A 361,946-nucleotide genomic window follows, 5' to 3' on the forward strand; every position below is an offset into this window, starting at 1 on the left:
AATGCGGGAGGTCACGGACTTATCGAGTTCGGAAGGATAAACCCCCCACTGTTTTTTCGTGTAATTCCTGAAAAACTTTTCGTACAGATCGCGGCCCACCTGACTCACCACCACGTCTTCCGAGGTTTTGATATCGTCCACCGGTTCGCCCACCGTCTTAAAATACTCGCTGAGTTCTTCCGACGTGAAGTTTTTGCCGTAAAGCTTGTTTACCGTGTCCAGGTTAATCGGGATGGGGAGCAACTGTCCTTCGACCGACGCCAGCACCCGGTGTTCATACGGACGCCATTCGGTGAAATTGGACAGATACCCAAATACTTCCGGTGAATTGGTGTGAAAAATATGTGGTCCGTAAAGGTGAATCAGAATCCCATCTTCGTTAAAATAGTCGTAGGCATTGCCGCCAATGTGGGGGCGCTTATCAATCAATAAAACATTTTTTCCGGACTGGCTGGCCAACCGTTCGGCCAAAACACTACCGGCGTATCCGGCTCCAACAATAGCAAAATCATAACGCTGCATACAGGAACAAAAGGTGTTTGTGTGGGATTAAAAGTAGTCAAATTTTCTGAATCAGCCGTGGGCAAAACGCTTTCCTTATTTAACGAATCAGGTACCGGCGACGCACTTCGTTGAGCAGAAACTTCTTTTGCGTCGTAAAGCTTTCCGGATGAAGCTGCCCAAATTCGGTTTTCCAGGCATCGAACCGGCTGGGTTCGTGCCGCCTGAATTGCTGCTCATCGATCTTTTTACTGGCCAGATATTCTTCAAAAGTCATCGTAAATCAAAGTTCGGTTTGGCGACTGACAAATTGACGGTGCTTGGGTCCAATTTGGCCTGGTACGCAATTTGAAAGTTGCACCTACAACTAAATACCTCAGGTCATGGAATTTCATTTTGTAACCAATACCGGCACGGAGTCGATGCCGGGCGGGTCGGGCGATCAGGATACACCGCTGCTCGATGCCTATTCCAACACGGTGGTAAATGTAGCGAAAAAAGTCAGCCAGTCGGTGGTCCAGATTAAAGTAAGCGGACGTCTGAAAGAGGGCCAGCCCCCGGTTCGGGGTCGCTCCCAGCCCGACGGCGGAACGGGTTCCGGTTTTCTGATTTCATCGGATGGCTACATCATCACCAACAACCACGTCGTGGTTGGCGCCAACCGGATTGAAGTGGCTTTACCCGATGGGCGTGACTTCGAAGCTTCGCTGATTGGTTGCGACCCGGCAACCGACATTGCCGTCATTAAAATTTATGGTGAAGGTTTGAAAGCCATCCGGTTTGCCGATTCCAGGCAGGTGCAGGTCGGGCAAATTGCCATTGCGGTGGGAAACCCATACGGTTTTCAGTATTCGGTGACGGCCGGCGTTGTCAGTGCCCTGGGCCGTACGCTTCGCTCGGAGTCGGGGCGCCTGATTGATGATGTGATCCAGACCGATGCTTCCCTGAATCCGGGCAATTCCGGGGGGCCGCTCGTCAACTCCCAGGGCGATGTGATCGGGGTCAATACCGCCGTGATTCTGCCCGCGCAGGGAATCTGTTTTGCGGTTTCGTCCAACCTGACTGCGATGGTAGCCGGAAAGTTGATCATGCACGGCCGGGTTCGCCGGGGCTACCTGGGCATTGCCGGGCAGTTGATCAACCTGACCGAGCGCATCAAGCAATACAACCACCTGAATGGCAAAACCGGCGTCATTGTGGTCAGCACCGAAGCCGACGGCGTTGCGTACAACAGCGAATTGCAACAGGGCGATATCATTGTTGAATTCAACGGACAGCCCATCACTTCGGTTGATGATTTACACCGGTTTTTGACGGAAGAAACCATCGGAAACCGCATTTCAATGGCGGTTTTGCGGGGCAACTTCCGCCGGGAGCTAAGCGTAATTCCGGGAGAAGTTAAATGAATCGTTCTGAACATAATCCTGACTGGTAAGAAAGTATAAACAGGCTTTCTTACCAGTCAGGATTATTTTTTTATCGCCTTTTACCAGACGCTACAAGTAAGTTTCATAGGAAGAACCGCTCTGATTCGGTGCTATTTCGCAGTCGATTATCCGGCGTTTACCAGTCCGATTTTATTTTGAATCAGAACCGGACGTTCGGTGGTCAGGCTGAGCAGGTAATTTACCTGATAATGCCACGTACTAATACGCTAAACAGAATTAAATACTTGACAATGAGCAGATCATGGGATTATTTTAGTGTATAACCCTTGCCTGCTATGAAAACCGATGACAACAAATCACACGACAAAAATTTTGTAAGAAACCGGGTACTGACTGGAATTGCCATTTTTATCGGCTGGTTAATCCTGTTCTTTATTGGCATGAGTGTTTCGTCCGCAGCACTGCTGCCGGTCAACAACGGAAAAATCGTATACTGGGACAAGCTCTTTCTTTATTCGCTGACGTTTACGCCCACCAACACGGCCTTGTTAGCGGCTTTAGCCGGCATGCTGGGCGGTCTGGCCAGCAACTTAAGCGCCTTTAATGAAAAGGAGAACACCGACGTTAATGAACTGGAACGCGATTCGTTCGAATACCGGAGTTTGATTTACATGACCGAGCACCCGCTGGTTTCCATGTTTCGCGGTTTTCTGGCTTATTTGATTTTAATTGCCGGCACGTACGTTGCCAATTTTGCCATGCCCGGCGATAACGATACGGCCAAGATTTTGAGCGTTTCTCCGTCTTCCTACTTCAAATTTGCAGTTACGGTTTCGCTCCTGTCGTATCTGGTGGGCTACGATCCCTCGCAGTTACAGCGATTGATTGGTTCGCTCAATGTGGGCGGAAAAAAGGCCACCGACTTTCAGGGGCAGGTCCGGATTCGCGACGGCAAAACCATCAAGGAAGGCGAATTCATCGGCAAAGCAACCAGCTCGAACCAGGCTCCGGCCTTGTCGCATCCGGACGAAAACCCGGTTTCGGAAAATGGTAAAGCTACGCTGAATGGCGAAGTAAAAATTAGCAAGGCAGCCGTTTGACAAGCGTTTACTTCTCGTTAAAGAAGATTTCCAGACCGTCTTTTCCGGCAACGATGATATCCAGACGTCCCGTTCCCCGCAGATCGGCCAGGGCAAAATAGATCCCGGTTCCTTTGCCTTTCCCCGGCTGGCCGTAGGAAATGGTGTGTTTGGAAAATTCTTTACCATTCCAGGTAAAGTAGTAAAGCCCCACGTCGTCGTAGGCACCGGGGTCGCCGTCGTTGTGGGCGCGGTAGCGTTTGCCGGTAATGAGTTCGGGCTTTTTGTCCCCGTCGAGATCAGCCCATTCCAAAACGTGGTATTGGGACGCTTTTTCGTCGATGCTGTGCTTTTTCCAGCCCCGTTTGCCACCTTCCAGCGTTTGTTCGTACCAATGCAAGCCGTAGCCGTGGCCCTGCCCAACAATCAGGTCATTGCGTTTGTCGCCGTTGACATCGACCACCAGAATCGGCACGCTGGCCGTACCCAACTCAAACTCCGGATGCAACGTCCACGGACCTTTTTCGCGGTCGGCCGGGGCTTCCAGCCAGCCTTTGCTGACTATAAAATCGTTCCGGCCGTCGCCATTGACGTCACCCATTCCCAGGCCGTGGTCCTGCGTGGGTGCCACATTGACCTGCCTGAACGTCCCTCCTTTTTCGAGTTTGAAATATTTTAACGGATGTTTGGGGTTGTTGGGCACAATTTCAACGGTGCCGTCCCCATCCACATCCCAGGCCCGCGTGGTTTCCACATTGCCCACTTTGGCAATTTCGTGAACCGGCCACAGGTCTTTCTTGTCCAGACCCGGATTTTCGAGCCATTTCAAATCCTGCCCAAACCAGCCACCGGTGACGATGTCGGCGCGGCCGTCGCCGTTGACATCGAGCGGGATGGTCGAAAAATCGTCGTAATACTGGTCGAAGCGTTTCTGGTTGCCGATCAGGTACCGCTTGCGAAACCTGGCTTTCGGATCGCCCGAATTTTCGTACCAGAAATCGCCCGATACCAAATCAGGCTTCCCATCCTTGTTCAGGTCGACCACGCCGACGGTTTCGTAACTTTCGGCGGCCACAAAGTAGCGGCTAAACTGAATCTCTTTCGAATCGGTCGCCAGGGAAATCAAACCAGCAAGTCCGATGGATATTAGACCTATCTTCATACCTGCAAGTTTATAAATAATCTGGATTTGTTACTCAACCCACAAAACCAATCCTTTCAGATAACCGCCTTCCGGGTGAAACAAATTAACCGGGTGATCGGCGGGCTGGCTCAAATGGTGCAAAACCCGCACCTGACGGCCTGCTTCGATGGCAGCCGCCACGACGGTATTGTAGAACAACTCCCGGTCAATGACCTGCGAACAGGAAAAGGTGAAGACCACGCCCCCTTTAGCGACCCGCCGTAACCCTTCGGCATTCAGTCGTTTGTAGCCCTGCACGGCCCGGTGCCGGGCCGACATGCTTTTGGCAAAAGCCGGGGGATCCAGCACCATTACTTCGTAGGTATCATCGTGCGTCTGGAGGTATTTCATTACATCGTCGGCAAAGGCTTCGTGCCGCCGGTCAACCGCCGGGTCGTCCGCATTCAGGCTAACATTTTGATTGGTCAGGTCGATGGCTTTTTGGGAAGCATCTACGGAATGCACCAAAGCGGCTCCGGCATTCAGGGCGTACACCGAAAAACCGCCCGAATAACAGAACGCATTCAGGACTTTTTTTCCGGCCGAATACCGCGCCAGCAACTGGCGGTTATCGCGCTGGTCGAGAAAAAAACCGGTTTTTTGCCCACTGATCCAGTTTACCAGAAATTTATGGCCGTTTTCCTCTACTTCGTGCGGTACCTCCACCAGGCCGTAGCGGTAGGCATTTTGGACGGTGGCGGCATAATCGTCGGGCAGGGTTTCGGCACTTTTGTCATAAACTGCCCGCAGCTCGTCACCAAACACATTTTTCAGCGCTTCCGTAATCAGGTTGCGTTCGCGGTGCATCCCGATTGAATGCGCCTGTAAAACCGCAACGCCATTGTAGAGATCAATGATCAGCCCCGTGCAGCCGTCGCCTTCCCCGTGAACCAGCCGGTAACAATTTGTCCGCGGGGGCAACAGGGCCGCTCGGATGGTTCGGATGGCCGCTAGTTTTTCCGTCCAGTAGGCCACGTCTGGACTAACCGGTTTAAACGAAAAAATCCGGACCAGAATGCTGCCGTTGTGGAAGTGGCCGGTGGCCAGGTACTTGCCCTTCTTATCGACCACTTCCACCACATCGCCATCCTGGGGTTCGCCCTCGGTGTGGGCCACCGCGCCCGAAAACACCCAGGGATGAAACCGCCGGATGGCTTCTTCGCGCCCGGAACGCAGGTATATTTTGGGTAAGCTCATGTGTCTTTCGCTGCTTTGAATCGCGAAAGTACAAAATTCGGGCGAACAGAATTTCCCTAGTCCTCGCTGCGCACTTTCAGCAGCCGCCGGAGCCAGCTTTCTTTTTCTTCCGAATCCGTTTTCTCGTCTTCGTCAGTCAGTTTACCATCCGCCAGCGATTTCAAATCCGGCTGCCCGGCATCAACCCAGCTGGTGTACCAGAAATCGCCCACCATTTTGATCGACGACCGCATTTGCCGTTCGACCTGGCCGCTCAGTTGCTCGTGGTATTTTCGGGAAAACGCATCGGCGAAAACTTTGGTGGTTACGCCATTGCGTTCTTCAAAACCGTATTTTCGATTTTCGCCGAGTTCGTCGGTTAACTGCTTTTCCAGTCGCAATACCGAGTCCAGGGCGGCATGTGCGTCGAAAACCGCCCGCCAGGCCCGCTTCTGCGGTGCGTCCACGTAACTGGCCGGACCCGTAAAAAAATCGTACTCATTGCTGAACAACTCTGGTAATCTCGATTCCCAGAAACCGTGGATTCCCTGCTGGCCGGTCAACTGCCCGTTGTAATTGCGGGTGGTATGCAACGGTACGTTGGCATCGGCAATGTAATGGCCCAGATCGGCCGAAATTTTCAGGATTCGCCGGGCATCGCGGGCTTTGAATGCTTCGGTTAACTGAAACTTCGCCAGTTGAATGTGCCAGGGAACAATGCCGTGCAAGGCCAGTGTGTCCTCCCCAAACCGTTCCACCGCCGGTTTCCACGCCCGGGGCAAGGCGGTTTTTGACGTATCGGCGTACGCATCCAGATCAATAAAATGCCGGGGAGCTTCTCCGATCACGGCGTACCTTCGACGATCCGGATTCACCGCGTTCTCGGTCAGGTAGTCGATGTGTTTTTTGTAAAAGACCAGCATTTCCGGTGGCAGGGTAAAAACCGCCAATCGATTAATCTTTTTATGGCCGTAAAATCCCCACTGTGGTTTTGTGAGCGAATGGGCTTGGCCGGCCGAACTCAAAAAAATCAGCAAAACCACTTGCTTCAAAATATTAATACAATACCTTTGTTCAAACATAGTACTTAAGTAAGAAAACCTGTCACTTTATTTATAACAGACGGTGTCATTCAGAATAAAATTTGGAATAACATCAATTTTGCAAACACGATGAAACGTAAATCCTTTGGCTACGGCCTAATTCTTTTCTTCTTTGGTGTTTTTGGCTTGGTAATCTATGGTGCCTACTCACCCGCGCGGAAAGCCCAAAAGCAGCAAATCGTATGCTTTAAATTTAAAGAAGGCACTAAAACTGAAGCAATTGAGCAACATATGCGTGAGTTTGCCGCTTTAAAGCATGAAATTCCACAGATCATTTCGTACACTTCCGGCAAGACGTTACAGACTGCGGGTGGCAATTCATCGGAATATGACGTCATGCATTACCTCACCTTTCAGACCGAAGCTGACATTGAGACGTTTAAGAAGAACGAAAAGCAACGGGCATTTATAAAAAATAATCAGGGAAGCTGGGAAAAGGTGTTTATCATCAATTCCGAAATCCGGCAGTAAGGCGTGTAAACCGCGATTTAGCGTAGGAATTATTTGCATAGTTTCTCACAAATACCTACTTTTGCGGACATTTGTGAGAAAACTGTATACTGTACCAATAAGCAATGGCAAATCATAAGTCGGCATTGAAGCGGGTCCGGGCGAACGAGAAGAAACGTTTGCTGAACCGTTTCCAACACAAAACGACCCGTACGATGATCAAGAAATTGCGGCTGACAACTGACCAAGTAGCTGCAACTGAACTGTACAAAACGGTGTCGTCGCTGCTGGATAAACTGGCAAAGCGTAATATTATTCACAAAAACAAAGCGGCTAACAACAAGTCTAAACTGGCGAAATTCGTCAACGGACTGGCGGTAGCAGCGTAATGGATCCACGGACGGAGCTCTGGCTCTGGCGTTGGAAATACGGTATTTAATTTCCGATCCGAAATTCGGGAATACGAAACGTTAGAAGGACCTTATCTGATTTACTCGGGTGAGGTTTTTTTATTGCCCTGTCCCACCACGATGTACGACAGTTCCCGCAAAATTCTGAGCTGGGCCGAAGAAGACCGCCCCCGCGAAAAACTGATGCTCAAAGGCCGGGCCGCCTTGTCCGACGCCGAGCTGATTGCCATTCTGATCGGCTCCGGGACCCGCGATTTGTCCGCCGTCGATTTGTCAAAGATCATTCTTCAGAGCGTCGGCAACAACCTCAACGAACTGGCTCGACTAAGCGTCAAAGATTTATCGAAATTCAAGGGAATCGGGGAAGCCAAAGCGATCAGCATCGTAGCGGCCCTCGAATTGGGACGGCGTCGGAAAGAAGAAAACCGCCCCGAACGGTTGCGAATTACCGGCTCACGGGATGCGTACGAAGAGATAAAACCGCATTTGCTGGATAAACCGCACGAAGAATTCTGGATTTTGCTGCTCAACCGGGCCAACGAAGTCATCCGGCCGGTACAAATTAGTTCCGGGGGGGTGTCGGGAACGATAGCGGATCCCAAACTGATTTTCAAACACGCCCTGGAACAGCTGGCCAGTGGCCTCATTCTGGTCCACAACCACCCGTCCGGCAACCTGACGGCTTCGCAGGCCGACAAAGACCTGACCCGCCGATTGAAAGAAGCCGGGCGGCTGCTGGATATTCCGGTGCTCGATCACCTCATTTTCACCGATCGCAGTTACCTGAGCTTTGCCGATGAAGGAATTTTGTAGGGCGGAAAAACCGGTACAAAAAAACCTGTCAGGTTTTTGAGCCCTGACAGGTTTGAGAAATCAGCTTTCCTGAAGCTTACTTCTGGTTTACCGTGATGACAGCCTCCTGCGGGGTGCCATCCGGTTTGGTGCCCGGATAAGGCTGCACGTCCGAAAGGGTCACCTCGTAGCTTTCGCTCCCCAACAGAACCGTAATCGCATCCCGGTTTTTCTGCTGCTGGCCGCATTGCCCGATACACAGTTCGCCGGATTGGGCCTGGGTGTCGTTTTTCAGCGTGAATTTCACTTGCGCATTGCCAAGCCAGACACAAAGAGCGTTCGCCGGGCAACGGCTGTCGGTAATGGAATCGACGTTCAGGCTAACGTTTTGCTTGATGCGCGCCGACTGATTCACTTTTACCGTCACCGGTTTATTTTCTTCGGTGGGCGTCACTACCTGATTGTCTCTTTCGCAGCCAACGGCCAGCAATCCAACCAGCAGTAAACCATACAGATTTTTAAATGGTGTCATAGACTTTTGTTGTTATTGTATCTGAATGACCCAAGCCTGTTTGATACCGTTGGAACGAGCTTGGCTTTTTTCCTTTTTTAAGCACCGGACACGCAAAAGGGCCGGTTTCGGCCCTTTTGCATTCAAAATGTATATTCCGCGCAATCAAACGATCCATGCAGAAACCTGAATCGTTAATAATTCCGCTCTTTGCCTTCCAGCCAACGTCCCGCAATGAATGATGCCGTTAACAGAACGATGTAGAAAACGATGGTGACGATGGTCATGAACATAATGGTACCGGTTTGTTAGTTTCTTGACGCAAAAATAAGAAAAACTGAATCGGAAGCACGAAAAAACCGGATTATTCTCGTCGGCTTACAGAACTCCTTTGGTGCTCGGCAGGCTATCCAGCGCGCGCAAATCGCGTTCTACCGCCATTTTGATGGCTTTCGCGAAGGCCTTAAAGATGGCCTCGATTTTATGATGTTCGTTCTGCCCTTCCACTTTAATGTTAAGGTTGCAGAGGGCCGCATCAGAAAATGATTTGAAAAAGTGGTGGAACATTTCCGTTGGCATGTCCCCAATTTTTTCCCGGCGGAAATCGGCATCCCACACCAGCCACGGGCGACCGGAAAAATCAATGCCCACCTGGGCCAGCGCTTCGTCCATCGGCAGTAAAAAACCGTATCGGCTGATGCCCCGCTTGTCGCCCAACGCCCGGCGGAAAGCTTCCCCGAGCGCCAGCCCCGTGTCCTCAATGGTGTGGTGCTCATCGATGTGCAAATCGCCCTTGACCCGGATCGCCAGATCCGCTCCGGAATGCCGGGCCACCTGGTCGAGCATGTGATCGAAAAAACCGATGCCGGTTTCGATGGAAGCATGCCCCCGCCCGTCGAGGTTCAGTTCAACCCGAATTTGTGTTTCATTCGTATTGCGTTGAACCACCACCGTTCGCGCCGGCAATTTTAAAAGCTCGTAGACTTTATCCCAATCGTCCGTGCACAACGCCAACGCTTTGTGCATTTCGTCCGTCATGCCCTCAGTTGGCTCGCTGGAAGCGATCAAAATGGCTTTCGCTCCTAGATTCACCGCCATTTGAACATCCGTCAACCGGTCCCCGATGACGTAACTTTCCGGCAGATTATAGGCTTCGGTAAGGTAATCCGTCAGCATCCCAATACCGGGTTTGCGGGTCGCTGCGCCCTCATGCGGATAGGTTCGGTCGATGTGAACGGCTTTAAAATGAATCATTTCGCCCTCCAGCGTTTTCATCATTTTGTTGTGGGCCGGCCAGAACGTATCTTCCGGAAAAACCGCCGTTCCGAGACCGTCCTGATTCGTCACCATCACCAGTTCAAAGTCGGTTTCCTCCGCAATTTTGCGCAGGCCGGAAAGCACTTTCGGAATATATTCGAGTTTTTCCAGCGAATCAACCTGCTGGTCCGGTTGGGGTTCAAAAATAATCGTGCCATCCCGGTCAATAAATAATACCTTTGTCATAACAATAGTGCTGGTCTGCAAAGGTAGCGATTGCGAGAAACCAAGCGGCATTTCTCCTTTTTTTTGTTATTTTGCAGACGAATGATCTTCTCTATTAATAGACTACCCGGTAACGTTTGCGTTTTACTTGCTAACTTACTAACAGTGAGGTTAGTAACCGTTTTTTATATTTAAGTAAATATCAAAAAATCAAACAAAAATTTAGTTTTAATACCAGTTTATATTTTCTACACATTCCTAATGCAAACTAAAAAATCCAATCAATTAACTCGGATAGCAGTAATTTATGACGGTAATTATTTCTTACACGTAAGTAATTATTATAACTATTCTCACGAAAGAAGAAGCCGCATCAGTATATCAGGGCTGCATGATTTTATCCGTGCGCAGATCGCGCAAGAAGAAAATTCTGATTTCCGGCTGTGCCAGATCGTAGACGCCCACTATTTCCGGGGTCGCCTGAATGCCCACGAAGCCAGTCAGCGTAATAATCAATTGTTTTACGATCGCCTGTTTGATGACATTTTAATGTCGGAAGGCGTGGTTACCCATTATTTGCCCGTTAAAAATTTTCAGGGTTCCCGGCAGGAAAAAGGAATTGATGTATGGCTGGCCCTGGAAACGTTCGAGCTGACGATTTCCAAGAAGTTTGACGTAGTGGTTTTGATCACCGCCGACGGGGACTACGTTCCGCTCATCCGAAAACTGAACACCCTCGGAACCCGTCTGATGGTGCTGAGCTGGGATTTTGAATATTTCAACGATGAGGGCGAAAAAATGGTCACCCGAACGTCGCAGGATCTGCTTTCGGAGGTTTCCTATCCCGTGGCTATGCACGAAATGATCGATGCGCGTCTGCGGAAAAATGACCCCCTGATTCAGAATCTGTTTGTTAAACAATCGACCCGGATGCTAATTGGCAGCGGCAGTTCGACCACGACCAACTCGGTGTATGACGGCTATGCGGACGGCATGATGGACGATTCGGACCCCACCGAATTTAAAATCAGCACCATTCGCAGTCTGAAAAATGGGTACGGTTTTATCAATTACCCGCCTAATAACCTGTTTTTTCATTACACGAGCCTGAATGACATCGACTTTAATGAATTGCAGGTAGACGATGAAGTAAAATTCCGGATCGGAAAAAACGCCGAGAGCAAGGACATTGCAATTGATGTCCACCTGGAACCGAATCAATAGGCATGGCCACCCTGGGTACTCGTCAGGAGCGCACTTTTTGCCAGAAATCAATGGACTCGCAACCCGTTGGTTTCTGGCAAAAAAAAGCCCTGAACTGGGCCATGCGTCAGTATGACCACCTCGTTTTTTTCGACAACAATCGCGCCCGGCTTCCCGGTTTGTCCCTCCCTTTCGGCCCCTTTCCAAATCGACTTGCCGCTGGCCTGTACCAGCCCGTCGAATTTTCGGTAGACGCTGACCCGTTTGATGCCCTTCTTAGGCACCATCAGCAGCAGCCAGATTTTCTGGTTGGCTATTTTGGCTATGACCTGAAAAACCGGATTGAAACCCTGACGAGCCGGCATCCCAACCGGTTGGATTCACCGGAAATTTATTTTTTCCAACCGCTACACCTTATTGATTTTGAGGCAGAAGGGGTAACAATCCGGTCGTGGGAAAACCCGGATGCGGTTTTTGCGGCTATTTCGGCAACTTCGGCCGAATCGGTTCCGGTGGGGTTCGGTTCGGGCCCGAAAATGAAAAACCGGGTTTCGCCGAAACATTACCGCCAGACAGTCCGGCAAATTCAGGAAGACATCCGGGAGGGTACGGTTTATGAACTGAATTACTGCATTGAGTTTTACGCCGAAAACGCCGTCCTCGACCCCTTGTCGGTTTTCCACTCCCTGGGCGAACGCTCGCCGATGCCTTTTGCCCACTTTCAGCGCATCCGGAATCAGTATGTCATGGGTGCCTCACCCGAGCGGTTTTTAAAGAAAGAAGGAAACCGGCTTATTTCGCAACCCATCAAAGGCACCATCCGGCGCGGCAAAACGGCAGAGGAAGATGCGCAACTTCGGCAGCACCTGCGGAGCAGCGAAAAGGAACAGGCTGAGAATTTGATGATTGTCGATCTGGTCCGGAACGATCTGGCCCGCAGTGCCCAAACCGGCACGGTGCAGGTGGACGAACTCTTCGGGGTCTATCCGTTTCAGCACCTGTACCAGATGATTTCGACGGTATCGGCCACCGTACCGGACGACCTGCCGTTCACCGACGCCATCCGCCACGCTTTTCCGATGGGCAGCATGACGGGCGCGCCCAAAGTCCGGGCGATGGAGCTGATTGATCAGTACGAAGCCAGCCGGCGGGGTATGTACTCCGGTGCCGCCGGTTTCATCACCCCCGAAGGCGATTTTGACCTCAATGTGATGATCCGGAGTTTGTTTTACAATGCCGAAAACCGGCGGGTATCCTTCTCGGTCGGCAGCGCCATTACCTACGACGCCGACGCCCAGCAGGAATACGAGGAATGTTTGCTGAAAGCCCAGGCCCTCTTGTCGGTAATCTAAAACCGGGTTCACAAAAAAATACAATTAAATACAGACCCCACTTGCTATTTCTAAAAATTCTTCTTACTTTTGCAACAGTTTCAAGCGGACATCCGTCCGATCTCTGTAACAGAACGCTTCATGAGCTTTTTTCTTTTACCGCAGAGCAGCACGGATGTCAACCGGAAAGGGGTTTAAACATTCGTTGGGCGCATCTGTTGGGGCAATTGCATTGGTGAAACATTTCACTTTGGGCTAAGCTGGGCATTTTCGGGGGTTCCTTCACGAGTGTATCTCAAACACATAGTACGTATCGTTTACCGATTTTTCGCAATCGGACTGCATGGCCGTGCAGAGCGAGCACTCCTGCCGATTAAACGCTTGTATTGGTTCATTTTAAAAACTCTTACAAGTTATGACTCCTGAAATCACAGAACAGGAACTGAGTACCAAACCGGCTGCTCCGCAACGGACATTCGCCGATTTGAACGTATCCGATGACATTTTACAGGCGGTTACCGAAATGGGTTTTGAGCATCCCTCCCCCATTCAGGCCGAAGCCATTCCGCCCATTCTCGACGGTCGTGACGTGATCGGTCAGGCGCAGACGGGAACGGGAAAAACCGCAGCCTTCGGGATTCCGGCTATCGAGATGATCGATGTGACTGAACGTCATCCCCAGGTGCTGGTGCTTTGTCCGACCCGCGAGCTGGCGCTCCAGGTTGCTGACGAAGTGCGTAAATTATCCAAATTTAAACGCGGTATTCGGGTCGAAGCCATTTACGGTGGCGATTCCATTGACCGCCAGATCAAATCACTGAAAACCGGGGTTCACATCGTGATCGGAACGCCGGGCCGCGTGATGGACCACATGGAGCGCCGGACGCTGAAGCTGGACAACATCAAAATGATGATTCTGGACGAAGCTGACGAAATGCTCGACATGGGTTTCCGCGAGGACATCGAAGGCATTCTGGAAGATATGCCCGAAGAACGTCAGACGATTCTGTTTTCGGCCACCATGTCGAAACCGATCATGACGATCACGCAACGGTTTCAGAAAGACCCGGTTTTGGTGAAAGTCGTTAAAAACGAGCTGACCAACCAGAACATCGAGCAGGTTTATTTCGAAGTAAAACCGAAAGCCAAAGTCGAAGTGATGTGTCGCTTGATTGACACCTATAACCTGAAACTGCTGCTGGTTTTCTGTAATCAGAAAAAACGGGTTGACGAAATCGTCGAAGATTTGCAGGTCCGGGGGTATCAGGCCGAAGGCTTGCACGGCGATCTGCGCCAGGCGCAACGCAACAACGTCATGTCGAAATTCCGTTCGGGGGTTACCAACATTCTGGTAGCAACTGACGTTGCCGCCCGTGGAATCGACGTGGACAACGTGGACGCCGTAATCAACTACGACATTCCGCTGGACGAAGAATATTACGTACACCGCATTGGCCGGACGGGCCGCGCCGGTAAATCCGGCAAGGCGTTTTCGCTGGTCGGTCGGGACGAAAAATACCGGTTCCGCGAAATTCAGAACTACACGAAAGTTCGGGTGGAAAAAGGGGTGATTCCTTCGTTTGAAGACATCGTCGGTCTGCGGAAAGCCCGGTTTATCGAGCAGGTTCAGCAAACCATCGAGAGCAGCGAAGACCTGAATCTGTACGAGGACGTGCTGACGGCTTTGCACCACAGCGGTTTTTCGACCGAACAAATTGTGTCGGCGCTGGTGAAACGCGGCATGGGCATTGAGAAAAACGAATTCTCGGATCAAAACCTGGGCCACGACGATGATCGTCGGGGAAACCGGGAAGGTGGCCGGTTCGGCGACCGGGATCGGGGGGGCCGCGAAAGCTCAGGTCGTTTCGGCGACCGGGGCGGCCGGAACGAGAGCACAGGCCGGTTTGGCGACCGGGGTGGCCGCACTGAAAGCGCGGGCCGCTTTGGTGACCGTGATCGGGGTGGCCGGTTCGGCAACCGCGACGAAAACCGGGGGGAAGGCCGTCGGTTTGAGCGCGACGACCGGGAGCGGGTTCCCCGCGAACGGGAAGCGAACATGACGCGCCTGTTTGTCAGCGTGGGCCGTCGGGATTTCATCCGCCCGGGCGACATCGTGGGTGCCATTGCCGGGGAAGCCAATATTCCGGGCAGCAGCATTGGTCACATTGACATTTTTGACAAGCATACGTACGTGGACGTCCCGCGTGATTTCGCCAATCGGGTGGTGGATGTAATGGAAGGAAATACCATTAAAGGCAAACGGGTTCAGATTGAAATTGCCCGGTAATTCCCTTTAAATCTGGTTATAAAAAAACCGCTCTGCACCAGAGCGGTTTTTTTATTTTCATTTCAGTAAAAGCAGCCGTACCCGAATAAAAAAGATTTTAACTCAACAATGTAACATGACGAATGCCAACTATAAACGGTATGGAGCCGGGATTACTTTTACCATCATTATTCTAAATTTTATAGACACCAATTTGTTTTCGCCGTTTTATTCTTCCAGATAGTACCCAAAAATAATTCCCATTTCGTCTTCACTACTCAGACCAAAATTGACGGTTTTACCGGTGGTATTATTGTACGTAATTTCCGATACCAGTGCATCGCCTTTGGCCAGTTGAACGGGGGTCGTAAAGGTGGTGATTTCGGGATGTTCCCAGTCCGTGGAGGTATAAATGATTTCGCCGTTGCGGGCACCACCTTTGATTCGGATGACAAATTTCTCCCCCAATTTGTGCGTATGCGAAGTCAGAACCAGCACCTTAACCGGTTTCGACATGGTGAACGTCTTGGTCAGCGTCACCCGTTTATTGGCCGGAATATCGAGGTCGGTATTGTTATAATCCATGGTTTTCACCACGTTCTTCACCTTTGCTTTGTCGGTCGTATATAAATTCATGTAAACCTCCCCCGTGAGGGAGCTCGCGGTTTTGTTTACATAATGCGAATTCATATCCATTGTGGCATTGGCCGGCACGGGTAAAGCCGTCCCTTCCGGAAAAACATAATTAACATACGGCGATTGTACGCCAATAAAATACACGTGATTTTGCATCGAAAGCGCCGTTTGAAGATTGTAGGAATTGTCCGGATTACGCAAATCCCGAACCTGATTCATGGCGGGAAGATTCTGGCTATTCCGAAAATTATACGCCACAAAGTGGTGGCTATTCGGTCGCATTTTAACTTCAAACCGGTTCACGTAAACATCCTGCGAATTGCCAATTGATTTTCTGACAAATAACTCCCGTTCAAAATTGGGCGCAACCGTAAAAGGCTCCAGCCGAACCTGAAAACCGTCGGCAGCGGCCGGAGCTTTCAGCGCTTCAAAATTCTCCGCAAGTGAACTGGGCGTTTTGTCATCCAGCAGGGTCGAATCCACGACGCTGCCGGTTTGGGGGGCGCCGGCTTCAATCCAGCGCCGGACAAATTCGATCTGCCCGACCGTCAGCAGGTCTTTGCCGAGCGGCATCGGATTCCCGTAATTGGCTCCACTGTGGTGACTCGCTGCGGCATTGAGCTTGTGATAGAGCAGGCTTTCAAGGGCGGCAAACGGCTTCACCCGCAGCAACCCATTGGCTTTTGCGGTGGCGTTCGTTGAGGCCACACCCACCAGATTTTTATAGGCCTGACCGGTTGCCAGAACCAGTCGATGCTGGTTGAAGGTCGCGTCGGTTTCGGACGAATGACAGCCCGAAGTGGCGCAGGTTGGCGTCAGAATCCGGCGCTGCAACTGGTCGAAGCTGGCAACCGCTGGCGTCGGTCCCGTCCCGTCGTTGGCTTGGTCAGCCGCTTTCTGACACGAGACAATCACCGCAACCAGGCTCAACCCGACCAAGAAACGCAATGTAAATGATTGAAAATCAGACTTCATGAAACAGCCAGGCTATCGTGAATACGCTCAATTACTCCCATAAAGGTATCTGAATGATAACGCGAAGAACCGGTTCTTATTTCCGGCTCCGACCGGGTTAAAACGTCAGGACAAAATCCTGTTTAGGTTGCTCTTTTCTAAAAAATACTAACCCGATGTAAAACAGATCAATCGCAACAGTTACCTCCGGATGGGCTTTAATAACCGTCCAGGCCTGCTCCATTTCGTCGGACCAGTGAATATCGTCAAAAATAAAACAGGTATCGTTGTGAATTTTCGGAAGGCAGGTTTCAAAATACCGTACGGTGGGCTCAAACCGGTGGTTGGCATCGAAAAAAGCAAAATCAATTGTCGAAACCGTCTTTAAGCGTTCACCCAGCGTGTGATCAAGATTCCCGGTGATAATTTCAATGTTGGTGCGATTCAGTTTCTGAAAATTGCGGGCGGCCACGGCTGCGGTCTGCGGACATCCTTCAAACGTCAGAATCCGGGCCGTTGGAGCCGCTGCGGCTTCGTACAAAGTCGTGATCCCCAGCGACGTTCCCAGATCAACAATGGTCTGGTACCCAAACCGCTGGATTAACCGGTACATCAACCGACCGAAGCGGGCCGGTTTCTGGGAATTCTTCGCAATGTCCCGAATGGCCCGTTCGCGCGCTGCGTTGATGCGGGAGCCCGCGCCAAAATCCGTAATCTGGATCTTCCGCTCGTCTTGCAGCAATTCCCGCTGCAAGGCACGAATGGGGACAAACGCGGGTTCCTGCGGATTATCGGAACGGATGAGCCTGGAATAAAGATCGAATAAAAAAGGCGAATGCAGGGAATGCGCATTGCGGGCCTGCAAAAGAAAATTCAGATAAGCACGAATCAAGCAAGCAAAACCGCCAGGGCGGACATTTAGCAAAACAATTAATTTAATCGGTACGGAACCACCATCGTAAACTCCGGGATGTTCACCCGGAATTGCTTTCCATCGACAATTCGTTCCATCAGGTAGGTGCCGCCCATTTTGCCCAGGCTCGAGCGCAGGTTACAACCCGACACATATTCGTGCACCTCACCCGGTTCCAGAACCGGCTGCTGACCAACCACGCCCTCCCCTTCCACTTCCCGCGCCGAGCCGTGGGCATCGTAAATTACCCAGTGCCGACGCAGCAACTGAACCGTCGATGAGCCGCCGTTTTCAATCGTAATCCGGTAGGTAAAAACGTAATGCGCCTGCGACGGGCTGGAATATTCCGGCTGGTATTCGGTCATCACACTGACCTTGACGCCTTCGGTAACTGCCGATATCATTCGAATAGCCTTTGGTTAACAACCTTAAAACGAAAATTATATTTAAGAGTTTATAATTCCAAAAAGGCCCGCCAATTATTTTCGGTTTGGCCTACATTTGCCCTGGCTGCGGTCCAAAGGCTTCCGCTGGCACTTCTATTTAAACAAATTCACGGTTTCATCGCTTACATTCCCTAAATCCACTTGTATGAAGGTTGTTATTGAACCCGCCTGGCAGGAGCGCCTGCACACCGAATTTGAAAAACCGTATTTTCAGAAGCTCGTCGAGTTTGTGCGGGTCGAGTATATGACCCAACGATGTTATCCGCCGGGGAAGCTGATTTTCAATGCCTTTGATAAATGCCCGTTCGATCAGACGAAAGTTGTTATTCTGGGACAGGACCCCTACCACGGCGAAGGACAGGCCAACGGACTCTCGTTTTCGGTCAACGATGGCATCACCAAACCGCCTTCGCTGGTCAATATTTTCAAGGAAATTCAGGACGATCTGGGCATTCCGGTTCCGAAATCCGGGAATCTGGAACGCTGGGCGGTGCAGGGCGTGTTGCTGCTGAACGCAACCCTGACGGTTCGGGCCAGCCAGGCTGGTTCGCACCAGAACAAAGGTTGGGAAACCTTTACCGATGCCGCCATTCAGCACCTTTCCAACGAAAAGGAAAACCTGGTGTTTCTGCTCTGGGGCGCCTACGCCCAGAAGAAAGGGGCCATCATCGACGACAAAAAACACCTCGTTCTCAAATCCAAACACCCCTCGCCGATGGCGGCACAATGGGGCGGCTGGTTTGGCAACAAACATTTCAGCCAGACCAATGAGTACCTGAAAAGCAAGGGACTACCGGAAATTGCGTGGTAAAAACCGGTTCACTCCTTCACCCGTGTCAGCCGGATGGCAAGGTACGGTTTGGCGGGCAGCCGGATTTTCTTTACCGTTTCGTCGTAAAGGCGATAATTTTGTACCTCACCCAGCTTAAACGTCTCCGAAAGCGGAGTAATGGTCATGTTCCAGGTGTCGATCAGTTCAGCTTTGAAAACCGTGCCGGCAGCGGGTGCGCCTTTTTTCGGCAGGTTAAAGACCCATTCCGTCGGCATTTGCTTTCCAAAATAAATCAGGTAATGCGCGCTGTCCGACTGGCAGGTCTGGTGGTCTTTCCACGGATCGGCCAATTGCAGCGGGCCGGGTTCTTCTTCCAGCAGTTTGCGCAGAAACGCAATCCGGGCCGGACTCTGGCCGTGAAACCGCCCACCTTCCGCCCAGAAAATGGTGTCGCCCGGCGTCCGGTACGTTTCGCCGTGCGTTACATACGTGCCGGCAATGACGCCCTGCCAGAACGTCTCGGTCATTTCTTCGGCACTCAGTCGCCCCCAGCGCTGCGGCAGATTCCCTTCGTAACAGACTTCGTCGTAGACTACCGGTTTTCGGTAGGCGTCGCGTAACAAAACCGCCCTTCCAAAATCCTCCACCACCGACCCGTTCTGGATGCTGACGTGCGTGTAATACGGCTTCCAGTTGTCGAAATACTCCGTTCCGTTGTGGATCGAACAGAGGTGGTGAAACGGGTCGGCTTCCACCACGGCTTTGCTGTAAACATCCCAGTCTTCCCGCGATTTGTTCTTGATAAAATCAAACTCATTCGCCAGCGACCACCAGACGTTCGGGTAGGCCGACAGCCGGGCAACCAGGTATTTGATGTAAAACAAATCGTTCTTCATCCCCATGCTGTCGAAGCCCCAGCGGCCTTTGTCGTACGGATGAAAAATGATCAGGTCGGCTTCGATGTTGAGCTTCGCCAGGTCCGCAATACGCTTTTCAAGGTGCCGAAAAAAAACGGGATTAAAGCGCGTAAAGTCCCATTCATAGTGGAGGGTTCCGTCGACGCGTTTGCTGCGGTTTTTCGCCTGATAGGCAAACAAGGCCGGTTCATCCTCCACGTAACTGTACGTTTTCGGAAAAACACACATCCGGATTTTGTTGAAAGGCGCGGTTTTCAGCGTGTTTAGCGTCTGTTCCTGCAAAGCTTCCGACTGGTGCGTCCAGGCGTAGGCGGTGGTCCCGAACGGGTAGTACGGTTTTCCGTTGGCGTACTGAAAATGGTACATATTCCAGACCTTGACGGGGCCGTGATTGGCCGCCGAAGGGGCACGACAGGCCAGCGTTCCCCGTTTGCCGGTCAGCGCCTTAACATTGCTGGCGGTTCGGTACGACCATTGGCCGACGCTATCCGGCATAAACCGGATTTTATACACGCCTTCCCCATCGTAAAAACCCGTAACCTTGATTTTTTTAGCGCCCAACGAAAACTCGGCGGAAAGCCAGACATCCGTGAACGGATTACCGCCGGATGGCCCCGCCAGGGAAATCTCATAAAGTCCCCATTTTTCAACGGTAGATTCCGGGGCAGCCGGTTGCGCAACGAGGGTGAACGGTAAACAGAGGATCAGAAAAAACCGTATGAAAGCCAGACCGAACATGAGGTAAGGAGAGTTTATCAGCCAAAACGTAAAACCGGAGTTCAGGAAAAAAACCGGTTTTCTAAAGTTCGGGAAGATTTTCGGAATGCCGATCAAAACGGACAAAATGATACATATCCCCGCTAAAATGCTATAGAAGTGAAGGCGTATAAAACCAATTCTTTGTAATTCGAACGAGATGTAATGACAATCGGTAGGGCTCCTTTCGGCGTTCGGCCGGATGGAACGGGAAAACATGAAAAACCGCAGAATCGCTTTATACATTATCGGGTGTTGGTCCGTCCTCAGCAATCTGCAGGCTCACCAACCGCTTAGACTCTGGTATCAACAACCCGCCCGTCAATGGGTGGAAGCCCTGCCGATTGGCAACGGGCGGCTGGGCGGTATGGTGTTTGGCGGCATCGAAACCGACCGGATTCAGTTCAATGAAGAAACCCTCTGGACGGGCGAGCCGCGGGAGTATCAGCGGGAAGGAGCCTTCCGGTCTTTGCCCCACATTCGCCAGCTGCTCACCGAAGGAAAGCAGGCCGAAGCCGAAAAACTGACGCAGGAGCAATTCATGGGTCGCCACAGCAACGAAGCCAATTATGCGTCAGAAAAAACCGCCTGGTTTGCCAAAATCCGTGAGCTGACCGCGCTGAAGTGGAATCCGGCTGCGGTTTTGGGGGATGATCGGACCTGGAAAACCATGCCGGTTCCGACCGTCGAGGGCTGGGAAAAAACCAGTTTGGAAGGGTTGGACGGCGCCGTCTGGTTCCGAACCTCGTTCGACTTGCCCGCAAGCTGGGCCGGCAAAGACGTGGTGCTGGATCTGGGCCGAATCCGCGATCAGGATTTTACCTACCTGAACGGCGAACTGGTGGGTTCCGACGAAGGCATTACTAAAAACCGGCGGTACAAAATTCCGGCATCCCGGCTCCGCGCGGGCACAAATCAGGTGGCGATTCAGGTGATCAACTGGTTCGACAAAGGCGGTTTTATCGGCGTCAAAACCGGGCAGCCAACGTTTGTGGTATATCCGGAAGGCCGGCAACCGGCCGAGGGCGTGCCGCTCGCCAAACCGTTTCGGTATAGGATTCAGGATGACCAGCCACCCCAGCAGCCGCGCTATCAGGCCGATTACCAACCCTTCGGCGATCTAAAGCTGCGGTTTATTGAACCAAAGAAAGTGACCCAATATCAACGCGAACTGGACCTGACGAGGGCTATTTCCCGCGTCTCGTATGCCGCCGACGGGGTCCATTATATCCGGGAATATTTTGCCAGCGCTCCCGACCAGCTCCTGGCCGTTCACCTGACCGCCAGCCGGCCGGGTCAGATTAGTTTTGAAGCCTCGCTGGAAAGTCCACACCACGGTTCGACGGTGCGAAAAATTGATCATCAGACCATTGCTTTGTCGGTTCAGGTGAAAAATGGAGCCTTGAGAGGGGAAAGTTGGCTCCAGATCCGCACCAGAAAAGGAACAATCGTGGTTTCCAACGGAAAACTGATTGTCACGAAAGCCGACGAAGCCACGTTGTATCTGACCGCCGGAACGAATTTCAAGAATTATAGGGATGTTTCCGGTGATCCGGCTTCGCTGTGTCAAAAACCGCTCCTGGCCGTTCGGACGAAGGACGTTACGGCCGTCAAAACCGATCACATCAAGGACTACCAATCGAATTTCAATACCTTATCGCTGGATCTGGGGCACACGCCCACCGAGAACCTTCCCACCGACAAACGCCTGAAACGGTTCGAAACCGCTTCCGATCCGTCACTGCTGGCTTTATACCTGCAATACGGGCGGTATTTATTAATTTCCAGTTCACGCCCCGGCACGCAACCGGCTAATTTACAGGGCATCTGGAACGACCAGCTGACCCCGCCCTGGGGTAGCAAGTATACCACCAACATCAACCTTGAGATGAACTACTGGCCCGCCGAAATGCTCAACCTGTCGGCCTGCCACGAACCGCTGCTGAAGGCCGTTGAAGAACTGGCCGAAACGGGCCGAAAAACCGCCCAGGCACACTACAATGCGCGGGGTTGGGTGCTGCACCACAACACCGATCTCTGGCGCGGCACGGCCCCCATCAATGCTTCAAACCACGGGATTTGGGTAACCGGCGCGGCCTGGGTCTGCCGCCATCTGTGGGAACGGTATCGATACACGCAGGACCGGGCGTTTTTGCAAAACCGGGCGTATCCGATTCTGAAAGATGCCGCCCGGTTTTTTGTGGATTTTCTGGTCAGCGACCCCAAAACCGGCTGGTTGATCAGTAGTCCGTCCAACTCGCCCGAACACGGCGGTCTGGTGGCGGGTCCGGCGATGGACCATCAGCTCATCCGCGATCTTTTCAACCATTGTGTGGCCGCCAGCGAAGTTCTCGAAACCGACATGCCTTTTCGCGATTCCCTCAAAACGCTTTACGCCTGGCTGGCACCCAATCAGATCGGCAAACGCGGTCAGTTGCAGGAATGGCTCCAGGATGTCGACGATCCCAATGATCACCACCGCCACGTCTCGCACCTGTGGGGGGTTCACCCCGGCACCGATATCAGCTGGGACGAAACGCCCGAGCTGATGAAAGCGGCCCGGCAGTCGCTGCTGGAGCGGGGAGACGATGGCACCGGCTGGAGTCTGGCCTGGAAAATCAATTTCTGGGCCCGTTTCCGCGATGGCAACCACGCCTATAGCATGCTCAAAATGCTCCTGCGCCCCGCCATTTCTCCGGATGGTGTGGCGGGTGGCGGCTCCTATCCCAACCTATTCGATGCACACCCGCCGTTTCAAATCGACGGTAATTTTGGCGGGGCTGCGGGCATCGGTGAACTCCTGCTGCAAAGTCAGGGTAAATTCATCGACCTGCTGCCGGCATTGCCCACCGCCTTACCGACCGGTTTTATCCGCGGGATTTGCGCCCACGGCGGTTTTGAACTGAACATTCGCTGGCAGGATGGGAAACTAACGGAAGTAGAACTTAACTCGAAAGCCGGACTGGCCTGTACGCTGCGGTACGGCAACCAAGCCATCCTGTTGGTGACGGAAAAAGGAAAAACGTACCGGCTGAATGGGGAATTGAAGGTTTTGTGACATGGAGGAAAGAGAATGTATAATGAAGAACGTCGAAAAGGAATCCAACGATACACCCTTTTACATTCGACATTTTACATTTAACCTTCTCAACCTATTCAATCTTCAGGCTTTCCGCTTTCCCTTCGTTTAAAACCGGCGTTTTGACGTGCCGGAAATTGTTGCCACTGACACTGATCTGCTGGGTTTGTTCTCCGTTCAATTTCAAAAATACGTCCGTACCCGGTTTTGGAAAACAGTCGTACACGAAGGCATCTTCCACGTTCGTCAGTTCCACCACCGGCGTATCCGGAAGCGGACGGGCGGTTTTTACACCGTCGATTTCCAGCGTTTGGACTTTTTCGGCAACGATGGCCGGGCCGGTTTTGGTGCTGACAGTGACGTTGTGAAACGCGATGTTCCGGGCCTCTTTGATCGCAAATCCGGTTTCGGAATTTACCGTCAGATCATTGAACGTGATGTTCTCGATGGGCATTTCTTCCAGTCCGTTCAGAAAACCGGCTTGCCTGGCCTCGGCGGTGATGTTGCTGAAATGGATGTTCCGGAAAGCGGGCGTCCGTTCCGAAACCGGTTCGGGCTTCGTTTTGGCGTATTGCATGTCGAGTACGATGGCCTGTTCCCGGATGTTCTTCATAATCACGTTGTCCACCCGGATGTCCTCCACCACGCCCCCGCGCCCCCGGGCGGTTTTGATGCGGATTCCGCGGTCCGTTCCGTCGAAAATGCAGTTGGAAATGCTGATTTTCCGCACTCCGCCCGACATTTCGCTGCCAATGACCACGCCCCCGTGCCCCGACAGCATGGTGCAGTTCGTAATTGTGTAGTTCTCGGCGGGAATGTTCATCTTCCGGCCGGCCCGGTCTTTGCCGGACTTGATGGTGATGCAGTCGTCGCCCACGCTGATGTGGCAGTTGGAAATGTGCACGTACCGGCACGATTCGGGGTTGATGCCATCGGTGTTGGGAGAAGGCGGATTGGTGATCGTGACGCCCGTGACGGTGACGTTTTCGCAGAATTCCGGGTTTACGGTCCAGAACGGCGAGTTGCGGATGGTGATGCCCTCGATGAGCACGTTTTTGCAGTGCATTGGCTGAATGAACGGCGGGCGCAGAAACCCTCGCTCCACCCAACCGGGCAGGTCGGGCCGCAGGATGTCTTTATTGAGTCGGTGAAATTCATCCTGCCACTTCGATCCGGGTGAATTTTTGACCGTTACTTCCGAATATTTCCACCATTTTTTTCCGTGACCGTCGATGCTTCCCCGCCCGCGAATGGCGATATTTTCTGCTTTGTACGCGTAAAAGAGGGGCGAAAAATTGGTCACGTCCGTGCCTTCCCAACGCGAGGAGACCATTGGCAGGTAATCATCGAAATTGTCGCTGAAATGCAGCTCGGCCCCGGCGTCGATCAGAATCGTGATGTTGCTTTTCAGATGAATCGGGCCGGTTTTGTATTTGCCCGGCGGAAAATAAATTGTGCCACCACCGCCTTTGGCCGCCGTTTCAATGGCTTTCCGGACCGCCGTCGTGGCCAGTTGGCTGCTATCATTCCTGGCCCCGTATTGAAGCACGTTGAAGTACGTTGCGGGTTGGGCCAGCGCGCCCATCCCCGTCAGAACCGATAGCCAGCTGATTAGAAAAAAACCGTATTTCATGGCGTATTGCGAATGCCCCATTTTTATAGTTTATAAAAGAATACCCCGAAGCTAAACGGGATTTACACGGTGCCGTGCAAATCCCGACCAACATAGATTGAGTAAGAGAGATGGTAAGTGGTTCTGAGAGCCATAATAAGCCAACTTCCCCTGTTTGCTTACTTCAGCGGATCGAACGAACCGCCCCAGGTGGTGTTCTGGATCAGTTTGGGATTGTTGTCGATGGCCGTCTGCGGGATGGCAAAGAAGTAATACGCCGGTTTCCAGTTGATTGCGTAGCGGGTATCGAGTTGTTTGAACTCCAGCGTAAAATAATCCGTGTAGGCTTTGTCCAGGCTGACATTGTCGCGGCTGGTGGCGAAATCGGCCGGGACGCCGGTTGTTTTCAGGCTAATCGTTACCCCGGTCCGGCGGGTGCCGTTCAGGGTTTCTTCGATCAGTTTCCAGCGCCGTAAATCCCAGAACCGCTTGCCTTCGAACGCAAACTCAATCTGCCGTTCGAGCAGAATGGCCTCAAACAGTTCGGCGCGCGTCATGGAGGCTTGCAGCCCGTACAAACCATCGGTTCCGGCTTCGATGCCCGCCCGCTTTCGGATGGCTTTCAGGTGCGTATAGGCTTCGTCCAGTTTGTTTACGCCAACGGCACTTTCGGCCAGATTCAGCAACACTTCCGCAAACCGGAGTTCGATCCAGTCGGTGCCCGAAAACTGAACATCGCCAACCGCAGGAGTCGGGTTTACGGCTTTTCGGGTGTAAAAACCAGTGTTGGAGGCTTTGGCTTCGACGGTTTTTCCACCCACAAAATACGTCCAGAGCTTGTAGGAAGTGTTGCCGTTCAGCGGCCAGTTCACACCATTATAGGCAATGGTCTTGTCGAAGCGCGGGTCCCGGTTTTTGTAGAACGACTGATCGGCATACTTGTATTTGGTCGATTCACCCGGTTTTTTGCCGTCGAGCATCGGGAAGGCTTTGACCATTTCCCACGATGGCTGGTTGGAACCTCCGCCGGTTCCGGCATACGACGGACGGGTCGCGTTGTCGTAGCCGTTGTTTTTCCGCGTCTGGTCACCCGTTGCGGTGTTGAAACCCGTCACCAAAACCGCTTCGGGGTTGTTGACTTCCTGAAACCAGAGTTGGTCGAACGACGCGTGCAGGCTGTACCCGTTGGTCGTCAGCAGGTCATAAGCCTGTTTGTTGGCATCGTAGGAAACCTGCCATTTGGCTGCCTCATCCGTCGGGTTAAACTGGGGGCTGGCGGCAGTCAGCAACACCCGGCCTTTGAAAGCAGCCGCCGTTCCTTTCGTAATTCGGCCCCAATCGCTTGAATTCCAGCGGCCGGGCACCGATGCAATCGTCGAATCCAGGTCTTTGACGATGGTGGCAAACGTTTCGGCGGTGGTATTTCGGGGCAAAAAAGCCTGATCGCGCGCTTCGACGCCCACAGCCGCCAGCGGAGTCAGGACCAGCGGCACCCCGCCATACAGGCGGACGAGCTCAAAATACCGCCAGGCCCGGAAAAACTGCGCCTGCGCCCGAAGCTTGTTCTTGGTGAATTGCGGCAGCGTTCCGCCGTTGACATCACTCAAAAACATGTTGATCACCCGGATTTTTCCGTAATTGTTTTTAACATCCAGCGATGTTCCGAAATCACCCACTTCGTTGACGAGCAGGGTGCCCTCCAGCACTTTACTTTCACCGAAGGATTCGTCCGTCAGGCTGGTAATGCTTGGACTGCCCGGCCCCAGAGTCGGAATGCCTAACGGCAGGTTCTGGTCGTAGATGTAATCGAGACTCATCTGCGTGAGCGTCGAATCGTTGAAAATCAAGGCCCCGCTGGTTGATCCGAGGTCGGTTTTGTCCAGCACATCGGTGCAACTGGCGAGCGCCAGCGCCGAGCCGAGAACGGTTAGAATTTTTGGCAGATTTTTCATGGTAGCGGTCGAGGATTACAGGCCCAGATTTAAACCCAGCGAGAAGGAACGCAGCACCGGATAAGCGTCGTAGTTACCCGAATACGTTTTGTAGTCATACGGATTATACAGATTAAGCGGATTGGTAGCCACCAGATAGACCCGGACGTTGGTCAGTCCCAGCCGACCCGAAAAACCGGCGGGCAAACCGTACGAAACGTTGACGTTGCGGACCGCCAGTTGGGTCGAACTCCGGAACCAGAAATCCGAATCGACATTGTACGTATCCTTGTAATACGGATTGGGGTAGGTCGCATTGGGGTTTTCGGGCGTCCAGTGATCGGCCCAGAATTGCGGCCGGTTGGCCGTGGGCGTAGCCTGCGAGCGGGCGGTTGATTCGACTGCATCCTGCCCGCCGAACGATCCGCTGATGACGGCGGCCACCGACAACCCTTTGTAGGACGTGCTGAAATTGAACCCAAAACCGTAGTGGTTACTCGCTTTCCGCGTCAGAAACTGCATGTCGGCTTCCGTAATTTTTCCATCCGGAGCGGTGTATTGCCCGGAAGCATCTTTCGGACCGCGAACGTCTTCGTAATACAACATACCCGGTTTTGGGGCGGCTCCGAAAAGGGTGTAGCCCGGATTTTGTTCCAGATACCGATCCACATCCTGCTGTGACCGGAACATCCCGAGGTAGCGGTAGCCCTTGAAACCCAGGTCCGACGACTTGCCCAGCGGGTCCTCAAACGTACCCAGTTTGCCTTTGTCGACATCGATCCGAATTTGCTTATTGTCGCTCCAGGTCAGAAAGGCATTGACTTTGTAGGACCAGTCGCTGCCAATTTTGTCGTTCCAGCCCAGCGAGAATTCCGTTCCGAAACCATCGACAATCGCGTAGTTCTCAGAAGGCAAGGTCGCTCCCACCAGCAGCGGCACCGATGAGGTCAGGCTGGTCAGCATGTTGTAGCGGTGGTCGTAAAACGCATCCAGCGTCATCGAAAGGCGGTTTTTGAGAAACTGCGCGTCGATCCCGATGTTGTACTTCGTGTTATCATCCCAACGGGCCTGGCGGTTGGCCATCGCGTTGTTCGGGGCCACAATCAGCGGACGATCGGTATTGCCGCCAAAAACCGCCCCTTTCCCGGTTTGAATCGAATAGCTCGTTAGCCAGTTGTACGGCTTGGTGGCATCCCCGCCCAGAAAACCCAGCGACCCGCGCAGTTTCAGGAAGTCAACCCAGCGAACCCCGCCCCGAAAAAACGGTTCTTCGGAAATAACCCAGCCGGCCGAGAACGACGGAAACAAGCCCCAGCGGTACTCGGGCGCAAACCGGGTCGAAGCATCGTAGCGAATGGCGGTTTCAAAGAAATACTTGTTGGCGTAGTTGTAATTGACCCGACCCGCATACGACAGAAAACCGGTTTCCGATTCGGTTTCGGTGGTCGTCTGGGTGCCAACCGCGTAACGCATGTTGTCCAGCCCGCCGATGATGACGCCCTCGGCCATGGCGGCAATGTTGTCGGCGTGGGTTTCGGCCTGCTCGAAGAAGGCGATGGCCGAAATCTGGTGCTTGCCAAACTGCCGGTCGTAATTCAGATACCCGTTGAACTGGTAGGTATCGACATAACCCGGATTGGCCCGCACCCGGTCGCCGTTGTTCAGCGTAACAATTTTCTGCACATCGCCCCCGTAAATGTGTTTGTGGTCGCCGAGCATCGAGAAATTGTAGACGTTGTATTTCGTGCCGTACTGCTTGCCGAAGGTGTTATCAAACGTCCGGCTGTAAAGAACCCGCGCTTTCAGGCCCTTCACAAACGGGATGTCGTAATCCAGATTGGCCGTAACGTTCAGGCCGCTGCTGCGGGTCTGGGTGTAGTTATTCGATTTCTGTACTTCAAAAAAGTGGAAGGCACCGAAGTCGTTGGCCCCGCCGTTCGATAGCAAAACCGGCAAACCGTTCACATACGGCGCGGCAAACTGGGGCGTATACAACAAGCTTTTCATGTCGTTTTCGGCACTTTCACCCCCCTGTTTGAGGTAATACATCCGTTTATTCGACAAATCCCCGCTCAGCGAAAGGGCCGCTCTCAGTCTTTTGGTTACCTGCATATCGGCACTCGCCCGAAACGTCCATTTGCTCGAATTGATGTTATCGAAATTGGCATTCTGCGCGTTGTACGAAGCTCCGGCAAAATACGTCGCCTTTTCGTTGCCACCACTGACGTTCATCGCATGGCGCTGAACCGTAGAGGATTGCCAGGCCTGCCGCAACCAGTCGGTATTGTTGTTCTGGTAGTGCGCCAGCTCGTCGGGGGTATAAATGAGGGGATCGGAAGCCGGTTTTCCGGCGGCAAAATTCAGGCTATTCAGGTAGGTTGCGTGCTCGAAGCCGTTCATCATCGTCGGCAGTTTCCCGTCCGAAATCCCGGTCGAACCGCTGTAGCTAAACTTGGGCATCCCGGCTTTTCCGCGTCGGGTTGTGACCACCACGACCCCCTGGTTGGAACGGGCACCGTAAATGGCCGCAGCCGCGTCCTTCAGAACCGACACCGCTTCGACCTCCGACACATCCAGTGCGTTGAAATCCTCCTCCGTCCGCACCACATTATCGATGACGTAAAGGGGTCGCAAGGTGCCGCCGTCCTTCGACAGAACAATCGGATTCCGGACCGTAATCTGGGCGCTTTCGCCGGGGCGGCTGGTACCACCGGTCACCCCAACGCCCGGCATCTGCCCCACCAGAGCCGCCGATAAACTGTTAACCGGCAGATCCTGAACCGTTTTCAGATCGATGGTTGCCACGGAGCCCGTCAGACTGACCTTTTTCTGAACCCCATACCCCACCACGACGACCTCACTCAGCGAAGCGGCATCTTCTTCTAGCTGAACCACAAAAGACGTTCGCCCCTTGACCGGAACTTCCAGCGTTTTAAATCCGATATAACTAAAAATCAGCGTCTCGTCGCCTTTGGGCAGATTCAGCCGAAACAACCCGTTAACGTCCGACACCGTCCCGGTTTTCGTTCCCTTGATGAGCACGTTCACGCCCGGCAGGGGCTCGCCTTTGGCATCCTTCACAGTTCCGGTAATGTTGTCCAGCGGAGCCGCAGCATGCCTCCCTACCAGCGCCAGAGTCCCGCTATTTTTTTCAGCAAAAACCGCTTCCGAGATTCCCCCCAACACCAGGGCACAGAGCAGTTTTCCGGTGCCGAAGAGAATCGCTTTCTTTTGTAAAACCGGTGTCATAGGAGTAGTATTAAAAGTAGGTTTGTAGGATTTACTGCTATCAATTCGCTAAATTTATTCTTTTTCCTGACGGGATTTGGCTTCCTGCGCAATGCGCGCTTCCCACGCCTTGCTTGCTTTTTTCATATCGATTCCAGCCGCCGACAAATAATTGTTAATCCGACCTTTATACTTGCCAAATACCGCGTGTTTTTCGTTAGCAGTACCTTCATCCATGGCCCGCTCGCGCGCTTCCGTTAAATAGGCACGTATCTGTTCTTTTTGATCACTAGTTAAATCGGGCAGCATCGCCTGATAACCTTTCAGCGTAACGGGTAAAACTCCGTACGTCATTCCATCTTTGACCTGATCGATTTGTACAGCCGTTAAATCATCTTGTAACGCCAGTAAATAATCCGCATGAAGCTTTTTTAAAGCCTCGGCCATCTGGGCATCCAATCGGGATTTACCGGATTCCAGAGCATTGGTGTCAGCGGTTTCTTTCAGGGTTTTCAACGCTTCCTTTCGGGCTTCGTGAATGGTATTCAGGCTTCGGTACTGTTGCGCAATTTTCCCCTGAACCCGGACCGCTTTGACCGAATCGGCCAGCCCCAATGTAGCTACAATTTTGGCGGCCCGCTCGTTAACGGTTTTGCTATACGCATCCCCTTCCGTTTTTGCGCCGAGGGGTTGTCCCATTGCAGTTAGCTGGGTAAGAAAAGCGAAAAAAAGGCCCGGTAATAGAAGTTTCAAAGTCATGGCAACACGGATTTTCAAGATTGATAGTATGGACCCAACAACACGGCTTTACTGGTACAAACGACGGTGGTGACGGGCTGGGTTGTGGTTCAAAAAAAGCCCGTGAAAGAAGAAAAAAGCAAGAATTTACTATAATATTCCTTAGCTGATTACAAAATTATGGTACATTTCTTGGGCATAGCTGCATTTTTTTGTCAACTTACTATAGGAAATTATCATAGAATAAATAGGAATTATTAGAGTTATTCGATTATGTTTGCAGGTAAGATTTCTCAATCAACCGATTGAAACAGGATTGAAATGGATTCGGATCGGCCGCTGCGGCCGTTCAGCGAAACCGGGAAGCCAGACTACGCGTGGTGGTCGTTCCCCAGGTTCTTTTCGCCTGCGTTACCTCGGTATTTGAAGACCCGTACCATGAAGCCCTTATTTCGCAAAGTGACGGCCAGACCGGAGAGCTCGTTCACCGTTCGGCACGATACCTTACCGCACTTTAAAAACATCTGGCATTACCACCCGGAGCTGGAACTACATTATATTTTAAAGGGCGAGGGCGTGCGGTTTATCGGCGATAAAATCAGCAATTTTTCGCACGGCGAAATCGTCCTGGTGGGCGAAAATCTGCCGCACACCTGGCGCAGCGGCAAAGAATATTTCCACAACGATCCGGATTTAATGACGGAAGTTATTGTTATTCAATTTCTGCCAGATTGCCTGGGCGATGATCTTTTAAAACTTCCGGAAGCGTATTTAATTCCGAAGCTTTTTGAAAAAGCCAAAAGCGGAATGGTAATTCACGGAAAGGCCAATGAAAAACTCGCCGAACTGATGCATAAATCGCTGGACGCTTCCAACCTAGATAAGATTATAATTCTTCTTTCGCTTTTAAAAATTCTGGCTGAAACCGACGAATATGAGTTGATCGTAAACGGGCGGGCGGTTTTTTATCAATCCAACGAATCGGACACTTTACGACTCAATACGGTTTGTAATTACACCCTAACGAATTATAAAAAAGAAATTACCCTGGAAGAAATATCAGCCATCAGCAATTTGAGTGTTACCTCGTTTTGCCGGTATTTTAAATTAATGACGAACAAAACGTATTACGATTTCCTGATTGAAATTCGAATCAGTCACGCCTGCCGGGCATTGATCGAGGATAAGGCCCCCAACGAGGTGATCTGTTTCGACTGCGGTTTCAATAACATTTCCAATTTTTACCGGCATTTCAAAAAAGTAACCGGTTTGACGCCACTGGAATACAAACGGCAGTATTTCAACCAATCGAAGCTGCTGGTGGCCAAAGCCTGAGGAGAACCCGGTTCGAACGGACAAAAGATTCAGGCACAAAAGTATCCGTTTCAGCCGCGTTTTCCCACAAATTCCTAAAACCGCCTGATCATCACCGGTCCCGGTTTGTCAGCCCGAAAAATCTCGTTTCCGTTGGCAAACACCCGAAACCCTTTGCCTTTGCCATACTGCTTCCCGGTTTTGTCGTACAATATGGTCAGGCTTTTTCCGTGGTAAAGCACGTTGTCCAGGCAATACCAATCCCACTGGTTTTCCGGCAGAACGGGGCGGATTTCCAGAACGTTATCGGCCCGCGGCTTCAGGCCGATCAGGTCGTTGATGATTAGATCCGCAAAACCGGAATGGTTGTAAAATTTGCTGCGCGGATTGTCGCCTTTCAGCCATTCTCCGGTTTTTTCATCCTGATACTCACCCAGATAGAGCTGTCCGTTCATGGTGTGCGAACGGGCGTAGTTGAGCAATTCGTCGTAAAAAACCGCCTTTGTCATCGTTCCGTGATGCCGATACCTGGTCAGCAGATTCGACAAGCCTTTGAGGGTCTGCGTGGTAGCGAAGGGCCAGAGGGGTCCATCCCACTCACAACTGTGGCCCGAACCGTGCGTCCGAAATAGCGGGTGGCGTCGCTCGGCGGTGGTGAGCCCCCAGGGCGCGGAAAAACCGCTCGTATCAGTGAGCTGATTCCATGCCACGGCATACACCGGTTGGTCGTCGGGCAAATTGAAATACCAGGGAATAAATCCGATGGCTTCGCGGGCGCGGGCAAAACCGCCTTTTTCCGATCTGACTTCAAAAAACGACGATTCCGGGTTCCACAAGCTATCCAACGATAGCTTTTTCAGCTTCGTCGCCAGTCGTTCATAGCGATTTTGGAGCGTATCGTTCTTAACCAAACCGGCCATTGCCGCCAGCGCTTTTGCATTGCCGTACATGTAACTGTTGATGGTCGGCCGCCGGTTTTTCTCTTTCCGCGAACCGCTGATGGACTCTTCCATCGCATCCCGAACGTCGAACTGCCAAAACAATCCGCCGGGCAACTGCCGCTCCTGCTGCCATTGGCGGAAATCCGCATCCAGCGCGATCAGATTTTTCTGAATAAATCCGTGGTCCAGATTAACCAGGTAACGATTGTAAACCGCATCATCGACCCAGCTGCTGAACGCATGAAACCGGGGCGCTTTGTGCTGCGGATCGACGTAGAGCCAGAACGAAAGGTAGTCGTCGATGTATTTCGGATTGTGCAGCCAGCGTCCTTCGTAAATGTGATGCCCCAGCGCACTGCTGATGGCGTTATACTTCCCGGCGTGTTTGACGTCCGTGATAAATTCCGTGAAAATATAGCCCTCCGGTGTTTGTTTCAGGTGTTTCCGGAACGCCCACCAGCGGTAATAATACACGGTTTGCAGCGTCGAATCGGGGCAGTCGAAAAGCGGAATATTTTCGGAAAGCCACTCGAATGCCTGCGCATTCGGAACCTGATTTTTAACGGCTTCTTCATCGGTTGCATTGAAAGCAGTGACGTATTTTTCCAGTTTCTCCGTGGATAAGACGGCTGCCGACTGCGCAGCGCTGAACCCGGTTTTGAGCAGGCCAACCACCACCAGCACGCCCAGTAAAACGGTGTGTCGTCGTCTCCCTGAATCCATTCCAAAAAGCTGCATCCTTTGCTCAATCATACGCTGTTAAAAACCGGTACGTTCACAAATATACTCCCTAAATTTGCCCCAGATCTCTACTATTTTCTCTCATAATTATACCATATTAGCCTTGCTTTCTACCATACTATCCTCCATAAAAAACCGGTTTTTGGCTGGAACACTAATCGTTATCCAACTGATAGCCAAACCCTTGTTTCCGGTTTTGGCCCAACCCTCGCCCGTCGATGCGTACAATCTGGTTTGGACCAGTCCAAGCAAAAATTCGTCAGAGGCCATACCGTGCGGTGGTGGCGACATTGGGCTGAATGTCTGGGTTGAAAAGGGCGATTTACTGGTTTACATCGGTCGCAGCGGCACCTTCGATCACAACAATACGGTTTTGAAGCTGGGCCGGCTGCGCCTGAAACTTTCCCCGAATCCGTTCGACGAGGGTGCAACGTTCAAACAGGAGCTGGTCCTGAACAAAGGGCAGGTTGTGATCAACGGCAGTCGTTCCGGCCTTTCGGCGCAGCTGACGGTTTGGGTGGATGTGTTTCGCCCCGTCGTACACGTCGATGTGAGCTGCAACAAACCCATCAAAACCGAAGTGGCTTTTGAAAGCTGGCGGCACACCGACCGCGTTACGAAAGGCCGCGAGAATAACGCCAACTCCTACAAATGGGCGCCCCCGGCCGAAGTCAAAACGCTGAAGGATGGCATCGAATTTCGCAATAACGACCTCCTTTTTTACCACCGAAACGGCCCGGAACGGTCGGCCTTCGATGTTACTGTGCAACAACAGGGTCTGGACAGCGTTAAAAGTCAACTGTTTAATCCGCTGGCGGACCTCACCTTTGGCGGACTCCTGTCGGCCCGTGACACAAAACCGGCCGGAACATACCTGGGAAAATACCGGGATACGGACTTTCAGGGCTGGCGGTTGATTAGCGTTCGGCCCAGCCGGAGCCACGCCATCACCGTCCTGCTTCACACCCAACCGGCTCCCACCCTTGACCAGTGGCGGAGCGGTTTATCGGCGGCCCGAACCGCAGCGGAGCTGGCCGCCAAAACCGCCCGTCAGCAGTCGGAGGACTGGTGGAAAGCGTTCTGGCAGCGGAGTTTCATCCTGGTTTCGGGTCCCGAAACCAGCCCCCATTGGCAGATGGCGCGGAATTACCACCTCTTCCGGTACATGCTGGGTTGCAACGCATTCGGGAAATTCCCCACGAAATTCAACGGCGGATTGTTCACCTACGACCCTTCTTATACCGACTCCACGATGCGGTTTACGCCCGACTTCCGCAACTGGGGGGGCGGCATTCACACGGCCCAAAATCAGCGGCTCGTGTACTGGCCGATGCTGAAAACCGGCGACTGGCAATTAATGAAACCGCAGTTCGATTTTTACCGGAACATTCTGAAAAACGCGGAACTCCGAACCGCGGTATACTGGAAACACGCGGGGGCCAGTTTTACGGAGCAGATTGAAAATTTCGGGCTCCCCAACTCCGCCGAATACAACTGGAAACGACCGGCCACCTACGACATGGGCATGGAGCACAACGCCTGGCTGGAATACGAATGGGACACGGTGCTGGAGTTTTGCCTGATGATGCTCGAAACTGAGCGGTATGGCGGGCAGGATATTTCGGCGGATATTCCGTTCATTGAAAGTTGCCTGACGTTTTTCAACGAACATTATCAGTATCTGGCCAAACAGCGCGGCAGTAAAACGTTCGATGGTAACAACAAGCTGGTTCTGTACCCGGGATCGGCCGCCGAAACCTACAAAATGGCCTACAATGCCACTTCGACCGTTGCCGGGCTCCAGACGGTTTTAAGGCGCTTGCTGGAGTTGCCCGATCCGTACCTGACCGCCGAAAAACGGACCCACTGGCAACAGATGCTGAGCCGGATTCCGCCGATTTCGTTCCGGGAATTTGACGGCCACCCGACGATTGCCCCCGCCAAACTCTGGGAACGCATTAACAATGTGGAATCCCCCCAACTCTACCCGGTTTTTCCGTGGGGCATCTTCGGCATCGGAAAACCGGGTCTGGACACGGCCCGCAACACCTACTGGTTTGACAAAGATGCGCTGAAATTTCGCAGCCACGTCGGCTGGAAGCAGGACAATATTTTTGCGGCCCGGCTGGGCCTCACCGACGAAGCCGCCCGGCTGAACCTCCTGAAACTGGGGGATTCGGGCCGGCGGTTTCCGGCGTTCTGGGGACCCGGTTTCGACTGGACGCCCGATCACAACTGGGGCGGTTCGGGAATGATTGGCCTCCAGGAGATGCTATTGCAAGCCGATGGCCGCAAAATCTACCTGTTTCCGGCCTGGCCCAAACGCTGGGATGTCCAAGTCAAATTGCACGCGCCTTACAAAACCACCATCGAAGCGGTTCTGAAAAACGGGAAGCTGGAAAAGCTGCTGGTGACGCCCGAATCCCGACGGAGCGATGTTGTCAATATGCTGAAGTAATCCCCCATCCAATCACCGCAACGGTTGTGGCCAAAACAAGAGCTCGACAAGGCGTACTTTGGATAACCCCGGATGCAATCCGGGGCTCGGCAGTCCGGGGCTCGGCAGTCCAGGGCTCGCCAAGCTAGCCCAAACCTCTACCGCACCAGTGGAATCCATACGGCCATTTCGGAACGGCCCCGGTTGCTCCAGGCGTAGTACGGAATCAGGCGGATCGTGGTCGAAACCGGCGCCTTGTCCGACACTTCGCGGTAAAGCTGGTGAGCCCAGTTGGTGGTATCAAGGTGTTGGGCCGTGCCTTCCAGCGCCATCATTTTACTGTTTTCAATGGTCACCTGTTTGGGTTTGAGGGTATTTTTGGGCGATAGCGCCAGCGTGGTCAGCTTCTGGCCCGGATTATCGACCGATTCCAGGCAGTACACCACCGGCCCGCGTTTGACGGCTACCTGATTCCGGGTTTCTTCGACCAGCGGGTTGGCTTCGATCAGCTTGACGGGCATCGGCAGGTTTACCTCCACCCGATCACCCGGTTTCCATTGCCGGTTCAGTTCGGCGTATTCGCCCGCTTGGATGGCCGCCGAAACCGGCGCACCGTTCACCCGGATCGTTGCGCCCTGACACCAGCCGGGAATCCGGACAAATACCGAAAACGGATTGGCCGAAACCTGCTGCATGGTTAGTTGAACGGCTCCCTCCCAGGGATACGCGGTTTCCTGCGTCAAGCGGAGAACCGAGCCGTCTTTGAGCGTAGTGTTCAGTTGGTTAGCGCCGTACAGGTTCAGCCAAAGGCCTTTGTCGGACACGCTGTAGGCATAATTGCTCACCTCGGCCACCGTCCGCACCGTGTTGGGCGGGCAGCAGTTCGACTTTCCAATGTAGGCCTGACGACCGCCCATCCAGCGCAGCTGGTACGGATAATTATCGGACGCGCTCAGCGGATTGGTGTAGAAAAACGTATCGCCCGTCAGGCTGATGCCCGACAAAATGCTGTTGTACAACGTCAGTTCCATCACGTCGGCGTACTTGGCCTGCCCCGTAATTTGCAGCATCCGGTAATTCCAAAGCAGGTTGCCGATGTTGGCGCAGGTTTCGTTGTGCGCCGAGTGATTAGGCAGTTGATAGGCTTTCCCGTAGGACTGATGTACTTTCTGCACCGTGTCGGGTTTGTAGGAGGTGCCCTCGGGTGAAACCCCATCGTACAGGGCCCCGCAGCCGCCGGTGACGTACATTTTGCGGTTGATTACATCCTCCCACATCAAATCCAGCGTAGCGAGCAGGGTGCTGTCGCCGGTTTCGGCAAAGACGTCCGCAACGCCCGCAAAAAGGTAGTTGGCCCGCACCGCGTGACCGTTCACGCTGGTCATCTGGCGAAACGGCAACCGGTCGGAATTGTCGTCCGTGCCCTCGGTCATCCCGCGAATGTCGATCAGTTTCCGGGCCAGCGTCAGATAAGCCGGTTCGCGCGTGGTGCGGTACATTTCAATGATGCCCATGTAATGCGACGGACAGATGGCGTTGCGGGCCTGTTCGGGGCTGGCGTTGTTGTAAAAACCGATCAGGAAATTGGTGGCTTTTTTGGCGATGTCGAGCAGGGCGGTTTTTCCGGTGGCCCGGTAATGCACGCAGGCCGCCGTCATCAGGTGTCCGAAATTGTAGGCTTCAAAGCTCAGCCGGTCGTCGAACATTTTCTGCTCACCCGTTTTCTTTTGCTGGATGATGGCTTTGGTGTAAATGTATCCCTCCGGCGTTTGCGCTTTGCCAATCACGGCAATAGCTTCATCCAGCAGCGCATCGAGCTTAGGATCTTTGGTGGTGGCATACAAACCCGCCATCGACTCCAGCGTTTTGTAAAAATCGCCATCGTGAAACGACGGCCCCCGAAAGTTACCCGTCGCCAGACCGGCGGCAATCCGGAAATTTTCATACGCATGGCTCCGCTTCGCATCGGTGTAGGTGTCCCACAAGGTCGGTACCATGGACTCGCGGCACACCCTGAACCGGTCGGCCCAGAAACCGCTGGTCCACGTCACCTCGTTCATGTTCACGCCCTGCAAGCGCACAAACCGGCTCTGCGCCGTGTTCACCAGCGCTTTCGGCTGGGCAGCGACGGTCCCAATCAGGAAAGTCCCCGCCAGAAAACCAATTGCTCGTTTCATTTTTGGATTCATCATTCAAAAACCGGATTGGGTATCTTCTTTTAGTTGCCTGCTACTTCCGATGGGGAAAACCGGCTTGTCTCCCCGGTTTCAATCATCTTCGAGGTGCCGGTTTTCGCGTTTCGCCAACCGCTGTACAGCAGGTTGGGGTCCAGCGTCGGTTTCGGAAAAAACAGGCTGGCCAGGTAGCCCACCCCGATGATGACCAGGTGGCTGTAAACGCCCAGCATCAGTTTGTGGTGCGTAAAGTTGTACGTTCCCAGGTCGAGCAGCAGTTTTTTATCGTTGCCATACCCGATCTGGGTGGAGGTCAGAAAGGCGTAGGACGTAAAGAGAATGCAGACCACAATGGCGATGTTGACGCCCTGCCGGTTGGCCCGCGCGCTGAAAATCCCCAGCAGAAATATGCCCACAATCCCGCCCGAAAAAATGGCGTACAAGGTGAACACAATCCCTAAAACCCCTTCATTGCCCGCTTTCAGGTACAGGGCACCAATCAGCATGGCAATAAGTCCCGAAATCACCACCATCGTTTTACTGACGGTCAGGTATTCGCGGTCGGCACGGGCCGGGCGGGCTTTTTTGTAAAAATCTTCCAGCCCCACGGCCGCTAGCGAATTCAGGTCGGCGCTCAGGCTGCAAATGGCGGCAGAGATCATGGCCGCCAGAATGAACCCCACCACGCCTGTCGGAAACTGGGTCATGATGAAATACGGAAAAACTGCATCCGGGCGCAGACTGCCGGGCAGGGGTTGCTGGCGGTAATACACAAACAGGGCCGTGCCGATAAACATGAACAAGGCCCAGACCGGCACTGTCAGCGAAATACCCAGAATTGAGGCTTTAATGGCGTCCTTATCGGTTTTGGCGGTCAGGTACCGCTGCACGACGGTCTGGTCGGTGCCGTATTTCTGAATGGCGTAAAACATGCCGTTGATGACCATCACCACAAACGTCAGCTTCGTAAAGTCCAGATCGTAGGGACCAAACCCGGTGCGACCGCTGGCCGTGGCCACCTCGATTACTTCCGAAAAACCGCCTTTTACGGAAAACAGAATGACGGTCACGCACAGGATGCCGCTGGCAAACAGCATGAATCCCTGAAAAACATCCAGCCAGATCACCGCTTCGATGCCCCCCAGCAGATTGACCAGAATGATGATCAGCCCGACCACCAGAATGAGGTAAAACGTATCGACGCCGGTCATGTTGGTCAGGGCCACCGCCAGCAGGAAGAAAACCGTCCCCATCGACGAAAATTGCCGGAGCACAAACGCCACGGAGCTGTAGTAGCGGGCCAGCGAACCAAAACGCTTTTCAAAATATTCGTAGGTGCTCAGCCCGATCACCTTGCGGTACAGCGGGACGATAAACCAGACGGTTCCCAGCAGCACAATCGGCACCATCAGCCCCTGCACCAGCAGCAGCCAGTTCGACGAATAGCCCTCGCTCGGGTAGCCCAGAAAAGTCACGCTGCTGATGAGCGTCGCCAGCAACGACAGACCGATGGCCCAGGCCGGCACTCGCCCTTTGGCGGCAAAATAGCTTTCGGTGGTCCGCTGATTTCGGGCGAATCGTAACCCGAAATACAGGTTGATTAACAGGACGGCCACGATTATTCCGTAATCGATACCGTGTAAGGTTGGGGTTGCCATTCGGTTCAGGAATTCATCAAAATGTCCACAATTCCGGGCTCCAGCGATAGCTACCCGGTTTTACCGTGATGTGCAGCGAATCGTTTTCCAGGGTCGCACACCGAACCACGCCTGGTGCCAGTTCCTGCGTCGGAACGAGCCGCATCACGCCGATTTCGCGCAAAATGGCCGAAGCCGTGGAACCGCCTTCGATCACCAGTTCGTTAACCAAAACCCGGTTTATGATCTGTTGGACGGTTTTTGCCATCATCGTCCGCAACTGAACCGCATCCGGCTTTTCAACCGTTCGGGGGTCAATCGCCAGGATGGCCACCCGGTTTTGCCGAAGGCTTTCCGCTGTTTCGGCGGCCCACGTTTCAAGCGCTGCTTTCGCAGAATTTTGCCCGAGTGATTTGGGCATATAATGCACGGAATGCCCCGCTTCTACTGCTTTCCGCACCAGTTCGACGCTCTCGTTAAACGCACTGCCGCAGACATACAGCCGGGTTTGCCCCAGACTGAACGGAACCGCGGTTTGGGTTTTCGGCAGCGCCAGCGAATCCAGTACAGCCGAGAAAAAACCGGAACCGCCACCCACAAGAGTCTCAGGATCAAGGTGATAAATCCAGGCTTTAAAATCGGCCGGTTTTTCGACTTCACCAACAACGATTCCCCGCTGCGGCAGCGGTTTTTGGGATGACTGAACAAAAACCGGCTCCCGGCTCCTGCTCAACCGTTTTGAAACATCGGATTCCGTGACCGGAAATTCCGGATCATCCGCGAAATGGGTCTGGTGAATCAGCTCGCCCTCGACGTAATACTGCCCGTTGACCAACGTTCGACCCAGGGCCGGATTGGCCGAAACCAGCAGGGCTTTAGACAGGTCCAGAACCTGTTGCATGGCCCGCGTCTCCGCGATAACGTGCCCCCGCAGCACCGAATCAATCTTCTTGTAAATCAACTGCGGTTTTAACCTATGCAAAGCCCGGCAAACGGCCGTAATAGCCCGAACCGCTTCCGGTTCGGAAACCGAGCGCGTATCCGTCGCCACCACCAGCAATTCAGCCTGCGTCTTCAGATTCAATGTCATCGCAATTTCCACCGTTAATCCGTGCGTCCGGCCAATTCCGGCCAATTCGGCGGCTCCCGTAAAATCATCGGCAATCACGGCGAGCATGGTTTAATGAGCGAGTGGGTGAAAGAATGAAGGTATGAAATCGGGGTGCTATAGGAAAAATCAGGTCAACATTCGCTCCGCTTCGGCGCTCCGACGCACTCTTTCACGAATTCGCACGTTCGCCAGCTGTACCGCCGACTCAATCGCCAGAATCAGGGCGTCGGGGCTGGCAACGCCTTTTCCGGCAATTTCAAAGGCGGTTCCGTGATCGACCGAGGTCCGAATAATCGGCAACCCCAGCGTGATGTTAACGCCTTTCACGCTGTCCATCTGCTTTTTCTCCGCGTTCCATTTGAACCCCGTCAGCTTGAACGGAATGTGCCCCTGATCGTGGTACATTGCCACCACTCCGCCGTAATAGCCCGTTGCCGCTTTCGCAAACAGGGTATCCGCCGGAACCGGCCCATCCACGTCAAAACCGCGCTGGCGGGCTTCCAAAACCGCCGGTAAAATTTCCAGATCGTCCTCCGTTCCGAACAGGCCCGAATCACCCGCGTGCGGATTCAGGCCCGCCACGCCAATTTTCAGGTTGGTTTCGCCCAGCGAAATCAGACCGTGGTGCAACAGCTCAATCACTTCCAGAATCCGGTCTTTCCGGACCAGATCGCAGGCTTGCCGGAGCGATACGTGCGTCGAAACGTGGATGACTTTCAGGTGATCTTCCACGAGCAGCATACCGTATTTTTTGGTGCCGGTAAAATGCGCGTAAATCTCGGTATGGCCCGCAAAACGGTGGCCGGCTTCGTTGATTGATTTTTTGTTGATCGGCCCGGTAACGGTCGCATCGATTTCGCCGGCCAGCGCCAGGTCAATGACGGTCTTGACCGACGCAAACGCGGCTTCTCCCGCCATCGCCGAAATTTCGCCGAATTGCAGGGTCACCAGATTCACATTCGCCAGGTCATAGACATCGATCATTCCCCATTGAAACTGGGCGTTCTGCACGGTTTTGACCGGATTGATCACTACATCGAGCTGCAAGCGCGTGGCAATATCCTGAAAAACAACCGCGTCGCCCACCAGGATCGGTCGGCAAATCGCGTGAATGGCCGGATTGGACAACGCTTTCACCGCAATCTCGGGGCCAATGCTGGCGGGGTCGCCCATGGTAATGCCGACGATCGGCTTGTGTTTCCTGTTCATTTCTGTTTTCGGTATACGGTTTTGGGTATACGGTTTTCGGTTTACGGTTTTCAGTTTACGCCGGGCCGTCGCCAGTTTGGCTTATGCATTCTTTTTTTAAATATCGTATAACGAATTCTGCATAACGAATAGCGAATGTTGAACGCTCAAGATGTCATGGTTGAGGGGAATCGAACCCAAGCGACGGCCCACAGTAAACCGAAAACCGTAAAGCGTATCCTGTAGAAAAGTTCAAAGCTGAATTTCCTCTTTCTCCAAAGCCTCGGCTAACTCGGCTTTCAGGCGCATTTTGTCCGGTTCCGAAAGTGCTTGCAGGGGCGGCATCACGGTCGTTCCGCAAAAACCGTATTCCTGCATCAGCACCTTGAGCGCCCACAACGATTCGCCCAGCGTCCGGCCCGATTGGTAGAGGTGACCGAATACATCCGACTGGTTCTGGTGGTAAAACGCTTTTTCGTGATCACCCGCCAGAACCGCGTTCAGCATATCGCGGTAAATTCCCGGAAACAGGTTGCCCGTGCTGGGCACCAGCCCGTCGCTGCCCGCCAGCAGGGCGTGGGCCGACTGGCCCGCCCACCCCATAAAATGACTGAAATCGGGCCGGTTGGCCCACAACTCCAGCGATTCGGTCAGTCGGTCGGCATTGCGCTCCGAGTCCTTGATCCCGACAATGTTCGGGTGGTGGCTCAACTCGTCGATCACCGAAACCGGAATCGACATTCGCGTGGTTGCCAAAATGTTATACATGATCAGCGGGCCGTGTAACTGGTCGGCCAGTCGTTCAAAATACCGTTTCATCTGCGGTTCCGAAAGCAGATAATACGACGGAAGCGTAGCGGCTACGGCATCGACACCCAGGTCGAAACAGTAGTTGGCAAACTCGACTGAATCGTCCAGGCAATTGGACGAAATGCCCGCGTACAAAACCGTATCGCCAGATTTCTGGCGGGCTGCGGCTTTCACGAATGCCCGTTTGACCGACAAAGGCAGGGAGCTTGCCTCGCCCGTTGTGCCCAGCACAAAGGGCATGGCGTCGTGCGTGTGCAGGTGCCGAAGAATTCTTTCTACAGCCGCTTCATCCAGCCGGTATTTTTCGGTCAGGGGCGTCACCAGCGGAACCACCACACCCCGGTATTTCTTTTTCATTTTCATGGCTAAAAAGCGGCTGCATAAATCGCAATGGCGTCTTCGCGGCTTATTTCACGCGGATTATTTTTCAGTAATCGGGTAATTTTCAGGGCATCATCGGCCATTTGCGGAATGGCGTCCTCCGGTATACTGACCTCGCGCAACCGGTCCGGAATCCCGCACGCCCGGATCAGTTCCCTGACTTTCCGGACGCCATTCGCGGCCGTTTCCCTATCATCACTCCCGCGGTCGCAGCCCAACGCTACGGCTACCTGGGCGTACCGCCCCATCGCGGACGGTAGGTTGAACTCCATCACGTAGGGCAATAACAGGGCGTTGGAAAGCCCGTGCGCCAGGTGGAACCGGCTGCCCAATGGATACGAGAGCGCGTGCACCCCCGCCGTGTTGACCGGCCCCAGGCAAAAACCGCCCAGCAAACTCCCCATCGCTACCTGCGTGCGGGCTTCTTCGTCAGACCCGTTCTGCACCGCCCGGACGATGTGGGCGGCAATCAGGCGCATGCCCTCAAACGCATACAGGTCGATGAACGGCTGGGCAAATTTGTTCGTATAGGCTTCCAGACAATGCGTCAGGGCGTCGAGACCGGTGGCAGCCGTGATGGCCGGTGGCACGCTGAGCGTCAGCAAGGGGTCCACGTACACCACATCCGGCACCAGAAACGGGCTGATAATGCCTTTTTTCTGCTGATCTGCGTCATCAACCAGAATGGCGTTGGGCGATGCTTCACTGCCCGTTCCGGACGTAGCCGGCACACAGACCAGTTTTTTGCGTCGCCCGTTCAGATTGCCAATTCCGACCATATCAATGAGTGATTGCTCATTGTCGAGTTGGGCCGCCACCAGTTTCGCTACATCGAGCACGCTCCCTCCGCCGACGCCCAGCACCACATCCGGGTTGAAAGGCGTAACGGTTTGCATCAGTTTCTCGAAATCCGCAAACGACGGTTCCTGTACGATGCTGGTATCAAGTAGCACCTGGATCTGCCGGTCTTTCAGCGCTTCCACCAGACTTTTCAGTTGGTTCAGCAGCGGCTGAATCGTGACCAGCAAAACCCTCCGGGGCAACCACTGACCGATTTCCCCGGCCAGATTCGCCAGCGAACCGTTGCCAAATACCAGTTTTCCCGGAAAGTGTATTGTCAATTCCTGTGTCATTCGTTCAGTGGCCTTATTCCTTCGTGATCTCCTTCGCCATCGGGGCTTCGTAGCCGTCCAAAGCCGGCCAGATGCCATTCTGAATCAGCTTGGTTTTCAGCTTTTTCGGGTCAATCACCGCGTGTTTGATTTTTTGCCGGCGCCAGGTGTAAATTACGTGCACCAGGCCATCGTTGGTCTGAATAACCGACGGATACGAGTATTGACTTATGGGCGAATCTTCGAGAATCAGCGCGGCCGACCAGCTTTTGCCATCGTCCGAAACCGCCAGATTCAAGGGGGTGCGCGGTCCTTTCGCCAGCGTGCCCGGGGGCAAAACGTGGTTGTACACCAGCACCTGCCGACCGTCTTTCAGCGTCACGGCGTCGGTGCCCGAATTGTTGTTGGGCAAGGTGGTTTTGGCCAGCGGTGACCAGGTTTCGCCGTTGTCCAAGGACCACGATTCCAGGATCGCCCGGTCTTTGCTGCGCGCCAGCAGTTGAAGTTTTCCGCTGCCGTACGACAAAAGGCTGGGCTGGATGGCATTCAGTTGGGTGCCGTCGCTGATCGGTCCGACTTTTCGCCAGGTTTTGCCAAAATCCGGCGTCGCTTCAAAATGCAGTTTCCAGCCATCTCCTTCCGTACTCGACGGACAAAACAGGGTGCCGTTGGCCAGCAAAACCGGTTTGTTTTTCACCGGACCAACAAAACCGTCGGGCAGCGCTTTGGCGGCCGACCACGTCCGTCCGCCGTCCGGCGAGGATTTCAGCCAGCCTTTCCATTTGGCCGGACTCGGACCGATTTTGTAGAACAGCAGCAGATCTCCCTGCGGAATCTGGTACAAAACCGGGTTCCAGCAGGCATACCGGAGCGAGTCGTTGACGATGCCGTTGGCGACGTTCTGCGGAGGCCCCCACCGGCCGTTTTCCTGCCGACTCACCCAGATGCAAACATCCGGGTTGCGCTCCTTGGTGCCGCCAAACCAGGCCGACACCAAACCGGTCGGCGTTTCGGCAATTGTGGCCGCGTGGCTTTCCGGAAAAGGCGGTTTTTCCACGACAAACTCATCCGTCAGCAGTCCCGATTGCCATTTTGACAACTGGGCAAAAACCGGGTTGATTACGAACAGGCCCAGCAGCAGGATGTACTCTGTTTTCATTTTCATGTCGAATCACGTATTGGCGTCTTTGCAGGAAGGCCGATTCCGGACAGTTTTGGTCAGGATGACAAATCCTGACCAGCCCCGGTTGCACTTCCTACTAGAACAGAGAATTAATGGGTTGGCGGTTGCGGCCAGGCGGCTTTTTTGGCTTTGAGCAACGCGGTGTAGGCGTTGTACATTTCCCGCCAGTTCCGGCCGTTGGCGTTCAGGTATTGCTCGGATTTGGTTTTATAGATTTCGAAAATGGCCGAAATCTCCTTCATGCTTTTGTAATCGACGGCCTGTTCCCGGGCCTGCTCCATGAATCCGAGCAGGGTGGCTTCTTCTTTTTCGGTGATGTTCGGCACAATGGCCCGGTACCCCGCCATCGTGAAGGCCACTTTGCCAATGGTGTATTTATCCAGCACTGCGTTGATCTGATTTTGCTCCAGATCCTGCCGCAAACCTTCCATCAAAGCCTGATGAACCGTCGGCGGCAGGGCCGAATCCGCGATGAGTTGCCGGTCGAGCTCCGTCAGCGGTTTTCCGGTCACCGGGTTGATGCCGGCCGGAACGGTGGTGAACGGATGCCCATTGTGCCAGTCCCGAACCGCTTTCAGGTGGGTTGCCACCACCACCGCCAACCGTTGTTCTTTTTCCGGTTGGCTCAATTGCAGCGAGGCAATCCAGTCAGCCGCTTTCTTGGCTAGTTCAGCATCGGATTTAGCCTGGTTTTCCGCAGCCGAAACCGCTGGTTGCGGGGTCTGCTCCTGACTGAATACCGGCCTTGCCGTCGCGACCACCAGGGCCAGCAAGGTAAGAGTTACCATCTTTTTCATTTCCTGTTCAGGATGTGCCCCCGGTTTTACCTGCGGGCTGTTAAGTTATTCGGCCCGGTTTTGCGGTCCGCTCGTTTTAAAGGATTTAAGTACAAAAACCGCTTCGGCTTCCAGTTCGCCGGCTTTGGGCAGGTCGTAGCTTTGGTCGGTGGGGGTGTCGGCATCCGGAAAGCGACGCACCCCGCCGGTCCGGAACATTACGCGCCGAAACGACGCAACGGGTGCGAAAAACAGGCGATTGCCTTTCGATTGACCGTTGACAAAAACCGTAAACATCCGCTTGTCGCGGTCCAGCTCCACGCGAATATCGTACGGTTTTCCGGCTTCGTATTTCTGAATTTCTGAATCGCGGTAACCGACTTTGGCTTTGAAAACCCCGTCCGCATCGAACATCAGCCGAACGCCCGGGCTGCCTTTTTCGCCCTGAAATTCAATTTGTAAGCCGTTTTTACCCGGCTGTTGCGGAACCACCGAAAACTCGACCGTAACCTTTTTGGAATCCGGAATCACGCGCTCGGCTTTGGCGTAGTCGAACGGGTCTTTATCCCGCAAAACGAGTGCTTTCGCCCCTGAAACCGACTCAATTCTGGCGGTTGCAAAAAGCGGACTGTAGAGGTTCCAGGAGGCCAACTCCTCTCCGGCGGCCATCTGGGCGAATACGTCATGGGAATGCGTCGTCACGTTGTCGGTAATTGGAACCGGAACGGTAGCCACCCAGATGTCTTCCTTGTTTACGCTGTAGGTGAGCCATAAGTTGCCACCGGGCGGGGTGCCGTTGCCTTCCTCGATGCCCCGAACGTACTGGGGACCGTACGATTTATACGCTCCTCCGTAGCGCATGGCCGTAATTTCGCCGTTGATTAGCCACAAATTCCGGTAGGTTAAGCCGTCTTTGCTGGTGGAAATCGCCAGCGGCCAGCGAAATTCCGATGGATTGTAAACCGTCGCGTAGGCGCCGTCCGAGGTTTTCTGGCCCCAGATTTTGGCATTGCTGTTGACAAAACCGGGTGCCCGCACCGGGTCGTATTGCCACGTTTTTCCGTTGTCAGCACTAATAGTCGTCAGGGCGTGTTTCCACAGCCCCACCACCCGCTGGTCCGGCAAATGGTAATAACTAAACGCCTTTGCTTCTTTTTTGAGGGCTACCAGCGGATCGTCGCGGTCGGCTTCTTCGGCCCATTGTTGCATCATTAATGGATTGGCTAACAACTCGTTACAGGCTTCCACAAATCCTTTGTCCTTGGCGCTGGTGTAGAACGGATACGCCGATTTGGTGCGGTCCCAGGAGGCATTGTGCCGGATAAAATAAATCGGACCGAAGGTGCCATTGGCGTAGACTTCACGAACCACCCGGCCAATGCCGTTGCCATCGTTTGGATCATCTTTTGGCCCCATCACAATCCCGTAAAACCCCAGGGTTAGTAGGCGCCGGTTTTTGGTGACAAAAAAGCCCATACGCTGGTGCATAACCGCATACAGGTCTTTGGCCACTTCCGGACGACCGGTTTTTTTCCAGCCGTCCGGAAGTTTGTAGGGCGGAAAAAGGACCGCCGGTTTTGACCAATTGTAGCCGTCTTTGGAGGTCAGCAGCAAAGTTTGGCCGGGCGGAACGTGTTCGCCCACCGGGTTGCTGAGGTATTGTACGTAAAAGGTGTTGTTCCAGTAGGTCAGCATCGGCGCGTGATTGTACGTCCAGGTATTGCCCCCGGCCCGTTCCGGATGTTCGCGGTTGGCGCGAAACACCTGAATATTGTGCACACCCACCGCCGGACTCAACTGCCCGTGATGGTAATCGACATTGGAAAGCGTTGACCCCACGTACCGCACGGTATCCTGCGCCCCCGCATCCGCAAGCGGCAGCGCCAGAGACAGTACGATTGAGAGCAGTTGCTTCATGTTCATAATCCCTTGCTTTTTTTAACCCAGATCACTTCGGCCCCTTCCCATTGTTTTTTCAGGCTGACCACCGTTCCCCCTTTGACCACTTCCCTGGCTTTCAGCACCTGACCGGTTTTCGGATGAATGGAACTCACCAGAAAGGAGCCGGTTGCCTTCGTCAGATCCAGTGAAACCGGGTTCGCTGCGTCATTGTAAAGGATGTAGCCGCTTTTATCGTTGCCCAAAGCCCATTGGCTGGCGGGCGTGTGGGGCAATTCCACCGGCTGCATTTTTGCGGCATCGGCCAGAAACTGGGGGTCGGTTACAACCGGCAGATTGGGTATCGAACCACCCGCCATAAAAACCGCCCAGCCCATTGAATCGAAACCATCGGCCGAATAGGTAAGCGCCTTTTCCGGATAGTCCCGGCGGTATTCGCGCACGGCCCGGTACACCTGTTCAAACGAACTTCGTTTCGGATTCAGCAGCCGGGCGTGCTGACGCGGGGCCAGATTTTGACCACCGGCGGGGGCATAAACGGTGCCGTTCGCTTGGTAGTGCCAGTACCGAATGTCGATCAGATCAACCCCGGTGGCCCGTTTGGGATCAGCCAGAATCGCATCCTGCACCTCTTTGGTCGTGCTCAGACCAACCAGGGCGTTTTTTCCGGTTTCTTTTTCCCAGGCGCTGATGGTGTCGATCCAGAACTGGACAAACGCCAGCGGTCCGGTAAACTCCGCCCCAATCAATTGAATAACGCCCGAATTGCCCGCAAATGAATCCAGGCACTTCCGGATGTAGGCCCGATGCAGAGCCCGCCGAACCGGGTCAGAAACGTCATAAAACTGCTCGGCCATGAAAATCCGCTTGTCACCCGCGTACGGAGCCGGTTCCGGGAAGCCGGTTTTGTTGAGGTTGTTGACCGGGCGCCAGGGAAAATCGGCGTAATGCGCACCCGCTTCGAGGATGTTGTGCTGAAAATACTGCTGGTGAATCAATACCAGTCCTTTCTGGTCGGCCAGATCGGCATACTGTTTCAGCCGGTTCCAGTACCAGTGGTTGTACGTCGTCAGATCGTATTTACTCAAGCCGTCCCAGGCGGTTTCCCGACCACTGCGGGCAAACGGCAGTTCATAAAAGGGCGGCCAAACTTCGCCGTCCATCCGCCGGATGCGTTCGTGATCGTCGCGCCGACGGTCGTACCACAGGCCGTAATTATGGTCGATGGCTACCGTATTATTGACTTTCATTGAGTCGGTCAGGGCGGCCAGATCATCGGTCAGGCCCGGTCCTGTCTGGCCCGGCACAAACCGGGTGAGGTGCGGTTTTGCATTGGCCAGACCGTGGGGCCGGGCGCTGCCGTTCCACCAGGGCACCTCCTGCCGGCGGCCCGTTATCAGCCCCTCCGCGCGCACCAGTTTTCCGTTCAGAATTCGCATCGGGGCGGTTTTGACCAAAACCGGCTCCTTCGGTACGCCCATCGCATCAATCGACCGGGCGTCGGATGCCGTCGGAATGGGTTGCCGTTTGGCGGCCGCCGTGATGAAATCAACCAGCGTTGGCGCGGGAAAAACCGCCTGTCTGGTCAGGTCGGCAGCTACCTCGACTTTCGGACTGCTCGACGCTTCGGACCCGACTGGCAGCAGGATGGCCCGAACCGCAACGGAGTCACCCAGCCGGTCTTTCAATTGGGCGTAATACAAACTCCGGGGCTGAATGTGTTCGTTGGACATCTCCCAAAAACCGTCGCCGGCAAATTGCGCCCAGGTGCCAAACGCCCAGTTTTGGGCCGTGGGCGGCTGAAAACAATCCACGCGGGCGGCTGTGCACTGCCAGAAAACGCTGTTGGCCGCGTTCCAGCCCGCACCCTGTCCATCCTGCCCCCGATTGGCGAACCGGAGGGCATTGCCGTCGATGTTCACAATATCGAACAACACCCCCGACGCCCAGCTATCAGTGCCTCCACTGAAGCCGTTGGCATTCCGAGCCTCGCAATGCACAAAGGCATTCGGTCCGGCGCTGCAATACCCAACCGCAAAATCGTGAAAACCGGATTTGCTATACAACCGCTGGCCCAGCACCTGCTGCCCCCGAATCAGGAAGGTGTTCCGCCGTTCGCCCCCGATTTCGGAAACCGGGTCCAGCGACTGGCAATCTTCTACCGTGATCCGTTTGGCGCTTTCCTGGACAAAAACCGCCGAACCGGCGAAATGCCGGAAAACCACCTGCCGCACCCAGGCGTCCTGCACATTTTCGAGCACAACGGCCATCCAGCGGTGATCTTCGTCTTTGGGGTTGTTGGGGTTGAACGTCGATTCCAGCCGCAGGTTTTCGATACCGGCATTGGCAATGCGTCCGGGCCAGCTGTAGCGCGCAACCGTTCCACCACCAAAAGCCGAATCGAGCGCAGTGGTCAGGGGCGCGTCGAGGGTGATTTCGGAACCCTGCACCGCCGTAATCCGGCGGTCCCAGTACAGATCCCGCTGACCCGGTTTCCAGCCCAGGGCCGAAATGCCGCCCCCGAACTGGCCGGTTCCGAGCGTTTGAATCCATTCTTTCGTGGAAGGCCGGTGAATCCGCACGTTGTCTCCTGTTTTGAAATCCGCCGGTTTTTCGACCCGAATTTTCAGGGCATTCACCGGCACATACCGCTCGGAAAGGGGAACGGCAGCGGTCGTTCGCCGGTCGTTTTTTCCGGCAATGGTAATCAGATTGTCGCGGCTGTATCCCGTCCCGAGCAGGGTGGTCTGGCTGGTTCCGCTGCCGCGCAGAACGACACCCGAAACCGGTATTTTCAGGCTTCCCGCCACTTCGTGAATGCCTTTTTCCAGCAAAACCGCCCCCCGAACTCCCTCAGCATTGAGGGGTAGAGCGGCTACATAATCAATCGCGGCCTGAATCCGGCGGGTTGCGTCGCCTTTTTTAGCCGGAACAACTACTTTTATCGGTACGTTCGGAATGGCCCGTTCGCCCGCCCTATACCCGCAGTATGAAAAGTCCGGAATCCGGTTTCCCAATTCGTCCGGTGTATAAACCAGCCGGCCGTCCGATCCCAGCGAAACCGGTTTGGCCGTCGTTTTCTCCTGCGCATACCCTTCCCCGGCGTACCACAGGATACCCCAGAGCGAGAACAAGGCAGGAAAAAAGTGGATTCTAAACACGGTTTTTGGGGAATTAGGCTACTGATCTCTAGGTTCGGGGGCGCACCTGCTGAACCGGCACGACACTATTCAGATAATCCTCGATGTTCGTGTAACCGTCTTTGTTTTTATCCTGGCTGGCATCCGAGGCATCTTTCGGGTTCAGGCCGTTTTTGCGCTCCCAGTCGTCGGGCATTCCGTCGCTGTCCGAATCCAGGTACGGTTTTCCCGTGTATTCCGGATAGCCGCCCACCTGATTGATGTCCGTAATGATGCCATTTTTGTAGGAATCGATCGGCAACCGGCGGTGTTTGAACTGCGTTTCCGGCAATTTCACCTTTGGGTCATACGTAACCTTTCCGGTTTTGACCTGTTCCACCACGCGGGTATCAACCGGGTCACGCTTCGGCAACGTGGCCCCGGCGTTTTCCAGCACATACTCATACGCCTGCCGGGTCGGCAGAATGGTAAAGTCGGGCATTGGCAACGGCTTGTTCCATTTGATGTTCGCCGTGTATTTTCCGGCGTCGGCCAGCTCTTCCACCTGCACCCCCCCGGCCCAGTTGTCTTTCGTCACCTTGTCGTGACCTTCCACGATGTTGCCGTTGACGTACGCCCGGCCAAAAACCAGGTAGCCCAGTTTGCTCCGGCCCGATTCCGGTTTCAGGATGCGGTAACCGATGGGCGAATCTTTTGGCGTCAGCGGACCCGGTTTAAAATAGTTGTTGATAATATTGTACATAGCCCGGTAGTCGCCCCCGTCGGTGGAGCGGTGGACCCAGTTGAAGATGACGTTGTTGGCAAAATTGAAAATTCCGTTCCAGCCAATCGACGGATTCCGGCCCGCGTTGTCGGCCCAGAGGTTGCGCATGAAGGTGCAGTTTTCGCCCCCCAGCGTGCTGCCAAAGGCGTGATTCCAGGTATCGAGGGCTTCGGAGAATATGGAATTCTGAATCGTAATGTTCACCGTCGGCAGCTTGTCTTCGGCGGCTTTGCCGGTGCTGTCGTTGTACATATGGCGGTACATGGACATGTTTTCGTCGAGTCCCCAACTGGCCGAGACGTGGTCGATCATGATGTTGCCGATTGGATTGCCGCCAATGGAATCGTCGCGTCGGCCCACGAAGGTTTCACCCCGGCGAAACCGCATGTACCGGATCACCACGTCGTGGGTGTTGATCCAGACCGATTCACCGGCGACACAAACACCGTCGCCCGGGGCCGTCTGACCGGCGACGGTAATGTAGGGAGCCCTGATTATCAGCGGAGTTTTCAGCCGGATGATCCCGGCTACGTTAAACACAATGGTGCGCGCGCCCCCCTGTTCGCAGGCTTCCCGCAAGGTTCCGGGGCCTTGATCGTCCAGACTCGTTACGACAATGACTTTGCCACCGCGTCCGCCAAAGGTGTGCGCGCCCCCGCCTTCGGCTCCCGGAAATGCCGGGATGCTGGCCTGCGGCAGATCGACCGGGCGGGCGGCCCACGGGATATACGGTTTTCCTTCGCTGGCTTCCTTTTCGATGATGGGCAGGGCTTTCTGCCAGGCGATGTTGGATTGCACGGCCGCTTCGTTCAGCAACGCATCGCTTTGCTTCTGAACATCCGGCGGGATGGTCGGATACTGCGCCATAACCGTCTGTTGCGCGAAAATCAGCGCGATAGTCAGTACAACAGGAACCTTTGTTTTTTTCATGGTCAGAAAAACCGGATGGAAGAGGATTTGGGCATTTTACGCAATCCGTCCCGATACCGTGTAAGGGTGAATGCTTCGATTGTCTATCAAGCTCAAAATAAGTCTAAAAAATAGGGCAATACGTATATAATTTTTCCGGCAATGTATAGAATCTTACCATCCCTTATAAAATGCAGCGGCTGGAATGCTTTTGCAAAAAAAATCCCCTGCAATTGCCAAGTCGCAACGCAGGGGATTCAAAAATTGAGTTAACGAATGAGGTCCGTGCTTAATCAATGATGCGGAACAGGCGGTTCCAGCGGATTTTATTCAGGACGCTTTCCGGACTGGGGTCGATGGACATCCAGATGAAAACCGCCTTGCCCACAATGTGGTCGGACGGAACAAAGCCCCAGTACCGCGAGTCGGCAGAGTTGTGCCGGTTATCCCCCATCATGAAGTAGTAATTCTGTTTGAAGGTATACGAAGTGATTGCTTTGCCGTCAATTTTAATGGAATTCTCCGCCAGTTCCACCTTTTCATTGTCTTCGTATTTCTGAATGACCGGCCCGTACAAGGCGATGTTTTTTTCATCCAGCTGGATGGTAACGCCTTCTTTCGGAACCGTAATCGGTCCGTAATTATCGACATTCCAGGGGAACAGGGAAGACTGTGGATAGACCGGCTGAAACGGATTGACCGAGCCTTTGGGGGTGTTCAGAACCTCGATGCCCTGCACAAAATCCTGTTGCTTCAACAGGGCTGCGGTTTCCGCCGTGGTGTGAATCCGGTAGCCCGAAGCGTCGTTGGCCGCAATCGTGTCATTATAGGTTTCCGTGCTTTGCTCAAAATCGGTAATATCATACCGTTTGAAAACCTTCGCACTAATCACCGAATTGGTTTTCAGAAAATACTCGGTCTCGGATTTTACCGGATCCGGAAACGCCTGCCCGTTGACAAACACCTGGCGGTCGCGCAGTTCGAGCACATCGCCGGGAACGCCAATGCAGCGCTTGATGTAGTTCGTTTTCAAATCCGTCGGATAGTCTTCGGGCGGGTAATTAAAAACCACCACGTCGCCCGCCTTGACCGACGAAAAACCGGGTAGCCGGTATTGCGGCAACTGAATCCAGTCCAGGTACGAGGGAATTTCGGTTCCCCAGATTTTCTGGTGCGTCAGCGGTACCTGCAAGGGTGTTTTGGGCGTACGGGTTCCGTAGTGGAGTTTACTGACAAACAGAAAATCGCCCACCAGCAGGCTCTTTTCCATCGACGGCGTCGGAATGGTGAAGGCTTCCATAAACAGCCAGCGAATGAGCGTTGCCGCAACGACCGCAAAGACAATGGAATCGATCCACTCGCGAAAAGGTGATTTTTTCCTGACGGTGGGCTTCGTAGCCGATTCCTGATTTTTAACTAAAGACATGCTTTTAAAAAATAATGAATAACGAACAATGAACAGCGAATAGCGAACCCATCCGGATTCTTTTTCTTTCGTTATTCACCATTCAGTATTCGATGTTCGATATTTAACTAACACTTACGGTTTCGCCCAACAGGTCCTCCATGCCGAAAATGCCTTGCTTGCCCGCGAGCCACTCCCCGGCAACGACCGCTCCCAGCGCAAAACCCTGGCGGCTGTGGGCAACGTGACTGATTTCGATGGTATCAACATCCGAATCGTACCGGACCACGTGCGTTCCGGGTACCACTCCTTCCCGCAGTGACTCGATGGCCACGGCTTCGGCCTGTCCGGCGGTTTCGTTGACCCAGTGCTTTTTCGTCGGAATTTCACCGATGATTCCCTCGGCCAGTGTGATCGCCGTTCCGCTGGGGGCATCTTTCTTTTCGGTGTGATGCACTTCGGTCATCGAAACGTGGTACGACGGGTAATTCTTCATAAACCGGGCCAAGACTTTGTTGAGCCGGAAAAACAGGTTTACGCCAATGCTGTAGTTCGATGCGTAGAAAAAACCGCCCTGACTCTGGCGGCAGAGTTCTTCGATTTCGGCGCGGTGTTCGAGCCAGCCGGTGGTGCCGCAAACCACGGGCCAGCCGCGCTTCAAACAATCCCGAATGTTGCCGACGGCGGCTTCGGGCGAACTGAATTCAATGGCAACGTCCACATCGGTTTTATCCAGTGCGTCGAGGTCAGCCCGGTTGTTTACATCGATCCGGCCCGCAATTTCGTGGCCCCGATCCCGCACAATCTGCTCGATGGTTTTGCCCATCTTGCCGTAGCCCAGTAATAGTATCTTCATTCCAATTCGGCGTAAAATTACTTCTTAAACTGAAAAGCCAGCCGAACACCCGGCACCGGCACGGTTCCAACGGCGGGCATCAGCAAGTCCGGTTTCATTTTCAGGGTCAGGTCCTCCGAAATATCGAACGTTTTGAGGTGCGCCGTTACGTTGGCTTCGATGACGTTGACGCCCCACAACAGCGCCATGCCCAGAAAGTTATAATCCCGATACCGGGCCGAGGCACGCGCTGCGTTTTCCAGCCGGCCCACCGAAACTTCCCCGTAGCCTTCCACCGTCGTAACCTGCGGATTCTTGTTGTAGGCTTCGATTCCGTATTTCAGAAAAAACCGGTAGTCTCTGGAGTACTTGGTGGCAAAAACCGCCAGCGTCCCAAAACCGGCGTAGATGATCGGCACTTTCCACCAGTGACCGTTGTGAATCTGGCCCAGTCCCGGCATCAGGGCCGACAGAACGGTGGCTTTTTTCGGGACAATCTTGCGGATCCGGGCGTTTTGTTTGGCCGTCAGCGAAACCGTGTCCAGCGGCACATTCTTGCCCAACGAATCCACATTGATCGCAGTGGTTTGCGTCACCGAATCCCGTACGGAAGTAGCCGGAGTCTGCCCGATGGTTTTGCCACCCAGCAGGACCAGCATGCCCATCCACACGTATTTCGACCAATTCATCCCTTCCTTCCCCCGATGCATTCTGTTCATGGTTGTGGCCTGTTGCTAACGTAACTAACGAACAGAACCCGGCCGCTGAGCAGAATTTCGAAAAATTAACGTTTTTTAGGCTTTGTAATTCAGTACTTCCAGAATCCGGTTCATCTCATCCTGGGAAGTAAACGGTATTTTGATCTCTCCCTTATGCTTGTCGTCGGCTTTGATGGACACTTTCGTGCCAAACATCGACGACAACTTGAACTGAAGGCCGCGAATTTCCTGCTTGTAGGGCGTCGAACGGCGCTCCGGTTCGGCTTCGGGGGCCGTTGACAGGCCCCGGACGGCTTCTTCCACCCGGCGAACCGACCAGTCCTCATCGATCAGCCGGTTAAAGAGCTTAATCTGAATGTCTGGATTATCGACGTTGATGATGGCCCGGGCGTGCCCCATCGAGATTTTGGTATCGCGCAAAGCCGCCTGAATCACCGGGGGCAATTTCAGCAAGCGGATGTAGTTGTTCACGGTCGTGCGGTTTTTTCCGACCCGCGCGCCCAGCTCTTCCTGTTTCAGACTACACTCGGTGATGAGCCGCTGGTAGCTGAGGGCAATTTCAATGGAGTTGAGGTTTTCGCGCTGAATGTTTTCGATCAGCGCCATTTCCAGCATCTGCTGATCGTTGGCCTGCCGGACGTAAGCCGGAATGTTGATCATGCCGATCAGTTTCGATGCCTGCAACCGCCGTTCGCCGGCAATCAGCTGGTACTGGTCGCGCCCCAGTTGCCGCACCGTAATGGGCTGAATGATGCCCTGCACCCGAATCGACTCGGCCAGTTCCATCAGGGCTTCTTCGTCGAAGCGCGTGCGGGGTTGGTAGGGGTTGGTTTCAACGTGGTTGACGTTGATTTCAGTCATTGTCGAAATCGACTCATACGGCGACGGTTTGCTCGGTCGATTCACCTGGTCGCTATCGTGCAATAAGGCCCCCAATCCTCTGCCCAGACCTATCATTTTTTTCGGATTACTTTTTGCGTTCGTATTATCCATGACTGACTAAATTCTTGGTGGACATTACACGGTCTGATCCTGCGACAACCGGCCGTTTTTGGTCAAAATTTCGCGGGCGAGATTCAGGTAACTGATGGCGCCTTTGCTGTCGGCATCCTGGGCCAGAACCGGCAATCCGAAGCTGGGCGATTCGCTCAGGCGGATGTTGCGCGGAATAATGGTATTGAAAACCATCTGCTGAAAATGCGCCGTGACTTCGCCGACGACCTGGTTGGACAAACGGACCCGCAAATCGTACATGGTCAGCAGAATGCCTTCGATAGCCAGCGCGGTGTTCAGTCGTGACTGAATGATCTTGATCGTGTTGAGCAGTTTACCGAGTCCTTCCAGCGCAAAATACTCGCATTGCACCGGGATGATGACGGAATCGGCGGCAGTCAGGCTGTTGATGGTTATCAGGCCCAGCGATGGTGAGCAGTCGATGATCACAAAATCATACTCTTCTTTCACATCGTACAGAGCCTCCTTCATTTTCTCCTCCCGGTTTTTGAGATTGATCATCTCAATTTCGGCCCCGACCAGGTCAATGTGCGACGGCAGCAGGTCAAGATTTGGAAAATCGGTCTGGATAATGGCATCCCGCGTCCGGATGTCTTCGATCATGCACTCGTAAATGCTGTTCTCAATCTCTTTCGGATTATAACCAAGACCCGATGTGGAATTGGCCTGTGGGTCGGCATCGACAATCAACGTTCGAAACTCAAGAGCGGCCAGACTAGCCGCCAGATTGATCGTAGTGGTGGTCTTTCCAACGCCCCCCTTTTGGTTGGCAATAGCAATAACTTTCCCCATGGGTTTGTTCGTTACAGCCCCAAATATCAGGAGATGGTTATTCTAAAGCAAGGAATGTTTCACGGTTTTTTTTTGGATGTTCCACAGAGTTAATACTCCGGTAACATGGAGCCCGGAACAAGGAATTGGCCCGGTTCGCCGTTCCGCAATCCGGGTTTATGACTAACTCTCTCAGGCCCAGACCTGCGTTCCTTCGGTGCAGTTTTTGCACATCTCGATTCCGGAGCGGGAATGGATGAGCGTCTGGCGGAATTGCTGGTAGGGTTCGCTCGCCCATAATTTTTCAAACGATTGTTCTTTCAGATCGCCCAGCCGGTAGTGGGCGTCTTTGTCGAAGCAGCACGGCACCACCAGCCCATCCCAAGTGATCACGCAGGAATGCCACATTTTCCAGCAGTGCCCGTCCAGTGCGTTTTTGATGGCGTAGGTTCCTTCGGCGGTTTTTTCGTAGCGGGAGTATTTGTCGATGGTCGGCATCAGGTCGGAACCGTGCTCGAAATCGTAGATCTGGGCGGTTTTCAGCCCCACTTCGTCCACGCCCAGCTCCCTGGCAATTTCATACACTTCGGCAATCTGGTGCTCATTCGGCTTGACGACCAGAAACTGAAAAATAACGTGGGGCGTCTTCGACTTCAGTTCCTTTTTCCACTTGATGATGTTTTTGGTGCCTTCCAGCACTTTGTGGAGCTTGCCACCCACCCGGTATTGCTGGTAAACTTCCTGCGTGGTGCCGTCGATGGAAATGATCAACCGATCCAGCCCGGATTCGACGGTTTTTTTGGCGTTGGCGTCCGTCAGGTAGTGCGCGTTCGTGGAGGTTCCGGTATAAATTCCTTTTTTGGATGCGTAGCCCACCAAGGTCAGAAAATCGGGATGCAGATACGGTTCGCCCTGGAAATAAAACGTCAGGTACAGAAGCGTATCGGCAATTTCGTCGATGGTGCGTTTGAACAAATCGGCCGGTAACATCCCCGTCGGGCGCGTAAACGAACGCAAACCGCTCGGACATTCGGGGCAGCGCAGATTGCAGGAAGTGGTGGGTTCAAACGAAATGGCGATGGGCGAACCGCGGTGCACGGCTTTCCCGGTCCATTTCGATTCGTAATAACTCGACAATACTTTCAGCGCATTCCACGCACGCTTGGGGGTTACTTTCGAGAAAAAATTCAGTCCGTCGGAAATATTACGGTTCATGCGGCTCAATCAAGTTGTGGAACAAATGTAAACGAATCGCCAACGGGATCAGCAATCGGGCCGGGCAAAATGTAATCAGCGTTTCTGACTGCCCCGCTCCGGTTTCGGCTTACCGGCTTATTTTTAAGACGATTGTTCCCATAAATTTATTTAGAATTGTTTCAAATTATCTTGACACGTCAGAATTCTAATTGTACTTTTACGGAGTCAATCGTTGTAAAGTCGGTTTTCCACAGTCACTTTTTTGTTATCATCCGTGTCGAATACCCACCCGTTAACCGAGTTATTTGCCAATTCCAAAGGCGTCAGCTATCAATGCGATACAACCAATCGGATTGTTATTCAGTTCGGCGAAGCGCGGGTTTCGCTCCGGATTTCTGATTTTCTGACGTTCAAGAAGCGGGTCGACTCGGTGGATATTCACACCATGATTTTCAATACCGACGACGCCTACGACGTTGAAGTGATCGACGCACCCCGCACGGATCATCTGTTTGTCCTCAGCCTCTGCGACCTCATCGCCCTGCGCGACCTGCTGGCCGGAACCCGGTTTTCGCTCGACCTCAATACCCTGCTGAACGAACGGCTGTACAGCTCCCTCGTTTACTGATCCGATCGTCTCCGTTTCCGTACATTCGTTGAACCTGCTCCTTAACTGGCTGAAACACTAAACGTAGACTGTTTCCAAATTTCGTATTGCCCAAACTTTTTCCGGCTGAAATCAGTATTCTTGTAACAGAAACGGCAAGGCTTTGCCCACACGAACAAGAACGAAAACCGAAAGTACTGATGAAAGACCTCGTAAGAATGAGAACCTCGCTGAAAGAAGAAATCGAGCGAATTCTCAACGAACAGATAAAAATGGAAGCCCACTCGTCCGCAATTTATTTAGCGATGGCCGCGTGGTGTGACCGCAACGGTTTTGACTATAGCGCCGGTTATTTTTACAAGCAGTCGAACGAAGAGCGCAGCCACATGCTGAAACTGTTCAACTACGTTTCGGACATGGGCGGCCACGCAATCTCGCCCGACGTGACCAACGTTCCGCAGGACTTTAACGGTTTCCGGGATGTGTTTGAACTGGCGCTGCAACAGGAGATTGCCGTTAGCAATTCCATCAACCGGATTGTCGGCACGGCCCGTCAACTGAACGACTTCGCGACGGATCAATTCATGCAGTGGTTCGTTAAAGAGCAAATCGAAGAAGAATACGTGGCCCGCCGGGCCATCGAACTCTTCGACGTGATCGGCGAAGAAGGCGTTGGCCGGTACATGATCGACAAAGCCATCCCGAAAATTTCGTACGGCGACGTCGAAGCCTAAGTCATTGCCCCAGCGGCCGGTTTTGAATTTGCCGGCGTCTGGCCTATTTTGATTCCTACTCACTGTAGTTAAAAACCCGGATGGTGACGAACCGTCCGGGTTTGTTTTTTCAAGTCTTTCAAAACCGCCGGTTCCCATCCGGCGTTTGTGTATCGGTAGCGTTTTCAAAAACCGCATGGATGTCATCATTATCGGAGGTGGGCTGGCCGGGCTGGTCAGTGGGCTGGAACTGGCGCGGGCTGGTCATCAGGTCGCCCTTGTGGAACGAAAAACGTATCCTTTCCATAAAGTGTGCGGAGAATACGTCTCGAACGAAGTCCGGCCGTACCTCGAATCGCTGGGGCTGAATCCGGCAACGCTGGGCGCAACCGGCATCAACCGGTTTCTGCTGAGTTCGCCCTCGGGCCGGTTTCTGGAAACGACGCTGGACCTGGGCGGTTTTGGCCTCAGCCGCTACACGCTGGACCACGCGCTGTATCAACTGGGGCAATCGGCGGGCGTCAGGTTTTTGCTCGGCAAACAGGTCGAACGGGTTACGTTTCAGTCGGACGGTTTTTCGGTGGAGCTGAACGATGGGCAACAATTGTCCGGCCGCCTGGTGATAGGGGCCCACGGCAAACGCTCGAAAATGGATAAGCAGCTGCACCGGGCTTTCCTGCAAAAACCGTCGCCTTACCTGGGTGTCAAATACCACATTCGGGTGGATGCGCCCGCGGATACCGTTGCTCTGCATAATTTCCGGCAGGGCTACTGCGGGTTGTCGTCCATTGAAGACGGGAAATTTTGCCTTTGCTACCTGACTACCCGCGAAAATCTCCGGCAATTCGGCAGCATTCCGGCCATGGAACAGGCTGTTTTGTTCCGGAATCCGCATTTGAAACGGATTTATGAAACCGCCGACTTTGTATACGAAAAACCGGAAGTGATTAACGAATTTTCGTTTGCGCCCAAACCGGCTGTGGAGCAGCACGTACTGATGGCGGGCGACGCGGCCGGCCTGATTACGCCCCTCTGCGGCAATGGCATGGCGCTGGCAATTCACAGCGGCAAGCTGGTCAGCGGGCTGGCTAACCGGTATTTGCATCGAAAAATTTCGCGGATTGACCTGGAGCAGCAGTATCAGGCGGCCTGGTCGCAGCAGTTTGCGCGCCGGCTCTGGGTGGGCCGGACGGTTCAGCGGTTGTTTGGCGACCCGTGGCTTTCCGAAGCTGCCGTATCGGTGTTTGGATCGTTCAAACCGTTGCTGCGCGGCCTGATTCAACAAACGCACGGGGCGGTTCTGGCCGTGGAATAACCGCCTTTTCAGCGAATCCAGCGGTACCAAAAACCGGATCTACACCGGAATCACCGTGGTGTTTTTCACTTCCGACATGACAAAAAAACTGCTGATGTTCAGTAAACCGGGGATTACCGAAAGGCGCTCCTGGTAAAACCGGTTGTAGGTTTCCATGTCGTGCACCACAATTTTCAGCAGGTAGTCAAACGTGCCCGACACCAGGTTACATTCCATCACTTCCGGCAGCTCGGCAATCGTCCGGTCAAACACTATAAAGGTTTCACGGGTTTGCTTATCAAGGGTAACGTGGCAGAAAACCACCAGCAGATTTCCCAGCTTTTTCTTGTTCAGCAGGGTGACGTATTTTTCGATAATGCCTTCCCGTTCAAGTCGTTTGATGCGTTCGTGAATGGGTGATTTGGAAAGATTGATGCGTTGTCCGATTTCCTGAATGGTAAGCTGGGCGTTTTCCTGAAGAAGTGACAAGATTTGCCGGTCAATTTTATCAACGGAAGTCATAGCGGAATTTTTTCTTTACAAAGCCGTCGCGGAAGCTTGCTGCCAAATTTTTTCCTTCTAGGTTACGAAAAATAAACAGTATTTCCCAAAATGAGTTGTAGAATCAGAAATACGTTTGGCAATCGATACCTTTGTCCCTTCATTTTTCACCCAACCACAACCACCTCGTAAAATGGTCATTGGTGTTCCTAAAGAAATCAAAAACAATGAAAACCGGGTGGCACTGACGCCGGCCGGGGTGGCTGAATTTCGGAAATACGGTCATACCGTGTACATCCAGGTGAACGCCGGGGTGGAAAGTGGGTTTGAAGACGAGGAGTACATTGAAGCCGGCGCGGTGATGCTGCCGACCATTGAGGAAATTTACGGAATTTCCGAAATGATCATCAAGGTCAAAGAGCCGATTGCTTCTGAATATGAATTAATTAAGGAAGATCAACTGCTGTTTACCTATTTCCACTTCGCTTCTTCGGAAGAACTGACGCACGCCATGATTGACCGGAAGGCGGTTTGTCTGGCCTACGAAACCGTGGAGAAAGCCGACCGCAGTTTGCCGCTGCTGATTCCGATGTCGGAGGTAGCGGGCCGGATGGCGGTGCAGGAAGGGGCCAAATACCTGGAAAAACCGCAAAAAGGGCGGGGCATCCTGCTGGGTGGGGTTCCGGGCGTCAAACCGGCTCACGTCCTGATTCTGGGCGGTGGCATCGTCGGAACGCAGGCGGCTAAAATGGCGGCCGGGCTGGGCGCACACGTCACCATCATGGACATCAGCCTGCCGCGCCTGCGGTACCTGTCGGACATCATGCCCGAAAACGTCGATACGCTCATGTCGAACGAATACAACATTCGGGAAGCCGTCAAGCACTCTGATCTGATCGTCGGCGCGGTGCTGATTCCGGGCGCCAAAGCTCCGCACCTTGTCACGCGCGAAATGCTGAAGCTGATGCGGGCCGGTACGGTTCTGGTGGACGTTGCGGTTGATCAGGGCGGTTGCATCGAAACCTGTACGCCCACCACCCACGAAAATCCGACGTACATCATCGACGACGTGGTGCATTACTGCGTGGCCAACATGCCGGGCGCGGTTCCCTACACCTCGACGGTGGCCCTGACGAACGCGACGCTAGCGTATGCGCTGCAACTCGCCAACAAAGGCTGGCTCAAAGCGTGTCGGGAAAACGACGAACTGAAACGAGGACTCAATGTGGTGAGCGGAAAGATCGTTTACCAGGGCGTGGCGGATGCGTTCGGTTTGCCCCAGGAGGACGTTAACGACCTGCTGCGGCACGAACAAGAAGAAATTGACGCATAATTCATCGGATTACACTTCATCAACCATAGATTTTACTACCTTCATCAACATTTTTTAAGGGTTTAGGAATAATTGAACAAAGACGCGGCCCGTTTGAGCCGCGTCTTTTTTATGGTTTGGCTACCAGACTTTTCATCTGATTGAATTGTGGCAAAGAGAGCTTGAGAAAAACAATAGTAAGGTAGCTTTCAAAACCAGTAGAGTAGCCTTACACCCTTGTTCATCTATTCAGGGCAATTCAAATTTCCAAGACCGTAACACCGAGATCAGTTTATTGAGTGAGCAAAAGCACTACTTTTAGCTTTAATATCTATTCCTGCTATGCAAAACTTCGACGAGTTTAAGTAAATTGGAAGTCGATTAGTATCCAAGTAATACCGGACCTTACTGCTATGAATCGGGCAATCGATGTCTTTCTTTCCCGCAAAAGCCAGGATGAAAAGTTGGCAAAAAAATTATTTGATTTTCTGACGGCCAAAAACCTTGTCGTCTTTGATTCCGGCCAAACCCTTCATGAGTTTAAAAACACAGACTATAGTAAAGCTATCGATGAAGCCCTGCTTGTATCCAAAAATTTGATTGTTATCGGAAGCTCGATTGATCACTTCACTTCCCCATGGGTTGAAGCCGAATGGCGGTTTTTTCTTAATAGGAAGCGGTCAGGCAAAGTAAAAGGAAATTTATTCTCCGTAATCAATGATGGCTTGTCAACGGACGACCTACCTCCCAGCCTGCAGTATTACGAGATTATCGAATTCAAGGAGGAAAACTTCGAAAAAATCTACTCCTACATTGTCATCGACACCATAACGAAAGAATCAGCCATTCCAACGCAGGGAAGTTTTGACAAAGCATCATCTCATCATGTTTCAGATCCTCTAAAAAGGCAGGAAACTTCTACTGTCATAAAATCAAATGAGGAATCGATTCTTCGAAAAAATAGCAGCCTTGAAGATTTACTTAGAGGAATCCGTCACTATGATAAAAAGGAAATAGAAGAGGCTGTAATCTGGCTAAAAAAAGCGGCAGAATTCAACATCGCCGAGGCTCAATACTATTTGGGTATGTCTTATAAAATTGGCTTGAAAAGACGTCCGGCTCCAGAAGAGCATGTTTACCCGTATATTAACATTCAAAAGAGAGATGAATTAAGTATTGCAAAAAATTGGTTTATCCTGGCGTCTGATCAAGGGCATCGGGAGGCTCAATTTGAACTTGGCTTCCTCTATGAACGTGAATCGAAATATGGTCAGGCATTAAATATGTACGCTAAGGCAGCCGGAAAGGAGCATCCCGATGCACAATATCGCCTGGCATATTTTTATGATAATGGTCTTGGGACCGTTAAAGAAATAAAAACCGCACTAAAGTGGTATATACAAGCAGCAAAAAATGGAAATCGGGATGCACAGTTTACAATCGGCCTGTATTTTAAAAGGGGAATAGGGATCGATAAAAATAGCCATGCTGCTGCTAGCTACTTTTTAAAGGCTGCCGAGCAAGGCCATCCCGAAGCCTATTTTTATATTGGCAGCTGTTACGACTATGGTGATGGGATAGAACAAGACAAGGCGGAGGCTGCAAAATGGTACCGAAAAGCGGCTGCGAAAGGTGACTCGATTGCCAAATTACATTTAGATTACATTACTAAATCGTCCTCATAATTAACGGTTGCTTAAATTGTAATGAAGTGTCATCTGATTATGACATAAAATCTCTTTTTGCTGCACTCATCACATAAACTGAAACGCGACCACGCAAATTCCCACCAGCACGGCTTCCAAGATCCAGATGCGCAGCGTGTTTCGCATCAGCACCTGCCGAATCAGGAAATGCCCAATCAGGGGGCCAATCGTGAGTGGAACGCCAAAAATAAACTGAAGGGCGTTGTTTTCCTGGCCCCAATGCGTGATGCCGATGCCGATCGTGTAAACGCCCGCCAGCGCCAGCAAGGTGAGTGGGGTGATCCAGTCAAATACTTTTGAAAGCTCCAAAGGCGGTTTTTTATTGGTTGAGAAACGTTTCGGCCAGCTCCTTCCACTCCTCGTCTAGTGATCCGGTAAAAACCGACGCGCCCGCCCGGCGGTACCAATACCCGGCGTTCCAGTCGTCGCCTTCCTTGCGGTGCAAATAGGCGTGCAAACGGTCGTAGTCGCGGGTTCCCTCGCGGCTCTGCGCAATTTCGTGGGCGTGTTCCCAGTCGCCCCGCCCGTCGTACCACAGGGCTTCGGCGACCGGATGGAGGCCCGCCGGTGGCCGGGAATCAGTCAGACTGTTGGTAAACTCCGGAAGGGTCATGGCGTCAATGGAAAAACTGGGGCATAAAATTCATCAGAAAAGCTTCGTCGGTGGCCCGCGTAATGGCCGTATACAGCCAGCGGACAAAGTCCTGGTTCACCTGACCGTCGGGCAAATAACCCTGATCGACAAAAACCGCCGGCCACTGTCCGCCCTGCGCCTTGTGGCAGGTCAGGGCGTAGGCAAACTTCACCTGCAGGGCATTCAGGTACGGATCGCGCCGGATGGCTTCGGCCCGCTCCTTTTTTGTCTTGATGTAAAAATAATCTTTCTGAACGCTCTCGTACAAGCTGCGGTTTTCTTCTCGGCCCAGCGACGGTTGCGGTGAATACAGCGTATCGAGAATAATCTTGCTTTCAAACTCCGGCTGCTCCTCCAGATCGACCAGCCGCAGCGTGACGGTCGCGAATTTCAAACCGTGCTGCTCTTCGCGCTTGCGGATTTTCAAAACCTCCACAAAGTCGCCGTTGGCCAGAAAACCGGCCGGAGAGTCGTCGTCAAGCACCGAATAATTGTTCTTGACGATCATCAGCATGTCGCCCGTGTCGAGTTCTTCCTCGCACTGGTTGATGGCCCGCCGGATGTACTGGTTGTACTGCACCGCCATCTTGTTCGAGCGGGTGATGATGATCGTGTTTTCCCGGCCGTATTTATCGTAGCAATACCGGATCCCGTCTTCCAGCTTCTCGCCGGTCATTTTGTAAATGTCCCGGTAGTTGCGGACGTTCAGGCTGATGTGCGGATTGGCCTCCGCCAGCACCTCCCGTAAACTGGTCGCATTCAGCAAAATACCCGAATGTTCGTCCTGCCGCATCACTTCCAGCAATTCCTGCTCCACCACCACCATATCGAACTGCCGTTCCAGGTAGCCTTTGTCCAGGGCCGGACTGGTTTCTTTGCCAACCGGCGGAAGCTGAGCCACGTCGCCCACCAGCATCAGCCGGTTTCCGGGGTTTTCAAAAATAAACTCAACCAGATCGGCCAGCAGCCCGTTCATGCCAATTTCGGCGTCGTTGCTGATCATCGACGCTTCATCGACAATAAAAACCGTGTCTTCGTGGTAATTTTTCTGCCGCTGAAAAACCAGGTTTCCGGAATTGGCGTCGGCAATCTGGCGGTATATTTTCCGGTGAATCGTCTGGGCCATCCGTTTGGAATAATTCGCCATGACCTTGGCCGCCCGGCCCGTTGGGGCCAGCAGAACCGATTTGTAACCGAATTTGGGCAATACTTTAATCAGGGTACTGATCAGCGTGGTTTTACCGGTACCGGCGTATCCTTTGAGCAGAAAGCAATCGCGGTAGTGTTCGTGTTCCGAGCGGGTCATGAACGGATTCATCTGCTCAAAAAACCGTTGCTGCCCGGAAGTAGGCTTGAAAGGGAAGCGTTTCGCCAGCAATTGGGCGGGCGTCTGGGTTTCATTCATTGTACGAAAATACGAAAAAAAGGCGGTTTTTCAACCTCACATCCGACGGTAGGGAAACCGGCAACCCTGATCGTCTTCGAAGGTGACGGTTTCATTTTTGATAACAAACCGGTAGGTTTTTACCACGTCCAGGGCGTTGGAAATTTTGACGAGCTGCCGGTCAACCTCGTAGGCTCCGGCATCCCAGGCCATCTGGACGGTGGTGACGGCCGACTGACTTTGGTAGACGCCATTGGCACTGAATTCAATTACGTCGGGGTACATTTTGCTGCATTCCGCCGGACTGATTTTCTCCCAGGCGCCCAACAGCACGTTGGATTCGCTCGGCACCTCCTGGACCGGTTGCCGCCGACACGCGCCCAACAAACTGCTAATCAGCCACAAACCAATTCCCACCCTGATCCACCCCTGATTCGACCTGCGCATACCCTGTTCTTTTTTCAAACTTATCAGAACCGTTTATGAAAAACAAATTGCGTGTTCTGTTGAAAACCGCCAGACGAGATGTAACTATTTGAAGAAATTAGGCGAGTATAAGACCCGAAATGCAAAACCGGATTGTTTTTGTCATACCTAATTTTTATTTTGAAGCCAACCCGTTTAACTTTAACCCCTTCGGCTTATGAATATCCGTCAGATTTTGCAGGGAAAAACCATTAACACCATCTATTCCGTCACCTCCGATTCGACGGTGTACGAAGCACTGGAAGCCATGGCGAATAAAAACATCGGGGCCGTACTGGTCATCGATGAGGGCAATCTGTCCGGGATTTTTTCAGAACGCGACTACGCCCGCAAAGGGATTCTGCAAGGCCGGGCCTCCAAAGACACGCTGATTCGGGATGTGATGACGGCTAACCTGATCACAATTAGCAGCGACCAGCGGCTGGAAGACGCGATGGTGATCATGTCCGACAAACACATCCGCCACTTGCCCGTGGTCGATGACAGTGAGCTAATCGGCATCATTTCCATCAACGACGTGGTTTCGGCCATCATCAACGATCAGAAAGTCCGCATTGATTCCCTGGAAAGCTACATTTCGGGAAGCCCATATTGATCGTTGTATTGAATAATGAACAGGGAAGAATGAACCGGTAACACAGACGCGCGTTTTTCGCTCTTAAATGTTCATTATTCATTGTTCATTAATTTCTACCTTTGCGGTGCCAAAAACTATTGAAAACCGCCTTGGATATTGCACGCGAAGAAGTTAAACGGCTGTATGGCAATCGCCTGCGGCTGCGGGTCTGTGGCCTGTGCCTGATTGATGAAAAACTGCTGATGGTCCGGCACCGGGGCATTGGCCCGACGGATACGTTCTGGTGCCCGCCCGGCGGGGGGCCGCAATACGGAGAAACCGCCTACGAAGCCCTCGTCCGGGAGTTCCAGGAAGAAACCGGGCTGGCGATCGAAGTCGGCGAGTTGCAGTTCGTGAACGAATTCATGCAGACTCCGCTGCACGCCATGGAGTTGTTTTTCGACGTCCGGATCGTGGGCGGTCAACTCCGCCAGGGCTTCGACCCGGAAATGGATGCCGACCGGCAGATTATCACCGAAGTGCGGCTAATGTCGTTCGAGGAAATCAAGCGGTATCCCGAAAATGAAGTGCACCGAATGTTCCGCCTGTGCCGGTCGATGGAGGACGTATTCCACTTAAAAGGTTATTTAAAACAATAAAGCCGCGGCTGTCGGGGATTTTTGTACATTAGCCGTCCGGTGCGGTTTCCGCCGAAAACCGTCGCTGCTCCCTGTAGTCATTTAATTAATTTACGCGTTGTGCATACCGATACCCTTGCTCCTGTGACCCCAACCGTCGCCATTCGGGAAGAATCGTTTGATATTTCGATGACCGACTCGTACCAGCTCTGTCTGGAAATGAGCCATGAGCATTTTCGGTTTTGTGTCATTGAACCCGAGCAACGCCAGTGTTTCTGGCTGGAAGATTATACCTTTCCTTCGCTGCTGACCGAAAGTCCCCTGTTGCCTTCCCTGCGGTCGATTTACCAAAACCACCCGGTTTTGCAGTCGTCCTACTGGAAAACCATTCAGGTGTCGGTAAACTCGCCGGCCTTCACCCTGATTCCGTCGAGTCTGTTTCGGAAGGAATACGCGGCCCAGTACCTTCAACTTGTGCGAGGCAATCCGCTGACCCTGTCGGAGCACGCGCTGGCTTATCCGCACCGGAAGGAAGAATTTCATGCGGTTTTCAGCGTTGACAATGCGCTGTCGGACTGGTTGTCGGCAACCTATCCGCTCCAGCAACTTAACGTGATTCACCAGGCCAGTGCGCTGATTCAGGCCACGTCCCTGACCGATTCGGTGCTGGATTCTTCCCAGAAACTGACCCTGAATTTTGAAGATGAATCGGTGACGGTGGTGTTTCGCAAAGCCGGGCAGTTTTTGTTCTGCAACCGGTTTGCCTATAAAAATTCGACGGATCTGGTGTATTACATCCTCTACGTAATCAACGAGTTAAAAACGGAACCCAGCGAAGTCCAGCTCGTGCTGTTCGGCGAGATCACGCCCTTTGCCGAAATTTACAGTTCCCTGGAAAAATTTCTTCCCCACATCCGGTTTGGTTCAGTACCGCCGGGCCTGCAACTGGCCCCGGCTTTCGACGACGTACCGGAACACCGTTATTTTAGTTTATTCGGAAACACCTTGATTGACTAAAAAGGAGGAAGGGCGAAAGAAGGAACGGAGGACCGAAAGCGGTACCACGTTCTCCCTTTCCTCCCCCTTCTCCCTCCTCCTTTCTTAACTCTATGAAACGAATTGCGCTATTTCCGGGCTCTTTCGACCCGTTTACCAAGGGGCACGAAGATGTGGTTCTCCGCGGGCTAAAATTGTTCGATGAAGTGATCATCGGCATTGGCCGGAACGCCAACAAGCAGCGGTATTTTCCGCTGGACACGATGACGGCGCTGATTGAGAAAACATTTGCCGCGTATCCGGCGGTCAACGTGGTTTCGTATGATGACCTGACGGCGAATGTAGCCCGCTCGCTGGGAGCCCGGTTTTTGCTGCGGGGCCTGCGCAATACCACGGATTTTGAATACGAAAATAGTATTTCGCAGGTCAACCGGTACGTTTACGAAGATGTAGAAACCGTCTTTTTAATCACCTCGCCCCACCTCGCTCCGATCAGTTCGAGCATTATCCGGGAGTTGCACCGGTATTCCAAAAACATCGACGAGTTTCTGCCGTACAAACTGAATTGAATGATGGATGATAAAGGATGAACGATGGATTCGTGTGCGTCAGCCCGTTCATCGTTCATCATCCATCCTTTATTTTTTCACCCCCGTTTCATTGGTTGTTTCAATCACATACCGGATTGAACTAAAGGAATTGGTCAGTGCCAGGGCGGTTTTTTTCTGATCCATCCATTCCAGCCGTTCGATATCTTCGTCGACCTGCGGCTGCATCCGGGAGTCGTCGATGCAGGTCATCTGGTACCATTTCGTCTTTTTCAAAATGCGGTTTCCGTTGAGGGTATAGGTGTGCCAGGTGGTGCAGATTCGGTCTCCGAGCGATGCCACCACGCCGGTTTCCTCTTCCACCTCCCGCAGGGCGGCCACCCGGGACGATTCGCCGTCATCCAGCTTGCCTTTGGGTAAATCCCACTTTCCCCGCCGAAACATCAGGAGCATTTTGTCTCCCTTGAACACTACCCCCCCGGCCGCTTTGATGATTCGAAAAAGGCTCTTAAACTTTTCCTCCACGGCTTTTTTCTCGACGGCCACCAGGGTCACGGAGTGCAAATCGTTTACGGTGTAATTAACGAGTAAACTGACCAGTTTCTCGATCGTAACGGGGGTCGCGTTCAGAACCAGCACGTGGCCTTTCAGGGTGGTAATCTTCAAACCTTCAAGCCGGGCATCGAGAATCCGGTCGTAGTCGACCTGGCTGGCCAGCGAATCATCCTGCAACTTGGCTGCCTTCTTTGCGCCCTTCAAATGAATGGGTCGATCGTCAATAAAAATGGTCATGAGGGTAGTTGAACAGATGCCCGGCAACCCGTCGAACTGCCGACGAACCGGCATTGTGTGATTTACAAAACAAATTTAGATAAACCATTCATCTTTGAAGAGAAACTAAAACCACTATTTTTGCAAAACGCCAACTTTCCCCCGTGTGGAACTTGCAATAATTCTTTTTTTAGTAATTCTGAACGGTGTTTTCTCCCTTTCGGAGATTGCGTTGGTTTCCTCCCGCAAAGCCCGACTCGAAACCGACGCCCGCAACGGCGACCGCCGGGCCGAAGAAGCCCTGAAACTGGCCGAATCTCCCAATCGTTTTCTGGCCACCGTTCAAATTGGCATCACCCTGATCGGAATTCTGACCGGTATTTTCAGCGGGGACAGCCTGACCGACCAGATCTCGACTTTTGTTACCCAGTTTCCCCTCCTGGCCCCCTATGCCAACAGCATCGCTGTGACGGCCACCGTTCTGCTGATCACCTACCTGTCCCTGGTGCTGGGTGAGCTGGTTCCGAAGCGGATCGGTCTGTCGAATCCCGAAGGCATCGCCAAGTTTATGGCGGGGCCGATGAACATGCTGTCCAGAATTACGGCGCCCTTTATCAGCCTGCTGGCCTTTTCCAGTGATTTGATTATCAAAATATTAAACATCAAACCCAACGCCAGCGCCGTCACGGAAGAAGAAATCAAAAGCCTGATTCAGGAAGGAACTTCCGGCGGAGTGATCGAAGAAATTGAGCAGGAGATTGTGCAGAACGTGTTTCAACTCGGCGATCGGCGAATTACCTCCCTGATGACTAATCGTCAGGAAATGGTGGTGCTCGATCTGGAAGCAGGCGTGGAAGAAAACCGCCAGTCGATCATCGAACACCGGCATTCGCATTATCCGCTCTGCCGGGGCAGTGTCGATGACATGATTGGGCTCATCAACAGCAAGGATTTTCTGGGCAAGGACCTGGACGAACAACTGACCCGGCTGGAAGAAATTAAGCGCGATTTGCTGTACATTCCGGAAAGCAACATGGCCTACCAGGTGCTGGAGCGGTTTCGCGAACGCCGGCAGTACGTGGGCGTGATCGTCGATGAGTACGGTGGCGTTCTCGGCATGGTGACCCTCAACGACATTGTCGATGCGCTCGTGGGCGATATTTCGGACACCAATGAGTTTGAATTTGAAATTGTCGACCGGGGCGACGGCAGTTATCTCGTGGATGCCCAGATTCCGTTCGATGATTTTCTGGATTACTTCGACATCGTCATTCAAAACCGGCGCGAACTGACCGGATTCGATACACTGGGCGGTTTTGCCCTGCAAATCATCAAGGACATTCCCAAAACCGGCGAAACCTTTACCTGGCAGGATTACCAGTTTGAAATTATCGACATGGACAAAAGCCGCATCGACAAAATCCTGGTGACGAAGCGGGCGGAAGAATAAGTTTTCTACGGGTTCAATACCATCGGTGAAGTAGGGAATACTGAAAAATTGAATCCGTCTGAGCACCCTTTTCCATTCGCCATTTTACTGATTTTCCATTTGACATTAGGTATGAGTGCCACCCAAATTGCCCGATTATTGCTGGAAGTCAAAGCCGTTCGTTTACGGCCGGACGAACCGTTTACGTGGAGCTCCGGCTGGAAATCCCCCATTTATTGCGACAACCGGATTACCCTTTCGTATCCTGAGGCCCGAACGTACATCCGCAACGAATTGGCCAATGCCATTCACCGGGATTTTCCGGATGTTCAGGCCATTGCTGGCGTGGCAACCGCCGGTATTGCGCAGGGGGCGCTGGTGGCCGATGCGCTGGATCTTCCCTTTCTGTACGTTCGGCCCGAGCCCAAAAAACACGGGATGGGCAATCAGATTGAGGGTCGGCTGGAAACCGGACAGCGCGTGGTGGTGATCGAAGACCTCATATCAACCGGGGGCAGTTCTCTCAAAGTGGTTGACGTCCTGCGCCAAACCGGAGCCGAGGTGTTGGGGATGGCGGCCATTTTTACGTACGGTTTTCCGGTGTCCAGCCAGAATTTTGCGGATAAAAACGTCAAGCTGGTTTGTCTGAGCGACTACGAAACGCTGATCGGTGAAGCCCGAAACCTGGATTATATCGCTGCGGATGCGACGGAATCTCTCGCGGCCTGGCGGCAAAATCCGTCGGAATGGAACCAATAGCCTGACGGCCGATGAAACGGTTTTCTCTTTTGGCATTTGGCTGGTTGCTGGCAATTGCTGTCCGGGCGCAAACCTCCCCTTTCCTTAAATCCCTTCAGGCCGAGCTGGAAGTGGGTGCAATGGCTTCAACCGCTGCGCAGATCCCCTTCTGGCTCCGGACCAATCAATTCGGCATGGTACCCTTACAGGGACCTTTCGGCACCGTGCGTGGGGCCGTGCAGCGTGACTACCGAACCGATTCGGTTCGACGGTTTGACTGGGGGTTCGGCGGCTACGCCCTGGGAAACGTCGGAAAAACCGCCCAATTCATTGCTCCCGAGTGGTTCGTAAAAGTCCGGTTCGGTCGGGTAGAACTCTGGGCGGGGCGTCGGCGCGAGGTGTACGGCATCGGTGACACCACCTTAACGTCCGGTTTTGTCGTTTGGTCGGGCAATTCACTGCCAATCCCTAAAATTCAGCTTCACACGCCGGACTTTGTACCGATCGGCTTTCTGAAAAAACTGGTGGCTTTTCGGGTCGGCTACGCGCACGGCTGGTTCAATGCGCCCTACATTCAGGGGGCGTACCTGCACCAGAAATACATTTACGGCCGGTTTGGGAAACCGCATTGGAAATTCAAATTCTACGCCGGCCTGAATCATCAGGTCCAGTGGGCGGGCCGGGCCGATTACCTGAAAGGCAGTTCAGTTGCCGTGGACGGGCGCTTGCCCTCGTCTTTTAACGATTACGTCAGCCTGATTCTGGGTCGCTATCCGAAAGATCTGGTCAACAACCAGCAGACTTCCTTCGACGGCGAAAACCGGGTCGGCAATCACGTGGGCTCCATCGACTACGCGCTGGAATGGTCGGGCAACCGCGCCCAGTGGCTGCTCTACTACCAGCATCTCTACGAAGACGCCAGTGGTGTCGTTTTCATCAACTTTCCCGATGGTTTGTGGGGTTTGCGGTTTCGCAATCGGACAACGGCAGCCAGTCCCCGGTTTCGGTGGAACGGTGCCGTCGTGGAATGGCTGTCAACCACCGACCAGAGCGGGGCGGTTTTCGACCAAACTGCTCAATACCAGGGCGGTGACAATTATTTCAACCATGGGCAGTACCGGGAGGGCTGGTCGTATTTTGGCCGCACGATCGGCACCCCGTTCATCGCGCCCCGCGCCGATTACACCGCCCGGGTTCGCGACTACATCGGGGGCGGTTTTTTCCCCAACAATCGGGTCAATGTCTGGCATCTGGGGTTGGAAGGCATTGTCTACGGACTTCGGCTGACGGGCCGCGCGTCCTACAGCCGGAATTATGGCACGTTCAATGAGCCGTATAAACCCCGTTTCGAGCAATTCTCCGCCCTTTTATCCGCCCAGCTTCCGTTTCCCCGCCTTTCCAAAACCGTCCTGAATGCCAGTCTGGCCTACGATCAGGGCGGTTTATACCCGCAACAGGCCGGCGCTTTTTTGTCTGTTAAACGAAACTGGTAGGTATTCAAATCCTGAACTGGTGTTCAGTTTTTTTCGTAAGCCTCATTTTGACAATCCCCTCACCTTTAACTGATTACCATTCAAGCCCTGTCCCATACTATAAGATTTTCTCCGCGCCGAAATCTGTAGACGGCCTCTCTTTCGTATGACTGTCAATATCCTATCTATTTATTCAACCTTTCCAATTTATTGACACATGAATACGATTCACAACAATCGATTCCGCCTGTCTGCCGGAACCTGGGCCCTTGCGCTCCTGCTCGGTATCAATGCCTGTACCACGCAGGAAAATCCGCTTAAACCGGATGTGGCCCGACACAGCAGTGCCCGCGAGAGCGCATCGGAACTGGAGTTTTTTGTTCTGACGGACAATAATCGACTGAACAAGAAAAGTGTGGCCAATCCGATGGGCGATTTGTCCGATACGCCTATTTCCGGTTTGATGGACGGCGAAAAAATTCTGGCCATCGATTTCCGCCCGGCCACGGGCCAGCTCTACGGCCTGGGCAGTACCAGCCGGATTTACGTCATTAACCAGGAAAGTGGAGCCGCCCGCGCCCTGAGTACGGATGCTTTCTCACCGGCGCTGAATGGCGATGTCGCCGGTTTTGACTTCAACCCGACAGTCGATCTGATCCGGTTGGTGACCAGCAATGGCCAAAACCTGCGGCTCAACCCCAACACCGGCCTGTTACAAACCGGAGGGCAGGATGGCAACATCAACGGCGGTTCCAGTCCGATGATTTCGGCGGTGGCTTACACCAACAGCCGGGGTGTGCCCACCAGCACAACCCTATACGATGTAGACCCGGCATCGGATAAACTGTATATCCAGAATCCGCCGAACATCGGTACGCTGGTGGAAGTCGGCAAACTGGGCAAAGACATTTCGGGCAGTGCCGGTTTCGATATTTCGTCCGACAACAGCCACGCCCTGCTGGCCTACTGGATGGATGGCAAATCGGCCTTGGGCAAAATTGATCTGGCAACGGGCGCGCTGCACCACCTGGGCGACCTCGGCTCCAAAACGTACCTTGGGCTGGCCATTCCGACCGATCCCGTTGCATACGCGGTGAGTGGCAATAACCTGCTGATTTTCAACCCCTGGAATATCTCGCCAGCTCTGCGGACCATCACCGGTCTGCAACCGGGTGAAACGATTCGCGGCATCGACATGCGTCCGGCGACGGGCCAATTGTACGCCCTGGGAACATCGAGCCGAATCTACGCGATTACTTACCCGGCCGGTACCTCCAACGCCCAGGCCAACGTCGTTGGTTCAGGAGCCTTCACGCCCGCGCTGACCGGTAGCGATTACGGTTTTGATTTCAATCCGGTGGTCGACCGGATTCGGGTGGTGAGCAACACCGGTCAGAATCTGCGCATTAACCCCGTAACCGCCGAAGTGGCCGTGGACAAACCGCTCAATTTCGGAACGATGACGGGCGATAAACCATCGGTCCGAGCAGTGGCCTACCTGAACAATTTTGCCGGAACGGCCACGACGACCCTGTATGATCTCGATGACCTGAAAAACCGCCTGTATCGCCAGATTCCGCCCAACGACGGAACCCTGACGGGCGGTAGCCCCCTGGGCATTGACATCACGGCCACCAACGGGTTTGATATTGGCGGTCGCAGCAACAAAGGGTATGCGCTGCTGACTTCCGGAAGTTCCACCAAGCTGTACAGCATTGATTTAAACAACGGCTCCCTCACCGACCTGGGCACTTTCCCCAGCACGGTTCGCGGTTTCGCCATCGGATTAGGCTTCTAAATAACGTACCTACGGACTTTAGTCCGTATTCTGATGAAGCCAATCACCGGAAATTACGGACTAAAGTTTGTAGGTACGAATTAACTCAGTTGATATTTCTTTCCCGGCAGCGACCGCACAATGCCTTTGAACTCCAGATTCAGCAGCAGGGAAGCCAGTTTGCCAACGTGAATCTGAGTGCGCCAGCTGAGTTCGTCGATCTGCCAGTCGGCCCGTTGGCGTAAGAGCGCCAGCACCTGACTTTCTTCTTCCGTAAACTCCAGCGCCACCTGTGGCCGGTCAACCGGGGCGGCTTTTCCGACGGGTTGATCCCAGTTCAGCGCTTCGATCAGATCATCCGGTTTGGTATAAATCTGCGCTTTATTTTCCCGAATCAATTTATTGCAGCCCTGCGAAAACGTCTGGTTCAGATGCCCCGGCACGGCAAAAACATCGCGGTGGTAGTTGTTGGCGTATTCCGCCGTAATCAAGGCCCCGCCTTTGGTGGCCGCTTCCACAACAATAATGGCGTCGCTCATGCCCGCAATGATGCGGTTTCGGGCCGGGAACAAACGGGCATCCGGTTTTACGCCCGGCCGGTTTTCGGTCAGCAGCCCGCCCAGAAGCAGCATTTCCTGGGCGGTTTTTTTGTGAACATGCGGATACACAATATCGACCCCGCTTGCCATCACGCCCAGGGTGGGCAGCCCAGCGGCCAGACTGGCCCGGTGAGCCGCAATGTCGATTCCGTAGGCCAGTCCGCTGATTACGAGCGGTTGATACGGCTGAAGGCCCTGAATGATTTCTTCGGTAACGCGCCGACCGTAATCGGTGGCCTGCCGGGTGCCCACAATGCCAATCGTCCGGTTGCTGTTTAAATCAGCCGATCCCTGCCAATACAACATCGGGGGCGCGTCATAGAGCGATTTCAGGCGCGATGGATACCGTTTGTCGGTATAAAAAAGTTGCTGAATACCCAGCTTTTCACACTCCTTATGCGTTTGTTCGGCCTCCTGTAAAACACTGGGATTCAGAATGGCACGGGCCGTCACTTCCCCGATTCCCGGCGTTTTGATGAGCTTTGCCACGGACGAACGAAACACGTCCGAAGCCGAACCGCAGTAACTCATCAACTGGCGAATCAGCACACCGCCCACCCCGGGAACGGCCGTCAGCGCCGATTGGTAAAACAATTCCGAATGATTCACGATGTGCAGGTCGGTTTTTATCAAGACGACGACCGCGGGCCGGAGTAACGCTGCGCGACAAAATAAAAAATGATTACTTTTGGTAAATGACCGCTTAACGTCAATGATTTGCCATTCCTATCTTCGAGATTTCCCTATTTTGGTTTTATCAATTGCCGTGCTGGCCGGTTGTGGCAAAAGCGCCAAGCCGGATTCGACACCCTTGACTACGGAGGTGGTGCTCAAAACGCAGTCGGTGACCCCGGCTCTGGTGAAGTCGCTCCCCGGTTTTGAAAATCTCGAAATTTTTCCGCTCGTCAGCAGCGACGACAAATTGCCGGATTCGCCCAATTTTGTTTTTGGCGCACAACCCGACGGTGCGGCCCTGTTGAAAAACCCTTCCGGCGACGGTTTTGTCCTGATTACCAACCACGAGATCATCCGTTCCATTTCGCGGATTTACCTGGACAAAACCTTTAAACCCGTCAAAGGCGAGTACCTGGTCGACGCCGAAGGAGGCATCTGGAAACTGTGTTCGGCGACGCTGGCCACCCCGGCGGAACACGGTTTTGGACCGGTTTTTCTGACGGCGGGCGAGGGTGATCCGGAAGGCCGCGTTCACGCAATTGATCCTTTGGGCGCAGCCGACAAAAAAAACGGAAACCGCACGCTTCCGGCCCTCGGAAAAGCGTCGCTGGAAAATGCCCTGCCGCTACCCAAAGGCGCTTTCCCCACCAAAACCGTCGTGCTCATGACCGAGGACGAAAACAACGGCCAGGTTACCATGTACGTATCGAATACGGTGGGCGATCTGCAAAATGGCAAGCTGTACACGCTCCGCCGAACCAATCAGGACCCCGTGGAGAAAAACATGCAAACCGGGCAACGCTACGAGGTTGAGTTTGTGGAAATCGACAACGCCAAAACGCAGACCGGCGCACAGATTGCCGCGCAGCAACAGGCGAAAAATGCAATTCAGTTTGCCCGCGTTGAGGATGTCGATTACCGGAAAGGCCGCGCCGAAAACGGCCGGGATCTGTATTTTGCCGTCACGGGGGCTTTTCCCAGCGACCGGGTGCAATGGGGCCGCGTGTACCGGCTGGAACTCGATGCCACCAATCCGCTGAAAGGCCATTTGTCGATTATCGGCGATGGATCGACCGACCCGGGCAACAACCTCGTCAATCCCGATAACATCTGTGTCACGGAGAATTACGTTTACATTCAGGAAGATGGCGATGCGCCCATTGCAACCCCGAAACACGACGGGCGCGTCTGGCAATACAACATCGGCAACCGCCAGTTAAAGCCGATGCTGGAAATGAACCACCGCCGGGACGAGGGCGATTTTCAGCGGAAGTACAACCCCATCGGGCATCAGGGCATCAGCACCTGGGAATACGGTGCCATGCACGATATTTCGGAGATCATCGGGGTGCCTAATACGTTTCTGATCAATTTGCAACCGCATACCTGGCGGGACACCCGGTTTGTGAATGCCGACGGCAGCGCGATCACCAAAGACGTCAACATTTATGACAACGCGATCGGGAATATGGGCGAAGGAGGTCAGATAGTCATTGTGCGCGGTGTTCCGAAATAAGGTTTCATGGCCGGTTTGGGTTGGCCTGTTCGGGGCAACCACCTTCTTTTTTGTGATCGTTCTGGCGCGACTGGACCGGACTAAACGAACGGCCGTCGAACAGGCTAAACAACAGTTTTCCCGCGATTTAACGGCCTTCGACCGGCTGCTTCAGGTCCGGTTTTTACCGCTGGCGGAGCGAAGCAGCCACACTGATTCCTTAAAAACCGCCTTTCTGGCCTGCCGACGGGCCTACAAGAAACTCGAGCCGTTTGCGGAATACTACTTCCCGGCGACAACCCGGCTGGTGAACGGCCCGCCCCTGCCCGAAATCGAAGCCGACGAAGGAAAGATTTTTGAGCCCGGCGGTTTGCAGGTCATCGAAGGATTGCTGTATCCCCGGTTCGAGCCCCGCCGACGCCCGGAACTGATTCGCGAAGTCCGGAAACTCCGGCGCGAACTGCTGCGCTATTCCAGTTTCTGGACCGATACGGAAATGACCGATGCGCATCTGTTCGATCTGCTGCGGCTGCAACTTTTCCGCACCATCACGCTCGGCATCAGCGGCTTCGACACGCCGAACTGCCAGACGGCCATTCCGGAAGCGGCTGTGTCCATCGAGACGATTCGGCGGTACGTTGCGTTCTACCAGCCTCTTGACGCACCCGGTTTTGTGGCCCTGGCTTCCCTGTTCCAAAAAACGGGCGACTATTTAAATCGAAATCCGGTTTTTGACAAATTTGACCGGGCCGGTTTCATCCTAGCGCTAGCGAATCCGCTTTCAACGCAGCTGCTGGCGCACCAGCAACAGCTCGCGATTTGGCCGTTTGCCGAAGTCCGGGCCCTGCGGACGACGGCCAGAACCTTGTTCGACACCAATGCATTTGACCCGGATTTTTACGCGCCCACTGTTGCTCTGCGGTCCAACCGCGCCCGGGTGTTGCTGGGCAAAAAATTGTTTTTCGATCCGATTCTTTCGGTGAACGCCAACGCTGCTGGTGAAAAACGTTCCTGCGCCAGTTGCCACCAACCCAGCCGGGCCTTCACCGACGGGTTGCCCCAAAACGCGACGCTATCCGGCCGGAAAAGCCTACCGCGCAACACGCCTACGCTGCTCAACGCGGCTTTGCAAAATGCCCTGTTTTACGATTTACGGTCGCAAACGCTCGAACATCAATCATCGGATGTCATCGGAAATCCCGACGAAATGCACGGTTCACTGGAGGAAGCCGCCCGGGCGTTGCAGCTTAACAAAGTCTATTTCAGCGCCTTCAGGCAGGCTTTTCCTACGCTTCAGGACCGGATTGAGCCCGTCCATATTCAGAATGCGCTCGCAGCGTACGAACGCTCCCTGATCAGCCTCAACTCCCGGTTTGACCGGTACATGCGGGGGGAGAAAAATAAATCGGGCAAACCGGTTTTATCGACCGAAGAGCTTTTCGGTTTTAATCTGTTCATGGGCAAGGCAAAGTGTGGAACCTGCCACTTTCTGCCGCTTTTCAACGGAACGGTTCCGCCGGTTTTTACCCAAACCGAGTCCGAGGTGATTGGGGTTCCGGTGCAACCTGCGTCAAAACGGATTGATCCGGATTGGGGCCGGTACGGGATTTTTAACCTTGCCCCCCTGAAATACGCCTTCAAAACGCCCACCGTGCGAAACATCGGCCTGACGGGGCCTTACATGCACAACGGCGCTTACCGGACCCTGGAAGAAGTGATTGACTTTTACGAGGCTGGAGGGGGCCGGGGATTGGGCATCCCCCTTAATAACCAGACGCTGGCTGCGGATAAACTTCACCTCACCGATCCGGAAAAAACCGCCCTGATTGCCTTTCTGAAAGCACTGTCGGACGCGGAGCCGCGCTAATTTCCTTCCCCATTCCCGGCCTTTCGCTGCTATTCTGCGCGAATTAGTAGACGCCAACTTAAGAGCGCATAAATAATTTCATATTAGACTAAAAATAAATTCACTACCGGAAACTCACAATTCAAACCTGGTTAAAACATTAAATTTTGGGATTGGTTTGATAGAAAGGCCAGAATTTTAGGTTAAATCGGGAGAATCGGCGTATTCCAACCCTATTTCCGGTCCAAATTAGCTGTCAACTATAATCCAAAGAGTTGTGGCAAATGAGAAAATCAAGTACTATTACTTACCGTTATGGTTGTAAAAAGCACTAATACGAAACGTTCTGTCGGATACTGGTGTCTCTATTTCCTGCTTTTCATCAGCAGTAGTTTTCTGGCGTTGGGGAGTGCGTACATGGCCTACAAACTCACACGCGAGAGCTCCGTTACGGTTGGATTTGCAGGCATCGGGTTTTATGTCATGTTCTTTCTGGGAAGCTCGGCCTTTATACCCAAACCTAAATGAGAAAACTTTTACCCCTCCTCTTTTGCCCGCTTGCCGGGCTCAGCCAAAACCCAATTGAAGTAAAACCGGTCCAGTTATTTGCCGAAGTGGGCGGTTTTTACACCTCCAGTCCGCAACCCCCTTTTTGGCTCCGGGCCAACCAATTCGGCACGGTTCCGCTAACAACTCCATACGGCACCCTACGGGCCGGTTTTCGTCAGGACGACCGGTTTTACCAACTCGACGACACTAAACCGACGAAAAAGCGAAATTTCATCGGTTTTGGCTACGGCGTCGAACTGGTCGGCAATGTCGGGCAGGCTGTCAAAACCACCCTGATCATCCCCGAACTGTATGCCAAGGTTCGCGTCGGTGCCTTTGAAATCATGGCCGGTCGGCGCCGGGAGGTGATCGGGCTGGTCGATTCGACGCTCAGTTCAGGCTCGTACAGCTGGTCGGGCAATGCGCTACCGCTGCCCAAAATTCAGATTTCACTTTCGCAGTATACGCCGGTGCCGTTTACGGCCGGATTGCTTTCCGTTCGCGGACTGTACGCCCACGGCTGGTTCGATTCGGGATTTGTCCGCAATGCTTACCTGCACCAGAAAGCGCTGTATGCCCGAATTGGCAAAGCCAACTGGCCCGTGAAACTCTACGCCGGTGCCAATCATCAGGTGGTTTGGGGCGGCACCACCACCGAGCTGACCGAAGGACTGGTCAAAAACGACCATCTGCCGTCGAACATGCAGGCCTACTATTACCTGGTGACCGGAAGCCGGTTGGCCCTCAACACGGTCGACACTACCTACTACAGCAAGTTTGACCGGGAAAACCGGATCGGCAATCACCTCGGCAGTGTGGATGTCGGGCTGGAAGTCAGCACGAAGTCGTTTTCCATTCTGGTGTACCGGCAGAGCGTGTTCGAAGACGGCTCGCTGTTTTACCGCACCAACCTGGAAGACGGCCTGAATGGCATCCGGTTTCGGAACCTGAAGCCCCGCGCCCGCGGTTTCCGCATCACGGGCGCCGTTGCCGAACTGCTGTACACCAAAAGCCAGGGCGGCAGCGTCTTTGAAGATACGGATCAAAAGCGGGGCAAGGATAACTATTTCAACCACAGTCAGTACCGCAACGGCTGGTCGTATTATGGCAACGGCATCGGCACCCCCCTCATTACGCCCCTGACCGACTCACGCCCGAACTTACCGCGCTACGGTTTTTTTGTCAACAACCGGGTCCGGGCATTTCATACCGGTTTGCAGGGGGCCTTTGCCCAAAATTGCACCTTCCTGGTGAAAGTCTCGTACAGCCAGAATTACGGCACCTACGACATGCCGTTTCAGAACACCGTCGAACAGTTTTCGTCGCTTTTGCAGCTCGGCATCCCGGTAAATCAGCGCGGGTTGCTGATCAACTTTTCGGCGGCTTCCGATGCCGGCGGTTTGTTCCCCGCCAGTCATGGCGTCTATGCCGGGCTGCGAAAAACCTGGGATTATTACAAATACCGGGTGAGCCGGTAATAGAATGATGAGTTATGAATGATGTGCTGGGCGGTTTTTGCGGGATGGCTTTTACCAGACGGTGATTCGTTCTGACTCCGGTTTATACATTTTGTCTCCCGGTTTGACATTGAAGGCTTTGTAAAAGGGCGTAAAATTCATCAGTGGGCCGTTCACGCGCCATTTGGCCGGGGAGTGCGGATTGGTGTTGACGTACATGCGCAGAAACTCATCGCGGGTTTTTACCCGCCAGATCCGGGCAATGGAGATAAAAAACCGCTGGTCGGGCGTAAAGCCATCGAGTCTCGTGGAGTCCTTTCCCTGCTCGGTCAATTTAAAGGCGTCGTACGCAATGGCAACGCCCGCCAGATCGGCCGTGTTTTCACCTACGGTTAAAGCGCCTTTGACGTGCACCGAATCGAGGACGGTGAACCGGTTGTACTGATCGATCACCTGCTGGGTTTTCGCTTTAAATTTGGCGTAGTCCGCTTTGGTCCACCAGTCTTTCAGGTTGCCTCCTTTGTCAAACTGCGCCCCCTGATCGTCGAACGAGTGGGTGATTTCGTGCCCGATCACCATGCCGATGCCGCCATAATTCAGTGCGTCATCGGCGTACAGATCAAAATAAGGCGCTTGCAGGATGCCCGCCGGAAAAACGATTTCGTTGAGCGGGGGATTGTTGTAAGCCGTGACCGTGGGTGGCGTCGTCAGCCATTCCGTTCGGTCGACGGGCTGATCCACTTTGGCCAGGTTGAAGCGGTACTCTTCCAGATTGGCCGAAAGCCGGTTTTCAAAATAAGCGTCCCGTTTGACGTTCACTTTCGCGTAATCCCGCCATTTCTCCGGAAAACCGATTTTCTCGGTAAAAGCGTACAGCTTTTCTTTCGCCTTTTTCTTGGTCGAATCGCTCATCCAGTTCAGGCGGGTGATGCGGGTTTCAAACGCTTTTTTGAGGTTATCCACCAAAACCGCCATCCGTTTCCGGGCCGCATCCGGAAAGTATTTTTTTACGTACACCTGAGCTAGTGCCTCACCCAGCGAGCGGTCAACGGCCTGCGTCATTTCCTCGGCCCGTGGTTTCATCACCGCCTGTCCGGTCAGAATTTTGGCATAGTCAAAGGACGCATCCACAAACGGTTGGCTCAGAAAACCGGCGTAATTGGCCAGCGTGTGGGCTTTTAAATAAACTTTCCAGTCGGATATGGAAACCGATTTCAACAGCGCATTCAGCCGGTCGTAATACGCCGGCTGGCCTACGTTAACCGAATCCGTCTTGACACCCAGGTTATCCAGCAAGGCCGTCCAGCTCAGGTTCGGGTGCTTTTTGGCCAGCCCCGCAACCGCCAGCTTGTTGTAGTTGGCCTGTACATCCCGGAGCTGAACGTTGGTCCGGTGCGCCGAAGCCAGTTGTTTTTCGAGGCTGTAGGCAACAGTAGCGTTTTTCCGGGCCGCCGGGGCTGCCGTTCCGGTCAGTTCAAACAAACGGGCGAGGTAGGTTTGGTAGGCGTTTTGAATCGCAAGGGTCGACGAATCCGTCTTGAAATAATAGTCTCGTTCGGGCAGGCCGATGCCGGTTTGGTAAAACTGGGCAATGTTGACCGAACTGTGTTTCTCGTCGGGGCCAACCGAAAAGCCCAGCAGGGAGCCATTCCCGGTTTTTTGTTCGTCGGTCACCAGTTTCAGTAAAGCGGGCACATCGGTCACCGCATCGATGCGGGCAAGCACGGGTTTAATGGGATCATACCCCCGCTTGTTGATGGCGGCCGTGTCCATGCCGGAGGCATAAAAGTCGCCTACTTTTTGTTCGATGCTGCCCGCCGGATGGCTTCCCGCCGACAGGCTGTCCAGAATCCCCTGGAGCCGGATGCGCTGGGGGTAGTTCAGGAAAGAATACGAACCCACGCCGGTCTGACTGGCCGGAATGCGGGCGGAATCGGCCCAGATGCCGTTCACGTAGGTGAAAAAGTCATCCCCCGGTTTTTTGGACGTGTCGATGCCGGTGATGACGACCCGGTTTTCATACGACTTTTTTTGACAGGAGCTGGCCAGCAGCAGGACGAGAACGCAGCAATGGATTTTTTTCATATTTTATCCTTAGCGATTGTTGCGAGTCGATCGCTTTCTATTCTTAGGGAAGTTGACAAAAAAGCCGTTAAAAACCGCAACCTACTGGTCATTGGAAGTCGCGGGCTGGTTCTCACGCTCCTCCAGCGAATCGCGGGATTCCACCAGAAATTTACGAATTTCCTGCAAGCGGGTGATAATCTGTTTGATTTCGGTCTGGCGCGACGTCCGGCCTTTCAGGTGCTGGCGGGCTCCTTCCAGGGTCAGTTTCCGTTCTTCGACCAACTCCAGAATCGCCCGCAGGTGTTCAATATCTTCTTTGGTATAAATCCGGTCACCGGCCCGGTTTTTCCGGGGTTTCAGCGTCGGAAACTCCTTTTCGTAAAACCGCAGTTTTGAAATATTCACCCCCAGCATGTCGGCCACTTCCCGAATGCCGTAATAGCGTTTGGTTAACTCTTCCATACCTTCCGAGTCGCGAATGAGCGAATTAGTGACTGAGCGAATAGAATGTAAACGGCGAAAATAGCTTAAATTTGCAAAAACTCTGGACGTTTGATGGCGGCTGTTCGGCGGCTTCCTCAAATTGTCAACCGTCAAGCATCATGACTTCAAGTGAAATCCGCCAGCATTTTTTAGACTTCTTTCGCAGCAAAGACCACCTGATTGTGGCCTCCGCGCCCCTGGTTGCCAAAAACGACCCGACGCTGATGTTCAACAATTCGGGCATGGCCCAATTTAAAGATTTTTTTCTGGGCAACGGCACACCGCCCGCCCGGCGCGTCGCCGACACGCAGAAATGTCTGCGGGTTTCGGGCAAGCACAACGACCTCGAGGATGTGGGTTTCGATACCTACCACCACACGATGTTCGAGATGCTCGGCAACTGGTCGTTCGGCGATTATTTCAAGAAAGAAGCCATTAGCTGGGCCTGGGAGCTGCTGACGGAAGTGTACAAACTGCCGAAAGATCGTCTGTACGTGTCGGTTTTTCAGGGCGATGAACGCGACAAGGTGCCGTTTGATCAGGAAGCCTGGGATTTGTGGAAACCGATTGTGGGCGAAAACCGCATCATTCTCGGCAACAAAAAAGACAATTTCTGGGAAATGGGTGATACGGGCCCCTGTGGTCCATGCTCCGAGATTCACGTCGATCTGCGCCCGCAGTCGGACGTCGATCAAAAACCGGGTAAGGAGTTGGTCAACGCCGATCACCCGCAGGTGGTCGAAATCTGGAACCTGGTGTTTATGCAGTTCAACCGCAAGGCCGACGGTTCGCTGGAACCGTTGCCCGCCCGGCACGTCGATACGGGCATGGGCTTCGAGCGGCTTTGCATGGCGATTCAAAGCAAACTTTCCAACTACGACACCGACGTGTTTACGAACACGATCCGGGTGATCGAGGAAATTTCGGGCAAAACCTACGGTACTGAAGAAGGGCGTAATAGTTATTACTCAAATGTTGCAATGAGGGTAATTGCTGATCACATTAGGGCTGTTTCATTTGCTATTTCAGATGGCCAAGTACCTGATAATGGAAGCAGAGGATATGTTATTCGAAGAATTCTGCGAAGAGCTGTTTTTTATGGTAACTACCACCTTGGCATCAAGGATCCTTTCTTTTACAAACTAGTTCCTATTATAGCAAACCAGTTTAGTGATGTCTTTCCTGAATTAAATTCCCAATTAACTTTTGTTTCAAAAGTTATTCAAGAAGAAGAAGTTTCATTTTTGAAAACTTTAGATAGTGGCGCTAAATTATTAGACAGCTTTATCGCTAAAAAACTGTCTACTCTGTTAGATGCATCAAAAAAATGGGTTTTGACACAGTTGCGAGAAATTGAAAACAGTAGAATTCAATTAGGAGTTAAAAACCTTGATGATTGGCTATTAAATACAAACAACAATATTGAAAATAGAATAAATTTATTTTCAAGTATTGGAACACTCCTTATCTCACAATTACATGAAATCTTCAATTCTGTAAATAAGGTTGATTTAACTGAAATAGGCCAAGAGTACTTCGATAATGCTAAACAAGAGTTTGAAAATTTAAGATATGAGTTTGAAGATACGCTTAAAATTGAGGGAGAAGTTATTTTTGAATTAAAGGATACACATGGTTTTCCTAAAGATTTAACCGCCTTAATAGCAAGAGAAAGAGGTTTCAACATAGATGAGGAGGGTTACATAGCTTTGCTAGCAATCCAGAAAGAACGCTCCCGGAAAGATGCCTCCTCCTCGACCGGCGACTGGTTCTCCTGGGTTAACCAAGAGAACTTTGACGGAGTTAAATTTACTGGATACGATGAGACGGAAACAGAATCAGAAATAGCTGAATTTCGTAAAGTCCAAAATAAGCAAGGAACACAATACCAAATCGTATTATCAGAAACACCCTTTTATGCTGAATCTGGTGGACAAGTTGGTGATACTGGTATTATAGAAATTCTTAATACGTATCAACTTTTTATTGGCAGTAAAAAAATAGATTTGAGCTACTTACAAGGTCACATTATTAATATTATTGATACCAAGAAAGAAAATAATTTAACAATTCACATTACAGATGATCCAATCCTTGATCAAATTATCGAAGGCTGGAAAAATGAAGGTTTAGCAGGTATTCGCGTACTAGCCAAAGTTGATGCCGACCGGCGCAAGGCCATCTCCGATAACCACTCGGCGACTCACCTGCTCCACGCGGCACTGCGCGATGTGCTCGGCAAACACGTTGCCCAGAAAGGTTCGTACGTCGGGCCGGATGCGCTGCGGTTTGACTTCTCGCACTTTAGTAAAGTTACGGACGACGAACTGGCTGAGGTTGAGCGAATTGTCAACGAGAAAATCCGGGAAAACATTCCCCTGGACGAACGGCGAAACGTCCCCATCGGCGAAGCAAAAAGCCTGGGAGCGACGGCTTTATTCGGGGAAAAATACGGCGATTTCGTCCGCGTCATTACGTTCGATCCGAGCTATTCGGTCGAGCTTTGCGGGGGTACGCACGTTCCGGCGACGGGGCAGATTGGTCTTTTCAAATTCACCTCGGAAGGCTCGGTTTCTACGGGTGTCCGGCGGATCGAAGCCGTAACCGCCGAAAAGGCGCTGGCCCTCCTCAACGAACAGCAGGCCACGCTTGATCAGTTGAAAGAGTTGCTGAAAGCCCCAAAGGACGTGCTGAAAGCCGTGCAAAGTCTGCTGGACGAGCGCAGCCAGTTGCAGAAGAAAATCGAGGTGCTGGAAGCGGAAAAATTACAGAAAGTCAAGTCGGATTTGCTGACGAAAGTCCACGCCAGCAACGGCCATTTTGTCATTGTCGAGCGCGTCGAAGTTCCCAATGCCGATGCGCTGAAGCAACTGGCGTACGACCTGAAAGCGAAAGTGGAAAATCTGGCGGTGGTGCTGGGGTCCGACATTGGCGGAAAACCGCAACTGGCCGTGATGCTCTCCGACGAGCTGATCCGGGACAAAAACCTCCACGCCGGCACCCTCGTCAAAGAACTGGCGAAGGAAATACGGGGCGGTGGCGGTGGACAGCCGTTCTTTGCCACGGCGGGCGGTTCCGACGCCAGCGGCCTCGACCGGGCCCTGGCCAAAGGCCGCGAGCTGTTGAAATAACCGGTTACGGTTTTGGGTTTTCGGTATTCGGTTTACGGTGGCTGACGCATGCTTTGTACGCGTCAGCCACCGTAAACCGTAAACCAAAAACCGTAAACCTCCTAAGGCGTCACGTCCTTGTTTTTTTCGTCATATTCGCCCGTCTGGTGTTCCGAACCGAAGACGGAGCCCAGGTACGAATGCTGCCAGTCTTCCACCTGATCGGGCGTTTTCAGTTCTTCAATCTCGATCACCCGATGTTTCAGGTGCGGATACTGGGCGTTCAGGTCCTGTTCAATGAGCTCCGCTTCGGGAGCGCCACTCAGTTTCATCGGAATGGTGGTGGGCGTTTCAGCTCCTAATTCATCAACGCCAACGGCGCGAACGACAAACATCTTTTCCATACAAGCGCTGGTTTTTCTTCAATAACTCGTTACCGACGCAAAAGTTACCAGGCCGATCATTTACTGAACGGTTGACCGATGCGGTTTTAAATTTCTATCTTTACGTACCTACGGACCGCCCCGTTTAGTCCGTAACGATTCCCGTACTAGTCTGAGGCTTCAAAAAACACGGTTTTTCGCCCCTGGGACCGCATTATCATGAAACGACTTCATTCCTATTCCCTCCTCCCCATTCTCCTGATCGCCCTGCTGATCGGGGAGTTTAAGCCGACGGAACGGCCAACCCTTCCGGTTTTATCGGGCACTCCCGACCTTCCGGTGGCTCCGATCTGCGGTTTTACACACGTTGGCGGTATTCCGGCTTCGCTGCTGACGCAAACCGTGGCCTTGCGGTCGAATGTCGGGCAATTCCCGACGCCAACCTCCACCAAAAACCCGCAGGCACAGGCGTATTTCGAACAAGGCATGGCCTACCTGCACGGCTATTCGCTGGTTGAAGCCGGCCGTTCGTTCCACGAAGCCCTCAAACTGGATTCAACGTTTGTGATGGCGCACGTCGGCCTGAGCCGCCTGTACATTCAACTGGAGGACAACAAAGCCGCTCTTAAAGCCGCCGAAACCGCCAAATCCTTTTCGAAATTCGCATCGGAACGCGAAAAAGCGCACGTCGAACTGCGGTTTGCGCAGTTGAAAGCCGTCGATTCGCTGAGCAATCAGAAGCTGCTGAATGAGTACCGGAACAAGGTCAACAGCGTCGTTAAAAAATTCCCGACCGATCCGGAACTATGGCTGCTGTCGGGTAACTCCTACGAAAAATTTGCAACCGGTCGCGGGCAGGGTTCATCGACGGGCAGCATTGCCATTTACGAAAAGGTGCTTCAAATGACGCCCAGCCATCCGGCGGCCCACCATTACTTGATTCACGCGTATGAGGGCATGAGCGACTATCCGAAAGCGCTGGAACACGGCAAAGTGTACGCCAAACTGGCTCCGAACCTGGCCCACGCGCTGCACATGTACGCCCACGACCTGATGAAAACCGGGGATGTGGACGAGGCCATTGCCGAAATGAAGCAGACCGATGCCATCGAACGCAATTTGTATTCGAGCGAAAAATACGACGCCATGTACGACTGGCATCACATTCATAACATCTCGCTGCTGGCCCTCTGCTACCAGTACCAGGGCCGGATTCAGGAAGCGGAAGCCCTGGTAAAAGAACGGTTTGCGATCAAACGCCCGATCAACCTGGAACGCACGTTCTACAACAAAATGGGCTACCCGACGCTGCTGATTTCGCAAAACCGGGATGCCGAAGCCGCGCCCATTGCGAGCGAGATGCTGAAAGGCAAAACGCCGGGCGAACGCGTGATCGGTCATTATTTGCTGGGCATGATCGCCCTGAAAAAGAAGCAGCTGGAAACCGCCCGGGCCGAACTGAAACGGGCCCAAACCGAGTTGGTCGAAGCCAAGAAGAGTTCCCAGACCGACTGGCTCAATGCCTGGCTCGATCCGCATCCGAAGTTTCTGGCCTCCCTCCTGGCCCTGCACGATCCCGCTGGTCGCGAAAAAGGACTGGCCGACATTCGCAAGTTCCAGGCCAGCGCCCGCGAACAAACCGGCCCCGACCCCTGGATTGAAGCCTTGTTTCAGCTGGAAATGATTGCGCAGGTGGCTCATCAACTGAAACTGAACGAATTCGCCGAAGAATCCACGAAAGTGCTGGCCGAACACGATCCGTACTACCCGGGTACGCATTTTGCCCTGGCCCGCATTGCCGACCTTAAAGGCGACAAAACCACCGCCGAACGCGAACGCGAACGGGCCCGCCAGGGGTGGTCGAAGGCCGACGCCGTTTTTTTAGCGCAGAATTTCCCTAAAAAATAACCAGCGAACGTTTATCTTGCCGGCTATGAACGCCTACCGTCCCGGCCTGCACATCTTGTCGACCTTTGAAGCGCCTTTGCCGGCCCTGACCAATCCGGAACGCTGCCGGCAGGCCTTCGACCGGCTGGTACTGGAGCTCGAACTCGCAAAGGTGGGGGAAGTGTACCACGCTTTTCCGAACGGCGGTTTTACGGCGGTCCTCTGCCTGACCGAATCGCACGTGTCCGTGCACACCTGGCCCGAAAACGGACTGGCCACGTTCGACGTTTTTCTGTCTAATTTTCAACACGATAACACCGCCAAAGTTCGCCGGTTTTATGCCGAAACCCTCCGGTTTTTCGAAGCCGGGGCGGTTTTGAATGAACAGGAAATCAGCCGCTGATTGTTGCCAGACCATGCCCACCGAATTCCCCACGCCCGAACGTTCGTTTAACTGTCCGCATTGCCAGGCACCGTTTCGGGCGTACGATCTGTCGGAGAGCAGCTATTTCTGCTGTGCGGAATGCCGGACGTATTTTCACTACGGGGATACGGGGCCGATGGAAATCCTGACCGCTTTTCCCCCCACGCCGACCGAACCGTTGATACCGCTCGGCGCTGAAGGGTATCTGGATGGCACCTGGATCCGGGTGACGGGTTACCTCCGCAAACGGGAAGTGAAGTACGACGAAAGCTGGATGGAATACGTCCTGATGACGAACGGAACCGGTTACCAGATGCTGTCCGAATACAACGGACACTGGTCGCTGATCCGGCCGGCGGAGGGCCATTACCAGGAAGAAAAAGGGCAGATCGTCCGGTCCGAAAACCGGGAATACAAACTTTATAATCAATACAATTGCCTGATCCTGAGCGCTTCCGGTGAATTTTTCTGGAACATTCTGGATGACAACCGCCTGACCATTTCCGAATACATCCACCCGCCCTATTTGCTGAGTCACGAGCAGGGCGTTAAAAATCCGGAATGGTACCAGGCCACCTACAAAACGCCAGCTGAAATCGCCCAGGCGTTTGGTCTGACCGAGGCCCGAAATGCTTTGCCGCGAGCATCCGGTGTCGGGGCCATTCAGCCAAATTCCGCCAGGCAGAAACAGAAAGTCATTGGCTGGCTGGCCAGTCGGCTGGCAATGGTTGTGGTGGGGCTTCAGGTCGTTTTCTTTTTGCTTAAACCGCCGAAAACGCGGCTCGATCAACCGTATTTCTGGGATTCGGATTCGACGAAGCAAAGCCGCTCGCAGCCCCTGGTGTCACCCTCGTTTGCCATCGACGGCCCGGCGGCTGTCGGAATACGCCTGAAAGTCGATGTCGATAACAACTGGTTTGAACTGCCGGTCAGTCTGATCAATGAACAGTCGGGGCAAACCTACGAGTTTACGCGCATCGTGGAATATTACCACGGCGTCGAAGGCGGGGAAAGCTGGACGGAAGGTGCGCAGGAAGACGAAGCGGTCCTGTCCCGGATTCCGGCGGGTCAATACCACCTGAACTTCTATCCGTCGTCGGAGGGAAAAAACCGCGTCAATTTTCAGGTCAAAGTGGTTCAGAACCCGGTTTTGTATTCCAATTTTTTTCTGATACTGGCGCTGATTGCGGTTTACCCCGTCATGTTATTTTTCAAGGGTAACACGTTTGAGCAAAAGCGTTGGGAGCAAAGTGATTTCGGTCCCTGACCCCACTTGGTTATTCAACATTCATTATTCTTTATTCATTCCACCTCTCATGTGGCCGAAACTAAAAAAAGCTAAATATTTTGCGCTGGTGGGCGGTTTGCTGCTGGCGGGTTTTGGCTGGGCCGAACTTTCGGGCCTCCGGCTCCTGGGCGACGACCTGGAAAGCGTCGATAAACTCGAAAATTACAAGCAAGGTTCCGGCGGTCGGCACACCAGCCGACGCGGCTATTTTTACCACAAATAACCCTTACACGCATGGATCTGTCTACGCTGAAGTACATTGTCCCCTCCGTCGTTTATTCGCTGGTGGGCATTCTGATTCTGGTGATCAGCTTCGTCATCATCGAAAAAATTGCCCCTGAAAACCTCTGGAAAAAGATCGTCGATGACGAAAACGTGGCCCTGTCGATTCTGGCCGCAGCTTTCATGATTGCGGTTGCCATTATCATCAGTTCCGCCATTCATGAGTGATTCGTCAAACCGGCGTCGGCACCTGCTGTTGCTGCTGTCGGTTTTTGTCATTGCCACCTGCGGCCTCATCTACGAACTGGTGGCCGGAACGCTGGCCAGTTACCTGCTCGGCGACTCGGTAACGCAGTTTTCGACCATCATCGGCGTTTACCTGTTTTCGATGGGCATTGGCTCGTGGCTCTCCAAATACCTCGAAGGCAACCTGCTGCAATGGTTTATCCGGATCGAAATTCTGGTCGGGCTGGTGGGTGGTTGCAGCGCCCCCCTGCTTTTTGTCCTGTTCGAGTACGCGGCTTCATTTCGGGTGGTGCTGTACACGTTCGTGAGCCTGACCGGTATTCTGGTGGGGCTGGAAATTCCGCTGCTGATGCGGATCCTGGAAAACCAGCTTTCGTTCAAAGAACTGGTTTCGCGGGTTTTCACCTTCGATTACATCGGTGCGTTGCTCGCGTCCCTGATTTTTCCGCTGGTGCTGGTGCCCTACCTCGGCCTGATTCGCACATCGCTGTTTTTCGGCCTGATGAACATTGCCGTTGCCTGGTTTCTGCTGCACCAGTTTCCCGAAACCAAAACCTACCGGCGCTCGCTCACCAGTGCCGTGCTGCTTTCCTCCCTCCTGCTACTGGGCGGTTTTGTCTACGCCGAAAGCATCATGAGTTACACCGAAAACCTGACTTTTCAGGACAAGGTAATTTACAGCAAAAGCACGTCCTACCAACGCATTGTGCTAACGGCCAATTCCCGCGAATTTCGCCTGTTCCTGAACGGAAACCTGCAATTCAGCTCGTCGGACGAATACCGGTACCACGAAGCGCTGGTTCATCCGGCCCTGCAGGCGCTCCCCACCGCCAGCCGGGTGCTGGTGCTGGGCGGAGGTGACGGGCTGGCCGTTCGCGAAATCCTGAAATATCCGCAGATTCAGGCGATTTCGCTCGTCGATCTGGACCCCGGCATGACCGATCTTTTCCGGCAAAACAGCCTTTTGGTGAGTCTCAACGAACGCTCGCTGTTATCGCCAAAAGTCAAAATCATCAATACCGACGCCTACAATTTTGTCCGGCAGGATACGGCCCGTTACGACCTGATTGTGGTGGACTTTCCGGACCCTTCCAATTATTCGATCGGGAAATTGTACAGCACTGCTTTTTACCAGGAACTCCACCGCATCCTGAAACCGGGTGGCCTCACGGTGGTGCAGTCCACTTCGCCTTACATTGCCCGGCAATCGTTTTGGTGCATCCGAAACACGCTGGCGGCATCCGGTTTTCAAACCATTCCGTACCACGCCTTCGTGCCGTCATTCGGCGAATGGGGCTTCGTGCTGGCCCTGCGCAACCACCACTGGCGGGGTGATGGTCCGCTGCCACCCGGTTTGCGGTTTATCAATGCACGAACGCTGCACGACATGCTCAATTTCCCACCCGACATGGCCGAGGTACCCACCGACATCAACAAACTTAACAACCAGGTTCTGGTGCATTATTTTGAAGACGACTGGACGCCCTACGCCCACTGATGCCCCGGATTCGGCCGGACGCCGGCAGTTTCTCGAACAGGCGGCCGGTCTAGGTGCATCGGTTTTGCTGGCCGGGGCCGCGGGGCTGTCGGGTTGCCAGCCGTCACACGCCCACATCCAGGGCGGCATGGCAGGCGCCAATCACCGCGTCGGTCATTTCCTGCGAAACCCCGAAAACCTGCCGCAGCCGAGCCGGAAGCTGGAAACCGGGGTGTTGATTGTGGGGGGCGGGGTGGCCGGATTGTCGGCCCGGCGGTGGCTCTGGCAGCAGGGGCAGCGCGACGTCCTCCTGGTGGAACTCGAGGACCGGATCGGCGGCAACGCGGCCAGCGGCCAGAATGCCGTATCCGCCTTTCCGTGGGGCGCCCATTACCTGCCGATTCCGGACCAGCGGAACCGCGAACTCCTCGATTTTCTCATTGAATGCCAGGCCATCACCGGTTTTGATGCCAGCGGTTTGCCCATCTACAATGAGTATTACCTCTGTCACGAACCCGAAGAACGGTTGTTTATTCACGGGTACTGGCAGGAAGGACTGGTGCCGAATGTGGGCGTTCCGGCTGACGACCAGCAGCAAATCACCCGGTTTTTAAGCTGGTTGACGAGCTGAAACACGCCAAAGGGCGGGATGGCCGGGATGCGTTCGCCATTCCGCTGGATCAGTCGTCGGATGATGAACAGTTTCGGCGCTGGGATGCGGTTTCGTTTGAACACTACCTGAACGAGCAACAGCTTACTTCGCCCTACCTGCGCTGGTACCTCGAATACGGCTGCCGGGACGACTACGGCACGACGCTGGCAACCACCTCCGCCTGGGCCGGACTGCATTACTTTGCCGCCCGCAAAGGCACGGCCTCCAATGCCGACGCCCAGTCGGTGCTGACCTGGCCGGAAGGAAACGGGTTTTTAGTCCAGCAACTGGAGCAGCAGGCCAGCGCTCCCATTCAGTCCAAGCTGCTGATTTTCGAGGTGACCAAAAACCGGTCAGGGGTTCAAATCCACGGATACGACGTGTCCCGCAACGAAACTGTGCTGATTCAGGCCCAAAAAGTTTTGCTGGCAACTCCGCAGTTTATCAGTCGAAAACTCTTGAATCTCCCCGCTTCGCCCGACTTCCACTACGCGCCCTGGCTGGTGGCCAACCTGACCGTCAGTGGTTTACCGCAAAACCGGGGAATGCCCCTGTGCTGGGACAATGTGATTTACGGCGGCTCCTCGGTGGGCTACGTAACGGCTACGCACCAGCACCTGAACGCCAGCGATCCGAAAGTGATTACGGTCTACTGGCCGCTGGTGCAGGAACCGCCCGATCGGGCCCGGCAAAACGCCTTTCAGACTCCCTACGAAAGCTGGCTCCAGCAAATTCTGGCCGAACTCGAAAAAGCGCACCCGGGGGTTAGCGAATACGTTACGACTGCCGATTGCTGGGTCTGGGGCCACGGCATGATCGCGCCGAAACCCGGTTTTATTGGTGGTGAATCGCGCCGGAAAGCGGCCGAACCGATTGATAACACGATTTTCTTTGCCCATTCCGACCTCAGTGGTATTTCCCTGTTCGAAGAAGCGTTTTATCAGGGCATCCGGGCGGCCCGGGAAATTTTAGGGCAAAAACCGCCGGTCTGACAATCTAGCCCCGGACGCCATCGTTGCAGCAAGGAAACACCCACCCAATCATGACCCAACGCTTCCTGTTATTTTTCATTTTTCTGGGTTCAATCAGTCCGTCGCTGGCGCAGCCGGCAGGACACAAACCGATCAGCCGCGCCGAATTTACACGGTTGATGCAAACCGTGGCCGCCGGTTTGAACGAAAACAACGGGCGAAAAGCCGCGGACTGTTTTGCGCTGGACGCCATTTATTCCGAACCGCCCAACAAACAGATTTACCGGGGCCGCGACCGGATTTTTGAGTTTTTCGGCGGTTGGAAAGGGCGCCCGAAACTTATGCAGATGGTTTGGCATCACCTGGCCTTCGACGAGCAGACCCAGATCGGTTCCGGGGAGTTTTCGCTCACCTATGGTACCACCGTTCACGGCATGGTCAGCATCCGGATTCGCGATGGATTGATCGGCAACTGGCGGGAATATTTCTACCAGTCGGCGCTGGACTGGAACGGTTTTGTGCTGCAAAATCCATTTTAATTGTAAAGTAAGCGTAACAGAGGGCTAATTCCCAAAAGAAGCTATCCTTTTCATATCCAGCACTATAAATCCTCTTGTATGCTTCGGAGAGCGCCCTTTTTATTGCACGCCCCCCGAAGTTTATCCCCAGTCGTCGACGGAGCTTCAATGTTGACAGAATTAATCTGGAGCCTTCAGATGGCCTTTTAGGCTTTTTTCAGCCAGCGGTCAAACCAATCAAAGGCGTCCATCTGCATGGCTTTATCGAACTTGTGTTCCCCGTCGTAATAGCGCCCGGCGTACCGATCCCCGGCCCCCGCCTTTTTAAAAACTTCCTGCAGGATCTGGTCGGCTTTTTTCATTTCCGGCAGCGTGTACAGTTCGTCCTGATTGTTGCATTGCACCATTGTCGGGAGTGGCACCCGCAACCCCAGTATTTCCGGAAATTCGAGGTAACGCGGCAACAGGGGCGTGTAGGTCATCCAGGTGTGCGTAAACGCTTTATTCAACGCGAAATCATCCCAGGTCGTCATAAACCCGACGCAGACGCAGCATTTGATGCGCGGGTCCAGCCCCGCCAGATACACGGTTCGCAGGCCACCGCCCGACAAGCCCCCGCAGCCCACCCGCAGCGGATCAACGTCACTGCGGGCACACAAAACCGACAAGGCCACCTGATCTTCGGTCAGGGTCACGCCGGGCCAGGTAGTGCCGGCGCAAAACAACGATTTCGACATGACGTGCTCGTGTTCGGACGACCATTCATTGTAGGTTTCGATGTGCTCCGGTTTTTCCGGATCGGCGTCGGTTTTCCCTGTCGTTTTCAGGTTGGCAAACGTTAATCCGTCCACGTCCCGAAACAACACCCGGCGGCTGCCAAACGCAAAAGCGTCGTGAACCAGCACGACGTACCCGCGTTTGGCGATTTCGTTGGCCCAGGCCCGCCCACTATAATCGACCTGCTGGTGTTCCGCCAACATCGGATGCTGATCGTCCCCGGTTTTGACGATTTTTCGGTACCCAAAGTATTTTTTTCCGGCATGGTCGTGCAGCGCAAGAATGCCCGGCAGCGGTTTTTGGGCATTTTTCGGCTTCAAAATAACTGCTTTCGTCGGCTCTCCGTACGGCAACTGCCAACTGACTTCTTCAATCAACAAACCGTCGTATTCAAAGGTGCGCTCGACTTTCACGGCAGGCAGCGCGGGCTGGGCCGGGGCCGCCACGAGTTCGACCGTTTTTTGCAGGGCCTCCTTTTTCCAGCGGGCCAACTGCTCCGGTTTCCAGCGGGGATTCCGAAACGACAGGGTTCCCGGCCCCCGGAGCGCGGACGACCAGGAACCGTAGCCTCCGATGATGCTTTTTTTATCCGCGGCACTGACGGGGGAAGCGGGCGGCTGGGGGAGCGCCGGCATTTCTTCCTCCGTGGTCAGTGGGGGCATAAACGGTACGGTTCCGGTCAGGAGGGACGATTTGATAAAGGTTCGGCGTGAAGGCTTGGGTTTCATGGAAATAGGAACGGATTCGTTCAAGGGTTTAATTTTTTTCGACTCGCCCCACCGGACGCACATTCTTGCCTTCCCGCTTCTGCAAATCGTCGCCCAGATCGGCCCGGGCGGCTTCGGCCAGTTTTTCAAGCGCAGCGACTACCGCCGGATTCTGTTCGCGAACGTCATAGCGTTCGCCGGGATCACGCCGGAGATCATACAAGGCCATCGGAAATTCATTTGCTTCGGTGAGCGGACCCGGTTTTCCGTCCTGGCCCGGCGGAAAACCGACGTAGGTGCGTCCGGGATGGGCAAACACCAGTTTCCAGTGTCCCTGTCGGACCGCTTCCAGGCTGTTTTGCCGGTAGTAGTAATAGAAATGGTCGCGGGGCGTGGCGGTTTCGTCGCCTTTCAGGACCGCCACCATATCCACCCCATCAATGGCTTTTTTGGGAAGCCGGGTCCCGCACAGATTAGCAACGGTCGGCAGAATTTCCAGCGTCGTCAGCAGCTTGTTGGAGACCCGACCGGCCGGCACCACGCCCGGCCAGCGCACGATGCAGGGCACGCGGTGACCGCCTTCAAACGACGTTCCTTTGCCTTCCCGAAAACCGCCCGCCGATCCGGCGTGTTCGCCGTAGTTCAGCCAGGGGCCGTTGTCGCTGGTGAAAATAACGACCGTATTTTTGTCCAGTCCCTGCTGCTTCAATTCCCGTAAAATCTGGCCCACCGACCAGTCCAGTTCCATCATTACATCGCCCAGCAGGCCCGCCGAACTTTTGCCCCGAAACCGGCTCGAAGCGGCCAGCGGTACGTGCGGCAGCGGGTGCGGAACGTAGAGAAAAAACGGCCCCTTTTTGTGGTTGCGAATAAAACCGACGGCGCGCTCCGTGATGGAAGAGGTCAAGGCGCTGGCGTCTTCCAGGTTTTTCACTTCTTTGCCCGGCGAATTGCCTTCAATCAGGTGCAAGGGCGGATAATTGGCTTTGGCCTGGTTCGGGTGCAGCGGCCACATATCGTGCGAATACGGCACCCCGTAGTATTCATCAAAGCCCTGTTGCCGGGGCAAAAAGGCCTGCTGACTTCCCAAATGCCATTTTCCGAAAATTCCGGTCGCGTACCCTTTTTCTTTCAGTAACTCCGCGATGGTTTCCTCCTCCGGATTCAGGCCAACGGGCGAACCCGGTCCCAGGGCTCCGGAAATGCCCAGCCGGTTTGGGTAGCAGCCCGTCAGCAATGCCGCCCGCGACGCACTGCAAACGGCCTGAGCGGCCAGAAAACTCGTAAACCGCATCCCTTCGGCCGCCATTTGATCCAGATTGGGTGTCGTATACCCGGAGGCTCCGTAACAGGATAAATCACCGTACCCCAGGTCGTCGATGAAAAACAACACCACATTCGGCGGGCTGATTTCCGGGCGGTTTTTCCAGCTGCTGAACCCAAACCCAACGCCCGACAGAATAACCAGAGAAAAAAGGAGCTTGGGAAGGGGCAAATTGCGTACGCTCATTTTTGGCAGGGTAAGTTAGATCAACTCATTCAGTTCAACGGTTTTGGAATTTCGGGTTAACCCGTGAATGATGGCCCAAACCGTCAGGTAAGTAAATCCGCAAATCGTAAAAAGCAGATTGTAACCACCCGCTAAATTACCAGCCGCTTTGTAAGAATCCAGTAAATAGCCCACGAGCATGGGAAAAAAAATACCGCCTACCGCCCCGGCCATTCCGGCAATCCCCACCACGGAGCTAACGGCCTGCTTGGGAAACAGGTCTGATGCAACGGTAAAGACGTTGGTGGCCCAGGCCTGGTGCACCGCTACCGCCAGACTGATCAGGGCCACGACCATCCAGATGTTGGTCGCAAACTGGGCCAGAATGATTGAGATTTCCAGAAAAGCAAAGATGAGCAGGACGGTTTTTCGGGCTTTCAGCGTCGGCCAGCCACGCTTGATCAGGGCGGAAGACAGATAGCCCCCGCCAATGCTGCCGACGGTGGTAGCCAGGTAAATAATCATCAGTTCCGGACTCGTTTTTTTCAGATCGAGCTGGTAGGTCGAGGAAAAATAAGATGGCAGCCAGAACAGGAAAAACCAGAAAATCGGATCAATAAACGCTTTTCCGGTGATGACCGCCCAGGTTTGCGGCAGCGTAAACAATTTGAACCACTTGATCGGGATGCGTTCGGCCTGCTCGCTGTCCTGTCCGCTGGTGATCAGGGTGAATTCTTCAGCCGTGAGCCGTTTTTGCTTGGCCGGAACATCGTAGAAAATCAGCCAGAACACCAGCCAGACGAACCCCAGCACCCCCGTAATCCAGAACACTTCCTGCCAGCCGTACTGTCGCAAAATCCAGGGCACGAGCCACAACGCCACCACGACGCCCACGCTGGTACCGGAGTTGAAAATACCGGTCGCCAGCGCGCGTTCTTTTTTGGGAAACCATTCGGCCACGGTTTTAACGGCCGCCGGAAAATTGCCAGCCTCGCCCAAGCCCAGGCCCAGCCGCGCCAGCCCAAAGCCAAACGCGCTGCGGGCCACGGCGTGCAGCATTCCGGCCACGCTCCAGAACACAATGGTGATGGTGTACCCGAGTTTGGTGCCGGTTTTGTCAATCAGCCAGCCCGACAGGGCCAGACCAATGGCGTAGGCCGCCGTGAAGGCCATGACAATCTGCGCGTAGTCGGTTTCCGTCCAGTTAAATTCCTGTTCGAGAATGGGTTTTAATAAGCCGATAATCTGGCGATCCAGGTAATTGATGGTTGTCGCGATAAAGACCAGCGCGACGACAATCCACCGGTAATTTCTGATTTTGAACGTTGACACAGGGGTAGGATTTAGGGGAATGACAGCCGGGTCAAGTTATTCTAACCTAATCCGGCTAACGGGTTTACCGTTACGGAAGTTGATGGACAAACGCCTGAAAATGTTGCTTTAAACCGGTCCAGTCCCGCTGCTCAATGCGGTTTTTATCGAACAATTGCCCCCCAATACCGAGTCCGTCGGCTCCCGCTTTCAGGAAGTCCCTCATGTTGGCGAGGCTGATCCCACCGGTTGGCAGCAGTTTGACCTGGTTGAGGGGCGCTTTGACTTCCCTGAGATAGGCCGGTCCCAGCGAAGCCGCCGGAAACACCTTGATCATCGGCGCGCCGAGCAGCCAGGCTTTGTAAATTTCGGAAGGGGTAAATGCTCCGGGAAAAACCGGTATTCCGCGCTCCACGCAGGTTTGGATCACCGTTTCGTTGAGGATGGGTGTGACGATGAACTGAGCCCCGGCCGCCAGCGCCCGGTCGAGATCCGTTTCCGAACAGACCGTTCCGGCGCCGATGTTGAGTCCAGCCTGCTCGTTGGCAACCGCATCGCGAATCAGGCCCTCGGCACCGGGGGTATTCATGGTAATTTCAACATTCGTCAAGCCGGCTTCGCGGTAAATGGGTAGAATCCGCTTGACCGTTTCAGCCGGAATATTGCGAATAATACCAATGATCGGCGCTTTATAAAACAACTCCCACGAAAACGGAATGATCTCCATTCGACTACGGTTTTAAACACTCAACTTTTGATTCTGAAACAAAATAACCTGCCCCACTACAGCCGCCTGATCAATCAACTCCGCCGGAATGGTGGTGGTCCGATCGGAAAGGCCCAGCATTGAAATGGCTTCTTGATAAAAGGAAAACAGGTTGGTGCCACTGCACAAAACCAGGTGCCATTTTTGGTTGCTCAGTAGCGGTTTTAACTCGGAGCCAATCAGCAATCCGCTCAGGTAAAAGGCGTTTTGTTTCTTTGTCATTTTCTCAAATAACTGATTCGTCCGAACGGTAAAAAGCCGGTTTAAAAGCGACGGCCCCGATTCTGTTAATCCAACCCGAAAAGCCGCCAGATTGCTGTCTGAAAAATCGCTTAAGCTTCGCACCTCCAGGGAATCTTTCAGGATGCTGCGTGATGCCATCAAATTGAACACTTCACCCGTCATATAGGTCTCGAAATTGAGCAACTGATTGCCCTGGACGTACAGGTGTTTGGAGTGGGTACCCGGAAATATAAAGATGGCATCCCGGGGTCGTTTCCCCGCCGAATCGAGCAGAGCGGCCAGGCCAATCAATTGGGTTTCTTCACCCCGCATCACATCTTCCGTGCTTTTGACGCCGGAAATCAGAATCAGCTCGTGCGGAAACTCGTCACTGGCCGCAAAATACCGCACGCTGGTTTGACTGCCGTCCATCGCGAATGGCAGGGTCGCATACGGTATTTCTTCCATGCCGATGGACGAAGAAGCCATGCCCGAAACCGCCACCGGTATCTGATCCAGCGGAACAACTCCTTTGTCGGCTAATGCGTCGATCTGGCGTTTCAGATAATTCCGAAAAAACCGGTCTTTTAAAATCCCGCTCCGTTCTCCGGTATTTTTCCAATCATCAAAAACACTCGCAATACCCTGCTGCGAAACCACTTCACCCAGAAGCCGATAATCAGCACTGTCGATCAAACGCAACCGAAATGAAGAGGTTCCCCAATCACAACACAATAGATAATTGATCATTCAATACGTAAGTTTTGCGTCTGTTTTCATCTGGTCCCTAATTCGGTATTCGCTGTTCGTTGTTTTCTATTAAATTTAAAAATGTCGAATAACGAATAATGAATATCGAAGTTAAACATCACCAATCAACAACCGATCCATCCAGGGCGTTATACGTCTCCGGATTTTTCCAGTCGTGACCTATTTTATCTTTCAACTGGGCCTCATCCAGTTCAATGCCAAGTCCCGGTCCGGTGGGGATCAAAACCGTGCCGTCTTTTTCCAGTTTGAACGGTTTTTTCAGGTAGCCCTCCCCCAGCGACACCTGTTCCTGGACCAAAAAATTGGGCACACTGGCGGCCAGGTGCAAACCGACCGCCAGTGAAATGGGGCCCATCGGATTGTGCGGAGCGATGGGCACGTAATAGGCTTCGGCCATGCCCGCAATGATACGGCCTTCCGTAATGCCGCCCGCGTGGCACAAATCCGGCTGAATGATGCTCGCAGCCCGTTTTTCCAGGATCTCCCGAAAGCCCCATTTCGTAAAAATCCGCTCGCCGGTAGCAATCGGCAGGTGCGTCCCGCGGGCAATGTCGGCCAGCACGTCCACGTTCTGCGCCTGAACGGGTTCCTCCACAAACATGGGTTTATACGGTTCCAGCTCCTTGATCAGCAGCCTGGAGGTTTGGGGTGCAATGGCGCCGTGAAAGTCGATGGCAATGTCCATCTCCGGCCCACCCGCTTCCCGTAACGAGGCAAAATTATCGATGGCATATTGAATGAACTTCGGATTTTCGACAATGTTGGCCGGGTTCTTCCTGGCCACCCCGGTTTTGATGACCGTATACCCTTCCGCCTTCCGCTTTTTCATGTCCTCGGCGTTGCTGGCCCGGCCGTAAATCCGGACGCGGTCGCGGGTGGGACCGCCCAGCAGTTCAAAAACCGGCACGTTGAGCAGCTTGCCTTTGATGTCCCACAGGGCGTGGTCGATGCCGCTCAGGGCGCTCGTCAGAATTGGGCCTCCCCGGTAAAACGCGTGCCGGTAGATGGCCTGCCAGTGGTGGACAATGGCCCGGGGATCTTTGCCGATCAGATACGGCTCGACCTCCTTGATGGCGGTCTGGATGGTGAGCGCCCGGCCTTCGAGCAGCGGTTCGCCCAAACCAACTACGCCCACATCGGTATGGATCCGGAGAAAAATCCAGCGTGGTTTGACCAGAAACGTTTCCAGTTTGGTAATTTTCACTTTGCTGTAGTCCCGAAACGGACCCGGTTTTTGGGCGTAGGAGGTTTCTGGTAACGTCAGTAAGCCCGCTCCGGCGACACCCAAAACCGACTGGATGGCCGAGCGACGCGATACGTTTGATTTCATTTTTCTGCGGATTTAGGTTTGGTTATTTCGCAGCGTTTAGCTGGGATGGTTGGAGGTAAGCAGAGGCTCCGCTAAACTCTTTTTATTCCGCTAAACGCTGCGAAATAGCTGCTTGAAAACTACTTTACTTCTTGTCCCACCACACGCGGGTGCTTAGGGTATTGGGTCCCTGCCGGGTGATGGCGGCATTGATATTCTGCTGGTTGACAATGGTTTCACTGTCCGGGTAGGGCATCCGGCGGATAAATTCCTCCGTAATTTCCGAAGCCGGGTACGGGTTTTTCGTCAATGTTGGAAAACCGCTCCGGCGGAAATTGGCAAATAGTTCCGGGCCGTTCAGGAAGGAGGCCACCCAGTACTGCGTGTTGATTTGCTCCAGCGCCTTTGCGGTTTCGAGCGGATGGGCCGTCAGATACGCCTGAATCGTGGCTTCGGGAATGGCGGCTGTCGCGTCGTAAGCCGTCATCTGCTCCAGATTCGCCCGCACGCCTTTGGTGAAATAATCGGCCGCGTTGCCCGTGATCCAGCCGCGCTGGGCGGCTTCGGCCAGCAACAACTGCGTTTGCGAATGGGTGACGTGAAATTCCGGGGCATCCAGTTTCAAAACCGTGTTCAGGTTAACCTGCGTGAAATCCCACAAACTGGCAACACCGTACTGGGCCAAAACCGCCGGGGTCGAAACCGTCACGTTGTCGTAGCCCATCGGCATCCCCACCTGCACTTTCGGATCGGTGGACGCCCGGGAAGCAACCTGTTCCGGCCCACCTTTCGCCCCCACATACCGCACGGCGATGGACCCCAGGCGCGGATCGTTGTTGGCTTTCAGGTAATTGACAAACGGAGCCGCCAGGTAAAAGTTGGTTTTTTCGCGGGCCTGCAAGTGGTTGGCAATCCAGTTGTTATACAAAGCCGTGTGGCGCATCACCGCGTTGTCGTCGTTGGCCTGCATAAGGCCACCGGCCACGGCTTTGGTAACGTAAGTCCGGGCCGTGGTGGGGTCCACTTTGGTCAGACGCATGGCCGCCCGCAGCATGAGCGAATAGCCAAACTTTTTCCATTTAGCCACATTGCCCCCGTACAGAATATCCGTCGATTCGACGGCTTTCGTCGCATCCAAACCGGCGGATGCCTCGTCCAGTTCTTTTAGAATATCCTTGTAAATCGTTTCCTGCGGATCATACTTCGGCGAGGTAATCTCACTGATATACCCTTTAGCAGCTTCGGTATACGGAATGTCACCGTAGGTATCCGTCAGGATCATAAACGAGTAGGCTTTCCAGATGCGGGCCGAGTGGTAAAGGTTCGTGCGGTTCGCGTCATCCCGGGTCTTTTCGACCACATCCACGATCTGTTTCAGCACATTCCGGTAGAAATTCTGCCAGACGAGCGGGGTGTTGCTGACGTTGTTCTGGTTGTAATTGGCCCCGGCCAGCGAACTGCCGTAGGGCGTAATGATCTGTTGCACAATGCCAAATTCATAAGTCAGCATCTGCAGCGTGCCAAAACCGTCGAGGTATGTAGCGTCAATGATCGCTTTGTTCATGACGAACGAGGGCGCCAGCGTGGTCGGATCGACTTTGTTGGTGTTAATTTCGTCGAAGTTATCGTCGCAGCCGGTAAGCAGACAGAGCGAGGTCAGCAAACCAAACACGTATTTTTTTGTAGTTTTCATGGCGAAGGGGCTTTTTCGTTCGAGGGCTTAAAACTTGATGTTCAGGTTGAAACCCATGCTGCGGGTGGGCGGCAGACTCGGCCAGAAATCGAGACCGGTTGCGTTATCCGACGCATTGTTGACCATTTCGGGGTCCATGTTTTCGGTCCATTTTTTCAAAACCGCCACGTTGTTGGCCACCGCGTTCAGGCGAATGCCTTTGATGAAGAATTTTTGCGGCAGCAGTTTTGTGAAGTCGTAGCCGAGCGTGATCTGCCGGAGTTTCCAGAAACCGGCGTTGTAGATAAAGTCCTCGTAAATCCCCAGCACGTTCGGCGTTTCGTAAAACGGCTGAAGCTGCGAGCGGGTGGTGTTCACTTCGCCGTCGGGGTTCACGCCCACACCCACCACATAGCCTTCTGCCCGGCCCACCAGCGTATTCTTGTGCAAACCGTGCCGCAGGTAGTTCATGTTCTGCCCCCCGATCATTTTGAAGCCCAGTTTGAAGTCGATCAGCGTGGTCAGCGTAATGCCTTTGTACGAAAAGGTGTTCGTAATCCCGCCAAAGTATTTCGGCAGGGCATTTCCGACGTTCACCGGCGTGTTGTTGCGCAACGGCCGGCCGCTGCCTTTGTCGAACACCTGCCTGCCCTGCGCATCGCGGAGATAATTAAACGTAAACAACTGCCCGATCGGTTTTCCCACCACCTGCCGGAGTGTGCTGCCGCCCGAACCGCCCACGGTAATCATGGTGTCAGCCGCCGACAGGCCCAGCGTCAGCACTTCCGACGTGTTGTAGGCCAGGTTGGCGCTCACATCCCACTGAAAAGCTCCGGTTTGCACCGGCGTTCCGGTCAGCAGGATTTCCACGCCCTTGTTCATGCTCTTGCCGACGTTGATCAGCTTGTTCGTGTACGAGGAAGCGTCCGAAATCTGGGTGGCCAGAATCTGGTCCTCCGTGATTTTCCGGTAATACGTGAAATCCAGCCCGAGCCGGTTGTTGAAGAATTTCAATTCCGCTCCCACCTCGGCCTCCGACACCCGCAGCGGGCGCAGACTGCGGTTCGGCACGGAGGAGGCATTGATGCCGCCCACCGGAACCAACTGACCGGACGGCGTCGGGAAGTTGTTGTTATTCACCGCGTAAAACAGCGCATTCGAATACGGACTCACGTTGTCGTCGCCCACCTGCGCGTAAGCCGCCCGGATTTTTCCGAACGTCAGCCAGGTCGGCAGCGTGTTGAAAGCCTGCGAGAACACGAAACTTCCGGTCACGGACGGGTACAGAATGCTGCGGTTTTCGGGCGAAAGCGTGGAGAACCAGTCGTTGCGGGCGGTGGCATTCAGGTATAAAAATTCTTTATAGGACAGGGTAGCTGCCGCGTACAGCGAGTTGATTTTCCGTTCCGATAAACTATACAGGGGGTTTTTCACCCGGCCATTCATAACGGTGTACAAACCGGGTTGGACAAAATCCTGCACGGTCACGCTGTTGTAATCCATGCGTACAAACCGCTGGTTGCCCCCAAGCGTTACATCGACGCCAAAGTCGCCGAACGTGCGGTTGCCGCCCAGAATAAAGTCGTAATTCCGTTCGACAAACTTGCGGACGTCCTGCGTGTAGGAGCCATTCACGTAACCGGCGGGCGCTTTGGCAATCGGCGCGTAGCCGTTCGGAATGTTGTAATCCTGATTCCGGGTGTAGAGATCCTGCGCCAGACGGGCCTGCAAATACAGCCAGCTGGTAAACTGGTATTTCAGGGCCACGTTGCCGAAAAGCCGGTCGCGTTTGATGTTCTCAAAGTGGTAATTCACCGAATAATACGGATTGTTGCGCACCAGAAACCGGGAGAACACAAACTCGTCGCCGTTGGGCATCACCTGGTGTTCTTTCAGGGCGGCAAATGGCATCGAATTCGCCAGCGTCATGACCACCGTCGGCGTAGCAAAATCCTGGGTGTTGAGCTGCGTGGGGTTACGGTTGTATTCGTTGGAATAGTTGATGTTTCCGCTGGCCACCAGGTTCTTGTTGATGTTCTGCGAAAAACCGAGGTTGATGGTTTTGCGGTTAAAATCCGAATTGGGCGTAATGGCCTTGTTGTCGGTATTTGCAAACGAAAGGCTAAAACCGCCGTTTTCGCCGTTGTTGGAAACCGTGATGGTGTTGGTGAAATTGGTCCCGACCTGATAAAACTGCCGGACCCGGTTTCGCACCGGCTCGTAGGGATACGTGTCCCCGTCAAACAATACCTGCGTCATGCCCGGCTGAAATTTCTCCCCGAAGCTCCAGACGCCGGAAGTTGGGAACGGCGTCGTCGGCCGGATGCCGCCCTCGCCCTGTCCGTATTCGTACTGAAAATCCGTGAAATCCAGCGGGGTCTCGGTTGTGAAATTGGTGTTGTACTCCACCCCGAATCCTTTGCCCGCACCCCGGCTTTTGGTCGTAATCATCACCACTCCATCTTTGGCCCGCGAACCGTAGAGGGCGGCCGCGGTGGCTCCTTTCAAAACCGTCATCGTCTCAATGTCGTCCGGATTGATGCTCGACAGGCCGTCGCCCCCGTCGGAATTGTTAGCCGCCCGATTTCCGAAATTTCCGCCCAACGCGTAGTTGGAATTGTCCACCGGCACGCCGTTGATCACGATCAGCGGGTTATTCTGACCACTGAACGACGACTGCCCGCGAATCCGGATTTTGGAACTCCCGCCCGGCCCGGTCGACATGGTGGAAATGTTGACGCCCGCCATTTTGCCCTGCAAACTCGTCATCAGGTTCGGACTGCGGTTGGTCGAAATTTGGTCGGCATTCACGGTGGCCGTCGCGTATCCCAGCGTCTTCGATTCGCGCTTGATCCCCAGCGCCGTCACCACCACTTCATTCAGATTTTTGGTATCCTCCACCAGCTGCACGTTGATCACCGACCGGCCGTTGACCGGCACCGTCTGGCTCACGTAGCTGATGTACGAAAAGACCAGCGACGCATTCGCCGACGCGTTGATGGCGTAGTTGCCCTCGGCATCGGCTACCGTTCCCGTGGTGGTACCACTCAACAAAACGTTCACTCCGGGCAGCGGTTTTCCGTCGGCTCCGGTCACTTTTCCGGTGACCCGGTTGTTCTGGGCAAAACCGTAGCTTTGCCCCAGAAACACAAGCAGAAGCAGGCATTCTAGCGTTTTTTTCATGGTTCAGGAATCGGATTAAGGGTGGAAAATGCACGATGAGCGATGAATGATAAATTACCTGATTCCTCAATGATTCTTCTCTCATCAGGCATCACTCATCATTCTGGTTTACCAGTTGTGAATCGAGCCATCGGGGGCTTTCAGGATCGGGTGCGGAAACTTCGTATTGGAGGTAACTTCCAGGACGAACGTCGCTTTTTTGGGGTCGAATTTGACACCCAGACCCGGTTCCGGATTGAGGTAGAGCTTGCCGTTTTTGAACAGTATGTAATCGTCGTTGAAGTAAGGCGGTCGTTCGGGTTCGCCCCCGCCGAGTTCCATCAGCGCGCGCATCGGGCTGCTCGAACCCAGCGCGTGGACCAGCGTGGCGGTGGCCAGCGGACCCGTAAAATGCGGAATCATACCGACGTAATGCGTCTCACACATCGACGCCAGTTTCTTAAATTCGGAAATGCCCCCCGTATTTGGAATCGTAAACCGGGTGTAATCGATCAGGTGCTGTTCGATGAACGTGTTGCTGTCCCAGCGGTCGCCGAACTGCTCGCCCACGGCGATGGGTACGTTGGTCATTTGCCGCACGGTTTTGTAGACATCCGGGTTTTCGGAGCGCACGATGTCTTCCACGAAATAGGGTTCCAGCGACTCCAGCGCCTTGCAGATTTTCACGCCTTCGGTGGTGTCAAACCGGGTGTGCAAATCAATGGCCCAGTTGCCGCCACCGCCCACAGCCGTGTCGATGCGTTTGCAGAACTCAATGGTTTTTTTGGCGTTCTGGTAAAAATCAAAGGGCTGATCGCCGTTGCCGCCCGTCGGTCCGATCCGGTACGATCGCAAACCGGCTTTGATGCAGTCCTGCGCGCGTTCCTCTTCGGTTTTGGCTTTCGACGCCCGGAACCCGGTCGCATAGCATTCGACGTAATCGCGCGTGGCGCCCCCCAGCAGTTCATACACCGGCACGCCCATAGCCTTGCCTTTGAGGTCCCACAGCGCCATGTCGAGGGCGCCCTGGGCGTGCAGTTTTTCGCGGCCCGGCGGGTAGAACATGCCCCGGTAGAGGTTCTGCCAGATGTGTTCGATGCGGAAGGGATTCTCGCCAATCATCATCTGGGCACACTGCTCGATCATATCTTTGGAACCACCCTCCCCGACCCCGATAATCCCGCCATCGGTTTCAATTTCGACAATGCCCCGTGCCTGATTAAACAGCGGTTTATTGTAACCGGGAGCCGCGTAATACCGGATTTTGGTAATTTTCAGTTTGGGTACGGCGGCATCACTCAGCAAAGGCAAACCGGTCAGAAGGGCGCCGGAACCGAGCACGGCGGATTTCAGAAAATTTCTGCGTAACATAAATGATCCAGATAAAGAGAGTCGTTTAAACGATTAAGCAATCAAGTAAATGAAAACTTCAGGAAACGGATATTTTTATTCGGGACGAGTCCCGCGCCATTAGTTTGGCTTCCATCAGAATCTGCTGTCGGTCGGCATCCGGTTTTTTCAGTTTCTGCACCAGAATTCCGACGGCGGTTTTTCCCAGTTCTTCCATCGGCTGGAGCACGTACGTAATGGGACAGTAATACAGATCAAACGCTTCGGCCTGCCCGAAACTGACGATCGCCAGGTCATCCGGCACCTTCAATCCCAGGGAGTTGATGTATTTTAAACCGGTGATGGCCAGCCGATACGTCGCAAAAATCACCGCATCGACGGCGCAATCCGCGGCCAGCATTTCGTCGATGCCCGCCTTGATCTCCTCCTCAACCGTATCGAAACCGATTTCTTTCAACCAGCCGGGCTGAAAATCGAGGCCGTTTTTTTCCAGCGATTCCCGGTAGCCCCGGATGCGTTCGTGCATGTGAAAAAGCCGGGATTTATAGGCAATCAGGCCGATGCGCTGGTATCCGTTCTGGATCAGGTGTGCGCCTGCGTCAAAGGACGCTTTGTAGCTGTTCAGCGAAACGAAATCCGTAGACAGGTGCGGAAAGTGCCGGTCTAACAGCACAAAAGCCACATTTTTATCCATCAGATACTGAATCTGCTCCTCCGAATTCTCCGACGACACGATGATAAAACCGTCCACCTGCCGGTTCAGAAAGACCGTGATCAGGTCCCAGGATTTTTCCGCCTTCTCGTCGGAACTTCCGATGATCACCGTGTACCCGTACTTCTTGGCTTCGTCCTCCACAATCCGGGCAATGTTGGCAAAAAACGGATTCGAAATGTCGGCAATGATCAGGCCAATGGTTTGTGTTTTGCCGCTTCGCAGGCTTTTCGCCAGGTAATTCGGCTCATAATTCAACTCTTTGGCGATCTGCTTGATCTTGACGGCAATCTCGTGCCCAACCCGGCTTTCCTTTTCTTTGCCATTCAATACGTACGAGACCAGCGCGGTGGAAACCTGCGCTTTCTCGGCAATATCCTTCAGAGAAACCTTTTTACGCTGCATAGAGGGGACGGATCATCCAAATGTATGTTTAATCGTTTAAACTAAAAACAAAATGGTATATTTTTTTTATTTAGTTTTGTTTTTTGAATTTGGCGGTATTCCCTTCAAAATACTTTTCGGCTCATCCTTTTCTGCCTACCTTTGAGCATCCGACCCTTTCCCAGCCCTGAATTTGATGATGGAAGAATTTCCGCACGATGGCAACCCGTTCGATGAGGAGTCTCAGGAAAACCGCCGGTTTTTTCTGAAACAGTCCCTTGCGCTCACTAGCCTGGCCTTCACCCCGCTTTCCTTTCACCCCACTGCCGATTCGGAACCGGATGACCTGTCCGGTGGCCCGACCGAAAAAGTGACGGTTTCGCTGACGATCAACGGCACCCGGCACCGGCTTTCCACCGACCCCCGCCGGACGCTGCTCGATTTGCTGCGCGAACAACTCGGCCTGACCGGCAGTAAAAAAGGCTGCGATTTCGGCCAGTGCGGAGCCTGTACGGTTCTCGTCGACGGGCAACGCGTACTGGCCTGTCTGAGTTTTGCCGTGATGCAGGAGGGCCGGAAGATTACGACAGTCGAAGGGCTGTCCAACGGAAATCACCTGCACCCCTTGCAGGATGCCTTCATCCGGCACGACGGTTTTCAGTGTGGCTATTGCACGCCCGGTCAGCTCCTGTCGGCGGTGGCCTGTCTGCGCGAAGGGCGCGCCCGTACCGAAGCCGAAATCCAGGAATACATGAGCGGAAACCTTTGCCGGTGTGGCGCCTACCCGAACATCGTCAACGCCATTCTGGACGTCAAAAACAGCGGCCAGCGCGTATGAAGGCTTTCCAGTACGTACGCCCGACCCGGCTGAGCGAGGCCATTGCCGCCGTGGCCACCGACCCGAACGCCCGGTTTATTGCCGGGGGTACCAACCTCATCGATCTGATGAAACGGGGTCTTGCATCGCCCGAAAAGCTCGTGGACATCAACCGGCTGCCGCTGAAAAAAATTGAACAGAAAACCGGGTTTGTGCGCATCGGGGCGCTGGCGCTGAACAGCCAGGTCGCCCAGCATAAATTGATTCGGGTAAATTACCCGCTCCTGGCGCAGGCCCTGACTGCCGGGGCTTCCGGGCAGTTGCGCAACATGGCAACCGTCGGCGGCAACCTGCTCCAGCGAACCCGCTGCCCGTATTTTTACGATCCGGTTTTTGCCTGCAACAAACGCAATCCGGCGAGCGGCTGCGGGGCGCTGGAAGGCATCAACCGCCAGCATGCTCTTTTTGGCGTCGGCGCGCAGCCCGAAAACCGGGTGTGCCTTGCAGTCAACCCCAGCGATATGAGCGTCGCCCTGGCGGCCCTGGAGGCAACGGTGCTGGTGATGGGCCCGAATGGCCAGCGCCGGATTCCGTTCGACGCGTTTCACCGCCTGCCCGGCGACCGCCCGGATCTGGACACGACCCTGGAACCCGCCGAATTGGTGGTAGCCGTCGATCTGCCGGATTCGCCGTTCAGTCAACACAGTCATTACCTGAAAGTCCGCGACCGGGCTTCGTTCGCCTTTGCGCTGGTTTCGGTGGCGGCTGCGCTGGATCTAGAGCAAAACCGGATCAAAGCCGCCCGGCTGGTGATGGGTGGCGTGGCCCACAAACCCTGGCGGTTTTTGGACGTTGAAAAAATGCTCCAGAATCAAGCGGTTTCGGAAGCGGTTTTTCAACAAGCCGCCGATTACGCCCTGCAGGGTGCGAAGGCGCTCGAACACAACGCTTTCAAAATAAAAATGGCGACCAATGCCATCGTTCATGCTTTAAAACAAGCAGCCGGTCTTTTCTGACTTTTTCTGATGAAACCCGCTTTTTTTGATTCTCCGGCCCCCATTCCATCGCTGGACCGTGTCGACGGCCGGCTGAAAGTGACCGGCACGGCGACGTATTCGGCCGAATACAAAGTCGATCACCTCGCCCACGCCGTTCTGATCACCAGCACCATTGCGAAAGGACGCATTACCCGCATCGGGACCCAATCGGCCGAAACCGCTCCCGGGGTGCTGGCCGTCATCAGTCACCTTAACTCACCGGGTGTTCCGACCTACGGCCCGGTGAAGCAACCTGCCGATCGGGCCGCTGTCGGAACGGCTTTCCGGGTGTTTTACGACGAATTCGTTTACTTCAGTGGCCAGCCCGTGGCGGTGGTGGTGGCCGATTCGCCCGAACAGGCCCGGTTTGCGGCCAGTCTGGTCCGGATCGATTACGATACCGAAACGCACCAGACCGACTTTGCCGCCAGTCAAACCCGGGCGGTTTTGCCGGCCAGCGTGCAGCGGAACAAAAATTCGCCTTTTCAGGATTACGCGCGGGGCAATCCGGACGCCATCCAGTCCGCCGAGCTGAAGGTGGAAGCCACCTACACGATTCCGACGCAGCACCACCAGCCGCTGGAACCGCACGCCATCCTTGCCGTCTGGGAAGCCGACGACAGACTGACGGTCTACGATAAAAATCAGGGCGTAAAATCCGCGCAGGGCAATCTGGCCCAGGCGTTTAAGCTGCCCCGCGAACAGGTAAAGGTTATTTCGCCATTTATTGGCGGAGCCTTTGGGTCCGGAATTCGGGTCTGGCCGCATACGGTGGCGGCTGTTCTGGCGGCCCGGCACGTCAAACGGCCGGTGAAGCTGGTTTTGGGGCGCGACCAGATGTTTACCTCGGTGGGCTACCGGCCCTTTACCGTACAGAAAATCGCGATGGGTGCCAGCCGGGACGGGATGTTATCGGCCATCATCCACGAAGGAACCGGCCAGACGTCCGCCTACGAAGAACACCTGGAACGGACCATTCTGGCGACGCGGGCGATGTACGCCTGTCCAAACGTAACGACGCGGTACCGGCTGCTTCCTCTGGATGTAAACACGCCCACCTGGATGCGCGGCCCCGGCGACGCTACCGGGATGTTCGCGCTGGAATCGGCCTTCGATGAACTGGCGTTCGCCTTGCAACTCGACCCGCTGGAACTGCGGCTGCGCAATCATACCGACGCAGACCCCGAACGAAACCTGCCCTGGTCGGCCAAGTCCCTGAAAAAATGCTACCAGACCGGGGCGGACCAGTTTGGCTGGAAAAACCGCCCGTTGCAACCGCGTTCGCGGCAAACCGGGGGCTGGCTGGTGGGCTACGGAATGGCGTCCAGCCTATACGGTTTTCACCGACATCCCGCCAAAGCCAGAGCCATTCTGCGGGCCGATGGTACGGTGGTCATTCAGAGCGCGACAATGGACATTGGTCCCGGAACCGGCACCGCGCTGGTCCGGATTGCGTCCGAACTCCTGGGAGTGAGTCCCGCCAAAATCCGCTGCGAACTGGGCGATTCCAGCCTGCCCGACGCCCCCGGCCAGAACGGCTCGGCCACGATCACCAGCGTCGGCTCGGCGGTCCATGCCGCCTGTACGGCCCTGCGGCACAAAATTCTGGTGCTGGGCGCTTCGATGCCCGATTCGATGCTGGCAAGTGCGTTTCCCGAGGACGTAGTGATCAGAAAAGGCCGGGCGTTTCCGACGGCGGAGGCCAAATCGGGGGTTTCGTTCGTCGATATTCTGAAGTACCACCAACTACCCCAGGTGGAGGTGACGGAAGAGTCCAGACCGGGCCCGGAGCGGGATCAGTATTCCATGTACTCGTTCGGTTGTCACTTTGTGGAAGTCTACGTCAGCCCGGTTACGGGCGAGGTCCGGGTCAAACGCGTGACGACCTGCGCCGATGTGGGCCGGATCATCAATGAAAAAACCGCCCGCAGCCAGTCCATCGGGGGCATTGTTGGGGGCATCGGCATGGCGCTGATGGAAGAATCGGTGATGGACCATCGCTACGGCCGTTACCTGAGCAGCGATTTTGCCAGCTACCACATTCCGGTGCACGCCGATGTGCCGCAAATCGACGTGTTTTTTGTCGATCAGCCGGATGTGCACGTCAACCCGATCGGTGCCAAAGGACTGGGCGAGATTGCCATCGTGGGTGTAGCGGCTGCCATCGCCAATGCGGTTTTTCACGCCACCGGAAAACGGATTCGGCAACTGCCGATTACGCCCGACAAGCTGATTTAACCCTAACCGTTCGATTTATCCCACCGAAAAACCGGGTCTTCAAAGAACGAATCGGGCTTTTCATACAATGCAGAATGGTTCCGCAGGGCCGCGACCTTAGGTTTGTGGCGACAACTACTGATCAACCATTTTACATGCTATGAAAACCGTACTGCACACTGTTCTCTTTAGTTTCCTGGCCCTGGGTTTGTTCAACTGCAAAAAAGCCGACGATGACGCGCTCAAACCGACGGATGTGAACTGCAAACTCGTGGCGCTGGACTGGGGCAACGGCCGAAAAGAAGAATACGAATACAACGCAGCCGGTTTTATGACCAAATGGACCATCCGTTACGACGCCAGCGACACCGACCCCGCGGCCGTTTACGTCTATTCGTTTAAACACAACAGCGAAAACCAGATCATTTCCGGTACGATTACGGTGGACGGAAAAATCCCCGATAAAATTACGGACCTGGGACTCGGCAATGCGATTGCCTGCACCTGGAGCAACGGCAAACTGACCGAACTGAACGATATGCTGGGCGACAAGATGCTGTACACCACCAAAGTTGCCTACGATGCACAGGGGCGGATTACGCAGTTACGCTGCGCTTCCGGGAACCCCAATGAATATTCATTTGAAAAAACGTACACCTACGACGCAGCAGGAAACTGCCAGTTTGAGCTGACCGAAAACGACGTCAAGCTGGGCTATGACGAACTGACCTACGACAACACGACCAAAAGCTCCGAATCCTTGCTGACCCGGCACGGTTTGCCCTTTGATTTTGCCAACCTGATCCCCTGGAAAATGCACAACCTGAAAGCGCTCAAAACTTCCGTGTACAATTCGAAGGGCAAGCTGATTTCGAGCAAATCCTACCAGATCACGAATGTGGTCAAAAACAGCCACAATTACGCCGTTTCGCAGGTCGTCGAGGGCGACAGTACTAAAAAAGTGAACACTTTTTCGCTGTCGGATTGCGAGTAAATCGTAAAAAATCAAAGGCGGTTTTCCATCCGAAAATCGCCTTTGATCATTCCTTCTGCCATTGATTTTTGTGCCTCCAGATTTAGGGCGGGCGGTTTGCACCGGACCTCCTTACCGAATAATCCTGACTTCTTTCGGCCCGCTAACGTCCGTCTGGATTTTGCCGCTGGCGAGTTTGGTGTGTTTCACCTTCACCACGCCAAACGGTGTCGGAAACGTCCCTTCGGCAAAGGTTAAATCTTCGAGGTGCGGGTCGATTTTGATGGCTTTGCAACCCGGTTCCACCACCTTGATGCCGAGTACGTGCTCTGTCAACCAGGGCGTGGGGCCGGACGCCCAGCCGTGCGCCAGACTGTGCCGAAACCCAACGTAGCAATACGCCCCGCATTCGCCGTGAATGTCTTTCCTGCCTTCCGGCACCAGTTCGTCGATGCGCCCGGCGTTTTTCACCCAGTCCAGGTTAAAATCTTCCCAGAAGGTGGTAGCTCCCAGGTCAAGCATGCCGCCCCAGAACGTGCGGATGTTGGCCAGCGCCCCTTTGTAGTCGCCCGCTTTGGCCTGCGCCTGGAGCATGTAATAGCCGTAAAAAGTCGAAAAATTGCGGGCACCTTCTACCGCCAGCACGTCTTTGTTCGCTTTTTCGGCGGGCAGCAACCCGGAGAGGGCCAGCAGAGCCGCCCCCTGTTTGGATTGGTTCGGATCGGGCACGTACTGCTTCAGCCGGGCCACGGCCTGGTCGCATTTTTGGGCCGTGGCCGGGTCTTTCAGAATGCGGCTGATGTCTCCGGCGGCATTCAGCGACAGCACCAGCATGGCCTGCAACCCCGCGTGGATTCCCTTCTGATTTTCGCTCGACGGCCAGTCCAGAAACCGGGTGCCGTCGAGCTTTTCGCTGTTTTTATCGTCGATTTTCTGCGTCAGCAAATCCACCAGGTTTACCAGATAGGTCTGCTGTTCTTTCAGGTACGCCAGATTGCCGTTTTGCAGATACCAGTCCCGGTGAATCAGAATCCACCACATGGAATACGTACTGATGCCGTTCATCCAGCCGGGCAGGGGCGTAATATCCCGCGCCAGATCGAGGCTTTTCGGCACGACCTCGTTGGAGCCAAAAACCGCATTGATGGTGGCAACCTCGGGGTGCATGTCGCCCACCCACACCAGCCGGTCGCGCTTGATGCCGTCCCAGAGGTAATCCTGCATGTTCAGGTGTACGGTGTAGGCGCCGGTTGCCCAGATTTGGTTCAGTCGCTCGTCGCTGCTGCGGAACGAACCCAGATACGGAATATCGCGAAACACAAAAATCGCCCGCAACTCCTTCAGCAGCAACTCCGTGTTGCCATCAACGAGGTCGATCCGGACGAAGCGAAAACCGGTGTTGCCGATTTCGAGTTTCCCCAGCCACGGCACCTGCACCGTCAAATCCCGGATGGCGTGGTCGTTGGTCGCATTTTGTTTGGGTTCGATATCCGCCATCGCTTCGCTGGCCGACTCCCCGAAGCGAATCCGGACCGTAATCGGTTTGCTTTCCCGCCACTGGCCGGTTACGATCTGCAAACCGCCGTGCAGTTCGCGGCCGAAATCGAGCAGCAGACCGGGTTTGCCGCTGGCGTCACTTTTCAGCGCACACAGGTCTTTCCCCGACAGGTCGGCCTGTCCGTTGCCGGTTTTCAGCAGCCGGTCGGCATTGCGGATGGTACCGGTTTGCCAAAGAATCTTTACGGGCGACAAAAACCGCCGGACGGTGGCTTCGGTCTGGGCTTCTTTTGCGCGGGCGGGTCCAAAAATCGGGGGAAGCTGGGCCTGCGCCAGACCAACCAGGTTCAGGCAAAAGGCAAGGGTTAGGAAGGCGGTTTTTTTCATGGCTAAGGGCGGTTTCAGGAAAGAAGGCCAGCCGCGGCCAGGGCATCTTTCAACTGGTCCGGGTTGTGAAAATGAATGGCGTGAATGCCCAGTTGTTCGGCGGCTTTGACGTTGCGCAGGTTGTCGTCGATAAACAACGCTTCGTCCGGTTTCACCGCATAGCGGTTCAACAGCGTGTTGTAAAACGAAGCAAAGGGCTTGCGGTCCTTTTCAGTCCCCGACACCACAATGCCGTCGAACCACGCCAGAAACTCGAACCGCTCCAGGGCCAGCGGAAACGTCTCCGCCGACCAGTTGGTCAGGGCGTAGAGTTTGTACTTTCCACTGTCTTTCAATTGCCGGAGCAGGTCAACGGTGCCCGGAATGTCACCACCCAGCATTTCCGACCAGCGCCCGTAAAAATGCCGGATGTTTTCCTCGTGCTCCGGAAATTGCGTCACCAGCAACTGCGTCGCTTCGGCCAGCGATCGTCCGCCGTCCTGCTCTTCGTTCCATTCCGGCGTACAAACGGTGGTCAGAAAATGGCGCATTTCTTCTTCCTGCAGGAGTTTTGAATACAGGTAATTGGGATTCCAATCAATTAAAACCGCACCCAAATCAAAAATGATCGTTGTAATCATGGGGTCAAAAAAGAGGTCAGTTAAGTAATGAAGCCCCAAGTACTTAAAAAATATCGGTTTAACCTTCCCGTGCTTTCGGCAAAACCCGCGTCGGCACCAGGCGCTCCCGGTTTTCGACAGAAAAGGATTATTTATTTTTGCAACATAGTTGCATTTAGGAACTTTGTCGTACTTTTGTGGCGCCTAAATTTAGTTATTCTTTCTTTCCGACTATGGCCACCTCCTACAGCAAAGCCGATTACATCGGCATCACCGGCTCAGTGCTCTGCATCATTCATTGCCTGATCACCCCCATTCTGCTTATTTCCTCGACGCTGCTGACCGACCACACCCTGCGCGTCGGGTTTCTGAGTCTGGATTACGTCTTTATTCTGGTCAACATCGTGGCGGTCTTCTTTGCCAGCCGCCGGGCCCGCGAACCCTACATTAAGCTGGGTTTGTGGAGCTTTCTGGCGGTTTTTGCCGGGGCACTGCTGCTGTAAGAAGTGCACGAGGGGTTTGAATACCTGGCATTTGCGGCTTCGGCCGGACTGATCGGGATGCACATTCAGAACTTGCGTTCGCACAAACACGAACCCGCTGCCTGACCGGTACCTTCCCGGCATCAATACCATCCACGGAAAACCGCCTTACTCATGCTTCGCTTCATCCTGCTTATCGCCCTCAGCACTATGCTGTTCATCGGTTGTTCTACCTCGGAGAAAAAAGATCCGCTTCTGGAAGAAGCCGCCCGGTTTCACCACGAAGCCACCCAGATTCAGGCCGCGGTGGAACCCAAAATTGAACAGATCGATTCGCTGAAAACCGCCCTGGGCGGTCGGCCCGACCCCACGGCGGCTGCAATTGGGAACACGCTGGACAGTCTGAAAAAGGCATATGAACACTGGGAAGAAAACCTGGTGGAAGTGCCCGGAATGCCGCACGAACACCACCACGGCGAACACGCGCACCATCACCCGGCCGACGCAACGCTGAAAGACCTGCCTCCCGGCCAGATGCGGGATTTGCAACGGGAAACCCGGGACAACATCCGGCAAATTCAGGAGCGCACCGAAGCTGCTTTTGCCCAGGCCACAACTTTACGTAACTAATTATTTTCCAGCGCATTGGGCAGTTCTGGTTCGGCTGCCCGAAAACCGCATTTCAGTATGGAAACATTGCCAACACACTCCGACGTCATCATCATTGGTGGCAGTTATGCCGGCTTGAGTGCCGCCCTGATTTTGGGCCGGTCGCTGCGCACAGTTCTGGTGCTCGATAACGGTCGGCCCGCCAACCGCCAGACACCCCACTCCCACAGCTTTCTGACCCGCGACGGCGAGACGCCCGCCCAACTTTCCGCCATCGCCCGCCAGCAGGCCCTGGCTTACCCGACCGTCCGGTTTCGGGAAGCGACGGTCACCACCGCCAACCGCACCGATTCCGGTTTTGTGGTGAGCACCGCGACCGGCGAAACGTTCACGGCCAACCGCCTGTTGCTGGCCACGGGTTTAAAAGACGTGCTGCCCGACCTACCCGGTTTTGCCGAATGCTGGGGCATTTCGGTGTTGCACTGTCCGTTTTGCCACGGGTACGAGGTGAAAGATAAAACCGTCGGGGTGCTCGGCAACGGCGATGCGGGCTTCGAGATGGCCAAAAAGATTCAGCACTGGAATCCGGGCCTGAGTCTGTTCACCAACGGCCCTTCGACCCTAACGCGGGAACAGACTACCAAACTCCGCCAGCACGGTATTCAACTTGTCGAAATGCCGATTATGGCCCTGCAACACCAGAACGGTCAATTACGGGCGCTCACCCTGGCCGACCAAACCGCCTTTCCGATCGATGCCCTTTACGCCCACCCGACCCTGGAACAGGCTTCCGATCTGGCCCAGCAGCTGGGTTGTCAGCTGGACGAAAAAGGCTTCGTAACGATCAATGAAATGGGGCAAACTTCGGTAGCCGGCGTGTTTGCGGCTGGTGATACGCACACCATGATGCGGCAGCTTCTGGTTGCGGCCCATAGCGGCCTGAAAGCCGCCTTTGGCATCAACATGGTGCTGTTTGAAGAAGCGTTTTAGATTCGTCAGTTTGGTCATAAACCAGCAAACCAGCTCAGATTGAGCTGGTTTGCTGGTTTTTGGGGAGCTATAGACCTCAATCCACCAGCTTCACCTGTTTCGCCTTCGTCGGCAGCCAGACCTGCATCGGGCTTTTGCCCCGGTTGGCCCAGACGTAATACGGAACCGCCGTAATTTTTTTCGTTTCGGTCACTACGCTCATCCCATCCGCCGATGGCCCCACCACCGACACATCAGCCTGAACCGCCACCACGGGCTCGGAAAGCACCTGATAGGGCTGGGTGGTAAACGTCGTTTGATCGGGTACCAGCAGGTTCCAGGCCTGACCGTTGTTGTCGGCGCCCTCTACGCAGTAAACCAGCGGCCCGCGCTGAATCGCAACCCGGTCGTTGGCGGCCACCAGTTCTTTCTTTGCCGCCACCCGCTTGACTTCCATCGGCAAATTCAACTCGATGACATCCCCTTTCTGCCAGGTCCGGTTCACCACCACGTAGCCGTTTTCTTCCCGGTATTCGACCGGTTTTCCGTTCAAGGTAACGGTAAAGGCGGTTTTGCTGTCTTCCGTAAACCGGTACAGATCGCCGGGCACCGGCACGTTGCTTACCCAGCCCGGAATCCGCAAATGCAGGGCATACGGCGTCTTTTTGGCCGGATTGACGGTCAGACGAATGCGGCCTTCCCAGGGATAATTGGTTTCCAATTGAACCGGCACCTCAGTATTGCCGATTTTCAGTTTCGTGTTGCTGCCGATGTACAGGTTCACCCAGATGCCGGAGTCGTTTTTGCCGTAAATGTAATCACCGAGCGAAGCTACCAGCCGGGCAATGTTCGACGGGCAGCAGGCCGTTCCAAACCATTCGCTGCGGGCCGTGTTGCCATTGGAAGCCAGCGGATTCCCGTAGAAAAACCGGTCGCCGGACAGACTCAGGCCATCCAGCGCCCCGTTGTACAGGCTACGTTCGAGCACATCGACGTACTTGGCTTCGCCGGTGAGCAGGTTCATCCGCTGATTCCAGAACACCATCCCAACCGACGCGCAGGTTTCGCAGTACGCCGTTTCGTTGGGTAAATCGTAGTCGATTGAAAATCCTTCATTCTGGCCTGACGAACCAATGCCACCCGTGATGTACATATTCCGGTAAACCACGTCTTCCCAGACGGTTTTCATGGCGTTCATGTAACCGGCATCCTGCGTGGTGGCGGCCACGTCGGCGGCTCCGGTGTAGAGGTACATGGCCCGGACGGCGTGGCCCGTAATCTCCTTCTGGGCTTTCACCGGCTGGCCGTCCTGGCAGTAATCCGGGTTTTTCCAGTCGTCCCAGATTTTGCCTTTACCAAAACCGCGTCCGCGCTGGTCCAGAAACCAGTCAGCCAGTTTCAGGTACCGGTCATTTTTGGTCAGGTGATACAATTTCATCAACGCCAGCTCGATTTCCTGGTGGCCGCTGACCCAGGGGCGGTTGGGTTGCCGGAACGTCGCGTCGATGTGGTCGGCAAACCGGATGGCCACATCCAGCAGTTTGCGTTTGCCGGTGGTGTTGAAATAAGCCACGGCGGCTTCGATCAGGTGACCGGCGCAGTAGTCTTCGTGCTTCTCCATATCGGTCCAGCGTTTGTCCAGACCCACGAGCGAATAATACGTATTTAAATAACCATCAGGCAGTTGCGCACCCGCGATCTTGTCGATCCACTCGTCGGCTTTTTTTTCAAGCTCGGCATCCGGGCGGTTTTTCAGCGAATAGGCAATCGCTTCGAGGGCCTTGTAGACGTCGCTGTCGTCGTAGTAAATTCCTTCGTGTTTTTCGTGCTTTCCGCGCTGCACTTTCTCGAAATTCCGGATGCGGCCGGTTTTTTCTTCGGTTTGCCGGATGCAGGCCTGCAGGGTTGCGGTGGCCACTTTATCGAGCTTGGGTCGCCAGAAATGATCGGTGATATCGACCTGGGAAAAACCGACGGGCTCAAACCGTTTAATAGGTACCTGAGCTTTGATTAACGGACAGATTGCACTGCCAAGAACCGCAACGAAAAGGAAAAACCGGCTGGTCATCGGGCTACGAAAAAGAGATTGTGAATACGGGTCAAATTCTGATCAAAAATAAAGTTTGTTCCACAGAATTGAACAAAAACCCGAAAAGTTTATCCGCCAGAACCGGCAAGATTGCCATCAAATTTTATATCCTAATTGGGACTAAAACCGCAAAAACGCCGATATGATACTATAGTAAAATGTTGATTAATACCTATTTACCGCAAAATAATGGACCCTACTCCAGCACTTTTTTTTTGCTTTGTTTTACTGCGGCTTAGCCAGGCTTATGCTTCCACACGCACTAACGACGAATTGTGTATGACCGAACCCCAGTTTTCAATCGCCCACTAAACGGCTGGTCACCAACCGGTTTTTTACCAGACGTTGCCACCGACCGTTTCGGCCTTCTTTTCCAGCGCAGGCCTGGCCCTTGTCCTCCCTGACAGCTGCGATTTTTTCCGCACAAAGTTCTGACCGAGCCTACGCCCCGGAGATACCCGCTATTTCTTCCACCTGTTTCCCCGCCATCCGAAATGGCACCCCTTTCCCGTTAATCAAACCTTTCAAAAACCAATCAAGCACATGGAACCGAGATTTAAAGCATCCGACACCGTTTTAAAAGAATTAGTCAATTCCCGTCGTCAGGAAATTATGCGCTTGCAAAAGGCGGAAGCGGAACAGATTGCCAAAGCCGACCAGCTGGGCCAGTCCCGCATGATAGAATACAAAAAGACCTTGCCGCAGGATATTGTGTCGTTCCTGGACAAACAGGAAAAAGTGCACAAAGACGCTCAAAAGTCCACGGAAACGTATGTTTCGCAACTTTCCAACACCTTTTCCACGGCCGAACTGGAGGAATCGCCCGAATTCAGCCTGTCGGACAATCCGGGTTTTGCCGAAGGTCACCTGATATCGTCCGTTGGTACGCAGGCGCTGGGTTTGTATAAACCGTATTACGCCACGCTGCACAGCTCTAACGGCACCATTTCCTGGCAGGGCTATAATCCGGGCAATTTCGATCTCTGGGATTCGGCCAGCGGGGGCGGTTCGGGCCTGTTTGGCTCAGGCGCGGCTTCGTTCACGGTCTACCTCGACTGGTGGTTTACGTTCCGGGCGCCCGAAAACCGGAATTATTCGCACACGATCCAGGTGCCCTTCAACGGATTTTACATCATCCGGGCCGACGACGGGTTCTGGGATTCCAAGGAAGCCAACGCCCGCATCAGCCTTTCGGCCGTGGGGTATCAGTACAATTACAAAGCAACCGCCAGCACCAACGTGTTTTCGATGGGCAACGACAACATCAACGTGAACGACCGCTTTGACGGCTGGCGGACCATGTATTACTCCACCCTGCTGGGTGCCGACCAGGCCTACCTCCGGGTGACGGCTTCGTTTTACGTCTATGCGCGCGGAGGTGGTTCACACGCCCAGCTCAATTTCAGCACCGGCAATGCCAACTACATCGGGGTCCCGTACGTCTACATTGTCTGACGGCCCCCTTCGACTTTTCGGGCAGAATCGCTTCGTAATCAGGCGGTTATGCCCCCATTTCCCTCACAAACATTATCCCCTTCTAAACTCCAGAAATCATGGCAAAGAAAAATTCGAATGGTTCTTCCAACGGCGCATCGCCCAACCGGGCGTCTTCTTCCGTGGATGAACTCCTGCTCGCGGCCCTCGAACGCAATGACAACAGTTTTGAAACCGGCCGGTATTTGGTAACCTTTAAGGATGGCGTGGGTGACGAAGGCCTGCAATCACTGGGAGCGCAGGGAATGCGGGTGGCCGACGCCCGCGATTTCAGCGATCAGGCAACCATTCTGGAAGAAATCGGTGATGCCGATGCCGTCGTTTTTCCGGAAATCGGGGTGGCGCTCCTGGGTGGCGAACCCGCGCAGGAACGGGGCCTGAATACCTTCTCGGAACTTGCCGCCGACAGCCCGGTCGAGTCGATTGACCCCGAATATTTTGTTTTTGCCGACAATGCCTACACGGAATTTTCTCAGGGGCTCCTCGGCCAAACACCCACTGCCGAGCCACCATCGAGCGAATTTCTGCGCGGTTTTCTGCAAGCTACCGAGATCATTGCCCGGGAAATGAACGGCAACGGGCATTCCCAGGCCGAGATTGAGGAAGAAGTCATGGTTTTGGGAGCTACCTGGGGGCTGGTGGCCTGCAAAGTGCCGCCCAGCGTTCGCAGCGGAGTGGGCATCCGGGTCGCCGTACTGGACACGGGCATGGACCTGGGCCACCCGGATTTTGCCGGACGAGCCATTGTCAGCGCGACCTTCGTGGGTCAGCCCGTTCAGGACCTGCACAGCCACGGCACCCACTGCATCGGCACGGCCTGCGGTCCGAAAGCCCCAGCCGGTGTCATTCCGCGCTACGGCATCGGCCACCGTTCGTCCATCTACGTAGGCAAGGTTCTGTCCAACGCGGGCGGCAGCGTGGGCGGCAGTGTGCTGGCGGGCATGAACTGGGCCATTGCCAACCGCTGCGCCGTGATTTCAATGTCGCTCGGCGGGCAGGGGGGCGTTCAACCGTCGTATACCGCAGCCGGACGAGCCGCCCTGAACAACGGTTGTCTGATCATTGCCGCGGCTGGCAACAACTTTGGCGCCCCGACGGGGTATCCGGCCAATTCGCCCACCATCTTTTCGGTAGCGTCGCTGGACCAGAATCTGAAACCGTCGAACTTTTCCAACAAGGGGAAGATCGAGATTGCGGCTCCGGGCCGGGATGTTTTCTCGTCAGTTCCCCGGCCCACCCGCTACGGCAGCAAAAGCGGCACCAGCATGGCGACTCCGCACGTTGCGGGCTGTGCCGCCCTGTGGGCCGAAACCTCGCCGAACCTGCGGGGCATTAGTCTCTGGCGAAAACTTCAGGCGACGGCCAAACACCTGCCCCTGCCGGCAACCCAGGTCGGAGCCGGACTGGTTCAGGCCCCGTCCTGAACCGCCGGATTTGCCAGGCGGCAGAAGTTGAATGATAGAGGATGAACAATGCGTGGAAAAGTGCTGGATGGAGACACTACCTTTTCCTGCCAGCATTCATCCTTTATTATTCAGAATTCCTTTTTTACATTCCTGACCGCTAACCGGTTTCCTACCATGCGGACTGAGCAAAAAACCGGGTTGATTTGTTTCCTTATTTTGCTCTTATTTTCGGGCGACAGGCCCTCACGAACTAACATTCTCAAACCGATGGCTGACAACAAACGCTGGGTGGTGACTTTATCGAATAAAAGACCGCTGAAGGACGTCACGCAGGAAATGGCCCAAACCGGCTTTCAGGTCGATCAGGTTCTGGACGCCATTGGGTGCGTCACGGGAGCGGCCAGCGACGAAGTGGCGAATAAACTGCGGGCCGTTTCCGGGGTGGAAGATGTGTCGCCGGAAGCGGGCATCGACATTGGCCCGCCCGACGCCAACCCCACCTGGTAAAGGCGGTTTCTGCCTTTTCACCCCTCACTGCGCTACCGAGTGAGGGGTTCTTTTTTGGCATTTCCTCGAGCCAATTGAACTCTCGTAACTACCTGATCTGCCGCCCTCAGCGACTTCCGACCGTTTGCTAAAATCATCCGTTTTTCCAGACTCATTCTCACTACCTTTTGGGCATGAACGCTTACCCCTAATCACGGCAACCATGCTATCCTTTAACCGAAAAAAATTCTTTGACACCTACCGCAATCGCTTCGGTAAACTGACCCAGTCGCTGGTGGACGCGCTGGATTTTCTGATCGACCAGATCGAGCAGGACGAGCGGTTCAGCGATTCCGAAAAAGACCGCCGGCAACTGGCCTATTGTCTGGCGACGTTTAAATGGGAAACCGCCCACACGATGGAACCCATCGACGAATTTGGCAGCACGGATCGTTTTAACCGGCTTTACGGACCGGAAACCAAGGTCGGCAGGGTGCTGGGCAACACCCAGGCTGGCGACGGGGCGCGTTTCAAAGGTCGGGGCTATGTGCAGTTAACCGGCCGGAACAATTACAAACGGGCCGGGGCGCTGCTGGGCGTCGATCTGATCAGTAACCCGGACCTGGCCAAAAAACCGGAACTGGCGTACCGGATTGCCGTGCAGGGCATGAAGGAAGGCTGGTTTACGGGCAAGCGGCTCGATCAGTTCATCAAGGACCAGGTTCCGCCCGAATACGAAAAGGCGCGGTCGATCATCAACGGAACGGACAAAGCCCAGACCATTGCCGATATGGCCCGCCGGTTCGACGAGGTGCTGCTGTCGGCCGTGCCCTCGCCGGTTGCGTCGATGAGCCGGGGTGTGCGCGGAGCAGCCCCCCGAAAAACCGCCACGGTTCGCAAAAAAACCGCCCCCAAACGCCGGAAGAAAAAGGCGGTTTCGTCCGATACGACCGACGCCTAAAAGATAATTCCGGGGCAGAAACGGCATCTTTCCGACGGTCTTGTTAAGTTTGAAGCCTAAAAACCGGTCCGAGAAATGCCTGCTATCCCCCTGCTTTCCTTACAAAATGCCGCCATTCGCCGACCCACCGGCCTTGTCCTTCAACACCTTGACTGGTCGCTGAAAACCGGGGAACACTGGGCCATTCTGGGCCTGACCGGATCGGGCAAAAGTTCGTTTCTGGATGCGTTGGGTGGCCGGTTACCGGTTTTGGAGGGGCAGTATTCGCATCCGGTCGGGCCGCTGCGGGAGGTAGTCGAACAGGTGGCCAACGATTACCAGTTTGACCGGCAGGTGGCCTCAGCCGCCCAGTTTTACCAGCAGCGGTTCAATGCCGACACCGCCGAGGAAGCCCCGACGGTTTGGGAGGTTTTGCAACACCGGGTCAAGCCAATCGGAACGGTGAACGACCAGTCCATTTCGCTGCCCCCTCCGGCTTTTCCGGAAGAATGGCTGGCCGAAGTAGCGGAGTGGGTCCACATTACGCACCTGCTCGACCGACGGCTCACCTCCCTGTCAAACGGCGAAACCCGCCGGACCCTGCTGGCTCGTTCGTTGCTGCGAAAACCGAAAGTGCTGCTGCTCGACAATCCGTTTGGCGGCCTGGACACGGCCAGCCGGGAGCGACTGCACGGCATTCTGAACCGGATTGCCGCCGAAGGAACCACGCTGGTGCTGGCCACCACGCCCCGCGAAATCCCCGACGCCATCAGCCATGTCGTGGAACTGGCGAACGGCCAGATAAGCTGGCAGGGACCGAAAAAGGAGCGCCCGGCCCAGCCGGAAGCGGCCCCGGAAACCCTAACCGATCCGACCCTGCTGCCGCGCTGGCTGACTACCGCGGCCAAACCGTTTGATTTTGCCGTCCGGATGCGGAATGTCACGGTCCGTTACGGAAGCAAGACGGTTTTGGAAGGCATTAACTGGGAGGTTCGGCGGGGTGAGAAATGGGCGGTTTTAGGACCGAACGGTTCGGGTAAATCGACTTTGCTGAGCCTGATCACGGCGGACAATCCGCAGGCTTACCGCAATGACTATGAGCTATTTGACCGAAAACGCGGCACGGGCGAGAGCATCTGGGACATCAAGCACAACATCGGGTTTGTTTCGCCGGAACTGCACCTTTATTTCCCCCGCGAACAACCGGTTTTTAAAGTGGTGGCGTCGGGCCTGTTCGACACGGCCGGTTTGTTTCGAAAACTAAATCCGGAACAAACGGAGCAGGTTGAGTTTATGCTGGATCTACTCCGACTTCAGCCCCTGCGCGACAAACGGCTGTCGCAACTCTCGACGGGCGAACAACGCTGGGTGTTGCTGGCCCGGGCGCTGGCAAAAAATCCACCCCTGCTCGTGCTGGACGAGCCCTGTCAGAACCTCGATCCGGCCCACATTACCCGGTTTCGGGATCTGGTCGATGAACTGTGCCAATCCTCCGACCGCACGTTGCTGTACGTTTCGCACTACGCCGAGGAAATTCCGCAATGCGTCACGCAGGTGCTGCGGCTGGATGCGGGGAAAGGAACGGTTGACGTATTGAAGCAATGATCCGTGTAAACTGGTGAACGCTGAATGTAAAGTTGGGCGCTGCGGAGCAATCACTTTATTTTACACGTAGCGTTTACCATTTCATTTCATCTCCGCGGTGGCCACTGCGATCTTGGAATCGGCGGTTCCGTAATACAAGAACCACCGGCCTTTGAACGGAACCATGCCTTCAATAAAACAGACGTTATTAACCTGACCGACAATCTCATACGGTTGATCCGGTTTCATAAAATACGTCTCCGAGCGGTCGAGGAGCTTGGTGGGCTCCTTGGCGTCAAACAGCAATTGCCCGGCGGCATAGGTACCATCCGGCAAATCTTTATCCCCCAGCTGGGCGTTGTTCATGCCGTTGTACAGCAGCACAATTCCGTTCGGCGTGAGCAGGGCGGGCGGACCCGGTTCCAGCAGCCGGTAATCGTGTTTATCCCGGCGCCGTTCAGCCACAGCATACAGCTTGCCGTTGGCCGTCTCGACGGGCGTCCAGTGAATCAGGTCCGGCGACGACGCGCAGTACAATTGCGGCTGATCCCCCCAATACATCCAGTATTTCCCTTTAATTGGCTGCGCCACCAGCCGGTTTCCAACCTGCTTGCACACAATGGAACCGGATTTCGACCATTCATTGCGGTATTTCAGGTCGTCAAACGCCAACCCCTGCTTTTTCCAGTTGATCAGGTTGCGGGAGGTTGCCACACAAAGCCGCGCTTTGTCACCATCGTAGGCCGTATAGGTCATCACATACACCCGGTTGGGGCTTTCCACGATGCGCGGATCTTCGCAGCCGCCCTCCCACTCGTAACCTTTCATGGCGTCGTTGTCGGGGTAGAAAACCGGTTTGGGCCGGCGTTTGAAATGCAGCCCGTCGGAACTGACCGCCAGCCCCAGACGCGACGTGCCGGCGTGTTTGCCCACCGTGTCTTCGGCGCGGTAAATCAGGTGAACTTTCCCTTTCCGCACCACCACCGCCGGATTGAACACGTCTTTTTCTTCCCAACGCACGGTTTCGCCCCGCACCGGACAGGCAAAAAGGCTGGTTTTTTGGGCATCCAAAACCGGGTTAGCCGCGTTTTGCTTGGCAAACTCGCCAATCATCCACGGTTTGTAGGGAGACTGGGCAAATGTGCTGAACGAAAAAAAGAAAGCAATCAGGTGAAAAAAAAGGCGATTTGACATCGGCTGGAAATGGTGTGCTAGGTTTTGATTCGATTTCGACGTTCCGGAATTCTTTTTGGAACCACTATAATACGGTTCAGACCCTAAAAATCCCCGTTGGGACACGAAATACTTGAGAGACCGCCCGGTTTCGGCCAGTTTTGTACCGCAATAAACAACATGAACTCATGAAACACGTATTTTTATTTTCAGCACTGATCGCGGTTTTTGTCACGGTTCTGTCCGGATGCAACCGGGAAGACGTCGGTCCCCTTCAGGAGGGCGAAAAGGCATTTCTCATCACGGGCTTCGACCGGCTCGAAATGGGCAGCGGTTTTACGGTCAGCGTTCAGGCCGGTCCGGCTTTTAAAATTATGGCCAAAGGCGACCAGCGAAACCTGGACGATCTGAAAGTCGAGGTCCGCAACGGCACGCTGGCGGCCGAATATAAAGGGAATGGCAACCGGAAATATGCCACCGAATTTACGATTACAATGCCCACCCTGCGGGGCGTTACGTTTTCGGGTGGGGTTCATTCTACCGTAAGCGGTTTTGCGGACCTGGCCAGTCTGGACGTTGAACTTTCGGGTGGATCGCAGGGCGAGTACGAGGTGCTGGCATCACGCACCAAGGTGATCGTATCCGGCGGCTCGAAGCTCCAGCTTACGGAATCAAAAATTACCACGGGCGGGAATGATTCGCTTACCGGACGCATTGACCAGCTGACCGTCGATGCCTCCGGGGCCGCCAACGTTTACGCCTTCGGATATCCCGCCAGCGACGTCAACGTGAAGGCTTCGGGCGCCAGCCACGCCGAGATCACGGCCAACCAGTCGCTGAACGCCGAAGCCAGCGGAGCCAGCAAAATCCGGTACAAAGGCAATCCGACCCAGGTCAACCGCAACGAATCGGGGGGCAGCAAAGTGGAGCGCGACTAAGCCCGCGTTCCGGTTCTTGCCACGCCAGTCTTTTGAGGCAACGAAAGAATCCCTGAGCCAGTCCGCTGCTCCTCAGGGGTTCTTTCGGTAGTGCCGTTCAGATTCCTTTCGTTGAAAATGGCAATAAAGGCCAGATTTCCGTACCTTTGCAGCTTCATTTCAATCAGGACAACCAGCGAATGATCTCAGTTCAGAACGTCTCACTCCGCTACGGCAAGCGGGTTTTGTTCGACGACGTCAATATAAAATTTACGGCAGGCAACTGCTACGGTGTCATCGGGGCCAACGGGGCCGGAAAATCAACGTTTTTGAAAATCCTCTCGGGCGAGATCGAACCGCAAACCGGCTCGGTCATCATCACGCCGGGCGAGCGGCTTTCGGTGTTGAACCAGAACCAGTTTGCCTACGACGCCTACCCGGTTTTGCAAACGGTGATCATGGGCAACCAGCGCCTGTACGACATCATGCAGGAAAAAGACGCCCTCTACGCCAAAACCGACTTTACGGACGCCGATGGCGAGCGCGCGGCCAACCTCGAAGCCGAATTTGCCGAGATGAACGGCTGGGATGCCGAGTCGGATGCGGCTTCGTTGCTGAGCGGTCTGGGCATCCAGGAAGACCTGCATTACAGCCAGATGGCCGACCTGAACGGATCGGAAAAAGTGCGGGTACTGTTGGCGCAGGCCTTGTTCGGCAACCCGGATATTCTGCTGCTCGACGAACCGACCAACAACCTCGATGTGGAATCGAGCCTGTGGCTGGAGAACTTCCTGGCCAATTTCAAAAACACGGTGATCGTGGTTTCCCACGACCGGCACTTCCTCGATCAGGTCTGTACGCAGATCGTTGACATTGATTTCTCCAAAGTTCGGCTGTTCACCGGTAACTATTCTTTCTGGTACGAATCAAGCCAACTGGCCCTGAAACAACGCCAGGATCAGAACAAACGGACGGAAGACAAACGCAAAGAACTCGAGGAATTTATCCGGCGGTTTTCGGCCAACGCATCCAAGTCGAAACAGGCCACCAGCCGCGCCAAATTACTCGAAAAACTGACCCTCGACGACATTGCGCCTTCCTCCCGGAAATATCCGTACATCAATTTCAAATCGGAACGCGAACCGGGCGACCAGATTCTGACCGTCGAAAACCTGACGTATACCGCCGAAGACGGCTCGCGGTTGTTTACGAACCTGTCGTTTTCGATGCGCAAGGGCGACAAAATTTTCTTTTTCAGCCGCGATGGTCTGGCCGTTACCGCCCTGTTCGATATTTTGTCCGGTGAACGCAAAGCCGATTCGGGCGAGTTTAAATGGGGCGTTACCATTACGCCATCTTACTTTCCGAACGACACGGGGCGCGACAAGTTTTTCCAGAATGACCTGAACCTGGTGGACTGGCTGCGGCAGTTCTCGGCCGAAAAAGACGAAAGTTTTATCCGCGGTTTTCTGGGCCGGATGTTGTTTTCGGGCGAAGAGTCCCTGAAAAAATCAACGGTGTTGTCCGGGGGCGAAAAAGTGCGGTGTATGCTGTCCAAAGTCATGCTGTCGGGGGCCAATCTGTTGACACTCGATGAACCGACCAACCACCTCGACCTCGAATCGATCACGGCGCTCAACAACGGCCTGATCGACTTCAAAGGCCCGGTTTTGTTTACGTCGCATGACCACCAGTTTGGCGAAACCATTGCCAACCGCATCATCGAAATTGCCCCTTACAGCCACCTCGACAAACTGATGACCTACGATGAGTACCTGACCGACGACCGCGTCAAAGAGCAGCGGGAAGCACTGTATCAGTAACGGTTTTCGGTATACGGTTTTCAGTGGCTGACGCATTTTTCCTCAGGTGTCAGCTCCTGTACCGACGGCTCAGCGTAAACCGAGACGTCGGCCCGGCCAAAACCGTATACCGAAAACTGAAAACCGTATACCGTAAACTTCAGTCCACCCGCCCCTTTTCCGCATCGGCCGCATTGTCGGTGTGCCGGCGTTTCCGGGCGAACGTTTCTTTTCCAAAGCGGTAGGTTAAGGCCAGGCCAATCCGGCGGGTGTCGGACTCGCCAGTGTGGTAAGCCTCGGCCTGTTTCAGGCTAACGGTTCGGTCGTTTTGCCGCCACGAATGAAACCCATCCTCGACGATCAGACGCACGCTTCCCTTGTCTTTCCACAGCTTTTTCTGGACCGCTCCGCCAACCCGATACCGCGGATTCGTGATGGTCTGCCCCGCCAAATCTTTCGTGGCAAAAAAGCCAATCAATTCTCCGCTCCACCCTTTTTGAAAGCTGAACTGGTTCATTGCATTCAGCCGGGCGTGAAAAATACCGGGACGTAACGTTTCGGAAAAAGCAGTTCCCTGAAGGGCCATTTTTGCCCCCATCACATTGACAGTTAACCGCCACCATTTCGTCGGCGAGAGTGAAAGATTTGTCGCCAAGGACAGGATATAGCCTTTGGTCACATTGCGGGGTCGGGAAACAAACAAATTATCAATGGCTTCGGTGAGCTGAAAAATAACATCGGTAAACCGGTTGTACTGCAACGTAATGCCAAGGGCGTTTTTGTGCTGGTATTTCAGCTCATATTGAAAGTGATACTGCGGGTTGAGCTGGGGATTACCGGTGGTGTAGGAATAGGGATCCACAAAAAATAAAAACGGATTAAGCCGCTGGTAATTTGCGCGATTGATCCGTCTGGCCAGGCTGATAATCAGCGCATTATTGCCGACGGTATCCAGCTTGTAACGGACAAAAACCGTCGGAAAAACCTGCGTGTACTCCTTCTCAAACGAACTACCCGCCACTTCCGCATTGCCCAACTGCCGACCGTTTGCCACCGTATTTTCTGCACGAAGACCGGCCTGAACACCCCAGCGTTTCCACTCTTTTCGGGAGTTTACATAGGCTGCATGGATCGTTTCGCGGTAGATAAAATGGTTGGACCTGCCGTAGTCGGGCACCAATAATTCATCGATCAGGCCATAATATTTCGAATCGGTATCGGTAGTTACCAGACTGGTTTTAAAGCCGGTTTCGAGCACCATTTTATTTTTTAACGGATGAATGTAGTCGGCCTTCGCCGTGTAAATCGCAATATCGGAAGGCAGCTTATACAAAAAATCGCTGCGGTTGCGGATCGTTCCATCGGGCCGATACAGAATGTTGGTTAAGCGCTGATTTCCGTCGGACCAATAACCCGCGTAATTGAAATCCGCCGTCAGTTCCCGGCCCGACTTATTAAACCGGTGCTGAACATTAAAATTGGCGCTCGCATTTCTCCAGGTGAAATCCCCCTTCGTGAAGCCGTTCCCCACCGAATCCAATTCCGAACCCAATCGAAAATTGCGACTGATGGAGTGGAGCCGTTCCTGCCGGGGCCGGTTTTGTAAACTGACGATAAAACCGTACGTGGTCCGGGCCGAAACCGTGTGATCCATGCCCAACCTGCCCATCCATCCCCCGCTGCTGTAACGGCCGTCATTTTGTAACTGAATCACCGACTGAACGGCCGCGTTATCTTCGTAGAACGTTCGGTTGTAGAAATCATCCGAATAATTCCCGTCTTTGTTGTACCCCAAACTACCGAACAAATTCAGTTTCCGTCGGTTAAAATTCACGTTGATCACCTCGTTGGTTCGCAACGTTCGGCCCTGGCTGTAACTGGCACTGAGGTCCCCGGTCAGGCCCAGTGTCCGGTTTCGCTTCAATCGGATGTTGATGATGGCGGTTCCGGCGGCATCGTATCTGGCGGGCGGATTGGTCATCAACTCCAGCTTATCGAGCGATCCGCCGGGCAAAGACCGCAGGTAAGCCGCCAGATCCGGCCCCGACAAGTACGTCTGCCGGCCGTCGATCAGCACCAGCACCCCGGCTTTGCCGTTCAGGCTGATTTCCCCGTCGGTACCCACCGTCACGCCGGGCGTTTTCTCCAGCACTTCGAGCGTGTTGCTGCCGGCACTGCTAATCAGGGCATCCACGTTGACAACGGTTTTGTCGATTTCCTGCTCCAGCAGCGGGCGTTTTGCCACTACCTTCACTTCCTGAAGCATCGTTTTGGAAGGACTCAGCAGAATGGCCGGCAGTTCAAGAATCGGGTGCTGGTCATCAATGGTCAGCGGGCCGCTCTGGAAGTCGTTGCTGCCGACGCTCGTAATCCGAAGGAAATAGATCGCATTGGTGAGACCGGCCAATTCAAATTTCCCGTTTAGCTGAGCAGTCGTTCCCCGCACCAGGGTCGAGTCAACCGCGTGGTACAAGGCCACCGTGGCCCCCGGCAGCACCGCATTTTGCCCGTCTTTCACTTGACCGCGGATTAATTTATCTGGCGGCTGCGCCCAGCTTACCGGCCCGAAATGCAGGAGAAAAAAGAAGAATACATTAATTTTCATGTTTTTAAGGGGGAATCCGACCCGGTTTGTCCGGACAAAGGTGATCCGGTCACCGGCTGCGCTCAAATCAGGCGGATGTACCGGGCCGAAATGCTGATAGAAACCGGGATGGCGGGGTCAAACCCGCTTAAACTTCATTTCGGGCTTTCTGTCCTGAATTTGCCGGTATTCGTCCGTTCTGTCGTCTCAATTGGCGGAAACTGACCAGCTTTGTGAGAATACTGAATCGTTCGCGGAGCACTTAAGCATGAAAAAAACACAGACAACGTCCGATTCGGATTTGACCGGACTGCAAAAACACTTTCTCATTGTCCTGCTCACCGGACTGCCGGTTTATCTAGCGTCTAATTTTTACACAAAAATTTTCGTGGAAAAAGATGATGAAGAAGCCGCCTTGCTAGCATTAATTATCTTTTTTGGTGGTATTTATAGTGGGCGGTATTTATCACAGCTCTGGACTTCAAAACGCATCCCGGCCTGGCATTTTATCCTTCTTTCACTGGTCGGTTTAAGTTTTACGACCTGGCTGTTTGTGCACGCTGAATTTCCGTTGAATGGGCGTTTATTTCTCAATCTTCTCCTATTTTATATACCGCTTTTTATTTTTTGTATGGTGGCCGGAATTCTGATTAAATTAAGTCAGGTGGCGGTAAAAAATCAGTTGCAGGAAGCCAAGGCCATGGCTGCCCAAAGCCAGAGTGAACTCTATTTGTTGCAATCGCAGCTGAGCCCGCATTTTTTGTTTAATACGCTGAATAATTTATACGGACTGTCACTAACGCAGCCGGATAAAATCCCGACGCTGTTGCTCAAATTGTCGGATTTACTGCGCTATTCGGTTTACGATACGAAAGAATTATTTGTTCCTTTACAGGACGAACTGGCGTACCTAAACAACTACATTGACTTTGAAAAAATCCGGATCGGTGAGCGGTTAAACTTGGTAACAACCCTGGAAGAAACCGCGCATTCGAACATCGCCATTGCGCCCATGTTGTTGATTGTGTTTATCGAAAATGCGTTCAAACACGCCAAAAACTCGGCTGATCAAACCATCTCAATTGACATTTCGCTGAAAACCTGGGGCAATTCGCTCCTGTTTTCGGTTAAAAATACGAAGGCTGAGAATCGCGGGGATAATCGTCCAGAGCCGGGAAAAAACCGGGGACTGGGCCTGGCGAATGTGCGGAAAAGGCTGGACTTATTGTACCCCAAGGCCCATGAACTGGTATTAGACAGCCAGGACGGTTTTTTTACGGTTATGCTCCAACTCAAAGTAAAATGACAACCTTTCAGTGCCTGATTGTCGATGACGAGCCCATTGCCCGCGACATTATCCAAACCTATTGCAGCCATTTTCCCTATCTGCGGGTGGTGGCATCCTGCGGTAATGCCCTGGAGGCAAAGGCGGTTTTTCAGCAACACGCCATTGACATTCTATTTCTGGATATTAACATGCCGGTTCTGAGCGGCATTTCTTTTTTAAAAACTCTGCAACAAAAACCGCAGGTTATTTTTACAACGGCGTATAAAGAATTTGCGCTGGAGGCTTTTGATTTGGCCGCTTGCGATTATTTACTGAAACCGTTTTCGCTGGAACGCTTCATGGTCGCCATTGATAAAGCGGTGACCCAGCTTCAGGCGACCAGGGCGGTTTCCGCTGATCGTACCGACACCCAGACAGAAGCGTATCTTTTTATAAAAACCGACGGAAAAATTTATAAAATTTTTCACAGCGACCTCCTGTATGCCGAAGCAAATGGCAATTATACCAAGATCGTTACGACCCAGCAAACCGTCTTTCCGGGCATGACGTTTTCCGGTTTTGAAGAACTGCTTCCCAAATCTCTTTTTCTCCGAATCCACCGTTCCTTTATCATCAACAAATCCAGAATAACGCACATCGAAGGAAACCGGGTTTTTATCGACAAAACCGAATTACCGATTGGCAGCAATTACCGGGACGGTTTTATGAAAGCGATTGGTTTGTAGCGATAGCATAGTCCTGATTGGAATTTATCAGAAAGTATACATGTAAAATGTCGAATGTAAAATGTAGAAATTTTTCAATCCCGAACGATCTAATTTTATAGCAGGCAGAAATAAACCCATTCGGAAAGCGCCTTGAAAGAAAATTCAATATGTTTGGCCTGTTACTCCTTAAACCAGTCCATTGCGTCATCAATGGCCTTGCTGACGGGCGAAACCGGCATGTTTAATTCCCGTTGGGCTTTGGTGCCGGAATAATAATTTTCCTGGGTCAGCAAGGTGGCGTTGATTCGGTTGAGGGGCAAGCCCTTTTGCAGCAACCACTCACCGGCTGAACCCAGGCGCCCCGCCAGTTGAATCAGGGAGGGTGGTATTGAATGCAGTTGTTTTCGCTGGCCGGTTAACTGCGCCAGCAGCGGAAAAAACCGGTCATAGGGCAGATTCTCCCCGGCCAGCAGGTAGCTTTCGCCCGCCCGGCCCAGCCTTAGGGCGTTGACCGTCGCCCGGGCCGCATCCCGAACATCAATGAAACTTTTCCCGCCCGCACCCGGGTAAAACACCAGGCGGTTTTTCATTACGTACTGAATGACCGCGCCGGAACTCGGTTTAAAATCGTTGGGACCCAGCATAAACGTCGGGTTGACAATCACGGCATTAACGCCATTTTGAACGGCGGAGGCAACTCGCTGCTGCGCTTCGTACTTGCTGGCGATGTAGCCCGACGCCATCAGGTTAAACGCATAGGGACTTTCTTCAGTGGCCGGATTGTCCAGGCTGCCCGGCCGGAAAACCGACGCGGTGCTGACGTACACCAAACGCGAAACGTCCCATTTTCGGGCAGCGGCCAGAAGGTGTTCCGTGCTGGCAATGTTGGCATCGTAATAGGCCGCCAGATGCGTTGGATACGGATCGGTTCGGGCGGCTGCGTGAATTAAGGCCTGACAACCTTTTACGGCTTTTTCCACCTCTGCCGGATTCGTGATGGCGGCTTTCACCCATTCGATGTCCCGAAACCACGGCAAGCGTTGCAGGTCCGCTGGCAGCGACCGATAAACCGCCCTGACTTCATACCCCTGCCGCAGCAACTCCCCGGAAATATGGGTTCCCAATAAGCCGGTTGCGCCGGTTAACAACACTTTCATAGGGCCGGACTGAGTTCTTTGCGAAGCATCGATACCATCAACGGTTTGCGCCACGACCACGGAATCCAGCGGGTCATCCAGTACCCCACCTTATTGGTCCAGCCCGGAATGATTACCGACTGTCCCTGTTCTACCCGCCGGAGCGCGATTTGAGCAATCACCTCCAGGGGCACCGTCGCCATCCGGCCCAAACGACCGTGTTTGCGCAGTCGGGCCTGGTTTTCCGGCGAGTGGGGCATGGGGCCGGGATGTACCACGCTGACATTCACCCCCAGCGCGCTGAGTTCCGCCCGCAGTCCGAGCGAAAACGAGTAAATGAACGCCTTGGAAGCCGGATAGACGGTTTTGTAGGGAATGGGCGAAAAAGCCGCCATGCTCGACACGTTCAGGATGTACGACTGCGGAAACTGCAGCAGAAACGGCAGCATCAGGCGCGTCAGCAAGGAAGTGCCGACGATGTTTAGTTGAAGGATGCGCTCAATTTTTTCGGTGTCGGCCTGCTCAAAAGCCTGCGAACCACCGATTCCCGCATTGTTGATCAGGTAAAAAATGCTGAACTGCGAAACCGTCAGCCAGGCCACCAGCTTTTCGAGGTTGGGGCGGGAACATAGGTCGGTTTCGTAAAATTCGACACTGACATTGCAGGTCATCTGAATTTGCCGGGCCAGTTCCGGCAGGTTTTCATGGGGAAGCGCCACCAGAATCAGGTTATGGCCCTGCCGCGCCAGTTCGAGCGCCAGGGCTTTTCCTAAACCGGCGCTGGCTCCGGTAATCAATACGTACTTTTTCATGCTGGGAGGATGCTAATGGGTCCGGTCTGCCGCTTCAGGATAAAGATGTAAAAGCCGGACAATCGGTTGCAAATGGTGAGAATGGAGATCAGGCATTTAAAAAGAAAAACCGCTCAGGGAGGCCCAAACAAAACGTGCCAGGCTTCCCGGGCGGATCTGGCCCGCCGTAAGTCCCGGCCAATATCCACCCAGACGTGAAAGTTCAGATAAACCGGGTTGAACGATTCAACGGGTTTGGTCAGGCCGTAAACCGGTTTTTCGTCCTCTTCCTGAAACGTCCCGAACAGGCGGTCCCAGATGATGAGTGAGGAACCAAAATTTTTATCGATGTACCGGTCGTTGCTGCCGTGATGGACCCGGTGGTGCGAGGGCGTAACGAAAAGAAACTCGAACCAGCGCGGCAATTTGCCAATCATCTCCGTGTGAATCCAGAACTGGTACAGAAGATTAATCTGGTAACAGGTCAACAGGACAATCAGATCGATGCCCGACAGCCAGGCCGGAATGAAAAAAATAATCTTTAGGTGCTGGGTCCACGAATTGCGGAAGGCCGTCGAGAAATTAAGGTGCTCGGACGAGTGGTGCGTAACGTGCGTGGCCCACCAGACCCGCTGTTTGTGGGCAATGAAGTGCGCAAAATAATTGCAGAAATCGATCAGCGCGTAGGCCAGAATCCAGGTCCACCAGTGGCTCGCGAACCGCCAGGGGGTGAGTTGGGATAAAAACAATGCCATTCCAAAAACGCTGGTTTTCAGAATGGCATTGATGAGCAGGCTGCCGGCTCCGATGCCCACTGACGACCAGAAATCCCGGCTTTGATACCGGTGTTCCTCGTCGTGGCGGGTCAGCCAGAATTCAAGAAGCACAGAGCCGACGATGACCGGAGCGGCATAGGCCGTCAGGGGGAGCAGATCGTGCTCCAGTTGCTGCAAGTCCATCAGGTAGTTTGTTTACTGTTCGCCCTAATGACCGCCAGCAACGGCGTTCCCCCTATTCTCTGCCCGCTATTTTTTTTAAATGAACAATGAAAAATAACTAATCAACAAGAACTTATATTGATAATCAGACTGTTAACCAAGACTTCAAACTGTTCATTTCTTTTTGTTTATTTCCTTAAATCTGGGCTGCGCCCGAAGTCAGCTCGGTTTGTGCCGACGAAATTTCGTCCTGCTCCATAATCTCCTTGAACCGGCGCAGATCTTTTTCAATCAGTTGAGCAAACGTCGGATTGAACAGCTTCATGACCGCACTTCCCAAATGGCCAACGGGTGGGCGGTAATGGATCGTTGCCTGAATTTCGGTTCCGAAGCCGTCCGCCGAGTCCGTAAACCGCACCTCACCCGCATTGTCGATGCTGGCGCCTTCCACCGATTTCCAGACCAGCCGCTCGTTGGCGGTTTCGTGAATAATCTGGGCGTCCCATTCCACCGAGCCGACGGCTTCAGCCACCTTGCCCTCGCCCAACTGAGCCACCCAGTGCGAGTGCGTCGAATCCAACTGCTTTACTTCTTTCAGGTGGGACATAAACCGGGGCAGGTTTTCCAGTTGCCGCCAGAATTTATAGACTTCGTTACGGGGTTTATAAATCGTCTGGCTCACGGAGATTTCGATGGGCGACGGTACAATATCCTGCCCTTCGGCGGTATTTCGGCCCAGGGTTTCACTGACCGGACAATGTCCGGACATGCCCCGGTACGCCAGGTAACCACCGATGGCGGCCAGTAAAATGCCACCCACCGACGCTCTTTTGAGTCCATACGTCAGTAATAATCCGCCCCCAACGGTGGACCACACGCGCTCTTCCTCGCCCACATTAATCAGACTCGACCCGCTGATTTCCGGCTCAAACTGTCCCCCTGCGGAATTGCCCGAAACCGATGTTTTCGTAGTTGCCATACCTTTCTTGATCGTTTAATTTTTTATGGCTAACCTTTTAGACCGGCATATGTTTCGAAATCCGACTGACACGCGGACTGAAAAGCCCGGAAGGTGGCGACGTTTGACCGGGTTAATCGGGAGTGGCCCCGGTTTTGATTATTCCGATTAAATGATTAATTATGATTTCTTGTTGACGATTACGAGTATCATGGTCTGTTGAATCTGTAAAACTAAATTTCTGAACATGGGAAAAGGAGATGTCAAAACCAAACGCGGTAAGATCTGGCGCGGTTCGCACGGTGTAAAACGCCCCAAGCTAAAGGATGAACGAGGAAAAGTGGATAAAGTGGTCAAGGAATAACGGCCCATCTCGCTGATAAAAAATCCCCGCTCCGGAGCGGGGATTTTTTAGGTCCCATCAAGTATTGTCAGATTGATCGAGTGGTACAGCTTTTGCGGGAAACTCTTCGCAATCTGTCCCATTATGGCAAAACACTACCCAGCCGGACAGCGGCCTCTGCCGCGCTCCAGCACCGCTCCCACTCCGGCTCGTCCACCCGTTCCGGCGACGCTGCGCTCCCAGCCCATCCCGCCCCATTCAGTCACACCGCCCCGAAAACCTGGTTTACCGCTGGCAGTCTGGCTCACCTTGCTGTTGCTGACGGTCTTCATTGCCTACGCTTTCGGGTTCGGTAACGATTTTGTCGATTGGGACGACGCAGAGTATGTGTTTGGAAACCCGTATGTGCTCACCCCCACCGCACCAAACGTCAGCGTCCTGCTGAAATCGGTCGTCGCGCTGAACTATCACCCGCTGACCATGCTGTCGCTGGCGGCCAACTCGGCTTTGTTTGGTCCGCAGGCCGATTCGTTTATCATGACGAACACGGTTATCCATTTGCTGAACACCCTGCTGGTTTTTTTTCTGGCTTACCGGTTGAGCCACCGAAACCGCTGGGTTGGCCTGTTGGTAGCGGCCTTGTGGGGTCTGCATCCGATGCACGTCGAGTCGGTGATCTGGGTGTCGGAACGCAAGGATGTGCTCTACACCTTTTTCTATCTGTCGGCCTGCCTGACCTACTTTCGCTTCCGAAAAACCGGCGCTTATCGATGGCTTTTTTTCACGTTCTGTTTGTTTGTACTTTCATGCATGGCGAAGGCGATGGCCGTAAGCCTGCCGCTCGTGCTGCTGCTGTTTGATTATTGGCTGGCCGGTGATCAGGGCCGAAAAGCCGTCCTGAAACCGGCGGCCTGGCTTGAAAAACTCCCGTTTTTTGGGGTTGCGGTTTTAGTGGGTCTGATGGCAACCGATGTGCAGACCGGGAGCGATTTTCACGGCTGGCTGATCCGCTTGGCGGAGAAAAAAGACGCGGTGGGTCAGGAGCCGTTTGCCGCCCGCTGGCTGGTCTACGGCAGCTACGGTTTTTTGATGTACCTGGTCAAGCTGGTGGCGCCGTTCCGATTGTCGGCATTTTATCCGTATCCCGAAAACGTCCGGGCCATTGAGCCGCACCACTGGCTGGGACCGCTCGTCTTTCTGCTGGTAGTCGGTTTTACGGTCAGGTGGTTTTTTACGGCCAAAACCGAAGGACAGCGGCTGACGGTTTTCGGACTCGGTTTTTTCCTGCTGACGATTATCCTGGTGCTGCAATTCATGACGGTTGGGGCTGCGATTATGGCCGACCGCTATAGTTACCTGTCTTATTTCGGGCTTATCTTCTTCGCCGTCTACGGTTTACACTTGATCACCCAGTCGTCTCCTTCCCGGAAGCGCCTGGCAACCACCGGGCTGGCGGTTTTTGCAATTTTGTGTTTTTACCTGACAAGCCAGCAAGTGAAAGTTTGGCAGAACACCGAAACGCTCTGGAAACACGCGTTGCAATTTTACCCCGACAACGACCAGATGCACGAAGGACTGGGTGATTACTACGGCAAGAAAAACCGCATCGACGAAGCCATGCAGCAGTTTCAGGCAGCGGTCCAAAACGGCAGCACTCGCTACCACTGTTACGAAGGATTGGGCAATGCGTATGGTCTCAAAAAAGAGTTTGCCAAAGCGCTGGACCTGTATGACCAGGCCATTCGAATGGATTCAACGAAGAGTGATGTGTATTATAACCGGGGCCTGACCTACAACCACCTGAACCGGTTTCGGGATGCCCTGCGCGATTTCAATCGGACACTTGCTCTGGAACCCGGCAAGGATACGCTGGTGTCGAACGCCCGCGGCTTTACGTTTCTTCAATTGAAACACTACCGGGAATCGCTGGCGGATTACGACCGCTACCTCCGGTACAAGCCCAACGATCCGACGGCGCTGCATAACCGGGGTGTCGACCGGTTTTACCTCGGCGACCGGGCCGGAGCGCTGGCCGACATTCGCCGGGCGGTTCTGCTGAAACCGGATTATGCGGAAGCCCGCAGGAATCTCCAGCAACTCGAGCAGGCCGGGCAGTGACGCTTTTGTGGGCAAAAGACCGGATCGGATCAACGAAAGAAAGCCCGGAAGTTCCGGGCTTTCTTTCGTTGACAGGCACACCGCTATTCAATCGGTAGCGACTTCGTTGAACGCTGCTTTTAAGCAAGGAACAGCCGATTTATTCGCCCATTCCGGAGTTAATTGCCCAGCATCAGCCGGATTTTATCCCGCCGTTTGTGCCTTTCGACTCCTAACGATTAATCACTTATAATCAACCTTAAATGTACTGATTGATCAAACTTTCCAGCCATTCCTGTTTGCCGCTCCGGACTTGCGGTTCGCCGTTTTCGAGGGTGTAACTGCGCAAATCTTCCAGTGTCAGGCTTCCTTCCCGGAAGGCTTTTCCCGGTCCCTGATCGTAGGATGCGTAGCGCTCCGTGCGGAATTTGCGGTAATCGGAATCCTGCAAAATGGCGTCGGCAACGATAAATGCCCGGGCAAACGCATCCATTCCGCTGATGTGGGCGATGAAAAGATCGTCCAGATCCGTTGACGTCCGGCGCACCTTCGCATCGAAATTAATTCCTCCCGGTTTGATTCCCCCCGCCTGCTGAATCACCAAAGCCGCTTCGACCAGTTCGTACAAATTGATCGGAAACTGATCGGTATCCCAGCCGTTCTGATAATCACCCCGGTTGGCGTCGATGCTTCCCAGCATGCCGGCGTCGGCCGCGACCTGCAATTCGTGTTCGAAGGTGTGGCCCGCCAGCGTCGCGTGGTTGACTTCGATATTCAATTGAAAATCCTGGTCCAGTCCATACTGTCGCAAAAACCCGATAACCGTGGCCGCATCGAAATCGTACTGGTGCTTCGTGGGCTCCATCGGTTTTGGCTCAATAAAGAACGTACCTTTGAAACCCTGCTTGCGGGCGTAATCCCGGGCCATGGTCAGAAACTGCGCCATGTTCTCGATTTCCCGTTTCATGTTGGTGTTCAGCAGGGACATATACCCTTCCCGTCCACCCCAGAACACGTAATTTTCACCCCCTAGGGCAATCGTGGCATCAATGGCGTTTTTAACCTGGGTTCCGGCGTAGGCCAGCACGGCGAAATCCGGGTTCGTAGCGGCACCGTTCATGTAACGCGGATTGGAAAACACATTGGCCGTGCCCCACAACAGCTTGACCCCCGTTTCCTGCTGCTTCTGCTGCGCATACGCGACAATGGCCTGCAAGCGTTTTTCGTATTCCACAGCCGAACCGCCTTCGTCAACCAGGTCGATATCGTGGAAACAGTAATAAGGCGCGCCCATTTTGGTGATAAACTCAAAAGCCGCGTCCATCTTCATCCGGGCCCGGGTGTTGGCATCCTGGTGGTCATCCCAGGCAAAAATCCGCGTACCGGGACCAAACGGATCGCCCCCGGCGCCGGTGAACGTATGCCAGTAGCTGATGGCAAACCGCAACTGCTCCCGCAGGGTTTTGCCGCCAATCGTCAGGTCCGGATTGTACCACTTGAACGCCAGCGGATTTTTGGATTTAGGGCCTTCGTAGGCAATGGCCTCAATGCCTTTAAAGTATTGCTTTTCGCCCAATGAGATCGGTGTCATCGTTTTCGGAATAATTATGCTGAATTGATTCGGTTATTGCCGGTGTTTACCTGAGTCGTGCGTAAAAGGATCGACCTAAACTGGTGAAAAACCCTAGGAAAAAATCCACCGGGCTTCTCTGAAACCATTGGTGTTAAATTGACACTTAACGCAGGTGCAAAGTTGAGATTTGTTTTTTAATTGTCAATACGACAACTAAAAAATATGGCAGTTTTTTTTCTTATGTCAGCAAGTGCTTGAATAATTCCGGGATCGTAAGGCGACGACCTGCTACTGGGTCGGGATAAAATTCAGAAACGTATCCGCAACCTGACGGTATTTTTCGGTATCAACCGTGTAAAAAAAGGCCCCCCGTTTGGAGAATCCTTTCTGTTTTTCGGGCAGTTTGATGAGGAGATTGGTCGAAAGGATTTTCCGGCTAAAATTGCGTTTGTCGAACTCGGTATGGTAAATGGCGTCGTACAGCTTCTTGAGCTGGGGAATCGTAAATTTTTCATTCAACAGCTCAAAACCGATTGGGTGCTGGGCGGCTTTGTAGCGCAATCTTTTAAGGGCCAAATCCACCATGTCACCGTGGTCGAACAGCAGGGGCGGCAGGTCGTAAATGGAGAACCAGCGCGTCTGGAAGGTACCCGAAATTTTCGATTCATAATCCGCAATTTTGAGCAGCGAGAAATACGCCACCGAAATCGTCCGAACAATCGGGTCCCGATCCGGATTTCCAAAGGCGTGCAACTGCTCCAGGTACACGCTGGTCAGGCCCGTCAGGTCAAACAGAATGCGGTTTGCCGCCTGTTCCAGTCCTTCGTCCGGTTGCAACCACCCCCCCATCAGCGACCAGGTTTTCTCTTCCACCCCCCGTTTGACGAGCAAGACTTTTAAATTTTCCCCGTCGAAACCAAAAATAATGGAATCCAGGGCCACCAGATAAGGATGCTGCTGTTTGTATTGATCTAACATAAAGGTGCCGGGTGCATTTCAGGTAGCGAACTTCATTAGAACTTAATTGGCCCGGCTACTGCAATAATCGCATCATTCGCGCTAAGTTCAAATGACCGGAGCGGGCTTATTTTCAATTGTTATTTCAGCAGCAGCACCGTTCCCCGTTTTTCCTGGCGTTTCCCATCCGGTTTTACCATCTCCAGCCGGTAGGCATACGCCCCCGCCGGCAGCGGCTGATCGCGTTGGTAACCATCCCAGCCGTCGGCGGCATTGTCGGAGCGAAAAACCACTTCACCCCAGCGGTTGTAAACCGTTAAGCGGAGGGTTCCGCCCAACAAGCCCTGCGGAAAAAACCGGTCGTTGATTCCATCGGCGTTCGGGCTGAATGCATCGGGCATGAAAACCGTCGAGTCGGGAATGGGTAGCGGATCAGGCGGTTTTGGGGGTACGTAACAAACTTCGGCGGCCGGGGGTGCCGATAAACACGTATCGGCCAGCACCACCCGAAAACAGGTTGAAACTGTCGTATCAGCGTCCATCTGGGTCGTCAGGGCGGCTTCGGAATGGGCGGTTTTTCGCACGTAATCCCCGCCGGGAATTCGCTGTTCGATCCAGTAGCGATTCCCGTCCGGATTGCGAATGCGGAGTTCCAGGGCGCGGGCACCCACCGCTTGTACGTGCTCAATGACGGGCAGGGTCGCTTTGGTATCGGGCCGGAAAACCAGCTGCGACGTTCCGCCACAATCGCCGTACAAATGGACCCCGCGAACGCGAATGGTCCGCGCCTGCTCATCCGAATACGTATGAACCCCCACCGGAGTGGCTCCGCCAAGCTGTTCCCGACTGCCATCGCCCCAATCGACGGTATACCAATCGTATTGATACTCAATCGCTTTCGGGATCGAAACGATGATTCGGGTCTGACAGGCCGAAATCGTCAATTCGGGTTGGAGGGTGTCGTAAACCTGCACGATGGCGCACGCCCGGAGCTGGCGGTTTTCCTGTTCCGAGTATTGCAGCACCCGGTATAAACCCGGTTTTAGGAAAGTATGAACCGAATCGCGGGTGATCTCCGAGTCCTGAACCGCTCCACCCTGGTACTCATACACGTAGCGGACATTCTTCACGCCCTGCAACCCACTCGTAGCTTTGATTTTCAAGGGCAGGCAACCAATCCCGGGCGTAATCTGGAGGGAGCCGGTAAACAGCCCCGGAGCGGGCGTACACTGGTCCGGTTGCGCCCGACACTTGGGTGAGCAAATAACTAAAAAAAGGAAGCCGAGTGCGCTCCAAAAATAACCTGCACACCCGGCTTCCTTCATTGATGTTCTCGTTAAACTAGGTCAACTTGACTGCCTGACCGGATTTGGCCGCCCGGTAAATCGCTTCCACAATCCGGATGTCGCGCAAGCCTTCTTCGCCCGGCGCAATCAGCGGTTTGTTGTTCATGATCGCAGCCGCGTCGTCGTCCATCTGCATGGCCTGCTGGCGGGGCACTTCATACGGATGGTGAATTTTGACCCCACCCGACGCTTCCCCGGTTTGCCCGTTGTAGGCCGAATACGGTTCCATTTTCAAAAATCCTTTTTCGCCCGTGACGTTCAGAAAGTTCATGTTCATGCCGAAGCTGGTCTGTACGGCCGCCCGCGCCCCGCTCGGAAAAACGAGTTGAGCCATCGTGGTCTCGTCCAGGCCATTCTTGTAGATTTCCGGTCGGGTGGTAAACTGCTGGGCCGTCACCGAAACCGGTTCTTCACCCGTAGCCAGCCGCGCGCCCTGCAGGACGTAAACGCCCATATCGTACATCACGCCCCCGCCCATTTCCTTTTTCTGCTTCCAGTGCGTCGTGCGGTTGTCGTTGTATCCCGCCGAACAACTGACCATCTTGATCTTGCCAATTTTTCCGTCGCGCAGCAACTTGATGTACTCCTGCGTGTTTGGTTCGTGCTGCAGGCGATACCCCACCGCCAGCGTCCGTTTGTACTGCTTGCAGGCATCGATCATGTCCTGGCACTCTTTCTCGGTGATCGCCATCGGTTTTTCTACCCAGACGTGTTTGCCGGCCTTGGCCGCCCGAATCACGTACTCCCGGTGCATCGACGGCGGTAGAATCACGTACACCACATCAATGTCCGGGTTGTTGGCAATCTTGTCGAAATTATCATAGTTGTACACATTCTTTTCGGGAATGTTGTACTTCTTGACCCAGGTTTCGGCTTTCGATGGCGTTCCGGTGACGATCCCGGCCAGCTGACAATTTTTGGTCAGCTGGAGCGCCGGGGCGATTAAATCCGTGCTGTAATACCCCAGACCCACGAGCGCCACGCCCAGCTTGTCTTTTTTCGGCGACTGGGCAATTGTCAGGGGCGAAAACGCCAGCGAAGAAGCAATCAGGCTGGACTGCTGAAGAAAAATCCGTCGGGAAGCCATAAAATGGAAGTTAACAACGAACCCGTAACCCTGAACAATGCCGCCAATGGGTCTGTACATTGTTCAGGATCACGGGTTCATTCCTCAATAATTTACTCTTCGTAGCTTACATTATACTGTTTCAGGACGTCGGCGGGGACGCCTTCCCACTGGTTAGGGGTGTTGCCCACGTAGCCGAGGTCTTTGATGCCCATCTGGCTGGTGAAAAAACCGGTCGCCACAAAACCGCGCATCATATTGAAAAATGATACCCCTTGCGACATTTCCGGTTTGGCCTTGCCGGGATAGGCGATGTCGTCAACCACCGCAATTTGCTGATCGCGCAGGCAGTCGGCAAATTTCTTCCCGAACCGCTTCACGCAGTGATTGTCCAGCCAGCGGATTCCTCCGCGCATCGGCGTCTGCCACTGCGGCTGATCCTTCATCATGAACTCGATAAACGCCGGGGTTCCGGATTGCGAAGCACTCCCGGATTTGGCGTCGGCCGGAATGATGATGTCGCCCAGTACCGTGACGGTTTTCAGTTCGTGGGGCGTAAAAAATTTATCACCGTTCAGTTTGGCATCGCGCTCAGCTTCAAACTTCTGGCGGCCACCGGGTATTTTCACCGGTTTTACATCCGGCGGAGCAATCGACTCGGCAGCGGCAATCTGCGGGTTCATCCCGGCAAATCCCAAGCTGCTCAGGGTGATGGCTTTGAGAGAATCTCTACGTTTCATGGTTTGAAATTTTTCTCCGCGTAACTCGGCCAATCTCTGCTCAACGCTGCGAAATTACTTTAAAGCTGTTTCGCAGCGTTTAGCGGAGACAAACGGAGGTACGCAGAGGTTTAGATATTCTTCTGTTTAACTTGGTCGATGATGTAATCGGAAGTCCGCCAGGAATTGGCCAGAATCGTCCACGTCACGTTTTTATCACCTTGCGACGGGAAAGCCGCAGCATCGACAACAAACAGGTTTTTGACATCGTGCGCCTGCGAGTATTTGTTCAATACCGAGTTTTTCGGATCGTTCCCCATGCGGGCGGTGCCAATTTCGTGGATGATTTTTCCGGGCGCTTCCAGCCCATAGTTATTTTCCGGACCCGGTTTTTTACCCAGAGCAATACCGCCCATGGCGTGGATAATTTCTTCAAACGTATCCTGCATGTGCTTGGCCTGCTTAACCTCGGCATCCGACCATTTGTAGTTAAACCGCAGCGTCGGAATTCCGTACTTGTCCACCGTGTTCGGATCGATTTCGCAGTAGTTGCTTTCCAGCGGAACCGGCTCACCGCGACCGGCCATACCGATGTTGGCCCCGTAGAACCGGCGGAAATCGTCTTTCAGGCTGGCTCCGTATCCACCCGCTTCTTTCGGTTTGCCATCCCGACCCGGCACCATGGCGTTCCGGCCTTCCATCCCGAAACCAAAACCGTACATCGGCATGCCCATACCCCCACCGTATTCGATGTGGTAGCCACGCGGGAAGTCCAGCTTCTTGTTATCCAGCCACCAGGGTGAGTAGATGTGCGCACCGCCTACGCCGTCTTCGTTGTAGCGTTTGCGGTCCATCAAGGCGGGAATAAAGGCGCCACGCGATGCCCCCGTCGAGTCATTCAGGTACTTTCCAACCACGCCACTGGAATTGGCCAGACCGTTCTGGAAACGGGCCGATTTCGAGTTTAGCAACAACCGGGCGGTTTCGCAGGTACTGGCCGCCAAAACCACCACTTTCCCCATAACCGCCTGCTCGGTCAAGGTCAGCGTATCGACGTACGAAACGCCGGTCGCCAAACCGGTTTTCGCGTCGGTCAGCACTTCCCGCGCCATGGCGTTGTTGATCAGCGTCACCTTGCCGGTTTTTACGGCCGGAATACACAAGACCGACGAAGACGAAAAGTCGGCATACGCCTGACACGCCCGACCGCACTGTGCACAATAAAAACAGCCGCCCCGGTCGTGAATGGGTTTGGTCAGGATCGAAAGCCGCGACGGAATAACGGGTACCCCAACGCTCTTGGCTCCTTTCTTAATCATCAATTCGTGCAAACGGGGTTTCGGCGGGGGCAAAAACCGGCCATCGGGTGCATCCCGCAAGCCTTCTTTCGACCCGAAGACCCCGATCAGATCATCCACTTTATCATAGTACGGGGCGTAATCGTCGTAGCTCAATGGCCAGTCTTCTCCGATTCCGGTCAGGCTTTTCCGTTTGAAATCATCGGGACCCATCCGGAGCGAAATCCGACCCCAGTGATTGGTCCGGCCACCCAGCATCCGTGAACGAAACCAGTAGAACTCCGTTCCTTTGGCCGCCGAATACGGTTCTCCCTCAATATCCCAGCCTCCCCAGGCGGCATCAAAATCACCAAACGCACGGGTGGTTCCGGCCCCGCGACGCGGAGATTCGTACGACCACTTGAGCTGGTTAATATACTTAGGATCAGCAGGGTCGAAATAGCCCCCGGCTTCCAGGAGTGCCACGGTGGCACCCGCTTTGGAAAGTTGGTAAGCTGCCATACCGCCCCCGGCACCTGAGCCAATAATAACAACGTCGTAAACCTTCGCTGCCTTCTTTATTTGTGGAACATCCATTGAATTTTGGTTTAGTGAGTAGCTTCACTGATTTTAATACGAAATTGTACCTAAAAGTAATACTGAATACGCTAATTATCCATTCTTTTAACAGAAAAGGTAACTAATCTCTTCGCGGTAATACGCTGAACACGTCCCGAAAGACTACGGAAGTCGGTCGCTTTTTTTCTGAAGTAACTCCTTTTCGGCCCCTGACGAGGTAAGTTGCATGGCCCGGATGTAATGCTGCCGGGCGCGGTCGGTCTGGTGAAGCCGGGCGTAGAGGTCGCCCAGAAGGGCGTGGTAGTACTGACTGGTCTCCAGTCCTTTCAGTTGCAAAACCGCCAGCAAGGCTTCCGTGGGGCCTTCCACCTCGGCCAGCGCCACCGCCCGGTTCAGGGCCACGACCGCCGTCGGTTTACGCTCCAGCAACAAATCGTAGTAGCGCAGAATGCTGGCCCAGTCCGTGGTTTCGTAGCTGGCCGCCCGGCAATGCTGCCACGCAATGACGGCTTCGAGGTGGTATTCCGTCAAGTTGTCCCCGTCGGCCGAGCGGATCAGTTGCTGCTTTCCCTGCTCCACCAACGGCTGATTCCACCTCCTGCGGTCCTGGTCCTTCAATAAAATGATGGCCCCGGTTTCGTCCGTTCGGGCGTCGAACCGGGCCACCTGGAAACACATCAGGGCCAGCAGTGCGTAGGCCGACGGCGCGGTGGTTTTCGGATTCTGGGTCAGCAGCCGACCCAACCGCATCGCTTCTTCGCACAAATCCTGGCGGATGAGCAAATCCGGATGTGACGAATTATAACCTTCGTTAAACAATAAATAGACGGTTTTCAAAACCGCACTGAGCCGAGCGGGCAACTGCGCGCCCGACGGCACTTCCAGCCGGATTTCGTGGGCGCGGATTTTTTCCTTTGCCCGGTAAATTCGTTTGGCAATGGTCTCTTCGGTTGTCAAAAACGCCTGGGCAATCTCCCGGCTGCTCAACCCGCACAGAATTTTCAGACACATCGCCACCTGCGACTCAAACGGCAGCGACGGGTGGCAACAGGCAAACAACATCCGAAGTTGGCTGTCGTTGATTTCATCCTCCCAAAAATACCGGTCCACCCGTTCTTCAGCTTCATTTTCCAGCACCCATTCTCCGCTGATGGTCCGGAACAGTTTTTCCCGCCGAACGACATCCAGCGCTTTGTTTTTGGCCACCCGATACAGCCAGGCCGACGGATTTTCGGGAATGCCCTGAAACGGCCAGCTCCGCAGAGCCTGAACCATCGTGTCCTGCACGATATCCTCAGCCAGTTCGATCCGGTCAAAACCCAGCATTTTGGCCAATACCGTCACGATTCGGCCCGCTTCGTGCCGAAAAAGATGCGCAACAAGCTGATTGGATTCGGGCGGAGACACGGTTTTTTAATGATGAGTTAGGAATGATGAACGATGAATTATTTAACGCGTCAGCCATTCATCGTTCATCATTCCTAACTCATCGTTCCTTACTCTTCGTTCCTAATTCATTCAAAGACCTGTATTTGCCGTACTTCCACTTTGCCGCCGGTATCGAAATGCGGGCAGCCCTGCGCCAGTGCCACGGCTTCGTCGAAACTATTGGCGGCCAAGAGCATATAACCGCCGACGATTTCTTTTCCTTCGGTGTAGGGGCCGTCGGTTACAGTTTTACCGCCATCAGTCATCAGCTTTCCGGCCGGCAGCAGCGCTTCCGTTCCCAGCATTTTTCCCTGCGCGGCCAGCCCACCGATCCAGGCGTCCCATTTGCCAATAACGGTTTGGAAATCATCGGCAGACATGTTCTGGTAGGCCTCTTCATCCGCTTGTTCACTGTGGAAAATCAGCATGAACTTTTCCATTCTTTCTAAAAAGTTTAAGGTAATTGAATTGAATTCGGCCTTAAGACGAACGAAGAAATGGAAACCGGACAGGAAATTCAAAAAAAATTTTCCCCTGACAAAAAAATTCACGCGGGCGCTTTATTCCAAAGGGCGGGCCGATTAAAACCGCTTCCGGTATCTTTTACTACAATGATATGCCGGTTCTCATTTTTGAAAACGGAACAATCCGATGTTGCGTAGACGCGGGCTTGATGCTGGTTATTAATTCCTGAACGCTTCGATCAACCGCCATCAGACCGGTTGGCGGCAGCAGGTCGCTTTATCCAATCCGGACTGAAAACCCGGCCCCCTCGCCACCCGGATACCGAAGAAATAATCCTCCGCGCGCCTGATTGACAGAAAACCGTACCTTTGCGGTATGGCACAAGTAGGAACCGACGTTCAAAAAGCAAAGGAATTTCTGGAACAGGGCGAGGTGATTGGTCTGCCTACCGAAACCGTGTACGGCCTGGCGGGCAACGCGTTGGATCCGGATGCGGTTTTAGAGATTTTCCGGGTAAAAAACCGCCCTTCGTTCGATCCGCTTATTGTTCATACCGATTCAATCGCGAAAGTGGAAACGTTCGTCCGGAGTTTTCCGGAAAAAGCCCGGCAACTCGGCGAACGGTTCTGGCCGGGTCCGCTGACCATTTTATTACCGAAACAATCCCTGATTCCTGATCTGGTTTCGTCGGGACTGGAAACGGTTGCCGTCCGGATTCCAAACCACCCGCTGGCGCTGCAACTGCTGTCGGAACTGGATTTTCCGCTGGCCGCACCCAGTGCCAATCCGTTTGGCTACATCAGTCCCACCACCGCCCGGCACGTTGCCGACCAGTTGGGCCATCAGATTCCGTACGTGCTGGATGGCGGGTCGGCGCAGGTGGGGATCGAATCAACCATCATCGGTTTTTCGGACGATCGTCCGGTCGTGTACCGACTGGGGGGCATGACGCTGGAGAAACTGGAAGCGGTCGTGGGGAAAGTGGCCGTTCGGAGTCATTCGACTTCCAACCCCAAAGCGCCGGGCATGTTAAGCAGTCATTACGCACCCCGCAAACCGCTTTTGCTGAAAAAACCGGCAGAAATTCTGGCCACCTACCCACCGGAGCGGGTCGGTGCGCTGCAGTTTGACGAAATCACCCGGCTGCTTCCGGCCGAAAATCAGCAAATCCTGTCGTTGTCGGGCGATCTTTCCGAAGCGGCCAAAAACCTGTTCGCGGCAATGCGTACCCTCGACAGTTTGGACATCGACGTGATTGCAGCCGAGCTTTTGCCCGAAACCGGCCTGGGCCGGGCCATCAACGACCGCTTGCGACGGGCCGCCCATCAATAAATGCCGAAAGAGGAGAGGACGAAGGGAAGAAAGGCATATTTTCCTCCTCCTTTCTTCCCTTCGTCCTCTCCTCCCATTCCTCCTCTCCTCCTAATATTTCAAATGCTTTCCTTTTTTACCTGCCTTGCGAGCTTTGGGAGCGGCTGGCGCTGCGGGTGGAGCTGGCGCATCGGGCACGGCTTCAAACCGGGGAGCATCGGGTGCTGCTGGTGCGATAGCCGGAGCGACCGGAATCACCGCAGTAGGGGCCGCAACGGCCGCCGGAGGGATCGGGGGCGTCAGAGCAGCTGGCATGTCTTCCGGTCGTTCGTAGCGTTTGCCGTTGTACCAATACCCTCCCTTTCCTCCGGCCGGTTTGCCGGCGCGGGCCGGACGGGGCAACCTCTTGGGCGCCATAACCGGAGCGGGTTCCGCAGAAAAAGCGGGAGCGGGTGCGAGGGCCGGTACCGGCTCGGGTTTCGGCAGCGAATCCAGCAATTGGGCGTGTTTCTCGGCTAACTGGATAAAATAAGGCATGTTGTCATTGTATGCTTTGATCGCCTTTTCCCAAAACACACTCATCGAATCCTGCACCTGACGCAGGGGCTCGTTGGTCAGCGCCTGAATTTTCTGCTGAACTTTGGCCATTTCACCGGTTTCCAATTTCTCCATCTGCTTCTGAATCCGGTTCGCATCGATTTGCAGTTTCGCCAGCAATTGTTCTTCTTCCTGGCTTAACTTTCCGTTCAGCCGGGACTGTTTCAGTTCCAATTCCACCGACTTCCCCATTTTGCGTTCCAGGTCGCTGTGAAGCTGCTGCAACTTTTCCTGCAACTTGGCCATTTCTTTTCCGGTCAATTCCTGCACCTCTCGTTCGTGCAGTTCGAGTTGCTTCGTAAGCTTTTCCAGGGGCAGATGCAGTTTCTCCATTTCCTGGGCCTGCCGCTCCATTACCCCAACCTGTTGCTCCAGTTCGTTTTCCAGCTTTTCGCGCCCGTTCGGCGGGATAGTGTCACCCACCAGCGAAGCAACTGCGGGTTCGACCCGTTGGACATCCATTCTGCCACCCGGTTCTTCGGCCTTTGTCGATGCCTTGGTTTTGCCGGACGGCCAGGTATTGATCGTGATGGAATCGCCTTCCCGGCGGCTGCTTTTCACGGGGCGGTAAAGATTTTGGCCAGCGACCAGCCCCGCCAATAAAACCAGGCAACCCGCGATCAGCAGGCCATTCGGCCGGTTGGCCGCCAGCGGATCGCTCACGCCAATGACCCGTTTAACCCGTTGTAAAAACGATTGTTTCCGCGCTCCGAACGCCATCGCCAGGCTTGGGGCCGTTCCGATAGCCTGCCGCCGTTCCTCGATGAAAACCAGAGCCTGCGCCAGACTGGCCCGCTCCCCGCACACGTCGATGGCCAGGTCGTCGCAGCAGTGTTCGCGTTCTTCCCGAACCCGCGCCGAGAGCCACCACAGCGCCGGGTGGAAAAACAGGACAATCTCGACCGCCGACTGCATCAGATTGACCAGGTAATCATACCGGCGGATGTGCGCCAGTTCGTGCGCCAGCACCGCTTCCACCTGCCGGGGCGACAAACCAGCCAGCAATCCAATGGGAATCAGCACAATCGGTTTCAGCCAGCCGATGGTCATCGGCACCGTAATTTCCGCCGACTCCACCAGCCGCACCGCCCGGGTGATGCCGAGCTGACGGGCCACTTGCTGCGTATAGGTCTGCCAGGCGAACGGGGCCGGGCTGATGCTTCTCCGCGTCAACCGCTGCACAAAAAGCCAGCCGCCCACCAACCGAACCAGCAGCAAAACCGCCCCCAGAAACCAGACGGTCACCAGCAGCGACAAATGCCCATTGAGCCAGGCTGAAAGGTCGCCAAAACCGGGCTGGGGATCGGCAAACCGCATGACGAGGGCGGTTTTGGCGTCAACATGCTGCGGATCACCGCTGATCGACAGGACGGCCCGAGTCGGCTCGTAACAAACCACGATGGTGGCCAGAAAAGCCAGCAGTTGCCCGCCCAATGCTCCGATGCCAATGCCGTACCGCACCGAGGAAGGGGATTTGGCGGTGATCCGAAAGGCCAGCGCAGCCACAGCCACCAGGAGAGTTCCCTGCCAGAGCGCATGCACCAGGGCCCAGCCTAAGGCGTTCGTAAACGGTTCTGAAATGAAGTTAAGGGTGTTCATCGGCTTAGTTGTTTGGGTCGGAATTCATGTTGTTGATCAACCGTTGCAATTCGGCCAGCTCCTGCGGAGTGGCCTTGCTGTTGCCCAGCGCCTGCATCACCAGTTTCATGGCCGAGCCGCGAAAAGCCGTGTCCACAAACCGGTCGAGCAAATGCTGCTGCGTCGCCTGCTCATCGACCAGCGCCCGATAAATGTGGTAGCGCCCTTCCTCCGTCCGGCTGAGCAGCCCCTTCTCGTGCATGATCTGCATCAGTTTTAAGGTCGTTGTGTAGCCCACATCTTTCGTCTGGCTTAGTAGCTCGTTCACCTGCCGGACGGTGCTGGGACCCTGCGCCCAAAGCACCTGTAAAATTTCAAGTTCGGATTCGGTTGGTTTCATGATCTGTTGTTTACTGTTCGAATTGAAAAAGGCTTGCGCTGGCGTATTGAATGGATCTACGAAATAGTTCGTAGCAAAGGTATACGAATCATTTCGTAGATGTCAAGTTTTTATACGAAACTTTTCGTAATAAATGTTAAATTTAATTTTCTGCCCAGGTAAATAGAAAGTTTAAACGGTGACCAATTTTTAACTACATTTACCGTTATACACCTAAGCCCTACGTTAACGATTTTTGATCATGCGTACTCATAGTCTACTGGCGATACTTCTGGGATTGGCCGGAGCCGCTCCCGCCCAAACCGTGTGCCTCTCCAAACCGGAATTTCAGGCGGCTTCCAAACAACTCGTGAAAAGCTACATCCCGATTGAGAAAATCATTGATCCGGCCTTTGGGACCACGGCGGGCGGTTTGCGGGCACCGGAGGACATGACGCCGGCCGAGAAAAAGCGGTTTGAGTTGCACGAACAGTTTGGGAAGGAGGTGAACCAGGTGCTGAAAAACGCCAATTTGCTGCAGGATATTACCGCCTACCTGATGGTCAACCTGTTCGCCAATCCGGACGGTTCGGTGAAAAGCGTTTATTACGAACTGAATCCGAACGTTTGGGCAAATCCCTCGGACAGTCTGCTTGCCAACCGGCTGAAAGAACGCATCGATCCCATCCTCTGCCCCTGGTTTTCGGGCTACCGGTTTTCGGTAACCGGCGATAAACCCTACCGGTTTTACTCAGGAATGGCCGTCGGCAAGCTGCCCTCCAAACGCAAACTGCGTCGGGGACCGGGCATTCTGACGACGGTGGAAGAAGCCGAAAAAACCGCCCGGCCGGATACCGTCAGGCATCTGGTTTTCAACACGCTGGAATTGAAGGCTGTTCCGGAGGTGATCTACCGCTTTCCGAAGCTGGAAGTGCTGGATCTGAGCGCTAATGCTATTTCGGAAATTCCTGAAAAAGTGTTCCTGATTCCAAACTTAAAGCAACTTAATGTTTCCGGCAATTCGCTGGGCAATACGGGACTACACATCGCGCGCAACAAGCACCTGAAAATTCTGAACATTCAATCAACCCGGATTACGGCCATTCCGAAAGCGGTTTCCCAAAACCGGCGGCTGGAAAGTCTCTGGCTCGGGCTGAACGATTTTTCGGGCGGACTCAACACCGCCCCGCTCCGGCGGATGCGTCGGCTGAAGGACCTTAATCTGTATAAAGCCAGGTTGACCGAACTGCCGACCGGCATCCGGCGGCTGAAACGCCTGGAAGTACTGGATCTGTATTACAACGACTTACGAACCATTCCTGAACGCATTTGCCGGATGCGCCGGTTGCAGCAACTGGCCATTTCCAACAATAAGCTCAACGAATTGCCGCAGCAACTGGGTCGTTTGAAAAAGCTCCAGGTGTTATACGCGCACCATAATTTCCTGGGCAGTCTGCCCGCCAGTCTCCAGAAACTTTATTATCTACGGATTCTGGACATTGGACACAACGCCTTCGTTACGGTTCCGGAGCAGGTGCTGACCCTGCCCTACCTGGAAGAACTCGACATCAGCCACAACCGCCTGACCGACCTGCCTACGAATCTTCCCCAGTTACACACCCTAAAAAAACTCTTTGTGCGGGGCAATCCCGTGAGCGAGAAAAAAACCGTATCGGTAAGCCTGATCAAGCAACTGGAAGGCAATCAGACCGAGGTATTTTATTGAGACCGAGCGGTTTTCGAGTTTGCGCTGCCGAAAAATAAATAGAATCGGGGCAGGATTGGATAATTGATTTAATTCGTTTCGATATTCCGATCTTTTACCTTTCCAGCCCGATGCCCAACCCGATACCGTCGCCCCTGCACCACATCAACGTGGGGCCAAAAGGAACTTTTAAACCCAGTGGAAATCACCACACCACGCCGGAACAGGTCGATGAACTGATTGACCACCTGCGCCAGCAAAATACCAACCGGCTGGTGCTTTATTTTCACGGTGGGCTGGTTCCCGAAGAAGCCGGTATGGCGACTGCTGGCACCATTCAAACCGTCTTTTCGCCCACCTCCTGCCACCCGATTTCGCTGGTTTGGGAAACCGGCCTGCTCGAAACGATCCGCACCCGGATCAGTTCGGTGAGCGACACCCGGTTTTTCCGGAAACTGCTCGAATACGCCCTCAAAGTGGCCGGTGACAAAATCGGTCTGGACGATGCCGGTGGCAAAGGTGCCATGAGCCTGACCGAAACCGACATTCTGACCGAGTTGCAGAAAGACGAACCGTTTGCCGATTTCGACCGGGTGGGCGGAGCCAAGGGCGTGGGCGATCTCCAACTGATGGACGATCAATCGCTTCAGGACGATCTGGAGGCCAATTTGAATGTGATTGTCCAGTCCGACGAGGAAAGTCTGTCGGCGGAGGATATTCAACGGGAAGCCGCCCAGACCCCCCTGCTCGACCGCGACAAAATTGCCGAAGACCCCGCCGAGGGCAGCAAAGGCATTATTCTTCCCCTCAAACTCATCAAGGCGCTGGCTACGGTGACGTTCCGGGTGGTGAAACGGCACATCAACAAAACCGACCACGGTTTTTTTCCCAGCGTAGTCGAAGAAATTCTGCGGGAATTTTACCTGGCCGATTTCGGCGCCTGGGTTTGGGGCGGCATGAAGCAACAGGCCGAAGATATGTGGGCGCCCAACGATGAGCTGACGGGCATCGAGCGGCACGCCGGTTCGTATCTGCTGGAAAAACTCAGCCAGCTCAAAGCCGAACGCCCGGACCTGACCATCGACATCATCGGGCACAGCGCGGGCTCGATTGTGGCCTGCAACCTGCTGCGCGTAACGGCCACCCGCCACCCGGAACTGACGTACCGCAACCTGATTTTTCTGGCCCCGGCCTGTACCGTGGATCTCTTTGTAGATGAGGTGATTGGACGGCAAAACCGCTTCAAAAACTTCCGGATGTTTACGATGTACGACGAGGCCGAAAAAGCCAACCATTTGCAGAAAGGAGTGTACGTACGCTCGTTGCTGTATTTTATTTCGGGCGTTCTCGAGCACACCGACGATAAGCCCATTGCCGGGATGCACCGCTATATTCAGGGCAAAGCACCGTACGATACCGGTAATCCCAAAAAAGCCAGCGATTATTTGCTGGCGGCTGGTCAGGACCGGCTGGTTTTGTCCAAATCCAACCTGGATGCGCAGGCCGGTTTGCAGTGCGACAGCATCGAACACGGCGCGTTCGACGACAACAAACTGACGCAGGGAAGTCTGGTTCACATGCTGCAATAATCCATGAACACCGCTGCTGATTTCACCAATGCCGCCGATTATGCGGTGATCATTGGCGTTCGTCATTACCCCGAATTCGGGAACCTCAACGGCCCGACCGAGGACGCCAGGGCATTTTATGACTGGCTGACCGACCCGCAGAAGGGTTCGGTTCCGCCGGCCAATTGCCAGTTGGTGGAATCGAACCTCGATCCGGACGATGAGTTTCCGGAGCGCCCGATTCAAGCCCAGATTGACCGGGCGTTTCAACGAATCTGGCAGCACCTGATCGGCAGCGGAAAACCGGGACGACGGTTTTATTTTTACTTCAACGGCCACGGCATCGGCGTCAAGGAGTCGAACACGGCGTTGCTGATGGCCAACTTCGAGACCCGGTTTTTTCGGGATTCGGCGCTTTCGTCGCAAGGCTACCTGGACCGCATCATTGCTTCGGGGCGGTTTTTGGAAGTCGTTTTTCTACTGGATTGCTGCCGGAATCAGGTGCTGGGCGTGAATGGGCTGCCGCCTTCGTTCAACTGGCCCGCCGATAACAAGGGTGCCGGTGGAACGGCCATTTGGGTGGGATACGCCACCGAATACCAGAACAAAGCGTATGAAGCCGAATTTGAACTAAAACCGGGTGAACAGGACGGCTCGCTCTTTCGCGGGCATTTCACCCAGGCCCTGCTGAACGGCCTGAACGGCGAAGCGGCCGAACCGGACACGGGGCGCATTACGCCCGAATCGTTGAAAAGACACCTGGAACTGGAAACGCCCCGCATCGCCAGTCAGAAAAACCACAACCAGCGGGCGCGGGTAACGAATAACTTTCCCACCGATCCATCGACGTTTTTTGGGGTGAAGGCGTTTCCCAAACCGGTGACAACGGCCCAGTATCGCATCGAGGTGAGCGCCAGCCGGACGGGGAATGTGGTGTTGCTGGACGGCGACACACAGACGCTGCGGTCGAAAGACCAGGACCCGTTGCCGTGGGAGGTTGATTTGAGCACCGGTTTGTATATGCTGGTGGACGAAGCTACGCAGGAAGAAAAACCGATCCGGGTAAAAATTCCGGTTCCGACGACCACCATTCAACTGACCTTCTGACGTGAACACCACTGAACTGACGCTGACCACTCCGCATGAGGGCCTGAAAGCAACTCTCTACGACAGCCAGGACCGGGTGGTGCTGGACGACTACCTGAGCCACCACCAGACCCGGACGCTTCCCAACGGTATTTACACCCTGCGCGCCGACCTGAGCGGGCAGCTGGAGGAAAAGACCCTGCTGTTGCGCGGGCAACCCGTGCATCAGGACCTTCGATTGCCGTATTATTCGGCGACCTTGCTGGGCAACATTGCAACCTCGCACGAATATTATACCCACGACGCCTGGCAGCTCAGCCTGAATCCCACCAAATCCGCCGATCCGGCTCGGCCAACGGACAGCGGTTTGCTGATTTTCCTGCGGTGTAGTTCGCTAGAGCAATACCGCAAACACTACGGGGGCGAGCGCTTTATGCACCGGTTGAGCAAACAGTTTTTTCTGCTGGACGAGTCGCTGACGCCGGTGGCGGCTTCTGAAGACTGGAAAAATAACGATGAGGTGGGCTGGCTCGGTTTTTCGGGCCGTTTCAAAGCCGGTTTGTATTTTCTGGTCTATGTCGCTAAAGAGAACCCGGAGGAAAGCCGCCAGATTCCGTTGTACCTTTTTGAAAAGTGGCAGACGCAGGTCTTCATCACGCAAGCCGATAAGCCGCTTTTCTCCGGAATGCGGATTCAGATGGCTCCGATCTGGCAGGGGTTCGACAACAACGACACCGTTGCCTTCGCCGTCGATTACGCCACCGACCGGCTGCAAAACCACCGGTTTCATTTGCCCGATTCAGTTCAGTTTACGTTGCTGGACAGCAAATTTACCAACCCGATTCTAGGCGTGTTGTGGGCCTACAGCTACCTGCTGAACGATTCCGAAGAGCGCGACTACGATCTGCTCGGAATGGTGTTGGGACGGCTCGAAAACGAAATCATGCACCAGGCCTGGTGGCCCGATTTGCAGGTCCTTCGCCTGATGGCCAATCAGATACAGAACGCGTCAATCCAGGTTGTGCCCATCCCAAAACCGCCCCTGTTCAATCTGGGCATGGAGCAACTCGTTCAGCTGGCCAGCCAATGGCCCGAGCTGGTTCCGGAAGATAGCCTGACGGATCTGATCACAACGGAGCGTTTTCCCGATTCGGTCTGGACCACCTGGCACCCCGATCCGGCGGTGGTGGAAAAGCTGGTCGGAAAAGCCAGTTCCGGGCTGAACACCCGATCGGCCGATTCGCAGAAAAGCGCGGGGGGCCGACCGGCAACACCGCAACCCTCGTGGTTCGAAATTTCGCTGCTCAAGTCCCTTGCCAATCAGGAAAAAGTGAGCCTACCGGAGCTGGCAACGCAGCTGGGGCTGCCCGTTGGATCGGCCAAACGCCTGGTCAGAAGTCTCCTGGAGAATGCCGCCTTGCGCAACCAGTTGGTTCTGGATTTGCAGCAACGAAAACTTACCTCAAAAACCGCCCCCGAAGTGCTGGCGCTCCTGAACGCGCTGGGTCAGTTGTAGGGTTAGATTGATTCCCGCAGTCCGGTTGTCAAAAACCGGGTGGCCCGGTGGGTTCTGGATTTGCCGGAAAAACCGGCTTTAATCGCCAACGCCCTCACTCTCCTGCTCGACCAGCTGATCCTTGATCTGTCGGATGCGGTCGTTGAAGTTGAGGTTGTGGAAGTCGACGTTTTTGAGGGAAATGGCGTGGAGGAAAGCCATCACGTCCGGGTCGTGCGGGATGCGCCGGCCGGTCACCACGCTCACGTACTTGGACGTCATCCACAACACATTCTTCAGTTGACGGCGCGAATCGTCGGTCATATAATATTCCGTCACCATCGTATCGTCATCAAAATAAATGATGCGGGAAACGATCCGAATCCACTCACTGACCACCGCCGGACGCACGTACGCAATCTGGTGCTGGTAAACGACCCAACTCGTTTTAAATTCCCGAAACAACTGCGCCGGGCTAAAGTTATACTGCAAGGCTACCTGATCTTCCCGCGCGTTGAAATAATAATCCAGATACTTGGCGTTGTTGAGGTGCTGCAGGGGGTCGCAGTCCTGAAACCGGATAATTGTCCGTGACTCGGTCTCGGCCGGGTACGTTTTGGCAGGGTCAAGTTTTATCATAGTTTCCTTTTTTTTACGTTAAATACAGGAAATCAGTTTGGAGTTCCATCAACATCTAAAAATGCGAATGAAATCATTTTGTTTGATTGCGGTTTTTTGCCTGTTCACCCCCTTTCTCATCGCTTTTACCCCCCAGAACAATCCGGACGCCGTCCTGGGCACCTGGCTCAACGGCACCAAACGGGGCCAGATTCAAATCTACAAAAAGGGGGATCAGTATTTCGGGAAACTGGTCTGGCTGAAAGAGCCCAACGATCCGGTCACCGGCAAACCTCGTACTGACGTCAAAAACAGCGAGTTGAATCTGCGAACCCGGCCGCTGGTGGGTCTGGACGTCATGAAGGATTTTACGTACGATGGCGGCAAAGTCTGGGAAGACGGCAGCATCTACAATCCGGAAGACGGCAAGCTGTACAGTTGCAAGCTGACCTTGAAAAATCCCAACACGCTCGACGTTCGGGGTTATGTCGGAATATCGCTGCTGGGCAAGACCCAAACCTGGACGCGAATCAATTAAAAACCGGGTCCGTAGGCGTTCTTTTTCAACTCTTTTTAAACATTCTCGCCGATAGCCGGTTTTAATGATAGGATTCTCAGGAATCGTACAACTATACTTCACACTAAAACGATTATCAATCATGAACGAGACAACCGTAAAAGGAGGCTGGAACGAATTGAAAGGTAAAATCAAACAAGCCTACGGCGATCTGACCGACGACGATCTGACGTACCAGGAAGGTAAGGAAGACGAAATGTGGGGCAAGCTCCAGCAGAAAACCGGCAAAACGCAGGACGAAATCAGGAAAGCCGTTGCCGACCTGTAAGCATAAAGCCAATCGAGAATTCGATTTTTATAAAACCGCCGGAAGCGAACGTTTCCGGTGGTTTTTGGTTTCGGGCTACCGCCGTTCACAAATCCGGACTGCTGCGGAGCAGGTCCCGAATCTGCAACTGCTCCAGGATCCGCGCCTTGTAAAACCGGCCAATCGGCAGGGTTTGTCCGGGCAGGCTAATGCGGTTTTCCGTCATCGACACGATTTTATCCCGGGCCACCATAAACGAACGGTGAATCCGCAGGAACTGCTCGTCCGGGAGCAACTCTTCGTAGTAACCCAGCGTCTGCCGGGTCACCACCTGCCGGCCAACCGTCGTAATTTTCACGTAATCGCGTAAACTTTCCAGCGAAATAATGTCCCGCAGCGCCACCCGGACCAGGTGACGTTCTTCTTTCACGAACAGGAACGGCTCTTCGGCCACCACCGGCCCCGGCGCCACTTCGGCGGCCTTTCGCACGAAGACTTTGCCCACGGCTTTGATGAACCGATCGAACGGGATCGGCTTGATGAGGTAATCGACAACGTCCAGTTCAAAACCGTCTAGCGCGTATTCCCGGTAGGCCGATGTAATGATGGTTTTGGGGGAATGGGGCAGCGTCCGCAGCAAATCCAGTCCCGATAACTGGGGCATCTGAATATCCAGCAACAGGAGATCGACCGGTTTTTGTTGCAGAAACGTAAACGCTTCGACGGCGGACCGGCAGCGCCCGGCCAGTTCCAGTCCTTCGACCTGACGCACGTACGTGGCCAGCACGTCCAGCGCAATGGGCTCGTCGTCAACCAGCAAACACCTGATTTTCATAGGTTCGGACCGGTTTGAAATCACTCGGCAGCAGTTCAATTTTCAGAGAAGCCAGATACGTCCCAACGCCGTTCAATTGCCGAAGCTGGTGACGAGCGGGATAAATCAGGTGTAATCGTTTGGCAATATTGGACAGTCCAATGCCCGATGGTAGCGTTTCGCGGGTGGGTTCGGGCTTGCTGTTCTCAACCTTAAATACCAGCTCTTTCGCGGTGACGGTGAGGTAAATCTGAATCCAGGCATCGTCCAGCTGCCGGCTGACCCCGTGTTTAAAGGCATTTTCCACAAACGGCAGCAAAATCAGGGGCGCAATAAAAAGCGGTTCGCTGGTTATGCTGAGTTGCAGCGAAAGTTGCAGCCGTTCGCCGTAGCGGATTCGCTCCAGCGCCAGGTAATTTTCCAGGTACTCGATCTCTTTCCGCAGCGGCACCTGCACCAGATTTCCTTCATATAACATATACTGCATCAGCTGCGCCAACCGCATCACCACTTCGCCCGCTTTCTGCGGATTCTGGCTCGTCAGCCCGTATAGGTTGTTGAGCGTATTAAACAAAAAATGCGGATTGACCTGGTCCTTCAGCGACTTCAACTCAATCTGCTGATTGGCAATAACCAATTGCTGGTTGAGTTGCTGTTGCCGGAAAGCGAAGCGAATCATGTGAAAACCGATGACTAAACCGCTGGTACAGAGCAAATAAAACGCACAGAGCATAAACCGGCTCACATCCCAGGGTTTTTCCTGGGCCAGTCGGGCGGGTTCAAACGGGCTTAGATAGAGGTAATACGATCCTTCCCAATACAGAATGCCACCCAGCAGCAGAGCGCCCAGCGTCAAAACGCTAAATTCCCGGTACCGCCGGGTTAACAGGTAAGTCGGGATGAGCACGTAAAGCGTCAGGTACGTAAACAGCAACTGGGCGGGCAGTTGCGACAGCGCCGACAGCAGATTTAAGGTATATCGGTGTTCAAACCGGTCGAGCGCCATCACCTGAATCAGGATGTAGCACAACCAGACGACGGCATGGATCAGCACTTCCCGGATAACGGAGGGCGACAGTCGGGGCATGGGGTTGAAATTGGCAACGTTAAAGATATAAAATTAGCCCTCCGATTTATCTGTTGCTGCCGGATTTTGGCCTCTTTCTGATGACAAACAGCTTTGGCGAAGCGACAGAAAACCAGACCGCTGTGTTCAACGCCCCCGATCAACGCCTAAAAGTCGTATGTCGCGGACGGGTGAGCGTCCGTCGTCCGCATTTGGCCCTGTCGCCGGTCGCATCTACCTTTGACGCATCTAACCTATGAGCCGGAAAGAAAGCCAGCCAATGCCCGTGGCGGGTTGGCTTTCCTACGGTTTTCTGAACGATTCCCCTCCTTTTCAACGCGACATCCATGATCCCATCCCATCCGGATTTTCCGCGCGCCCTCGCTACGCCGGCAGCCCGCCGGGCAAACCTGTATTTGACGACCGGACGCTGGCTGTTCGGCTGCGCGGTTCTGTCTCTGGGCCTTGTCCACCTCATCACCGGCAACTTCCCGGTGGCCCTGCTGCCCGTTCCGGCGGATTTGCCGGGCCGGTTTTTGCTGGCCTGGCTGGTGGGTGGTATGCTGACCCTGGCGGGCGCAGGCATCGTTCTGGCCCAAAAAACCGGGTTGGCTGCGCTTATCACCGGTTTCCTGTTGCTGGCCCTGGCCGGTTCGCTGCACCTTCCTCTCCTGCTAAAAAATCCGTTTCAGGGCGGACTCTGGACGGTGTTCACGGAACTGCTGGCGCTGGGTGGAGGAGCAATTTTCCTGAGCGGTTTTTTCCTCACAGCCAGCGCCCGAGGATTTCACCTGGCTTCAACCGGACGCTGGCTGTTCATCGCTTCGCTCATAGTTTTTGGCATTCAGCACCTGATGTATGCCGATTATATTGCCACCCTGATTCCTGCCTGGATTCCGGCACCGTTGGGCTGGGCGTATTTCGTGGGCCTTGCTTTTTTTGCCACCGCCCTCAGCCTGTCCATCCGGCGGCAATCCCGGTTTTCGGCGACCCTGCTCGGGCTGATGTTTTTGCTGTGGGTGCTGCTTTTACACCTCCCCCGTGTCATGGTCCGGTTCCGAACCGAAACGGAATGGACGAGCCTGTGGATTGCCCTGGCGATGGGCGGCATCGCTTTCCTGTTTGCCAGTGCCGAAGAGTAAACAACCCAAAATAATGACCATTTTTAACCGATGCACCGATTGTATGGGTACGCGGCTCTCCTTTTTGGCGTAAGCGGAGTCTTTTACCTGGCCTCCGGAATCATTAAGCTCCGCTTTCGTCTTCAGGCAATCGATTCGGAGGAGCTGGGTAATCGGCTGCGTGATCAGGTCCGGCAGGAGCTAACGATCTGGTTGGGCATCGACGGCTTGTTAAGCGGATGGCTGGGAGTCCTCACCCACGGCGTTCTGCGAAAAAACAGCTCTATAGTAATAATGGATGCGAGCGCGGGTGTTGTTGGAATTTGCCTGTTAACGGCGGTTTTGATTCCATTAGGCGGTTTTTGGCTCCTGCTACTCCAGCGTTTTTCCCGGATCGCGGACGGTCTATTCCGTCCAAAGCACCCATAAACAGCCGCGGTCTGGCACTTTTTCGGGGCAATTGCTACCCAGGCTATGACCGACCCATCCCGGTTTTCCTCTTCCCTTTCCTCTCCGACTGGTTTCCCGAATCAATTTTATCAGAAAGTTGCCCTGGCCCACCGTTACTTTTTGGATAGTACGGTGTCTAAATGGAGTTGAAGTCCCAATCATCTGTATCCGGGGCTTTCTTTCATTTTCACCTTATCCGTTTTGTTAATGAGTAACCACCTGAGCTCTGATCCAATCGCCCAGTATAGCAGCCTGTTGCCCGAATGGGGGCAGGCGGCTGAAGAAATCTATCAGAACTATCACTTTTTAAACCAGGCTCTCAGTCAAACCGAACGATCCCTGCTTCCGGAAGAGGCACTACAAAAACTCGATGATCTAAAAAAACTACTCGTCAACACCATTGCGCATTTAATCCAGGACCTTCCTCCGACGACCCACCGAATCTCCAATAAAAACACCGAATTAATTGACCGGTTTAATGCCCACACCACCGCATTGAAAAAGATTAACCAGCGAACCGACGAAATTTTTGAGGACTTGCAGCACCGCTATCCGTCCCTTAAAAATTGGTTTGAGTCCCTGAGTGACGAATGCTGATTCTGTAGTCATTCCCCACAATAAATTCCCTGTAGTTATGAACGATACTGTTTACGTGACCGAATTACTTCGTCGTTTAAAAACCTCGGACGACCCCTCGCTTTTCAACACCTTATTTGCCATGTACATCTACCGGTACCGGCAGGTCCTCGACAATACCCTTCAGTTTACGATCACCGAGCGAGTCCCCGATTGCCTTTCCATGGAGACCATCAGCAACTAGCTCAGGGCGGTTTTTTCAAAACCCATTCTACCTATTATTTAAATTAATCGCTACCATTAAAAAAATTAAAGGCTTGTCGCTGGAAATATTTCTATTTCTTTGGTGTTGATTCAGGAAATAGAACGTAGTGAGCAATGAATCCGGCAATTGGTAAAAGAATTTCGTCTCCCCGGCTTACCCTGTGGCTGGCGCTGGCCTCCGTGTACATTTTGTGGGGGTCAACCTATCTGTTTATTCATTTTATGACCGAAAAGATGCCGCCCCTTTACATGGCTTCTTTGCGGTTGAGCACCGCCGGGCTGCTCCTTTACCTGTACGCGCGTCTGACCGGCACGCCCATTCCGGCACCCCGGCAGTGGTTTTCGGCGGGTGTCATCGGCATTTTGTTGCTCACCATTGCCAACGGGTCCATGTCCGTGGCCCTTCAATACGTTCCGACCAGCATGGCCGCCCTGCTGGCCGCTACCGTGCCGTTGTTTATTATTCTGCTGAATTGGATTAGTTTCGGCCACAGTCGGCCTACCAACCTTTCGCTGGCGGGCCTGCTCATTGGTCTGGTGGGCGTTTCGTTGCTGGTTCAACCCGCCGGGCTGGGCGTTTCGTCCACCGAAAATGCCTGGGTAGGCGTTGGACTGATTATGCTGGCCAATATCTCATGGGCGGTCGGCACACTCTTATCCGGCAAGCTCACGCTGCCTTCTCAACTGATCTCCAGCGCCATCCAAATGCTGGTGGGCGGTTTGGTGCTTTTTTTGTTCAGCATGTTCACGGAGAACGTTTCCCCGGCCAGCATTAGCGACGCGCCGGTTAAGGCCATCGGTTCGCTGGTGTACCTGATCATCTTCGGCTCCATCATCGGTTTTTCTTCTTTTGCGTGGCTGGCCCGAAATGCCTCTCCGCAACTCGTTTCGACCTACGCCTACGTCAATCCGGTGGTGGCCATGCTGCTGGGCTGGGCGTTTGCGGGTGAAGCCCTCACCGGAAATTCCATCCTGGCCGCGCTGGTTATTTTAGCGGGCGTGGTCCTGATTTCGCTGGGGAAAAAACAAGCGGCTAAACCGGAGGAGGACTAACCGCCGTCCAGCCGCCATCGACCACCAGGCTCTGGCCCGTGATGTGCCGCGACTGGGGCGACACCAGAAACAGGGCGGCATTGGCAATATCGGCGACCGTGGCCGGGCGGCCCATCGGCGTAATCCGCGACCAGATCGGCACGTAGGTTGTATCATCCAGCGTCCGCTCGGTTTGGGTAGCCCCCGGCGCAACGGCATTGATGTTGATCCCGAACGGCGACAGATCCAGCACCAGATTTTTAGCCAACATTTCCAGGGCGGCTTTGGTCATGCCGTAAGCGGCCAGCCCCGGATGCGCCTGATGGCCGGTTACCGACGACATCAGCAGAATACTGCCGCCCTGCTTCTGCAATCGCATCTGACGGGCGGCCAACTGCGTCAGAAAGAAACTACCCCGGAGGTTCAGATCCACCACATTCTGGAATTGAGCGGGCTGGTAGTCAAAGAAATCGCCGAAAATTGTGATGCCCGCGTTGGCCACCACAATGGTCAGGTTGCCAAATTCGGCGACCGTTTTATCCACCATTTCCTGAATAAAGGCCACGTTTGAAGCATCCCCGGGATGGGCCAGGCAACGGCCTCCCTCCTGCCGAATGCGGGCAGCGGCCTGCTGGGCCAGGGTTTCATCGAGGTCATTCAGTAAAACGGACGCGCCCTGGCGGGCCAGTTCACGGGCTATGGCGAAACCAATGCCAATACCCGCGCCGGTAACGATTGCAGTCTGGGATTGAAAATTCATGGGATTAGGCGAACGGCAAAAACGGAAAGCTGCAAAGATGCCCCAAATTCTCCAAGGAAGTCAACTTTCCGGCCAAATACTCTCTAAAACCGACTAGCCGGAGCCGTGACGAACGAAATTCGGTCCTTTAGGATCCTGCAAAAAATTGTACCTTGGTGAGAAATATTAGACGGTCGGTGCCTACCCGACGGCCTTTGCGCATGATTCAAGCGTTCTACCGACGATTGACCACCTTTTTCTCCCGCTGGGAACTTTGGTACCATCTGCTAATGATGCCGGTTCTGTTTCCGGTCGGCAATTATTACTTTGTTGGTCCCCGGTATTTCAACGACGGGCGGGTGTTTTTACTCGGCACCGCAGTTGTTTTTGGGCTTTACTGGTTTTCGGTTTTTTCCCTCACACTGGCGGTTCGGGGGGTTATCCGCCGGTACCCAAACGCGCAGCAGGCAACTAGCCGCACGCTGATCATGCTGCTGACGGTGGGTCTGCTGACGGTGGGCCTGGCCACGCTGGATGTGTTCACCTACAGCCTGTTTCCTTCCCTCGGCGTTTCGTTCAGCTGGTCGTCGGTTCGCCCCATTCTGATTTTAGGGCTTATTTTCGACCTCTGTTTCTGCGTGGCACTCAATGTCTTTTACACCTACAACCAGTGGCACATCGACCAGACGGAAAATGAGCAGCTTCGGCAAGCTACCCTCCAGCACCAGCTCGATACGCTGAAGATGAAAATCAATCCGCATTTTCTGTTCAACAGCCTGACTTCGCTTTCCTCGCTGATTGGGGAAGATCAGAAACAGGCGGAACGGTTTGTCGATCAACTTTCGAAAGTCTACCGGTATCTGCTCCAGGCCAACACCCGCAATCTGGTGAGTCTGCAAACCGAACTGGACTTCATTGGCAACTACGCCGATTTACTGCAAACCCGCTACGGCCCCAGTCTCCGCATCGATCAGTCCACCGACGCAGCTCTGCTGGATTATGCCTTGCCCCCGCTCACCCTGCAGACGCTGGTCGATAACGCCATCAAGCACAACATTATGAGCGCATCCCGGCCCTTAACGATTGACATCCGGACGACGCAGGACGAGCGGCTGGCGGTTCGGAATACCTTACAGCGCAAAACCGTTAAAATGGATTTATCGCAGGCCCGGCTAGGCAGCCTTATGGAAAAATACCGGGACCTGAGCCGCCGGGAGGTGCAGGTTGTCGAAACCGATACGTATTTTGAGGTTTCGCTGCCGTTGTTTCCGCACACCCAATCGGCGCAGAACCCTTGATTTTACCGTCCAAAACCGCCGGCAAGGCCACTCCTTGTTTTTTGAAAATTTCAGTCAAAAATAATCCCATTTCAGCCGGAACATTTGGCATTTCAAAGGGAGTTTGTTACAATTTAAACCCTATGTTCGTGTTTCGAAAAATCTAAACCGCTAGATTCAGGGGATATTAGCGTTCCATGAAGTCATTTTTGTACCAAACCTTCCACCGTTTACCCCGCCTGCGGAAACAAAGTCAATGGCATTTTTTGCTGTTGTTTCCGTGGTTTATTCCCCTGATTACCTACTGGGTGATCGGCGATCGCTTTTTAACAAATCCGGGAACGTTTATTTCGGCCACCCTGCTGAACCTGACCATTGCCAGCGCCTGTCTGTTTTCCCTCGATCAGCTGACGCAGCTGGTCGTCCGGCGGTTTCCGAACCTGGGTCAAACCTGGCAGCGGGTGTGGCGGCTTTTGCTGGTTTTTATCCTGGTTACTCCCCTGTTCATTCTCGGGACCATCTTTTTTTACGACACCTTTCATCTCTTTGGCTATCAACACAATCCGGAATCAACGGGCCACGTTTTACTGATCAATCTCGCGGCTAATCTGGTGTCGGTCGGCATCGACGAAAGCGTTTACTCCCTGAACCGCTGGCGCGAAAACACGCTGGAAAAAGAACAGCTCAAGAAGGTCAACCTGCAAAGCCAGTACGAAAGTCTCAAAAGCCAGGTGAATCCGCACTTTCTGTTCAACAGCCTCAACTCACTCTCCTCGCTGATTGCCGACGAACCGGATCGGGCGGAGGAGTTTGTCGATGAAATGTCGAAAGTCTACCGGTATTTGCTCCAGACCAACGAAGGCGAACTGACCACCCTGAACACCGAACTCACCTTTATACAATCGTATTTTCACCTGCTCAAAACCCGCTACGGGTCCGGGATTCAGATGGATGTGAACATTGCGGACCCCTACGGCGATTACCTGCTGCCCCCGCTCACCCTGCAAATGCTGGTCGAAAATGCCGTAAAGCACAACGTCATCCACGCCAATAAACCGCTCCTGATCGAAATTAAAACCACGCAGGTGGGCCGGTTGGTCGTCCGGAATAACCGGCAGCAAAAAACCGGGCGGGTGGCTTCCAACCAGGTTGGCCTTTCCAATATTGCCGCCAAATACCGGCTGCTGGCCCAGAATGACCCGGTCGTGACTGCCGACAGTTCCTATTTTACGGTGGCACTACCGCTGATGGCTCCCGCCGGTTCCTGATTGCCGTTCAATAAATACCCCTAAGCGACTATTGGAGAATTGGTTAGCTTCGCTGGCTTTCCAACCCTTTCCTTCATGCCCGTTCCAGCCATCGCTTTCAGTCCGTGTTACGACGTTCACCTGCTTCGGGGGCAGCTCATCGAAATTGTCAACGAAGCCGACTTCTACAGCCTGCTTCGCCTGAACGACCGGCGGGCGTATGCCTACGCCCACGAGCACGATGAGGTGACGTATTCGTTCCGGTTTAGTTTCGATGAAGGCCGGGCCGCCGACTTCGGCATCGAAATCACCCGCGCCGATTTTTCGGACGAAGACCTTGACTACCTGGGCATTCTGCTGCTGGACGATGAGCCCCCGGAAACCCAGAACCGCATTCGAAATTTTTACCTGATTGCCACCGTGACCGACGGTACCGATTCGGCCGAAGCCGTGCTGCGGATTCACATTCACCACCAGATCGAAGAAGTCTGGATAACGCCCAGCCCGATGACGGTCTACGACCGGGTCCGGTGTTCACCCTACCTGCGCGCCCGCTTTGACGACCGGCTGGTGGCCGATCTGGGACCAATTTACCGGGGCAATAATGGCACTCGGGTCAATTACCGGATTCGGCCGCAGCCCGCCATTCAGTGGCATTCAACAACCCCGAATCTGATCCGGGCCCACGACGGCATCATTCGCGGTCAGGACCTGACGGGCTCCCACCCGATCAGCGTTTCGGTGCGCTGGAAACAAACTTTCACGGCGAACGCCCAGGTCGTTTTTTCGGACCACCTGACCGCCCGCTCGACTTTGCGCGCCGAGTTGGTCGCCACCGGGCGGGGGCCGGGCGCGGAAGGCTTGCAACAGGCCACCAACGTGCTGTTTCTGTCCGACGGTTTTACGGCTGAACAGGAATACGAATTCAAGATTTTCGTCCTGGAATACGTCTACGATCTGGTCAACAAAAAGATTTCCTCCCCCTTCGATCTGCTTAAAAAATCCATCAATTTCTGGATGGTCTTCGTGCCGTCGCAGCAAAGTGGGGCCACCTACCGCGGAGAACTGGCCATTGAAGAACGCCGGAAGCCGAACGGTTTTGACGAAATTGTGGGCTACGAACACCCCGACAGCACCGATCCGAAAAACCGCCCGGTGGATCGGTGGCAGCTCGCCCACCTGCTGAACAAAGTGGGGTTACCCGTGCCGGATGAAGGCAACACGGACGATGATGCGGTTTTTGAAAGCCTGATTCAGAAATGGCGCGCTACCACCCGCCTGACGGCCGGCCAATTGGACGAACTCGAAGCCAGCGAAGCGCTGATCCGGGAATGGCAGGGCTACGCGGCCCGGCGGCTGCCCGACGCCCTGGATACCGCCCTCGGCATTTCGGTTAACAACCACACGGCCGCCGAGTCGGATTCGACCTACAACCGCATCAATTTTGACCGGAAAAGAATTCAGCGCGCGGACCTCGACTCATTCTTCAAAGTCCTGAAAACCGTACCTGACGCCCAAAACCGGGAATTTCTGATCGGACCGACGTTCGTCCTGAACGAAGACGGGGATGAAAACGAAAAACAAGGCAAAGACTGGGACAACGTGGTGATTATCACCGCCGGACAGCAGGGACTGGCACTCAACTCGGGTGGCTACATGTTTTCAAAAGTTTCCGAACGCGAGCCGCTGGTGCTTTCCGGCCAACTCACGGACATCCGGATGGCAATTGCACCAGCCGAATTTCCGGCGAAAATGGAAAATGCCGAGAAGGCGACCCTGACGCACGAGCTTTGTCACTCGTTCGGGCTGGGCGACGAGTATGCACGGAAGCCCCCCGCCGGAAAGCGGGAAGGCTTGCCCGTCGTAGAAGCCGCCGACTGGCCCCTGGCCCGCTATGACGACCCGGCTTCGGATCTGGACCCGTATGCCAACCTGCAGGCCCGGGCGGATCTGGTGGATGAAACCGGCAAAATTGACCCGTACAAAATAAAATGGCGGTACCACCGGATTCAGAAATGCGGCCGGGTAGCGGCCATCGCCGTCAACGATCCGGTGGTTACCGTAACACTCCATCCGAAACAAACCGAGCCGTTTGCCGTGGGTAATCCGGTTTTTCTGCGGAAACGACAGCGCCGGGCGACCGGTTATTTTCTGGTTTCGAGCGACGCGAACGACAACGCGTTCTACAGCCCGATTATCACGTCCGGCCCCATCGATTCCCGGTTTTTTGGGGAAGCCCAGGTCGCATCCATCGACGAAGACGCGGATACCGTGACGCTGGTGTATGAGGACGATTCGGAAATCCTGGAGCTGGGACTGGAAAGTGGACGAGCGGCCCTGCTGGAAGTTGGCCAGACGGTTTTTGTGGAAACCCAGAGTCGAAATGCGGTCCAGACGATTCTGCGGACCGGGCCCAATGCCTACGAGCTGGCGCTTTCTCCGCTCCTGACCATTACCGCCATCAATCCAGCCGCCCACACCCTGACGCTGGCCGTGCCGACTGACGAAAGCCTGCTTCAGTACATGCAAACGCTGGAGGAGGACGAAGAGATGATTGTGTACGAGCCGCTCACCCTGCCCGCCGACCAGCGCACCAATGCGTATCCGCACGCCGAGTTGATCGCCCTGCCGGTTCTTAAATACCTGAAAGAGAATCCGTTTCCGTTTAACGCCGACGCCCAAAACCGGGAAGCACTCCGCTACAAGGACTCGACCCGGATTCCCGGCAAACTGGTCCCCTGCTGCTCGCGCCGGGAGAAGGAGATCATTGGTTTGTACAGCGGGGGTAAAAAACACCACGGCGGCATTTATCACCCTTCCGCCCAGTGCCTGATGCGGCACGAATACCGGGAGAAAGAAAAAAAATACGTCGAACTCTGCGCCGTTTGCCGCTACACGCTGGTCAATCTGATCGACCCGACCCAGTTTGGGGCATTTGACACCGATTACATGAGCCGGAAAATTTATCCGTAAATCACTGCCTGCATGGCTGCTCCCTCTATTCAATTTACCCCGCCCTACGATGTGCATTTGGTACGGGGGCAGACGTTTCAGCTCATCAGCGACGGGCTGACGGACCCCGGTGGCATTCCGTATGTCAACCTGCTGACCATTGATAACGGCCGCCCGGCGACTTACGTGGACAACCACGCCAACCATTCCTACCGGTTTCGGTTCAGCTTCGACGAAACCAAAGCTGCCGACTTCGGCATCCGGATTGTCAACCCCATTGCCGACGTGCGCAAGCCTGATTGCCGGATTACGCTGGAGGCCAACGAACCGGCGCTGCTGAAAAACCGCATCCGGAATTTTTACGTGTTTGCCGAAGTCACCGACACCGCCGGAACGCCCGGCACCGGCGACGATACCAAAAACGAAACCGCCCTGCGGATTCACATTCACAACCGGATTGAAGAAATCTGGATCACTCCCAACCCGCTGACCATTTACAACGGCTTATACTACCGGGCCGACCTGTACGCCCGCTTTGACGACAACGTGGTGGCCAAAATCGGCGCCAGCCATTTCAAAGGCAACAACGGGTACGGTTTTCGGTATAACACGGATCCGGCCATTGCGGTCACCTGGACCTCGGACACGCCGGGCCTGGTTCCGGCCAACAGCGACACCTTGCGCCCCCAGGGACTCACCGGAACGCACGTGCTGCGGGCCGAGGCCACCTACAACGGAATCAGCCGCCAGGCCACGGCAGATGTCATCATTAGCGAAGCGCTCACCCGAACGTCAACGCTCCGGGCCGAACTGGTGACCAGCAGTTTCAGCCCCGGTTTTTCGCAGTTGAACGAAGTCCCGAACATTCTCTTTCTGGCCGAAGGCTTCACGGCGGAGCAGGAATGGGAGTTCAAGGTTCTGGTACTGGATTATGTCTATGATCTGAGCAGTAAAAAAATTACGGCGCCCTTCAACCTCCTGAAACACGCGATCAATTACTGGATGGTTTTCATTCCGTCGCGGGAGGGCGGGGTGAGCACCTTCGGCGAACGGCGCGTCACCGAAACCACCAGTTCGATTAACCTCCCCCAACTGAAGGGTGACCTGATTCCGTTCGTGGAGAATCCGGGGACACGCGAGGTAGCCAACTGGGGGGTTCAGCACCTGCTGTATTTCACCGGTTTACCCGCCCGGGCCGAAAAAACCAGTTCGAATCCGGACCTCGCCGAGAAGTGGAAAGCCACTACCAACCTCAGCGATGCGCAGGTCGATGCGCTGGTGGCCAGTCGGACCGACCTGCTCGACAGCTGGCGGAGCTACGCCGAAAGACGACTCCCCGAGGTGCGGGATACGGCGCTCGGAATCACGGTTAACGATTATACGGCGGCTTCCAGCGACAGCGACTTTAACATGATCAACCTGGACACCAAACGGACGCACCGGGATTATCTGGACGATTTCTTTTTCAATCTGCGCGACACCGCCGGCAACGTAATTGGCACGACCTTCATCCAGAGTCCCTTTTCAACCCCCGACCCGGCCATCCCGCAGGGAAAAGACTGGGACAACATCGTTATCATTGTGGCCAGCAACCGGGGCCGCGCCCAAAACGCGACCGGATATATGTTTTCGACCATCGGCCGTACGGCTGTCGATACCCTGACCGGTGATCTTTCCCAAAACCGGGTTTCGATTCAGCCGGTATCCACGCCGTTTAAGCTCCCGGTTGAAAGCAAGGGCACCATCACCCACGAAATCTGCCACTCGTTCGGCCTCGGAGACGAATACGGCGAATCCCCACCACTGGATTCCTACGCAAAAAAACCGGTCACCGATCCGGCGGTTTCGGGCTGGCCCTTTGCGCAATATACCGGCGACGGCAGCAGCCTGGATACGTACGGAAACATTCAGGCCCGCTCGGATCTGGAAATACCGGCTTCGGATGGCACCACCCGGTTTAACGCTTTCCGGATCAAATGGCGGTACCACCGGATCCGGAAATGCGGCATTGTCACGGCGGTTTCGGTTACCCAGTCCACCCTGACGCTGATCCTGAAACCCGGTCAGGCAGCCCAGTTTACCGACGGCAATGCGGTTTTTATCCGCAAACGCAGGAAAGACAGTTACGTCTATTTCCTGAATGATGTATCGGGGGCCAATCCGGTTTTTATCGGCGCCATTCTGAGTCCCGATCCGGTTCCGGCGGCTTTTCAAACCCGCATGGCGGTTACGGCCGTCGACGCTGCGGCCAATACCGTCACCGTTGAAACGTTGGTGCAGCCGGGCGACATCCGGACCCTCGATCTGGTCCTGGAACCGGGCAAAGCGGCTCAGGTACAGGTCGGCCAGCGGGTTCAGGTTTCGCGCGAATACCGCCCCGGTCCGATTTATGCAATGTTCCGGTCGGATACCGGTGAATTGATCCAACGGGGAATTTCGCCCCTGCTGACCGTTGCGCGGGTCCATGCCGCGGCCAACCAGCTGGAGGTGACCATCCCGGCGGATTTTCCGGATTTTCTAAAAACGCTGACCGCCAACGATGCCGTGGTGGTGTACCTGCCCATCGACATGCCCGAAGGGCAGCGGTCGGCCAATTACCCCCACGCGGAAGTGATTTCCCAGAAGGTGCTGCATCATTTACTGGCCGATCCGGTGGCGTTCAATGCCGATTCGGGCGACCGGGAAATCATTGACCGCACCACCGACACGCGCATTCCGGGCCAGCTGGTACCCTGTTGTTCGAAACGGGAGAAGGAAGTCATCGGCCTGTATGCGGGAGGGGCCAGGCACCACGGCGGGGTGTATCATCCGGCGGCCCAATGCATGATGCGGTTTCACAACCGTGACAACCGGCATACCGAACTGTGCGCCGTGTGCCGCTACACGCTGATCAACCTGATCGATCCGACCCGGTTTGCCGCGTTCGACACCGATTATATGGACCGTAAAATCTATCCGGAGGGACTCTGATGCCGCTTACTCAATATCTGTAAGGGGCTATAACCTAATTGGTTACTTTCCGCTGCTATTCTTAACCACTCCACTATGGCAACTCTTCAGTTCGTACCGGGCTACGATTTGCATTTGCTACGGGGGCAATCCTTTCAGGTGTTACGGGGAACGGCAACGGTCGTATCGTTCACGGACTTGCTGGAAATTGACGGAATGGGAGTGAGTCAGTATCGAGATCAGGATCCGACCAACAGAACGATCCGGTTTACGTATAGCTTTAACGAAGCCGACGCTCCCAAATTTAACCTGATCATCCCGGCGACGAATCCGAATGGGATAATCCATTTGCGGGCTACCGAGCCGAGTATAGCCAAATTCCGGCTTCGGAATTTCAACCTGTTTGCGGAACTCACCACCACCATCAATAATCAGGTGGTCAGCCTGAAAACCGCCATTCGGATTCATGTTCACAACCGAATCGATGCCGTCTGGATTACTCCCAATCCGATGACGGTTTCCAGGGGGATGACGTACTTCCCTTCGCTGCGGGCCCGGTTTGACGACGGGGTGGTGGCCGAACTGTGGAATATCCCGAAACTCTTTCCGGGAAACCGGCATTCGTATAACATTACCAACCCGATCAGGATTGCCTGGGGAGCCTCCCCCAGCCCGAATCTGATCGATCCAGCCGGAGGGTGGCTTGAAACCAGCACAACCTTATCGTCCTATAAAATTTCGGCCGAAGTTACGTTCAATACCCAGACTCTGCGCACAGAAGCCGAGATCCTGGTTACCGACACTTTATCCAAAAATTCGCCCTGCAAGGCTGAATTGATCGCTGCGAAGAATAATCTGGGGTCCACCCCGGTAAACGCGAATCCAAATATTCTCTTTATTCCGGACGGTTTTGAACCCAGTGATCAATCGGAATTTGATCAGCTCCTCGACGATTATGTTGGAAAGCTCAATTCGAGCCAACTTTTGCAACCGTTTGGGACATTGCAAGGCTCCATCAATTACTGGAAGCTTTTTCTGCCGTCGCGGGAGGGCGGAGTCACGCACCGCGCCGATTTATACCTGGAAGATGATACACCCCATTCAAGCGGTTATCCGATTCCGTTCATACTCGATCCGAAAACGATTCCTATTGGATCGTGGAAAATCCCGCATCTGCTGTATCGGGTGGGGTTACCCATCATGGCCGAAAAACGGAAGGACACCCTCAGTGCCAATGCGCCGGTCGTTCTGGAGATCATTACAAAGTGGGAAGCGACGACCACCCTCACTGCAACCGAGATCGGGTATCTTAAAACCAATACGGGTATCGTTCAGGCCTGGCAGCGATTTGCGAACCGGTATTTACCCGAAGCGAAAGATACGGTTTTAGGCATTACGATCAACGACTTCACGCGAGCCGTCGATGACGGCAACTTCGGATTACTGAATTTTGAACTCGCCCGGGTTTTTCGAATCGGACTGGATCGCTTTTTTCCCTTTTTGAAGGATAACCGCTCCGGGCAAACGATCGGACCGACCTTCAACAGTGACCTGGATTTCAATTTCAACCAGGGAAAAGACATGGCCAATATCGTCATTCTTTCCCGGACAAACCGGGGGCGGCCTTTCAATTCGGGCCGGGCCATTTTCTGCCGAACGGAAAACATCCGTACCTCAACCACGGAATACAAATTGTTTGTTGACGTTCAGGCAGACCAGAAAGCCCGGGTAGTCCCACCCGCTATTCCGACGCCCTTACCGCTCGAAATCGTCGGAACGATCACCCACGAAATCTGCCACTCGTTCGGCCTCGGAGACGAATACGGCGAAGAACTGCCCCAGTTTAAAGGCCTTGCGGTTACTAATGGGGCGATTGTCAACGTCCCCAACGTCAATTTCGACCGGGCTGATGCCAAACGGCTGGACATGTTCGGGAATCTGCAGGCCCGCATCGATCTTCAGGCCACCGCACCGGTTCAGACTACCGTACCGATGGATCCGGTCAGGCTCAAGTGGCGGTATCACCGCATAGCTACCTGCCGGACGGTAACCAGCATCAAAAAAACCAGTGCGACCACGCTGGAAGTAACCCTCGGGGTCGGCCAACCCGGTACGTTCGCGGCCGGCGACCCGGTTTTCATCCGCAAACGAAAAAAGAATCCGAAGGCCTACTTCGTTTATACCCTCAGCACCGGACCTAAAACCCTGGCCGGTACGGTCCTTGACCCCGATCCTTTTCCCGCTCTTCTGGCTGGTCCTTTGCAGATTCACGCGGTGCCGGGGAATGACCGGATCATCATCCGGAAACAGATCCCAAATTTTGGTCTGGTCGAACGCGAAATCAAAATCGATCTCGTTCAGGGAACTACCCTACAGCCCAGCCAGCAAATTTACATCGAAGCGGTGGACCGGTATGGGCCTATTTATACGATTTTTCGGACTCCGGCAACCACGCCCAATATGCCCGATGTAATTGAAAAGGGCTTATCTCCCCAACTTACAGTGGCTACCGGCACCCCGCCTGCCAACACCCTCATACTGACCATTCCAACGAATGCAACGCTGTCTGCCTACCTGGAAACGGTAACGAGTTTGGAAGAAATGTTGATTTACAAACCGGTCAGCCTGCCATCGGGCCAAAGCTCAGCCACTTATCCGTTTGCCGAACTGATTTCCAAGAAGGTACTCGACCACCTCATTGCCAACCCCGTGCCTTTTAACGCGAATGCCCAGCATGATGAATTCGTCCACATGGAAACCTATACCCGCATCCCTGCTTCACTGGCTGGCACGTTACCCTCGAAAACGCAGATTATCGGCTTATATTCTGGTGGAGACCGGCACCACGGTGGCGCCTACCACCCAGCCGCCAGTTGCATGATGCGGTTTCAGGTTCAGAACAAAACGTACACGCCCCTGTGCGCCGTCTGCCAGTACACGATGATTAACCTGGTCAATCCCACCAAACTGCCGGATTTCGACCAGGAATACATGGCCAAAAACATTTATCCCCAATAAGGCTTATGGGAACGCTCGAAGAACTTGGCAAACACCTGGCCCTGGCCGTGCAGCCGCTGAAAGACGCAGTCAGCAGCCCCGACCAGTTTCGGATTTTCCTGTACCGGCTGGGCTGGAACGTTACCGGCATCCCACCCTCCTACAGCACACTGATTGCCCGCATCGACGAAACCGTGTCGGCCCTCGACGATCTCCTTGCCGCCCCCGACCCGGCCCGGGCGCGGGCGGTTTTCGGGAAAATCAAAGCCGTTTACCAGGCGATTGAAGCCATCCAGGAAGCCCCGCCCGGCGTTACGGACGTTCCCGCCTTCCTCAATGAAATTCGCGAACGCCTGTTCGAAATCCTGCTGGTCGATTACCTGACCGACGCCTGGCCGTTTCTGCTCAACTTTTTCAAGATGACGGGCGTAATCGAGCAGATTCCGATGCCCGCACCCGCCGACCGCAGCCGACCATCGTTCATTCGGCTCAAAATGAACTGGGAGCGCATTCCCGAGATGCTGACCCAGCCCGACCGACTGCCCGAATTCATTTACGGCTGGGGAACGCCCGCCTTCGATTTCGAGCTTTTTGCCGATCATCTGCTCGAACTGCTCTACGCCCTGCGGATTCCGGTTTCGCTGCAACGGCTGGACGACGAAACCGGGTATCGCTACCTCGACTTTCCGACCGATGACCCGCGCAACCCGCGCGTTCGGCAATTTATCGAAATTCCGCTGGCTTACCTGTTCATCGACGACGAAGACCGGATGCTGGGCCTATCGGTACTGGACGTTCCGGCGGTGAATGGCAAGCTGCCGGGCCTGATTATTCAGCCCGCGTTACCGTCCCGAATCGGCTCTCTACTGCGCATCCGGGAAGACGTCAACCTGCTGGTGCGGGCCGAATCCAACATTGCGTCGCTGTTCGGCATTCTGATTCGTCCCGGCGAGATTCGAATCAAATACCCGTTTCAGGACGGCCAACTGCCTACGGCCGGTTTTGGCGCCGGCATCGAGTACGCGCCCGCGCTGGCAAAAACCGTGGTGGGCAACGACACGGGCACCCGGCTGGAACTGAAAGGCGGTTCGCTGGAATTCAATTTCTGGTTCAACGGCAACGACCCGGAACTCAAAATCAGCGGTTCGCTCCGCGATTTTGCATTGGTGCTGAAAGCCACTGAAGCTGACGGTTTTATCCGGAAAATCGTGGGCGACGGCGAAACGCGCATTCCGTTCACGCTCGGCTTCGAGTGGTCGAACAAACACGGCATCAAATTTACCGGCGGGGGCGGTTTTGAGGTAGCGGTGTATCCGCACCTGCGACTGGGACCGCTTTCCATCGAAGAACTCCTGATTCGCTTGTACGGCGAAGCCAGCCCTAAACCGGCCGCCCGACTCGAAGTGGGCACCAGCCTCAAAGGCGAGCTGGGGCCGCTGACGTTCGTGGTTCAGAACATTGGCCTGGCGCTGAACACCACGTTCGACGGCGGCAATGCGGGTCCCTTCGATATCAATCTGGGCTTTAAACCACCCACCGGGCTCGGGCTTTCCGTCGACGGGGGCGGTTTTTCGGGGGGCGGTTTTTTGTTTTACGACGACACTAAAAAAGAATACGCCGGTGGCCTGGAGCTCACGTTTTCGGGCGCTATCTCCCTGAATGCCATCGGGATTCTGACCACCCAACTCCCCGATGGTTCGAGCGGTTTTTCGCTGTTGATCATCATCACCTCGGAGTTTACGCCCATTCAGCTCAGCTTTGGCTTTACGCTCAACGGCGTCGGCGGTTTGATCGGCATCAACCGCACCTACCTGCTCGACGAAATCCGGAAAGGCGTTTACGACGGCTCGCTCAATTCCGTCCTGTTTCCGCAGAACATTGTGGCCAATGCCACCCGGATTGTCAGCGATCTCAAGCGAATTTTTCCGCCCAAAACTGGTCATTATCTGGTGGCCCCGATGGCTAAAATCGGCTGGGGAACGCCCACCCTGATCAGCATTGAACTGGGTCTGCTGCTGGAAATTCCGCGACCCGGTTTTGCGGTTTTGGGCGTTTTGCGGCTGAATCTGCCCGAAGAACGCATCGCCGTCGTCAAAATTCAGGTCAATTTCTTCGGAAGTGTCGATTTCGACAAAGGCCAGATTTCGTTCGATGCCGCCTTGATTGATTCGCGCATTCTGACGTTTGCCCTGACCGGCGACATGGTGCTGCGGCTTTATTACAAAGAAAACGCCAATTTTCTGGTTTCGATGGGCGGTTTTCACCCCGCCTACACGCCCCCTCCGATGAACCTGCCGACCTTACGGCGGCTGAGTCTGGTCATTTTTTCGGGCAACCCGAGCCTGAAAGCCGAATCGTATCTGGCCGTCACCTCCAACACGGTGCAGTTTGGGGCCAAAGTAGAACTGTCGGCCAGTGCGAGCGTTTTCAACGTATACGGTTTTCTGTCGCTCGACGTGCTGGTGCAGTTTTCCCCGTTTTATTTCATCGCCGAAGTCGCGGCCATGCTGGCGGTTCGGTCGGGTTCCTCCACCCTGTTCAGCGTCAAACTCCAGCTGACCCTCGAAGGCCCGACGCCCTGGCACGCCAAAGGCAAAGCCTCGTTCGAAATCGGTTTTGTTTTCACCGTTACCATTTCCGTTCATTTCGACAAAACCTTCGGCGAACGGCGCAACGACACGCTGCCGCCCGTCCGGGTGCTGGATCAACTGCGCGAAGCCCTCCTTAAACCGGGCAACTGGAAGGCCGATCTGCCCGCCGGAAACCAGTTCGTTACGCTGCGGGAATTGCCGGTCGATGCCGATGCGTTGATTCTGCACCCTTTCGGATCGCTGAGCATCACCCAGAAAATTGTTCCGCTGCGGCTGGACATTGCCCGGTTTGGCTACCAGCTACCCGACGGTCCGCGCCGGTTCGAGATCACGAAAGTACGCTTGGGCACGGCCGAAGAAACACCCACGGTTTTTGAAAAAGAGCAGTTTGCTCCGGCCCAGTTTCTGGATCTTTCGGATGCCGAAAAGCTGGCCCGGCCTTCATTTGAAGCGTTCGATGCCGGTCTGCGAATCGGCGGATCGACCCAACTCAAAAGCTCGTATGCCGTGGGGCTTGACGTCACGTATGAGTTGATCTACGTTCCGGAAAAACAAAAGCGACGGCTGCTGACGGTTGACCGCAATCTGTTCGGTTTGCACCTGCGGTCGAACGCCATCGCCCGCTCCGTTTTGTCGGAAACCCACCGGAAGCCCTCGGTTTTGGGCGCGAAACCCGTGCGGCTCCGGCCCGAAACCTTTGCCATTGCGACCGTCGCCACCCTGAAACTTCACCAGCAACTGGTGTTTGAAACCGAAACCGAAGCCCAGCTGGCCCTGACCAGGCTGGTTCGGCAGGACGCCGGTTTTGCGGACGAATTGCAGGTGCTTCCGGCTTATCAACTCCATTAAGACGCTGCGCGCCTTTCTTCTATTTCGCCCACCCGCCGGGCGACCCCGGCCGCGAAACAATTCATTCCCTAACGCCTGAACCATGCCCTTAGCCCGTTACACCTTTCTCCCCTGGTTGCGTCGGGGAATCGCCAACCAGCTTACCCAGGCCGCCACGCAGGCCCGCGCCAGGCTGGATGTCAGTCTCGTTGTCAATGGTGACAATGCCAATCCGCTGACTAAAACCGTCAACTTACTGGGTCCGGGCGACGTTATCGGCATCAATCCGCGCATGATTGTCCGCACCGACCCGCGCAACCTGATCACCGATTTCGAACCGAATTACCTGGCATCGATTGAATTCTACGACGAAGATTTCCCCTGGCGCTACACGCCCGATCTCGTGCAGGCCAACCACCGGCTGACGCCCTGGATTTTTCTGATCGTTTTGAAGGAAACGGAGTTTGAACCCCTGAACACCGGCAACCGTCCGTTAGCGGCCATCAAGCTCAAAGCCAACCGGAACGACGTGCTGCCCGCGCCTACCGACGCCTGGGCCTGGGCGCATACGCACCTGAACGAACCCATCGACCATCCCGGCAAACAACCAAATCTGACGCAGTTAAACAGCCTGCTGGCCGACCGGCCCGATCAGGGCGTGGCCCGGTTGCTGTGTCCGCGGCACCTGGAACCCAACACGGCCTACCACGCCTTTCTGATCCCGACGTTTGAAATAGGGCGAAAGGCGGGTCTGGGCGAACCGGTTGCCGATACGGACCCGGCACTGGCTTTTTCCTGGGGAAACGGGGAAACCGGTGAGAAAGCCTATCCGGTGTATTACCGCTGGTTTTTTAAAACCGGAGCGGGGGGCGATTTCGAGTCGCTGGTGCGGCTGCTGCAACCCCGCGACATGGACAAACGGGTGGGCATCCGCGATATGGATGTCAGCACACCCGGTTTTGGCCTGGACAAGGTGCGGGTTACGCCCGACAATTTAGTGGGTCTGGAAGGTGCGCTGCTGGCGCCCACCACCGAGCGAAAACCCAAAACCAATTTCGACCAAGCCAGCGATTTTCCGGAAAAAGTTCAGCCCATCCTGAACCGTTCGGAAGTCGTTCTGGCAGCCAACCCCTCCGCCGATCCGGTCATTTCACCGCCTTTGTACGGCAAGTGGCACGCCCTGACGGCCCAATTGAGCCTGGAAAGCAGCCAGCAAAACTGGGTGCATGAATTGAATCAGGACCCACGTTACCGCGCTCCGGCGGGCATGGGCACCCTCGTGGTACAGAAAAATCAGGAAGATTACATGCGGAAAGCCTGGCAGCAAATCGGGGATGTGTTGTCGGCCAACCAGAAAATCCGGTTTTCGCAACTGGCGATGCATGCCAGCGTGAATTTGCACCAAAAACACCTGGCGACGCTGGACGACGGGTCGCAGCTGGCCATCACGGCCCAGCTGCACAAAAAAATTGTGGGCGGGGCTGCGACCGTCCATCACCTGATTCAGCAGAGTTTGTTACCGTCGGCCACCGCCAGCGGAGCATTCCGGAAGCTGGTCGGCCCGCGACGCGCCATCGCCAGGCGGTTTTCGATCAACGGCACCACCGGTTTTTCAACGATTTTCCAACTGCTGAACGTGGGCAAAATCACGGCGGCACCGGTTAAAACCGTTCCGGAATCGAATCGGACGCTGCCGGAGTCGGTGGCCCGGCAACTGGATTTTACGGCCGACTTCCTGAAACGAATCCCACCCCGGGGCCATTTTGAACTTTTGGAACCCGGTAAAATGCCCCGCCGGAATACCGACGACGGACAACGGGATACCAAAACCGGGGCCGAATTTCGGAAGGCCATCGAAAGTTTGCACGAACGGATGGCTGAGCGCGTAACACCCCCACTCAAACGGGATTCCGTCCGCTTGCCTGACCTCAAAACCGTGGTTCTTAACGCCATCAATCCGCTCGTCAGCTTTCCGCGTCGCGTGCTGGCCGGAATTACCCAAGGCGGCAACCAGACCGAAAAGCTGGACCCCGTCATGGCGTATCCGGACATCAAAGACGCCATGTACGAGCCACTGGTCGCGTCGAATAAGGAGTTTTTTGTTCCCAACCTCAACCTGATTCCGCCGAACACCATTTCGCTGATGATCCCGAATCAGCCTTTTATCGAGTCGTATATGGTGGGCCTCAACCACGAATTCATGCGGGAACTGCTCTGGCGTGAATACCCCACCGACCAGCGCGGCACGCCGTTTCGGCAATTCTGGAAACCCGTCGGCACGACCGCTCTGGCGGCATTGCCCCCCGCAGCCCAGGCCGACGCCCTCAAAGACATCCCTCCCATTCACCAGTGGCTGAAAAATTCCAGGATTCACCTGGGCGACCACAACCACCGCCAAACCGGTAGCGCCGACCCGTCCATCGTGCTGGTGATCAAGGGTGATTTGTTGAAGCGGTATCCAAACACGGTTATTTACGCGCAGCAGGCGAAGTGGAACACCGAAAACCGGCTGGTGCTGGAAGACCCTACGGGCCAGACCACCGCCGACGGCCTGCACATCAAGAATCCGGTTTATAAAGCCCAAATTGACCCTGATTTGCACTTTATCGGATTCGACCTGTCGATTGCGGAAGCGAAAGGACAGGTGACCGAAGAAACGGCCGCCGAGCGCCAACGACTGGGCACTGCCAATCTGGGCTGGTTTTTTGTCATTCAGGAAGTGCCGGGTGAACCGCGCTTTGGCCTGGATGAAACCCAGTCGGCGAGTCTGAGTGACAAAAAGTGGGACAACCTTTCGTGGGAAACCCTGGGCAACCAGCGCGAGGTGATCGACCTGACCAAACCGTTTGTCCGGAATTTGCCGGGGACCAATCCCGACGCGGTGAACTGGAACACCAACGCGGCTGATCTGGCTTACATCCTGTACCAGAAACCCGTCATGGTGGCGGTTCACGCCCGCGAAATGCTCCGGAATCTAAAAAATCCACAAGCCTGACCCCTATGAATCTCAAGGACATTCAACAAGCAGCGGCTCAAGCCGAATCCGAGCGGGCGAAAAACCGGGCGCAGTTGCTCCAGCAGGCCGGTTTGCTGGCAACGCTGAATCAGCAGATCGGTGCGCTGAACGCCAAAGGCCAACGCTCCGGTTCCGAGGAAGCGTCATTGAAATCACTGGTCACGCAGGCGGCAAAAGTAAAGAAACAGGTGGCCGCAACCCGGAAGATCATCGCCACCAAACGACTGGGCCGGGGCCGGGATGTTCACACCTGGTTTCAGACCAATCCCCAGCAACTGATTGAAGAACTGTCCGACGAGCTGCCGTTTGTCCTTTTTCCGGTTCGAATCGAAACGCATTTTCATTCGGAGGCCAATGTCCACGAATTGTGGGTGCGGATTTATCCCGACGAAATTACCACGTTCTCACACGAGGAGGAGCTGACCGCCGACGAAATCAGCGCCGGAGAAGCGTACTGGAAAAGTGTCTGGGAAACGCGAAACCAGCCGGAAGCGGACGGCCAAAAAACGCGCGAAACCCTCTGGAACGGGCTGACCAACCGCTTTGGCGTTAACCGGGCCGCGTGGGTGACCCGCCAGACCAAACCCACCAACTGGTACGGCAAATGGCGACTCCTTACCGAACTGGTATTGAAACCCCAGGAACCGCCTAAACCGCAACCCTGGACGCAGGCCCCGCATACGCGCTTGATGCCCAGTCAGTTTGTTGTGATGGCTTACGGCCCCAGCGGGAAAGTATTTGAAATAGTCGGTAAACCGGTGCCGGATTACCTGGTGATGGGGCCGGACCCGCTGGACGAAGAATCCGGTTTCCGCCGGGATGCTAGCAATAAGCTGGTGGTTGGCAAGGAGATGGCCTGGCTGTTCGATTTTGAGGAAGCCGTCGCCGTGGGCATGGCCGTCAAAATCCCCATCACGGCCGATTGGCTCCGGCGCGGTTTTGAGAAGGTGGTCGTGCTCGGATTGCGGCTGACCAGCCCGGCGGAAAAAAACAAAGAATTGCTGGAAGCACTCGTTCGGAACCACACCTACGGCGCGTCGGGATTTAGCATTTTACCGCAGGGCTCGCCCACCAACAATACGGACAAAACCGCATCGGTTTTTTCGGATTCGGACCGCTCCGGCCCGCAACTGGAAACGCCCGATGGCGTTCCGCTTTTCAAACCGACCACCGACTTTTACACCCAGGCCGACGGCCAGCGGTTTGCCGAAGCCCTGGGAATCAGCAACGAATCGCTGTTTTTTACCGAAAATGCCAACCGCCGGGACATTTCCGAAGCGCTGTCCATGAACAATGCGCTCTGGCCAGCCACCTGGGGCATGATGCTCGACGATTTGGTAAAACCGCTGGTGAGCCGCCGGGAACAGGACCTGGCGCGGCAGTTTTTTACGGAATTTGTCACGGGCCGGGGGGGGCTGCCCGCCATCCGGGTCGGCAACCAGCCCTACGCGCTGCTGGTGACGAGCAGTTTTCCGGACTGGCAATTCACGCTTCGGGAAATGGGCAGTGGCCGGGACTTCTGGGCGAAGCTCCTCCAGATTCTGCGGCAGGCTGCGGGCCAGTGGCGAGCCCTGCTGCCCACCGTTGCCTACGCCGGAAAACCGGGTGACCCCAACGCCAATCTTCTGAATATCATCGGCCTGCAGGCATCCTCGACGGTTTTTCATTCCCGCAAAGCCGTAACCGATCTCTACGCCTGGAATTACCTGAATTTTCAGAAAACCAATTTTCTGTCCCAACTCATCTGGAACGCGATTCAGTCGGCCAAAAGCCAGCAGCTGAGTCGGTTGACGTTTGATGTCAGCCAGGATTTCCTGCTCGAAAAATTGATTTTCCTGTCGCGAACCGACGAACTGAACGGGCCGGTGATCGACGCTGATCCGCGAACGCCCTTTTCCGAAACCGCCCCCATTCAACCCTACGACGGCACCAGCAATTACATCGACTGGCTGTTAAAAAGTGATCTGCAAACGATTAAGAATCAAACCTTTCGCGACCGGGACAACAACGCCGTCAGCCCACCGAAAGCCCTGCTGTACCCGTTGTTGCGCCGGGCGTACCTCGAAGAATTCGGGCAGAGCGTCACCAAGTGGCTGGTGGCGCAGCGGTTTATCGACGATTTTCCCCGCGAGCGGCAGCTTCAGAACATCGGCACGCCCGCCGATCTGAACAAGGACGATTACCTGGATCTGAACGCTGCGAAACTGCGGCTGGGCACCAAGAATATTTCCGTAGGCGACTACATTCAATCGCTCATTCCCAAACCCGGCACGAATTATAACGGCCCCGCCGAAATGCTGCCCCTGATGGGCGTCGTCAAGGCGCTGGAAATGCTGAAAGATCTGCCGACGGCCCGACTGGAGCGGCTTTTTGCCGAACACCTCGATTTGTGCAGTTACCGACTCGACGGCTGGCAAACCGGTTTATTCGCCCGGCGGCTTTACAATCTGCAACACACGTCCGACCATCAGTATCTCAACAAGGGCATGTACATCGGGGCGTACGGCTGGGTGGAAAATTTGCGGCCCAATACCGCGAAGAAAGCGTTTCCGCAGGCAAATTATCCCAAACCGCTCCAGGAAGATGGCAATAAACCCATCTACGAAGACGGCACCAACGGCGGTTACATTCAGACGCCTTCGCTGCGCCATGCCGTCACGGCGGCCGTGATGCGGAACGCCTACCTTTCGCAGGGGGACGACAACCCGCGGCTGGCGGTTAACCTGTCGTCGGAGCGGGTTCGGGCGGCCCTGAAATTTCTGGAAGGGATTCAGAACGGCCAGGATCTGGCGGCTCTGCTGGGGTATCAGTTCGAGCGCGGTTTGCACGACCGTAGCCTGTTGCTGAATCAATACATTTACGTGTTACGGGAACGGTTTCCGCTGATTTCCAAAAAGTTGACCGATGTACCCGATAGTGCCGCCCAGGAAGTAATCGAAGCCCGGAACGTCATCAACGGCTACGATCTGCTCGAATACGCCCGCGAAAAACCGCATTTGCAGGGCATCACTGGTCTTCCGGCCGCCGGTTCTACGGAACATCATCAGATTCTGGCCGAACTGGATCGGCTGCACAACACGCTCGATGCGCTGGCGGATGTGTCGCTTTCGGAGAGTGTTTTTCAGGCCGTGCAGGGCAATTACGAACGGGCGGGCGGCATGATGCAGGCCATTTCGGAAGGCAAGATGCCCCCGACGCCCGAAATCGTGGAAACGCCCCGCTCCGGCACCTCGATCACCCACCGGCTGGCGGCTTGTCTGCAAACCGAAGGCGTGACCAACCGGCATCCGAACTGGGGATCAACGCCCTCTCCGCGCAGCAGGGCCAATCCGCTGGTCAATCACTGGCTGGGCCAGCGACTCCCCGCCCCCGCCACAATCTGGTTTCGCTTTCAGGTCGGTGCCGTTGACGATCTGCTGAATCTGGCGCAGCTCGATCTCCAGCCGCTGGACCTGGTGCTGATGACGGGCGCGGACCTGGGCAATCGGTCGTCGGAACTCGAACGCTGGCTGCTCTACCAGCTCCGGCAGCAGTTCAACGTTTCCGATCCGCAGCCCATCACGTTCGATTTTCACACGGCGGGGGTCGAAACCGCCACCCTAAGCGGTTTGCTGCCGTTGCTGCGTTCGCTGAAAAAAATCATCACCGAAGCCCGGCCCCTCCACGCGCTTGATTTCCTGCCGCCGACGGAATCGTACCTGGAAGGCGAACCCAATCCGCAGGGTTATCAGAATCTGGCCGCCTTGCGTACCGAACTGGAAGGCGGTTTTTTGGATTTGAAAACCATGGCTGCGGACCTGAAAACCAAAACCGGGTCGTTGAAAGCCGCCCTGGAACAGGCCCGCTCAACGCAGCAAACCGGGCTGAACCCCACCCTGCTCAACCCGGTTCGGACGGCCCTGCTGGCGCTGGCGAACTACGGCTGGATTGAAGCCCTCCCCAACTCGAACGACGGAACGGCCATTCCGGTGGCCGAGGATCTGGTGACGCAGGCCGAAGCGATGGTATCTTTTTTTGATAAACAAACCGCCGGCAATCCGTTCGACGGTTTTGACCTGCTTACCCCCGAACACCAACTGGAACGCGGGCGCGAAGCAGCCCGGCAGGTATACGGCAAGTCGTTCAGCTGGGTTCCGGTCTTCCGGTTGCAGAATCCGGGCCAGCTCTCCCACGCCATCGAACACAGCGCAGAGATGCTGGAGCAGGACCCCGATCTGGTGATGGAAAACTGGCTTCAAACACTGGCGCGGGTTCGCCCGGCGGTCGAAAATACCGAAACCCTCACCCTGCACCACGATTTGTATCAGGAACAAGCGTTTGACCTGATGCCCATTCAAGTGCCGTATGCTGCTGGTGACCCATGGGTGGGTGAGCGCTTTGCCGAAACGCTGCGCGGGCAGGAACGGCTGTCGCTGGTTTTGCATCAGGTGCCCGGCAATACGGCCCAGAACCAGGCCGGTTTTCTGCTCGATGAATGGACCGAGCTCATTCCGACGGAAAAAGAAACCACGGGGGTCGCTTTTCATTATAACCGCCCGAATGCCACGCCCCCACAGGCGATTCTGATTGCCGTCGCTCCGGTTTTAAACGGAAAATGGAGCTGGAACGAGCTGGTCAGTGTGGTGACCGACACGCTGGACCGCGCCAAACTGCGCGCCGTGGAACCCGACCTGCTGACCAATACCGACTATTTTCAGGTGCTTCCGGCGGTGCTCAACGATTTCTCGACCGGCGGCCTTTCGACGGTTTTCACCCAGGGCAGCACCCTAATCAAAAATTAACCTCCTGAACGCTCATGGCTGAATTTGAAAAACTCAAAGACCTGTTTCTGCAACAACCGGTTTTTCGGCCCGCCATCAAAGGCTGGAACCGTCTGGAAGGTCGCCCGCGAAACCGCGATTTTGAGCGGAGTTTGCGGGCCGAGGTACGCGACCCGCTCTGGATGCTGACCCGCCAGTGGCAATTCGGGGAATTTCAGGGCGAAGACGCGGGCTCACCCATTGACGCCCGGCTGCTGACCTACCAGACGTATCTGGATCGGTACGCCGTCGGGAATCAGCCGGCCCAACCGTTGCCGAACGATCTGCCGCTCGAAGCGCGGGTGGAACGGGAGTTCTGGCCGGATGACCTGGCCAGTCAGTTGCGCATCGGGCGGTATTTTGAAAAGCTTCTCCGCAAAAACAACCTGCCGTATCCGGCCGAATACCGCCGGAAATTTCCGGTCGATGCCCAGGCGCCCAACCCGGTTTTCGACAAAGACACCGACCAGACCCGCCTGCCGGTTGCCGGGAAAATCACCAACGGGATTTTACTGCGGAACGCCATCGCCGACGGTTCGCACGCAGCCTGGGTGGACGCCAATGGGCAATTTTTAGCGAACCACCGAAATCAGTTAAAAACCGCAGCGGCCGACCTGATGACCTGGTTGGACCAATTCGCCACCCAGCCCGCATCACCAACCGACCGCGCCTGGTCGGGCACGCACCTGGAGTATCAGTTTGCCTGCGCCACGGAAGATGTCGACGGGCGGCAGACCGTGCTCCGGGCCGAGCAGTACGAAAATGGGCAGCTCGACTGGTACTCGTTCGACGTGGACGCGACGGCCCGGCTGGAGGCCACAACCGGAGTCGAACCCCGCAAACCGCTGGAAGAATGTCTGTCGTTTGTTCCGGCACCGGTTTCGTTCAACGGCATGCCGCAACCCCGGTTCTGGCAAATGGAAAACGGACGGACGGATTTTGCCCACATCGACGCCAACACCACCGACCTGATCAAGCTGATCATGGCCGAGTTCATGCTGCTTTATAGCAACGACTGGTGCGTTTTTCCCTACGAACGCAAAACCGGATCGCTTTGCGAGATTCGGGGATTGGTCATCACGGATGTGTTCGGGCAACGCACTTTCGTAAAACCTTCCGGAACCGGCGTTGACGACGACTGGACGCGCTGGAGCTTTTTTTCGCTTAGCACCAACGCCCGAGCGGCCAACACCGCTTCTTTTTTACCCCCGACCCTCGGCAAACCGCTCGAAAGCCAGCCGCTCGAAAAAGTCAACTTCATTCGGGATGAAATGGCGAATATGGTGTGGGGCATCGAATCCATCCGGCCGTCCCCGCTGGGGCGCGGTATCAACGGCTACGAGTCGGCACTGGCGGCCCGGGAAGCGAACCGCCCCGAACCTGTCACTCCCGCACCAACGACGGCCAAAATCCGGTATGTGTTGGGAACCGACGTGCCGTACAACTGGATTCCGTTTATTCCGGTTCAACTACCGGGCAGCAACCGGGACATTCGGCTGCAACGCGCCCGGATGCCGGACCAGGAAGCGCTCTTCACAGGAAAAATCCTGGACGAACCGGCCCCGTATTTTGTCCATGAAGAGGAAGTGCCGCGCATGGGAAAAAGTGTCACCCGGACGTATCAGTTTACCCGAATGCCCGACGGGCGCGGAACGCTTTGGATTGGCCGAAAAGCCCAGTTTGGGAAAGGCGAAGGCAGCAGCGGTTTGGCGTTTGACCAGCTGGTGGATGTAACGCCCTCCGAAAATCCGTAGGAACAAGTGCTTCGATTTCATTTAAACCCTTTTTCGTATGCGATCGTATCGTAGCTTTGCTTATTGCATTGTCAGGAAACCGTATGTACGACCGAATTATTCTGGCCCTCACGGCAATCGATCAGCAACAGCAGGTGCGTGACTTCTATTGTCACGTTGACGAGCTGGAAACGGCTTTTGATATTCTGAATAGTTTAATTCTGCGGGGCAATCAGCCCATCCGGGCCGAGGTGACCGTTTCCGGTGGCCGCACCGAACTTCCCGTCGATGTGTTTGACGGCCAGGACTGGTCGGCGCCCATTCAGCAGCTTAAAAAGGAGTGGGAGGCCCTTCTCCAACCGTCCGGTCCTTCTTCTCAGGCCGAACCGTCCAACTGGTTCGTACGCTTGCTCGCCGTGCGCCGGCAACGCCTGGAACATCTTGAGCATTCGGTCCACCAGATGCAGCAACTGATCAAATCCACCCAACGGAATCTGCGCAGCGGTCCGTATAAAAACCGGCTTCTTTGGCATTACCAGGGCTCACTGGACTACTACCAACACGCACTAACTCAGGCTCAGTCGGCCTATTCGAAGGTTCTTTGTCCGGCGGATGTTCCCCAGTCTCGGTAAGAAACCGTACCGAAATCAGAATCAGGTTCCGCAGCTAAGCCTCGCAATTATTGGTAGGTTGCCTTGAAAAACAGGAAACTAGACGCCCGGGGCCAGGCTTCGTTTCTGATCAAATCGTTGGGACTCAAGGAGTAGAAGCGCTCTTTCAATCACTGGCAGGATATAGTCAGCCTTTAAACTATGCTGGAAAACCGGGTGCGGAAACAAAACCGCTCAATCCAGCCCGGCATTGTGGGGAGCTTCCTCATTATCGGTCAGCAGCGGTTGCAGCAAGGACTGGATGGTGTCCAGGAGGGTTTGCAGGTTAAACGGTTTAACCAGAAAAGCATCGGGATTCGCCTGATTAACCGCTTCCCGCGCAATGGCCCACTCCGCGCCTGACACCAGAATCACGGGCAATTTATACGGCAGCAATTTGACCCGCTCCATCACTTCAATGCCACTCAATTGCGGCATCAGCAAATCCAGCACGAGCAACTGGGGCCGGTTGTGCGCAACGCCCAGCCAATCCAGCACCTGTCGTCCATGATGGGCAATCGATACTTCGTAACCGTTGAGGGTAAGGTGGTATGTGATCAGCCGACGATAAGCCGGGTCATCGTCCGCAATCAGAATTCTTGGTTTTTGTCCCATGGCACTCTGCCACTTCCTCTCACGGGCCGTAGCTAATTTTCAAGATGACTTTTGACGTTTCCGAATAAATTGGCCTTTCAGAAAGAAAGTAAACCTAAAAATGCCAAAACCGGGCCATCTGTTTCAATTAGTTAGCGAACGGTTTATGGTCGAAACGATTTACCGCTAAACCGCACCGGCCGACTACCCGTTGCCCGGAGCGTTCATCCGGTGCGGTTTAGGCCTTCTCCGGATTTGAAGTGATAATGACCTCGCCCCACCGGGAATGGGCACAGGACATACGCACCGGATTTCAGCTCTTTTGGGTGCTTCTAAAAAAAATCACCTGACCGGTTTTTAAAAACCGGTCAGGTGTCGTGCTGGCAATACCGTGACTAACTAGGCCAGTTTTTCTTTAAAAAGGGAAAGGGTGCGTTCCCAGGCCATTTTGGCAGCGGCTTCGTTGTAACGCGGACCCGCCGTGTCGTTGTGAAAGGCGTGCTGCGCCCCTTCGTACACATACAACTGGTATGGCACATTGGCTTTTTTCAGGGCTTCTTCGTAGGCCGGAATACCGGCGTTGATCCGTTCGTCCAGCCCGCCGTAGTGCAGTTGTACCGTAGCTTTGATTTTGGGCACATCGGCGGCTTCCGGCTGGCGACCGTAAAACGGCACGGCTGCTTTCAGATCCGGGTAATGAACGGCCAGTTGGTTGGCCATAGCGCCACCCCAGCAAAAACCGACGCAACCCAGCTTGCCGTTGCTGTCGGGACGGCTTTTCAGGTAATCCAGCCCCTTCAGAAAATTCTGGCGGGTTTTGTCGGCGTCCAGTTTTCCAAACAATTCCCGCATCTGGGTTTCGTCGGTCGGGGTGCCACCAGCCGCCGACAGGGCATCGGGCGCCATCGCCAGAAAACCGGCCAGGGCCAGCCGGCGGGTAACATCTTCGATGTGCGGATTCAGCCCCCGGTTTTCGTGAATGACCACCACCGACCCGTATTTGCCGTTGGCTTTCGGGCGCGCCAGATAGCCTTTCATGGTGGTATCGGCACCGGGATAGGTCACGCGCTCGGTCAGAATCCGGTCATCCTGTCCGGAAACGGTTTGGGCCTGGGCATAATTGACTTCCAAAGTCGACAGGACGGCCAGAGCCGCCGTCATGCCGCCGGTGAGTTTAGCCAGCCGCTGCAAAAAAACATCCCGCTTCAGCGGTTTGTGCGTATACTCGTCAAAAAGATTGATGATGCGCTGATCCATGCGTCCAAGCGTTTAGGAAAGAAAGGTACGAAATAGTTTACGGTTTTTGGTTTTCGGTATACGGTTTTCGCCGGGCCCTCGCAACGGTGCGGTTCCCCGCCGGACCGACGCATTTAGCATTCAGTGTTCGTCATTCAAAATTCGCTATTCAACATAGAAGGTGACGGTCCGCCCAAAACCGTACACCGAAAACCATACACCGTCACTTACTTTAAATCAAAGCTGCTGCCTTCCTGCACCAGCTTTTGGTAAAGCTCCTGGTCGAACTGGTAATAAAAGGCCCCTTTGCGTGACATGGTTTTGTCTTTTTCATTCATCCTGACCAGCCATTCCATCGAATTGAGCCGCTTGCTGAAATTGCGGTGATCGAGCGGCTGGTTGTTGATGGCTTCGTACAGGCTCCGCAGTTGCGGAATTGTAAACTTCTCCGGCAACAACTCAAAACCAATGGGTTGCGTCCGGGCGCGACGCCGAAGCCGGGCCAGCGCCTTTTCCACCATGTCATTGTGGTCGAAGATCAATTCCGGTTTTCGGGATACCGGAAACCACTGGGCGTTGTGGGAATCCGCCAGTTCTTTGTTATACTGATCGGTTCGGATGAGGGCGTAATACGCAATTGAAAGGGTGCGGGCCACCGGGTCGCGCCGGATTTCACCGTAGGCATAGAGTTGCTCCATATACACGCCGGTCAGGCCCGTCAGGGTTTCCAGAATCCGCTCGGCCCCTTCGTCCACGCTTTCATCGGTTTTCAGAAAACCGCCCATCAGCGACCATTTTCCTTTCTGGGGTTCAAAACCGCGTTTAATCAGCAGCAGTTGCAGCTCCTGCTGATCGAAGCCAAAAATTATGCAGTCCAGAGCAACGAAGTGTTTTTCGTGCTGATCGTATACGATTTCCATTGTATTGCGTACCCACGAACCGTTGGGCGGCTTCGTTTCGTCCGGGTTTTGGCTTCCAGTCTACCCGGTTGTGAGCAGGAATTCACCCGGACTTTGATGGGCACGTCAATAAAACACAGAAAATACCAATAAAACAAGTCCGGTAATGACGACCGCCCCGATCAGGAACGGCTTCGATACGCGGAACCAACTGGCATCGACCGCGAAGGCTTTCGGCGAATCCCGGCCTTTGGATTCGAGCAAACTAATGACAACCTGCAAGACCACACAGGCCCAGAAAACCAGCCCCATCCGGTTTAGAAACGGAATTTCCGGCGCGTTGATTTTCAGGTAAGCCGACAGCGGAATGCTTAGCAAGGCAGCCGCCAGCGCCCCGTTGGCCGTGGCTTTTTTCCAGAAAAAACCGAGCAGAAAAACCGCCAGAATACCGGGGGAAATAAAGCCGGTATATTCCTGAATGTATTCGAAGCCTTGCCCAAAATTTTTCAAAAACGGGCTAATGACCAGCGCAATAACGAATGAAACGACAATCGCCACCCGCCCGCGCCAGACGGTTTGCTTTTCGGTCAGGCGGGTGTTGAAGAATTTCCTGTGAATGTCGAGCATATAGATGGTCGAGATACTGTTGGCTTTTCCGGCCAGCGAAGCCACAATGGCCGCGGTCAGGGCTGCAAACGCTAGTCCTTTGAGTCCCACGGGCAGCAGGTTGAGCAAAACCGGGTAGGAATTATCCGGTTTGACAATGCCACCTTCCGTGATGCCCTTGACAATGGCCGGATCGGCGTTTTCCTGAAACAGCACATAAGCCGCCAGACCGGGCAGCACCACGATGAACGGCATCAGAATTTTGAGAAACGACGCGAATAGCAGGCCGTTGCGCGCCGTTTTCAGGTCCGCCCCCAAAGCCCGCTGGGTGATGTACTGATTGCAGCCAAAATAGTTGAAATTGACGATCCATTGCCCGCCGATGACGAACATCATTAGTCCCGGCAATTGGTTGTAAGCGTCCGTAAAACCGCCTTTGCCGTCGTGAACCTGATACTGCCCCTTGCTGAAAATCATGTGCAGATGGCTGTCGGCCCGCTTGCGAATCAGCCCCAGGCCTTCAAAAACGCCCGCCCCCGTGCCAACCCGATCCGACAGTAAATCCAGGGCCAGGTAGGTGGTAGCCAGCCCGCCCACGACCAGACAAACCACCTGAATGACGTCGGTATAGCCGATCACTTTCATGCCCCCCAAGGTGATGAAAACCGCAAAAACCGTCAGGAAAACCGCACAGGACATGAAGCCAAATCCGGTCATTTTTTCAAGGCTGAGGGCGCCCAGGTAAATGATGGACGTCAGGTTAACGAGGATGTAGAGCAGCAGCCAGAAAACCGCCATGATGGTAGCCAGCCGTCCGTCGTAGCGGGTTTGCAGAAACTGCGGCATGGTGTAAATTTTGTTGCGGATGTACATCGGCAGGAAATAAACCGCAATGATGATCAGCGAAAAACCGCCGACCAGTTCGTACACGGAAATTGCCAGCCCCAGCTGAAATGCCTGCCCGCTCATGCCGATAAATTGCTCCGCCGAAATGTTCGACGCGATGATCGACGCCCCAATGGCCCACCAGGTCAGCGAGCCTTCGGCCAGAAAGAAATCTTTGGAATCTTCCGTCTGTTTGCCTTTGTGGGTGTATACCCAATACCCGTAAACGGCAACAATAACGAAATAAATCAAAAAGATGACGTAGTCAACCGTTTCAAGTCCGAGGGTCATAGGATAAGGAAAAAGGAGAAGGAATCAGGAGAATGGAGGTAAACCGCCGGAAAAACCGGGTTTAGGAATCCTGTCCGTAGTAGGCGTCTTTGCCGTGCTTGCGGAAATAGTGTTTATCAATCAAGCTTTGTTTGATGCGGGGCGTATCGGGGTTCAGGGTTAGCGTGAGGTACGCCATTTTGGCAAGTTCCTCCAGCACCGTGGCGTTGTATACGGCTTTGGCCGGGCTTTTCCCCCAGGCAAACGGACCGTGACACGCCACCAGCACCATTTCCACCTCCGCAGCCGAGAGGTTTTGATCCCGAAACCGGTTCAGAATCTGGTTACCGGTTTCGTGTTCATAATCGCCCTGAACCATCTCGTCCGTCATGACGTCCGTTACCGGAACCGAAGCGACCAGATGATCCGCGTGGGTCGTGCCCAGGTTCGGTATTTCGCGCATGGCCTGCGCCCAGGCCACGGCGTAGGTCGAATGGGTGTGGCAAATCCCGCCAATGTGGTCAAAATGCCGGTACAGCAAGGTGTGGGTTTTGGTATCGGACGACGGGCGCATCCGGCCTTCCACCAGCTGGTTGTCCAGATCGACCAGCACCATGTCGCTGGCCGTTAATTCGTCGTACGCAATTCCGCTGGGTTTGATGGCGATCACCCCGGCCTGCCGGTCGATGCCGCTGACATTGCCAAAGGTATAAATCGCCAGCTTTTGCCGCGGGATTTCCATGTTGGCTTCGTAGACCGCTTCTTTCAGGGACTGGTACTTGCTCATACTAAACGCGTTCGTTTATTTTTTCTCCAGAAAACCGCCCAGGCTCAAATACCGCCGGTAAAGTACATCGTACACCGCAGCCCGTTCGGGCCGGGGTTCGTAAACCGCGTCGAAGGCGGAGGCCATGGCGCGCTGCGCTGCGGCAAACGAGGGGTGAATACCGGCGGCAACGGCCGCGCAAACGGCGGCCCCCCGGGCGCAGCACTGGTCGGATTCGGCCACTTTGATGGGTACGTTCATGACATCGGCCAGGGTCTGCATGACAAACGCCGATTTGCGGGCCACCCCCCCGATGGCAATTACCTGATGAATGGGAACGCCTTCTTCCACAAAGCGTTCGGCAATCCGGCGGGCACCGTAGGCCGTCGCTTCCACCAGCGATTTGAAAACGTGGGCGGCACTGCTGCCCAGATTCAGCCCGGAAATGGCCCCGGTCAGCGTGTGGTTGGCATCGGGTGTCCGGCGACCATTCAGCCAGTCGATGGCCACCACATCGGTTTCACGGACGGGCAACTGGCTGGCCTGCTCGGACAGGTACGGAATCAGGGCGGTTTGCAGCGCCGGAAGGGCGTCGGTTTTTCCCTTCTGCGTCAATAAACCGGCCACCGGTTCCAGAATCAGGCGGCTAAACCAGGCATACAGATCGCCAAAGGCCGACTGCCCCGCTTCCATGCCCAGCATCCCCGGCAGGATTGACCCATCGACCTGACCGCAAATCCCCCGAATCAGCAGGTGGCCCACATCGTCGGAAGGCGCCATGAGCATGTCGCAGGTGGACGTACCAATCACTTTCACCAGGGCATACGGCTCGATGTTGGCCCCCACGGCGCCCATGTGGGCATCAAAACCGCCTACGCCGATGACCACATCGTTCGGCAGGCCCAATTTTTCAGCCCATTCCGCCGAAATCACCCCCATTGGCTCATCGAACGTGTAAGTCTGCCGGAACAAGCGATCGCGCAGTCCCGCCAGCAGCGGATCGAGCGCGGTCAGAAATTCTTCGGACGGCAAACCCTGAAATTCTTCGTGCCAGAGGGCTTTGTGACCGGCCGCTGTCCGGCTGCGTTTCAACGTCAGGGGGTTGGTGTTTCCGGTCAAAACCGCCGACATCCAGTCGCAGTGCTCCACCCACGAAAAAGCCGCCTGCCGAACCGCTTCATCCACCCGGATGGTCCGCAACAATTTGGCCCAGAACCATTCCGATGAATAAATACCGCCGACGTATTTGGTAAAATCCGTATCCCAGCGGTGCGCGAGCTGGTTAATTTCGTCGGCTTCCCGGTTGGCCGTGTGGTCTTTCCAGAGGATAAACATCCCGTTCGGGTTGTCGGCAAACTGCGGCAACAAGGCCAGAGGGGTGCCGGTTTCATCCACCGGGCCGGGTGTGGAACCCGTGGTGTCAATGGACAGGGCTTTAATATTCGCAACAACTTCCGGCGAAACCGCTTGCAGGGCGTCCCGAACGGACCGCTCCAGCCCTTCCAGATAATCGAGCGGATGCTGCCGAAACTGGGACCGGGCCGGGTCACAGTACGCACCGGTTTTCCAGCGTACGTATTCGTGAACGCCCGATGCCAGCTCGTCACCGGTCCGCGCATCGACCACCACCGCCCGCACCGAATCCGTGCCAAAATCGACGCCAATTACAAAGGACATGGGTGTAGGGAACAAGGAGTGATGAGTTATGAATGATTGAGGGTATGAATGACGCGGAAGCAAGTCACCATTCATCGCTTATAAGCCCTAATTTTTATAGAAAACTTCGTTCCAGCGCAACTCCTGTTTAAAGCTGGGAATCCTGGTTTCTTCGTTGATCAGCACGTATTCGATGCCCGCGATTTCGGCGAAATCTTCCAGGTATTCGGGCGTGATGGCTTTGCTAAAAACCGTGTGGTGCGCTCCGCCGGCCAGAATCCAGGCCGCGGCTGCGGTTTTCAGGTTGGGTTTGGCATTCCACAACACCCGGGCGACGGGCAGTTTCGGCAACGGCTGTTCGGTTGGCACCACGTCTACCTCGTTGACCAGCAGCCGAAACCGGTTTCCCATATCGACCACCGACGCGTTGAGAGCCGCCCCCGGCGCCACGTTAAACACCAGCCGCACCGGATCGGCTTTGCCGCCAATCGACAGGGGGTGAATTTCGCAGGACGGTTTGCCGTCGGCAATTGACTCGTCGATTTCGAGCATGTGGGCACCCAGCACCCGGTGCGCATTCGGCGACAGGTGGTACGTGTAATCTTCCATAAACGAACTTCCGCCCGGCAGCCCCGCTCCCATCACTTTGATTGCCCGGCCCAGAGCCGCCGTTTTCCAGTCGCCTTCCCCGCCAAAACTGTAGCCGTCAGCCATCAGCCGTTGTGCGGCAATTCCCGGCAATTGACTCAAGCCATGCAGGTCTTCAAAGGTGTCGGTAAATCCTTTGATCCGGTGATCAGTCAGAAAACTGCGCAGACCCAGTTCGATTTTGGCGGCATCGCGCAAAGCCGCGTGTCGCAACCCGGTTTTTTGCAACGCGGCAACGATCTGGTAGCGTTGTTCGTATTCATCCACCAACGCGCTGATTTCCTGATCACTAACCTGATTAATGTAAGCCACCAGATCGCCAACGCCGTAGCCATGAACCGAATACCCAAATTTGATCTGGGCTTCGACCTTATCCCCTTCTGTTACCGCCACTTCACGCATGTTGTCGCCAAACCGGGCAAACCGGGCACCCTGAAGATCGTGCCAGGCTGCGGCCACCCGCGTCCAGACGCTCAGCCGTTCGTGCACTTCCGGATCTTTCCAGTGTCCGACAACGACCTTCCGATCCAGCCGCAACCGGGCGGTGATGAACCCGAATTCGCGGTCACCGTGCGCCGACTGGTTTAGATTCATAAAATCCATGTCGATGGATTCCCACGGAATATCCTGATTAAACTGCGTGTGCAGGTGCAGCAGCGGTTTATGCAGAATTTTCAAGCCGTTAATCCACATTTTGGCGGGCGAGAAAGTATGCATCCACGTCATCAGCCCGATGCAATTCGGCGAACTGTTGGCCTCCTGACAAAGCCGGTAAATTTCGTCGGGGCCCGTCAGCACGGTTTTGAAAACAACCTTCACCGGTATGCGGGCCGATTGATTGAGGTAGTCGACCAGGGTTCGCGAGTGCTCAGCCACTTGCCTGAGCGTTTCGTCTCCGTATAAATGCTGACTGCCCGTGATAAACCAGGCTTCCAAGTGGTCGAAAGAAATCATTTCAGAAGGGATTGAGTGGAGCGTCTTGCCGCGAATGCCCCGGCTTTGACGGACAAATATATAATAAATGTATTTTATACGTTTATAAAAACGCAAAAATTATCCTTCAAAAAATCCAGTCATTCATTCGGTGATGCCGTGGTGCGCTTTCAACCAAAAAAATCAGGAAACCGGTGGGGTTTCCTGATGGAATGTCAGGGAACGATCGTCCGGTGGCCGGTCAGGCCGGACGGTCGGTGCCACCGCTGCCTTTCGGTCGGCGCGACGGTCTTTTGTTGGTGCTCATCTTTTTCTTCCGCTGCGGATACGGTCCGCTTTTTCCCGGGTTATACTCCAGCGTTTCACCGAGATGGGCCGGCAGCGACACCTTGGTGACCTGCGTTCCGATCAAGCGTTCGATCGCGGAGAATTTCCGCTGCTCGGTTTCGCTGATAAACGTGTAGGCAATGCCGGTGGTTTCGGCCCGGGCAGTCCGGCCAATGCGGTGGACGTAATCTTCTCCGTCGTGCGGCACATCGTAGTTGATCACTAGATCGATGTTGTCGATGTCGATCCCCCGCGAGAGGATGTCGGTTGCAACCAGGATACTCAGTTTTCGGCTGCGGAAAGCCTGCAAAGCCTGTTCGCGCTCGCCCTGTTCGAGGTCCGAGTGGATGGCTTCAGCGGCAAAACCGGCCTGTTTCAATTCCCGGGTCAGTTGCTTGACGTTCTCCTTCCGGGAACAGAAAATCAGAACGGACGGAAAACTATGTTCCTTCAGCAGGTATTTGACGAGGGCAATTTTCTGTTTCTGGAAAACTACAAACGCTTCCTGAACAATCTTGGCGGGCGGTTTTGACAGCGACAGCGTTATTTCTTCCGGATTGTGCAGAATCTTCCGGGCCAGTTCCCGAATCTTGGGCGGCATCGTGGCCGACAACAGCAGGCTTTGCCGGTTGGTGGGCAGGAACGAAATAATTTTAACGATATCGCCGTAAAAACCCATGTCCAGCATTCGGTCGGCTTCGTCGAGCACCAGATACTGCAACTGGTCGATTTTGGCATACCCCATGTTGAGGTGACTGATCATCCGGCCCGGCGTGCAGATCACAATATCGGCCCCGCCGGAAAGCGCCTGTCGCTCCGTGCTATACGAAACCCCGTCGCCCCCACCGTAAACCGCAATTGAGCTGACCGAAGTGAAATACGAGAAGCCTTCCAGATTCTGGGCAATCTGAATGGCCAGTTCCCGGGTTGGCACAATAACAAGCGCCTTAACCTGATCGTCCGGTCCACTGGACGTGATTTTGTGAAGAATGGGAAGCAGGTAGGAGGCCGTTTTACCGGTTCCGGTTTGGGCCGAAACGATCAGATCCTTTCCAGCTAATATAAGTGGAATAACCTGTTCCTGTACAAGTGTGGGAGTATCGTAATTCATGGCGTCGATTCCTTCCATCAACCGATCATCGAAGCCAAAGTCTGAGAATTTCAAGCTTAAAAACTGTAGGTTTTGTGTAGATTTTGGTCAATATAACAACTTTATGCGTATCAATGCAAATTCTTTTGGTTATGTCCATTTCCCGGCTGTCCAGAGGTACTTTCTCGCTAAGCCATTTGGTCAGGCCGATTTCTCTTTGGCTCACCCTTCTTCTTTTCCTTTGATTCGCGTAATTTGCTGATCGGTCCGGTTCTCTGACACCCGGCACCCGCCCCACTAGCAACGCATGATTCGATTTAAATACGCGATAATTGCCGTCGTCCTGATTTCAGCCTGTCAGCGTCCGGCCCAGCAGTCGGCGGCACCGACCGTTTCCCGCTATTTTCCCGCTCCCGGCAGCGCCTGGGAAACCCGCAAACCGGAGCAGGTCGGCATGAATGCGGTTTTGCTGCAACAGGCCGTGGCGTTTGCCCAACAACAGGAAACCCGACAGATGCCCCCCGATTTTTCGACGCAGGAAGAAATTTTCGGCACCCTGCTCGGTCCTATCCCGTCCAGCCGCGCCCAAACCAACGGGCTGATTCTGCGACACGGTTTTATTGTGGCTGAATGGGGCGAAACCGACCGGCCTGACCCGACGTATAGTGCCGCCAAAAGTGTTCTTTCAGTCCTGACGGGCTTAACCATCGATCGCGGCCTGATCAAAAACGTGCAGGAACCGGTGGTAAATTCCATTCAGGATGGGGGGTACAATTCAAGACAAAACCGCCTGATTACCTGGGAGCACCACCTCCGGCAGTCGAGCGAATGGGAAGGCGAGTTATGGGGCAAAAAACACGACTTTGTAGGAACGGAAGCCTACGGACGCGGAGAACGAAAACCGCGGACCCTGCAAGCGCCCGGCAGCTTTTACGAGTACAACGATGTGCGGGTTAACCGCCTGGCCCTGTCACTGCTGCGGCTGTGGAAAAAACCGCTGCCCAACGTGTTAAAAGAAGAAATTATGGACCCGATCGGGGCCTCGAATACCTGGCAGTACGTGGGCTATCCGAATGCCCGGGTCAAGATCGACGGAAAGATGATGTCGTCGGTCAGTGGCGGAACGCGCTGGGGCGGTGGTCTCTGGATCAGCTCACGCGACGAAGCCCGGTTTGGGTACCTGGTGTTGCGGAAGGGCCGCTGGAAAGACCGGCAACTGGTTGCGGCAAACTGGCTGAACGAATCCGTCACCCGCGGGCCCGTGGGTCCGGACTACGGGTATCTCTGGTGGCTCAACACCGAAAAGAAGGCCTGGCCGAGTGCACCCACCACCAGTTTTGCCGCCATCGGAGCCGGCTCCAACCTCATTTGGATCGATCCGGAACACGATCTGGTGATTGTCTGGCGGTGGCACGATGGCAATCCGGACGAATTGATCAAACGGGTGCTGGCATCCCTGAAGTAATTCCTATCTTCGACGTTTTATTACGAACCCTTTTATGTCCCCTTCAAAACCGGAAGTATGGCAGCGCGGCCCGGTGCCCGGTATTCCTCCCCTTTTGCAACCCGTTGCCCACGCCTTATTGCAGGCCCGTGAGGAAATTGCGGACGTGATGCATGATTTTCCCGTTCGGTACCTCTGGCAAAAACCGGCGGGTGTGGCTTCGGTCGGCTTTCATTTGCAGCACCTGACCGGCGTTCTCGACCGGCTTTTTACGTACGCCAAGGGAGAAAGCCTCTCACCCGAGCAGCGGGAATGGCTGGCTTCGGAAGGAAAAGCCTACCAATCCGAAAATCCGGTGCAGGACCTCATCGCCCAGTTTCACCAGCAGGTCGAACAGGCCCTCAATCAGCTGAAAACCACCGACGAACAAACCTTGTCGGAGTTTCGGGGCGTTGGTCGGGCGCAGCTTCCCTCCACGGTTCTGGGCCTGCTTTTCCATGCTGCCGAACATACGCAACGGCATCTCGGCCAGCTTTTGGTAACCGTGCGGGTGTTGCTGACGTACCCGAAACACTAAAAACCGCTAAAGGACCCGTTCAAAAACGAGCTGGTGTTTGCACTGAATCCCGTTTTCCCAGATGGGGTTGGGATACGTATGCAGGAAATAATCGAAATTAACCGCGACCAGATCAAAGCCCAATCGCTGGTAAAGAGCGATTTGTCCGATTCCGGAGTTGCCGGTTTTGATGACCAGCGATTGAAACGATCTCTGGCGGGCAACCTCAATAACGTAGCGCAGCAATGCCTGCCCGAACCCGCGACCCTGGTAGGCCGGCTCGACTGCAATGTTCATAATTTCACCGGTTTTGCCTTCCGGTTTCAGCAGACAGATGCCCCGAATTACCTGCTCGCTCAGCAGCGCATACCGCTCACAAAACGGTAAGTAGGCGTCGATGAGGTCCTGATTTTCGTCTCCCAGCAGCAACAGGTGATTGGGAAGCGGGTTCTCCGGTTTTAGTTCTTTAATCTGAACGTCCAATTTTGGTCCTTTTTTGCCTGCAAAAGTAGAAAGTTCACCGGAAAATTTTGCGGTTTACCCAAAACCGCATAGGCAACCGCACCTGCCAGGTATTGCCCTCAACTGCCCGTTATTCCTTTATTCCCGCTTCCGGTTTATTTCACTTTCTTCGGCTCTTCACCCGGTTTTACCTTTGATCAACAATTGAATACAACCTGAAAATGAAACCGCATCGCGTATCCACCTTCAAACAACCGGCCGACGCCCAGTCTTTCCTGGAAGACTGGAACCGGCAGATTGAGCGACTGAATGGATTTTCCTACGAACGAATTTCGCTTCCGACCACGTTTGGAACTACGCGGATTTGGGCGGCCAATACCGAACTGAAGGCGGCCAAAACCCTCGTCATTTTTCCGGGTGCGCGCACCTGTGGTCTGTTCTGGGATCTGGACAACGCGATGCAACCCTTTCGGGAGCACTACCGGTATTATATCGTGGAGGTGAACGGCCAGCCCAGCTTAAGCGACGGCCAGTGTCCGAACCTAAAAACGGATGATTACGGTCGATGGGCAACGGAGGTTCTGGATGGCCTGGAAATCCAGCAAACCGCCGTTGCCGGTGCTTCTTTGGGCGGGTTGATCTGCCTCAAACTGTGCCTGCATGCACCCGGACGGATCAAGAAGGCGGTGTTGCTGAACCCGGCGGGCATCCAGCCCTTTTCGTCGACGTTCCGCAATCTGTTTTATAACCTCCTACCCCTCCTGTGGCCGACCCCAAAAAATCTGGACCGGTTTCTGGACAAGGCGGTTTTTTGCCCGCCCACGCATACCCTGCCCCCGGCCTACCGGCAAATGCTTTGCGATTACCTGCTGTACGCCTTGAGAAACCACCAGTTTCGGGGCGACTACCCCGCGCCATTAGCGAACGAAGAACTCCACCGATTAACAACCGATATTGATCTGATTCTGGGCGAAAAAGACCTGCTCTTTCCGCCGGAAGAAACGATTCGCCTGGCGGAAAAACACATTCCGAGCCTGCGGGGCAGCCTGGTGCTGGCCAACACCGCGCACGGCATTGAAACCTCCAAAGAAGCCATTGGGGCGCTTTGGGAGACGGTTGAAAAATTAACCCATTACCAATTGGCTTAATCTACCGAACGGCCGGTTTCTGTCAAAAAACATATTGAACCGTAAAGGCGGGTGAGGTGGTCAGTTGCAGTCCCTGAAGCCACAACCCGTTTTGGAGCTGGTTATTCTGCGTTTGCTTGCTCACATTGAGATTGAGCAGATTGGCTTCGGCAATAAAATTTTGCCCGAGCAAATACGCCAGTCCGCCATTCAGGGTGCCGCCCGCCGTGTGGTTGATTCTTTCGCGCGGAAAATCATCCTGTTTGAAGGAGTAGGACGCGTAAGTGAAGGTTGCCCCAACGTAAGGCCGGAGCCGCGTGTTGGACAGGTAAGCCCGGACATAGGGCGCAAATCCCAGCGTCGTTTCCACAGTTTTATTCAAACCGGAATTGGTGCCCCAGGTAATCGGGACCGATAGGCCCACCAGAAAATTATTGGCCACAAAATAACCGACTGCCGGAGCCGCCATCAGATTTTTAGCTTCATAGCCCCGGTTGCCGATTTCTTCGTTTCGCCCCGAAAAAATGACGCTGGCCCCCACGGTAAACCGCCCCGCCCGGGCCTGCGTTCCGACTGTCGGCGGTGTCGCATCCAGAATTTCCCGTTCGGCATCGGTGGCACCGGTCATATAAATCAGTCCCGCCGTCAGACCGTTGAACGTAAACGGAAAAACCGTACTCGTGGTCGATAGTTCAAGGCCCCAGCGGCTGTTCAGAAAGTACACCCCACCGACCTGCGTGAAGGGCGCAAACTGGTAGGTTTTGGATTGGTTTTCGGTCCGCATGCTCGTACCCGCATCATAGGATTCCTGCCGGAACTGATCCAGACTCCCCCCAACGCCCCCCCCGGCGTAAATCCGCCAGTGGTTGTTCCCCCAGTATTTCCGTACAAAAGCCGACAAACCGCCCCGCCAGGATTGCTGCTCCAGCGGCACCGTATTGGCATTGATCTGCTTGTAGTAAGACCCGTTGACGGATAGACCCAGGAGCCAGCTATTCTGCAAAAAAACGCCGTGCGTAACCGAGAAATTAAGTTGAGGACTTCGGCGGGTGTACCCATTGGGGTAGTCACCGGCGAGTTGGGTAGTGTTGAGTTGGAGGTTGCCGCTCCACAAGGCGCGGCCGGGCTCGGTTTGGGCAAAAAGTGGAGAGGTGAAAACGAGAAAAAGGGTTAGCGCTAAGGCGGTTTTCATACCAGGTTGAGTTACGGCAGATACCAGAGCAATAATAGTACCGTACCACGCCAATTTCCTGGCTCATCGCCTTTCCGGACCCCAAAAAAATAGGCTGAACTTCTCGTTCAGCCTATTGGAGTCTATACGTCAGACGGTGCTTATTCGGTAACCGGCTCCGGTTTTCTAACCGTGATGATCAGGTTCTCCCCGTTGTCATCGTAGTCAGCCTGAATCACATCGCCATCTTTCAGATCGCCTTTCAGAATTTCTTCCGCAACGGGATCTTCGAGGTATTTCTGGATAGCCCGGCTCAGCGGACGCGCACCATACTGGGGATCGTAACCCTTATCCGACAGAAAATCTTTTGCTTTTTCGGTCAGTTCGACTTTGTAACCTAGACTGGTAACCCGTCCGAGCAGTTTGCCCAGCATCAGGTCAATAATCTTGTGAATATCTTCGCGTTGCAGCGAGTTGAACACGATCACATCATCCAGACGGTTCAGGAACTCCGGCGAGAAGGCTTTCCGCAGGGCGTTTTGAATCGTGCTCTTCATGATCTCGTCCTGGTTCTCAGATTTGCCACGGGTGGCAAAACCGATTCCCGACCCGAAATCCTTCAGATCACGAACCCCGATGTTCGAGGTCATGATGATGATGGTATTTCGGAAGTCAACCCGGCGGCCCAAACCGTCGGTCAGGATTCCATCGTCGAGCACCTGCAACAGGATGTTGAACACATCCGGGTGCGCCTTTTCGATTTCATCCAGCAGGACGACCGAGTACGGTTTCCGGCGGATTTTTTCGGTTAGTTGCCCCCCTTCTTCGTAACCCACGTAGCCCGGAGGAGCGCCGACCAGACGGCTTACGCTGAATTTCTCCATGTATTCCGACATATCGATCCGCACCAGCGCGTCTTCCTTGTCGAACAGGTACGAAGCCAGCACCTTCGCCAGCTCGGTTTTACCCACCCCGGTCGGGCCGAGGAAGATAAACGAACCGATTGGTTTTTTCGGATCTTTCAAACCGACGCGCGTCCGCTGAATGGCCTTAACCAGCTTCTGAACCGCCTTGTCCTGACCGATCACGCGACCCGTCAACTGATCCGACATGTTCAGCAGTTTGGCCCCTTCGTTGGTCGCCACCCGGTTGGTTGGAATACCCGTCATCATCGCGACGACTTCGGCCACGTTTTCTTCCGTAACCGTGTAGCGTTTCTTCTTGGTTTCTTCTTCCCAGGCTTGTTTCGCGCGGTCCAGCTGATCGATCAGGCGTTTTTCCTTATCGCGCAGCTGAGCGGCTTCTTCGTATTTCTGGCTTTTCACCACCTGGTTTTTCTCCTTCTTGATATTCTCGATGCTTTCTTCCAGCCGCAGAATATCTTCGGGAACCGAGATGTTGGAGATGTGTACGCGGGCGCCCACTTCGTCAAGCACGTCGATGGCTTTATCGGGCAGGAACCGGTCGGAAATATAACGCTCCGACAGTTTCACGGCCGCTTCTACCGCTTCGGGCGTGTAGTTGACGTGGTGGTGATCTTCGTACTTATCTTTGATGTTGTTCAGGATTTCAATGGTTTCTTCGACCGACGTAGCGTCGACCATCACCACCTGAAACCGGCGGGCCAAAGCGCCGTCTTTTTCGATGTACTGGCGGTATTCATCCAGCGTCGTGGCTCCAATACATTGGATGTCACCACGCGCCAGTGCCGGTTTGAACATATTGGAGGCATCGAGCGAACCCGACGCGCCACCCGCGCCCACGATGGTATGCAACTCATCAATGAACAGAATCACTTCGGGTGATTTTTCCAGTTCGTTCATGACCGCTTTCATGCGTTCTTCAAACTGACCGCGGTATTTGGTTCCGGCCACTAACGAAGCCAGATCCAGCGTCACCACGCGTTTGCCAAACAGCACCCGCGACACTTTTTTCTGAACGATCCGCAGGGCCAGGCCTTCCGCGATGGCGGTTTTTCCAACCCCCGGCTCACCAATCAGGATCGGGTTGTTCTTTTTCCGGCGGCTCAGAATCTGAGCGACCCGTTCGATTTCTTTTTCACGACCAACAATCGGGTCGAGTTTGCCGAGTTCGGCCAGTTTCGTAAGGTCACGTCCGAAGTTGTCCAAAACCGGGGTCCGCGACTTCTCCGATCCTTTGGGATCTTTGCCCGAACCGGAGCCGCTGCCACCAAACATGCCGCGATCGTTGTCGTCGTCATCCGTTTCGGGGCCCATATGCGGACGTGTACCGGAGGATTGATATTCCAGCATCTCCTTAATTACCTCGTAGTTGACATTAAATTTGTTAAGGATCTGAGTAGCGACATTATCCTCATCGCGCAGAATGGAAAGCAACAGATGTTCCGTGCCAATCAGCGGGCTTTTAAAGATTTTGGCTTCCAGATAGGTAATCTTAAGTACTTTTTCAGACTGGCGGGTGAGTGGTATATTGGCCAGATTTTTGACGTTGTTGGTTGCGGTTCCTTTGGTTGCCTGCTCGATGGTCATCCGCAGCTCATCCAATGAAATGCCCAATTTTTTCAATAACCCAACGGCTACCCCTTCGCCTTCCCGAATCATACCCAGCAGCAGGTGCTCTGTACCTATGTAATCATGACCCAGACGCAGGGCTTCCTCTCTGCTGAGCGAGATAACTTCTTTAACTCGGTTCGAAAATTTAGCTTCCATTCGCTTAGGGTTGTATTGTAATTGCGTCTTTCCGTACTAACGAAAATTTTTTCGGTATTGTTCACTGGATGAAAGACTGCTTTAAAACGTCGGTGGCAGCCGTTCCCTGGCAGAAAATCAAATCCAGAATGCTTAAATCAGGTACAAATACGCTGCCAAAGTTCTGCTGGTAGGCAACCGGCCGGTAAAACCTGCCATTTTGTGTATCCTCCCGGTTCTGAATTTGCGAATGCGCATCCAGCCATTCCGCATTCACCTGTTTTTCAAACACTTCAGTCAGAACCAGCTTTTTTTGCCAACCCAACCAGTTCAGACATAATGTCAGCAGTTCGAGGTTCAGGTCAAACAGAAAAACCCATTGCCGGCGGAAAACTGCTTCCAGATCATCAGCGAAATACTCGAAAAAAGGAGCTTTGCTGTACGCCGTCACCAAACAACGCCAGTGACGGTCGGTCCAGGCTTGCCGGTCATCAATCCGCACATCCCGGATCAATTGTTTGTGCGTCCCATTGAGTACCGGAACCGTCAGCCGGTCGATGCCATTAGCCGTCAGAACATAACACCGATTTCTGTAACTTTGCTTTCCATAATGTTCGGCTGCTTCCAGCCAAACGGAATCGAAGGGTAAGAGTGCGGTGAAATAAGTCAGGCTGGGCAGGTAGTGCAATTCAACCCGAATGCCCTGGCTACTACGACCAACGTGGTACTTTTCCAATATACTCGACCTGTTGATACTACCAAATAAATGAATTTCGCATTGAACAAGCAAACGGATTGGCTAAATTTAATTTGCCGGTACGGTTTTGCCGATCAGACGCCCGCTTTTCCAATGATACTCGTTCTATTTCGCTTGTTTTCCCGAATTCCGATTGCCATTTTCTACGCGCTTGCCGACCTTTTATACGTTTTGCTGGCCTACGTCATCCGGTACCGGAAAAACGTCATCCTCACAAATCTACAACGTTCATTTCCGGAGAAATCAGATGCCGAGCGGGCCCGAATTGCTAAAAATTTTTACCGGAATTTTGCCGATGTAATAGTTGAGACGTTGAAGCTGCCGGGATTGTCACTATTTGAGCTTCGGAAACGGGTCACGTTTACCAATCCGGAACTGGTTCGGCAGCATTTGGCTGAAGGACAGCCGGTTTTGATTATGGCATCGCATCAGTGCAACTGGGAATGGGCTCCCTCCGCTTCCGCCGTGAATGGCATGCCGGCCGATGCGGTTTATAAAAAACTGAATAATGGGCTTTCGGAGCGGTTGCTGCGTTACATCCGGTCTAATTTTGGGGCAAAACCGGTGCCCATGAAGACTTTGCTCCGGGAGATGGTCGCCCGCCGACACGAACCCCGGTTGATTGCCCTGGTGGCCGACCAGATTCCCGATCAGCCCGAATACGGCTACTGGACGACTTTCATGCATCAGGAAACGCCGTTCTATCCCGGCACCGAACGACTGGCCCGGAGTTTCAATCTGCCGGTTTTTTACATTGAAATGGAGCGAACGCGCCGGGGTTGCTATACGATGACCTTCTACCCCATCGCCAAACCACCCTACCAGAACATAGCGCAGGGCGAAATCCTCAACCGGTACCGCGACCTGCTGGAAACAACGATTCAAAAAGCCCCATCCGACTGGCTCTGGTCGCACAAACGCTGGAAGCACAAGCGCGACCGCTACGCCAATCCACAGGTGAAATGGTAGGAACAGAAAAATGAATGATAAATGATGAGGTATGAATTCAATGCGTCAGCCCATTCATACCTCAACATTCCTACCGCATAATTCCTACTGATACTGAATGTACAGCGGTTTGGGGTCGAGGGCCAGCACTTCGGCGGGTTCCATCAGGTGTGGCACCTTGTGCTTCGAGCGGTGATCGACTTTTTTCAGGTCATTCTTGTAAAACAACTTGAAGCCGGTGTACTGAACCGGTTCTTTGACGATGTAATCGCGGTAGGAATCGATCTTGAGCGATGGCGGTCCCCAGCCGTCCATGTCAATCACAATGGCAACGCGCGGGTCGCGTTTGATATTCTGGTAGTTGGTGACCATGCGCTGCGTAAACCGGTGAACCACCAGCACCTTCGGCGGAATGTTGTTTTCTTTCACAATCCGGCTTAAAAACTGAATGGCATCGTTAACGTCGGACGCATCGTAGGTACCAATTTTAGTACCCGGTTTGGCGCCCGTTTTCATTGAAAACTCCGGATCGATTCCCAGGTGAACGTAGGGCAGCTTCAGGTATTTTTCCAGAAACGCCAGCTCCCCTTTCAGGTCCGCCAGCCCGACCTGAATATCCAGAAATACAATGGCGCCGTGCTGCGCTCCCCAGCTAATCACCTTCCGAATGGTTTTGTCACTCATCCGGAGCCGGTATTTGCCGTCTTTCTGCGGGGTTCCCTGCGCCGAAATCGCCACCAGATGAAGGGCTTTCATGACCGGTTTTGAAGGATCCGCTTTTTGCCAGTTTTCAGCCTCCTGATCCAGCCGGCGCAGCATTTCCCGGCGCGGATATTCCCCCAACGCGCCCATTCTGGTCGAGTGCGGGTTTCCGTAATACGCCAGAATCCGGTGTTTGGGCAGCAGCGTGTCGGGCAGAGTGCCTTTGAAGACCAGGGTATCGGCTTTCAGCGGGTCGGTTTCGGCAACGGTATCGGCCGACGCGGTGGGCACCGTCGTTTCCCTGCGAACCGAATCGGTGGCCGGACTAGCCGGCTCGGCCGCAGTGCTGTCGGTTTTTGTCGTATCGTTGCCGTTGCCATTACTGGACGAACAGCCGGTTAAAGCGTTAAATTGAATAAAAATTGAAGCCACTGCCACTGCTTTCCATGCCATCCGGCACAGCTTACCCCCTCCGTTTACCACTGTTTTTTAGCGATGAATGTGAATAGAATGTGTCCGTGTACCCCCAGAATTTAGTCGGTGTAATTGAAAGACGAACTGCCCTTTTATCCTTAAACACGGACGAAAGTTCGTGGGTACGAAATGCCAAAAATAGAAACTCTGAAGGAAATCAAAAGAGTCCCGCTGAAAATAAAAACCGGCGGTGTCACTTTTCTCGCAAGCGGTTATTCATCCAGGATTCCCAACCCCCGTCGCACGATTTCAAAGTCGTCGGTGGTGGCATCAATAATCGTGGAAGGAATATTTCCGCCCATGCCGCCGTCAATCACCAGATCGACCTGGTGCTGAAACCGCTCGAAGATGATTTCCGGATCGGTGATATACGGCACAATTTCGTCTTCGATGTCTTTGATGGTCGTGGTAATGATCGGGTTGCCCAGTTCCTTCACAATGTCGCGGGGAATGGCGTGATCCGGAATCCGGATGCCCACGGTGCGTTTGTTGGTGTGTAAAATTTTGGGAACCCGGTGGCTCACATCCAGAATGAAGGTATACGGTCCCGGCAGCAGGTGCTTCATCTTTTTAAACGCCTGATTACCCACCCGGGCGTAATCGGCAATGTGGCTCAAATCGTTACAAATGAACGAGAAGTCATTTTTCTGGGGTTTGATTCCCTTGATGCGGGCGATGCGTTCGATGGCGCGCGTGTTATGGATGTCACACCCCAGTCCGTAAATCGTATCGGTCGGATAAATAATGACTCCGCCATCGCGCAACACATCGACTACGTGACGGATTTTTCGCTCTTCGGGGGTCTCCGGGTGAATCCGCAAAAATTCAGCTGGCATACGTTCGGTGCTTTTCTGCTTAACTAAACACCGCTCATTTGGTTGCAAATTACCGCCTGCCCAGCCGTAAACCCGGATTCGGTTAAACCTGAGTTCGGCTCACGCCTGTCTCGGTTTTCCGGTTTTGCTGCCAATGAGCGTACTGGCGATATAGGCTGTTCACCGGGATGTGCCATTTGCAAAGGTGCAGGACCAAAGCCGTCCGCAGATCGGGCTTTTCGATGAATTCCAGCAACTCCTTGAACCGGAAGGCCAGCTCAAACTGCTCGGTGTAAAAACATTGCCGGATAAACCAGCGAATGCGGCCCGCGAGCGCACCATATTCCTCCGGCGACTGACACTGATCAAAGGCTTTGTAACAAACGGTCAGGGTTGACCCCAGCAGGGCATTGTTGCGGTCCTGAAACTGGGTGGAGAGTGATTTTCGGACCATTCGTTTACTCGTCAGGACCTCATCCTGGTAGCAATAGCGGTAGCTGCGCGCCGTCCGCACCCAGAAGTCGAAATCTTCGTAACTCAGGGATTCATCGTACCCGCCCAGACTTTCCAGCACATCCCGGCGCATCATCATGGTGGGTGTCGAAACAAAATACGAAGCCAGAATCTCTTTGAAAACCCAGCCCGAAGGCACGTTAATGGTGGCCTGGCCGCGCTGGTCGACGGGATAATGATAGCCGGTCAACTGATTGTTTTCGTCGATAAAGGCGGCATTTCCAAAAATAACGGCGTAATCACCGGGCAAGCGCTCAAAACCGGCCACCTGCCGACTGATCCGGTCGCGGTGCATCACATCATCGGCCGATAAATCAATCACGTACCGCCCTTTTGCCAGCTTCAGCCCCTGGTTGAACGCCCGACAAATCCCGACATTTTCCGAATTTCGAATCAATTGGATGGCCGGATGGTTTCGCATCAGTTCTTCAATCCGGTTCACCGTCCCGTCGGTGCTGTTGTTGTCAACCACAATTAGCTCGATGGCCGAGTAAGTCTGGTCTAGCACCGAATGAAGCGATGCGCTGATAAACCGTTCGTGGTTATAAGCCGTACAGATTACGGAAACCAGGGGCCGGATCGATGACAGATAATCTGCCAGCAGGCCGGGTGGCGCTCCAACAAGGGTCTCAGCCATACTGATGATGAAGAATGGGATTTATCGGACAAAGAAACAAATGTTCTTTATTCCTGCAATAGTAGAAATTATCCGGAGGATCCGCTGCAACATTTTTAGCAAACGGCGACACCCTTCGGCCCTTCTTCCCAAAACCGCTTACTAACCACTTTAAATTCTGGCACGGTTTTTATACTCATTATCAGCATAAAACAGACACAGCCAACGCCAGTAAACGAAGGTTTGTGATTTTTGGGTTAGGGTTATTGTAAATGCTCTCTAAGCGGTTTGGGGAGCATTTATTGTTTTATCGCCGAACCGGGAGTTGCGGCCGCCTTTCTTTTTGTACAGGACCACGTTCATATCAAAGCCCACAATCAATAATAAACAGACCAGGTTAATCCAGATCATCAAGACGATCAGCGTACCGATGGAACCGTAGAGCTTGTTGTAGGAACCGAAATTGGAGACGTAAAAGGAAAAACCGTAGGTTGTCAACACGATCAAAACGGAAGCGATGATCCCGCCCGCATTAAAAAACTTCCACTGTTTGTCGATGTCGGGTCCGAACTTATAGATCACCGAAATGGCGGCTACAAAAACCGCAAACACCACCAGGTAACGGGCGATACTCAGCAAAGTGGTCACCACAATGTTGTCCAGTATCCGGATGTGCTGGAGATAATCCGTCAGAACGCCCCCCACCACCAGCACCGCAATCGCCAGAAACAGGGCAATCGCCAGCATCAGCGTAAGACCGAAGGCAATCAGCCGGGTTTTGAAAAAACCGCGCCGGCCAATGGTGTGCGACGAATTAAAAGCCATCATCAGCGACAGGATTCCGTTGGTCGCTGCGTATAGCGCTAGCACAAAACCGAACGACAGCACGTTACCGCGCGGTCGGCTGATAATATCATAAATCGTGGTTTTAACGGTTTCGTAGGTCGATGCGGGCAGCACCTGCGAGAAAAAATCCATCACCTGATCTTCCAGGTTCGGAATCGGAATCAGCGGAATTAGCGTGAACAGGAAGATGACCGCCGGAAAAACCGCCAGAATCAGGCTGTACGCGGCCGAAGCCGCCCGCTCACCGGTGTCGTTATCGGACACTCTCGGAATAAACAGCCGCAGGAAATCAAACCAGTTTTGCTCCGAATCAAAGGCCCGGTGTTTTTGCAGAAAGATAACAACGCGCTGAACGGCATTGTACCGCATCAATTTCTCCAACATGATGACGTATCGTTACTGGACAAAAATTAAACCGCTGGCTCAAAAAAAGGTTTGAGCTTTTCCGTCAGATCGGCGGGCGCTTTGGTTAATTTTCCGGTGCTGGCCAGCATGAAAACCAGCGTGGTTTCGCCGGTGTTTAGATGGTCGCCGTGCTGGTTGTAAATGTCGTAGCTGAACACCACCCGCACGCTGGGCAGTTCCCGGATATTCACCCGGATCGTCAGCAGGTCGTCGTAGCGGGCGGGCCGCAAATACCGCGACCGGTTTTCGTAAACGGGCATCATCACGCCCGAAGCTTCCATCTCCTTGTAATGAAACCCCAGACTCCGCAACGCTTCCACCCGGCCAATTTCGTAATACCGGGCGTAGTTTCCGTAATACACATACCCCATCTGATCGGTGTCGGCGTACCGAACCCGAATGGGCGGAACGTCAAATGTGAACATTGATTTGATTAAAAATGCACAACGAACGCTGAATAATGAACATCATTACCTGAAAGTCTACTAGTCACATTCATTATTTCATAATCCCCCGCTTGTTCAGTTCGGCGTGGTACATCCGGGCATTATTGATGTGTTCGTCGTAGGTTTTGGCGAACGTGTGGTAGCCGGAAAAATCGGCGCGGGCCACAAAATACAGGTACTCGTGATCTTCGTGGTTCAAAACCGCATCAATCGAACTCAGCGTCGGCAGGTTGATGGGGCCGGGCGGCAATCCTTTAAACCGGTAGGTGTTGTAAGGGGAGTCGATCAGTTTGTGGACGTTCAGGACCCGGCGAATCGTGAAATCGCGGTGGGCAAACACCAGCGTCGGATCGGCTTCGAGCAACATTCCTTTTTGCAGACGGTTCCAGTAGACGCCGGCCACCCGCGGTTTTTCGTCGTTCTTCTTGCTTTCCGATTCCACGATGGAGGCCAGGGTCTGAACCTGCGTTTGGGTCAATCCCATGTTTCTGGCTTTTTGCTGCCGTTCGGGTGTCCAGAACTTCTTGTATTCGTTGCCCATCCGGTCCAGAAAATTGTCGGCGCTGGTGGTCCAGAAAAATTCGTAGGTGTTCGGCAGGAACATGCACATGATGGTGGTGGTGTCGAAACCGTATTTGGCGCAAACCGCCGGGTCTTTCAGCAGGGTATCCAGTCTGGCCGGACCAAACTCGAATTTGTGGCCCAACTTCGTGATCAGTTCGTCTTTCAGCCGGATGTTGTTGAACGTCAGCTTCATCGGGTCCTGAGCGCCCGACCGTAATTTGGTGATCGCTTCCTGGTTGGTCATTTCCGGTTTGATGACATACCGGCCGTGTTTCACCCGGTCGGCGTAGTTCATGAACCGGGCCAGAAACCGGAACGACATTTTATCGTTGATCACATCGTGCTTTTCCAGCGAATCCATCACGGTTTCGAAGGTGGCACCGCGCGGAATAAACAATTCAAAGTTTTTATCGTTCTCCCCAACCTGCAGGTTTGGCGTTTTAAAAATCTGCCACGCGTAGAACGAGAGCGTAGCCAAAAGAACCGAAACGACAATCAGAATGCCAGCGACAAGCTTACGAGACATACAAAAGTGGGTTGAAGCTACAAAGGTAGCACGGAAGGCGGTTCGCTGCCAACAAATCAGGTTTTTGCCCCGGACGGTTTCTGCGCGGCCCGGTAATTGGGCAGATTAACCAGTAAAACCCCCATCAGAATAACGCCCAGGGCCAGCAACTGACGCACCGAAATGGCTTCGTTGGCGAACCACCAGCCCAGCAAAACCGCAATAACCGGATTCACGTAGGCGTAGGTGCTGACCACCGCCGGGGGCCGCACTTTCAGGAGCCACAAATACGCCAGATACGTCACAATCGAACCCATCAGAATCATATAGCCCAGGGCCAGCCAGGATTTCAGGGTGATCTGTCCAAAATCGAACCCGCTTAATTCGCCGGAAAACAGGCTGACCAACCCGCTGAACAAACCCGCGGCAATCAACTGAATGCTCCCGTTCAGGGTGGTGGATGACGAAGAGGGTTTGTACTTGGCGTACAACGATCCGACCGTCCAGAAAATACCGCCCGTCAGCAACACCCCCACGCTGATCCAGTATTTCCCGGCCGATTGTAGCAGTTGCGAGGTTTGCCCGGGCTGAGCCAACAGCAAAATAACGCCGGCAAAACCGATCACCAATCCACCGGGAATCAGCCAGTTGGCGAAGTAGTGGGGCCACTGCCGGCGATCCAGCAGCACAAACCAGAACGGCAGGGTTGTCACCAGAATGGCTGCCAAACCGGAGGGGATAAACTGTTCGGCCCAGATCACCGAAACCGTGCCGCCAAACAGCATCAGAATGCCACTCAACGCATTCCGACTCAGAGACTGGCGCGTCAGGTTGGCTTCGCCTTTCAATGCGCAGTAACTGATTAACAACAGTCCGGCAATGAAAAACCGGAGCGATGCCAACAGAAAAGGCGGAATGCTCGCCAGACCCAGCAGGGCCGCCAGGTAGGTCGAACCCCAGATGATGTAAATGGCGGCAAAGGCCAGCAAGATTAGAATGGGCCGGGGCTTTTCCTGCTTCATTGGTTTCTTCTTTCGGTTCAAATGCTTACTCCCAGGTCAGGTCAAACCGTTCCGCCAGCTCCCGTAAAGTCTGGATCACCGGTTCGATCAGCGGCAAACCGTCGCGCCCGCGTTCGGCTTCCATCGCCCGCTCCGGGTCGCCCGGAATCAACACCTGCTTTCCTTCCACCGCGCGGGCATTCCGAAACGCCCCAATCCAGGTGTCCATGTGGTGCTTGAATTCTTCGGCGGGCCGGAACGCATCAATGCGCATGGCCCCGAAAAAGTGCCCCGTTCCGGCCCCGACCCCTTCCTGAGCCGCCATAAAACCGGCGGTCGCAAACGGCGGCACCCATGGCCCGTAATTGGCGCCCGACAAAACTCCCGAAAAAATATCGACAATCGCCCCCAGGCCGTAGCCTTTATGGCTGCCGTGCTCGCGGTCCGAACCCAGCGGCAGCAGCGCGCCCCCATTCCGGATCGGGTTGGAGTCCGTCGAGGGTTGCCCCTGAGCGTCCTGCGCCCACCCCAGCGGAGCCGCCTGTCCTTTCCGCTGCAAAATTTCCATCTTGCCGTATGCCACCGCGGTCGAAGCAAAATCGGCCACGAAAGGCGGCTGCGTCAGGGCGGGAACTGCTACGGCAATCGGATTGGTTCCCAGCAGTTTATCCAGCGAAAACGTTGGAGCCACCAGCGGAGCCGCGTTGGTCATCGTCATCCCGATCATATCGTGTTCGAGCGCCAGCATGGCGTGGTAACCGGCAATCCCAAAGTGATTCGAATTGCGGACGGCCACCCAGCCCGTTCCGGCGACCCGCGCTTTTTCGATGGCAATCTGCATGGCCTTTGGCCCCACCACCAGGCCCACCCCCCGGTCGCCATCCACCACCGCCGTCGAGGGCGTTTCATGCACCACCTGAAGCTGAGGAACCGGATTCAACCGCCCGTGATCGTACAACCGGACGTAGCCCGCCAACCGGGCCACCCCGTGCGAATCGACCCCCCGCAGGTCGGCCTGCACCAGCACGGTCGTGGCCAGATCGGCATCGGCATCGGAAAACCCGATTTTCAGGAAAACCTGTTTGGTAAATGCTTTGAGTTGATGAACTGGCGTCATAGAGCTGGCCGATTGGAAAGTTGCGCCCAATCTGGTGGTTTTGTAATTAATTCGCTACCTGGAACCGAAGTTCCGCGCTTTTTTTCGCAAAAATAGGCGACAGACTAAACGAAACCACCCCGGAAGGTATCTATATTCCTGAACTCTCTTTTCCCATCATTGATCCATGAAACCATTGCTTTTTTTTCTAGTCACCAGTCTGACCGTTTCGGGCGTTCGAGCGCAGGACGACGAACAGCGGATTTCCTCAACTATTCAGCACGTTACGGTTTTTATGAACCGCGCCCAGATCAACGCACAGGCCCGAACGACGATCGGTCCGGGCGTTACACGGCTGATCATCGACAATACCTCCGCCCAAACCGACCCGCAGAGCATTCAGGTCAGCGGCAAGGGGGAGGCCACCCTCCAGGGCGTTCAGTTTCGCACGAATTTTCTCACCAAAGTCACCAAACCGGTTTCCCTGCAACGGCTGGAAGACTCCCTGCGCATCGCCCGCGACCTCTACGAAGGCCTGAATCTGCAGAAAGACGTGCTCGAAAATGAAAAGAAAATGGTGCTCACCAACCAGAAAGTGGGAAGCGAGAAGGGTACCGTCGTGGACGATGTGGAGGAAATGGCCGACTTTTTTCGTCAGCGCCTGACCGACGTCGGCAAAAAGCTGCTCGTTCTGGAAAAACAGGTAAAGGAACAGAAGTTGAAAGTGGACCGGCTCGAAGGACAGGTGCGGGAACAGAATGCCAAACGCGAGCGGCCCGTAGGTGAAATTGAGGTGACACTCTCGGCCAAAAACCGCACCGCCGTCGATCTGGCGCTGAGTTACGTCGTGAACAACGCGGGCTGGACGCCTTTCTACGACATCCGGGTGCGCGATACCAAAAGCCCGGCTACGCTGGCTTACAAAGCCAATGTGTACCAGAATACCGGTTTTGACTGGCAGAATGTCCGGCTGACGTTATCGACTTCGAACCCCGCCCTGCCCGGAACGCAACCGCAACTGGAAACGCAGTTTGTCGGTTTTTACGAACCCCAGCCCCTTCCCACGGCGGCCCCGGTTCGGGCCAAACTACAAATGCGCCGGGACGAAGCGGTGGTGGCCAACGAATCCGCTGCGGCCCCGGCCGCCGACCTGGTTTCCACGGCGGATCTGACGCAGGTGAGTGAGCAGCCGACGAGTATTAATTTTGAGATTTCGGTTCCGTACACGATTCTGTCGAACAACCGCCCGCAGGTCGTGGATATTCAAACCGGCGAACTTCCGGCCACCTACCGCTACACGGCCACGCCCAAACTGGAAACGGACGCCTTTCTGGTGGCGACCCTGTCGGGCTGGGAAAAGCTGAACCTGCTCAACGGAACCGCCCGGACCTATTTTGAAGGCACCTACGTCGGCGAATCACGGGTTGATCTCAAACAGGCCGGCGATACCCTGACGCTGGGACTCGGCCGAGACAAACGGATTGTGGTGAAGCGGGAGAAAACGCAGGATTTCAGCAGCCGCAAAGGCTTGAGTTCGGCGGTGCGCGACACCTACAGCTACAAAATCACGGTTCGGAACACGAAGTCCGAGCCGGTTTTGCTGACGGTCTTCGATCAGATTCCGGTTTCGACCGACAGCCGGATTGAGGTGGACCTGGACGAAAGCGCCGGGGCCGAGCGCAACGCCGAAACCGGGCGGCTCACCTGGAATCTGAGCTTAAAACCGGGCGAAAGCCGCGACCTGCTGTTCCGGTACACGGTTAAATACCCGAAAGGCAAACAGCTGGTCAACGCGGAATAACTTATGAAAGCAAACCCGGCCGGTATTGAAAACCGGCCGGGTTTTAACAAAAATTTAGCGGGCTGTGCGGTAATTTTTCGTCGAAACGGAGTTTATAGGGTATGCTCCAACGTCTGCTCCCTACGGTTTTGCTCTTGTTTCTGGCCTTTTTTGCCTACGCCCAAACGGACACCCTGTCTGTTGATTCGCTGATGATCAGGCAGAAATCGCCCTACGTAGCCCTGCTCAAACCGGGTCAGAAATACCTGGCCCTGGATGTCACCGGCCGCATGGGCGGTTTTCAGCGACACCGGTTTTTCCCCAACGAAGAAGTAAAATTTCGTTATAAAGGGCAGAAATACCGCGAGTCCCTGTACGGCGTGACCGACTCCACCCTGATGCTGATTCTGGAGAACCCGAATACGTTTCTGGACGAAGTAGTGCATTTCCGGCTCGACCAGATCGAGAAAGTCTACGTCAACCGCCAGATTCCGTTTATTACCCAGGGAACGTACCTGTTTCCGATTGCCGGCACGCTTTTTTTCGTCGCCGATGTGGTCAATCTGTCCCGGCAGCAGAAGCAGCTGACCGCCGATGCCCGCGCCCTGCGCGCCCCCGGTGTGATGTTTGCACTGGGCGCCATTTGCTACAAACTCAGTTTCCCCCGCTACCGGATCAACAAGAATAACCGGCTCAAGGTAATGGAAACGTATTGATTATCATTGAATTATGAACTATGAGTGCTGAAGGATGAATTTCCCGCGCCGAGCAATTCATCCTTCAGCACTCCTAATTCATCGTTCTATTCCTTAGTTTTGCGGAAAAATCACCAATTCGTTTCTGCTTTGAACGCTGTACGTCTGACCCCTCCCACCGATTCCGTCCGGGCAACAATTCCCCTGGCTTCTTCCAAAAGTGAAAGCAATCGCGCGCTGATCATCAACGCCCTGAGCGGTTTTAAGGGGATCTTGCACAATGTTTCGGCCGCCCGCGACTCGCAGACCATGATTCGGCTGTTGCAATCGGAGGAGGCCGTTGCCGATGTGCTGGACGCCGGAACGACCATGCGGTTTCTGACGGCGTATTTTGCCGTGACGGGGCAGCACAAAACCCTGACGGGAACACCCCGCATGTGCGAACGGCCCATTGGCATTCTGGTCGATGCGCTGCGGAAACTGGGGGCAGAAATCGAGTATTTGAAGAAAGACGGTTTTCCGCCGATTGCCACAAAAGGCTTTTCCGGCAACGGCACCAACCGGCTCGCCATCCGGGGTGATGTGAGCAGCCAGTATATATCGGCCCTGCTGATGATTGCGCCAACCCTGCCCGACGGCCTGACGCTCGAACTGACCGGGGAGGTGGGCTCCCGGCCGTACATCGAAATGACCCTGCGGCAAATGGAACATTTTGGGGTGCCAACACGGGCCGACTGGACCCGCAAAACCATTACGGTTCCGCCCACGCCGTATACCCCCGCCGACTATGCCATCGAATCCGACTGGTCGGGGGCGAGTTACTGGTTCAGCATGCTGGCCCTGGCCGGCGACGACGCGGCAGAAATTGAATTGCTCGGCCTGAAAAAAGATTCCCTCCAGGGTGATAGCGCCATTGTTGACATCATGCGTCCACTGGGCGTCGAGAGCCACTTCACCGACAACGGAGTTGTGCTGACGAAAAAACCGGCTCAGGCGTCGCTGGCGTGGGACTTCACGGATTGCCCGGATCTGGCCCAGACCGTGGCGGTGTGCTGCGCCGTCAGGAATATTCCGCTGACGCTAACGGGCATCGAAAGCCTGAAGATCAAGGAAACGGACCGCGTTATGGCCCTCCAGACCGAGCTTCAGAAGATCGGCGCGGAACTGGTCGAAGTAGAAAAAAACACCCGCTACGAAGTTCGTGCCGTACAGGACGTGTCGGCCATCCCGACGTTTGCCACCTACGACGATCACCGCATGGCAATGGCGTTTGCCCCGGTGGCGATGAGCCGGATCGTGGTGATTGAAGAACCGGGTGTTGTCGCCAAATCGTATCCGTCATTCTGGGAGGATATGGCCAAAGTAGCCGGGGTAGCGTTTGGGGGACAGTAATGCCCGCCCAAAACCGGGTTCAGCCCGTTCAGGAAGCGGGAAAAGCGGTGATACCGTGCGGTCGATTGCCGGTTTTCCTTATTTTTACGGCACTCACTGAACCTTGGCACTGTTGGAACTTCTCACTTTTCTGGGCAGCATCTCCTGGTGGGGCTGGCTGCTGATCGGCCTACTCCTGGTCGCCCTCTACGACATTACGCAGAAAAAACACACCATCCGGCACAATTTCCCCATTGTAGGGAACATCCGGTATTTTCTGGAAAGTTTCGGGCCCGAACTCCGGCAGTACATTGTGGCCAATAACCGCGAAGAGCTGCCGTTCAACCGCCAGCAACGGGCCTGGATTTACGCGTCGTCGAAAAAAGAAAACAATTTTCAGGGATTCGGTACCGATCAGGACATCAGCAGCGCCGGGTACATATTCATCAAACCGGCCTTACTGCCGCTGCAACTGCCGCCCAGCGACCCCAACTGCGACAATCCGCACACAGCCCCGGCCACCAAAGTGATCGGACTTTTTCACAAACGCCGGCGCCCCTACCACCCCCGGTCGATCATCAACATCAGCGGCATGAGCTTCGGCTCGCTTTCGGCCCGCGCCATCGAATCAATGAACAAGGGGGCCAAGAAATTCGGGTGTTACCACAACACCGGCGAGGGCGGTTTGTCACCCTACCACAAATTTGGGGCGGATGTGGTGGTGAACATCGGCACCTCGTATTTCGGAATTCGGGACGAAAACGGCAATTTCGTGATGGAAAAACTGGTGAAACTGGTCGAAACCAACCCGTTTGTCCGGATGCTCGAACTGAAGCTCTCGCAGGGGGCCAAACCGGGTAAGGGCGGGGTGCTGCCCGCGGCCAAAATCACGGCCGAAATTTCCGAAATCCGGCACGTTCCGGTGGGCAAAGATGTAATTTCACCGGCATCGCACAGCGCCTTTTCCGACATTCCGGGCATGGTCGCGTTCATTGAAGCGATGGCCGAAAAGACCGGCCTGCCGGTGGGCATCAAGTCGGCGGTTGGCAAACTGGAACTCTGGGAAGAACTGGCCGATCATATGCTAAGAACTGGGAAAGGACCGGATTTTATCACGATCGACGGCGGAGAAGGCGGCACGGGGGCAGCTCCTCCCGCTTTTGCCGACCACGTTTCCCTGCCTTTCGTCTACGGTTTTGCCAAAGTCTACCAGATCTTCCAGCAACGGAACTTAACCAGCCGCGTCACGTTCATCGCATCCGGCAAGCTGGGACTGCCCGAGTCGGCCGTTATGGCGTTTGCGATGGGGGCCGACCTGATCAACGTGGGCCGCGAAGCCATGCTGTCCATTGGGTGCATTCAGGCGCAGATTTGCCACACCAACCGCTGCCCCTCGGGCGTGGCCACCCAGAATAAATGGCTGCAATCCGGCATTGACCCGACGCTGAAAAGCGAGCGGTTTTACAATTACGTCAAAACGTTGACCAAGGAAATACTGGACATTGCCCACGCTGCGGGCTACGAACACCCCTGCCAGTTCACGATGGACGACGTTGACCTGGCGATGGGTGACAACAACCGGATTCAAACCCTGTCCGATGCCTACGGCTACAAAAAAGATCCGGTCGCCTTCACCTCCGTCGTCGACCTCCTCAAAAGCCCATACCTTGAGAGGAATGATGAATAATGAACGATGAATGATGAGTTATGAATGATGAGTTATGAACGATGAGTTCTGAACGAAGAGTTCTGAACGATGACGGGATCGCCCAAGCGGTTGGATGACACCTTACCCGTGCAGAGCATTTTAATTCATCGTTCATCATTCATAACTCATCATTAAATAACTCACCATTCTTTTCGCCTTTCGTCACTCGGTTTTCATAATTGATCACCTCCAACCCGGTTTTTCCAGCTGACCTTTGTGCTGTACATAACCGATCAGCAGATGCAAACGATATTAGGGGCCCGCGGAACCATTGGCAATGACCTGGCGAAAGAACTTTTGACCTACACCGACCGAATTCGGCTCGTCAGCCGCAACCCGAAAAAAGTCAATCCGACCGATGAACTGCTGGCCGCCGACCTTTCCGACCGGGAGCAGGTGTTCAAAGCCGTGGCAGGTTCGGACGTGGTCTATCTGACCGTCGGTTTTGAATACAGCGTGAAGGTCTGGCGGGAAAAATGGCCAACCCTGATGCGCAACACCATCGATGCCTGCAAACGGTACGGTGCGAAGCTCGTTTTTTTCGACAACGTTTACCTGTACGATGCCAACGCCATCGGGCACATGACCGAAGAAACGCCCATCAATCCGATCAGCCGGAAGGGCCAGGTGCGGGCCGAAATTGCCGCTCTGCTGATGCACGAAGTAAAGCAGGGCAGCCTGACCGCGCTCATCGCCCGGGCGGCCGACTTCTACGGCCCCAATAACGAAAAAAGCCTGCTGGTGGAAACGGTGGTGAAAAACTTCCGGCAGAAAAAAGCCGCCAACTGGTTTGCCCGAACCGACAAAATCCATTCCTTTACGTACACGCCCGATGCCGCCAAAGCCACGGCCCTGCTCGGCAACACCGCCAGCGCCTACAACCAGGTCTGGCACCTGCCCACCGACCACACCCCCCTGACCGGCCAGCAGTGGATTGACCTCTTCGCGCAGGAAATGAACGTAAAACCGCGTGTCTGGGCGCTGCCCGTTTGGCTGCTCCGGATCATCGGGCTTTTTGTTCCGATTATGAGCGAATTTCCGGAAATGGCGTATCAGTACGACCGGGATTACATTTTTGATAGCCGAAAATTCGAAAAAGCGTTTAACTTTCCCATCACAAAACCGGCGGAAGGGGTGAAACAGACGGTAGCGGGGAATTAGTCGTCCAGTCGGTCGAAAAACAACCGAAGCGAACAGAAAAGGCTAAAATTTTCGACTCATGAAACTTGGCGTCGCGCAAACCCGGCCGGTCAAAGGAGATATTCTGCGGAATATTGAAACCCACAAAAAGCTGATCGGACGGGCGGTTTTGCAGGGTGCTGATGTGCTTATTTTCCCGGAACTGTCGATCACGGGCTACGAACCGTCGCTCGCCCGCAATCTGGCGACGCAGCCCGACGACCGGCGGTTCGATGAGTTTCAGACCATCAGCGACACCGACCAAATCACAATTGGGATTGGCGTACCGACCCCGGGCGAAACGGGAACCTGCATTACGATGGTGCTTTTTCAACCCACTCAGCCCCGGCAAACCTATTCAAAGCAGTATTTACACGCCGACGAAGAACCGTATTTTGTGAGCGGAACGGGCACGGTCCGTGCGCTTGGTCCTGACGGTACAATTGCCCTCGCCATTTGCTACGAGCTGTCCGTGCCCGAGCATTCGGCGCAGGCATTTCGGCGGGGGGCCAGCGTATACCTTACCAGCGTGGCAAAAACCGCCGGTGGAGTTGATAAAGCCTCCCAAAGTTTGTCGGACATTGCCCGCCAGTATGCGATGACGGTTTTGATGGCCAACAGCGTCGGGCCGAGTGATGATTTTGTGTCGGCCGGAAAAAGCGCCATCTGGAACACGGCCGGCGAGCTTGTCGGGCAACTCAACGAAACCGACGAGGGCATTCTGCTGATCGACACCCATACCCAAAAAATTTATCAGGAACTTCTGTAACCCAAACCGGCTCAGCCATGAAACTATCGGCCCGCATCACCAGCGCGTTCAATCAGCACGAGAGTGTCGTTCAGACCAACGGTGCCGCCAAAACCGTCCGGATCGCCCCCAAACCGGGCGGTTTTGGCTCGTCCATCAACGGCGGGGAGTTGCTGCTGCTGGCGCTGGCGACCTGTTTCTGCAACGATGTTTACCGGGAAGCGGCCAAACGGAACATCCCGGTTTCGGGCGTGGACGTGGAAGTCACCGGCGAGTTCGGGGCCGACGGCGAACCGGGTTCCAACTTCACCTACAGGACCCACGTCACGGCCGAAGCACCCGCGGCCGAAATCGAGGCACTCATCCGGCATACGGATCAGGTTGCCGAAATTCAGCAGACCTTGCGGCAGGGCCTGAACATTACGCTGACCGGGGCCGATTAGGACTTGAACGTTTCGTCAGGTCAGGTTTTGAGAATACCGGGCTGAATTTATTTTCGGATTTTGGTCCGGTTTTGAAACCGTCAATCGTCATAAGGTAGAATTGCTTTTGTATTAATCCACTCAAACCGGACGACTATGGATTTCCCAAACATTTTCACCAGCGAAGTAGCCACGAACATGATTCAGCGAATCGACCAGCTGAACCCATCGACACCGCCCCAGTGGGGCAAAATGAACGCAGGCCAAATGCTGGCCCACTGCAATGTGGCCTACGAAATGGTCTACGACAACAAACACCCGAAGCCCAACTTTTTCATGAAGCTGATTCTGAAGTCTTTCGTTAAAAAGATTGTCACCAGTAATACCCCCTATAAACGCAACAGCCAGACGGCCCCGGCTTTGGTCATCAAGGATTCCCGAAATTTTGAGGTGGAAAAGCGTCGGTTGATCGAATACATCCGCAAAACCCAGCAGCTGGGTCAGCAGCATTTTGACAACAAGGTCTCGCATTCCTTCGGGCCTCTGACCATCAGCGAATGGAACAACCTATTTTATAAACACCTGGACCACCACCTGACGCAGTTCGGCTCTTGATACCAGGAGAGTGCACTGGCTTGTCACCCGGCGTAAAACCGTTTCACCGCACAAAAACCAAAACAAACCGGGATGCAAACGGTTGAAAAGGCATTCGTGCCCAAAAACCAACCGACGCCAACCGTGAGTCCGACCCGCAATCCGCTCATCCAGCACAAATTCACCGCCGATCCGACTGCTCTGGTTCATCAGGATACGGTTTTTCTGTTTACGGGTCACGACGAAGCGCCCCTGGATTCGGAAGACTACCGGATGAACGACTGGCTTTGCTTTTCTTCAACCGATCTGGCCAGCTGGACCGAACACCCGGTTCCGCTGAAAGCCCGCGATTTTACCTGGGCTTCCGGTGATGCGTATGCGTCCAAAGTGATTCAGCATCAGGAGCAATTCTACTGGTTCGTGTCCGTCACGCACGCGACGCTGCCCGGCAAAGCCATTGGCGTGGCGGTTTCCGCCGATCCGGCTGGCCCTTACCGCGATGCGCGCGGATCGGCCCTGGTTACGCACGAGATGCTGCCTTTAACCGACAACGAAAAAGCCAACCTGGACCCCAGCGTGCTCGTGGACGATGACGGTCAGGCGTATCTGTTCTGGGGAAATGGGACCTGCTACTTTGCCCGGTTGAGCGACAACCTGCTGGAGCGGACCAGCCCCATCGAAACCGTTGCATTACCCGGTTTTTCGGAGGGCGTTCACATTCACAAACGAAACGGCTGGTATTATCTGTCGTACGGCTACGGGATGCCGGAAAAAGTGGCCTACGCCCGGAGCCGCTCCATTGACGGCCCCTGGACGTTCATGGGAATCCTCAACGAACTGGCCGGCAATTGCGAAACCAACCGCCCCGCCATCCTCGACTTCAAGGGGCAGTCCCTATTTTTTCTGCCACAACGGCGGGCTAAAAAACGGCGGCAGCCACCGGCGGTCGGTCTGCGTCGATTACCTGTATTACAACCCGGACGATACGATCCGGCGCGTTACTATGACCTCGGAAGGCGTTGAACCCGTGCACTAACCTGAAATCTGGGAAGGCTACCGGGTAACGTTTGCTTCCTGATTTTTTCGTTTTTCGTCACTGCGGTTTTCATCTTTGGTCACCACCGACCCGGTTTTTTCACCCGATCTTTGTGCTACACAAAACAACAAAGATCGTCATGAAATCGCTTTTGAAACTCGAAGAATTCGCCCAGTTTGTGCTTGCCATTGTGCTGTTCAACCAACTTCCTTTTGCCTGGTGGTGGTTTCCGGCCTTGTTGCTCGTTCCGGATCTGGGGATGCTGGGCTACCTCGTCAACCCCAAAATCGGCGCGTACGGCTACAACCTGATTCACCACAAGGCATTTGCACTGGCCGTCGGTGCGCTCGGATTCGGACTCAACAACCCGGAACTGCAACTGACCGGCGTCATTCTCTTCGGGCACGCGGCAATGGATCGGCTGTTTGGCTACGGCTTGAAATTTACGGACGGTTTTGACCACACCCATCTGGGGTACACGGGCAAAAAAACCGCTAGGCCGACGGACGCAAAACCGCAGTCCGGTACGCACCGGGCGTCGAGCCTGTCCATTTCTTGAAAGTGCGGTAAAACACGCTGGGCTCCGAAAAACCCAGCAGGTAGGCAATGTCGGTCGTGCTGAAATACGGTTCGCGCAGGTGCCGGACCGCCAGATCGTGCCGAACTTCGTCCAGCAGTTGCTGGTAGGTAACTCCCTCTTCTTTCAGGTGCAGTTGCAGTGTCCGGACGCCCACCGCCAGCCGGTCGGCCACCGTCGCCAGGGTTGGTTCTTCGCCCTTCAGCAGGGCCACAATTTCGCCCTTGACGCGCCCCACCAGCGCCCGTTCGTGCAGTTTCCGCAGTAATTCAGCCGCGTGTTGTTCAAACAGCGGAAACAAGCCCGGATTGGCGTTCAAAACCGGGGCATCCAGCCAGGCAGCATCCAGCACCAGCGTGGTTTCGTCAGTCCCAAAAACCGGCTGGACGGGCGCAAAAATCCGTTTGTGTTCCGTTGTATCGGGCGGGCGCGGGTAAGCAAACGACACCGCTTCGGGCGTAATGTGCAGCCCCGTCAGCGCCCGCATGGCCGCCAGGTACATGACCAGTTCAGAGTTGAGCGCGTGTTCGGGGTAGATGATGTCCTCGCAGATCAGGTGCAGCGTCAGGCTATAGCGGTTTCCCTCCCGTCGGCCGATGGTCTGAACCCCTTCGCAGACAATCTCCTGATACTGACAGAGTTTCTCCAGCGCCCTGCCCAGCGTCGGGCAGTGCATCATGACGTACGCCAGCACCCCTACGGCGGTAGGGTTGATCATCTCGCCGATGCGCAGGGACAGGTACGGGTCCGCCGTGACCGCGATGACTTCGCGCCAGAGGGCCTGCACCTTCCGGATGGGCACCCGCTCGTCGGGGTTTTGCAAGGCGGCCGGATCAACGCCCACGGTTTTGCACAACCAAACCGGATCGGCCCCTTTCTGCTGAGCCGCAAACAAAATCAGATTAAAGGAACCCGCCGAAAGAGTGTTTTTCGTTGCCATCGGGCACGAAGATACGCCCAAAAAGCTCCGGTTTTTAACGGGGTATGATTTTCAGGTTGGCAAAGTCACCGCCCGAACCCGCGCCTACCCACAGGCCGATTTTGCCGTCCGTGCGATCGCTCAGTTTTTTCACGACCAGACTCGGTTTTGCGTGGTCATTGACAAAAACGCGGACGGTGTCGTTTTCCACCACAATCCGGGCGTGAAACCAGCCGTTCGGGTCCGGGGCCGGTTCGATGGACTGTTCGTATTGGTCCGGAAAATCCTTGCGCAGGGTCGGCCAGTCGTATTTCGGCAGCGAAATGTATTGCACCGCGTGGCTGCGACGAACCGGGTCCTGGGCCCGGAAATTAAACGGCCGGAAGTAAATTGCGTCGTAATTCCGCTCACCCGACCCCTGAAAGGCAATGCCCACAAAGCTGCGCTGCAACACATCCTTGCCCCGAATGTCCAGTTCGATCGTTCCCTGCCGAAAGGCGCTGTTTTCCAGCCACGCAACGCCCTCCCGGGGCGAGTCCACCTGCTCCAGCCGAACACCCGGTTTTTCTCCCGCCGGTAACATTACCAGCTTCCGGTTTTCCAGTGCAAAGCCGTTTTGCCGGGCTAGCTGCACCAGATCGACCGCTGAGATCTGGGCCGCAGCCGGAAGGCTCATCAGGAATCCGGCAATGAAGATTTTGGTTAAACTACTGACTGTCAATGCTTTCATAGTTGAATAGGTATTTACCGATGATTAATATTCAATCCGAACGCATATACTCTTCCAGCCCACCGAAAAAACGGAGGTCGGATGCCGTACCCGGTTTTTTATTTTCGGGTCAAAAACGGATGAATGAGATCGAAGACCAGTTGGGGTTTCGTGGTCAGAACGACGTGTCCCGAACCGGGAATGATGGCCAGTTGTGCGTTGGGCAACGACTTGTAGAGGCTTACAAATCGCTCAGTGATGCCATCGTGGTCACCGGCCATGATCAGCGCCGGGCAGCGGATCGTTTTCAGGGCCGACGGTTCGATGTAGGTCGGTGCCAGCCAGGCTTGTTGCAGTTCTTTCAAAAACCGGGGCCACTCCTGCGGCTGCGGCATCAGCTTTTGGCGTCTGGCGATAAAACCGGGAATGGCTTTTTCCAGCTTTTCGTCGGTCAACTGCGTCCAGAAGATTTTATCCGCTTCGGTGTAATCCCCAATTCCCAGCGACCCGCCCCCGATCGCGACGACCTTACGCACCAGCTCCGGGTGCTCGGCCGTTAGAATGTACGACGCAATGGCGCCATCACTAAAACCGATCAGCAGAACGCTGTCCGGGGTGACGGCTTTGATCACCTGGCGGGCATCCTCCGCAAACAGCCGGTACGAATACGGTTTCGTGCCCACCTCCGATTTGCCGTGCCCGCGGGTGGCGATGGCAATCACCTGAAATTCCTGGCTCAGGCGCGGAATCAGGTCGCGGTATTCGTCGATGTAGCCCAGCAAACCGCCGTGCAGCAGCACCACCGGTCGCCCCTGCCCGTAGACTTCGTAATAAATCCGGGCGTCGCCGACCGACAAATACCGTCCGGTTTTGGGATTGGAACCGTACGGTATTGGGTCGGTTGACTGACTTTGGGCAACAACGGAAACAGAGGTAAATAAGAGGGCCGTCAGGAGTTTCGTTGCGGCCCAAAGTCGGTTTACTGGCGTCATTTTACGTTAAAATCAACTTTGGTATCCGCCCACGCCATCGAAACCACGCCCTTGGGGGTGATGTCGATCTTGAATTGTTCCTGAAAAGCCGGGGCTTTTTTGGCCGGAACGCTCACCCGCACCACGTCTTCGTCTTCCTTATACGTGAAAGCGCCCCACTTGATGCCTTTGTTGATGATCACCGTCCAGTCTTTTTCGCCGGGGATGGTAAACAGCGCGTATTTTCCTTTCGGAACCGTCTTGCCTTCCAGCTTCACATCGTCGGAAAATTCGATGGTCGTGGTTTCGTTGGCCCCCGTTCGCCAGACTTTGCCGGCCGGTGCCACTTTCCCCGCCGGGTCCCAGACGCTCCGGCCTTTAACCGACGGCTGGCTGTAATCAATCGTGACGGTTTTTCCGCCCACGGTTTGCTTGGCCTGGGCGGGCGGGCTGGGCCGCTTCGATTTGTCGTCCTGCGCAAAGGCGAGTTGAGCAATCGCCAGCAATGTTGTGAAAACGAGCAATTTTTTCATGATGGATTCCGTACTTTTGGTTGAAGGATTATTGACTGCGACAAAGGTGAAAAAAAAAGACCAAAAGATGGCAGTCCGGCCCTTGTTCAAGTCTGTTCAAGTTAGTTCACGTTGATTGTCAATGACTCTGGAAGACGACAAGTTGCAGCATTGCCGAACGCTGATCGAAGCAAAAGTCGGGTGGGGCGACAGCCGCCAGTGGCAGAATCAGGACTTTGAAGCCCTGAGTGAGCGCATTTTTGCCGAAACCAGCGTTTCGCTCAGCAGCAGCACCCTGAAGCGCATCTGGGGAAAAGTGCGGTACGACAGTGCCCCCACGGCCACGACTCTCAATACTCTGGCGCAATTCGTCGGTTTCGAAAACTGGCGCGAATTTCGGCAGCACCCGGTTTTGCCGGCCTCAGAGCCGGTTAGGCCGCATCCGGTTTCACCCGCTTCGACCGGGCTGCCCGCCCCGCCCAGGGCCAACCGCTGGCTGTGGGTGCTGGGTGTTTTGGTCGTGCTGGGGCTGGTCGGCATCGGTGCCTTTCAAAACCGGGTCAAACCCTTGCAGTATGGCGCTTTAACCTTCACCAGCCGCCCGCTCGCTAACGGGTTGCCCAACACGGTTTTGTTTGATTACGACGCCAGCGACTCCAACGCCGACAGCGTATTTATTCAGCAGAGCTGGAATCCGAAGCTGCGGTTTCGGGTCGCGAAGGATGGTCACCAATACGCCAGCACCTACTACTATCCCGGTTATTTCCGGGCCAAACTCGTGCTCAACGATTCCATTGTGCGCCAGCACGATTTGTACATCACCTCCGATGGCTGGCTGGGGACCATCAACGACGACTCGATACCGGTTTATTTTCCAGATAAACAACTCCGCAAATCCGGCATCATCGCCCTCACCGATACCGACCTGACCGAACAGGGAATTGATTTTCAGAAAAGTGTGCCCAACACCAGCCTGCATTACGTCCAACCTTTGGGCGAAATGTCGGCCAGCAACTTTGTGTTTGAAACGGAGCTGAAAAGCACCTACAACCGGTTTGAAGGCGTGTGTCAGCAAACCGGCATTATGCTGTTGTGTTCCAGCGGGATGCACCTGATTTCGTTGTCGGCTATCGGCTGCGTGGGCCAATTGAACCTCAGTTTTTCCGGTAAGGCGGTTTCCGGCAAAACCTATGATCTCTCCGGTTTTGGGGTCGATTTTTCCGACTGGGCCAGGGTTCGCTGCGAAGTAAAAAACAAATTGGTGAAGGTGTTTGTCAACGGAAAACCGGCTTACGAAGGTCGTTTTGAGGATGAGCCGGGCAAAATTGTCGGAATCCGGTACTATTTCCAGGGCTCGGGCGCCGTCAAATCGGCCCGATTCTCCAGCGGCCAGACTCAGACGGTTTTGCTATAAACCAAGCGCGGTCTTGAGGTTCCGGATGGAACCGGCGGCTTTCCGCATTCGGCTGCCGTACCAGCTAAAAGCCTCCCCATCCACCAGCAGAATCTGCGACCGGGGACAAATCATTTGCAACTCGGCGGTGTGTTTTTCGGAAAACGGATACGGTTCGGACGACAGAAAAATCAGGTCGGGCCGGGCGGCTTTCAGGCTGTCTTCGGTCACTTCGGGATACCGGTTCAGGTCGGCAAACGCGTTCCGAAAACCGGTCCACTCCAGCATCGAATGGATAAACGTTTCGTTAGCCGCCACCAGATACGGTTTGCGCCAGATGAAATAGGCGACGGTTGGGCCGGCGTCGTTCGTGCTCCGCAAACCGTCCGCATCGAAAGCGTTCCCAATTTCCCGCAGCAGGCGTTCCGCTTCGGGCTTTCGGCCCACCATCGCCCCCACCGTCCGAATCATCCCGAGCGCTTCGTCAACGGTGTGGATGTCGGTGACGTGAACGGGGTAAAACCGTTGCAATGCCTCAATCTGCTCACGGGTATTTTCCTCCTTGTTCGCCAGAATCCAGTCCGGTTTTAACGCATGAATCCGGTCGAGCTGCAAGGTTTTGGTGCCGCCCACCCGGGCCCGGTTTTTCACCTTCTCCGCCGGATGAATGCAGAATTTGGTAACGCCGACGATCTGCTCGTCCAGTCCCAGATCAAACAGCAATTCGGTTTGCGACGGCACTACGGAAACAATGCGTTGGGGCGGGAAGGTCAGGAGGTGGTCTGCGGTTTCCATCATCGTGAGGACAAAGATAAGCGCCCCCCCCCCCCGAAAAACCGGGTTGCCCGAAAACGGGGGACCAACCTTCCCGTTTGAGCAACGACCTTTTCACCACTGACTCAAAAAAGCTTTCTAAAACTACTGATAATCACTACGTTTATTATCTCAACAGCAAACGTTCGGGTATGAAAACGCGCCAAAAAATCGCCTTGTGGCTGGTGGCCATCAACCTGGTCGGCGGGTCGTTTCCGGTCTGCGCCCAGCTCACCACCCTGCCGCTAACGTATTATGTCGCCCGGGTCAAAGATATTAACCCCGGCGCCAGCGGTTCGTATGTTTCCGGCGACGGCGCCACGGCGCTGGTGATTGGCGAAACGCTTTACTTTTCGGCCAACACGTTTTATGGTGCTGAACTCTGGAAGTCGGACGGCACGGCGGCCGGGACGCAGCTGGTGAAAAATATTAACCCTTCCGGTCCTTCAAATCCCGATTGGTTCACCAACGTAAACGGCACCTTGTTTTTTGCCGCCACCGGGCCCACCGGGCGGGAATTGTATAAATCGGACGGCACGGCAGCCGGGTCGGTTCTGGTCAAGGAAATTTACGGACGTCCGGGGGCCAGCGCCAACCCGCGCGGCCTGACCAACGTAAACGGCACGCTGTTTTTCGTTGCGACCAACGGAACGGAAGGCGAGGAACTCTGGAAGTCAGACGGCACAGCCGCCGGAACGGTAATGGTAAGAGATATAAAAACCGGGTCGGGCAGTTCCGTGCCTACCTACGTGCGCAAAATGGCGGTTCTGAACGGTGCCGCATACCTGGTAGCCGACGACGGTGTGCACGGCGAAGAACTCTGGAAGTCGGATGGCACGACGGTTGGGACGGTTCTGGTCAAGGACATTCATCCGCTGGGCTCGGGTAATCTGTTTGAACTGGTGGTGATGAACAACCTGCTCTACCTGACCGCCAACGACGGAACCAACGGCGCCGAACTCTGGAAATCAGACGGAACGGCGGCCGGGACGGTGTTGGTCAAAAACCTGGTGGCCGGCAGCTCTGGTTCCAATCCGCAGGATCTGGAGGTGGTCAACAACACGCTTTTCTTTCGTGCAACGGTCAGCAGCGACACGGAATTATACAAATCGGACGGAACCGTGGGCGGCACGGTTCTGGTCAAGAACATCAACCCCGGCAACAACGCCAGCTCGTTCCCATCGTACCTGACGAACGTTAACGGAACGCTTTATTTTACGGCCAATGACGGAACCAACGGCACTGAACTCTGGAAGTCGGACGGCACGGCGGCCGGAACCGTACTGGTCGAAAACTTAACCGCCGGAGGTGGTTCGTCCAATCTGGTGGGCCTGACTGCCGCAGCCAACAAACTCTTTTTTCAGTTTCAGGAACCCTGGAAATCGTCGGGAACGGCAGCCACCACCTCGCTGCTCGACGACATCAATCCGTCGGGGTCTTCCGCAGCAACCGGTTTTTTGGCCCGAAATACCACGGTTTTCTTCTGGGCAACGCATGGCTCCTCGGGCATGGAATTGTACAAATACGCTTCCTGCTTCATTTGCTCGTTGCCGCCGGATCAACTCACGGATTCGGCGGAGGAAATACCAGCGACCTTTCAACTGAAACTCCGGCCCAATCCGGTGCACCATACGGCAACGGTCGAAATTAGCGGAGCGGATCTCCAGTCGTTGCAGCTGCAATTGATGACTCTAAACGGGGAACTGATCGAAAACCGGGCCATTATCCGGACCGCCGAAACCGAGCAACAGGCGTTTGATGTGAGCCGACAACCCGCCGGTTTTCTGCTGCTCCGGGCGACGAGCATGGGGCAGCAGCAAACGCTTAAAATTCTGAAAACCGATCGGTAGTTTCCCAACCACTGTTCCGGGCGGCTTTGGGTACGCATCCGCACCGCGTAGTAACCGCCAAAACCGGCCGCTTTTTCGTTCATCGGTGTTGTCCGATTGCCTATATTTGCCGATAGAACCGAAGGTAAACAACACCATGCGCATTCAATCGGAACACAACTCCCCGCCCTCGTCGGCGCTAACGGAATTAGGGCGCATTGCCGTGGGCGAGAAAGTGGAGCGGTCGGGACAGGTGGTGCCCAGCAGCATCGACAGTTTCCGTATTCGCGGGGATTACGCCGAAGCAGTCCATAAAGTCTACGGCGAACCCATCACCGAACTGCCTATTCTGTTTTACTCCGATCAGGAAGAAGTGGTCTGCAACGAGCGGCTCGAAATCCGCACCAGCGACGGCAAACTGTTTGGCTACGGCGACAACCACACGTTTCACATCTGGAACGACGAGCTGAAAAAATACGCGGTGACAACCATTGAACGGCGGCCGCAGATCATGGACGAAACCGTCGCTTTTCTCCAGAAAAACCTGCACCCGGCCAAAGTCAGGCTGATCCGGTGGTTGCCGGTGCTGACGCTGCGGTTTGTGATCCGGGAAATTCCGTTGCTGGGCTACTGGCAATTCAGCACCCGCGCCGTTCAGACCACCATCCCGAACCTGCGCAACAAGTTTGACGAATACAAGAAGCTATTCGGCAGCGTACAGTATCTGCCGTTTTTGCTAAAAGTAAAGAAAGTCAAGTCCAACAAACCGGGGATGGTGTATCAGTACCCGATTGTCGATCTGGTGCCGCAGTTCTCCTTCGAAACCGCCCACCGGCTAACCCGCCACCTCCGCGATAATCCGAATGCCGACGTCAGTCACTGGCTACGCGAGCAGGGTGAAAAACCGGACCAACTGCCGTCGGCGGAGGAATAGCGTAGACTGCATTTCTCACTAGTTTTGTAGATTGATGACAGTATGGATCACTACCGGAAATTTATTCAAATTAATCCCCGTATCCGTTTTGGAAAACCGTGTATCGTTGGTACGCGCAACGCCGTTCAGGATCTTCAAAGCTGGCTCGCTTCGGGCATGAGCAATAAAGAAATTCTGGCAAATTTTCCGGAATTAATCTCGGATCACATTCGTGCGGCACTGGCATTTGCTGCCGATAGTGAACGACGCACGCGTTTGCTTGCTGCCTGATGAAACTTTTATTGGACGCTAATTTATCGGACTGGCTAGCCAAAAAGCTGGCACCCCTCTACCCGGATTGTCTGCACGTGACGCGAACAAGTCTGCCTATTCCAGCTGAGGATTCTGAGACAGGATTACTAGAGCAATTTTAAAATTACACAATCAGCTTGTACCCCACGCCCCGCACGTTTACGATCTGCACCTGCGGGTCTTCTTTCAGGTACCGACGGAGCCGGGTAATGAACACATCCAGGCTCCGGCCGTTGAAAAAACTGTCGTCACCCCACAAATCGAGCAGCACCGCCGAGCGTTCCAGTACCTGATTCCGGTGCTCGTATAGTCGTTTTAACAACTCCGATTCGCGGTGCGACAGGGCGGTTTCCGATTCGTTTAGCGCCAGTTTCTGCCTGGGATAATCAAAGAAATACCGGCCAATCGGCAAGCGGTCCGGCATTGGCGGACGAACCGAACCGCTCCGGTTCAGCAGGGCTTTGATCCGGACAATCAGCTCGTCGATGCTGAACGGTTTTTTCAGGTAGTCGTTACCACCCAATTCAAAACCGCGCACCACATCGGCGGTTTGCGAACGCGCCGTCAGGAAGATAATCGGCACCTGCGCGTCGGTTTGCCGGATTCGTTCGGCCAGCGTAAACCCGTCGAGTCGGGGCATCATCACATCCGCCACCACCACGTCGGGTTTCTGCCGTTCAAAAAGCTGATGCCCGGCTTCCCCGTCGGCGGCATACAAAACCGTAAACCCCCGCACCTCCAGGCTGTCGCGGACAATCATGCCCAGGGCGAGTTCATCTTCAATCAGAAGGACAGTTGGCATACGAAATGGGTTGTTTCGTAGAGTGCAGCAAAGTCTCCGTTCAACTCTTTTCCCTTCTGCTTCACTCCGCGAAACAAGTTTTAAATCTTTGCTTCTAAAAATTCGGAATCCAGATCACAAACGCACTCCCCTGCCCCGGTTCGCTGGCCACCCCAATCCGGCCGCCGTGTTTCTCCACCACCTGCCGCACATACGACAGCCCCAACCCGAACCCTTTGACCGGGTGCAGGTTACCCGTCGGCACCCGGAAAAACCGGTCGAAGATGGCTTCGTGGTAGACCTTCGGAATGCCGATGCCGTTGTCCTGAACCGTCAGTTGCCAGCCCCGTTCGTCGGTCTGGCTACGAATCCGGATCTGAACCGGGTCTTTTGAATACTTGATGGCGTTATCAATCAGGTTGTTAATGGCGTTGCCCACGTGCAGCCGATCAGCCAGCACCCGGGCGTTTTCCGGTTCGGTTTCGACGCTGATATCCACCGGTTTTTCCAGCGTCCCGGATCGCGCTTTCAACTGGTGATTTTCCACCACCTCCTGAATCAGGTCCGCCGGTTTCAGCCATTCGCGGTTCAATTCCAGGTCTTTGTTTTCGTCAACCGCCATGTTCAGCACTTTCTCCACCAGATCCGACAGCCGTTGCAGTTCGCTTTTGGAAATGCCCAGGTAAGTCTGCGTTTTCTGCGGATCGTTCAACGCCCCAAAATTCTGAAGCGCTTCCACGGCCGCCGAAACCGTGGCAATCGGGGTTTTCAGCTCGTGGGTCATGTTGTTGATGAAATCGTTTTTGATTTCGGACAGTTTTTTCTGCTTTAGAATCGTCGACAGCATGTACAGAAAACACCAGGTGGTCATCGCCAGCAATAGGGCCGAGCCCGCCAGCAATAGGGCCATTTTTCGCAGAATATAGCCCGTTGGACTGTCGAATGACGCTTGCAGAAATTGGTTTTTAACCGGATTGATGGGCATGGGCGGGGTTTTGATGAGCTTCCCCGCTCCCAGCCCGGTCGGCAATTCCATCAGCCGCACGGACGAGTCCGGTTTTAACTGAATCGTGTCCAGTCGGTAGGCGTCATCAACCGCCCGCAGTCGCAGCTCCGCACGAAACGTTGAGTCAAACTTTTTCAGGTTGAAGCGATTGCCGCCCGCCCAGTCGACGATCAGCATATCGGAGATTTTCCGGGCCAGCGTATCGATGAAAAGGCTGTCTTTCGGCAGGCGGTTTTCGGGCAGCACCTCCACCTTCATCCGGCGCGGACTGGGGTTGTTGACCCGGACAAAAACACTGTCTTTCAAGCGGTTAATTACAATCCGCTCATTCTGACCTTCCTCAAGTTCCAGATCCCGAAACTGAAACCGCCAGCGTTTCGGCCCGCCGGACGAATCGTTCAGAAAAAGACGCCGGGCGTCGCGCACCTGCTGTTTTTCAACCGCCGAGATGAACGCACCCCGCACGGTCCGCCGAAATTGCTGTTCGTGGAGCTGGTAGCTCGTATAAAGCCAATACCCCTGGAACGCCACGACGCCCAGAATGCAAGCCGTCATGAGGACAAATATCGACCGAATGCGCTGTTTCATTGCAAATCAGGAGGAAAGGAGATGGGAAGAAAAGAACGGAAAATTGCTCCGTTCCGGTTTTCGTTTCTGCCGGTCTCTCCTGCAAAATACCGCCAATTCGGGGGGCTTTCAAAAGCCCTTAACACTACTTAACATTAAATAACAGTGCTTTACAGACCGAGTCCGCACCTTTGTTCCGTCCCTTTTTCAACCGATTTCCAATTCCTTTCTCGTATGAAAACCTTCCAGCTATTCGCCTTGGTCCTTTTCGGACTACACCTTGCCACCGCTCCATCGAGCGCCCAACCCAAATCCGGCACGATTACGTACGAAGCCATGCAAAAGGTCGACATGTCCCAGATGAAAATTATCATCAACGGCCAGGAGGTTCGGCCCGGCAGCGCCGACGCCCCACCCGTCGACCTGCCCGATACCCGGTCGTTTACGCAGTACTTCATTTTTTCCGGTCCGTATGGCAAGGAAGAGCAGGACCGAAACACCGGCGGAATCACCGTTCGTCAGTTCGCACCGGATGGCGCCCCCGGAACCGCAGGCCCCGACGGGTCTGGGCGCAGAAACCGATCGTTCAACGGTCGCCCCTTTGAACGCACGGTTTTTTATGACCTGGCTGCGCAAAAAACCGTGGAGGTGGTGTCGGTAAAAAAGGATTCGGTCACCAGGGTCTACCAGACCGAAATCCCCCTGAATCGCGTTTCGAACTGGGAGGAGTCCGGCAAAACCAAAAAAATTGCGGGTTATACGTGCCAAAAGGCAACCGTTCCGTTCCGGAATCTGACGTATACGGTCTGGTACACTACCGACCTGCCGTTTACATACTCACCCATCGCCAGCCTGACGCCCGAAAAAGGGGTGGTGCTGCAAATCGAAAGTGACAACGAAGCGTTTAAGGTGACCAAAATTGACGCCAAAGACGTGAACGAAAGCGAGGTAAAACCGCCCCAGAACGCGAAATCCGTTACGCCCGAAGAACTGACCACCATCCGGCAAAAAGCAATGGCCGACATGCGCCAGCAGATGATGAATAATTTTCAGCCCCGGTAATACAGAAATTTACGGTTTTTGGTATACGGTTTTCGTTGAGCCACCGCTTCGATAGACGGTCTCCAGTATCGGTATCCTCGCCTTCGGTTCAAGTCTCGGTACCACTCAAGCATTGACCGGGCAAAAACCGTATACCGAAAACAGAAAACCGTGTAGCGTACCCTACAAAACACCACCCTCCCATGCGTTTCCTTCTCCCGGTTTTCCTGCTTCTGATCAACTTGACGGCGACGCTGGCCCAATCGCAGTTGCGGGGAAATGTGATCGACTCCACCACGCGAAAACCGCTCATGGAAGCCACGGTTTCGCTGCTTTCGGTGCGGGATTCGTCGGTTGTCAGGTTCATGACGACCAACGGCGAGGGTGAGTTTTCGTTCAACAAAGTGGCCGTCGGCCCGTACCGCATCCTGATCACCTACGTAGGCTACCGCAACCAGTCGAAACGCCTGACAATTTCGGCCGAAAAACCGCTGACGGAGGCCGGAACCTTTGAGTTAAGCCCGCAGCCCGTCAACCTCAACGAAGTGGTGGTGAAACAGGAAGGCCCGCCGATCACGATTAAATCGGATACGGTTGAGTTCAACGCCCATTCGTTTAAGACGCAGCCCAACGCGATGGTCGAGAACATGCTGAAGAAGCTGCCGGGGGTGGAGGTCGAGCGCGACGGCACGATCAAGGCGCAGGGCCAGGAAGTGAAAAAAGTGCTGGTTGATGGCAAACCGTTCTTCGGCGACGATCCGAAAATGGCCACCCGCAACCTGCCCGCCGACATCATCGACAAAGTTCAGCTCTACGATCAGCAGTCCGACCAGTCGCAGTTTTCGGGGATCGACGACGGCGACCGGAGTAAAACCATCAACCTGGTCACGAAAAAGGACAAACGGAAAGGTTATTTTGGCCAGCAGTCGCTTGGCGCGGGTCCCAACGAAACCAACGACGACGTTCGGTATGCCGCCCGGCTGAACCTGAACCGCTTCAACGGCGTCCGGCAGATTTCGCTGATCGGTCAGGCCAACAACATCAACCAGCAGGGCTTTACGGGGCAAAGCCTCTTCGGCGGAGGGGCCGGATTGGGCGCTAATTTTGGCGGGGGTGGCCTGATCGTCTCGGGTGGTCGCGGGGCAGGAAACGGCGGGGGCGGTTTTGGCGGCAACTCAAACGCCATCACCCGGACGCTGGCCGGGGGCCTGAACTACCGCGACGAATGGGGCCAGAAAGCCGACCTGACCGCCAGTTACTTCCTGAACGACCTCAACACCCTGACCGATGAGGAGAGCCGTCGGCACTACGCCCTGCCCGACACCGCATACCTGGTCAACCAGAGCAGCCGGTCGCGGAACCAGACGACCAGCCACCGGTTGAACATGCGGTTTACGTACCAGATCGATTCGCTGACGAGCCTGCGCGTTCAACCCGGTTTTACGGTTCAGCATTCTTCCTACCAAAGCATCAACCAGGCCCAAACGCTGACGAATGCCGCCAGTGGCAGCGTGGAGGAACTCGATTCGGCCAATTTGATCAACACGAGCAACACCCGCTACCATTCGAGCGGCCGCGGAATTTCGGGCAACAACAATGCCTTGCTGATGCGCAAATTCAGGCGCAAAGGCCGGACGCTTTCGCTCAACTGGAACATGGCAGTCAACAACCAGACGACCGAGGGCTACAATCAATCAACCAATGCATTTTATGGCGCAACCGGCGGACCCGCCAATCAGAACATCAACCAGCGGAATGAACAGACGAGCAAATCGGTAACGAATACAGTTAATCTGGCCTATACCGAACCGTTATCGCTCAGCAAAACACTGGCGTTTCACTACAATTATTCCAACAACCGCAATACTTCCAACCGAACGGTAAACAACTTCGATGAAATCAGTGAGGCATACACGGTTTTTAATCCAGTTTTGAGTAATACCTTTGTGAATACGTACCAGACTAATCGCGTCGGCTCGTCCTTGCAAACCAAGCGGTTAAAGTATTCGTATACACTGGGATTCGAGGTGCAACAGGCGAACCTGAGAAGCGATAACCAGACAGCAGATGCGCAATTTCATAAACAATTTACGAACATTCTCCCCAACGCCCTGCTCACGTATAATTTCAGTAAAAACCGGACCTTACGGTTCAATTACCGGAGTCGGACTAATGCTCCTTCCGTCGCGCAGTTACAGCCCGTGCCCGACAACACCAACCCGCTGAACATCCGGCTGGGCAATCCGAACCTGAAACAGGAATACAGCCACACGGTTTCGCTGAACTACAACGCCTTTCAACAGGCGACGTCCCGCTCCGTTTTTGCGATGCTGAATGCCACCCAAACCAACCATAAAATCGTAAATTCCACCTCATTCACCAATCAGGGCGCGCAGACCAGCCAGCCCGTCAACACGAACGGTTATTATAACGTAAACGCCTTTCTGGCCCTCGGTCGGCGGTTGCAGCCGCTGAAAGCCAACGTGAACCTGACGAGTACTATCAACTTTAACCGGGGTGTCAGTCTGGTCAATAGCCAGCTGAACCGCTCTCAGAACTGGACGCTGAGCCAGGGCGCTCGAATCAATTCCAACTATGACGAAACCCTGGAATTTGGCCTCAGTGGAAATATCAATTATCAGACGATTTTATACTCTCTGCTAATCAATCAGAATACCGCGTACTTCACGAAATCCGTCAGCGGTGATTTGTATTATCAATTGCCCGGCCGACTGGTTGTTACAACCGACCTTACGTACCAAAATTATTCGGGAAAATCGGCGGGATCGGTGCAGAATTTTGCGCTCTGGAATGTGGCCTTAACCCGGCAGTTTTTCAAAAATAAACAGGGCGAACTGCGGTTGCAGGTCTACGATTTACTGAATCAAAACCGGAGCGTAAACCGAAACGTCACGGAAACCTACACGGAAGAAACGACGAGCCGCGTCCTGAACCGGTATTTTCTGCTCAGCTTTACGTACAATTTACGGCGCTTCGGCGGGGGTCTGCAATCGCGAACCAGGCGTCCGGAACATAATCCGGAAACGCCACCACGGAGCCAGCAGCGCGCAGGCCGGATGAATTAAAAACACGGCGAGTCTGCCGGTCCAATCAGCCATTGAGCCTGCTTTTTTCCACTAATCAGGGTTATACAGTAGTAAGAACGCTCCGGTTTCTTCTTTGGATACTGGGCGCAACTTAGTATAATAAGCGACACATTCACCCGTGGGCCCATCCGGTTTTTGGCGCATGAAAACAATTGGCTTCCTGGTAATTCTGGCGGTTTTGGGGTTGGTGGGATGTCAGTCGGACCCGCTTCCGGAGGATGTGCGTCTGGCCCTGGAGAAAACGCCCGAAACGGTGGACTACAACCGGCACGTCCGACCCATCATTTCGGACCGCTGTTTTAAATGCCACGGACCCGACAAAGCCAAGATTGAAGGCGGTTTACAACTGGCGAACTTCGAAGGAGCCACGCTCGAAAACAAGAAAGGTCGCCGGGCCATCGTGCCGGGCAGCATCGCCAAAAGCGAGCTGGTGAAGCGCATTCTGACTCACGACCCGGAAGAAATGATGCCCACGCCCGCGTCGAACCTGACGCTAAGCGCCGACGAAAAAGCAACGCTCATCAAATGGATCGAGCAGGGAGCGGAATACAAGGAACACTGGTCGCTGACGAAAATCGAAAAGCCGTCGGTGCCGCGCGTTGGGCAAACTATTCTGGCCCGCTGGGGATTGGCGTCGGACGCAGAAACCGCCTGGGTTCGCAACGAGATCGACCGGTTTACGCTGGCAAAGATGAAGGAGCTGGGGCTGAAACCGTCTCCCCAAGCCGAAAAAACGACCTTGCTTCGCCGGCTTTATCTGGATTTGACGGGTTTGCCCCCCACGCCCGCCGAGGTCGAAGCGTTTGAAAAAAGCACGGCATCCGATGCCTACGAGCGGGTGGTGGATCGGCTCTTGGCATCTCCGCATTACGGGGAACAACAGGCCGTCAGCTGGCTGGATCTGGCCCGGTTTGCCGACTCGCAGGGCTACCAGGACGACCCGATGCGCAACGCCTTTCCGTACCGCGACTGGGTCATCAAATCGTTCAACCAGAACCTGCCGTTCGATCAGTTTGTGCAGTATCAGTTGGCCGGTGATCTGATGCCGGTTTCGCCAAAACCGCAGGAGCAGCGGGAGAAAATTCTGGCGACGGCTTTTAACCGGCTGCACGCCCAGAGCGGTGAAAACGGCATTGTTCCGGAAGAATACCGCACCGAATACGTCGCCGATCGCGCCAACACCTTCGGCAAGGCGTTTCTCGGACTCACGATGGAATGCGCGCGCTGCCACGACCACAAATACGACCCGATCAGTCAGAAAGATTATTACTCGCTGTTTGCGTTTTTCAACCAGAACAAGGAAACCGGCCAGATCACGCACAACGGTGAAGCCTGCCCCACGGTGATGCTTCCGTCCGAACAGGCCGAACAGACGCTAAAATTGATTCGAACCAGCCTCCAGCGAATCGAAAACCGCCTGCAACCCGCGCGCTATGAAACAGCCTTCACGAAATGGGCTTCGCATCCGACGACCGATTCGACGCTGAATCAGGGTTTGCTGGTTTATTTGCCGCTGGACTCCGAAATCAAGGAGCGGTATGAAAACCGGGGACAGCAGGAATTCACGGCTTTTGTAACCGGTGATAAGGAGCGAAAACCGGTGCCGATGCCCGGAAAAACCGGTCAGGCGCTGGCGTTGCGGGGCGATTGCGGCATTGGCGTTCTCTCGGAAAAAGTGGATCGGCTCGACGGCAAGCTGGTGGAATCACCGAAACGATTTGGCAAAGGCCTGAATTTTGAGCGGAATCAGGAATTTTCCGTCAGCATCTGGGTTAACCCGATGCAGAAGGGCGTGGAAGGGGCGGTTTTTCGCCGGACCAATTACGCCAATGAAGGCTACCGGGGCTATTCGGTTAAACTGAATCCGGACCAGACGCTCACGGTTTTGCTCAGTTACGTCTGGCCCGCCAATTGCATTGAACTGAAAACCACCAATAAACTCCACCTCAACCGCTGGCAACACCTGACGCTGACCTACGACGGTAGTGCCAAAGCTACCGGGGTGCGGTTTTTCGTGGACGGCCAACCTGCCCACCTGACCGTCATCACCGACCACCTGACGAAGGGCTTGCTGCACGGCGAGTTCAACTCCAACAAACAGGGCAAGTTTTACGGTTTTGAGCTGGGTCACGATTCGCAGGAAAAAACGCTGCACGACATGGGCGTTGACGAACTCCGGATCTACAACCGGCGACTGTCGGAACTGGAAGTTCAATGGCTTTCGGGCCGCCCCGATCCGGTTACTGGTTTACTCCGGATTCCGGCGGCCCAACGCACCGCCCAGCAACGCCAGACCCTTCTTGAACATTACCTGCTGACGGCCGATTCGCTGTTTGCCCGGACACGGCAACACCTGTCCGATATGCGGGGGCGGGAAATTGCGGTGTTGTCCGATATTCCCGAGGTGATGGTGATGCAGGAGTTGCCCGCCCCTCAGCGACGCCGAAGCTTTCTATTGAACCGGGGGGTGTATGACGCGCCGGGTTCGCCGGTCACAGCCCAGACTCCGCTTCGCCTGGGCAAGCTCCCCGCCAATTATCCGCAAAACCGGCTGGGACTGGCGCAGTGGCTGCTTGATGAGTCCAATCCGTTGTTTGCCCGGGTGATGGTCAACCGGTTGTGGCAGAACTATTTTGGCAATGGCCTGGTCAAAACGCAGGAAGATTTTGGCAGCCAGGGCGATTTGCCCACGCATCCCGAATTGCTCGACTGGCTGGCGGTTCAGTTTCGGGAAGAAAATTGGGACACCAAGAAATTCATCAGACGACTGGTGCTGTCGGCCACCTACCAGCAATCGTCCAAAGCCACCCCGGCGGAACTTGAGCGCGACCCCGACAACCAATGGCTGACCCGGGGTGGCAGCTACCGGCTTTCCGCCGAGCAGGTACGCGACAATGCCTTGGCCGCCAGCGGCTTGCTGGTGCGAAAAATCGGCGGCCCCAGCGTTTACCCCTACCAACCCGCCGGAATCTGGGAAGCCCTGGCCACCCGCAATACGATCCGATACGTCCAGCAGCACGGCGACAGCCTGTACCGGCGCAGCCTATACACGATCTGGAAACGAACCAGTCCCCCGCCGATGATGCTCAATTTCGACTCACCCGACCGGAGTTTGTGCACCGTCCGACGGCAGAAAACCGCCACACCCCTGCAGGCGCTGGTGACCCTCAACGACCCGCAGTTTGTGGAAGCCGCCCGGGTGCTGGCTCAGCGGACCATGCGGTCTGCAGCCCATCCCAGCGCGCGCATCCGGCAATTCTTTCTGGCGGCCATTTCCCGAAACCCCCGACCGCGCGAGCTGGCCCTGATGAACGATTTGTACCGGGTTGCTTACCAACGTTTTGTCAAAGCACCGGAGCAGGCCGAATCACTGCTGAAAACCGGGGAGTACGGGCGCGATCTGGGGTTAAACGGCCCCGAGCTGGCGGCTTACACGCTGGTTGCCAATACGATTTTGAATTACGACGAAGCGACGATTAAACGGTAAATGCCATGACCAACGAGTTGCAAGACCGCATCCACGACCAGATGAGCCGCCGGACCTTTCTGCACAGCAGCGGGTTGGGCCTCGGTGCCGCGGCTCTCTCCGCCTTGCTGCCCCAGCCGGCAGCGGCTGCAACTTCCGATCCGGGCCTGGGTCTGCCCAACTTTCCGGCGAAAGTAAAACGGGTCATTTACCTCTTGCAGAGCGGGGCGCCCTCGCAGTTGGAAACTTTTGATTACAAGCCCAAACTGGAACAATTGTGGGGTCAGAACCTGCCCGAATCCGTCCGGCAGGGGCAGCGACTAACGGGGATGTCGGCGGGGCAAACCTCGTTTCCGCTGGCGGCATCGGTCTACAAATTTGCGCAGTACGGCAAAAGCCGGGCCTGGGTTAGTGAACTGCTGCCGCACCACGCGACGATGGTGGATGAGCTGTGCTTCATCAAGTCGATGCATACCGAGCACATCAACCATGACCCCGCCGTTACCTTCATCCAAACCGGCAACCAGATTGGCGGACGGCCTTCGATGGGTTCGTGGGTGAGTTACGGCCTGGGTTCGGAAAATAAAAATATGCCTGCGTTCGTGGTGTTGCTCTCGCGCGCCCGAAACGGCGACCAACCGCTTTACGCCAAACTGTGGAGCAACGGGTTTATTCCGTCGACGCACCAGGGCGTGGTTTTCCGCTCGGGTCCCGATCCGATCTTTTACCTCAACAACCCCGAAGGCGTCGATAAAACGTCCCGGCGAATGATGCTGGATTACCTGGCCAAATTATCCGAAGATCAGTATAAACACGTCCTCGACCCCGAACTCAACAGCCGGATGCAGCAGTACGAGATGGCGTACCGGATGCAAACGTCGGTACCCGAAACACTCGACCTGTCCAAAGAACCGGATTACATTTTCGATCTGTACGGCCCCGAAAGCCGAAAACCGGGTACGTATGCCGCCAATTGCCTGCTAGCGCGGAAATTAGCCGAGAAGGACGTGCGGTTTATTCAATTGTACCACCAGGGTTGGGACCAGCACGGCAATTTGCCCAAGGACATTAAAATCATGGCCGATTCAGTGGACCGTCCGACGGCGGCTCTGGTGAAAGACCTGAAACAACGGGGGTTGCTGGACGATACGCTGGTGATTTTTGGGGGCGAGTTTGGCCGGACCAACTACTCGCAGGGGAAGCTCACCAAGGATAATTACGGCCGCGATCACCACCCGCGCTGCTTTACGGTCTGGCTGACCGGGGGCGGCATCAAAAAAGGCCTGACTTACGGACAAACCGACGACTTCAGCTATAACATCGTCAAAGAACCCGTCCACGTTCACGATTTGCAGGCCACGATTCTGCACCTGCTGGGCCTCGACCACGAAAAACTGGTGTTTAAATTTCAGGGGCGCCGGTACCGCCTGACCGATGTGGCCGGCAAGGTGGTTAAACCGATTCTGGCCTGATCAATCGGCCTGCGACGGCAGTTTGTTGGACGGACCCGCATTCTTTTTGGTCGCCAGGCGATAGGTCAGCGACAGCAGAATATTGTTCTTCCCCGTCGCCGATTGGGGAGTGAAAATGCCTTTCTCAAAACTGGCCGGACTGTAGTTGGTCTGGTTCACCCAGCCGGTTTGGACAATCCAGTGTTTGTTTAGCTGGTAGCCGATGCCCGCGTAGACCCGGTTTCGCTCGAAGGTGGGCCCTTTCGGATTGAGGAACAATTCGTCGAAAAGGGACAGAAAAACCGTACCGGTCGTGATGGTGGGCTTGTTCAGCGGCACAAATAAATTCAGCCGGTACCGAATCCGGTTGCGGAACGGCGTCGAGCCGTCGCGGTTGGTAAACCAGCGTTGTTCGATGCGGTAGCGGTGTTCAAATTTCAGCCGGGACAGATGCTGATTGACCACCAGTTGCTGCCAGAGCCGTTTTTCTGAATTCAGCGGGCCGTCCGAAAGCTCGCGGTAATCGTAGGTCGCGTATTGACCGCCCGCCAGCGTAAAGGTAAAATGCTGGCTCAGATCGTAGCTGATCCCGCCTTTCAACTCCCGGTAGAAAAATTGCTGAAAAACCGCATTGCTCCGCGCCTGCACTTCGGCAAAACCGCCCCATTTGTCGTCCCCACCCGGCAGCTGCACCGTGCCGAAGAACCAGGAGCCCCAGGGCGTCGAGGGAGTAAGTGACGTCTGAGCGAACGAAAATGACAACGAGAGCAGGAAAAAGCTGACCGTCAGGCCAAAAACGACGCGGAGCCGTTTCATAGATGAGAGAGTGATAACCCTACAAATTTACAATGGCTTAACAAAACCGCCGTCAGGCTTACACAATCTTAACAATTTGATAATAATGACGTAAAGCGGCTGTTTCGATAAAATCTCCAGATTTTTAAAAACGAAAAACCGCCTGTTCCACGGCTGGAACAGGCGGTTTTCAGAAGAAGGTCGATTATTTTAAATACCGGAAATCTTCGTCGCCGTTGACCGCCAGCAGGGTTTCGTAAATCAGTTGAATAACCGCCTGAACATCGTCCATGTGCACGGTTTCGACCGTCGTGTGCATGTATTTCAGCGGGAGTGAAATCAGGGCGGAGGCACTGCCTTCCGCTGCGTACGCAAACGAATCGGTGTCGGTGCCGGTCGAGCGGCTGACGGCTTGGCGCTGGAACGCAATTTCCTTGTCCTGGGCCACCTGAATGATGAAATCCCGCACCTTGTTCTGCACCGCCGGGCCGTAGCAGATCACCGGACCACCGCCCGCTTTCAGGTCGCCCTGCTCCTTCTTGTCGTATTTGGGCGACTGCGTATCGTGCGTCACGTCCGTAATGATGGCCAGGTCCGGTTTCAACCGGCGGGCGATCATTTCGGCACCCCGCAAGCCAATTTCCTCCTGAACCGCGTTGACAATGTACAGCGTGAACGGCAGTTGAACGTTGTTTTCTTTCAGCAAACGCGCCACCTCGGCAATCATAAAACCGCCCATGCGGTTGTCGAGCGCACGGCCCACGTAGTAGCGGTTGTTCAACTCGAACAGCCCGTCGGAAAACGTGCAAACCGTGCCAACGTGGATGCCCATATCGAGCACTTCCTGCTTGGTCTGCGCGCCCACATCGATGAACAGGTCCGTCACTTTCGGGGCGGCATCTTTCGCCAGATCGCGCACGTGAATGGCGGGCCAGCCGAAAACGCCTTTGACGATGCCGTTGGCCGTGTGCAGATCGACGCGCATCGAGGGCGCAATCAGGGCGTCGGAACCGCCGTTGCGCCGGACGTAGAGATAGCCGTCGTCGGAAATAAAATTAACAAACCACGAAATTTCGTCGGAATGGGCCTCAATGACCACCTTATACGGTTTTTGATCGGCCAAATCCGGGCCACCGTTGATGACGCCGACGACGGTGCCGTACGTATCGACAATGTATTCATCAATGTAGGGTCGAAGGTAATCCAGCCAGATTTGCTGCCCCGACGACTCGAAACCCGTGGGCGAGGCATTGTTCAAATAGGCGTAGAGAAAATTCTTACTTGATTCGGTCATTCGATTGGAAAGAATTAAGGTGTTTTTTCAAACCAAACAAAAACGGCCGACAATTCCCACCTTGCCGACCGTTTTTTTGCGTTTGGGTCCGTTACGGATTGCAAATCCGCAGCCCAATCCGGAAACCTGCCCAGCCCGTGGAAAAGGTGTTAAAAATGTTGCTGGAATTGGTAAACAGCGGCACGTCGATCCGGGTGGTCGGTTTGCTGCGGTAATAATCACTCAGGAACAGATTGGCCGACGGCCCGATGGACAGCGCCAGCCGCCGGGAAATTTTTTTCTCGATGCCCATCTCCAGCCGGACGTGGGTGTTCCAGGCGTCCCAGTAATACCGGTCTACGTCGCTCAGCACGCTCCCGGTCAGATCGAAATTCAGCATCCAGCCCCGCCGGAGGTCCACCGCCGTGCCAAACCCGTAGCCCAGGCTCCAGAGCGGCTTCCCGGCCTGACCGAAGTTGGTGCCCCCCGTAAAAATGTTGTAGAATCGGCGAACGCCGGTTTTAAACGTCAGGCTGGTGGTCATCACCTCGTCGGTCGAGATTTCCAGGCGCCGGTAGCCGTTGCGGTGCACGTAACTGAACAAGCCGAAAGGCGTGGTTTCCGACGAACCGGCGATGTTCACAATCGCAAGCTGGTGCCCCCGAACCACGTTCGTAGCGTAGTTCAGAAAACCGCTGATCTGCCAGCCCGTCAGGTCGCCGATGGCAATGTTGGTAAAGCCGGCCAGTTGAAAACCCGACATATTGCCGCCGGTGATGTTACCGTAGCCCGACAACTGAAAACCGTTCATCGAGCGGGCGGCAATGTTGGTAAAACCGGCCAGTTGGAAACCGTTCATCTGGCCCAGCACGATGTTGCCAAAACCGGCCGCCTGAATGCTTTCCGGCATGGCCCCCAGCGTCATGTTGTAAAAACCGGCGGCCTGAATCCCCCGCACCGATCCAATCACCGTATTGCCAAAACCGGCCGCCTGAACACCCAGCACCTCGCCCGCCGAACCATTGAAAAAACCGGCCACCTGAACGCCAGAGACGTCTTTACCCACCACATTCGCAAAACCGGCCACCTGCACGCCCCCCACATTGCCCCGCACCATGTTCAGAAAACCGCCCACTTCCAGCATGGTATTGCCGAGCGAGTAACCGCCTACGAGGTTGAACGAATACTGGTTGATGACCCGGCCGCTCAGGGTGTGGTTCGTGCCGACAAAGGGAAAAAGCGAAAACTGCATATCCCGGTAAATGGTGTCGCCTTCGAGGTTGGCGTCGTGGATGGCCTGCCGGGTCGATGTAAACCAATCGGCAAAATCGTCTTTGGTTTCGGACAGAACCGACTTGCTGCGGTCCCAGATTTTGGCGGCCTGCGAGGGAGAAACCGGGGGCGCGGGGGTCGAATCGACCGGAATGGTGACGGCCACGGGCTGGGCGATGATCACCGTGGGGCGGGTCGTGTCAATCGACACCCGGGCGGTGAGGGGCTGTAAGGCCGTTTGCGATGGCAAAGGCGTCAGTCCAATGTCGAGTTTGTGCGTTTGGCGGGCGTTGATCGAAACGGTTTCCGAGAAATAATATTTCCGGCGTACTTCCAGTTTAACGGACGGAATGGCCGTCGATAATTTGATGCGGTAATAGCCGTACGGATTCGAAACCGTCGATGCCAGCGTGGTTTTTTCGTAAATACTGACCTGACTCACCCTCTCACCCGTTTGCCGGTCCGTGATGTAGCCATCCAGAATAAAGCTTTTGGGCGGTTCGTCGGGAGCTTCCACTTTCTGCAGAATGATGTGGTTACCGCGCGACTTATACGTCATCGTTCCCCGAAAAATCTGGTTCAAAATGGCCCGAACGGAATTGGTCGTCCGCAGGCTCAGCGGGCTGCCCGGATTGATGATGGTGGCGTTGTAAGCAAAGGAAAACTGGGCTTTACTGCTGATGGTTTTCAAGGCGTTATCCAGCCGTTCGTTGGTAAAATCAACCGAAACGACCCGTTCGAGGGGCGGAATCGACTGGGCACTGGCTGAACGCAGCAGACCAAAGCAAATCAGGCACAAAAAGAGACGGATCGGGCACATCGTAACGTGGTACATATGGGGAATGGACACCCAAAAAAGGCGTTACCCCTACGCAGGAAGCATTCAGATTTTGTGCTTGCGTTATTGGCACGGCGGTTTGCCGTCGAGTATCAACCGATCGCCATCCTTCCGAATGTGTAAACCGGTTGTTTCTTCCGTTAATTTCAAAACGAATTCCAGATTTTCGGTTCCGAAACTCATCGTAAACGGACAACGGCCCAGTTGCTCGTTGGCCAGGTGAATGTCAACGTGATACACTTCGTTGAGCGTTTCAATGATTTTGCTCAACGGCTCCACTTCAAAATTGTACTGCCCGGTTCTGAAAGTCATTGCGTTGGCATCTAATTTCAGCGCCCGGATCAGCGTATCGTTCGCGGCTTTAAAGGTCGCCTGTTCGTTTTTGACCAGCGTAACTTCTTTGTCATGCGCCGAAAACTTCACCTTTCCGGTGCGAACCGCCACGCGAACGTCCGGCGAATAGGCCCGAATGCTGAACGAGGTGCCCAGCACCTGAACGGTGGTGTTCCGAACGTGAATCCGGAACGGTTTGGACGGATCGGGTTTTACATCAAAAAAGGCTTCACCCGTCAATTCAACCTCGCGGCTGTTGTCGGCAAACCGTTCGGGATACGTCAGTTTACTGTCCTTATTCAATAAAACCGTGCTGCCATCGGGCAATAGTTTCTCAATTTTCTGGTCTTTCGAAACCGCTGCCAGCTGGGCTACCGGCACCCGCCCGGGTTCTTTCAGGAAAAACCACAACAATCCCGACAGCAAAACCGCCATGGCCGCCACGGCCCAAACCGGCGATTGCCACCAGCTGGCTTTTCGGTGGACGGGCGCGACGGGCAGCGGTTTTACGATGGGTTCCGGGCCGGGCGGTTCCGGAGCGGCCACTTCCGCACCGGGGGCGGAGGCAGTTCGCATTTTGGACCGCATTTTCTGCCAGGCCGCATCGGTATTGACCGGAATCGCGGGGGAGTCGGTTTTGGGCTTGAGTTGACCGGCGGTGTTCCAGATGCGCTCAAACCGGTCAAATTCCTGCCGTTCGGCGTTCTCCTGATTCAGCCAGCGCCGAACCCGCTCCGACTCGGCAGCATCGGTCTCCCCGGCCAGGTATTTGCCCAGCAGGTCGTCGTCGATTCGGTTTTCGGGTTGATCAGGCATTTAATTTTTGTTGACGGTAGACGTTAGGACCTCTGAAAATAGTTAAAAGTAGTTAGACCATTACCCAAATTTATCAATCCTGTCGCCCTTCGCTGTTCGTTTAGTCCATCCAAAATAATAACCACAAAACCGGCAGATAGTCGGCCAGTTCCGTTCGTAAAATACGCAGGGCCTTGCCAATCTGGTTCTCCACGGTTTTGATGGAAAGCCCGAGCTGATCGGCAATTTCCTGGTATTTCAGTTCCTCAAACCGGCTCATCGTAAAGATCAACCGGCACTGTTCGGGCAGGCGCTGAATGGCGGCCTGCAAGCGATCGGACAGCTCGTCGGCCACCAGCGCCTGCATGGGAGCCTCCGCACTGGACTGATACAGTTCTACCTCGTAAGCCGCCTGCTCGCGGTGTTCGGCCTGCACCGACAAATGCCGGATGCGGTTCAGACAGCGGTTGTGTACGGACCTGTACAGGTAGGATTTGAGCGACACCGTAATTTCCAGGCTATCGCGTTTTTCCCAAACGGCCAGAAAAACCGCCTGCACGGCTTCTTCGGCATCATCCCAATCGTGCAGAAACGTGCGGGCATACTGGCACAACGACGCGTAGTGCTGCCGGAACACGGCCTCAAACGCGGGCTCGTTGCCCAGTCGTATCGCATGAATCAGTTCCTGATCGGTCAGTTGCACGTAGTTGCGTCAGTTTATCCGGCAAATCTACTATTCTTTCGCTTAACCCGTATCTACGGCAACCATCGGGAAGACACTCAAACGGATAAATCCCCCTACGAATTGCGTAAATATTTTTCTGAATTGAGAAAAAATTAGCGAGCCGTTCGGAAACAAGGATCTAAAATGGGCTTCAACGGTTGGACAGCGGGCTTCCCGGATTGGGTCAGTACTCAGTTGAACGCATTTTTGATTTTGCCCCAAAACCCTTTCCGGGTGGGTGGTTCATCCGGCTTCGGTTCCTCATCCTTTTTGCTTCCCTGTACTAAGCCACTCTTCATCAGATTTTCTTGTATCTCGTCGGGAAAGTCCTCAAAATGATTCTGAATGATCCGATCCAGCAAATTCGTCACTTTCCTGATCAGAATGTGCTCCATTCCTAAAGCCGGGAACAACACCTTGTAAACTTCAATTAAAAAATAATAGACCTCAAGGTAGGTGTTTTCCTGGTAAAGTAATTCGATGTGATTGCTTAACTCCCCTTCCAATCGCTTCAGAACAGCCTGGGTGTGGGGGTTTTCTTCACCGATGGCCCTACCAAAGACGATGTACGAAAAACCCAGGCTTTGAATTCCCTCCACAATCATGCGCCTTTTTAACTGGGTCATGCCGGTGATTAAATGCAGTTCACCGAAAAAGAAGGTATCTTCCGGAAGATTATTCCCTTTGAGCAATTCGCCGATTTTGAGAAACACCCCGGTTTCCTGCATGCGAAAAGCCATCATTGACGTATTGGGGAAATGGACTCCCTGCTCACGGTAGGTTTTTTCCTGTTGTTCAACCCGCTCCAGCACTTCATCACTGGTATGGTACAAACACATCGTTTTGTACAGTTCAATGTACAGCCCAATCAGCTCCGGATGCGTTTCACCGTACACCTTTTCAAAAATCTGAATCGCTTTTTCGATGGCGTCCAACGCTGCGTTATAATTCCCAGATGTGGTCTCGTAAACGCACAGCTGTCGGTAGCTGTGGGCCAGTTCTGGGGTGTCTGGCCCCATCAGGTCCACCATGATCGCAATGCTTTTTTTGGTGAGGTCAAGGGCGACGTTCAGATCAGCTTCTAAAATAGCGGACAATTTCAGCCAAATAGCGTATAAAAAGGAGTTTTGGAGGCTATACTTTTCAATCTGGAAAGAAGCCTTATTCAGGTTAACCCGGATTTGTTCTTCATCCGCTACCTGGCTGTACGTGGCCGCCAGATTCAGATATTTCGTTGCCAGAACCGGGGCTCCGTCCGGATAAACGGCTTCGATAAGCCGAATGGACTCTTTTTCCTGCTGAATGCTCTCGGCCATCAGACCTTTCCGGGAACACAGGATAGCGTACGTATTTTTCAAATCCGCCAACCCCAGCTTGTGCCGATCGTCGGACAGGTCCTGCTGTTCATAGGCGGGGATGATCCGCCGGCACAATTCAATCCCTTCGTCCCAACGACCACTTTGATAATGCTCATTAACCTGCCGGATTTCTTCTAAAAACCGTTCCTCATTCTCATCCCCGGATGATTTTGGTTTATGTTCCTCGAGCAGTCTTGTCAATCTATTAATTTCCGCTTCACAGCGTTTAATTTCTTCTATTTCACCGGTTTTACGGTACAAATCCTTTAGCTTGTTCAGAACAAAAATCCGGGAATCGAATGTATACAAAACCGCATACAGTTTTTCCAATAGATTTTTAGGTTTAAACACATCCCCGATTTCCAGATAGGCCGCCGAAATGGCGATGATGGCCCCCCAATATTGATAGCCCTGCGTAGGGATTTTGTATTCCAAAAAACTCATCAGCGCGTTGATATCCCGCTGGTGTTCTTTCTTAAACCACAGTTTTTTATTGATCAGATTTTCGCATTTTGTAAAAATATACTGGTAGATATCTTCTTTAAATCGGTGATCCTCTTTTTCGGGCTGGATGCTGGAATGAATAAGCCGATGCATTGCTAAAATACCGGTTTCGGCCGTCGTATTGAGCAACTGAAAGCCCTTCAGTTTTCGGATCGATTTCGCAAAGGTCTCTTCCAGGGTATCCGTGGTCCGGGAGAAATAGGCTACGATTTCCCTGACTTCCGGATCTTCCTCAATGTTTTCAATGGCCGGGAATAATTTCGTTCGCAGCTCGATCACTTCCGCGACGTCGGCATGATCGACAAATAGGGCTTTGCAGGCTAGAAGCGTGGCCAGGTACACATCTTCCAACCACCATTCAGGAATGGAATCGGGCGATAATTCCGTGCAGAATTTCAAAATGAATTTCTGGTGAATGTCAAGATTCAGGAAATATGGTTTCAGTAGTTCACTGAATACTTTCTGATGACTGTTGGCTAAATCAGGACCTTCAGCCCCGGATTTGTCGAGAAACGTGAGGTTTCTGGCTTTTAAGTCGGCATAATACTGCCCATACGTCAAATTCCGATCCCGGCAAAACCAGACGTACGATCCGACAATTTCCAGCGCAATGGGATAGCCGTCCAGGAGTTCGACGATTTTCCGGGCCGCCTGTAATTCTTCCTCGTCGATGAAACTTTTAAATTTAGAGAGGAGACTAATCGATGCCCTTTGATCCAGTTTATCGACATTCAACACCTCCAATCCGATCGATTCAAGGTCTTTTTCGGCCGCCCGCGTCGTTACATAGATATGGATATTATTGGAGGAAGGCAGATAGGTATTTCGTTCGGACCGGCTAAACATAGCCAGTTTTTCCGGATCGAGGTTATCAAACAGAATCAACACTTTGCCGCGTTCATTGAGCTGATGAAGCACGGTTTTGTGAGCCTGATCAAGGTTGGTCATGTGCGTAATATCCAATCCTAAATCCGGCGCTAGCCCAATGATGGCATCCCGCAGGTTGGCCAGCGAAGCGGCCCGGACTAAAAACACCCCTCCGGTGTAGTACGCGTAGTTGATGTGGGCATATTCATAGGCGACCGAGCTTTTGCCAATACCCGGCAAACCCTGAAGGGCCACAATCGTTCCGGTTGCTTTGGTTTGTAAACTCGTCCGTACCTTTCGCAGCAGATCCGTCCGGCCAACGAAATTGGGATTGTGGGGCGGCACTGAGGAATTGAAGGATGCCTTCGAAAGCGCCTGAAGTTCGGACCGAATGATGCGTCGGTCCATCTGGTTATCCAGTTCTTCGAATACCTTATTGATGCTGCGCTCAATGCTTTCTTCCAGCCCTTCTTTCCACCAGTCCCGGATATCACTGAACTGGCGTTTTTTAACGTCTTCTTTCCACGCATCCGACTGCTGAACCATCGTTTCGTATTCCGGAATCGTGATGGTGTACAAAGGTGAAACCGCTTCGCCCACCAGGGCTTTTTCAACTTCCAGATCAACAAAATGCTGCCATTCTTTCTGGCAATACGGACTCCCGAAATAATTGGGCGACAAAACCGCAATCATCACTTTCGATGATTTCAGGGCTTCCAGGATTTTCCGCTCCCAGTCGTCCATGCCCTTAATTTCATCTTTGTCAAGAAATAAACGGAGCGGAAAAGGAGAATACAGCGCGTGGGTTTCCCGGATTTTATCGACGATCTTCTCGACGTACGCCGAGTCTTTACGGGCGTAGCTGATAAAAATATCAAAATCGTCCCGGCGCGAACCGCTCTGATTTAATTTTATTCCCAGCTGCTTTTCATCCTCCGCAAAGCCCTCCTGAATCAGCGCAAACCGCAGCTGTTTTAATACTTCTTCATTGCCATCCAGAAAGTTCAGCAATTCCCGGTTTGACAGATATAGTCGTTTGGTTAACAGCTTTTTTGCCTGCTCAATCAGGTACGTTTTAACAGCCGCCATTTTACGCAAAGTAGGGTTGAAGGATATTCAAAAAATGTCACCTGAAGACAATTTACTGCCCGCCCACACCCACCAATTTCCACTAAAAATGGCTTCGGCTACCGAAAGATACGCGATTTAAACCTTCTTTTACAGCGGAATATTTCCGTGTTTTTTCTTCGGCAAAGTCGCCACTTTATTTTCCAGCATCTGAAACGCCCGAATCAGTTTCTGGCGGGTCTGGTCGGGATAAATAACCTCATCGATGTAGCCCCGATGGGCGGCCCGGTAAGGATTGGCAAACTTCTCGGTGTACTCCTGCACCTTTTCCTGCAACCGCGCCTGCGGGTCGTCGGCTTCGGCAATTTCGCGCTTGAATATAATTTCGGCGGCCCCGCTGGCCCCCATCACGGCAATTTCGGCGGTCGGCCAGGCGTAGTTCAGGTCAGCGCCGATGTGCTTGGAATTCATGACGTCGTAGGCTCCGCCGTAGGCTTTTCGGGTAATGACCGTCACGCGCGGCACCGTGGCTTCACAAAAGGCGTAGAGCAGCTTGGCCCCGTTCGTAATGATGGCGTTCCACTCCTGGTCGGTGCCGGGCAAAAAACCGGGTACGTCCTCCAGCACCAGCAGCGGGATGTTGAAACAATCGCAAAACCGCACAAACCGGGCGGCTTTCGTGCTGGCGTCGATGTCGAGCACCCCGGCCAAAACCGCCGGCTGGTTGCCCACCACGCCAATGCTGCGGCCCGCAATCCGGGCAAAACCGACCACAATGTTTTCGGCAAACGCCTGATGGACCTCGAAAAAACTCCCCGCATCGACCACTTCCCCAATTACCTCGCGCATGTCGTAGGGCTGATTGGGGTTTTCCGGAATAAGCGTATTTAGCGTCGGGCGCTGCTCGTCGGCGGGTTCATAAGCCAGTCGAACGGCCTCATCTTCACAATTTTGCGGAATGTAACTGAGCAATTTTTTGATGTTCTGAATGCACGCCAGTTCGTTCGCACAGGCAAAATGCGTCACCCCGGATTTGGTGCTGTGCGTACTGGCCCCACCCAGCTCCTCCGCCGTCACGGTCTCGTGCGTCACGGTTTTGACCACGTTGGGACCCGTCACGAACATATAGGACGTATTTTCCACCATCAGAATAAAATCCGTAATGGCCGGCGAATAAACCGCCCCTCCCGCGCACGGCCCCATCACCGCCGAAATCTGGGGAATGACGCCGGATGCCAGTGTGTTCCGGTAAAAAATATCGGCATAGCCCGCCAGCGACAACACGCCTTCCTGAATCCGCGCCCCGCCCGAATCGTTCAGGCCAATGACCGGCGCCCCGTTTTTCAGGGCCAGATCCATGATTTTGCAAATCTTCTCGGCGTGGGTTTCCGATAACGCCCCGCCAAAAACCGTAAAGTCCTGCGCAAATACGTACGTCAGCCGCCCGTTAACGGTGCCGTAGCCCGTCACCACGCCGTCGCCGAGGTAATGCTCTTTTTCCAAACCAAAATCCCGCGTGCGGTGCATGACGAATTTGCCGATCTCCTCGAACGAGCCTTCATCGACCAGGAGGGCAATTCGCTCCCGGGCGGTCAGTTTGCCTTTTTTATGTTGGGCGTCGATGCGCTTCTGCCCTCCACCCAGTTCGGCTTCGGCGTTTTTACGGTTCAGGCTGTCGGTTTTGGTAGACTTCATTTCTGCGTCCATGCACGGGTCTGGTTGAGTGTCGTTTGACAAAAATAATTTTTCTTGGCGAATCCAACGGTTTTTGCCCAATTTGTATCATAGTTGCAAAAACCGGCAACTCCTCCATGAAACACGTTTCCTGTTTATCCCTTCCGCAGCGCCTGACCGCTCCGCTCCTTCTGCTGGCGGTTTTGGGCTGCGAAACCAACCGCGACGTTGACGCGGCCCGCCAGGTTCAGGGGCTGCGACCGGTGTATGCGCCGTATGAGGAAGTCAGCGCTATCAAAACGCTGGCTCCGCAGCCGCTGCGGAATCCCGGAAAGATATACATTAAAGGCGGTTTTTTATTCATCAACGAGCCTGGTAAGGGCCTTCATGTCGTCGATAACCGCGATCCGGCCCATCCGCAGAAAATCTCGTTTGTGTCGGTGCCGGGTAACGTCGATATGGCGATCAAAGACCAGGTGCTGTACGTCGATAATACGGTGGATCTGTTGGTGCTCGACATCACCGATCCGCAGAACGTCACGGTTTTGAAACGGGTCAAAGACGCTTACCCCTACCCGTCCTATCCGGAGCAGCGCGGGGTGCAATTCGAATGCGTCGATCCCGAAAAAGGAATGGTGGTCCGCTGGGAAACCGCCACCCTGACCAACCCCAAATGCTACCGCTAACCGCCCATCCCATGAAAAACAATTTCCTTTCTCTTCTGATCGGGCTGGCCGCGCTGACGGGCTGTTCCGAACTGGGCAGCAAAGACAGCGCCAACGTGAGCCCTTCCGGCGGCAGCGGAACCGGCGGTTCGATGGCCCGGTTTGCCGTGGCGGGTAATTACCTGTACGTGGTCAATCACAACAGTTTGCTGGTCTACGACGTGCAGAAAACCGCCGACCCCAATCGCCTGCAAAAAGTGCCGCTGGACTTCGGTGTCGAAACGATTTTTCCGTACAACAACCACCTGTTCATCGGCACGCAAACCGGGATGTACATCATGAACCTGGACAATCCGGCCAGCCCACGCCAAACCGCCCTCTACCGCCACATTTTCAGTTGCGACCCGGTGGTGGCGCAGGGTAATTACGCCTACGTCACGCTGCGGAACGGCACGGCCTGCAACACCGGCCCCAACCGGCTCGAAGTTGTCGATATTTCCAATTTATCGAATCCGGTGCAGGTCAACTCCATTGACATGATCAACCCGCACGGGCTGGGCATCGACGGCAACCTGCTGTTTGTTTCGGAAGGCGACGCGGGTCTGAAGGTGTTTGACGCCACCGATCCGGTCAAGCTGAAACTGATCAAAACCTTCACCGACATTCGCTCGTACGATGTCATTCCGAACCGCTCGGTGTTGATTGTTACCGGAAAAGACGGCATTTTTCAATACCGCTACGATGCCTCGCAACAATTGACGCTGCTCAGTAAACTCCCCGTCGAAAACTGATGACCGCTCGATTCTGGACCGGTTTTCTGGTCTTATTTTTCGTTTCGGGAAACGCCCGGGCGCAATCGTTGCAAACCGACACGCTGCGGCCGGTGCTGGATCATCAGCCGCGCTGGGTCATCAAGGTTGCGCCCCTCGCCCTGTTCGACCCCGACAACACGATTCAGGCGGGTGCCGAACGGCTATTGGGGGGTCGCCGGGGCCGCAGTCGACACGCCGTGCAGGCCGAATTCGGTTACGGCTGGAAGGGCATGAACCTGTATCCGGACCGGCGCGACAATTACCAGAAATTTGAAACCTGGCGCGCGCGGGCCGAATGGCGACGGTATTCGGGGCGGTATCGCAGCTCACGAAAACCGCATTTTGCCGTCCCGCCCATTGGTCGGTATTTTGCCATTGAAACGTTTTTCAAGCAACTCAGCATCCTGGACGAAACGACCATTGGCCGCGAATGCGAAAACGGCAATTGTGCCTATTTCGAACGAGGTACGTTTCCGATGTACCGGACCGTATGGGGAATGCACGCCAAATTCGGCCGGCAATACGTCTTTACGATGCCCAGCGACAACCGGTTTTTGCTGGATTTCTTTGTTGGCCTGGGCTTCCGGAATCTCACCCCCTACCGGTTCACCGCGTCCGCTGCCGACGTTTTTCAGTTTACCAGCTCCGGTTTTTGGCGCGCCCGCTACAGCGGAGTGATTCCCAGCGCCACCCTCGGCATCAAGTTGGGATATGTTTTGTAAGTTTACGGTTGCGGTATTTGGGTTTGGGTTTACAGTATTCGGTATGCGGTTTTCGGTACGGAAATAGCACGGAGTTCGACAAATGCATCGAATCCTTATTAGCTCGTAACTGTGTACCGAAAACCGTAAACGGAAAACCGAAAACTGTAAACCTAAAACCGTATACCGAAAACTGAAAACCCGGCTGTTCTTGAAACGCTCTCTACTCATTTTGTGTCTTCTGAGTTCCGTAGCAGCCATCGCCCAGCCGCCGGGCGGGCAGGACAGTTTTGCTTTTCTCCGGGTTCCGACCAACGCCCGGGTGGCGGCTCTGGGTGGGCTGGCGGCATCGAATACGCAACCACAGGGACAGTTTTTCCTGCAAAATCCCGCCCTGCTCGACTCATCGGCGCACAACCAGCTGACGCTTAGCTTCGTTCCGTATTTCGCCGACACCCGGTTTTATACCCTGCAATACGGTTTGCCCACCAAAGGCAAGGGACACTGGGCCGCCGGGTTGCAGTATTTGAGTTACGGCTCCTTTGAGCAAACCGATCTGCTCGGCAACACCGTCGGTACGTTCACGGCCAACGATTACGCCCTGAGCCTGACTCACGCCCGCACGGAAGGTAATTTTACGCTCGGAGCCACGCTTAAAGCGGTTGGCTCCTCCATCGAAACTTATTCGGCCTTTGCGGTTTTGTTCGACGTAGGCGGCACCTGGAAGCACCCCGAAAAAGAACTGATTTTTGGACTGGTGGCAAAAAATGCCGGTTTTCGGCTGAAAACCACCTTTCCGGGACAAACGCCCGATCTGCCGTTCGATTTGCAGGCGGGTGTAACCGTCAAACCGGAGCATTTGCCCATTCGGGCCACGCTGACCGCCCACCACCTGCACCAGCCCGACATTGTGTACAACGATCCGGCCCTGAATATCACCTACGACCTGGACGGCAACCCGGTTCCAAAAAAGATTGCCGTTCCGGAAAAAGTCGTGCGGCACCTGGCCGTCGGGCTGGAGTTTCTGATTCACCGGAACGTCAATTTACTGGCGGGCTACAACCACCTGCGCCGTCAGGAAGCCCGGTTGGCGACGGGTTCGGGAGCCGCCGGTTTTTCGTTCGGCATAGCGATACAGGCCAAAGGATTTCAGCTCACCTACGCCCGCGCGCTGGCAACCCCCGCCGTGGGCGGCAGCAGCCACCTGACGTTTCGCCTGGATTTAACCCGCATTCTGCCAAAAAAATAATACTACGGGGGCACAAATTGCTATTTCCTACGTTTCTTTGTAAGCAACGCAACCATTGAATTAATACTGAACAATGAATAATGAACGGGCAAATCAGTCCACTTCATTGTTGATTTCCACTTTATGGCAAACCAGGAATTAAAAGACTTGACCCCCCGGCAGATTGTCGCGGAACTGGATCAATACATTATCGGTCAGCACGACGCCAAACGCAATGTGGCAATTGCACTCCGGAACCGCTGGCGCCGGATGAACAGCACCACCGATATGCAGCAGGAAATTACGCCCAACAACATCCTGATGATCGGCGCCACGGGCGTTGGAAAAACCGAGATTGCCCGGCGACTGGCTAAAATTGCCGATGCCCCGTTTACCAAAGTTGAAGCCTCCAAATTTACCGAAGTCGGCTACGTCGGGCGCGATGTCGAAAGCATGGTGCGCGACCTGGTCGAGCAGTCGGTCAACATGGTCAAAGCCGCCAAAAAGGAAATGGTCAAAACCCGGGCGTTGCAGATTGTCGAGGACATGATTCTGGACATTCTGATTCCGCCCATCAAACAGCCGACCGGTTTTGCGCTGGACGAACAAACCAGCAAAAACGAGATTCCCGACTCCGACGCGGAACTGAACGAGCGGACCCGCGAGCGGTTTCGGGAGAAAATCCGCCAGGGCGAAATGGACGACCGGAAAATCGAGATCGACGTCCAGCAAACCGCAGCGCCCAACATCGGTATGATTGGCGGCACCGTCGATGAACTGTCGATGATGAACATTCAGGAGATGATTGGCGGTATGATGCCCCGGCGCGGCAAAAAACGCAAGGTAACCATTGCCGAAGCCAAAAAGATTCTGCTGGAAGAAGAAGCCGCCAAGCTCATCGACATGGACGAGGTGAAGGACGAAGCCATTCGCAAGGCCGAAAATACCGGGATTATTTTCATCGACGAAATCGACAAAATTGCCTCCAGCCGGAGCGGGGGTTCGGGCGGGCCGGATGTCAGCCGCGAGGGCGTTCAGCGGGATATGTTACCGATTGTGGAAGGCAGCACGGTTAATACCAAATACGGCAGCATCAACACGGATTACATTCTGTTCGTGGCCGCCGGAGCCTTCCACGTTTCCAAACCGTCCGATCTGATTCCGGAGTTGCAGGGGCGGTTTCCGATCCGGGTCGAACTGCAAAGTTTGTCGGAGGATGATTTTTTCCAGATTCTGAAAGCGCCCAAAAATGCGCTGACGAAGCAGTACGTGGCCATGCTGGCGGCCGAAAACGTCGAGCTGGCGTTTGAGGAGGATTCCCTTCGTGAAATCGCCCGCATTGCGTTTCAGGTCAATTCGGAAGTCGAAAACATCGGGGCCCGCCGGTTGCAAACCGTCATGAGCCACTTGCTCAACGATTTCATGTTTGATATTCCGGACGTGATCGGCGCCGATTCGCAGGTAGTCATCACCAAAACCATGGTTTCTGATAAGCTGAACTCACTGGTCAAAAACCGGGATCTGAGCCAGTTCATTTTGTAAGCAACCCCGCGTAAAACACCCCCGCCCTCACCCGTAAATTCCTGCGGGTGAGGGCGATTTTATTTGTGGCGCGGCCAGCCGGTCGATTCGAGGTTTAAAAACTGACGTTTCATCCGGCATTCCTGCCAATTGAGCCATTCGGCGATTTCAGGTTCGGGCAACGGATTTCATCTTTGTACCCGTAAACAACGCCCTGATGAAAACCACAACCGTTCTCCTCCGCACCCTCCCGGAAGCCCCGCTCTTTGGACGCAGCGAACACCCCACATCCGCCAGTCCCTGTTTAACATGCCTGCGGGCCAAACTCAGGCCGGCAACTGCCGGTGGCAATGGGCGGTTGTGTGCGGAGCGGAAACCGGCCTTTTCCGGTCCAAAACTAAACACCGAATTTTCCACCCATTCCCCCACCATGTGATGCAAACTTTGTCTATCCCCGTAGTGAATGCGTTTGTCGATGGCGAAAAAGGTGGCAACCCGGCGGGCATTGTTCTCCACGCCGACCGCTTCGACCGGGCTACGAAACAGCACATTGCCGCCCAGGTCGGTTTGTCCGAAACGGCCTTTGTTTCTTCGTCGTCCGTGGCCGATTTCAAACTGGAGTTTTTCACCCCCGTTCGCCAGATTGCCCAATGCGGCCACGCGACCATCGCCACGTTTTCGTACCTGGCCCAGTTGGGCCTGCTGCCGGACATTCGCAGTTCCATGGAAACCGTTGACGGCCCCCGGGCCATTCACCTCGATGGCGATCAGGCTTTTATGGAGCAAACCGCCCCGGTTTTTACCGCCCCGGAAGCTTTGTTTCCCGAAGCCATCACCCAACAGGTTTTCCGGTCGCTGGGCATTTCGGAACCGGATTTGATTGGTGGGCTGTCACCGCTGATTGTCAATACCGGCAATTCCTTCATGGTCGTTCCCCTTCGAGCTTCAGAAACTGTCCGGCAGATCAGGCCGGATTTCGCCGGGATTGCCTCCCTGAGCGAGCGCCTGGGCCTGATCGGGTTTTATCTTTTCGCACCGGATGCCGAGCAGAGCGGGCGCGATGCCGGTGCCCGGATGTTTGCGCCGGCTTACGGGATTCCGGAAGAGGCCGCAACCGGCATGGCGGCCGGACCGCTGGCCTGTTACCTGTATCACCATCTGAAGCTTCAAAAAACAACCTTCCGGATCGAACAGGGTTACCTGATGAATCCGCCCTCGCCGAGTCTGCTGACCGCCCGGCTTCACCTGGAAGCGGACCAAATTACGGGTCTGATGGTCGGCGGCCGGGCCCGTGTATCGCACACGGTTGAGATTGCCCTCGAATCGGTCGGCGTGCTTTAAAAATAGCCGTTTCGCGCCTAGTTTTTTTGTTCGCCGGGAGAATTTCTCCCGGCTTTTTCGGTATTTGCGCTCATCAACTGACAGCACCACCCCGACCCCGTTTCATGAAAACCGACCGGCTAACCCTTGTTTCTCTCGGTTATCTGTATGGCCCGGTCTGCCTGTTTCTGTTTTTCTGGATTCACCGCTTTCTGGCGGTTCCATTGGTGATTCTTCTGGCAATCGGAATTGGAATGTTTGTCCGGCAATCCAGTTCAGCAACCGACTCTTCTCCTTTTTTTTCCGGGAAAGAATGGCTGATTCTGGCCGGCGGGGCTTTGTTCTGGGCGTGGGTGAGCGGCATGGGCGCTTTCGTGCCGCAGTACAGCGATTACGACAAACACAATCTTCTTTTTCACGATCTGATCGCGCGTCCCTGGCCGGTCGTCTACCAGAACCGTCCCTACAACGATCCGTTTTTGTGTTATTACCTGGCCTATTACCTGCCGACCGCAGCCGTTGTCAAAGCGTTTCGGTGGTCGTTTCAGGCCGCCGAATGGGTGTCGCTGCTCTGGGGCTGGCTCGGCATCCTGCTGGCCTTTTGCTGGGCCGCTCGTCTGAGTAAGAAAAACCGGGTCTGGATTGCCGTCGGACTGCCGCTGCTGTCGGGTGTAGAGGTGGCGGTTCGGCTGTTCTGGTCGCTTTATCAGGATTTTCACTGGCAGGTTGCGGCCTGGCTGACGGCGGTTTTCAACAACCGGATTCCGGGCTACACGCGGTACGAAACGCCCCGACTGGCGTTCAGCAATCAAAATTTTTCCCAAAGTCTGGACCCCGCTCCGCTCGTGATGCAGTTGCAGGCCGTGCCGCAACACGCGCTGGGCGGCTGGATCGCCATCGGCTTACTGGTCTACTGGCAGAACCGGCAAGCCCCGACGGCGGCACTGGCGTTTGTCGTAGCGGCCACCTTGCTCTGGTCGCCTTTCGTCAGCATCGGGCTGGGGGTCTGGCTGCTTTTGACGCAGCGAAACCTGTGGGTCCTATCGAGCTGGCTTCACCCGGTTTTTCTGGCCGGTAGTCTGGTCCTAACCGCTGTAATGGGCTGTTTTTACCAGGCGCATTACCCAATTCCGTACGCCGGTTTCATCATCGAAGCCTTCAACAACCCGGACGATGTGGCCTTGTACGTGCTTTTCTGGGGGCTTCAGCTCTGGCTGGGCGTGGTATTGTTTCGCGGGTACAACCGCACAACCGGTGAGAACAACCCGTGGATTAGGCTGGCGTTTTTTGGGGCGATTTCGATTCAGCTTCTCAGTTTGATTTACATGGGCCGCTGGAACGACTTCCAGAACCGGACGATGATTCCGGCGCAACTGGTCTTCTACCTGGCGCTCGCCAACGGTTTTGTCCATTGGCTCCGATCGCCGAAACGCTCCTGGGCGGGCAGGCTCTTCGGTTTGTGGATCCTGATCGGGCTTTACGTACCGCTTCGGGTGGTCGCCTATAAACTCCGGTCCATTCCGATTCGACAGCCCGTCGAGCGAGCCATCAAAACCGCCACGACCAATTTTGGGGAAACCGACCTGAGCCGGATTCGGCCCCACGACGCGGTCGATGCCGACGCCAATTATGCCGTACAGTACATCGGCAAACGGGATTCGTTTTTTTACCGGTATTTGTTTCGCCACTAGTGCTTGACCCAGGAATGGCGGAAAGATAAAACCGCCCAGGTCTTGGAGACCTTGGCGGTTTAAGTTGACCTAATGTTTCAGAAAAACCGGGTTAGCGTCGGCGACCAAAGCGTTTCCAGAAACCGCCTTCCTGCGGGGGAAAGTAGCAGTCGGTCGGGTTGCGGGGGCCCCGGCGAAACAACGGAATAGCCGCTCCGGCGTAGAAATTGGCGCCCCGTGGATTGCCGATATTGGCCAGCCCGCCGAGGTGATCGGTTCCGGCAAAAACCGGCCCCAAACGCAGCGCCAGCCCGATGGTGGCCATCGAATAATTGTCCTGCAACGCCACCGGCACCGACACTTCGACCCAGCGCGACTCCCAACGGGGCACCACGGCCACCATCGAGGGCGTCACCATCGCAATCGCGTTGGCAGGCACTAGGCTCTGCGTCCACAGCACACCGACGTACACCTGCGGCTGCACCCGGTAATCGACGCTGACATTCAGGGCCATCGGCAGACCGGAGCGGTAGGACGTCTGCCGGTCCATCAGGGGCAGATCGAGCACATCGACAATCCGGTTATTGACCTCATCGGGCGTTTTAACCTCCAGAAAGGTTGAACTCGTAATGACCTTGTTTTCAACCGAAACCGGGTACTGGTTAACCATGCTGGGGTTTCGGAACCGGATGCCGCCGATGTCGACCAGCGACGCCGAAATCCGGTACAGGTATTTGTTTTTGGTCGGATCACGGCGCACTTCGCCCTTCTCGCGGTAGGTGAATTTGCGGTAATCGGGCCGGTATTCGTAGGTCATGCCCAGGTCGAAACCCCAGCCGCTTCCGGCGGACTGGTTGCCCAAAAGCCAGCCAAACGACAGACCCGCCTGCTGGTAGGCGGTCTGGTTGGTGTAGCCATACAAGCCGTTGAACTTCCGGATGCGCAGGGCCTGAAAACCGGGTCGGTTGGGGTCGCGGATGATCTGGTGAGTGGCATCCTCGACGCGGAGGTGGGCGTTGTAAAAACTGACGGCCCGTTTGACGGTGACACCCGCTTTCCAGAACTGGTCGTCGTTGTCGAGCAAAACCGCCCCGAAGGTGGCCGCCAGCTCGCCGTAGCCATTGATGTTGGCCATGCCATGCTGGTTTTCATTCAGAATGCGCTGCAACTCAACGATCTGCGTGCCGTAGAGCATTAGCCGGGAGGTTTCTTCGGAGGTGTTGCGGTACGAAATCCCCGTTCGGGCGCGGGTCGAGAAAGCCACCGCAAACCGGTCGCTGAGGGTCAGGAGCGCCGACGGCCCGCGAACTTCCCCACCAAACGTCAGGCGTTTGTCGCGGCCATTCAGCTTTTCTTCCAGGTACCCCGTCCGGCCCAGACTGCGCCCCCGCTCACTCCGGTACTGAGCCGGTATGGTTCCGGTGATGTAATTAACAAATGGAAAAGGCGCTACCCACCGCACATGGTTGTTGGCCGCATACAGGTCCGTACCCGCCAGGTTCAGGTAAAACCGGTACCGGGAATCGACCACGTCCGACGGGTGCCGGTAGAGGGCCTGCGTTCCGGCATAATTGCTGTTGACTATTCCCGTCAGGTACTGGCCCCAGGTGGGCAAAGCGCCACCCAGCCAGGTCAACATTGCGAAGACTCGACCGTATTTCCCTCCCATTCAAGTACTAATAATCATGTGCAAGCCTTTCCTGCGTTGTTAGGCCTTTAAATATACGGTATGTTTGCGGAAATGATGCGTCAATGTGTGAACGGTAAGCCCAAAATTGGATTTCTTTCGGATAAAGAATAAACTATTCTCCTTGAACGCAAACCATAGATAATTTTGTATATTATTGTAATTTTAAGGGTTTATTCGTCAAAAACACCAGCCCACCGATGCAATTTCAATCACAGTCACAGGGAAACCAAACGCAGTCGCAATCACAGGGAAACTCCTTCTCCTTCCAGGACTATAAGACCGATAGTTTCTACGATGAAATGTTTACGGCAGATGGGCAGGTTCGTTCGGGATATGATCAGTTTAAACAGCGGGTGGAGCAACTCAGCCGCGAAGATATGATTGGACGGCAGCACGCTGCGGAGCGCTCGCTGATGTCGATGGGCATCACCTTCAACGTGTATTCGGAGGGCGAAGGCACCGAACGGATCATGCCGATCGACATCATTCCCCGCGTGATTCCGTCGGAAGAATGGAACCGGCTCGAACGCGGGTTGATCCAGCGCATTCAGGCCATCAATATGTTTATCCACGACGTCTATAATGATCAGCGGATTCTGAACGACAACGTGATACCCCGCGACCTGATTGAGTCGAGCAAATCGTTTCTGCCGGCCTGCATGGGCCTGAAACCGCCCAAAGGCATCTGGTGCCACATCACCGGAACCGACCTGATCCGGGGTGACGACGGCCAGTTTATGGTGCTGGAAGACAACCTGCGGTGTCCGTCGGGCGTGTCGTACATGCTCGAAAACCGGGAACTGTCGAAGCAGACGTTTCCGGAAGTGCTGGCGCGGACGGGCGTCCGGCCGGTTTCCGATTACCCGACCCGCCTGTTGCAAATGCTCCAGCACATTGCCGACCGGCCCGATCCGACGGTGGTGGTGCTCACCCCCGGTATTTACAATTCGGCTTATTTTGAGCATTCGTACCTCGCGCAGCAGATGGGCGTTGAACTGGTTGACGCGCGGGACCTGGTGGTTTCGGGCGGCTACGTGAAGATGCGGACGACCAAAGGGTTCCAGACGGTCGATGTGATTTACCGCCGGATCGACGACACCTTTCTCGATCCGCACGTTTTCAATCCGGAGTCGCTGATCGGTATTCCGGGCATTTTTGAAGTCTACAAAAAAGGGCGGGTGGCGCTGGCCAACGCACCGGGCACCGGAGTCGCCGACGATAAGGTCATTTATGCCTACGTGCCGCGCATGATCAAATACTACCTGGACGAAGAAGCGATCATTCCGAACGTGCAGACCTACATTTGCCGCGAGGAAGAAGACTGCAAATACGTGCTGGAAAATATCGAACACCTGGTGGTGAAGGAAGCCAACGAAGCGGGCGGTTACGGGATGCTGATTGGCCCCAAAGCCACCAAAGCCGAACACAAACAGTTCCGGAAAAAGATCAAGGACAACCCGCGGAATTACATCGCCCAACCAACCATTTCGCTTTCGCGGGTGCCAACGATTGTCGGTGATCACACGGAAGGTCGCCACGTCGATTTTCGCCCTTACATCCTGTACGGCGACGGGATTAACGTCATTCCCGGCGGACTAACCCGCGTGGCCCTGCGGAAAGGCTCCCTGGTGGTGAACTCCTCCCAGGGCGGGGGTGGAAAAGACACCTGGGTGTTGTACTGATGGCAAAAAAGAAGGTCTGAAACGGGGAAATAACCGCGGTTTCAGACCTTCTGAAGGATGATAAACTCAATTACCACTCTTTAACGATTCTCGCTTTTTTATCGAGTGCTTTCAATTCTTCTTTTAAAAGTGCATCCAACTCATCTTCATCCTCGGCCGGTGCGTGTTTCCACAGATACCCGTTGGCGCCTAAAAAAATAAAAGCCGCAACCGCGTAAATGACGGCGAACCACGCACGACTGGTCACCGACCAATTGGCGGGATCAGGCTCCCAAAGAACGAATGATGTGCCCAGCCAGATCACAAAAAAACAACTGGCGAGCAGGCTAACTATTCCTTTGAAGTTTTTCATACAGCAATCAAGTAAGAACGTCTGATAATTCGATAAACACTACAGAAATCATGCCTGTGCTATTTTAATTAACGTAGGAAAGCGCAAAAAGTTATTAGACGCGATCGACCAATGAATGCGCATACCGCTTACTACCTTTCGATTCGGGTCAGAACGACCTAGCCCGATTGTTGATGCTCGCCCGCTTTTTTCGGTATGGAATAGTCCTGCGCAGGTGCTCAGGCACCCGGCTCCTATGGCCTGTCCGGAGACCGGCGCAGGCCCAGTTGCGCCGGGGAATTAACTTATCCAGCACCTGTCTCAGCGGGCACAGCGCTCATTCATCCCGGTTTTTCTTCCGTTCCGGCCGGTATGACTTTCCGCAACAACCGCCCGATGACAATTTTTGGGCCGCTGGAAAATTGAACCAGCATACTGCCATTTTTTCCCCGAATGCATTTTCCATCGGCGCGCCGGATTGCGGAACAGGGCTGCCCTTTTAGGTTTGGATCCGTCATTCGGTCGCCCAGATAGATGTATTCCATTCCAATCGCTGCTTCCATTGCTCCAAACTACAAAGTTCCTGGCATTTTGTCCCGGATTGTCGAATCAAACCCTTACCTTCGTTTCATTCCTAAACGCAATTTTTCCGTCCTGCTGCATCCTCTAAACAAGCCGCAGGTTCGCGAAAAAACGATCTTTTTGACACATGATGGATGCCAACCACCTCCTCTGGACGCAGGCCATTTCGGGCAATGCAGCCGCTTATGAGCGACTGGTTCGCCAGTTCTACCAGCCTTTGTTCCAGTACGGGTGTAAATTTTCCCGCAACCGGGAGCTCATCAAAGACTGTATTCAGGATGTTTTTCTGGAAGTCTGGCAAAAACGGGGTTCGCTGGATCACGAAATTCCACCTAAACCGTATCTGATGGCTTCGCTCCGGCGCCGGATGCACCGGGTCGCCCTGGCCAACCGACTGGTATTCAATTCTGTCGAGGGCCAGGCAGACGAGTCGTTCGAGGTTGAGTTTTCGGTCGAGGAAGCGTTCATTCGGGAAGAGTCCACCCGGCAAACCGCCAGCCAGTGCATCCGGCTTCTGCATTCTTTACCGAAACGCCAGCAGGAGGTGATCTACCTGAAGTATTTTCAGGAGCTAAATCGGGAGCAAATCGCGGAGGTGATGAATATTTCGCCCCAGTCGGTGTCCAATTTAATTCAACTGGCGCTGAAATGGCTCAAAAGCCGCCTGAAATCGGAGGTTATGCTGGTTCTGTTTATTTTTTTAATACACCTGATTTAACGGATCGCCGGAACACCTTCACCGGTGCGTTGTTCTGCGAAACCACCAGCCAGCGGCCGGTATTTCCCGCCAGCGAAATCACCGACCGGCAATCCCCATCGGCCACGAACCCGGTTTTGTCGTACGATTGCGGCCGAAAATTCCCTGTGCCATCCCCCAGTAATATGAGCCCGACCGACGCATCCTGCTGCCCCACCACCGGCTCAACATCGTACGCATTGCCCACCAAAACCACATCCGGATGACCGTCGTCGTTGGTATCCTCCACCAGCATGTCCTGCACGGGCGCCCACTGAGCCGCCCCGGGCAGCGGTGTGATCCGAAATTGCCCCTTGCCCCGGTTTTCAATGTACACGCTCTCCTGCCGATACGCCCGCTTTGTTTGGGCCGTGCGAATCTGCTCCGCACTCAGCACGTCCTTGAGTTCCGCGCGGGCATAATCGGCGTATAATTCAAATTTTTTGCGCATTGACGGCATCTGTTTCATCAACAAATCCCGCGGAGGTACGGGGTATTCACGGCCACCGAGGAAATAGGAAGAAACCGCATCCAGCGTTCCATTCTGGTCAAAATCAGCCGCGTAGACGCTCAACGGCTCCGCTGGCGAACAGCGATACCGGCTGTTCAAACCCGCGTTGCCCACCACTAAATCCAGATCGCCATCGTGGTCGAAGTCGCCACTTCTGATGCAGTTCCAAAAACCGTCCGACAGCGGAAAGGCCTCCTGTTTGACCAGCTTGCCCCGTTGATTTTTAAAAACCGTAATCGGCATCAACTCCCCCACCACGATCAGTTCCGGCCAGGCGTCGCCGTCGAGATCTGCCCAGATGGCATCGGTCACCATGCCGACGGTTTTCAGCTCCGGCGCCAGGCTGTGGGCCTCGTCCGTAAAATTTCCCCGATCATTCCGCAGCAAAAAACCCTCGCCCGGGAGCGGGTATTGACTGGGCACCAGCCGTCCACCCCGGAACACATCCAGATCACCGTCCCGGTCAAAATCCGCCACCCGAACGCAGGAACCGCTTCGTCTCAGCGTGGGCAGCCGATTCGGAGCCGGACTGAACCTGGCTTTGCCATCGTTCAGATACAAACGATCCTGTAAATACGCGGAGTGATCATCAAACTCATTTGAGCCGCTCACGATGTACAAATCCGCATCACCGTCGCCATCGGCATCGAAAAATACCGCGCCCGTGTCCTCCTCCTGCTTGGGTTTTGATTCATCAGTATAGGACTGCGACCGAAAACCGCTGGCCGTCTGAATGAACAGCTTTCCGTATTGGCCGTAAGCCCCGCCGACAAAAAAATCTGCCAACCCGTCGCCGTTGAGGTCGCCAGCCGCCAGCTTCGGCCCCAGGTGTGAAAATTTATGCGGCAGCAAAACTTCCGTGCTGTAATCCATAAACGGCTCTTCCCGGTGCACAAAATCGACGCCACTTTTGGTGCCGACCTCCGTAAAAAACCGCTGATCGACCGCTGCCGGTGGTTTTGAATAGGATTTGGCCTTCTCATGATTCAAGGTCAGCCGCTGATTCGCCGGAACGTTTCGCCGGACTTCCCGATTACCATCCGGCCAGATCACTTCCAATGAATCAATGCGTTGGTGCGCACCCAGTCCAAAATGCAGCCGGTAGTCCACCGATGACGCGTACCCCCGTGTTACGGCCTGGGCTTGCGTTTGTCGCTGCCCCGCCGTAAAAACCGTAACCAGGCTCCCCAAACCATTCGTGTTCGTTTCCGAGCCGTTCAGCCCAACCGTCAGGTAGTTGGTTTTCAGGGCGGTATTTCGAAGGATAAACGCTTCTTCATTGATGTTATTCACGACCAGGTCCAGGTCACCGTCGTTGTCCAGATCGGCATAGGCAGCGCCGTTCGAGAGGGAGGTTTTGTCCCCAAACCAGGAAGCCGTCGCATCTTCGAACGTCAGGTCGCCCCGGTTCCGGTAAAAGAAATTAACGTTGTTCCAGGACGGCATTTTAGCGGCCCGCTCAATGGTCGAGCGTCGGAAATCCGCCTGTGAATGACCCAATTGCCAGAAATTGACGTTGTAGGCCACAAAATCCAGGTCGGTGATGTCGCGTAGGTAGCCATTGGTAATAAACAGATCTTTGTGCCCGTCATTGTCCAGATCGGCGAACAGGGGCGCCCAACTCCAGTCGGTTGCGTGGATACCCGCCAGTTGCCCGATTTCGGAAAAAAGAACCTGCCCCGCCGGCGTTTTTCCCTGATTGACGTGCAGCATATTGCGCATGTACTGGGGTTCGTAACCCGCCCGCAATTCCATGGCAAACTGCTCGAAATGTCCCGCGCCGGTCATTTTTTTACGCTGCCGGTTTTCGGCGGGCAGCATGTCGAGCGTCATCACATCGGGCCGACCGTCGTTGTTCACATCGGCTACATTGTTGCCCATCGAAAACCGGCTCTGGTGTTTAAAATACGCACCGCTTGACTCGCTGAATGAGCCGTCGCGGTTGTTGATGTAGAGGTAATCGTTGTTCAGGAAGTCGTTGGAGATGTACAGATCCTCCCAGCCGTCGTCGTTCAGATCCGCCACCGCAAGCCCCAGACCCAGCCCATCGTGCCGAATTCCGGCCGCCTGACTCACATCCGTAAAAGTGCCATTGCCATTGTTCCGGTACAATTTGTCGGGCGAAAAACCGCTCCCGTCCTGCACCGCCGGTTCGATTTTATTGGGGTTCTGTACCAGCCCGGTCGTTGTCAGCAGATACGCATCCAGATCGCCGTCCTTGTCGTAATCAAAAAAAGCCGCCTGGGTGGTGTAGGTGGTATCGGCCAGACCGTAGGCTGCGGCCCGTTCCGTAAACCGGAAATTTCCCTGGTTAATATACAACTGGTTAGCGCGTTCCACTCCTTTGTAATTCCCGGCTTTGCAGACGTAAATATCCAGCAACCCGTCGGCATTGATATCAACCATCGTCACGCCGACCGACCAGCCCCGGGGCTGAATCCCGGCGGTTTTCGTTACGTCTTCAAAGGTCAGGCCTCCCCGGTTGACGTAGATTTTATCGCCCGACTGATTGCCGGCGAAATACAAATCGGGCAGGTTGTCATTGTTCAGATCGCCCACCGCTACGCCCGCACCGTTGTACACCAGATGGTAATCAAACAGATTGTGTTGCTCGTCTTCGATCAGCGAGTTTTGAAAGTGAACGCCGGTTTCACTTGACGGCATCCGGGTAAATAATTTATCGTCGGCAGAGTCGCAACTCCACAGGCACAGCAGCAGGCTGAACAGCGAGAAAATGGCTTTCATAAAAATTGGCCGGCGGTTTAGGCAGGATGCGTGCGGGCTTTCGTTCCCTACTAGACAAAACCGGATCCCACATACCCGTCCGTTCCCCAAAAATCCCTGCAAGCCCGAAAACTCACCAAACCTGAAGGGCTTACTTCTGGATAACCCCGGACTGCATCCCGGGCCTTGGAAGCGGCCCCCTGAGATCTGGTGATCAGGAGGTCGAAAAAGAAACCAACTTTTTTTTGAATAAATTATAGTATCCCGGCCCAAACCCGGTCTATCACCCTTTGAAACGGCCACGCAATCCGATGCAACAATACCTTTCGTACACTGTTGAGCAATTCGTCTGGGACAATCTTTTCCGGGACTGGGTACTGCACCCGACTCCCGCAACCGATTCCGCCTGGCAGCAATGGCTGGCCCAAAATCCGGAGAAAACCGCCGTCGTTCAACAGGCCCGCGAGCTGGTGCTGGCCTTGCAGGTACGCGAACCCGAACTGACACCCGCCGAATGGGGTGCTTCCGTCCGGCAGATTGTCGCCCGGGCTACCGGCGATGAGCCCGCGATCCGGACGCGTGGTTCGGACTGGTTTGGACCATACCGCTGGCTGGCCGCGGCCGCTTCCGTGGCCCTGCTGCTGGGGCTTGGCTGGTGGTTGAGGTCCGCAGAGGAGCCGGTTTTGGGTCAAAAAATGGCGGTGCACATGCCCGTTAAAACCGGGTTTACGGAGCGGAGGAACACGACGCAAAAACCCCTGCTGGTGACCCTCGGCGACGGCAGTGTGGTGGTGTTGCAGCCCAAAAGTTCGCTCCGTTTTCCGGCGGTTTTCGAAGCGAAGAAACGGGAAGTTCACCTGGTCGGCGATGCCTTTTTCGAAGTTCACAAAGACCCGCAACGGCCTTTTCTGGTGCTCACCGACGAAATCGTGACGAAGGTGCTGGGGACCAGTTTCTCCGTGCGCGCTTTCCAGAACGAACGGGGCATTTCGGTTAAAGTCAAAACCGGGCAGGTGGCGGTTTTTCACCGTTCCGGTCTGGCCCCCGATTCGGATTCCCAAAGCGGGAAGGTTGTCCTGAAAGCCCGGCAGCAGGTGGAATATTCCCGGGAGAAAGCCCGGATGACCAAAAGCACGCTGGTCGTGCCGACGGCCACCAGAAGCGACCCGGTTTTTTTCCGTTTCGAATTTGACGACACGCCCTTGCCGGTGGTGCTGGAAACCCTGGGCAACGCGTACGGAAGTACGATTCAGTATGACAAAAACCAGCTCAAAGATTGCCCCCTGACGGCCCGGTTTTCGGATCAGTCGCTGCATGAAATGCTCCAGTTCATCTGTACGGCCCTTAACGGCAGTTACACCATGCAGGATGGCCAGTTGATGCTGGATGTGAAAGGATGTAATGATTAAAAAAAAGGTCATTCATGCTGCTACATGAATGACCGGAGTGCCCCCGTGTTGGACGAACCTGGGATCCGGTTTTTGCCGGATACGGGGATGATTTTGCCGAACCTTTATTTTCTAACAAAACCCTTCAAATGTATGAAAGAAATTTTTTTCTACCGAACCCTCTCTTTGCGGTTGCTTATGCGTGTTGGACTTTTACCTGTATTTTTGATGATCTGGGCGGTGGGAACGGCTTTCGCGCTCGACAGTAAAGCCCAGGATCTGCTGACCCGGAAAGTGACGCTGCGGGCCAAACAACTGGAAATCAAGCGGGTGCTTCGGCAAATCGAGCAGCAGACCGATGTTCAGTTTGTGTACAGTTCCCGGCTTATTCCGTCGCGGCAGAAAATTACGTATGAGGTCACCAGCCAGAATCTGGATAAAGTACTGGATGAATTGCTGAAACCACTGGGCGCAGGCTACGAAGTTTCGGGCAAGACCATCATTCTCCGCAAAGAAAACGCCGATGCGCCCGGCACCGGTTTTATACCCACACCTGCGCCAACTGAAACCCCCGTGGATCAAACCGTTGCCGGGAAAGTGACCGACGAAAAAGGCGAAGGGTTGCCGGGGGTCAGCGTGCTCATCAAAGGCACCAGCCGGGGCACCACCACCGACGTCGAAGGCGCGTACCGACTAGTGGTACCCGATCAGAATGCCACGCTGGTGTTCAGCTACGTGGGATATGCTTCGCAGGAACTGGTCGTTGGCGGACGCACCACCATTGATCTTACGCTGTCGGTCAGCGATAAATCCCTGGACGAAGTCGTCGTGGTGGGGTATGGCGAACAAAAGAAAAGCAATGTGACCGGTTCGATTGTGTCGGTGAAAGCGTCGGACATTTCGAAAGTACAATCCCCAAGCTTCGACAACGCCTTGCAGGGCAAGGTTCCGGGTGTTTACGTGACCACCAACGGCGGTCAGCCGGGGGGCGGCATCAGCGTCCGGATTCGCGGAGTGGGGGCCATCAACAACAGCAACCCGCTGTACATCGTCGACGGCGTGCAGATCGGCGGCAGTGACAGCGAAAACTCCAACCCGCTAGCGACGATCAACACCAACGACATCGAATCCATTGATATTCTGAAAGATGCGGCTTCGACCGCCATCTACGGAACCCGGGCCGCCAATGGGGTGGTGCTGATCACGACCAAACGCGGCAACTCCGGCGCACCCCGGCTGAGCGTGAGCAGTTACTACGGCATTCAGAATCCGACCCGCCGGCTGCCAGACCCGCTGAACGCGACGCAGTTTGGCCAGAACATGAACGCGGCATTTGTCGCAGCCGGACAACCGGCGCCGTTTGCCGACCCGAACACGCTGGGCGCAGGCACCAACTGGATCGACGCCATGATGCAGACCGGACGGATTCAGGAACACCAGTTTTCGATTGCGGGGGGCGGGGCCAAAAACAAGTATTTCGTCTCAGCCAATTATTTCAACAACGACGGCATGATGATCCGGACCTGGTTTGAACGGATGTCGGTGCGGGTCAATACCGACAACCAGATTTCCGATAAGGTTAAAATCGGTAACAGTCTATCCATTGCCCGGATCAACCGGCGCGACAATGGCGCGGGAAACCGGCAGTTCATCGGCGGGGTTTTCACCAACATTTACCAGACGCTGCCCACCATGCCGGTTTACAATGACGACGGCAGCTTTGCCGGTCCGACCGACAGCCGGTTTGAGCGCCCCTCAAACCCGGTTTTTGACCAGCTTCGTCCGAAAATCGACAACGAAGATTACACCCTGATTGGCAACTTATACGCCGAATATCAGCCCATCAAACGCCTGGTTTTCCGGACTAGCTTCTCGGGCAACGTCGGAACGGGTTCTTCGTATTCGTTTAATCCCATCTGGACTTCCGGTTTGCTCAACTCGGCGGGTCTGTCTTCCCTGAACGCCGGTTCTTCGATGGGTCGCACCTGGATCTGGGAAAACACCCTGACCTACACGCATGATTTTGGCAAGCACAACCTGAATTTTCTGCTGGGAACAACCGCGCTGGATTCCAAATACCGCTCCGCCAACCAGAGTGCTTCCTTCGATACGGATGCGTTTCAGGAAATCACTAGCCAGGGCGCCAAGTCTCTGAATACCAACACCAATTCGGGCGAAGAGTCGCTGGCATCGGTTTTTGGCCGGGTGGCTTACAGCTACGCCGACCGGTATTTGCTGACGCTGAATCTCCGCCAGGATGGTTCATCCAAGTTCGGAGCCAATAAAAAATACGGGGTGTTTCCGTCCATTTCCGGGGGCTGGCGCGTTTCAGAGGAATCGTTTTTTCCCAAGAACGCGATTGTCAGTGACCTGAAACTCCGGGCGGGCTGGGGTCAGGTGGGTTCGGACGCCATCGGAAACTTCATGTATCTGGCGCGCGTCGGCAGCGGTTTTAACTACGCCTTCGGCAACCAGACCGGGCAGTCGTCGATTGGGGCCGCCCTGAGCGACCTCGGCAATCCGGACATCAAATGGGAAACCGTCACGGAATACAACATCGGGCTGGAATCGGGCCTGTTCAACAACCGCCTGAGCTTTTCTGCCGAATATTTCAACCGCACCCGCACGGACATGCTGCTGACCTTGATTCTGCCCGGCGTTTCCGGTTTACAGTCGACTGTGCGCAACGTCGGCAGCCTGACCAACAAAGGCGTGGAACTGAATCTGGGCTACCGGAACTCGGAGGGCGCCATCCGCTACAACCTGAGCGGCAACCTGACGACCTACAACAACAAAGTGGTCTCGCTGGGGGGCAGCACGGACATCATCGGCCTGACCTATCCGGGTTCGGGCGGGATCACGATTATCCGGGAAGGTCAGCCGCTGGGCGTTTATTACGGCCTGATTTCGGAGGGCCTTTTCCAGACGCCCGCCGAAGTGACAGCCGCCAACGCCATCGACGGCAACGAAGCCACGCCCTACCAGGCCGCCGGAACAGCCGCCGGGGATTTCCGGTACAAAGACCTGAACGGCGATGGCAAAATTGACGAGTCCGACAAAACCATCATCGGCAACCCGACGCCCGCCTTCACCTACGGTTTTGGCGGGGATGCCAGCTACAAGAATTTCGACCTGAGCCTCCAGTTTTTCGGCGTGAGCGGCAACGACATTCTGAACCTGAATCGCACCAGCCTGGAAAGCTCCGGGCGCGCCTGGAACAAAATTGAAACCGTTACCGGCGCCTGGAGCGGACCGGGAACCAGCAACAGCATTCCGCGCCCCATCCTGTCGGACCCCAACCTGAACAGCCGTGTCGCCAGCCACCTTGTGGAAAACGGCTCGTACCTGCGTCTGAAAAACATTCAGTTAGGCTACACCATCACGGGTGCCGGACTGAAAAAACTGGGTGTCAGCTCCGCGCGGGTGTACCTGGCCGTTCAGAATGCGTTCGTGCTGACCAAATTCAGCGGGGTTGATCCGGAAGTGGGGCTCGACGACAACAACAGCGCCCGGGCCGGGATTTACAACGACCTGTATCCGCAGGCCCGTACCTCGTCGCTCGGTATCAAACTTGATTTTTAAGGGGAGACCCAGGAAAAAAGGCAGGTGACAAACGAAAACCGGTTTCGTCCTCCCTTTTCCTTCACTCCGGCTCTTTGTCTGAAAAACAACCAACTCAAAATCTGAAGAAATCATGAAATACAGCATACTCGCGCTCCTGCTGACCACCGTTCTGGTGTTCGGCTGTAAAGAAGAATTTATCACCAAGGAATTCAAAAACGGCGTAGCCGAATCCAATTTTTTCAAGGACGCTAAGGATGTAGAGCAATCGCTGACGGCGGTTTACGACGTCATCGGGCAGAAAGGCCTGTACCGCGAAGCGGTTATCGTGCTGGGGAGCTGCCCTTCCGACGATATTGATGAGAAAACCGGCGATACCGGCGATTACGGTTTTCACTTCAAAAACGCCAGTGATTTCCGCTGGTTCCCCGACAATCCGTTTTCGCGGGCCCGCTGGTACGACGCCTACAAAGGGATTTTCCGGGCCAACACCTTTCTGGAAAAAGTGCCGCCGGTCAACATGGACGAGACGCTGAAAAAGCAGTATCTGGCCGAAGCAAAATTTTTGCGGGCGCTGTATTACTGGAACCTGACGATCACCTTCGGCGACATTCCGTTTTTCACCAAAGTGCTCACGCAGCCCGAATACGCCGATCTGGCCCGCAGCCCGCAGGCCACGGTTTACAAGCAGATTGAAGACGACCTGAAAGCCGCTATTCCGGACCTGCCGGTGACCGCCAGCAATCCGGTGGGCCGCGTTACGAAGGGGGCCGCGCAGGGTTTTCTGGGCCGGGTGTACCTCTACCAGAAAAAATGGCAGGAATCCGCCGAAGCCTCGCAGCAGGTGGTGGCGCTGGGCCAGTACCGGCTGGTTCCCAACTACATTTCCATGTTCAACGGCAAAGCCGATAACAGCCCGGAATCGCTGATGGATTTTCAATCGGTGGGCTTCGCGCCGAATTACTGGGACGGCGGTTCCGAAAATTCAATTGCGGCCATGTGGAGTCCGACGATTGGCTGGGCCAACTGGTATACGCCCAGCGAAGAATCCAAGCAATTGTTTGCGCCGGGTGACATTCGCCGGAAATCCGTCCTGATTGCCGGGGCCACCCCCGCCGACTCCATCGACGTTGACGGAAACGGACCCAAGGTGTTTCCGACCCTGCCGATGCGCACGCAGTATTTCAACAACGCCAACGTCCGGAAATTTCTGCCCGAAGGAAAAATCATGGCGCAGGTGGATAACTTCGACGTAAACTACCCGATTATCCGGTATGCGGAGGTGTTGCTCAATCAGGCGGAAGCCCTCAACGAACTGGGTCGCTCCGCCGACGCGCTAAAACCGCTCAACGACGTACGGGCGCGGGCCCGACTGGCCGCCCTGACCCAAACGGCCCAGGCCAGCCTGCGAACGCTGATCCAGAACGAGCGCCGGGTTGAGCTCGTCTACGAAGGACACCGGTTTTATGACCTGGCCCGCTGGGGGCAACTCGAAGAAAAGCTCAAGAAGAAAGGTTTTGTGAAAGGGCAGCACGAATTCTGGCCGGTGCCGACGGCAGAACTGGATCTGATGAAAAACCTGACGCAGTACCCGGCGAAATAAAACCGCCTATTTCGGTACCCGCGGATTGAAAACCGTCTCCCAACTACGAATGCCGTGGTTGGGAGACGGTTTTTTTAAATTAGGGAATCATTACCCGCGAAATGGTGAACGGCAGCACCGGGGGCGTTGGGCCCATCCGGCGGTTCAACTGACCGTTTACAACCAGGAAATAAGGCCCTGCTTTGGCCATCGTGGTATTGAACAGCAGATTTTCACCAAAACCGGCGCCCACTTCACCCTGCAAATAATCGCTGCTCAGCGTCACCGGAAAAATCTGGTTGACGGCATTCCGCGACACGTACAGTTTGTTGTTCTCGAGCCAGAGGCCATCCCCCGCCGGAACCGGCGTATTCAGCTGGATTTCGGCAATCTCTTTCGTCGCCCGGTCGATCCGGTACAATTTCCCGGATGAGGACACCACCACGATCAGGTACTTGCCGTCGGCGGTTTTTTCAATGCCGTTGGCGTTCACCCCCGAAACATACGGAATCTGTTGATTGGTGAACGTCAGCCACCGCTCGATGTCGCCGGGCTGGGCCGCAGCCACGCTGGTCCGGTAAATCTGCTGGTTCTGTGAGTCCGTGAAGTACACGTAGTTTTCATCCAGAATACAGTCGTTGATAAAACCGGTGGCTGAAAAGGAAGTCAGGTCCCAGTTCTTGAGCAACGAACCGTCGGGATTCAGCACCTGAATTTTGTTCTGCGTGCCTCCGCACACCCACAGCCGCCCCAACTGATCGAGTTTCAGGCCATTGCAGGTCGGGCGGTTTTGCGCAGCGCCGGACGCGAACAAACTCGTTTCCCCGGTTTGCACATTGACCCGCACGATATCCCCGTTGCCGATGCTGCCGGTGTAAAAAACGCCCAGATGCGCGTCGTAGGCAATGCCTTCCGGAAAAAACCGCTCACCCGGAATGGGGTAGCTCTCCAGTTTTACGTCAATTGGAGCGACGATGTGGTCTTTCAGGCAGGCGCTACAGACGGCCAGAAGCAAAAAAATTACAGTGAAAGAACGATACATACGTTGTGGAGTTAGTGGTACATGCTATTGCTAACCGTTACCGGGCAAAACCGTTTAACGCCAGCGGCACTTCCTTATTGACTGGGCAAATCGGTTTCACGGCCCGATCACGGGCGCAACCGGCCGCCGACACTTTTATATTCGAAAAACAACCCCCAAAGGACAGAAATGACCCAAATCGAAAAGTAGCTGCGGCCTTCCTTCGCCTTTACTGCGGTACATCCTATCGCCAAACCCAACGCAATTTTTCGATTGTATGACCTCTTTCAAACCGTTTGCTCTCCTTTCCGTTTTCCGATTGAATTTCCACCGGACCACGATGATCGGGTTGATCGTCACGCTCGCGCTTTTTTCGGGATTCCATCCAACCAACAAACCCACCGCCGTCCGGAAAGCGGATGTGATTATCTACGGCGGAACTTCGGCGGCTGTAACGGCGGCCGTGCAGGTCAAAAAAATGGGCAAATCGGTCCTCATCGTGTGTCCCGACAAACACCTGGGCGGTTTGTCGTCGGGCGGTCTGGGGTTTACCGATACGGGCAACAAACAGGTCATCGGTGGTTTGTCGCGCGAATTTTACCAACGGCTTTACCAGCACTACCAAAAAGACGAATCCTGGACGGGGCAGAAGCGGTCGGAATACGGCAACAAAGGCCAGGGCACACCGGCCCTCGACGGGGCCAACCGGACGATGTGGATTTTTGAACCCCACGCGGCTGAGCAGGTTTTTGAAGATTTCGTGAAGGAAAACAAGCTGACCGTGTATCGGGACGAATGGCTGGATCGCTCGGCGAAGGGTGTGCAGAAACAGAACGGGGCCATCCGCTCCTTCCGCACCCTGAGCGGGACGGTTTACGAAGGCAAAGTGTTTATCGACGCGACCTACGAAGGGGATTTGATGGCGGCTGCGGGCGTTCGTTACCACGTTGGCCGGGAAGCCAACAGCGTTTACAACGAAACGCACAACGGCGTGCAGGTGGGCGTTTTTCAGCACGGCCATTACTTTAAAAAACCGGTCAGCCCGTATAAAATTGCGGACGATCCCAAGAGTGGTTTGCTGCCCGAAATCTCGGCCGATGAACCGGGTCCGAACGGCTCCGGCGACCACAAAATCCAGGCGTATTGCTTCCGGATGTGCCTGAGCAATCACCCCGAAAACCGGGTGCCATTTCCCAAACCGGAAGGCTACGATCCGGCCCGCTACGAGTTGCTGGCCCGGGTGTTTGCCACTGGCTGGCGCGAAACTTTCGACAAATACGACCCGATTCCGAACCGAAAAACCGACACCAACAACCACGGCCCGTTCAGCACCGATTACATTGGCAAAAATTACGATTATCCCGACGCCACTTACGAACGCCGGAAGGAAATCATCCGCGACCACGAACGCTACCAGAAAGGGCTGCTTTACTTTATGCAGAACGACCCGAAAATCCCCGCCGATGTTCACGAAGCCATGCAGCAGTGGGGCTTGCCGAAAGATGAATTTACCGACAATGGCGGCTGGCCTCACCAGCTGTATATCCGGGAAGCGCGCCGGATGCTGGGCGAATTTGTGATGAAGGAAGCCGACGCCCTGGGCAAAACCGTAGTCCCGAATCCGGTGGGTATGGGGTCGTACGCGCTGGACGCGCACAATTCGCAGCGGTTTGTGAAAAAAGACGGTTTTGTGCAGAACGAAGGCGACATCGGTGTGCATCCCGACAAACCGTATTCGATTGCTTACGGCTCGATTATCCCCAAAGCCAGCGAATGCACGAACCTGCTGGTCCCGGTTTGCGTCTCAAGTTCGCACATTGCCTACGGATCGATTCGGATGGAGCCGGTTTTCATGATTCTGGGGCAATCAGCCGCCACCGCTGCCGTGCTGGCCATTCAGGGTAAGACAACCGTTCAGAAGGTGCCCTATCCCAAACTTCAGGCGGTTTTGCTGAAAGACGGCCAGCGGCTGACGCTGTAATAGTACTGCCTTCTCCTCCCCTTATATCTCCGGGAGACCAAAATGCCTTCCTGTTAACTCCAAAAAAAGCACCGCGTCAACGCGGTGCTTTTTTTGTACTGGCCCGATTCGGAAAGAAAGCACCCAAAAACCGCCCTGATTTTACCTTTTCCGGACGCCTGCCAGAATAGGAAATGCATTCGGACTCAACGTGACTGCATTTTTTAACGGTTCAGCGGTATTCGAGACCCGAAAAAAGAATCATCCAACCTGTTCCAACCTTCGGCGGAAGAAACAAACCTAAACCGCTACGACCGGGTGCACGAGATTTAAAAATGCAATTCTAAATAAATAATGATGAACTCGTAATGTAAAAGTTTTTTTCACTCCGGCACGTTTACAGGTGGAGTTCATCATCGCTCTGCCGACCCGGTTTACAGCTAGAATTTCCTTTAATTTCAACAGCTTCCGGATTCCTATTTTAGCGAATACGCCTTGACGGAATTGTGGAAAAACGTTGGAACGAACAGCATCTTGGTTTTTGGATTGTAACCAATATCGGCCGAGTTGATCTTTTCTTTGGACGTATCCATTTTCAATTCGGTGGAGCCATCCGGTTTGATGTGCCAGACTTTCCCGCCCCACTCGGTCACCACGTACTGCTTGTTGCCCAGGGCGACAATGCCGTCAATACCGCCCATGCCTTTGGCGACGGTGCCAAGTTGTTTCGTCGCCGGATTCAGGGTCAGCAGCGAGCCGTCGCCGTTACCGATCAACACCTGATCATTTTCAAAAAGCAGGCCATTGGGGCCTTTCAGCGGAGCGCCGGCCAGCACCAGACTGGTTTTGCCCTGATCCAGTACCCAGACTTTGCTGTCGCCCGAATCGGTAATGTACACCAGCCCTTTCTTCGGATCAACGGCAATGTCATTGAGGAACTTGGCGCCTTCAACGGGATAGCGGTTCAGGATTTTGCCCGTTGCGAGGTCGATTTCCGCCACCTGCTGCATCTCGGTTACATACAACTTGTTGCCCAGAATGCCCATTCCTTTCGTGGAATTGAGGTTCTCGGTAAATTTGAGTTGGATCACCTTGCCATCCAGACCTACTTTGGCCAGGTAGCTGCCTTTGTTCTCCAGGGACGGGCCGCCATTGATGCAGGCGACGTACAACACATTTTTTCCGGGATCGAACAGGACACATTCGGGGGTCCGAAGGGTGGAATCGCTTTCCCAGACCGGTTTCAGATTGATGGACTGCGCCAGACCAGCGTGGTCGATGCTGGACAGAAGGGCGAAGAATCCGATGACGAATAATTTTCTCATGGATAAATGGAGTAAAATTGAGGATGTCGGTCGGCCGCCGGTCTCCCGGGCGACGCGCGGCCAATGTAGGCAATTTCCCGTTCATTCTGGCGAATTTCGGCCTGGCCTTTCAACTTTCAAGCAGAATTCCTATCCTTATGCGTCCGTTTTTACCGTAGTAAACCGCTGGCTCTTCGGAGCTTAATCTTCACCCTTCATGGAACATTCCCACCCGGTTTTTGAACCCTACCGTCCGCGCTTTCATTTTTCACCCCAGGCCCAGTGGATGAACGACCCCAACGGGCTGGTTTTCTTTAATGGAACGTATCACCTGTTTTTTCAGTATCACCCCCATGGCACCACCTGGGGGCCCATGCACTGGGGACACGCCACCAGCCAGGATCTGGTTCTGTGGCAGGAACTACCCGTCGCGCTGTTCCCGGACGAGCTGGGTTGGATTTTTTCGGGCAGTGCGGTGGTGGATGCGAACAACACGAGCGGTTTTGGTCAGAACGGGCAGGTTCCGCTGGTAGCCATTTTTACGCACCACCACCCAAAACTGGAAGAAATGAAATCGGATCGGCATCAATACCAGAGTCTGGCTTACAGCCTGGACGAAGGCAAAACGTGGACGAAATACGCGGGCAACCCGGTTTTGCCCAATCCGGGAATCGCCGATTTTCGCGACCCGAAAGTGCGCTGGTACGAACCGCACCAAAAATGGGTAATGGCGCTGGCGGTCAAAGATCGAATTGCGTTTTACTCCTCCCCCGACCTGAAATCCTGGTCGATGGAAAGCGAATTTGGCAGCGATCGGGGCGCGCACGGGGGCGTTTGGGAATGTCCGGATCTGCTGCCGTTCCGGCACGGTGGCCGGGAGGTCTGGGTACTGCTGGTCAGCATTAATCCCGGCGGGCCCAACGGCGGTTCGGCTACGCAGTATTTTGTGGGTGATTTTGACGGAAAGACGTTTACGCCGGATTCGGCTGATATCCGGTGGCTGGATGACGGACCGGATAATTATGCCGGTGTGACCTTTGCCAATACCGGCGAGCGAACGATCCTGATGGGCTGGATGAACAACTGGCAATACGCCAATCAGGTGCCCACAACGCTCTGGCGTGGGGCTGCTACCGTTCCACGTGAGCTGGGTCTGACCGAAAAAAACCGGCAGTTGTTTTTGACGTCAACGCCCGTTTCCGAACTGGATACGCTGAATGGCCAACGGATTTCGCTGCAAAACCTGAGCATTCAGGCTCGGCTCCCGGTGGAAGTGCCGCTCAAAAATAAAACCGGTTTATGGAAGCTGGAATTGACGGCACCCGCCGACCGTGATTTTGCCATTGTCCTCAGCAACCAGCAGGAAAATGAGCTTGTGATTGGTTACGAAAAAGCGGCCAACAGGTTCTACATTGACCGTAGCCGCGCGGGAAAAACCGGGTTTGAGCCCGGTTTCGGCAAACGGCTCACGGCCCCGCGCCTTTCGCCCGAAGCCAGTCTGTCTATGACTTTGCTGATTGATGTGGCTTCGGTGGAATTGTTTGCCGACAACGGGCTGACGGCGATGACGGCGATTTTTTTTCCGGAGTCGGTGATGACCAGGCTGCTCCTAAGCGCTTCCGAGAATATGTCCATTCCCAGCCTGACCTATACCGAACTTAATCCCTAGCGGTTTTGAAACCGGATGCGGTTGGTTGCGCAACTGGTTTTTTAAACGCCTATCCGCGCGTCGGCTGACTGTCGGAAAGAACGCGCCGGATAATGTCATTAACCGTCTGAAAAAGAACAATACCGGGGTGCGCTTGCAGGGCATCGACCCGCGTGTAGCCCCAGGCAACGGCCCCGAAGGCCAGTGCTTCCGCCTGGGCGGCTTCAATGTCCCGGATTTCGTCGCCGACACACAGGATATCGGCGGATCGAAAACCGGTTTTCTGAATGAGTTTCCGAAATTTCGCCCGTTTGCCAAAAACCGAGGTGCCGCATCCATAATATGAGATCAGGGCGGCATTTTGCGCGCCCAGCACCCGCCGGATGTTCTCCTCAGAGTTGGAGCTCACAATGGCCAGTTGCACTCCCTGAGCCGACAACTGCTGCAACAATTCAGAAATACCGTCGAACAGCTTGATCTGATCAATGTCCCGGGTCATCATTTTGATAAAGGAATTAGCCACAAACGGCATTTTCCAGGCTGGCATGCCGGCCAGTTTCATCATCTGACGGACATGCATGCCCCGCAGTTCATCCACGTCTTCGGGATTGACACGCCGGAAATGGTACGTTTCCGCCAGGATGTTCAGGGTCTTCAGAAAATACGGAAAGGAGTCCGCCAGTGTGCCGTCGAAATCAAAAATGACCAGTTTGTAATTCATGATTCATCAATTATTCGGTCGGGGTTCTTCACCAAAGTCAAGATGTTGTACTTAAACTCTGGCTACCTATTCGAAAATTTAGAAATAATTCAGCTGATGAAATCTTCGTTCAAAAATAGCATTGGCGGATAGTATTCCGGCCTAATAATTTTAAGGAATCCTTTTAGCCCCTATTAAGCTGGCAGGCTAATTAGCGTAAGCGCCGGAGTTCGGAAATGCCAAATCCACCATATTTCTTCCACTCCGGCGCACCGGTTCCTAATGTAGTGGCGGGGCGGCCCGTGCCATAACCTCACTAAATCCATTTTAGGGCATACTTTCGCAATGGCTACCCCCGTTTCTCTTGTTTGAAGGCAAACACAATGGCATGGGCCACCCCACTGGACCTCGGTGAATTTTCGGCCTGCCACCGCGGGCCTTTTTCATGCCAATTGCCTTTATGGTTAAGGTACGAAATACAAAATTTGTCCGCTTCCTTTATTTTTCAATGTCCACTTTTCAGAGCCAAGGTCATTTTATGAACCTCCCCATCCGGCTTACTGGACGATAGTCGGGTCTGTACGATTAGTCGATTATATTTAGGAAACGCGGAACAATGAGAGGCTTTTTTTATACTTGACGACCGAACTCAATCGCCCAGGATGGAGCGCCAATGAGAACCCTCCGGCAGTTTATCGAAGCTGGCCGCCCGGTATCCTCTAGAGACTCAGCAAGTGGTGGCAATCTAATTTAGGAAAAGGCTTTAAGATTCCTCTCCAAAGGTTAAGGGTAGAACCGAAGTGGGCGCAATAATTAAGCTCAGTTTACACAAAACCGGAAGAATGGTAGTTAAGGTGTATATTCTTGTACTAAGAAAGGGAAAATACAACGATTCGTCCACTCCTATCTACAACATTTTGAAAATTATGAACGCCAGCATTTCCCGCCCCGAAACCGAAAACACCATCAAGACCAGACCGGGCATGAATTATCCCCGAGGAGCCCATTTTGATGGTAAAGGGGTCAACTTTGCCCTCTTCAGCGAAAATGCTACGGCGGTTTTTCTTTGCCTCTATGATTTTGATAATCCCCGGCAGGAAATCCATCGGATTCCCCTCGTTGAACGGACTGAGCTGATTTGGCATATTTATGTGGAAGGTGTTAAACCCGGACAGTTGTACGGCTACCGCGTTGAGGGGCCGCACGACCCGACCAGTGGACATTATTTCAACACCGCTAAATTATTGCTGGATCCGTATGCCCGAGCGATTCACGCACCCATTGAGCATGACAACACCTATTTAGGATACGATTTTACCAGCTTGGCTGACAACCGGTATCTGACGCCCAACTTTATGGATAGTGGCCCGGTGGCCCCAAAAAGCGTAGTTATTGATCCGGCTTTCGATTGGCAGGACGACGCGCCACCAACTATCCCCTTCCACAAGTCCGTCATTTATGAACTTCACGTCAAAGGTTTCACCGAGCAAAACCCGGCCATTCCTGATCAGATTCGGGGATCCTACGCGGCTTTAGCCCATCCTGAGAGCATTGCCCACTTAAAAAAACTGGGCGTTACGGCCATTGAGCTGATGCCGGTCCACCAGTTTACGGGCGAAAGCTACTGGGGCTACAATTCCATCGGTTTTTTTGCTCCCCATAATGGCTACGCTTCCGGGGGGATGCGGGGGGAGCAGGTTACCGAATTTAAGCAAATGGTGAAAGCCCTCCACCAAGCGGGCCTTGAGGTGATTTTGGATGTAGTGTATAATCACACCGCCGAGGGAAACCGCTTTGGTCCCACCCTGATGTTTAAGGGAATCGACAGCCGAACGTACTACCGGCAGGTTGAGTCGCAACCGGAATATTACCGGGATTACACGGGCACGGGCAATACGCTTGATTTGACCCATCCCCGGGTTTTGCAATGGGTGATGGACAGCCTGCGGTACTGGGTGAGCGAGATGCACGTGGATGGCTTTCGATTTGATCTGGCCACGGCCCTGGCCCGTGATGAGGCCGAAGCGGGCCGGGTATCTTCTTTTTTAGATACTGTGGCGCAGGATCCCATTCTGGCCCGGGTTAAACTGATTGCCGAACCCTGGGATATTCAGGCCTACCAGGTCGGTCATTTTCCGGTTCGCTGGGCGGAATGGAACGGCAAGTTCCGCGACTGCGTGCGGGCGTTTTGGAAAGGCGATGAAGGTAATGCCCATGAAATGACCTACCGGTTGCTGGGGAGCCCGGACCTGTATGGCAACGATGGGCGCTCGCCCGTACACAGCATCAATCTGGTGACGGCCCACGATGGCTTTACCCTGCACGATCTGGTGAGCTATAACCACAAACACAATCAGGCCAATGGCGAAGATAACCGCGATGGTCACAATCATAACCTGAGCTGGAACCACGGTGTGGAAGGGCCCACTGACGATCCGGCGATTCTTGCCCTGCGGGAGCGTCAAGTGCGTAATTTCCTGACAACGTTGCTGCTCAGTCAGGGAGTGCCCATGTTGCTGATGGGCGATGAGGTGGGTCGCACCCAACGGGGCAACAACAATGCTTACTGTCAGGACAATCCGATCAGTTGGATGAACTGGCAGTGGAACGAGCGGCAGCAGGCCTTGTTTGAGTTCACCACCCAACTGATCGCCCTTCGGCAGCAGGTCCCGTTGCTGCATCGTCGTAAATTTTACCACGCAGATGAAATGGTCTGGCTGCGTACGGACGGGTTACCGATGACCCCGGCCGATTTTGACAATCCGCATACGCGGTGCCTTGGACTACTCATGGATGGAGCAAAGGTAAACGAACACGACAAGGATGGTTCTCTCATTGGAAGGCAAGATGATAAACCCGAGTTACTGCTTTGGCTACTGAATGCCTATTGGGAAGAACTTTCTTTTCATCTCCCCCAGACGGTTTTTGCCAGCTGGGAATTACTCGTCGACACCGGGCAGGGACAGATCAAACCAGGTCAGCTCCTCATTCCTGGAGGAAGTCGATATGAGATACCGGCTCGATCCTCAATCCTGCTCCGGGGACACTACGAATGAAGAAACCGCTGCCACAAGTGGGGCGGTTTTCTGACGGGTGACGGTTGATCGTCTTTCACTATTTTCATCGGATCAGCCGTCCGTTAACTGGTCGTTCGCATCTTAAGCCCTAACTTTTCCAGGTCCGGCCATTCATTCGCGCGGCAAACCGGGGTCTTTCCCGGCATCGTTTTCCCCGGATAGACTGGCCCCCAGCTCCTGACCAGTAGCGTTTAAGATTCCGCCCGATTCGGGTTATCCCCACCCTTTTTAGCTTTTGCCAAACGGGCAGCCGTCGATTGGACTATAGCTTCCCGCACAAACCCTGTTTTTAAATGTTCATAAAAAGAATTTCGGTCAATCAAGGATGCTGCCCCCTGAGCCGCCAGTCCACCCAGCAGCAACTGAAAAATCGCCGAATGCCGATCCGTCATTTCCAGCACTAAAATGGCGGCCGTGAAGGGTGATCGAACTACGCCGGTTAGAAAGCTGACCATACTCACCAGAATGAGTAAATTCTTATCGGCAGGATCAACAGGAATCAGCTGACAAAGACCTTCCCCTAAAATTGCCCCTGCACTGAGTGAGGTGGCAAATATGCCACCTGCTCCACCACTGCAATAACTCAAGACCATTCCAGCAAACCGAACGGGAAAAAGATAGCCCGGTGTGACGGAATTATTTTCAAACAAGAGCCGGTTTATGATGGGCTTACCCGTTCCAATGGCATCGGTACCCAGCCAAAAGGCAATTCCCGCCAGTAGAAAACCGCAACCGAGTACCCACCCGATCTGTCCTGCTTGGCTGCCAAACCGCTGACGGTACGCATTTACCCACAGTAAACATTTGGCCAAAAGCGCACCGGCCAGGCCGCACACTATGGCGATCCCCCCAATCACTCCTAAAATCAAACCAGTGGTAGCACGTACTTTGGGAAATCCTAAATACAAGTAAGGCCCTAATATAGCCTGCGCTGTAATACCGGCAATGATCACTGCCGTAAACACGGCGGTGCGAAAACGGGTAATGTGCGTTTGCGTGAGTTCCTCCACCACGAATACGATACCGCCCAGAGGAGTGTTGAAAGCTGCCGCCAGCCCGGCTGCTCCGCCCGTGATCAGGGCAATCTGCCGGGATAACTGGGGCCATCCTTCGGGTTGCAGCCGATTGATGGCCCGAAAGATCGCTGCCGAAATCTGAATGGTGGGCCCTTCCCGACCGATCACCCCTCCTCCCAGTAACAATACGCCACTGCTCAGGACTTTGACCAGCGCCACTCGGATACTGAGCAGGTAAGCGGTATGCCCGTGGTTTTTCGGACTGGAAAGTTCAATACCGGCCATAACCTGGGGGATGCCACTGCCGCGGGCTGCGGGCGCCAGCTTATGGACCAGGCCCCAGGCTACCAAAAAAGAAATTGGCGTCAAAATAAAAGCCAGTAACGGCTCGCGGGTCAGCCAGGTAAAGCTAACACGTTCCGCCCAGGCAAATAGTTTTTCGTAACCGACGGCGGCTAATCCCGTCACGACAGAGGCCACCCAAAAAGGCAAACTCTGCAGAATCAGCCGACGAACGCGTTCGGTGTAAAGCGGGTGGATGAGATGGCGATCAATCCAGGCTAATACCTGAGCGTATCGAGAAACCTTCCGGAACATGGCAGCCTAGGTTTTAAAGTGTCTTTTGCAAATAACACTTTAATCCAGCTTTAGGATGTCAGAGTACATAGTATGCCTATTATAAAACCGCCTTCAAGGCGACCACAAGGCAAATTTAAGGCGGTTATTTTCCTGAATTAATCCAGAACACCAATTCTTCTCCCTTAATCAGCCTTCAAATTCTTCAATAAGATGTATGAAGTAGCGCTTCTAAGGCAATTCTAAGATTTCCTTAAGCTAGCTCTTATAAGTCGGGGTTAAATTGCATTTTTCTGAGCGACTATTGCACAGAAACTAACCAGTCTTTTACAAACTCCAACCTATATGAAAACTCATCATATTGTTTTAGTGCTGCTTGGATGGACGGGATCAATATGGTCTCCAGCTGCTTTGGCCCAGTCTCCGACTGCGGATGCAGCATCGCTACTAAATTTAGGCCGCTACGAGGCCGCCACCCAAGTACTACGGCGCAACGCTGAGCAGAGTCCATCCATGCAGGCTTATTTTGACGCCGGCTACGGTTACCTGCGGGCAGGCCAACCCGACTCGGCCCGGGTTTGGTTTGAGAAAGGCGTCCCAATGGACCCAAAACGAGTGCCGCTGAACGAAGCGGGTATGGCCATCTCGCAGCTTGCTGAAGGAAATGTAGCGGCTGCCGAAACTCAACTAGCGCAGGTAATCAAGAAAAGCAAAGGAAAAAACGCCGACCTATTATTCCGGATCGGCGAAGCCTATACCGGGTATTTAACACCGGGGAATGGAACGATCAAGACCCGGTATAAAACCGCAGATCCTACAAAAGCGCTGGAGTACCTAAACCGGGCGGCTGAACGCGATAAAAAAAATGCCGCCATCCAATTAGCCCTGGGTGATGCCCATTACCTCCGTAAAGATGCCGGCACGGCCGTTTCACGGTATGAAAATGCCCTCGAATTAGGAATGGAACCAGCCCGGGTTTATCAGCGCATGGGCGATATTTACTGGCAGGGAAGAAACCTGACTTTGGCCGTGGAAAACTACAAGAAAGCTATTGCTGCCAATGAAAAGTACGCACCCGCGTACGGCCAGTTAGCCGAGTTGTATTTTTTGGTTAACCGGTACAAAGAGGCCGCCGGGTACATGGATCAATACGTTCAGGTTACGCTGGATCGGCGGCCTGAAAATCTTCTCCGTCAGGCGCAGTTTCACTTTTTGGCCAAAAATTATCAGAAAGCGATCACCATCATCGACAGCAGCCGGACTGAAATAGGTGCTAATCCGATCATTTACCGGATTAAAGGCTGGGCCTTTTCGTCGTTGGAAGAACCACAAAAAGCCATAGAGAACATTACCGCTTTTCTAGAAAAAGCACCGGACAAAGTTATGCCCGATGACTACAAATATTTGGGCCGGGCCCATTTGGGGTTAGACGTTCCGGGCAATGATTCACTGAAGGCTATAAACGATTCGGTTGGTATCGCCTATCTGCAGAAAGCGGCTCCGTATGACACCACGGAGAACCTCTACAGTGATATTGCCAAGTATTATTACCGGACTAAAAAACATCCCCAGGCGGTGGCTTCCCTGGATTCGGCGGCCCGGTACGGATTTAAGGCCGATATGCAGGACCTGTTTCGTTATGGAATGAGTAACTATACACTGGGTTTCCAGCGCGATAGCCTGGGGAAACTGGTGCGGGATACGCTGCGTTTCGCCAAGGCAGACTCGGCGCTGGCCCTGGCTCAGCAAGGAGCGCCCGATTATGCCCCAACGGTATTGTACCGGGCCAAGGCAAATTATTACGCTTATTTGCCCGAAGAAGTCGTTCAAAAGGGGAAAGCAAAACCGTATTTTGAGCAGTTCATCTCCATGATTACGGACAAAGAAGAGGAGCGGAAGCGGTATCAGAAAGACCTGGCCCTGGCTTTTAAATACCTGATTTCGTACCATGAACTGGTTACCAAAGACGAAACCGCCCGCAATGAATGGCTCCAGCGGGGATTAACCTGGTTGCCGGATAATAAAGAATTGGCTCTACTGGCTACCGCTGAGCCGGATGAGCAGTAAAGATAGCATCAAGCGTAAGTTGCGTAAACCTACCGGAGACTCTTTCTCCGGTAGGTTTTTTATAACTAGTCGATCGGCAATGTTATTTTCTCAAAGGAACCGGTCTTACTGGATAAGCCTGCCTTGGATAATCCATCACACCCCAAAGAGGTGTGCACCCCTTTCCCGTAAATTTTCCGAAATAAAAGTAAGCCATCTCCAACAAGGAGACGAGGGCATCAACCCGTTTTTCTTAGGGTTTCGAACTGCTGGTATCACCCATCCGCATCCGTTCTGGCAACGACTTTTTGAAGCCAGTCATGCCGAGCAATTCGCTCACAGAATAGACATCCTTCGGCTGGCACTTCGTGCAAAAGGCTTCGGGGAAGGGGCATGATCGGCGGGAATCTAATAAATTTCTAATCGGGTCGGTCTGCATCCCTGAGATTTTTTTGCCAATTTGCCCAACTCACCCCAGCGTTCGCCAATGCTTTTGTTCGATCTTTAACGGAAAGCGCTTGGACCATGCCCTGGTTCTACCGCAATCACTCCCTTTCTTAGTGCACTATGACCCCCTATATTATTATCGTTTTTATACTCGGCTATGCCCTCATTACCCTGGAGCATCCGATTCGAATTAACAAAACGGCCACCGCCTTAATCACCGGCGTGTTGTGCTGGACACTCTACATCCTTTCGGCCCAGGACACTGAAGCGGTGCTGGGTCAACTCAGCCACCACTTAGCCGAGATTGCCCAAATTCTTTTTTTTCTGCTGGGTGCCATGACCATTGTCGAGCTTATTGATGTTCACGGGGGCTTTACCATCATGACCGACCGGATCGCCAGTCGCAATCCCCGCACCCTGTTATGGTTAATTAGCGGTTTAACGTTTGTACTATCATCGGTACTGGACAATCTGGCTTCCGCCATTGTCATGGTTTCGGTTACCCGCAATCTGGTGCGCGATGCTGAGCAACGTCGATTAATGGCCGGGATGATCATTATTGCCTCCAACGCGGGCGGGGCTTGGTCGCCCATTGGTGATGTGACGACGACGATGCTGTGGATCGGCGGGCAGGTTACGACCGCTAATATTATGGGGCAATTAGTCCTGCCCAGCCTGATTTGTCTCCTGGTGCCGCTTACCTGGTTGAGCTTCTTTATCAAACCCGTCAAAGAATTAGACGAAAGAACAGATAAAAATTATTTAAGTCGGCCCTACATTACACCCCAGCAACGGCGCGATCGGCGCCATATGTTTGCTACGGGATTAACCGCAATTATTCTGGTTCCGGTTTTTAAGACCTTGACCCACCTGCCTCCTTATATGGCCATGATGCTGGCCCTGGGCGTGGTATGGGTTGTCTCCGAGGTCATTCATGCGGATAAAGACGAGCAGGACCGCAAGCGTTATACGGTGGCCTACGCCCTGAGCAAAGTGGATATTCCCAGTATTCTATTCTTCTTGGGTATTCTGTTAGCAGTGGGTACTTTGGATGCAACCGAAGTTTTAAAGAGTTTGGCCATTGATTTGGACGAGAGCATTGGTAATCTGGATGTGATCGTTTTGATTATAGGTGTAGCTTCGGCCGTTGTTGATAATGTACCCATTGTCGCAGCTGCAATGGGGATGTATGATTTACAGACGTATCCGCCGGATGCTAAACTCTGGGAGTTTTTAGCCTACAGTGCCGGAACGGGCGGTAGCTTGCTGGTGATTGGATCAGCGGCCGGCGTGGCCGTAATGGGCATGGAGAAGCTGGAATTCGGCTGGTACCTGCGCAAGATCAGCGGCCTGGCATTGATGGGCTATCTGGCCGGCGCGTTGAGTTACTTAGCGCTTTATTCCCTGACTCACTAAATCGCTATCGTAGCTCAGGGATCAAATCAAGGCCCTGGGCTGGCGTTTCGGGTTAAGGGTGAAAAAAGCGTGAACCTGGCAAAGCTGGATCGAGCTGGTCGGATTGTTGAATTTTGCATTTGATTCAGAACGGGCAATGCCGTAGAAAAAACCGGGCCAGTTTGGTCTGGAAGATGCGCCTTCCGGGAAAATGGGATCAACTGATTTTAGCGGCTCATTTTCGGTATAACCGACCTGGTGCTGGTAGGTTCCCTGGCTAAGGAAGCGACCTTCTGGAAGTTCTCGCTCAATGGTAACAGGATTCCCCGCCTTTTCCTGATAAGCTTTTATAAAACAGAGTCTGGGTATTCTGGTCTGCTTTCCGACCCTTCTGTAAGATAACCAATCAACTGCCGGCTAAAAGCGTTAGGAGTAAAAAGACTACTATGAATACCCATCTGCGTCAGTCCTGGCAACAATTACAGGAATCCCTTTGGTTTGTACCGGGAGCAATGGTCCTTTTTTCCTTTGGGCTGGCCTATGGATTGGTGGAAGTTGACGCAACCACCAACTGGCAGGGAGCCAAACGGTTTCCGCTGCTTTTTGGCAATGGAGCCGATGGAGCCCGAGGTGTGTTGTCGGCCATTGCCAGTTCCATGCTAACGGTGGCGGCCCTGGCTTTTTCGCTTACCCTGTCGACCATTACCCAGGTGAGCAGCCAGTACTCCCCCCGGGTGCTGCGGAACTTTATGCGCGACCGCATTAACCAATTTATCATGGGCTATTTTGTGGGCGTATTTGCTTATTGTCTGCTGGTATTAGGAACCATCAGGAGTACCGACGAGGGCAAGTTTGTACCCGCTACGGCGGTCCTGGTAGGGCTGATAATGGCGCTCGGAGGAGTAGCCGCCTTAATTTTTTTTATCCATCACATCGCTGAATCGCTTCAAACCGGCACAATCGTGCAACGGATCTATCAGGAATCCCGAAAAGCAATTGATGTGCTGTTTCCCGAACGATTTGGCGAACCGGTTGATGACCCCCAAAAAGCCGAAGCCGCTCTCCACTATGCCGACGAACAGATGGGTTGGTATCCAGTCAAAGCCCAGAAGTCGGGCTACCTGCAATTGATCAACACAGATGGCCTGTTGAAATGGGCTATTAATCAGCGGGTTGTGCTGCGTATGGAAAAAGATATGGGAGCGTTTGTGGGCGAAGGAACCGTGCTCTTCAGTATACGAAGCGGCATGGAACGCCCGGATCCTGCGCAAGCGGACTGGCCGGATGAACTAATGGATTTTGTCAGTATCGGGCGGCACCGCAACATCGAACAGGATGTTGCCTTTGGTATTCAGCAATTGGTAGACATTGCCCTCAAGGCGCTTTCACCCGGTATTAATGATACCACCACGGCTATTATGGCGATCGACTACCTAGGAGCCATTGGCGAATTGCTGGCCCGACGCAATTTTCCGGCCCGGATTCGTTCCGATGGCCGGCATCTTCGGGTGTTACTTAGAAGTATGGATTTTGATCAGTACATGCAACTGGCATTTGATCTTCCGCGCATCAATGCCAAGGGAAATTATGCCGTTTTTCGCCGGTTACTGCAGGCACTCAAGCTGGTGAACGATGCGGTTTCCGGCGAAGAACGCCGGGCCGTCTTAAAAAAGCAGGCCGATCTACTCCTGGCGTACGCTGACCAGACCCTGAGCACTGCTTATGAAAAAGAAAATGTGCATGCTTTATACAAAAAACTTCTGGAAACCTGGTACTACCCACCCGCTCAGTCAGCTGAAGCGGTTTAGATTTTATCAACTCGGTTTTGCACTGAAAAAAATTCGAATTGTTCCTTAGTCAATAGTTGGTCTTTCCTACATCCGCTTGCTTTAAAAACCGTCTAATGAGCAGTTAGGCGTTCACCAGATGCGCCCTAGATACCTCGTATCATTGGTTAACGCCGGGCGCAAGAATGATTGTTAAATGAAGGAAGCTCAACGTAAGCTTCGAAGCATGGGTGTAGATCAGTATCCAAAGCTGGTTGAAAACCGCAACGGTCCCTTCTTTTAAATCTTAAACATTGCAGCCAGCTTCACCGTTCTTCAGGTAGGCAAATCAAATCATTATGAAAATCTTCCGCAGTATGTTGATGGGGTTATTAACCCTGCTTATTTTGAATTCCTGTTCCTCTAAAATGACGTTCCGCACATCCTCGGTTGCGCCGGCCGCTACGGGAGCCATCAACGTAAAAAAAGACAAGAACAAAAACTACATTGTCAAAGTGAACGTTCGAAATCTGGCAGACCCCAAAAACCTGAGTCCGGCAAAAAAAACCTACCTGGTCTGGATGGAATCCAAAGAGAACTCGATTAAAAAATTAGGTCAGTTGACTCCATCCGGCAAGGCCTTACAAGCCGACTTGAGTACGACCACCGTCACTAATCCGGACCAAATTTTCATTACGGCCGAAGACAATACCGACATTCCGTATCCGGACGGGCCAGTCGTATTAACTACTAAATAATGGGCTCTCTGCGTTGCAGGCCGCAACAATTTATAAGCAAAGCACAGCAGACTACCGGCAGCGGCACTATGCAACGGTTAGGGATACAGTTTTCGAATTAAGCGCTCCATACTCAGGCCTTGCCCGATGACCGAAAAAAGAACCACGGCGTACGTTATCGTCACAAGCAAATCTTTCTGAGGAATGGCCTTATCAATTGAGAGGGCCATGGCAATCGAAAGACCACCTCGCAGACCGCCCCAAGTCAACATCAGAGGAGCTTTACTGTCCAAATCGAGCCAGCGCCGGGCCAGCGTGAAGGGAATCAGAATAGACAGATACCTTGCCAGTAAAACAATGGCAATTGTAAGCAGACAAATAGGCCAGTAACGGGATTGAAAATCAATGACCAGCAATTCAACGCCGATAAGGACAAACAAAAGGGCGTTAAGGATCCCATCTAATAATTCCCAGAATTTATCCACATACTCTTCGGTGATATGGCTCATGGCTTTTCCCCGGGCGTACCCACCCACAAACAAACCGGCCACGACCATGGCCAGCGGTCCCGAAATGTGGAGTCGCTGAGCCAGCCAGTAACCTCCCATCACCCCAGCGACGGTTAGCAGCACTTCGGTTTGGTAGTGGTTAATCGAGCGCAGCAACCGAAACAGACCATAGCCCAGCGCAATGCCAAACAAAACCCCACCACCCGCTTCTTGCAAAAAGAATACCACTACCGGGCCCGGTTGTAATTCGGCCTGGCCATTCAAAGCCACCTGATAGAGCGTGGCAAAAATCACCACCCCGACGCCGTCATTAAAAAGCGACTCGCCAACTATATTGATTTTAACATTTTCAGGCAGGGAAAACTTCGCCAAAATACCCAGGACCGCAATCGGATCGGTGGGTGAAATTAAAGCCCCAAACAGCAAACAGAGCGTATACGGGAAGTCAAGGCCCAGCCATTTGGCTCCGTAGTATAGAAACGTTCCGACCAGAAAAGTACTGAGCAAAACTCCGACTAAAGCAAATAACATAACCGACCGCCGTTCCACCCGTAATAGCTTTGTATCGGTATGAAAAGCCCCTGCAAACAGCAGAAAACACAGCATCACGTTGAAGAGTACCTCATAAAAATCAATCTGACTAACCGTCTGCTTAACTAGCGCAAAGCTGGAGGGTACAACGGCGTTAGCTGCAATGAGCAGGGCCGAGAAGCCGAGCGAAACGACCATGATGCCGATGGCATCAGGTAGTTTAAGGAAACGCGTGTTGAGGTAAGCAAACAAAGCCGACCCGACCAGAAGCAGAGTGACGAGGGTAAATAAGTCCATAAAAGAACACGAGTTGTGTACAAGAATACGTTAACTTTCCATTAAAACCAGCGCTAAACACTGGTTGCTCCTAATTATTGGCCCCTGATTTTAGACACCCCCCAATTCCCATCCTCAAAGCGACTCGATACGCTTATCCGTCTAGGCCAGTTTCTTCGTGACCGTTTTAGCTTGGAAGAAGACGAAGAAGACGAAGCGGGCGTGATTCATTCGATCAGCCGGGGAATCGAATTCAGAGGAATCAATCTGTGGACACTTATTTTGGCTATTTTCATTGCGTCGATTGGTTTGACCATTAACTTGACAGTCGTAGTTATCGGGGTCTGCTAATCTCACCCTGTTAGGGACCTTTTAGGCATTTAACTGGGGATAGGGATTAACATCCTGGTGATGATCGAAAGTACCCTGAAAACTTAACCATCGCCGTTTCCATCAGTTTACTGACCTCCACGATTTATTTTTCTGATTCATCCGCTGCAAAGTATGCAATACGAACTGCTAGCCCGCACTTCGCCGGACGTCTGGGATGCCTTTATAGCCATTTTTGCGGCATGACCGGCATTGTCGCCGGATCGCTGCGCGCCAAAGCGACAAATGTGATTCCGGGTGTCGCCATTGCAACGGCCCTGATGCCTCTACTGCTGTTTCCCGCAATTTCCTATAAAAGAAGTATTAGCTGAGGTATGTGTAAACGCGTCGGCCTTCATCCTGCTACCAACACGTTGAACAGCAAGTCGAAGCCCGCACAGTGACACTCATAGCCTCCCCACCTCAACTGATCCAAAAAGAAAATTAGCTTGTTTAGAAGAACTGGAAGCAAGAATCGCCCATGAGATTTAAAACCCGTTGAATTTCGTCAACAATTTTACGGTTGTGAGTGGCGAATAGACCGAAGTGGTAAGAGAAGTAGCCTCCGCCGGGCGAATGAAAGAGGTACAGGCGATATCCAGCGAACTGGCCAGAAACCTGAAGAAAATTTGCCTCCACGGCAGACGTGATGTCAGCATGGTTAAAGGTAACCGGAAAAATAGGCTTTCCTCTACTGGAAAGCGGCAAGCTACCGATTTAAATACCCTAACCAGTGATTACTTGAAACTGGTCAATCATGGCTTTCGGGCCAGGGAAAAAGACTTCACCACTAATTAGTCACCCACTTCGGTACGCAACTGAGCATGGTTGAGGTGATCGCGCAGGATATCGGTAAAGTACTGCTGAATTTATATAGCAACACTTCCTACGTCGTTCAAAAGAAGCAGAAACGGCACCAGCAGATTACCACCTGACAGTGCTGGCCAGCACTCACCGGGCGAACGGAAAAGTAAATATCTGAGTAAAAAATAATGGACTGGGATGCCCGACTCGGTTAAAGCCAAAATCTTCCAGCCCTTTTTTACCGCCAAGCCTACGGCTGAAGTAACTTATTTGAAGCTGTCGCTGAGTTGCGACGTTGTCACCATCGGGGACGGGGCAGTTTGGAAGTGGAACCAAAGGTGGGACAAGATGCCCAATAGGTCATTTAGATGCCAATGTAAGGTCTTTTGCTGGTTTTACCTGTAAGTCATATTAAGGTTTCAGATAGAATTTTGGGGTGGATCATTGTGAGATTTACAGTTTTTAATTCTACTATTCTCAGCATAGTTTTGCCCCAAATACCAATTACCTAATGATTAGTAAAAACTTGTCGTTTAAAAATGTGTTGCAATACAACTTGCAACCATAACAAAAAAGCACTTACGATTTCTCATAAGTGCTTGATTTTGAAGAGCCCCCAGTCGGGATCGAACCAACGACCTACTGATTACAAGTCAGTTGCTCTACCAGCTGAGCTATGGAGGCAATCCGATTTAGCTTTCGTTAAATCTGGTGCAAAAATAGCAATTTTGCGTTTCCGGTCAAACAAAGCAACCTTTATTTTCCCGATCAATGCCATTTAGCTACCTTACTGGGCTTCGCGAATAACTTTCAGCTGGTGTTTCAAATCATCCAACTGCTTCTGAGCCACCTGTATTTTTTTGTCGATATCGGCCCGCAGCTTGTCGGCCCCCTTCGACCGACTGAAGAACTCGATGTTGTTATTATACACCGCAATATCATTCTCCAGCGTCGTCATTTTCCGGCGGATATCGCCTTCCTTCTTATACAGATCCCGCGACGAGCCGGTTTCACGAATCATCTCGGCTTCATTTTCCAGGGTCAGCCGCTCTTTCTCTTTCGAAGAAATTTTGCCATTCGCCCCCACAAAGGTGTTGACCGCGTTGATGTAGCGCTTCTGAATCGACTGCATGTCTTTCTTCGGCACGTAACCAATCTGCGACCACTCTTTTTTGAAATCGTTCAATTGCGCCAGATCCGCGTTTCCGCTCGTGGCGGTGGTTTCAATGCGTTCGCAGAGCGCGATTTTCTTCGCCAGATTTCCCTCGAACTCCCGCTCAACTTCCTGATTCCGCGAACGTTTCTTGTTGAAAAATCCGTCACAGGCTGCTTTAAAGCGCTCAAAAATCGAGTCCTTAAATTTCTCGGGAACCTGCCCGATCGTCTTCCACTGGCGTTGCAGTTCAATGACTTTCTGAGTAGTTTCGGCCGACTCTTCGCCGGATTCCAGAATGCCTTCAACCTCTTCGCACAACTGGGTTTTGGCCTTCAGGTTTTGCTCCCGCTTGCTTTCCAGTTGTTTAAAGAACTCGCCTTTGTGGTGGAAAAACTGCTTCAGTGCCGCCCAGAACTTCTTGCTCAGTTCTTTGCCTTCCTCCCGGGGCATGGGCCCGCGAATGCCGTTCCAGCGATCCTGAATCGTCATGACCTCGCGGGTTTTCTCATTCCAGTCGTTGATGCTGTTCGACGTAAACGACGTAAACGGCACCAGTTCTTCGTACAGTTTCGATTTTTCTTCGTATAACTGCGCTCCCTCCTTGCGGATCTCCTCGTTTTGCCCGCGACGGCGGTCATACAAGGTATCCAGGGCTTGTTTGAAGCGTTGCCACAGGGCTTCCTGCTCCGTTTTGGGCGCCGGACCAATGTGCTTATATTCCTCGAAAAGTGCGTTGGCCTCGTCAATCACGGTTTTGGTTACCGGATTTCCTTCGTTGGCCTGGACCAGCGCTTCCACCTTCTCACAAAGTTCGGTTTTCAGCGTCTGGTTCTTTTTCCGATCGAGTTCTTTGAGTTCAAAATATATATTCCGGTTGCTGTAATAACGGTCGACGAGTGCGTGGTAGGTAGCCCAAAGCGTGGCATTGTGGGGTGACGAAACGTTACCCGCAGCCTTCCACTCATCCTGCACCTGCTTGAAACCGTTCCAGCTGGCTTTCGGATCACCCGCGTTGCTTTCGTCGGCTTCCACCAGTTCCCGCAAGCGACGCAACAAGTCGGTTTTTACGCTGAAATTTGAATCCTTGGCTTTTTCGAGCTGCTGGAAGTAGTGGTTTTTCTGGTCCTTGATCTGCTTGTACAGACTCTCAAACCGGCTTACGACTTCATCCTGCTTGTATTCAAACCCTTCCTCCGACCCGGTTTCCTGGACGTAACGTTGTAGAGCTTCGGCCCGCTCTGCTGCTTTCGATTGATCGAACAACGGACGTACTTCTTTCAGAACCTCATCGGCCCGCCGGTAATCCGCGGCCGAAACCGCATCGGTTTTCAGGGAAGTCAACTGTTTGTCGAGCAAAGCAACCAGTTCCGCTTTGGAAAGCTGGCTGTAATCCGCAGCCGGGGCCACATCGTCCAACTCATGCTCCGACGCTTCGGAAGGGTCATCGTGCAGTTCGACCGAAGCCGTTGGTTCCACCACCGGTTCTTCCGCCGGGGCCTCTGGCAATTCGGGCGCTTCAGCCGTTACGGGTTCTTCTTCGGCGGCCACTTTCTCCACCGCTGTTTCGGTCGAAACCGACGTTTCGGGTTCCGACTCCGTTTCAGCATCAGGCTGCGAATCCGGCTCAGTAACGGATGTCGTTTCTTCCGCTGCCACAGCAGAAGGTTCCTGAGCGGTTTCGTCCGAACCAACGGGCGATTCTTCCGGTTGTGTTTCCGAAACGGGTTCCGTATTCTCCGCACCGGTTTGTTCAGCCGACGCTTCGCCTGGTTCCAGTTCACCAGCCGGTCCTTCGCTTGATTCTACCGCATCAGTCGGCTCAGTATCCGCTTTAACCTCCTGCGGAGATTCCGGATTCTGATCCTTGCGTTCAGTTAATTCTTGCTCTTCGCTCGCCATACGATTTTTGGGAATCGTTACTTTTGCAAAAATACGAAAAAAAGCGGATTATTATTTTTTTGCCTTGTACCCAACGGTTCGAAACCACCAACACATGCACACATCACTGGCTGAACTACGAAAAGAGTACACCCTAAACGGTTTAGACCCCTCGGATGTTTCCGTAAATCCGTTCGCTCAATTTCAACGTTGGTTTAGCGAAGCCCTGAGTGCGGGCGTGCCCGAACCCAACGCCATGCACCTGGCTACGGTCGGCGCCGACGGTCGGCCCTCGGGCCGGATTGTTTTACTGAAAGGATTCGACGAAACCGGTTTTTCGTTTTTTACCAACTACCAGAGCCGCAAAGGCACCGAGCTGGCGGCCCATCCGCTTGCCGCGCTCACGTTTTTTTACCCGGAACTCGAACGCCAGATTCGTCTGGAAGGAACCATTCAGAAATTGTCGGCCGAAGAATCCGACCGGTATTTTCAGAGCCGCCCGCGCGGCAGTCAGATCGGGGCCTGGGTGTCCCACCAGAGCGAAGTGGTTGAAAACCGGGCGGTTCTGGAAAACCGGCAACGGCAACTCGAACAGCAGTTTGAAAACCAGGCCGTGCCGCGCCCCCCGCACTGGGGCGGTTTTTTGCTGCTCCCCGACCGCATCGAATTCTGGCAGGGCCGTCCCAGCCGCCTGCACGACCGGGTGCTGTACCGGAAAGAAAACGACGCCTGGGTGATTGACCGGCTTTCGCCCTAGGAAATTAAGCAGGATGATTCAGGAGTTGTGGAGCCGCTCGGTGAGTTCGCGCCGGAAGGTGATGCCCACGGGCAGGTCGGTTTCGCCGATGTGCAGGATGTTACCCCGCAGCCGCTCGATCTTGCTCAAGGCCACAATGTACGATTTATGCACGCGAATGAACTGATCGGCGGGCAGGCGGTTTTCGAGTTCCGAGGTGGTCAGGGGCGTCAGGAGCATCCGGCCCGGCAGAAACAGTTTGACGTAATTTCCCCAGCTCTGGGCGTACAGCAATTCGTCAAACCGCACCCGCACCCAGTCGGCATCCACTTTAACAACAATTGAATCGACGGGCGGTTTTTGTTCCGCCAGTGGCGCCACGAGTACACCCGGATTCGGAATTGCCAGGTTCAGAACTTTATCGACGGCTTTCAGAAACCGGGGGAACGGAATCGGTTTCACCAGATAATCCGTCACGCCGTAGTCGTAGCTCTGGAGGGCAAACTCGGTATAGGCGGTTGTCAGAATCGTTCGGGGCGTGTGGTTGAGCGCACCCAGCAGCTCCAGACCGCTCAGTTCGGGCATGTTGATGTCCAGAAACAAAAGATCGACGGGTTCCCGGTGCAGAAAATTGAGGGCATCCAGCGCATTGTAACATTGCCCGGCCAGCACCAGCCGATCCACCCGACCAATGTAATTTTCCAGCACGTAGTGGGCGGCAATTTCATCATCCACAATCAGGCAACGAACGGACTCAGCCATGTTCAAGGCGGTTTTAATCAGGCAACGGCCGCTTCTTCGCTCAACGGATGGGGAACGGAACCGTGATGAAGGGGTAACGTGAGATTGACCTCAAACCGTTCGGCGGAAGCTTCAATGAGCAGTTGATGCCGGTTCGGATACAGCATCTGGAGCCGCTGCCGGGTGTTCTCTAGGCCGACGCCCGTCGAAACCGGCGCTTTGGCCCGGGCCGGTACGGTATTGCGCACGAACAACCGCAAATTGGCCTCCTCAATCCAAACCCGAACCTCTACTTCACACGCTTTAATGCCGGCGGTGCCGTGTTTGAAGGCATTTTCGACAAACGGCATCAGCACCATCGGCGCCACCACAAAACCGGCGGCTTCCGATTCCGTCAGCCCCGTAAACCGCACCCCGCACCGACTCCCGACCCGCTCGGTTTCCAGCGCGATGTAGCTCGTCAGAAATTCCAGCTCGTCAGTCAACGGTACCCAGGTTCGGCGGGTGCTGTTGAGCTGGTAGCGCAGCAACTGGGACAACTGCATGATCATGTCGGGCGTGCGGGCGGGTTCGTGGAGACTCACGCCGTACAAATTATTGAGCGTATTAAACAGAAAATGCGGGTTCAACTGCGAGCGCAACACACTGAGTTCCATCTCCTGCATGCACATTTTGTATTCTTCCTGCTGCCGCCGTTGCTGATAAAACCGGTTAACCAGCAGCGGCACATTAAATAGCAGCAGACTCACCGTCGCGCTGGCAACCGTGTACAGGTAAATCAGGCCGGGTGTAAAATCCGGTTTTAAGATTTCCGTGCACAGCCAGTCGTTGACGTACATCATCAGCACCGAAAACAGCAGCAGCGTCGCGACGGCATAAAAACCGTACCGGCGGGTTTGTTGCCGGTCGAGCACCTTGGGCAACAGAAAAAACCGCTGAAACTGCGCGTGGCCGTACAACAGGCTAAAATACAGCAGCTCCCGCAACAGCAACGAACGGGAGTTGATCAATTCCCAGGAAGTCAGCGAGTTGAGTGCGAAGAAACCCAGAAACAAAAAGGCTTCCTGCAACCAACGCCGACGCGTACACGATTGAATGCGTTGTAACAACATAGTATCTGAATCGATCAACCGACAAAATAAGAGCGGCCTAACCAACCGGGCAAGTTTAGATGACCAATTGCATTCGTCCTGTTCCGGACGGCTTACGTCATCTAGGCCGGCTGGCTCCGAACCAATCCCGGTTTTTTTGCGTCGCTAGATAAAATCCATCATCCTCTGGCAGCGCCATGAAAACGTTTTATTTCAATTATTTTACCCCTCTAGTTACGTTTTTTTCATCCACCCGAAAGCGGTTTTTTCTCCCAACTCCCTTTCCCCCCAGCTTCAGTATCGCGCTCCACGGTTTCCTGCTGCTGATGGGTTTGTCGGGCTGCGGTTCTTCAACGGAACAATCCGCTGCCACCTCCCAGATTCCCACGCTGCCCGTTGTTCAGGTCAAATCCTCAACAATGACTACGTACCAGGAATTCCCGGCCACGCTCGAAGGTAAGGTAAACGTCGAGATTCGGCCGCAGGTGGAAGGCTATCTGGAGCAGATTTACGTGGACGAAGGGGCCGCCGTACGTAAAGGCCAGCCGCTGTTTCGCATCGACGAACGCAGCTACCGCGAACAACTCAGCAACACCGAAGCGAATTTGCTGATGGTGATTGCCAACCAGGATAAGGCCGCACTGGAAGTGGCCCGGCTGAGTCCGCTGGTGGAAAACCAAGTCATTTCCGAGGTCCAGCTCAAAACCGCCCAATCGGCTCACACAGCGTCCAGGGCTGCCGTCGGACAGGCCCGGGCCATGGTCAGTACGGCCAAAACCAACCTGAGTCGCACGGTGATCAAAGCGCCGGTTAACGGTTACATCGGCCGGCTGCCTTACAAACCGGGCAGTCTGGTGGGCCGGGCCGAACCCCAGCCGCTGACTACGCTCTCGGACGTTGGGGAAGTGTTTGCGTACTTCTCGATGAGTGAGGTCGATTTCCTGCAATTCACCCGGCAGTCGGCGGGCCGCAGCCTGGCCGACAAAATCCGGCAGCTACCGCCGGTCGAACTCCTGCTGGCCGATAACCAGCCGTTTGGCCAGAAAGGCCGGATTGAACTGGTGTCCGGTCAGTTCGACAAGGCGATGGGGGCCATCAGTTTCCGGGCGGTTTTTCCGAACGAGCTTGGCTTGTTGCGGTCGGGCATCACGGGGCGCATCCGGATTCCGCAGGTGCACGAATCGGCGGTCACCGTTCCGCAGGAAGCGACCTTTGAGCGGCAGGATAAAGTCTTCGTGTTTGCGCTGACCGACAGCAACAAAGTACAGAGCCGACCCATTCAACTGCTGGGCAAAAGTGGCAATTTCTACCTGATCCGCGAGGGAGTCCGGCCCGGTGAGCGAATTGTCAGCGACGGTCTGGACCGGCTTCAGGACGGCGATTCCATTGTTCCGAAACAAGAAACAACAAACCATGAACTGACGAAAGCCCGGTAGCCACTCCTTCGCATCCGAAGGTTCTGGTACCCGGTTTTCTCACCTATTTTTCTTTCGCCATGTTAAAAATATTCATTGAACGACCGGTTCTGGCAACGGTTATCTCGATTCTTCTGGTCATTCTGGGCATCATTTCCCTGCTGACCATGCCCGTCACCCAGTTTCCCGACATCGCCCCGCCGAGCGTTCAGGTTACGGCCTCCTACCCCGGTGCCAACGCCGAAGTCGTCGCCCGGTCCGTTGCCACGCCCCTCGAAGAATCCATCAACGGGGTGGAAAACATGACGTACATGACCTCCTCGGCGGGAAACGACGGTTCGGTAGCGATTAACGTCTTTTTTAAACTGGGCACCAATCCCGATCTGGCCGCCGTGAACGTGCAAAACCGGGTCGCCAAGGCCACGAGTCTGCTGCCGACCGAAGTCGTGCAGGCCGGGATTGCCACCCAGAAGCAGCAGAACAGCATGATCATGATCTTTGATCTGACCAGCGATGTGGCGATTTACGACGAGACGTTTTTGCAGAATTACGCCAAGATTAACATCATTCCGGAATTGCAACGGGTCACCGGCGTGGGTCAGGTGATGGTTTTCGGCGTAAAAGATTACGCCATGCGAATCTGGCTGAAACCGGACCGGCTGGTGGCCTACGGTTTGTCGGCGCAGGAAGTCCTGAGTGCCATCCGGGAGCAAAATTTGGAAGCCGCCCCCGGCCGGATCGGGGAAAGCAGCCGGGAAGCCTTTGAATACGTGATCAAATACAAGGGAAAGTTCTCGAAGCCCGAAGAATTTGACGAGATCGTCTTGAAAGCCAATGCCGACGGTTCCACCATTCTTTTAAAGGATGTGGCACGGCTGGAATTTGGTTCGTTCACCTACAGCGGAGATACCAAAATCAACGGAAAACCGGGCATCGGCATCGCCATTTACCAGGCCGCGGGCTCCAACGCCAACGACATTCAGATTGCCATGCTCGGCATCATGGAGAAAGCCGCCAAAGCCCTGCCGAAAGGCGTTCATTATTCGGTGGAATACAGCACGAAAACCTACCTCGACGAGTCCATCGATCAGGTGACGCACACGCTGGTAGAAGCGTTTATTCTGGTGTTCCTCGTCGTCTACCTGTTTTTGCAGGATTTCCGCTCAACGCTCATTCCGGCCATTGCCGTGCCGGTCGCCATCGTCGGCACGTTCTTTTTCATGCAGCTGTTTGGGTTCACGATTAACCTGCTGACGTTGTTTGCCCTGGTCCTGGCCATTGGGATTGTGGTGGACGACGCCATTCTGGTGGTGGAAGCTGTGCACACCCGGATGGAAAAAGGGGGCAGGTTATCGGCCCGTTCGGCCACGCTGCGGTCGATGCAGGAAATTTCGGGGGCTATCGTTTCGATCACGCTCATCATGGCCGCCGTTTTTGTGCCCGTCGGTTTCATGGATGGCCCCGCGGGGGTTTTCTACCAGCAATTCGCGTTCACGATGGCCATCGCCATTCTGATTTCAGCGGTCAACGCCCTGACCCTGAGTCCAGCCCTTTGCGCCCTTTTGCTGACCAACCAGCACGCGGATGACGACCATTCGTCCGGCAAGAAAGGCTTCCTGGGCCGTTTTTTTGCGGCTTTCAACGCCGGATTCACGGTTGTTACGCGCCGGTACGTGGGAACGATCCGGATGCTGATCCGGCACAAATGGGTCGGTCTTAGTGGACTAGCACTCGTCATTGCCGTCACGGTCTGGCTGATCCGCACCACGCCGACGGGGTTTATTCCATCTGAAGATCAGGGCTTTATTGCCTATTCGCTCAAGTTACCGGCGGGCGCTTCGTTGCAGCGAACGCAGAAAGTAACGACCAATGTGGATGCGGTTTTGCACCGCATTCCGGCCATCAAAAGCCATTTTGCCATCAACGGTTTTAACATCATCTCCAATTCGGCCAGTCCCTCCTACGCAGCCGGTTTTATTAACATGAAGCCCTACGCCGAACGGGGTACGATTCAGGATTTAACGCAGATTGTCGATACCGTCAACCGCGAACTCGGGCGGTTTAACGAAGGCCGGATTGATGTTTTTACGCTGCCCACCGTACCCGGTTTCGGCAACGTCGACGGTTTTGAGCTGGTGTTGCAGGACCGCACGGGCGGACCGCTCGATAAACTCAGTGCGACGGCGACCCGGTTTGTTGAGGAACTGGGAAAGCGCCCGGAAATCGGCGCGGCCTTCACGACCTTCGATACCCAAACACCCCAGTTTTCGCTGGAGATTGATACCAAGAAAGCCAAGCAACTCGGCCTGTCGACCAGCGATATTCTGCAAACCATGCAGATGTACTACGGCAGTACGTTTGCCTCCGATTTCAACCGGTTCGGTAAATTCTACCGGGTCATTGCCCAGGCCGACAGTCCCTACCGCGCCGACCCGTCGTCGCTCAACGGTATTTACGTCAAAAATGCCACGGGGCAAATGGTGCCGATTACCACCGTGGCTGCGCTGAAGCGCGTCTACGGTCCCGAAGCCGTCACCCGCAACAACCTTTTTAATGCCGTGATTATCAACGGCCAGGCCGGGCGTGGTTACAGTTCGGGCGATGCCATCAAAGCCGTGGAGGAAGTGGCGCAAAAAAGTCTGCCCACCGGTTTTACCCACGAATGGACGGGCATGACGCGGGAGGAAATATCGGCGGGCAGCCAGTCCGGGCTTATTTTCCTCCTCAGTCTGGTCTTTATCTACTTCCTGCTGGCGGCCCAGTACGAAAGTTACCTGTTGCCGCTGGCCGTCATTCTGTCCGTGCCGACGGGGGTGCTCGGCGTGTTCTGGGCCATCAATCTGGTCGGCATCGACAACAACATTTACGTGCAGGTTGGCCTGATTATGCTGATCGGTTTGTTGGCGAAAAACGCCATTTTGATTGTCGAATACGCCGTGCAACGCCGTCGGACCGGGATGCCGCTCGTGGCCTCGGCGCTGGAAGCCTCCCAGTTGCGGCTGCGTCCCATTCTGATGACTTCCTTTGCTTTCATCGTGGGCCTGATTCCGCTGATGGGAGCTACGGGTTCGTCGGCCAAAGGCAATCACTCCATTAGCATCGGCACCGCCGGGGGTATGCTGACGGGCGTCGTTCTGGGCATTTTCATCATCCCGGTTTTGTACGTCATCTTTCAGAAATTACACGAGAAAATCAGCGGCTTTAAACCGGTTCCGCAAGCGGAGACGGCGGCCGAAGAACTGTATACCAACCATTGATCGAATTCCATCCTTCTATGCAATCCATACGAATTTTGGGCGGGCAAACGCTTCTGGCTTTTGCCTTTCTCCTGCTTTCTCTTTCCGCCTGCAAGGTGGGGCGCAATTACCAGCGCCCGACCCTTGCGGTTCCGGATCAGTTTCGCTCGGCAACCATAACGGATACCCACACGGTCGCCCGGCTTCCCTGGCGTCTATTTTTTCAGACCGCCGAATTGCAGCAACTTATCAGCACGGCCCTGACCAACAACTTCGATGTGCAACTGGCCGTCAAGCGCATTGAAGAAAACAGCGCCTACGTCCGCCAAACCCGGTATGCCCTCCTGCCATCGGTCAACGCACAGGTGGCCGCTTCGACGATTACTCCGTCCAAAAACAGCCTGAACGGCCTGAGTCTGGAAAACTTTATCGGCAGCCGGCACCTGGAAGATTACTCCGCGAACCTTGGCGTCTCCTGGGAGCTGGATATCTGGGGCAAAATCCGGCGGCAGAATGAAGTGACGCAGGCCAATTACCTGCAAACGTTTGAAGCCGCCAAAGCCGTGCGCACGGCGCTTGTCGCCAACGTCGCCAACGGCTATTTCAACCTCTTGTTTCTGAATGCGCAATTGACTATCGCCCGCCGGAATCTGGCCCTCAGCGATTCCATTGTGCGCCTGATTGGTTTGCAAAAACGAAGTGGCGATGTGACCGAACTGGCCGTCGACCAGGCGCGGGGGCAGCAGCAAACCGCAGCCCTGCTCCGCTCGCGGCTCGAACAGGCCATCGTGATCGAAGAAAACGGTCTGCGGCAGTTGCTGGGCGATATGCCGGGCAGTATTCCCCGGTCCAGCCGCCTGGAAACCGTTCCGGTGGCCGACACCCTGCAGGTTGGTGTTCCGGTACAATTGCTAGCCAACCGCCCGGATGTGCGCGCCAGCGAACTGAATCTGGTAGCCGCCAACGCCCGGATTGGGGTAGCCGAAGCAAGCCTATATCCGGCGCTGGTGATTTCGGCCAGTGGCGGTTTTAACGCTTTTCAGGCCAGCAACTGGTTTATGTTTCCGGCTTCCCTGTTTTACAGCGTCGCGGGTGGGCTGACGCAGCCGGTTTTTCAGCGTCGCCAGCTTAAAACCCAGGTCGAAGTGGCCCGGATTCAGCACGATCAGGCCACCATCCAGTTTCGGCAGGCCATTACCAACGGGGTGCGGGAAGTGGCCGATGCCCTGGTGCAGGTCGAGAAGCTGAAGGAACAGGAACAGGTGGCGGCTGCGCGGGTGGCAACGTTGCAGAAAGCGATTGCCAACGCCCGTTTGCTTTTCGCCAGTGGTTTGGCCAATTACCTGGAAGTGATTACGGCCCAGAGCAATGTGCTACAGGCTGAACTGATACTCGCAGAAGTCCGGCAGCAGCGGTTGAGTGCGATGGTCAGTGTGTACCGGGCGCTGGGGGGCGGGTGGCAGTAAGCGCACCCGGGTAAGCGGAATTGATTTGGCAAAGTGCTTACGAGGCCGTTAATTCAAGCTCTTGACTGCACCTAACCGTTTCTCCATGTTTTATAACGTTTTACCCGTTGAGCCAAAGTCCGTCGCCCGGTGGCCGGTTTACGTAATCACCGGCTTCGTTGGATTGTTCATTGTCGTGGTCCTGGCCATGTGGGTTTTCAGTCACCTGAATAACGGTCAGGCCATCGACACAACCGCCTGGATTATTTTAGGAGCCTGCCTGCTGCGGCTGCTGACGGTTGTAATCGCGCTGGCCAGCATTCAGTCATGGGGTGAACAACTTCCGCAATGGATGGTCTTAGGCGGTTTGAGCGGATCCGCCAGCGCCCAGCTCATTTATCCGGCCGCCGAACTGGTGGTGAAACTCCTGATTCTGGTGGGTCTGGTAAGCCATTCGACTCAAGGGCTGGGAAATATGTCGGCGACGGGCTGGTTCAATCTGGCTGCGGTTTGGGTGATCTTCGGTTTACCCGGTCTCCTGTTTGCCAAAGCAGCCCAAAATTACCAGAAACGGAAAGCCGCTCCGACTACCTGGATGTGGATCGGCGGGCTATCGGGTATTAGCGGCCTGTTTCTGATCGGTTTCTTGATTGGATGATCCAAAGGCCGTTTACTTAAAACCGCCTATATCAGATCAAACATATTCTTCACCCCGATCGTCCGGTCCACCGTGAAACCTTCGCCGTATTTAACCCCGATGACGTGGCCGAACTCTTCGGCGCGAGCGCGGAGGAATTCCATGAACTCCTGGCTGGCAATGTAGCTCATGGGTTCGTTGCTGTTGGGGTCGTAAAACTGGCTTTTGTAAGCCAGCAGAGATTCTTGTTTTTTCGCGTAAAAATCGGTGATGTCGACGATGAAATCCGGCTTGATGTACCGATCCTGAATCAGGTGATACACCACCTTCGGGCGCCAGGCTTCCTGCGCTTCGCCGGTGGCATCGGCGCCCAGGTTATCCACGGTTTTGATTTGCCGCAAGCCCGAATAGAAGCAGGCGTCAACGATCAGGCTCGAAGCCCGGCCGTGGTCGGGATGGCGGTCGGTGATGGCGTTGGCAATAACCAGTTCCGGCTGGTATTTCCGGATGGCCGCGATCAGGGCCCGTTGGTGTTCTTCGTCATTCCGGAAAAAACCGTCGCGGAAGCACATGTTTTCGCGGACCGACAACCCCAGAATCCGGGCGGCATCGGCGGCTTCCTGCAACCGGATTTCCGGCGTTCCGCGCGTACCCAGCTCTCCGCGGGTCAGGTCCACGATGCCCACTTTTTTACCCTGCGCAACTGCCGAAAGAATCGTTCCGGCACAGCCTAATTCGGCGTCGTCAGGATGAACCGCAATAACCAGTAAATCAAGTTTCATTCGTTCGAATGGCCAAGTAAACTCCCCTTAATGAACTCGCAATTTCTGCCCCGGTTTAATGCGTGAGCGGGTAGACATGTGGTTTTTCCGGGCGAGCGTTGAAGCCGATAACCCGTACCGCCGGGCGATGCTGGTCAGCGTTTCGCCCGACCGCACCCGGTGCAGCACCGTGCGTTTGTACCGGGGTTTGAATCCGGACGTGCTCACGCTTTTTCCGCGCAGATAATCCCAGACGGAGGCCGTTAAAATAAAATGGTCCGACATCAGCGAATTGGTAGGAAAATCGTAGAGAAACGTCGGGCTGAAGGGATTGCCTTCGTAGCGGGTTTCAAAATGAAGGTGCGAGCCTGAGCTGCGTCCGGTGCTGCCGCCAAGCCCAATCTGGTCACCCGCTTTCACCAGTTGCCCGGATTCGACCAGCGCTTTGGACAAGTGACCGTAAATGGTTTCCAGACCGTTGAAATGCCGAACCAGCAGGTAACGCCCAAAACCGCCCCCGTCCCAGCCAACTACCCGCACCAGGCCGTCGAAAGCTGCATAAACCGGGTCACCGGTTTCCAGGTCCAGGTCCATGCCTTTGTGCCAGCGGCCCCACCGCGGACCAAACATGGAGGTCACTTTTCCATCGACTGTCGGCGCCGACCAAAACCGGTTTTGCGCCGGATCGTATAAGCGCAGGTCAATAACTTCGTCAAACTGGAGGGGGTCAATTCCGTACGGATCAACATTGTGGGGGTCCCAGATCGCAAAATAATCGGCGATTTTCACCCAATCGTCCCCCACCTGCACCGAATCAATGTATTCCACCACGGCCGGTTCGCCTTCATCAATCGTCGAGGTATCTTCCGCAACGACGGGATTAACTTCCTTTTTGGGTTCGAATTGATTGTTATAGCGCAGGTTGGACGGCTCCTGTTCAAATTCGTCTTCCGGTTCCTGGGCCGATTGCTGCGTGGGGCGGTTCGGACTTTCGTTCTCGGTTTTCTTTGGCTTGATGCTCAGGTTCTTCTTGAATTTTCCTCGTTCCTGCGCTTCCACGGTCGTTACGCTTGCCAGACAGCAAACGCTGGCCAACAGCCACCAGACTGCCAGTTTTCTCATCCTCGGGGATAAAGTTTGCCAAAAGGAATGATGAATGATGGGCTATGAATTGGCTGACGCACCTCATTCATACCCCGTCATTCATCATTCGTTCTGTGGTGGTTAGAATCTCTTTACACTTCAGCGTGCATTTCAACTTCTTTCATGGCCAGATACCGCTCGGCGTCCAGGGCAGCCATACAGCCCGTGCCGGCTGCCGTGATGGCCTGGCGGTATATATTGTCCTGCGCATCACCACAGGCAAAAACCCCCGGCACGCTGGTGCGGGTACTGCCCTTTTCCGTGATGATGTATCCTGTTTCGTCCAGTTCGAGGTACGGTTTGAAAATATCGGTATTGGGTTTGTGACCAATGGCCACAAAAAAGCCCGATACATCCAGAACCCGTTCTTCGCCCGTCACCGTATTCTTAATCAGCGCACCCGTCACGCCCTCCTCACCCAGCACCTCTTCGGTTTCGCTGTTCCATAAAATCTCAATATTCGGCAGCGATTTTACGCGGTTCTGCATAAACTTCGACGCCCGCATTTCATCGCGACGGACAATCATGTAGACCTTCCGGCACAAATTGGCCAGGTAGCTGGCTTCTTCGGCTGCGGTATCGCCCGCGCCAACAATGACCACATCTTTTCCGCGGAAGAAAAAACCGTCACAAACCGCGCAGGCCGAAACCCCCAGGCCGTTCAGGCGCATTTCCGACGGCAGGCCCAGCCACTTGGCCGACGCTCCCGTTGAAATAATGACGACATTGGCGCTGATTTCCTGCTGATCATCCACCACGGCTTTGTGAATCGGTCCGGTAAAATCCACCGCCGTTACGACGCCGTAGCGAATGTCGGTGCCAAACCGACGGGACTGTTGTTCGAGGTCCATCATCAATTGGGGACCGTTGACGCCTTCCGGATAACCGGGAAAATTATCAACTTCATTGGTGATGGTCAATTGACCGCCGGGCTGCATTCCCTGGTATAAAACGGGTTTCATGCCCGCGCGGGATGCGTAAATGGCGGCTGTATATCCGGCCGGGCCGGAGCCAATAATCAGGCAATTGACGTGTTCAGTGGTCATTGGATGACAAAGAATTGAGTGTTTAATCAGGTTGGGTTTCCGGGAAAAGGGCCACCTGCCACTGAAAAAACAAGCGCAAAGATGCAAAAAATTCCCGGCACAACCAAGTTGCCGGTTTATGAACACGTAACAACGAAAAATGAATAAGAAAAGAAAAAACCGGCCTCTTCTGCCCCATTTTCTTTTCACGATTCAGGGGTAAGGGGTCATAAGCATTCACAAAATTCGCCACTCGATCCGCCGGTTCTGCTTCCGGTTTTCGTCCGTTGTGTTGGGGGCCAGCGGCCGCGTTTCGCCGTAACCGGCTGATTTGATGCGCGCCGGGGCAATCCCGGCTTTTGACAGATAGGCCACCACCGACTGCGCCCGCTTTCTGGACAATTCCAGGTTGTTGGCCGTACCGCCCTGGTTGTCGGTGTGTCCGGAAACTTCAATTTTAACGGCGGGATTGACTTCCAGAAATTTCACCAGCCGGTCGAGCTCCGTCCGCGATTTCTCAGCCAGGTCATAGCGCCCGGTTTCAAAAAACAGGTTGTTCAAGGTCTCTTTGGCCGGTTCCCCGCCGTCCGACGGCTTGATCGGTTCCAGCGGCACACTCACCGTATACCCTTCGCCTTCCCGCTTTTGGGTGAAATCGAACGACAGGCTTTTAAACAGATAACCGGGTCCAACGACGTACAGTGCGTACTCGCCCCCGGTCGGCAAAACCGCCGTGTATTGCCCGGTTTGCGGGTCGGATTGCACGCGGGTGACCAGTTTATTCGTCGCCAGATCAATCAGTTCGATAATCGCGTTGAGCGGTTTTTTGGTGCGGGCATCGGCCACCAGCCCTTTCAGGTAACTGACCGGACGCACCTTCTGCCGCAGCGGTTCCGGCAAATCGAACACGTAGAGTTTGGAACGCTGCTTGCCGTCCGTTGCCGACTGTTCCTGCGAATAATAGGCCCGCGCGCCATTGGCCGACACGAACAGGGCCGCCTGATCGTCGGAGGTGTTGATGGGATAGCCCAGGTTCTGCGGATTCGACCAGCCGGAAGCGGTGCTGTCGGCCACGAACAAATCATACCCGCCCATGCCCATGTGCCCTTCCGAGGCAAAAAACAAACTCAGGCCATTGGCGTGAATAAACGGCGAAGCTTCGTCGAACGGCGTGTTGATACGCTTCAGGTTATACGGTATTTTCCATTTGCCATCGTCGCCCAGCTCGCTGCACCAGATGTCGCGCCGACCCACGCCCCCTTTCCGGTCGGAGACGAAATACAGCCGACGGCCATCCGCCGACAAAGCCGGTTGCGACTCCCAGGCCTGGGTGTTGATGGCCGGACCAATGTTTTGCGGATCCGACCAGGTGTCGCCGGTTTTGTGACTGATGTACAGATCGCAGCTTCCGAAACCGGTGCGCCCCTGACAGGCCGTGAACACCAGCGTCCGCCCATCGGCCGAGAGCGAGGGTGTGCCTTCGTTGTTGGGCGTATTGATGTGGGTCGAAATGGATTCGGGTGGGCTCCAGGTTTCGCCCTTCTGGGTCGAAACCATCAGATCCTCATCCCCTTCGGGTTTCAAAACCGTGTAGACCAGCGTCTGCTCGTCGGCGGTCAAAACCGGGAAATACTGCGAGGGAAACGCCTGTACCGTAGCCGACAGCGGTTGCGGTTTTACGGCCAGCGGATTTTGAATGGCCTGCGCGCCAAACCGGGCGGTTTGCAGCAACCGCTCGACCTTTTTCCACTGCAACGAATTGGGAGGGAACAGTTTCTGAAACCGCTCGATGCCCGGAATGGCGGCCTGGTAATTCCCTTTTTTCAGCAAATAGGCATTGACAAACTGATAGGCCAGTCCGGTCGTGGGTTTGTCGGGCTGCTGCCGGATCGCGCGCTGGTAAACCAGAAACGCCTGCTCGGGTTGCCGCATAAACTCATACACCTGTCCCAGTTTCAGATACGCTTCGGTATACCCCGTATCCCGTTCGACGGCCTGATGAAACAGGTCCAGCGCTTCGGGCATTTTCCGCTGCGACAAAGCATCGACGGCTTTCTTGTAGAGGTCAACAGCTTTTTTATTTTGGGCAACGGAAGAAGAAAGAAATAAAGGAAGTAAGGAGAAAAGGAAGAACGCGACGAAAAGAACCGTTCTTCTGTTCCCCCTACGCTCACTTTCCTCCTTTGCCCTGTTTCTTTTTTCTTCCTGCCCTACGGAATCTCCATGAATTTGTGTGTTTGCAACGATACCTGCCATTGCGGATGCTGTTTTACATACTCAACGATAAGAGGTAGCATTTCATTGGATCGACTCCACTCCGGTTGTAAAAACAATTTGCACGGCGGTTGCAGCCTTTCCACAAAGGATTCAGCAAACGCAAAATCACTCCGGTTGTAGACAATAACTTTCAGTTCGTTGGCACGACTAAAAATGTCTGGATTTGGTTCTTTGAATTTCTTGGGTGAAAAACAGATCCAGTCCCAGACGCCACTGACGGCATAAACCCCCGACGTTTCGATGTTCGTCTGAAAACCGGCTTTTTTTAGGGCCAGCGTCAGGCTGGTCAGGTCGTGCATCAACGGCTCCCCGCCCGTAATAACCGCCATCCGGCCCGGATGTTGCAGGGCTCCCGCCACAATTTCAGCTACGGAAAATTTAGGGTGGGCCTCCGCATCCCAGGACTCCTTGACGTCGCACCAGTGGCACCCTACGTCGCAGCCACCGAGCCGGATAAAGTAAGCGGCTTTTCCGGTATGCGCCCCCTCGCCCTGCAGCGTGTAGAACGATTCCATGACCGGCAGCCGCTGGATGGTGTCAGTTTGTTGATCCAGAACTTGATTCATGCCGCAAAGTTACGGAATTTGCGGGCGATGCCTTACGTGTTCACCCGGCTTTCGGAAGCCTTTATGAAATACCGCCTTTTTGCTACGTTCCTCGTCGTTCCGGTGCTGGCCGGACTCTGCGTCCTGCTGATCAGTCATACGCCCCCGGCTCCGGCCCCTAAGCCCAATATCGTCTTAATTATGGCGGATGATCTCGGCTGGGGTGATCTCTCCTGCTACGGCGCGACCGACCTAAAAACGCCTTCCCTTGATAGCCTGATGAAAGCCGGGATGCGGTTTACCCGGTTTTACGCCAACAGCCCGGTTTGCTCGCCCAGCCGGGCCGCGCTGCTGTCGGGGCGCTGGCCGGAACAGATGGGGGTGCCGGGCGTCATTCGGGATGATTCGACCGACAGCTGGGGCTACCTGGCGCCCGGCCCGCTTCTGCCCAATTATTTGCAGCAGGCCGGGTACCACACGGCGCTGGTGGGAAAATGGCACCTGGGGTTGGAATCGCCGAACACCCCCAACGAACGCGGTTTTCAGGAATTTGACGGTTTTCTGGGCGATATGATGGATGATTATTACACCAAACAGCGCAACAACCACAATTTCATGCGCCACAACCGGCGGGTGATCAACCCGCCCGGGCACGCGACGGATGTGTTCACCGAGGGAGCGATTCGGTACGTAAACGCCCGGAAAGGCAGTTCAAAACCGTTCTTTTTGTACCTGGCCTACAATGCCCCCCACAATCCGCTGCAACCGCCCGCCGAATGGCTCGAACGCGTTACCCAGCGGGAACCCAACATCGACCCGACGCGCGCCAAACTGGTGGCCCTGATCGAACACATGGACGCCGGCATCGGGCGGCTCCTGGCTACGCTGAAAGCAAACCGGCAACTCGACAATACGCTGATTGTGTTCACGAGCGACAACGGCGGCTGGGGACCGGGCAAAGCCAACAATGGGCCCGTTCGGGCGTTCAAAGGAACCATGTACGAAGGTGGGCTGCGGATTCCGGCGGGGGTAGCCTGGCCGGGGCAGGTCAAACCAGGTCAGGTGTCGGACGAACGCTTGCTGCTCATTGACTGGCTCCCGACGTTTCTGGAAATTACAGGGCGAAAGGCCATCGCCCCACTCGATGGAAAGTCGATCCTGAGCCTGTTAACCAGCAGCCAATCAGATGGTTCTGCGCTTGAAAGCATCCGACAACGTCCGCTTTTTTTCATCCGGCGCGAAGGCAACGACAGCTTCAAAGGCCTGACGACGCAGGCGGTTCGGCTGGGCGGCTGGAAGTTGCTGCAACCCAGCCCCTTCGCACCCTTTGAATTGTATAACCTGAAAGACGACCCGAAAGAAACCACCGATCTGGCCAGCCGGGAAAAAGCGAAAGCCGCCGAATTGACCCGCCTGCTGATGAACCACATCCGAAAAGGCGGTTCGGTGCCGTGGCAGAAAAGAAATTAAAAACCGGTGCAACGCGCGCGCCCGTTGCGGCATCTTATCAGCATCAATACGACACATTATCATGCAAACCAACTCTTTTTTTTTAGTTGCCTTATTTCTCGGGATGATGGTTGGAGGGGCTCAGGCCCAGTCGGTCACCAAACAGTTCAGCATCAAATCCTTTGATCGAATTGATGTAGCCAACGCCATTGATGTGGAGGTCCGCAAAGGCAGTTTCGATGTGGTGGCCGATCTGGCCCCCGGCGAAACCGAATACTTGTCCGTCAAAAGTGAAAATGGGGTACTCGTGGCCCGTTTCAACCGCCCGGCGGGGCACTGGACGCCCGGCAAAAACCGCAAATCGCCCCGCTTGCTGATTACCATGCCGGCTTTGCGGGGCATTACGATGTCCGGCGCGTCGGACGGTGAGGTAAACGATTCGTTCGACAGCGACGAGCTGGATATTACGTTGTCGGGCGCGGCCGATTTAACGATGAAAGACATCACGGCAAACCGCATCCGGCTGAAAGCATCGGGCGCATCGGACACCAAACTGCGGGGCAGAGCGCGGCTGCTGGACGTGGAAATTTCGGGCGCTTCCGACCTGTCGGCGTACGATCTGACCGCCGAAGAAGCCATCGTTAGGGCATCGGGGGCCAGCGACGCGTCCGTAACCGCCACCAAACGACTGGAAAAAAATTCGCGGGGCGGGGCCGATATTTCCTACCGGGGTAATCCGCAGACCGTGATTTCGAACCAGAAAAAATCGGATGACTAGACCGAGCCGCGCATCCAGTGGACCGACTCCGGCGCCATTTCCAGCCCCACCAACTGCCCGACCTGGATTTTGTCGTTGGATGAAGCCAGAAAAGTGAGACTGACAAAGCGGTTCATTTCGACTTCCACTTCGATGAACGCGCCTTTGAAAAAGAGGTTGCGGATGGTTCCGCCAAACCGCCCGCGGTCGCTCAGCCGGATGTTTTCGGGGCGCACGCAGGCCAGCGCGTTGGGTTGATAGGCGTGAATAATTCCCATCAGGGGCAGGTGCTTGGCCCGGATCAGGTTGGCCGGTCCGGTCATCTGAGCCACGTAGGCGTTGTAGGGGCGCCGGTAAACTTCCATCGGTGACCCCATCTGCACCAGTTGCCCATCCTGCAAAATACCGATTCGGCCCGAAATGGACAGGGCATCGGTGGAGTCGTGGGTGACAAAAAGGCAGGCGGTTTTTTCGTTGCGCACCAGATCGAGCAACAGGCCGCGAATCAGCTCCCGGTTGGGCAGATCGAGGTGGCTAAACGGTTCGTCGAGCAGCAGGGCCGCCGGTTTTTCGGCAATGGCACGGGCAATGGCCGTCCGCTGTTTTTCGCCCCCCGACACCTGGCGCGGCAAGCGGTGCTGAACCGACTCCAGCCGACACAACTGGATCAGTTGTTCGACGCGAAAATCCTGGTACCGCTTTTCGTAATACCGCAGGGCGTACGCAATGTTGTCGCGGACGGAAACATTGGGCATCAACTGGTATTCCTGATGAACCAGTTTGATGTGGGCGTGGCCCGGAACCAATTGCTCCGACGGCCCTTTGATCCGCTCGCTGTTGAGCTTCACGACGCCCTCGGTGGCATCGGTTAAACCGGCCAGCAGGTTCAGCAGCGTGCTTTTTCCGGAACCGCTGGCCCCCACCAACCCCACAACCTCACCCGGTTTTATGACCAAAGAAACGCCCCGAACAGCCGTAACGTCCCCGAACGATTTTACAAGTTGGACTGACTCAAGCAATTGTGATTGACCTTTTTTCTAAACGTGCAGTAATTTATCAATCAGCGACTTACCTCTCCTCTAAACCAAAACCAACTGCGCCGAAGCCGTAAAATTAATGATTTACCGGAACATCTTGCTGGTAAGATTTCCCCGAATAAGAAAAATAATTTTGCACCCCGGTTCGGGATCATCCGAGCGTGGTTTCTCCGCACTTCGACCCACCAAAAACGAGAGACGGGGCTTCCTACCGTTTCCCCAGCCAGTAGAAAAACAGAACCAGCAACAGAAATCCAGCAATCAGCAGCGCCACTTTCCAGGCCGATCGGGGTCGTTCGCCCGCGATCTGGCCTGTCTGCCCGTTGACCAAAAACCGGTATTGCTTGCCATTGTACACGTACATGCAAATCCAGAGCGGCAACAAAATGTGCTTGAACGTCTGGTTACTCAAGGTGGTATCAACGGTTAGATTCCGCTGCGTATCGCCCCCCAATTGCGAGGCACAGGCGTTTTCTTCGCGATTCCGGATCTGGTCTTCAGCCTTTTGGGCACTTTCCGGCAGATCGATACTGTACACCTCGGCTTCCCAGCCCAGCAAAATGCGCGGATCGTAGTCGACCACCTCCTTTAAATCATAGCGGCTGGCTTCCTGCACCTGACTTTCCTGCTGGGACAACTTCCGGGAAGCCATTTCGAGGAGGTCGTCGTAAAAGGCCTCGTGCGAACCAGAACGGTATTCCCACCGCACCCGCTGTTGCTGCTGGGTGACGGTTTTTCCGTTCGCGTCGCGCACCTGCACCGGAACGTAGTAATAAAAACCGGCTTCACCCGAAAATGTCGAGTAGGCCTGCGCATCGAACGTCCAGAACGGAATGTAAATTCCGTGCAGGTTGTCCAGCATGGCCCCGGCTTTCAGATCCGAGGGAGCCAGCCAGCTATCGCCCACCCAGCTTTTGAACCGTTGCAGGGCCATTTCCTTCGATATGCGAATCGGCAGCAGTCCCGCCGGTTCGATCAGCCGGGTTTTCTGGGCGTCGGGGTTCACGTTTTTGGACCCGCAAAAGGCGCAGGAGATCGTTGGGGTGTCGAAGTTGACGGTCGTTTTGGCCCCGCAGTTCTGGCAGGTGAACAGCCGTTTTTCTTCCGTCGGCGCGTTGGGCAACTGCCGGTCCTCCACCCGGAACGCGAGCGGATTTTCGTGCAGGTTGTTTCGGGTGAACGGAATCGCTTCGGTGTTGCCGCAGTAATCGCAGCTCAGCATTTGTTTGTCGGCCGAAAATTTCAACTGCGCTCCGCAGGTTTTGCACGGCGCCCGGACTAAATCAGAGAGTTCGGATGGGGATTGCATGAAAAATGGAGGAGAGGATAAAAGGGAGGAAAGGACCAGAGGTAAAGAGCCGGTGGAAGCCCTTCCTCCTCTCCTCCCTTCATCCTCTCTTCTTTATTTTTATAATCTCGCTAACAATTCAGCTTTTTTGGCGGTAAACTCTTCCTCGGTCAGAATTCCGGCGGCTTTCAGTTCGCCGAGTTGTTTGAGCAGGTTCATCACCTCGCCCTTATCTTCTTTCGGGGCCGGCTGCGGGGCGTTGGCGGCATTGGTGTTCTGCATGAAATTGCCCAGTCCGCCGAGCAAAACCGCAGCGCCCCCGGCTCCTCCGCTTTCGGCGGCATCTTCCAGCGCCACCCCGGCCTGAAACTGCTGAAAACGGGCCATATCGCCCACCATATTCATCTGCGTGGTCTTGTCAAGGAAGGCTTCGACTTCGGGTGGCAAACTCGTATTTTCAACGTAGAACTTGGTCAGTTCCAACCCGTAGCCCGTGAAATCGTTCTGGAGCAGGGGCAGCAGTTTGTCACCGATTTCCTTGTAATTCCGCGACAGGTCGTACACCGAAATCCCGGCTTCGCCGATGGTGTCGGTAAAATTGGTCACAATGGCCGACCGCAGCTGATCTTCCACGTCGCCGATCCGGACGATGGGCGTGGTTCCGGCAAACTCCTTAATAAACTTCCCGGCATCCGCCACCCGCATGGCAAACACCCCGAACGCCCGTACGCGCACCTGTTTCAGTTCGGGGTCGCGGACGATGAACGGATTTTGGGTTCCCCACTTCAGGTTGGTGAACTGCTTGGTCGAAACAAAGTAGATATCCACCTTGAAGGGCGATTCAAACCCCATTTTCCACGACCTGAGCGTGGTCATGATCGGCATGTTCTGCGTCGTCAGTTCGTAGCGGCCGGGCTGGTAAATGTCGGCAATGCGGCCCTCGTTCATAAAAACCGCCAACTGCGACTCACGCACGGTCAACTGCGCGCCGTACTTGATGTTGTTGCCGTTGTCCGGAAATTTCCAGATCACCGTATCACTGGAGGTGTCGACCCAGTCGATGACCTCGATAAATTCGTTTCGGATGAAGTCAAAAAGTCCCATGTGTTGTTGTCGACAGCCGGAGCGGTCGTCCTAAAGGGTTTACGTTTACGTGCTCAATTCTACACAAAAAAAACGAACCCGGCTGGATTCGTTTTTTTGAACGGTTAGAAAGTTACTTCCGACGTGCTGATTTTCGGGAAAAGCGGAAAACAAGTGTCCGCCCGACCGCTACTCCCGCCAGCCATAGCGCTCCTTATCCAGCAGCAACAGGCACATCAGCCGGTGAATCCGCAGCTCTTCCGGGGGCATCTCGCCAATAACGAAATGAAAACCGTCCCTTTCGCTGAAATGCTTTTTATAATTCAGCTCGTTGAACGCCTGTAACGCTTCGTACTTCTCCTGAACAAAGGCGTACGTCCGTTCGTCCAGGTACGCAAGTCTCTTTTTCAAATGCTCGGCGGTCGCCCGGGCCGGTTCATCCAGTTTCCGGCTGAAATAATAATAATCCGGCCACAGGTGCGTCAGTTTGAGTTGCAGCAGCGAAATCGTCAGCGCGTTGGGCATAAAGGTGCGGGCAAACCGAAAATGAGTGACGAGCAGGTGCTTCCGGTTTTCGATCAGGTACCGCTGGTATTCAGCCTTTAAAAAATCGACTTTCGTTTTCGTTTCCGGCAAATGGGTCAGCGACAGCAAAAACCGCTCTTTGAAAAAATCGGGCAGAAACTCGTTTTCGTAAAACCGGATTAACTCCTGGTTGTAGGCAATTTCAACGTTTTTGGCGCGGTCTTCTTCCATCAACCCGGCCTCCGTAGCCTGAAGAAACGCCTTCCGTTTACCTTCGTAGTCTTTAAATTGCGCTTCGGTTAGAATGGCTTTGAAAGCAGTCCACTCGTAATCGCGTTCCTCCCATTCCGAAAAATAATCCGTGGTCGAATAGGCGTTTTTGGATTCTTCGAACGCATACACCCGTTCAGCCTGATCGAAGGCCAACTCCAGGGCGTACTGGTTCCGGTAGCGGTCCTGTACGATGGTTACCAGCTGATTGTAGTTTAAAGCGGTCATGGAGTTTTCGCAGTAAAAACCGGGGTTGATCGTTAAAAAAAGGATTTCAGCCCGATTACTTCGCCCGCAGATACTGCGCCGGCCAGGCGGTTTCGGCCCCGAGTTGCTGAGCCGCGTGGAGCGGAAAATACGGATCGCGCAGGAGTTCGCGGGCCAGCAGCACCAGATCGGCCTGACCGCTGGCAATGATTTCGCTGGCCTGCTCCGCCGTCGTAATCAGACCCACGGCGCCGGTCAGCATCCCGGTTTCTTTTTTAACTTTTTCGGCAAACGGAACCTGGTATCCCGGGCTGAGCGGAATCCGGGCACCGGCCACGTTCCCCCCACTCGAACAGTCGATCAGATCGACGCCTTTTTCCTTTAAGATGGCCGACAGCGCCACCGCATCGTCGGCCGTCCAGCCGCCCTCGGTCCAGTCGGTAGCCGAAATCCGGACGAACAGCGGATACTCTTTCGGCCAGACGGTTTGCACCCGTTCGAGCAGTTCGAGCAAAAACCGGGTGCGGTTTTCAAACGATCCGCCGTACTGGTCGGTCCGCTGGTTGCTCAGGGGCGACAGAAATTCGTGGATCAGGTAACCGTGCGCGGCATGCAGCTCAATGACCTTAAAACCGGCTGCCAGCGCCCGACCAGCCGCAGCCACAAAATCAGCGATTACTTTTTCCAGGCCCTCAGCGGACAATTCCAGCGGTTCGGGCTCGGCCGGACTGAACGGAACCGGACTGGGTGCGACGGTTTGCCAGCCGCGTTCGTCGTCCGGGGCAATCGCCTTCCCACCATCCCAGGGCCGGTTGTGGCTGGCTTTGCGACCGGCATGGGCCAGTTGTGTACCCGGAACCGCGCCCTGCGCTTCGATAAAGGCGGTAATGCGTTTTAGAAAAGGCAGGTGCTCGTCTTTCCAGATGCCCAGATCATCGGGCGAAATCCGGCCCTCCGGCGAAACCGCAATGGCTTCGGTCATCACCAGGGCCGCGCCACCCACGGCCCGGCTGCCCAAATGGACGAGGTGCCAGTCATTGGCAAAACCGTCTTCGCTGGAATACTGGCACATGGGCGAAACCGCAATCCGGTTTTTAAACTGAATGCTTCGTATCGTTAATGGACTGAATAAATCGGGCATGATTGCAAGGAGTGTGTCTTTTTTTAACCCTGTCGCACCAAAAGGAGTTCAGCAAAACCGGCCGGATTGCTGAGCAGTGGCCGGTTTTCGCTGTTTCAGCTCGGTTTGGTTACTTGCCTTCCACAACGAGCCACTGGTAGCTTTCGGGTTCCAGCTCAATCACCAGTTCCGCTTCGTAGTTTCGATTGAGCGGATAAGTTTTCGGCTTGCCTTCGCCCACCCGAATGGCGGCTTTTTCGCTCAGGCCGGTGTAGTAAAGGGGCAGTTTGATGGTTCGGCTAATTTTGGTTTTCAGCGGGTTAAACAGCATTACCAGTCCTTTTTCGCCCAAAACCGGGTTGACATGCATGATGCCGTCCCAATCCCGCCCGTCGGCGCGCCGAAGGTGAATCACATCGGAATTCAGGATGGGCCGGTACTGCTTGTACCAGTTGATCACGCGCTGGACGGTTTGCTTCGTTTCGTCGGTGTCGTACAAACGCGGACCCCGGTAACAGGCCTGAATGCCAGCGCCGTAATACTGCATCATCAGTTGTTCGTAGTCCTTCAAATGATGGCTGAGGGGCTCCAGAACCGCTTCGGGGCCACCGCCCTGGTATTTGGTCAGCGGCACAAACCCCCAGCCCATCGAGGGCGTTTTTTCCCAGGTTCCGTCGTAAATGTTCTGCCGGTTCAAGATTTTCTGCTGCTCCCGCGACAGCGAAAAGTTCACCTCCCGGTAGCCGAGCGCAATTTTGTGCGAACCGTCCATGAAATACCAGTCAGGCGCGTTGACGTAAACGCCTTTTTCGTTCAAAAACCGGTACAAACCCTTCTGCATTTCCATCTGTACCCATTGCGAATCCTCCAGTCCCTTGTGGCCGGGGTGTTTCACCGACGCGCAGACGTCGCCGGGATACGGGCCGTCGTGTTCCAGCAGATCAAAGCCGGTTTCGGTAATGAATTTCTTTAGTTTGGCGAGGTAGGCAATGCCCCAGGCGCTGGCCAGACAGGGCGCGTGGCCGAAGAAAGCGCCCTTGTCGGGCAGGCCGGTTTTCGGGTCGATCACGTCGGTTTCGTCGTCGATCCGCCGGCTGCTGAACAGCGAGTACCCGCCAATCAGAATTTTTTTGCGGTGTGCATAATCGGCCAGTTCCTTGAATTTCCGGAGGTTTTCGGGGCTGTCATCTTCCATGTTCAGGCCACTGCCAAAACTCAGAATCACCATTTCATACCCGGTTTCGGCGCATTGGTCAATCACGTTCCGAACTACCGCCGGGTCGGTGCTGACCAGGTGCATGAAAATCGGGTTCTGGGTGGTCCAGGGCGCGACGGTCCGGTAAAACTGCCGCCGGGCCAGCCCGTTCCGTTCGCGGTCGTAGGAATCCAACAGGAGTTCAAACGTGCGGATGGACGTGTAGGTCTGTTTCGGCTCCAGGTCAACCCCGACACCCAAAGTAGGATACACTTCGAGCAAACAGGGGGTTTGAAAATCGTAATTGACCTGGGAGGTATAGAGCGAGTCGGTTTTCCAGTGCGTGGCCTGATCCGACAGATCGTACCGCATGGCGTTGTTGAATGCAAAGTTGTTTTCGATGTAAAGCCGTTGCGGTTTTTTCATCTGCTCGGGCTTGCCCACCACCGCCGACTCCTCTTCGGGCGTCGCCAGCACCTCGTTGATTACCTGATTAATGTGGAGCGGTTTTCCGCTGTTGTTTTCCACCGTCACCCACTTGCAGAGCGTCGGAATCCGGTCGTACAAGGCGTAATGGACTACCACGGCGACCCCCTGCAACTCCGGCTGGCGGGCGGTAAAGGTCAGGCTCAGTTCCTGCCCGGTGGGCGGTTTTGGATTCATCATCCAGGTCCGCGACGGTCCGTTCAGAATGGGCTTCAAGGCCGTTACCTGAAAACTTTTGTATTGAAAATCAGCCGGATTCGCTTTCAACCCGTCGATCCATTCTTCTTTCAGATACGCGTGCTCCGTTTGCCCGTCCAACCCGCCGACCCGGTATTTTTTGCCGTTCAGGACCACCACCGCTTCCAGTTTTACGGACCGGATGAACTGCTCGCTGGTGGTCAGATTCCGGTAATCAATCGTTGCCAGATTGGGGCTGATGCGAAACCGCCGGATCAGCAGGCCATTGGACAATACCAGTTCCTGGCCCTGATTGGTCTGAAACACCCCGGCTTTCTGCAACACCGGGGAAATCAGCCAGTCGCCTTTAAAAACATCGGATCGGAAAACCGGCAAGGAAGTGAGTTGCGCCAGGCCGGGAAAGCTCAGGCAGCAGAGCAGGAAACAGGTTTTGAAAGGCATGGGTCTGGGCGGTTCGGAAGCCGGGAAATTACAGCTTTTTAGCCAGTTGACCAACCGTCGGCAAAACCGCTCACCTCCCGTTAACGGCCAATAATTTTGACCAGCGACCCGCGGCTCACTTTATCGTCCGGGCGCAGGCTGTTGAGCACGCCCAGCTCCTCCAGCCGGTTCGATGGCATTCCCAGCGTGCCCATTACGTCCCGAAAGGTGCCCTCGCGCGAAACCGTCTTGACCTGAACCCGTTCGGGTTTGCGGTTGATTTTTTCCGGATCGGTCAGCGCCCGGAAATTTTCGGCCACCGGGCGGAACGTGCGAAAGGCGCCCTCAAAATCGCTGGCCGTGGCCAAACCGTGCAGGGCGTAAATGGCATTGCCGTACTGAATCAGCCAGGTGCCAATCTGAAGCGTCGTCTTCGGATCCTGCGGTTGCTGCGGCTGGCCCTGTTGCTGCGGTTGTTGCTGCTGCGAAATGAGGACGTAGGCCGGATTGCCGTTGATGGTCGTTCGCTGGTTTTCCAGCACCTTCAAACCTAGTTGCTGCACCAGCGTCTTGGAGGCTTCTTCGAGCGAGTTGCCTTTTGCCAGCATTAAAATCATGGCCGATTTCCCGTCTTTGGCCGCCATCTGAAACTGGGCGGGCGAATTCTGGTGTTGCCAGCCCTTCGGAACCGGGAACTGGAATTTGAGTTCAGGGTGGTAAAACATGTCTTTTTCGACAAAGCCCTGGCGGGGATCTTCGCCGTACAGAATGCCGTCGATCATCCGTAAATACCGGTCGCGTTCCACCTGATACGTGGCTTTGTTCTGTTGCTGGTAGGCCGTCGCCATTTCGTTGACCTTCGAATTGCGGTTGGCCGGATCGGGGTGCGTCGACATGAACGTGGGCACCTGCTGGCCCGCATTGTCGGAAATCCGCTTGATGGTTGAAAAGAAATTGGCCATCTGGTGCGCGTCGTAGCCGATTTTACTCGAATATTCGACCCCAATTTTATCCGATTCCGACTCGTGATCGCGGCTGTATTTCAGTAAAAACAGACCCAGGCCCTGCTGCAAAGCTTCGAGGTTCTGGCCCAGTTGCGGCACCAGAATGGCCCCACCAATCATCCCCAGCGTGCCCAATAACTGACCGGTTTGCTGCCGGGCCGAATGGCGGGCGGTAATGTGACCAATTTCGTGACCGAGCACCCCGGCAAATTCCGCTTCGTTGTTGAAGTGCGCCATAATACCGCGCGTGAAATAGACGTAGCCTCCGGGCACGGCAAAGGCGTTGACCACCGGCGAATCAACGATAAAGAATTGGTACGGCAAATCGGGGCGGTGCGAAACCTTCGCCATTGCCTTGCCTTTCAGGTTAATAAAATCCGTCAGTTTCTTATCGTCGTAAAGCCCCATGGTGGAGACCACCGACGGATGGGATTCTTTGCCGATGGCAATTTCCTGTTCCGTTGACATCAGCGACAGTTCGCGTTTGCCCGTAACCGGGTTTCGGGAACAGGCGGAAAAACCGATGAGTGCAGTCAGGAGCAGCCAGCGGGAGCAAGCAAATTTTAGCGTCATGGCGAGATGGTTTATGCAGATTCGGCCCTTATTGACCCAAAAACGGCCAAATCTACTGAAATTGGGCTAATTTCAATAGGAACCATCAACGCCCCCCCTTTTGTTTGAAGGACAGGCAGTGGCCGTTAGGAAGATTTTCGGTGAAACCCAAAAACCGGTTCCGGTTTGGCATTGCCTTTGCCCTTTTCTCCGGGATGATGCGACCCGGTGCGTCGTGCCCCCTTAATGAACCCAAAATTGACTGTTCATGAAATTTCTATTCGTAAGTTCACTGTTGTCTTTGCTCCTGATCGAGGGCTATTCCCAGTCGAAAGTCGTCAAAAAAACCAGTGCTTCAGCGGCCACCGACGGATACACCATCAGCGGTTTTTTGAAGAATGCCGCCAATAAAAAAGTCATCTTAACCGAAAATTCTTTCTACAAGACCCGCCAGCATTCGGACACCACGACGGCAAATGCCAGGGGACAATTCTTGTTTAAGGGCAAGCTGGACGAGGTGGCTTTCTTTACCCTGAAAGTAGCCGACAAACCGGGTCAGCAGCATTTTTATTTGGAAAATTCGGCCTTAACCATCCGGGGTGATGCCGACTCGCTCTGGGCCGCGAAGGTTACGGGCTCGCAGGAAGAAAACCTGCGAAAAAATCTGGAAACCATGATGCAGGATACGGCCATTACCAACCGGTACAAACGCATTGAAGCCCGGTACGGCAATGCCCGGGCCACCAACGATGCCAGCGGCATGCAACTGGCTCGAAAGGAACAGGAGACCGCCATTCAACAGGATCAGGCCCGGTTTAAAAAATTCATTTCCGATCACCCGAACCGTGCCGCCAGCGTCAATGTCCTGGGGGTTCTCCTGAATCTCAACGATATTGCGGGGGCGGATAGCATGCTAACGAAACTGGAAACGATGGAAATTGGCAAATCGCAGCAGGCCCGGTTTTTTCGGCAGCAGATCGACCTCATCAACCGCTTCAACGTGGGCAAACTAGCACCAGAATTTGCCCAGACCGATACGCTGGGCAAGGTAGTCAAGTTGTCATCGTTTAAAGGCAAATACGTGCTGGTCGATTTCTGGGCGAGCTGGTGCGGACCGTGCCGGGAAGAAAATCCGAATCTGGTCCAGACGTACCAGACCTTTAAGGGCAAGAACTTCACCATTTTCTCGGTTTCGCTCGATAACAACAGGCAGAACTGGTTGAATGCCATCCGGAAAGACAACCTGACCTGGGCGCACGTCAGCGACCTGAAAGGCTGGAAAAATGAAGTGGCCCAGCAGTACGGTATCAACAGCGTTCCGGCCAACTTCCTGCTGGATCCTTCCGGAAAAATCATCGCCCGAAATCTGCGCGGAAACGATCTGAGTAAAAAAATTCAGGAGCTGGTGCAGTGAGGTTACCGGTTACCGGTTTTTGGTATACGGTTTTCGGTATTGGGCTTGGCTCTGTTGATTCAAGTCAATACATAAAGAATGAATAGCGAATTTCGAACACTGAAAACCGTATACCGAAAACTGTATCTCACCGCCTGACTGGCAGGTAAATGTGGAAGGTCGCGCCCTGATTCAATTCGCTTTCGGCCCGGATGATCCCTCCGTGGTTCTCCACAATTTTCCGGCAGAGTGCCAATCCAATGCCGGTTCCGTGGTAGGCTTTGCTGTGGTTCAGCCGCTGAAAGATCGTAAAAACGCGCTCGGCATACTCCGGTTCAAAACCGATGCCGTTGTCTTTCACCTGAATATGAACGTACGCAAGGGCCGGATTCAAACCGGGTAAAAGAACCCGTTCGGCAGGCAAAACGGGCGCGGAGGAAATGGAAATGAGGGGATTTTGCGCGGAAAACTTTAGGGCATTCCCGATCAGATTGGAAAACAACTGGTGAAGGTGCGTCGGGTTGCCTTCCAAAACCGGCAGAACCGACCAGCTGAGGGTGGCTCCTTTTTGCGCAATCAACAGTTCAAAATCCGTCTCGACGTTGGTAAGTACCTGGTTCAAATCCGTCTCCGTAAACTGGTCATCCGTATGCGACAGCCGGGAATAATTCAGCACGGATTTGATCAAATCCGCCATGCGCTGCGCCGACGTGCTGATTTTGGTCAGGTACTGACCCGCCGTCTGGGCATCGTCCAGATTCAGGTGTAACAACTCGGCAAACGACTGAATTTTGCGGAGCGGTTCCTGCAAATCGTGGCTGGCGATGTAGGCAAACTGCTCCAGGTCGTGGTTGGTTTTGATCAGTTCCTGGTTGCTGTCGTAGAGTTCCCGGGTTCGCTGCGTCACCATTCGCTCCAGCTCGTCAGCCATTTTTTTCTGGTCGTCAACATCCGTGCTGGTCCCGATCCACCACTGAATCGGGCCGTCACCGTCCCGCACCGGCAGCGCCCGACTCAATTGCCAGCGGTATTCGCCGTCGGCCCGGCGGAACCGGTGCTGAAACACAAAATCGCGGCCGGTTTTCAGGCTGTGCCACCAGGCTTCGGTCGTCGCCTGGCGTTCGTCCGGATGAATCAGTTGGAGCCAGAGCTTTTCCGGCTCCACTTCCGCCGACACCCCTGAATAGTTGAAAACCGACTGGTTGAAGTAGTTCAGCCGGCCCGCCGAATCGGCCGCCCAAACAAACTGGGGCATAAAATCGGCCAGGAGCCGAAACCGCTCCCGGCTTGCTTCCAGCGCTTTCTGGGCCGCCATTTCCGGGCGCAAATCGCGCATAACCGCTCCCACCGCCATCGGCAGGCCGGTTACCGGATCATCGATGCGCAGGCAGTTGTTGTAGAGCAGCAGAATTTCGCCGGTTTTTCGGTTCCGGACAGAAAATGGGCCCGACCAGCGACCGGTTTTCATCACCGTGGGAATGATTTCAGAACTGACAAACTCGTATTGTTCCGGCGTGTGCAAATCCGTGATCGGAATTTGGGAAACATTTTCCTGCTCGTCGATGCCCAGCAATAGTTTCCCGGCTTTGTTGATGTAGGAATTCCGACCGTCCAGTTCCAGCACCGCCATCAGATCGACGCTGTTTTCGATCAGCATCAGCAGTTTCTGCTCGTTTTCGCGGGCGCGTACTTCTTCAGTAATGTCCCGAAGGATGCCGTTAAACCGGTAGGCAATTCCTGATTCGTCAAAAAAAGCCTTGCCTTTCGCCCGCACCTGCCGTTCCTGCCCGCTCTGTCGGTTAACAATCGTATAATCAATGTTATAGTTACCTCCCGAACCGAATTGCAGGGCGGTTTGAATGGCTGCGGACACGCGTTCCCGGTCTTTTTCGGCCATGGTTGCAATGGCCAGGCCCAGATCAATCTCTTCCTCGGGTTTCAGACCAAACCACGCTTTCAGCCGGTCATTGCCCGTAAACCGGTTGGTGGCCGGATTCAGGTCCCAGGCACCCAGTTCGGCGGCTTCGATGGCAAACTGCAACTGATCTTTGCTTTCGCCAAGCGTTCGCAGATTTAGGGTCTTTTCGGTAGTTTCCGTACAGGTCACAAACACCCCACCGACCTCGCCCGACTCATCGTGCACCGGGCTGTAGCTGAAGGTCCAGTACCCATCCTCGACCCGGCCATTGCGGTAAATCGGCAGCAGTAAATCTTCGTTCCAGGTCGCTTCGCCCCCACGCATCACCTGATCGATCCACGGTTTAATGGTGGGCCAGATTTCGGGCCAGACCTCCGCGCCCCGCTGTCCCAAAGCCACCGGATGTTTTCCTTCGGCCCCCAGACTGGGCCGGTAGGCATCATTGTAAAAGCAGATTAATTCCGGCCCCCAGAACAGGAACATGGGAAACTTGGAATGCAGGATAATGCTTACCGTAGTCCGCAGGCTTTGGGGCCAGTTTTCGATGGGTCCCAACGGGTTTCGGGACCAATCCACCGATCGGATCAACTCACCCATTTCGCCCCCACCGGCGAGAAAGGGATACCCAGGGGGCGGATTCTTCGTTTTCATGAAAATCCGCTTAGGCCATCGGCCGGTCCAGCAACAGTTTCGATAACCGGGCCGTCAGGGTTGAAATCAGGGGCGGTTTTGTCAGGAAATCCGACGCACCCAGGGCTTTGGTCTCCTGAATATCCCGGGGTTCGGACGAGGTCGAATAGATGATAATGGGAATGTGCCGGATGCGGGCAATTTTCTTCAGTTCCATCAAACACTGCTTTCCGTGCATGCGGGGCATGTTCAAATCCAGAAAAATATATTGGGGCCAGAAATTGTCATCCTGTTTCAGTTTTTGCAGCGCTTCTCCACAATCGTCGGCAACCACACAAGTCAGGCTTGGGTCCAATTTTTTCAATGCCAACGTAAACAATTCCTGGTCGTCTTCGTCGATCAGAAAACAGGTAACGTGTGCGTTCATTTTGTACAGTAAGATGGGTAAGCTTTGCGAAGATATTAAATAGTATTGATGAAATCAGGGAAGCCCTTCATTTACCAAAAACTTTCTAACTTACCGCCCAAACGCGCTCCGGCGTTCTTTTCTGGTTGAATACAGTTTCCTTTACTCACTAACACCCCGCTTTAAAAATGCACCTTCGCTCGCAAGAATGGTTTGGCCGCACCGGTAAAGACGGTTTTATTTACCGGGCCTGGATGAAAAACCAGGGCTTTCCGCACCATTTGTTTGAAAGTAAGCCGGTTGTCGGCATCTGCAATACGTTTTCTGAATTGACCCCCTGCAACGCCCACTTTCGCGACCTGGCCGAAGCCGTCAAGCGGGGCGTCTGGGAAGCGGGCGGTTTTCCGCTGGAATTTCCGGTGATGTCACTGGGCGAATGCCAGATGAAACCGACCACCATGTTGTTCCGCAACCTCGCCAGCATGGACGTGGAAGAGTCGATTCGGGGCAATTCGATGGATGCCGTGGTGCTGCTGTGCGGCTGCGACAAAACCACGCCTTCGCTGGTGATGGGCGCGTGCAGCGTCGATCTGCCTACGCTCGTGGTGTCGGGCGGTCCCATGCTGGCCGGCAAGTACAAAGGGCGTAACATCGGCACCTCCGACCTCTGGCGGTTTGCCGAAGCGAACAAAAAAGGCGAAATGTCGCAGGAGGAATTTGTGGCCGCCGAAGCCTGCATGGCCCGCAGCCAGGGCCACTGCGCCGTGATGGGAACGGCCTCGACGATGGCCGCCATGGTCGAGTCGCTGGGGTTGGCCCTGCCCGACAATGCCACCATTCCGGCCGCCGATTCGCGCCGGAAAGTGCTGGCCCACCTGGCCGGAATGCGGGCCGTGGAACTGGCCCGGCAAAACATCCGGCCCTCGCAGATTCTGACCCGGCAGGCGTTTGAAAATGCCATTATGGTCAACGCGGCTCTGGGCGGTTCCACCAACTTCATCATTCACCTGACGGCCATCGCCGGCCGGATGGGCGTGGAATTGTCGATTGATGATTTTGATAAACTGTCGGCCAAAATTCCGCTGCTGGCCAATTTGCAGCCGTCGGGCGAGCATTTTGTGGAGGATTTATTTTACGCCGGTGGCCTGCCCGCCATCATCAATGAATTGAAACAATTCCTGCACAACGACGCCCTGACCATCAACGGGCGAACGCTGGGCGAGAACTGCGCCAACGCGGAGTGTTACAACCGCGAGGTGATTGCATCGGTGGCCGAACCGTTCAAACCGGAGTCGGGCGTGGCGGTTTTGCGGGGCAATCTGTGTCCGAACGGGGCCGTTATGAAGCCATCGGCGGCTTCTCCCGAACTCATGCAGCACACGGGTCGGGCGGTGGTTTTCGAGAACATCGACGATTACAAGAAGCGCGTGGATGATCCGGACCTGGACGTTGATGCCTCCTGCGTGCTGGTACTCAAAAACGTCGGACCGAAAGGCTATCCCGGAATGCCCGAAGTGGGGAACATGCAGCTGCCGGCCAAGGTGCTGGCGCAGGGCGTACACGACATGGTCCGGATTTCGGACGGACGAATGAGCGGCACCGGTTTTGGAACGGTCGTGCTGCACGTTTCGCCGGAAGCCGCCGTTGGCGGGAATCTGGCGCTGGTGAAGGATGGCGATCTGATTACGCTGGACGTTGAAAACCGCCTGTTGCACCTGCACGTCGAGGATGAAGAACTGGCCCTCCGGCTGGCGCACTTCAAACCGCTGGATCTGGGCTACGACCGGGGCTACACCCGGATGTATATCCGTCACGTTTTACAGGCCCACGAAGGCGCGGATTTCGATTTTCTGCAAGGCGGTTCCGGGCCAGTGGTGAAGCGGGACTCGCACTGATTTGAGGTGAACTGTTTCGCGGAGTTGAGCGGAGGAAAAAGAGATAAGCGGAGCCTCTGCTCACCTCGTTCCTACTCCGCTCAACTCCGCGAAACAATTTTACTCTTCTAAACTCCTTCCGCCACCTTCTTCATTTTCTCCAACCCGGTTTTGGACACGGCCAGCGCGTCCTGCGCGTAGTAGGTTTTGTTGAAGAGTTCCAGCGACAGGACGATGGTTTTGCCGGGCGTTTTGATTTGCTTCAGCGTTTCGCGGACCGGCCCAATGCCGTCGCCCGGATACACCCGGTCGGCGTCGACGATGGTTTCGCGGGGCGGATTGGTCGGGTAATCGTTCAGGTGAAACACTTCGATCCCCGGTTTTCCGACCAGCGGCAAACTCGCCGGGCTGGAACCGCCTTTGTAGAGGTGGTAAATATCGAGTAATACCCGCGCCGACGGATGGCCGCTTTCGACGGCGATAAACATCACCTCGCTTAATTTATTCAGGTTTTTAGAACCGCCCCACAGTTCGAGTTGCGGCACCACCCCGGTTTTATCACCGAGTTCGAGAATGGTCCGGTAGCGTTCGGCGGCTTTGCGCAAATCCAGACCGGCCTGGTTGGTGGCGCCCATCGGGGGAGCCGCCGTGCGCTTGCAGCCAATTTCGGCCAGCAATTCCATCTCCTTTTTGAGTTGCTCGACGCCCTTGGTCCGGGTCGTTTCATCATCCACAATCCACTGCGCAAACCCGATGGCGTTTTCGACTTTCAGCCCCAGATCACCCAGCAACTTCCGGACATCGGCGGTCGAATGGGACTTCAGGTAATCCTGAAACGAATTCATCCAGATTTCGACGTGGCGAAAACCGGCTTTGGAAGCCACCTCCAGTTCTTTGACAAACCCCAGGTTTTGACCCCGAATGGTGCTCACATTCAGCGCGTAGGCAAAAGGCGGAGGATCTTTTACGAGGGTGGGCTCGACAGTAGCGGACATGGCGGAAGAGGATAAGAGGGCTCCGCCGGTTGTGGCGGCTAAAGCAGCAAGAGTCTGACGACGGTTCATGCAGGATTTGGAATAGACGTTGAAGGGCGAAAAATACGGAAAAGAGTCAGGAGATAAAAGAGAATTAGACAAGAGAGGTGAGCCATGTCGTTCACCTCACCACCTGCGCCAGCTCCTGCCACGAAATCAGACCGATGGCCAGAACGGCCAGTCCCAACCCGATTTGGTTGAGCACCAGCAATCGTTCTTTGAAAAAAACCGCAGCCGCCAGCGCAGCCACCAGAATGACCCCGATATTATAAAGCGGGTAGACAAAGGCACCGTTGCCGCCAAACTGGGAGAGCGCCAGCAGCAGGGTGTAAAAACTCAGAAAGTTGGGTACACCCAGCGTAACGGCTCCCACCAGGTTCCGGAGTTCGATTTTTTCAGCGCCCTGAATGGATCGGTAAGCCAACATGATAAAACCGGCAGCAATCGCTCCCAACACCATCGTGAGCGTCACCTGCAAGGTTTTATCGGCCGACGGAATGTACCGAAGGTTCATGTAGTTGATCATCGTGTTGGTGATGCCGTACAGTAAAAAAACCGCCACTGGCAGGAGCGTATTCCAGCCCAGCACCCGGACGGGCTGACCTTCTTCTTTTTTAAACGTGCTGAGTCCGACGGCCACCACGGCCAGCACCAGACCGATGTAATTCAGCGCATCAAACGTTTTGCCGCCGGTTTCAAAAACGAACAGACTGAAACAAACCGGCACTACCAGCGACATGTTGTTGGCCAATGAAGTTGCCGTGATGCCCATTCGCTGCGTCGAAATTCCCGACAGAATAAAGGTGATGATGAAACCAACGCCCAGTCCCAGCGCCAGCCAGGTCCAGGTCTGCGCAAAATCAATGGAAAACGGCTGGTTGCGGGGCAGCAACAAAAAACCGGTCAGGAAACAAACCGGGTAGTTGAATACAATGGCCTGAAACGTATTGACCTGAAACCGCGGGAAAATCCGAAAATTAAGCAGCAGCACGACCGAGAGCAGAATGCTCAGGAGCAGAAAAAGCATGGCAAGGGAATAAAGAAATGGAGTGGTAAATGTAAAATGGCGAACGCTAATTGCCAAAATGTCCCCTTACCTGCAATTTGAATGATGAACGATGAATGGGCTACCGCACACGAATTCATCGTTCATCATTCCTACTTCATCATTCTAAAACTTACTTTCCTTTTGGCATCAATACCGCGTCAATCGAATGGATGGTGCCATTGGTGGCTTCCAGATCGGCCCGGTTGATGGTGGCGGCATTGCCCTGGTCGTCCGTGATGGTGGTCACGTCGCCCTGTTTGCCAACGGTCAGCGTGCCGCCGGTGACGGTTTTCAGCTTCTGACCATCCTGCAACTGATCCGCGGTGTAGTTTCCTTTCACGACGTGGTAGGACAGCAGTTTCACCAGTTTCGATTTGGAAGCCGGTTGCAGCAACCCGTCAAAGGTGCCGGCCGGGAGTTTGTCGAAGGCTTCGTTGGTGGGCGCAAAAACCGTGTATGGTCCTTTTCCGGCAGCCTGGTCGTCGAGTCCGGAAACGCGCAGCGCCCGGAACAGCATCGTGTGCTCGGCGGACCGGGCGGCACTGATGGCCAGATCGCGGCCCGTTGATCCACCCGGTTTCATGCCACCGCGGGATTCGCGCCCGGCTCCCATGGGGCCGTAGGCGTTCCCGCTGCCCTGAGTCGATACGGAGGTGTTGCTGCTGGGCATCACGCCCGGCTGGGTAGTAGCGGCTGGCTGCGTTGCCGAATTCCGGTTGGACGTAGTGTCCCGAACTTCAACCGTCTGAGCGACAGCGACTTTTCCGGCGCCTACGAAAAGGCCCATTGCCAAGGCAACGGCGAGAACTGCTTTTCTTTGCATGATTGAAAATGGTTTGTTGAACAAAAACGTTGAGAAAATACCATCAACTTTTAACACATCCCGCCTTCAAATTGTTGTCAGAATGTAGTTGGGTTAACGGGGTAGCCGACGGAATATTTCATTTTCAGCCGCCGTAACCCGCTAATCTTATCGTAGAAAAAGACCAGGATGAACATCCTTTGTCAAAAAAATGTCACCTTTGCTTTTTATTCAATTCGTACATTATGCAAATTTCCAAACACAAAGTTGCCGGTATTCATTACACCCTGCGCGACAACGACGGTAATGTTCTCGACTCCAGCGAAGGACGCGATCCTCTCTATTACCTGCACGGCGAGGGCAACCTCATTCCGGGGATGGAAAATGGGCTGGACGGCAAATCGCCGGGCGACAAGTTTCAGATTAAGGTGCCGGCCGAAGACGGTTACGGTGTCCGTAATGCGGAGATGATCCAGGCCGTTCCGATCAGCGCTTTTGGTGGTCAGCCGGTTCAGGTGGGCATGCAGTTTCAGACGAACCAGGGACAGGTTGTTACGGTTACGGAAGTGGGCAACGAAGAGGTAACCATTGACGGAAACCACCCACTGGCCGGTCAGGAATTGAATTTCGATGTTGAAGTCATTGACGTACGCGATGCTACGGACGAAGAGGTCATGCACAAACACGTGCACGGCCCGGGTGGTCATCACCACTGAGCCGCTGCCCCTGAACACGCTTTTTAGAATTCAGACTCGTAGATGCAAAATGTAGGATGCTGACTGTGAATGTGGTTTCAACCGGGGTCACTTTTCCATTTACGATTTTACATTTTGCATTTATAATTCTTAATTAGGTTCTGTTTGGAATTCCCCCAACTTCTAAACCGCATTCTACCTTCCAACCCCCTTCTTCCTGCTCCCATGAAAAAATTTACCGTGTTTCTGCTGAGCGGTTTTTGCGCAGCACAGGTCTTTGCCCAGACCACCGCGCCAACGCCCGACCTGCAAATAAAAACCGCCGTGCTGGCCGCTCCGACCGACAAACGCGATGGGGCTACAGTTTACGGGTATTCCGGGAAAAATGAACTCGTTGTGCTCCGCAGAGGCACAAATGATTACGTCTGTTTGGCGGATGATCCTGCTCAGAAAGGCTTGAATATTTCCTGCTACCACAAAGGGCTGGAACCATTTATGGCGCGGGGCCGGGAACTAAAGAAAGAAGGGAAAAACCCGGCCGAAATCATGAAAATCCGGGAAGAAGAAGAAAAAGCGGGCAAATGGAAAATGCCCAAACAGCCCTCCTCGCTGTTTGTTTACTCCGCTCCCGATTCCAGTTATAATGCGGCAACAGGTGAGGTAAAAAAAGGGTACCTGCGTTACGTGGTTTATATTCCCTACGCCACCGCCGAGAGCACCGGTCTGCCGCTCAAAGCCGAAGCGCCGGGTATGCCCTGGATCATGGACCCCGGCACGCACCGGGCGCACATTATGATCAATCCGCCCCGGCAGTAGAAACAGTTCACGGTTTTCGGCAGCTGACGCACACTACCAACGCGTCAGCTCCAAACCCTTGTCCCCCGTAAACCGTAAACCGTAAACCGTAAACCGTAAACCGTAAACTACTGGTTTGCTTCGTTCATTTCCAGCGTTCTGGCTTCCGCCCAGCGCATCCGGTAGGCATTCATGGCGGTTTTACCCAGGGCATCCAGCAGGCGGTAGTTGACCACCAGCCCCACGGCGGCCCCAATGCCCGGAACAAGCTGCGCCATTTTGGCCAGATCAATATAATCGCGGTATTCCTGCTGGAAAGTGCGCCAATCGAACTGGTCGATGTCATCGGGGAGCAACTGACTTTTCGCCTGCCAGTTGGTCATCTGGTGGTAAACCGCCTGGCGACGTTCCTGACTCGAAAAGGCCAGCTGAAAAATGTGCATGATGTAGAGCCGCTCCTTGTATTCATTGATCGGGTACCCGTACATGGCCGCGATCTCGAACAGCAGTTTCATTTTCAGGGCCAGCAGAATCGGGAAGTCGGCCAGACCCAGCAGCAGACCACCCGCACCGGTTACGCCCCCCTCCGCAGCCCCGGCGGTTTTGTAGAACGTAATCCGGTCCCGCACCCGTTCTTCCCGTTCCTCCAGCGACAAGTGGTGCAAAACCGGCTCGCGGGTCAGGAACTCCGCACCGAACAAAACCGCCCGCGTCATCTGCTTGATGGTGGCGGTGATGGCCTGATGGACTTTCTCAGGAATGATTCGGTTGATCCGGGTTTGCAGATTTTTGGAAAGCCGGTTGATCGCCGACGGTTTGCGCATCATCTTCACCCGCCAGGTGTTCAGTTCGCGCACAACGGCGTCTTCGTAAGGTGACATAGTGGTTTGGTGATTTCGGAATCAGCGCGGTCCCTGCCGCCGGTTGTTTTGCCGAACGCCGGTTCCCAGTCTGGCGTTGTTCGATACCTTGTTATACCCTTCAAACGTGGAATTTTCCACCGTTGTATTGAACGAATCGAGACTTAGTTGAATGGCGGTTTTGGTGCTGTCAGTGGTAACAAACCGGCTTCCGTCGGTGATCCGACTCTGCTTGATCCGGGCACCCACAATGCCGCTGTTGATGAAATGGCTGTTTTTGACCAGCAATTCGGTCAGTTGGCCGTTGTAATACCGGATGTTTCCGCCCCGAAACGTCGCCCCGTTGACCGTAATTCGGCGCGAACCGGAATTTTCGTAGCTAATGTACGCATCCCTGTCAAATTCGCAACCGGGCCCGATGATGGTTTCTTCGCTGGTGGAGGTGCCCCCGCCGTAGTTGGCAAACGAGTTGCGGGCCACCGTTTTCAGGGTTTTAACGTTTCGCAGGGTGACCGGCCCGCTGAACGTCAGCGCCCCGTCCGTGTCGGTGGCTTCCAACCCTTTGCCGCAATTGCGGGCCGTAAAACCGGTAATCAGGATGCGGTATTGGTGGTGCAATCCTTTAACCGCGTTGACGCAGTTTTCGGCTTCCCCGTTCTGAATCGTGGCTTTGACGCGCTCCGAAATGCCAAAACCCACCCGGTATCCGGTAGCTTGGCACTGGGTCCAGGTTACCCGGTGGTCGGAGTCGGTTTGTTCGCCTTCCGACCAAAAACCGGCATACGGGCTGGTTCCTTTGGTGTTCCGGGCAACACAGCGCACAAAGACGCTACCCGGTGCATTGTCGCTGTCGAACGCATCGCCCACGCAGTCGGTCACGGTGCAGGATTCGAAGCGGGTGTTTCGGGCGTATCCACCGGCAATAAAAGGGGATTTACCCCCCACGTCGTGATACCGTTTTTGTCCGATGGCCCGGCAATTCCGAAACAGGTTGCCATCGGAAGGCGCCTTGGTTTCACCCGCATTAAATAATTGATTTTCAACCACAAACGTCGAAGCATCAGCCTTACTGATCGACACGCGGTCGGCCCCGCTGGCCGTACACCCGCCGAAATAGATGCCCCCCTCAATCGGGCTTTTGTCGCAGTCGATGCTCAAATCCCGGATAAAAACCGCCTTTTTCGCATTAGCCCAAAACGCGTAGCCCCGCTGCGTATTCCTGATGATGAACGTCCTTCCGATCCCGGCCCCCTGAATACTGATCGACGAACCGGTTATTTCAACGGGGCCCTGCACAAACCGCCCGGCCGGATACGTCAGGGTGCCGCCACCCTGCTTTTTCAGCACGGCAATGGCCCGGTTTGCTGCCTGGTTCAGCTCCGTTTCACCCGGTTTTTTATGCGTCAGAATCGAAACAACGGGAAGTCCAAAACCGGCTGAATGCCAGAGCAATAGAATTACGAATTGAATCCAGAAGGGACGAATCATGCAGAAATTCATTGGTTTGTCGAATTATTCTGATGGCATTGGCGTTAATAAACTACAATCCATCTTACTTACTGACAAGTTAATCAACGTTTTATGAAAAAAGCGCTGCTGATTTTCTTTGCCATCTTGCCCTTCAGCCTTGCCAGCATCGGCACCACGGTCAAACACATGGCTCACTCGGCACTCGACCGAAACAGCCTTTGGTCCGGGATTCACTCTGAACTGAACCTCGACAGCATCGGCCTTCGTAAGGAGGTATTCGACTATGCGCTGCGCGGGTTGCAAAAGACCAATTTTCCTAAATCGGTACTTAGTATTGTCGATTTGAGCCAGCCCTCAAGTCACAAGCGGCTGTACGTCATCGACCTTGAAAGTCATAAACTGCTGTTTCAGGAGTATGTGGCCCACGGCCGGAATTCGGGCGAACTGATGGCGGCCACGTTCTCCAACACTTCATCGTCTTTCCAGTCGAGCCTGGGTTTTTACCAGACGCTCGGCACCTACCAGGGCAAACACGGTTTATCGCTGCAACTGCAAGGCCTGGAACGCGGTTTCAATGATAACGCCTTCAGCCGGGCGATTGTGATGCACGGCGCCGATTACGTTTGCGAGGACTTCATCCGCCAAACCGGTCGGCTGGGACGCAGCCAGGGGTGTCCGGCGGTTTCCAATGCCAGCAGCAAGGCCATTATCCAGGCCATTAAAGGCGGTTCCTGCCTGTTTGTTTATTCGCCCAATCCGAATTACATCCAGAAATCAACGTTTCTGCTGTAATTACATCGGCCGGCCGTCCAGTCCGTACACGTCGCGGTAGGCCTGTAGCTGCCCTTTTTCATCAACATCGACCCGGTTGTACACCACAAAAACCGGGAAGGGCTTGGGCAGTTTCAGGGTCTGCGGTTTCTGATCGACCATGCAGCGGTTCATAAATCCTTCGTCCAGCACCGGTTCTTCCATCAGGTAGTTGGCCAGTTCAACCGGTTTCTGCACGCGCATACAGCCGTGGCTCCGCCAGCGGTCGGACGTCAGATCGAACAGATCCCGGGCGTTGGTGTCGTGCAGGTAAATTGCGCCGGGCCCCGTTAGGTTAAACTTGATCAGGCCCAGTGAGTTACTGCAACCCGATGCCTGCCGAAATCGGTACGGAAAATTTTCGGCGGACATTTCATCCCATTCAATGTCCGAGGGATCAACGACCTGGTCTTTTTCGTCCAGCACTTCCATATTCTGGTTTTCCAGGTATTGCGCGTCGGCCTGCACTTTCGGCAGAATCTCCTTGATCCCGATGCCGCGCGGCACATTCCAGTACGGATACGTGATGATATCGGTCAGATAGGTGGTAAAAAACGGCGTTTTGGCGTCCTTCTTGCCCGCAATCACATCCATCGGCAACAGGCATTTGCCGCTGCGATCGTAGATATTTAGCTGGGCAGCGGGAATGTTAACCACCAAAAACCGGTCAAATTCAAAGCGATTCAGGTACCGGTAGAAATTCAGCGTTTGCCGGACGTACTTAGCCGTGTCGTAAACGGCGGCTTTTCGCAGCCGGAGGTAATGATTAACCAGCGTGGTGTAATGACCAAAAACCGGGGTTTTCTTCAGCGAATCCAGCGCCGATTTGCCTTCGTCTTTTTTCAACATGGCAATCGCCCAGACGGTGTCGACTTTTTCCGGCAGCTTGGTATACGTGATTCGGGACGGTTTTAGGCCGTAGCGCAACTCGAGCAGTAAACTAGTGAATTTCTCACCAAATTCTTTTTTGGTATCGGTTTCCACGAATGCGTAGCGGGCCGTGTCGATGCCAACGGAGTCGGCGGCCCGGCACAATTGGCGCATCACCAATTCGGCCTGGTCCCGGTTCCAGCCCTCGGCCGGCACTTCATTTTTATTCAGTACGCCAAAATGTTTCAGCGTAAACCAGCCCACAAACAACACAACAACGGCACTGGCAATCAATATGATTATATTACGGCGTTCCATACTTCACAGTCTCAACACAGGTTATACGTATGTATAAAACGCCAATTGGGTCCCCGGTGTTTACAAAATGGCGGTTTTCGGGTAAATAACGAACTGCAAAAGCCCCGGAGGTCTGAACCCCGGGGCTTTTTATAGTGGTGGCTTTGCTAAAAACCTGTTATTTCCGCTTGCTGCCAAATAGAAACATAACCGTGCCGACAATCAGTCCGATGCCTACGGCCCGGGCCACGTGGAACGAAACCGGGGGCGGCATATCGACAACACCCTGCTCGTCCGTATGGGCGGGCTGCTTGACATAGCGACCGCCTTTAGGCACTTCTTTTTCTTCAAAATTATGAATCAGATCTTCCAGCAGCTGCGGCAGTTGGATGCCCCGAATCGCTTTCCCGTGGCCGGTTCCGGCTGCGGTGGGATTCAGGGTGGCAATTTCCTGAATGGAACGTTTGGAAGCTACCCAATCGAACGTGAAATAAGCCGGGGGACCGTGCAATTCCTCTTTTTGCGTGGCTACGGCAATGGCCGAATTTTGGTTTGTATTGGTAAACGCATCCCCCGCAATCAGGACCCGGTCGCTTTCCCGAAACAACGAAATATGGCCGGGCGCATGACCGGGCGTGTGAAGTACCCGCCAATCCGGCAGTTCAGGTATTGGCCCTTCCGTCGGAAGCGGCCGGACCCGGTCGCCAAAATTGGAAGGACCCGTGGGAAACATCCACGACAGATACGCCATTGCTCCACCTCCCACGGCCGGATCCGGTGGTGGATAACTGGATTTGCCCTGCAAAAAGGGCAGTTCCAGCGAATGGGCATAAACCGGAACCGCGCTCCACTCCTTGAGCAGCGATTCGAGTGAGCCGGTGTGATCAAAATGACCGTGCGTTAAAACGATGGCCTGCGGAGGATTGTTCTCCCCAAATAATTCCCGGGCTTTCTGCCGGATGGAATCGGCTCCGCTGGGCGTACCCGCATCGATTAACACCCATTTGGCGCCCGGCTGAGGTTCGCCAATGAAGTAAACGTTGACAAACAGGTTCTTGATTCCTCGCACATCTTCCGCAACATCATACGGACCCAGTTGATGACTGACTTCCGGATTTTCGATCGTTTGACTTTCCATACCCCTCTTTAGGTTTTGTTTATTTCTTAACCCATCCGGTACCGAATTGTTGGTTTTCGTTATTGATAGTTCCCGTCCGTCATATCCTGTCCATTCGTCCTTCGTTATTCAACATTCATGATTCGATATTCTTTTGTTTCTCTCACCGGGGTATTGGTCGAATGAAGAATGGTGAATGGTGAATAACGAAGGATGAAATGAGTAGGAAGGACACGAAGGAATGGCTGTGCCGAAACATCCTCTTCAGAGTAGTTCCTACTTACAAATTTGTGTATCTTTACGGCCGAAAACCGCCGTTGAGAATGCGAGCTCTGAAAGTGACCAAATACAGTCCGATTTTGCATGAATTGCGCGCATCATGGGGCGTCCTCCAGGCCGGTAAATACCTTCTGACCGAGTCGATGCAGAACCGGGGTCCTCACGAAGATTTTTTTGCCTATCAAAACGCCGTTGCCGAAATCGGGCGCATCGAGCGGAAACTCGAAATTCTGTACGACGAAATTCAGGCCGTTGAACTGCTCCACCAGGCCGCAATCCTGACCGGTAATTACGAAGATATGCCGGGCCGCAAACGCCCGAGCGATAACCAGTCCATGAATTAATTCAGTACCCGCACGCCCCCTTTGCGGTATCGCTCCAGTACTGACGGCGAAGCGTCCGAATCGGTCACCAGCACCTGAATCAGGCTTAGCGGAGCAAACTGCACGTATTTGTCTTTTTCCAGTTTCGTCGAATCACACAACAGATACACTTCCGCGGCCTGGGCAGCCATCGCCAGCGTCATTTCAGCTTCGGTTTCGCTGTGCGCCGATAAGCCATTTTGCGCCGAAATACCGTCCACGCCCAGAAATGCTTTGTGCGCCCGGTAGCGGGCAATGTGTTCGTTGGCCATCAGCCCATGAACCGCCTGGCGTTTTGCATCCACTTCTCCTCCCACCAGATTGACCGTCACCTCCGACTGCATCAATTCATTGATAACCGGCAGTGAATTGGTAATCACCCGGATACGCTTGTTGCGGATAAACTGGCACAAGCGAAAAACCGTGCTGCCGCAATCCAGAAAAATAGTATCGCCCTCCAGAATTTCCTGAGCCGCCAGCCGGCAGATGTGGTCTTTGTTTTCGGAGTTCACGGCGGTTTTGTTGACAAACCTAACGGGATTTGCCGCCAACTGCACGTCCATCGCTCCCCCGTGGGTCCGGTAAATCAAGCCATCAGCCGCCAGCAGAGTCAAGTCCCGGCGAATGGTAATTTCCGATGTTTGCAGCAATTCGGCCAGTTCTTTCACATCAACCGATCCGCGCTCCCCGACCGTTTGTAAAATAAGTCGCTTTCTGTTGGGAAATCTCATAGCTCTATTTTAAACCACTCAACGCGCATTTTTGCGCTGCGGTAACTAACGAGGTAACTACGCCCGGCCCGGAATCAATACATCCACCATCATTGACGCCACTTCATACTCACTGTAACGAGTGTGACGAAAATACTGATGAGGAATCGTAATAACCGGATCGGTGCAATCACCCGTGGTGTCGTTAGTTACCTCTGGAAAATTTTCAACGGCAACTTTCAACGTCTGGTTGTGGTCTTTGACCGTCTCCAGCAGTTCGTCTTTGAACTTAAGCTCCAGCTTCATTTTCTCTAATTCCCGGTCGGCTTTTTCGGTGGCCTGTTTAATAAGCACCTGTGTAGCTACCTCATCGCTGGCCGATCCGCTTCCCACTCCCCCGCTGTCTGGTAGCCCGGCATTATCAAATCTTCCCGATGCCAGAGCATTCAAGTTTACATCATTCGGCCACTGCTGATGCAATGCCGCGAATACATCCCAGGTTGGGTGCCGTTCCTCTAAAGTAATCTGACGAAGCACCTGATAATTCAGCCCCGTCGCCTTAGACACCTCATTAGCACCACCTTTCGCATTGATCAACGCGGTGGTCCACTTTCGCAATTCATCCTTTACGGTCTTTTCCATTTTATTTTTAGCATTTGTATAATTTGTTGTTGCGTTTTATTTAGCATTTGCTTATTATTGTGCTAATGTTTAGTGAACGTATACATAAACGTTTAATAAATGATTAGCTAACGCAGAGCAAACGTATACAAAAACAATGAGAACCGCAAAGAAAAATTACACAAATGCTCAATTGGAGTTATTATACGGTAGTATAAAGGACACCAATTATACCAATGAGGTCATTGCCGTTCTGGGTGAATGGGTAAAATCGGGCGTATTGCCGAAAAAGTTTAAGAAAATCGACGCCAACCGCGTCCGCCTGACGGTGCATCTTACGATCCGCAAAATCGAAGCCGATAAGGCCGATCCTGAGAATACGGTAAAACAATACTACATCGAGGAAGTCTGGGACGCCATTGTTGAAGTCCTGAAACGCCGGAAAGCAAAGGCCCAGAAGAAGACTGCCCAACTGGAAGAGGTATTCGCTTAGCAATCGCTCACCATGCAGCCCACTTACTTCGCGGTCATACCGGCATCGGTTCGGTATGATAAGGATTTGCCGCCTAATGCAAAACTACTTTATGGAGAAATAACCGCACTGGCGAACCGGGAGGGCTACTGCTTTGCCAGTAATCAATACTTTGCCGAACTCTACGATGTGGACAAAACGCGCATTTCCAAATGGATTTCAGCCCTGCAAAAGAAAGGATATGTAAGGGTTGAAATCAACCAGGATACCTTCCAAAGGCACATCCGAATCCCAGCTACGCCGCTGTTTGAAGCGCAAGACCCTTGTCCAAAAGGACAAGCCCCCCCCTTGTCCAAAAAGACAATAGGGGTTGACGAAAAAGACAATACCCCTTGTCCAAAAGGACAATATAATAATACAGTTAATACTATTGATGATGATGTTGAAGGCGAAACGCCAATTTCGGAAACTTTAAACGAGGTTTTGCTGCAACACCAGACAACCCTATTAGCCGATAAGGAATGGGTTCACAACTGCGCCCGCTCGCTGTCGATAACCGATAAGCAGTATCACGACTACGTTAGCCGGTTTATTGCCCGCCAGATGGCTGAAAAGCGCGAAAGCTGCCGGGTCTACAGCGAATGTAAACGCTGGTGCTACAACTGGATTCAGAACAAAATGACCATCGACGGGCCACCGGGAGAGAAAAAAGGTCATAAGGCCCAGGTGTACGCCGGAGTGCTTCAGAATCAAACCACACAACCTAACCGCATCCGTCAGGAAGTGCCCGATTAATGGATCTACACCGCAACTATACCGGCTACCGGGGCCGCTGCCGCCGGACGCCCGACCTGGATCCGCCCGAAACGCCCGATCCGCTGATTGTCGAAATCCTGCAATCGCTGGAACCGCTCAAACCAGACAACTTACTGATTCTTGAAACCGCAGAGGGACTTCTGCCTTACTACCTGGACCAATGGGGACCATCGACGCCACCGAAAGAGAACTGATCGCCATTTGCCTGACGCAGCGCGGAGCTTTCCGCGAGGTGGCTGTGATGATTCAAAACCCGAAAATCTTTTCCATTGAGCACGGGCCCAAGATTTTCACGGCCATGCAGCAATTACACAGCCGTAACCTCAACACCGACTTAGTAAGTGTCAGCAATGAATTAACCCGGCTTTACGGAGAAACCAACACCGACCACGGTACCTGGTTAAACCTGCTTACGCCCTTCATTAGGGCGGCCAACCGCTTTACCGGAAACATCAGCTACAAGTGCGAAATCCTGCTTCAGAACGCTTTGATTGAAGACGTTTTGCATACCTCCACCTGGGCCATCAACGAAGCCCAGATTCAGGGCACCAATCCGCACGAATTGATCGACGCGATGATTAAGCGGCTGTCTGACGCTAAAAAACGCCTGTCGATCGACACTGACATCACCTACTCAGATTACCTGAATGAAGCCGTTACGCTGGCTGAACAGGCTGCCAAAACCGGCGATCCGATCACTGGTATAAAGACTCTGTTTGGTGAGCTGGACCTCTATTTAAAGGGTTTGCAGCCCTCCACGCTTACGATTATGGCCGGCCGGCCCGGGATGGGAAAAACGGCTGAAGTGTGCCAGATTGCTTACAATACTGCCTTTAAGCAGGGTATACCAACCGCTTTGTTCTCGCTGGAAATGAACGGGGTTCAGATGGCCCGCCGGACGCTGGCCATTGACACGCAGTACAAAAACGGCGAGGTCATGTCGGGCTGTGACCGGCATGGCAACCCGATCAGCATCCTTAGTCTTCGCAGTTCGGCCGAGCGGTTAGGCAAAGCGCCTATATTTCTATTCGATAAGATCCGCACCCTGCCGCAGTTTCGGGCCAAAGTGACGCAACTCGTTGATGAAGCCGGTTTAAAACTGGTGATTGTCGATTACCTGCAACTGATGCGAACCGGCGGTAAAAACGATAGCGACGGTTATAGCCGGGTTTCCGAGGTCAGCCGGGAGCTTAAGGAACTATCCATCATTCACAACATCCCAATAATTGCCCTGGCCCAGCTCAGCCGTTCGGTAGAAACCAGAGGTGGGGATAAACGGCCGATGCTTTCGGATTTGAAAGAATCAGGATCCATCGAGCAGGATGCCGATAATGTTATCTTTCTCTACCGGCCTTCGTACTACGGCATCACGGCAGCGGCCGACGGTAGCCCATTATCCGAAAACGACCTGTTTAACATCGTCGCTAAAAACCGAAACGGTTCCACCCACACCCAGGAGGGCGGCATATTGCTACACTATACTCCGGCAAACAACCGGATCAGAAGCACCGATTCACCAACACCAACCGAATTTTAAACCAGCACAGCCATGTTCGGACTACAGATTTACGAGTACAAAGGCCATGTTATTGAGTTTGAAGTCGTCGGCGGCCAGGTCTACGCCAACGCAACTACCATGTGTCAGGCGTTCGGCAAAAAGCCAGTCAACTGGCTGGCATTGCCAACGGTGAAACGCTATGTGGCTGCTATTCAGGCAAAGTCAGAAAATCTGACTTTGGTCCTTACGCGCCAGGGCGGGCTAAATCCCGGCACATGGATTCACGAAAAGCTGATTTTAAAGCTCGCTCAGTGGCTGGACGTAGATTTTGAAATCCAGTGCGACGAATGGGTGTCCGAACTGGTCAGAACCGGAAAGGTCGAGTTGCAGCCGCCCGCCGAACTTTCGCGCAAGGATATGGCGATGATGATCTACGAAGCCGAGGTTGCCAAAGAACGGCTGTTGATTGAGAACTCCAAGCTAAAGCAGGAGAATGAAGTGGCCCAGCCGAAAATTGATTTTTATGATGCCGTTACCGACAGCAAGGATGTGGCTGATTTGAGCAAGGTTGCTAAAATTCTAAATTTTAAGAATATTGGCCGCAATAAACTATTTGAAATTTTGAGATTAGAAGGGGTACTGCGAACGAATAATGAACCGTACCAGAAATTCGTTGATTGTGGCTGGTTCCGGGTGCTGGAAACATCCTGGTCAAAACCGGACGGTTCGCAGCATGTATATTTTAAAACCGTCGTCTTTCAAAAAGGAATCGATGCCATCCGGAAAATTCTGTTAAAAACCGGCTCAGTATGAAAAACCGAAATATGCCTGAGAAAGAAATGGTGGCCATGGTGTTAAACCGCCTATCCAACCATTTCCATATTTCCCGGGAGGTGTGGGGTACCCATTTTACCGGAAAAAAGAAACGGATTGATGCTATTGTAAAACCGATCGACAATTCCGGGTGGAAAAATCCGGATGTAGCGTTCGGCATCGAGTTTAAAAAACCGTCGATTGAGCACGATATTCGGGATGTAACTGGCTTGATCCGGCAGGCTTATGAATATCAGTATACAAAATTCGACGGTTTTGGAACGGTTCCGGTTTTAATTTGCCCACTACTTCTCCATCCGACGATCGAGACCGGACAAGGCTATTCATTCGTCCGGAGGCTGATCGGCGAATTCGGTTTGGGTGAAATAAAAAACGATCACCGGGGGCTGGCGATCGTTTTTAAAGCCGACCATACGATCTGGTCAGAAAAGCAAGGCATTTCGCTGGGCCGGACGTGGGCTTTCGAGGCGAATTATTAAGCTGCTTGTAAAAATCGGTCTGGCATTTCGTCGTACGTTTTTCCGTTCAAGGTGCGTCCAGTTTCTTTTTTATTCCTACCACCCCACTGTTTAAAGAAAAATTTAACGCCGGCTAATTCACATTGATTTAAAATACTCTGTACCCATTCTTCTTTCATTGGTCTGGCTTTTGGTCCTGACTCACCGCCAACTATTACCCAATCTATCCCGGTTAAATTAATTTTTTCAAGTGGCCCCAGCAGCGGTTCAACGGACAAAAATTTGGTCAACGCACTCGAATTACGAAGTCCATCAATGCGTTCCAATACCCGTGCATCTTCGACCGAAACGCCCATCCAAATGTTAGGGGTCCACTTTAAATATGGAGAATATTTTTCAAGAACGTCACCACGTTTTGTCAATACTTGAAACGTATGCTTAGAACAGTCATTCATTACATTGAATACTTTTTGAACAAACTCCAAAGGGACGTTTTTATGGAACAAATCACTCATGGAATTGACAAAAACGGTTTTGGGCTTTTTCCATGAATAAGGAACATCAAGCGCATCTTCATGCAATGCCAATTTAAAGCCATTTTCATACTTTTTTTGACCCATGGCCTTTAGCCTTTTTGCCATAACTTCGGCATAACAAAACTTACAACCGGCCGTTAATTTATCGCATCCAGTTGTAGGATTCCAGGTCATTTCGGTCCATTCAATTGAAGACTGAGCCATACTTATATTTAGGGAAAAGTGAAGATTAATTCATCACTACAGGTAAAGCTATCTTTTCTTTTTCTTTTTTCAAGCGGCTTATTACATGTAATATATCCATTTTTTTCTAAATAAACAAGAGCATTTTTATAGTCTGTTGGGCTATAGTTAGTTCCACAATGAGCTTCGTAATATATGTCAATACATTTTACGGCTTGGCCACTATGTTTCTTCAAAATTTCCTTCCATAAATCATCAAAAGAATATTTTGGAAACAACGTCTGTAGACGGTGAATCTTTTTTTGATTTGGATTATAGGAATAGGAAGAAATTTGCCCGATTTCAAAGTTACTTTCTTTAGCCATAATGCTCTTCATCATTGTATAAGCTAATTGATTTTTGGAAACAAAAAATACAAAATGACTAGTCTTTACGCCGTCTTTTTTGTAGAATTTAAAGTAAATCGAATATTTGCCGCCGATACTTTTTAAAGCGTCCTGCATAGTCAATAATATTAATTCTTCTCTTTTTACAGGATGTAAGCCTTTTACTTTTTCTTTTAATTCGACTATTATATCATCACCAAATATCGGATTTGAATTTTTGTGTAAAACGGGATTATTTAAAATCATATTGATACGATTGTAATTAAAAAAGAAAATACAATCGCAACCCCAATCTTTTAAAATATTGCCTATTAATTTTAAACTTAAACCTTTATAACCAAAAGGATCAACAAATAGGAGTGTAGGAATAATTTTATACTTTCCGAATTCAGCAGCCAATTCATCGCCTACCTTCTCATTCCAAATTTGCGGTTGATACCTCAGCGTATCTACAGACTCAATTTCACTTATTGCTTTTGTGAGGGCTTCAGTATGCTTCGGATTGCTGTCGTTGAAAATAGTGATTAACCTTTGACTAATTTTCGGATTCCTAATTGCGCCTTCTATAATATGAATAGGGGTTGATTTATCTCCACTCTCGTATTTGCCCGTTCCAGAAAATAAATCAACGTAAGCTAAAGTTTCTTGTTGCGACTTGGCGATTATTACGTTAGCCCACGCCCAAAAATATTTCCTTACAATTTCAGTCTTCGTTTTTGAAACCTCGGTCGGCGCTTCAAAGAAATCATCTCGTACATCCATAAGTATAATTCGATCATAGGATTGTACAACCTAGCAATTCTGATCGGCTTTCGCAAATCGCTACACGTTGATTATTAATCAGTTAGCAATCGCTAAGAAAATATTTATTCATTTGCTAAAAAATAATTAAGCATTTGCTTTGTATTTATTTAGCAATCGCTTACATTTGTCTATACCAATTCGCCAGCCACCCCGCCACCGGGCGGGCTCCAGCAGGGAGACCAGATAGACAGCTATGTTCCAGATTTCTAACGCCAATTACGTAGTCGATTACCACACCAGGACTGCGCTTTACGGACCAATGGATTCGCAGCAGGCTGTCGATTGGATTAACTCCCAGCAGGAGAATAGCGTGAAGTATGCGAATGAGTCCCGTTACTCGCTAGCCAAATGCGGCAAGTACCCCAGAACAAGATCGGGCGAAATGGCCCTTATGTCTGATCTGGAAAAGACGCCACAATTTGAATTAAAGCCGAAGTCGAAGATGTTCGGACCAGCTGTCGTATACGATAAAATTCCCGCCTAAGCCATGACAACCGACCTCAACACCCTGGCGACCACCGCCCGCCAGCAGATATTCTCCGCGCCCGCCGGACAGGTGGCGTGGGCTGTTCGCCGGTGGCTGGACATCCTTGTGCTCAGATTCCAAATTGAAAACCGCAGATAAGATGAATGCTGAAATCAAGACGAAATGGCTGGCCGCGCTACGGTCGGGAGAGTACCAGCAGGCTCAATGTGCACTCCGTGTGGTAAATCTGAAAGGGGAGTATCAGCACTGCTGTTTAGGCGTTCTTGCTGACCTGATCGATCCCAAAGCGTGGCAGATAATGAATAGCCGTAAGGCATATAAACATGGTGTAGATGGGATTTCTTACCCTTCGCAAAAAGTCCTTGAAAAGGCAGACCTCGCTTACGATAACGCCAGCGAACTAGCCGACATGAACGACTGCGGGCAAACCTTCCTCGAAATCGCCGACTACATCGAAACCAACTTCTGACCATGAACACCATCCTCAGCATCACCGCCGTATTCACCCTCTGCCTGCTCATCATTTGGCTTTTCATCCGCAGCGGCAAACGGCAGATGGCACCGCCCCGCGTCAGGCGCCCGGACCCGCTGGCGTCCAAGTTCCGGCGGATGCGATTGCGGGGGAGACACTGGGTTAGGGT

General features: G+C 54.2%; 291 protein-coding genes and 1 tRNA gene (1 of these 292 only partly in view). 144 read left to right on the top strand and 148 right to left on the bottom strand.

The genetic code is table 11. The features are described 5' to 3' along the window. A protein-coding gene (gene glf / locus ACYVHX_RS11370) for a UDP-galactopyranose mutase (protein ID WP_460671757.1) crosses the window boundary here: on the bottom strand, positions 1–522 show its 5' end (the start). The gene continues 621 nt to the left of window position 1, outside the view; the window shows 522 of its 1,143 coding nt (coding positions 1–522); it begins with the start codon at positions 520–522; its stop codon lies beyond the left edge, outside the window. A gap of 79 nt (positions 523–601) precedes the next feature. Then, on the bottom strand, positions 602–778 hold the full coding sequence (locus ACYVHX_RS11375) for a hypothetical protein (protein ID WP_460671758.1): 177 nt from the start codon (positions 776–778) through the stop codon (positions 602–604). Positions 779–884: 106 nt separating this feature from the next. On the opposite strand from ACYVHX_RS11375, the gene ACYVHX_RS11380 reads away from it, so the two are divergent. Continuing rightward, on the top strand, positions 885–1,907 hold the full coding sequence (locus ACYVHX_RS11380; RefSeq protein ID WP_460671759.1) for a S1C family serine protease: 1,023 nt from the start codon (positions 885–887) through the stop codon (positions 1,905–1,907). Positions 1,908–2,224: 317 nt separating this feature from the next. After that, complete coding sequence (locus tag ACYVHX_RS11385) at positions 2,225–2,989, top strand: hypothetical protein (protein ID WP_460671760.1); 765 nt, start codon at positions 2,225–2,227, stop codon at positions 2,987–2,989. Positions 2,990–2,996: 7 nt separating this feature from the next. Here the strand turns inward: ACYVHX_RS11385 and ACYVHX_RS11390 are convergent, their stop codons facing one another. From ACYVHX_RS11390 to ACYVHX_RS11400, 3 genes are read right to left on the bottom strand one after another with little or no spacing between them, the layout of a single operon-like run. Then, a complete protein-coding gene (locus ACYVHX_RS11390; protein ID WP_460671761.1) occupies positions 2,997–4,130 on the bottom strand; it encodes an FG-GAP repeat domain-containing protein in 1,134 nt (377 codons plus the stop codon). Between the two features lie 30 nt (positions 4,131–4,160). Next, on the bottom strand, positions 4,161–5,348 hold the full coding sequence (locus tag ACYVHX_RS11395; RefSeq protein WP_460671762.1) for a class I SAM-dependent rRNA methyltransferase: 1,188 nt from the start codon (positions 5,346–5,348) through the stop codon (positions 4,161–4,163). Between the two features lie 56 nt (positions 5,349–5,404). Then, positions 5,405–6,409, bottom strand: coding sequence for a zinc dependent phospholipase C family protein (locus ACYVHX_RS11400; RefSeq protein WP_460671763.1), 1,005 nt, complete (start codon positions 6,407–6,409; stop codon positions 5,405–5,407). Positions 6,410–6,499: 90 nt separating this feature from the next. On the opposite strand from ACYVHX_RS11400, the gene ACYVHX_RS11405 reads away from it, so the two are divergent. The 3 genes from ACYVHX_RS11405 (at position 6,500) to radC (ending at position 8,103) form a co-directional block, all read left to right on the top strand. Then, a complete protein-coding gene (locus ACYVHX_RS11405; RefSeq protein WP_460671764.1) occupies positions 6,500–6,901 on the top strand; it encodes a Dabb family protein in 402 nt (133 codons plus the stop codon). A gap of 104 nt (positions 6,902–7,005) precedes the next feature. Beyond that, on the top strand, positions 7,006–7,269 hold the full coding sequence (gene rpsT, locus ACYVHX_RS11410; RefSeq protein WP_460671765.1) for a 30S ribosomal protein S20: 264 nt from the start codon (positions 7,006–7,008) through the stop codon (positions 7,267–7,269). Between the two features lie 141 nt (positions 7,270–7,410). Beyond that, on the top strand, positions 7,411–8,103 hold the full coding sequence (gene radC / locus ACYVHX_RS11415) for a RadC family protein (protein WP_460671766.1): 693 nt from the start codon (positions 7,411–7,413) through the stop codon (positions 8,101–8,103). A gap of 76 nt (positions 8,104–8,179) precedes the next feature. Here radC and ACYVHX_RS11420 read toward each other — a convergent pair whose 3' ends face one another. Both ACYVHX_RS11420 and hisB read right to left on the bottom strand, forming a co-directional pair. Beyond that, a complete protein-coding gene (locus tag ACYVHX_RS11420) occupies positions 8,180–8,614 on the bottom strand; it encodes a hypothetical protein (protein WP_460671767.1) in 435 nt (144 codons plus the stop codon). Positions 8,615–8,971: 357 nt separating this feature from the next. Then, a complete protein-coding gene (gene hisB, locus ACYVHX_RS11425) occupies positions 8,972–10,096 on the bottom strand; it encodes a bifunctional histidinol-phosphatase/imidazoleglycerol-phosphate dehydratase HisB (protein WP_460671768.1) in 1,125 nt (374 codons plus the stop codon). A gap of 240 nt (positions 10,097–10,336) precedes the next feature. On the opposite strand from hisB, the gene ACYVHX_RS11430 reads away from it, so the two are divergent. From ACYVHX_RS11430 to ACYVHX_RS11440, 3 genes are all read left to right on the top strand, one after another. Continuing rightward, positions 10,337–11,299 carry an NYN domain-containing protein gene (locus ACYVHX_RS11430; protein ID WP_460671769.1) on the top strand — a complete coding sequence of 321 codons (963 nt, stop codon included), beginning with the start codon at positions 10,337–10,339 and terminating at the stop codon, positions 11,297–11,299. A gap of 2 nt (positions 11,300–11,301) precedes the next feature. Further along, positions 11,302–12,630 (top strand): anthranilate synthase component I family protein, encoded by a 1,329-nt coding sequence (locus tag ACYVHX_RS11435; protein ID WP_460671770.1) that lies wholly within the window; start codon positions 11,302–11,304, stop codon positions 12,628–12,630. 394 nt (positions 12,631–13,024) lie between these two features. Further along, positions 13,025–14,896, top strand: a complete 1,872-nt coding sequence (locus tag ACYVHX_RS11440; protein ID WP_460671771.1) for a DEAD/DEAH box helicase — start codon at positions 13,025–13,027, stop codon at positions 14,894–14,896. A gap of 207 nt (positions 14,897–15,103) precedes the next feature. Here the strand turns inward: ACYVHX_RS11440 and ACYVHX_RS11445 are convergent, their stop codons facing one another. From ACYVHX_RS11445 to apaG, 3 genes are all read right to left on the bottom strand, one after another. Continuing rightward, positions 15,104–16,459, bottom strand: a complete 1,356-nt coding sequence (locus ACYVHX_RS11445) for a monooxygenase (protein WP_460671772.1) — start codon at positions 16,457–16,459, stop codon at positions 15,104–15,106. A 124-nt stretch (positions 16,460–16,583) separates the two neighbouring features. Then, positions 16,584–17,357: an O-methyltransferase gene (locus ACYVHX_RS11450; protein WP_460671773.1), complete on the bottom strand. Its 774-nt coding sequence runs from the start codon at positions 17,355–17,357 to the stop codon at positions 16,584–16,586. 38 nt (positions 17,358–17,395) lie between these two features. Continuing rightward, positions 17,396–17,782, bottom strand: a complete 387-nt coding sequence (apaG, locus tag ACYVHX_RS11455; protein ID WP_460671774.1) for a Co2+/Mg2+ efflux protein ApaG — start codon at positions 17,780–17,782, stop codon at positions 17,396–17,398. Positions 17,783–17,969: 187 nt separating this feature from the next. On the opposite strand from apaG, the gene ung reads away from it, so the two are divergent. Further along, positions 17,970–18,635 (top strand): uracil-DNA glycosylase, encoded by a 666-nt coding sequence (ung, locus tag ACYVHX_RS11460; protein ID WP_460671775.1) that lies wholly within the window; start codon positions 17,970–17,972, stop codon positions 18,633–18,635. Positions 18,636–18,643: 8 nt separating this feature from the next. Here ung and ACYVHX_RS11465 read toward each other — a convergent pair whose 3' ends face one another. Further along, a complete protein-coding gene (locus ACYVHX_RS11465) occupies positions 18,644–20,251 on the bottom strand; it encodes a DUF5060 domain-containing protein (RefSeq protein WP_460671776.1) in 1,608 nt (535 codons plus the stop codon). A 235-nt stretch (positions 20,252–20,486) separates the two neighbouring features. Between ACYVHX_RS11465 and ACYVHX_RS11470 the strand changes: the two genes are divergently transcribed. Beyond that, positions 20,487–23,327: a glycoside hydrolase family 95 protein gene (locus ACYVHX_RS11470; protein ID WP_460671777.1), complete on the top strand. Its 2,841-nt coding sequence runs from the start codon at positions 20,487–20,489 to the stop codon at positions 23,325–23,327. Positions 23,328–23,421: 94 nt separating this feature from the next. Here ACYVHX_RS11470 and ACYVHX_RS11475 read toward each other — a convergent pair whose 3' ends face one another. From ACYVHX_RS11475 to ACYVHX_RS11490, 4 genes are all read right to left on the bottom strand, one after another. Further along, entirely contained in the window at positions 23,422–25,002 is a 1,581-nt protein-coding gene (locus ACYVHX_RS11475) for a glycoside hydrolase family 28 protein (RefSeq protein WP_460671778.1), read from the bottom strand. A 137-nt stretch (positions 25,003–25,139) separates the two neighbouring features. After that, positions 25,140–26,912 carry a RagB/SusD family nutrient uptake outer membrane protein gene (locus tag ACYVHX_RS11480; RefSeq protein ID WP_460671779.1) on the bottom strand — a complete coding sequence of 591 codons (1,773 nt, stop codon included), beginning with the start codon at positions 26,910–26,912 and terminating at the stop codon, positions 25,140–25,142. A 15-nt stretch (positions 26,913–26,927) separates the two neighbouring features. Further along, positions 26,928–30,140 carry a SusC/RagA family TonB-linked outer membrane protein gene (locus tag ACYVHX_RS11485; protein ID WP_460671780.1) on the bottom strand — a complete coding sequence of 1,071 codons (3,213 nt, stop codon included), beginning with the start codon at positions 30,138–30,140 and terminating at the stop codon, positions 26,928–26,930. Between the two features lie 54 nt (positions 30,141–30,194). Then, a complete protein-coding gene (locus ACYVHX_RS11490; RefSeq protein WP_460671781.1) occupies positions 30,195–30,896 on the bottom strand; it encodes a DUF3826 domain-containing protein in 702 nt (233 codons plus the stop codon). 399 nt (positions 30,897–31,295) lie between these two features. On the opposite strand from ACYVHX_RS11490, the gene ACYVHX_RS11495 reads away from it, so the two are divergent. Continuing rightward, positions 31,296–32,192: an AraC family transcriptional regulator gene (locus ACYVHX_RS11495; RefSeq protein ID WP_460671782.1), complete on the top strand. Its 897-nt coding sequence runs from the start codon at positions 31,296–31,298 to the stop codon at positions 32,190–32,192. Positions 32,193–32,266: 74 nt separating this feature from the next. Here ACYVHX_RS11495 and ACYVHX_RS11500 read toward each other — a convergent pair whose 3' ends face one another. Next, positions 32,267–33,865, bottom strand: a complete 1,599-nt coding sequence (locus tag ACYVHX_RS11500; RefSeq protein WP_460671783.1) for an MGH1-like glycoside hydrolase domain-containing protein — start codon at positions 33,863–33,865, stop codon at positions 32,267–32,269. 130 nt (positions 33,866–33,995) lie between these two features. Between ACYVHX_RS11500 and ACYVHX_RS11505 the strand changes: the two genes are divergently transcribed. Further along, a complete protein-coding gene (locus ACYVHX_RS11505) occupies positions 33,996–36,311 on the top strand; it encodes a DUF5703 domain-containing protein (RefSeq protein ID WP_460671784.1) in 2,316 nt (771 codons plus the stop codon). Positions 36,312–36,448: 137 nt separating this feature from the next. Here the strand turns inward: ACYVHX_RS11505 and ACYVHX_RS11510 are convergent, their stop codons facing one another. The 17 genes from ACYVHX_RS11510 to ACYVHX_RS11590 all read right to left on the bottom strand — a co-directional run bounded on the left by ACYVHX_RS11510 (position 36,449) and on the right by ACYVHX_RS11590 (position 59,332). Continuing rightward, positions 36,449–38,467 carry an aceric acid hydrolase gene (locus ACYVHX_RS11510; protein ID WP_460671785.1) on the bottom strand — a complete coding sequence of 673 codons (2,019 nt, stop codon included), beginning with the start codon at positions 38,465–38,467 and terminating at the stop codon, positions 36,449–36,451. Positions 38,468–38,508: 41 nt separating this feature from the next. Next, positions 38,509–40,122, bottom strand: a complete 1,614-nt coding sequence (locus ACYVHX_RS11515; protein ID WP_460671786.1) for a sodium:solute symporter family protein — start codon at positions 40,120–40,122, stop codon at positions 38,509–38,511. 16 nt (positions 40,123–40,138) lie between these two features. Further along, positions 40,139–41,278: a four-carbon acid sugar kinase family protein gene (locus ACYVHX_RS11520; RefSeq protein WP_460671787.1), complete on the bottom strand. Its 1,140-nt coding sequence runs from the start codon at positions 41,276–41,278 to the stop codon at positions 40,139–40,141. 60 nt (positions 41,279–41,338) lie between these two features. Further along, positions 41,339–42,421 carry a 4-hydroxythreonine-4-phosphate dehydrogenase PdxA gene (pdxA, locus tag ACYVHX_RS11525; RefSeq protein WP_460671788.1) on the bottom strand — a complete coding sequence of 361 codons (1,083 nt, stop codon included), beginning with the start codon at positions 42,419–42,421 and terminating at the stop codon, positions 41,339–41,341. Positions 42,422–42,652: 231 nt separating this feature from the next. After that, the gene (locus ACYVHX_RS11530) at positions 42,653–43,567 is read right to left on the bottom strand and encodes a dihydrodipicolinate synthase family protein (protein ID WP_460671789.1); all 915 of its coding nucleotides are present in this window, start codon (positions 43,565–43,567) and stop codon (positions 42,653–42,655) included. 8 nt (positions 43,568–43,575) lie between these two features. After that, positions 43,576–44,724 carry an iron-containing alcohol dehydrogenase gene (locus ACYVHX_RS11535; RefSeq protein ID WP_460671790.1) on the bottom strand — a complete coding sequence of 383 codons (1,149 nt, stop codon included), beginning with the start codon at positions 44,722–44,724 and terminating at the stop codon, positions 43,576–43,578. A 13-nt stretch (positions 44,725–44,737) separates the two neighbouring features. Continuing rightward, positions 44,738–45,868, bottom strand: coding sequence for a sialidase family protein (locus ACYVHX_RS11540; RefSeq protein ID WP_460671791.1), 1,131 nt, complete (start codon positions 45,866–45,868; stop codon positions 44,738–44,740). A 107-nt stretch (positions 45,869–45,975) separates the two neighbouring features. After that, positions 45,976–46,674: a DUF3826 domain-containing protein gene (locus ACYVHX_RS11545; protein WP_460671792.1), complete on the bottom strand. Its 699-nt coding sequence runs from the start codon at positions 46,672–46,674 to the stop codon at positions 45,976–45,978. A 54-nt stretch (positions 46,675–46,728) separates the two neighbouring features. Further along, a complete protein-coding gene (locus ACYVHX_RS11550; RefSeq protein WP_460671793.1) occupies positions 46,729–48,579 on the bottom strand; it encodes an exo-alpha-sialidase in 1,851 nt (616 codons plus the stop codon). A gap of 2 nt (positions 48,580–48,581) precedes the next feature. Further along, complete coding sequence (locus tag ACYVHX_RS11555; RefSeq protein WP_460671794.1) at positions 48,582–51,722, bottom strand: DUF6298 domain-containing protein; 3,141 nt, start codon at positions 51,720–51,722, stop codon at positions 48,582–48,584. A gap of 28 nt (positions 51,723–51,750) precedes the next feature. After that, positions 51,751–53,394, bottom strand: coding sequence for a pectate lyase family protein (locus ACYVHX_RS11560; RefSeq protein ID WP_460671795.1), 1,644 nt, complete (start codon positions 53,392–53,394; stop codon positions 51,751–51,753). Between the two features lie 268 nt (positions 53,395–53,662). Next, complete coding sequence (lepB, locus tag ACYVHX_RS11565) at positions 53,663–54,799, bottom strand: signal peptidase I (protein ID WP_460671796.1); 1,137 nt, start codon at positions 54,797–54,799, stop codon at positions 53,663–53,665. 103 nt (positions 54,800–54,902) lie between these two features. After that, positions 54,903–55,634, bottom strand: a complete 732-nt coding sequence (dapB, locus tag ACYVHX_RS11570; protein ID WP_460671797.1) for a 4-hydroxy-tetrahydrodipicolinate reductase — start codon at positions 55,632–55,634, stop codon at positions 54,903–54,905. A 17-nt stretch (positions 55,635–55,651) separates the two neighbouring features. Next, positions 55,652–56,332, bottom strand: coding sequence for a DUF5683 domain-containing protein (locus tag ACYVHX_RS11575; RefSeq protein ID WP_460671798.1), 681 nt, complete (start codon positions 56,330–56,332; stop codon positions 55,652–55,654). 75 nt (positions 56,333–56,407) lie between these two features. Then, complete coding sequence (locus ACYVHX_RS11580; RefSeq protein ID WP_460671799.1) at positions 56,408–57,325, bottom strand: ParB/RepB/Spo0J family partition protein; 918 nt, start codon at positions 57,323–57,325, stop codon at positions 56,408–56,410. 24 nt (positions 57,326–57,349) lie between these two features. After that, on the bottom strand, positions 57,350–58,138 hold the full coding sequence (locus ACYVHX_RS11585; RefSeq protein WP_460671800.1) for a ParA family protein: 789 nt from the start codon (positions 58,136–58,138) through the stop codon (positions 57,350–57,352). Positions 58,139–58,309: 171 nt separating this feature from the next. Next, a complete protein-coding gene (locus ACYVHX_RS11590) occupies positions 58,310–59,332 on the bottom strand; it encodes an SPASM domain-containing protein (RefSeq protein ID WP_460671801.1) in 1,023 nt (340 codons plus the stop codon). Between the two features lie 256 nt (positions 59,333–59,588). On the opposite strand from ACYVHX_RS11590, the gene ACYVHX_RS11595 reads away from it, so the two are divergent. From ACYVHX_RS11595 to ACYVHX_RS11605, 3 genes are all read left to right on the top strand, one after another. Then, positions 59,589–59,942: a hypothetical protein gene (locus tag ACYVHX_RS11595; protein WP_460671802.1), complete on the top strand. Its 354-nt coding sequence runs from the start codon at positions 59,589–59,591 to the stop codon at positions 59,940–59,942. 179 nt (positions 59,943–60,121) lie between these two features. Then, the gene (locus tag ACYVHX_RS11600; protein ID WP_460671803.1) at positions 60,122–60,655 is read left to right on the top strand and encodes a ferritin; all 534 of its coding nucleotides are present in this window, start codon (positions 60,122–60,124) and stop codon (positions 60,653–60,655) included. Positions 60,656–60,830: 175 nt separating this feature from the next. Next, positions 60,831–61,949, top strand: a complete 1,119-nt coding sequence (locus tag ACYVHX_RS11605) for an NAD(P)/FAD-dependent oxidoreductase (protein ID WP_460671804.1) — start codon at positions 60,831–60,833, stop codon at positions 61,947–61,949. Between the two features lie 39 nt (positions 61,950–61,988). Here ACYVHX_RS11605 and ACYVHX_RS11610 read toward each other — a convergent pair whose 3' ends face one another. Further along, on the bottom strand, positions 61,989–62,450 hold the full coding sequence (locus tag ACYVHX_RS11610) for an Lrp/AsnC family transcriptional regulator (RefSeq protein ID WP_460671805.1): 462 nt from the start codon (positions 62,448–62,450) through the stop codon (positions 61,989–61,991). 172 nt (positions 62,451–62,622) lie between these two features. Here ACYVHX_RS11610 and ald point away from each other — a divergent pair, with 172 nt between their 5' ends. After that, complete coding sequence (ald, locus tag ACYVHX_RS11615; protein WP_460671806.1) at positions 62,623–63,762, top strand: alanine dehydrogenase; 1,140 nt, start codon at positions 62,623–62,625, stop codon at positions 63,760–63,762. A gap of 392 nt (positions 63,763–64,154) precedes the next feature. Further along, positions 64,155–65,426 carry a TIR domain-containing protein gene (locus ACYVHX_RS11620; protein ID WP_460671807.1) on the top strand — a complete coding sequence of 424 codons (1,272 nt, stop codon included), beginning with the start codon at positions 64,155–64,157 and terminating at the stop codon, positions 65,424–65,426. Positions 65,427–65,495: 69 nt separating this feature from the next. Here ACYVHX_RS11620 and ACYVHX_RS11625 read toward each other — a convergent pair whose 3' ends face one another. The 4 genes from ACYVHX_RS11625 to ACYVHX_RS11640 are packed head-to-tail and all read right to left on the bottom strand — an operon-like array spanning position 65,496 to position 67,912. After that, a complete protein-coding gene (locus ACYVHX_RS11625; RefSeq protein ID WP_460671808.1) occupies positions 65,496–65,756 on the bottom strand; it encodes a hypothetical protein in 261 nt (86 codons plus the stop codon). A gap of 10 nt (positions 65,757–65,766) precedes the next feature. Beyond that, on the bottom strand, positions 65,767–66,060 hold the full coding sequence (locus tag ACYVHX_RS11630) for a hypothetical protein (RefSeq protein ID WP_460671809.1): 294 nt from the start codon (positions 66,058–66,060) through the stop codon (positions 65,767–65,769). A 4-nt stretch (positions 66,061–66,064) separates the two neighbouring features. After that, a complete protein-coding gene (locus tag ACYVHX_RS11635; protein WP_460671810.1) occupies positions 66,065–67,486 on the bottom strand; it encodes an ATP-dependent DNA helicase in 1,422 nt (473 codons plus the stop codon). A gap of 36 nt (positions 67,487–67,522) precedes the next feature. After that, entirely contained in the window at positions 67,523–67,912 is a 390-nt protein-coding gene (locus ACYVHX_RS11640; RefSeq protein WP_460671811.1) for a hypothetical protein, read from the bottom strand. Positions 67,913–68,108: 196 nt separating this feature from the next. Between ACYVHX_RS11640 and ACYVHX_RS11645 the strand changes: the two genes are divergently transcribed. The 4 genes from ACYVHX_RS11645 to coaD all read left to right on the top strand — a co-directional run bounded on the left by ACYVHX_RS11645 (position 68,109) and on the right by coaD (position 70,710). Next, the gene (locus tag ACYVHX_RS11645; RefSeq protein ID WP_460671812.1) at positions 68,109–68,546 is read left to right on the top strand and encodes a CBS domain-containing protein; all 438 of its coding nucleotides are present in this window, start codon (positions 68,109–68,111) and stop codon (positions 68,544–68,546) included. Between the two features lie 131 nt (positions 68,547–68,677). Continuing rightward, positions 68,678–69,166, top strand: a complete 489-nt coding sequence (locus tag ACYVHX_RS11650) for an NUDIX domain-containing protein (RefSeq protein ID WP_460671813.1) — start codon at positions 68,678–68,680, stop codon at positions 69,164–69,166. A gap of 123 nt (positions 69,167–69,289) precedes the next feature. Then, entirely contained in the window at positions 69,290–70,162 is an 873-nt protein-coding gene (locus tag ACYVHX_RS11655) for a DUF3822 family protein (RefSeq protein WP_460671814.1), read from the top strand. A 92-nt stretch (positions 70,163–70,254) separates the two neighbouring features. Further along, positions 70,255–70,710, top strand: coding sequence for a pantetheine-phosphate adenylyltransferase (coaD, locus tag ACYVHX_RS11660; RefSeq protein WP_460671815.1), 456 nt, complete (start codon positions 70,255–70,257; stop codon positions 70,708–70,710). Between the two features lie 69 nt (positions 70,711–70,779). On the opposite strand, the gene ACYVHX_RS11665 is transcribed toward coaD, so the two are convergent. Then, positions 70,780–71,481 carry an NUDIX hydrolase gene (locus ACYVHX_RS11665; protein WP_460671816.1) on the bottom strand — a complete coding sequence of 234 codons (702 nt, stop codon included), beginning with the start codon at positions 71,479–71,481 and terminating at the stop codon, positions 70,780–70,782. Between the two features lie 145 nt (positions 71,482–71,626). Here ACYVHX_RS11665 and ACYVHX_RS11670 point away from each other — a divergent pair, with 145 nt between their 5' ends. From ACYVHX_RS11670 to ACYVHX_RS11685, 4 genes are all read left to right on the top strand, one after another. Next, a complete protein-coding gene (locus tag ACYVHX_RS11670) occupies positions 71,627–72,910 on the top strand; it encodes a hemolysin family protein (RefSeq protein ID WP_460671817.1) in 1,284 nt (427 codons plus the stop codon). Positions 72,911–73,021: 111 nt separating this feature from the next. Beyond that, complete coding sequence (gene pyrE / locus ACYVHX_RS11675; RefSeq protein ID WP_460671818.1) at positions 73,022–73,648, top strand: orotate phosphoribosyltransferase; 627 nt, start codon at positions 73,022–73,024, stop codon at positions 73,646–73,648. Between the two features lie 11 nt (positions 73,649–73,659). Beyond that, the gene (locus ACYVHX_RS11680; RefSeq protein WP_460671819.1) at positions 73,660–75,120 is read left to right on the top strand and encodes a capsule assembly Wzi family protein; all 1,461 of its coding nucleotides are present in this window, start codon (positions 73,660–73,662) and stop codon (positions 75,118–75,120) included. Between the two features lie 196 nt (positions 75,121–75,316). Then, on the top strand, positions 75,317–76,897 hold the full coding sequence (locus ACYVHX_RS11685; RefSeq protein WP_460671820.1) for a DUF4394 domain-containing protein: 1,581 nt from the start codon (positions 75,317–75,319) through the stop codon (positions 76,895–76,897). A gap of 80 nt (positions 76,898–76,977) precedes the next feature. On the opposite strand, the gene dprA is transcribed toward ACYVHX_RS11685, so the two are convergent. Next, on the bottom strand, positions 76,978–78,084 hold the full coding sequence (dprA, locus tag ACYVHX_RS11690; protein ID WP_460671821.1) for a DNA-processing protein DprA: 1,107 nt from the start codon (positions 78,082–78,084) through the stop codon (positions 76,978–76,980). Positions 78,085–78,223: 139 nt separating this feature from the next. Here dprA and ACYVHX_RS11695 point away from each other — a divergent pair, with 139 nt between their 5' ends. The 3 genes from ACYVHX_RS11695 to ACYVHX_RS11705 all read left to right on the top strand — a co-directional run bounded on the left by ACYVHX_RS11695 (position 78,224) and on the right by ACYVHX_RS11705 (position 83,518). Continuing rightward, positions 78,224–79,666: an alkaline phosphatase PhoX gene (locus tag ACYVHX_RS11695; RefSeq protein WP_460671822.1), complete on the top strand. Its 1,443-nt coding sequence runs from the start codon at positions 78,224–78,226 to the stop codon at positions 79,664–79,666. Between the two features lie 52 nt (positions 79,667–79,718). Next, positions 79,719–81,512, top strand: a complete 1,794-nt coding sequence (locus tag ACYVHX_RS11700; RefSeq protein ID WP_460671823.1) for a cytochrome-c peroxidase — start codon at positions 79,719–79,721, stop codon at positions 81,510–81,512. Between the two features lie 503 nt (positions 81,513–82,015). After that, positions 82,016–83,518, top strand: coding sequence for a capsule assembly Wzi family protein (locus ACYVHX_RS11705; protein ID WP_460671824.1), 1,503 nt, complete (start codon positions 82,016–82,018; stop codon positions 83,516–83,518). A 51-nt stretch (positions 83,519–83,569) separates the two neighbouring features. Here the strand turns inward: ACYVHX_RS11705 and ACYVHX_RS11710 are convergent, their stop codons facing one another. Then, positions 83,570–85,582: a M13 family metallopeptidase gene (locus ACYVHX_RS11710; RefSeq protein WP_460671825.1), complete on the bottom strand. Its 2,013-nt coding sequence runs from the start codon at positions 85,580–85,582 to the stop codon at positions 83,570–83,572. A gap of 81 nt (positions 85,583–85,663) precedes the next feature. Continuing rightward, positions 85,664–86,026, bottom strand: coding sequence for a MerR family transcriptional regulator (locus ACYVHX_RS11715; protein ID WP_460671826.1), 363 nt, complete (start codon positions 86,024–86,026; stop codon positions 85,664–85,666). A 140-nt stretch (positions 86,027–86,166) separates the two neighbouring features. On the opposite strand from ACYVHX_RS11715, the gene alaS reads away from it, so the two are divergent. Beyond that, positions 86,167–89,178, top strand: a complete 3,012-nt coding sequence (gene alaS / locus ACYVHX_RS11720) for an alanine--tRNA ligase (RefSeq protein WP_460671827.1) — start codon at positions 86,167–86,169, stop codon at positions 89,176–89,178. Between the two features lie 101 nt (positions 89,179–89,279). Here alaS and ACYVHX_RS11725 read toward each other — a convergent pair whose 3' ends face one another. Further along, on the bottom strand, positions 89,280–89,561 hold the full coding sequence (locus tag ACYVHX_RS11725) for a hypothetical protein (protein ID WP_460671828.1): 282 nt from the start codon (positions 89,559–89,561) through the stop codon (positions 89,280–89,282). Between the two features lie 198 nt (positions 89,562–89,759). Here ACYVHX_RS11725 and ACYVHX_RS11730 point away from each other — a divergent pair, with 198 nt between their 5' ends. The 9 genes from ACYVHX_RS11730 to ACYVHX_RS11770 all read left to right on the top strand — a co-directional run bounded on the left by ACYVHX_RS11730 (position 89,760) and on the right by ACYVHX_RS11770 (position 97,246). Continuing rightward, positions 89,760–91,448 carry a tetratricopeptide repeat protein gene (locus ACYVHX_RS11730; RefSeq protein ID WP_460671829.1) on the top strand — a complete coding sequence of 563 codons (1,689 nt, stop codon included), beginning with the start codon at positions 89,760–89,762 and terminating at the stop codon, positions 91,446–91,448. Positions 91,449–91,473: 25 nt separating this feature from the next. Further along, positions 91,474–91,830, top strand: a complete 357-nt coding sequence (locus ACYVHX_RS11735; protein ID WP_460671830.1) for an S-adenosylmethionine decarboxylase family protein — start codon at positions 91,474–91,476, stop codon at positions 91,828–91,830. Between the two features lie 13 nt (positions 91,831–91,843). Continuing rightward, the gene (locus ACYVHX_RS11740; RefSeq protein WP_460671831.1) at positions 91,844–93,118 is read left to right on the top strand and encodes a DUF4178 domain-containing protein; all 1,275 of its coding nucleotides are present in this window, start codon (positions 91,844–91,846) and stop codon (positions 93,116–93,118) included. Positions 93,119–93,167: 49 nt separating this feature from the next. Next, positions 93,168–93,362 (top strand): hypothetical protein, encoded by a 195-nt coding sequence (locus ACYVHX_RS11745; protein WP_460671832.1) that lies wholly within the window; start codon positions 93,168–93,170, stop codon positions 93,360–93,362. Between the two features lie 11 nt (positions 93,363–93,373). Next, positions 93,374–93,589 (top strand): DUF350 domain-containing protein, encoded by a 216-nt coding sequence (locus ACYVHX_RS11750; protein ID WP_460671833.1) that lies wholly within the window; start codon positions 93,374–93,376, stop codon positions 93,587–93,589. Next, a complete protein-coding gene (locus ACYVHX_RS11755; RefSeq protein ID WP_460671834.1) occupies positions 93,582–95,105 on the top strand; it encodes a polyamine aminopropyltransferase in 1,524 nt (507 codons plus the stop codon). The genes ACYVHX_RS11750 and ACYVHX_RS11755 overlap by 8 nt, the downstream gene beginning before the upstream one ends. Continuing rightward, on the top strand, positions 95,074–95,715 hold the full coding sequence (locus ACYVHX_RS11760) for an NAD(P)-binding protein (RefSeq protein WP_460671835.1): 642 nt from the start codon (positions 95,074–95,076) through the stop codon (positions 95,713–95,715). Before ACYVHX_RS11755 ends, ACYVHX_RS11760 begins: the two co-directional genes overlap by 32 nt. A 266-nt stretch (positions 95,716–95,981) precedes the next feature. After that, on the top strand, positions 95,982–96,728 hold the full coding sequence (locus ACYVHX_RS11765) for a hypothetical protein (protein ID WP_460671836.1): 747 nt from the start codon (positions 95,982–95,984) through the stop codon (positions 96,726–96,728). 50 nt (positions 96,729–96,778) lie between these two features. Then, entirely contained in the window at positions 96,779–97,246 is a 468-nt protein-coding gene (locus ACYVHX_RS11770) for a nuclear transport factor 2 family protein (protein WP_460671837.1), read from the top strand. A 185-nt stretch (positions 97,247–97,431) separates the two neighbouring features. On the opposite strand, the gene ACYVHX_RS11775 is transcribed toward ACYVHX_RS11770, so the two are convergent. From ACYVHX_RS11775 to ACYVHX_RS11820, 10 genes are all read right to left on the bottom strand, one after another. Further along, positions 97,432–98,730: a hypothetical protein gene (locus ACYVHX_RS11775; protein ID WP_460671838.1), complete on the bottom strand. Its 1,299-nt coding sequence runs from the start codon at positions 98,728–98,730 to the stop codon at positions 97,432–97,434. Between the two features lie 28 nt (positions 98,731–98,758). Then, entirely contained in the window at positions 98,759–100,219 is a 1,461-nt protein-coding gene (locus tag ACYVHX_RS11780) for a sulfatase family protein (protein WP_460671839.1), read from the bottom strand. Positions 100,220–100,234: 15 nt separating this feature from the next. Beyond that, positions 100,235–101,530: an MFS transporter gene (locus ACYVHX_RS11785; RefSeq protein WP_460671840.1), complete on the bottom strand. Its 1,296-nt coding sequence runs from the start codon at positions 101,528–101,530 to the stop codon at positions 100,235–100,237. 70 nt (positions 101,531–101,600) lie between these two features. Further along, on the bottom strand, positions 101,601–102,236 hold the full coding sequence (locus ACYVHX_RS11790) for a bifunctional 4-hydroxy-2-oxoglutarate aldolase/2-dehydro-3-deoxy-phosphogluconate aldolase (RefSeq protein WP_460671841.1): 636 nt from the start codon (positions 102,234–102,236) through the stop codon (positions 101,601–101,603). A gap of 12 nt (positions 102,237–102,248) precedes the next feature. After that, the gene (locus ACYVHX_RS11795) at positions 102,249–103,247 is read right to left on the bottom strand and encodes a 2-dehydro-3-deoxygalactonokinase (RefSeq protein ID WP_460671842.1); all 999 of its coding nucleotides are present in this window, start codon (positions 103,245–103,247) and stop codon (positions 102,249–102,251) included. 118 nt (positions 103,248–103,365) lie between these two features. Beyond that, complete coding sequence (gene dgoD / locus ACYVHX_RS11800) at positions 103,366–104,598, bottom strand: galactonate dehydratase (RefSeq protein ID WP_460671843.1); 1,233 nt, start codon at positions 104,596–104,598, stop codon at positions 103,366–103,368. Positions 104,599–104,722: 124 nt separating this feature from the next. After that, positions 104,723–106,270, bottom strand: a complete 1,548-nt coding sequence (locus tag ACYVHX_RS11805) for a SusD/RagB family nutrient-binding outer membrane lipoprotein (protein ID WP_460671844.1) — start codon at positions 106,268–106,270, stop codon at positions 104,723–104,725. 27 nt (positions 106,271–106,297) lie between these two features. After that, entirely contained in the window at positions 106,298–109,432 is a 3,135-nt protein-coding gene (locus ACYVHX_RS11810) for a SusC/RagA family TonB-linked outer membrane protein (protein WP_460671845.1), read from the bottom strand. Between the two features lie 108 nt (positions 109,433–109,540). Continuing rightward, positions 109,541–110,782 (bottom strand): mandelate racemase/muconate lactonizing enzyme family protein, encoded by a 1,242-nt coding sequence (locus ACYVHX_RS11815; protein ID WP_460671846.1) that lies wholly within the window; start codon positions 110,780–110,782, stop codon positions 109,541–109,543. 58 nt (positions 110,783–110,840) lie between these two features. Beyond that, a complete protein-coding gene (locus ACYVHX_RS11820; RefSeq protein WP_460671847.1) occupies positions 110,841–111,878 on the bottom strand; it encodes a LacI family DNA-binding transcriptional regulator in 1,038 nt (345 codons plus the stop codon). 175 nt (positions 111,879–112,053) lie between these two features. Between ACYVHX_RS11820 and ACYVHX_RS11825 the strand changes: the two genes are divergently transcribed. The 4 genes from ACYVHX_RS11825 to ACYVHX_RS11840 all read left to right on the top strand — a co-directional run bounded on the left by ACYVHX_RS11825 (position 112,054) and on the right by ACYVHX_RS11840 (position 116,922). After that, entirely contained in the window at positions 112,054–112,695 is a 642-nt protein-coding gene (locus tag ACYVHX_RS11825; protein WP_460671848.1) for a (2Fe-2S)-binding protein, read from the top strand. Continuing rightward, complete coding sequence (locus tag ACYVHX_RS11830) at positions 112,692–113,690, top strand: FAD binding domain-containing protein (protein ID WP_460671849.1); 999 nt, start codon at positions 112,692–112,694, stop codon at positions 113,688–113,690. The genes ACYVHX_RS11825 and ACYVHX_RS11830 overlap by 4 nt, the downstream gene beginning before the upstream one ends. 9 nt (positions 113,691–113,699) lie before the next feature. Then, positions 113,700–115,949 carry a xanthine dehydrogenase family protein molybdopterin-binding subunit gene (locus ACYVHX_RS11835; protein ID WP_460671850.1) on the top strand — a complete coding sequence of 750 codons (2,250 nt, stop codon included), beginning with the start codon at positions 113,700–113,702 and terminating at the stop codon, positions 115,947–115,949. A 139-nt stretch (positions 115,950–116,088) separates the two neighbouring features. After that, the gene (locus ACYVHX_RS11840; protein ID WP_460671851.1) at positions 116,089–116,922 is read left to right on the top strand and encodes a hypothetical protein; all 834 of its coding nucleotides are present in this window, start codon (positions 116,089–116,091) and stop codon (positions 116,920–116,922) included. A gap of 111 nt (positions 116,923–117,033) precedes the next feature. On the opposite strand, the gene ACYVHX_RS11845 is transcribed toward ACYVHX_RS11840, so the two are convergent. Both ACYVHX_RS11845 and ACYVHX_RS11850 read right to left on the bottom strand, forming a co-directional pair. Then, a complete protein-coding gene (locus tag ACYVHX_RS11845) occupies positions 117,034–118,785 on the bottom strand; it encodes an alpha-L-rhamnosidase-related protein (protein WP_460671852.1) in 1,752 nt (583 codons plus the stop codon). Between the two features lie 14 nt (positions 118,786–118,799). After that, positions 118,800–119,405 (bottom strand): HAD family hydrolase, encoded by a 606-nt coding sequence (locus tag ACYVHX_RS11850; RefSeq protein WP_460671853.1) that lies wholly within the window; start codon positions 119,403–119,405, stop codon positions 118,800–118,802. 212 nt (positions 119,406–119,617) lie between these two features. On the opposite strand from ACYVHX_RS11850, the gene ACYVHX_RS11855 reads away from it, so the two are divergent. The 3 genes from ACYVHX_RS11855 to ACYVHX_RS11865 all read left to right on the top strand — a co-directional run bounded on the left by ACYVHX_RS11855 (position 119,618) and on the right by ACYVHX_RS11865 (position 121,465). Next, on the top strand, positions 119,618–119,887 hold the full coding sequence (locus ACYVHX_RS11855; RefSeq protein WP_460671854.1) for a MerC domain-containing protein: 270 nt from the start codon (positions 119,618–119,620) through the stop codon (positions 119,885–119,887). A 153-nt stretch (positions 119,888–120,040) separates the two neighbouring features. Then, the gene (locus tag ACYVHX_RS11860) at positions 120,041–120,496 is read left to right on the top strand and encodes a hypothetical protein (RefSeq protein ID WP_460671855.1); all 456 of its coding nucleotides are present in this window, start codon (positions 120,041–120,043) and stop codon (positions 120,494–120,496) included. A 57-nt stretch (positions 120,497–120,553) separates the two neighbouring features. Then, entirely contained in the window at positions 120,554–121,465 is a 912-nt protein-coding gene (locus ACYVHX_RS11865) for an NAD(P)/FAD-dependent oxidoreductase (protein WP_460671856.1), read from the top strand. A gap of 76 nt (positions 121,466–121,541) precedes the next feature. On the opposite strand, the gene ACYVHX_RS11870 is transcribed toward ACYVHX_RS11865, so the two are convergent. Next, complete coding sequence (locus ACYVHX_RS11870; protein ID WP_460671857.1) at positions 121,542–123,512, bottom strand: glycoside hydrolase family 127 protein; 1,971 nt, start codon at positions 123,510–123,512, stop codon at positions 121,542–121,544. 564 nt (positions 123,513–124,076) lie between these two features. Here ACYVHX_RS11870 and ACYVHX_RS11875 point away from each other — a divergent pair. From ACYVHX_RS11875 to ACYVHX_RS11895, 5 genes are all read left to right on the top strand, one after another. Then, the gene (locus ACYVHX_RS11875; protein ID WP_460671858.1) at positions 124,077–124,988 is read left to right on the top strand and encodes a hypothetical protein; all 912 of its coding nucleotides are present in this window, start codon (positions 124,077–124,079) and stop codon (positions 124,986–124,988) included. A 98-nt stretch (positions 124,989–125,086) separates the two neighbouring features. Continuing rightward, a complete protein-coding gene (locus ACYVHX_RS11880) occupies positions 125,087–126,451 on the top strand; it encodes a S8 family serine peptidase (protein WP_460671859.1) in 1,365 nt (454 codons plus the stop codon). Positions 126,452–126,700: 249 nt separating this feature from the next. Then, positions 126,701–126,940 (top strand): hypothetical protein, encoded by a 240-nt coding sequence (locus ACYVHX_RS11885; protein WP_460671860.1) that lies wholly within the window; start codon positions 126,701–126,703, stop codon positions 126,938–126,940. A gap of 202 nt (positions 126,941–127,142) precedes the next feature. Further along, positions 127,143–127,880 carry a glycoside hydrolase family 19 protein gene (locus ACYVHX_RS11890; protein WP_460671861.1) on the top strand — a complete coding sequence of 246 codons (738 nt, stop codon included), beginning with the start codon at positions 127,143–127,145 and terminating at the stop codon, positions 127,878–127,880. Positions 127,881–127,955: 75 nt separating this feature from the next. Next, entirely contained in the window at positions 127,956–129,464 is a 1,509-nt protein-coding gene (locus tag ACYVHX_RS11895) for an ATP-binding cassette domain-containing protein (RefSeq protein WP_460671862.1), read from the top strand. 81 nt (positions 129,465–129,545) lie between these two features. Here the strand turns inward: ACYVHX_RS11895 and ACYVHX_RS11900 are convergent, their stop codons facing one another. Continuing rightward, complete coding sequence (locus tag ACYVHX_RS11900) at positions 129,546–130,637, bottom strand: glycoside hydrolase family 130 protein (protein ID WP_460671863.1); 1,092 nt, start codon at positions 130,635–130,637, stop codon at positions 129,546–129,548. 167 nt (positions 130,638–130,804) lie between these two features. On the opposite strand from ACYVHX_RS11900, the gene ACYVHX_RS11905 reads away from it, so the two are divergent. Both ACYVHX_RS11905 and ACYVHX_RS11910 read left to right on the top strand, forming a co-directional pair. Beyond that, positions 130,805–131,554, top strand: coding sequence for a head GIN domain-containing protein (locus tag ACYVHX_RS11905; protein WP_460671864.1), 750 nt, complete (start codon positions 130,805–130,807; stop codon positions 131,552–131,554). 179 nt (positions 131,555–131,733) lie between these two features. Then, positions 131,734–133,356, top strand: a complete 1,623-nt coding sequence (locus ACYVHX_RS11910; protein ID WP_460671865.1) for an ABC-F family ATP-binding cassette domain-containing protein — start codon at positions 131,734–131,736, stop codon at positions 133,354–133,356. 139 nt (positions 133,357–133,495) lie between these two features. Here the strand turns inward: ACYVHX_RS11910 and ACYVHX_RS11915 are convergent, their stop codons facing one another. Next, on the bottom strand, positions 133,496–135,940 hold the full coding sequence (locus ACYVHX_RS11915) for an outer membrane beta-barrel protein (protein ID WP_460671866.1): 2,445 nt from the start codon (positions 135,938–135,940) through the stop codon (positions 133,496–133,498). A gap of 247 nt (positions 135,941–136,187) precedes the next feature. Between ACYVHX_RS11915 and ACYVHX_RS11920 the strand changes: the two genes are divergently transcribed. Together ACYVHX_RS11920 and ACYVHX_RS11925 are read left to right on the top strand one after the other, a co-directional pair. After that, complete coding sequence (locus tag ACYVHX_RS11920; RefSeq protein ID WP_460671867.1) at positions 136,188–137,225, top strand: sensor histidine kinase; 1,038 nt, start codon at positions 136,188–136,190, stop codon at positions 137,223–137,225. Beyond that, a complete protein-coding gene (locus tag ACYVHX_RS11925) occupies positions 137,222–137,932 on the top strand; it encodes a LytR/AlgR family response regulator transcription factor (RefSeq protein WP_460671868.1) in 711 nt (236 codons plus the stop codon). Before ACYVHX_RS11920 ends, ACYVHX_RS11925 begins: the two co-directional genes overlap by 4 nt. Positions 137,933–138,093: 161 nt before the next feature. Here the strand turns inward: ACYVHX_RS11925 and ACYVHX_RS11930 are convergent, their stop codons facing one another. From ACYVHX_RS11930 to ACYVHX_RS11945, 4 genes are all read right to left on the bottom strand, one after another. Beyond that, on the bottom strand, positions 138,094–139,071 hold the full coding sequence (locus ACYVHX_RS11930) for an NAD-dependent epimerase/dehydratase family protein (protein WP_460671869.1): 978 nt from the start codon (positions 139,069–139,071) through the stop codon (positions 138,094–138,096). Continuing rightward, positions 139,068–139,862 carry an SDR family NAD(P)-dependent oxidoreductase gene (locus ACYVHX_RS11935; RefSeq protein ID WP_460671870.1) on the bottom strand — a complete coding sequence of 265 codons (795 nt, stop codon included), beginning with the start codon at positions 139,860–139,862 and terminating at the stop codon, positions 139,068–139,070. The genes ACYVHX_RS11930 and ACYVHX_RS11935 overlap by 4 nt, the downstream gene beginning before the upstream one ends. A gap of 113 nt (positions 139,863–139,975) precedes the next feature. After that, positions 139,976–140,800 carry a sterol desaturase family protein gene (locus tag ACYVHX_RS11940; protein ID WP_460671871.1) on the bottom strand — a complete coding sequence of 275 codons (825 nt, stop codon included), beginning with the start codon at positions 140,798–140,800 and terminating at the stop codon, positions 139,976–139,978. Positions 140,801–140,975: 175 nt separating this feature from the next. Then, positions 140,976–141,758 (bottom strand): SRPBCC family protein, encoded by a 783-nt coding sequence (locus tag ACYVHX_RS11945; protein WP_460671872.1) that lies wholly within the window; start codon positions 141,756–141,758, stop codon positions 140,976–140,978. Positions 141,759–141,984: 226 nt separating this feature from the next. Between ACYVHX_RS11945 and ACYVHX_RS11950 the strand changes: the two genes are divergently transcribed. Together ACYVHX_RS11950 and ACYVHX_RS11955 are read left to right on the top strand one after the other, a co-directional pair. Then, entirely contained in the window at positions 141,985–142,101 is a 117-nt protein-coding gene (locus ACYVHX_RS11950) for a 30S ribosomal protein THX (RefSeq protein WP_460671873.1), read from the top strand. A 123-nt stretch (positions 142,102–142,224) separates the two neighbouring features. Continuing rightward, positions 142,225–144,198 carry a tetratricopeptide repeat protein gene (locus tag ACYVHX_RS11955; RefSeq protein ID WP_460671874.1) on the top strand — a complete coding sequence of 658 codons (1,974 nt, stop codon included), beginning with the start codon at positions 142,225–142,227 and terminating at the stop codon, positions 144,196–144,198. A gap of 238 nt (positions 144,199–144,436) precedes the next feature. Here the strand turns inward: ACYVHX_RS11955 and xylA are convergent, their stop codons facing one another. From xylA to ACYVHX_RS11995, 8 genes are all read right to left on the bottom strand, one after another. After that, positions 144,437–145,768 (bottom strand): xylose isomerase, encoded by a 1,332-nt coding sequence (gene xylA, locus ACYVHX_RS11960; RefSeq protein WP_460671875.1) that lies wholly within the window; start codon positions 145,766–145,768, stop codon positions 144,437–144,439. 270 nt (positions 145,769–146,038) lie between these two features. Continuing rightward, positions 146,039–146,728, bottom strand: coding sequence for an NUDIX hydrolase (locus tag ACYVHX_RS11965; protein WP_460671876.1), 690 nt, complete (start codon positions 146,726–146,728; stop codon positions 146,039–146,041). A 119-nt stretch (positions 146,729–146,847) separates the two neighbouring features. After that, complete coding sequence (locus tag ACYVHX_RS11970) at positions 146,848–147,870, bottom strand: gliding motility-associated C-terminal domain-containing protein (protein ID WP_460671877.1); 1,023 nt, start codon at positions 147,868–147,870, stop codon at positions 146,848–146,850. 178 nt (positions 147,871–148,048) lie between these two features. Beyond that, positions 148,049–149,140 carry a Gfo/Idh/MocA family protein gene (locus ACYVHX_RS11975; protein WP_460672045.1) on the bottom strand — a complete coding sequence of 364 codons (1,092 nt, stop codon included), beginning with the start codon at positions 149,138–149,140 and terminating at the stop codon, positions 148,049–148,051. A 92-nt stretch (positions 149,141–149,232) separates the two neighbouring features. After that, entirely contained in the window at positions 149,233–149,859 is a 627-nt protein-coding gene (locus ACYVHX_RS11980; protein WP_460671878.1) for a gluconate 2-dehydrogenase subunit 3 family protein, read from the bottom strand. A gap of 110 nt (positions 149,860–149,969) precedes the next feature. Further along, entirely contained in the window at positions 149,970–151,712 is a 1,743-nt protein-coding gene (locus ACYVHX_RS11985; protein ID WP_460671879.1) for a GMC oxidoreductase, read from the bottom strand. Positions 151,713–151,856: 144 nt separating this feature from the next. Beyond that, on the bottom strand, positions 151,857–153,101 hold the full coding sequence (locus ACYVHX_RS11990) for an RNA polymerase sigma factor (RefSeq protein ID WP_460671880.1): 1,245 nt from the start codon (positions 153,099–153,101) through the stop codon (positions 151,857–151,859). 107 nt (positions 153,102–153,208) lie between these two features. Then, positions 153,209–153,643 carry a YciI family protein gene (locus tag ACYVHX_RS11995; protein ID WP_460671881.1) on the bottom strand — a complete coding sequence of 145 codons (435 nt, stop codon included), beginning with the start codon at positions 153,641–153,643 and terminating at the stop codon, positions 153,209–153,211. Positions 153,644–153,962: 319 nt separating this feature from the next. On the opposite strand from ACYVHX_RS11995, the gene ACYVHX_RS12000 reads away from it, so the two are divergent. Beyond that, positions 153,963–154,919: an L-threonylcarbamoyladenylate synthase gene (locus ACYVHX_RS12000; protein WP_460671882.1), complete on the top strand. Its 957-nt coding sequence runs from the start codon at positions 153,963–153,965 to the stop codon at positions 154,917–154,919. A gap of 90 nt (positions 154,920–155,009) precedes the next feature. Here the strand turns inward: ACYVHX_RS12000 and ACYVHX_RS12005 are convergent, their stop codons facing one another. Continuing rightward, complete coding sequence (locus ACYVHX_RS12005; protein WP_460671883.1) at positions 155,010–157,094, bottom strand: M56 family metallopeptidase; 2,085 nt, start codon at positions 157,092–157,094, stop codon at positions 155,010–155,012. A gap of 4 nt (positions 157,095–157,098) precedes the next feature. Further along, complete coding sequence (locus ACYVHX_RS12010; protein WP_460671884.1) at positions 157,099–157,473, bottom strand: BlaI/MecI/CopY family transcriptional regulator; 375 nt, start codon at positions 157,471–157,473, stop codon at positions 157,099–157,101. Between the two features lie 241 nt (positions 157,474–157,714). On the opposite strand from ACYVHX_RS12010, the gene ACYVHX_RS12015 reads away from it, so the two are divergent. The 4 genes from ACYVHX_RS12015 to ACYVHX_RS12030 all read left to right on the top strand — a co-directional run bounded on the left by ACYVHX_RS12015 (position 157,715) and on the right by ACYVHX_RS12030 (position 163,327). Continuing rightward, positions 157,715–159,178, top strand: coding sequence for a leucine-rich repeat domain-containing protein (locus tag ACYVHX_RS12015; protein ID WP_460671885.1), 1,464 nt, complete (start codon positions 157,715–157,717; stop codon positions 159,176–159,178). Positions 159,179–159,288: 110 nt separating this feature from the next. Continuing rightward, on the top strand, positions 159,289–160,746 hold the full coding sequence (locus tag ACYVHX_RS12020; RefSeq protein ID WP_460671886.1) for a hypothetical protein: 1,458 nt from the start codon (positions 159,289–159,291) through the stop codon (positions 160,744–160,746). 3 nt (positions 160,747–160,749) lie between these two features. Next, positions 160,750–161,832: a caspase family protein gene (locus ACYVHX_RS12025; RefSeq protein ID WP_460671887.1), complete on the top strand. Its 1,083-nt coding sequence runs from the start codon at positions 160,750–160,752 to the stop codon at positions 161,830–161,832. A gap of 1 nt (position 161,833) precedes the next feature. Then, positions 161,834–163,327 carry a hypothetical protein gene (locus ACYVHX_RS12030; protein ID WP_460671888.1) on the top strand — a complete coding sequence of 498 codons (1,494 nt, stop codon included), beginning with the start codon at positions 161,834–161,836 and terminating at the stop codon, positions 163,325–163,327. A gap of 78 nt (positions 163,328–163,405) precedes the next feature. Here the strand turns inward: ACYVHX_RS12030 and ACYVHX_RS12035 are convergent, their stop codons facing one another. Further along, positions 163,406–163,945: an acyl-CoA thioesterase gene (locus tag ACYVHX_RS12035; protein WP_460671889.1), complete on the bottom strand. Its 540-nt coding sequence runs from the start codon at positions 163,943–163,945 to the stop codon at positions 163,406–163,408. 67 nt (positions 163,946–164,012) lie between these two features. On the opposite strand from ACYVHX_RS12035, the gene ACYVHX_RS12040 reads away from it, so the two are divergent. Together ACYVHX_RS12040 and ACYVHX_RS12045 are read left to right on the top strand one after the other, a co-directional pair. Further along, positions 164,013–164,462 (top strand): DUF2147 domain-containing protein, encoded by a 450-nt coding sequence (locus ACYVHX_RS12040; RefSeq protein ID WP_460671890.1) that lies wholly within the window; start codon positions 164,013–164,015, stop codon positions 164,460–164,462. 121 nt (positions 164,463–164,583) lie between these two features. Beyond that, positions 164,584–164,769 (top strand): CsbD family protein, encoded by a 186-nt coding sequence (locus ACYVHX_RS12045; protein WP_460671891.1) that lies wholly within the window; start codon positions 164,584–164,586, stop codon positions 164,767–164,769. Between the two features lie 85 nt (positions 164,770–164,854). Here ACYVHX_RS12045 and ACYVHX_RS12050 read toward each other — a convergent pair whose 3' ends face one another. Both ACYVHX_RS12050 and ACYVHX_RS12055 read right to left on the bottom strand, forming a co-directional pair. After that, a complete protein-coding gene (locus ACYVHX_RS12050) occupies positions 164,855–165,583 on the bottom strand; it encodes a LytR/AlgR family response regulator transcription factor (RefSeq protein ID WP_460671892.1) in 729 nt (242 codons plus the stop codon). Beyond that, on the bottom strand, positions 165,558–166,649 hold the full coding sequence (locus tag ACYVHX_RS12055) for a sensor histidine kinase (RefSeq protein ID WP_460671893.1): 1,092 nt from the start codon (positions 166,647–166,649) through the stop codon (positions 165,558–165,560). Before ACYVHX_RS12055 ends, ACYVHX_RS12050 begins: the two co-directional genes overlap by 26 nt. 326 nt (positions 166,650–166,975) lie before the next feature. On the opposite strand from ACYVHX_RS12055, the gene ACYVHX_RS12060 reads away from it, so the two are divergent. From ACYVHX_RS12060 to ACYVHX_RS12080, 5 genes are all read left to right on the top strand, one after another. Then, positions 166,976–167,770 (top strand): hypothetical protein, encoded by a 795-nt coding sequence (locus ACYVHX_RS12060; RefSeq protein WP_460671894.1) that lies wholly within the window; start codon positions 166,976–166,978, stop codon positions 167,768–167,770. Between the two features lie 30 nt (positions 167,771–167,800). Next, positions 167,801–168,178 carry a DUF6463 family protein gene (locus ACYVHX_RS12065; RefSeq protein WP_460671895.1) on the top strand — a complete coding sequence of 126 codons (378 nt, stop codon included), beginning with the start codon at positions 167,801–167,803 and terminating at the stop codon, positions 168,176–168,178. A gap of 228 nt (positions 168,179–168,406) precedes the next feature. Then, entirely contained in the window at positions 168,407–168,796 is a 390-nt protein-coding gene (locus ACYVHX_RS12070; RefSeq protein ID WP_460671896.1) for a hypothetical protein, read from the top strand. Positions 168,797–168,833: 37 nt separating this feature from the next. Continuing rightward, positions 168,834–169,019 carry a hypothetical protein gene (locus ACYVHX_RS12075; RefSeq protein WP_460671897.1) on the top strand — a complete coding sequence of 62 codons (186 nt, stop codon included), beginning with the start codon at positions 168,834–168,836 and terminating at the stop codon, positions 169,017–169,019. A 134-nt stretch (positions 169,020–169,153) separates the two neighbouring features. Further along, positions 169,154–170,092, top strand: a complete 939-nt coding sequence (locus ACYVHX_RS12080) for an EamA family transporter (protein WP_460671898.1) — start codon at positions 169,154–169,156, stop codon at positions 170,090–170,092. Here the strand turns inward: ACYVHX_RS12080 and ACYVHX_RS12085 are convergent. Continuing rightward, positions 170,073–170,831 (bottom strand): SDR family NAD(P)-dependent oxidoreductase, encoded by a 759-nt coding sequence (locus ACYVHX_RS12085; protein WP_460671899.1) that lies wholly within the window; start codon positions 170,829–170,831, stop codon positions 170,073–170,075. The two genes, ACYVHX_RS12080 and ACYVHX_RS12085, sit on opposite strands and share 20 nt — an antisense overlap. Positions 170,832–171,031: 200 nt before the next feature. Here ACYVHX_RS12085 and ACYVHX_RS12090 point away from each other — a divergent pair, with 200 nt between their 5' ends. The 10 genes from ACYVHX_RS12090 to ACYVHX_RS12135 all read left to right on the top strand — a co-directional run bounded on the left by ACYVHX_RS12090 (position 171,032) and on the right by ACYVHX_RS12135 (position 195,831). Beyond that, complete coding sequence (locus ACYVHX_RS12090; RefSeq protein ID WP_460671900.1) at positions 171,032–172,108, top strand: sensor histidine kinase; 1,077 nt, start codon at positions 171,032–171,034, stop codon at positions 172,106–172,108. Between the two features lie 176 nt (positions 172,109–172,284). Continuing rightward, positions 172,285–173,355, top strand: a complete 1,071-nt coding sequence (locus ACYVHX_RS12095; protein WP_460671901.1) for a sensor histidine kinase — start codon at positions 172,285–172,287, stop codon at positions 173,353–173,355. 75 nt (positions 173,356–173,430) lie between these two features. Beyond that, the gene (locus tag ACYVHX_RS12100) at positions 173,431–176,307 is read left to right on the top strand and encodes a hypothetical protein (protein WP_460671902.1); all 2,877 of its coding nucleotides are present in this window, start codon (positions 173,431–173,433) and stop codon (positions 176,305–176,307) included. 12 nt (positions 176,308–176,319) lie between these two features. Then, positions 176,320–179,256: a hypothetical protein gene (locus ACYVHX_RS12105; protein ID WP_460671903.1), complete on the top strand. Its 2,937-nt coding sequence runs from the start codon at positions 176,320–176,322 to the stop codon at positions 179,254–179,256. A gap of 75 nt (positions 179,257–179,331) precedes the next feature. Next, complete coding sequence (locus ACYVHX_RS12110; RefSeq protein WP_460671904.1) at positions 179,332–182,253, top strand: hypothetical protein; 2,922 nt, start codon at positions 179,332–179,334, stop codon at positions 182,251–182,253. Positions 182,254–182,258: 5 nt separating this feature from the next. Further along, positions 182,259–185,672, top strand: coding sequence for a DUF6603 domain-containing protein (locus ACYVHX_RS12115; protein WP_460671905.1), 3,414 nt, complete (start codon positions 182,259–182,261; stop codon positions 185,670–185,672). Between the two features lie 82 nt (positions 185,673–185,754). After that, positions 185,755–188,646 carry a hypothetical protein gene (locus ACYVHX_RS12120; RefSeq protein WP_460671906.1) on the top strand — a complete coding sequence of 964 codons (2,892 nt, stop codon included), beginning with the start codon at positions 185,755–185,757 and terminating at the stop codon, positions 188,644–188,646. 5 nt (positions 188,647–188,651) lie between these two features. Next, the gene (locus tag ACYVHX_RS12125) at positions 188,652–193,448 is read left to right on the top strand and encodes a hypothetical protein (RefSeq protein WP_460671907.1); all 4,797 of its coding nucleotides are present in this window, start codon (positions 188,652–188,654) and stop codon (positions 193,446–193,448) included. Between the two features lie 14 nt (positions 193,449–193,462). After that, a complete protein-coding gene (locus tag ACYVHX_RS12130) occupies positions 193,463–195,220 on the top strand; it encodes a hypothetical protein (protein ID WP_460671908.1) in 1,758 nt (585 codons plus the stop codon). A gap of 83 nt (positions 195,221–195,303) precedes the next feature. After that, positions 195,304–195,831, top strand: a complete 528-nt coding sequence (locus ACYVHX_RS12135) for a hypothetical protein (RefSeq protein WP_460671909.1) — start codon at positions 195,304–195,306, stop codon at positions 195,829–195,831. 213 nt (positions 195,832–196,044) lie between these two features. Here the strand turns inward: ACYVHX_RS12135 and ACYVHX_RS12140 are convergent, their stop codons facing one another. From ACYVHX_RS12140 to ACYVHX_RS12175, 8 genes are all read right to left on the bottom strand, one after another. Continuing rightward, positions 196,045–196,464, bottom strand: coding sequence for a response regulator (locus tag ACYVHX_RS12140; protein ID WP_460671910.1), 420 nt, complete (start codon positions 196,462–196,464; stop codon positions 196,045–196,047). Between the two features lie 378 nt (positions 196,465–196,842). Further along, positions 196,843–197,700, bottom strand: coding sequence for a dienelactone hydrolase family protein (locus ACYVHX_RS12145; RefSeq protein ID WP_460671911.1), 858 nt, complete (start codon positions 197,698–197,700; stop codon positions 196,843–196,845). Between the two features lie 206 nt (positions 197,701–197,906). Beyond that, the gene (locus ACYVHX_RS12150; protein WP_460671912.1) at positions 197,907–198,599 is read right to left on the bottom strand and encodes an NUDIX hydrolase; all 693 of its coding nucleotides are present in this window, start codon (positions 198,597–198,599) and stop codon (positions 197,907–197,909) included. Positions 198,600–198,704: 105 nt separating this feature from the next. Then, positions 198,705–200,360: a sodium/sugar symporter gene (locus ACYVHX_RS12155; RefSeq protein ID WP_460671913.1), complete on the bottom strand. Its 1,656-nt coding sequence runs from the start codon at positions 200,358–200,360 to the stop codon at positions 198,705–198,707. A 61-nt stretch (positions 200,361–200,421) separates the two neighbouring features. After that, complete coding sequence (locus ACYVHX_RS12160; protein WP_460671914.1) at positions 200,422–201,126, bottom strand: L-ribulose-5-phosphate 4-epimerase; 705 nt, start codon at positions 201,124–201,126, stop codon at positions 200,422–200,424. A gap of 15 nt (positions 201,127–201,141) precedes the next feature. After that, the gene (locus tag ACYVHX_RS12165; RefSeq protein ID WP_460671915.1) at positions 201,142–202,782 is read right to left on the bottom strand and encodes a ribulokinase; all 1,641 of its coding nucleotides are present in this window, start codon (positions 202,780–202,782) and stop codon (positions 201,142–201,144) included. Positions 202,783–202,869: 87 nt separating this feature from the next. Beyond that, positions 202,870–204,363 (bottom strand): L-arabinose isomerase, encoded by a 1,494-nt coding sequence (gene araA / locus ACYVHX_RS12170; protein WP_460671916.1) that lies wholly within the window; start codon positions 204,361–204,363, stop codon positions 202,870–202,872. Positions 204,364–204,583: 220 nt separating this feature from the next. After that, positions 204,584–205,834: a DEAD/DEAH box helicase gene (locus ACYVHX_RS12175; protein ID WP_460671917.1), complete on the bottom strand. Its 1,251-nt coding sequence runs from the start codon at positions 205,832–205,834 to the stop codon at positions 204,584–204,586. A gap of 232 nt (positions 205,835–206,066) precedes the next feature. Between ACYVHX_RS12175 and ACYVHX_RS12180 the strand changes: the two genes are divergently transcribed. Further along, positions 206,067–207,224, top strand: coding sequence for a serine hydrolase domain-containing protein (locus ACYVHX_RS12180; protein WP_460671918.1), 1,158 nt, complete (start codon positions 206,067–206,069; stop codon positions 207,222–207,224). 34 nt (positions 207,225–207,258) lie between these two features. After that, on the top strand, positions 207,259–207,780 hold the full coding sequence (locus ACYVHX_RS12185; protein ID WP_460671919.1) for a DinB family protein: 522 nt from the start codon (positions 207,259–207,261) through the stop codon (positions 207,778–207,780). A gap of 6 nt (positions 207,781–207,786) precedes the next feature. Here the strand turns inward: ACYVHX_RS12185 and ACYVHX_RS12190 are convergent, their stop codons facing one another. Further along, the gene (locus ACYVHX_RS12190; RefSeq protein ID WP_460671920.1) at positions 207,787–208,242 is read right to left on the bottom strand and encodes a GNAT family N-acetyltransferase; all 456 of its coding nucleotides are present in this window, start codon (positions 208,240–208,242) and stop codon (positions 207,787–207,789) included. A 200-nt stretch (positions 208,243–208,442) separates the two neighbouring features. Here ACYVHX_RS12190 and ACYVHX_RS12195 point away from each other — a divergent pair, with 200 nt between their 5' ends. After that, complete coding sequence (locus tag ACYVHX_RS12195) at positions 208,443–209,369, top strand: alpha/beta fold hydrolase (RefSeq protein ID WP_460671921.1); 927 nt, start codon at positions 208,443–208,445, stop codon at positions 209,367–209,369. Between the two features lie 22 nt (positions 209,370–209,391). Here the strand turns inward: ACYVHX_RS12195 and ACYVHX_RS12200 are convergent, their stop codons facing one another. The 3 genes from ACYVHX_RS12200 to ACYVHX_RS12210 form a co-directional block, all read right to left on the bottom strand. Then, complete coding sequence (locus tag ACYVHX_RS12200) at positions 209,392–210,540, bottom strand: hypothetical protein (RefSeq protein WP_460671922.1); 1,149 nt, start codon at positions 210,538–210,540, stop codon at positions 209,392–209,394. 140 nt (positions 210,541–210,680) lie between these two features. Next, positions 210,681–213,209: an ATP-dependent Clp protease ATP-binding subunit gene (locus tag ACYVHX_RS12205; RefSeq protein ID WP_460671923.1), complete on the bottom strand. Its 2,529-nt coding sequence runs from the start codon at positions 213,207–213,209 to the stop codon at positions 210,681–210,683. Between the two features lie 61 nt (positions 213,210–213,270). Then, positions 213,271–213,924 (bottom strand): WbqC family protein, encoded by a 654-nt coding sequence (locus ACYVHX_RS12210; protein ID WP_460671924.1) that lies wholly within the window; start codon positions 213,922–213,924, stop codon positions 213,271–213,273. A gap of 114 nt (positions 213,925–214,038) precedes the next feature. Here ACYVHX_RS12210 and ACYVHX_RS12215 point away from each other — a divergent pair, with 114 nt between their 5' ends. Next, entirely contained in the window at positions 214,039–214,914 is an 876-nt protein-coding gene (locus tag ACYVHX_RS12215; protein WP_460671925.1) for a lysophospholipid acyltransferase family protein, read from the top strand. Positions 214,915–214,998: 84 nt separating this feature from the next. Here ACYVHX_RS12215 and ACYVHX_RS12220 read toward each other — a convergent pair whose 3' ends face one another. The 8 genes from ACYVHX_RS12220 to ACYVHX_RS12255 all read right to left on the bottom strand — a co-directional run bounded on the left by ACYVHX_RS12220 (position 214,999) and on the right by ACYVHX_RS12255 (position 222,897). Next, the gene (locus ACYVHX_RS12220) at positions 214,999–216,027 is read right to left on the bottom strand and encodes a hypothetical protein (protein WP_460671926.1); all 1,029 of its coding nucleotides are present in this window, start codon (positions 216,025–216,027) and stop codon (positions 214,999–215,001) included. A gap of 254 nt (positions 216,028–216,281) precedes the next feature. Then, positions 216,282–216,905 (bottom strand): L-threonylcarbamoyladenylate synthase, encoded by a 624-nt coding sequence (locus ACYVHX_RS12225; RefSeq protein ID WP_460671927.1) that lies wholly within the window; start codon positions 216,903–216,905, stop codon positions 216,282–216,284. An 82-nt stretch (positions 216,906–216,987) separates the two neighbouring features. Next, positions 216,988–218,034: a glycosyltransferase family 2 protein gene (locus ACYVHX_RS12230; RefSeq protein ID WP_460671928.1), complete on the bottom strand. Its 1,047-nt coding sequence runs from the start codon at positions 218,032–218,034 to the stop codon at positions 216,988–216,990. 258 nt (positions 218,035–218,292) lie between these two features. Continuing rightward, positions 218,293–219,243 carry a YihY/virulence factor BrkB family protein gene (locus tag ACYVHX_RS12235; RefSeq protein WP_460671929.1) on the bottom strand — a complete coding sequence of 317 codons (951 nt, stop codon included), beginning with the start codon at positions 219,241–219,243 and terminating at the stop codon, positions 218,293–218,295. A gap of 26 nt (positions 219,244–219,269) precedes the next feature. Continuing rightward, positions 219,270–219,689, bottom strand: coding sequence for an acyl-CoA thioesterase (locus ACYVHX_RS12240; protein WP_460671930.1), 420 nt, complete (start codon positions 219,687–219,689; stop codon positions 219,270–219,272). 73 nt (positions 219,690–219,762) lie between these two features. Beyond that, positions 219,763–220,800 (bottom strand): endolytic transglycosylase MltG, encoded by a 1,038-nt coding sequence (gene mltG / locus ACYVHX_RS12245; protein WP_460671931.1) that lies wholly within the window; start codon positions 220,798–220,800, stop codon positions 219,763–219,765. Positions 220,801–220,856: 56 nt separating this feature from the next. After that, positions 220,857–221,801 (bottom strand): EamA family transporter, encoded by a 945-nt coding sequence (locus ACYVHX_RS12250; RefSeq protein ID WP_460671932.1) that lies wholly within the window; start codon positions 221,799–221,801, stop codon positions 220,857–220,859. 25 nt (positions 221,802–221,826) lie between these two features. Next, the gene (locus ACYVHX_RS12255) at positions 221,827–222,897 is read right to left on the bottom strand and encodes an Ldh family oxidoreductase (RefSeq protein ID WP_460671933.1); all 1,071 of its coding nucleotides are present in this window, start codon (positions 222,895–222,897) and stop codon (positions 221,827–221,829) included. Positions 222,898–223,063: 166 nt separating this feature from the next. Here ACYVHX_RS12255 and ACYVHX_RS12260 point away from each other — a divergent pair, with 166 nt between their 5' ends. From ACYVHX_RS12260 to ACYVHX_RS12305, 10 genes are all read left to right on the top strand, one after another. Then, complete coding sequence (locus tag ACYVHX_RS12260; RefSeq protein WP_460671934.1) at positions 223,064–224,677, top strand: DUF4139 domain-containing protein; 1,614 nt, start codon at positions 223,064–223,066, stop codon at positions 224,675–224,677. A gap of 101 nt (positions 224,678–224,778) precedes the next feature. Continuing rightward, positions 224,779–225,372, top strand: coding sequence for a hypothetical protein (locus tag ACYVHX_RS12265; protein ID WP_460671935.1), 594 nt, complete (start codon positions 224,779–224,781; stop codon positions 225,370–225,372). A 129-nt stretch (positions 225,373–225,501) separates the two neighbouring features. Beyond that, positions 225,502–226,743, top strand: a complete 1,242-nt coding sequence (locus ACYVHX_RS12270; protein ID WP_460671936.1) for a 3-phosphoshikimate 1-carboxyvinyltransferase — start codon at positions 225,502–225,504, stop codon at positions 226,741–226,743. 109 nt (positions 226,744–226,852) lie between these two features. Then, positions 226,853–228,409 carry an FMN-binding glutamate synthase family protein gene (locus tag ACYVHX_RS12275; protein WP_460672046.1) on the top strand — a complete coding sequence of 519 codons (1,557 nt, stop codon included), beginning with the start codon at positions 226,853–226,855 and terminating at the stop codon, positions 228,407–228,409. 261 nt (positions 228,410–228,670) lie between these two features. After that, positions 228,671–229,591 carry an NAD-dependent epimerase/dehydratase family protein gene (locus ACYVHX_RS12280; RefSeq protein ID WP_460671937.1) on the top strand — a complete coding sequence of 307 codons (921 nt, stop codon included), beginning with the start codon at positions 228,671–228,673 and terminating at the stop codon, positions 229,589–229,591. 58 nt (positions 229,592–229,649) lie between these two features. Beyond that, complete coding sequence (locus ACYVHX_RS12285) at positions 229,650–230,378, top strand: carbon-nitrogen hydrolase family protein (protein ID WP_460671938.1); 729 nt, start codon at positions 229,650–229,652, stop codon at positions 230,376–230,378. A gap of 17 nt (positions 230,379–230,395) precedes the next feature. Then, positions 230,396–230,800 carry an OsmC family protein gene (locus ACYVHX_RS12290; RefSeq protein ID WP_460671939.1) on the top strand — a complete coding sequence of 135 codons (405 nt, stop codon included), beginning with the start codon at positions 230,396–230,398 and terminating at the stop codon, positions 230,798–230,800. A 135-nt stretch (positions 230,801–230,935) separates the two neighbouring features. Further along, complete coding sequence (locus tag ACYVHX_RS12295; RefSeq protein ID WP_460671940.1) at positions 230,936–231,394, top strand: DUF1569 domain-containing protein; 459 nt, start codon at positions 230,936–230,938, stop codon at positions 231,392–231,394. A gap of 72 nt (positions 231,395–231,466) precedes the next feature. Beyond that, complete coding sequence (locus ACYVHX_RS12300) at positions 231,467–232,396, top strand: family 43 glycosylhydrolase (RefSeq protein WP_460671941.1); 930 nt, start codon at positions 231,467–231,469, stop codon at positions 232,394–232,396. A 152-nt stretch (positions 232,397–232,548) separates the two neighbouring features. Beyond that, positions 232,549–232,968, top strand: a complete 420-nt coding sequence (locus ACYVHX_RS12305; RefSeq protein WP_460671942.1) for a DUF4260 domain-containing protein — start codon at positions 232,549–232,551, stop codon at positions 232,966–232,968. Here ACYVHX_RS12305 and ACYVHX_RS12310 read toward each other — a convergent pair. The 4 genes from ACYVHX_RS12310 to ACYVHX_RS12325 form a co-directional block, all read right to left on the bottom strand. Then, positions 232,904–233,926, bottom strand: coding sequence for an AraC family transcriptional regulator (locus ACYVHX_RS12310; protein WP_460671943.1), 1,023 nt, complete (start codon positions 233,924–233,926; stop codon positions 232,904–232,906). The genes ACYVHX_RS12305 and ACYVHX_RS12310 overlap by 65 nt on opposite strands. A gap of 34 nt (positions 233,927–233,960) precedes the next feature. Beyond that, a complete protein-coding gene (locus ACYVHX_RS12315) occupies positions 233,961–234,635 on the bottom strand; it encodes a LamG domain-containing protein (protein ID WP_460671944.1) in 675 nt (224 codons plus the stop codon). A 98-nt stretch (positions 234,636–234,733) separates the two neighbouring features. Next, a complete protein-coding gene (locus ACYVHX_RS12320; protein WP_460671945.1) occupies positions 234,734–235,606 on the bottom strand; it encodes an alpha/beta fold hydrolase in 873 nt (290 codons plus the stop codon). Then, positions 235,603–236,118, bottom strand: a complete 516-nt coding sequence (locus tag ACYVHX_RS12325; protein ID WP_460671946.1) for a DUF2911 domain-containing protein — start codon at positions 236,116–236,118, stop codon at positions 235,603–235,605. The genes ACYVHX_RS12320 and ACYVHX_RS12325 overlap by 4 nt, the downstream gene beginning before the upstream one ends. 121 nt (positions 236,119–236,239) lie before the next feature. On the opposite strand from ACYVHX_RS12325, the gene ACYVHX_RS12330 reads away from it, so the two are divergent. After that, a complete protein-coding gene (locus ACYVHX_RS12330) occupies positions 236,240–237,511 on the top strand; it encodes a hypothetical protein (protein ID WP_460671947.1) in 1,272 nt (423 codons plus the stop codon). Here ACYVHX_RS12330 and ACYVHX_RS12335 read toward each other — a convergent pair. Then, entirely contained in the window at positions 237,506–238,288 is a 783-nt protein-coding gene (locus tag ACYVHX_RS12335) for a helical backbone metal receptor (protein ID WP_460671948.1), read from the bottom strand. The genes ACYVHX_RS12330 and ACYVHX_RS12335 overlap by 6 nt on opposite strands. Before the next feature lie 167 nt (positions 238,289–238,455). Between ACYVHX_RS12335 and ACYVHX_RS12340 the strand changes: the two genes are divergently transcribed. From ACYVHX_RS12340 to ACYVHX_RS12355, 4 genes are all read left to right on the top strand, one after another. Beyond that, positions 238,456–240,153, top strand: coding sequence for an ELWxxDGT repeat protein (locus tag ACYVHX_RS12340; RefSeq protein ID WP_460671949.1), 1,698 nt, complete (start codon positions 238,456–238,458; stop codon positions 240,151–240,153). A gap of 136 nt (positions 240,154–240,289) precedes the next feature. Then, complete coding sequence (locus ACYVHX_RS12345; protein ID WP_460671950.1) at positions 240,290–241,066, top strand: recombination directionality factor; 777 nt, start codon at positions 240,290–240,292, stop codon at positions 241,064–241,066. Between the two features lie 42 nt (positions 241,067–241,108). Further along, positions 241,109–241,336: a DUF433 domain-containing protein gene (locus tag ACYVHX_RS12350; protein WP_460671951.1), complete on the top strand. Its 228-nt coding sequence runs from the start codon at positions 241,109–241,111 to the stop codon at positions 241,334–241,336. Then, positions 241,336–241,479 (top strand): DUF5615 family PIN-like protein, encoded by a 144-nt coding sequence (locus ACYVHX_RS12355; protein WP_460671952.1) that lies wholly within the window; start codon positions 241,336–241,338, stop codon positions 241,477–241,479. The genes ACYVHX_RS12350 and ACYVHX_RS12355 overlap by 1 nt, the downstream gene beginning before the upstream one ends. Positions 241,480–241,481: 2 nt before the next feature. Here the strand turns inward: ACYVHX_RS12355 and ACYVHX_RS12360 are convergent, their stop codons facing one another. Both ACYVHX_RS12360 and ACYVHX_RS12365 read right to left on the bottom strand, forming a co-directional pair. Then, a complete protein-coding gene (locus tag ACYVHX_RS12360; RefSeq protein WP_460671953.1) occupies positions 241,482–242,159 on the bottom strand; it encodes a response regulator transcription factor in 678 nt (225 codons plus the stop codon). Between the two features lie 94 nt (positions 242,160–242,253). After that, positions 242,254–243,732 (bottom strand): sensor histidine kinase, encoded by a 1,479-nt coding sequence (locus ACYVHX_RS12365; protein WP_460671954.1) that lies wholly within the window; start codon positions 243,730–243,732, stop codon positions 242,254–242,256. A gap of 213 nt (positions 243,733–243,945) precedes the next feature. On the opposite strand from ACYVHX_RS12365, the gene ACYVHX_RS12370 reads away from it, so the two are divergent. The 4 genes from ACYVHX_RS12370 (at position 243,946) to ACYVHX_RS12385 (ending at position 252,797) form a co-directional block, all read left to right on the top strand. Beyond that, the gene (locus tag ACYVHX_RS12370) at positions 243,946–244,773 is read left to right on the top strand and encodes a GLPGLI family protein (protein WP_460671955.1); all 828 of its coding nucleotides are present in this window, start codon (positions 243,946–243,948) and stop codon (positions 244,771–244,773) included. A gap of 182 nt (positions 244,774–244,955) precedes the next feature. Then, positions 244,956–247,838 carry a TonB-dependent receptor domain-containing protein gene (locus ACYVHX_RS12375; RefSeq protein ID WP_460671956.1) on the top strand — a complete coding sequence of 961 codons (2,883 nt, stop codon included), beginning with the start codon at positions 244,956–244,958 and terminating at the stop codon, positions 247,836–247,838. 163 nt (positions 247,839–248,001) lie between these two features. Further along, positions 248,002–251,346 carry a DUF1553 domain-containing protein gene (locus tag ACYVHX_RS12380; protein WP_460671957.1) on the top strand — a complete coding sequence of 1,115 codons (3,345 nt, stop codon included), beginning with the start codon at positions 248,002–248,004 and terminating at the stop codon, positions 251,344–251,346. Between the two features lie 5 nt (positions 251,347–251,351). Continuing rightward, positions 251,352–252,797, top strand: a complete 1,446-nt coding sequence (locus ACYVHX_RS12385; protein WP_460671958.1) for a DUF1501 domain-containing protein — start codon at positions 251,352–251,354, stop codon at positions 252,795–252,797. On the opposite strand, the gene ACYVHX_RS12390 is transcribed toward ACYVHX_RS12385, so the two are convergent. From ACYVHX_RS12390 to ACYVHX_RS12420, 7 genes are all read right to left on the bottom strand, one after another. Continuing rightward, positions 252,798–253,592: a DUF2490 domain-containing protein gene (locus tag ACYVHX_RS12390; RefSeq protein ID WP_460671959.1), complete on the bottom strand. Its 795-nt coding sequence runs from the start codon at positions 253,590–253,592 to the stop codon at positions 252,798–252,800. Between the two features lie 184 nt (positions 253,593–253,776). Then, on the bottom strand, positions 253,777–254,865 hold the full coding sequence (locus ACYVHX_RS12395) for a M20/M25/M40 family metallo-hydrolase (protein ID WP_460671960.1): 1,089 nt from the start codon (positions 254,863–254,865) through the stop codon (positions 253,777–253,779). A 91-nt stretch (positions 254,866–254,956) separates the two neighbouring features. Further along, positions 254,957–256,936 (bottom strand): peptidase associated/transthyretin-like domain-containing protein, encoded by a 1,980-nt coding sequence (locus ACYVHX_RS12400; RefSeq protein ID WP_460671961.1) that lies wholly within the window; start codon positions 256,934–256,936, stop codon positions 254,957–254,959. Positions 256,937–257,017: 81 nt separating this feature from the next. Next, positions 257,018–258,103 (bottom strand): FecR domain-containing protein, encoded by a 1,086-nt coding sequence (locus tag ACYVHX_RS12405; protein WP_460671962.1) that lies wholly within the window; start codon positions 258,101–258,103, stop codon positions 257,018–257,020. 100 nt (positions 258,104–258,203) lie between these two features. Beyond that, positions 258,204–258,785 carry an RNA polymerase sigma-70 factor gene (locus ACYVHX_RS12410; RefSeq protein WP_460671963.1) on the bottom strand — a complete coding sequence of 194 codons (582 nt, stop codon included), beginning with the start codon at positions 258,783–258,785 and terminating at the stop codon, positions 258,204–258,206. Between the two features lie 212 nt (positions 258,786–258,997). Beyond that, positions 258,998–262,624, bottom strand: coding sequence for a toll/interleukin-1 receptor domain-containing protein (locus tag ACYVHX_RS12415; protein ID WP_460671964.1), 3,627 nt, complete (start codon positions 262,622–262,624; stop codon positions 258,998–259,000). A 129-nt stretch (positions 262,625–262,753) separates the two neighbouring features. Further along, positions 262,754–264,298 (bottom strand): acyl-CoA carboxylase subunit beta, encoded by a 1,545-nt coding sequence (locus ACYVHX_RS12420; protein ID WP_460671965.1) that lies wholly within the window; start codon positions 264,296–264,298, stop codon positions 262,754–262,756. 116 nt (positions 264,299–264,414) lie between these two features. Between ACYVHX_RS12420 and ACYVHX_RS12425 the strand changes: the two genes are divergently transcribed. The 8 genes from ACYVHX_RS12425 (at position 264,415) to ACYVHX_RS12460 (ending at position 272,215) form a co-directional block, all read left to right on the top strand. After that, a complete protein-coding gene (locus tag ACYVHX_RS12425) occupies positions 264,415–264,963 on the top strand; it encodes a hypothetical protein (protein WP_460671966.1) in 549 nt (182 codons plus the stop codon). A gap of 11 nt (positions 264,964–264,974) precedes the next feature. Next, positions 264,975–265,733, top strand: coding sequence for an LVIVD repeat-containing protein (locus ACYVHX_RS12430; protein ID WP_460671967.1), 759 nt, complete (start codon positions 264,975–264,977; stop codon positions 265,731–265,733). Further along, the gene (locus ACYVHX_RS12435) at positions 265,733–266,476 is read left to right on the top strand and encodes a hypothetical protein (protein WP_460671968.1); all 744 of its coding nucleotides are present in this window, start codon (positions 265,733–265,735) and stop codon (positions 266,474–266,476) included. Before ACYVHX_RS12430 ends, ACYVHX_RS12435 begins: the two co-directional genes overlap by 1 nt. A 190-nt stretch (positions 266,477–266,666) precedes the next feature. Further along, positions 266,667–267,704, top strand: a complete 1,038-nt coding sequence (gene porQ, locus ACYVHX_RS12440; protein WP_460671969.1) for a type IX secretion system protein PorQ — start codon at positions 266,667–266,669, stop codon at positions 267,702–267,704. Positions 267,705–267,827: 123 nt separating this feature from the next. Continuing rightward, positions 267,828–269,225, top strand: coding sequence for an ATP-dependent protease ATPase subunit HslU (gene hslU / locus ACYVHX_RS12445; RefSeq protein WP_460671970.1), 1,398 nt, complete (start codon positions 267,828–267,830; stop codon positions 269,223–269,225). 196 nt (positions 269,226–269,421) lie between these two features. Next, positions 269,422–269,640 (top strand): hypothetical protein, encoded by a 219-nt coding sequence (locus ACYVHX_RS12450; RefSeq protein ID WP_460671971.1) that lies wholly within the window; start codon positions 269,422–269,424, stop codon positions 269,638–269,640. Continuing rightward, entirely contained in the window at positions 269,640–270,545 is a 906-nt protein-coding gene (locus ACYVHX_RS12455) for a PhzF family phenazine biosynthesis protein (RefSeq protein WP_460671972.1), read from the top strand. The genes ACYVHX_RS12450 and ACYVHX_RS12455 overlap by 1 nt, the downstream gene beginning before the upstream one ends. Positions 270,546–270,649: 104 nt before the next feature. Continuing rightward, positions 270,650–272,215 (top strand): hypothetical protein, encoded by a 1,566-nt coding sequence (locus ACYVHX_RS12460; RefSeq protein WP_460671973.1) that lies wholly within the window; start codon positions 270,650–270,652, stop codon positions 272,213–272,215. A 91-nt stretch (positions 272,216–272,306) separates the two neighbouring features. Here the strand turns inward: ACYVHX_RS12460 and ACYVHX_RS12465 are convergent, their stop codons facing one another. Beyond that, positions 272,307–273,833, bottom strand: coding sequence for a DUF5723 family protein (locus ACYVHX_RS12465; RefSeq protein ID WP_460671974.1), 1,527 nt, complete (start codon positions 273,831–273,833; stop codon positions 272,307–272,309). Between the two features lie 248 nt (positions 273,834–274,081). On the opposite strand from ACYVHX_RS12465, the gene ACYVHX_RS12470 reads away from it, so the two are divergent. After that, positions 274,082–275,566, top strand: a complete 1,485-nt coding sequence (locus ACYVHX_RS12470; RefSeq protein ID WP_460671975.1) for a circularly permuted type 2 ATP-grasp protein — start codon at positions 274,082–274,084, stop codon at positions 275,564–275,566. A 70-nt stretch (positions 275,567–275,636) separates the two neighbouring features. On the opposite strand, the gene ACYVHX_RS12475 is transcribed toward ACYVHX_RS12470, so the two are convergent. Continuing rightward, on the bottom strand, positions 275,637–275,918 hold the full coding sequence (locus ACYVHX_RS12475) for a hypothetical protein (protein WP_460671976.1): 282 nt from the start codon (positions 275,916–275,918) through the stop codon (positions 275,637–275,639). A 320-nt stretch (positions 275,919–276,238) separates the two neighbouring features. Continuing rightward, entirely contained in the window at positions 276,239–276,460 is a 222-nt protein-coding gene (locus ACYVHX_RS12480) for a hypothetical protein (RefSeq protein WP_460671977.1), read from the bottom strand. A 146-nt stretch (positions 276,461–276,606) separates the two neighbouring features. On the opposite strand from ACYVHX_RS12480, the gene ACYVHX_RS12485 reads away from it, so the two are divergent. Then, entirely contained in the window at positions 276,607–277,197 is a 591-nt protein-coding gene (locus tag ACYVHX_RS12485) for an RNA polymerase sigma factor (RefSeq protein WP_460671978.1), read from the top strand. Here ACYVHX_RS12485 and ACYVHX_RS12490 read toward each other — a convergent pair. Next, complete coding sequence (locus ACYVHX_RS12490; RefSeq protein ID WP_460671979.1) at positions 277,172–280,471, bottom strand: VCBS repeat-containing protein; 3,300 nt, start codon at positions 280,469–280,471, stop codon at positions 277,172–277,174. The genes ACYVHX_RS12485 and ACYVHX_RS12490 overlap by 26 nt on opposite strands. Positions 280,472–280,761: 290 nt before the next feature. On the opposite strand from ACYVHX_RS12490, the gene ACYVHX_RS12495 reads away from it, so the two are divergent. From ACYVHX_RS12495 to ACYVHX_RS12505, 3 genes are all read left to right on the top strand, one after another. Then, positions 280,762–281,859, top strand: coding sequence for a FecR family protein (locus ACYVHX_RS12495; protein WP_460671980.1), 1,098 nt, complete (start codon positions 280,762–280,764; stop codon positions 281,857–281,859). A 177-nt stretch (positions 281,860–282,036) separates the two neighbouring features. Continuing rightward, a complete protein-coding gene (locus tag ACYVHX_RS12500; protein ID WP_460671981.1) occupies positions 282,037–285,420 on the top strand; it encodes a TonB-dependent receptor in 3,384 nt (1,127 codons plus the stop codon). A gap of 112 nt (positions 285,421–285,532) precedes the next feature. Further along, positions 285,533–287,002: a RagB/SusD family nutrient uptake outer membrane protein gene (locus ACYVHX_RS12505; RefSeq protein ID WP_460671982.1), complete on the top strand. Its 1,470-nt coding sequence runs from the start codon at positions 285,533–285,535 to the stop codon at positions 287,000–287,002. Between the two features lie 79 nt (positions 287,003–287,081). Here the strand turns inward: ACYVHX_RS12505 and ACYVHX_RS12510 are convergent, their stop codons facing one another. After that, positions 287,082–288,023: a Vgb family protein gene (locus ACYVHX_RS12510; RefSeq protein WP_460671983.1), complete on the bottom strand. Its 942-nt coding sequence runs from the start codon at positions 288,021–288,023 to the stop codon at positions 287,082–287,084. 319 nt (positions 288,024–288,342) lie between these two features. Here ACYVHX_RS12510 and ACYVHX_RS12515 point away from each other — a divergent pair, with 319 nt between their 5' ends. Beyond that, positions 288,343–289,983 (top strand): FAD-dependent oxidoreductase, encoded by a 1,641-nt coding sequence (locus tag ACYVHX_RS12515; RefSeq protein WP_460672047.1) that lies wholly within the window; start codon positions 288,343–288,345, stop codon positions 289,981–289,983. A gap of 455 nt (positions 289,984–290,438) precedes the next feature. Here the strand turns inward: ACYVHX_RS12515 and ACYVHX_RS12520 are convergent, their stop codons facing one another. Then, positions 290,439–291,287 carry an SMP-30/gluconolactonase/LRE family protein gene (locus ACYVHX_RS12520; protein ID WP_460671984.1) on the bottom strand — a complete coding sequence of 283 codons (849 nt, stop codon included), beginning with the start codon at positions 291,285–291,287 and terminating at the stop codon, positions 290,439–290,441. A 196-nt stretch (positions 291,288–291,483) separates the two neighbouring features. On the opposite strand from ACYVHX_RS12520, the gene ACYVHX_RS12525 reads away from it, so the two are divergent. Continuing rightward, positions 291,484–292,935: a glycoside hydrolase family 32 protein gene (locus tag ACYVHX_RS12525; protein WP_460671985.1), complete on the top strand. Its 1,452-nt coding sequence runs from the start codon at positions 291,484–291,486 to the stop codon at positions 292,933–292,935. A 49-nt stretch (positions 292,936–292,984) separates the two neighbouring features. On the opposite strand, the gene ACYVHX_RS12530 is transcribed toward ACYVHX_RS12525, so the two are convergent. Then, positions 292,985–293,635, bottom strand: a complete 651-nt coding sequence (locus ACYVHX_RS12530; protein WP_460671986.1) for an HAD hydrolase-like protein — start codon at positions 293,633–293,635, stop codon at positions 292,985–292,987. 905 nt (positions 293,636–294,540) lie between these two features. Here ACYVHX_RS12530 and glgX point away from each other — a divergent pair. Beyond that, complete coding sequence (gene glgX, locus ACYVHX_RS12535; protein WP_460671987.1) at positions 294,541–296,670, top strand: glycogen debranching protein GlgX; 2,130 nt, start codon at positions 294,541–294,543, stop codon at positions 296,668–296,670. 212 nt (positions 296,671–296,882) lie between these two features. Here the strand turns inward: glgX and ACYVHX_RS12540 are convergent, their stop codons facing one another. Continuing rightward, positions 296,883–298,304 carry a chloride channel protein gene (locus ACYVHX_RS12540; protein WP_460671988.1) on the bottom strand — a complete coding sequence of 474 codons (1,422 nt, stop codon included), beginning with the start codon at positions 298,302–298,304 and terminating at the stop codon, positions 296,883–296,885. Between the two features lie 324 nt (positions 298,305–298,628). On the opposite strand from ACYVHX_RS12540, the gene ACYVHX_RS12545 reads away from it, so the two are divergent. The 4 genes from ACYVHX_RS12545 to ACYVHX_RS12560 all read left to right on the top strand — a co-directional run bounded on the left by ACYVHX_RS12545 (position 298,629) and on the right by ACYVHX_RS12560 (position 304,695). Continuing rightward, positions 298,629–300,350 carry a tetratricopeptide repeat protein gene (locus tag ACYVHX_RS12545; protein ID WP_460671989.1) on the top strand — a complete coding sequence of 574 codons (1,722 nt, stop codon included), beginning with the start codon at positions 298,629–298,631 and terminating at the stop codon, positions 300,348–300,350. A 546-nt stretch (positions 300,351–300,896) separates the two neighbouring features. Continuing rightward, positions 300,897–302,192: a sodium:proton antiporter NhaD gene (gene nhaD / locus ACYVHX_RS12550; RefSeq protein WP_460671990.1), complete on the top strand. Its 1,296-nt coding sequence runs from the start codon at positions 300,897–300,899 to the stop codon at positions 302,190–302,192. A gap of 425 nt (positions 302,193–302,617) precedes the next feature. Then, positions 302,618–303,979 carry a DUF2254 domain-containing protein gene (locus tag ACYVHX_RS12555; RefSeq protein WP_460671991.1) on the top strand — a complete coding sequence of 454 codons (1,362 nt, stop codon included), beginning with the start codon at positions 302,618–302,620 and terminating at the stop codon, positions 303,977–303,979. A gap of 386 nt (positions 303,980–304,365) precedes the next feature. Further along, a complete protein-coding gene (locus ACYVHX_RS12560) occupies positions 304,366–304,695 on the top strand; it encodes a hypothetical protein (protein WP_460671992.1) in 330 nt (109 codons plus the stop codon). 77 nt (positions 304,696–304,772) lie between these two features. On the opposite strand, the gene ACYVHX_RS12565 is transcribed toward ACYVHX_RS12560, so the two are convergent. Continuing rightward, positions 304,773–306,011 carry a cation:proton antiporter gene (locus ACYVHX_RS12565; RefSeq protein WP_460671993.1) on the bottom strand — a complete coding sequence of 413 codons (1,239 nt, stop codon included), beginning with the start codon at positions 306,009–306,011 and terminating at the stop codon, positions 304,773–304,775. A gap of 452 nt (positions 306,012–306,463) precedes the next feature. Between ACYVHX_RS12565 and ACYVHX_RS12570 the strand changes: the two genes are divergently transcribed. Beyond that, complete coding sequence (locus tag ACYVHX_RS12570) at positions 306,464–306,691, top strand: DUF389 domain-containing protein (RefSeq protein WP_460672048.1); 228 nt, start codon at positions 306,464–306,466, stop codon at positions 306,689–306,691. Positions 306,692–306,935: 244 nt separating this feature from the next. Next, positions 306,936–307,157, top strand: a complete 222-nt coding sequence (locus tag ACYVHX_RS12575; protein WP_460671994.1) for a hypothetical protein — start codon at positions 306,936–306,938, stop codon at positions 307,155–307,157. Between the two features lie 617 nt (positions 307,158–307,774). On the opposite strand, the gene ACYVHX_RS12580 is transcribed toward ACYVHX_RS12575, so the two are convergent. Together ACYVHX_RS12580 and ACYVHX_RS12585 are read right to left on the bottom strand one after the other, a co-directional pair. Continuing rightward, positions 307,775–307,847: transfer RNA gene (locus tag ACYVHX_RS12580), tRNA-Thr, on the bottom strand. Positions 307,848–307,950: 103 nt separating this feature from the next. Then, positions 307,951–310,218, bottom strand: a complete 2,268-nt coding sequence (locus ACYVHX_RS12585; protein ID WP_460671995.1) for a DUF349 domain-containing protein — start codon at positions 310,216–310,218, stop codon at positions 307,951–307,953. A 94-nt stretch (positions 310,219–310,312) separates the two neighbouring features. Here ACYVHX_RS12585 and pdxH point away from each other — a divergent pair, with 94 nt between their 5' ends. Continuing rightward, the gene (gene pdxH, locus ACYVHX_RS12590) at positions 310,313–310,954 is read left to right on the top strand and encodes a pyridoxamine 5'-phosphate oxidase (RefSeq protein WP_460671996.1); all 642 of its coding nucleotides are present in this window, start codon (positions 310,313–310,315) and stop codon (positions 310,952–310,954) included. 18 nt (positions 310,955–310,972) lie between these two features. On the opposite strand, the gene ACYVHX_RS12595 is transcribed toward pdxH, so the two are convergent. Further along, on the bottom strand, positions 310,973–311,695 hold the full coding sequence (locus tag ACYVHX_RS12595; RefSeq protein ID WP_460671997.1) for a LytR/AlgR family response regulator transcription factor: 723 nt from the start codon (positions 311,693–311,695) through the stop codon (positions 310,973–310,975). A 17-nt stretch (positions 311,696–311,712) separates the two neighbouring features. Next, on the bottom strand, positions 311,713–312,786 hold the full coding sequence (locus tag ACYVHX_RS12600; RefSeq protein WP_460671998.1) for a sensor histidine kinase: 1,074 nt from the start codon (positions 312,784–312,786) through the stop codon (positions 311,713–311,715). Positions 312,787–312,962: 176 nt separating this feature from the next. Between ACYVHX_RS12600 and ACYVHX_RS12605 the strand changes: the two genes are divergently transcribed. The 4 genes from ACYVHX_RS12605 to ACYVHX_RS12620 all read left to right on the top strand — a co-directional run bounded on the left by ACYVHX_RS12605 (position 312,963) and on the right by ACYVHX_RS12620 (position 319,519). Then, a complete protein-coding gene (locus ACYVHX_RS12605; protein WP_460671999.1) occupies positions 312,963–314,201 on the top strand; it encodes an efflux RND transporter periplasmic adaptor subunit in 1,239 nt (412 codons plus the stop codon). Positions 314,202–314,260: 59 nt separating this feature from the next. Beyond that, the gene (locus ACYVHX_RS12610; protein WP_460672000.1) at positions 314,261–317,437 is read left to right on the top strand and encodes an efflux RND transporter permease subunit; all 3,177 of its coding nucleotides are present in this window, start codon (positions 314,261–314,263) and stop codon (positions 317,435–317,437) included. Between the two features lie 17 nt (positions 317,438–317,454). Beyond that, positions 317,455–318,882: an efflux transporter outer membrane subunit gene (locus tag ACYVHX_RS12615; RefSeq protein WP_460672001.1), complete on the top strand. Its 1,428-nt coding sequence runs from the start codon at positions 317,455–317,457 to the stop codon at positions 318,880–318,882. A gap of 85 nt (positions 318,883–318,967) precedes the next feature. After that, complete coding sequence (locus ACYVHX_RS12620; protein WP_460672002.1) at positions 318,968–319,519, top strand: hypothetical protein; 552 nt, start codon at positions 318,968–318,970, stop codon at positions 319,517–319,519. Positions 319,520–319,545: 26 nt separating this feature from the next. Here ACYVHX_RS12620 and bshB1 read toward each other — a convergent pair whose 3' ends face one another. The 5 genes from bshB1 to ACYVHX_RS12645 all read right to left on the bottom strand — a co-directional run bounded on the left by bshB1 (position 319,546) and on the right by ACYVHX_RS12645 (position 325,270). After that, entirely contained in the window at positions 319,546–320,280 is a 735-nt protein-coding gene (bshB1, locus tag ACYVHX_RS12625; protein ID WP_460672003.1) for a bacillithiol biosynthesis deacetylase BshB1, read from the bottom strand. Positions 320,281–320,307: 27 nt separating this feature from the next. Further along, on the bottom strand, positions 320,308–321,381 hold the full coding sequence (locus tag ACYVHX_RS12630) for a peptidoglycan DD-metalloendopeptidase family protein (protein ID WP_460672004.1): 1,074 nt from the start codon (positions 321,379–321,381) through the stop codon (positions 320,308–320,310). A 113-nt stretch (positions 321,382–321,494) separates the two neighbouring features. Then, complete coding sequence (trxB, locus tag ACYVHX_RS12635; RefSeq protein ID WP_460672005.1) at positions 321,495–322,448, bottom strand: thioredoxin-disulfide reductase; 954 nt, start codon at positions 322,446–322,448, stop codon at positions 321,495–321,497. A 216-nt stretch (positions 322,449–322,664) separates the two neighbouring features. Beyond that, entirely contained in the window at positions 322,665–324,467 is a 1,803-nt protein-coding gene (locus ACYVHX_RS12640; RefSeq protein WP_460672006.1) for an OmpA family protein, read from the bottom strand. Positions 324,468–324,637: 170 nt separating this feature from the next. Further along, entirely contained in the window at positions 324,638–325,270 is a 633-nt protein-coding gene (locus tag ACYVHX_RS12645; RefSeq protein WP_460672007.1) for a 7-carboxy-7-deazaguanine synthase QueE, read from the bottom strand. A 27-nt stretch (positions 325,271–325,297) separates the two neighbouring features. On the opposite strand from ACYVHX_RS12645, the gene ACYVHX_RS12650 reads away from it, so the two are divergent. Both ACYVHX_RS12650 and ACYVHX_RS12655 read left to right on the top strand, forming a co-directional pair. Then, entirely contained in the window at positions 325,298–326,719 is a 1,422-nt protein-coding gene (locus tag ACYVHX_RS12650) for a sulfatase family protein (RefSeq protein ID WP_460672008.1), read from the top strand. A 61-nt stretch (positions 326,720–326,780) separates the two neighbouring features. Continuing rightward, positions 326,781–327,476, top strand: a complete 696-nt coding sequence (locus ACYVHX_RS12655; protein ID WP_460672009.1) for a head GIN domain-containing protein — start codon at positions 326,781–326,783, stop codon at positions 327,474–327,476. On the opposite strand, the gene ACYVHX_RS12660 is transcribed toward ACYVHX_RS12655, so the two are convergent. The 7 genes from ACYVHX_RS12660 to ACYVHX_RS12690 form a co-directional block, all read right to left on the bottom strand. Then, positions 327,473–328,474 (bottom strand): ABC transporter ATP-binding protein, encoded by a 1,002-nt coding sequence (locus ACYVHX_RS12660; RefSeq protein WP_460672010.1) that lies wholly within the window; start codon positions 328,472–328,474, stop codon positions 327,473–327,475. The genes ACYVHX_RS12655 and ACYVHX_RS12660 overlap by 4 nt on opposite strands. Positions 328,475–328,700: 226 nt before the next feature. Next, positions 328,701–329,801, bottom strand: coding sequence for a hypothetical protein (locus ACYVHX_RS12665; protein WP_460672011.1), 1,101 nt, complete (start codon positions 329,799–329,801; stop codon positions 328,701–328,703). 99 nt (positions 329,802–329,900) lie between these two features. Further along, positions 329,901–330,884: an SPFH domain-containing protein gene (locus ACYVHX_RS12670; RefSeq protein WP_460672012.1), complete on the bottom strand. Its 984-nt coding sequence runs from the start codon at positions 330,882–330,884 to the stop codon at positions 329,901–329,903. Positions 330,885–331,052: 168 nt separating this feature from the next. Then, positions 331,053–331,886 carry a hypothetical protein gene (locus ACYVHX_RS12675; protein ID WP_460672013.1) on the bottom strand — a complete coding sequence of 278 codons (834 nt, stop codon included), beginning with the start codon at positions 331,884–331,886 and terminating at the stop codon, positions 331,053–331,055. Between the two features lie 55 nt (positions 331,887–331,941). Beyond that, positions 331,942–333,006, bottom strand: coding sequence for an NADH:flavin oxidoreductase/NADH oxidase (locus ACYVHX_RS12680; protein ID WP_460672014.1), 1,065 nt, complete (start codon positions 333,004–333,006; stop codon positions 331,942–331,944). Positions 333,007–333,115: 109 nt separating this feature from the next. Continuing rightward, entirely contained in the window at positions 333,116–335,305 is a 2,190-nt protein-coding gene (locus tag ACYVHX_RS12685) for an alpha-galactosidase (protein WP_460672015.1), read from the bottom strand. Between the two features lie 80 nt (positions 335,306–335,385). Beyond that, positions 335,386–336,861, bottom strand: coding sequence for a M48 family metalloprotease (locus ACYVHX_RS12690; protein WP_460672016.1), 1,476 nt, complete (start codon positions 336,859–336,861; stop codon positions 335,386–335,388). Between the two features lie 247 nt (positions 336,862–337,108). Here ACYVHX_RS12690 and ACYVHX_RS12695 point away from each other — a divergent pair, with 247 nt between their 5' ends. Then, complete coding sequence (locus ACYVHX_RS12695) at positions 337,109–338,254, top strand: redoxin domain-containing protein (RefSeq protein WP_460672017.1); 1,146 nt, start codon at positions 337,109–337,111, stop codon at positions 338,252–338,254. Positions 338,255–338,381: 127 nt separating this feature from the next. Here the strand turns inward: ACYVHX_RS12695 and ACYVHX_RS12700 are convergent, their stop codons facing one another. After that, complete coding sequence (locus tag ACYVHX_RS12700) at positions 338,382–340,802, bottom strand: PAS domain-containing sensor histidine kinase (RefSeq protein WP_460672018.1); 2,421 nt, start codon at positions 340,800–340,802, stop codon at positions 338,382–338,384. A gap of 10 nt (positions 340,803–340,812) precedes the next feature. Next, positions 340,813–341,208: a response regulator gene (locus ACYVHX_RS12705; RefSeq protein WP_460672019.1), complete on the bottom strand. Its 396-nt coding sequence runs from the start codon at positions 341,206–341,208 to the stop codon at positions 340,813–340,815. A 167-nt stretch (positions 341,209–341,375) separates the two neighbouring features. On the opposite strand from ACYVHX_RS12705, the gene ACYVHX_RS12710 reads away from it, so the two are divergent. After that, on the top strand, positions 341,376–343,082 hold the full coding sequence (locus ACYVHX_RS12710; protein WP_460672020.1) for an IlvD/Edd family dehydratase: 1,707 nt from the start codon (positions 341,376–341,378) through the stop codon (positions 343,080–343,082). Between the two features lie 107 nt (positions 343,083–343,189). Here ACYVHX_RS12710 and ACYVHX_RS12715 read toward each other — a convergent pair whose 3' ends face one another. The 3 genes from ACYVHX_RS12715 to ACYVHX_RS12725 all read right to left on the bottom strand — a co-directional run bounded on the left by ACYVHX_RS12715 (position 343,190) and on the right by ACYVHX_RS12725 (position 345,966). Beyond that, positions 343,190–344,125: a sugar phosphate isomerase/epimerase family protein gene (locus tag ACYVHX_RS12715; protein ID WP_460672021.1), complete on the bottom strand. Its 936-nt coding sequence runs from the start codon at positions 344,123–344,125 to the stop codon at positions 343,190–343,192. 91 nt (positions 344,126–344,216) lie between these two features. Next, positions 344,217–345,122 carry an EamA/RhaT family transporter gene (locus ACYVHX_RS12720; RefSeq protein WP_460672022.1) on the bottom strand — a complete coding sequence of 302 codons (906 nt, stop codon included), beginning with the start codon at positions 345,120–345,122 and terminating at the stop codon, positions 344,217–344,219. A 151-nt stretch (positions 345,123–345,273) separates the two neighbouring features. Beyond that, entirely contained in the window at positions 345,274–345,966 is a 693-nt protein-coding gene (locus tag ACYVHX_RS12725; protein ID WP_460672023.1) for a fasciclin domain-containing protein, read from the bottom strand. Between the two features lie 224 nt (positions 345,967–346,190). On the opposite strand from ACYVHX_RS12725, the gene ACYVHX_RS12730 reads away from it, so the two are divergent. Both ACYVHX_RS12730 and ACYVHX_RS12735 read left to right on the top strand, forming a co-directional pair. Then, complete coding sequence (locus ACYVHX_RS12730; RefSeq protein WP_460672024.1) at positions 346,191–346,661, top strand: FKBP-type peptidyl-prolyl cis-trans isomerase; 471 nt, start codon at positions 346,191–346,193, stop codon at positions 346,659–346,661. Between the two features lie 204 nt (positions 346,662–346,865). Continuing rightward, positions 346,866–347,456 (top strand): hypothetical protein, encoded by a 591-nt coding sequence (locus ACYVHX_RS12735; RefSeq protein ID WP_460672025.1) that lies wholly within the window; start codon positions 346,866–346,868, stop codon positions 347,454–347,456. Positions 347,457–347,563: 107 nt separating this feature from the next. On the opposite strand, the gene ACYVHX_RS12740 is transcribed toward ACYVHX_RS12735, so the two are convergent. Both ACYVHX_RS12740 and ACYVHX_RS12745 read right to left on the bottom strand, forming a co-directional pair. Then, positions 347,564–348,316, bottom strand: coding sequence for an EcsC family protein (locus ACYVHX_RS12740; RefSeq protein ID WP_460672026.1), 753 nt, complete (start codon positions 348,314–348,316; stop codon positions 347,564–347,566). A gap of 21 nt (positions 348,317–348,337) precedes the next feature. Further along, positions 348,338–349,783, bottom strand: coding sequence for a hypothetical protein (locus ACYVHX_RS12745; RefSeq protein ID WP_460672027.1), 1,446 nt, complete (start codon positions 349,781–349,783; stop codon positions 348,338–348,340). A gap of 93 nt (positions 349,784–349,876) precedes the next feature. Here ACYVHX_RS12745 and ACYVHX_RS12750 point away from each other — a divergent pair, with 93 nt between their 5' ends. Further along, positions 349,877–350,557 carry a murein L,D-transpeptidase catalytic domain family protein gene (locus ACYVHX_RS12750; RefSeq protein ID WP_460672028.1) on the top strand — a complete coding sequence of 227 codons (681 nt, stop codon included), beginning with the start codon at positions 349,877–349,879 and terminating at the stop codon, positions 350,555–350,557. On the opposite strand, the gene ACYVHX_RS12755 is transcribed toward ACYVHX_RS12750, so the two are convergent. Then, on the bottom strand, positions 350,558–351,763 hold the full coding sequence (locus tag ACYVHX_RS12755) for a L,D-transpeptidase family protein (protein WP_460672029.1): 1,206 nt from the start codon (positions 351,761–351,763) through the stop codon (positions 350,558–350,560). A 157-nt stretch (positions 351,764–351,920) separates the two neighbouring features. Continuing rightward, a complete protein-coding gene (locus ACYVHX_RS12760) occupies positions 351,921–352,880 on the bottom strand; it encodes an MBL fold metallo-hydrolase (protein WP_460672030.1) in 960 nt (319 codons plus the stop codon). Positions 352,881–353,182: 302 nt separating this feature from the next. Between ACYVHX_RS12760 and ACYVHX_RS12765 the strand changes: the two genes are divergently transcribed. Further along, the gene (locus ACYVHX_RS12765; RefSeq protein ID WP_460672031.1) at positions 353,183–353,482 is read left to right on the top strand and encodes a hypothetical protein; all 300 of its coding nucleotides are present in this window, start codon (positions 353,183–353,185) and stop codon (positions 353,480–353,482) included. Here ACYVHX_RS12765 and ACYVHX_RS12770 read toward each other — a convergent pair. Both ACYVHX_RS12770 and ACYVHX_RS12775 read right to left on the bottom strand, forming a co-directional pair. After that, positions 353,479–354,231, bottom strand: coding sequence for a DeoR/GlpR family DNA-binding transcription regulator (locus ACYVHX_RS12770; RefSeq protein WP_460672032.1), 753 nt, complete (start codon positions 354,229–354,231; stop codon positions 353,479–353,481). The genes ACYVHX_RS12765 and ACYVHX_RS12770 overlap by 4 nt on opposite strands. Before the next feature lie 57 nt (positions 354,232–354,288). Further along, positions 354,289–354,852 (bottom strand): hypothetical protein, encoded by a 564-nt coding sequence (locus ACYVHX_RS12775; protein WP_460672033.1) that lies wholly within the window; start codon positions 354,850–354,852, stop codon positions 354,289–354,291. Positions 354,853–354,988: 136 nt separating this feature from the next. Between ACYVHX_RS12775 and ACYVHX_RS12780 the strand changes: the two genes are divergently transcribed. From ACYVHX_RS12780 to ACYVHX_RS12805, 6 genes are read left to right on the top strand one after another with little or no spacing between them, the layout of a single operon-like run. Next, positions 354,989–355,324: a hypothetical protein gene (locus ACYVHX_RS12780; RefSeq protein WP_460672034.1), complete on the top strand. Its 336-nt coding sequence runs from the start codon at positions 354,989–354,991 to the stop codon at positions 355,322–355,324. A gap of 12 nt (positions 355,325–355,336) precedes the next feature. Beyond that, complete coding sequence (locus ACYVHX_RS12785; RefSeq protein ID WP_460672035.1) at positions 355,337–356,098, top strand: helix-turn-helix domain-containing protein; 762 nt, start codon at positions 355,337–355,339, stop codon at positions 356,096–356,098. After that, complete coding sequence (locus tag ACYVHX_RS12790; protein ID WP_460672036.1) at positions 356,098–356,313, top strand: hypothetical protein; 216 nt, start codon at positions 356,098–356,100, stop codon at positions 356,311–356,313. Before ACYVHX_RS12785 ends, ACYVHX_RS12790 begins: the two co-directional genes overlap by 1 nt. Beyond that, positions 356,280–357,656, top strand: a complete 1,377-nt coding sequence (locus tag ACYVHX_RS12795; RefSeq protein ID WP_460672037.1) for a replicative DNA helicase — start codon at positions 356,280–356,282, stop codon at positions 357,654–357,656. Before ACYVHX_RS12790 ends, ACYVHX_RS12795 begins: the two co-directional genes overlap by 34 nt. Positions 357,657–357,668: 12 nt before the next feature. Then, complete coding sequence (locus ACYVHX_RS12800; protein ID WP_460672038.1) at positions 357,669–358,430, top strand: phage antirepressor KilAC domain-containing protein; 762 nt, start codon at positions 357,669–357,671, stop codon at positions 358,428–358,430. Continuing rightward, the gene (locus tag ACYVHX_RS12805; protein WP_460672039.1) at positions 358,427–358,930 is read left to right on the top strand and encodes a hypothetical protein; all 504 of its coding nucleotides are present in this window, start codon (positions 358,427–358,429) and stop codon (positions 358,928–358,930) included. The genes ACYVHX_RS12800 and ACYVHX_RS12805 overlap by 4 nt, the downstream gene beginning before the upstream one ends. Here the strand turns inward: ACYVHX_RS12805 and ACYVHX_RS12810 are convergent. Both ACYVHX_RS12810 and ACYVHX_RS12815 read right to left on the bottom strand, forming a co-directional pair. Next, entirely contained in the window at positions 358,927–359,649 is a 723-nt protein-coding gene (locus ACYVHX_RS12810; RefSeq protein ID WP_460672040.1) for a DUF5131 family protein, read from the bottom strand. The two genes, ACYVHX_RS12805 and ACYVHX_RS12810, sit on opposite strands and share 4 nt — an antisense overlap. An 8-nt stretch (positions 359,650–359,657) precedes the next feature. Further along, positions 359,658–360,776 carry a three-Cys-motif partner protein TcmP gene (locus ACYVHX_RS12815; protein ID WP_460672041.1) on the bottom strand — a complete coding sequence of 373 codons (1,119 nt, stop codon included), beginning with the start codon at positions 360,774–360,776 and terminating at the stop codon, positions 359,658–359,660. 529 nt (positions 360,777–361,305) lie between these two features. Between ACYVHX_RS12815 and ACYVHX_RS12820 the strand changes: the two genes are divergently transcribed. Next, positions 361,306–361,443: a hypothetical protein gene (locus ACYVHX_RS12820; protein WP_460672042.1), complete on the top strand. Its 138-nt coding sequence runs from the start codon at positions 361,306–361,308 to the stop codon at positions 361,441–361,443. Position 361,444: 1 nt separating this feature from the next. Continuing rightward, positions 361,445–361,774, top strand: a complete 330-nt coding sequence (locus ACYVHX_RS12825) for a hypothetical protein (protein WP_460672043.1) — start codon at positions 361,445–361,447, stop codon at positions 361,772–361,774. The last annotated feature ends 172 nt before the right edge of the window (positions 361,775–361,946 follow it).

The organism is Larkinella ripae, from assembly GCF_054780775.1.

What these genes read in the sequence shown, in the direction of transcription:
- ACYVHX_RS11375 (WP_460671758.1), bottom strand. Translation starts at nt 778, where the DNA reads ATGACTTTTGAAGAATATCTGGCCAGTAAAAAGATCGATGAGCAGCAA.
- ACYVHX_RS11380 (WP_460671759.1), top strand. Translation starts at nt 885, where the DNA reads ATGGAATTTCATTTTGTAACCAATACCGGCACGGAGTCGATGCCGGGC.
- ACYVHX_RS11385 (WP_460671760.1), top strand. Translation starts at nt 2,225, where the DNA reads ATGAAAACCGATGACAACAAATCACACGACAAAAATTTTGTAAGAAAC.
- ACYVHX_RS11390 (WP_460671761.1), bottom strand. Translation starts at nt 4,130, where the DNA reads ATGAAGATAGGTCTAATATCCATCGGACTTGCTGGTTTGATTTCCCTG.
- ACYVHX_RS11395 (WP_460671762.1), bottom strand. Translation starts at nt 5,348, where the DNA reads ATGAGCTTACCCAAAATATACCTGCGTTCCGGGCGCGAAGAAGCCATC.
- ACYVHX_RS11400 (WP_460671763.1), bottom strand. Translation starts at nt 6,409, where the DNA reads ATGTTTGAACAAAGGTATTGTATTAATATTTTGAAGCAAGTGGTTTTG.
- ACYVHX_RS11405 (WP_460671764.1), top strand. Translation starts at nt 6,500, where the DNA reads ATGAAACGTAAATCCTTTGGCTACGGCCTAATTCTTTTCTTCTTTGGT.
- rpsT (WP_460671765.1), top strand. Translation starts at nt 7,006, where the DNA reads ATGGCAAATCATAAGTCGGCATTGAAGCGGGTCCGGGCGAACGAGAAG.
- radC (WP_460671766.1), top strand. Translation starts at nt 7,411, where the DNA reads ATGTACGACAGTTCCCGCAAAATTCTGAGCTGGGCCGAAGAAGACCGC.
- ACYVHX_RS11420 (WP_460671767.1), bottom strand. Translation starts at nt 8,614, where the DNA reads ATGACACCATTTAAAAATCTGTATGGTTTACTGCTGGTTGGATTGCTG.
- hisB (WP_460671768.1), bottom strand. Translation starts at nt 10,096, where the DNA reads ATGACAAAGGTATTATTTATTGACCGGGATGGCACGATTATTTTTGAA.
- ACYVHX_RS11430 (WP_460671769.1), top strand. Translation starts at nt 10,337, where the DNA reads ATGCAAACTAAAAAATCCAATCAATTAACTCGGATAGCAGTAATTTAT.
- ACYVHX_RS11435 (WP_460671770.1), top strand. Translation starts at nt 11,302, where the DNA reads ATGGCCACCCTGGGTACTCGTCAGGAGCGCACTTTTTGCCAGAAATCA.
- ACYVHX_RS11440 (WP_460671771.1), top strand. Translation starts at nt 13,025, where the DNA reads ATGACTCCTGAAATCACAGAACAGGAACTGAGTACCAAACCGGCTGCT.
- apaG (WP_460671774.1), bottom strand. Translation starts at nt 17,782, where the DNA reads ATGATATCGGCAGTTACCGAAGGCGTCAAGGTCAGTGTGATGACCGAA.
- ung (WP_460671775.1), top strand. Translation starts at nt 17,970, where the DNA reads ATGAAGGTTGTTATTGAACCCGCCTGGCAGGAGCGCCTGCACACCGAA.
- ACYVHX_RS11465 (WP_460671776.1), bottom strand. Translation starts at nt 20,251, where the DNA reads ATGTTCGGTCTGGCTTTCATACGGTTTTTTCTGATCCTCTGTTTACCG.
- ACYVHX_RS11470 (WP_460671777.1), top strand. Translation starts at nt 20,487, where the DNA reads ATGAAAAACCGCAGAATCGCTTTATACATTATCGGGTGTTGGTCCGTC.
- ACYVHX_RS11475 (WP_460671778.1), bottom strand. Translation starts at nt 25,002, where the DNA reads ATGGGGCATTCGCAATACGCCATGAAATACGGTTTTTTTCTAATCAGC.
- ACYVHX_RS11480 (WP_460671779.1), bottom strand. Translation starts at nt 26,912, where the DNA reads ATGAAAAATCTGCCAAAAATTCTAACCGTTCTCGGCTCGGCGCTGGCG.
- ACYVHX_RS11485 (WP_460671780.1), bottom strand. Translation starts at nt 30,140, where the DNA reads ATGACACCGGTTTTACAAAAGAAAGCGATTCTCTTCGGCACCGGAAAA.
- ACYVHX_RS11495 (WP_460671782.1), top strand. Translation starts at nt 31,296, where the DNA reads ATGAAGCCCTTATTTCGCAAAGTGACGGCCAGACCGGAGAGCTCGTTC.
- ACYVHX_RS11500 (WP_460671783.1), bottom strand. Translation starts at nt 33,865, where the DNA reads ATGATTGAGCAAAGGATGCAGCTTTTTGGAATGGATTCAGGGAGACGA.
- ACYVHX_RS11510 (WP_460671785.1), bottom strand. Translation starts at nt 38,467, where the DNA reads ATGAAACGAGCAATTGGTTTTCTGGCGGGGACTTTCCTGATTGGGACC.
- ACYVHX_RS11515 (WP_460671786.1), bottom strand. Translation starts at nt 40,122, where the DNA reads ATGGCAACCCCAACCTTACACGGTATCGATTACGGAATAATCGTGGCC.
- ACYVHX_RS11520 (WP_460671787.1), bottom strand. Translation starts at nt 41,278, where the DNA reads ATGCTCGCCGTGATTGCCGATGATTTTACGGGAGCCGCCGAATTGGCC.
- pdxA (WP_460671788.1), bottom strand. Translation starts at nt 42,421, where the DNA reads ATGAACAGGAAACACAAGCCGATCGTCGGCATTACCATGGGCGACCCC.
- ACYVHX_RS11530 (WP_460671789.1), bottom strand. Translation starts at nt 43,567, where the DNA reads ATGAAAAAGAAATACCGGGGTGTGGTGGTTCCGCTGGTGACGCCCCTG.
- ACYVHX_RS11535 (WP_460671790.1), bottom strand. Translation starts at nt 44,724, where the DNA reads ATGACACAGGAATTGACAATACACTTTCCGGGAAAACTGGTATTTGGC.
- ACYVHX_RS11540 (WP_460671791.1), bottom strand. Translation starts at nt 45,868, where the DNA reads ATGAAAATGAAAACAGAGTACATCCTGCTGCTGGGCCTGTTCGTAATC.
- ACYVHX_RS11545 (WP_460671792.1), bottom strand. Translation starts at nt 46,674, where the DNA reads ATGGTAACTCTTACCTTGCTGGCCCTGGTGGTCGCGACGGCAAGGCCG.
- ACYVHX_RS11550 (WP_460671793.1), bottom strand. Translation starts at nt 48,579, where the DNA reads ATGAAGCAACTGCTCTCAATCGTACTGTCTCTGGCGCTGCCGCTTGCG.
- ACYVHX_RS11560 (WP_460671795.1), bottom strand. Translation starts at nt 53,394, where the DNA reads ATGAAAAAAACAAAGGTTCCTGTTGTACTGACTATCGCGCTGATTTTC.
- lepB (WP_460671796.1), bottom strand. Translation starts at nt 54,799, where the DNA reads ATGTCTTTAGTTAAAAATCAGGAATCGGCTACGAAGCCCACCGTCAGG.
- dapB (WP_460671797.1), bottom strand. Translation starts at nt 55,634, where the DNA reads ATGAAGATACTATTACTGGGCTACGGCAAGATGGGCAAAACCATCGAG.
- ACYVHX_RS11575 (WP_460671798.1), bottom strand. Translation starts at nt 56,332, where the DNA reads ATGAACAGAATGCATCGGGGGAAGGAAGGGATGAATTGGTCGAAATAC.
- ACYVHX_RS11580 (WP_460671799.1), bottom strand. Translation starts at nt 57,325, where the DNA reads ATGGATAATACGAACGCAAAAAGTAATCCGAAAAAAATGATAGGTCTG.
- ACYVHX_RS11585 (WP_460671800.1), bottom strand. Translation starts at nt 58,138, where the DNA reads ATGGGGAAAGTTATTGCTATTGCCAACCAAAAGGGGGGCGTTGGAAAG.
- ACYVHX_RS11590 (WP_460671801.1), bottom strand. Translation starts at nt 59,332, where the DNA reads ATGAACCGTAATATTTCCGACGGACTGAATTTTTTCTCGAAAGTAACC.
- ACYVHX_RS11600 (WP_460671803.1), top strand. Translation starts at nt 60,122, where the DNA reads ATGAAAGACCTCGTAAGAATGAGAACCTCGCTGAAAGAAGAAATCGAG.
- ACYVHX_RS11605 (WP_460671804.1), top strand. Translation starts at nt 60,831, where the DNA reads ATGGATGTCATCATTATCGGAGGTGGGCTGGCCGGGCTGGTCAGTGGG.
- ACYVHX_RS11610 (WP_460671805.1), bottom strand. Translation starts at nt 62,450, where the DNA reads ATGACTTCCGTTGATAAAATTGACCGGCAAATCTTGTCACTTCTTCAG.
- ald (WP_460671806.1), top strand. Translation starts at nt 62,623, where the DNA reads ATGGTCATTGGTGTTCCTAAAGAAATCAAAAACAATGAAAACCGGGTG.
- ACYVHX_RS11620 (WP_460671807.1), top strand. Translation starts at nt 64,155, where the DNA reads ATGAATCGGGCAATCGATGTCTTTCTTTCCCGCAAAAGCCAGGATGAA.
- ACYVHX_RS11630 (WP_460671809.1), bottom strand. Translation starts at nt 66,060, where the DNA reads ATGACCCTTCCGGAGTTTACCAACAGTCTGACTGATTCCCGGCCACCG.
- ACYVHX_RS11635 (WP_460671810.1), bottom strand. Translation starts at nt 67,486, where the DNA reads ATGAATGAAACCCAGACGCCCGCCCAATTGCTGGCGAAACGCTTCCCT.
- ACYVHX_RS11640 (WP_460671811.1), bottom strand. Translation starts at nt 67,912, where the DNA reads ATGCGCAGGTCGAATCAGGGGTGGATCAGGGTGGGAATTGGTTTGTGG.
- ACYVHX_RS11645 (WP_460671812.1), top strand. Translation starts at nt 68,109, where the DNA reads ATGAATATCCGTCAGATTTTGCAGGGAAAAACCATTAACACCATCTAT.
- coaD (WP_460671815.1), top strand. Translation starts at nt 70,255, where the DNA reads ATGAAACGAATTGCGCTATTTCCGGGCTCTTTCGACCCGTTTACCAAG.
- ACYVHX_RS11665 (WP_460671816.1), bottom strand. Translation starts at nt 71,481, where the DNA reads ATGACCATTTTTATTGACGATCGACCCATTCATTTGAAGGGCGCAAAG.
- pyrE (WP_460671818.1), top strand. Translation starts at nt 73,022, where the DNA reads ATGAGTGCCACCCAAATTGCCCGATTATTGCTGGAAGTCAAAGCCGTT.
- ACYVHX_RS11680 (WP_460671819.1), top strand. Translation starts at nt 73,660, where the DNA reads ATGAAACGGTTTTCTCTTTTGGCATTTGGCTGGTTGCTGGCAATTGCT.
- ACYVHX_RS11685 (WP_460671820.1), top strand. Translation starts at nt 75,317, where the DNA reads ATGAATACGATTCACAACAATCGATTCCGCCTGTCTGCCGGAACCTGG.
- ACYVHX_RS11705 (WP_460671824.1), top strand. Translation starts at nt 82,016, where the DNA reads ATGAGAAAACTTTTACCCCTCCTCTTTTGCCCGCTTGCCGGGCTCAGC.
- ACYVHX_RS11710 (WP_460671825.1), bottom strand. Translation starts at nt 85,582, where the DNA reads ATGAAAAAAATCCATTGCTGCGTTCTCGTCCTGCTGCTGGCCAGCTCC.
- ACYVHX_RS11715 (WP_460671826.1), bottom strand. Translation starts at nt 86,026, where the DNA reads ATGGAAGAGTTAACCAAACGCTATTACGGCATTCGGGAAGTGGCCGAC.
- alaS (WP_460671827.1), top strand. Translation starts at nt 86,167, where the DNA reads ATGACTTCAAGTGAAATCCGCCAGCATTTTTTAGACTTCTTTCGCAGC.
- ACYVHX_RS11725 (WP_460671828.1), bottom strand. Translation starts at nt 89,561, where the DNA reads ATGGAAAAGATGTTTGTCGTTCGCGCCGTTGGCGTTGATGAATTAGGA.
- ACYVHX_RS11730 (WP_460671829.1), top strand. Translation starts at nt 89,760, where the DNA reads ATGAAACGACTTCATTCCTATTCCCTCCTCCCCATTCTCCTGATCGCC.
- ACYVHX_RS11735 (WP_460671830.1), top strand. Translation starts at nt 91,474, where the DNA reads ATGAACGCCTACCGTCCCGGCCTGCACATCTTGTCGACCTTTGAAGCG.
- ACYVHX_RS11740 (WP_460671831.1), top strand. Translation starts at nt 91,844, where the DNA reads ATGCCCACCGAATTCCCCACGCCCGAACGTTCGTTTAACTGTCCGCAT.
- ACYVHX_RS11745 (WP_460671832.1), top strand. Translation starts at nt 93,168, where the DNA reads ATGTGGCCGAAACTAAAAAAAGCTAAATATTTTGCGCTGGTGGGCGGT.
- ACYVHX_RS11750 (WP_460671833.1), top strand. Translation starts at nt 93,374, where the DNA reads ATGGATCTGTCTACGCTGAAGTACATTGTCCCCTCCGTCGTTTATTCG.
- ACYVHX_RS11755 (WP_460671834.1), top strand. Translation starts at nt 93,582, where the DNA reads ATGAGTGATTCGTCAAACCGGCGTCGGCACCTGCTGTTGCTGCTGTCG.
- ACYVHX_RS11770 (WP_460671837.1), top strand. Translation starts at nt 96,779, where the DNA reads ATGACCCAACGCTTCCTGTTATTTTTCATTTTTCTGGGTTCAATCAGT.
- ACYVHX_RS11775 (WP_460671838.1), bottom strand. Translation starts at nt 98,730, where the DNA reads ATGAAACCCAAGCCTTCACGCCGAACCTTTATCAAATCGTCCCTCCTG.
- ACYVHX_RS11780 (WP_460671839.1), bottom strand. Translation starts at nt 100,219, where the DNA reads ATGAGCGTACGCAATTTGCCCCTTCCCAAGCTCCTTTTTTCTCTGGTT.
- ACYVHX_RS11790 (WP_460671841.1), bottom strand. Translation starts at nt 102,236, where the DNA reads ATGGAGATCATTCCGTTTTCGTGGGAGTTGTTTTATAAAGCGCCGATC.
- ACYVHX_RS11795 (WP_460671842.1), bottom strand. Translation starts at nt 103,247, where the DNA reads ATGATCAATTATCTATTGTGTTGTGATTGGGGAACCTCTTCATTTCGG.
- dgoD (WP_460671843.1), bottom strand. Translation starts at nt 104,598, where the DNA reads ATGAAATCAAACGTATCGCGTCGCTCGGCCATCCAGTCGGTTTTGGGT.
- ACYVHX_RS11805 (WP_460671844.1), bottom strand. Translation starts at nt 106,270, where the DNA reads ATGAAAACTACAAAAAAATACGTGTTTGGTTTGCTGACCTCGCTCTGT.
- ACYVHX_RS11810 (WP_460671845.1), bottom strand. Translation starts at nt 109,432, where the DNA reads ATGAAAAAAACGCTAGAATGCCTGCTTCTGCTTGTGTTTCTGGGGCAA.
- ACYVHX_RS11815 (WP_460671846.1), bottom strand. Translation starts at nt 110,782, where the DNA reads ATGTTACGCAGAAATTTTCTGAAATCCGCCGTGCTCGGTTCCGGCGCC.
- ACYVHX_RS11820 (WP_460671847.1), bottom strand. Translation starts at nt 111,878, where the DNA reads ATGCAGCGTAAAAAGGTTTCTCTGAAGGATATTGCCGAGAAAGCGCAG.
- ACYVHX_RS11825 (WP_460671848.1), top strand. Translation starts at nt 112,054, where the DNA reads ATGATGGAAGAATTTCCGCACGATGGCAACCCGTTCGATGAGGAGTCT.
- ACYVHX_RS11830 (WP_460671849.1), top strand. Translation starts at nt 112,692, where the DNA reads ATGAAGGCTTTCCAGTACGTACGCCCGACCCGGCTGAGCGAGGCCATT.
- ACYVHX_RS11835 (WP_460671850.1), top strand. Translation starts at nt 113,700, where the DNA reads ATGAAACCCGCTTTTTTTGATTCTCCGGCCCCCATTCCATCGCTGGAC.
- ACYVHX_RS11840 (WP_460671851.1), top strand. Translation starts at nt 116,089, where the DNA reads ATGAAAACCGTACTGCACACTGTTCTCTTTAGTTTCCTGGCCCTGGGT.
- ACYVHX_RS11845 (WP_460671852.1), bottom strand. Translation starts at nt 118,785, where the DNA reads ATGAAAAAAACCGCCTTCCTAACCCTTGCCTTTTGCCTGAACCTGGTT.
- ACYVHX_RS11850 (WP_460671853.1), bottom strand. Translation starts at nt 119,405, where the DNA reads ATGATTACAACGATCATTTTTGATTTGGGTGCGGTTTTAATTGATTGG.
- ACYVHX_RS11855 (WP_460671854.1), top strand. Translation starts at nt 119,618, where the DNA reads ATGGCCACCTCCTACAGCAAAGCCGATTACATCGGCATCACCGGCTCA.
- ACYVHX_RS11860 (WP_460671855.1), top strand. Translation starts at nt 120,041, where the DNA reads ATGCTTCGCTTCATCCTGCTTATCGCCCTCAGCACTATGCTGTTCATC.
- ACYVHX_RS11865 (WP_460671856.1), top strand. Translation starts at nt 120,554, where the DNA reads ATGGAAACATTGCCAACACACTCCGACGTCATCATCATTGGTGGCAGT.
- ACYVHX_RS11870 (WP_460671857.1), bottom strand. Translation starts at nt 123,512, where the DNA reads ATGACCAGCCGGTTTTTCCTTTTCGTTGCGGTTCTTGGCAGTGCAATC.
- ACYVHX_RS11875 (WP_460671858.1), top strand. Translation starts at nt 124,077, where the DNA reads ATGGAACCGAGATTTAAAGCATCCGACACCGTTTTAAAAGAATTAGTC.
- ACYVHX_RS11880 (WP_460671859.1), top strand. Translation starts at nt 125,087, where the DNA reads ATGGCAAAGAAAAATTCGAATGGTTCTTCCAACGGCGCATCGCCCAAC.
- ACYVHX_RS11885 (WP_460671860.1), top strand. Translation starts at nt 126,701, where the DNA reads ATGGCTGACAACAAACGCTGGGTGGTGACTTTATCGAATAAAAGACCG.
- ACYVHX_RS11890 (WP_460671861.1), top strand. Translation starts at nt 127,143, where the DNA reads ATGCTATCCTTTAACCGAAAAAAATTCTTTGACACCTACCGCAATCGC.
- ACYVHX_RS11895 (WP_460671862.1), top strand. Translation starts at nt 127,956, where the DNA reads ATGCCTGCTATCCCCCTGCTTTCCTTACAAAATGCCGCCATTCGCCGA.
- ACYVHX_RS11900 (WP_460671863.1), bottom strand. Translation starts at nt 130,637, where the DNA reads ATGTCAAATCGCCTTTTTTTTCACCTGATTGCTTTCTTTTTTTCGTTC.
- ACYVHX_RS11905 (WP_460671864.1), top strand. Translation starts at nt 130,805, where the DNA reads ATGAAACACGTATTTTTATTTTCAGCACTGATCGCGGTTTTTGTCACG.
- ACYVHX_RS11910 (WP_460671865.1), top strand. Translation starts at nt 131,734, where the DNA reads ATGATCTCAGTTCAGAACGTCTCACTCCGCTACGGCAAGCGGGTTTTG.
- ACYVHX_RS11915 (WP_460671866.1), bottom strand. Translation starts at nt 135,940, where the DNA reads ATGAAAATTAATGTATTCTTCTTTTTTCTCCTGCATTTCGGGCCGGTA.
- ACYVHX_RS11920 (WP_460671867.1), top strand. Translation starts at nt 136,188, where the DNA reads ATGAAAAAAACACAGACAACGTCCGATTCGGATTTGACCGGACTGCAA.
- ACYVHX_RS11925 (WP_460671868.1), top strand. Translation starts at nt 137,222, where the DNA reads ATGACAACCTTTCAGTGCCTGATTGTCGATGACGAGCCCATTGCCCGC.
- ACYVHX_RS11930 (WP_460671869.1), bottom strand. Translation starts at nt 139,071, where the DNA reads ATGAAAGTGTTGTTAACCGGCGCAACCGGCTTATTGGGAACCCATATT.
- ACYVHX_RS11935 (WP_460671870.1), bottom strand. Translation starts at nt 139,862, where the DNA reads ATGAAAAAGTACGTATTGATTACCGGAGCCAGCGCCGGTTTAGGAAAA.
- ACYVHX_RS11940 (WP_460671871.1), bottom strand. Translation starts at nt 140,800, where the DNA reads ATGGACTTGCAGCAACTGGAGCACGATCTGCTCCCCCTGACGGCCTAT.
- ACYVHX_RS11945 (WP_460671872.1), bottom strand. Translation starts at nt 141,758, where the DNA reads ATGGCAACTACGAAAACATCGGTTTCGGGCAATTCCGCAGGGGGACAG.
- ACYVHX_RS11950 (WP_460671873.1), top strand. Translation starts at nt 141,985, where the DNA reads ATGGGAAAAGGAGATGTCAAAACCAAACGCGGTAAGATCTGGCGCGGT.
- ACYVHX_RS11955 (WP_460671874.1), top strand. Translation starts at nt 142,225, where the DNA reads ATGGCAAAACACTACCCAGCCGGACAGCGGCCTCTGCCGCGCTCCAGC.
- xylA (WP_460671875.1), bottom strand. Translation starts at nt 145,768, where the DNA reads ATGACACCGATCTCATTGGGCGAAAAGCAATACTTTAAAGGCATTGAG.
- ACYVHX_RS11965 (WP_460671876.1), bottom strand. Translation starts at nt 146,728, where the DNA reads ATGTTAGATCAATACAAACAGCAGCATCCTTATCTGGTGGCCCTGGAT.
- ACYVHX_RS11975 (WP_460672045.1), bottom strand. Translation starts at nt 149,140, where the DNA reads ATGGCTTCCCGACGGATTTTTCTTCAGCAGTCCAGCCTGATTGCTTCT.
- ACYVHX_RS11980 (WP_460671878.1), bottom strand. Translation starts at nt 149,859, where the DNA reads ATGAAACGTAGAGATTCTCTCAAAGCCATCACCCTGAGCAGCTTGGGA.
- ACYVHX_RS11985 (WP_460671879.1), bottom strand. Translation starts at nt 151,712, where the DNA reads ATGGATGTTCCACAAATAAAGAAGGCAGCGAAGGTTTACGACGTTGTT.
- ACYVHX_RS12000 (WP_460671882.1), top strand. Translation starts at nt 153,963, where the DNA reads ATGGCACAAGTAGGAACCGACGTTCAAAAAGCAAAGGAATTTCTGGAA.
- ACYVHX_RS12005 (WP_460671883.1), bottom strand. Translation starts at nt 157,094, where the DNA reads ATGAACACCCTTAACTTCATTTCAGAACCGTTTACGAACGCCTTAGGC.
- ACYVHX_RS12010 (WP_460671884.1), bottom strand. Translation starts at nt 157,473, where the DNA reads ATGAAACCAACCGAATCCGAACTTGAAATTTTACAGGTGCTTTGGGCG.
- ACYVHX_RS12015 (WP_460671885.1), top strand. Translation starts at nt 157,715, where the DNA reads ATGCGTACTCATAGTCTACTGGCGATACTTCTGGGATTGGCCGGAGCC.
- ACYVHX_RS12020 (WP_460671886.1), top strand. Translation starts at nt 159,289, where the DNA reads ATGCCCAACCCGATACCGTCGCCCCTGCACCACATCAACGTGGGGCCA.
- ACYVHX_RS12025 (WP_460671887.1), top strand. Translation starts at nt 160,750, where the DNA reads ATGAACACCGCTGCTGATTTCACCAATGCCGCCGATTATGCGGTGATC.
- ACYVHX_RS12035 (WP_460671889.1), bottom strand. Translation starts at nt 163,945, where the DNA reads ATGATAAAACTTGACCCTGCCAAAACGTACCCGGCCGAGACCGAGTCA.
- ACYVHX_RS12040 (WP_460671890.1), top strand. Translation starts at nt 164,013, where the DNA reads ATGAAATCATTTTGTTTGATTGCGGTTTTTTGCCTGTTCACCCCCTTT.
- ACYVHX_RS12045 (WP_460671891.1), top strand. Translation starts at nt 164,584, where the DNA reads ATGAACGAGACAACCGTAAAAGGAGGCTGGAACGAATTGAAAGGTAAA.
- ACYVHX_RS12050 (WP_460671892.1), bottom strand. Translation starts at nt 165,583, where the DNA reads ATGAAAATCAGGTGTTTGCTGGTTGACGACGAGCCCATTGCGCTGGAC.
- ACYVHX_RS12055 (WP_460671893.1), bottom strand. Translation starts at nt 166,649, where the DNA reads ATGCCCCGACTGTCGCCCTCCGTTATCCGGGAAGTGCTGATCCATGCC.
- ACYVHX_RS12060 (WP_460671894.1), top strand. Translation starts at nt 166,976, where the DNA reads ATGATCCCATCCCATCCGGATTTTCCGCGCGCCCTCGCTACGCCGGCA.
- ACYVHX_RS12065 (WP_460671895.1), top strand. Translation starts at nt 167,801, where the DNA reads ATGCACCGATTGTATGGGTACGCGGCTCTCCTTTTTGGCGTAAGCGGA.
- ACYVHX_RS12070 (WP_460671896.1), top strand. Translation starts at nt 168,407, where the DNA reads ATGAGTAACCACCTGAGCTCTGATCCAATCGCCCAGTATAGCAGCCTG.
- ACYVHX_RS12075 (WP_460671897.1), top strand. Translation starts at nt 168,834, where the DNA reads ATGAACGATACTGTTTACGTGACCGAATTACTTCGTCGTTTAAAAACC.
- ACYVHX_RS12080 (WP_460671898.1), top strand. Translation starts at nt 169,154, where the DNA reads ATGAATCCGGCAATTGGTAAAAGAATTTCGTCTCCCCGGCTTACCCTG.
- ACYVHX_RS12085 (WP_460671899.1), bottom strand. Translation starts at nt 170,831, where the DNA reads ATGAATTTTCAATCCCAGACTGCAATCGTTACCGGCGCGGGTATTGGC.
- ACYVHX_RS12090 (WP_460671900.1), top strand. Translation starts at nt 171,032, where the DNA reads ATGATTCAAGCGTTCTACCGACGATTGACCACCTTTTTCTCCCGCTGG.
- ACYVHX_RS12095 (WP_460671901.1), top strand. Translation starts at nt 172,285, where the DNA reads ATGAAGTCATTTTTGTACCAAACCTTCCACCGTTTACCCCGCCTGCGG.
- ACYVHX_RS12100 (WP_460671902.1), top strand. Translation starts at nt 173,431, where the DNA reads ATGCCCGTTCCAGCCATCGCTTTCAGTCCGTGTTACGACGTTCACCTG.
- ACYVHX_RS12105 (WP_460671903.1), top strand. Translation starts at nt 176,320, where the DNA reads ATGGCTGCTCCCTCTATTCAATTTACCCCGCCCTACGATGTGCATTTG.
- ACYVHX_RS12110 (WP_460671904.1), top strand. Translation starts at nt 179,332, where the DNA reads ATGGCAACTCTTCAGTTCGTACCGGGCTACGATTTGCATTTGCTACGG.
- ACYVHX_RS12115 (WP_460671905.1), top strand. Translation starts at nt 182,259, where the DNA reads ATGGGAACGCTCGAAGAACTTGGCAAACACCTGGCCCTGGCCGTGCAG.
- ACYVHX_RS12120 (WP_460671906.1), top strand. Translation starts at nt 185,755, where the DNA reads ATGCCCTTAGCCCGTTACACCTTTCTCCCCTGGTTGCGTCGGGGAATC.
- ACYVHX_RS12125 (WP_460671907.1), top strand. Translation starts at nt 188,652, where the DNA reads ATGAATCTCAAGGACATTCAACAAGCAGCGGCTCAAGCCGAATCCGAG.
- ACYVHX_RS12130 (WP_460671908.1), top strand. Translation starts at nt 193,463, where the DNA reads ATGGCTGAATTTGAAAAACTCAAAGACCTGTTTCTGCAACAACCGGTT.
- ACYVHX_RS12135 (WP_460671909.1), top strand. Translation starts at nt 195,304, where the DNA reads ATGTACGACCGAATTATTCTGGCCCTCACGGCAATCGATCAGCAACAG.
- ACYVHX_RS12140 (WP_460671910.1), bottom strand. Translation starts at nt 196,464, where the DNA reads ATGGGACAAAAACCAAGAATTCTGATTGCGGACGATGACCCGGCTTAT.
- ACYVHX_RS12145 (WP_460671911.1), bottom strand. Translation starts at nt 197,700, where the DNA reads ATGGATCAGCGCATCATCAATCTTTTTGACGAGTATACGCACAAACCG.
- ACYVHX_RS12150 (WP_460671912.1), bottom strand. Translation starts at nt 198,599, where the DNA reads ATGGAAATCGTATACGATCAGCACGAAAAACACTTCGTTGCTCTGGAC.
- ACYVHX_RS12155 (WP_460671913.1), bottom strand. Translation starts at nt 200,360, where the DNA reads ATGACCCTCGGACTTGAAACGGTTGACTACGTCATCTTTTTGATTTAT.
- ACYVHX_RS12160 (WP_460671914.1), bottom strand. Translation starts at nt 201,126, where the DNA reads ATGAGCAAGTACCAGTCCCTGAAAGAAGCGGTCTACGAAGCCAACATG.
- ACYVHX_RS12165 (WP_460671915.1), bottom strand. Translation starts at nt 202,782, where the DNA reads ATGTCCTTTGTAATTGGCGTCGATTTTGGCACGGATTCGGTGCGGGCG.
- araA (WP_460671916.1), bottom strand. Translation starts at nt 204,363, where the DNA reads ATGATTTCTTTCGACCACTTGGAAGCCTGGTTTATCACGGGCAGTCAG.
- ACYVHX_RS12180 (WP_460671918.1), top strand. Translation starts at nt 206,067, where the DNA reads ATGATTCGATTTAAATACGCGATAATTGCCGTCGTCCTGATTTCAGCC.
- ACYVHX_RS12185 (WP_460671919.1), top strand. Translation starts at nt 207,259, where the DNA reads ATGTCCCCTTCAAAACCGGAAGTATGGCAGCGCGGCCCGGTGCCCGGT.
- ACYVHX_RS12195 (WP_460671921.1), top strand. Translation starts at nt 208,443, where the DNA reads ATGAAACCGCATCGCGTATCCACCTTCAAACAACCGGCCGACGCCCAG.
- ACYVHX_RS12200 (WP_460671922.1), bottom strand. Translation starts at nt 210,540, where the DNA reads ATGAAAACCGCCTTAGCGCTAACCCTTTTTCTCGTTTTCACCTCTCCA.
- ACYVHX_RS12205 (WP_460671923.1), bottom strand. Translation starts at nt 213,209, where the DNA reads ATGGAAGCTAAATTTTCGAACCGAGTTAAAGAAGTTATCTCGCTCAGC.
- ACYVHX_RS12215 (WP_460671925.1), top strand. Translation starts at nt 214,039, where the DNA reads ATGATACTCGTTCTATTTCGCTTGTTTTCCCGAATTCCGATTGCCATT.
- ACYVHX_RS12225 (WP_460671927.1), bottom strand. Translation starts at nt 216,905, where the DNA reads ATGCCAGCTGAATTTTTGCGGATTCACCCGGAGACCCCCGAAGAGCGA.
- ACYVHX_RS12230 (WP_460671928.1), bottom strand. Translation starts at nt 218,034, where the DNA reads ATGGCTGAGACCCTTGTTGGAGCGCCACCCGGCCTGCTGGCAGATTAT.
- ACYVHX_RS12235 (WP_460671929.1), bottom strand. Translation starts at nt 219,243, where the DNA reads ATGTTGGAGAAATTGATGCGGTACAATGCCGTTCAGCGCGTTGTTATC.
- ACYVHX_RS12240 (WP_460671930.1), bottom strand. Translation starts at nt 219,689, where the DNA reads ATGTTCACATTTGACGTTCCGCCCATTCGGGTTCGGTACGCCGACACC.
- mltG (WP_460671931.1), bottom strand. Translation starts at nt 220,800, where the DNA reads ATGTCTCGTAAGCTTGTCGCTGGCATTCTGATTGTCGTTTCGGTTCTT.
- ACYVHX_RS12250 (WP_460671932.1), bottom strand. Translation starts at nt 221,801, where the DNA reads ATGAAGCAGGAAAAGCCCCGGCCCATTCTAATCTTGCTGGCCTTTGCC.
- ACYVHX_RS12255 (WP_460671933.1), bottom strand. Translation starts at nt 222,897, where the DNA reads ATGACGCCAGTTCATCAACTCAAAGCATTTACCAAACAGGTTTTCCTG.
- ACYVHX_RS12260 (WP_460671934.1), top strand. Translation starts at nt 223,064, where the DNA reads ATGAAACCATTGCTTTTTTTTCTAGTCACCAGTCTGACCGTTTCGGGC.
- ACYVHX_RS12265 (WP_460671935.1), top strand. Translation starts at nt 224,779, where the DNA reads ATGCTCCAACGTCTGCTCCCTACGGTTTTGCTCTTGTTTCTGGCCTTT.
- ACYVHX_RS12280 (WP_460671937.1), top strand. Translation starts at nt 228,671, where the DNA reads ATGCAAACGATATTAGGGGCCCGCGGAACCATTGGCAATGACCTGGCG.
- ACYVHX_RS12285 (WP_460671938.1), top strand. Translation starts at nt 229,650, where the DNA reads ATGAAACTTGGCGTCGCGCAAACCCGGCCGGTCAAAGGAGATATTCTG.
- ACYVHX_RS12290 (WP_460671939.1), top strand. Translation starts at nt 230,396, where the DNA reads ATGAAACTATCGGCCCGCATCACCAGCGCGTTCAATCAGCACGAGAGT.
- ACYVHX_RS12295 (WP_460671940.1), top strand. Translation starts at nt 230,936, where the DNA reads ATGGATTTCCCAAACATTTTCACCAGCGAAGTAGCCACGAACATGATT.
- ACYVHX_RS12300 (WP_460671941.1), top strand. Translation starts at nt 231,467, where the DNA reads ATGCAAACGGTTGAAAAGGCATTCGTGCCCAAAAACCAACCGACGCCA.
- ACYVHX_RS12305 (WP_460671942.1), top strand. Translation starts at nt 232,549, where the DNA reads ATGAAATCGCTTTTGAAACTCGAAGAATTCGCCCAGTTTGTGCTTGCC.
- ACYVHX_RS12310 (WP_460671943.1), bottom strand. Translation starts at nt 233,926, where the DNA reads ATGGCAACGAAAAACACTCTTTCGGCGGGTTCCTTTAATCTGATTTTG.
- ACYVHX_RS12315 (WP_460671944.1), bottom strand. Translation starts at nt 234,635, where the DNA reads ATGAAAGCATTGACAGTCAGTAGTTTAACCAAAATCTTCATTGCCGGA.
- ACYVHX_RS12320 (WP_460671945.1), bottom strand. Translation starts at nt 235,606, where the DNA reads ATGACGCCAGTAAACCGACTTTGGGCCGCAACGAAACTCCTGACGGCC.
- ACYVHX_RS12325 (WP_460671946.1), bottom strand. Translation starts at nt 236,118, where the DNA reads ATGAAAAAATTGCTCGTTTTCACAACATTGCTGGCGATTGCTCAACTC.
- ACYVHX_RS12330 (WP_460671947.1), top strand. Translation starts at nt 236,240, where the DNA reads ATGACTCTGGAAGACGACAAGTTGCAGCATTGCCGAACGCTGATCGAA.
- ACYVHX_RS12335 (WP_460671948.1), bottom strand. Translation starts at nt 238,288, where the DNA reads ATGATGGAAACCGCAGACCACCTCCTGACCTTCCCGCCCCAACGCATT.
- ACYVHX_RS12340 (WP_460671949.1), top strand. Translation starts at nt 238,456, where the DNA reads ATGAAAACGCGCCAAAAAATCGCCTTGTGGCTGGTGGCCATCAACCTG.
- ACYVHX_RS12345 (WP_460671950.1), top strand. Translation starts at nt 240,290, where the DNA reads ATGCGCATTCAATCGGAACACAACTCCCCGCCCTCGTCGGCGCTAACG.
- ACYVHX_RS12350 (WP_460671951.1), top strand. Translation starts at nt 241,109, where the DNA reads ATGGATCACTACCGGAAATTTATTCAAATTAATCCCCGTATCCGTTTT.
- ACYVHX_RS12355 (WP_460671952.1), top strand. Translation starts at nt 241,336, where the DNA reads ATGAAACTTTTATTGGACGCTAATTTATCGGACTGGCTAGCCAAAAAG.
- ACYVHX_RS12360 (WP_460671953.1), bottom strand. Translation starts at nt 242,159, where the DNA reads ATGCCAACTGTCCTTCTGATTGAAGATGAACTCGCCCTGGGCATGATT.
- ACYVHX_RS12365 (WP_460671954.1), bottom strand. Translation starts at nt 243,732, where the DNA reads ATGAAACAGCGCATTCGGTCGATATTTGTCCTCATGACGGCTTGCATT.
- ACYVHX_RS12370 (WP_460671955.1), top strand. Translation starts at nt 243,946, where the DNA reads ATGAAAACCTTCCAGCTATTCGCCTTGGTCCTTTTCGGACTACACCTT.
- ACYVHX_RS12375 (WP_460671956.1), top strand. Translation starts at nt 244,956, where the DNA reads ATGCGTTTCCTTCTCCCGGTTTTCCTGCTTCTGATCAACTTGACGGCG.
- ACYVHX_RS12380 (WP_460671957.1), top strand. Translation starts at nt 248,002, where the DNA reads ATGAAAACAATTGGCTTCCTGGTAATTCTGGCGGTTTTGGGGTTGGTG.
- ACYVHX_RS12385 (WP_460671958.1), top strand. Translation starts at nt 251,352, where the DNA reads ATGACCAACGAGTTGCAAGACCGCATCCACGACCAGATGAGCCGCCGG.
- ACYVHX_RS12390 (WP_460671959.1), bottom strand. Translation starts at nt 253,592, where the DNA reads ATGAAACGGCTCCGCGTCGTTTTTGGCCTGACGGTCAGCTTTTTCCTG.
- ACYVHX_RS12395 (WP_460671960.1), bottom strand. Translation starts at nt 254,865, where the DNA reads ATGACCGAATCAAGTAAGAATTTTCTCTACGCCTATTTGAACAATGCC.
- ACYVHX_RS12400 (WP_460671961.1), bottom strand. Translation starts at nt 256,936, where the DNA reads ATGTGCCCGATCCGTCTCTTTTTGTGCCTGATTTGCTTTGGTCTGCTG.
- ACYVHX_RS12405 (WP_460671962.1), bottom strand. Translation starts at nt 258,103, where the DNA reads ATGCCTGATCAACCCGAAAACCGAATCGACGACGACCTGCTGGGCAAA.
- ACYVHX_RS12415 (WP_460671964.1), bottom strand. Translation starts at nt 262,624, where the DNA reads ATGGCGGCTGTTAAAACGTACCTGATTGAGCAGGCAAAAAAGCTGTTA.
- ACYVHX_RS12420 (WP_460671965.1), bottom strand. Translation starts at nt 264,298, where the DNA reads ATGAAGTCTACCAAAACCGACAGCCTGAACCGTAAAAACGCCGAAGCC.
- ACYVHX_RS12425 (WP_460671966.1), top strand. Translation starts at nt 264,415, where the DNA reads ATGAAACACGTTTCCTGTTTATCCCTTCCGCAGCGCCTGACCGCTCCG.
- ACYVHX_RS12430 (WP_460671967.1), top strand. Translation starts at nt 264,975, where the DNA reads ATGAAAAACAATTTCCTTTCTCTTCTGATCGGGCTGGCCGCGCTGACG.
- ACYVHX_RS12435 (WP_460671968.1), top strand. Translation starts at nt 265,733, where the DNA reads ATGACCGCTCGATTCTGGACCGGTTTTCTGGTCTTATTTTTCGTTTCG.
- hslU (WP_460671970.1), top strand. Translation starts at nt 267,828, where the DNA reads ATGGCAAACCAGGAATTAAAAGACTTGACCCCCCGGCAGATTGTCGCG.
- ACYVHX_RS12450 (WP_460671971.1), top strand. Translation starts at nt 269,422, where the DNA reads ATGAAAACCACAACCGTTCTCCTCCGCACCCTCCCGGAAGCCCCGCTC.
- ACYVHX_RS12455 (WP_460671972.1), top strand. Translation starts at nt 269,640, where the DNA reads ATGCAAACTTTGTCTATCCCCGTAGTGAATGCGTTTGTCGATGGCGAA.
- ACYVHX_RS12460 (WP_460671973.1), top strand. Translation starts at nt 270,650, where the DNA reads ATGAAAACCGACCGGCTAACCCTTGTTTCTCTCGGTTATCTGTATGGC.
- ACYVHX_RS12465 (WP_460671974.1), bottom strand. Translation starts at nt 273,833, where the DNA reads ATGTTGACCTGGCTGGGTGGCGCTTTGCCCACCTGGGGCCAGTACCTG.
- ACYVHX_RS12470 (WP_460671975.1), top strand. Translation starts at nt 274,082, where the DNA reads ATGCAATTTCAATCACAGTCACAGGGAAACCAAACGCAGTCGCAATCA.
- ACYVHX_RS12475 (WP_460671976.1), bottom strand. Translation starts at nt 275,918, where the DNA reads ATGAAAAACTTCAAAGGAATAGTTAGCCTGCTCGCCAGTTGTTTTTTT.
- ACYVHX_RS12480 (WP_460671977.1), bottom strand. Translation starts at nt 276,460, where the DNA reads ATGGAAGCAGCGATTGGAATGGAATACATCTATCTGGGCGACCGAATG.
- ACYVHX_RS12485 (WP_460671978.1), top strand. Translation starts at nt 276,607, where the DNA reads ATGATGGATGCCAACCACCTCCTCTGGACGCAGGCCATTTCGGGCAAT.
- ACYVHX_RS12490 (WP_460671979.1), bottom strand. Translation starts at nt 280,471, where the DNA reads ATGAAAGCCATTTTCTCGCTGTTCAGCCTGCTGCTGTGCCTGTGGAGT.
- ACYVHX_RS12495 (WP_460671980.1), top strand. Translation starts at nt 280,762, where the DNA reads ATGCAACAATACCTTTCGTACACTGTTGAGCAATTCGTCTGGGACAAT.
- ACYVHX_RS12500 (WP_460671981.1), top strand. Translation starts at nt 282,037, where the DNA reads ATGCGTGTTGGACTTTTACCTGTATTTTTGATGATCTGGGCGGTGGGA.
- ACYVHX_RS12505 (WP_460671982.1), top strand. Translation starts at nt 285,533, where the DNA reads ATGAAATACAGCATACTCGCGCTCCTGCTGACCACCGTTCTGGTGTTC.
- ACYVHX_RS12510 (WP_460671983.1), bottom strand. Translation starts at nt 288,023, where the DNA reads ATGTATCGTTCTTTCACTGTAATTTTTTTGCTTCTGGCCGTCTGTAGC.
- ACYVHX_RS12515 (WP_460672047.1), top strand. Translation starts at nt 288,343, where the DNA reads ATGATCGGGTTGATCGTCACGCTCGCGCTTTTTTCGGGATTCCATCCA.
- ACYVHX_RS12520 (WP_460671984.1), bottom strand. Translation starts at nt 291,287, where the DNA reads ATGAGAAAATTATTCGTCATCGGATTCTTCGCCCTTCTGTCCAGCATC.
- ACYVHX_RS12525 (WP_460671985.1), top strand. Translation starts at nt 291,484, where the DNA reads ATGGAACATTCCCACCCGGTTTTTGAACCCTACCGTCCGCGCTTTCAT.
- ACYVHX_RS12530 (WP_460671986.1), bottom strand. Translation starts at nt 293,635, where the DNA reads ATGAATTACAAACTGGTCATTTTTGATTTCGACGGCACACTGGCGGAC.
- glgX (WP_460671987.1), top strand. Translation starts at nt 294,541, where the DNA reads ATGAACGCCAGCATTTCCCGCCCCGAAACCGAAAACACCATCAAGACC.
- ACYVHX_RS12540 (WP_460671988.1), bottom strand. Translation starts at nt 298,304, where the DNA reads ATGTTCCGGAAGGTTTCTCGATACGCTCAGGTATTAGCCTGGATTGAT.
- ACYVHX_RS12545 (WP_460671989.1), top strand. Translation starts at nt 298,629, where the DNA reads ATGAAAACTCATCATATTGTTTTAGTGCTGCTTGGATGGACGGGATCA.
- nhaD (WP_460671990.1), top strand. Translation starts at nt 300,897, where the DNA reads ATGACCCCCTATATTATTATCGTTTTTATACTCGGCTATGCCCTCATT.
- ACYVHX_RS12555 (WP_460671991.1), top strand. Translation starts at nt 302,618, where the DNA reads ATGAATACCCATCTGCGTCAGTCCTGGCAACAATTACAGGAATCCCTT.
- ACYVHX_RS12560 (WP_460671992.1), top strand. Translation starts at nt 304,366, where the DNA reads ATGACGTTCCGCACATCCTCGGTTGCGCCGGCCGCTACGGGAGCCATC.
- ACYVHX_RS12565 (WP_460671993.1), bottom strand. Translation starts at nt 306,011, where the DNA reads ATGGACTTATTTACCCTCGTCACTCTGCTTCTGGTCGGGTCGGCTTTG.
- ACYVHX_RS12575 (WP_460671994.1), top strand. Translation starts at nt 306,936, where the DNA reads ATGAAAGAGGTACAGGCGATATCCAGCGAACTGGCCAGAAACCTGAAG.
- ACYVHX_RS12585 (WP_460671995.1), bottom strand. Translation starts at nt 310,218, where the DNA reads ATGGCGAGCGAAGAGCAAGAATTAACTGAACGCAAGGATCAGAATCCG.
- pdxH (WP_460671996.1), top strand. Translation starts at nt 310,313, where the DNA reads ATGCACACATCACTGGCTGAACTACGAAAAGAGTACACCCTAAACGGT.
- ACYVHX_RS12595 (WP_460671997.1), bottom strand. Translation starts at nt 311,695, where the DNA reads ATGGCTGAGTCCGTTCGTTGCCTGATTGTGGATGATGAAATTGCCGCC.
- ACYVHX_RS12600 (WP_460671998.1), bottom strand. Translation starts at nt 312,786, where the DNA reads ATGTTGTTACAACGCATTCAATCGTGTACGCGTCGGCGTTGGTTGCAG.
- ACYVHX_RS12605 (WP_460671999.1), top strand. Translation starts at nt 312,963, where the DNA reads ATGAAAACGTTTTATTTCAATTATTTTACCCCTCTAGTTACGTTTTTT.
- ACYVHX_RS12610 (WP_460672000.1), top strand. Translation starts at nt 314,261, where the DNA reads ATGTTAAAAATATTCATTGAACGACCGGTTCTGGCAACGGTTATCTCG.
- ACYVHX_RS12615 (WP_460672001.1), top strand. Translation starts at nt 317,455, where the DNA reads ATGCAATCCATACGAATTTTGGGCGGGCAAACGCTTCTGGCTTTTGCC.
- ACYVHX_RS12620 (WP_460672002.1), top strand. Translation starts at nt 318,968, where the DNA reads ATGTTTTATAACGTTTTACCCGTTGAGCCAAAGTCCGTCGCCCGGTGG.
- bshB1 (WP_460672003.1), bottom strand. Translation starts at nt 320,280, where the DNA reads ATGAAACTTGATTTACTGGTTATTGCGGTTCATCCTGACGACGCCGAA.
- ACYVHX_RS12630 (WP_460672004.1), bottom strand. Translation starts at nt 321,381, where the DNA reads ATGAGAAAACTGGCAGTCTGGTGGCTGTTGGCCAGCGTTTGCTGTCTG.
- trxB (WP_460672005.1), bottom strand. Translation starts at nt 322,448, where the DNA reads ATGACCACTGAACACGTCAATTGCCTGATTATTGGCTCCGGCCCGGCC.
- ACYVHX_RS12645 (WP_460672007.1), bottom strand. Translation starts at nt 325,270, where the DNA reads ATGAATCAAGTTCTGGATCAACAAACTGACACCATCCAGCGGCTGCCG.
- ACYVHX_RS12650 (WP_460672008.1), top strand. Translation starts at nt 325,298, where the DNA reads ATGCCTTACGTGTTCACCCGGCTTTCGGAAGCCTTTATGAAATACCGC.
- ACYVHX_RS12655 (WP_460672009.1), top strand. Translation starts at nt 326,781, where the DNA reads ATGCAAACCAACTCTTTTTTTTTAGTTGCCTTATTTCTCGGGATGATG.
- ACYVHX_RS12665 (WP_460672011.1), bottom strand. Translation starts at nt 329,801, where the DNA reads ATGCAATCCCCATCCGAACTCTCTGATTTAGTCCGGGCGCCGTGCAAA.
- ACYVHX_RS12670 (WP_460672012.1), bottom strand. Translation starts at nt 330,884, where the DNA reads ATGGGACTTTTTGACTTCATCCGAAACGAATTTATCGAGGTCATCGAC.
- ACYVHX_RS12675 (WP_460672013.1), bottom strand. Translation starts at nt 331,886, where the DNA reads ATGACCGCTTTAAACTACAATCAGCTGGTAACCATCGTACAGGACCGC.
- ACYVHX_RS12680 (WP_460672014.1), bottom strand. Translation starts at nt 333,006, where the DNA reads ATGCCCGATTTATTCAGTCCATTAACGATACGAAGCATTCAGTTTAAA.
- ACYVHX_RS12685 (WP_460672015.1), bottom strand. Translation starts at nt 335,305, where the DNA reads ATGCCTTTCAAAACCTGTTTCCTGCTCTGCTGCCTGAGCTTTCCCGGC.
- ACYVHX_RS12690 (WP_460672016.1), bottom strand. Translation starts at nt 336,861, where the DNA reads ATGACGCTAAAATTTGCTTGCTCCCGCTGGCTGCTCCTGACTGCACTC.
- ACYVHX_RS12695 (WP_460672017.1), top strand. Translation starts at nt 337,109, where the DNA reads ATGAAATTTCTATTCGTAAGTTCACTGTTGTCTTTGCTCCTGATCGAG.
- ACYVHX_RS12700 (WP_460672018.1), bottom strand. Translation starts at nt 340,802, where the DNA reads ATGAAAACGAAGAATCCGCCCCCTGGGTATCCCTTTCTCGCCGGTGGG.
- ACYVHX_RS12705 (WP_460672019.1), bottom strand. Translation starts at nt 341,208, where the DNA reads ATGAACGCACACGTTACCTGTTTTCTGATCGACGAAGACGACCAGGAA.
- ACYVHX_RS12710 (WP_460672020.1), top strand. Translation starts at nt 341,376, where the DNA reads ATGCACCTTCGCTCGCAAGAATGGTTTGGCCGCACCGGTAAAGACGGT.
- ACYVHX_RS12715 (WP_460672021.1), bottom strand. Translation starts at nt 344,125, where the DNA reads ATGAACCGTCGTCAGACTCTTGCTGCTTTAGCCGCCACAACCGGCGGA.
- ACYVHX_RS12720 (WP_460672022.1), bottom strand. Translation starts at nt 345,122, where the DNA reads ATGCTTTTTCTGCTCCTGAGCATTCTGCTCTCGGTCGTGCTGCTGCTT.
- ACYVHX_RS12725 (WP_460672023.1), bottom strand. Translation starts at nt 345,966, where the DNA reads ATGCAAAGAAAAGCAGTTCTCGCCGTTGCCTTGGCAATGGGCCTTTTC.
- ACYVHX_RS12730 (WP_460672024.1), top strand. Translation starts at nt 346,191, where the DNA reads ATGCAAATTTCCAAACACAAAGTTGCCGGTATTCATTACACCCTGCGC.
- ACYVHX_RS12735 (WP_460672025.1), top strand. Translation starts at nt 346,866, where the DNA reads ATGAAAAAATTTACCGTGTTTCTGCTGAGCGGTTTTTGCGCAGCACAG.
- ACYVHX_RS12740 (WP_460672026.1), bottom strand. Translation starts at nt 348,316, where the DNA reads ATGTCACCTTACGAAGACGCCGTTGTGCGCGAACTGAACACCTGGCGG.
- ACYVHX_RS12745 (WP_460672027.1), bottom strand. Translation starts at nt 349,783, where the DNA reads ATGATTCGTCCCTTCTGGATTCAATTCGTAATTCTATTGCTCTGGCAT.
- ACYVHX_RS12750 (WP_460672028.1), top strand. Translation starts at nt 349,877, where the DNA reads ATGAAAAAAGCGCTGCTGATTTTCTTTGCCATCTTGCCCTTCAGCCTT.
- ACYVHX_RS12755 (WP_460672029.1), bottom strand. Translation starts at nt 351,763, where the DNA reads ATGGAACGCCGTAATATAATCATATTGATTGCCAGTGCCGTTGTTGTG.
- ACYVHX_RS12760 (WP_460672030.1), bottom strand. Translation starts at nt 352,880, where the DNA reads ATGGAAAGTCAAACGATCGAAAATCCGGAAGTCAGTCATCAACTGGGT.
- ACYVHX_RS12765 (WP_460672031.1), top strand. Translation starts at nt 353,183, where the DNA reads ATGCGAGCTCTGAAAGTGACCAAATACAGTCCGATTTTGCATGAATTG.
- ACYVHX_RS12770 (WP_460672032.1), bottom strand. Translation starts at nt 354,231, where the DNA reads ATGAGATTTCCCAACAGAAAGCGACTTATTTTACAAACGGTCGGGGAG.
- ACYVHX_RS12775 (WP_460672033.1), bottom strand. Translation starts at nt 354,852, where the DNA reads ATGGAAAAGACCGTAAAGGATGAATTGCGAAAGTGGACCACCGCGTTG.
- ACYVHX_RS12780 (WP_460672034.1), top strand. Translation starts at nt 354,989, where the DNA reads ATGAGAACCGCAAAGAAAAATTACACAAATGCTCAATTGGAGTTATTA.
- ACYVHX_RS12785 (WP_460672035.1), top strand. Translation starts at nt 355,337, where the DNA reads ATGCAGCCCACTTACTTCGCGGTCATACCGGCATCGGTTCGGTATGAT.
- ACYVHX_RS12790 (WP_460672036.1), top strand. Translation starts at nt 356,098, where the DNA reads ATGGATCTACACCGCAACTATACCGGCTACCGGGGCCGCTGCCGCCGG.
- ACYVHX_RS12795 (WP_460672037.1), top strand. Translation starts at nt 356,280, where the DNA reads ATGGGGACCATCGACGCCACCGAAAGAGAACTGATCGCCATTTGCCTG.
- ACYVHX_RS12800 (WP_460672038.1), top strand. Translation starts at nt 357,669, where the DNA reads ATGTTCGGACTACAGATTTACGAGTACAAAGGCCATGTTATTGAGTTT.
- ACYVHX_RS12805 (WP_460672039.1), top strand. Translation starts at nt 358,427, where the DNA reads ATGAAAAACCGAAATATGCCTGAGAAAGAAATGGTGGCCATGGTGTTA.
- ACYVHX_RS12810 (WP_460672040.1), bottom strand. Translation starts at nt 359,649, where the DNA reads ATGGCTCAGTCTTCAATTGAATGGACCGAAATGACCTGGAATCCTACA.
- ACYVHX_RS12815 (WP_460672041.1), bottom strand. Translation starts at nt 360,776, where the DNA reads ATGGATGTACGAGATGATTTCTTTGAAGCGCCGACCGAGGTTTCAAAA.
- ACYVHX_RS12820 (WP_460672042.1), top strand. Translation starts at nt 361,306, where the DNA reads ATGACAACCGACCTCAACACCCTGGCGACCACCGCCCGCCAGCAGATA.
- ACYVHX_RS12825 (WP_460672043.1), top strand. Translation starts at nt 361,445, where the DNA reads ATGAATGCTGAAATCAAGACGAAATGGCTGGCCGCGCTACGGTCGGGA.